Raw genomic sequence first — 461,373 nt, forward strand, 5'->3', positions numbered from 1 at the left:
AAGGCGATCATCGCTCCAGCAGCAGGATAGTACATATGAGTCATAGAAAATAAATCAATATTTTTCCCTTGGCTATAGCCATACCACATAAACAACCCCATAATGACAGGCATGCCAAAAGCAATTGCAGAAAAAATGGTCAACTGCTTTTTTTCATTCTGTTCATCCTCGTACATTTTTTCACTCCTTCATAAAAATTATGTTACAAAAGTAAGGATATAGGAAAAGTCATCCTTAGCGATGCATTCTTCCTAAACGGTTGATTCTTTGTCCTAAACGACGGTTATTAAGTGTCAAATATCGCTAGTTCTTGGATAAATTCACCATTTTGCTGCTTCGTCTCACTTAAGATATTGTTGTATTTTTGAACAACCTCTTGATAAATGGACAGGCCTAAACCGCGGCCGCTTCCTTTCGTAGAGACACCACGATTCCTAATTTTGGCGAGATTGACCTTTTCTTGACAGGGATTCTTCACCACAAGGGTCAATTTGTCCTCTTCTTTGTAAAAAAGAATGTCCACTCGGCGGTTTTCGTCTTCACATTGAGCCGCCTCCACTGCGTTGTCCAACAGAATACCCATGCAACGAATAAAATCATTGGTGGCCATTTTGATCTCTTCTACCGTTGTAGCGACTTCCAAGTTAAAGAAAACATCGTGTTGCTGTGCTAAAAGCATTTTAGAAAGCAGCAGTCCCTTGAGTTCTGGGGAAGCGATGCTGGTTAATTGGTTGCTCCATTTCATTTGTTCTTGAATTCCTTCATCCATGTTTAACAAGAATTTCTCAATATAGCGCTGAATTTCCTTAGTATCGCCGTCTTTTGCGTGGAGGTAAAGTCCGGTGATAAGGTTTTTATGATCATGCTGAATCGTCCGCAACTCATTTTGAATGGCTTCTAACTGCTTCATATAGGCTTGCTGCTGCAAAAGCAACAGACGCGATTGTTTAAGCTCCAATGTTTTACTTAAATTTTTTGAATAAACCGCGATTAAAAACAGACAAAGTAGGAAGCTGATCACGATAATGCCAGAAATCGCAAGACTCCAATACAGCGTATTTTTCATAGCATGCAGAAGAGAGTAAGAAGCAATTTGAATAACCGCCGCCACCCAGCAAAGCTTGATGCATAATGAGCGTTGCTCAAAAATTTCATTCAGGTAATTAGAAAAACGAGTACGCAACAAAATAGCGAAAGCCCCTAAAAGAAGAAGGGCGTCAAATAGATAAAAAAATAGTGGAGCAAACGCATTGCTGATTGGTAGAATGTCGCCGCGATTCGTAATCAAGACAATTAAAAGCAGGAAAAAGCCCGAAATCATTTCTACCAGAATGTTCAGATGCAAAATCAAAATAGAGAGCATCGTGATTTTATACAGTGGAAAATATTTAGCGTTTAAATGAATCAATAGAGACATAGCGAAAACAAAAAAGGCAGAATAGATGGAAAAGACTACTATTCGTGCTAACAACGTTAAGCTGCTGTCACTCAATAGAAAAACAAAAACGGATTGAATGATTGAAAAGCTGCCTATGGTAAACAGGTTGACCGCCCGCTGTTTCCTGCCACCAACATGTAAATTGAATACTTTTAATAAAAAGAAAAAGCTGATAAGATCTGTCACAAATAGGGGTGGAGCATGAAAGGGAATTGATTTTAGAAACAGTAAAAATTCAGTCATATGCGTATTCCTCCCTTACTCTTCCAAAAGCGCTAAAATTTCATTCTTTTTAGTACGTGAAAGCAAAACAGTATTGCCATTTGTTAATTGAATCAATTTCTTTTGTTTATTTATCCCTGAGATAAACGAACGATTAACTAGATAGGAGCGATGGGTGCGAACGAACGCTTCGCCTAGCTGCTCCTGAATATCTGCAAGCTTACCGTAAAATTCAATAAAAGCCCCTTCCGCTACGAGATTTAGAACGTGCTTTTTCGTTGAAGTTTCAAAATAGACAATGTCCTCCAGCGGGACATAAGAGGTTTCATTCATCCGCTGAACAGCGAAAAATTCTTTTTTCTCACGCTTGTCATTTTTGCAGCGTTCGTTAATATCTGCAAGGCATAAAGCAATTCTTTCCAGCATATGCTTTTCATCTTCTTTTGGGATATAATCCAACGTCTCTAGCCGATATTTGAATGTCTCAGTTAAAAGCTCCGAATGAGACGTGACATATACGATAAAACCACGAGTATCCAGTGAACGAATCTGTTTTCCTAATTCGAACCCATTCATTGTTTCATCTTTTAAATCAACATCTAGAAAATAGATGCCTTGTCTAGGATTCGATGAGAGTGCGGCTATTATTTCTTGAGGAGAGGTAGTGACGGTCTCTACTGTGAAATCGTAGTCCTCGATCATGCAAATATCGGTAATTTTTTTCTGTAAAAAAGTCAATATAGTTGGATCATCTTCACAGATGTGGATAGAGATCATAAACATCCTCCTTTTTTTAAAAGAATTTTTACAGAATACTTACAATATACACTAATTCAAATGAGAAAAATGCTCTTTTTATGAAATACTTACCATAATTATTGACGATTCATTTAAGGATTCAGTAAAAAGTACATTGTCTTTCTTGCTATACTAGAAGCATAAAAGGTTATAGGAGGAAGTGGGCATGGAACAAAAGGTAATTGAGGAATTTATTGCAGCGATGAACGAGCAAAATCTTCCGCAGATCATTGAGAAGATGGCGGAGGATTTTCAATTCATTGATACATATGGTGATCGAGAAGGAAAAGAAGCGATGAAGCTAGGCTGGAAAGGGTATTTTGAGTGGTTTCCAGACTACCGTATTGAAATTGATGATTATGCAGTGAATGAGAGATTTACGATGATAATCGGTAAGGCCAGTGGCTCTTATTTAGGAAAACCTGAGAATCATTGGGCTTTTCCCGCTGCATGGAAGGTGGAAACTAAAGGGCAGCAAATCAAAACATGGCAAGTTTTCTGTGATTCAAAAAAGCAGTTGGATTCGATGAAGGAGGATTCTGCAAAATGTAACGATTGATATATATTTTTCAGCCAGTTGCATACAAAAAAGCTAAAAATACGACCTGAAATTATTGAAAATTTCAGGTCGCATTTTTAGCTTTCGCCCCTGCCAAGGACATCTATTATAGCATAAATTAGACAGGTTGATTATGAAAAATCAACTGCATGGCCCGTCTTAATGGGAAGTAGACGAGACTTACGATTAGAATCGTTGAAAAAATATTTATGACCGTAGCGGGCATAGTGGCTAATGCAGCGAAGAAGGCAGGCTTCAGCTGTGCCCCAGCGATCATTGCCATCACTGTTGCTTTAATGACCGACATGACGAATTTCGCAATACCAGCACAAATTCCGATAATGATAACCTGCCAAATGTGAGTAGGCTTGCGTTTAAAGACAGAAAAGGCAACGTAAGCAGCAGCGCCTACCACAAAGCTTTCTACTAAGAAGTAAGGGGCCTCCGCGGCGAAGCCATTTAAAATATCAAAGACAAAAAAACCGATCCCGCCAGCTAAAGCGCCTTGCCAATAACCAATTAATAAAACAGCTAAAAGCACCACTGAGTTGCCGAAATGAATGAAGGCACCAGTCGGCAAGGGAATCTTGATCATGGTTCCCATCAAGGTAAGTGCCGCAAAGAGCGCGACCAAGACTAAGTTTTGAATTCGTTTATCACTGTTCATCTGAATACTCCAATCGTTTTTCTCCGTGGGTGTAGGCGCCATGCCAAACATGTCCTACACATGGATTTATTTGTTCACCCATTGTGATCGCGGCCTGCACAAAATCAATCGCTTGCTTGATGGCAGCCTCAACGGGATAGTTTTTTGCGATTGCTGCAGTGATGGCTGCGGCAAAAGTACAGCCGGCACCATGATTAAACGGTGTGTCAATGACTGGATGCGGATAGCGCTGGAAATTTCTGCCATCATAGTGCAAGTCTAAGGTTTCTTTCGAAGCCAAACGTGCACCACCTTTGATTACGACATGCTTGACCCCAAGCAAAGCAATTTTTTTTGCAGCTTTCTTCATTTGTTCTTCCGAAGTAAGCTCACCCAATTCGGATAAAATACCAGCCTCTCGTAAATTAGGGGTTGTGATTAGTGCTTGGGGCAATAAATTTTCCCGTAATGCTTGAACTTGGTCATTTTTAATAAAGTCTTGGGTTCCTTTGCCGCCAATAACGGGATCAACCATCAGTGGAATATCTTTCGGAAGAATCTCATTAACAAGACTTATGATTTCCTGCGATGGCAGCAGGCCAGTTTTGATCGCGTCAATCGGTCCCGCAAAGATAGAGGCAATTTGTTCTTGAATCAGCTCTAATGGAAGGGTGCGTAAATGATGCGCCCCAGTTTCTGGTTCCAAGGTAACAATCGAAGTGATTGCCGCCAAACCAAAGGTACCAAATTCTTCAAAGGTTTTTAAATCTGCTTCTAAACCGCCTCCGCCTGTAGCATCAGAGCCGGCGATGGTTGCAACTTTTTTCATATAGAAACGCTCCATTTGTTTTTTTATAGCATAGCTTTTTGATTCTCAGCTGAAAACAGCCAATTGGATTTGTTTTCCCTCATCCAATTTACATAATAAAGTGTACCACTAGCAGAAGAAAAAGAAAAAACCTTGAGCGAGGCTCAAGGTTAAAGGTAGTTATTTCGTTTTCATCCATTGATCACGGATCTCATCCGTCAAACGAATGATTCGTTTGCCAACTTCAGGATATTGATTAGTGGCTAAGTTTGCCAAGGAAACCCGCACGGCCCACTCACTGCTGCCGAAAGCATTGGCTTTTAATAGCATCAATTGTTCTTTTTCTGCTAAAGAGGTTAGAACCTTAGTAACGGTCCATTTATTTTTCAAATAATCTGCGAAGGCGTTGCCGTATCGTTTACGCGTCCACTCTTCGTAATTGATCTCACAATAATAAGCAGTATCTAAGTCTTCTAATGGTTCTTGTAGACCTAAAGTATGGAACAGTAATTTTTCCCGCTGGCGGCAAATATCCATGACTTCCGCTTTATAGGCTTTTCCTTCGTCCAATAAACTGTACAGGCTGAACATCACCATCATGACCTGCTGCGGTGCGGAAAGACCGGAGGCATGGTTCAACGCCACGTCACGACTGTCTGCCACGATTCGATCAATAAAGGTGATTGTCGTTGGATCAGCAGTCAATGATGCATATCGTTCATTTAGCAGCTCAATCTTTTCTTGCGGTAGATTTGCGATCAATTCATCAAAAAGATTGTGCTTAGCTACAGCAATGGTTCCTACACGCCAGCCAGTTGCACCAAAATATTTTGAATAAGAATAGATGCAGGCGGTATTGTAAGGAAGTTCGGAAAATAGGGAAGTAAAGACTGGAACAAATGTACCGTAAACATCATCTGTCAAAATCATTAACTCAGGATTATCTGTTGCAACAACATCTTTTAGTAAATCAATGGTTGGTTGTGCTAGTGCGTTTGCTGTCGGGTTGCTTGGATTGACGACGAAAACAGCTTTAATATCAGCATCTCGCAATTTATTGATTTCTTCGTCTGGATATTGGTACGTCATTTTTCCGTCAATCATTGTTTGTTTCGCTTGAACCTTAACGATATCAAAGGAATACTTTGGTAACTCTGGAATTTCTAAATAAGGTGCGAATGTCGGCAGCATCAAAGCGATCTTATCGCCACGATTCAATAAGAAGTTATTTAATAGGGTGTCAAAAATATAGCATATCCCCGCAGTTCCGCCTTCAACAGCGAAAATATCGAAAGGTATGCTGCTGTCGGAAAATAATTCCTGATTCAAATAAGCTTTAATAGGTCCTTCGCAGGCAGTCAAGCAACGAACGGGGTTTGGATAATTGTCCCCGATAATGTGGTCCAGCATATCAGTCAACCAGGCGTCTTTTGGCATTCCAAGATAATTATTGTCAGAAAACCAGATTTTTTTTAAAAAATCGGCGCCTTTACCTGGATGTGCTGCTAAAAAATCAACGAAGCGTTGTCCGCGACCTGTATCAGATTGGATCATTCCCGCAGTTAATTCCCCTGTGCCATATAACGTTTCTTGCGTAGCGAATTGACCAAGCAAAAAGAAAGCTTCCCGCGGAGTAGGAGCGGTCCAGTTAGGGTTTCCTCGTCCAGCGTTCAAAAGGTTGGTAACCTTTTTATTTTCGTGGATCTTTTGTTCCAAAAAGAGACTTAATTCAAAAGGACTTAATTCTTCTAAGGCTTGTTCAGTAATTGTAGACACAAATACGACTCCTTCAACGGTTTATTTGCTTCCATAGTAACGAGAATAATTTTTAATATAGCGTAAATACGCTTAGAGTTTATGAGAAAGTTTCTGTTAAAATACAAAGAAATAAGAGTCGTTTTCTTTTATTTAATACTAAAAAGAGCGATACAACAACGAAGAAAACGATTACAAAATTCTTAGAATTCTTTTTTATTGAATTTTATGACCAGATATCAGACTTTCGACCCATGCCAAATAGTAAGAAAAGAGGCATACTATACCTATAAGTTGATCGTAAAGACAATTGATGGTTAAAGTATATAGATAGTTAGTAAAGGAGGATTTGAAGATGGATCAATTAATCGCCCTTGCGTTTATCGCATTATTGGTTTTCTTTGTCGTGAAGGTTGGTTCTGTATTATGGCGTATCGCCGGCGTCTTGTTTTTGCTCTTCATCATTTATGTGTATAAGGACCAAGTGATCTCTCAGGTTCAAAATTTTATTGCGAATCCTAATTTTGGCGGATTGTGGCAAAGTGTTTCTGGTTTCTTCGGAGATCTGTTTGATAAGGTAGCGGGCTTTGTAGGTACTGTGATCGAATAAAAAGAATAAATGAAAGGCTGCAAAGTTGATTGCAGCCTTTTTTTCTGGAAAAAAACCAATAAATTTAAACTTTTGAAAAAGAATAGTTATACGAAATAAAGATTGTCTCAGGATAAACAGCAAACTCCAGCTATAATCTAATTAAGGTGAAAGGCAAAATTTGTTAGTGCACAGCAGGAGGGATGGGCCATGGGAATGACCTCAGAAGCCTCAGAACAATGGGTCACGATCGAAAAGAAAAAAAGAGGAAAATTTAAGCATGCTGAAGAAAAGAGGAAACCGCAGTTTTTACACTCGGTTTATGACCTTTTTCATGAAGTAGAAAAGATCAATCTACGTCTTAATGGCCAGCCTGAAGCAAATTTTTTAAGTTTGCAGGCACGTAAATGGCAAAATCGAATGACGACAGTTGCTATTATTGCCATTCGCGCAAAGGACGGGTTGATTCAGTTTGTGACGGAATACGAAGAGCCTGAACATGTTAAAAATAAAAAATTTGGTGATCTGAGGCTCAGGAAGAGTCCAAACTATCTGATCACTTTTACAGCGAAAAGGAGATGCAAAATAAAAGTAAGGAATAAAGAAAGATCGTACTCTGTTAGATGAGTACGATCTTTTTGTAAATAGAAAAAGGAAGGGTTATTTCCGTTCGATATTCTCCAAATATTTTCGACAACGGCGATAGCTGTCCAATACGTTCTCAGGAACCTCTACATGAGGAATGAAATTTGCGCCTTTTGGTCCATAGCCTTCGGAATCATCATTCAATCGACGAATTTCACCAACAACGAGAGATAAGAAATAATCAGGTGCCCACCAGTCATCCATTACAGAATTTTTAAAATGTGGGCGTGTATCAAAATCAATCAGCTCTGGTTGTTCAAAAAAGAGCGGCTGGATTGCTGATAGAGGCAATTGCCATTCTTTGCTGAAGGTGACATGGCTGCGTTTTTGGACCATGGGATCCTGAACTAACCAAAAGCTTTTTGGTGCATTCTGGTTAAAAAGCTCGTAAGAAAAACGGGCATTTTCCCCAGTATTGGTGGATTTTCTTTCTAATAGAAAAGTAAGCTTGCGCGAACAAAACTGCAGAAATATCTCTTGGGTAATTTCAGCCTCTGAAAGCTGATCCCATTCTGGTCGAACAAGCGCCGGATAAAATTTCTTGCAATTGGTGATCAGAGGTTCTGTGCCATGACCAATTCCTCCAACAAAAATGACACGCTTTACAGCATTTTCCCTTTGGCAAAATTGTGCAGCGGAAATAATCAATTGAGGTAAGCTGTTTCCAGCAATCAATAATGTATCAGATTGAAAAGATGGATTTTCCGGGTTGGTCGTTAGATAGTCCACGAGTATCGCAAAATCAGACATAGTTGCCTCCTTATTAATAAATACACTGAATAACTCTATATAATAGTAGCAAACTTTCAGACAGAAAAAAACTGCCGATAAATTATCGGCAGGGAAGAGTTAAAATAAATAGCGAACAAAGAAGAAAAGACAACAGATGAGAAGAATGACCGATAATGTTAACCAACTTTTTTGCTTCATCCATAGGAACTTTCCGTAACAAAAGGCAGAGGCAGCACCTGTAAAGAGACTAAACAGATCCATGACCTCGCGATGCTCCACGACACGTGCGAGCATTAAGATGCTAAAAAGAATCAAGCTGAAAATACCCGCTGTGGCCAAAGCCAAATCTGTACTGGTCTGTTCTTTTCTTTTTTCCATACGATGCCCTCCATTTCGTAAAATAAGTTCTGTGCTCTTAATTTCATACTAAAAAGTTATAGTTTTCTTGCTCAATTACAAACATCTCTATTAAAAACAAGGCGATATAGTAGATATTGTTGTTTTAATTATAGATGAATCCGATTACAATGTCACGTGTATTCGCCGCATCCGTTTTATAAATCAGTTATTTTTTGTCGAATTTATCAAGGAACTTCTTTTTTTTGATCGTTTTCACCGATTATTGGTGTATACTGGGTGGGAGAAATCCATTAAAGCAAAAGTTAAGCTGCAGGTTGTTGAACCAGTTTGACTGATTGCTCTATTTTTAGGATTATGAGTACAGGGAGTGAGAGTGTGACGCAATTCTATTTTGTTCGACACGGAAAAACAGAAATTAATGAAGCAGGACGATTTAATGGGGGAACCGTTGATTCTCCACTGATTCCAACAGGAGTTGCGGCAACGAAGCGAATGGCGCAATATCTTAAGGATGTTCCATTCGATGTTGCATTGACTTCACCTCAAATGCGCGCGCAAACAACTGCGCAGATCATTCTTTCAGAAAATAAACGGCCGCCTGAATTGACGATTATTGAGGATTTAAGAGAAATGCGTTTAGGCGATTGGGATGGTGAGAAGATTGATCAGATTACTGAAGCCTATCCGGAAGATTTAAAAAATTATCGCACACGTCCAGATTTGTTTGACGCAGAGAAATTTCACGCGGAATCTTATTCACATTTGATCGAAAGAAGTAAAGCAGTGATTGACAGCGTGACAGAAAAATATCCAAAAGAAAAAATATTGGTCGTTAGCCATGGAATTTTGCTAATGGCTCTATTGAATACCTTGAATGGAGTACCACTAGCAAAAATTCGTGAGAGAGGAATCTTAGAGAATTCAAGCCTAACGATTCTCACTCATTCAACAGACAAAACAGTGATCGAGACGTGGGGACAAACCTTCTAATCAAGAAGATTAGTAAATAATGAAAAAATACTGCTTGTCCATCTGTAAATAGACGGTTAAATTCAATTTGTAATGTTTTTAACACAATCTTAACATTTTTAAAAAGAACTATATATTAATTTGAACATATTTAGAAAAGAACGCTCATATAACTATTTTAGTTATTTATGGGCGTTTTTTGATTGTCTTGAATAATAAAAAATGACATTAAATAATTTGGCAACTCTCTAAGATACACTTATTTTTTTCTTATAAGTGATTGAAGAAAAGATAATTTTTACCGAAACTCGTCTAGAGTTAAACTGAAAAAGAAAGGTAACTTATATATAACTTTTAGAAGGTTTCTTAAAGTCTTTTCTGTTTTTGTTTTTTTATTATGTAAGTAATTGAATGCCGATAAAATAAAAAAACGTTGTTCGCCTGATTAAAAAGACTTTGGAAAAGAAGAAACAAGAAAAAAACCCTTCGATTTTTTAATCGAAGGGCTCTCATTTTATTCTAATGTTGATGAGATCATTCTGTAAATAGATCTTTTCGCTTTAAGCGATAAGTTAATTCAATCATCGTTTCTTGATCTTCTAAAGGGACTGAAGCATCCGTTAAAAAGTACTCATAGCTGCGGAAAGTGAAGATGCCATTTTCTTGCTTAATCGCATCGATCAATTCTTTATAAGATGCTGTTAAATCATCGTAATCCCCAACATAAAGTGTTCGAACTGCTTGATATCCTGGAAGTACATAACTTTGGAATTTTTCTGTTGAAGGAATTTCTTTATCAATAGGAAAACCAATCTCTACATCTAATAATTCATCTTTAGGCTGCCCTGTATCATCAAGGTTTAAGTAGGAAATAAACGGTGTTCCTACGAGCTCAGCTCCGTGTTTTTGAATATATTCTAACAAATCCATAAAGGAAGTTCCGATATAATCTGGTAGATGCTCATGTGAGATATGAGTAGACATCGAAACGATTGTTTGTGCTGGTTTAGTGATTTTTTCAATTTGCATATAGCCATCCCTCATTTCATAAACTCCTACGCTGATTGTAACAAGGAATGAAATCGAATACAAATAGGAGCTATTCTTCCTCAGTAGAAAATCCTAGAACTTGCCCGTGCTGGTTCAAATAGTTAAAGAAAATAGGGAAGAGATCGACGTCTTCCTTTTCTAACCGATCTTTTTCATTGATTCGTTGCCAAGTTTTAGCGGAGACACCTTGAGCTAATCTCTTTTTTGCTTGTTTAAAGGAAGGCTTTCGTTGATAGACGACTCGATTCAAGAGCTCTCCTTTAGCATAAAGGTAACAGTAATAGCCGCCCTCTTCAGGTAGTATTCCTACAAAAGTTTGGTTTTGCATGATTTGGATCAACTGCTTATTGCGGCGCAGAAACCTCTGAACAGTCAAGTAATTGTTCCACCATTGTGCAGAAGCTTCGTAATCGTGTCGCTCACTAGCTGCTTGGACCCGCTGATCAATTCGAGTAAGCAGAGCAGTGGATTGACCAAGTAAGGTGTCTTTGATTTCTTGAATACGCAACTCAAACTCCTCATCTGGAGAGATTTCCTTGTAACTCTTGACGATACCGGCAACATACTTTAAAGGACCATCTAGACGATAGGTGCTATTAATTATTTCCTTCAGCTCTTGAATTTTACTTTCCTTATAAAAGGGACCAATGACTAGCCCATCTTCTGACCACTCACTCAGAACTTTCAAGTAGGGTGGTTTGTTAAGAAATTGAAAGTAGCCGTAGCCTTCATAGTAATTCATCATTCGATTATATCTTGGGCGAAGTTGATGAATTAAATGGCATTCTAATAAGAGCGCATCAAATTCAGTTGCCACCAATTCATAATCAAAGTCGTCGATCAAGCGGACCATTTCTTGAACTTTACGGGAGTGTTGCTTGTTTTTAACAAAATAGGAACTCACACGTTGTCTCAAGTTTTTTGCCTTTCCAATGTAGATTACTTCCCCGCTAGTGTTTTTCATTCGATAAATTCCAGGAGTTCTTGGTAAATTCTTAATTTTCTCTTTTAGCACATATTCACCTCATTTGTTCGATTTAACAAAAAAGATTTTTAAACAACTTTTAAACGAGCTGTTCCAGAATCATTTTTTTAACAAATTTGAAAATAATTGAAAAATAGGCCTTTTTGGTCTATTCTCTTAAAAAATAATCTAAAATATCAAGAAATGCAGTTCATTAACAATGACCTATCATTTCCATTGTGTTATAATTAATATTGTTAAGAAAGCAATGAGAGAGAGAATGGAGAGATGTTAAATGTCAAATAAAGTTTTAACCCGACGTGAACTACGTCAACAGAAACGCCAGAAGACCACGAACTATCGCTATCTTAAAAAAGGGTCTGCTGTAGTAGGTACTGCCTTAGTAACGGTTTCGGTAGCGGCACCATTACTAAACACACATGAAGTAGAAGCTGTTGAAGGAAAAACGACTGCAACTACGTCAAATATTGATAAAAAAGCGTTTATCAATGAAATTTCAAATGAAATCAAGCCATTAGCTGAGAAACATGACCTGTACGCTTCTATTATGATTGCTCAAGCCATCATCGAAAGTGATTGGGCACAAAACGACTATGCACAAGCCCCTTATTACAACCTTTTTGGATTAGAAGGTCAGTATAAAGGCAAATCAGCAATGCTGGATAAGAAAAATTCAGAAACTGGTCAAACTGAAAAGAAAGAGATGAAACAATACGGTTCTTATAAAGAAGCCATTCAGGACTATATTGAAATCATCAAAACAACTTCTCGTGACGGTAACGAAAATTACTTTAGTGGTACTTGGCGCAGTAACGCAAAGGACTACCAAACAGCCGCTGCAGCTTTAGAAGGACGCTTCAATGATGATCAAAGTTATGTTCAAAAATTAGTGTCAACTATTCAAGAACATGATTTAACTAGCTATGACGCAACAGAGCCAGTTACACCGCCAGTCGCACAACCTGCTGTAGAAACACCAGCTCAACCGACTGAATATACTGTCCAATCTGGCGATACGGTTAATTCTATCACGGATCAATTCGGAATTGGTGTACAAGAGTTTAATGATTGGAACAATATTGAAGACAATAACATTTATGCTGGTCAAAATGTTGTTGTGGGCAACGGTACAGTAAGTGAAGAACCAGCGACAGTTGCACCAACAACCCAATTAGAAAATACCACACCGATTGTGGATCAACAATCAATCGTAGATCAACAGCCAATTGTTGATTCTACATCAACACCAGAAGTAACACCAGCACCAGAAACGCCGGTTGTAACTCCTGATGTAGCACAAACCACACCGGTTCAACAGGAAGAAGCGCCTGTACAGGAGGAACAAGCAGTACAAACACCTGTAACAGAGACGCCAGCGACAACAACGCCGGAAAAACAACCTGAACAAGTGCAGCAAGAACAACAAACACAACAACAGGATCAACAGCAACAGCAGACACAACAAGATCAGCAACAAACAACGACTGATCAGTCAACCGACACAACTCGCGGTCAACAAATCGTGAATGAAGCGGAAAAATATATCGGCACACCATATGTATGGGGTGGAAAAGACACGAGCGGTTTCGACTGTTCTGGTCTTACTCAATATGTTTACAAGCAAGTAACGGGTAAAGATATTGGTGTTTGGACTGTAGCACAAGAATCATCAGGTACGACAATCGATGTCAGTCAAGCACAACAAGGGGACCTATTATTCTGGGGCGACCAAGGATCAAGCTATCACGTAGCGATCTCAGCTGGGGGCGATCAATATATCCACGCACCACAACCAGGTGAAAACGTGAAATATGGATCAACTCAGTATTACGCACCAGACTTCGGTGTCCGCGTATACTAAAATTAACTTAAAAATAATATCCAAGAAGGCTTAAAGTGACTAAGTCTCCTTGGATATTTTTTTATTGAATTATAGAAATAATAGTCATTTCATTTATAAAGAGGACATTTTCTTTTGATAGCAGAGATTTTGCCTGAGGAAAAGCTGGGTCAACCCCGAAAGAAGAGTATTTCTATATGAACGCAACAAGGTAAGGAGAGAGTTGAAAAGCACCAAGAGAATGAAGAAACCACACTATTCAATAAAAGAGTTCATCAAAGTAGAACTACAATAATATTTGAAATAGTTTCTCCTGCTTATTTACTTCAATAAATAAAATATTACCACCATGCTTCTCAACAATTTTTTTACTAATGGCTAAGCCTAGTCCACTACCATTTTGAGTAGAACGTGAGCTGTCACCGCTGACAAAAGGATCAAATAATTGCGTTTGTAATTCTTTAGGGATGGGAGTGCCATCGTCCTTGATTTCAAAAACAATTTGATTATCAAGTGTATAGAGTTTGAGTTGTACTGTTGTTTCAGGCGGATTATGCTGGATGCTGTTTCCGATCAAGTTATCAAAAACACGCCTTAATTCAGTTGTATCTCCAGAAATCTCTAACACGGATTCTGGCAGGTCGAAATTTAAGTGGATCTTATTTTTTTCTGCGACATCAAGTTGTTCTAATAAAACTTCTCGGATCAATTCGACTAAGTCTAGATTTTGGCAGTGGAGCTGATAGTCAGGACTATCCAGCTTAGAAAAAATCAATAAGCGATTGACTAGTTCATTCATATGCGCTGTTTTTGACATAATGGTTTCCATCGTTTGAGCCAGCTTGTCATCAGAGACTAACCCATCTGCTACAGCTTTAGCAGTTCCTTGAATTGTAGTAAGGGGAGTACGTAAATCGTGGGCCATATTGGCAAAAAGCAGCTGCCGCTCTTTTTCGTAAGAAGTTCGCTGCTGGTCGGCTTTTTTTAGCTGATCGGCCATATGGTTGAAGGAATTTTCGATTTCGACATACTCGTATTCCGCGTTCATATAGATTTTTTTACTATAATCCCCTTCATTAATCGTCCGTAACCCATCAATTAAAATGGTATTTGGTGCGACGATATGTTCTTTGACCGATTTCGAGTAACGTCTAAGACAAAAAATGAAAATGAGCAGGATCGGAAATACTAGAAAAGAGAGACTCTTAAAAATTGTTACAGCAGTAGGGGATAAAAAGCTGTTAAAAACGGGTCTTAAATTTCCTTGAATACTTTTTTGCGGGATTTTGGAAATACAGATGTATTCTCGTCCATCTGTTGCTTTAAAAGGAGCATAGGTCGCCATATATTTTACGCTTCGGTCGTTTTGCTTAAAAGAAATAATGCCGATTTGATAGACTTTTTGACTAAGAATGGATTGAAGTGCATCCATTTCAAGTAACTGCTTCTGCGTGTAATGTGTCTTCTTTTCACCCACTTCACCTTTGAAGTAGATGACATCATTTTTTTCATCGAGAATTTCAATCCAGCCCCCGAAATCTTTTAAAGCAGAAACATCGATATTTTTATAGTCAGGTCGTACAATTGTTTGTGCACACAAAGACTTCACTATATCATTTGTCCCAGAAACAAAAAATTGAGCAATCGTAGCAAAGAGTGAGATTAATCCCAGTAACAAAATCGAAGTCGTAAGATACTTCTTCGTCAAAAATCGTCCTAGTGTCTTGGGCTTTTTTTTCATGGCACTATCTTATATCCTAATCCGCGAATTGTTTGAATATAAGATTCCTCCTTTCTAGTTCCCAATTTTTCTCTGAGTCGACTAATATAGACCATGATATTGTTATCATCAACGATATAAGTATCTTCCCAAACTGCCTCATAAATCTGCTTTTTTGTGAATACTCTTCCTGGAGAAGCCATCAACAAACGCAGGATTTTAAACTCAATCGAAGTTAAATTTATTTGTTCTTCTTCTTTAAAAAGGAGACATTGGTCGAGATCAAGAGCCAAATCATGAAGTTTGAGAATTTTAGGCAGATGAACTTCTCTCGAACCTAATGAATAAAAGCGGCGAAGCTGAGCACTGACACGCGCGACTAATTCTAAGGGATCAAAAGGCTTCGTCACATAGTCATCTGCGCCAATATCTAAACCAAGAACCTTATCCGCACCGGCATCTTTCGCGGTCAAAAAAATGATTGGGATATTTTTTTCTGCCCGAATTTTTTTGATTAATTGATAGCCGTCGAGTTTAGGCATCATGATATCTAAAATGGCGAGATCAATTTTCTCTTGTTGGATACAGGTCCATGCCTCTTCGCCATTCGTAGCAGTCACTACCTTGTATCCGTCTTTTTCCAAATACAAGGTGACAAAATCAATAATCCCTTGTTCATCATCCGCTACTAAAATTGAGAACCCCATTAAATGCACCCCCGTTACAAAATAGTTCCTTCTATTATACCTTTCTAATCGGCTATTTTATATCTACTCTTTTAAAAAGTAGGGAAGTCAAAAGTAAAAGACAAATAATAAGTACGATAGAAATAAGTAATGCGGGAACCACATTTTCAGCTTTGCCCGCAATCAAGTTGTTGCTTACAGATAAAGCAGAATATTTCAAAAGCTCAAGTGCATTCGTATTGATCAAATAATTTACGGCAAATAAGCTGACTAATGAAAAGATAAATGCAATGAAAGGGGACAAAAACAACCCTATCAGCAGCGTAACTGCCATAAACAAAGCAAGATGTAGAAAAATGAATCCAATCGTGGCGATCACCGTTGGCAAATCAATCGTGGAGGAAGAAAAATTCCCATTTCCAACATCAGAGTTTGCTATAAAAAGATAGTAACCGCCACCAGCTGTGAGAGTAAATAAAGCAAATGCACCAAAAGTAGTTGTTAGCAGCGCCAAAAATTTTGCAAAAACAATTGGACCTCGTTTTCCGATACGTAATAGCGTCATTTTTATTTGACCGCTGGAGATTTCTCCCGAAAACTGAAAGGCGGTTATTAAGATCAATAGGATTCCCCAAACACCTAAGGCACTAAAGAAGAGCCATAGGGTGGTAATAAAATCTAAGCAAGCAAATTTTCCATCAGCGGATAAGGCATCCCCAGTAAAAGTCAGCCCTCCAGTTGAAATACCAAAAGCCATAATAGCGACCAAAATTGACGGAATTAGCAGGATCAAACTATTTTTTCTTTTCAATGTTTTAATTATTTCCATTTTGTATATTGTCCAAATCTCCATAATTACTCGCTCCTTTTTTATCTCATTAACTCGATTAACTGTGCTTGTTGGTTGTCAAAATGTTCATTGTGTTCAGAGTAACTAATTACACCATTGCTCAATACCAAGATATTATCCGTCAATTCGCAGACTTCCTGCATCTGATGGCTGGAAAAGAGGATCGCCGTTCCTCGCTCCTGACAAAGCTTTTTCAGCAATTCCTTCACTTCTTCGACACCAATAGGATCAAGGCCGACAAAAGGTTCGTCCAAAATCAACAGGTCCGGTTTTGTGATTAATGAGAGGGCTAAGGCCAACCGTTGTTTCATTCCAAAGGAGAAGTTTTTGACTTTTTTCTTCGCCGCATTACTGAGTTCTACAAATTCCAAGCTTTCTTGAATCAATTGTTTACGTTCTTTTCGTGAAAGGGATTGAATTAACCGAAGGGAAAGTAGTAAGTTATCGTAGGCAGTCAAATCTTCGTAAAACTGTACATCGACAAGTGAGCCAATCTTCATTTTTGTCTCGGTATCCGTAGTATTTAAGTCTTTTCCATTAAAAGTCATTTTTCCATGATAATTTGTGGTAAGACCCAATACACATTTCATTAAAGTGGTTTTTCCTGCACCATTGCGCCCCAGTAATCCTGTGATTTTTCCAGGAAGTAGCTGGAGCTCTACCCCTTTTAAAATCTCGTTTGATCCATAACTCTTCCGCAGATCTTTGATCTCTAAAATCGTTGTTGTCATGTTTTATCCCTCCATTACTTGATAAAAGAAGTATAAAGAGACAAGCTTGCATAGAACCAAACTTAACCTTAAAGTAACCTTACAAATGACAAGTAACGGAAAAACAAAATTCGAAAAATGAAATAAGCGAAATTTATTATTTGTAGTCTTATTTTGGTATAATTAAGGTGATTCATGGGTATGGTTTTACAGATTCTTAAAAATAGTTGGTTGAGATAAAGCGTGAAGGACGAGTATCGTGGGGTGGGAGAAACGATGAAGATATTTTTGATTTTTAGTTTAATAGCTGCAATCGTCATAATCGTTCTGTTTATTAAGCAATCAAAAAAAACAGAGGCGGACGTTGTCACCTATGATTTGATTGTTTCGATAAAGGTAGCGCCCGCGCCTAATATCCTTCAACATCCGAAAATAAAACAAGCAGCAGCTTGGGAAGTATATGGTGAGGGTGTTTTTAAGGGGAAATCCGTTATCACTAAAGAGGAAATGCAGTCGTTGCTGATAAAAGAATTATGTTTATCAAAAGAGGATGTCCTTGTGGTAAATATGAGAGAGCACAAGAAAAAAGAAGTACCTATTAAAGAGGAAGACTAAGACAGTCTTCCTCTTTTTAGTAAACGAAAGATTATTGGACACACAGCCAGGAGCCTATAGCAATGAAAGATAGAGAAAGGATATATAGGACAACACTTGTACATAAGACGATAATCTTTCCGTTTTCACTCAGCAATGTATCTTTATAAAAGAATAGAAATAGCTCGTATTTACGGAAAAGGAAAACACGGCCAGCGACGATCCCAGAGATAATACCAAATAATAGTAAAAAGACTGAAAAGCTGATGAATGACATTCGCTGTAGAAAAATACAAAAGGACAGTACAGTTAAATATACATATTTTTCCAAGATCATCACCTGATTCCTTTAAGGCTTTCGTTTCTTCTTTTATTATACGAAAGAAAGGTGAAGGAGGGACGTTCCATTTTTTTAAACATTTTAAAAAACTAGGGAAAACCGGTGATTGGGTATGTGTAACTAATCAAATCTATTCTTTCCACAAGAGCTCATATTCATAGAAAGCTATTCATCTTTCAAATATCGCCAAAGAGTGGTGCGGCTGATTCCTAATTGTGCAGCTGTCTTGGTTTGATTGCCGTTATTTTGCTCCAAGACATTTAAAATGATTTCCTTTGAATAATCAAACAAAGTTGGCTTTTCCACCTTTGTTTGTAGATGGAAGCTGCCTGAATGAGCAATGGAAAAATTTTGAATCAAGCGTTCTTTTCTAAGCAGCTGAATAACTTGGTGCTCAGAAATATAGTGAGTAGTGGAAGTGATTACCAATTCCTTTATAGCAGTTTGCAATTGGTTAAAATTCCCCGGCCAATCAAAAGCCAAAAACTCCTTCATCGCCTTGGGGTCAAAGCCAATGATGTCTTTATTGCATTCAATATTCATTTTGTTTAATAGCAGAGTTGTGATTACACTTAACTCATGTTTTCGTTCTTTAATCGGTGGTGCGTAGATGCTAGCACAGTTAAGCTCGAAAAGCAATCGATGATAAATTTTCTCTTCGCTGGCGTTATTAGTGTTATAGGTAAACAGCAGATTGTTTCGCTGCAGCAGCTTCGTATTTTTTACAATCGTAATCAGTTGTTCTACATCTCGAATAGAAAGCTGTTCTACATTTTGAAATAGTAATGTGTTATTTTCATCTACCAAAGGGCCATTCGTTGGATTGACGAGAAATTTCCACATTTTCTCATTCATTAGTTTGGTGTCAATTGAAATCAGTTGGTTCGTATGAATTTCTTGATTTAGAAAGGCTTGATAGGCAATACTAGATTTCGCTGTACCTGTCTCACCCACAATAATAAGCGAGTGATAGAAGTTATTTACTTGCTGCAGCTTCTGCTTTGTTTCCTCCTGAATGAATTGTGTAAACATCAGCTTTTTAGTAAACATCTCTGCAACTTCTACTGGCTTTTGATAAAAGATTCCAAAACGATTATTGATGATTGGCGGTGTCGAGAGCTTCAAGGTACAGCTAAAATAAGTTGCATCATCAACGCGAATTTTTTTGATGGTAATCATATAGACGTTGTTTTTATAGGTATGATAGTATTGATTTTCGTCAATGCTGTCTTTTTTTGTGCTTAGAAATTTTGCGATGGTGTTCGATAAATCGTTGGAAACATTGGAGTAATGGACGTGAAATGTCGCATCATAAATGATTAATTCTTGTTTTTGTTGCTTCATACTTTCCTCTAGTACTAATTTGTCATGTTGGACCTTTTTTAAATGCTTTGCGATCGTTAAAGCTTCTTGGTAAGCATGTTTAACACTTTCAAATCCCGATGTGATCAAAATGGTATTGATTGATTTTGTCAAGGCTAAGCGGTTTGTAATGGCATCGCATAAAATCATTTCGTAATTTTCTTCAGCTAAAACATCCAAAGTCATACTCGCATCAGTCTTATCGTCCAGTGTGATGATTTTAATGTTGTAGCCCAAAATATCGCATAATAGGTGAGCCATTTCAGTGATGCTGGCATAGCCGACAATGGCAAAATTTTCTGTGTAATTTCGAGCTAGCCGAATGGTGCCAAGGATATCATAGATGGAAATAGATACATCAATAACTGGAATAGAGACCACCTGTCGAATTAAATCAGCCGTTCCACCACGGGAGATGATGGCATCGTAGTTGTTGTTAAAAAGTTTTGTCGCAATTTGCTGCCCTTCTTTCAGATCAGCAGTATAGATATCCGACTCTACCTCTTTAAATTGTTTGATGACAACACTCATTGAATTGTTTAGCTCTTCGTAAGGAGCAATCCCTAAAATTTTAATTTTTGCTGACATCGTATTCCTCCTAGTGTTTCATATAGTAACAATTATATCTGACTTTTTCTCTAAAATATATTGATAGGGAGAAAACGTTTCAATGTTAAACGGTTTTTTTTATTTTTGAATATCATTGATCGAGTGTGCAGGCTAAAATGAAAACATGAAATTTAAGGTGGTGAACGGATGATAAAGCTGCTAGTGATCGCAGATGATTTTACAGGGGCGCTGGATACGGGAGTTCAATTTTCGAAACAGGGAATTTCGACGCTCGTCTCAACGAATACAGAAATCAATACTAATGAAGTAGATGAAGACATAGAAGTATTGGTGATTGATACAGAAAGTCGCTACCTGAGTAATGATGAGGCTTACAAAATAATCCACGACTTAATTGTAAGCGCTAAAAAAATGAAGATTCCTTTTATTTACAAAAAGGTAGACTCAGCATTAAGAGGAAATATCAGTGCTGAAATCAAAGCTGTTTTAGATGCTAGTCAAACAACTGCGATCCCGTTTTTACCAGCTTATCCCGAAATGAATCGGGTATTGATTAATGGCGATTTATATATCGATCAGGTACTAGTTTCGCAAAGTGTCTTTGCAAAAGATCCTTATGAACCGGTAATTGAAAGTAATGTGCTGCGACGATTAAAGAAAGAGGCAAATATAGAGGGGCAGTTGATAAAAAATCAACTATTGCCAGATATATTAAAGGGTGTTCTTGTCTTTGATGCTGAAAGAGACGAGGATTTAGAAAAGCAAGCCACTCTATTAGAGAAGGCAAACTTACTCTCTATCTCCATTGGCTGCGCAGGATTTGCAAAAGTATTGGCGACAAAGCTTTTTTCTAAAGTGGAGTCCCACGAGTATTCATTGAAGAAGCCGCTTGTGGTGATTTGTGGAAGTGTTAATCCAGTAACCCGCAAGCAAGTCGATTATATTGAAAAAAAAAATTACCCTCGAATTTCCTTAAGACCTCATCAGTTATTGCAACAGAACTATTGGTCCAAGGAAGGAAAAAAAGAAATTGCCGACTATCTGTCATTGCTTGAAGACCAGTCATTGATTCTTTTTGAAACGTTAAGTGAAGAGACTAGTCGAGGAATTGAATTAGTTAGTAATGAGCAAGGACAGGATGTTACGGATTTTCGGTTTAGAATTGGACAAGCGCTGGGGGAACTTACTCAGGCATTATGGTCGGAGCATACGGAGAATACCTTCCTATTCACCGGAGGAGATACACTGTTTCAATCAATGAATGTCTTAGGAATCAATCAGATAAAACCAATCGCTGAAATCAGCCCCGGAGTCGTCCTTTCAACAATTATTTGGCAAGAAAAAGAAAATCAGGTGATTACCAAATCAGGCGGCTTCGGAAATGAAGCACTATTTGAAGAAATCTGTCACTTAACAGAATAGAGAAAAGAGAATATTTAGGAGGAATCGGAATGCTTATAGATTATAGTTTAAAAATGCCGAAAAATATTATTGCTGGCGAACATGCTATCGAACAGCTGGCAGATATTATCGCTAAAAATGTAAAAAAAATCGTGATTTTCACCGATAAAGGAATTCTAGGAGCGGGCTTAGCCGAACAGATTAAGTCATTAATCGAAGAGGTCGGGATAGAGTATACAATCATATCAGAAATTCCCGCAGAGCCTAACTACCATGAAGCGCAAGCGATGGTGGATATCTTCAAAAAGGAGCAAGCAGATTTCATCATCGCTATTGGCGGCGGCAGCGTGATGGATGTGGCGAAACTTGCGTCAATCTTAGCGACGGACGATTATACCGTCAAAGAGCTTTTAGATAATCCTTTATTAGCGAAGAAGCAGGTCCAAAGCTTAATGATTCCAACGACAGCTGGGACAGGATCAGAAGCAACACCTAACAGTATTGTGGGTGTTCCGGAAAAAGAATTAAAAATTGGCATCGTAAATCCCGAAATGATCGCAGATTATGTCATTTTAGATAGTCGAATGATCAAGAACTTGCCAAAACCAATTGCTGCTGCGACAGGTGTGGATGCTTTATGTCATGCGATTGAATGCTTTACCTCAGTGAAAGCCAATCCCATCAGCAATACTTTCGCACTCGAAGCACTTGATTTGATTATGAACAATATTGTTGAAGCTTGTACAAATTCAGAAGCGTTAGAAGCCAAAAGCAAGATGTTGCTAGGTTCCTTCTATGCAGGTGTAGCGATTACTTCTTCTGGTACAACTGCGGTTCATGCGTTGTCTTATCCATTGGGAGGAAAATACCACATTGCTCATGGTGTTTCCAACGCGATGCTGTTGACACCGGTAATGAAATTCAATCAGCCGGCAATCAAGGATCTCTTGGCAATCGCCTATGACCGTGTGATCAAAGATGGGAATAAGGATCTTTCAATAGAAGAGAAATCAGCGTATATGCTGGCGCAGCTGGAAGACATCGTTAACGTGTTAGAAATTCCGACAAGCTTAAAGGAATTTGATGTACCTGCGGAGGATTTGGATGATCTGGTAGCAGCGGGAATGGAAGTGACACGACTATTAGTCAATAACAAACGGGAAGTAACACCAGAAGATGCGAAAAATATCTATTTGGAAATTTTATAGTAGGAATGGAGTAGAAAAAAATGACAGAAATCAAAGGAATCATTTCGCCGATTTTGACACCGATGCATGACGACGAAAGTGTGAATTATGAAGAGCTTAGGGTACAAATCAATCGACTGATCGATGGTGGCGTACACGGAATCTTCGTTTTTGGAACAAATGGCGAAGGCTACATTCTTTCAGAAGAAGAAAAAGTTGAAATCATGAAGGTTGCGGTAGAAGAGGTCAATGGGCGAGTTCTAGTTTACGCATCGACTGGATTGATAGGGACACAGGATACGATCCGCTTGTCACAAAAAGCGAAGGAAATTGGCGTTGACGTACTTTCTATTATTACCCCGTCCTTTGCCGCAGCTTCGCAGGATGAATTGTACACCCATTTTAAAACAGTCGCTGAGAATGTTAATATGCCGATTGTTCTCTATAATATTCCTGCTCGAACAGGAAATGCACTTGCACCAGCCACGGTTGGAAAATTAAGCAAGATCAAAAACATTGTTGGTGTGAAAGATAGCAGTGGGAACTTCGATAATATTTTACAGTATATTGAACAAACACGGGGTCGCGCAGATTTTGCTGTACTCTCAGGCAATGATTCATTAATTTTATGGACCTTGTTCGCTGGTGGTCAAGGTGGGATCGCAGGCTGCTCAAATATCTATCCATTCGTGATGGCACAAATTTATGAACAGTTCTTAACGGGAAACATCGAAGAAGCGAGAACTTATCAAGATTCGGTCCGTTCCTTTAGAGATTGCTTTAAATTTGGTAATCCCAATACGATTGTGAAGCATACGGTTGGTTTACTAGGGTATCCGGTAGGCAAATGCCGTGCACCTTTCAATCAAGTGTCAAATGAAGCAACAGAAGCGTTGAAAAAAGTAATCGCTGAAAATAAAGAAAAAGGAATGAAGTAGGGAAGGGGGAAGTCAATGTGAAAAAAATTATTGGCATTACGATGGGCGACCCTGCTGGGATCGGACCCGAAATCGCAATTAAGGCCTTTAACAAGCCAGAACTATATGATCGCTGTCATCCAATATTGATTGGAGACAAAAGTGTGTTGGCTTACTATTTAGCAAAGCATCCAGAGTTGAAGCTGACAATCCATGTAGTAGAAAAATCAAGTGAAGCGAAGTTCTCCTTTGGAACCATTGACTTGATTGATTTAGCAATCGTAGACATGTCGAATTTTCCAATTGGTGAAATATCCGAGGTTGGGGGCGATGCAGCATTTCAGTATGTAAAAAAAGTCATTGAATTAGCGATGGTCAAAGAAGTCGATGGCACCGTGACCAATCCGTTAAATAAAGAAGCAATGAATGCGGCGGGGCATCATTATGCCGGTCATACCGAAATCTATGCGGACTTAACGAATACGGAAAAATATACCATGATGCTGGCTGATGGCAATTTGCGTGTTGTTCACGTTTCAACCCATGTTTCCTTAAGAGATGCGTGTGATTTGGCAACCAAGGAACGAGTATTGGATGTCATTCGAATCGCTGATCAGGCCTGTAAGAATCTAGGAATCAAGGAACCAAGAATTGCTGTGGCGGGACTAAACCCACACTGCGGCGAAAACGGTTTGTTTGGACAAGAAGAAATCAATGAGATTAATCCAGCGGTTGAGGCAGCCCAAGCGGAGGGCATTCAAGCATACGGATCGCTGCCAGCGGACACTGTCTTTTCTAAAGCAAACGGCGGAATGTATGACATTGTTGTGGCGATGTACCATGACCAAGGCCATATTCCTTTAAAGACATTAGGCTTTGTTTATGATCAGAAGTCTGGCGCTTGGGAAGCTGTTAAGGGTGTAAATATTACGCTAGGATTACCGATTATCCGTACTTCTGTCGATCATGGAACGGCCTTTGATCAGGCAGGTAAATGGACGGCCAGCGAATTCAGTCTTGAAAATGCGATTGATTACGCGATTCGTTTAGCTGAAAACTCGTAGGAGGGTGTGAAAATGATTATTGATGCTGTAGCGAATTTAACCCACTATAACAAGCTATTTCCGGCGATTCCTGAAGCCGTGGAGGCGATGAAAAGTATTCAACAGCAGGAATTTGGCAAAAAATATTTCTTCAAGGGTGGTTACTTCTTCTTTCAAGAAGGGGTGACCAAACCTATCGAAGAAGCGCAATTTGAAGCGCATCGAAAATATGCAGATCTTCAAATTGTCTTAAAGGGCGAGGAGTATATTGCCTGGAATAGACTAGCGGATTTAACGGAGGTTTTGCCCTACGACCCTGAGAAGGATGTACAGAAATTTACAGGACAAAATACTCATAAGATGAAAATCTCGGAAGGCATGGCGTATATTTGTTTCCCTTGGGATGGTCATCAGGCGGTTTTTCATGTGGATCAGCCGCTACATTTTACGAAAGCTGTTATTAAGTTGGAGCTTAATACAAAATAAAAGGAGGAAAAAGAATGACGAAAGAACTACCAAAAGTGAGACAATCTGAACCGAATGGGGTCGTTTATCGGGACGAATTTATGAATATCGATTTTGCATTGATTCCCACAGGCGGAAAAGCGACGGCTCATGCGCCTGCATTGATTGAAACGAAGGATGGCGGCATGCTGTGTGCTTGGTTTGCTGGAAGTTTCGAAGGCAGCGGGGATATTTCTATCGCTGTATCTAAGCTTGACCCTGAAACACAAGAATGGTCTGAAGCAGAAATTGTTTCTCGCGGGGAAGATCGCAGTGAACAGAATCCTGCATTCTTCAGAGCGCCAGATGGCGATATTTGGTTGATCTATACTTCTCAGTTGAGTCGCCAAGAGGGGAAAGACAACATGCAGTTCACCTCTATCATCATGGTTCAAAAATCAACGGATGAAGGTCAAAGCTGGGGTGAACCTGAAGTTCTGTTTAATAAGGAAGGAACTTTTTCTCGGCAAGCGATTCAAATATTAAGTAACGGCCGCTGGATCTTCAGTACCTGGCTATGTGAAGACTCGCCTGAAGGTTTGACTAACGATCCAACAGAGTTCCAAGTTTCAGATGATCAGGGGAAAACTTGGAAAGCGGTTCGGATGCCTGACAGTAATGGCCGGGTTCATGCCAATTTGAATGAGATGGAAGAAGGACATTTAGTCGCCTTTATGCGCAGTCGTTTCGCGGATCATGTGTATAAGAGTGAATCCTTTGACTACGGAGATACTTGGACAGTACCTGAAGCTACCGTCTTACCGAATAATAATGCCAGTGTAAGTGCAATTAAGCTGCAATCAGGTGAAACCGCTTTAGCTTATAATGTGAACGCTGCCAATAATGCTGAGTTTGGTAAAGTTGCCTGGCCAGGCTTACGTAATCCCGTCGCTGTCTCTATTTCCGAAGATCAGGGACAGACTTGGCCGATAGGACGAGTTTTTGAATCGGCGGAAGGCTATATTGGGATCGAAAACAAAACCAATAATTCTCAGCATGAATATCCGACCTTGTATCAAGACAGCAAAGGAATTCTACATTTGGTTTATGCCTATAAAAATCGGTTATGTGTGAAGTATGTACGGTTCACAGTTGAAGAGTTGTTTGGTGAAAAGAGAGAAGCTGAAGGCGTCTATAATCCAACCTCAGGAGAAGGCGTTTAGAAATAGGTGTTCGTGGTTATATAGTGAAAGATTTTTCAAGTTAAGGTTGTAAAATTCCAGCATCAGTGTGTTGCGCTGCAGAGCGACCGCTGCTCAGGACTTAGAATTGCGTTTAGTGGGGCTCCATAAGGCAAAAGCCATTGCCTTGTGGAGCAACAACAAGTGAAAAACAGTTTTATTAAAGGAGAATACAAAAATGACAATACAAATGATTCTCGCCCTGGGTATTTTGATTTTCATGATTGTTTTGATCATGTCAGACAAATTGGCCTTTGGCGCACCCCCGTTGTTAGCTTGCCTATTATTGGTAGTTACTGGTTTATCGACTGTTCAAGAGGCTTTTGCCGGGTTTATTAATTCGAGTGTCGTTATGGTTGCCGGATTTATGGTAGTCATGGCCGGGTTGATGAAAACCACACTGATCAGCCGCGTGCAGTCTGCGATGATTTCGCTGGTGAATCGTGGCGGCTATAAAAGCTATGCCCTTTTATTAATTGTTGTAATGTTGGGTGCCAGTTTGACTGGCTCAGGCTCTACAGGCTATTATGTCCTTATTTTATCCTTAGTATCAATGATTCCTTATAACAAAAAAATGCCTACATCTAAATTGATGATGCCTTTAGGTTTTGCGACGAATCATCCGCTTGTGCCCTTTAACTGCGCGCTTTTTTATGGAGTGACGGTCAGTGTTTTAGAAACGGCAGGCTATAAGGACACGATCTCCATGCCGAAGTTTGCGGTAGTCAATTTTATCTTGGCAATGGGCTTTCTGATCTGGAGTTTGGTTGCTTATCGTTTACTGCCTGATCATGAAATAACAGAGCCAGGTGAAGAAGATAAAACTGAAACTACGGCTACAGAAGTATTGCCAGCTTGGAAAGAAAACACAACGATTGCTTTATTTATTCTTAGTGTAGCTGGCATGATGATGATGAACACACTTGGGGATGCTTCTTATGTAATCCCTGGACTAGCCGGCGCCATATTATTGGTGATGAATGTTTTAGACTTCAAGGAAGTACGAGACAGCATGGGTGCACCAGTAATCTTGATGATGGCCGGAGTTATTGGCGTAGCGGACGCATTAGCAAATACGGGTTTCACCGCAATGATCGGGGACCTTGTAGCAGAAACCTTGGGAACGAATATCCATCCCTTCTTCTTGATTTTAATCTTTGCTTTACTGACGAGTACGTGTGCGACCTTCACAGGATCAAATATGGGATCGGTCTATATTTTCGCACCGATTGCGATTGCTACTAGCATCAGTTTAGGAATAAATCCAGTAGCGGCAGCGACAGCTGTGGTAATCTCTGGTTGGAATGGCGGCTATATGCCGGTTGACGGCATGCCTGCGATGATCTTAGGAATGGGAAAATACAAACTTCCTGAATTTTGGTTGTATTCTGTTCCAATGTATTTAATCCGAATCGTTGCTTTGTGTGTAGGTGCTGTAGTTATGTTCCCATTTAATTAAACGGGCGTAATGATTATTTTACCAAATGAATTATTAAAAAAATGAATCCGCATAAGGGAGTAACTGGCAATGTAGTGTTGTGGCAGCATCACCAATCCTGAAAGAAATTTCTGGTGCTGTCTTAAACGGTGAGACTTGTGTATGTTGAACAAAACATACGCAGGTCTTCTTTTTATATAAAAATTAGGAGGAACGTATGACAGAATCAGTAAAGAAACAAAGTGCAATAGACTTTTATGCTTATTCAGAAGCTCGTGTTTTACAAGATGTGCAATCTTCTATGGTCGGATTGAGTGGGGAAGAAGCTCAGAAAAGATTGCAGGAATATGGAAAAAATGAACTGGCAGAGGGAAAAAAGAAAAGCATTCTCGTGAAATTTTTTGAACAATTTAAGGATTTTATGATTTTGGTTTTACTCGCAGCGGCGATCATTTCGGCGATTGTTTCTCATGAAATCGTGGATTCGATTATTATTTTATTGGTAGTAGTAATTAATGCCCTAATGGGAGTTTTTCAAGAGGCAAAGGCAGAGCAAGCAATCGAGGCATTGAAGCAAATGTCTACTCCAAACGCCAATGTTTTAAGAGACGGGCACACCTTATCTATCAAAAGTGATGAACTGGTTCCTGGAGATATTGTACTATTGGAAGCCGGCGATGTTGTTCCAGCCGATATTCGCTTGTTGGAAGCAGCTTCATTGAAGATCGAAGAAGCTGCCTTAACCGGTGAATCAGTGCCGGTAGAAAAAGAAACAGGCGTTTTGCCGGCTGGCGATATCGGCATTGGCGATCGGATAAATATGGCGTTTTCCAACAGTAATGTCACGTATGGCCGTGGTAAAGGCGTCGTAGTAAACACGGGAATGAGTACTGAAGTCGGAAAAATAGCTGACATGCTGGCGCAAGCGGATGAAACAGAAACACCATTAAAGAATAATTTGAATGATCTTGGCAAATTTTTGACGATGGCAATTATTGCCATTGCGGTTATTATGTTTATTGTAGGGACCTTAATTAATGGGACTTCTTTTGTTGATATGCTTCTGACATCTATTTCCTTAGCGGTAGCGGCAATCCCGGAAGGATTACCAGCAATTGTTACAATTATTTTAGCCTTAGGCACACAAGTGATGGCTAAGCGAAACTCTGTTATTCGTAAACTACCAGCAGTTGAAACGCTTGGCAGCACAGACATCATCGCTTCTGACAAAACAGGAACACTTACTCTGAATCAAATGACAGTAGAGAAGGTGTATGATAATTTTCAACAGAAAGATGCTAAACAAAAAATTGGTTCCGATAATCTAACATTAAAAATCATGAATTACGCGAATGACACAAAAATTGCGCAAGATGGTACGTTGATTGGTGATCCAACAGAAACAGCCTTGGTTCAGTTCGGGATCGATCAGCACTTCGATCTTAAGGAACGTTTGGAACAGGAACCACGAGTAGCGGAGTTGCCATTTGATTCAGATCGTAAATTGATGAGTACCGTGCATCAACTAGCCAACGGAAAATATTTAGTGGCGGTAAAAGGTGCACCCGATGTGCTTATTCAACGAACCAATCGCGCATTTGCAGATGAACAAGAAATTCCGCTGACGGAAAAGCAGAAACAGGAGATTCTATTTAATAATACCGATATGGCGAAGCAGGCTTTACGAGTTCTGGCGATGGGCTTTAAAGTACTTGATGACTACCCTCAAGAACTAACTTCAGAGGTACTGGAAAATGAGTTATGTTTCGCTGGATTAGTGGGAATGATCGATCCTGAGCGAAAAGAAGCGGCGGAAGCTGTTTGGATGGCGAAAGAAGCAGGCATTCGTCCAATCATGATCACTGGAGATCATAGAGACACTGCTGAAGCCATCGCGGTTCGTTTAGGCATCATTCACGCGGGTAATTCTAATGCCGTTTTGACCGGTGCTGAGCTAAACGAAATGAGTGATGAGGAATTCGCGAAACAGGTGTACAATTATTCTGTTTATGCCCGCGTGTCACCGGAGCATAAAGTTCGCATCGTAAAAGCTTGGCAGCAAGAAGGAAAAGTGGTGGCGATGACTGGTGATGGTGTCAACGATGCTCCGTCACTTAAGCAAGCAGATATTGGTATCGGCATGGGAATATCAGGGACGGAAGTATCCAAAGGGGCGTCTGACATGGTTTTAGCAGACGATAATTTTGCTACGATCGTTGTCGCTGTTGAAGAAGGGCGCAAAGTATTCTCAAATATTCAAAAAACAGTTCAGTATTTGCTAGCAGCTAATCTTGGCGAGGTATTGACGTTGTTTATTGCTACTTTATTCGCGTGGGATACATTACTGCCGATCCACTTATTATGGATCAATTTGGTCACAGATACTTTTCCAGCAATTGCGTTAGGGATGGAGCCAGCTGAAAAAGATTTAATGAGTCATAAGCCAAGAGGACGTAGCTCCAATCTATTCTCAGGCGGGGTGTTTAGCAGCATTATTTATCAAGGTATTTTGGAAGGCGGAATTACGCTGTTCGTTTATTGGTTTGCTATCCAAAATCCTGCACATACAGCATTGAACATGCCAGGTCTTTCTGCTCAGGCTTTGTATCAGCTGCAGCACGCCGATGCCTTAACCATGTGCTTTGCGACCCTTGGCTTTATGCAGCTGTTCCACGCATTTAATGTGAAGTCTGTAAAACAATCCATCTTCAAGGTTGGGCCTTTCCAGAATAAAACCTTTAATTGGGCAATTTTACTGTCCTTTGCCTTAATGGGAGTAATCATCTTAGTTCCTGGCCTCAATGATATTTTTCGAGTAGCCTCATTAAACGGTATGCAATGGGGTGTGGTTGCCACAGCCTCCTTCTCAATTATTCCAATCGTTGAAGTTGTGAAGGTCCTTCAGCGAAAATTATCTAGCGAAAAAATTGAAGAAGCCGTGATTGAGTAATTTTTAAGAGTTTCTATAAAGCAAGAAAGCAACGTACTGTTCAGTGTACGTTGCCTTCTTTTTATGCAGTAAGTTGTTTTTTAAGACATACGTATTTTGCTGTACTTGTTCCGACAATTATTGTATTGACGTAAATTTGTTCAATGATCCCTGTTACTTTTTCTCCATGGCAATCATAGGTGGTGATTTTATTTCCAATAACTAATTCCATCAATTACTCATCCCTCTCTGTGGCTATGCTAACATTGAAAGCTAAAACATTCTCTTCAATAATTTATAAGGAAATGAAATAATTAATAGTGCGTTTTACTTGTTATTATTCATTAGTTGAACCAATGAAGCAGACATTTCCTAAAAAATTTTATTGATTTGATAATTTCAGAAGCTTGGAACAAAGAGAAACGCTATAATGGAGATATTATACAAACTTATATAAATAGAGAAGTCTAATTCTCTTTAAATATAGAGGTGCTTTGATGAAATCAAAGGAAAATGAGAAAGAATTGATGGTCAGAAAAGGTATGCCATCTTTGCCAACAAAAACAATGTTGCCACCGGCACTGGCCGAACGGATCGAACGTTATCCAGAAAATAAACGCCGACCTGTGAATAAGACAGTCTTTAAAAATGACTATTTTCAATTAACCTACAATACAAGAAACCATTCGATGGCTATTTCTTCAAAAGGGGATCTTGTTTATTCAGCGATCCCTTATGATACGGCCCGGAACTATATTCAACGAGCGGCGATTCAGTATTTGCTTCATCCAGAAGAAATCCGCCGCTATATCGAACTGCATCAAACAACTGTAGAAAAATATTTGACGTTAAGTATTTTTCAAGTGACCGGCAAGCGAGTGGATGAACAGTCATTTGAAGTAAAGCAGGCCTACAATGCCATTTTACAGAATCCGCTATTGGAAATTCAAATTGCTGGGCGATTAATGCAGCATGATGAAACCGGACCGCTGTCTGCCAATCTAGCAGGAAAATTTCTCTTTAGTGAAAATATTAAAACAGGAATCGCCGGTTATATTTCTGAATACTTGAACTTTGTTGTGCAAGTGGCGAATTCATTGCCTTTAATGATCGACGGGAAAGAAGTACAGTTGCTGGAAAAAGCAGGGCAGGATCAGCAGTTAATCGAGCAAACCTTATCCATTCATTCTGATATTGAATCCGCATTGTCACTATTGCCGAGTGAAGTCAAGCAGGGAATCGAAAATGCCCTCGTTTCAGCAAACGCCACAGGTGTAATTAACACGCAACCTCTTTTACGCTCTGAATATGGCGAAGAATTATCTAGGCTGCGAGAAAATTATATTGCACACAGTGTTCATCCAGACGAGGCTGAAAAATATTTTCAAAATGTCCATTCAACGGAAAATCGTAATCTGATCAATGTGGTTTCTGACATTCATGCCAAAGACGGGAAGCTGCCGTTTCTTAATCGTCACTTCAATATTTTAACGGGGGATGTTTCTGATTCACATGTGAGGGACGAAGAAGTTTCCGGTCTTTATATTATCGGCGGGCATGAGTTAGTGGATGTGCTGCCTGAAACGACGGATCAAACGGATGTACAGTGGGAGAAGTGGCGACCGTTTTTCAATTATGAATGGTTTAAAGAACTGCTGCAGGACCCAGATGAGGCGTGGTATTTATTACCTACAGGAGAACATCCATTCTATGAAGTGGTCGAGGCTGAGCTGGCTGAAAGATTCCCTAAAATGAGTGTGCTGAACAATCAAAGTGTTGTTCATGAGGGCGTTCGTTATATCGGACTTACGATTCCTGTAGCATTGGTCAAGAGAAAAAAAGCGCAGCAGCAATTTATACTAAATTCATTAGAAAAATTATTGGCAGAAGATTCAGAGACTCCGACAGTAATTGTCTCACACGCGCCGTTATTCAATGAGCTGAGTTTGCTTCCCGAAACCAGCGATGCTTACAATAAAGATTACAGCTGTGAAGAGCCGAAAATAGAGAAATTATTTGAACAATACCCGATTATCGGAGTGATTCATGGACATCACCACATTCCTGCTTCCTCACGTCGATTTAAAAAGACTGAGTTTGCTGGGAAACAACTGTTTGTGGTTTGCTCGATTTATTCCAAAGTGAATACTGGATTTGAATTAATGAGTTTACTTTAGGATGAAAAAGAGCACAAATGTCTGTTGCTTAAATAGTTAGATTCAACCTAATTTGAGAAAAGCTTGCCTTCTTAATGAAAAGAAGCGCGAGCTTTTTTGTTGGGGCTAGATTATTTTTAAAGATTGCAAGGGGAAAACTTTTCTGTTGACAATATGTCTAAAAGACCTATAATTAGCACGTTGATATATCTAAAAGACTGAAACATATTTATCGGTAGGGAGGATTACATGTACGATTTACTACTTTTGGGTTCATTGATTTCAGGGGATAAGACCGGCTATAAACTACAAAAAATCGTGGGCTCTGCTTTACAGCCAATGCGTAAAGTTTCCAGCGGTGTATTGTATCCTTCATTAGAAAGATTAGAAAAGGAGGGCCTTGTCACTTCTACCATCTATGAAGACGGAAGAAAGATGAAAATGTGGCATATTACCACAAAAGGCGTCGATCGCTTTATTGAGCTGATGAAAGAAAAAATCCCTTCTGATGCGAAACGCAACGACATGATTCATTTTAAGCTGCGCTCATTAGATAGTGTGACACGATCGGAACAGCTGAATATTTTAGAGGAGTTTCAATTATTTATTGAAAAGGACTTGGCTTTCTATCAAAAAGCCCAGGCGGATATGGTAGAGTATCAAGCACGTTTTCCAGAAAATGTGGAGCGCTTCCGAGTTCTGGCAGAGGCTTATGAACTAGATATTCAACTCGCTTTGACAAAATTAACGTGGATCAAGAAACAAATTGCTGATCGGAAATAAAGGATGATCGATCAAGCAATCGATATTTATAGCTAGTAGGAGTGTTAACAATTATGGAAAATTCTTCAAAAAAATGGTTTTCATTAGTCGCGATGTCTTTGGGCGTCTTTATGGGACTTTTGGACGTTACCGTAGTGAATGTGGCGTTACCAACAATGCAAAAGGCCTTCAATGAACCTTTTACCCAATTGCAATGGGTATTAAATGCGTATACCTTAGTTTTTGCGGTCACGTTATTGATCGTGTCAAAAATGGGAGACATGTATGGCCGGAAAAAGGTCTTTTTAGCTAGTTTAATTTTATTTGTCATTGCTTCTGTAACGAACGGTTTTGCACCGTCATTACTCATTTTAGATATTGGTCGTGGTGTGCAAGCGATCGGAGGAGCAGGGATGATGTCTTTATCCATGGCATTAGTTGCCTCTAACTTTGATGGCAAACAGCGCGGGCTGGCATTAGGAATACTTGGTTCGGTCATCGGCTTGTCTTCTGCTTCCGGTCCATTGGTTGGTGGACTGCTGGTGGACGCGTTTGGCTGGGAATCGATCTTTTTCATTAACTTGCCAATCGGAATTATTGCGGTTTTAATGACGATTCGTTATGTCAATGAAACGCCCAGCTATGGAAGAGACCAGAAAATTGATTTTATCGGAATGCTTCTATCGGCAGCGGCATTATTCAGCGGGATCTACGGATTGATTCAAAAAGAAACCCATATCAGCTTGAACTGGACAAACCCTAAAGTAGGCGGTTGGCTGCTTTTGGCCGTTATTCTTTTAGTGCTGTTCATTGTTGCTGAATCAAAAGTTGAAAATCCAATGATGAATTTGAAGATGTTCAAAAATATCAATTTCATCGGATCTGTTTTAGTCGCTTTTGCTTTAGGTTCTGGAATCTATGCTTTTAATACGTATCTAACTGTGCTTATGCAGAATTATATTGGCTGGTCCGCCTTTGATACAGGTATCCGCCAATTGGCATTGTCTGTTTGGTCATTAATTTTAGGGCCAGTCGTTGGAATTCTTGGAAATAAATTCTCGAAGAAGTGGATGATCGTGGCAGGACTATTAGTCAGCGGTGCTGGATTTCTCTTTTTGATTGGTCAATTGTCACCAACAATGGGCTATGCCCAATTATGGCCAACGCTTGTAATGATTGGGATCGCAAATGGAATTGTTAATCCGGTGTTGAATTCTGCTGGATTAGAAGGGGTGGCTCCTGAAGAAATGGGAATGGCATCAGGTCTGCTGAATGTCTTCCGTCAATTCGGAACCAGTTTCGGGGTAGTGATTTTGGGATTAGTCGAAGCCAATCGCTATGCGGCTGTTGTGAATCAACATGCGACAGCCATACATTTGCCTGAAAAACTAACCAACGCCTTAATCAAAGCAGGGCCATTTTCTGGTCATGAACTTGCTTTTTCTGATGCGTTAAGTAAGGCGCCGTTTGCTCATGAATTGCAAAAGGTTGTAGTCAATGCTTTTGACAAAGGATTGATCCAAATTTGTTATGTTGCTGGAACGATTGTTTTGATCGGTGCAGTTGGTGCGGCGATTTTTATGCGAGAGCGTAAAGAAGTTATTGAGTAAAAATTTCATTGTGGTCTTAAACAGCTTTCGATTTTATCGGAGGCTGTTTTTTGACGTTCTTACTTTTTTTTTGCTATTGTGTTTTATAAGATTAACTATCTATGAAGGAGGGAACAGAGGTTGAATCTAATAATCAAAGACATAGATGAGACAAATTGGCGAGCAGTTGTGGCGCTCTCTGTAGCGAAAAATCAGGAAGAGTTTATCGAAAGTAATGGGCAATCCTTGCTAGAGGCTGCGTACGATGTTTCGCTAAATTGGCGACCATTGGCGCTATATGATGAGAACCAACTTGTTGGCTTTTCCATGATTGGTGCCAAACGAGATGAAAGCATGTGGCTAGATCGCTTGATGATCGATGCGCGCTTTCAGAGAAATGGTTATGGTGGTCTTTTTATACCGTTACTGATTGATTATATGAAGGCACATTATTTGATTAAGCGGATTTATTTAAGTGTTCATGAGGAAAATAAAAAAATAATTCCTTATTATCAGCGTTTCGGTTTTATTGACAGTAATCAATATGATCCTGAAAATGGGGAACGTATCATGTATTTGGAGGTTTAATAAATATATGATTGCCTTTTCAGTGATTCGTTGCTAAAATGAATGGAAAATATGAAGAACTTTTAGCAAAATCGCCGGGTTTTGTTTTGAGTAGCAGTCTACCCATTAGGCCAATGGAGGGTAGGATGCTATTTTTTTGTGGAGGGAATCAAATGAATGAGATCAAAGGGTACGTTACTCGCAGTGTGTTAAGCACGTTGGGCTTGTCGTTGTATATTTTAGCGGATACTTTTTTTATCGCAAATGGAGTAGGGGTGCTGGGATTAGCTGCCTTGAATATCGCTATGCCTTTATTTAATCTGCTGACTGGGCTTGGTCTGTTGCTGGGGATGGGCGGAGCGACACTTTTTGCGTTAAAGGGTGGAAAAGGGAACTATTTTTCTCAACTGTTAATTGTCGGTGGAATCATTGGACTGATTTTTACGCTAATGGGCCTCTTTTCTAGCCGATTCTTGGCGCTATTATTAGGAGCTAGCGGAGCAACGGTGGATTTGACGACGATGTATATGCGTTTCATTTTGGTGATGGCACCATTTTTTATCATCAATAATCTGTGTTTGGCATTTATTCGAAATGATCAAAATCCGCAACTGGCCATGAAGGCCATGATTTGCTCCAGTATTTTTAACATGATTTTTGATTACATTTTCGTTTTTCCACTGAATATGGGCATGGCTGGAGCCGCGTTGGCAACGGTATTGTCCCCTGTGCTCAGTTTGGCTATCTTAAGCACCCATAGAAATTTTTCGAAACGGCGAATTTCGCTGAGCTGGGTGAAGCCTCAATTTATGACAATCATCAAGAGTATTCAACTAGGACTTTCTTCTTTTCTCGCAGAAATGAGTACTGGGGTGAGTATTTTGGTTTTTAATCAAGTGCTGACTGGCTTAGGAGGGGATATCGCCATTGCTGCTTACGGCGTACTAGCGAATATTCTCGTTGTAGCTCTGTCCTTATTCACTGGCGTAGCACAGGGAATTCAACCCTTGATAAGCCGCGCCGTAAGCAAAAAAGAGACGCAGACTGTTCAAAATACATTGAATTTTGGTTTAAGAACCAGCTTTGTGATGGCAGTTGCACTCTATCTGATTCTGTTTTTCCTTAAGTATCCAATCATCTCTGCCTTTAACCGTGAGAATGATCCGATGCTGATTCAGTTAGCGGCGTACGGCATTCCAATTTTCTTCTTGTCTTTATTTGGCTCGTCATTAAATTTAGTATTCAGTATTTTCTTTTCTGCCATTGGTCATGCCAAACAAGCCTTTGCACTAGCGTTGTTTCGTGGATACTTTTTCTTAGTACCACTGGTAATTGTACTCGCAGGAATCTTTGGGTTGACGGGTGCTTGGGTCAGCCTGCCAATCACTGAAGGACTAACGTTGCTATTTTCCTTTTACTTTTTACAGCAGTATCGAAAAACAAACATTAGCCCTGCAAGAATGTAAACAAAAAATCAGCGATAACCTTATAAGGCTATCGCTGATTTTTTTGTGAAGAGCGTGTTTATGAGAACAGTTGCATTAAGAATCCTGAGATAATCAATACAAGAGCCCCACCTAAACGGTTACCCATTTGAGCAAAGGCGATTAATTCCATTCTGTTTGCAGCAGATAACACGGCTACGTTTCCTGTTCCGCCCATCGAGTTGTTACATAAGCCAGCGGTGATTGTTGATTCGATTGGGTATAGTCCAAACAAACGGCCTACAAATCCAGAAACAAGTGAAATAACCACCACACTGGTTAAACATAAAACAACAAATTGCCAGGTTAAAGCAGAGGCCAAAACATTTAAGTTCAGCAAAGCAATACCGATACCGGCAAGAACTGCGGCAGTAAGATTTTTAACAATTAAGTTGTTGAACATGATGGCTGCATCTTCATAATATTCAGGTAGGATATTCGTAATTTTACAAATAACGACAATGATAATCATGAAGGCATAGGCATGGATTTTTGGAACAAAGAAGTTACAGATTTGACCTAAGATGAAGAAGGATAGCGCAACCATCAAGCCAACACCAAGCTGAGCAATGTCGGGTTTTACTTCCCGAGGTTTGCCATCGCCAAGGTCTCCTTTTTCCATCAATTTACCATTACCGTTTAATTTTGGTAACGACTGGCCTGCACGTGAAACTAAAGCGGCACCGATAATTGCTAAAACATTCGTCATCGCTGTTGCAGGAATTAAACGAGAAATAATGGATGAAGCATCCGTTCCTAGAACATGCGCATAAATTGTTGATAATGGGACGGCACCTGCACCGACACCACCAGCCATAGCGGGTAATGAGATGTATAAAACAGAATTAGCAAAACCATTACCGATCAGCATGCCGACGATTCCTACGGCGAAGAAAGAAACAACCATTGAAATAAGAGCGACAGGAATAAAACGAACAGAGGCTTTCATCAATAATTTACGGTTCATCCCAAGAATACTACCTGTAATCAAAGCGGCAATGTAAAAATCCAAGAAGCCCATATTGGTTACAAAGTTTTCTGTCGATTTAACAACAGCATCAGGTAAGATACCAAAGGTTGCAATCGCTGCAGAGGCGAAGATCGCAAAAACAGATCCACCACCTAAGTAGCTCTTGACGATAGGAATTTTGTTCCCAATAAAATGAAATAAGTTCCCGAAAATAACTAAGATAGCGATTGGCCCAATCATATTTGTTGGTAATTTTCCTAAGGCCATTGCTACGATCAAAACAACGACCATGATCAAGTAAATAGGCAGGCTAACACCGGAAATTTTTGTTGACCAGAAGCCGGTCTTTTTTTCTTCAACTGGCATTGCAGTTGATGTTTCTTTTTGTGCCATTATTAAAAGATCCTTTCTTTAGTAAAGCGATGTTTAATCCCATAAAAAACGGGAGTAGCATTTTATCTACTCCCGTATTCAGAGAGTGTTTCTATTTATCTAATAAACCAAGTAATGAGAGAGGGATGAATGGTTTAGACTAATCTTGGTATTCAGGGACCCATTTAGCAGCTTCGACAGCGGCTTTGACGTCAGTGATTTCCTCACGGTTTAGTTGTTGATCAACAACAGAGTTTGCGACTGTTTCAGCAATGATTTGTGAAAATTCAGTAATTTTTGCTACTGGAGGCAAGATAGATGCACCTGGTTTTGTCACATCAACGATACCGCCTAATGCACGACTTGCTTGAGAAATAATTTCATCATTTACGCGAGTAGAAGTTGAAGCGATCAAGCCTAAACCTAGGCCAGGGTACATTAAAGCATTGTTTGCTTGACCAATTTGATAAGTAACCCCATGGTATTCAACATCATCAGCAGGAATCCCAGTTCCGATTAATGCTTTACCATCTGTCCATTCGATCAAATCTTTTGCTGTCGCTTCAGCTAATTTTGTTGGATTTGATAAAGGCATAATGATTGGACGAGCAGTGTGGGCAGCCATATCTTTAATGATTGCTTCACTGAAAGCTCCAGGTTGCGTAGATGTACCGATCATAATTGTCGGATGGATTTCTTTTACCACAGCTTCTAAGTTTGTTAATGCTTCGCTGTTTGTAAATTCAGCACGTTTTCTAGCAAATGGGATTTGACCAGGTGTCAAGCCTTCAGTATCTTCAAACAGTAGTCCTTGTTTGTCGACTTGATAGAAGTGTTTCCGGGCTTCTTCTTCCGGTGTACCTTGACGAACCATTTCTTTTAATAAAATATTTGCGATACCAACTCCTGCGGTACCAGCACCAAAGGTTAAGATTGTTTGGTCTTTCAATGCTTCACCAGAAATATTCAATCCGCCTAGAACACCAGCAAGTACGACAATCCCAGTTCCTTGAATGTCATCGTTAAAAGTGGTGATCTTGTCTTGATATTTTTCTAAAATGTTAGCGGCATTGCCCCGACCAAAGTCTTCCCAGTGTAATAGCAGTTCAGGGAAAAGATCTGTTGCAGCTTCAACAAATTGGTCAATAAAGTCATAGTAAGTATCGCCTTCAACACGTGCATGACGATTCCCTAAATAAAGTGGATTATTCAATAATGTTTCATTGTTTGTTCCAGCGTCAATAGAAACAGGTAATACTTGTGCAGGATTGATACCAGCTGCAGCAGTATAGACCATCAATTTACCAATTGCGATATCTACACCGTTAACACCCCAGTCTCCCATTCCTAGAATACCTTCTGCATCAGTCACAACGATCAAGCGAATGTCACGGCCGTCTGCAGCGTTTTTTAGGCTGTCTTTGATGCTTTCTGGATCATCGATTGATAAGAAAGCAGCGTCTTGTGGTTCAACGAAGATTTCGTTGTATTGTTCGATGGAATCCGCAACCACTGGATCGTAAACGATTGGCATGAATTCAACTAAATGTTGCCCCATTAATTTGTAGAACAATGTACGGTTTGTGTTGAAAATGTTCATTAAGAAAATCCGTTTTTCTAAATCAGATGGTTTGCTTAGGTATTGTCCATAAGCTTGAACAGATTGTTGTTCAAGTGTTTGAACAGTGCTAGGAAGCATACCTGTGATGCCATATTTTGTCCGTTCTTCTTTTGTAAAAGCAGTCCCTTTGTTTAAAAAGGGATTATTCAATAGGTTTAAACCTTTAAGCATAAATAAATCCTCCTATAAATTTGATTGCTAGCGCAGTATAAAAGGAGAGGAAGTTTATAGTCAAAATATTGGGTAACAATAAATATTGTTTATATGAGAGGTTTTGATTATCTTGTTAATGAATGTATGGAAACGAAAAGATTTGTTCGCTTATCCTGAATTTGAAAAAAATAAAAGATTATTTTTGAATACCTTTGCAAAAAAATAAAATGAGTCGTCAATTTTTTCTTTTATGTAGAAATTTAAGAAAAACACCGTTCCAATAGGATTTTTTATTTAAATATGATGCAAGTTGGATTTTAAAATAACTAATATAAAAAGGAGCTTTTTTTAATACCGTTTATTAGAAGCGAATAGTTTAATAATAAAAAATTATATTTTAACTAAATCATCTTTTGGAAGATTTAATTCCAAAAAATAGAATAGCATAACGCAGATATGCAAAAAAATATAATAAGGGTCTCCTAAAAATTGTTAACAGAAGGGATAAATGTGTTATTTGTTGCAAAGCATTTTTCTAGGTTGATTTTTAATTTGTTGTTAGATTTCACTTAACTTAAGTAGGATCTTTTTGCTGGCGCCAGCAAAGAAATCAATTCATCAAATTTTTAGGGGGATTTACGATGAGAAAGGATTATCGAAAACTGATGGATCAAAAAGCTCGTGCGAGGCGACGATCCAAAAAATATGTCTATGTAGGAACTTCTGTTGCAGCGGGTGTTTTATTAAGTTTAGCACCTGTTTCTGTAGTAACTCCGTTTTTTTCAATCGAGTCAACTAAGGTCTATGCAGCGCTTATAGATGGTCAATTGTTTAGCAACTTAACCTCTTCTAATTCAAGTGGAACAAGCATTGCGAACCCTTTTCCAATTGAGAATGCTAGTAGAAATGTAGATTTTACCATCTCGGCAGACAGTGGTATTGATCTAAGTCTTATTCCTGGGAATAGACGTGCTGTATTGGCCGTTCCTGAAGGATTAAGAGGCCACGTAACACCAAATGGTACGGGAACGTTTTCAACAAATATATTACTTCCAGAAAATGGCTTAGATCCATTATTATCAATTGTCAATGGTGCGACAACCACTCTGATCAATTCAATCAATGCATTGATCAATTCAAATCCATTGCTTAATATCAATTTGGATGACGTATATGCTCAGCTAAATCAACTACAAAGTTTGAGTAGCCTGACAGCGGCAGATGTCGCTTTGCAATTACAAGCGCAAGGAGATCAATACATTTATGCCGATCTAGATGGGGTATTAGAAACAATTATTAGACAAGATTTAATTGAAGTATTGACGGATTTGGACAATGCAGTTCAGGCATTAACGATAACTGGAACGGGCGCAACACTTTTGAATCAGACATTAAACCTAACGATCAAACCAGTTTTTAACGCGACATTTGAGACTGCAGAAGCACTGGTAAATGTTGGGTCAACATTACTAGGCGATCTCGTGGATGCTAGCGTTTTAGGACAAACAACAATCATACTTCCTACAACCATTACAGATCCTGTTTATCAAGATTTAGTCAATCAAGGAATAGATATGAGTAATCCTTATGAAGCTGGCTTCTTGGCTACTATTGTCAAGTCGAATGTACTTTCTATTAATATCGCATCTGGAAATGATGGCTACACGCCAATCTATTATAGAGCCGCGACTGTAACTGCTCCCTATGATGTCGCAGTTACAGGAAGTTCATCAACTGGTTATGAAGTTACTGGTTACGCAGATCCGAATACTACAGTTAGAATTTACAAAGACGATGTATTAATAGCTGAAGGTCAAACAGATGGCACGGGTAGATTTACGATTCTAGTTTCTGCAGACGATGTTGATGCGTTAGATGAAATCGAATTAATTGCTTACGATCAAAACAATATTCCTAGTCTTCCAACGCCAGCGATCATTCCGGATGATGATGAAACTGATGCCGACGCTGACGCCGATGCTGACGCCGATGCTGACGCCGATGCCGACGCTGACGCTGACGCCGATGCTGACGCTGATGCCGATGCTGATGCTGACGCCGACGCCGATGCTGACGCTGATGCCGATGCCGATGCTGATGCCGATGCTGACGCTGATTCTGACGCTGACGCTGACGCCGATGCTGATGCCGATGCTGATGCCGATGCTGACGCTGATGCCGACGCTGACGCCGACGCTGACGCCGATGCTGATGCCGATGCTGACGCTGATGCTGACGCTGATTCCGACGCTGATTCCGACGCCGACGCTGATTCCGATGCTGATTCCGACGCCGATGCTGATTCCGACGCTGATGCCGATGCCGACGCGGATCGGGATAGAGCAGTGGCTCTATTAGCAGATAATCTTGGGACACCTCCACGTAGCTCTGGCGGTAGTGGTTATATTTCCAGTGGTGGTGGTACAGGGTCCGGCTATACAAGTAGTGCGAAACAGTACCCCGCAACTGGTGAAGAGCAAAGTGGCGCGTTAACAGCTTTAGGTGCTCTGGCCACCTTTGTTACTGGTTTAGGCATATGGAAATTTAGAAAAAATAAGAAAGAAAACTAATTAATCGACGGTTGATGAAGAAGTATCGCTTCTTCATCAACCAATTATGGGGTGATCGTTTGTCTATTTATACAATTGAGAATCGATTTCAAAGTGTAAGAAATATTCTGGAAAAAAATAAACAAGAAAACGTGGTACCTTTGATTATTGTAAGCTGGGGAGAATTTGATAACCGAGGGCAAGTTAATGAAATATATGGAGAAACTCATGAAAATGTTTGGAGTGATTTTTTAGCTTATTATAATGAAAAGAAGCTCGATCAAAAAAGCTATTTCAGAGTGGATATACTGACTAAGGAAAAGCTTGTAAGTTTTGAAGAGTTGAAAGAAGTGATAGGTCGTATTAAAAGAAATAACTACGGGGATTTCAATTTTCGAGTCGTAGGAAAAAAACAGCGTAGTTTTTTAAAGGAGGAATTAACTGGAAATGCTATTTTAAAACCAAGCAAAAAACACAGAGTGGGACGAAATCTTCCTGAACTATCAATTAATGAACAAAATTATCGCGGCTATGTGAAAAGAAAGTATGGAGAAAGAGACTCTGATTTAAGTTACCTAGAACAAGCGGTTATTTACATATTTGAGACTCAGGCCTTCTATTTTGAGGCCGATCAAGCTTATTCTCTAAAGGATTATGGAAATGGTAATCGTGTTAGAGCAATTACGTATTCAAATCTAGCAGAAATGACTGATTTAGTGATTCATCATGGGGCAGATTATTTAAAAAATCAGTTAATCTCCAGCGGCCAATTCATTTATGGTTATTTTCCCTGCTATGATCAGGAAATCAAAGGCTATAATTCGGTCCGTCACTTTTCCTCTTTGTATGCATTATGTGAAGCTGCACGATACTTAAAGGCCGAAAGTGTATATAGCGATTTAAGCAAAGGAATTCTTTGGGGAATTCAACAGTTAACGTCAACTATTCATGGTTATACAATGGTAGGGGAGCCCTTAAATACGAGGATTGAATATAAACTAGGCGCTCAAGCAACGGCAATTCTAGCAATTGCAAAATATACTGAAGTGACAGGAGACACCCAGTTTAATTCATTTTTGAAAAAATTGATTATGTCTGTTGAAGATAAATTTATGACTAAGGACAATCGAACGATTCATGTATTAAATGAAGATCTGTCGATTAAAGAAACTTTCAGAATTGTTTATTATGATGGTGAAATTCTTTTCGCTTTGCTTCGCGCATATGGGATATTTAGAGAAGAGAAGATTTTAAGAACTTGCGAGGCACTAATGAAGCAGTTTATCGAAAATGACTATCAAAAATACCACGATCATTGGTTAAGCTACGCCACCAACGAATTTTTAAAATATCAAGAAAAAAAGGAGTATTATCGTTTTGGATTAAACAATGCATTAGGAAATATTCGCTTCATTGATAAAAGAGATACTGCTTACCCAACTATGTTGGAGTTGTTGGTGGCTGCTTCAAAGATGGTGAACAAGCTTGCGGTCAGTGAAATGAAACCAATGATTTTTCAAAAGGAGGAAGAGTTTTTAGCGGTAAAGGATCGAATAAACGCTGTGATGAAAAAAAGAGTCCAGCATGAATTATCCAATGGGGTCATGTTTCCAGAGTTTGCTCAGTTTTTCAAAAAACCTAGTAAAATCAGCTATGGTTTTTTTGCAAGGCATGATCGATTTAGGATGAGAATTGATGATGCGGAACATTTTTTGTCGGGATTGATTAATTTTAGGCTTCATGAAATGGAGGAGAAGAAACTATGGTAGGAACAATTCGTTTTATTGCTTTAGCTTTGATCGCTGTTTCCTATCTAATTACACGATTACGAAAAAAAGAGGAACATAAGAAAAAGCCAGCTTCTTTAGACTTTAGTAAGTATGAAAAAAATGAAGCCGGACTTTATCCTTGGGAGGTCGATACCGATGACTCTCCAGAACGCATCCCAGAAAATGCAAAACGATATGTGAATAAAGCGAGGCTTAAGCGTGGAAGGTGGTAAAGAAAAGATTTTACAGAAAAGACCGTAGGAACTTACTCCTATGGTCTTTTTGCTGCGGCCTAATTTCCTTTCATATCTAGGAAAGAATAATCGCGAACATCAAAACGATTTCGGCTGCGGGAATATTCGATGGGGTCGCCATTTTGCTGATAGGCGATCTGTCGAATTTCCAGAACAGGATCGTCTACTGCGCAATCCAGATACTTTTGATCGTATTCAGAGCTTTTATCCGCTCGAATTGTTCGGTAAGCACCGGTAATTTTTATACCAAGATCATTTTTGATGTATTGATAAATTGAGGATTCAATAATCTCCTTTTTCAGGTTAGGAACAGCCTGGATCGGCATATAAGTGTGTTCCAAAATGAAAGGATTATCATCTAATACTCTTAGACGAATGATATTATAGACGGGTTCTTCCTCAGATATATGCAATTTTTCTTGAATTGCTGTATCGGGAAACTCAACATTAAACTCGATGATACGGCTTTCCAATTTTCGATTGGCTTTTTCCATTTCAGCGCTAAGCCCCTCATAGTAGGATAAAGCTGAAGTGTCTTTTGTTAAAAAAGGATGGTGTAGAACGGTTGTCCCAACTCCCTTTTTTGATGCAATCAATCCTTCTAGAGTTAAAATCTCTAGGGCTTTTTGAACAGTCATGCGACTGACAGAAAATTCCTTCACCAATTCGATTTGCTTTGGTAATAAGGAGCCAGCAGGATACGTCTCGGTTTTTATTCGGTTTCGTAATGTATTAGCGATTTCTTCGTATTTTGGCATGTAATCACCTCGATATGATTATACCTAAGTTTAAATGTCTATACAATAAATAAAAAAAGTTAAGACAAACTTTTTAGGTCTATCTTAACTTACTATTCATTATTCAATATCGAAATTCGGCTGCTTGTCGAGAATGCGTAGGAAAGGATACCAAATAAAGCCGACGATAATGAAATCAAGGACTTGTAATGCCCCTCCTAACCAAGAATTTGTAGCCAAAATACCACTGGCGACGATAGGGACAGTCCACGGAACAGAAACACCGGTTGGTGGAGGTACGATACCGGCAGCCATGACTAGATAATTAATAGTCGTAACGACCAGAGGAGCCAACACCCAAGGAATCAAAATGGTCGCATTTAATACGATCGGCAAGCCAAAGATCGCCGGCTCATTCACATTAAAAATCCCAGGGGCAAGAGCTAGTCTACCCACATCACGGTATTGTTTTTTCTTCAAGACAAAGGCCATCAAAATAACTACAGCCAAGGTCATACCAGAACCTCCCAGTCCTACAGTAAAAGTTTCCATAAATGGTTTTGAGATGATGTGAGGCAACGGATCTCCCGCTTTATAAGCTTCCAGATTGTCTAGCATTAAGGTATTCCAAATTGGATCCATCACTGAATTGACAATAATTTGTCCGTGAAGACCAAAGAACCATAAAAATTGTACTAAGAAAAGAGCCAATAGTGTAGCGGGTAGGCTGCTGCCAAGACCTGTCAAAGGCTTTTGGATCACTTCGTAAATAACATCATGTAAGTTTGCATGGAAAACGCCTGTCATAATTGCATTGACAATTAAGAAAACAGTAAGTGTCATAACGGCAGGAATTAAAGCAGCAAATGATTTTGTTACTGCAGGCGGCACGCCATCAGGCATCTTGATTTGCCACCCTCTTTTAGTAATTCGGCAGTAGATTTCGGCTGCGATAAATGCGGCAATCATCCCAATAAACATCCCTTTTGCACCAAGCCGATCCAATGAAAGAACACCGCCGAGTTCTTCACCATTTTCTAGACTCATTACAAAAGGTGTCAAAATTAGAAAGCTGGCGAAAGAAACAGCGCCACCAAAAATTCCTTCTACTTCATATGATTCTGATAAATAATAGCCAATCCCAAATGTAACAAACACAGACATGATGCTCATCGTCGCATTTTGACCGTTACCAAAGAGTTCAGATAACATTCCTTTAGTAGCGTCGTTAAAAAAGGGTAGGTTGTTAATAACAACCACGATTGAACCAAACATGGTCAGTGGAAATGACAACATAAATGCGTCTCTTAATACCGTTAAGTAGCGATTTTGTCCTAGCTTATTTGCTAGAGGCATGATTTTCTCCGCCAGTTTATCCATAAACCCATTCATTCTATTCACCTCTAAAATTTTTTGTAATCGATTACAGATATAATTTAACACGATTATAAAATTATGTCTAGTCATAGTTTTTAAAATGATTGATTTTTATTTTTAATTTGTTATGATTGGTAAGAGAGATAAAGAGTCATTTTGTTTCGAAGCAGAATAGATGTTGAAATTTAGGAGGAAGAAACGATGAAGTATACATTTCCAGAAGATTTTTGGTGGGGATCATCAGCAAGTGGACCACAGACGGAGGGAAGATTTGAAGGTGATGGCAAAGGTGAAAATATTTGGGATCATTGGTACAAAATAGAGCCTGAGAAGTTTTTTGATCGAGTAGGTCCAGATAAAGCCTCTCGAGTTTATGAACGATTTCAAGAAGACGTGAAGCTGATGAAGCAGACGGGTCATAATTCATTCCGAACCTCTATTCAATGGAGTCGTTTGATTCCAGACGGGGTGGGAGAAGTTAATCAAGAGGCGGTTAGGTTTTATACTCATTATATTGATGAGCTTTTAGCAAACGGTATCGAACCTTTTATAAATCTATTTCACTTTGACATGCCTTTAGCACTTCAAGAAAAAGGTGGATGGACAAATCGAGAGACAGTTGATGCTTATGTAGCTTATGCGAAAACGTGCTTTGAGTTATTTGGTGATCGTGTAAAAAAATGGTTTACGCATAATGAACCAATTGTTCCGGTGGAAGGCGGATATCTTTATCAATTTCATTATCCGAACCATGTCATTATGGAGGAAGCCGTGATGGTGGGGTATCACGAAAATTTGGCCAGCGCAAAGGCGATACAGGCTTATCATGAAATGGGACTAGCTGGAGAAATTGGTATTATTTTGAATTTAACTCCTAGCTATCCAAGGGATGAGGACAATCCAGCAGATGTAAAAGCGGCTCAAATGGCAGATGCCTTTTTCAATCGTTCTTTTCTAGATCCTGCAGTGAAGGGTGAGTTTCCTAAAGAATTAATCGCAGTGGTGAAGGATTTAGGGATCGTGCCAGAGATACAGGAGGGAGATTTGGAAATCATCAAAAATAATACGGTTGATTTGTTGGGAATTAATTACTATCAACCGAGACGGATCAAAGCAAAGGAAACACTGGTTGATCCTACACATGGCCCCATGCCTGATGATTATTTTGATTATTATGATATGCCAGATAAAAAAATCAACCCTTATCGTGGATGGGAAATTTATGAAAAAGGTATCTATGATATCTTGACGAATGTACGAGAAAATTACGGAAATATTCGTTGTTTCATCTCTGAAAATGGGATGGGTGTCGAAGGCGAAGAGCGTTACATTAACGAGCATGGTCAGATTGAGGATGACTATCGCATTGAGTTTGTTTCAGACCATTTGAAATATGTTCATCAAGCGATCCAAGAAGGAACCAATTGTTTAGGTTATCATATGTGGACTTGCATGGATAATTGGTCATGGACCAATGCCTATAAAAATCGATATGGCTTTATCTCGGTGGATATAAAAAATGATGGCAAGCGAACGATCAAAAAATCCGGTCACTGGTTTAAAACCGTAGCGGATAATCATGGCTTTACAGAATAAAGAACTAGCGAAAACACTATTTTAGTGCTTTCGCTAGTTCTTTATATTAATAGAAGAAAAGTTTATTGCGTTTTACCACAAACGTTCTAAGCAGACAAAATTGAGAAATTTTCTTTCTATATACTGAAAATTTGCGAAACAAATTGATGACCAAAGAAGCAATCTATACTATAATATGAGAAACTATCAATGAGATTCTAATTTAAAGGGCATTATTCTAAGAATTTCTATGGAAATGAGTGAGACGATGATCGATACGGAAGTCAAAGAGCTAGAAGAGTTAGTTACTACCATGCGTCGAGAGCTGCACCAAATCCCTGAGTTAGGTTTGGAAGAAAAGCAAACGGCTGCATATATTCGAAAAAAATTGGCATCCTATGGTGTCAGTGAAACGTATGAAGTCATTGAAACAGGTACGATTGCAGTCCTACGAGGAGAAAAACCAGGGAAAACATTGGCTTTTCGTTCAGATATTGATGCATTGCCGGTCGAAGAACAGACAGGCTATGAGTTTGCTTCAAAAACAGCGGGGAAAATGCATGCTTGCGGGCATGATGGTCATATGGCAACGTTACTGGGGTTTATCGCTTATTTGCATAAGCACCCGGAAAAAGTTCAGGGGACGCTTGTTTTTGTCTTTCAACCCGCTGAAGAAGGACCTGGTGGCGCAGAATTGATTATGAAAACGGGTATTTTGCAAAAATTAGGTGTAGAAGAAATCGTTGGTTTGCATGTCTTTCCAGATTTGCCAGCGGGGAAAATTTCTTGTCGGCCAGGACCGATGATGGCTCGTAATGCCGAGGTGACGATCACGATCAAAGGAGTCAGTACTCATGGTGCTCAGCCACAGCTTGGAGAAGATGCGATTGTTGCTGCAGGCGGCGTCATTTCAGGGCTAAATAGTATTTTAGCCAGAAATATTGGTCCCTTAGACAATGTCGTTTTGACTTTCGGCACGATTCACGGCGGAGAAGCGATGAATATCGTAGCGAAGGAAGTCGTTTTGCATGGAACTATGAGAGCCTTTGATGATCAAGTTTATGATGAGGTGGTTCGTCGAACGGAGCTGTTGGCTGGAGAAATAGCGAAGGGCTATGGCTGCGAGGCAATAGTTGATTTTAACCATATGTATCGGGTGGTGGATAATGATCCGAAAATGGTTGAGACGCTGGAAAAGGTTGCGGCGGATTATTATGTAGAAACACCGCCATATTTGATTGCAGAAGATTTTTCGATGTATCAGCAAGAAATTCCTGGGATGTTTTTCTTCTTGGGTATTCGAGATGAGGAAAAAGGCTATACGTATCCACTACATAGTGGAAAGATGAAATTCGATGAAGTAAATCTGCTTTTGGGAATTCAGACCTATGTAAATTTGATTGCTGGATTGAATGATAACTAATTGAGGGGGCTTAAAATGGAATTTGAAACAAAAAATGGACATTTGATGTGGGATGGCTGTGACACAGTTGCTTTGGCAGAAAAATTCGGTACACCGCTTTATGTTTTTTCGCAAACGATGATTGAAGAAAAATGCCAAGAATTGCAACGAGATTTTGTAGATAAGTATGAAAATGTTCGGGTAGCATTTGCTAGTAAGGCATTTTCTACGTTAGCGATGCTGAAAATTATTCAGCAGCAAGGCTTTTCTCTAGACGTTGTCTCTGATGGAGAGCTCTACACAGCGATCAAAGGGGATTTTCCAGCTGAACATATTGAAATGAATGGTAATAATAAATCTATCGAAGAACTTGAAATGGCGATTGATTATGGTGTTGGACGAATCATCATTGATAGTCTGCAGGAAGTGGATCTGATTGCGGCGATTGCCAAAGAAAAACAAAAAACAGTGGACATTCTATTTCGAATTACACCGGAAGTGAATGTACAGACCCATTCCTTTATTTCGACTGGGCAAAAGGATTCAAAATTCGGGATTCCGATTGATGAAGCGATTTTATTCCCGCAGATTCAACAGGCGATTGAGACACCGGAAGTGAACTTTCTAGGCTTTCATTTTCATGTCGGCAGTCAATTATTTGATAACCAAGCACACCTTGCTGCAGTAGCTATCGCGTTGGATTTGGTTAAAATAGTGAAAGAACGCTTTGCTTATACAGTAAAAGAGTTGAATTTTGGTGGCGGGTTTGGTGTTCGTTACACAGACGCGGATCAGCCGAAGCCGTTTAGCTATTTTACTGATCCAATGATGGAGAAAGTTTTAGCGTTTTGTGAGGAGGAGAATTTTCCTCAACCTGCAGTCGTTATTGAGCCGGGACGCAGTATTGTAGCAGCAGCAGGAATCAGTTTGCACAAAATTGGCGCGATCAAAGAGCTTCCTGGTTTGCGGAAATATGTCAGCATCGACGGTGGGATGACAGATAATATCCGCCCAGGGCTTTACGAAGCAGAATACACCGGGATTTTAGCGAATAAGGCTGAGGAAAAAACTGTCGAAAAAGTGACTGTTTCAGGGAAAGCCTGTGAAAGTACTGATATTTTAGTGAAAGATATCGCGTTGCCAAAGGTTGAGACAGGAGATATTTTTGCTACCTTCTCAACAGGAGCTTACGGGTATTCAATGGCTAGTAATTACAATAAGCTTGCTATTCCAGCAGTTGTATTAACAAAAGCGGGACAGGCAGAACTGATTGTCAAAAGACAAACATTAGATCAAATTATTCAAAATGAAGAAATTCCAAGTTTCTTAAACTAGAAACACTGAAAGAGAGGCTAGAGCATGAAGGTTCCTTTTTATGAAATGCAAGGCGCTGGAAATGATTTTATTTTAATCGATAATCAAAAACAAAAATTTTCTAGTGAGCAATTAGCGATTTTTTCAGCGCGTGTTTGCACTCGACGTATTTCAGTTGGCGCAGACACACTGATTGCAATTGAAAATGCTCGTGAAGATGGCGACTTTTATGCACGCTTCTTTAATGCAGATGGGTCTGAAGCAGAGATGTGTGGAAACGGAGCTCGTTGTGTTGCTCGTTGGGCTTATGAGACCGGAGTAGCAAAAGATAAAATGGTTATTGAAACGATTGCTGGCAATGTTCCCGCTGAACGATTGGATACTCGAACCTATCGTGTACAATTAAATTCTCCGACTGTTTTCGAAGCAGATGAGCAGCTTTTAGTTGATGGAAAAGAGGTCAGCATTGATTATGTCGAATTGGGGAATCCAGGAATTCCTCATTTAGTTGTTCATATACCGGATCTTGCAATGACAGAATTAGAAACAATTATTGAGTTTGCTAAAAAGCTGAGAAATCATCCCGCTTTTGAAAAGGGAGCGAATGTAAATTTCTATGATATTTTGTCTGATCAAACGGTCGTGGAGCGCACCTATGAACGAGGGGTAGAGGATTTCACGCTGGCTTGCGGAACAGGTACAGGCTCAACGGCATACGCCTTAACTAAAAAAGGCTTAATTGCAACGGATCCAGTCGTAATAGAGGTTTTAGGCGGACAGCTAAAAGTAAATGTTGTGAACGAAGAACTTTATTTAATAGGGGATACCAATATCGTGGCTGAAGGCACAATATTAGATGAAGACTTAGCGTAAAAAAAAGATGACCGAATCTGGTCATCTTTTTTTAGTTAATCGATCAGAACAATTTTTTGCTTATTGTATTCCTTACGCACCTTATCTGGAATTTCCTCAGAAATTAAATAAGTGAGGTCGTCAACCGGTCCCACAATATGGTTGCTGATTGTTCCAAATTTGTCATTCGTAATCATTCCAAGAACTTCAGTAGAGATACGGATCATTTCTCTTTTTATTTCAGATTCCTGAGTAGTTGGAACACTGGTCCCGGCATCTATATCTAGATTGTAGATGCCCATAATGTAAAGATCTGCGCGAATATTTCTCAGCTGCTTGTAGGCTTGCACACCGATGTTAATCATGGATTGCTTATAAAAAACACCACCAATATTTATAATTTCAATATTCGGATGCTGTGCTAATTCAATAGCGATCGGAGGGCTGTTCGTAATAATGGTTGCTCGGAAATCTTGTGGGATTTCTTTGGCTAAAGCTAAGTTTGTTGTACTGCCATCAATAATGATCACGGAGTCTTCTTTTAGAAAGGGCAGTGCTTTCTGTGCTAACTCTTTCTTTCGTTCACTAGCTACAGTTTCTCGATAATTAAAATCCGTAATGGGAGGACCTACACGTAAAGCCCCGCTATGGACTCTTTTTAAAAGACCTTGTCCATCCAATTCTTTCAAATCACGACGAATTGTATCTTCTGAAACGTTGAATCGCTGGCTTAAATCGCTGGCGATAACTTTTTGTTCAATATTTAATAGATCGACAATTTTCTGATGACGTTCTTCTTTTAACATCTTGCGCACTCCTTCTTGTTTTCTCCTGTTTATCATGCCATGTATGCGTTTTTATGTCAACGTTAGCTATAGTTATACGAGTTAACGTGCACAAACATGCAAATAAAATTAATTTATTTGCATGTTTGCGTTGACTTGTATTTGTTAAGCGGTTACAATGAGCTTGTAAATGAAGGACACTGTTTTACTAACGACCAACGTTTACAAAACCTTTCAATTACAATCTGCAGAATGTTCAATTGAATAGTAGTGTCATTAAAATGAATGAGGAGAACATTTATGGAAAAGAAAATCATTTTATCGCCTTCGATTATGTGCGGCGATTTGGTGAATCTAGAAAAAAGTATCAGTGAGTTAGAAGCTATCGGTATGGATACGCTGCATATCGATGTCATCGATGGGTCGTTTAGCCCAAGCATGCCTTTGGGAATAGAGACAATCAAGCGAATGCGGGAAATCACAACGATGGCCTTTGATGTGCATATCATGTCAAATGATAATGAATTTTTTATTGGTGAGATGCTGAAGGTTGGTGTTGAAGGAATCACTTTTCATCAGGAAACGAGCTTGCATATTGATCGCTATATTCAATTAATCAAGAATACAGGGACAAAAGTTGGGGTAGCGTTGAATCCGGCAACACCGCTAAATGTTTTGGATTATATTTTACCTGAGATTGATCGTGTGTGTTTAATGTTGATTAATCCCGGCTTTGCGACGAATAAGGCAGAGAAGCAGATTCCTTACGCCTTAAAGAAAATTGCCGATCTTCGTAAGTTGATTGATACGCAAGAATTAGCGGTTGATCTTCAAGTGGATGGGCGCGTTTCACTATTAACAATTCCAGATTTGTTAAATGCGGGTGCGACAAACTTAGTGTTAGGAAGTACAAGCCTGTTCATTGCAGGAAATACGTTGTCAGAAAATCGTCAATTATTGTCTGAAGCAGTGAATAAATCGATGTTAGTCAGATAGGGAGGAAACGACGTTGGGGTTTAAAAGTGTGGAACAGAAAATCGTCGATGAGATTGCAGCGACATTAGATAATATTGCCGTAGAAGAGGTTGAAGAACTTGTAGCGGAGATTGAAAAGGCCGATCGGGTATTTTTCGTTGGTGTCGGTCGTGTATTGCTCTCCTTAGAAGGCATTGCGAAGCGTTTGGCGCATTTAGGGGTTCAAACGGTGGTGGTAGGACAAATTACCGAGCCGGCAATCACCGAAAAGGATCTGTTAATTGTTGGATCTGGCAGTGGCGAGAGCTCATTTCCGTTAGCGATTGCCAAAAAAGCGAAAAGCTTTAAGGCAACGGTGGCACATATTGGATCGAACGGAAATAGCTCAATGAAAGAGTACGCGGATTTGTTTATCCGAATACCGGTTCAAACAAAATTGGCTTTGCCAGGTGAGATACCTTCCGTTCAACCAATGACGAGTCTATTTGAACAATGCCTTCTTTTACTAGGGGATAGTATCGCTTTGATGATGGTGGAGGAAAAAGCGATTGATATGCATAGTTTATGGCAGTATCATGCCAATTTGGAGTAGGTGATGAGGATGAAAGCAGTACATTTTGGCGCAGGGAATATCGGTCGGGGATTTATCGGTCAGCTCTTACATCAAAATGATTTTGAGCTTTGTTTCGTTGATACAAATGAAGAACTGATTCAACAATTGAATCAAGACGGCGGCTATTTGGTTGAGATCATTGATGAAAAGGCGTCAAGGGATTTTGTGGATCAGGTGACGGCGTTGAATAGTTTGACTGAGATAGAAAAAGTGGTTTCAGCGATTGAAGAAGCAGATATTTTAACTACTTCCGTGGGTGCGAATAATCTGGCAAAGATCGCACCGTTGATCACAAAGGGGCTAAGGAAACGTTTTGAACAGAGGCGCAGCATCAATATTTTGGCTAATGAAAATGTCATCAATGCCAGTGATAGCTTGAAAAATAAAGTCTATGAGTTGCTGTCAGAAGAAGAAAAAATAAGCTTTAACCAGTTTGCTTATTTTGTGAATACGGCCATTGATCGGCAATCCCTTGGAAAAACGGTTGATGGAAAATCAATTGCTGTTGTAGAGCCGTACTTTGAATGGGTAATCAATCGGCAACAACTTGATCCGGCAACCTCCTATAAACTTAAAAAAGTGGTTTTAGTCGATGAGATGCAGCCGTATATCGAACGAAAACTGTATATTGTCAACGCCGCCCATGCCGCAATTGCCTATCTGGGAGCGTTGAAAAAATATCAAACGATTCAAAAAGCCATTCAAGATCAAGCTATTCTACAGGTGGTCAATCAGTTTCTAGCTGAGAACCTGGAATATTTTGTACAGAAATATTCGTTTGATCGGGAGGAGCTGACAGGTTTTATTGAAAAGACACTGAAGCGACAGGGCAATCAGAACCTTTCAGATGAGATTTCCCGTGTTGGCGGTTCACCCATCAGAAAATTGGGTCCAACTGATCGTTTGGTTGCTCCAACGGCAAAGCTAGCAGACTTGAAACTCGCTCATGAATCAGGTGTCAAAGTAATCGCAGCAGGTTACCATTATCGAAACGCTGCTGATCCAGAGGCGAACAAGCTGGCTGAGATGATTGAAGAAGAGGGATTAGCAGCCACGATCAAGACGATTTCTAAACTAGATGGAGCGTTGCTTGATGAAGTGATTGCCGCTTATGAGACGGCAACACTGGTATAGGAGGAACAAATGTTAAAAGAGCAATTAACAGGGAATACAAAATTTGTTGAAACGGTTGGGTCTTGGCAAGAAGCCATTCGATTAGGAGCGAAGCCGCTTTTAACGCAAGGAATTATCGAAGAAGCCTATGTAGACGCGATGATCCAAAATGTATTGGACAACGGCAACTATATTATTCTATTACCTCAAGTGGCGATGCCCCATGCACGACCAGAAGCCGGTAGCAATGGTATTGGAATGACGTTTTTACATTTGGATCAGCCAGTACTATTTCCTGGAGACGAACCTGTAAAAGTTTTATTTACCCTTTCGTCAGATTCACCGGACGGACATTTAGAGTTAATCGCAAACTTAGGCGAGTTATTAAGTGATGAGAAATTAAATCAGAAATTATTTGAGGTAGAGACAGAACAAGCGTTGTTGGATTTGGTTAAGGAATAAAGGAGAGAAGGAAATGGATGTAACGAATGAAGGGAAACAAGTATCAATGCGGGCGAGAGTCCAAGCGTTTGGCGGCTTTTTAACGAATATGGTGCTGCCAAACATCGGCGCGTTTATTGCTTGGGGAATAGCAACAGCGTTGTTCATTCCAACAGGTTGGTTTCCAAATGAATCATTAAATGAATTGGTTAGTCCGACGGTTAGTTACTTATTGCCATTACTACTAGCATATACTGGCGGTCGGATGATCGGAGGTCATCGTGGTGCAGTATTGGGTTCTATTGGAACCATCGGCTTGATTATTGGGTCAGATATTCCAATGTTTATGGGAGCTATGGTGATCGGGCCTTTAGGTGGCTGGATTATGAAAAAGACGGATAATTTTCTTGAGGGAAAAATTCCTGCAGGCTTTGAAATGGTCGTGAACAATTTTTCGATTGGTATAATTGGTTTTATTTTGATGTGTTTGTCTTATTTGGTGATCGGCCCAACGATCCAATCGGCGAATCAATTTGTAACGAGCGCGATTGAAGCGTTAGTTTCGACTGGGTTCCTCCCATTGCTTTCGTTGATAAATGAACCGGCAAAAGTGTTGTTTTTGAACAATGTAATCGACCAAGGAGTCTATTATCCATTAGGAATGCAGCAAACCTTAGAAGCTGGAAAGTCCATTTATTTCATGGTGGCATCCAACCCTGGGCCTGGTTTGGGCTTACTTTTAGCCTATTCTTTCTTCGGAAAGAAAGTGGCGAAACGAACAGCTCCTGGTGCGATCATCATCCATTTCTTCGGTGGGATTCACGAAATGTATTTCCCGTACGTACTGATGAAACCGATTACTATTTTGGCAATGATTGCAGGGGGAATGGCTGGGACGCTGACTTTCCAATTGTTGAATGTGGGATTAGTTGCTGGACCAAGTCCCGGCTCCATTTTTTCTTATCTCGCTTTGACGCCTCGCGGCAATTTCTTTGGAGTGATTGCAGGAGTAGCTATCGCAACAGTTGTTTCGTTCTTAGTCACTTCGGTGATTCTGAAGGCAGATAAGACTTCTGACGAGGATGAAAGCTTTGAAGAATCTGTTCAAAAATCAAAAGCAATGAAATCAGAAGGAAAAGAGTTACTAAATAGTGAGAGCAGCAAGTCTGCGAACAGTATAATCGCAAACTTGAGAAAGGTTTCCTTTGCTTGTGATGCGGGAATGGGCAGCAGTGCGATGGGGGCTACAACTTTCAAGAAAAAATTGCAAAAAGCGGGCATCACCGATATCGAAGTCAAAAATTATCGAATCGAAGACGTACCGCAAGATAGTGACATGGTGGTCGTTCATCGAGACTTAGAAGAACGGACCCGTAAGGCACATCCACAAATGACCATTGTTACGTTGAAGAATTATTTGCAGGATCCAGCAATCGATCAATTAGTCGATGAAATCGTTGCAGCTAAAGCGAAAGAATAAAAGCATGACACCGGTAAAATTTTATCGGTGTTTTTATTATAGGAAGAAAATCATTATTAAACGAAGCAGAATACCAAGAAAGGTTCTCAAATAAGCCGCTATTCCTTTCGATAATTGATTTTCGTTGACGTGAAAATTCACAGGTCGTATCATGAAGTGAATACGATTATCTAGGAGGCTGACATGATAAAATTTAAGAAGATGGTGGCAATCGAGCCAACCAAGTTATTACCGGAATGGGATGAAAAGTTAAAGGAATTGGCGGAAGAAGCGATTTTTTATGAAGATATTCCAACTGACCCCGCAGTCATCATTGACCGTATCGGTGATGCAGATTGTGTAATGTTAAGCTTTACAAGTTTTATTGATAAGGAAGTTTTGGATGCTTGTCCCAACATTCGCTATATCGGAATTTGCGCAAGTTTGTATGCACCAGAAAATGCAAATGTTGATATTCGTCACGCGGAGAAGAAAGGAATCGTTGTAACAGGTGTACGGGATTACGGGGATGAAGGCGTAAAAGAATACGCGATCAGCGAATTGGTTCGTTTATTACAAGGACGTGGACCAGCGATGTGGAAAGATGAACCTATGGAACTGACAGATGTGAAAGTTGGGATTGTTGGAATGGGCACCGTCGGCAGTTTACTAGCGCGAACAATGAATTTCTTTGGGATGGATGTCAATTACTATAGTCGAACGCGTAAACCTGAAATGGAAGAAGAAGTCGGAATGGCGTACTTACCTTTGGATCAGCTGTTAGACGAAGTAGATATTTTAATTACATGTTTGAATAAAAATGTCGTTTTATTAGATGAAGCAGCATTTCAAAAATTTGGCAATGGGAAAATTTTGATGAATGTTTCGATTGCTCCTTCACACGAGGTATCTGCACTAAGAAAATGGTTAGACCAGCCAGGAAACTATGCTTTCAGTGATACTGAAGCTGGTTTGGGTGAGGAAGTGATTGGGTTGCCGAATGTTTTTGCAGGTAAAACAAATGCAGGTCTAACCTCGATGGCAAAAGTACGTTTAGCGCAAAAAGTAATCCAAAATATCGAAGAATTTCAAAAGAATAACTAAATCTTCTGTGAGGAGGTGTGACAAAAGACTTGTCACACCTCTTTTTTTTTTGAATAAAAGGTGTTCCATAAGCCAATTCTTCGGAAACAAGCCGAAATTTCTTGAAACTGACCACTTCTCTCTCAATCTCCTTTTTGAGTACAAGTCATAACCATGTAACTAAATATGACGTTGATTGTCTTCTTTTTGAAAAAACTTTACTATTATGTTAGGAAATATAACATATGTTATTGAATCTCTAAGAAAAGCTAGGTATGATAAAAATATAAACTAGTTGACGCTTTAAGTAGATGATGGTTGAAAAGGAATGGGGACAAAATATGGAGTATCAATATGTAGTTCAGGTGAAAACGATCGTAGGAGAAATGATCGAGGAAACGTTTGAGACACATCGGGAGGCGCTCTGTTATGCAACGAATTATGGAATAGTCAAAGCAAGTAAAGTATTTAAATCAGGAGAAGTCGTGCATGAGTTTAATTATTAAAACATCTGCTTGAAAACAGAGTAAAAAGAAAGGGATCGCCTATTATAAGCGGATCCCTTTTTTTCGTGAGTCAATAAGATTGCCCAATACAAAAATAAGAATACCTAACCAGATAAAGGCAAAAGCGATGAATTGGGGTAAGGCATACGGTTCATGAAATAAAAAGATGGCCATTGCTAGCATAATGGTAGGATTAACATATTGTAGGAAGCCAAGAGTGATGTAAGATAATTTTTTTACGGCCGTTGCAAAAAGCAGTAAAGGAATCGCCGTGACGATGCCGGCACCTATCAATAATAAATTTGTGTTTAACGAGTAGTTCATAAATCCCGTGGGTGAAAGAAAGAATAAATAAATCAATCCAAAAGGCGCGATGATCAAGGTTTCCAAAGTAATACTAGTAGCCGAACTTAACTTCAGTTGTTTTTTTGTTAGGCCATATAAGCAGAAGCTAGCGGCCAAGAAGATCGAATTGAAAGGAAAAACACCTGTTTGAATCGTCAGCAGCACTACCCCTGTTAATGCGGAAAGACTAGCAAGCTTTGCCTGTTTAGATAGCGGTTCTTTTAGATAGAGTGCACCAGCCAGTACATTCAACAATGGATTAATATAGTACCCGAGACTAGCCTGCTGCACTTGGCCAATCGACACGGTATAGATATAGATTCCCCAGTTTAATGAAATAAAGATAGCGGCGATTATGATCGCTAACGTATTGCGTCGGCTCTTCAGAAGCTCTGTGACCTCTTTGATAAACAAGGGGATTTTTCGTAATATGACTAAGTAGAGAGTCATAAAAATCAACGACCAAATAATTCGGTAAAATAAAATATCGACAGCACCGACGTTTCCTAATAATTTCCAATAAAGCGGCAGGATGCCCCAAATAATATACGCGCCAAACCCATAAGTCAATCCAGATTCTTTTTTCATTGGAACCTCCTAAATAAATAATGTCTTATCATTTTAGCACAAATCATTAAGGAAATTTTCAGAAATAAAGAATTTATGCCGCTTCAAAACAATAAAAAACTAGAGACGATAGCGTCTCTAGTTGAAGTTCTTAAAATGCATAGGCGATCAGTGATATCCCAGCCATCATAAAGTAGAAGCCGACTAAGAAAGCGAGTGTTAATGCTGAAGTTACTGGGTTAAATAAAAGCATGAAACCTAGAATAACTCCGATGACATTAAGAATGATGTGGAACCAGTAATAACCCGTACTCTCAAGCCTATAAATTCCTGCGGTCAATAGAGCCGCGATAGAGTCAACTAAGAACCAAATCGCAAAGACAAAAGGCAAAGCGATTAATCCGGCAGAGATATTGAATAAGAAGAAAATACCAACCAATAAATCAAAGACACCAAGAACGATTAAAAGTGTTGATTTTTGATTTGTAAATTCATGGATTTTCCGTCTAAAGAATAATTCGAAGACACCTTTTAAAATTGCGGAAACCGCAAAAATATAAACAATTGCAAGTAAGCTACTTTGGGGATCTCTAAATGAGATTAAAGCAACGAGAATAAAAAGGATGCCCATTAGAAAATAAGGCCAGCTAAAGCTAGATTTTCTTTCCATTTCCTTCACCTCCTTGAGAAAATCTTATCACTTTCTGAAAAAATATGAAAAGAAAATGATCAGATAAAAGTCTATTTCAAGGAGAGTCCTCAAATTATTGTCGATTTTGTGCTTCCTTTATTGCTTTAAAGGCATTGATACCGAAAGAAATAAGAAAAAAGAAGCTTGCTAATTTAAGTATTTTTCCATCTTGAACGGCGAAAAAAAGTGAGACCAAAAAATAGGAAATCGCCAAATAAGTGTACATATTGTTGAAATCTCTCAAATTCATTGTGAACACCTCTTTCTGGGAGTATATTCCTAGATTTCCCTGAGGTCAAAATAGAGGCTCCAAATACTGACTATATCTGTGGGAAGATTGCAAAATGAAAAAATGGACAGCTAATCCAAGATTAGGCCGTCCATTCCATAAATAATTCAATCTCGTTTGTATTTGTATCCAACGCTTTTTTTTGAATGATAAACTCATTTTTCAGATAAAATTGAACCGCATGACTATTTTTTTCGTATACATGTAAGCCAAGCTTTGTGTATTCAGACTGTACTTTTTTAAGTAATTGCGTCCCGATTCCAAGCGACTGGAATTCTTCCAGCAGAAATATGCCTGCAATGTAATGATCGACGATCCCAAGAAATCCAACAATTTCATTCTCGTAATAATACAAATAAATATCTGCAGTTAGGAAGGATTCCTTAACATAGGCGTAATTGTCTAGCCAATAGCTTGCGTCAATAAAATGATGGGCGGACAAATTACTCTTCAGCCAAATGTCAGCAATTTTATCAAGGTCATCCGCAGGTAATTTTTCAAATTTCTTAATCATAAAGAACTCCGTTTTTTAACAAGTATAGCACAACAAAAAAAGCCAATCATTAATCATTGGCTTTTAAGCAGCTATTCATTGAATTTGTAATCGTATCAGAAAAGAAGACAAGTGCAGAGCCAATCATCGTCAGCAAAATGTTGCAATCCCAAAAAACGGCAGTAAATATCATAATGATGATGCCGATGTAAAAAAAGCCATTAGGTTTTACTTGGTTCATACATTTCATGTAATCGTCCCCTGTACTAAAATAGTTAAGATAAGATGCTGGTGGTTTCAGCAACTTTCCTTAATATAAGTATACATATTGAAAATATTGGTAGAAATAGGACTTTAGAATGAAATTCGAGAAAGGTTGTAAAGAAGCCATCCAGTTTTTTGAATGACTACGATTTTGATTTGTCTTTGAATCGTGAAAATAAAATAGCAGAACCAATTACAACTGTGTAATACAAAACAGGTAGGAAAGGTGACTGGAAGTTTTCGAAGTAATAGTAATAAAACACCAATGATCCGCCAGAGAAGAAGCACGCAGCGAACATTTGAAATAAAGAGGGTCTTTTTTCCGACAAAGCAATTGTATAGGCGCCTAAAATAGCACCTAGTGCACAAAGGGCAAAAGCAACAATATCTTTCGTTAACATAATAACCACCTCCGATTTTATTATACATTATCTCACTTTATAATTTCAGCAAAATCAGTAGGAAAGGTAGAAACAACAAAAAATAAGCACCTACCGTTGTTTTCAGTAGATGCTTTCAGTACGAACAGTAATTGTCCATTAGAGAATTACACTCCTTATGCGATTTTTGCTAATTCTTGTACTGCATTTTCAATTGTCGTACCTGTCGCAAATTTGTTTTCGTCTTGTTTGTCGAAAACGATAAATAGATTTAAGTTAGTATCTAAAGTTACGCGGTATTCCAATTTGTTGTTAGTGAATGTCATAGAGCATTCTCCTTTCTCATTTAGTGACGAAAGGCAACTAAAACGTTCATAACGAAATTCCATCATTAAATATACCACAAATTTGAAAAAAATTCTAATAATCAAACTTAATAAAACTATAGTTACTTTAGAGAGTTTATTTTTTTCTGAATTCGTTTTTGATCCATTCGATAGATAACGTTCAAAATACAAAAAACTATCATGCAAAATAGAAATAGAAAGAAGAAACTCGGATGCATTGGATGATACTTTTCAAATAAGTCATAGGAAAAATAAATACTATTGAGTAATCCTGCAAGAGAAACATAAAACCAAGCAGTCGCTTTGTCAAAATAAAGCAGCATTTGACGTAATGTGTCATCACTTAGATTCAAGCTTTTAAAAATACACACAGCTCTATTTTTCTCTTTGTGGATTTTAAGAGGCGGGAAAATCCAGTATAAGGGAGAAATTTTTTTACTTGCTATTTTTGAAGTTACTTGCTTTTTAAAGGCAATAGCTTGAGCAGATAACTCCAGACAGGCTTGATAAAGAGGAAACGTAAACAAAAGCCATACACCTAGAAGACCGCATAAATCAATAAAAAAATCCATAATATCACCTTTTTAAAGAAATGATAGCTTAAGTAAAAAAGAAAATCCAGCGACACACATTTAAAGGCAATCAAGTGAAACTGCTTCGCTGATAAAAAATGACGCTCTTACAAAACTGCAGTCTTGTGAGAGCGTCGTTTTAAAATTTTTGCTTAGTGAATGCGTAAATCGCGGTAAAAATAGATAGTATAAGCAAGAAAAAACCAAAAGGGATGCAAAAGAATGCGGGCTCAATCAGCATACCATTGGAATCAATATAAGAACCAATAAGGGTAGAAAGTGAAAATAATAAAATGCTTAAAAAAAGAAATAAGAAGGATAATCCATAATTCTTCACTAAAAATACCTCCATAATTTTTTAATATCATATAAAAAAATAATTAAGAAAAGGTAAGCATGACAAAAATGTAAGTGATATCCTCAAAAACGTTGAAACTCCCCTACCTAAAATAGATGGGGGAGTTTCTTTGTGGGGAGTATTTATCCAATTTTTGTTGTTCCACTGCCAATATGGGCGACATAAAAATCTGGGGCATAGCCGACAATTTTTAGATACGCGTCATAGACATTATTTTTGAAGGTGGCAATATTTTCTTCTTTGACTAAGGCGATTGCACATCCTCCAAATCCTGCACCGGTCATGCGAGCACCAAGCACTCCTTCTTGTGCCTGCGCGGCATCAACGAGTGTATCTAGTTCGATTCCAGTAACTTCGTAGTCATAACGCAGAGAATGGTGAGAGTCATTGAGCAGTTTTCCGAAAGCTGCTAGATTTCCTTTTTCCAATTCAGCCTTGGCTTCTAAGGTTCGTTGATTTTCAGTTACTGCGTGACGTGCTCGGCGAGTTAAAGTATCATCGGCAATTAAAGAGCTATTCGCTTCAAAAGTTGCCACATCTAGTTCACCTAAAGACTGGATGTCTAATTTTCTTTGTAGACGAGCAAGAGCTTCCTCACATTCACTACGGCGCTCATTGTATTTAGAGTCCGCAAGTTCACGGCGTTTGTTGGTGTTCATGATGACAACGGCGTACCCATCGAGTTTCACTGGGACCATTTCATATTTCAATGTGTTGGTATCTAATAAAATAGCCTGATCCACGTCACCAAATCCAATGGCAAATTGATCCATGATGCCAGAGTTTACACCAATAAATTCATTTTCGACTTTTTTTCCTGTTTGAACCAACTCAAGTCGATCCGTTTTCAAATTAAATAAGTCCTCCAGCATCACGCCAACCAATAATTCTAGTGAGGCACTGCTAGAAAGGCCGGCACCATTTGGAATCGTTCCTTCGACTAACAGTTCAAAGCCATGATCAATCGTATGTCCGGTTTCTTTTAGTTTTAAGACCATGCCCTTTACATAATTCGCCCAATTGTCTTTTTTATCGTACTCTAAATGGTCAATATCGAAGGAAATCACACCGATATCATCAAAATTTGTTGAATAAACTAACACTTTTTTATCTTCACGAGGTGCTGCGACGCCATAGGTTCCATAAGTGATTGAAGCGGGGAAGACGTGCCCGTCATTGTAATCCGTATGCTCACCGATCAAATTGATTCGACCAGGAGAAAAATATTGTGTCGTCTCTCTTGGACCAAATATTTCAGCAAATTTCGTATTTAATTCGCGTTTAATTTCCATTTCAATCCGCTTCTTTCAAAGTTATTTTGTATTCAGTAATTGTTTTAAAGGGTTCATTGGCAGGTAAGATGATTGAACCAAAGGCAGCATATTGTTCCGCACCAGGGGCGATTTGTGTCTCAAACGTAATTCCCCCATGATTTGCTAATTTCTTACCACGAATTTCCGGGCCTTCATCACCAAAGTTTGCGGTGAAAATCACAACACTGGATGAGTCTGTAGATACTGATAATTCGATGTTCCCATCGGGACTCGTTAATTTTGCTGCTGGGATATCCAAATTGCTTTCATTTAAGAAGAAAGGATGATCGAGTCCGTTACACAAATTCTTTTGTTCAAAGTCACTGGCAAATACCTCCGCTAATGCTTTTTCAGTTTGAAAATCAAAGGCTGTGTCCTTTGTATTCATTTTTTCACCAGTTGGAATAGTATCTGGACGAAGGTAAGCAAAGGAGTCGCTATTTAGCCAAAGCTTATGTTCATCAATTGCTTGAGTGACGTCGCCAGTCAAATTAAAGTACACATGGTTGGTTGGATTAAACAGTGTTGTCTGGTCACTAATTCCTGTAGTTGTTACGCGCCAAATGTTATCATTTGTCAACGTATGGCGTACCTCAACCTCTAAGTTTCCTGGAAACCCATGTTCACCATCAGGACTGAGCATGGTAAAAGTAACCGAGGCTTCACTTTCGTCCTTCTCGATCGTATAAGCCCATTTTTTTTCCTCAAATCCCGGCTTTCCACCATGAAGAGAATGTCCAGTTGCTGGGTCTGTGGATACTTGGTAGTCTTTTCCATCAAGTGAAAAATGACCTTTTTCGATTCGTCCGGCTGTTCGACCGATTGTTGCGCCAATAAAAGGATCCTTTTCTAAATATTCTTGAGCAGAGTCAAAACCTAAAATCAGTTCCTTATCCTTGCCAAGACTGACAATTCGAGCGCCTAGATCAGTCACAGCCATTTGGAAACCGTCTTCATTTCTAAGGGTAATCAAATGATAATCTTGTCCAAAATCTTTTTCTGTAATGTGCATTAAAAAAACCTCTCTTCATAAGAATTATTCAATTTCACGTGTCTTTGTAATTTTACCGATATATGGAGAAAGTGACAAGGACTAGAAGTTTTATTATTAAGTCTAAAGCTATCTTAACAAGTAATCGTTTTCTGTGTTACGTATTTCTGTGACGACTATTTAACTTTTTGTTGCATATATTTTTAAGAAATAAAAAGATAGAAGGTTGATAGTAGTGGTCCATCAAAGCAATTTTAGAGAATATTTTGAATGGATTTAACTTTTTCATGTATAATTTAAGGGGAAGCTGAAATGGAGGAACAGGCAATGGAACAAACGATTTTTTTGAAAAAGAAGCAGCACTATATACAAACAGATTTGCATTTTGATTTTTGCGGTATTTCTAAAACACTTCCTTTTCATTCTTTTGGTCCAGCAGTTCGGCGGAATTATATTTTGCATGTCGTGATGGAGGGCAAGGGAACTTATCATGTGAAAAATCATCATTATCATCTAAAAAAAGGAGATCTGTTCTTAATTCGTCCGGGGGATTCAACTTTCTATTTAGCAGATGGAGAGGATCCGTGGATGTATTGCTGGCTTTCTTTCGGTGGTTCTGCAGCAAATGAAATCATCCGTCAATCTCATTTTAAAGAAGCCCAATATACGATGATCTCTTCAGATATTCAAAAATATAGTGAGACAATCTTAGACTGCTTGTCTTATGCGGATGAAACACTAGAAAATGAGCTGCAGCTGAATGGATTAACATATCATTTTTTAGCGGACCTATTATCTGATGGCGGAAAAATTCATTTAGGCGATGAAAAAAATTATTCACCGCTAGCTGTAGCTGCCGTAGAATATATTGAAGCACATTACGCAGAGCAATTGACCGTGGAAGAGATTGCGCGGCATTTATCGGTGAATCGCAGCCATTTATCTCGAGTCTTTCGCACGCATATGGCTATTAGCATGAAAGAATATATTTTAGGAGTACGGATTAATCACGGGGCATTTCTATTGTCTATGACTGACGAATCTGTCGAATCAATTGCAGAACAAGTTGGGTTTAATAGTCTGGTTGTTTTTAGTCGAATGTTTAAAAAATTAACTGGGGAGACAGCCTCGGCTTATCGAAAACGAATGAAGAATGGGGATTTTAAAAATATTTCGTTAAATGAATTAAAGAACCAATTAGAAAAGCAAACAGTAGTGAATCGCGCTACCTAATAAAGTGAGCGTTTACAATGAATAGTGGATATTCTATACTTAAAATATAAGATATATGGTTATTTTTCTTGCATAAAATTGATAAGTGCAGAGAAAGCAATCAAATAAAAAAGCAGGAGGGATTCACCATGAAAAAAGCAAGCGAGATGACAGTGGAAGAACTAGGTGCCTACATTGATCAATCTGTATTGAAGCCAGATTTTACCGAAGCAGAGATTCGCAAGTATATTCAAGAAGGGATCGATTATCATTGTGCCACTGTTTGTGTCAATCCATCTTCTTTGGATATTGCGGCGGAGATGACAAAGGGAACAGACACAAAAATTTGTGTAGTATGCGATTTTCCATTTGGCACTAGTACGACAGCTTCCAAGGTTTTACAAGCTGAGACCTATTGTCAAAGAGAAGATATCTATGAGTTAGACATTGTGGCAAATTTTGGGTGGATCCGCAGCGGAAAATATGAAGAGGTGACGAAAGAACTTCTGGTGATTGTTGAAGCCTGTCATGCTCATGGAACAGCGGTTAAAGTAATTTTTGAAACGGACACATTAAATGAAGAGCAAATCCGTCAAGCCTGCGAATGTGCGATTGCTGCAAATGCGGACTTTGTTAAGACAAGTACGGGGTTTATTACCGGTTATGAAAGCAAAGGTGCGACAAATGAAGTGATTCAAATTATGATGGATCAATGCAAAGGCCGCATTAAAATCAAAGGCAGCGGGGGAATTCGAACACGTGAACATTTCTTAGAATTAATCGATATGGGGATTGATCGCATGGGAATCGGCTTTAAATCTACGCCCGTTGTTTTGGGAATAGAGGAATAGTATGGATAATTGCTTACAATTTGAAACACGTCAGGAATTTCGTGTCTGGCTAACAGAAAATGTGACGACTAGCGAGGGTGTTTGGCTAATATTCGGAAAAACGAAACAAGTAAAAACTCTGAAGGCAGGGGAAGCGCTGGAGGAAGCTTTGTGTTTTGGCTGGATTGATGGTGTTATGAAAAAAGTGGATGAGCATTCCTACTTGAAATATTTTGCTAGACGGCGCAAAAACAGCAAGTGGTCAGAAAAAAACAAAAAAATTGTGGCAAAGCTGGAAGAACAAGGACGGATGACTGACTTGGGACGTGAAAAGATAGCGGAAGCGAAGGAAAATGGACAGTGGGAAAACGCCACACGTCCTTCAGCGGTCACGGATGAACAGATTGCGGAAGTCGCCGCACTACTAACAGAAAATGCCGAAGCCGCAAAGAATTTTGCCAACATGTCTCCATCTGTTAGAAAAACCTACACGCGTGCTTACTTTGATGCGAAAACAGAGGCTGGAAGAGCTAGCCGCTTGGCTTGGATGATGGAACGTCTAGAAAAAAACTTAAAGCCGATGTAAAAAAAACGCTGGAACCCTAATAAGGTTTCAGCGTTTCTTCTTGTTGAATATAAGTTGTTAGCTCTTTTTGGTACTCCTGCCACTTTGCAGTTCCTGTATTTAAGTAGTCAGCCATTAGATAGCCGATATAGGGACCGGTCGTTAAACCAGAGGAACCCAAACCGCTAGCAACAATCAACCGGTCGTTTAACGGCCCAAAAAATGGCGCAAAATCAGAAGTATAAGCACGTGTACCAACGCGATAATGAAACGGTGTGCCAAGTAATTTTTCGGGTTCAGCTAAAAATTTACGAGCACTAGCAGTAAGCTGTTCAAAAGCAGTGGTGGTTTCATCTAAGTTCCAGCCGGCTTCATTTTCATGAGTCGCGCCTAAAAGAATTTTGCCGTTTAAGAAGGGAATCAAATCCGCTTCACCATCTAGCATGGCAACTGGGAAATCTCCGCTTTTTTTGAGTGCAGTTTGGAAGACCAAAAGTTGCCCCTTTTGTGGACGTAAATCTACCCGATAGTCTAAGGGAGCGAGCAGCTCTTTCAAATGCGGGCCGGCAGTTAAGGCGATTTGGTCAAAGACATCTTTGTTTTCGCCATAGCTAATGGTCTGATCATCTGTCAGCTGAACATGCTCTTGAATAATAGTAACTCCTTTTTCTTCTGCTCTTTTTTGCAAATGAGTCAAATAGGCCTTTCCATCTAATCGGCCGCCACCACTGATTTTGATTGAGGGTAAAGGTTCTAATAACGGTAATTCTTTTTGCGTTTGTACCCCCGTAAGCAATTTAATCGTACCAATTTCAGGCGCCTCTTTTTTTCGTCCTTCTGCCAACTTCAAAAGCTCCGCAAGCTGTTTTTCGGGTCGCAGAATCAAGGTGCCAGATTGTTGATAGATGGTCTGATCCAATTGGAAATCCTGAATCAGCTTTGGAAAAAAGGCGGCGCCATCTCTTGCTAGATTGTACCATTGCTTGTTTCGCCGTTTTGATAACCAAGGGGAGATAATCCCTGCACTGGCCTTTGTTGCTTGACCTGTAGGATCATCAAATAAAGTGACTTGATATTTTGTTTGATCTAAATAATTTGCCAACGTCATACCTATGATGCCGCCGCCAATAATAGCGATTTTCTGCATATATGTGACTTCTTTCTTTTTTTAGATAATTGCGAAATACTATTCCATAAGTTAAGTAAACTGGAAGCTTCTGCTGCTGATTTTGCCATAACGAAAATTATTTTTCAACAGATCTAGAAATTTTTACTTTACCTGTCGTAGTAATTGTCGTACAATGATTACAACGACAGATGAAGTAATTTTAGGAGGTGGCAAAATGATTTCGAGCGATGGAATTCGCGGGTACAATGATGTCATCATTTTGTCCGTACTAAAAGATGGCGATTCCTATGGTTACGCTGTTTCTCAAAAGATTCGGGATGTAAGTGAAGAAATCTATGTCATTAAAGAAACGACACTTTATTCCGCCTTCAACCGTTTAGAGAAAAATGGCTACATCCTTTCTTACCCAGGAGAGATTACTCATGGGAAGAAACGAACGTACTACCAAATAACAGACAAAGGCTTGACTTTTTTAGAAGAGAAGCGGGATGAATGGAAGCAGACTAAAAAAGTTGTGAACCGATTTATGAAAGAAGGGTAAAAAATGGATACGATCAAAAATTATGTAGAGACATTGTTTCTCGAATTTCCAAATACGAAGGAAGTCCAGCGAGCAAAACAAGAAATTTTAACAATTATGGAAGATCACTATTTAGCTTTACTGGATGAAGGAAAAAGTGAGCACGAAGCCATCGGTCAGGTGATTAGTGAGTTTGGCTCGGTGGATGAGCTACGTGAGGAACTGGAATTTTCAACGCGTGAACGAGAGCCTGAAAATGGCATTGAGGAAGAAGAAATGTATCATTATTTAACCGAACGAAAAAAAGACGCAAAAGGCCTGAGTTTAGGGATCAGTGGGTGTTTGCTAGCTGTCGGAACACTGATTGGGTTAAGTATCAGCGGTGCGGAAATGATGGGCTTCTTACTATTCTTCATTCTTATTGCCATTAGTGTTGGGGTGATTATTTATAATGGCATGCAATTTTCAAAGAATAGTGTGGTATTGAATGATCGTTATATTCCGGTTGAATTGAATAAAGAGGCACAAAAATTAAAACAAGGGTACCAAAAAAGCTTTCAGGTCAGTTTGGTATTTGGTATTTGTTTATGTGTGTTGAGCGTTTCTCCGATTTTCTTCTTTCAAATGTTTACTTACGCGGAATATGGCATTCCGGTGATGTTTTTCTTTTTAGCAATTGGAGTATTTTTAATTATATACGGAAGTATTAACTACAGTAGCTTTGATAAATTTATCAAGGAAAAATATTTTATTGCAGATGAGGATGAAATGGGTCCTAATGCGATGCATGAAAAATATGGTGAATCTGCTCGTACTAAGCATTTGCTAGAAAGAGTCTATTGGCCGCTAGTTGTAATGATCTATTTTGGTTGGTCTTTCTTGACACATTCATGGGGATTCAGTTGGATGATTTTTGTGATGGCAGGAATTTTTTACAGTGTATTAGAGGCTATCTTTGTAAAAAAGTAGCGTAGGGTTTATTCACGAAAAGCGGTAAGCATTTATTTCATGTTTACCGCTTTTTTGCATTGCATAATTTAAGTACTTCTTAATTCTTATAAGCGAATATTTGATTGAAAACAAATAAAGGAAACAAAAAAAGGGGATTTTGTTAGTAAATTATCATTCATAACTTATAAACAAATGATTGACAAAAAATCAGAATAAACTTAAACTTAAATCGAACGTATGTTTGTTTTTTAAGGAGGTGGTTTTGATGAACATTTATGAAGGAGAGCCAGTCAGAGATGTTTTTTGTATGGATTCTAAAAGTTTTTATGCCAGTGTTGAATGTATCGAGCTGGGCTTGGATCCACTAAAAGACCTGTTAGTCGTTATGAGTGGGGATCGGGAAAATGCTGGCTTGGTTTTAGCGGCGAGTCCGATGGCAAAACAAGAGTTAGGCATCAGTAATGTTAGCCGTGGTTTTGAAATTCCTAATCATCCAAAGCTGCATATTGTACCACCGCGGATGACTTTGTATATTCAATACCACATGCGCATTCAGGAAATTTTTCGTTCATATATGGCAGAAGAGGACATTCATACATATAGTATTGATGAGCAGTTTGGCGATCTGACTCATAGCTGGAAGTTGTTTGGCAATAGTTCGGCGGAGGTCGGAAAAAGGATTCAAAAAGAAATTATAGAAAAAATTGGTATTTATACGTCATTGGGGATGGGGGATAATCCTTTATTAGCGAAAATTGCGATGGATATCGAAGCAAAAAAGCGGAAGGATCATTTCGCTCAATGGCACTATCAAGATGTACCAGAAAAAATTTGGCCGCTTCGTTTGAGTAAGTTTTGTGGAATCGGCAACCGGATGGAGCGGCGCTATCAAATGATGGGCTTAAGCACTATGGGCGATTTAGCTCATACCGATCCGTTTGTTTTAAAAAATCACTATGGTGTGATGGGAATGCAGCATTATATGCATGCGTGGGGGATTGATCGCTCAGTTCTTTCCCAAAAGGATTTGTATCCAACTAAGGAAAAGTCTATCGGCAATTCACAGGTCTTGCCGAAAAATTACGCACATAAAGGAGATATCCTGACGGTCATTGCTGAAATTTGCGAGCAGGTTGCCCAACGTTTGCGTAAAGCGGATGTCTTAGGCGGCACGCTACATTTAGGGATCGCCTATGCTTATTTTGGAAGTGGAAAACGCGGTGGCTTTCATCATCAATTAAAAATTTCGCCTACCCATCAGGCGAAGGAACTGACTCGTGTAGCTTTTGCGCTGTTTGAAAAATATTGGGACAATTCTGAAGTACGAAATATCTCTATTACAGTTTCCTCACTGCGACCTGCTGGAAGCTTGCAACTGAATCTTTTTGAAGACCCACTTCAAACGATGAAGGAAGAAAAAATTGATGAAGTCATTGCACAAATCCGCAGTCGCTATAAATTTACGTCGATCGTACGGGCGCATTCACTAAATGAAGGGGCAACCGCTATCAAAAGAGCTGGCTTGGTCGGCGGCCACGCTGGCGGAATGGAAGGAATGGATTAGCCATGATCTATGATGATGATAGTGCAGAGAAGCTTTTTATGGAAGCAAAGCAGGTCTATCAGGACCGTGGAATGATGAAATGGATTGGTTTTTACTTATCGGATCATACCGCGGTGCTGAATAAGGAATCGAAAGTTCGAAATCATATCAATATTGAAAAAGAGCAAATGAGCCTAGAGGAAATCGGCGAAACGCTGCAACAGGCATATTTGAAGAATAAGCGAATCGCTCTTCAACTAGAATCGTTAGATAACGAAGGGAACTATTTGGATGATCTGGTGGGAAAGATTGTCGGTCAAAGAGAGGAACAGATCTATTTGAATGAGGAGGAGCGGGGAATGCTTCATTTGACAATCGAACAGATTCATCATATTGAAATACTCGGTCCCAAAAAGATTCTTAACGAGAAAATCACGAAGTAGCCGCTCTATTTTTTGGGACATTGAGGAATAGAAAAAGTCATGACAGAGTCGTCATGACTTTTTCGGTGCCTAAAAGAGTTTGAATTCATTTAATGGCCAGAAACGTAAAATTACTTTTCCTTGGATTAGAGATTTATCAACGAAACCGAAGATGCGACTGTCTTTAGAGATCAAACGATTGTCGCCTAAAACAAAATATTGATCATTAGGCACGGTCACATCAAAATCATTAGTGAAGCTCGTTGCATTAGCTGCTTGTTCCTGAAAGGCTTTGTTGTAGGAATATTCGTCAAAAAGCTTATCTTTTTTGAATTTTTCCTTGAACTCATTCAGGTAAGGCTCGTCGTATTCTTTTCCATTAATGGTCAAAACATTATTCTTCATTTCCACTCGATCGCCGGGTAAACCGATGATTCGTTTCACCACATAAATACTTTGATTATCTGGCTCTTTGGTAGTAATGATGTCCTGTCTATCCAGCTTCGATATTTTGGATGTGATTAATCGTTGATTATCATGAAGTGAAGGATCCATTGAGTGGCCTTCAACTTTTACAGGAGAAAAAACAAACATTCTAGCAAGAAAAATTAATACGATAATGATGACTACAGGAAGCCATTCTTTTATTTTATTGTTCATAAGGTCACCTCAATGGTAAATTTTATCATTCTTCAAAACAAAAAGCTTCTTTTAACCACTGCTTCAAGGAAAATTTCAGCAAGCACTAGAGAAATTTTACCTTTTATGGGAAACTGAGAACATGAATGAATGGATAGGGGAAAGAAAATGACTAAGAACTACCCAGCATCACCGATTTTACCGAAGAATTTTACTGATGATTTTTATTTAGAAGATGAGGCTGTGATTGATGAAGTCCATGCTATTGAATACGACTATAGTTATTTAACGTGTGAAAATCTTGTCCTGCGCCGAACAATTTTGGAGAAGGTAACGATGCAGCGGACAAAATTGATTCGCTTCGAAGCAGGGAATGTTCTTTTCAAAAATTGTGATTTCTCAAATCTTGAGTGGATCGGTGGCAGTTTTCATCAAGTTGTGTTCGAAAATTGTAAACTAACGGGCTGCAACTTTGCGGAAAGCTATTTACGAGATTGTCGATTCAAAGATTGTATGATCAATTTGGGTTCATTTAGTGGGACGAACCTGAAAAATGTTGCTTTTGAAAATTGCAAACTGACGGATAGCGAGTTTTTCGAGGTAACTTGGAAGCATTTATTTTTAACAGATAATGAATTAGATAATAGTAATTGGATGCGAACAAAACTAGCCGATTTGGATTTTACGAGTAATCAATTTAGCAAGATTGCTTTTTCGATGGAGCAATTGAAAGGTCTGAAAGTCGATTCCTATCAAGCCATGATTATCGCCGCTGGTTTAGGTTTGCAAATTGTGGAGGGGTAAATGAAACAAGTAAAGAAGCGAATTAAGGGAATTCCAGTTGTATGCTGGGGTGAATCCAGTGCTAAGGGAATCTTAGCCTTTCATGGGGATCAATCGCACAAAGAAGATACGGTCATTCAGTTATTCGCAGAGGCTGCGGTTAGAGATGGCTATCAGGTCTGGAGCTTTGATCTTCCAGAACACGGGGAACGCAAAGGGGAAGCTTATGCCCTTAATCCGCAAAATGTTCTGGCAGATACAGATAAACTAATTGCTGAATTGGCTGAGCAAACAGAAGAGATTTCATTGTTCGGCTGCAGCATCGGTGCTTATTTTGGCATGCTGGCGACGCAAGATAGAAGAATCAAGCAGAGCTTTTTCTTGTCTCCAATTGTCGATATGCAAGAATTAATTGAGAATATGCTGATCTGGTTCAACCGAACATTGGAGGAGCTAGAGAAGGAAAAACGAATTGAAACCCCCATCAACACTTTGGATTGGGAGTACTATTCATATGTTGCGGAGCACCCAATCAGCTGGAAAGTGCCGACAAAAATATTGTATGGTGAAAATGACAACTTAACATCAAGGGAAACCATTGAAAATTTTTCTGAAGCTGAGGAGATATCCTTAACGGTTGTAGAAGCGGGGGAGCATTTCTTTCATACACCAGAGCAGCTTGATATTTTTCAAAAATGGTTAAAAACAAATTTATAAAAGTAAAAGTATCCTAGCAAAATCTTGCTAGGATACTTTTTTTAAATTATTTTACTTTTTTACGGCTGAAAAACAGCAATGCAGTGGCAAGGAATAAAATACTGATACCTGTGATAAGGTAGCTTGGCGTATAGCGCTCACCCGTTTTAGGCAATTTTTTTGCTGTCGTTTGGTTAGAAATAGTTCTTCTAGCCGGATTGTTGGATGATCCAACAGGTGTCATGTCATTCTTCTTACTTGAATCAGAAATTTCTCCTGTGGTCTGACTGCTAGTCTCAGTGCTTGCGGTTGGAGCAGTTGTCGTGGACTCGCTGTCGTTGGTACTAGTTGTTGGAGTCGTTGTAGACTGATACACATAAGTGACTGTTTGCGCTTTAGCGCTAAAGGTTCCCTTAGCGTTTTTTGGTAATTGGTTTTTATCCAACGTGTACCCCTTGATATCCGGTTGATAGTCTTTACCGGATACATCAAACTGGGTGTCTAGTTTTCCTTTTATAACCGTTTCTTTATGAATTTTCTTCCCATTTTGATCAACATATTGAATGGTTACCATCGGATCAACCACTGTAACTGTCGCTTTTGCAGTGGCAGAATCACCGGACCAGCTTCTGTTTGGAACACGAGCGTACGTATAGGTAATTTCGTATTTTCCAGCGGTTTGATTGTTAACGGTCCCTTTGACAGAAACATCGCTAAGGGCGATGTTTTCTCCATTAGGAGCTATCCCGCCATCGAAGTTATCTGCGGGATCCCATGGATCGCCGACAGAGATCATTGAGTCATGAGCCTTCAATGTTACGCCATTTCGTTTATAAATGTATGTGACAGTTTGCATATCCGCCGTTAATTTTCCAACGGCGTTTTCAGGTAATTTTGTGTTGTCTAAGGTGTAGCCGTCAATAGCAAGCTGATAAGTTTCGGTGGTTGTATCGTAGTCCTCACCAACGTTTCCGTTATAAATTTGTGGTGGATGAATATTGTCACCATCCTCATCAACATATTTAATCGTCACTCCTGGCGAAGGCGTTGTATGCTGCACATCAAATTGATGCAGATAGGTTCCTGATGAAATAGCATAGAACGTAAATCTATCCGGTTGATTATAAGAGCCTGCTGGGTTATTCAAACGAGCATTGTATTTAAAGGTTTTGAGTTGATCAAATTCATCCTGTGTCACACCAGATACAGTAATCCCTTCATCTGTAATTGCCAAACGGCTGCTGTCTAGCTGTACACCATTGAAGTCAAAGTAGGTTTGACTATCGCTACTTGACGTTGTGAAAGGCGGTATGTAGCCATCATAGTTGGTCATACGATTTGGCATAATTGAAAAAGGAATATAGATTGTTTGTTTGTCTGCATCGTAATTTAACGCTTTGGCATTGATCGCTGTAGCTGGATCATTTCGTCCAGTATTTTGACCAAAGGCAGCAAGCTGAGTTAATGCCGGCATTTGATTGATCGGGCGAAAATCCGTAATCCCGCAAAACTGAACACGCAATTCAGTTAGCTTTGTTAAAGCTATCGCAGGTTCGATTGTTGTGATATTCATATTAGATTCGAAGGCTAAAGATTCAAGGTTTGTCATTTTACTGATTTTATTGTATACCTTGTCAGTAACGTTTGTTCCTGAAAGATTCAGTCTAGTGATCGTTGTACCAAAATTCGGGACATTTTCATCGTTGACATTTGTTCCCATCAGATAGACCTGTGTCAATTTTGGCAAAGTGGTTAATACTGAAAAATCCGTAATTTGATTATTTGAATTCATATAAAAATAGGCCAAGTTTGTGGCTAACTCCAACCCTTGTAAATTAGCGATAGCATTATCTGAATTTTGAATATACAAGCTAGTAAGTTTTGTCATATCCTCTTGAGTCAAGGTATCCTTGGTTTTGCCAATCGTTTTTGCCACGATTTGTTGTAAGACAGGGTCTGGCATCCACGAGTCTACAGAGGCTATACGTGGTTCAGGTTCAAGTGTTGCGGTTGAAGAGCTTGATGGTTGTGAATCCGCTGTAGAAGGTTCAGTTGTTCCCAGAATGGGCGCTACTGTACTATCTTGCGTTGCGGAGCTTTCTGTTGTTGATGAGAGACTATTCACTGAGCTTGTCGTGTTCAGGGATTCAGACAAAACCGTACTGTTTAGAGCGCTGCTGTCAGTAGATGTTTCAGCGTTACTTTGGATAGGAAAGGTCGAGAGAGGGCCCAACACGATTGAACAAGCAAATAATTTATATAAATTCTTTTTCACAAATATAACTCCTTTATAATAGGTATGTAATGGATAAATAATAATTCTTTTTTAATAAATAAACTGCTCAAGTTTTAATTTTTGCATTATTTTATTTGACCATTTTCTTTTTAATAAAGAAGTTATTTTACTTGGTTAGACGCGTATTGTATAAGAGCTTACTAAATAATATAGTGTTCAAATTACTTGTGATTATTCGTTCTTTTATAAAAAGAAGGTTTTTAAATACCATAAAAAGGTTTCTGATCCTAGTAAATTTTTAGTAAAGGATTTTATAAGCAAATGTAAAGAAAGTCGTATTTTCTTTAGAATATTTTGCTATTTACTGACAAAAAAAGTAGTATTCTTTGTGAAAGTAAATATAAGTAAACTTGTTAGGTGAGGCTCCTAAACAAACATAGGCTATTGCGCAGAAACGTCGAAAGACGCCAATGTGTAAAATAGGAATTGTCGGATTAAGGCTTTTCATAAAATAGCTAAGAGTGATTCTTTACGTTGTTTAGTGCTAAAACTCAGACGATGAGATTGATTGTGTGAGACACCAGACTTGTTAGTTTTTTTTCGCTAACGTTTGGTGTCTCTTTTTTAGGTTATTTATTGTGGACTCTCTCGTCTCAAACAATTACTTGATGAAGGGAGAGATGAACATGATGAAAAGAAAAAAGATCGATTGGCTGCTGTTATTACCTTATTTGGGGACAAGCCTGATCGGTCTTTTAATTGTTTTTAGTGCTAGTTCTTATCGTTTGATGGCGGAAGGGGAAAATCCATTGTCGCTATTTAGTAAGCAGGCGATTTTTATGGGGCTAAGCTGGCTGCTGATTGCTGTGCTTTTTCATGTGAAAAATAATGTACTAATAAATGGTAAGCTAGCGCAAAGTTTATTAGCAGTTGGACTAGTTAGTTTACTGTTAGTGAAAATAAGTGGCGTCAATATTAATGGTGCACAAAGATGGGTCTCCTTATTAGGTATTCAATTCCAGCCTTCTGAAGTCACAAATGTAGCACTGATTCTTTATTTGGCGTATTTTTTCCGCGTGAAGCGCACTAGAAAGGAAATGCTGGTGCCTTGTGGTCTAGTGGCACTTAGCGGATTATTGATTTTGCTCCAGCCTAAAGTGACAGGTGCAATCATTATTTGGGGAGTCGCTTTAGTCATTATTACGACTGCGCAATTGCCTTATCAGTGGTCCGTACTTATTTTTTCAGGGTTGATTTTGGGGATTGTTTTAATCGGAGGCGCGATACTTTTTTTGGGCAGTCACCATCTTTTGCCCGAATTATTTGCTCATACCTATGATCGTATCCGCTTAGTGAGAGATCCATTTCTAGATCCCTACGGTAAAGGATTTCAAATGAGTAATTCGTACTACGCGCTTTATAACGGTGGTTTTTTTGGTAGAGGGCTGGGAAATAGTATTACTAAAAAAGGCTATTTACCAGTAGCGGAAACAGATTTTGTGTATTCGATTTTGGTGGAGGAATTAGGCGTTGTTGTCGGCTTACTCGTATTGGCATTGCTTTTTCTGATTGCTCTTCGTCTATTTGTTTTAGCGGCGAAGGAAGTGAATCAGCAGGTCAGCTTAATTTATTTTGGGGTTGGAACGCTTTTGCTTCTCCAAACCAGTATCAACATTGCTAGTATTTTAGGACTGATCCCTATGACAGGAGTGCCGTTACCGTTTATTAGTTATGGGGGGACGAGCTACCTGATTCTTTCTATCGCGCTGGGTATCTGTCTAAAACTTTCTTCGGAGGATCGAACAAATGATCAAACGTTTGAGCAGCGAATTTAACTATTCTTTATTTTTACCCATTTTCATCTTTTATTTAATTAGTATCGGCGTACAATCGATGGCGGCTGAGCTAGATGGGGCTGACGTTAAAAATGTTGTAACGAAGCAGATTGTTTTTTGCCTGATTTCTCTATTGGCCATGGGGATCGTCAGTAAATTCAAAACGGCTACTTTGTTAAAATATGCGCCCTTTTTTTATGTTGTATCGTTAGGGATTATGGCGCTATTGTATTGGTTTTATGATCCGGCGATGTACACTGTAACGAACACGAAGCGCTGGCTGCGTATCGGCGGTTTTTCTTTTCAGCCATCAGAATTGATGAAACTGAGTTTTACTCTTTTTATGGTTCGCTTAACACTAATCGATGAGTTGAATTGCTCTCAGCGAACCTTGAAAAGTGATCTACGTTATTTAGGTAAGGTGGCTTTGTTCAGCCTGCCGACATTTTTCTTGATGTTTATTCAACGAGATTTTGGAACGAGTTTAGTATTTATTGCTATTTTAGGTGCGCTGTTTGTAATATCCGGGGTTCATTGGAAAATACTTACGACGATTACGGGTATTGGAGCAGCTTTAGGTGCCACTTTATTGGTTTTGGTTTTCAGTGAATGGGGGAATAAGCTGCTTTATTGGCTGCATTTTAAAACGTATCAGCTAGATCGTGTGCGTGCATGGGTTGATCCCTTTCAATACCGTGATTCTATTGCCTATCAGCAAGTACAGAGTCTTTACGCGATTGGATCGGGCGGCTTGTTTGGTCGCGGCAGTGAGCAGGCATCCGTATATGTGCCTGTTCGTGAGTCAGATATGATCTTTACGGTGATTGGAGAAGGCTTTGGCTTTATTGGCAGTACTTTAGTGGTTTTTCTATACTTCTACTTGTTTTATCAAATCATTTCAGCTGCGATGAAAACAAATAATAAAGGCAATCTCTATTTGGCGGTTACTTTTGTATTTGGTTTGCTGTTCCAAATTTTTGAAAATATCGGAGCTGCGATTGGTATTTTGCCATTAACGGGTATTCCGTTGCCGATTTTAAGTCAAGGAGGAACCTCCTTGATTGTTCTAGGTGTTGGCTTGGGAATCATGATGGGCTTTCGAGAAAAAGAACGATTAATATAAAAATTGAATGGAGAATTTAACAAAATGATGCGAAAAAAGTTTTTCCTACGAAGTGCAGGCATGCTCCTTTCAGTCATGGTGATAACTAGTGCTGTCGCAATGAATGCACACTGGATGAAAGGGATAGATGCTGTATTTCTCCAAAATCGCTTACCAAATATTTCCTATTTAACGGCTTTTGTGGGAGGAGTGGCGAAAATCGCTACTATCGGTCCAATGGTGATTATTTTTGGACTTCTTACTTTCTACTTGCTGAGAAAACATGAGCGGGCATTAGCTGTTTGGTGCATGGGAAATCTGATCTTTATCAGTGGGGTAGGTTATTTATTAAAGCAGGTGATTCAGCGGTCGCGCCCAGACCAGATTCAATACCTTTCTCGTTCCTCCTATAGTTTTCCAAGTGGACATTCGTTGCTGATTATGACGCTTGTTTGTACGCTGATCGTGCTCTATTTTTTCATAGAACGACGTATGCCTCTATTACTTAAAATAGGATTATTTTTCTTAACGTTCATTATTGTAGGTGGCAGAATTTATTTAGGCGTTCATTATATGAGTGATGTTTTGGCGGGTGTGTGTTTAGGCGGAGGGCTCACTTTCGGGACGGCGGGTTTCTGCTATCCATATTTACAAAACCCCTGTCAGTCCCCACGACGGAAAAGAAAGAATGGCTTTTTGACTTGGCAGAAGGTACTGATTGGCGTGCTTGCAGTGTTAGTGGTATTGGTTTCAGGACTAAGTGCGTTTGCATTGAAGTTTTATCATAGTTCACAAAAAATGGCGGACTCTATGTACTCCCCAGTTGAGCGTGGGGGAAAAACAAAGACGCCTCAAGCTTCAGAACCTATGAGTATTTTGATTCTCGGAATTGCCAATGATGCAAAAAGAAAAACAGATTTTCGGGCCAATACGATCATGGTCGCGACGCTAAATAATCAAACGAATGAAACAACCTTAGTAAGCATTCCGCGGGATTCGTTTGTAGAGATTGTTGGAGCGGATTATGAAGATAAAATCAATCATGCCCATTCAATTGGCGGCCCTGAGATGATGATGGATACAGTTGAAAAATTTTTAGATATACCGATCCATCACTATGTTTCGGTTAATATGGATGGCCTTCAAACGCTAGTGGACGCCGTTGGCGGGGTGACTGTGAACAATGATTTTGCTTTTTCGGCAGAAGGAATTGATTACCCAAAAGGTAAGCAACACTTGAACGGGTGGGAGGCTCTTCAATATTCTAGAATGCGGTATGAAGACCCAAAAGGTGATTATGGACGCCAGGGTAGACAGCGTGAAGTAATGGAATTATTGATAGAGAAGATCCTTTCAACTAAAAGTATTTTTAGCTACCAGAAAATTTTAGATGGAATTGGCGAAAATGGAAAAACAGACTTAACCTTTGATCAAATGCAGAAAATCTTGACTGGGTATCACTCTTGTTTGACTAAGATCGACAGTCAACAGGTTCAGGGGGAAGGATTTACTGGAGACGGTTTTACAGGACAAGCGGGGATCTCCTATCAAAAAATCCCGCAAGAAGAAGTAGATCGTGTGAAAACGTTGCTACACAAACAATTAAATTTATGAAACAGGAAAACGTGAAGCAGATGAGAATCGATGAGCGAAACGGCTATGTTTTCTGGAAATTTTCATCGAATGATTTAATATATTTACTAAATTTCCTGCTTTAAAAGAAAGTTGCGTTATAATAGCAGCAGAAAGGCGGGAAGATATGCTTAGTCAAATAGGAGTATTACTTATTGTCGGTGTATTGGCCGGAATACTAGGATCGATCTTAGGAATCGGTGGAGGAATTATTTTAACGCCCTTTTTGACGTTAATAATGGGATTGGACATTCAGTATGCGATTGCGGCTAGTATTGTTTGCGTGATCGCGACAAGTTCAGGCGCTACTATCGCTTATTTAAAGGATGATATGCTGAATTTGCGTGTCGCAATGTTTTTGGAGATTGCGACCACGATTGGAGCGATCGTAGGCGCATTACTTTCAGGCGTAGTGCCGACGGGCTTTTTGTTTATTTTATTCGGCGGCTTCTTGCTCTTTTCAGTCATTAACATGATTCAAAAGCTGCGGGGAAAAACAGACAAAGCGATTGAAAAAGTTGCAGGAGATTCGTTGGCTGAAAAGCTGAAATTGAATGGCTCATACTATGATAAAGTGTTGCATGAACAAATTGATTATCAGGTAGAGAAAGTACCAGGCGGCTTTGCCATGATGTTTGGAGCGGGAATCGCTTCGGGGTTATTAGGAATCGGCAGTGGAGTCTTTAAGGTAACGGCGATGGACACTATTATGAAAATGCCTTTGAAGCCCTCTAGCGCTACCAGTAATCTGATGATGGGGGTCACTGCGGCTGCTTCCGCGATGGTTTACTTTTTCAGCGGAACCATCTTGCCGCAAATCGCTGCTCCTCTGGCATTAGGTGTGTTAGTAGGTGCAACAATAGGCTCGCGAATCATGACGCGACTAAAACCGATTGTGATTCGAATGATTTTCATTCCGATTTTATTCTTTATGGGACTACAAATGGTTCTTCGCGGATTTGGGGTGATCATCTAATGGAAAACAAGGAAGAAATGGTGAAGATTGAGCGTTCCATCGGATACATTTTACGAATGGGTGTGATAGTTTCAGCCATAATTATTTTGGCGGGAATGCTATTGCTGTTCTTTTTGCCAAGTTCGGGCCAGGTTCCCAGCAGTCTGCCGTTGATTTTCAAAGGAGTACGGCAGTTGAATGGGGAAGCCTTTATCATGTTGGGCTTGTTTTGTCTGATTTTGACCCCCGTTCTACGAGTAGTTGTGTCTATCTTTGCATTTGCGAAAGAAAAGGATTATTTGTATGTGGTTATTACGCTGATCGTATTGGTCATTTTGGTGATTGGCATGAGTTTTGGTCTAGTAGAATAGGAAAATCCGAGCTGCCGTTTTGGCTGCAGCTCGGATTTTTTGTTAGCTTTTACGGGTTAAAATTTGACTGGTTAAGCGTTCAAGCTTTTCTTTAGTACCAAAATAATTGTCCGGCAATTTCCGAATATCCTTTAAGGCCTGTTCGGTATACTCTGTTGCTAATTGTTGCGCATAGGCGACGCCGCCTAGTTGATGAACGAGCTGTTGTACGTGTAAAGTGTCATCATCTGTCATTTCCTTTTTCTTTTCCAAGTAGGGCCGCAACTGTTGCGGCGCTTGATTCAGTGCATAGATTAAGGGGAGAGAGTAAACGCCTTGGCGAACATCCTCTAGAACTGGTTTTCCTAATGTTTCAGTATTTGCTTCGTAATCCAATAAATCATCCATAATTTGAAAAGCAATCCCAATATTCAGTCCAATAGTACCGGCTTTTTTAGCGAAACGTTCACTATTGCCGCTCTCAAAAGCACCTACTGAACAACTTAAAGCAAAAAGCTCCGCAGTTTTTCCAGAAATATTCTCCAAGTATTCGTCGACTGTTTGATCAAGCTTGTAGCGGTCATCCATTTGACCTAATTCACCATCAAGAATTTTTTCCATGCTGCGAGAGTTCAATTGTAGGCTCCGTAAAGAAGTAGCGTAATCGGAGAGCAGTTTGAAGCAGCATATGAACAAATAATCACCAGCATAAACGGCCGTATCATTCCCAAAAGTAGAACGAATCGTCGGTAAACCGCGGCGTAATTCGGATTCATCAACAATGTCATCGTGGATCAAGGTTGCTGTGTGAAGCATTTCGATGGATGCCGCCAATGATGTTGCCTTCTTCTCATCCTGATCTGGTCCAAATTGTGAAAATAAGAGTTGATAGGCGGGGCGCAGCAGCTTTCCGCCAGCGTGGATCATGGCTAGTACAGCAGCCTCGACTTTTTTATTTTTTAATTTGACGACGTTTTCCATTAGTTCAAGAGTGGTCGTCAATTGTTCAGCAAGGTCAGGATAGTCTTGCCACATAGGATGAAGTTTCATTTTTGATAGCCTCCTGATCCTTTCTTCGATTTTTTTGATAATTCATAATCTAATTGAAATTTTTGCAACGCTCGGACATGTACCAATAGATAGTTTCCTGCGATTCCGATAACGATTCCAGCAAGAATTCCTAAGAGAGACATGACTGGCAAGTAGAGCATCACCGTCCAAGATTGAGCGATCCAGCTAGCTACCAGCAGCTGGCCCACGTTATGAAGAAAACCACCTGCGGCACTGATGCCGATAATACTTACTCGTTTAGGTCCCAGACTTTTTACCAGCAGCATGCCGAAATAACTTAATAAAGAACCACTCATGCTGTATAAGAAGGTGGAGATTGTTCCGCCTAAAAGGGTGGTCAAAATCAGACGCATCCAGATCAAACGAAAGCTGTCTCTTTTAGGCATAGTAAAAATCGCAACAATTGTTATTAAATTGGCGAGTCCCAGCTTTGCCCCCGGCGCAAAGGCGAAAGGGGATGGAAACATATTCTCGATCAAGCCCAAGATAACCCCTTGAGCGACTAAAAGTGCTATGTAAATCAGTTTTTGTGTTTTATTCATAGTAAGGGCAGTTAATAAATGACACTGCCGGGTTCCCCTCCGTCTGAGGATTTGACTTCGATTAGCAATTTATGGGGCAAGCAAACAATGGTTTCACCAGATTGGTCAATCCACCCGCGGCGTACACAGATTTGATCCCCGCAGTCTGCTTCTTTGATCCGAATGCGGTTTCCTTTAACCTCGATCAGGTTGTAGTCGCCATCTTTATCCTCGTAACGATAGGTGTAGGCCTGCGAGTTATCTGAGAGATCAAAGGTTTTGATTTCTTTTCCGTCAACCGAAAGAACCGCTTCTTGTGTTGGACTCGATGCTCGATTGAGACTGAAGACCAATACAGGCGCAAAAGAGAGCAGAATAAGTATCACGACAATGATGCCATCCCAAGGCCGAAGCAAACTATTTTTTGCAAAATCCTTCAGTTTCAAAGTCCACACCTCTCTTATTTTTCTTGTACTATCCATTTTGACAGATAAGTAACCTGTAGCTCCTACAAAGCATCAATAAATCTTTTCTTATCATAACATAAAGAAAGTTCTAAAGAGAAAAACAAGCCCTTTAGAACTTTCCATTATTAAACAGTCAAATTAGTTGGAATTTTCTTTTCCGTAAATGGATCTCGGTGTTCCGTACCACCATTTGCCGGCAGTGCGCTGAATCCAAGGAATTACCCAACGATCCAAACCAAGTGCTCGACCAGAACCATTCATTAAAGCAAAGGCAACTGGAATGAACCAGATATTTACCCAATAGAACATGCCTGATAAGCAGAAAGCAATTACTAAACCGATCGTTGCAGCATTGGCCAACCAAGTGAATAGACCAAAGATTAAGGCTAATGCAATACCGATTTCGACAAAGGTCATAAATTTCTGCATAAACAAAGCGACATCTTTATTTGGCATCATGAATTCCATGATTTTTGCGAACCAATGAGGCATCTTTTCGAAAACCGGCATTGGATTTTCGCCAAACGTATAGTTGAAGCCGAAATGAGTGGCCGCAGTTGCTGCCGCGTCAGTTGCTCCGCCCGCAGCGCCAGTCGCCGCAGTCGTAGCTTCAGCCGCATGCGAACCAGCAGCAGAAGCACCAGTTGTTACTTGCTCTTGTAGCCAAGGGAAGGGGAAGACAACTTTGTCAGTAAACCATGAGCCGCTGCCAAACCAAGAGCTTGGGTTCAGATAACTGCCATCGCCAACGACTTTTTTCGATGCTTCGATCAGCCACATAGAGCCGTAGAAGACACGCAATGGGACGCTCCAAAGGACGTTCCCATACCGAGAAGAATGGCCGCGAGTAACATTGCGATCGTTTTTGATGTGGAAAAATTCATGCATCATGTATTGGAACATATAGTAACCAGAACGCATATCAAAGAAGTATTTCAAGTTAACGATATGTTTCATGACGATTGCCATAAAGCCGGCTAAATGAACTTTATCCATCAAGTTGGCAACACCCCATTTAGAGCCGATGGAAACCATGAAGCCTTGATAGTTACTCTTGAACTCATGTTTTGGTGTGTTTTTAATTTTAGCTACAATGTTCGCTGCGGCAGTATGCGCTGTTTGTTCAGCAGCTTGAACAATTTGCGGTGTTGGTTTGCCATCGTTGTTTTCTTCATAATAAACCAAGTCACCGACAATGTAGATATCTTTGTCTTCATAACCTTTGGCTTGCATGAATTCATTGGCGTATAGACGTTGACCACGTGCTGCTTCTAATCCAAAATCAGCCGCATCTGTCGTTCCTTTTACACCAGCAGTCCAAATCAACGTATTGGTCGGAATTTGCGAACCATCTTTTAAGACAATATGATCTGCTGTGACTTCAGTGATTGGCGCGCCTTTTTTCAATTGAATACCTTTTTTCATCATGAAGCGTTCGGCCTTTTCCGCATCTTTGCGGTCAAGCATATTCAAAATAGTCGGTAGGGCTTCCACAACCATCAAAGTGAATTCTTCAGGACGTAGCTTGTGCTCTTTTGCTAAAACATTTTTCCATTCCATTAATTCACCGATCATTTCAATTCCGGTGAATCCAGAACCGCAGACAACGAAGGTCAGCATTGCCCGACGAGTCGCTTCATCTGGCTCCAGCGCTGCTTTTGCAACTGTGTCTTCGATATGCTTTCTGATTTTGATTGCGTCCTCCATTGACCAGAGGGTAAATCCGTGTTCTTTAACACCAGGCGTCCCAAAATCATTTGGTTCACCGCCCATACCAATAATCAGTTGATCAAAAGGATACTTGCCTAATTTCGTTTGAACAATTTTCTTCTCTTTGTCGATGCCGATCACCGTATCTGTTACAAGAGAAACATTTTTCTTACGAGCAAATAACCGTTGCAGATCATATTGAACTGCTTCTGGTTCTACTCGTCCGCCAGCTACTTCGTGTAATTCGGTCATCATTGTATGGTAAGAGTGACGATCAATCAACGTGATCTCAACGTCATCTTTTTTTAACTTCTTGGCCATGAATTTCGTTGCTGCGACACCTGCATACCCTGCACCCACAACGACAATCTTCTGTTTTGCCATTGAAAATCCGCTCCTTATTAGTAAATGATAATGACTGCACAATAATAATGAATTGATAACTCCTGAACAATCGAATATATTATACATATAGTTGGTTTCTTTGTCTATTAGAATTAATATAAACTAATATAGGGTCTTTTTTAATAAATTAATTAGAAAAAGTAGGTTATATATAAAAAGGGATGTACAAAATTAGGATAGTGATTTAGAATGATTCTTGTTTAATGAATCACATAAAATAGTAAAGGTGGAGTTTAATCATGAAAATGAAAAAAATAGTATCAGGATTTGCTGTGGTGGCGTTTTCTACACTTGCGTTAGCTGCTTGTGGCGGAAACAATGATAAAGATACGGCTGCAAGCTCTTCAACAAATTCTTCAGAAGCTGCGAAGCCAGCGGAAAAAGTAGCAGGCGCTGATCTTAAGGATGGCACCTACAAACTTGAAGAAAAGAATTATAGCAATGGGTACCGTGTAGTTTTCGACATGACTGTTAAAGATGGCAAAATTACGAAATCAAACTATGATTACTTAAATGAAGACGGTAAATCAAAACAAAAAGATGCTGATTACGAAAAAAACATGAAAGAAAAAACAAAAACAGGTCCTAAAGAATACATTCCTGCGTTAAATAAATCTTTAGAACAAACACAAAATCCAGATTCAGTTGAAGTAGTTACTGGTGCGACACATTCAAGCGAAAGCTTTAAAAATTACTCTCAACAATTGGTTCAAGCTGCTCAAGCTGGCGATACGAATACAATTGAGATCGACAATGGCGCAGATTTGAAAGATGGTACGTATACTTTAGAAGAAAAGAACTACTCTAACGGTTACCGTACGGTCTTCAACATAACTGTTGCTGGCGGAAAAATCACTGAATCAAACTTTGACATGGTAGATAAAGACGGCAAATCTAAAAAAGATGACGCTGACTATGAAAAGAACATGAAAGCAAAAAGCGGTGTAGGACCAAAAGAATACATCGAAGAATTAAACAAAGGATTAGTTGAAAAAGGAACACCTTCAGAAGTCGAAGTGGTAACTGGTGCAACTCATTCTTCACATGCTTTCCAAACATATGCTGCACAATTAGTGAACGCTGCTGAAAAAGGTAACACAACAGCGATTCAAGTAGACAACATCGTAACTAAAAATTAATTCCTGATATTTAGGGAATCTTGGAAGAGCTGGGGTTTCCCAGCTCTTTTTTTTGAAGAGGAAGAAGGCATAATCGGTTGAAAGTGCTTATTCCGAACAGAATAATATTTTGATTGTCCAGCTTTTCAAACGATTTAAGAGCTGCTGTGGAACAAGTAGTAATTTGGCATCGTAAATCAAAACGAGTTTGCGATTTTATTATGAAAAATACTTTGAAAACCTTGCTAAAAACGCTATGATAAGGTGACAAAATTTTAAATAGATAAAGGAAGTATGAACGTGAAGAAACGTGCACTGTTGATGATACTTGGGCTGCTTGCAATTTTGTTGACCGCTTGCGGTAGCGACAAGCCAAAAATAAATGAGAAGCCTTATGATGATAAACAATTTTTAATGGGTACATATGTCCAGATTCGTATCTATGATGATGGCAAAGAAGCGGCATTAAAACCTGCCTTCAAACGAGTAAAAGAGCTGGCTGATAAGATTACGGTGAATCAAGAAGGATCGGAAATCGATGCGATCAATCAAGAGGCGGGCGTAAAGCCAGTGAAGGTAAGCGATGACATGTATTACTTACTTAAAGAAGCCTACAAATATAGTCAAGACTCTAAGGGTGGCTTTGATATGGCGATCGGTTCGATCACTTCACTATGGCGTATTGGTTTTCCCGATGCTCGTAAGCCTGATCAGAGTGAAATTGATCAAGCCTTGAAATTAGTCAATTATCACGAGGTTGAATTCAATGATTCAGAGAAATCTGTCTACTTGAAGGAAAAGGGAATGAAGTTAGATTTAGGCGCGATCGCTAAAGGTTATATTACCGATGAAGTCGTGAAGGTGCTAAAAGAAAAGGGCGTAACGACGGCAATTATTGACCTTGGCGGAAATGTCTATGTGATGGGGCATAGCCCTCGGGGGGATCAAAAAGAGGACTGGACGGTAGGAATCCAAGACCCTAATCAGGCTCGTAATGTCGTTTTAGGTAGTGTTCCAGAAAGTAATATGTCACTGGTAACGTCAGGTATCTATGAACGTTATTTAGAAGTCAATGGCAAAACGTACCACCATTTGTTTAATCCTAAGACAGGATATCCTTTTGACAATGATATTGCTGGCGTCACGATCATCTCGAAAAAATCAATCGATGGCGATGGATTGTCTACGGCAGTCTTTTCGATGGGGGTAAAAGAGGGCATTCAGTACGTGGAAAGTCTGAAGGATACGGAAGCAATTTTTGTTACTCGCGACGATAAAGTATACGTAACTTCTGGTTTGAAGGATGTTTTTGAATTGAACAAGGAAGCCGGATACACCATGGGCAACGATAAGGATTTGAAATAATATGACAAGAAAAAGCTTTTTTGATCTAGTGGAGATTCGTACCAAATTAGCAAGTTTATTTCCTTTTTTGATTGCGGTGTTGTTTACAAACAGCTATTTTCATTCCTTTCATTGGGGAAAGACTCTCTTTTTCTTTTTTGGTATGCTTGCCTTTGATATGGCGACGACAGCGATCAATAATTATATGGACTTTCGCAAGGCCCATTCTGAAGAATACAAATATCAAGAAAACGTCATCGGAAAAGATCAGCTGTCTGAACGAACCGTTGTTTTAATCATTTTTGCTTTGATCGGTTTTGCGGCGATCGTTGGACTAACCTTGGCTGTGCAAACAGGCTGGCTGCTTTTGGTGATGGGCTGTGCCTGCTGCTTCATCGGGGTATTTTATACATTTGGTCCGATCCCATTATCGCGAATGCCTTTAGGAGAAGTGTTTAGCGGCGTAACCATGGGTCTGGGGATTTTTGCGATTACGATTTATTTGAATACCTATGACAAAAGACTCTTTTTCATGGAGCTGAACTTGCGGCATTTCGCAATTACTGGAAGTACCACGGCAGCTTTAGCAGTTGTGTGGGCCTCACTTCCTCTGATCGCCACGATCGCGAATATTATGCTGGCAAATAATCTTTGTGATTTAGAACAGGATATCGCCAATCATCGTTATACGCTGCCCTTTTATTTAGGAAAGAAAAATGCGGTCGTTCTATTTAACCTTTTGATGTATAGCTGTTATGGAGCGATCATAGTAGGCTGGCTTGCTGGGATTTACCAATGGCCAATTCTACTCACGTTCCTTAGTTTGGTGAAAGTCTATCCACAAACAAGAGCCTTTACGAAAGAACAGGTGAAAAGCAGAACCTTCGTGATGTCCATCAAGAATCTTGTTTCGTTTAATAGTTGTTATGCTCTTGGTCTGTTTGTAACGCTGCTTTTGCAGGGGATCGTTTAGTCGAAATTTTAGCTCACCTTATCAATTAAGATAGGGTGAGCATACTTTACTTATAATAGAAGAAATAGGAAAATTTATGATTTAGGGAGTTCGTATGGACAATACTAAGAAACTAAAAGCTGGTCAGAATAAATTGACGAAAGAACATTTCTTTGAGCTTGTGCAAATACGTACAAAATTCGCTGGCATCTTTCCTTTTGTGATTGCCGTTCTATTTACTAATACGTATTTTCACTCCTTCCATCCAGGAAAGACGCTCTTTTTCTTTTTCGGCATGTTTGCCTTTGATTTAGCGATTACGGCTATCAATAATTATATGGATTATTTAAAAGCACATTCGGAGAAATATAAATATGAAGAGAACCTTATTGGTCGAGAAAATTTATCGGAGAAGCAGATTCAACGACTTATTTTTGGTTTGGTAGGCTTTGCGGCGATCGTGGGTTTGATCCTAGTGGTTCAAACGGGCTGGATGCTCTTGCCAATGGGTGCGGCCTGCTTCTTTGTCGGTGTGTTTTATACCTATGGGCCTATTCCACTTTCAAGAATGCCGTTAGGAGAAATATTTAGTGGTGTTACTGAGGGGTTGGGGATCTTCGCTATTACGATATATTTGAATACCTATGATTTACGTCTATTTTATATGGAATTAAGCGTACAGCGTTTTGCGATCACAGGCAATACGATGGCTGTGCTTGCGGTTATTTGGGCAGCCCTGCCATTGATGCTGACTATTGCCAATATCATGTTGGCGAACAATTTAAGCGATTTGGAACAGGATATTGAAAATCATCGCTATACATTGCCCTTTTATATTGGACGCGAGTGGGGTGTTCGATTGTTCAATTTTTTGATGTACAGCTGCTATGGTGTGATTCTTGTTGGATTAATCGCCGAGATTTATCAGTGGCCGATCTTGATCACCTTCATCAGCCTTGTAAAGGTGATCCCGCAAACCAAAGTTTTCACGCGAGAACAAATAAAAAGCAAAACCTTTCCTATGTCTGTTGAAAATTTAATTGTCTTTAACAGCTGCTACGCATTGGGGCTTTTGGTAACCATGATGTTGCAGTATATCTAAAAAATGAGCCAGTGATTTAAATAATCACTGGCTCATTTTTTAGGTAGAGGAAGAGGGGATGTCCAGCTTCCTAACGTAATTGCAACAAAAGAACGATCAGACTGACGATTCCTAAAATAGTAACAATCGCAAATAACAGCTTGTCTCGCTTGGTGGCGAAGACCGGTCGCTTATAAGTATGACTGTTCCATAACCAGAAAACAAAGCCTAATGCATAGATCCCAATGCAGTAAAGCAAATTCAAGATGCCAGAGGAATAGAGCATATAAAAGCCATAAATGATTCCTCCAAGAGCTAAAAATTGTTGATTTTTATGTTTTTTACCTTTAGCAACCTGCCATAAAAAAGCGGCGGACAAGACATAAGGAACTAACACCATTGTGGTCGCCGTATCTGTTACTGCTTGAAAGGCATCCATCGCCCAGCGAGAAATTAAAAAGACGATTTGCATGATTACGCCATTCAGTACTAGTGCGTTTACGGGAGCATTTTGCTTGTTGGCTTTACCTAAGAAAGCAGGGAACATCTTATCCTGAGCCGCATCAAAAGAAATTTCAGCAGCTAAAATCGTCCAAGAAATCCAGGCGCCTAAGACGGAAATAATGACACCGATATCGATCATACTGCCAGCCCAAGGGCCGGTCGATGCCCGCAGAACACCACTGAGTGAAGGACTCGGTAAGTTTGCCAGCTGCTCCTGCGGCAATGAGCCGAAGCTTAGCATAACGATTAAAACATAAATCGCCAGTGTTGTAGAATACCCAATCAATGTTGCACGCCCTACATCACGGGCACGTTTGGCACGTCCTGATAAAACCACCGCACCTTCGATCCCAACGAAAACCCACATTGTTTGCAGCATCGCGTGACGAATTTGTGTCGGAATGCTGCCTAACTGTTTTCCGTTAAGCATCATATTTTTGGCGAAGACATCCATCGAAAAGGTCTGGTATTTAAAATGGACAAATAAAAGAAAAATTGCTAATAAGATCGGAACGACCTTTGCGCTTGTGGCGATCGTGTTCAAAATACTAGCGGTGCGAATACCACGAGCCACTAAAAAGATAACTCCCCAAATCATGAAGGTGCCTAGAAACAATCCGATTTGTCCCCCTGAACCGCCAATAGAGGGAATAAATTTGCTCAAAGCATCTAAAAAGAGGATGACAAAGGAAACGTTCCCGATAATGTTACTTAGCCAGTATCCCCAAGCAGAGTTGAAGCCGATATAGTCCCCAAAGCCATCTTTAGCATAATAATAAATGCCGCCGATAATCTCAGGCTCTTCCTTCGAGAGGGTTTGAAAGACCTTTGCGATAAAGAATACCCCAACACCAGTAATCAGCCACGCCAATAAGGAAGCCACCACACCAGCTGACTGGGAAATGCTGCTGGGCAGATTAAAGACGCCGCCTCCAAGCATTGACCCGATGACGATCATACTTAGGCCTAACAGGCTCAGCTCTTTCGTATGATTGTCAGGTACTTGATTCTGTTCCATAACTATTCTCCTAATTCGTAATACGTTCATTTTTTTATCTAACTGCCTGCAAACTTTCAGTATTCCATTATTTGAAACAGCAAGCCGAATGTTTTAAGAAACACTCTTTCTATATAAGCATATTTATAGAAAAATAACCATAAAGAAGGGGTGAAACTAAACGACCTGATCATTAGAGAACCATCATTTTATTATCATTTATTCTAAATAATAGAATATCGCTTCTTTTTGTTGTTATTATTACTATGTTTGATACAGCCGATTAAGGGATTAAGTAGAGCGTTATTTTCATTAAGAAATGGGATAATTATTAAGAATTTCTACGTTTCTTTTTTAGAGAGGGTGTTTTTTTAATTGGCGGAGTGATAAAATTGAACCAGCGAGGGGGGCTAAGATGATTGACATTCGAGTAGCAACACCAGAGGACGCGTCTGCATTGGTCGCAATCTACGCGCCTTATGTTGAAGAGACGACGATTACCTTTGATTATGACGTACCAGGTCCAGAGGAGTTTGTCCAACGAATCCAAGAAACCTTGGAAAGATATCCTTATGTTGTCGCTGAAGAAAAGGGGCACATTTTAGGCTACGCCTATGCGCATGCCTATAAAGACAGGGCAGCTTATGATTGGGCCGTTGAAGTCAGTGTTTATGTGGATCGCAAGAAACGTGGCAATGGCGCTGGAAAGCTTTTATATCAGACCTTGGAAGAAATATTGAAAAAGCAGAATGTGGCCATTTTAACCGCTTGTATTACTGGCGGCAATGCGGGCAGCTTGAAATTTCATGAGAAACTTGGTTACCAAGAGGTGGCTCGTTTTCCAGCCATTGGCTATAAGTTTGATCAATGGCATGATGTTGTCTGGCTTCAAAAATTTATGACGGAGACAGAAGGGAAATTACCTGCGTTTATCCCTTTTGCTAAGCTATGATGAAAGAAAAATTAGCTAAACTCGATTCGTTAATGATGAAAAGAATCATGATCGGCGTTTTTGTCTTTGCGGTTATTTTTCGACTAGGACTGGCGGTGTTGATGCCAGTCAAAATTTATATGCAGGCAGGATATGATGACGCACTGTCGATCAATCAAGCACTGACCATTTTAGATGGAAAATGGTTGGGGGATTACGGCACTGGAACATTAACGAAAGGGTTATCCTTTACATTCTTTTTGCTTGTGAATCATTTTTCACACTTGTCTTATCCGTTGTTCTTGTGTTTAGTGAATATCGGTGCAGCTTTTGCTATGATCAAGGCGTTGGCACCGTTAATTAAAAATAAGTATCTCAGCGGCTTAGGCTTCTTATTCCTAATCTACTCGCCGGCAACGTTGACTTCAGATTTTTCGCTGCGGGTGTATCGGAATAGTCTGGTCTTTGCGGCGGTACTCGCAGTTTTAGCCGGAATTCTAGGGCTGTATTTGCGGAGAAAAGAAACCATCAAAAAAAGAATCCCCTGGTCGATTTTATTGATGCTTGCTTTTCCGTTTTTCTGGTATCTGCGAGAAGACTCCATCTGGTTATTGCCGCTTTATATTGTAGCAACGATCTGCACATTCTTTGGAATGATTGTACAGAACCAGCCACTGGGGACGTCCATGAAAGAAGGCGTACACACTTTTTGGCATTTACTGAGGAAAACGAATAAGCAAAAGCTCATTGGAAACCTCTTATTACTGATTTCTCCGATATTTTTAACCTTAGGAGAATCCTTAGTGATTTCAAAAATGAATCAGAATTACTACGGGATTTTTACGACGAACGATCGGACGAAAACATCCTTTGCCAAGCTGACAGAAAATTTGATTCAGATTGACAACAGCAAGTACGATTCTAAGGAAACTGCTGAAAACAGCGGCATTTGGGTCTCGAAAAAAACTTTTGCAGAAGCACAAAAGGTGTCTCCAACCTTTGCGAAATATCGAAAAGGGATCGATTGGATGTTGAACGAGTCGATTTGGCCGGATTCTTGGCCGGTAAAAAATGGTGAGCTGCCGGGTGATATGTTTGTCTGGGGCTTACGAGAGATGTTTCAGCATGAAGGATTATATAAAAATGGTCGTGAGAATGAAAAAGTTTTTAAAAAGATCAATCAAGAGCTTTCAGAGGGCTTTAAGTCTGGGGCGTTGAAGAAGAAAAAAATGTTCTTCGTTTCGAAACAGAGCAATGGGAAAAAGCCGGAAGATATGGGAAAGGTTTTTGCTTACATGCGTTCTGGAATTTTGGAAACGACTCTTTACAAGAGCTATCAGACTAGCTATGGCGGATCGATTTTTATGCCAGATCAACCTGCTCAAGTCGTTTTAGACCTGTTGAATGTTCGTTCTGTTTCGACAGTTAAGAAAGGCATGAAGGCAGATGAAAAGCGTACAAAGCCAGTAGTGATTATCATCAATGGAATCATCTGGTTATACCGAATCGTAGCACCTGTTTTGCTGCTTGTCAGTTTAGCGGCCGGAGTGATTTTTGCGACAGGCTTTTTCAAACGGCAAAAGACCCGCAAGGTTTTAGCGGATTATTTGATTATTCTTCTAGGCTTACTGCTGACCTATCTACTTTACTTATTTGGTGTATCGTGGTTTTCGACTTGGGCGCCAGGTGGAAAAGGCCTGTTCATGTTTTTCTATACAGGGGCAGGTGTACCACTGATTCAATTAATTGAGCTGCTGGGTGTGGCGTTGATCGTTAGGAATGCTCAGAACCAATTGTTTGAAAGTAAAGAGCAATTAAATTAGAATCAGCTAATAGTATTCTAATGAAATTCATTAGGAATTGTTACGAGCCTATACCAATGGTTTGCTATCCTTGCATTGTACACGTAAGGAGGGCCCTAATAGCACAATGAAACGAGAGAGGAACACTTCGAAAAACGAAGTAAAAGCCACCGACTTTCTATTGGAAATGTTGGCGTTGTTCATTCTAATTTCCTTAACTATTTATGCCATTAGAACTGGGAAAATTTTTTAAAAGATACTTTGCTTTATAAGTATCTTTTTTTTACTTTTTAACGGAGCTAGACCAAAAAAGATGATTTCAATTTCCTTATAGGAAAACTGAAATCATCTTTTTCTTATCCCTTCATCCAATCTTCTAAAGCCTTCATTTTTTGAATGACTAATTCAGGGGTGATGGTTTCCTTCATTAAATGAATCATTTCGCCTGGCGTGCAGGCCCGTTCCGCAACAGCTTGGTAGTCCTCTTCTGTTAGATATAGATTCATTGCTTTCAGGCTAGTCGGCAGGTTCAGTTGGTGGTAAAAGGGCAGCAACTGCTGAATCTCAGTCTGATTGTCTTCAATCATTAACTGCACAAGAATGCCATAAGCAACTTTGTTTCCATGAAGCTGCTGGTGACTTTCAGGTAAGACAGTCAAGGCATCGTGAATCGAATGAGCGCCGGCAGTGCGCCCGTATTCATCGCCAAAGCCGCCCACCATACCTGCTAATAGAATATTCGCCTCAACGACGTCAATGAATGCTTGATTGATTTGACCTTGTTCCATCGCGTGTAGAGCGGCTTCGCTTTTCTCAAGGAGAATCTGTCGACACTGCTTTGCCGCGAACTCCGCGACTTGTACCTCGACGGGTTTCACACTTAACTGAGAGATGATGGCACGGGATTCATACCATTTGGCTAGAGTATCCCCGATGCCTGCGATCATTAGCGGGCGAGGCGATTCTAAAATAATTGCCGGATCGATCAGTACTAGATCACTAGCTTTCGGGAAGATATCGTAACGTAGCATCACGCCGGCTTCATTATAGACCACACTTAAGGGTGTATAGGCGGCACAGGTAGCGGCCAATGTCGGTAAAATAATAATCGGCAGCTGTGCTTTGTAGGCCGCGAATTTTCCTAGATCGGCTACTTTTCCCCCTCCCACAGCGATGATTCCATCAAATGCCTTTTCTTTGCATAAAGACGCAAATTCTTCTGCAGCTGCATCTGTACATTGTCCACCATAGTAATGAAAGGTTTTTGTTATTGATAGTTCAGGAAAGTAAGTTTTTACTGCTTTCCATGAGGATTCTCCGTGGAGAATGAGAACATTCTCAATATTTCTTCTATTTAAATGCATTTGTAACGAATCCCAAGCCTTTGTTTTTAGCTCGTATTCTTGCGGCGCACCGCGTACAATCAGTTGTTTTGTCATCAGAAAACTTCTTTCATTATTTTTTTAGATAATTCTTTTTTTATTATAACTATTATGGTAGTATGAATTCAAGTCGTTTTTTGCATATTTATTCTATTAATTTTATATTATTATACATTATGATTCAAAGGAGCGGGATGGATGAAAAAGAGAATTGGTGTATTGCTGACGGTTGTACTAATGCTGTTCAGTTTTTTACCGGTAAAGGCACAAGGAGCAGAAAAGGATGAAATTTACGAACGAATTCAACAGAGCGGAGAATTAGTCGTTGGATTGTCGGCAGATTATGCCCCTTATGAGTTTCACGCAGAGGTAGATGGAAAGGATAAAATCGTCGGCTTCGATGTGTCAATCGCAGAAAAAATAGCAAAGGATATGGGTGTAAAACTTAAAATCGAAGAGCTTGGCTTTGATGCTCTGTTAGGAGCACTGAAGACAGGTAAGATCGATTTGGTCATATCTGGGATGTCGATTACGGAGGAACGGTTGAAGGAAGTGGATTTTTCTGATCCTTATTTCGTGGTTCAACAAAAGGTTTTGGTTCGCAAGGGCGATAAGAATAAGTTCAAGACGACGGCAGATTTCAATGGTTTAGCAGTCGGCGCGCAAAAACAAACGACTCAAGAGGATTTAGTTAAAAATGAAATGACTGGAGCGGAACCGACCTCGCTACAAAAGGTTCCTGATTTAATAAACAACCTGCTGAATAAAAAGGTTGAGGCGGTCGTGCTGGAGCAGCCCGTAGCCGAAGCGTATGTGCAACAAAGCGACAATGTGGAGTTAGCCCCAGTGAAATTTGAGCAGGGAGAAAAAGTCACGGCGATCGCCATGTCGAAGAACACACCGGAATTGAAAAAGCATGTCAACGCGTCAATCAAGACCATCAACGACGATGATTTGCTAAAGGGCTATCAAAAAGAGGCCAACGAATTGATGTTCCAAGGAGAGAAGTCCTTCTTGCAAAAATATGGGCCTTACTATCTAAGTGGGGCTAAATACACGATTTTATTAGCATTTGTTGGGGTCTTATTTGGATTGATTTTTGGTAGTTTATTGGCATTGATGAAGCTGAGCAAGAGCAAGATCTTAAAGGCGCTGGCGGTCATCTATATTGAATATGTTCGGGGAACACCATTACTGGTACAAATCTTCATCGTGTATTTCGGGACAGGGGTCCTAGGTCTAGACTTGTCGAAATTGCTGGCAGGTTGTATTGCAGTATCGTTAAACAGCGCAGCCTACGTCGCGGAAATCGTTCGTGCAGGGATCAACGCTGTGAACAAAGGGCAGATGGAAGCCGCACGTTCATTAGGAATGAATCAAAAGGAAGCGATGCGCTATATTGTCTTCCCGCAAGCCATCAAAAATATATTGCCGGCACTGGGGAATGAATTCGTAACGATCATAAAAGAATCTTCAGTAGTCTCTGTTATCGGCGTATCAGAATTGATCTTCCAGACAGGCGTGGTACAGGGCGCCAGCTTCAAGCCGTTCTTACCGTACGTCTTAGTATCGCTGATCTACTTTGTAATGACCTTCTGTATTTCCCGTCTATTAGGGTTAGTTGAAAGGAGAATGGGTCTGAATGATTAATGTAAAACAACTGTCCAAAAGTTTTGGCGATAATGAAGTCTTGAAATCCATCGATCTTACCGTTAAAGAAGGCGAAGTGGTGGTCATCATTGGGCCTTCAGGGAGCGGAAAAAGTACGATATTACGCTGCTTGAATTTATTAGAAGTACCAACGTCAGGTGAGATCTTTTTCGAAGGGCAAAACATCACGGCTCCTGACAGCAATATCGATCAAATTCGCCAGAAAATGGGAATGGTGTTCCAAAGCTTCAATTTGTTTCCTCATATGAGTGTCTTAGAGAATTTGACAATCACACCAGTGAAGATCAAAAAAGAAGATCCGACCAAGGCGAAGGATCAGGCGTTAGCTTTATTGGATCAAGTGGGCTTGAAGGAAAAAGCTGACAGCTATCCTAGTAACTTATCCGGCGGTCAACAGCAGCGGGTAGCGATTGCCCGTGCCTTAGCTATGAACCCTGATGTAATGCTGTTCGATGAGCCAACTTCTGCCCTTGACCCGGAAATGGTGGGTGAAGTACTGGCGGTTATGCAGGATTTAGCGAAAAAAGGAATGACCATGGTAGTGGTGACTCACGAAATGGGTTTTGCCAAGGAAGTGGCGGATCGTGTGATTTTCATGGCGGACGGCATTATACAAGAAGAGGGCACACCAGAGGAAATCTTTGATCGTCCGCAAAACAGTCGGACGCAGGATTTCTTGAATAAAGTATTGTAGGTATACGAGGTGAAGAGGGATGAATAAAGAAAAAATTGCGCGACGTTTTCAGCAGCCGACAGAGAATTTGCTGATGAAGATCGCGGTTTTAGCCAAGGAAAAGGAAGATATTATTGATTTGTCGATTGGTGATCCTGATTTGATCACTAACCCGGCGATCATTGAAGCGGCGTATGCCGATGTTAAAAAGGGGGCGACGAAGTATACAGCCCCTGACGGCAGCAAGGAATTTTTAACTACTGTCGTGGATTTTTATCGAAAGAAATATGGCCTCGATTTTCAGGTGAATCAGGTCCGTGCCACAGTGGGTGCTTTACATGGGATGTATCTGGTGATGCAGGTACTGCTAGATCCCGGTGATGAAGTGATTATCCATGAACCGTATTTTTCGCCTTATCGTGAACAGGTGACCTTATCTGGCGGAACGCCGATTTTTGTTCCAACCTATGAGAAAAATGGCTTTCAATTGGATGTGGCTGACTTAAAAGCGGCGATCACTGACCGAACAAAGGCGATCATCATCAATTCGCCAAACAATCCCACTGGTGCGGTTTTCTCAGAAAAGACGTTGAAGCAGATTGCGGAAGTAGCAATCGAAAAGGAACTCTTCATTATTTCAGATGAAATCTACGAAGACTTTGCCTTTAAAGAAACATTTGTACCAATGGCCAGTCTTGCGCCTGATAACACGATCACCATCAGCGGAGTATCGAAGGGCTTTGCCATGACTGGCTGGCGCTTAGGCTACATGATAGCACCGACGTATATCAATCAAGTGGCCGGGATGATCAACGAGAGTATCACTTACTCCGCACCGACAGCTTCCCAACGCGGCGGGATATATGCGTTAAAGCATTATGAAGAGCTTGTTTCTCCAACAGTGGCGATTTTCAAAGAACGACTGGCCTATATTGAAAAAAGAGTGGCAGAAATTCCTTATTTGTCCTTGCCATCTGTGGCTGGGAGCATGTATGCTTTTATTAATATCAGTAAAAGCGGCTTAGATTCTGTAACCTTTGTCGAAAAAGTTTTGGAACAGAGCGGTGTTTTGTTCGTTCCAGGAAAAGCCTTTGGTGAAAATGTCGGAGACGACTATATTCGTCTGGCGGCGACGCAACCAATGGAAGTTTTAGCGGAGGCGTTTGATCGATTGGCTGAGTTGACGTTTTAGCTCGCAGAAGACGGCACATTTTGAGAGGTAACTCTTTACTGATCCTATTATAGTAGAGGTAGGAGGAAAATGAATGGAATGGTTAGATCATTTTAATAACAGTATTGCTTATGTAGAGGAGAATTTGGCGCGAAGCATTGACTTGGACAGGGCAGCACAATTGGCGCAATGTTCCAGTTATCATTACCAGCGAATGTTTTCTTATATTGCTGGGGTAACGCTAGGGGAGTACATCCGACGGCGCAGAATGAGTTTAGCGGGTGTGGATCTGCAGCGGGGCGAAAAAGTCATCGATGTCGCGACCAAATATGGCTATGATTCTCCAACGTCCTTTAATCGAGTGTTCAAAAGCGTTCACGGAATTACGCCGAAGGAAGCTAAGCAATCAGGAGTGAAATTGACTAGCTATCCCATGTTGACCTTCAAAATAACCGTAAAGGGAGTACAGGCAATGGAATATCAACTGATTGACAAAGAAGCGTTTCATGTAACTGGTTTGAGTTTGAAAATCGAGCAGGATATGGAGATGGCGCAAAAGCGCATTCCAGAATTTTGGAATGAAGTTAGTGCCAGCGGAGACTTGGAAAAATTGATTCCCCTGATGGATCAAAATAATCCAGGAGTATTAGGGGTCAGTTTGATGACTTCGGAGGTTCAAGATACGTGGGAATATGTGATTGGTGTCGTTAGTGAAGAAGCCTCAGAAGAATTTGGAAGCTATGAAATCCCTGCGGCCAAATGGGCGATTTTCACAGGAACAGGTCCGATGCCTGGTGCGATCCAAGAATTGCAGCAGCAGGTCTTTCAGGAATGGCTGCCGACTTCAGGCTTTGAATACGATGAGCTGCCGGATATCGAGCTTTACTTGGATGCGAATCCAGAAAATGCCCAGTTCCAGGTTTGGCTTCCCGTTCGCGCGAAAGCTGAATAAAGCACAAAAGAGGCTGACCCATAAGTGTTCAGCGTCAAGAAATAAGAAGGAAAGTCCAAAAATTGTTCCTCAAATTTTTGTGAATTTTCGGCTTATTTCCGAAGACGCTACTTATGAGACGCCGTTTATTCGCGAAAAGGAACTGACCCAAAAGTTAACAAGACTTTTGGGTCAGTTCCTTTTTGTTCCATAGATTATAAAAAGGTAAGCTTCAATTTATTGACTTGTTTAGCCAGCGGCTGCCAGAGCAGCACATTGCACAGCATCATGATCGTGAATCCGACAAGAATTGGAAGAGTCATGGCGCCTACTGATAAAAGCTCGTGGAATAATCCGACCGCAACAAAGCTGCCTAGAGTCGTTGTAATAACTAAGAAAAGGCGTAGACGATTAAATGGCTGACAGGATTTCATCACGGCAAAGCAACTGATTCCGATCAACAAATAATACATCAACGTACGAGTATCTAAGGCGGATAGGAAATGCTGACCCAAGAACCAAACAAGTACAACATTCACTAATACTAAGATGCCACTAGGCAGAGCACGCTTGATGGCCGTCGGTAAAAAGCGTCCTTGAATTTTCCGATTGTCCGCTTCAAAGGAAAGGAAGAAAGCTGGATACCCTTCAATTGCCAAATCAATTAAGGTGATTTGAAGTGGAATAAATGGGAACGTTGATACGGTTAAAATACAGAACAAAGACACCAACAATGAATAGATCGTCTTGATAAAGAAGACGCCAGAGGATCGGGTAATATTGTTAATGACTCTGCGGCCTTCAAAAATAATGGACGGCAAGCTGCCGAAGTTCGAATCCAACAGCACTACGTCAGCAATCTGCCTGGTTGCGTCATCTCCCTCTGCCATTGCGATAGAAATATCCGCCTCCCGCAAAGCCAAGATATCATTTACACCATCGCCGGTCATCCCAACGGTTTTCTCTAGTGATTTCAATTCGTGAATCAGCAGTTTCTTTTGTTGCGGCGTTACACGACCGAAGATAGAATGACTGTGTGCCAAGGCGCGGATCTCCTTTTCATCGGAATAGCTGGAAAGATCAACTGCTTTTTGATAATCGGCGAAGCCAGCTTTTTCAGCGATTGCTGAGACCGTTTTAGGATTGTCGCCTGAAATGATTTTTAATTCGACTCCTTGCTCAGTTAAAAAGTTCAAGGTGTCTTTGGCATTGGCACGGATTGGATCGCTTAAGGTCAAAAAAGCAATCGGCATCAGGTCTTTTGGTTGTTCTAAAATCCCGTTTGATGTCAAGGCAATCAAAAGAATGCGCAAGCCAGATTCTTGGTAATGATGAATGATTGATGGAATCTGACTCGGTTGTAATAGATTTTCAGGAGAACCTAAGTAGAGTGTTTTGCCATTTTCAAAGGCAACCGCACCGTATTTTCGTTCAGAAGAAAAGGGCAGTACCTGCTTGGCTGGTTCCTTTGCGCCCTCACCGAAATAACGATTTAAAGCTTGAGCGGTGGGATTGCTATCTTCAGTCGCTGCTAAATAGCTGGTCATCAGAGTCGGCAGAAGGCCGCGATAGTTTTCGTCTAAAAGGTACAGATTCTCAACCTGCATTTTCCCTTCAGTTAAAGTTCCAGTCTTATCCAAGCAGAGAACATCCATATGCGCCAAATTCTCAATAGCATACATATTTTGAACAAGGACATTTTTTTTCGCTAATTTCAGGACACCGGTAGTCAAGGCGATGCTGATCAGCAGTACCAGTCCCTTCGGCAGCATGCCTAACAGAGCCGCAACCGAAGCGACAACAGCAGTATAAGTAGAGCTGTTACGTAGGAAAAAGGCTTCAAGAAAAAGCAGAATTCCAATCGGCAAAATAATAAAGCTGGTAAATTTTGAGATTTTTTGGATTGATTGGATCAGCTCGGATTTGATTGGCTTTGCGGCTTTCGTTTCATTGATAATTTTTGCGGCGTAATTATCTGCGCCAACGTTTTGTACTTCTGCAACTAAGTGTCCGCTCGTTAAGAAGCTGCCAGAGAGTATTTCCGCGCCGTTTTTCTTAACAATCGTATCGGATTCACCGGTAAGCAGGGATTCGTTGACTTCCGCCAGTCCGTCTAGTACCAGCATGTCGCTGGGAATCTGTTCCCCCGATTTTAGCAGAACATGATCACCTAAGACCAATTGCTCTGGAGCAATAGCTTGCTTTTTACCGTCTCGAATCACCGTGATATCATTTTGAGCGAGCAGCGTTAAACGGTCTACCATTTTTTTCGCACGAATCTCTTGAACGATGCCGATTACGATATTCATGATGATAATCAGAATAAAAAACATGTTGCTGTAGGCTTTGACCGCAAATAGACAAGCGGCCAAAAGGAAGTTCAATAAATTGAACAATGTCAGGGTATTTTCTCGAATGATCGTGCCGGTCGATTTTGCTGGGTTCATCCGATAATCATTGGTTTGTCCAGCGGCGATCCGTTCCTGGACTTGTTTTTCTGTTAATCCTTTAAATGGTTGCATAAGTAGTTTTCCTCCAAGTGACAAATCAATAGGTTCGCTTTAGGATACAAAACAAAAGGAAATAAAAGGTGCGGAAAGGATAAACAATTTATAAACTATTTATTAATACTTGCTTCATTTTTACGAAAAGAGGAAAGGTTCGTGTTAAATAGGAAGATAGAAGAAATCAAATGAGGTGACAAAGGATGACGATTCGTCAGCGACTGTACTTTTCCAATATTTTAATGATCGTCATGCCGATTGTTTTAACAGGAATTGTTTTAGGCGGGCTCTTTTTCATTTTTTCTGAAACCTTCGGCAGTGATTTTATCAATCAATGGCAGGAAAATGAGCTGTATACCAAAGAGTATGACCGCATTGAAGCCCTTCAAAAGAAGTTTCAAGTAGAAGACCCGACCCAAGCCCAATTAATTCAAGCACTTGATGATCTGAATGAGGAGCATCCAGCTAGCGAGGTCGTCAGCGTGTTACTTTATGATAATGATCGAACATTGCTTCAGCGCAGGGGGACTTATCAGGAGGATAGTATCGTGAAAAGTATGCTGGACAATCCGGATCAGCATACATTGGTAGTGAATAAAGTTTTGATGAATCGTATAACAATCGGTCGATTTCAGGTGCTATTGGTTAACCAGAATTACCATATGAACTTAGAGGAGCAATTATTAGACAACAAGAGGATGATCTTCTTGGTTGTTCTATTAATCGTTGTCTGTGTGATTCTTTTTGTGGTCTTGACGAATTACATTTTGTCTCGCTTTATTTTTCGACCGATCAATGACGGGTTGACTGTTCTGCTGCAGGGAGTTCAGCAGATTCGGGACGGCAATCTCAGCTGGCGAACAGCCTATCAAGAAGAGGATGAATTTCGTCCAGTAGTCAATAGTCTCAATGAAATGGCTGAACGGCTTGAAATCCTAGTAACAGAACAGGAAAAAAACAGTGAAAATCGCAAAGAGCTGATCGCGGGGATTTCCCACGACTTGCGCACGCCGCTGACTGCGATCAAGGCGTATGTTGAAGGTCTGGAAAAAGGGATAGCGACAACACCGACGATGAAAGAAAAATATTTACAAACAATTACAAAAAAGACGGATGAACTGACGCATTTAGTGGATCAGCTTTTCCTCTTTTCTAAAGTTGATTTAGGAGATTTTGCGTTGCGGATTCAGAACGTGACTATTGGGAAATATTTAGCTGACTTGATTGAAGGCGTGACCGAAGAATATCGGCAGCGGGGCTTAAAAATAACCCTTGGTGTGCACTCATATCAAACACAGGCCGCTGTCGATCCAGAGCAGCTGCGTACCGTATTTATCAATATTATTGAAAATACAGTAAAATATGGACATCCCTTCGACAATCAGCTGCTAATCGAACAATACGAAGAGTCAGAGCAAATAGTGATAACCTTTAGTGACAACGGTCCGGGTGTCCCTTTGCCACAACAGAAAAACTTGTTTGATGTGTTTTATCGGGGGGATAAAGCGCGGACGCAGTCAGGAGAAGGCAGTGGTCTAGGGCTGGCCATTGCTCGTCGTGTCATTGAAAGTCAAGGCGGGGCGATTGAAGCGCGCGATTCTTCAAAGGGTGGGTTGCAAATACGCATTCAACTGCCAATTAGCAAAGACGCGGACAAAATGAAACGAATACGATAGCTTGAAGGAGACAAACAATGAAGAAGATTTTGATTATCGAAGACGATGAGGCGATTGCGGACATTCTCCAGGATTTTTTAACGATCAACGGATTTGAAAGTAGAATCGTTCATGATGGCGCGGAAGGGTTGACGGCTGCTTTAACTAAAGACTATGATTTGATTTTATTGGATGTCATGCTGCCGACGATTGATGGCATCGAGATACTGCGTCAAATACGCAGCGAAGTGCTGGTTCCTATTTTATTAGTAACCGCGAAAAATGAAGAAATCGATAAGCTGCGGGGATTAGGTCTAGGTGCAGATGATTACATCAGCAAGCCTTTTTCACCAACAGAGCTGGTGGCCCGCGTGCGGGCTAACCTTGCTCAATTTGAGCGGTTGAACCAGCAGAGGCAGGATACTCCTAAAACCCACACGATTGGTACTGGCGAGATTGTGATCCAGCCAAAGGCTATGAAGGTGTATGTCCGAGAGGAGGAAGTGGCTATGAAGTATAAGGAGTTCGAGCTGCTGCTCTTTTTAATGGAGAACATTCAACAGGTCTTTAGTAAAGAAGAGCTCTATGAGAAGATATGGGGAATGGATTCAAATGGAGATATTCGAACAGTAGCGGTTCATATCAATCGTCTGCGAGAAAAAATCGAAGCTGATCCTTCTAAACCCGCGCATATCCAAACGGTTTGGGGGGCCGGCTATCGGTTTGTTCCCTAAAGAAATCGCGCATTTTATAAAAAGATTTGGGTCGGTGAGCCAAGTCTTTTTTTTGTGGTAGAACAGATTTGCTATAATCAACTTGTGATGACAGGATTTAGAGAAGATTAGGAAAAGGGGCGTTTAGATGAAGAAAATTATTGATGTGATTACCGCCTATAAACCATATACAGAACAGGAGGCGGCAGATAAAAAGCTGTTTTTAGACAAGCTTCAATTTCAAGACAATTTATTGACAAGAGAGAATCAGGAGTTTCACTTTTCTTCTTCGGCGTGGGTCGTCAATCCTACTTATGACAAAGTACTGATGGTTTACCATAATATCTATCAGTCCTATTCTTGGACTGGTGGACACGCGGATGGGTGTGAGGAGCTTTTAGCCGTTGCCCAGAAAGAGCTAGAGGAAGAAACTGGCATTAAGGAGTACCAACTGATTTATGATGGTCTTTTTGCTTTTGATATTTTGCCGGTGAATGCTCACTATAAAAAGGGACAATTTATCAAGGCCCATCATCACATTAACACAACCTATTTGTTCATGGCTTCAGAAAATCAGGAGCTGCAGGTGAAGGCGGATGAGAACAGCGCGGTGAAGTGGATCGAGGTTGCCAATATTGACCAAGCAGTGACTGAGGAAGAAATGCGCCCATGCTATCACAAGTTAATGGAAAAGGCACTGCTTCTGAGAAAGCAAGAATGAGTAGAAAATAGTGTCATGGCGTTTTATATTCCCCTGAAAAAGTGGGAATAAGGGCATGGATACTACTCTATAAAGTAGGCGTTGGAAAAAGGCTGTAGTAAAGCCATATTTGAGCTCAAAAGTCGTCAAATATAGCTGCTTAACGTAATGGTTAGGCAGTTTTTTTCGGAAGTTCTACTTGCTTTTTAGTAAAAAAATCGCTCAAATGTGACATATGTCCTAATTGGTTTTCTGAAAAGGAACTAGAATAAGGGCATAGGAGGTGCTAAATATGATGATTCTTATTCTATTGATCCTGATTGTTGGGTTGCTTACTGGTGTTAGAAATCAACAGAAAGCAAAAGCAAATGCGACTTATTGGGCACGCATCAACGAACTTGAAGCACAACGCAAAGAACAAATCCTAGCGACCGCTATTAAAATGCAGCTAGAAGATGTAGATGCAAAATCTGATCACGATTTGAAACAAGCGAGCTAATGGCCCCTAATTTGCTATGTTTTATTCGAAAGTTTAATTGCAATCCCTTCTCTGATATCATTTCTAAGTTCTTTCAGGTAGACTAAAGGAAAATACTTAGTGGATAATTGGAGAGTGGAATGAAGTATACAATCAAAGAACTGCCAACTTTTTCAGTCATTGGTTTAGAACAAACGCTGACGGAAAAAAAGAGTCAAAATCTGGAGCGCTGCCTATCGTTTTGGCCGTATTTTAATCAACAGCTGAAAAGAAATCGGCTTGGTCAAAAAGGGATATGGACGAAGTTTGCTTTTATGACACGGCGAGAGGGTCAGCTCTATTATTTTTGTGGCATTCCTCAGCCAGAGACTGTACCGGTAAATTTTCTGTCGAAGGAGATTTCGACCTGTACCTATTTGGTGGTGGAGCATCAGGGTGCGATGAAACATATTTACGCGACTTACGAGACCCTTTATCGGGAGCTTATCCCGAAGCTGGGTCTATCTTTGGAGCAATCGGATTTTCTGCACTTTGAAAAATATGATGAAAAATTTCAGTGGAATCAAAAAAATTCGGTGATCGAAATTTGGGTTCCCCTGAAGGCCTAGGACACTCGAATGAGTGTTTTTTTATTGTAGTTTATTGTCATGGAGAAGCTTTTTCCGTATAGTGATTAGTAAGGAGGGCGATAAAAGATGATTGAATTGACAGGTGTAACGAAAGTCTATGGTCAAAAAAAGGCCTTGGATAATTTAAGTTTAACAATAAAGGCTGGAGAAATCTTTGGCTTTTTAGGACATAATGGTGCGGGAAAATCTACCACGATCAAAAGCTTAGTTAGCATTATTGAACCTACGAGTGGAGAAATTTTGTTTGATGGGAAGAATTTAAAGGAAGATCGGTTGGCGATCAAGAAAAAAATTGCCTATGTCCCCGATTCACCAGATATGTTTTTACAATTGACTGCCAATGAATACTGGGACCTGATCTCAGCGGCCTATGAATTGAAGGGTCAGGAGCATCGTCGTCAAGAGCTGATTGAATTATTTGATTTAGTCGGTCATGAGGATGAAACACTGGAAAGTTTTTCTCACGGGATGCGTCAAAAGACGATCATTATTGGTGCCTTATTACCGGACCCAGATATTTGGATTTTAGATGAGCCCTTGCAGGGGTTAGATCCGCAGGCAGCATTTGACTTGAAGGAAATGATCAAGCGTCATGCAGAAAAGGGAAACACCGTAATTTTTTCTACCCATGTTTTAGATACTGCGCAACAGCTGTGTGACGAATTAGCGATTTTGAAAAAGGGCGAATTGATTTATAACGGCTCTGTGGAGGCTCTGCTGGAAGATTATCCAAATGAATCACTGGAAAGTGTCTACCTTAAGATGGCTGGGAGACAAGCAAATGGCGAGTTGATTTCTGAAATTGAGGAGGATGCTCATGAATAGTGGGATTATCAAGCGACTAATCGCGGTGAACATGCTTTATGTTAATCCTTCATCCACCAATCAAATTCGGAAAAAAGGACATAAGGGCAAAAAGGTCATTCGCAGTATCGCTCAGCAGTACTTAATGTCGGGGGTCATTTTTCTAGCGATCTATGGGATTACGATGGTGATGATCGATTTCGCCAAATTACCCGGCTTTTTTACGTATTATATGATACTCTTCGCGTTGATCGGTTTTTCTCAGTCCCTCTCTGCTATTTTCAATGTCTTTTTCGAAAGTAAAGACCTGCAGGATTATTTGTCACTGCCCATTAAGCAGGGGGAAGTCTTTATCGCAAAATTCTTAGCGGTGGGGATGACGATTGTACCCTTTTTATTGCCGTTATTGATTTTATTTTTTCTTACAGCTTTTAAAAGCGGCTATCCGATAATCCTTGCGGTAATTGGTGCGATAGTACTGTTTTTAATCTTTTTCATTTTATTATTCAGTTTGTGTAGTTTGATCGTCTTTGGAATGACGAAGACGAAGCTGTTTCGTCAGCATAAAAAATTGTTTACCAGTTTGATGCTGGGCTTCTCAATGGTGGTTTCTGTCGGAGGTATCTTAGCCGTGAATTTTTCGCAAAACATGGTGGATCACTCGGCGGGTGTTCCTGACCGCCACCCCTTTGCGCTCTTTATGCCGTTTTATCATGTTATGCATGGACTGCTAACGGCGAAAGGACTGCTGACTTTGGCAGGCTTGCTAATTCTGACTGGCCTATTGCTGTTGGCCTTGAGATTTTTCGTGGTTCCTAGTTTGTATGAGCAATTCAGCGATGAAGGATCGCGTACCGTGGCAACAAAACGTAAACGAAAAGTCAATCAATCATTGAAGAGTCAGTTAGCCAGCTACAACCATCAGCTTCTAAAAAATCCTAACCTGATTATGCAGGTGCTGACGTCCTCTTTGATTATGCCGATCGTAATGATCGGAACGATGGTGACGACCAATCCCATCAGCTTGCAGGAGTTGGGAATAAAGTTCATGGGTGTATTCTTCGTATGTGGGATCGTTTTTGCGGGGATCACTATCAACCAGACCTCTTTTGTCAGCAATTTGATTTCGCTGGATCGTGAAAACTTTGCCTTTATCCAGTCATTGCCGTTATCGTTGGAAAAATACTTGCGACAAAAATTTTGGGTAGGCTGTAAGATTCAGATGTGTATTTCTGGCGGTGTTGGCTTGATTATGGCACTTGTGCTGCGATTTCCTCTTTTCTTACTGCTTTCTTTTGTAGCAGGGATCTTGTGGGGGACTTATCTATTGTCTTTACATTTTTTCAGTCGGGATTATCGATTGATGAATCTTACCTGGACGAATGTCAGTCAGCTTTTCACTAGAGGCGTAGGAAATTATGGCTTGATGCTATGGATGTTTGGCACAATAATCATCGGAGTCTTACTGGTTACGCTATACGCTGTTGCGGTGGTCATGAATCTGAATCCTGTTTTTCTGAATGGCGGAGTCATGCTATGGTTAGGAATCTTGTCCGGAGCCTGGCTGTGGATCAATCGCAACAATTTCTGGAAAAAGCTGGCTGATTAACGAAAAAAGTAGGAAAGAATCTTAACAGAGGTTCTTTCTTTTTTTTGTGTTCAATGAAAGAATAAAAGTTAAGTTTGCTGTATAAATGTGTAAAAATGTAATCAATTGGATTAAAATATTTGCCTTTTTTGATTGATTATTGATGGATAAATGATGGCGAAACGATAAAATTATTTCAATCATTTTTTAATATTATTTATTGCTTAGAAAGTAAGAGGGGATTCTTCCTCTTTTTTATTAGTGAACGACCTGTACTTTTTTAATTTTAAATAAAGCAGCGAAAGGAAAGGCAAGCGCTTTCTAATTTTTACTAATTATAAATAAGCTTTGATATAACAAGCTTTTTTTAAGATGCTCACAGGAGATAAAAAAACAAAATTGATTTTTTCTTAGTGACACTTCAAATTATAGTTATTTTATCATTTAGTATGTGGCGTTTTTCTAATCGAAGAAAGCGGTCTAAGCAAATAATTGTCTGAAAATTTCGACAATGCTGTTTCTTGCGCTCTGTGTTTTTTCATTGTAGAGTTACATTTAGGGTTTGCTTGTTTCTAAAGGGTTCATGCTCAATTAATAACTAATTGAACATGAAAATCAGAGGACAAAAAATCCCGAGACAAAATTGAATAGGAGTGGTTTCAATGTCCAAAGCAGAAAAAGGCATGACGCTTGGCGCCTTGGTCATGATGATCTTTACCTCAGTATTTGGGTTTGCTAACGGTCCAGTGGCATTCTACCTGATGGGGTATGGCTCAATCGTCTTTTATGTCGTTGCTGCGATTCTGTTTTTCATTCCATTCGCATTGATGATGGCCGAATTCGGTTCTACTATCAAAGGTGAAAACAGTGGGATGTATAAATGGTTGGAGGTCAGCGTAGGTCCACGTTTCGCATTTATCGGAACATTCATGTGGTTTGCTTCTTACGTTGTCTGGATGGTTTCTACATCATCTAAAGTTTGGATTCCGTTTACTACGGCCTTTGCCGGAAGTGACCAAACGCAAAAGCTACATCTACTTGGGATGAACTCAACACAAGTAGTTGGTTTGTTAGCATGTGTGTGGATGATCATCGTAACTTTGGTTTCAATTAAAGGGGTCAAAGGAATCGTCAAAATCACTAGCTTAGGTGGTCTTGCGGTAACTAGTTTGAACGTTGTTTTGATTGTGATTTCTGGAATTATTCTGGTTGCAAATGGGGGACACTTGGCTCAACCATTCAATCATATTTTACATTCTCCAAATCCTAGTTATCAAAGTCCGATCGGCTTGTTAGGCTTCGCGGTATTCGCGATCTTCGCCTACGGTGGTTTGGAAGCTGTTGGGGGCATGGTTGATAAAACCAAAAACCCTGAAAAAACGTTCCCTAAAGGAGTCGTCCTTTCAGCATTGATCATCTCTGTTGGTTATGCGTTGGGTATCTTCTTGTGGGGTGTAAGTACGAACTGGCAAGATGTTTTATCTGGTGATACAACAAACTTAGGAAATATTTCTTACGTTATGATGAACAACTTGGGTTATGTTTTCGGTGACGCGATTGGCTTAAGTCAAAGTGCCGCGATCAGTATGGGTAACTGGTTTGCTCGTTACACTGGTTTAGGAATGTTCTTGGCTTATAGTGGTGCCTTCTTTACCTTGACGTATTCACCATTGAAGACGTTGATCATGGGTACACCAAAGAAATTATGGCCGAAGAAATTCACTGAATTGAACGCGAACGGCATGCCAAGCTATGCAATGTGGGCACAATGTGGGATCGTTGTTGCAATCATCTTGATTGCGTCATTTGCGACACCAGATCCATCTGCCTTCTACAATATCTTGACATTGATGGCTAACGTTTCAATGACCTTGCCTTACTTATTCTTGATTTATGCATTCCCTAAATTCAAGAAAAAAGATGGTTTGGATCGTCCATTTGAAGTGTACAAATCTCATGGTATGACCATGGCGATTAGCGTAGTTGTCTTCTTATTAGTATTGGGTGCGAATGTCTTTACGATCTTCCAGCCAATCATCGAAGGCGCTGGCGCTCGTGATACGCTTTGGATGATCGCAGGTCCAGTAGGATTTACAGTAGTAGGTATCATTCTTTACCAAAACTACGTTCGTCGTTCAAAAGCAGAATAGGTTTAATAAAAAAAATTCTCTCAGCGAATGTCGCTGGGAGAATTTTTTTATTATTCTGAAGGCTTCAATGCGGTAGCAAAGTCAATTCGCTTGATGCGGATCGTTAAGTATGTTTGAACCAGCAGCATACTGACAAGCAGAACAAGACTGGCGATCATTAAGCTCTGGAAAGTAATATGAGGCAAATACTGCTGCTGATCAGTGGAAACCATCGCGACATATGCCTTAAGAAACAGCCAACCAGAGGGAAGCCCAAGCAGCCAGCCGACCAAGGTTAATAGAGAAGTTTCTAAAAAAGACAAGGCCAGCACTTCTCGCTGCTTAAAGCCTAAAACCTTTAGCGTGGAGAATTCAATAAAACGTTCGGAAAAGATCAATAAATGACAGTTCAGCATAATGGTTATCCCTAAAGCCAGAGCCGCTAAAATCAATAAAGACACAATCATTAAGATTCCTTCAATCAGTTTTTGGGAATCCTTAAATTGCTGCCGCTTCTCGCTTGTGCTGGCGATCATCGGCATGTCAGTCAATTGATCCTGTTCTCGCAATAATAGACTTTGCGGCTGAAAGGGCTGTTGAAGATTTTTCCAAGTGGTTTGTGAGAAAAACAGTCCTTGCGGAGAAGAGACAGGGACTATTTTTTTGATAAATACGGGAAGCATCTGCTGCTGCAGCTTGATGTAAAGGGTATCACCAATCTGTACCTGCAGTTTTTTTGCCAAGGCTTCAGACAGGCCAATTTGATTCTCTGTGAAGTGTTGCAGGTCTGTTTCTGGCAGATTTAGTTCATTTCCAGCTGATAGAACAAGCGCTGTGGTTGATTGCTCTTCTGAATCCTTTAGTACGGTGATGGTTTGCTGCTCCAGCCATTGATAATCAGAATCGATGTTCTGAACAATCGCATTTCTTTCATCCGAAGGCAAAGCTGTCTTAAAGGTGACTTTCTCCTCGTAATGATAGGTATCACGAAAGACAGAATCCAAAGAAAAATGAATCGAATCCTTTATCCCGAACGCTGCAATCAGCAGAAGCATACAGCCCATCGCCCCAAAAATCCCTAACACCGCACGCCGGCGATTTCTTTGAATATCCCGCAAGGTCCATTGTAAAGAAAATGGAAGATAGGCCCATAGCTTTGTCTTTTCCAGCCAGCTTCGCTTGTAGCGCTGCGTTGTTTGCGACTGTGGGATTTTTGCCGGCAGCTTGCCGCTAAGCGCTCCTATTGGAAGGAGGGTAATCAGCATACTAAGCAGGACAACAAGTGCGACTGCCCAATAGCCGACAGAAGACTCTACCGATAACCAGGCTGGTACAGAAAACTGGTTACCTATAGCGGCGATCAAGGCCGGCGAGAGCAGCTTCGGCCCTAGTATACAGCCGAAACTCGCCCCTAAAAAAGTCACGATCATACTAAAGGAAAGGTAATGGACTAGAAGCGTGCGGCGACGAAAACCTAGTGCCTTCAAGCCTGCGATTTGTACCTGTTGTTGCTTAACGAAGCGTCTCATCGTCGCTTCCATAGTAATCAAGGTCAGGAGTAAGAACAAGCTTGAAAAAAGAAAGGCCAAGCGGCGAACCTGCATCACGCGATCAAAGAAAATCGAGAGCCCGGCATGTTTTTGAGTCTCCGTCAATTGCCCGTAGTCATCTTGCCAAATGGATGCAAGCTCCTTTTCCAACCAAGGCGTGTTGCTGCTAGCTGTTTTCAATAAGAGCTGATGGACTGGATAAAGAGGCAACTGCTCAAAAGTTTCCTGCGATACATAAGCATATCCGCTTTTTTTGTGATTCGGCAACGGCTGATCGTCGCTTCCCGTATGATAGATGAATTCTGGCTGGCGAACGGTTCCTAATATTTTATAGGATTGTTGTTCAATCACAAACGTTTCGCCAAGCTGATAATCACGTGCCCGAAAGAAGTCTTCATCTAGCCAGATCCCTGATTGATTCGAAAGTTTTGCCCCTTGAACTACCTGAGGTTTGCTTATAGAAGAATGATCGAAGGACAAAAGAGTCAATGAAAACTTGTCCGTCTGATACTGTCCGATGGAACGCTTGGCGACCTGTTTAACGTTTTCTAGTTTATTCGTTTGCTGCTCTTTGTCACCGTCGAAACGAGAAACAGATAAAACAGTATCTGCTAATTGACTCTCCTTAACAAATTTCTTTCCAGTAACGTCCATTTGCTGACTAAGGTGGAAGATCCCAGTAAAAATAAACAAACAAATAAAACTCATCAGAAAGACAGAGAGAAAGCTGATCCAGTTTTTACGCAAATCACGAAAGGTTTTTCTTAGCATCACCAGTTCACCTCGTCAATCTCCAAAGGCTGTGGTTGCCAAGTGTTTTTGACAATCGATCCGTCTTTTAAATACAAAACACGATCCGCGATTTTGGCGATCGATGCGTTATGGGTCACGACGATGATCGTATGTCCATGGATGACCGACATTTCTTTCAGCAGGCGCAAGACTTGTTTCCCCGTTTCGCTGTCTAAGGCTCCCGTAGGCTCATCACATAGGATCAGCTGCGGATTTTTGCAGACGGCACGAGCGATAGAGACGCGTTGCTGCTCACCGCCAGAGAGCTCCTGTGGAAAGTTCGTCAGTCGATGAGAGAGCTGAACCTTTTCGAGAATATCCTTTGCTTGAAAAGGATTTTGAGCTATTTTTTGCGCGATAGACACATTTTCCAAGGCAGTTAGGGTGGGGATCAAATTATAAAATTGAAAAATGAATCCCACCTTTTCCCGACGATAATCTGTTAACTCCTTTTCTTTATACTGATGAATCGGTTCCTGCTGGACGAATAATTCACCGCTGGTAGGCTTGTCCATCCCGCCTAAAAGGTTCAACAGGGTGGTTTTACCAGAGCCGCTAGGTCCTAGAATCACGGTGAAATCTCCCTTATTTAGTGAAAAGGACACTTCTTTTAATGCAAGTATTTCGGTCGTAGCTGTTTGATAGTTCTTTTTTAGTTGTTTTGCCTGAATGTACTCCATCTAACCCCTCCAAATTGAACACTGTGTTGTTTTTTTATGATTTATAGTTTAAGCTTGGTTTATGGATGGAACAACGAACAATTCCGTCGTGAATGTTCAAAAGTTAAACAATTCACGAATAAGTGTTCAAAAATTCAACAGATCCGATTAAATAGTTGGAGGAAACGATGTCGAATAAAACAGATCGTACAAGAGCCCATATCATCCAAACTTTTTTTGAGATGATGAATGAAATAGGTTTTGAAAAAATTACAGTTGCCAGTCTATCGAAACGAGCAAAAATCAATCGCGGCACATTTTACCATCACTTTGCTGATAAATATGCGATCTTAGAAGAGGTAGAGGAGGAGATTTTCTCCAATTTTCAGCAAGTTCTAGCGGACCATGTCGGCTGGACAGTAACGGAAAAGATTGATAAATACGGCCGTAATCAAGTGGGAAAGTTTTTCGAGGAAGCCTGTTTAGTGGTTATGAACTTTTTGTATGAACGAAAAGAAACGGCGCAAATACTACTAGGGGATTTCGGGCGCCCGCAGTTCATTGAAAAATTGGAGCGAGCCTATATATCTGAGGTCCAAAAGAAGATCCGTCTGAGTTCAGCGGCGTTTACCGAATTGGAAGAGCTGCAACAGGATTTCATTTATTATGGTGCAATCGCCATTGTTAAGCGATGGATTCGAAACGGGGCGAAGGAGTCACCGGAAGAGATCGCACAAGTCATCTCTAAATGTATGACCTTTCCACCTATCGAGCTTTTTGAAGCGATTGAGCAAGGATAAAAAGATTCATTTTAAATTTTTTATGAGATAACTATTTTAGTTTTGTTGTTATTTTAAAAGTATGAGGCTTTCAGGTTGAAAGGAACAAGAGGATTAGATTGAGCATCGGGTTCTCCACGGAGCAATGGCTAGTAACCGGAATTCAATAAAGGAAGATTTGTTCTTTGACTGAGAATTGATTCGATAACGGTGCATCGAATCGAGCGGATAATTTACCTGAAGCTACAATTTTCGGACGAATAAAAGTGCTAGTTTGTAAAGTGAGAAAAACTTTTTTGGAGAATGTTTTTGTCCGAAAACGTTGTTGTATCAAGCTTAATTAACTTGATAAAGTCTTTTGACAAGGGAAATAGGCCCGATGACAAAGAGTTTTTCTGGCGCCGATCAGCAGAAAGTCATAAGGTGAGGATGAAGGAGCGGATGAAATGAATTTAAGCAAGCAGATTAAGAAATTACGAGAAGGGGCTGGGTACTCCCAAGAGGAGCTATCTGAAAAAATCTATGTTTCGCGTCAAACAATTTCAAATTGGGAGAATGAACGTAGCTATCCGGATATCCATAATCTGTTATTGCTGAGTGTTCTTTTTAACGTGACTTTAGACGAACTTGTCAAAGGAGACGTGGAAACGATGAAAAAAGTGATCAATAAAGATGAGATGAATAAGTACAGTTATATTATGGGAGGGACGATTCTGGCGGCCGCTATTTCTTTTGGACCGGTATGGAAAATCTTCGGGGATAAAGGTCTCTGGATTCCCTTTATTCTTTGGTTGATCGGTATGTGGGCAGCGCTAAAAATTGAAAAAATCAAAAAGGAAAAGAATGTCAAAACGTATAAAGAAATCGTTGCCTATATGGAGAGTGGAGATGTAGAGGAAAAAAGGCAGAAACGAAGCTTTGGGAAAGATTTAGCAACTAAGATACTTATAGTAGTGACATTTACAGCAATAGTATCCGCAATCGTTTTATTGAGTCTTTGGATCTGCGGAATGTTTTAAAAATCTTTTTCATAGCGCCTATAAAGGTTGTCAAATCAGCCTTTTTAGGCTTTTTTTATTTTCCAAATAGTCGCAAAAAAGTTGCTTATTTTTTTATTTTTTCTTTTTATAAAGAATTCGTCTTTTTTTAGTCTCAGCGGTATGATAATTGTAAGAAGTTTTTTTAAAGGAAAGAAAAAGTGAGAGGAAGCGAAATGCCATGAAAAAAATCCAACAAATCAAACCCTTGAGTCAAGTTCAACTGTTCGTGACCAAACGCCCTACGCTGGAGGCAAAAGTGACAAGCTATTTTGAGCACTCAAAAGATGTATCCGCTATCATTCAGTACGCTGTTGCGATCATGGTAAAAAATGCCTTGGTTCTAAGCGATTATTCTTATTTTTTGAAAGACTTGATTCGAGAAATATTTCTGACGGCCGAACCGAGCGACATTTTGCGCAAGAATCTTAGCTATTTCAAACCTTATTTCAAAAGCGGCGAGTTTGATGTGATCATCAAACGGCTGTTTAAAAATAAAAAGGATTATCTGCAATGTTCCAAGGAGGCTCGCCTGATTAGCAAGTATTTACACACTGAAACGGCGGCACCTAATGAGAAATCTGAGTATCATTATCACCTTATTGCCGTATTTAAAGCATCAAACGGCAAGAAACATACGTGGACCTTGAGAGATATTCATCCAGCGGTGGCTCATGAGGAAAATTGTGAACGAACACGTCTTCTATTAAGGTTATTAACCACACTAACACTATTTCAACAAGAAGATGTCCGAAAATTCGCGGAGTTTGTCAAATTTGATTATTTTAAAGCTGCCAATGTCTCCCATTATGAGGAACCGCAAGAGGAAGTTCCAGTTCCAAGTGAAGAACCGAAAGAAAAGGTTACGATTAGGGTGCCTCATGGATTTGATCCAAGAACCTTAAGTGATACAGAGGCTATGGTCTTAATTCAGGCGCACATGCCGGAAGGGAAAACCTTCGATGATATCGAGGTTCTATTTGTCGAGCGTCCAGCCGATCCTGTAGTAGAAAGAGAACCGGTGAGTGTTGTGCCACCGACGATTACTGATTTTGTCCAAGAACAATCCGATCAGGCAGCTGCCCAGAGACCGCTAGAAGAGGAAAGCCCCGTAGCCATTGCCGAACCGCCAAAATACGATACAGCTGTCAAACGATCGTCCAATAATCGCCCGCTTAGTGGTAGGCAGCTATCGGCCCTTAGTTTGATCGAGGCTTGGAAAGGGAATGGGCGGAAAAAATCGAATAAGGGTAGAAAAAAGAAAAACGAGTAATTTTTGCCATCGTCAGTTGGCTTATTTGTGCTAGCGTAAACCGCCAACAACAAGTTTTTTTGCATTCAATGAATCCTTTTCTTTAAAAAAGACGGAGTTGATTCTTATGAATCCAGTGGCGCTTTTACTTAAATTTAAACGTCATTTCAAGATACTTGAAAACATTTAAAACCCCAAAAAACATTTTCATAAAAAAAAGCACTACTAGACAAGTGACTGGTTAAACGTCATGCTATAATTTTTTTATAGGCAAAAAATTTCGAGAAGTTAGTCTAAAAAGGGGCGAAATTATGGGGAATAAATGGGATAAGATGAACAAAGCAAGCGTACCAGAACTCTCTACGATTACAGAGTGGGTGAACGATGAATTATGGAATGATCTTTTGGCATATATGGATACCGCCTATAAAGCGCGGATCAGTATAGAGTATAGCGGCTGCGGTATGGCGCCAGGCTGGAATGTTAAATTCAAAAAAGCAGGGAAAAGCTTGTGCACCCTCTATCCGCAAGAAGGATGGTTCATTGCTTTAGTGGTCATTGGTCAAAAAGAAAAAAGTGAGATGGAAGAAACATTGTGGACCTTTACTGAGTATACCCAAAATCTGTATCGCCAAACCAAAGAAGGCATGGGGCAACGCTGGCTGATGTTTGAGGTGAAGAACGCTGAAATCCTTGAGGACGTGAAGCGGGGAATGCTGCTGCGGCGCAAGGTGAGCTGAGATACAGTAAATGAGAAGAATGATGAAGGGAATCTGTATTCGTGAATGTAGATTCTTTTCATGACGCAGTCGAATAGGAGTTAATAAAATATCGAAACAGAGGATAGAACATGAAAATTGCTATTTGTGAAGATGAGGCTGCAGCAAGAGAGCAGTTGATCTCATTAGTAAATCGCGTATTTGCTGAGATGACCTATAACTTTCGCTGCAGCTCCTTTTCATCAGGAGAAAAGTTAATCGCTTTTTTAAGGGAGAATCCAAGAGAGTTCCATATTTACCTATTAGATATTGAACTATCAGGAATGGACGGACTGGAGGTGGCTCAGCGGATTAGAGAACAGGACCCTGAGGCAATTCTTTTTTTCGTAACGAGCCACGGGGAACTGATGTCAGAAGCTTTTCAGGTAATGGCATTGGGTTATTTAACAAAGCCGATCCAAGAAGAGCAAGTGACAAAAGTTCTTCTTTCAGCAATACATTTACTAGAAAGTCGACGGTCACTGTATTTCTATAAGGTACGAAAGAAAAAACATGCAGTATCTTTGGCTCAAATCGACTATATTGAAAGTCGCGGTCGGAAAGTTATCCTGCATATGTCCGATGGTGAGGAAAGAACGCATTACGGCACACTTAAGGAAGTAGAAGAACAGATCACCAGTATGATATTTGCCCGGGCTCATAAGTCCTATTTTGTTAATCTCGAACACATTCGGTCAGTAGATAGTTGGCATATTCTCTTGTCAAACGGAGTGGAACTTAAAATAAGCGGCACCTATCATCATGCCTTTAACAAAGCATATCGCCGATTTGTTTTACTAAAAAGGAAAAAGGAGTGAGTTTGTGGTCCTGAGGTTATTCTGGTCTTTTTTAACGAATACAATGACTATTGGAGCCGCGTATTTATTCGCTTCTTCTTTTTTAAAGAAAAAAGAAGGCTGGTCAATAAATAAAACAGTCGGCTTATTTATTTTGGTTGGAGCAATATCTAGTTTGTTCACGTATTTTCTTTTGAATTACTATCATGCCCCTGCGATGCTCCGGATCGTATTGCTCTCTCTTCGAACCGGCATTTATTTTTGGCTGGCGTTATTTCCTTATGAAGGACAATTTTTTAAGAAAATCTACCTCGTGCTTTTTTTGATCATGATCGCAGGAATTGCTGAATTAATAGGAATTCTATTTTATTTACGACAAAATGAAAGCAATACGTTTCAAAATATGGGTGTCTCCGATATGAATTGTACGTATCTCATTTCTTGCGTGGTTATGTACACGTTCATCCTTCTCTTCAACTATTTTCGTAAGAAGAGACAGGTAGATGTGAAGAAGCCGATCGGTCTCTATCTTTTAGAAATGATGATTCCGGCCAGCAGCAGCTTAACAGTGGCTATCGCTTATTTATTTCTAGATACCAAAGGGTTAATCGTTATTTTTTTCTTTGCTCTTATTATTAATATTATAGGGTATCTACTGTTTGACCGACTAGAAAAGTATTATGAAATGAATCAGATTTATGCGTTAAAAGAGCAGCAAAATCGACAGCGTGAAGAGTATTATCAGCAAGTAGAAAGAAGTCAGAATGAGATTCGTACCATGAAGCATGATCTGAAAAATCAATTGATCGCGATTAGCGGGCTATTTTCAGATAGTAAGCTGAAGAAGGACAATCCTTTACAGCCGCTTATCCAGCAACTTTCTAATAATATGGCCTATGATTTCACCGCTCATGCTGAAGTAAATGCGATTCTTGCTTCGAAATACCGTCAGGCTGAATACGAAGGGATTCATTGTCAGTGGGAGGTTCATTTTCCTGCGTCCCTTCAAATAGAGGCCATTGATTTAGCGGTCTTATTAGGAAATATTCTTGATAATGCCATGGATGCTTGTCGCTATTGTAAGACCTCTCCGTATATTCAATTACAGATTGTTTATTATGATGCTTTGTTAATTATCGAGTGTGAAAACAGTACAGACGGAGAAAGTTCCCAACTGAGCACTCGAAAAATGGACAAAAAAAATCATGGCCTAGGGATGGGAAGCATCCGCTCTGTTGTAGAAAAATATTCTGGAGAGATGCAGTATTCTTTTTTTAAGGATCGTTTCCAGATAGAAATGACCTTGTTCGAGGGAGCTATTTCTGATTCATGACCGAAAACCTGATTGTTTTTGACAAGTAGAACGAACGTGCATTGTCCCAGCAATTTAACCTTGCTACAATAATTTCATCCCTTTAAGAAGTGTTTTTTTCTATCTTCGGAGTGACAGATAAAAAAGCGATTGATTAGGTGAATTGGGATAACTTGTTGAAAATGATTCTAGGTTCTGATCCTTCAGTCTAGAGGGATTTCTTTACCTTAGAAAGGAAGGGCACATTTATGACAAAGCAAATGGCTACAAACATCGCTTCTATTGCCATGGCGATTTCTGCGATTACCTGTATTTATGCAGTTTATCAAGGGATGGACGTACTGCCAGCTATTGGCATGCTGCTATGTACATCCGTCATCTATTTGGTGAATCGAAGTGCAAAAAAGACTAGAAATTAGTTATTCAGTCATTAATGCGTATTACCAGTAGAAAATGCCAGCGATTTATTTGAATAAGAAAAGGAGAAAAATATGAAAGATGAAACCTGTCCAGTTTGCAACAGCAAGGAAATGAAAACAGGAAAGCTTACAGGGGTTGCGAGTGTACAATCATTAAACGCGCGTACCGGACTCGGCGGCTCTGAGCTGCAGCTAACATTTTGCGCAAACTGCGGAGAAGTAGTGAGACTCAATGTACTGAACCCAGAAGAAATTGATTCATTATAGAGACAACAATGACTCAGGAGAACGGTTGAATGAAGGATATAAAAAATAAACAGGCAGCGTTCAGGCGCGCTAGTATTTACTTGATACTAACAACGGGTGTGTGTCTGTTAGTCGGAGGAATTGCTATTGCGGCTCCGAAGAAAGCAGGTGCAGAGCTATTCCTTGTTTTGCAAAAGATATTTACCGCGATTCCGGTACTGGCAGTTGTGGTTACACGGTTTATTACCAAGGACACGTCTAGTTGGAACTTGAATCTTAAGGTTTGGAAACAAGGAAGGGTGCTTCTTTTTAGTGCCTTGATGCCAGGGTTAGCGGTGTTGATAGGTGCGGGTATTTATTACGTGTTTTATCCAGAGGAACTAGTAGTAAACGCCCAAGCACTGCTTGATTTTTGTGCGCAATATGGGTTGCCTGATATTTATACTGTGAACGCAGGGACGATAGTGATCATTGCCTTAGTCCTGTGGCTGCTTTCTATTGTGGCTGTTCCGATCCATTTGCTTGAATTAGGTGAAGAAATTGGGTGGCGTGGGTATTTATTGCCACTATTTACAGAATTGATGAGCGTCAGAAAAGCTGTACTTTTCAGCAATATTTTTTGGGGAATCACCCATGCACCGCTCATTTATTTTGGTTTTAATTATGGCGATCATTACTTCGGTGCTCCCTATAGTGGGATTTTTATGATGACCCTATTTTGTGTCAGTATTGGGATTTGGATGTCCTTTGTCCAATTAAAAACGAATAATTGTATGTATGCAGCGATTATTCATGGGGCAGTCAACGTGGCGGCTGACATGCAAATCCTCTCTCTAGCCATGAATCGGCCGCTGTTAGGCCCTGCGCCCACAGGGATACTCGGGATGAGTGTAATTCTAGGACTGGCGATTTACCTCTTTTCTTTTAAGCTGAAAAATGGTTTGTCTCAAACCAATCATTGACAGCCGATTTTCAGAAGAAAGCGCATGATTATTAAAGACTAAAAAAGTATCCTAAAGTTGAAATCAATTTTTAGGATACTTTTTTTGTATTTGAAAAAAAGAAGTACTATTCAATTTTAAAGTAAGCCTTAACGCTAGTCTCGTCATCTTTTAGGAAAACAAGGGTTTTATTGGTGTCTTTTTTGTTCACGCCTTTAGCTTCTTCTATACTTTGCTGCGCTTCTTCTAAAGAAGGAAATTCTTCCATATGAATTTTTTCACCATACTCTTTTTTGAGCAATTGAATTGTACTTTTCCTATCAACAATTGATACTTTTTTGATGTTGCTGTTTTCATCTCTTTTAATTTTTAAGGAAACTTGTTCATCGAAACTAGTGTTTATATGTGGGGCCTGCAGGAGCGTCGTTGCGGTGCCGTCTGGTAAGGTGTCGATGATTTCTTCGACGAACCAATCTTTATAGTAATAGACGCTATTATCTGATTCCCAGTCTTTTTCTAAAATTGTTGAATAGTCTGAAAAATCATAATGTGTGATTGTTTGTTCTTCTGGCTGGTGATTGTTCTGGAGCATGAAAACTATAAATAGTGTGAAAGAAAAAATGATGACGATCAATGAAAGGATGATTTTCTTAAAGAGGTGATTTGTTTTTGTCTGATCCGTCATCGTGGCGATTAATCTGTCGTCCTCGTTGATCAATTGATCGATCGTAATGTCATAAAGCTCACTCAATGAAACTAAGATGCTTATATCCGGGTACGTTCGATTGATTTCCCAGCTTGAGATTGTTGATCGTGAGACATTTAAGATAGTGGATAGTTCTTCTTGCGTGTATCCATGTGCAACCCGAAGCTCTTTAAGCTTACTGCCTATTTTCAAGAAATCTCCTCCTGATAAATTTATATTTGGTTAAGCTCAGTCTACAGGATTTCTAATTGACCATAAAGATACTTTTTGTAACACTTGGTTCTTTACGATTTGTGACAATATGTAGCAGAGAAAATGGACCAATCTGGAAGTAAAATCATTGGAGCTCTTAAATAGAAGAAGGGCAGAAGGTCTTTTACTTATTTTGAGAGATGAGGAAATGATTGATAGCTTTAAGATAGAAAACTCGTTTTTGTAAGAAACATTGAAAATTTCAGACAAGAATTCAAATTACAGTGAAATTAATTTAGAATTAGGCTTTTATCATATAAGGACATCTGTTATAATTGTCATCACATCTTGATGATGGGTAGCGGCTTGTTTACAATGCGCTTTACTGCTAAAGAGCTAGCCATCCTTAAGTTGGATTTAATTTTATAAAATGAAAAAGGAGAGAATAAGTATGACGATTTACAATTTTTCTGCAGGTCCCGCAGTACTACCGAAAGCTGTGTTGGAGATCGCACAGTCCGAGATGCTTAATTACAAAAATAGCGGCATGTCGGTGATGGAGCTGAGTCATCGTTCCTCCTTATTTGAAGAAATCATTCAATCAGCCGAAAGCTTGCTAAGAGAGCTGATGGCGATTCCAGATAATTACAAGGTCTTATTCTTACAAGGCGGTGCGAGCTTACAGTTTACGATGGTACCGTTGAACTTGGCGCAAGGGAAAAAAGCCTTATATGTCAGTACTGGTTCATGGTCTAAGAAAGCTATTAGTGCAGCTAAGGCCCTTGACAATGTGGAGGTTGAAGTCATCGCCTCTAGTGAGGATAAGAATTTCACCTATATTCCAGAACTGCCGGAAGCTGTCGATCAAGACGCAGCCTACGTGCATATTACAACGAATAATACAATTGAAGGAACGGCATATGCTAAGATTCCATCATTCGGCAACGTCCCAGTCGTGGCTGACATGTCATCAAATATTTTAGCCAATGATTACAAAGTAGAAGACTTCGGTGTGATTTATGCTGGTGCACAGAAAAATATTGGACCGGCTGGATTGACTGTTGTCATCATTCGTGAAGACTTGCTCAATCAAGAGGCGATTTTCTCACCAATGCTGGATTATGCGTTACAAGCGAAAAACAATTCTCTTTATAATACACCACCGACTTATGCTATTTATATCGCGAAGTTGGTTTTGGAATGGGTGAAAGAACAAGGCGGCGTGGCAGGGATCACTGAAAAGGATCAGCAAAAATCTCAGCTTCTGTATGATGCGATTGAAAAATCCGCTCTATTCAAGAGTCCAGTCGAAAAAGCGAGTCGTTCAATTACAAACATTCCATTTGTTACAGGTGATGAAGCCTTAGACAAAGCCTTCAATCAAGCAGCTTTAGTTGAAGGATTTGAAAACTTGAAGGGACACCGTTCTGTTGGCGGAATGCGGGCGAGTCTATACAATGCCTTCCCGATTGAGGGCGTTGAAGCATTAGTCGCGTTCATGGCGAAGTTTGAAAAGGAAAATGGAGGGAATTAAATGTTTCAGATTAAAACATTCAACGCGATCGCTCCTGAAGGAATGGCGCGTTTTGATAAAGAAAATTACCGTATTAACGAAAGTGAAGAGCCAGACGGCATTATTTTGCGCAGCCAAAAGCTCCATGATTATGATTTTCCACAATCAGTCTTAGCCGTTGCCCGTGCAGGTGCTGGGACGAACAACATTCCAGTCAAAGAATGTACAGAAAAGGGAATCGTTGTCTTTAATACCCCAGGTGCCAATGCTAATGCGGTAAAAGAATTAGTCGTAGCGAGCCTGCTGCTGTCCGTTCGTCCGATGGTTCAAGGAATCGAGTGGGTGCAAACTTTAGAAGGCGCAAATGTGGACGAACAAGCAGAAGCGCAAAAATCGCAGTTTGCCGGAACCGAATTGGAAGGCAAAAAACTAGGCGTTATCGGTTTAGGCTCAATTGGCGCGATGGTTGCCAACGACGCGTACCGTTTGGGCATGGAAGTAACGGGGTATGATCCGTATGTTTCTGTGGATACGGCTTGGAGCATTTCTCGTCGAGTGAAACGGGCGAAGGACTTGAAGGAAGTCTTGACTAATTGTGACTTTGTGACGATTCACGTACCGTTAACAGAGGCTACACGTCACCTAATCGGCACAGAAGAACTGATGCAAATGAAGAAAACGGCGCACCTGTTGAATTTTGCTCGTGGTGAGATCGTGGATACAGATGCGGTAGTGAAGGCGGTCAATGAAGAGCGAATCGCTGGTTTTACGACGGATTTTGCGGAAGAAAAATTACTGCATAACGATAAAATTACTGTGCTGCCTCACTTAGGCGCGTCAACCGAGGAAGCAGAAGTAAACTGTGCGAAAATGGCCGCGCGGGGCTTGAAGCGTTTCTTGGAAACAGGTGTTATCAAACGTTCTGTCAATTTCCCAAATGTCGAAATGGCCTTTGAATCGCCTTATCGAATCACGATCATCAATAAAAATGTGCCAAACATGTTGGGGTTGATTGCCTCAGATATCGCTTCTTTAGAGGTGAATATTGACAACATGGTGAACCGCGGGAAAGATGACTTCGCCTATACCTTAGTGGATGTTTCAGAGACGAACCCAGACAAAATTGCTGCGATTGTTGAGAAATTAAGTCAAAATGAAGGCATTATCCGGGTTCGAGCAATCCAGCGGGATGAGGAGAGTGAATTTTAATGGTACAAGCTCATCCTTTTAAAGGAATTCGTCCGGCGAAAGATTTGGCTGATAAGGTAGCGGCATTGCCCTACGATGTGGTGAATTCCCAGGAAGCTAAAGATTTAGCAGCAGATAATCCTTACAGCTATTTTCATATCGATAAAGCCGAGATTGATTTGCCGGCGGAGCTTTCGCCTTACGACCAGCAGGTTTATCAAAAAGCGGCTGATAACTTAGCCATGTTTTTAGAGAAAGGCTGGTTGTTCAAGGAAGACGCAGACTATTTCTACTTATATGAATTGGTGATGGATGGCCGCAGCCAAACTGGGATCGTGGCCTGTACAGCCATCAGCGACTATATCGATGAAAAAATCAAGAAGCACGAGTTTACGCGCCATGAAAAAGAAATCGATCGAATGAACCACATTCGTACCTGTGATGCCAATACGAGTCCGATTTTCTTGAGTTATCGTCCGCAGGAAGAAATTCAAGCCATCATCAAAAACTGGCAGAAAGAACATGCACCTGTCTACGACTTCACCAGCTACCACGAGGTGACGCATCGGGTTTGGGTGGTGGATCAAAAAGCGACCATTGAAAAATTGACGGCGCTATTTACAGCTGTGGATGCTTTGTATATCGCAGACGGGCATCATCGCACCGAATCAGCAGTGAAGATCGGTTTGGAAAAACGAGAATCTGGCGAGCAAAATCCTGAGACAGAACAGTTCTTATCGATTATTTTCCCAGAGGATGAGTTAGCCATTTGGGAGTACAACCGCGTGTTGAAAACTGCGCCACCCGCTGACTTCATGGAGCGTTTGAGTGAAAATTATCAGGTCGAAAAAACAGGTGTCAAAAAGCCTGTTAAAGCCGGCGATTGCCAGCTATACGACGGAGCTGATTGGTATACACTAAGCATCAAAGCGGAGAAGGTTCCCAATGATCCAGTGGAAAAACTGGATGTGGCCTTGCTGCAGAAATATGTTCTCGAAGACATCTTTGGGATCATGGATATTCGTACCGATAAGCGCATCGATTTTGTTGGCGGGATTCGTGGAACCGAGGAGTTGGAAAAACTAGTTGATTCCGGCAATTGGAAACTAGCCTTCTCAATGTATCCAACGCAAATGACTGATCTTTTAGATGTGGCCGATGCGAAGAAAATCATGCCGCCGAAATCGACATGGTTTGAACCAAAACTTTTAAGCGGCTTGTTCCTGCATGATTTAGAAACAAAATAACCGTTGAACTCTCGAATCTTTCGAGAGTTTTTTCTTTTTCACAATATTGTGTTGTTGACTATGATGTGTATCACACAGTATAATAGATGTGAAGAGGTGATCACATGCCCGAGAAGGACATTGTACAAAACTATATTACAGAATTAAAAAGGGGAAATTTGGTTTTGGCGGTACTTGGAAGCTTGAACAAACCTCATTACGGTTACGCTTTGCTGCAGACATTACAAGAGCAGGGAATCGATATTGACGCGAACACCTTGTATCCATTGCTAAGAAGATTAGAAAAGCAGGAATTGCTGGTAAGTGATTGGGATACAACGGAAAGCCGGCCAAGGAAATATTATTCAGTCAGCTCGATGGGGACAGAGGTTAGAGCAAAGTTGTTTGAAGAATGGAAAAAAATGCAAAAAAATCTGATTAAACTATATTCGGAGGGGTGAAAATGGAACATTTGATTGAACGTTATATCAATGCGGTGGTAAAACAATTACCGGAAAAAGACCGTGAAGAGGTAGCAAGGGAACTACAGAGCAATATCTATGACATGCTGTCAGATCAGCCAAATGACGCTGAAATCGAGAAAGTCTTGCGAACAATGGGGGCGCCGAGCAAATTAGCTGAGGAGTATCGTCAAAATCCCCGCTATTTGATCTCTCCTCAAGCCTATGACGAGTATCTGCGGTTATTAAAGCTGTTGGTGCCAATAATCGGAATTCTTACTGCGGTGATTGGCGCGGTAACTGGGGTTGTAGAAGTTTTTCAGCAAGGCAGCCAGCAGGTAGATACCATTCTGCAAGTAATTTTTCAATCAGGTATTCAAAGCGGCGTCTCAGGAGTGCTGCATACACTAGTCTGGACAACCATCGGTTTTGTTATTGCTGAACGAACAGGAGCTTTTAAGAAAAAGCCGGATGATTGGAAATTGGAAGATCTGCCTCCGTTGACAAATGAAAAGGTTATCCCGATTTCAGATCCGGTAGCAGAGATCATAGCAACGCTTGTCTTTAGTGCTATTTTCATTTTTGTATCGTTAAATCTATTTTCTCACGTTTTTAGCGTGTCAGGTGAGGTTAGGACCAATGTACCGTTATTCAGCAATAGTTTTACGCGGCTTTTGATTCCGGTCATGGTCATTGGCGTATTGCTAACAATAATTGTTAATGTCATGAAGCTAATTGATCACCGTTGGACAAATCGAGTGTGCCTTTGGTCAGTCATAGACCATGCAATTTCAGCCAGTATGTGGGTTTTTCTATTGATGCATAACAATATATTTAGTCGCGAATTAGTTGAACTGGTACAAGAACAAGAGTGGTCAACCGGAGACATTCTCCATTATATTTCGACTGGAGATACCGCATCGATTCGTCTGATTATTTGTGTAATCATTGTCGCCGTCTCGATGATTCAAATTATTACGGTCATCTACTACCGAAGCAAACGAAATACAGCACAAGGATATTTCAATCAGGAACGTGCTTCCTAATTGCTAATCGACTCTCGCAACCGTGGGAGTCAATTTTTTGTGTAACTTTCCGATTTAGGAGTATGCTGAAAAGGATAATGAAATCAACAGAAGATAAAAAGAAGATGGGAGAGTATAAAGTGTATGTGGAATGCTGTTAAAAATAATCGACTACTAAGCGTTTCCTTGATATTAGCCATCATCAGCTGCTTGATTGGGCGCTTTTCAGTAGCCTTCATTGACTATAAGGTAATCTTCAGCTTATTTGGTTTAATGCTGTTGATTCAAGGTTTCGAGCAGGTAGGGCTGCTGCGATTCGTCGCGCAAAAATTACTTCACTATTCAAAAAACAGCCGGCAGCTGGTTCAGTTAATGATCCTTCTATCATTGGTTGGTTCGATGTTTTTAACGAATGATGTGGCGATTTTGACCTTGCTGCCGATTTATTTTAAGCTGCTTTCGGTATTGCCGAAATTTAAGGGGCGTTTGCTAGGTAGTGTGTTGATCATCGTGGCGGCAAATCTGGGCAGCAGTTTCTTCCCTTTTGGTAATCCGCAAAATCTATATTTATATGATTACTATCAGGTGCCATTAGTTCAGTTTTTGAGCTGGATGTCTTTGGTTTTACTATTTAGTTTCTTCTCATTATTCCTTTTGACTCTACTGGTAACAAAGGAATCCTTGAAGGAAATCGAGCTGAAAGAGAATCAGTTTGACCGTAGAGAAACGTCTTTATTGATCGGGCTGATGCTAGTGATGATTTTGGTGGTTCTGAATGTCTTGCCTTATCAGTGGGTCATTCCAGTTATCGCTTTGATTATCTGGTTTTATCGACGGGAATTATTTAGTAAAGTGGATTATGGCTTGCTGCTGACCTTTGTCTGTTTTTTCATCATCGTGGGAAATATCGGCGATGCTGAGTTTATCAAACGCTTTTTACAAGCGTTAAGCGGCAAACAAATTTATTTGGCAGGGTTAGGCTTGAGTCAGGTCATTTCCAATGTCCCCGCAGCCTTTTTAATCGCGCCTTTTACTTCGAATCAGCAGGCGGTTATTCTAGGTGTAAATATCGGCGGGTTAGGGACACTATTAGCCTCCTTAGCCAACCTGATCGGCTACAATTTGTTTCGCCTGTATTATCCGAATGAGACGAAGAAGTTCCTTGGTTTATTTAGTGTCGTCAATTTTGGTCTGCTTCTGTTCTTGGGAACGATCTTTTATTTCTTTATCCATTAAAAAGCGCCAAGAATTCCTAAAAATAAGCTAAGTTTCTTATGGGAATTCATCCAAAAATGATGAAAACGCTTTAAATAGTGTTAAGCTAATCCTGTGAGTAATGACTAAGGGGGATTTGTGATGAAAGATAAGACAAAGCTGATTCATGGCTATCATGCGTTCGATGAAGAGACTGGCGCTTCATCCATTCCGATTTACCAATGTTCAACCTTTAAGCAAGCATCTATTAAAGAGGGACAAGCGTATACGTATTCCCGTTTCGGCAATCCAACGAGAACGGCTTTAGAAGAGGCTGTCGCGGCTTTAGAAGAAGGAAAATATGCAACAGCCTTCGCCTCGGGAATGGGCGCGATCTCGGCGGTGCTGTTGAGTTTTAATCAAGGTGATCATCTAGTGATGTGTAAAAGTATTTATGGAGGGACCTTCCAGTTAGTCAATGAAGTGATGAATCGCTTCGGTATTGAAGTGACCTTCGTTGATGAGACTGATCTTACGGAGTGGGAGCATGCGATTCGACCAAACACCCGCGGTCTTTATTTGGAGACTCCTTCGAACCCGTTGCTTTCGGTGACTGATATCGCGGGGGTGGTGGCGCTGGCTAAAGACCATCATTTAGTAACCATCATCGACAATACCTTTATGACACCGCAATTTCAGAAACCATTGGCTTTAGGGGTAGATGTTGTGATCCACAGTGCCACGAAATTCATCAATGGTCACAGCGACGTGGTAGCAGGATTGGTCGTAACAAATGATGAGGAATGGCATATTCAAATCAAGCTGCAGCAAAAAGTTCTAGGCGGCATCTTAGGCGTAGAGGACTGCTGGCTGACCATGCGGGGCTTGAAAACCATGAGTTTGCGGATGGAGCAGAGTGCCCGCAGCGCTGAGAAGATCAGTGAAATGCTGGAAAAGCATCCGGTGGTACAAAAGGTTCATTATCCAGGACTGCCAAGCCATCCAGGATATGAAGTTCATAAACGTCAAGCCACTAGCGGTGGAGCGGTACTGTCTTTTGAGCTGGCGAATCAGGAAGCTGTTTATACGTTTGCGGATGCCTTGCAGCTGCCGATCGCGGCGGTGAGTCTAGGGGGTGTCGAATCCATTCTGTCCTATCCGGTCACTATGAGTCACTCCTGTGTGCCAAAAGAAGAGCGTGACAAACAAGGCGTAACCGAAGGACTGCTGCGGCTGTCTGTAGGAATCGAGGATACCGAGGATTTGATTAAGGATTTAGAGCAGGCTCTTACAAAAGTTCGCTTAACTGTAAAATAAGAGGATAGGAGAGGACAAAAGCTTTTGTCCTCTCCCTTTTTACGAACAAATGGCAACTTCTTTGGGTAGAAGGGGGATTTTTTGAAGGCAATCATTTCTCTCATAAATATCGTCTAGATCTTTTTAGAAAAATCGTTCCCTTAACTTGAAGGATTTCGGTATAATGGTATCATCTCTTAGAGGAAGTGAACGTCATGATTGAGAATCTTTTGCGCCCAGAAGTCTTGCTTTCGAACGTGGTTGTTTGTTTAGCGACTTTTTTAATTACGCGGTGGGCCATAAAACGAAAAGAAAAACCGCAGCAGCGAAAGGAAGTTGTCCAAGTACCAAAGCGGACGGCGGATGGCTGGGCCGTTTTGGAAGCTTCACTGGCTACGCTGCAATCTTATAAAAAAAATCTGAATACATACGGCTACGCCTATTTTCAAGAAACGACCCCGATCGTGGTTAAGCAGTTGAAGGCCGAAGCAGGCAGCTTGATTCCTTCAGAGTCAAATAAAGCCATCCCAGCGTTGCTGGAAGAAAATTATGAGACGTTGGAGGGCTTCCAGCAGCGCGACGTGTCAGATACGAAAAAGCTAGAATTAGAAGTATTGAATCACGTTAATAAAACCATCATTACGTGGCGCAATCTTTTAAAAGAAAGCAGGTGAGAGCGATGACCAAAGCGACGGATACGGAAGTATATCAACTGCTGGAGAAATGGCAGATTCCTTATGAACGAGTGGATCACAAGGCGGTATATACGGTAGCAGAGATTGATTTTTCAATTGATGGAACCGACGTGAAAAATTTATTGATGAAGAGCAAGAAAAGTCATCACTATTATTTTGTGATCTGTCCTGGAGAAAAGCGTTTAGATATCAAAGCACTTGCCAAGGAGTTGGGAGAAAAGCAATTATCTTTTGCTTCAGAAGCAGAACTTTTTGAGCTGCTGGGCTTAGAGCGAGGCTCTGTAACACCATTAGCTTTGCCTCATGATCGAGAGCAGCGAATTACGCTGGTAATCGATGAGGTCATTGATCAATCAGAAAAAATCGGGTTTCATCCCAATACAAATACAGCGACACTGGTGATCGCCTTTCGTGATTTCCAACGATTTTTAGCGAACCTGTCTATCGAACCACACTATTTAACCATTCCGGAAAAACAGCCCGAAGCGTAAGCTTTGAGCTGTTTTTTGCGTAGACAAAAAACTCCCCGCAGAATTATCTGCGGGGAGTGAAGCTGTTTAGCGCATGTGTAAGCGACGACGGATGCCGTCCACTCGTGGACCTAATAATTTGTCGGCCATGCGTGTCTTTAGTGCTAAGATCATGTAGGTGAAGCCGCCAAATGCAGCGACGATTAAAATAATGATCATTGATTGAACCTTTGAATCCGCACTTAAGAATTGTTCACAACCAAATTTCACGACGAAAGCGACTGCCCCCATGATGAGCGACATCACGGTGACCTTAATGATCGATGCCACAGTTTCTCTAAATGGAAACTGTGAGATAACGTGGATGCGGTCTAATAGGAACATGTTTGCGACCAAGAAACCAACAAAGGTTGCGATTAATGGCCCATAGGCTTCAAACAAAAAGGTCAGTGGGAACTGCGCGACGATTTTGACAAAGATCCCGATCGCTAAAAACCAGACGGCCTGCATATTGCCATCCAACCCTTGGAGCATAGTAGAGCAAACCATGAATAATCCCATCATGATCCCCACCACACAGGAAGCGGCTAATAAGTCCGATCCTAATTGATTTGGCCAGTAGAACAGCGTGTTTAAGGGATAAGCCAGAACGAACATTCCGACAGTTGCCGGCATCATGACGAAGAACAGCAATTGGATATTGTTCGTGACTAATTTTGCTAACCCTTGGTGATCTTTTTTCGTAAAGCGTTCTGTGATCAATGGCAGACCAGCGGTTGCCATTGCGGTACCTAGCGCGATGACCACCATTGTTAATTTGTCCGGGTTTGCAGAGATCAAGGCGAATAAATCAGCATTTGTGGCAGCGGAATTATCCGTCACGATCGACATGATTTTTTCAAAGGAGTATTGATCGATCAATTTAAAGATACTGATGGCACTCCCTACGATAATGAACGGAATCGCCTGTTGAATCATCTGTAAAACCAATTGTCGGCCAGAGAAGGTGATCTGATTGTTACTTTCTCTAATAAGCTTGCGAAAGGCGGTTCGTTCCTTCAGCAGTGAGAATAGCAGAACCCCCATTGCAAAGGCTACCCCAATAAAGGCGGCGAAGGTCGAGTGAACCACAGCAGTCTTGTAGCTGCCATTGTTGATCTGCATGATGATGAAAGCCGAAGCCAGCATATAGCAGACCCGAGCGATTTGTTCGATAATTTGCGAAATCGCGTAGGGCTTCATGTTGTTGTTTCCTTGGAAGAAGCCGCGAATCACACTCATAGCAGGGAAAATCAGTAGTACGACGCTTAAAGAGCGCATCACCGGCACCAAATCAGCATTTCCTTGAGAAAGATAAGGGGCGCCCAAAAACATGATGGCGGCACAAATTATCCCGCCGATGGTCATCAGCCGCATCGTATAAAACAGCAGCTTTTTACTTAATCCATATTCATTCATAGAATTATAACGAGCGGTCTGCTTCGCTACCGCCGCTGGAATCCCAGCGGTCGAGATCATCAGGAAGAGGGCATAAACGTTATACCCTTTTGTGTATAAATAATTGGCCTCCAACCCATGAGGCTGCATCCAAGCGATCCATGGAATAACGTAAACCGCTCCTAATAGTCGGGAAAAGATGTTGCCGACGGTCAGCCATGCGGTGCTTTGCACCATTTTTTCTTGTGCCGTAGCTTGTTTTTTAGGTTGCGGCGCGACGGGTTCGGTCGGCTCAACCTCTGTTACTTGAACGGCTTTCTTTTTTCTTTCCTTTTTCGGCGGTGCGACCGCTTCGGTATGATAACGAGCCATCCGCGAGGGTGTTTCCCGGAACTCGTTTTCGTGTGTATTATTATCAGTCATATTAACCAGCTTTCTGCAACAGTATCCATCATATTTTACCTGTTCTTTCTTCTAGTTACAATCCTGTCTTGCAATCTTTAAGAATTAGGGATGAAGGTATTGATATGGCTGGCGAAACTTTCGAGATTGCGGGTTTGAATATATACGGTTCCGCGGCCGTGGAACTCATTTACGACGCCTTCGCCGGTTTTGAAACCAAAGGTGCCTGACGCGACACGAATATTGTAGTCCAACGAACTCGTCCATGCGATGACGTGTTGATTGTCGATGATCACAGGTGCTTGCCCATCCAGATCGATCTTTTCAACGTCGCCAAAGGCCGAAACCAAAATTTGTCCGCTGCCCGTTGTCTCCATGACGAAGAGTCCGCCAGTGCCGCCTAAAAGAGCGCCCGAAAGCTTTTGCCGCTTCATTTGATAATTGACGTTTTCTTCGCTGGCAAGAAAAGCACCGGTGTTTAGGCGCCAATGCTCTGCACCAACATCTAATGCAAAGATTTTTCCTGGAACAGCAGGGGCGATGGCGATCACCGATTCATTTGAATGGGCAGTCGCTGTGCTGATAAAGAAACTTTCACCGCTAGTTACTGAACGGCCTAGAGCGCTTAAGGCGCCGCCGATCCCTTTCTTGCCATTCGTGTTCATTTGTCCTTCCAATTCAATCTCACCAAGCTCATAGACCATCGCACCCGGTTCAATCCGCAGCTTTTCTCCTTTTTGCAGGTGGACCTTCGCGATTGGCGCAAAAGTACTTTTGGATAATTCATAATTCATAGGTAAAGCTCCCTTCCAAAGACATTTGCTAAAATTATATCATTTCCCATATCTTTTCTGTGTTGTTTTGATAAAATTGTTAAAAGGGAAGAATATGGAGGCGTAGGTATGGAAATTTTAGCGTTTGAACAGGTTCAATTTATTCGTCAGCAGAAAGCCCTGCTGCAGGAAATCGATTGGCGGATCGAAGCGGGTGAGGATTGGGCAGTTCTAGGATTAAACGGGGCAGGAAAGAGTCTGATGCTGAACATGATCTCAGGTAATTTGTGGCCATCCAGCGGCAAGCTGACGGTTTTAGGGGAAGTTTTCGGGCGGACCTCGATCCCCGATCTGACGAAACGAATCGGCTGGGTGAGTCAATCGCTGCAGGAGCGTATTCATCGAGAGGAGCAGGCAGAACATATCGTCCTGTCAGGAAAGTTTGCCAGTATTGGTATTTATCAAGAATACACAACAGCTGAATTGGATGAAGCGAAACAGCTGATGGCGTCTTTGGGAGCCAAAAAGCTGATTGGAAAAGTGTATCAGGTGCTATCGCAAGGAGAAAAACAGCTCATTTTGATCGCACGGGCACTGATGGCAAAACCAGAGCTGTTGATTTTAGATGAACCTTGTAATGGATTGGATTTATTTGCGCGAGAGGATCTGTTATCGCGTATCAAAGAAATGAAACGAACGGCGGACGCGCCAAGCCTGCTCTATGTGACGCACCATACGGAAGAGATTCTACCGCTGTTGAATCATGTGTTGATGATTCGTGACGGGAAAATTTTCAAGCAAGGCAAACGAGAAGAACTGCTGCAAGAACAAGTACTGAACGATTTCTATCAACGACCGATCGCTATCCATGAAATGTCCGATGATCGATTGATGGTCATTCCTAAATAGGTAGAGGCTTCTCCTAAGTGGAGGAGCCATTTTTTTGCGGTTGAAATAACGATATAAAAATCGCAGTGGAGATATTATCCTTTTTTTTCTATCTAATTATTGGGATATACAGCCGGATCATTCAGTAAAGTTACTTATAATGTTATTTATAGTGTCTTTAAAATAGAACCTTATACAAGATTTAAGTCCTAATAATACTTGAAATTTATTCGCTTTTAAGATATTTCATTTTATTTTAGAATCTTATTGAATATGTTTTGAATGTTATAATATGTTCGACTATGAGAATGCGAAGAACTGTCGTTTTTATCTATGGAAAGTCAGTAATGGTCAATGTATTTTTGTTAGTGAGACGACGTTAGAATTAAAGCGCCAATCTTTATTTATTTTGATTAATACATTTTTATGTTATTTTGAATTGTTTTGTAGTGGTCGATCTAAAAATAGAAACGTTAATTTAATTGATTTTAACAAGGATTTAAAAGGGGATTTTATATTTTTACAGAAAATACTTTTCTTTTAAAGATGTTATAATAATAGTTGGTATTCAATAGAAGGAGGACGTTTTATGTTTAGAAAAAGTGTTCATTTATTTTCCGTCACGCTCTTAGGGTTGTCCTTAGTGCCAAGCAATGCTTGGGCTGATGAGATAGCGGAGCCCGCTGTGCCTAATGTAACAACTGAATTCATTGAAAGCCCTACCGTAGAAGTAGAGCAGGCTGTTTCAGAGCCAGAGATCGAAGTTAGCGAACCGCAGCCAGAACCAGAGGTCGTTCCTGAGGAGCCTGAAGAGGCAGAACTGATCGAGGAGCCTGTAGCTGTCGAGACGGAGTTGCCGGAACAAGAGAGTGCTCCCAAAGAGGAAGTCGCTTTAGAAGCAACGCCAGAGCCTGAGAAAGAGGCAGTAACTAGCCAAGCAAACATTAGTCAACAGGTAGTAGCTGAACCGGCTGATACCATTCAACAGCCGAGAGCAGCAAGAGCGACGACGCCTGTGCTTAAGGATGATTATGATGGAAAAATCGTCGATCATGAAAAAGCGATCACAGATGAGGACGCGAAGATTACTGCTGAGTATAATTTTATGCCGAAATTTGACAATCTTGATGATATTGTCGTGACTTCAAATGGCGGCTATCTAGAGCGCTCTACGTATTACCTTTTTGATTTGACGACGGAATCGGCGAATTCAATCGCAGTGATTTATAAAAATGTCGGTACTTATAATGGAAAAGTGGTAGATATGAAGGTAACAGTCAAAGATTGGACCGCATTTTCCGGTAGTGTTTATAATCAGCTTTATATTTATAAAGGAAACGGGATATCGATGCATGGTATCAGCGATGTTCGCCTGAATTATTCCTTTATTGATAATGTAACCTCTGCGGCAATGAATGTTTCTGGCTTCTTTAATTTTACAGATATTGACTTGCGGCAAAGCATCGATCTCTTCGATCATAATAATGTTCAGAATTATTATGTGACGAAGGACAATCAGCTTTATTTTAAGTCACACAACGGGTATATCCGTATCGGGGAGATTGATGGAAAAGGGACCTCTGATTTTGACATGGATCATTGGCTGACCTATACGTATAAAAATGTGTCAAACTTTGATGTTCGCTACAATCAAGATTATGAGACAGGCGCAGTGTTTAATTACACCTATCAAGCGCCTATCGTAATAGAAGAAAAGCCGACAAAACCAGTGGAGAAGGAGCCTGAAGAAGTTGAGGAGCCGATAGTTATTGAGGAAACACCGGAAAAAGAAATAGTTGAAAAGGAAGTCGAACTAGCTGTCCCTGTAGTTGCAGAGAAAAAGACAGAAACGATCACTGTTACACCGACTGTCAAAGCTACGGTGAAAGCTGAAAAAGTCGAACCAGTAGAAACACAGGTCGTACAAGCTAAGCCATTAAAGCAAGCAGTATTACCGCAAACCAATGATCAGACAAATACAATCTTTACCATTCTTGGCGGTGCGTGTCTTTTCTTGCTTGGGGCACTTTTCTTAAATAAAAAAAAGGTATAAAAGCAAAGTGGCTGTGACAAAGCTTGTCACAGTCGCTTTTTTTCTCAATTTTTGTTTATAATCAGATAATAAATATAGCTTAAATCGACATAATAATAAAAATATTCTTCTTTATGACAACTAATGTTATAATATATGTTGTTATGTATGATAAAGGAGGTCATTTTATGGCGAAAAAAAGTATTTATTTGTTTTCAACCGTAATTTTAGGTGTTTCACTGGTACCAAATGCTGCTTGGGCGAACGAAACTGCGGAATCAATAGAAAATAACGTGACGACCGAAATTGTCGAAAGCGCGAGTATGAATCAAGTACAACCTGTTGCAGAACCGATCTCTACGCAACCAATCGAGCAAGAGGAAGCCGCTGTGGCAGAAGAGAGTCATCAAGAGGAAACGCCTGTATTAGTTTCAGAAGGACAGGAAATGACTTCAGAAACTACGGATTCAGGAGTAGGCGAGACTTCTCTTGTTTCTACTAGCATAGATGATGTTCCAGTAGAAACGGAACATCAGGAGTCTGTTTCAACAGAGGAACCGACTGTTGAATCCGGGGAATCAGTAGAACCGACTGTCTCCAATCCAGCCGATTACGCGGAACCTGAAACAATCAATGAAGCTGTCAGTACAAAAGCCTCGACGCCACCGTTAAAAAATGATAATGATGGGAAAATCGTGGATCACGACCAAGCCATAACGGACGAAAATACGAAGATTCCTACTGATTATGAGTTTATGCCGAACTTCGCGAATGTGGAGGACATCGTGATCGGCGGGACAAACAATTATACCAGTGACGGCTATTCCTACGTCTTTGACCTTGATTCAGAGCAGCCTAATACGATTACGGTGACCTATAAAAATGTTGGTACCTATAAAGGAAAAACCATTGATATGCGAATTACCGTCAAAGGATGGACGGCTTTGGCAGGAAAACAGGTCCTATATATAAACAAGGACAATGGGATCACCATGAAGGGAATCAGAGATGTTCTTTTGAATTATGCCTTTCTTGATAACTTGAACGCAAATCCGGTAAATGTCTCTGGCTTTTTTAACTTTACAGATATTGATTTTGAGCAAAGTATCGATCTCTTCAACAACAATAATATTCAAAATTTTTATGTTACGAAAAACAATCAGCTCTACTATAAGGTGCATAATGATTACATTAAAATCGGTGAAATTAACAATCAGAATACCAATCATTACGACATGCGCTATTGGCTGACTTATACGTATAAGAACGTATCAAATTTCGATGTTCGGTACAATCAAGACTACGAGACAGACGCGGTCTTCAATTATTCCTTTAAGCTGCCCTTTGCGATGGGGGGGATTTCAGATGGGGTCGATCCGACGATTCCCATTGATGTAGAAATGCCGGATGAGGAGAAGCAAACGGAAAGTACCCAAAGTAATACGACTGGAACCTTCTCCTCGTCTGTCATCATTGAGAATGCAGAGGGGACAGACTGGTCGGTTCAGGCAAGCGTTCCGTCGACTGCTCCAGATCAAATGACAACAGTGCAGACCAAACAAGCGGAGCTGCCAAAAACCAATGAACAAACCAGTTCAATTTTGACGATTATCGGGGGTGCCTGCGTCTTCCTGTTTACAGCACTCTTTCTAAATAAGAAAAAAATCTAAGCAAAAAAAGAAGTGGACACAAACGTATTGTGCCACTTCTTTTTTCATAGAAACGAACTTCCATTTTAATTAACGTCAGGAAAAGCCGCTAAAAACGTTTCAACTGAAACTAGTAAATCCGACATTTTCTCTCGATCAAAAGGAGAAGCGAGATGTCCTAATTGAACAGTTTCTAAAAAGGTTTGGCTGCCGCCAACTCGACAAATCGCTAAGTAATCCTCCCAAGTCGTCGGATCTTTTTTGACGATACTACGTTCCCAAAACTGCAGTGCACACACTTGCGCTAAGGTGTAATCAATGTAGTAGAAGGGCACTTCAAAAATATGTCCTTGGCGATACCAATAAATTCCTCGAGTTAAAGCTTCAGATTCTTCGTAATTTCGTTCTGGACAATAAAGCTGTTCCAGTTCACGCCAGCAGCTCTTACGCTCCGCAGCAGACCAGTCAGGGTGTAAATAGACTGCTTCTTGGAAATGATCCACCAACGCACCATAAGGGAGAAATTGTAAAGCGCTGCTTAAATGGGCGAAGGTATATTTTTCCTTTTCTGAGCCAAAGAATTTGTCCATCCACGGCCAAGTTAAAAATTCCATACTCATGGAGTGAATCTCAGCGGTATCAGAGGTCGGGAAGACCAACTCAGGTTCCTCGATCCAGCGAGATAGATAACTTTGAAAGGCGTGGCCAGTCTCATGGGTTAAAACATCGACATCATCTGACGTGCCATTGAAGTTGGCAAAAATGAAGGGCATTTGCACACCGTCAATAAACTCACAGTAGCCGCCGCTTTGCTTGCCGGGGCGACTAATCAGGTCCAATAACTCATCCTGAACCATGAGATCAAAGAAATCCCCTGTTTCCTTCGACAACTCGTGATACATTTGTTGCGCTTTTTCCACTAATTCGTCGCTGGTGCCTTGTGGTTGAGGATTCCCCTCAGGAAAAACCAATGGCAGGTCGTAATGGGCCAGAACCTCAACACCCAGCCGCTCTCGTTGCCGCTCGTAAAGCTTTTGATTGATCGGCACGACTTTTTCAACGATAAAGCGTCGGAATGCGTGCAGCTGAGAACGATCATATCCCCAGCGGTTCATCAAGCGATCGCCGTATTCCACATAATTGGCGAAACCAAGGTTCTTTGCTTGCTGGTGTCGATTGTGTACGAGCTGATCGTAAATTGCATCGATTTCTTCCTCATGATCTGTAAAAAAGCTTTCGTAAACCTCATGAGCCGCCCGACGTGTTTCTCGGCTCGGATCAGTGAAATATGCGGATAACTCGGAAAGCGTCAGTGTCTTCCCATTAAACTCAAGTTCAGCAGAAGCGATTAAAAGGGTATATTGACTGACTACTTCATTTTCCTGCTGCTTCAATTCAATTACGGAATCATCTAATAGACGTAATTGATCTTCTGCAAATAGAAAAAGTGTTTCAGGGTATTCTTTTTCTAACTGACTGCGGAAAGGAGAACGAAGCAGGCTCTGATAAAAGCGATTATGAATTTGGCCGACCAAAGGCTCATGATGATCCCAAAACTCATTTTCCTCACGATAGAATGAATCATAGTTATCAATAGAGAAGCGAATATAGGCCAATTTTAAATTTTTAGCCATTTCGCTGCGTAAGTGATTCAGTTTCTGTAAAGCTTGTTTGGCTTGTGAATAATTGTCCGCATGAACGAATCGCTCGTTTGCCTTGTTGAATACCTCTTCGTATTGCACAAGGTCAGGACGTTTGTAGGGAAACTCTGAGAATCGCATTGAAAAAACCTCCTATAGTAAAAGAATTCAGTTCATTATAACAAAAAAACCTGTCAGCAGACGCTGACAGGTTCCTCCTGTTTTGTTTATGGATTCATCATTAACTCTTCGTTTAGTACTTCATCGATTGGTGTGTATTCCATGGATAGATCATGGGCTACTGCTTCAATCGTTAGTTTGCCGTTGTAAGTATTAACTCCGCGGCGAAGGGCCAAATTGTCCTTTAATAGCTCTTCTAAAGGATTATTCGCTAACAAGTTGGCGTAGCTCATTGTGCTATTGCTTAACGCGTAGGTAGCCGTTTGTGGAACTGCACCAGGCATGTTTGCTACCGCGTAGTGTACAACGCCTTCTTTCACATAGGTTGGATCATCATGAGTAGTTACACGATCTTCGGTTTCAAAGATTCCGCCTTGATCGATCGCTACGTCCACGATGACTGAATGATCAGGAATATTAGCGACCATTTCTTTTGTCACTAAAGTCGGTGCTTTGTGACCTGGAATCAATACTGCACCAATCACTAAATCGGCAGTTTTAATGCATTCTTGGATGTTGTAGCGGTTTGACATCATTGTTTGTACACTGTTGCCAAAAATAATGTCTAATTCTTTCAAGCGAGGAACGCTGACGTCAAGTATTGTCACGTTAGCGCCTAAGCCTACAGCTAATTTCGCTGCATTTAGACCTACGACACCGCCGCCGATAACAACGACATTGCCGCGACGAACACCGGGAACACCGGATAATAAGATACCTTTGCCGCCATTGACGCGTTCTAAATAATTGGCACCGATTTGCGCGGCCATTCGTCCAGCTATTTCACTCATTGGAGCAAGCAATGGCAGTGTATTGTCTGCTGGCTGAACATTTTCATAGGCGATGGCATTCACACCGCTGTTCACTAATGCTTCAGTTAAAGGTTTGTTTGCTGCTAAATGCAAATAGGTGAATAGTAGTAACCCTTTGCGGAAATATTGATATTCTTCAGGAAGCGGTTCTTTCACTTTCATGACCATGTCAGCTGCCCAAACGTCTGCGGCATTTTCGATGATCGTCGCACCTGCAGCTACATACTCATCGTCAGCGATGGCAGAGCCTTTGCCAGCATCTTTTTCCACTAATACTTGATGGCCGCGGTTGGTCAGATCAAATACGCCAGATGGGGGAAGGGCAACCCGGTTTTCGTTGTTCTTGATTTCTTTAGGAATTCCAATAATCATTTAATACACTCCTTTTTGAAGTAGTCGTACACGAAGTGAATTCGCTTACAAAATAATTGTACAGGATTTTGAGACAATTTCAACTAAGAATTTGCAAAGGATTTGGTCTGTTTGAATAATTACGGTCAAATGAAACCCTTTACATTTTCTAATAGAAGAGTATTCTGCCTTAAAAGAAACAACAAATACCGGGGGATGAAAAACTTATTATTTTTATAATAAGAAATAAAATATTTGCGAAAACCCACATTACTCGCCATAATAAAACCAAGGATATTAAGGAGCGAAGTCACTATGCCAGATAAAGAACGAATTGACCTATTAAAAGAGCAGGTAAGCTTTCTCGAAGCTCGCCTGACTAGATATGAAGAACTACTTCACGGCCCTTTGTTAAAACGAATCATCTTTGGAGGTGGGCGAAGAGCCAAACTCAGTCTTATAGAAGTCTTGATTAGTTTAATTGTACTGCTGTATGCTTCTTTGAAAATGGAGCGAAATATAGCGTTTTTTGTAATTGTCATTTTAGCCTTTGCGGTCATTTTGTTTTCAGCGCTTCAATTAAACGTGATTCGAAAAAAGAATGGTCAGGAGAAATACCAACGCATGATTAACAGTCTAACAGCGGAAAAAGCCTCGATGGATAAAGAAATTGCCCGCTTACAAGACGAAAACGGGCGGAAGAATGGACTCAAGTAAGTTGCTTGAGTCCATTTTTTTCTTCTGTTTGTTTAGTAGTTGTCTTTTTTGAAATGATTTGATCGACTAATTGCTGAATTTTATTCAACGATTGGATACTTGGACAGAGTTCAACAGCAATAATCGGTGTCAGACAATGAGGAACGTCAAAGGTAGAGGTACTGACAACAATATCATGCTCTTCGAAAACCTCTAAGTAGCTTTTATTATGTAATTGATTCATATTGATTTGATGAATCACGTAGTTTCCTCTAATTGAGAAACGAAGCAGCTCGATTAATAAGCTTTCCTGCATTTTAGAGTCTGTTGAAACGATCAGAATATCTACAGGCTTTTCTGTTTGTCTCATCCCGTTTAAACAGCTCGGAACAGTAGCGACAATTTGATAGATATAATTGTCTATGAATTCTTGAGAGCGAAAGTTCCGATACTCTTTTGTAAAATCTATCATTAAGTTACGTAGTTGATGAACACAATGTGCATGGAAAGTTTCCAATAATGAGAGACAGTCTTTTTTACGGTCTCGAAGGACGCTGATAAATTTCTTTGTTTTCATATGAAATAAATGTTGATTAACCAAAATTGTTGCCAGTTGCTCTTTTTGTTTTTCAGTTAGCGGATCAACTAGCATTTGACTGAGTCTCTCGGCTAATGCAAGATGTGTTTCATAATGGTAGGCCAGCTTATGATTTGTTTCTAAAGCCCGTCTTCGTTGCTCATCGCCGAGTAGAAACATGTCAGAATAGAGTAGCCAGAAACTATCCTTCATCACGTCCTCAGAGTAAATAAAGAGTAATTCCTTGCGAAGATACGGGTTAAATTTAAAGACAGCACTCTGACTTGGTGGCAATAGAGCTGAGGATTTCAAACTGCTGACGGGCATTCGGTGTCCGTTTGAGATACGAACGAGACTAATGAAAAATGTCATACTTAACCGATTATATTGAGCGAGTGAAACATTTAACTTATTATTGTCGATCATTGACCGGACGACGTTATCCGCAGAGTCAAAAAAGTTTGCACTAAATGGTGTATCCTTCCGATCGATTTTCTTTTCTGAGAAGTATAAGAAAAACAAATGACGAATGGCTGTTTCGTTTCCAACGACTCGATACGGCCGGCGCAAAATCTCTATATTCCAGTGAGCTAACGCCTCCTCTAAATCTTTCATTGACGCTTGGACAGCGGTTAGGCTACAGAAGACACTTTTAGAAAGCTGAATGAGAGAATAACAATTTTCAAAGAAAATCGCTTCTAACATTCTGAAGGCTATGGATTTTTGGAGCAATGTTGAAAAGAGGACATCGATAGTGGCGTTCTCCTTCAACTCTAATCGATAAAGACTGTTTTCGCGAATGACTTTATAATAGTCGCTTTGAGTGTTGATTGAGCGAATATCACTCAACAATGCCGGGGTAGTGCATTGGATTGTTTTGGTTAACTCATCGCTAGACAGTGGATGCTGGGAATAGTAAAGTGTTTCAATTAACTGCAATTGACGTTGACTATCTCGTTTAAGAAGACGTCTTAAGTTCATCGTATAATTCCTTTCGTGTTGAGAGTGATTCGAATTGATTTACAAATTGTTGAATTCGTTCAAGATCCTTTGCGGTTGGATACGCATTGATCGCGATTAATGGACAGGCTGATTCTAATCCAGTCATGGTTACATTAGTTATGATTAAATCGTATTTTTTCGTTAAGCTAGTCAATTGCTCCTGCAGGATAAAAGGTGTTTCAAAGTATTCATAGTTGACAGAGCCCTTAATATAAACAGGAAAAATAGACTGCCAGAAACGCTCATGAGTTGTAGAAGTATCTGATAGTAAAAGCACTTTAAGCGGTTTATCCGCAGCAACCAAGCGCTGGAAAATATTATCAATCATGGTAATGAGGCAACTTAGATATAGCGGCGCCATCATCTCACGACCGATTGGAGCTAAAAACTCATTCACAATCCGTCTGAGCTTGTTTAATTCACGACTGTATTTCTTATCAATCAGGGTTAAAAGCATTCGTTCCGTTTCTTGAAGGATCTCGATAGGACAATCATTTGGATAGTAGCAGAATAATTCATTGCCTAATAATCGTGTTGTTTCCGCCATTTCAGCGTGTGAGAGTGGGGTGTCTAACAAAGCATTCAGCTTTTGCAATAAGAACATATGCAAATCATAAAAATCTGCAAGCTTGTTATCTATTTTGTGCGCCGTTGCTTGTTGCTGACGAGTCAAAATCAAATGATGGCTGAACAGCGGCCATAGGCATTCTCTTAAGATCGCGTCGGTCAGTTCTATTTCAACCTCTTGTCTGATAAAGCGTCCTAGTCGGGAAAGTCTCTCCACTTGTGGAATTGTAAGCCCGCTGTTGGAAGACAACCCTCGAATAAAATGACCATTTTTCAAACGATGCAGGGCAATCAAAAAGCTGTGCACCAATTGAAAATGACTATTCATCGTATTGGTTATTTTGTTTTCAGACATAATTTGCCGTATCAGCTGATCCACAGCGTTTACCAATCTATTCGAAAAACGATAGTTAGAGAAGGGGACTCTAGATTCCTTAAAGAAAAGATAATAAAAGCGTCGAGTAGTGAGCTCGTCGCCATCAAGTCGTATCGGACGGTAAAGAAGTGCAATATCACCATCGGATAGCGTTGCATTGATCGCTTTGAGGTATCTTTGCATGTTAGAAAAGCTGCAGTTCAGACGTTTAGCTGCTATGTCAATGCGCTGATTTTCCTCAAAAAAAGCACTCTCGATCGTTTGGAATTCCAGATTGCTCCGAAGGATGTGGGCATAAACGCTATCAATTGTTGCACTATCGTCAAAATCGATGGAATAAAGCCCCTTATTCTTAGAAATTTGAAATGGCAGCTCCTCGCCATTTAAGAAACGAACATCGCTAATTAACACAGGAAGTGTACAAGTTACTTTATCTAATAACTGTTCAGACGTTAAATAATCCTGCGCAAAATATAATTCTTCTACAATACGTAATCTTCTAATAGTTTCTTTTTTCATTAATCCTCTTAACTTCATAATAAAGCTCCTTGAATATTTTTTTATTTAATATAATGTTCAAAGAGAAGTGAAACAAGCACGAAAACTTTAATTTTCTAATATATTTGTTATTTAACAAATGATCATTAAGAATTATCCTTGTATAGAATACCAATATAATAAGGAAGAATGCAAATTATTTTGAAAATATTTGGATAATTTTCTTATTTTTTAATTTCAAATAAACAAAAAAGAAAAAAATGAAAAAAAGAGAAAAAGAGCGTTAACTGTTGCCTTTCTCTGCAATAACGAATAGAATTGTCTTTGGAATACATTAAAAAGATAGTGGAGGCTATACATTATGATCAATAAACAAAGTTTAGTTGAACAAGTAGCAGAGAAGACAGGATTGACAAAAAAAGACGCAACAGCAGCTGTAGATGCTTTGTTTGATGGGATTCAAACATCATTAAAAGACGGCGAAAAAGTTCAAGTCATTGGATTTGGTAACTTTGAAGTACGCGAACGTGCAGCTCGTAAAGGTCGTAACCCTCAAACAGGCGAAGAAATCACGATTGCAGCAAGCAAATCACCTGCATTTAAAGCGGGTAAACAATTAAAAGACGCTGTAAAATAGTATCGGCACTAAACCTGTTGGGGCTGTAAGGTTCTGACAGGTTTTTGTTTTGATGTAAAGTTAAAAGGGGCAGAAAAGGGGCAAAAATAAAAAGAATGGCTATAAACCATTCTTTTCTAATTGGCTGATTAAGTCAGTTTTCATTTTATCAGTAATGTGAGTATAGATTTTATTTGTAATGTCGGCGTCCTCATGACCTACTCGATCCATAATAGCCTTCAAAGGAGTATTTTGTTCGGCTAGTAACGACACATGTGTATGTCTAAGTATGTGAGAGGTTAAACGTTTGTGAATGCCACTTTTTTTACCTGCAGCAGCAAAAGATCGATTGAATGAACTATTTTGCATCGGTGTACCTGTTCGGGTCACAAAAACGAACCTGTCGTTACTAAAATCAGATTCGGATAGCAGGTCTAGTTTATTTTCCTCAAACGTACGTTTTACTAGCTCAACCGTCCGTTGGGTCAATTGAACATCTCTATTTGACTTTTGAGTTTTAGTAGGTCCAACTGCTTTTTGTTTGTAACCTTTGCTGTAGTCGATTGTACCTCTAATGTGAACGATATTATTATCCAAGTCGAAATTTTCTTCTCTTAATGCGACTGCTTCACCAAAGCGAACTCCTGTTAAATACATAAATTCAGCTAGTCGTCCGACACGAAAAGTTAAGCGACTTTTATATAGCTGTTCAAGGATTACTTTAACTTCACTTTTTTCAAGGTACTTATCTTCAATTCGCTCAATATCTTCTAAAGTTTTCGCTTTAGAGATGATCTCTACATTCTCAACAGGGTTTTTATCGGCGTAGCCTATTTTGATTGCGTATTTAAACACAAGATTCAAATTTGACTTAATGTGCGCAATATAGGTCTGAGAATAGTCGAGAGAGCCAAAAAAGTTCTGCAGAAATCGTGTGTCAATGTTTGAAATTAAGATGTCTTCATTGATGGCCTTGAAAATAATTTTTCGAATAGCTACATAAGTATTCTTTGAATTAGGTCTCAAAGATTTAAAATAATTAATTTCCCATTCAGTATAAACTTGTTGGAAGGGGGCTTTGTCAATTTTCTTTTTTGAAAGTTCATTTTCAATTTTATCATTCAGAATTTTTAACGCTTTATTCCAAGCTTGCTTGGATTGGCTATTCATTATAACTGATTTTTTTCGAGCCTTTTCAGTATACGGATCCTTGAAGCGCTCAATAAATTTGAAACGACCATCTTTCAATGGTTCTACCCACATTGTCATTTCCTCCTATCATTTGGTATAATAGGCACAACTAAAGAAGCCTATGCCTATAGGTGAATTATTTTTTACACGATCATACTCTTGCCGGGGTGGGATCGTGTTTTTGTGTCAAAGGGAATTATCTTTTTTCTGCAGAAATCCTCCATTATTCTCGAGAAAAGGAATTCTAATTGGTGAGTAGATATATGTTATTCCATTTGCATCATGTTTGACTATAAAGCAATATTTTACAGGTTCCCACATTTCTCCTGTAGGAATCGGAAATACTAGGACGGGCATTCTTAACTCAGTTTCGTCAATTCCATTTGGGAAAACTTCATTAAATTGTTTTTCTAAATCTTCAATTAGCTCTTCAGAAGATTCTCCATATAGGTAATAATCCCGAGGTTTTTCATAATTACGAGTTAGCATTTTTTTCATTTGACTGATTGTCATGAATGGATGAGTAAAATCTAAAGGGTTTTCTGGAACATATTCATAGTAAGTCATTTTATTCCTCCTAAAATGGAAGTTCAGTAAATTCAGTGCCAGAAAAAGGGTCCTTATCTTTCTCTTTCTCAGATTTCCAGTTATCTAGTAATCTTTGCTCGTTGTAAGAAGTTTCACAACCACACTCTGGACAATACCTAAATCCTCCATCCAAATTGTCATTTGAGCAGCCATTTTGCTCATATCTTTCTGCGATAGTAAGTTCAACCTCACCGTTAATTGTCTTGACAAATTTGTCTTCCTCTTTACCCAAACAAACATTGTGTAAAAAAGTTGTACAATAGGGACAATATTTGAAGTTATTATCCAAATTTTCCGCTTCACACCTGGGACACACTAAAGGCGTTCCTTGTTCATTTGTTTCTATTTTTGAATAAATCATTACTTTCTTCCTTTCTAGAAAATAGCTAGTATAACTTTTTGCCGTGGATTTGATCATCTCGTTACTACCACAGAAAGCGCAAAAATTGTGAGTCGCTGGCTGCGGAGAGTGGCAATTCTTACAAATTTGTGATGAACTATCTACATTTATGTAGTCAATGAAGTTATGAGTGAGAGGGTGCCCCTCACTAACTATGTTTGCATTTCTCTGCCTTCGGTGAAGATCGCTAATAATATAGTTTGCTACCGTATAAGAAGTGTCGAAGGCAAATTCTATGCATTCGGGATAGATTCTAGACCAACTCGCGACATACAGATCTACTAGGGGTATAGGTGCTAATAATCGTTTTGCGAAATAGTTTGCTTCTTTCTCGAATATATCGTACTCCTCATTTGTCAATGAATAGCGTGCCAAGAGAGTTTTCTTTGATTTTTCATTGTGCTTTAGAAGGTAGTGGCCTAGTTCATGGGCAAGTGTGAAGCGAATTCGACCTGTATTATCGACGGCGTCATTGTAAAGGATAATGTACTGGCCATCACTTCGCATCCAGAGACAGCCTTCCTCTGAATCTAAGAGTTCGAAAGTTTCTTCGATTGAAAGATTTCTTGCTTTAGCAAATTTGGAATACTTTTGAATATGAAGATTAGGGATGCTTTTTATTAATTTCTTTATTGATAAAGGGAGCATATTTTGATTGCAGTTCTGCACTGTTTCATAGGCGACCGATTGTGCAAGTCCATAATCAGGTTTAATTTGTTGCCTAGAGGTCATCGTCGTCATCTTCTTCAAAATCACCATTATCTAAGTCATCAAAAGTGGCTTCCATAATTTTCAACAAACGTTGCTGATCTTTTTGATTCAGCTTTTTTGATTTTCGTTGAATAGCAAAATATTCAGGAGTATCATTTTTGCTTATCTCGGGTGCTTCATCATACCCCTCATAAACACCAAACTCTAAATAGCTATCCAATAAGTCTGCTGAAGCTATGTCATCTAAAAAAAAGTCGGTCTGAATATCAAAAGCTTTGGCAATTTTTTTGATGTTGTCTTTTGAGGGTTCACGATCACCTTTCAGATAATAACTGATTTGCTGAGGTGATATATCGGCCCTTCTAGCTAGTTCAGCTTGAGACCAACCTTTAGAATCTATAAGGCGCATAAGCTTAGTTCTTAAAGAAATCATATTATTCTCCTTTACTGTTTGCTTGCGTATTTCTAATACAATTGTATCACTGGTTGTTTACTATTTCAATTGTTTTATCACTAATTGTTGACATCAACAAATGGTGATGATATAGTTTTTGTCGTGGAGGTGATATTTATGAGAGAAAGGTTCTGGTTAAGTCAAAAACGTACAGATTTAGGATTAACTCTTCTTGAAGCTGCAAAGAAAGTGGAGTTGTCTAAACAAGGTTATTGGCTGATAGAAACCGGAAGGAGAGATCCCAGCGTTAAAACAGCGAAGAGGATTGCAAAGGAGTTCAATTTTGATTGGACTAATTTTTTTTAACAGAAATATCAACAATTGTTGATAAAACGAATGGAGGTAATCCAATGAAAACAGAAATTTGGAATGGCCATGAAATACGATTCGTCAATCTCGACGAAGAGTGGTGGGCCGTAGCTAAGGACGTGGCAGAAGCTCTTGGGTATAGTTCAACATTTGGATTAACTAAGAGATTGAGGGATAAGTACAAGGGTACTACAAAATGGCGCACCCTTGGCGGAGTACAAGAATTAGTGATTCTATCTGAACAGGGTGTTTACAAAGCAATAATGAATTCTCACAAACCTGAAGCAGAAGAATTTGAGGATTGGATTTTCAATATTATCAAAGAATTACGTCAGTCAACGGGGCTTGAAGGATTCCAAGTGTTTCGTATGTTAGACAAGGAACATCAGAAGTCGGCCATGCAAAATCTAAAAAAATCACTAAGGGAACCTGTACGAGTTGATTTCATCAAGGCGAATGTGATTGCCAACAAGGCGGTATCTAATTTACACGGTTTTCCGAAAATGGTTAAGAAAGCAGAAATGACACCAGAAATGCTTATTGATCGACAGGAAATACTTGATGAAACAACTGAACTCATGGGATTGAAAGATAAATTTAATCTTGATTTTTCTGTCAGTGAAAAAATCTATAACCGAAATAATCGTCAACAAGCCGTATAGGAGGTGTTGATATTGAAGAAGCCGACGCTAGCAGAGTTGATTAAATCTGCAGAAAAAGAAGTAGAACCCGATGACTGGTATCGACAAGGCTTGCTCCTGAAAATGTTCCACGGCATGTCAAAGACGACACTCGTAGAATACTGCAAAGAGATGGAAGACATTGACGAGTTTAAAGAAGGAATTCTCAGACCAGGTCATTCGTCCACTTTTATTCATGTCCATACATTCATTTGGTTTTTACGATGGAAAGATGAGAACAAATACAGAACTAAAAAAGTAACACCAAAGGAAATTTTGAAAGAGGAGAAATAGAAATGAAGTTAACAAAGAAGATGAACTTAAAGGCTATTCTAATGGAAATTGAAGAGCAGACTATCGAGCTACGCAATATGTTTGATGATGAGAAGTCAGATGATGCGGTATTCGAGCATATATGTGTAATAGAGGATCTCATGCACGACTTCAAACTGAGCTTAGATCTGAAAGATGAAATGAATATCGAGTCTATGAAATGCGTTCAAGTTCACGAGGATGTAATAACAACAATACAAAAGCTAAGTAAAATCTTGGATCTAGAGAAAGGAAATAAAAATCATGAGTAAACAAGATCAATTATGGGAACAACAAGACAAACTTATTGGAGACATCGATTTCATTTTGAGAGCATTTCAAGAGGGAACACCTATCTATAACATTGTGACAGACAATTATCCAGCTATTGGAGGCTTTATCGGGAACTCTATATTGGAAACCTCCGATGGTAATGCTGGGTATATTATGCATGGAGAAAATGATGAGATCATTTTTGCACAGTTCTTTTCCGATAATAAAGAGATTCATACTTATATGAAGGACGGGAAAATCATTAGTCAACAATTTTTAGTGCTTGATCCTGAAATGAAGGGTCCATTAAATAAATTAAATTGCCTGGTTAAGAAAGCTGAAGAGCTTCGAGTGATCCAAACCGAATTAGATGAACTAGAAGAGGAACAGATCGATGAATAAGAAAGTAAATCTAGTCTTAGCATCCATCTTGTTTGGAGGGGTGGCCACAGTGCTGCCAACACTACTTAAAATTTGTATGTTTGTGGGGATCGTGTTGATTCTTTTTATTCAGTATGACGAGTGGGAATATGAACAGAGAGTAAAAGGAGGTATGGAAAATGAGTAACACGGAAACACCTTATTTAACTTACGGTCTAGGTTATGCAGAAGATGAGCGATTAACAGATAAAGATCCATATCGTGAAGATGTGCTTGATCTAGCGGATTATTTAATTAAGAAATATCCGAAAGAACGGTGGAGCATTATGCATAAAATGTTTTCTATTGGCTTTCACTGTGGTCAACGATCAACCATCGGTTGTGCTCTTAGCGATGCTGAATTACACCAACATGCCGTAGAGCTAACTTCGGCCTCTAATCAGATTCGAATTATCAATCGATTATTAGAAAATGTAGAGTATTCAAGAGCTTCAGGAGACGAATTTGCAGTACATCACCAAATCCAATCGGGATTGCTTGATGATATTGGTGATAGTCTTTCTGAACTAATAGATGTGATCCAAAACATTTCAAATATAATTTGTCCAGATTAGTGAGGTTAATTATATGAAAAAGAAAATAAAACAAGAGCCTACCTCGTCCGCCAACGAAGTAAGCCATGACATAGATATTCTATACAAGGAGAGTTTATCACAATGAGGAAAGTAAAACCACAAAACACTTATCGCCATCTATTAAATTTTATTAACAAAGATGCGATGAGACCTATCTTAAAAGGATTTCACATTACCTATGATGGGCATGTAGAAGCAACAAACGGTCACATTATGTTACGGCTATTTAATCGGATGCCTGCCCAGCAGGAGTGCACCTTTGAGCCGAAGGATCTGCAGGCAATTGAGGGTGATTATCCAAACGTAGATCGAATTATTCCTTGTGACCACAATGCGCTTTGGGAATTAGATCCGACGGAGGCGCCAGCAATAGTGAAGTTTTTGAAAAGCTTTGCGAAAAATAGCGATGTTTTGGTAACTGCAAAAAATCAACAATTGGTTATAGCTGATGTCATAGGAGACACCCGAAGCACCTTTGCGCTCCTAGATCAATCAGGCGATGAGATCGAATTTCGATGTAGCGCCGCCTATCTTACGCACTTAATGAGCTTCATTGCTGATTGCGCGTTGTTGCCTGTTGAAATACGGCTTCTAAGTCCAAACAAAGCCGTTGTCTTTGAAAGCGAGAACCAATTTATCGGGCTGATCATGCCTAAAACAACTTACTAGGAGGAAAAAGAAAATGACAAAAATTTATTTAAATATTGAGGCAGAATCAGTATCAGAACTGTTGGAAACAGTAGGGCAGTTCGTGTCGAATCCAGCTCCAATTCTTCAAAAAGCAGTAGATGAAGTCGCTGAAAAGAAACAACAGAAAAAAGCGACAAAGGTAAAAAAGGAACAAACCGAGGAGAAGGCAGCCTCTACGGAACAGACTTCCGAGGAAAAAGATTCTTCAACTAAAAAGGATAACAAAAAAACAGAAACCAAATCCGTTGATAATGAACCAGATAAATCAATCACAGAAGGGCGACATCCGAATGCGACGAAAGCGGACGTACAAGCTGCGATGAAAAAAGCTATGGATGGTGGGCACCGTCCAGAAGTCAAAACGGCATTTGGGCGCTTCAATGCGGGAAAACTTAGTGATCTGAAGGAAGAAGACTATTCAGCGTTTATTACAGATTTAGAAGCGTTGATTGCAACGGCAGGTGATTAATTATGCCAGTGGGAAGTCACGCATTATTAGGAGCCAGTAGCGCACATCGGTGGTTGATCTGTCCACCGATTGCAAGGCTAGAGGAAGCGGTTAAGGATCGCGGCAGTTCTTTTGCGGAGGAAGGAACTGCTGCACATGAGTTGGCAGAGCTGATATTAAACAAACGGTTTAAATTAATACCTACGCGGTCTGTGAATAGCAAGTTAAAAAAATTCAAAGCAGAAAATTCGTACTACGATCCATCTATGGAAGATTATGTTTCCAATTATTGTGACTTGGTAGAAGAGCGTGCGAATCACTACGAGAACGCCGTAATTGAGTTGGAACAGCGAGTGGATTTCAGTCAGTGGGTACCAGAAGGTTTTGGAACCTCAGATGTGGTGATTCTAGCCGACAACGTAATCGAGATTATCGATTTGAAATATGGAAAAGGTGTTCCGGTAGATGCTTATTTGAACCCACAGTTGATGTTGTACGCCTTGGGTGCTGTCGATAAGTACGATTTAATCTACGAGTTTGAGACGGTTCGGATGACGATCGTCCAGCCGCGTTTAGACAATCTCTCGACCTTTGAAATTGAAAAAGACGAATTGCTTTATTGGGCAGATAACTATGTTGCGCCAAGAGCCGTTCAAGCATATGAAGGAAACGGCGAATGGACGATCACAGACGACGTGGTGAAATTTTCTAAAGTTCGCGCACAGCTACGACCTCGGGCGGAAAAAAACTTCCAACTGATCGATACGTTCGATTTCAAAGAAGCACCGTTGTTAACGAATGAAGAAATCGCTGAAATCTTGGATCGTGCTCCAGAAATAAAGAAATGGATCGAGCACGTGGAGAGTTTTGCGTTGAATAAAGCGCTGACTGAAGGGGAAGAATTCCCTGGTTGGAAATTGGTAGCGGGACGATCAAATCGTAAAATCTCCGATACCGAGGGGCTATTAATGGTTCTAGAAGCTGAAGGATACGAAGACGATGAAATCTTGAAGCCTCAAGAGCTGAAAGCAATCGGTCAGCTAGAAAAAGTTGTCGGAAAGAAGAAGTTTGGAGATTTATCGGCGGATTACGTAATTAAACCAGAAGGAAAGCCCGTTTTAGTTGTCGAAAGTGACAAACGTCCAGCATTAAACGGGTTAGAAAGTGCCGAAGGTGACTTCGAAGGAGTTGACGCGTAATGACCACTAAAGAGAAAACAAAGGTCGTACTCTTTCAAGGTACAGGGTACCGAATCATGGAGAAGGACAATTACAACGTCGTTCTTGAGGTTCAAAACGAAGATCAAAAGTATGTTTTTGCAGGATTTTATTGTAGCATCACGAAAGCTCTACGCGGCTTAGTCAGCAGAGACCTGCTTATTGATCGACAGATTAAACATGACGTAGCGAGTTATTTGAAAGAAGTGACACGCTACAAACAACAAATTATGAACGACATCGATGCACACTTTATGAGTGCCGAAGTTGATGAATTATTCAAATAAATCGAAAGAAGGAAATATAAAATGGCTAAATTGAATGGAACGAAAGTAATTACAAATAAAGTGAGATTAAGTTTTGTGCATGTGTTAGAACCTCATGCAATGGAAGAGGGACAAGAGAAGAAATATTCTGTGATGTTACTCATTCCAAAAGAGGACAAAGAAACCGTTGGGTACATGAGAAAAGCAATTAAAGCCGCATATGAAGCAGCGAAAAGCGACAAGCTTAAAGGGGTAAAATTTGATCGTTTGAAGACTACCTTGCGCGATGGCGATGATGAAATGGATATCGAAGAACGCCCAGAGTTTGAAGGCATGTACTTCATGAATGTATCGAGTAAAACACAACCGCAAGTCGTAAAACGGGAAGATGGCATGCTTGTGAAAACAGACAGTCCTGACGATGTGTATTCAGGCGTTTATGCGATTACTTCAGTTAACTTCTATGCTTATAACACTGCCGGGAATAAAGGTGTGTCTGCTGGATTGAATAATATTTTAACTACTGGAAAAGGGGATTATCTTGGCGGCCGTGCGAACGCAGAATCTGACTTTGGTGATCTTGACTGGGATGACGAAGAAGACGATGACGATATGTTTGCATAAAACTGAATAGGGGCGGCAACGTCCCTTTTCTTAATTTGAAAGAAGGTGTTCTGTTTGAAACAAAGAAATTTAACTGTCTGCGAAGCCGCTGCATATATATCTAAAGAGTTATTGGCCTCAGGTGTTGTGATTCAATTTTATGAAGCTTTTTCTACTACTAGTTTGTACATGAAGTTTGATTGTGGCTTAGCGAATTCATTACGAATTGGTGATCATAGAGGAAAAAAACATTTAAATTACATGTTTATGGTGGATGTAAACCATCGAGGAAAACGAAGAGTGTTAAAAAACAAATTTACTCAATATATTTACGGGTCAAGTAAAAAAGAATTGAACAAACTGATTAAACATATTTTGTCACATAGGGAATCAAAAGTTTTTTCCTATTTCGGTGAAGATTTATATCGCGAAGAAATGAAAAACCAGTACAAGAAGAATGTATGTCAAAAAGGTTTTTGGAGCCAATCAACGTTCATTAAACAGGGGTTGTACTCATGAAAACTTTGAATATAGATATTGAGACATATTCGGATGAAGACCTTACTAAAGTGGGTGTTTACAAATATGCGGATAGTCCAAACTTTGAAATTCTACTTTTTGCTTACTCTGTAGACAGCGGTCCAGTTGAATGCATCGATCTAACCATTGATGAAATTCCAGAAGAGATTGAACAGGCGATCAGTGATTCAAAGGTATTGAAAATCGCCTTTAACGCCCAATTTGAACGTGTCTGCTTATCTCGTTACTTAAATATCCTGTGGCTTGATCCAAAGCAATGGCACTGTACGATGGTTCACTCTAATGAGTTAGGGTTGCCTGCGAGTTTGGGGCAGTGTGCCAAGTATCTAAACATCGAACAGCAGAAAGATACACGAGGGACACAGTTGATCAATTATTTTTCAAAGCCTTGCAAACCAACAAAAGCAAACGGGCAGCGGTCGCGAAATCTTCCAGAGGACGCCCCCGATAAATGGCAGACGTTTATTGATTACTGCATCCAAGACGTAGTTGTTGAAATGGCGATCGCAGACAAACTGAACCGATTCCCTGTAAAAGAATCTGAATGGGAATTGTATGCACTGGATCAACAGATTAATGATCGCGGCGCAGAGATTGATCACGAACTAGCTTCATCGGCTATCGAGATTATGAACGATCTGACTGAAGTCAATATGAATAAGCTAAAAGAAGTAACCGGTTTAGACAATCCCAACAGTTTGAAACAATTTAAAGAATGGCTGGCAGATCAGGGCACGCCCTTTGAATCACTAGGCAAAGACTTAGTTGTCAAAGCGCTAGAACTAGGTGAATTACCTGCGGATGTGTCTGAGGCTCTCAGGTTGCGTTTAAGCTTGTCGAATTCAAGTACAAAGAAATACTTGATGATGGACGGTGCGCGTTGCAGTGACGGCCGCATCCACGGCATTCTGCAATTTTATGGGGCGAACCGAACCGGGCGTTGGGCTGGAAGATTGTTACAAGTTCAGAACTTACCGCGTAACTATTTAGATGAAATTGGTTTTGCTAGGGACCTAGTGAAAAAGAAAGACACAGAAGCCATTCGGTGGTTCTATGACGAGGTGCCGGATACGTTAAAGCAGTTGATTCGAACAGGGTTGGTTGCTAAAGAAGGGCATCGTTTTATTGTGTCTGATTTCTCTGCGATTGAAGCGCGGGTGATTGCCTGGTACGCAAAAGAAAACTGGGTATTGAACGTATTTAAAACACACGGAAAGATTTACGAGGCGACTGCTGCACAGATGTTCCATCTTGGTGCTGTTGAAGATTATGATTGGAAAAGTCATGAAGGAAAAGACATGCGGCAACGTGGTAAAATTGCGCAATTAGCATTGGGTTACCAAGGCGGAGTTGGTGCACTGAAAGCAATGGGCGCATTGGATCAAGGCATCCCTGAAAGTGAACTACAAGATATCGTGGATCGCTGGCGAAATGCAAATAAAAAAATTGTTCGTTTTTGGTATAACACTCAAAAAGCAGTGATTCGCTGTCTACAAGACGGTGGTGTTACCAAAGGACCACATGGGTTGAAGTTTTTCAAAAAAGGTGGATTTCTATTCATCCAATTACCCAGTGGACGAAAACTAGCGTACGCCAAAGCCCATATTGAAGAAGGAAAATATGGCGATGCTGTCTTTTATGAAGGACAAGGCGACAAAGTCATGTTCACAAAACAGCAGACGTATGGCGGTAAATTGGTGGAAAACATTGTGCAGGCAACCGCTCGAGATGTGTTAGCAGAAGCAATGCTGCGATTAGATCAAGAGGGCTTTCCAATTGTGTTTCATATTCATGATGAAGCAGTCGCAGAAGTTCGCGATGGCGAACGTTCTATCGAGGAAATGAATCAAATCATGTCTGTAAATCCTGTTTGGGCAGAGGGGTTACCACTATCTGCAGAAGGGTTTGAGACAAAATACTACATGAAAGATTAGGAAGGAAGCGCGGCGATGGAACAGCCAAAATATAAAGCTCGATTCAATTTGAAATATGATGGTGAGATCCATCTCGCCATTGGCAATTCTAAGACAGAGAAAAAGTGGAAAAATAAAACGCTTGAATGGTCCGAATTTATTCAACGGTTGAACACCCCAACGGTGACCCAAGAGACGATTGAAGACTACAGGAAAATGCCAAAGGCTAAACAAGATGATATTAAAGATGTCGGAGGCTTTGTTGGTGGATGGTTGAAACAGGGAAAACGAAAACGAGGTTATATGCAACAGCGTTCAATCGTGACCTTAGACGCAGATAGCACCACACTAGATTTCTGGGAAGACGTGCAGATGTTGTTTGACCACGCGGCGGCTGTGTACACGACACACAGTCACCTAGCAAAAGGACCACGATATCGCTTGATCATTCCCCTCAGTCGACCAGTGACAGCAGAAGAATATGAGCCTGTTGCAAGAAAACTCGCACAATCTATAGGGATGGATAATTTTGATGATACAACGTATCAAGCAGAACGGTTGATGTATTGGGCTAGTCATGCCATAGATGGCGATTACTTCACTGCGTATCAAGATTTATCGTGGGTAGACCCGGATGAGGTGTTAAGCCAGTATGACAATTGGCAGGATTCAAGTTTCTGGCCAGAGAGCAGCCGTGGGCATACGATCCGAGATAGTCAGGCCAAAAAAGCCGGGGATCCGTTAGCAAAAAAGGGTATTGTAGGAGCCTTTTGTCGGACGTATGACATCGTCTCAGCGATCGAAACCTTTTTGCCAGATGTTTATGGACCAACCGGACGCGATGATCGTTGGACGTTTTTAGGTGGATCAACCAGTGGCGGATTAGTTATCTATGATGATAAGTTTGCTTACAGCCATCATGGAACAGACCCTGTTGGTGATCATTTAGTCAATGCCTTTGATTTAGTACGGATTCAAAAATTCGGTGAGCTAGATGAAGACATGAAAGCAAACACGCCGCCGCAGAAAATGAAAAGTTTTCGGACGATGAACGAGTTTCTGCAAGAAGATGTTTCCGTCATGGAGCAGATGAAGAAAGATCGTTTAGGCGAAGCAATGGATGAGTTCGACGGTTTTGACGATGAAGAAGTTGAGGAATCGAGAAAAACCAAGTGGTTGCAATTTGACCAAAATGGAAACCCTGTGGTTAATACGTATTTGTTAGCTGAGGAAGTTCTGAGTGAAGTGAACTTGTTTTATAACGGCACCGAATTCCTTCGCTATGACCGAAAAACAGGCACTTGGCATTCTGCGGCTGACGAATACTTAAGAAGTTATATCACCATACGAAAGCTCAGAAAGGAAACGAAAATAAGATATTTAAGTGAAACAATTTCAGCAATAAAAAGTTTGATATACGTTAATGAAGACTTTAACGATACTGATGTAAACAAATTAGTTCTTGAAAACGGTGTGTATGATTTGAAACAGGATGCCTTTTCACCCACTTTTGATAAAAAGTTGCATGCGAGAACGTCACATCCCATCAAGTTTGATCCGAATGCCGATTGCCCTACCTTCGACGGATATATCAGAGAAATCGTTGGAGAAGACAATGTAAATTTTGTCTATGAGTGGTTTGGGTATTGCCTATACCGGAAATACAGACTGCAGAAATTACTTTTTATCTATGGATCAGGAGGAACTGGAAAATCAACGCTGGTTGAACTTTTACGGGATTTTGTAGGGAAGGACAGTTATTCCGCCGTATCTTTGAAAAGTTTAGCCAAAGAACGCTTTTCTGCTGCTGGGTTACATGGTAAGACGGCCAATTTTGATGCTGAGGCGAAACAAGAATACTTAGGGGATGGCTCTTTTCTGAAACAGTTGACAGGAGAAGATACGATTTACGCGGATCGAAAAAATTTGGACCCTATATACTTTTACAATTATGCCAAGTTGACTTTTGTTATGAATCATCTACCCGCAATGCGCGATTTTAGCGGTGGTCTAACAAGGCGAATGTTAATACTTAAGATTGATACGGTGTTAACCGATGACGTGAAAAACAGGTTTCCAAAAGAAGTTATGAAGCAGGAAATGGCCGGGATTTTTAACAAAGCAATGCAGGGATTACGGAGGGCACTGAAGCAGAATGGTTTTTCTATCTCAGGTGGTATGGAACGGAATGTGGATGAATGGGTTCAAGGGAATGACATTTTATCTCTGTTTATAGAAGATGAGTGTACCGTTGATCCTGAGAAGAAAACACCGGTTAAAGAAGCCTACAGTGACTACGTAGCCTATTGCAAAGGTTCAGGCTACAAACCTGTCACCAGGAATAATTTCGTGAGCCGAATGAAAGAACTCGGGTACGAGAATAAGGTTGTAAAAATAGATGGCAAGTCTGCAAAATGTTGGGTAGGAATTGACACAGGAAACGGCGGATTTTAGGGTTACTTTTTTAGGCTAGCAAAGGTTACCTTTTTTGAAAAGTTACTTTGTTACTTTTTATTTCAAGTCTGAAAAATATCTGTACTTGGAAAAAAAGGTAGCAAAGTAACCGCCAGTCTGAAAAGAGGGCTAAAAAAGTAACTTTAAGCCAGTTAAGTAACCTAAAGTAACTTTAAAGTAACCTCGAAAGCCCATCGGGGCAAGGTTTATTAAAGGAAGTTACTTTGTTACCTTTTATTTTATTCTATGCACACAAGGGGGGTATAAATATAAAGGTATAAAAAAGGAAAAAAGAATAAATATATATATAAAGAGTAGTGAGTTGAAAAAAAAAGTAACCGTTGAAGAGGTGTAATTATGGAACTAGAAAAAGACATCGAAAAGTATTTCAAAAACAAAATCAAGCAAGCTGGCGGTCGATCCATGAAATGGGTATGTCCCGGAGAGAGAGGTGTCCCTGATCAAATCGTTTTCTTTCCAAATGGGAAATCCGTTTTGGTTGAGATGAAACGTCCGACCGGATCGTTGCGTAAACTACAGGAAAAAACAGCAAATAAATTAAGAGAACTGAATCAGCAAGTCTACGCCTGTTACACAAAACGCCAAGCAGAACGGTTGGTTCAAGAATTTACAGAACGTGGCTACTTTAACGCCTAAAGGAGTGATCGAAAACATGAAAGCTACTTTACACCCATATCAGGAGTATTCAAAAAACTTTATTCTGGACCATCCATTTTGTGCCTTACTCCTAGATATGGGACTTTAACTGGGGAAAACATTATCCAGCCTAACAGCGATTGACGAACTACTGAATACGTTTGAGATCATAGAAAACGTATTGGTGATTGCCCCATTGTCCGTGGCAGAAAAAACATGGACAGACGAGATTGATAAATGGGATCACCTGAACCACTTAACTTTTTCAAAAATCTTAGGGTCACGAAAACAGCGCGAAGAAGCCTTGATGAAAAAAGCAGATGTTTACTTGATCAATCGTGAGAATGTGGAATGGTTGGTGACTCACTACAAACAACGATGGCCTTTTAGAACCGTGATTATTGACGAGTCATCGAGTTTTAAATCACCGCAGGCGAAACGCTTTAAGGCTTTGAGAAAGGTACGTCCTAAGATTGAGAGGTTGGTTGAATTAACAGGAACCCCAGCACCAAATAACTTGATGGACCTGTGGCCGCAAATCTATTTATTGGATCAGGGAGAACGATTAGGAAAAACGATCACGCAGTACCGAAATACCTATTTTACACCGGGACAAAAAAACGGACATATCGTATATAGCTGGAAATTGTTACCGGGTGCAGAAAAAGCGATTCATGAAAAGATTAGTGATATTTGCGTTTCCATGAAGGCGAAGGATTATTTAAAATTGCCACCACGAACGGATAACATTGTTGAGGTTGAGTTATCAAAAAAAAACTGGGAGAAGTACAAAGAGCTAGAGCGCGAATATGTGTTAGAGCTAAAAGACTCGGATGTGGTTGCCAGCAATGCGGCCGTTTTATCTGGGAAGCTGTCACAGCTTGCTAGTGGATGCATCTACGACGAGAATGGTGCAGCGATAGAAATACACCAAGAGAAGCTAGATGCGCTAGAACGAGTCATTGAAGACGCACAAGGGCAACCAATTTTACTCTTTTATCGGTTTCGACACGAGGCCGAACGAATCGAAAAACGATTCAAACATGTCAAGCGTTTAGATGTTGCTGCAGGAGATGTCAAAAAGTGGAACGATGGAAAACTTCCACTGTTACTAGCCCATCCAAAATCAGCAGGACACGGATTGAACTTGCAACACGGCGGTCATATCATCGTGTGGTTTGGCATTGATTGGCCATTAGAGTTATACCAACAAGCAAATGCGAGGCTGGATAGGCAAGGACAAACAGAACCCGTGATCATCCATCATCTGATCGCTAAAGGTACGATTGATGAAGATGTTATGCAGTCCTTGGCAAACAAAGAAGTCGGCCAAGAAGCATTGATGGCAGCAGTAAAAGCAAGAATAAATGAGTATCGGAGGTAAGACATTTGGCAGGAGGATTAACAAAACACCAATTACAAATTATCGCTGAAGCTGTGATGAAGGAACAAAAGAAGCAGGACAAGAAGAAAAAAGTACCAAATAAGGATTGGCGTCTCCGAAATACAAAGACTTTGTTAAAACACTATACTTGGTTAGAAAAACATTGCGAAGAAATCATTGAAGACATAGATGATTACGAAGAAGTGATCTTTGATCCACAAGAATTAAGTTTAAGAGCATTGATGAAATATAAAGCAAAGACCAAGAGGATGCTGGATTACTTCAAGTCAACCTGGGGATCTTACAAGCAGTATTGCACAGATAAAGGTGGAGCAAATTTAAGACGTTGCCAAGTCATCGAGAAGCTATATATCATTCCCGACGCTATGAAAAAAGCAGAGTTGGCAGAATTGATGAATTTGGATGAACGAACAATCAGAAGAGACGAGACGAAAGCAACGCAAGAATTATCTATCTTTCTTTTTGGAATTGATAGCCTATCCGACCTAGAAAGAATGGTTCTGTAGCCAAATGTCCAAATCATGGTCTTGAAAGCGCCGATTTAAAGTTTTATTATGATAGCGTGAAATAAATGTGATTAGGAAGGCACCCTTTGTGGGTGTCTTTTTTCGTATACTAGAGAACAGAGTTTACAAAACAAACACGATGAGTGAGGTGGTGAAAGTGACTTGATTGAATGGGATAAAATCAGAGAAGAGTTTGAACAAGAAGATATAACTCTCAAAGCTTTAGCCGAAAAATATAATCTGAGTCCTTCTACAGTTCGTAGTAGAAAAAATCGTGAACATTGGCAACGCAACGAAAACAAAAACGTTGCAACACGACGCAACGCAACGGACAAGCCCGGAGGACAAAGAAAAAATAAAAATTCTATGGGGAATTCGGGAGGGCGCCCACCGCGCGGAAATCAGAACGCTTTTAAACATGGGCTTTTTGCCAAGTATATGCCAGAAGAGAGCCGAATGATTGCTGAGGAATTAATTGACTCGGATCCCTCAGATATCATCTGGAATAATATCATGATCCAATATACAGCGATTATCCGAGCACAAAGAATCATGTTTGTAGAGAGTCGTGACGATCTATCAAAAGAAACTTCTGGATGGTCTTCCGGAGCTGAGGGAGGTAGTGAATCTTATGCTATTCAATATGCATGGGATAAACAGGCTAATTTCCTGAATGCACAAGCACGGGCAATGAAGGCGTTATCTGATTTGATTAAGCAGTTCGTTCTGATTTCTGATGAACAGGACGAACGACGTCAGAAATTAACGATTATGAAAGCTCAGATCACAAAAGCTGAAGCAGAGGCTAAGATTACGCAACATGAAGCCAACAAACTTACCAACTCAAATTCTGGTAACGATCTATTGAAGGCTTTGTTGGACGTTAAATCTGGCGGGGACGGAAGTGGTTCTGATGAAGTTTAGTAGAAAACAACAGGAAAATATTAACTTTGATATGAGCAAGATCACCTTTGAACTAAACGAAGGGACACCACGAAGCGGTAAGACCACCGCCGATATATTTAAGATGGCGGACTTCTATTTGCGATCGCCTGACCAGAATCATCTGGTGAGTGCGTACAATCAAGAACAAGCCTTCCGAATGTTCATGGACGGTGACGGCTATGGATTGATGCACATCTTTGCTGAAAGCTCTGAGGTACGCCATGACTAGCACGGTGATCATCTCCTGTTGTATGCACCTAATGGGGAAAAGAAGATTTATTACAAAGGCGGCGGCAAAGTGAACAGTGTCGGCGCTATTACTGGTATGTCGCTTGGTTCTGTTACTTTCCTTGAGTTCAACTTGCTACACAAAGATTTTATTAATGAGTCCTTTCGGCGAACATTTGCCGCAGAGTGGCGTTATCACTTAGGCGAGCAAAACCCGCCAGCGCCAAACCATCCGAATTTAGAATTATTGGAACGTTTCGAGAAATCGGGGCGTTTTTTATTTAGACACTGGACACCAGATGATAACCCGATTTTGTCCGACGATCGAAAGCAGCAGCTTTTTGATGAGTTATCCAGTAGTGAGTATCTACTAGATCGTGACTGGTATGGCAAACGAGTTCTTCCAGAAGGTGTCATCTACTCCATGTTTGGTAAAGACAACAAGACCACAACGATCAAAGGTCGGGTGATTGAAACGTTCTTCACCGCTGATGGTGGGCAGTCTGATGCAACGACATGCGCTTTCTGGGTGGTGACCAATCACGGTGGGAAGTTTTATCTATACCGACTAGCCAACTACTATCACAGCGGTAGTGATACGGGTGTAACCAAAGCCATGTCGATCTATGCAAAAGAGATCAAACAGTTCGTCACATGGTGCTATGAGAAATGGAAAGATTTGCCGCATTGGAATTGGTTCTTTGTTGATCCGGCGTGTAAGACGTTACGAAGTGAACTCGAACTTATCGGTATTGATACTGAGAGAGCCGACAACAACAGCTCTGACAAGGTGTCCAGTAACGGCTTAAAAATTGAAGTCGGCATCGAGCGGCTGCAAAATACTATTCAGAGCCGGCAGTTCTTATTGCTCGATAGCGCGGATCAATTTGACCATTACAATTTTGAAAAAGAATTGTCCATGTACGTCCGGAACGACAATGGACTGCCGATCGATAAATACAATCATGCGCTTGATGAAGCGCGATACGGCAACAATTATTTTTATAAAACTTATATCGCCTAGAAAGAGGTGAAGCAATGTTTGAGAGAGTAAAAGCTCTATTCAGAATTGGAGGTGCAAAAGTGGGAGTCGTTCAAACTTTAAACGATATTACGGATCATCCCAAGATTTCCGTGAATGCTAGTGAATTCAACCGGATTCAAGATAACTGCAAAATCTACAAGAATACCTATCCTGATGTCTCTTATATCAATAGCGATGGGTTAATGACGACACGGCCGTTTCACTCGCTAAATGTTTCTAAAGTGGTGTCTAGGAAATTATCCAAGCTCGTTTTTAATGATGGTTGTGATATCACTGTTGATGATGACAAAGCAGACGAATTTCTTCAAAAAGTATTTAGCGATAACAAATTCAGAAAGAACTTTGGTGAGGAGTTAGAAGCGGGGTACGCAATCGGTGGTTTGGCATTGCGGCCGTATGTTGATACGAATACTGGAAAGATTAAAATATCTTATTGTCGCGCGGATACCTTCTATCCCTTGCAATCGAACACAAATGATATTTCAGAAGCGGCGATAGCGACGGTGACTCAGCAAGCAGAAGGTCAAAAGACTGTGTATTACACACTTCTAGAGTTCCACGAGTGGGAAAATGGGGCTTATTGGATTCGTAACGAGCTATATCGCTCTGAGGATCAGAACCAGGTAGGCGTAAAAGTTCCATTAGCTACGCTCGACAAATACAAGAAACTTAAAGATGAGGCGGAAATGAAGGGCTTTAGCCGCCCACTGTTCGTCTATATTAAGTTGGCAGGGAAAAACAACCTTGATCTAAATAGTCCGCTCAGTCTCGGTGTAATTGATAACGCCAAGCGGCAATTGATCGATATCAATGAAAAGTACGACGAATTTATGTGGGAGATCGCGGAAGCCAAGCGTAAAATTCTTGCGTCCGATCACTTTTTCAAAGTCCGCTTTGATGAGAAAGGTAATCCGATCAGGCGGTTCGATAGCAAAACGTCAGTTTACCAGCGCTTGAAATCAGATGAACCATTTATTGACGAGTTTTCGCCGTCGCTTCGCTCAACAGAGTTCATTGACAGTATAAACTTCATTCTTCGCATCATTGAGCTTCAGACAGGCTTTTCTAGTGGAACGTTTAGTTTTGATGGGAAATCTGTCAAGACGGCTACAGAGATCATCAGCGAAAATTCTGAGACATTCTCAACACGATCGGATAATGTTTTGATCGTTGAGGAAGCACTAAAAGAATTGATCACCACCATCTTTGAGTTGGCAGATGCCTATGATCTATTCTCAGCACCAGAAGAATTTGGAGTCAATATTGACTTTGATGATGGTGTATTTCAATCGCAGGACGCTAAAGCAGACTACTATTCTAAATTGGTCACTGCTGGTCTTTCCTCAAAGTTGAGCGCGATTCAGAAGCTCACTGGAGCAACCGAGAAGGAAGCTAAGAAGATCGTATACGAGATCAGAGCCGAGACTCTTGAAATGAACTATGCGGAACAAGAAAATAACTCTGCGAATCAACAGCTAGGGGATGATGAATAATGTCTGATCAGTTATTTCAATGTGGAAAGTGTGGACAGTTAACGAGACTTGTTAGAGATTCTGAAAAATTAGACGGCGGGATCGTTCATGAATTTGCAGAATGTGAAAAATGTCAGGGTAAGACGACTATTTTCTATTCTGACAAAGAGATCCGTTCTCTTTTAATCAAGCAGCAGAATACCAAACCAGGGAAATACCGAACGAAACTCGCTGCTGAAATTCAAGAGAAAATGAATCGATTGAGGCAGGAAATGGAGTGATAGCATGATCACACCGCATCAACTAGATTTATGGTCTAGTAACATGGCTCATCTCTATCAGTCATTAGAAGGCGAGCTGATACGTCTGATTGCAAAGCGTCTGAATACAGGGCATGATAACATTCTTGATTGGCAGCGTGAAAAGCTTCAAGAACTTCACTTGTTCAATAAGGAGGCAATCAAGGTCATTTCTCAGATCACAGGTATCGCGGAGTCAGAAGTGACGAGGATGTTTGAATCCTCCGGCGAGAAAATTGTTCGGGACATTGACAAGCAGATGCCTTATGATCCGCTACCGTTGCCGAACGATCTCGACAACATAATGAAGGCTTATCACGATCAAGTGTGGAGTGATATTAACAACTATGTGAATCAAACATTGCTTTCCACCAACTTTGGTTACGGCACTGCGACCACTCAAATGTTCAACGAAATCATAAACAAGACGACTGCTGCATTCAACAGCGGTCTTTTTACGTTTGAGGAAGCGTTAGAAAAAACTATTAGGGAATGGGCGCAAAAAGGTATCCGCTCTACATTCGTCGATAAAGGCGGCCATACGTGGAGTTTAGAGCGATACGCTCGAACTGTTTTGAAATCTACTCTAAATAACACTTACGACAAATTGCGTAAGGATCGCATGGCAGAGTATGGCGTCCACACTGTAATCGTCACGAGTCACATGGGAGCTCGACAAGCATGTTCATTGATACAAGGTCACGTTGTTGATCTTCGTGAATCTGTACCGTCTGACAGCGAGTACCGTAGTATTTATGATCCATACTGGAAAGCCGACTACGGCACAGCTAGTGGTCATAGAGGGGTCAATTGTGCTCATCTGCATATCCCATATATTCCCGGTGTAAATGAAAATAATCAGCCTAAGTTTGACGAAAAAGAAAATGCTAAAGTAGCCGAATTGACCAAAAGGCAAAGAGCCTTAGAACGTCAAATCGTTAAGTTGAAAAAGAATCAGGCAGTCGCTGAGGCGCTTGGCCAATCAGATAGCGCGAAAGCGTGGGGGCAAAGAGTCAGAGCCTCACAAGCGAAAATGAGAGAGCTCGTGGCCTCTAACGAATATCTAAGTCGTAACTATGCAAGAGAGAAAGTATACACACCGATAAATACTTTACTCAAAGATTTTAGATATGATGACTTTTAAAGGAGCTGAAACGTTATGGAAAACACTAACCGCAGTAACGAGCACGACTTCATCGACTTCTTTCGAGGTCTTGATGAAAATTATCAGCAATTCCTAATTGATGAAATGAAGAAACCTCCAGATAATCTAAAGAATTCAACCAAGGCAGATAGTGCCAGATTGATTGGTGATCCAAAATCTCGTTAGCTGACGTTAAGGCTATTTATTTTGCCCTGAATACGGCGTTAAACTGTTCACTCCATCGTGGTCGTTGCCACGTTAAAACTCGAAAGGATGAATGAAATGAAGAGAGAACAATTGAAAGAACTAGGTTTAACGGATGAACAAATCGAATCCACTATGGCGCTGCATGGTCAAACAGTGAATGATTTGAACAAAAGTTTAGCCACTACAGAACAAGAACGGGATCAATTCAAAGAGCAGCTTGATACAAACCAAACTGAACTGAACACACTTAAAGAGTCCGCAAAGGGCAATGAAGAGCTCACCCAACAATTGGCTGATTTGCAAAGTAAGTTCGATGCTGCAAAGACTGAATCTGAAACCAAGCTCACCGAGCAACAAAAAGACTTTGCGATTAAGTTAGCGCTGAAAGAAGCAAACGCGCTTGACGAAAGTATTGTTTTAGGGCTGTTAGATCGTGACACGATCAAAGTAACTGACAATGGTCTTCAAGGCTTAGATGAGCAACTGAATGGTTTGAAAGAAAGTAAATCCTTCTTGTTTCAAGAAACAACTGATCCAAACACAAAAGAAAAGCCAGAAATCGTCACTGCTGGAAATCCTGCTGGCGGCGGTCAAGGCAGTGATAAAACAATCGTACAAAAAATTCAAGAAAGATTAGGTGAATAATTATGGCATTAGTATTAGATAGTAAAGATTTAGCAACAATCGACAAAGAATTTCGTGCGGATTCCCAAGTCTGGGACGTTCTAACGCAAGGCGCAAAAAGCATCACTGCTGCAGATTTCGTTGGCGCGAATGAGGTTCGAATCAATAAAATGTCCGGATTTGTTGACGCCACTCAGTACAAACGTAACCAAGACAATGCTCGAAATGCAATTTCTATCGAGAAAGAGACGATCAAACTTACACATGAGGATTGGATGGCCTACGATGTTGATCAGCTGGATCAGTCGGAAAGTGCCGCTTTAACGATCAATAATGTTGTTACCGAGCACAAGCGTTTGATCACTACTCCGCATCGTGACAAAGTCGCAATTCAAGTCATGTTTGATAATGCTGGAACTAAAAAATCTGAAACATTGACGGAGGATACTGTTTTAGCTGCTTATGATGCCGCAGAAGAATACATGACGGATAACGAAGTTCCGGGTGGATATGTGATGTTTGTTTCTGCAGCGACGTATCGTTTGTTAAAGAACGCGAAAGGCGTCAGCAAAACCTTTTCAACTAATCAAATGCAAATTGCTGGAATTAATCGCACAGTAGCACAAATTGATGGTGGCGTTCCAATTCTCAAAGTTGCGAAAGATCGTATTAAAGGAATCAGCATTGAAGATTCGATCAACTTCATTGTTACACCGCTTGAAGCAGTTGCTCCAATTGTTAAATTTGGTACTGTTGACACTGTTCCAGCTTCGCAAGACCGCAATGGTTACCGCGATACTATCAAAGGTTTGGATTATTACGACGCGATAGTATTTGATAATGCAAAGAAAGCAATCTATGTTTCTTATATCCCAAAAGCGTAGCCCCATCAGGAGTTACGCTGAATAAAACGACGTTGACTCTTGAAGTTGGGGCAAACGAAACTCTGTCTGCGACTGTTGTACCTAGTGACGCTTCAGATAAGTCAGTCCAATATAGTTCGAGCAATACTGCTATTGCAACTGTCACTCCAGTACAAGGAAAAGTAACCGCCATTGCTGCAGGGGTTGCTACCATTACTGCTAAGACTATAAATGGAAAAACTGCAACATGTGAAGTTACAATAACTGAACCGAGTGGAGGCTAGTCTTTTGGCTAGCCTTTCTTTTATGGAAGGAGGCAAGTCATGAGCTATATTACATTCGAAGAATTCAAAAAAATCACTGGAAAATCGGATGAGTATAAAGAAACATTCGAAAAGTTCTATCGAAAAGCCACCGCAGTGATCGACAATATCACAAATCGTTTTTATCAGTTGCATAAGATCGCTGAAGATCCAATTTCCTTTCGAGTTGAACAATTCAAGTTAGCTCTTTGCAGCCAAATAGAATATTTCGGAGAGCTAGGAGCTGATACGTATGAGAGCATAAACAAAGCGCCACAGACTTTTTCTGCTGGTCGTACCAGTGTTTCAAATGGCAGCCGATATAATTCATCGGGAGCTAACGAGAGTAAGTCTTTAGTGGCAGAGGATATTTACATTTATCTGGAAGGCACAGGGCTTGTGTATCGAGGTGTTGAATCATGTTGATGCCGAAACCACCAAAAGAATTCCTAGTTGATGATTTTATGTACAGGGAATATTTGGGAGAAGGGGATTACAACAAACCAATTTATGGTGATTACGTAACTATAGAAAACAGCCGAATTGATCGAGGTACTCAATATACTTTTTCATCGAATGGGAAGCAGTTACTCTATAATGCAGTCGTTTTTTGCTATTCAGGATTGACTACCCCTATGCCTGTATTCAAGGAACAATCTTTAGTGATTTTTGATGGTAAAGAACACAAGGTAATAAGTGTGGATCGGGTCACTGAAGCCTATACAGACGACACATACTCATACGAGTTAGAGGTGATCTGATGGGTGTAGAAGTGAACATCAAGGGTGTTCGAGCTAAGGTTAGCCCTGAGGCTATGAAGCGCGGAAGGTATGCTTTTGGTAATCAAGCAATGGCAGATATGAATCCTTTTGTGCCTAAGAAAGAAAATATCCTAAGATCAACAGCACACCTGAAAAATGATGGAACCGCAATTCTTTATGAAACAAAATATGCAAAGCGCCAATTCTATTTAAGAGGTAAAAAGTACACGACACCTGCAACGGGCCCACGTTGGGACTTGAAAGCCAAGTCACTGCATGGTAAATCATGGAATCGAGCTTTTCTAAGAGGGGCGGGAATAAACTAATGGATTTTATCGATCGTATTAAAGATTCAATTAATTCAATTGATGGGTTACCTCTTTTAATCCGTAAAGGATACCTTTCTGCAGAGGAAAGCTTGGTGATTTATCCTTTGCCCGGTGGTCAGGTAGTAACCGAGTTTTATGACGGAGTAAAGGATCAACAACTGAATTATGAAATCGCAATGAAATCAAAAGATGGTGACAAGATAGAGCAAGTCTTGTGGTTGATCTCAGATTATTTAGAACAACTAGAAGCGATAACTAGCTCAAATAAATCATTTGAATTTAATAATCTCATTATAACGAGCAAGCCGTTTATCAATGATGCTGATGAACAAGGCTGGTTCGTTTTTTTATTAGACTTTCAAGTAAAACTAACAACCTTCAAGGGGGAAAAATAATGCAATTAAAAATGAATTTACAAACATTTGCCCGTAACAAGAATGCGAAACGGGAACATTACTTAGCTGAATACACACCAGGTCAAGAAACTGCACCAACAGCGGAAAGCGAAGAATGGTTACGGTTAGCCAAATATATTAGTTCGATTGGAGATGATACCGATGAACAAACAGACGATACAGGTTTTTACGATGGCGATGGAACACCAGAAACGACAGTAACGGCGGTCGCAGGCGCTTATAGTCCTGAAGGTTCCTACGATCCTGAGGATGCAGCACAAGCCTTGGTAGAATCAAAGAAATACAAAATTGGTGAAGGACGAAAAGTGTGGCATAAAGTCGTAATGACAAATGGAGATACTTATGTTGGGCGTGCAACGTTGACTGATATTGTCGCTGGTGCTGGAGATGCAACAGCATATGAAGATTTTAGCTGCACAATTACTTTTGATCGAATTCCAGAGAAAACACCAAAAAAATAGCGCCCGATGCCCCATCTATTGAAGTAACAGCTGGTGACGGAAAGGTGAGCTATAAACTTACTGATCCGTCCGGCGCATCGGATATTACTGGCTACAAGATTCTATATAGAACTGGATCGGCTATATTCACTGAAAAAGAAGTTACAACCAAAACGGGTGATATTAGTGGATTAACAAATGGATCGGAGTATGAGTTTAAGGCACAAGCTAAAAATGAAATTGGCTATGGAAAAGAAAGTGCCATTGTGAAAATAACTCCAACACCAGCTTAGGAGGACGAGAATGAAAGCTTTAAATATAAATGTGGAAAGAACAGGGTTCCCTGTCACATTAGCAGGATTAGATTTCTTTTTTGATTGTTCTGCGGAGCATATTGAAGAATATGAGGTTAAATATGCAGAAGTCGAAAAAAAACTAAATGAATTGAAGGATGATGACGATATCGAATCGAAGAAAGAAGCGCTTGGATTAGGCTATGACGTAATGCTTGGCGACGGAGCATTTTCGAAGCTATACAAAGAGGTGCCGGATCTTATTGCTTGGATTAATGCATTCTTTGATTTAGCTAGCGGGATTGCACAGAATATAGATGAGTTCAAACAAGAGCAAGAAAACAAATCAAATAATGTTCAAAAAGAATATTTGAAGAAAAAAGCTATTAAGAAGGGGTGACAAGTATGCGGTTAAATGATCCGCTTGTTACCTCTTTTTCTTTTTGTGAAAAAACCTATCCAATTGATTTAGCTTTTGACAATGTGCTAGACGTGTTTGATGTTCTAGCAGACAAAGAGCTGTTTAGTAAGCAAAAGATTGATTTGATTATTGAATTATTAGTAGGAGAAACGGATTTAAGTTTATCCGAAAAATTGGACATGTGGGAGTTAATTCGATCCAAGTTCATTTTATTCGAAGGAAATAATCAACCTGAAATTGATGAACTTGGAAATGAGTTACCAACAAAGCCGACCAAAAAGAGCTTAGATATCGTTTATGATGCGAAGTACATTTATGCGTCGTTCAGGCAAATAGGGATAAATCTATTCGCAGAGCAAGGAAAACTTTCTTGGCAAGAGTTCCAGGCACTTCTTGAGAGTTTACCAGACGATTCTATTATGCAACGGATTATCCAGATTCGAAATTGGGAACCTCAAAAAGGAATGGATGCAAAAGAAAAGCGTAGAATGCGTGAACTACAGCGCAAGTACGCTCTTCCAAATATGTTAAGAGAGGAGGATGACGATGAGTGATGGAACGGTATCGATATCCGTCAATGTTGACGGTAAAGATGTAACTGGATTGAATAAAAACTTGGATCAATTAGAGGGGAAATCTACAAAAGCCAATAAGAGCATTAGAGATATGGCCGTTGCTGTCGGAGCTGTAAAGCTTGCCAGTGCGGCTTTTAATGTGCTTAAAAACTCAGTTGGTGATGCAGTCTCACGCTTTGACACAATGCAGAAGTTTCCGAAAGTTATGAAAGCATTAGGTTTTAGTGCTGAAGACTCAGATAAATCCATCAAGAAGCTTTCTGATGGAATTGATGGATTACCGACTAAGTTAGATGACGTAGTAGCTAACACGCAACAAATGACGGCTATTACTGGAGACCTTGATAAATCCACGGATACTGTTTTAGCTCTGAATAACGCCTTTCTTGCTTCTGGAGCTTCTACCGATGATGCAAATCGAGGGATGCAACAATTCAATCAAATGCTCTCCACAGGGACAGTCGATTTAGAATCTTGGAAAACATTACAAGAAACAATGCCTCTTGCGTTGCAAAAGACTGCAGAAGCAATGGGGTACACAGGAAAATCAGCACAGAGAGACTTATATGCTGCTTTAAAAGAAGGTACTGTAACCTTTGATGACTTTCAAAATAAACTAATTGAGTTAGGTACTGGCACTGGTGATTTAGCCAAATTGGCGAAAGAAAATAGTCTCGGCTTAGCAACTTCATTTAGTAATTTGAAGAATTCAATTTCTAAAAACCTAGGAAACATACTTACTAAGTTTGACGAATTAGTCCAAAAGCTGAGCGGTAAAACAATAGCCCAGCACATAGACAGTTTAAAAGGAGTGATTAACTCTGCTGGTGCAGCGATAGTCAAATCGATGGATAACATAATTCCGTTGATTCAAAAAGGAACCGCATTTGTTAAAGAGCATTCAACTGCTTTCAAAATCCTTGGTGGGATTATTGTTTCTGTAGCGTCAGGTTTTCTTGCATTTAACGGAACTATAGGAATTTTAAATAGTGTTTCCAATGCAATAAAAGGTGTTAAATCAGCATTTACTTTGATGAAGACTGCAATGATGGCTAACCCATTCGCTTTAGTGATAGCAGGAATTGCGACACTGACAGCAGGGTTTGTTTATTTCTATAAAACCAACGAGGGGTTTAGAAATAAAGTAAATGAAATAGGTGAGGCGTTATCTTCGCTATTGGCTCCTATGAATAAAGTATTAGCAGGATTAAAGTTACTATGGCAAGGATTTAAAGCTATATTTACTTCCGACTGGAGCGTTAATGTAGCAAATTTAAAAAACGAATTTACAAAACTATTCCCGGAATCATTATGGAATGGAATGACACGTTTAGCGAATGGTCTAAAAAATGTTGTAGAAGGAACCAAATTACTAGCAAAAGCCTTTAAAGCAATTGCGTTTAATGATTGGAGTATAAGTGTAGCAGAACTACATAATCGATTCAGCGAGATGCTGCCAGAGTCTATTTGGAATGGAATGACAAAATTAGCAAATGGCGTAAAAACATTGATCGGAAGCTTTAAATCAGGATCAAGCTCTGTTGACTTTTTTGGAATTGGGCTTAAGGTGATTAAATCCATATTTCTAGCTCTGCTTGGACCAGTTGGGTTAGTAATTAAAGCTTTTGAATTATTTGCAAAAGTAATCGGTGGCGGAGATATTTCAAAAGGCATGGACACAATTTTCAGTTCGATTCAGGGGCTAGCTGAAGGCATAGCTACATATGGTCCACAATTAGGAACTTCTTTCGGAACTGCGCTACAAGGGATATTAGGAGCTATTGCAGCAGCTTTGCCGGGAATTATTTCAGGCGGCCTTCAAGTTATAGCAGGCTTTGTTCTTGGGATTGCACAGGGACTACCAATGATTGCTTTAGCTGCTGTTCAATTGATCAATTCTTTTACTCAATCAATGTTGATACTAATTCCAACAATTATAGAATCATCTACTAAAATCATCGTTGCATGGATAAGCGGATTAACCACTGCTTTACCACAAATAATAGAAGCTGGTATCGGTCTAATTAATGCACTTCTACAAGGCATTACTCAACAATTACCTACTCTTGTATCTAATGGAGCGAATTTAGTGGTTACTTGGTTACAAGCGCTAACGCAAAGATTACCAGACATCATTGTCGCTGGAATGAGCCTACTTATCGCTTTGCTTCAAGGTATCGCTTCTAAGATTAGCGATTTAATAAATGCTGCTATTTCAGTAGTTGTAAATTTCGCAAATGCAATAGCTTCTCGAATGGGAGATATCGTGAATGTAGCGGTTAATTTGATGGTGAATTTCGTTAATGCTTTAGCTTCAAGAATGCCAGATATTGTGAGCTCTGCAGCAAATCTTATAGCTAATTTTATCAACAGTATTGCAAATAATTTAGGTAAAATCATTGATTCGGCAGTAAATCTTATTGTGAAGTTTTTAGAAGGAATTGCCCGGAAAATCCCGGATATCGTGAACGCTGCAATGGATTTAGTTGACGCATTAGTTAGAGGTGTTGTTCAAGCACAAGGTAGACTGATGGATGCTGCGATTGATTTAATTAATGGATTTGCAAACAATATTAGAGATAGACAAGATGATGTGAGAAATGCTGCATGGAACTTACTAGAAGCTATTATTGGTGTATTTGTTCCAGATAGCTTATGGAATGCTGGAATATCCATCATTAATGGTTTCTTGGATGGACTTCAAGCAGGCTTTGAGAACGTAAAGAGCTTTGTCGGGGGAATTGCGGATTGGATAGAAGCCAATAAAGGACCTATTTCTTATGACAAAAAATTGTTAATCCCAGCAGGTAAATCTATCATGGATGGCTTAAACAGAGGATTGAATTCCAGTTTCAGAAGTGTTCAAAAAAATATATCCACTATGGGAGATCGACTATCAACGAATTTTGATTTGGGATTTTACGGAAACAGTCTATCAAAAATTAGCCCTGAGACTGCTTTAGGAGCTGGAAGAATGGGCTTGGTTAGCACCGGAAATCAAATTATTAATAACTCTAGCGAATCAAAGTCTTATTCACCGATCTTTAAATTTAATATAGAACACGTTGATTTATCGAGTGATCAATCGATCGAAGATACTTCTCTGCAATTAGCCAAACTGACAGAAAGACAAACAAGGGGGCGATTAAAATAGATTTTACAAAGTTACCCTATTTCCAATTTCGAGGAAGACGATCTAATGAATTTCTTATGAGAATAAGAAATGACATGGATTTTGTAATACCTCAGGCTTCATTAGACTTTACAGAGGTTGATGGACGAAATTCTGACATAATTCATGATAAGGGAAAGTATAAAGATATAGAAAAAAGCTTCCCTGTAAGAATATATAAAGAAAAAGATAAAACTATTGCCACTCAACTAAGAAATATAGCTGGGTGGCTTTATCTGTCGCATAAGTATGAGTCACTATTATTCAGCGAGTACAATGAGTATTTTTACAAAGCGCTAGGATATAGCGGAACCTCTGGTAAGGATTTAAGACGTAATTGGTTGGATATCAATTTTACCTTTAAATGTCAACCTTTTGTATTCCGCTTAGATGGTGAAGATGAACGAGAAATTCTTAGTGGTCAGTCGATTACCAACCCAGAAATTTTTACGAGCTTACCTATCATATCTTTCAATAAAACTACCGCTACCGCTGATAGTAACATTTATATTAATGGCCAACAGTTCCGCATTGCAAAAGAAGCAGGGACAGGAGTCATTACGATGGATTGCGAAAATGGTATTGCCTATAAAACAGGAGGAGTAAATGTGTCGAAACACTGCTTTATGAATACTGCTGGCTACAATCCGATTATCTTGCAACCGGGGAAGAATGAAATCTCCTATAACAACATTGATCAATTCAAAATCAAGCCTAGATGGAGGAACTTAGCCGTATGAGTACAATTATTTTGCACGATAAGAAAAATAATAATTGGTCTTCGTTAGGCATTGGTCCGTTAAGTGATGCTATTAACCCATTAGTTCAAAGAGAGCGAAATGGCATTTACGATCTTAGTTTTAAGTATCCTGTGAACGCGCCTTTGTTTAAAGAATTAAAGGTTGGCAGGTGGGTTGTAACGGATGCTGGGCCAACGATTCAAGCTCAAAGTCAGCGTTTCGAAATCTCCCAAATAACGAAACCAATCAATGGAATCGTAACCGTTTATTGTGAACATTATCGGTATCAGTTACTGCGTTCGATTGTCAAATTAGGGCCGGTATTCAAAAATATTTCTGCTCAAACTGCTTTGAACCAACTTCAAGACAGAATGGAACCGAAAGGTGACTTTACTTTCTTTAGCGACATTTCGACAACATCATCCATCGACTTTACCGATCCTGCAAAATTCGCCAATGCTCAGGAAGTTCTTGGCGGCGTTCGTGGATCAGTTCTTGACAACTTTGGTGGCGAATATGTTTTTAATAATAACCAAGTACGATTAATAGCTCAAGCAGGAAAAGACACCAGTATTGTTATCGCCTATGGGAAAAATCTTACGGATATTAGCCAAGAGGAATCGATAGAAAACACGTATACATCTGTTTACGGTTGGGCAAAAGTCGGTAATGGGGATGACGAAAAAATAATTACATTGCCTGAAACGTACATCGACAGTAGTTACGTCAACAATTACACCCAACGGCGCATTCAAATGGTTGATTTTAGTGAGAAAGAGCCAAGAGATGTTGAGTCATTAAGGAACCTCGTTGACCGTTATATTAAGGACAATAAGGTGGGAATCCCAAAGGTCAGTATCAAAACGAGCTTTGTCGATTTAGCAAGTTCAGTCATCAAAGATGATATAAGCAATATTGAATCGATTGATCTTTGTGATTGGGTAACAGTTGCTTTTAATGAGCTAGAAATCAATACATCGGCTCAAATTGTAAAAACCGTATGGAATGTCACACTAGATACGTATGAATCGGTTGAATTAGGGGAAGCGAGAACCGATTTCTCTAAGGTTCTTGTTGATTCGCAACTTGATACAGCTCCCATCGTTAAAAAAGTTGATTGGTTGGAACAAGCTCAAAAAGAAGCCACGGACATTATTAAGAATCCAGGGGAAGGGCATGTAGTGATCTATCCATCTTTAGCAGATCCGCAGGAATTGTTGATCATGGATACCACAAATATTAATACAGCCCAAAAAGTATGGCGGTGGAATGTTGGCGGGCTTGGCTTTAGTTCAACAGGCTACAATGGCACGTACGGACTGGCTATGACCAATAATGGCGCGATAGTTGCAGATAGAATGACTACCGGAACATTGCGAGCAATCAATATCATGGGTGTAGCAATTACCGGAAGTTCCATTCTATCCACAAATAGTAATACAGATATTTTTTTAAATGATGGACAGTTACACTTTATTGATAAAATGAATGGTCGGACTGCTGCTATCATTGATACGTATGCCAATGGGGCTAATTCAATTATGCGTATTGGTGCAAGTAAAAATGGGAATACGTACAAAGGTCAGTTCAATTTTGCCAGTTACTTTGCGAACCTAAATGTTGATTCATACGACAATAATTATGATTCAACTGTAGGAGTTGGGAGTGGGGTAGGTACGAATAGAAACGGCTATGCGTATGTTGGAAATAATAGAAAACGGGACAGTGATTTCTCGGGGTTACAAGCAATTGGGGAGAATATTTTTCTTCAAGCCAAATCTCTCCAATTAATCGCTACTAGTGACATTACGGTATTTAAAGATATCGATATGAATGGAAATAGAATCGTAAATCAATCTGACATACGGTTAAAAGAAAATATCACACCGTCTGTGGTAGATGGTATAAGTGAAACGAAAAAACTGGAGTTTTATGAGTTTAATCGTAGGCAAAACTACAAATATTCCGATGAAAACCGCCAGCCTCCCAAAACCAGAGAATTGGGACTGATTGCTCAGTATTCACCATTCTTGTTATTAGAGTCATCGAAGGACCATTATTTGGGGATTGATGTGAATAAGCAAATTATGTTGAATAGTTTGACGAACAAGCAACTAATCGAAAAAATTGAACAGCTGGAAAAGCAATTAAATTGTTCGAAAAAGAATAAACGGAAATACCGCCGAGGAGGAGTTCGATGAGCAACAAAATCTTAAACTTAGACTTTTCAAAAGATCCAATGCCGCCAAAGATTATTTATGGACGTGTTGGTGACGACACGATGCAGACGGTGACGGTTAATGTTACTCGTCGTGACGAGATTGCGGATCTCACAGGAGGAAAACTTAGATTTGAAGGCGTTTCTTATGAAGGGCAAACAAAAGTTTTCGATTCAGAAAATATCAACAGTACTACTACAGGATTAACAAAAGGCACGTTTGAATACACTTTTCCAAGTAAAGCATTTAGTGTAGCTGGGAAGTACCAGCGAGCGTATTTTTCTTTCGAGAAAGATGGGAAAAGAGATACTACTGCTGATTTTGAAATGATTGTTTTAGATACCGCTGATCTGAATACTGAAGAAGCAGAGGCGGTTATTTCAGAATACAATAAATTAGTTGAAGATTTAAAACGAATTCAGAAAGAAACACTTGAGCAATTGCAAAATGAGCAAAATGAGTATCTTCTTGGTGTGTCTCAAAAGGTAGAAGAAATAAAGGCTCAAATTGCAACTTTTGAAAGTGATATTTCGAAACTCCAAACAAGAATAAATGAAACAGTTAATCAGGCTCAGGATGCCGTAAATTCAACGGCTAAAACTGCTGAAAGAGAAATTGCAGATAACGTGTCTGCAGCGTTGAGTGTAATTTCAGATGCCTTAGAAGAATTTAAAGCGGGAGAATTTTATACTAAGCTTGAAGCAGACTCTCGTTTCCTACGAAAATTCGAGGAGAGTATCACCAGTCAAAATTGGAATAGCTTGACTTCAATCGGGACATATGCAGTAGAAAACGCGACAGGTGAAAATAGAGCGGGTACAAATGGGACGTTATTGGTTCAAGGAAAGTCGAACAACGCAGATACATTGACACAATTATTTGTGGGAACTGATGCGATAGTGTTCAGGTATAAATACTACAACTCTGCCTGGACAAAGTGGACGGAAGTTGGAAAAGACATTGAGAATATTGGCGAACAATTAATACGTGAGATTGACGCGGATATGGATATTCGAGCGACATTTGATCTAGCATTAGATGATAGCTCGGTGTTTATTGGATCCTACATCGGACAGTCGGTGCCGTTACCTAGTTCTGAGCAATGGAGACAGTTATCTGCTGATGAAATTGAGCGGATTAAGACGAATGATGATCAGTTTCTACAGTACACCACCATTCCGAACGACGCTCCCAGTGCAGGTATAATGGTTAACATCAATTTAGTTCAAGCCTTTAAGAATTATTTTGGAGAGGACTACTTCATTAAAAAAGGAGCGAATGACGTTCCTTCTCAAGTGGCCGTAATTAAATCGATGTTTAGTTCAGTCATAACATCAAAAGGGTACAGCTCCGGATATGAAAATAGATATTCGATTCGAATATACGATTATTCTCAAAGCTATTTTGCACCACAATTCAATCATCGCGAGGCAACGCCAACTGAAGTAACTGCTTCTCTAACGTTAGATTTATCTGACAATGTAATTAGTGATATGGGCATCTTATCAGTGAGAATTGATGGCGTTACTGCGACAACTGTCCGTGGGTCAGAATTGATTATTGATTCGATTTCTATAAAAATGGGGTATGTTGCTAGTCTTAAAGATGAGCTAAAAAAACGTATTGGTGGGGTGGACTTCGCTACGCAGGAAGAAGTGAATGAAGGAAAAGAAACAGAAAAGGCCATAAGTCCTAAAACGTTTGATAAAAAGTTAGATGATTTAAATCTATCTGGTGGTTTTGGTGCGTTTAACATGAGTGTTTTCAATGGGGATCAAGGACAAGTAACTGGTAATGGAATTCATGGGAAAGAAGTGTTATCAGGCTCCCAGATTATTCATATGAGACCAGATGAGCCAGCGGCAATAAGGGCAACAAATGGCCGTATAAAAGTAAGTGAAGATGGAACTTATTTGTTTATCATTCATACGTGGTATCAAATAGGCACACAAACAAATGGCTATCTATATTTTAATTTGTTAAAGAATGGTTCTCGGGCAGGCAACCATGACCGGGTGACTGGTCAAGGGGTAGATGCACTCAAAAATAGATGGGACGGAACAGGACAGTGTGTAAACACAGCGAATGCAGGAGATGAGTTTTCTGTAGGTATTGAAACCAATATTACCGGCGAATTCACGAATGTTGGGACAAAAACAATAACTGTTATCAAATTAGCATAGATAAATAAGCAACGATTGAGCGCACTTTCGGGTGTGCTTTTTATTTTAGGAAGGAAGAGGGAAAAATGGACATGTTCGATTATTTTCGGCACTTTTTGGAAACTGAGGATGAGAAAATACTTTTTATTCTAGCGTTGATTTGCGCGGCAATGATTTTAGACTTCTTAACTGGAACAATTGCAGCAAAGGTGAATTCTAACATCGAGTTCAAATCAAAAGTGGGGATCAATGGAATTTTAAGAAAGATCGTTAGTGTTTTTCTGCTTATCTTCTTTATTCCGATGTCAGTGATTGTGCCAGGTGGCGCAGGAACGGCACTGCTTTACACGCTCTATGTTGGTTACTTACTGATGGAATTGAAATCTATTCTAGAAAATTATCAGAAGTTAGGTGGTACGACAGATTTATTTCAGCGGTTTTTGGATAGTTTCAAATCCGATAAATCAAACAAGGAGGACTAAATGAAAAAGAAAATTACGTTACTGAGCCTGATTGCGGCTCTTTTTTTGTTGCCAATTTTCCCGGCCAATGTGGATGCAGCGAAAGGTGATCAAGGCGTTGACTGGGCAATCTATCAGGGGGCGCAAGGACAATTTGGTTATGCGCATGATAAGTTCGCAATCGCTCAAATCGGTGGTTATAACGAAGGTGGTTTATACAACCAATGGACCTATGAAAGCCAAGTGAATTCAGCTTTAGCTCAGGGGAAACGTGCACACACATACATTTGGTATGATACATGGGGAAGTATGAGTATTGCGAAAACTACTATGGATTACTTTCTACCGAAAGTAAAAACGCCTCGTGGTTCAATCGTGGCATTAGACTTTGAGCACGGAGCCAGTGGGAATAAGCAAGCGAATACAGATACAATTTTATATGGTATGCGAAGGATACGTGATGCTGGATATACGCCAATGTACTATAGTTACAAACCATTCACGTTGGCAAATGTATACTATCAGCAAATCTTAGCTGAGTTTCCTGACAGTTTGTGGATGGCCGCTTATCCGAATTACAATGTTACACCTTATCCAAACTATAACGTATTTCCTTCGATGGAAGGAGTGGCTATCTATCAATTCACTTCCACATATGTTGGCGGCGGATTGGATGGTAATGTCGATTTAACTGGAATTACCGATAACGGATACACAACACTGCCTGCTCCAAATCCATCTGAAGCAACAGATATCTACCGTGCTGGACAGAATTATTCTGTGATGGAAGTCGGAAACGGTAAAGGTCACGTTGATGGATTCGGCGCAATGGCTGGGAAGATTAAGGCAGAAGGATGGAGTACTCGTACTCACAAACATCAATATGCTTTTATTCTCGACCGTACAACGGGTAAAGAATTGAAACGTATCAAGTTGAAAGACTTGCCACGAGCGGATGCTGCAAAGGTATATAACCGCAATGATACTGCAGGCTTCCAGATTGAGTTCAATCAAAAGGATGTTTCAGGTCATTCAATCATTATTATGATTCGCAGCACAAACGATACCGACGGAGACACAGACGGAGGATTCAATGATTTAACTGAAACTCGTTGGTATCTGGATGTATAATCTACAATGTATAAAATAATGTTTGCATCTTATTTTATCTATGAGTTATACTAACTACCGCTGGTGGCTGATACCAGTTTTAGAGACTTGCTGATCGACCACTCCCGTGGTTTGGTCAGCTTTTATATTTTGGAAGCAAAATGATTGCTCTACGACCAACATACGAATACTATCTAAATAGGGATTCCTGATACAGCACCATTGAGAGAGAAATAGGATATGCTGTGGGGAAGATCAGGAATCCCTGATTTATATTCTAACGCTTTGTATACGTTTGCACAAATGATTATTTGTACCCTTAGCTCAGTTGGGGAGATCAGACGACTCATATCGTCAGAAGTAGGTTCGAGTCCTACAGGGTACATAAAAAACCTCTCAATTTCTTGAGAGGTCTATTTTTAAATATGATTATTTGAAATCATATCTAAAATAACTAAATCTTCTTTCGCTTCACTCATATAGGTTTTATAAAGAGGGCTGTCAATTTTTAGTCCTTTTCCAGTATATATCGGTATTTCTCGGTCTACAATCTTTCCTCTCTTTCCTCGGATAGAAATAGATATCTTGATTGATTTAACAACTGAATTAGTTTCTTTTTTGCCTGAAAGGCCACCGAGCACCATTCCGGCACCACCCAAAAGTACGTTACCAGCTACCGCTCTCCCGATAGATACACCGCCTTTTGTTATAGATGCTTCATCTTGAATAAGTTCATACGATAGCAGTTCTTCGGAATCAAATTTTCCGTTCATTTGTTTTATAAGTTCGAATACACCTTTAATTTCGTTGTACTCAATGTGTTTAGAACGCAAAGGCGTGTAATTTTTTTCGTTTTTCTTCTCTTTTTTTATCTCTTTTTTTTCTTGAACTTTTTGAATACGGGCTTCGTCTGTTCGCCAATCATTGAAGGATTCTATTCCTTTTTCACCAGCTTTTTTTGATAAGTCAAGAGCTTGTTTCCCAATTTTTCCCCAATCTACCATTAAATTGTCCTCCAAATAGTTATTATTAATTGAATTTTATCATAAGTAAGGGAATCTTAGATAGCATAAGTGATGATGTAGTAGTTATCTATGTAAAAGCATTCAAATTCTAGCATGACTTTTACTAAATAGAGAAGTAAAAAAGGGGCAAAAAAGGGGCAAAAAATCCTAACTAGTCCGTTCTAGCTCGAAAATTTATCATGAATAAAGTGTTATTAACAGTTGATTTAGAGCGTTTTTTGCCCGGGTTGAACAAGTGGTAAAACAGCCATAATAAAAGACGCTGTAAAATAATAGTAGAATGAACCCGTTACATGGTTTGCCATGTAACGGGTTTTTTGTGTATGAATGGTTCGAAAATCAGAGCGAGATGGGTTAGAATAAGACCGTTTTTTGCGAGTAAGAATCTTTTACTAAAATTAATGATGATTGAAGAAAAACATAAAAATATCTAAAAAAAAGTTTGTGAATTAAAATTTTCTTGTGTCTTTTGACGAAAAAGAGTATATCTTTAAGCAGTGATTTTTTTGGAGGAGACACATGTTTAATTTTCTACCACATTCCGTTTTACAAATGAGTGCGATTTTTCTATCGATCGTTATCGAGGCGATTCCATTTGTGTTATTAGGCTGTATTATTTCTGGAGCGCTGCAGGTTTTTCTAACGCCTGAACGCGTGCGGAAGATCTTGCCCAACAATAAATTTTTAGCCATACTCGTTGGTTCTTTTCTCGGCTTCTTCTTTCCTTCCTGCGAATGCGGGATCGTGCCGATTGTCACACAATTCATACGTAAAGGAGTGCCGGAGCACACGGCTTTTGCCTTTATGGTAACTGCACCAATCATCAATCCGATCGTATTGTTCTCGACCTACATCGCCTTTGGCAACAGCGTGAAGTTTGCTTTGCTGCGAGGGATTGGCAGTTTGATTGTCGCTTTGATTATTGGCTCATGGATTGCTTATTTTAATCGTACACCGATCTTAAAAACGGTGCTTCATGATCATAGTCATTCGCACCATCACCATGATAAGGCGAAGCGAGAATCATTTGGCGGAAACGTCTGGTCTGTTTTAGTCCACGGCATCGATGAATTTTTTGATACGGGCCGCTATTTGATTATTGGAGCGCTGATTGCCAGCAGTATGCAGGTCTATTTACCGACACAATTCATGATGCAGCTGACTTCTTCGAAAATCGTTGGTATTCTAGTCATGCTGATTCTGGCTTTTACGATGTCTCTTTGCTCAGAGGCGGATGCCTTTGTTGGATCGTCCTTATTAAGTCTATTTGGAACCAATGCGATCGTGGCTTTTCTAGTCTTTGGACCAATGGTGGATATCAAGAACTTGATGATGATGAAACGCAGCTTTCACGGGAAATTTATTTTGCAGCTGATTGCTTTGATCAGTGTGATCGTTACAATCTACGCACTTGTACTATAGGAGGAGACCAATGATTCGTTTTTTGATTTTATCCGGCTATTTTGAATTAATGATGTATCTACAGGTTTCCGGCAAGCTGGATCAGTACATCAATGTCCATTATCGCTATCTCATTTATCTGACAATGTTTTTATCATTGTTGTTAGCCCTTGTACAGTTGAAAATCTGGGCAAGCGGAGAGAAACATCAGGACCACGACCATCATGAGGGACATGATCACGGCTTGAATAAGCCTTATCAAAGAGGGATCGCGTATCTTCTATTGATTTTACCCTTAGTCGTGGGGACGCTTTTTCCAACGATCAGTCTGGATACGACGATCGTTGAGGCTAAAGGCTTTAGTTTTCCTATCAGTAAGGAGTCTGTGGGAGACCCTGAAATGAACACCCAGTATTTGAAGCCTGACACGAGTATTTATTACAATAAAAGCGACTATAACGACCAAATGACGAAGCTGATGACAAAATATGAGGCTGATCAAAAATTAGCAATTACAGATGAGAATTACTTAGAAGTGATGGAATTGATTTACAACTACCCAAACTCCTTTGTCGGCAAGAAGATTTCCTTTAATGGGTTTGTTTATGAGGCGAATAAGAATCATCAGAAATATGATTTTCTTTTCCGATTCGGCATCATTCATTGTGTGGCAGATTCTGGGGTCTTTGGATTAATGACCAAACTGCCGGAAAATACGACAGTGAAAAATAATCAATGGCTGCATGTGGAAGGGACGATTACGCTAGATTTCTTTGAGCCATTTGACCGTCAAATCCCTGCAGTACAAGTTGACAGCGTACAAACAATCAGTGCACCGAAAAATCAATATGTGTATCGCGCATTTTAGCATGTAGGAGAGGTTATGACAGAAGTGGTCAGCTTTAAGAGATGAGAAGGAATCTCCGAAAATTGCTTTTGGTACATCGTTTATTCGGAAAGAGGAAGTGTGACAAGATTTTTGTCACACCCCTCTTTTTTTGCTCGATTCAAGTTAGTTACCGAAATAGTATAATTTTCTAGTATAATAAAAAGAAAAAGTAGAAGGAACTGTAAATGACAAATAAAATTTTTCTTGTAGAGGACGACACCACCATCGTCTCTGTGATTGAACAGCATCTGACGCAATGGGGTCTGGATTGTTATGTAGCGGACGATTTTCAGCAGGTATTTGCTGATTTTCAAAAAGTGCAGCCGGATTTGGTAATTTTAGATATCTCCTTGCCATATTTCAATGGCTTTTATTGGTGTCAAGAAATACGTAAGGTTTCTGAAGTGCCGATTATTTTTTTATCGTCTGCCAAGGATCAAATGAATCAGGTAATGGCGCTAAATATGGGTGCGGATGAATTTATTGAAAAGCCTTTTGAGCTGACCATTCTATTAGCGAAGATTCAAGCGCTGCTGCGCCGCAGTTATCAATATGGGCAGCAATTGACCTATACCTTTGACGTATATCAATTTGTGCCGGCAATCAATCAAATCCAATCCTCAACGGATCAGCTGCCGCTGACCCCTAATGAATCGCGGATTCTTAGTGTTTTGTTCGCGACTCGAGGAAAGATTGTCCCTCGCGAGCAAATTATCGAAACCCTGTGGCAGAGTGATGATTTTATTGATAACAATACGTTGGCCGTCAACCTCACACGATTACGGAAAAAACTAAAGGATTTTGGGATAGACAGTTTAATACAAACTGTTAAAAACAAGGGTTATTTAATAGAGGAAAAAGAATGAAACTACTGAAAAGCTTTTTGTATGAACGGCGTGTCATTTATGGCATGTATTTCTTTTTTTGGCTCCTTATTTATTTAACGTTCTACCTTTATGAATTCAATTTTGCACCGTTTTGGGACGGCTGGCTGTTTACGATGTTTCTCTTGGTTGTCTATTCTATTGGTTCCTTTTATCGTGCCTTCCGCAAACAGAAAAAACTGGAAATCTTAGCGACAAAGGATTTACAATTAAGCAATCTGATTTTTCTGCCTAAAGCGGATACGCTAAGCGAAAAGACCTATCAAGAGGTGCTGCGTCTTGTGCTTGAAAAGAAGAACCAGCAGCAAGAAGAGTTGCAACAAAATCAAAAGAACATGCTGGATGATTTCGGACTTTGGCTACATCAAATCAAAACACCGGTCGCTGCCTTAGACCTATTGATCCAGTCGGGTCAAATCGAGCCTCGAAGGATGAAGAATGAGGTATTCAAAATCAATGAATACCTGCAAATGATTCTAAACTATATGCGTCAAAACTTAGATCAAGCGGACTTGGTTTTTCAACAGCTGTCAATCGATAAAATCATAAAATCAGTCGTAAAAAAATATGCGACTTTTTTCTCTCAGAAAAATCTGAGTTTACAGCTGGGAAACCTTGAAGGGCAAGTTTACTCTGATCAGAAATGGTTGATTTTCATTTTGGAGCAGGTCATTTTTAACGCGATTAAATATACAGAAGACGGAACGATCAGCATTGCTTTTAGTGAAAATCAGTTGACCATTCAAGATACCGGTATGGGCATTCGGGCGGAGGATTTACCGCGAGTCTTTGAAAAGGGATATACTGGCATGAACGGTCGTGAGCAGCAAAGAGCCAGTGGCTTAGGTCTTTATCTCAGTCAAGAGGCCGCAGGAAAACTAGGCTGCCATCTATATATTGAGTCACAGGTAAAAAAAGGAACCAAAGTAACGATTGTTTTTCCAGAAGAAATTTCAGCTTTTGAATAAATCCAAACTTTCATGATTGTAAGTTTGGATTTATTTTCGTAAGTAGTGTTTTTACAGGCAAGCTTCTATGATGAAGTAGAGGAGCTGATCAAAGATTATTTAGATCAGACGACGACTTCAAAACGAACGGGGAGGAATTCAAAGTGAATGAACTATTAAAAGTGGAAAATATTAAAAAGATTTATCAAACTCAGTTCAAGGGAATGCCTGTAGAAGCCTTGAGAAATATCGATTTAACGGTTGAAAAGGGAGATTACGTAGCGATTATGGGAGAATCAGGCTCCGGAAAAAGTACGCTGCTGAATCTGATTGCTACATTAGATAAGCCTTCATCTGGGACGATTTTATTGGATGGCATGGATTTGAACACCATTAAGGAAAAAAACGCGGCCGCCTTTCGAAGAGACCATTTAGGCTTTGTGTTCCAAGATTTCAATTTGTTAGACACCTTTTCTGTAAAGGATAATATTCTGTTACCGTTGGTGCTCTCACAGACACCCGTCAAGCAATTAATGGGTGAGCTTAAACCGGTGGTAAAGGCACTTGGCATTGAGAAGCTGTTAGAGAAGTATCCCTATGAGTTGTCTGGCGGACAAAAACAGCGGGTCGCTGTCGCAAGAGCGATCATCACCAATCCAGAGCTGCTATTAGCTGACGAGCCCACCGGAGCGTTGGATTCAAAAACGTCGGAGCAGCTGCTGCAGATTTTTCAACGATTGAATTATAACGGGCAAACGATTCTAATGGTGACCCATAGCTCGATTGCGGCCAGTCATGCGAGACGTGTGCTCTTTATAAAGGATGGACAGGTCTATCACCAATTATACCGGGGAAACAAGGACAATTATGAGTTTCTAGAAACGATTAACGAAACACTGACAGCCTTGCTATCGAAGGAGGCGTAACGGATGTTCTATGCGAAATTAGCTTTAACCAATTTGAAAAAGAACCATCGCGGTTATCTGCCTTTTCTTATCTCCATGCTGTTTTTAGTCGCTATTAACACGATGACACAGGTGATAGTGAACAATGAAGGGATGCGCGCCCTGCCTGGTGGAGGTTCGGCCAGTGCTATGTTTGGCTTGGGACATATCGTGATCATAATCTTTACGATAATCTTTTCTTTCTACACCAATAGTTTTTTGCTGAAACAGCGTAAAAAAGAACTGGGTTTATATAATATTTTAGGTTTAGGAAAACGCGAGCTGTATCAACTAATGATTTGGGAAAATCTTCTAAGCTTCCTGATTGTAATCGTTTCGGGATTATTGACGGGCATCGTTTTATCTAAATTTTCCTTTTTAGTCCTTCGTCGTTTAATCAGTGTAGGAAATGCTTTTGTCTTTCAGCTATCACCGAAAAGTCTTGGATTTGTCACGTTGCTCTTTGTGGGAATTTTCTTCTTGCTGCTGTTGATCAATTGCTGGCAAATCAGTCGAACCAATCCGATTTCGTTGTTACATGGTAGTAAAAAAGGAGAGCAGGAGCCAAAAGCTCGTTGGTTTCTCGCTATTCTAGGTTTGGCATGCTTAGGTGGCGGCTACGGAATTGCAGTAATGATTGAGTCGCCGCTGAGTGCGTTAAACCTGTTCTTTGTTGCGATCATCCTAGTAATCTTAGGAACCTATTTCCTGTTTACCGCAGGAAGTATCGCATTATTGAAGCTTCTAAAAAGAAACGAGCGATTTTATTATAAAACCAATCATTTTATCTCCGTTTCAAGTATGATGTATCGAATGAAGCAGAATGCAGCAGGATTAGCGAGTATTTGTATTCTGTCAACCATGGTATTGGTCACTGCCGCGACCACCGCGAGTCTATTTTTCGGTCAGAAGGATGTTGAAAAATCACGTTATCCTCGTGAGGTAATGGTTTCTACTGTTCGCAAGCCTGAGCTTGTTGAGCAGGCAATCGAAACGATCAGTGCTGAAAAACAAGCACCACTCACGAAACAAGTTTATCTAACGTCTACCAAAAGTATCATGTTTCAACCGAAAAACGGCAATTATCAGACAACCAGTGCAGAAGATTTTTACAATACCAAATCGCCATCGGTTACACTGATAAATTTTATGACTGCACAGGAATATGAGAAGCATACGAATGAGAAGCCAGATTTGAAGGACGATGAAATTTATTTCTATCCCGTTAGTGGCGATATCAAAGAAAATACTCTTAAGCTGGAGAATCAGGACTATAAAATCAAAAAACGGATTAACCATTTTCCCGGAATCAATCAGCAAGTGGAGCTGACCGACTCATTTGTTGTTGTACTGTCCAATCAAGCGGTACTTGAACGTTGTTTGGCAGATTGGTTTCCTAAGCAATCTGAGGCCGCGGCTGTCTACCCTGAATATAATTTTCTGTTTAATACGAAGCTAAAGGAAAAAGACAAGCAGAGTGATTTTGCTCAATCGCTTCGTGCACAATTAACCCAGCAATTAGGCGACGGACAATTCACTTTTGACGATAGATATACCTTTGTTGCTGAGAACAAGGTATTCACTGGCGGATTTTTCTTTTTAGGAATCGTTTTTGGCGCTACCTTTATTCTGGCCACTGCTCTGATTATCTACTATAAGCAGATTTCTGAAGGGATCGATGATCGAGAGCGGTTTGAGATATTACAAAAGGTTGGGATGAGTCATCGGGAAGTTAAGAAGGTGATAAGCAGTCAAGTAATGATGGTCTTTTCCTTTCCATTAGTTGTCGCGGTTATTCATCTAGGATTTGCTTTTCCGTTGATTAAAAAATTACTCGTTTTATTTGGGCTGGTGAATTGGAAGCTGTTCTTACTTATTTGTGGGATCGTTACCGTGATTTTCGCCATTCTCTATTTTATCGTTTATCGTTTGACGGCGCGCAGCTATTATCAATTGGTAGAACGAAAGAGCTAAAAAGCATTGGTCTTCTGGTGGGCTACCCGTCAATAGGACAATGAAATAATGAATGATTTTTAGAACTACTCTTCGCTTCTTGAAGAGTAGTTTTTAACTTTTCTAAGAAACAACTACCGCGCTGCCGCTTGGTTGGTCATGCGTTTCAAACACAAAACAAAGGACGTTTTATGTTTGAAACGCACGAATGATTAGGCTGCTTCGTAATACAGATTGTGATACTCCATCGGTGTCAACACATGTAATTTTCGTTGATAGCGCCCATTGTTGTAATAGTCCATATAATTCGCAATCATCGTGACTAGTTCTGTACGACTCGTAAATTTCTTGCCGTAATATTTTTCTCGTTTGATCATTCCCCAAAACCCTTCCATCGGACCATTATCGATACATTTTCCAACACGAGACATGCTTTGCGTCATTTCAGCTTCAATGACTCTGTTATAAAAATTCTGATGCGTATATTGGAATCCACGATCGCTATGAAAGAGCGGGTGAGCATCAGGTTCTGTTTCGATTGCTTGATCGAAGGTATCAAAGGCAATATTCAGGTCATTGGTATCACTAATGACGTAAGAAACAATCCGACGATCATAGAGGTCTAAAATCGCGCTTAAATAAACCTTGTGGATTTCTGGTCCCTCATAATATTTGAATTCCGTTACATCCGTTAGCCATTTTTGATTCGGCGCTTCGGCAGTAAACTTACGATCTAAAATGTTTTCGGCGGTGTGGTAGGGATGATTCGCTCCTTTTGTAATACTGTTGGCAGAGTGTTTGATGGTCGACTGAATCCCTTCATGTCGGCAGATACGCAACACGCGTTTGTCATTGACATGAATATCGTGTTCTCGAAGCAAGTCATTATTAATCCCGCGATACCCTTTTTCAGGATGTTCATTATGAATGATCCGTATAACTTTCGCCAATTCCATGTTTTCTAGCGTCCGTTCACTATAGGGATGTTCGATCCATCGCAAATAAGCCGAACGAGTGACACTCATGATTTTACACATGGGTAAGATGGCATAGGCTTTTTCTTCGTGAAGTTCTTTGATTGCTTCGTAAGCAACTACTTTTCTGACTTGTCCTAGCGATCCCTTCTTTCTAATTCCTTTACTTTTTTTAACAGGTCGATCTCCATCTGTTGGTATTTTACTTGTTCTTCGAGTTGAGCGATTCTGATTTGCGCGTCTTCCTCTGGGGTGCGACTTTCTTGTTTGGCTTTTCGTTGTCCACGACGATCTTCTAAACCGGCCTTGCCTTTTTTTTCGTAACGCTTTACCCAATTGTAGAGATTGGCATATTTCACTTGGTATTTGACTGCGGTCCCGCTGTAATCATAGTCATTTGCGATACAATACAGGACCATTTCTACACGTTCTTCCAAACTGAATTTTTTTGTTTGTCTCACGTTGCTTCCACCACTTTCTGATTTGAAGTCTCCATGAGTATTATATCTCTTAATCCAGTCTCGAAGTTGAGTTGTACTTCTTAATTCGTATCTTTTAGCTACTCTCAATAGGCTGTCTGAGCCATTCAGATAATCAAGAACGGCTTCAAGTTTTAGTTCCTTTGAATATCCCTTATTCTTTCTTGTGGCAATCAACCCAGCAGGACCTTCGTTTTCATAAATTGCGCACCATCGTTTCAACGTAGTGGAACTAATTCCAGCTTCTTTAGCGGTTCGAGCTGATCCTCGTTCTCCATTCAAATACTGTTTAACAAACTGTACTCGTTTTTCCACAGTAAGTTTCATCTGTCTTTTTCCCATAATAAATACCCCTAACTAGGACTTAATTATTTCTTTGTCCTAGTTAGGGGTAGCATATCATTCGGACCAATGCTTTTCTTGTAATTATAATAAGTATGTTCGGTCAAAGGTGATGCTCAGTTTTGCTGGCTCACTTTGTGAGATGAATTGGCTGCTTATTTGATCTTGCAGCTGTGTATTTGTTCTCTTTTTTAGGTCTTCTGGTACTACTAAATCAAAATAAATGGTTTCGGGGGTCGTTGTTTTGTCTACCCGTAAATCGTGAAAGCGAAGATTTTGATGAATATCCTTTAAAATCCGTTTTAAGACAGGCGCAATACGCTTAAAATCAGGATCGTCAATCGGATAGGGATCTAAGTGACAAACCAGATCCACCCCTAAATTTTGTTTTACATCATATTCGATGGCATCGATCACTTCATGGGCGTGGGGCAAGGTCCAGTCTTGATTTACCTCGATATGAACGGAAGCAAAGACGCTATTTGGTCCATAGCTGTGTATCAGTAGATCGTGATACCCGATGATGTCGGGATAATTATCCAAATGTTGACGAATGGCTGCGACTTCCTCATCACGCGGGCGAACACCCATCAAATCATTGATAAACCCCATGATCATCTTAATCCCTGAATAAATAATGTACAAAGCAATTAGAAAACCAATGTATCCATCAATTCGCCAGCCGCTGAACCATTCGATAATGGCAGAAATCAAAACAGCGATGGTCGTATACACATCATTGATACTATCTTGAGCAGTAGCTTTTAGGGTATCAGAACTTATTTCGCGACTTAATCTGCGATACATAAAAGACTGCCAAAATTTCATGAGGATCGATAAAACCAAAACGATGTATACGATCGGAGAAAGCAACACGCTGCTTGGATGTAGAATTTTAATAAAGGAACTGTCTAAGAAGCGAAATCCGACGTAGGTCACTAAAATGGAGATAACGAACCCGCTAATATATTCGAAACGCTCATGGCCGTAGGGATGATCCTCATCAGCAGGCTTGCCGGCAATTTTAAAGCCTGCAAGGGTGATAAAGGAAGAGGCAGTATCAGACAAATTGTTCATGGCATCCGCCATAATTGAAACACTGCCCGAAAGTGAGCCAATAAAAAATTTGGCTAGGAAAAGAGCAAGGTTTGAGATCAAACCTAAGATTCCTGCCAAAATACCTACACTGGTGCGTTTATTTCCTTTAGAGCGATCTGTAATTTTATTTATTAAAAAAGTCAGCATAACAATCATCCTTATCAATCAATTAATAATAGTATAACTGAAAATCCGGACAATAAGAAGCCAAATCCACTAACAGCAAATAAGGGTAAACTTTAAATAATTGAGGTTTACCACAAAGTTCAAGTTCTTTTTTGAAGAATTTTAATAGAAAATTTGCAGATATCTCAGCTATTTAAAATGAAAGCACTTTATAATAATAGATGTAAAGGGATTCAATAATGGAGGAATGATTATGGAAAATCAAGTAGATATAACACTATGGAAGATTCAAACGAGTAATGTCGTCACCGCCTTGGAAGATTTTATCGAAGACTGGAAAGTATCTCATAATAGCGATCTAGATGAGTACCTCCGTAGTTATCCGGGATATTTCAAAAGTGATGAGCCGACACGTGAAGCGATTCGTCTTGTGTTAGGCTACGCAAAAGAGTTGATGGATGGCGAACGTGATAGCGTTGGTTTTTATGAAAATAAAATCTGGCGTACTGAAAACGGTGAGAGTGTTCGTATGACTCACTTCCATGAACGTTCAATCTCGAAATTGATGCAAAAAATTGTAAAAGAAAAGGTTTAAAAGTCAGGTGAACCTAAACACTTCATTGTTTTGTTTAGGTTCACCTGACTTTTTTATAAGACATCCTACGTAAAAAATCTTGAAGGAGCAGATTCTTACTGCTCCTTCAAGATTTTTTTATTTTTTTACGTATGTTTTATTTATAAAAATATTTATTCTGGTGAATTTAATCATTTCATTTATCTAATATTATATTAAATAAATTGATTCTTAGGTTTAACCAGGAAGGAAATGTATCAAATGTTATTTTTTCTTCTAGTGTTCATTTTAATAATAATCGTTGATTTATCAGTACTTGGATTGACTGAAAAAGATGCAAAAGAGGTGAATTCGATTTTTCTATTTAATAATTTTGAAGATTTTATGAACAATGGTCGACTCTTTAGACATACTTTTAAATTAATGATATTATAGTAAGTAATTAAGGAAAATAATTATATATAGAAATATATTTAAATTAGAAATGAGGTATAGATGTGAAGTACAATAAGATTGTAAGTTTATTAGCGTTGGGAACGTTATTCGGCCCGACTCTTTTATCTTCACAACAAGCTTTTGCTGAAGAAAGTGGAACAGTTGCCAGCAACTCTGCTACGACTTCATCTACACAGCAATCAACTGAAACTACAAATCCGGGAAGTACAGAAGACACTGGGAATTCTGAAACGCCAATTCCTGAGCCAGAACCAGCGACACCACATAATTTATTGGCAAATGGTGCACCTATCGCTAATAATAGCTTTAGTGATGCAAATGGCGCTCAAATTTCCTTCCAATATACATCAGATAATGGATTAGTGGAAAATACAGCTGTTCATTATACAGTGACAGTGCCTGAGAATGTAAAAATAAAAGAAGTTAAGGTTATCAATGCAACAACACAAGCATTGATCCACTCAAGTGCAGAAGTAAACGGTGTGTTTACGATGCCAGATGCCGATGTATCGATTCAACTGGAGACTGTAAAAGAAGAAAAACCAGCACCAACGCCAACACCGAAACCAGAGGAAAAACCTAGCGGGAACACAAGCGGTAACAGCAATAATCAAAATAATAGTAATAAAGATAAACCCGCAACGAATTCAAACAATCAAACAACGCAAAATCCAACGGTGAATACACCTTCAGCGAATCAGGAGCAGCCGGCAGCGGCTCGTCAGCCTGGATCAGAGGATGCGGCAGCAGCAGATGTTCGTGTACCATCCAATCAAACGGCACCAACATTTAGTAATGAAGTACAAACAGCGATTGTTCAGGAAGCCTATCGTCATCTTGGCAAACCGTATGTTTGGGGAGCGAAAGGGCCAAATGCCTTTGACTGTTCTGGTTTAGCTTATGTTGTTTACGCCAATGCGACCGGCCATAATATTGGCGGCTGGACAGGTGATCAGCAATATGCCGGCACACAAATTCCAGTTAGTGAAGCACAGCCTGGGGATTTATTGTTCTGGGGAGCACCTACTAGTGTAACGACACACGTAGCGATCTACATCGGCAACGGCCAATACATTCATGCTCCGCAACCTGGCGATGTTGTGAAGATTGGCAGCATTAGCACCTTCACACCGACATTTGCGGTTCGAGTAAATATCTCAGGTTTGCCAAAAGCAACAGGTTCCTTATCAAATGCCTTCGGTGAATACAGTACGAATCAGCCGTTTATTTTTAACAAAAACCAAACGACCGATCAATTCATTAAGAAAATCGGAGAAATTTCTCGTGAAATCGGACAGAAGAACGGCATTTATTCTTCAGTAATGATCGCACAAGCGATTTTAGAAAGCGGCTCTGGAAATAGTTCATTAGCCAGTGAACCAAACTATAACTTATTTGGGATCAAGGGCAAGTATAAGGATCAAGGTGTGACTTTCCAAACGCTTGAGCAGGACAATGTGGGCGCAAGCTTCCAAATTACTTCTGAGTTTAGAAAGTATCCTTCTTATAAAGAGTCTTTAGAAGATTATGCGAAATTGATCAAAAAAGGCATTTCAGGGAATGAAGATTTCTACAAAGCAACTTGGAAGGATCAAACAGAGTCCTATAAGGATGCAACAGAGCATCTTCAAGGACGCTATGCGACAGATAAACAATACGCTGAAAAATTGAATGCGATTATCAAAGCCTATGATTTAACCGAGTTTGATCATGCGAAGGAAACGAAAGAAAAAACTACGGGACCTAAGATCGAAGCAACAAAAACAACCGTGGATGTCAATGACGAAATTCAATCAAAATTGATTGCTAGCATTGTCAATAGTCCTCGTATTCCGCAAGTGATGTCAACGAAGCATTTTGTCAATCTTTTCCGCAGTGAAAGTTTGATTGCTTTAGCAGCAACGGCATTACCAGCTAAAAAGACGTTAAACGAAGCATTACCAACAACCGCTTCAATCTATGTTTCTTTAAGTAATGGATTGCTAGCGATCATTCCGCCAATGAAGTAGAATTTAAACACCAAAAGCTGTTAAGTGAAAACTTGACAGCTTTTTTTCTTTAAAAATAGTAGAATTTGTGTGAAAATGAAATCGTATTCTTTTGTTCAGCACTAATAAATCTATAAAAAGGAAAAGAATTATTTCACAAGCAGACAAATTTTGTGAATTTGTACTAGAAATTTAAAATCCTGCAAAATGAGTAGCTACACTGCTTATTTTGTTTTTTTATGACGGGAGAGATGACAATGAAGAAAAAGCAAGACAGCTTAATAACGAAACAGCGTTTGTTGGAAACCGCTTTTCAAAACTTCTATGAGGTTGGTTTTGAGAACACTTCTTTGGACAAAATATCAAGGGATGCCAATGTTAGTCGCGGGGCGGCGTATTGGCATTTTAAAAATAAATCGGAAATCTTTGGCGAAGTCGTTCGTATGACGATCGAAAAAATTAAAGCTGAAAAACGAAAAATTATGCAAGATGAACATTTATCCTTTAAGGAGAAGGTCATACAGATACTCGTTGTACCGTCACAAAATCAAGAAGGCTTCAAATTTATGCAGCAATCATTAAAAACGTTAGAGGTGTATCCAGAGTTTGCGGAGCTCTTAGAAACGTTTCGGGAGACGCGTGGTCGACTGTATGAATTTTTCTTAGAGGGGTTGAAAAGGGAAGGACTAGAGGAGAAGGACGCGGCAGCTGTCTCCAGTATGCTTTATAATTATTTTGAAGGCATGTATGGCTCTGGTACCCCAGAGGAAGTGACAAAAAATTACACCACCGAGGCAATCAGTCGAAGTATTTCGATTATTTTTACAAACCATTAAAAAAAAGAAGAACTTGTTTGCAGCAACGTTTTGCGAACAAGTTCTTTTTTTCACGTAATTGACAGCGCTTTCATTAGTTAGGTATATTGAGGTTGCAAGCTACATACACCGATGTATGTAAAAATGAAAGGGGCTTGAGAAAATGACAATTGAACAAATGGTAGAACGGGCACGTGTCGCAATGGAGGAAATCAGTGGCTATGATCAGGCGCAAGTGGATAAGATGCTTTACACAATTTCAAAAGCAGTTTTTGAGCAGGCCGAGCCATTAGCGAAATTGGCGATTGAAGAAACTCGTTTGGGACGTTTGGATCACAAAATTGGAAAGAATCAAGGAATGGCAACCAACATTTTTGCGAGCTTAAAGGATAAGAAGTCTGTGGGTGTTCTTAGAGAAATTCCGGAAGAAGGGCTGATTGAAATCGCTCATCCAAGAGGGGTCATCGGCTCTGTTACGCCAACGACCAACCCAACCATCACACCACTAGGCAATGGTCTAATGGCATTGAAGGGAAGAAATGCCATGATCGTTTCACCGCACCCTCGATCGAAAAAAACAACGAAGGAAACGATCGAATTAATGCGAGAAGCTCTTGTCAGTGTCGGTGCACCACGAGATTTGTTACAGGTGATTGAAGAGCCTAGCATTGAATTGTCTCAGGAATTAATGAAAACGGTCGATTTGATCGTAGCTACCGGTGGACCAGGGCTAGTGAAATCCGCTTATTTCAGTGGTCATCCCGCCTATGGTGTCGGCCCAGGAAACGTACAGGCGATTTTAGACCGTGATTTTGATGTGGAGGATGCAGCAGAACTATCTGTAATTGGGCGTTCCTTCGACAATGGGATCGTATGTGCTTGTCAGCAAAGTCTGTTTTATCCAGCGGAAAAAGAAGTAGAGGTCCTTGAATACTTGAAAGATAAGCAGGCGGCGGTAATCACGAATAAGGCGGATTTAGCAAAATTACGGGAGACACTTTTCGTTGACGGAAAGGCCAATCCAGCGATGATTGGACAAGATCCAAAAGTGATCGCTGATGCAGCGGGCGTTGAGATTCCAGCAGATAGTCAAATTATCGCTGTAAGAGTTGAAGCAGTCGGTAAGGAAGAGCTATTTTGTAAGGAAAAAATGGCTCCGGTCTTAGCATTAAAGAGCTATGACAAATTTGAAGAAGCGGTCGCTTTTGCGCAGGAAAATCTTTTGTTAGAAGGCGCAGGACATTCGGCGGGCCTATTCAGTCATACGAAAGAACATCAAATTTATGCCGGAGAAGTGCTGCCGGTTAGTCGTCTAGTGGTGAACCAACCAACCATTGACGCCGGCGGCTCGCCAGCAAATGGATTAAGCCCAACGGTCTCATTAGGTTGCGGTTCTTGGGGAAACAACATTATTTCAGAAAACTTGAACTATACTCATTTAATCAATATTTCTCGCATTGCTTCACCTATTCCGCCAAAGCATGATGACAATCCTTGGGACTAGGTGGAAAGTATGAAAAAATTTGATGACCTATTAACAAATTTTTCTAGTGAACAAAAAATTCGTATCGGCGTGGTTTGTGCGAATGATGAGGTTTCTATTCAGTCTGTGTTTAACGCTAAGGTGAAAGAGCATTTGGAGCCGATTTTGATTGGGGATAAAGAGAAAATAAATGAACTACTGTTGAAATTTGGTTATTCTGCACAGGTTGTTTCAGGTAAAACGGAAGAAGAATGTGCGGCAATCGGCGTGGACATGGTTCAAAAAAGAGAAATCGACTTTTTGATGAAGGGTCACATTCAAACACGTACCTTCTTAAAAGCGGTAGTAGATCGTGAAAAGGGCATCGCCACTAGTGGTCTACTGAGCCATGTGGCGCTAAATGAAATTCCTGCCTATCATAAGCTTCTCCTGACGACAGACGGCGGAATGGTAACGGCCCCAAGTAAAGGGGACAAGAAAATTCTAATTCAGCATGCCATCGAAGTCATGAATAAAATCGGCGTCGAAAAACCGAAAATTGGATTGTTGGCAGCAGCCGAAAAGGTCAACCCGAAAATTGCCTCGAGTGTAGAAGCAGAGGAACTCATGCAGGAAATTCAAACAGAAAACCCAGAAAGCTGCTGGATCGATGGGCCAATCTCTTTAGATCTGTCCCTAAGTAAAAAAGTCGTGGAAATCAAGCATTATGACAGTCCCGTCGCGGGTGATGCGGACATCGTGGTAGGTCCAGATATCACGACAATGAATGTCTTAGGCAAAAGTCTCACCATTTTAGCGGGAGCGAAGATGGCCGGCTTGATCATGGGGGCAAGTGTCCCAATCGTAATGGTTTCTCGCGGTTCGACTGAAGAGGAAAAAGTATTTTCGATCGTAGTCGCTATGTATTGCAGCAAGAGGTGATCGTAGATGAAAATTTTAGCCATTAACCCCGGCTCCACCTCCACGAAGGTCTCCTATTATGTGGATGGAGAGATTATTAAAGAGCAGGGAATTTCTCATTCAACCGAAGAGTTGCGCCAGTTTCAAAATGTTGTGGATCAGTTGGAATTTCGTCGAGACATTCTATTAGCTTTTATGGAAAAGGAAGGAATTGATCCTAAAGAACTAGATGCTGTAGCTGGGCGGGGAGGAAGTTTGCCGCCAGTGACCTCTGGCGCTTATGAGGTCAATGATGAGATGATTCATTACTTAAAGGAGGTCACTCAAATTGAACATCCGTCTAATTTGGGGGCGATGTTAGCCAAGGAAATCAAAGAACAAGGCAGTGAAAAGACCATTGCTCTGATCTATGATCCTGTCTCGGTGGATGAATTTGAAGCAGTTGCTCGTATCTCAGGGTTGAAAGGAATCGAACGCAAAAGTATCGGACACGCGCTAAATATGCGAGCGGTGGCAATGAAGGTTGCACGTGAAGAAGGACTCGATTATAAGAAAGCGACACTTATCGTCGCACATTTAGGTGGAGGCAATACCATCAGTATTCATTATGACGGCAAAATGATTGATTTGATATCTGATGATGAGGGACCATTCTCAACTGAGCGAACAGGCGGGCTGCCATTAAAATACTTGATGCCGCTATGTTATGAGCACACCTTGAAGGAAATGCTGCGGCTGTATAAACGCGAAGGCGGCTTGAAGTCTTATGCTGGGACCAGTGACGCAAGAGAAATCGAAAAACGTGTTCTAGCAGGCGATAAAGAGTTGAAGGTTGTGTACGACGGCTATATTTATCAAATCGCAAAGGGCATCGGCAGCCTCGCGACTGTGACCAATGGTGCAGTAGATCGTATCGCCTTAACAGGCGGGGTGGCCTATTCTGAAATGGTCGTTTCTGAATTGAAAAAAAGAGTTGGGTTTATCGCACCGATCCTCGCCGTTCCGGGAGAACACGAGATGATTGCTTTATCAAAAGGAGCAGAACGAGTAGTCCTAGGGGAAGAAGAACTAAAACAATTTAATTCTCCTGCTTTATAAATCATTGGAAAATAAATTCTTTTAAATTAAGAAAGGGGAAACACAATGAAAATCAAAGCGGCATTAGTAAAGGAAAAAGGAGCACCTTATGAAATCACGGAGCTTGAGTTAGCGGAGGTTGGATCGAAGGATGTACTGGTAAAAATCGTTGCCTCTGGGTTATGTCGTTCAGATTACGGTGAAAGAAATGGGAATAGCATCAATTTTCCGAATGTTTTAGGTCATGAAGGTGCGGGGATCGTTGAAAAGGTGGGAAATGCGGTAACTTCTGTTGTACCGGGAGACCACGTGATTCTCTCCTATGCGTATTGCGGAGAGTGTAAACATTGCGTAGAAGGTCATCCATCTTCCTGCGAAAAATGGTTCACCGTAAACAATCTAGGAAAAAATCCACGGGGAGAATTCATTTTACACACAGAGGATGGCACCGAGGTCAATAATTTCTTCAACCAATCTTCTTTCTCAACTTATAGCCTGACAGAAGAATCAAATGTCGTAAGAGTGGATAAGGACGTAGATTTACGCTTGCTTGGTCCTTTAGGCTGCGGACTTGGAACTGGAAGTGGCGCAGTATTAAGTGTTCTTCAACCGAGAGTTGGCGAAGGAATCGCTGTCTTTGGTACTGGTGCTGTAGGCTTCTCGGCAGTCATGGCGGCGAAAATCGCTGGCTGCTATCCAATCGTTGCGATCGATATCAATGATCAACGTTTGGAAAAAGCGAAGGAACTAGGTGCGAGCCATATCTTCAACAGCAAAGAAGAGGACCCTGAGGCCTTCATCAAGGAATTGACCGATGGCAGAGGTCTGGATTATGTGATTGATTCAACGGGGGTTGGACCAGTGATGACTAAAGCGCTTCATTCTGTTAGTAATTCTGGTACCTTTGTTCCACTGGCAGTGACCCAGAAGAATTTTGAAGTGAATACCTTCTTTGACTTAGTTTTTGGAAATAAAAAAGTCCGTGGGGTATTAATTGGCGACACTATCGCTAAATACCATTTGCCAAATCTAATCGAATTTTATAAACGCGGAGAATTTCCATTTGACCAATTTGTAAAATACTATGATTTTGAAAACATCAATCAGGCAGAAGCGGACTCAATCAGCGGAGATGTCATTAAAGCAGTGGTCGTAATGGATAAGGATTATCAGCCGCCAAAATGATAGGAGGAAGCTAAATGAAGAAAGGGGACATTGTTTGGGGACTTCTGCTAGCAAGCCTATTGTTGCTTTTTGTAATTCCCACCACGAGAGATTCGATTTTAACAGCAAGTGGAGCCCATCCATATCTTGGCGGCTTCATCCAGTTTGCGATCTTAGCCACGATGGGGGATCTGTTTGGCAAGCGTATTGCTTCTGGCGACTATCAATTTTCTTTTCAAGTCTTTTTACGAGCCATCGTTTGGGGCATCATCGGCTGTATGGTGACACTGGTTTTTCCTGTATATATGGGGGGCGCTGGTCTTGCTCAAGCGGAAAAACTATTGCCGTTCGCTGGCATTTCTGTCGCTCAAGCCTTTTGCGGCAGCAGTATCATGAATTTGACCTTTGCTCCAGCGATGAATACCTTCCATCGAATCATGGAGCTATGGATTGAAACAGCTGCGGCAAAAGAACCCGTTAGTTTGAAAAAGCTGATCGGTAAAATTGATTGGGTCGCTTTTGTGACCTTCAACTGGTTGAAGGTCGGCATCTGTTTCTGGATTCCTGTTCATACGATTGTTTTTCTCTTACCTGAAAACATTCGGGTGGTAGTTGCCGCCTTTAGCTCGATTGCGTTGGGAATCATCCTTTCCTTCGCTTCGAAAAAGGGCAGTCGTTCAACGGAGGTAACGGGGAAAGAGGCCCTATAACGAATCATGTTTGAAAGAATATCAAAGCCAGCTAATTAGTTAGCTGGCTTTGTCTGGGTTGATATTCAGCTCCATTTCAGGAGCATTCACGATAGTGTCCTTGACTGGACAGGTTTTCTCAATAAAAGCAACCAGATCTTGGATTTCTTCTTCGGTATTATCAGCATCAATATAATAATTGGTGATGATTTTCGAAAAACCAACTTTTACATCTGGTTTGCCTTTCAGTCGATCTGAATCAATCTCACCTAGAATTTCCACTCGCATCGATTTCAATCGGATGTTTTTTGCTTGATAAAAGAACCGCACCACCATCATTTTACAAGCCCCTAGTGAGCAGAGCAGGGCTTCCAGCGGATTCATCGCTTCGTTGGTCCCACCGACATTTTCTGGTTCGTCAATCATAAATTCGAAGCCGCGAGCTGAGCACTTTAACTGAAGACCGCCTAATGATTCTACCTCTGCCTTTAGCACTTGTTTTGCCATTCAAATCCCTCCCAATCTTTTCTTCAATCATACGATTTTTCCTCATAAAATTAAATAACTTGTGCAATTTTTCTCAATATTTCATTTTTTTCAAAGTTTTCATTGAAAATGTTATGGAAATCTTGTATGATACCTGTACATTATGGCTCAAGCCAAGAAGGAAGGAACTTTATGAAATCGGATTTATTTATGGAAATTGAAGAAACACCTGCGACTGAAAACGAAAAGCATGTGAAAAAACAATCACCTTTGATGTCTCAGCTGGAGTATTCAATTAGTAAAAAAATTGATTTGTTTAATTCGAGTTTGCCTCGTTATGCAGTACGTTCGATGTTAGCTTGTTTATTTTTAGCGCTAGGAACGGCTATTGCTTTTTATATTGCCATTCGCATGCAAGAAGCGATTCCAGGTTTGGAAAAAATGGCGTATGCCTTCATGTTTAGCTGGTCATTGGTAATGATCTTGTTCATGAACGCAGAATTAGGAACATCCAATATGCTATACACTACGATTGGTGTATACAAGAAAAAAATGTCCGTATCATTTGCTCTGAAATTGTTGTTTACTTGTATCTTGTTTAATTTAATCGGTGGTGTTTTATGTGGCTTTCTATTGTCACTAACCGCACCGTTCGGTCATTTAGAGCCAGATAATTATATGTTCACTGGGATTGCGTCGAAGCTGACAAAATCTACTGGACAAATTTTAGTAGAAGGCATGTTCGCTAATATCGTGGTAAATACGGCTGTTTTGGTCAGCTTGCGCATGAAGGATGACGCGGCGAAGGTCATGGCGATCATCTTTATCATCTTTATCTTTGCCTTCTTGGGCTTCGAACACGTAATCGCTAATTTCCCAGCATTTTCTCTAGCGTATTTCGCCTCTCATGGGACTATTGCTGAGATGACTGCCGGAAATGTCGCGCACAATCTGTTCTTCACGTTGATCGGAAACTTCATCGGCGGGGGATTAGTTATGGGATTAGGCTACGCGTGGTTAAATAATACCGATTCAAAATATGTCGACTAAAAAGCGTTAGGGAGAAATCCCTAGCGTTTTTCTTTTGCCAGTCCAACTTTTCGCAGTTTAGTATAATTTGAGCACACAATCAGTTGTTAAGTAAAAATAAAGTAACAAGCGGTTTAGTTGGATGGTATGCGAACGAAAAATGCTCCCCTGAAATAGAGCTAGCAGCCAGTCCAACTTTTTGTAGGCGACTTTGTTTACTCCTATTAATAAATGTTCTGATTAACAAAATCTCGCCATTCTATTGAACTTGTTCTCTTGCGAATCGACCGAAAGAATCATATAGTTGGATGTAAGATAGACTCATTTTAAGGAGGTAGCTGTATGGATCTTTATTCAAGTATATTTACTAGAAAATCTACTCGTAATTTTGCCTCATCACCGTTGTCTGAAGAAAAATTAGATGAAATCAAAGCCTTTATTGAAACCGTTAAACCACTATTACCTGACGCGAAGATCACATATAAACTGGTTGGTCCAGAAGAAATTAAAGGAATGGGTGTGCCAAAAGCACCCCATTATTTCTTGATATACGGAGAAGAACAACCCTTAAGAAATACCTGTGCCGGTTATTTGTTTCAGCATGTTGATCTCTTTCTTTTCGCTCAAGGATTAGCGTCTCGCTGGGTTGGTATGATCAAACCAAAGTCTTCTGATCCGAATTTCATTATTGGGATGGCTTTTGGGGAGCCAGAGAAGACGGAAAAGAGAACACTAAAGGATTTTGATCGCAAATCGTTGAAGGAAATTTCTGAGGGAAAAGACGAGCGCCTCGAAGCGGCACGTTTGGCGCCTTCAGGTTTGAATGGTCAGCCGTGGTATTTTATCGCAAGAAATGGGGCAATTTTTGTTTATCGCCAGAAAAAAATCAATGGTCTGCCTGGCATGATGTATAAGCTGACAGATCTAGATGTTGGTATCGCCCTTTGTCACTTAGCAGTAGCGACTGAAAAAAGTGGAAAGCCCTTTGAATTTCTTATTAGTAAAGGAGCGCCAGCTGCACCAGATGGGGCACTCTTTGTTGGAACTGTGAAGTAAAAAAACTTGCCAATCCTTGTTGAGGTTGGCAAGTTTTTAAGTATCAAGCAATTTTTCTATATCCAACTGGAAAATATCCTTCATGACTAAGGTTGTTTTCTTTCGATAAGCAGAGGCTCCGCTTTCAAAAAGAGCATAGAGCTGATCATCCTCAACATAGATTTGTTCCAAATAGGGTGGCGTATCAATGATTTTAACGGCCTGACTAAGGTCGGAGAAGTCTGTTGTTTGCTGAATATCGAAAATAAAAATTTGTCCCGGCTGCTTGCCCCAGGATTGAGAAAGCAGTAAATACTTTTTATAAAAAGTTACGCCTTGAATCTTCTGAGGGATCGCTAGTGCTCCATAGGGTGACTCGACCAATGTTTTTTTCGTTGGATTTGCTAACGCGCCGTCTGCATCGATTGGATAGCAGACCACTTGACCAAAGGTTTTTAAGGAAAACAGCGCAACGACCAGATACCCATGATCATAGGTAATCGCTGAGGCCCGCGGCAGTTCCTTTATGGCGACTTTCTCTCGATAGGCAATGGGTGCATTAAGCTCGTTATAGTTATCGATGTCTTCTAAATGAATCGCGGCCACAGCTGCATGTTTTCCAGCAGTATTGCTGATCCAGATTTTTTTGTGAATCGGATCGTAGGCAAGGCCGCCAGCATGGGGCAAGTCCGGCAAAGGAATGGTCTTAAGGTGGATTTCCGTCTGTCGATCCAAGACATAGATGACTGAATGGTGTCGATGATCATAGCAATAAGCGGAAATCAGCAGATAGTTTTCCGTTAACGTCATCCCCTGCGGCGTCATTGAGGGGCAATCCACTGATTCGTGATTTTGATTTAGTGTTCGGGCTTTTTTTAAACCAGGAACACGATACGTTTTCTCGGCGGCGGCATCGAAAAATGCTGGAAAAGCTTGCCAAACGTTTTTCCGATTGTAAAAAGAGCCTGTTAAAAAATGGCGCAGCCAGTTTGTTAGCTTAGAAATAATTTTTTTCAATGATTTCGCCTCCAATGTCCTTATTTTAGCAATTAATTTGTTTTAGGCACAGTCAAACGGACTCGAAACACACTTTTTTAGTCAAAAAGTATTGACAAGTAGAAGCAAAGCGAGTAGTATTCAAAAAAATAAGTGTCTTACAAAAGAGAAGTAACATAAATGAGCCTTTTCAGAGAGCTGATGGTGCTGTGAATCAGTAAGGATTATTATGCGAATGGACTTTTGGACGAAGTTTTGAAACCTAGTAGGAACTTCCGGGAACTCCCGATACAGAGTAAGGTCGTTGTTGGACGACTGAATGAGAAATGCCTTGTTTGGCATACCATTGAGGTGGCACCGTGGATTATCCGCCCTCAAGTCGAGTTTATTTCGACTTGGGGGTTTTTTGTGTTCTCAAAGGGTAGAGTTTTTAGAACCAATTAAAAACAAATCATAAACAAGAGAAGTAGCTAGGAAAGAGAAAATCACAGAAAGTTTCGGTTGATGAGAAGAAACATTTTCTCCCTAGTGAATGGACTTGTTGGAGCGTTCTTGAATCACAGTAGGGAACGACGGGAGCTCCCGTTACAGAGTACGATCGTTGTTGGACGATTAGAGTTGCTGTTTTGTACAGTAAAAAGAGGTGGTACCGTGCTATTTGCGCCCTCAAACCAAAGTTATTTGGTTTGGGGGCTTTTCTGCGTTTTTTGAGAAAATCTGACAAGTAAAGGAGATAAATGATGAAGAAAATAAAAGAGTTATCGGATAAGGATTTGAATCCAGTGACGATTTATTCACGTTTAAAGGGTCAAGGGACCTGTTTATTTGAGCGAAAATCTGACACGCAAGATTATGCCATTATCGCTTTCGATCCCGTCAGGCGTTTAACTTTTCAAAATGGTGAATTCCAAAATGGTGAAGACAGGTATCCCTGTACTGATCCGCTGAAGGAACTGGAAAAACACGTGTTGAAGGATGAGCCAAATCAGCCAGAGTTGCTTTTTCAAGGTGGTGCACTAGGCTATGTCGGCTATGATGTGGCAGCTTGTTATGAAAGCATCGGTGAGATTCCAAAGGATGAACTAAACGTTCCAGACCTGCAATTTTATCTCTATGAGTCGTATGTGATTTATGACAAGCAAAAAGCTAGCTGTACCTTGGTTGTCGGAAATACATACAGTAAAGATACGGAAGAGCAATTGGATAGACGGATGGCAGAATTAACGCGCAAGTTAGAAAAGGAAGTTGTTGTTCCAAAGCAGAAAATATCTCCGTTGAAGTTCAGAAGTAATTGTTCCCAACAAGAGTTTGAAGCAACGGTCAAACAGGCGAAGAAAAAGATTGTCGAAGGAGATTTGTTTCAAGTGGTTCCCTCGCAACGATTAACGGCCGATTTTCCAGTGGAGCCATTCAGTTACTATTGTCAGTTGCGAGCGTCGAATCCTTCCGCGTATCTATATTTTCTAGATTTTCCAGATGTTCAAGTTATCGGCAGCTCGCCAGAGAGCTTGGTAACCGTCGAAGGAGAACTGGTTACGACAAATCCTATTGCCGGAACGAGAAAACGTGGAGCGACTCAGCAGGAAGATGTAGCGCTAGCTGAAGAACTACAAAATGATCCGAAAGAGGTTGCGGAACATCGCATGTTAGTAGACCTTGGCCGCAACGATTTAGGCAAAGTTGCCGTGCGAGGGAGCGTAACAGTTCCGACCTATTTAACAATCGAACGTTATCGGTTTGTGATGCACCTTGTTTCAGTGGCGACGGGTAAATTAAAAACAGAGCACACGGCGATGGATGCACTAAAGGCGACTCTGCCCGCTGGAACTGTCAGCGGAGCCCCGAAAATTCGTGCGATGACTCGAATTTATCAGTGGGAGACAGTCAAGCGTTCGATTTACGCCGGAGCAGTAGGCTTTTTAGGGCATAATGATCAAGCAGATTTCGCCATCGCGATTCGCACGATGGTGGTCAAAGATAAAAAAGCCCATGTGCAGGCTGGAGCGGGCATTGTTTACGATTCAGACCCAACAAGTGAATACTTAGAAACGTTGCAAAAAGCGAAAGCATTAATGGAGGTAGGACAATGATTTTACTCGTCGATAACTATGATTCATTTACCTATAATCTGGTTCAGCTCTTACCAGAAAATCTCAGGATTTTAAGAAATGATGATCCAGAATTGTTTTCAGCAGCAGAGGAGGCCGAAGCGATTGTTCTTTCACCAGGACCGGGGCGACCAGCGGAGGCGGGAAACATCGAAATGCTGATCCGCCGCTTCTATCGCAGGAAGCCGATTTTGGGCATTTGCCTCGGGCATCAAGCGATCGGTGAAGTTTTCGGTGGGAGAATTATCCAAGCGCCGAAGATCATGCATGGGAAACAGTCCAGTCTTGAAGGTGCAAGCGAGCGGCAGGTCATGCGGTATCACTCACTGGTGGTTGATCCAGAGGGACTTCCGCAGGATCTGGAAGTGACTCATGAGACGGAGGGATGCATTATGGCGGTCCGACATAAGCGGTATCCCGTCTTTGGTTTACAATTTCATCCGGAATCCATCGGTACGGAAGACGGTGCCAGCTATCTCAATCAATTTTTACAGAAAGCAGGGATTTAAATGCAGGAATTATTTGAAAAAGTTTATCGTGGCAACGATTTGACAATTACGGAAATGCAGCAGGTAGGCAGGGCAATCTTTGATCAGCAATTAACCGACAGCCAAATCAGCGGGTTACTGGTAGGGCTAAAGGTCAAAGGTGTGGCTGCGGCGGAACTCACTGGGCTAGCGCAGGTGATGCAGGGAAAAGGGACACCGATGCTGGCGGCTCCAGCTGGCGTAATGGACAATTGCGGGACTGGTGGCGATCATTCGCAAAGCTTCAATATCAGTACAACCGCAGCCTTTGTTTTAGCGGGTGGCGGAATCCCGATGGCTAAACATGGTAACCGTAGTATCTCTAGTAAATCCGGCAGTGCCGATGTGCTGGAAGCGTTGGGTATTTCATTGACTGTTAGTCCAGGTAAGATTGACTACTTGCTGAAGGAAGCAGGCATCGCCTTTTTGTTCGCACCGACTTTGCATCCGGCAATGGGTGCGGTCATGAATATTCGTAAAGAATTAGCGACACCGACAATTTTTAATTTGTTAGGGCCAATTATTAATCCTTATCCTTTGGATCATCAATTAATGGGAACCTATGCAGGAGATTCATTAGTAGAAACCGCGAAAACACTAGGACAACTAGGCAGAAAACGAGCAATCGTTGTTCATGGCCATGGTGGAATGGATGAGGCGAATTTAGCGGGCACGACGCATTGCGCGTTGTATCAAGATGGTGCTGTGGAAGAATTTACCTTTGATCCAGAAGAGGTTGGCTTCAAAAGAGTGCCGTTAAGCGGAATTGTTGGCGGCTCTGCTGAACAAAATAAAGAGATTTTATTATCTGTTTTACAAGGTACGCCATCGGCCTATTATGAGACAGTATTGCTGAATGCTGGTTTAGGATTTTACGCTAGCGGACGAGTAAAAACACTCGCTGATGGGATCGTTGAAGCAGAACAGTCCATTCTTTCCGGCGCAGCCTATGATCGGTTGCAACAATTAATCGAAAAACAACAGGAGGTGGCTTAATTGGACTTTTTAACAACGATTTTACTTGAGAAAGAACGCGAGGTCGAAAATTTAACAGCGGTACAAGAGGTACCGGCGAAGCAACGTCCTTCTTTTTATCAAATGGTCAAAGAAAATCCAGAGAAAATGCATGTAATCGGAGAAATCAAGCGCGCCTCACCTTCAAAAGGAGCAATCAATGAAGGGGTGGATATCTTGAAGCAGGCACAGGAATACGAAAAAGCGGGTGTTAGTGCGATTTCCGTCCTGACCGATCCAGCTTTCTTTAAGGGAAGAATTAATGATCTGGCGGCAGTTTCTCAAATGGTTGAGGTTCCGCTTTTATGTAAGGATTTCATCATTGATGAACGGCAACTGGATCGAGCGAAAAAAGCCGGAGCCAGTATTGTTCTTTTGATTGTGGCGGCATTGTCAGCGAAAAGACTAGCCGAGCTGTATCAGGCGGCTGAAGCGCGAGGATTAGAGGTTCTTGTTGAGGTCCATGACGCCGAAGAGTTGACTCAGGCTCAGGCGATTGGCGCAAAAATTATTGGGGTCAATAATCGTAATTTGAAAACCTTCAATGTCTCTCTTCAAACGAGTGTCGCTTTGGCGCAGCCTGAAGGAGAAACAGTCTACATCAGCGAGTCTGGCTTTAAAACAGGCGAGGATGTATCGAAGGTGAAGGCAAACTTTCACGGTATCCTAGTAGGGGAAACATTAATGCGAGCACAGAGTCCTACAGAGAAGGTCCATGAACTGAAGGTGAAACGAGCATGACGCAAATCAAAATTTGCGGGCTGAAAAATTCCTCAGCAATTGAAGCGGCGGTAACAGCTGGGGCAGAGTATCTTGGCTTTGTCTTTGCAGAAAGTCCACGAAGAGTGAGGCCAGAAAAGGTCAGCGAGCTGACTAAGAATTTGCCAAAAGAAATTAAAAAGGTAGGGGTTTTCGTTTCACCGACACGAGAAGAGGTGGAGGAAATTATTGAGACTGCTGGACTGGATCTGATTCAAATTCATGGAAAAACCGAATTAACTGAGCTTTCCCGACCGATCATTCGAGCCTTCAGTATCAAGGATCAGGATTCCTTCTATTTTTACCAATACCCTCATCTTTTACTAGATGCACCACCAGCTAAGCTGATGGGTGGAAATGGGCAAACCTTTGATTGGCATTTGGTTGATCAGCGTCATCTTCCCAAAGAAAAGCTCTGGTTGGCCGGCGGATTGGATTCGGAAAATGTTGGTGAAGCGATCCGCTTTTTCAAGCCACAAGTCGTAGATGTTTCTAGTGGTGTGGAAACCGCTGGTGAAAAGGACTTGGCGAAAATTCAAGCCTTTTGTCAAGCGGTAAAAATAGCCGATGAACAGCAAAGAAAATGATATGAGAACATAAATTTAGCAGAATGATAAACAGAGAGAAAAACAGACTCATTTTTCAACAGAAAAATGAATCCCAAAATAAGAACGAGGATGTCAGTTCCACTTTTTCCAGTATGTATTGCTCGAAATCCAAAAAAGACCAAGAAATAGATAGAGTGAGAAACGTTTAGTGAAATGATATACGGAGAGAAAATCAAACTCATGTTTTACAAGAAAAATGAATACTATATTATGAACGAGGATGTCAGTTCCACTTTTTCCAGTATGTATTGCTCGAAATCCAAAAAAGACCAAGAAATAGATAGAGCGAGAAACGTTTAGTGGAATGATATACGGAGAGAAAATCAGACTCATTTTTTATAAGAAAAATGAATCCCAAAATAAGAACGAGGATGTCAGTTCCACTTTTCGCAGTATCTATTGTTCGAAATCCTAAAAATACCAAGAAATAGATAGAGCGAGAAACGTTTAGTGGAATGATATACGGAGAGAAAATCAAACTCATGTTTTACAAGAAAAATGAATACTATATTATGAACGAGGATGTCAGTTCCACTTTTTCCAGTATGTATTGCTCGAAATCCAAAAAAGACCAAGAAATAGATAGAGCGAGAAACGTTTAGTGGAATGATATACGTAGAGAAAATCAGACTCATTTTTTATAAGAAAAATGAATCCCAAAATAAGAACGAGGATGTCAGTTCCACTTTTCGCAGTATCTATTGTTCGAAATCCTAAAAATACCAAGAAATAGATAGAGCGAGAAACGTTTAGTGGAATGATATACGGAGAGAAAATCAGACTCATTTTTCAACAGAAAAATGAATCCCAAAATAAGAACAAGGAGTGATTCCATGTACCAACAACCAAATCAAGCAGGTTTTTACGGGGAATACGGCGGCAAGTTCGTACCCGAAACATTGATGTACGCGGTCCAAGAATTAGAAGAAATTTACGAGGCTTCAAAGGCAGACCCAGAATTTCAAGAAGAGCTGGATTATTATTTAAAACAATATGTTGGCAGAGAGAACCCATTGTATTTCGCGGAACGCTTAACTAATGACTTAGGCGGCGCCAAAATATACTTAAAAAGAGAAGACTTGAATCATACAGGAGCACATAAAATCAACAACGCTTTAGGGCAAGTGTTACTGGCGAAGAAGATGGGCAAGCGTAAGGTGGTCGCGGAAACGGGAGCCGGCCAGCATGGAGTAGCCACTGCGACTGCTGCCGCCCTTTTCGGTATGGAATGTACGATTTTTATGGGTGAGGTTGACGTGAAGCGACAAGCCTTGAATGTCTTTCGAATGGAGCTGTTAGGTGCGAAGGTGGAAAGCGTTACATCAGGTAGTAAGACACTTAAGGATGCAGTGAACGAGGCGTTGCGTTACTGGGTCGCAACCGTTGAGGATACCCATTATGTGATGGGTTCTGTTTTAGGACCTCATCCATTTCCTGAGATCGTTCGGGATTATCAAAGTGTGATTGGGATTGAGACTCGTAAGCAAATTTTGGAAGCAGAAGGACGTCTGCCTGATTTGGTGATGGCTTGTGTGGGTGGCGGAAGTAATGCGATGGGAATGTTTTATCCGTTTATAGAGGACAAAGAGGTTCGTTTGATAGGAGTTGAGGCTTCTGGTCACGGGTTAGATACCGAGGAGCATGCGGCTTCTATTAATAAGGGGAGTATCGGCATTTTACATGGAGCGAAGATGCACCTTTTACAGGACGATGATGGACAGGTACTAGAAGCCTTCTCAATCTCGGCTGGCTTGGATTATCCAGGGATCGGACCAGAGCATTCCTTCCTACATGATCTTGGTCGTGCGGAGTATGCCGCAATCAATGATGAGGAAGCCGTCGAAGCCTTTCACTATCTTTCACGCTTAGAAGGAATCATTCCAGCGTTAGAGAGTTCCCATGCACTAGCGCAAGTCATGAAAGTAGCACCGACGATGGATAAAGATCAGATTATTGTCATGAACCTTTCTGGCCGGGGCGATAAGGATGTTCAACAAATCAAAGAACGAATGGAGGCAGCAAAATGAAACCATTAACAGAAACATTAAAAAGCAGAGCGGAGACTGAAAAATTATTTGTGCCCTATATCATGGCTGGCGCACAAGGATTGGACAAATTAGAGGAAGAAATCGCGATGCTGGTGGAGCAGGGCGCGGCAGCGATTGAGTTAGGCGTTCCCTTCTCTGATCCGGTCGCTGACGGTCCGACGATTCAAGCGGCCGGATTACGAGCCTTCGCTCAGCAGGTGACACTAAAGAAATTAGTTGAGAAGCTGCAGGAAATTCGTTCGGGAGCACCGTTGATATTAATGGGCTACAGCAATTCCTTTTTCCATTATGGTATCAAGGAGTTGGTGGAGGATTTAGAGGAAACCGATATTCAAGGCTTTATTATTCCTGACCTGCCTTATGAGCATCGAGAATTGGTGACACCAGATTTAGGCGACATGGCATTGTTAACCTTGATTTCATTGACAAGTCCAGCAGAACGGATCGAGCAATTAGCCGCTGAAGCAGAAGGGTTCATTTATGCGGTAACGGTTAATGGAATTACCGGAACCGATCAACAGTTCAGGACCGATTTAATGGAACACTTAGCGAAAGTCAAAGCCGTCAGTGATATTCCGGTCTTAGCTGGCTTTGGTATTTCAACCAGTGAACAAGTGAAAAATTTTCAACAGGTCTGTGATGGGGTAGTCATCGGCTCGAAAATCGTTCGTTCCTTAGAAGAACAAGGGACAGAAAAAACGGGAGAATTATTGGCGGAAATCTTCCAATAGGATTTCGTTTGGTGTTTCATTTTTTTAGCGTTATACTTGAGGTACCATGAAAAGGGAGAGTGTTTCAAGTATGACAAAGAGAGTAAAAGGTTCATGTACCACCGTACTAGTCGGAAAGAAAGCATCGATTGATGGCTCAACTATTATTTCAAGGAACGATGATGGGCATGAAGCTCTAGACCCACAACGTTTTGTAGTCGTTCAACCAGAAGAACAGCCAAGACATTATCAAGCGGTAATCAGCGGGGTAAAGGTTGAACTACCTGACAATCCAATGCGCTATACCTCAATGCCAAATTCGATTTTAACGAATGGTATCTGGCCAGCAGCTGGTATCAATAGTGAAAATGTGGCGATGTCCGCAACCGAAACAATCACCACAAATCCGCGTATCCAAGGGCTTGATCCATATGTAGAAGGCGGCATCGGGGAAGAAGATATCGTCACTTTAGTATTGCCTTATATCCACAGTGCCAAAGAAGGAGTAGAACGTTTAGGTTCTTTATTGAAAGAATACGGTACCTATGAACCAAATGGGATTGCTTTTTCCGATCAAGACGAAGTATGGTGGCTAGAAACTATCGGCGGTCATCATTGGGCAGCGGTTCGCATTCCAGACGATGCTTACGTTGTTGCGCCAAACCGGATGAACATTGATGCTTTTGATTTCGACTCAGCAGACACGCTTTGTTCAGACGATTTAAAAGATTTGATTGAAGACAATCATTTGAATCCAGACTTTGAAGGCTACAATTTACGTCACATTTTTGGAAGTTCTTCTATTAAAGATACGGTTTATAATAATCCACGTGCCTGGTATGGACAAAAATACTTCACTCCAGAAGTAGAACAAGACCCAATGGATCAAGATCTGCCGTTTATCTGCCGGGCCAACCGCAAAATCTCGATTGAAGACGTGAAATTTGTCCTAAGTTCTCACTTTGAAAATACGAAATACGATCCTTACGGTGACGGTACAGAAGCAGAGAAGACCTTGATTCGTCCAATCGGGATCAATCGAAACCATAACGTTCACATTTTGCAAATTCGCAACAATGTCCCTGCAGAAATCGCTGGCGTTCATTGGTTAGCTTATGGCGCGAATACCTTTAACACAGTCGTACCATTCTACTCAAATGTGAACGATACGCCAGATTGCTATAAAAATGCGACAGGAACTTTTGATTTGAACAATATGTACTGGTTAAGCTGTGCTACAGCTTTACTTGGTGACACGGACTACAACTTCTATGTTGATTTCCGAAATACCTTCGAGCTAGAAGCAATGTCTGTTTATCGCGGAATCCAAAACGCTACAGATAAAGCAGTCGCAGATCAAACAGATGTACAGAAATTCTTGGAAGCAGCCAATGAAAAATTAGCGGATGAATCCTTGAAACGTCAAACCAAATTGTTTGGCGATATGGTCATTTCAGGATCAGAACATATGAAGCTACGCTACAATTTGAATGACTAATCCTGCTAGTAAGTAAAAGCCTTCGTTTTTGCGAAGGCTTTTTTTTGTCAATCTTTTTTTGCAAAAATCTAACATTGAGTGAAAAATGTCCCGTTATTTGGACAATTTTTATCAATAAAGAACCTGTCATTGACTTTATTTCTTTTGGAAGGGTATCGTTGAGATAAGAAAACGAGCAAAAGGAGGCAGTAGGATGCAGGAAATGAATTTGACGCTCCAAAAGGTATTTTCCCTTAAAAGAAAGACGATTGAAAAACGTTTATCGGCATATTATGAAAAAACTCATGATGAAAAAGCCACCGTTCAAATCCTAATCGCGCTTCAGGTACGGGATGAATTAGGTGAGGCTGATTTTTCATTTTTCTTGAAAGACTTAGTGCGCAATCTGTTTTTAAAAACCAAATCAACTCGTACTTTGCGACGATATTATCTATTTTTTAGGGAATATTTTACGGCAAAAGAATGGCGCTTGCTATCACTGCGCCTATTTCCAATTAAAACTTACATTGCCGAAAAGCTTGAGCAATTATATACGCAATTTATCAAAGCACCGTTGCAGGGATTGGTTGGTTCGTGAAGAGGAATGGCTGATAATTAAAAACAACTATTTTAACCCTGCAAATTCGTGATCGATAACAAATCTGTTGCAGCAATTTTCGAAAATTCAGAACGAATAATGTGCACATACTAGTAGTGTTTCGTTATTCTGAAAATTTTTCAAATAGAAGGCATATTGAAATAATTCTGATGGTTTTATTTTTGAGGAAGAATAAAGTTGGTCTTTCTATAAGTCGTCTCAAGTAAGATTTCTTCTCCCACCTGTTATACTGAAAAAGAAATAGAAAACGGATACGTAACAGGTTTTTCCAGAGAAAGAAAAAGGGAGAGAAGAAGCGATGAAAAAAGCAGTGTTGATTATCAATCCCAGTTCTGGGAATGAAGAGGCCAAGAATTATGAGACGCAGGCTCGAGAAAAATTAGCGCAATTCTTTGATGAGGTTGAGGTAAAGGAAACAGCAGAGGGGGGAGACGCCACTAAATTTGCGCGGAAGGCTGCTGAGGAGAAGGTCGATAGTGTTTTTGCGATGGGTGGAGATGGTACCGTCAATGAAGCCATCAGCGGACTTGCTGAACAGTCTTATCGTCCAACTTTTGGTTTCTTTCCATTAGGGACGGTTAATGATTTGGCGCGTTCTTTAAATATTTCGATGGACCCGCAGGAAGCGATCGAATCCTTTGATATCGAACAGAAGACCTCGTTAGATATTGGAAAGGTCAACGACGATTACTTTATGAATATCGTCTCTGTTGGCAGTATTCCCGAAGCCATCAGTGATGTAGATGTAGAAGAGAAGACAAAGTTCGGCAAGCTAGCCTATTTTGTGAATGGAGTAAAGGAAGTCTTCAATGATGAAAACTATCATTTTACCTTAGAAATTGATGGAGAGCGGACGGAGATCGAAAGCAGTGCTGTTGTCATCGTCTTAACAAGAACCATCGGCGGCTTTACGCATATTGTTCCCGAAGCGAAAAATAATGACGGCAACCTGTATCTCTTGTATTTGAAGGACCAGAGTATTACAGATCGCCTAAAAAGTGTTCCTGATATTATCAAGGGCGTAGATCAATCTACGGATACTATTGGCTACACGCCTTTTAAAGAGGGACGCTTAACTGTAAAGGAAGAGGCAGAATTACGTCCAAGTGTAGATGGAGACGAGGGACCAGAACTTCCTCTGACCATCAAAGTATTGCCGCAGCATCTTGACGTATATTGCGGCGGAGAATAATTGGAAAAAGCTTATTGGGCTAAACTCAATAGGCTTTTTTTATGTTTTGTTTTCAAATGAATCCGCTTGTCATTATTAATTTCTCGTGAATAATTCTGTGGATGTAGTTGGCTCTTGTGAGAATTTTATTATAGATGATAAGTAAGCCTTGTGCTTTTTTGCAAAATAGTTCATTTATTTGATCTAAAATAGTTATTTTCCTTTTTCCTCAAATTTCTTAAATGAAAAGTGCTTAAGCTGAACATTTGGCAATTTATGCCGTAAGGATTATAGTAAATACAGAAAGGGTTTATATTTTAGTTTTGTTATTCACAATTGTAGGGGAGGAATTAAAATGGATATAGTGACGTTGGCCCGTTTTCAGTTCGCCATGACAACGGTTTTTCACTTTTTCTTTGTGCCATTCTCCATTGGGATGGTTTTGGTTGTTGCCATTATGGAAACATTATTTGTTAAAACGAAAAATGAAAAATATCGTCAATTGGCGAAATTCTGGGGAAATATTTTTCTCTTGAGCTTTGCGGTGGGCGTCGTGACTGGGATCATTCAAGAATTTCAATTTGGAATGAACTGGTCAGATTATTCACGGTTCGTCGGAGATATTTTTGGCGCGCCATTAGCAGTAGAGGCTTTATTGGCCTTCTTTATGGAGTCTACGTTCTTAGGACTCTGGATGTTTACGTGGGATCGTGTGAAACCACGGACACATGTCATCTTTATTTGGTTAGTTACCATTGCTTCGATGTTATCAGCTTTCTGGATCTTAGCGGCGAATAGCTTCATGCAGCATCCAGTTGGCTATGCCCTTCGTAACGGTCGAGCAGAAATGACGGATTTTGGTGCGGTCATTGCCAATCCGAAAGTATGGTACGAATTTGGCCACGTAATCGCGGCGGCGATAACAATGGGTGGAATGATTGCGGCTGGTCTTGCGGCATTCCAATTGTTAAAACGTAAAGACAAAAAAATGCGTGAATTCTTCATGAAATCGATGCGCATTGGACTAGTTGTAACATTGTTCGGCTCAATCTTGGTTTTAGGTGCAGGTGATGCACAAATGAAAGCCTTGATCGAAGGTCAGCCAATGAAATTTGCGGCGATGGAAGGAACCTATGAGGACACAGGAGATCCGGCAGCCTGGACCTTGATTGCTTGGGCGAATGAACGAGAGCACAAGCAAGTCTTTGGTGTGCAAATTCCGTACATGCTAAGTATTCTTTCCTATAATAAACCTTCTGGTTCAGTAAAAGGGATGGATACCGTTAACAAGGAATTAGTCAAAAAATATGGGGATCGGAACTATTATCCACCAGTCAATGTCTTATTCTGGAACTTCCGAATCATGGCAGGCTTTGGCATGCTGATGCTGTTAGTAGCGATTCTTGGGTTGTTCTTTACGCGCAAGAAGAAGCCAATCCTCTATGAAAAGCGCTGGATGCTGTGGGTGATGGGACTTTGCACCTTCGCACCATTCTTAGCAAACACGGCTGGCTGGTTAGTCACTGAGCTAGGACGTTATCCGTGGACGGTTTATGGTTTATTTACGATAGAAGACAGTGTTTCGCCAAATGTTTCGGTTGCTTCATTGTTGACCTCAAACATTATTTACTTCCTATTGTTCTCTGGTTTGGCAGTAACGATGATTTATTTGGTCAAACGAGAATTGAATAAAGGGCCAGTCTTGGATGATGACAATCATTCTGGACAAGATTCGATGGATCCTTTTGATAAGGGGGCGTTCACTCATGAGTAGTTTACAATTATTATGGTTCTTATTGATCGGCATCCTGTTTTCCGGTTTCTTCTTTCTAGAAGGCTTCGACTTCGGTGTTGGGATGTCCGTGCAGACACTGGCTCATGATGAGCATGAAAAAGATCAGATTGTTCAAACGATCGGACCCGTTTGGGACGGAAATGAAGTTTGGCTCTTAACTGCTGGGGGAGCGATGTTCGCATCCTTTCCTTACTGGTATGCTTCATTGTTCAGCGGGTACTATTTGATTCTGTTTATCATTTTATTTGGCTTGATCATTCGCGGCGTATCCTTTGAATTCCGCAGCCACATGCCGAAAGAACGCAAACAGCTATGGAACTGGACCTTGAGCATCGGAAGCTTTTTGGTTCCCTTCTTCTTCGGAATTCTATTCATCAGTATGATTCAAGGGATGCCATTAGATGCGGATCACAATATGATGGCGACCTTTACTGATTACATCAACTTGTATTCTGTTGTTGGTGGAGTCGCATTAACCTTGCTTTGCTATTTACATGGGTTAAATTATATTGCGTTGCGGACAGAAGGCCCTGTTCGTTATCGGGCGAAAAACTATGCGCAGGTATTATACGGCGTCTTGTACGTCGGTTTAGTGGTATTCGCTGTGTTAATGTACTTTAAAACAGATTTCTTCCAAAATAATTTCGCGGTTACCTTGATCTTATTGGCAGTGATTGTTTTACTTACAGTGATTGCGAATGTTTCAGTCTTCAGAAATAGGGAAATGCTGGCATTTATCGCTAGCGGTCTAACGATGATTGCTTTAGTGGCATTGTTGTTCAGCGGTTTGTTCCCACGAGTATTGATCAGCTCTATTCCAGGGAATGACCTATTGATTCAAAATGCTTCATCAAGTCCTTATACCCTGAAGATTATGTCTTATATTTCATTAACGATTTTACCTTTCGTACTGGCTTACACTGCTTGGACATACTATATTTTCCGTAAACGGATTAAACATCCCCATGAGATTACCAATTCAGCTCTTCGCAGCGAAGAAAATGGGGCGTATTAGGTAGATCGTTTGCTGATCAATGATCAAACTCATCCAGCTGAATGGTAAACGAAATGACAAACAAATTCATTTTTCGGTATATGAAAAATGAATACTTTAATAGGAATTAGGAGTTCAACCATGATAGACAAGAAGTTATTACAACTTCCCGGTATCAAAAAAATTCTGATGTTGCTTGCAGGATCTGCTGTCCTGCAAGCAATCTTTATAATTGGGCAAGCATATGGGTTAGCTATGACGATTACTCATTTATGGAACGGGGAAGGCTTAAACAACCAAATATATTGGATACTGCTGTTTTTTGGCTCTTTCGCGCTGAGGCATCTGGGGACCTATGCACGGGAGCACGTATTAGAGGAATACGCGTACCAACAAGCCAAGGATTTACGAAGTCAATTGTTGCAGAAAATCTTCCGCTTAGGACCGCAAGTCGTGCAAAAGCAAGGCACAGGGAGCGTGGTTACCACGGCGCTAGATGGTATTGATCAGGTAGAGGAATATTTGCATTTGATTTTACCGAAGATGCTGAATATGATGATCATTCCATGGATTTTGTTAGTAGCGATTTTTCTACTAGATTGGGAATCAGGCGTGGTCCTATTGATCGTTTTTCCCCTGATTATTATTTTTATGATCATCTTAGGCTATGCAGCGCAAAGCAAAGCGGATAAGCAATATAAAGTATTCCAGCTATTATCCAATCATTTTATTGATTCACTTCGAGGCATCGATACCTTAAAATTCTTTGGCATCAGCAAGCAGTATAGTAAAAGTATTTATACGACCAGCGAACGTTTTCGCAAGGCAACGATGAGTACCTTGAAAGTAGCGATTCTCTCGACATTCGCCCTTGATTTCTTTACCACATTATCTGTTGCGGTCGTGGCGGTTTTATTAGGGTTGCGTTTGATCAATGAGGGGATCTTTTTATTTCCTGCATTAACGGTACTGATTTTAGCGCCGGAGTATTTTTTGCCAATCCGTGATTTTTCTAGTGATTATCATGCGACGCTGGATGGGAAAAACGCGATGGACGCGGTTCATCAGATTTTGGACCTGCCAGAAGCACAAGGCGTGACGATTGGATTGCCAACTTGGTCAGCGGATAGTCAGTTATCCGTGGCTATGGATTATCATTATGAGGATAAATTAGGTGCGACGGTTGATTTCAAGGTTCAGGGCTACAAAAAAATTGGGATTATTGGAATGAGCGGTTCGGGTAAATCAACGTTAATCAATCTTCTCAGCGGTTTTTTACGACCAGAGGAAAGTCAGATCAGCTTTAATGAACAGGTTCTGCCCGCCTTCGACCAGCCGCAGTGGCAGGAGCAGTTAATATACATTCCTCAACATCCATACATTTTCCAACGCTCGGTGCGAGAGAATATTGCTTTTTATCATCCCCAGGCTAGCGATGCTGAAATTTTGAAGGCAATCGAAGTCACTGGCTTAACGGATTTGTTGAAGGAATTACCACTAGGGCTAGATACAATATTAGGGGAGGGCGCTCGAACCCTCAGCGGAGGACAAGCGCAACGAATCGCTTTAGCGAGAGCTTTTCTAGACCAAGAGCGCAAAATATTGCTATTCGATGAACCAACGGCTCATTTAGATATTGAGACGGAGGTAGAATTGAAGGAGCGGATGCTGCCATTGATGGATAATCATTTAGTGTTCTTTGCTACCCATCGCTTGCATTGGCTGGCAGAAATGGATTATTTACTGGTCATGGATCATGGGAAGCTTGTGGAACAGGGCACATTAGAAGAACTAAAACAAAAAAATGGCGCCTTTACAAAATTGAGTCAGGCATTGCGAGGTGAAAAAGGATGAAACCAATCGGATTATTTGAAGTGCTGAAAACTGACGAATGGGTGAAGCCTTTTTTCAAGCAGTATAAGAAGTCTTTGATTTTGGCGTTGACGCTTGGATTTATCACATTTTTCTGTGCAGGTGCGTTAATGTTCAACTCTGGTTACTTAATTAGTCGGGCTGCATCGTTACCAGAAAATATATTGTTGATCTATATCCCGATTGTTTTGACCCGTGCCTTTGGGATCGGTCGACCAGTCTTTCGTTATGTTGAGCGGCTAGTCAGTCATAATTGGGTGTTGAAAATGACCTCGAATCTGCGGGTGAAGTTGTATGACTCGCTGGAGCAAGACGCTGTTTTCTTTAAGCAGAACCACCGAACAGGCGACATACTCGGGTTGCTTTCAGAGGACATCAATCACATTCAGAATTTATATTTACGAACGATTTTTCCAACGATCATCGCGTGGCTGCTCTACGTCTTTATTATTATCGGAATTGGCTATTTTTCCCCCTTCTTCGCGTTGGCGATGCTTTTACTATTGGGAATCGTGGTCTTTTTACTGCCCTTATGGTCTGTCATCATCAATGGAGCAAGACAAGAGCAGCAGAAGCAAATGAAGAATCAGTTGTATAGTGATTTGACGGACAATGTTTTAGGAGTCTCGGATTGGATCTTTAGTCAACGGGGGCAGGATTATGTGAACCATCATGAAGAATCTGAGGAAGCTTTACGAGCGGTGAATCGGAAGCTTCAGAGCTTCCAGCGAAAACGCAATTTTCTGCTTCAGCTGATGTTCGGTGTGATCACGATTGCATTGCTGCTATGGACGAGTCGTCAATTTCCAGGAAATCACGGAGGAGCAGCCAATTGGATCGCAGCTTTCGTATTGTCTGTATTTCCATTGATCGATGCCTTCGCTCCATTACCAGCGGCCGCACAGGAAACTAATAGTTATCAGGATTCTATCAAGAACTTAAATGACTTACCTGCTATTAAAGACAAGCAAAACGATTCTCCTGTCATTTCTGGCTCATTAGAGCTAAAAATTGATCGAGTACGTTATCACTATCCAGAAAGTCAAAAAGAGGTTCTATCTGGCATTGATCTAATTCTACATCCAGGTGAGAAAATAGCGATTTTAGGGCGTAGCGGCTCAGGAAAAAGTACCTTAGCCAATCTGATTCGCGGTGATTTGCGACCGACTGAGGGGGCCATTACGTTAAATGGCATAGCTACTTACGCATTCGGCGATGACATCAGCAAATATCTGGGAGTCATTCATCAAACACCGTACCTGTTTCATACGACGATTGCCAACAATTTACGAATCGGAAATGAAGCGGTAGAAGAAGATGAACTTTGGCAAGTATTAACCCGAGTTGGCTTGAAGGAACTTGTTGAAGAGTTGCCAGAGGGTCTAGAAACAATGGTGGATGAGGCCGGTCTGCGTTTTTCTGGCGGGGAACGGCAGCGTCTTGCATTGGCTCGAATCCTCCTACAGGAAGCACCGATTATTCTGTTGGATGAACCCACTGTTGGGCTTGATCCAGTAACTGAACAGTCACTGATCAATACCTTCTTCCATGAATTGCAGGATAAGACGGTCATTTGGATTACGCATCATCTACAGGGAATTGATGCGATGGATCAGGTCATCTTTATCGAAGACGGACACTTGACCATGCAAGGAAGCCCAAATGAACTCGAACAAACCAATGCTCATTATCGTAAGTTAAAACAAATCGACCAAGGGATTATTTAAACCTTAGACCTCTCCAAAAAATGGAGAGGTCTTATTTTGCCAGTTGGACTTTTTGCAGTTTGAACAAATAGAAATGAAGTTAAAGCTCAAAGAAAGTCCATAATTAAGCAGTTTAGTCCAATGGTATGCGATCGAGAATAAGAAATTTTTCGTGTTCTACGAAAAATTAAATTCCAAATCAGGAGATAGCTGCCAGTTGGACTTTTTGCAGTTTGAACAAATAGAAATGAAGTTAAAGCTCAAAGAAAGTCCATAATCAAGCAGTTTCGTCCAATGGTATGCGATCGAGACTAAGAAATTTTTCGTGTACTACGAAAAATTAAATCATAAAGCAGGAGATAGCTGCCAGTTGGACTTATCGAAGCTAAATGCTGACAGGCAAAGTTTATACGAAAAAACAATTTCTGCTTGACTCCCACGTTACGTGTTAGTCCATACTGAGGATAAAGATAGAGATAGAAGGAGGAAATTGTTATGGCAAGACCGACGACAAAAAACGATTTGATTAAGGCAGGAAATGATGGGTATAAGAAACTGATGGATCTGCTGGATTCAATATCGCTTGAAAAAGTGAACAGTCCGTTTAGTTTTAACGTAGAAAAAGAAAAGCAGGCTCATTGGTCAAGGGATAAAAATGTTCGGGATGTTTTGATCCATTTGTATGAATGGCATCAACTGCTGTTAAATTGGGTGCAGGCAAATCAAGCCGGAGAGGCTAAGCAATTTTTAAAGGAAGGATATAATTGGAAAACCTACGGGGCGATGAATATCGAATTTTGGGAAAAGCATCAAACCACCAGCTACGAAGAAGCGCGCCGTCTCTTAGTGGAGAGTCACCAACAGGTGATGCAAATGGCGGAGGCTTTTTCCAATGAGGAATTGTTTTCAAAAGGAATTTTTTCTTGGGTGGGAGGAAGTACGCTAGGCAGCTACTTTGCTTCGGCAACTTCAAGCCACTATGATTGGGCAACGAAGAAAATTAGAAAGTTTAAAAAATCTTTGTAGCTGATCCTTTATTCCTTCAATTTACAAATTAGAGATATTAATATCGCAAATGAAATTATAATGTAATCCCAATCATCAGCCACTAGCGGAATGTCTGTCTGCGTGTTTTTCTGGTACAATTGAGAAAAACAGGTTGGAGGCAGAAAATGAAAAAAAGTAAGGTTGTTTTAGCCGCAGGAATTCTTGGGTCAGCGGCCTATTTAATAAAGAAAAAGCTTGAAAATGAAACGGTTACCCAGCAGCTAATCCCGCGTCATTGGGATCACCAGAAGATCAATCAGCGAATGGCAGATTTTACTCAACAGCTAGCTGAAGGAAACAGTGATGCACTTGTGACTTTTGCTTTGGGGAACGAGGCGCGCCATTTCAAATCATTCATCGGCCAAGAACTTACTTTTTTAGAAGCACATGTCGTTTCTTTGTTTAAAGTAAAAGGAGATAGCTACAATAATCTACGGGGAATTATTTCATATCGTGTCGCAACCCCCAAAAAAGAGTACACCTATTTGATGAAAATGGCACGGCTAGGAAATGCTGAACAGTTAGATTGGTATATTCAAACCGTTCTAGAGAAAGATCGAGGGATAAAATACTCCAAGCAATACTTGCTGCAGCTGACGCCGGTTCGTCCGCATGAGGAGCTTTGTCAGATTGAAACGGACGCTGGAACGATTACTCTTAGAGTTTTTCAGCAGGATGCACCAAAAGCCGTTAAAAATTGGCGAGGGCTTGCCAGACAAGGCTTTTACGATAATACGCCCTTCGCACGAGTAATCAAGGATTTTGTGATCCAGGGCGGTGCGCTAGATGGCTCTGGTGCTGAAGCTCAGTCCATTTACGGTGGCTATTTTGAAGACGAAGTAGATGAGGGCTTGTATCACTTCGATGGTGCTGTGTGTTTAGGGAATCACGGGCCAAATACCAATGGCAATCAATTTTACATCGTAGAACATAGTCAAGTAGACAAGGAGCAACTGTACCGAATGAATCTACCGTTAAAGGTTCGTTCCCATTATGAGGCAGTCGGCGGCCTTCCTGAATTAGATGGACGCTATACGGTATTTGGTCAAGTAATAGACGGAATGTCCGTGGTGCGTAAAATCGCCAATCAAGCCACGGATAGCGAAGATGCTCCGTTAGAACCAATAATGATCCGAAAAATTACCTTTAAAAGAGCCAGTCAGAAATAAATCTGACTGGCTCTTGCTTTTACGATCAAAGTTTCCTGTACCTTGTTGGTAAATTGGAGGAAACTATAACCCTCACTATTTTTTCTTCGCTAACCGGCTAGAAGTCCATGAATACAGTAAAATCAATACAATTAAAACAAGCATTCGCAAAATCGCTGGTGGGCTCCAAACCCAAATAACGAAGGCGGCTAATAGCAGGTAAAGAAAGGTAGCATAAATCATAAGACCGCTCCTTTAGTTATTTATTAATCAGAAAAGAAGTACTATTTTACGGAATATATACTGAAAAAAGTTAAGGAAGACTTAAATCGCCTTCCTTAACTCTCTTTATAATACCATAAATTTAGTTGTATTTCAAGATTGTCTTTTTAACGACACTGTGCTATTTAGTCTCTGAAGAGGGAGGAGAAGAAAATGGGAAAATTTGATATGACGTTATTTAATCAGTTTCTATCTCAGCAGACAGAAGAACCGCGAACAATGATTAATCGCCAGTTGCAGAAACATCACAAGAATTATCAACTGACAGTAGCGGATTTTTCTGATCTCACGGAGGAACGCAATCAGCTATTCAAAGAACACCATCTACTTGATTTTAGCTGGCAAAATTCACAACAGCTAGCAATGCTCTTAATGGATGAGCCTCTATTTTACAAATGCGACTACCTAGAACACTTGTCAGTTTGCCAAGCGATCTTTTACTACCTACGGGCATATCATCCTGGTCAAACTACAGATCAAGAAATAATAGAGGAAATCGCCAGACGTTACCAGCAGTTTCAAGGAGATTTGGAGCAGCTTCAGGGCTCGTTTGAGGATTTTCCAGCACTGGAGGAAGAAGCATGAAAAATGATTTGTTTGATCCAGCATTCTATCCCTTTTTTATGAAGAAATTACAGGAGCGGCTAAGTGGTTCAAGTGTCATGGCGATTGATCAAGCGGAAAAAATCCAACAGTCCATTGAATTTGTCTTAGCTAACGGTGGAGAGGGGACATTGCCTGAACGCTTCGAACAAGGGAAGCAGCAGTTGAAACAGCGTTTAAATACTCTTCAGACGCTCTATCAATGGATTCAAGACAATTATCAAAGCTTTGGTATCGAATCATTAGAAGAAAGCTTAAATGAAATCGGAAATTTTTTCTTTGAGTATGATTTTGATTATGGGGCTGCGGAGGTGGATCAGGCTTTTTTAGACTATCAGCTTGCGGAACCAGTACCAGCTAACTTTGTGGGAATTGATTTTTATGAACGCTATCTGAACAATTTAGCCGCTGAGGTTCTCTTTGTCAAAGCCCTTCCAGAAGAGCAAATTTATGAACTATTGACTAATTATGAAGAGACGTTAGGCTTTGATTACCGTACTGACGTCAACAACGTATTTGAAATCGTGTTTAAACAAATGATCGGCAAATTACTCCTTGGAAAGAAGGAGATCCACACGTTGCTGTTAAATGAGATTGAAGCACAATATGTTTTACGGCGCATCCAGCAGCAAGATTACTTTACTGAATTAGAAGTTATTTTCCAACAAAACGATTATTATCGACGATTCTTCTCCCAATTAAAAGTAAGAGTCTCTCCGTTCACGGAGCCTGAGAAGGTCATTCAGTTTTTCATTCTGACAAGTATGACTAAGGAGCTGCTAGAACTTCCGTTAGCGATGCCTGATAGTGAATTTAATCAATTGATGGAAGCCTATCAGATAGCAGACGAAGAGGAGAAAATCCGACTAATTACGACTAGAATTTCAGCACCACAAGATTTCAAGGAATATCTAAAAAGTGTGGAAGAAAGCGGCGAGTTTTATAAAAGACTTTTAAAAGAAGCTGATAAAGACTTTTTAAAGATTTTATTGTTAGGCGTACTATCCGAATATGATTGTAGAGATTATGAGGAATTCATTGATATATCAACGATAGACGAAGAATTAGAACTATTAAAAGATTATATAAAAACTCTTGATGAGAGTGATCGTAAAGCTCTTTTTCAATCAATTGAAGGGTACCAATTGCCGCCAAAGGATTTCATTTAAGTTAGGAAGAAAGACTTAAATACCGTTTAAATTAATGCTTTGCCTAATAATGTGCTCGTGCTTTTTTGTCTCCGAAAAAGAAAGTTATGAAAATATTGGATGAAAAGCCATTAAAGAAAGAATTTTTCCTTGTAAATATAATATCATTTGTTATTTCATGAGCAGTATACAATAGAAAATCTCGTTTTTCCCTTAGTTTGTAGGTAGATAGCAGACAACCTTTGCTAAGGAGGAACGGGAAAATGAATACCTATTTAAAATTTATTGTAATCGCCGCGCTTTTTATTACAACAGGCGCTGCATCTGTGTTGGGAGATTCCACCACAAGTTCACCCAGCACGACGGATCAAACATCTGTTAAACAGTCATCAGAAAAAGAAGAGAAGAATTCTAATGTCTCAAAAGAAAAAGCAGTGGAGCCTCAAACTGAATCAAGTACATCATTGAGTCCATCTGCGAATAGTACTTCATCGAGTTCAGAATCGAGTTCAGAAGAAGCTTCGGCACCTTCAAGTAATGAAGGCCAGGAAGTTGCTAGTTCAGCTGCAGAGAACACTACTACTTCTTCAAAGGAAGCCGCTGAAGCAAGCAATCGACCAGCGCCAACTGTAAATGAAGTCGAACCAACCAACGAAACGACAGCAACAGAAGAAAGTCAAAATGCAGCGACTCCGGCACCTGCCACGATTGGAGCAGATCAATTAATGATCAATGGACAAGCTATTTCTTATTCGAATGCCGGACAAGGAAGTGGACAAGCAATCATAGATGCCAATCCAAATCAAGTGGCTACTTGGGGGGGAGCCGTCGTTCAATCAGGAAATGACGGAGCGAATACGCATTTCATCGGTCACAATCCTGGAATTTTTAATGTCCTATTCTCATTAGGAACAGGAGCAACAATAGAAGTTTCAGATAGTGCGAACAATGTAACGACCTATACGGTTTCGCAAATCGTTACTGTAGATGATTCTGGGGTTGCCGGAGATGGTACTGACTACTGGGATCAAATTACGGGTTCTGGTGGCGGTGAACGAATTACCCTGCAAACCTGTATCAATGACGATTACAATCTGATTGTTTTTGCCAATAAATAATGAAAACGAGCAATCCTGCTAAAGCCATCAGCTTTATCTAGGATTGCTCGTTTTTTTATTGGTTTAGTATCCGTTGGGAAAAATAGATTTCCTTAGCGGTTTTCATTTTGATATTGCCAAGTTCTTTTAAATGTCTGCGAGCCTCTCTTTTTTGAATCGCGACAATCAGGTTCAAAAGGTTTTCACGATCAGAAGCGGAGAAGAAATTGTTTACGATCAATACGTTGTTTTTGTCGTAGCCTTTGATGGGATTGTTACTAATAATGATGTCGTATGTCGCAAAATTTTCAAAATCCTCTGGACCAGTGGAGATCACTGGTTCATTGAAGGTATCCACCGCAATGCGTTTATTGTAATTGGCGATTAAAAAGTCTTGAAGCATTTCGGCATGCTTGCGCCCCAAGTCGCTTACGACTAGGATCGTCACCTTTTGTCTTAACTTCTCTAGGTGCAGCGGCAGATGGGACCATTCCTTCATCAACAAGTAAAAGACATTGTTTAGGCGAATATCGGTCCATAATTCAGGAGATTTCTTTTCAATATCCTGTAAGTGAATCTTCACTATGGTAGAGAAGATCGGATAGACTAGTTGAATTTCGCGAGCAAATTTCTGATGCTTATCAAACAGCATCACTTGACGATAAGGATAGAAATTGTATTCAACATACCATGACATCATCTCTTGCATGATCTTTCGTTTATCATCGCGATCTAAGGGATATTCGATCGCCTGAGAGACATTCTTCAAAAAGGTATCAATTTTACTATTGATTCGCACGATTTGTTCAGGATTGTCCCAATTATAAAATTCATGGAAAACCGTGCGGCTGATTTCTCTATGCCATTTTTCTGGAAGTGTAAAGTCTGTGTCTGCTAGCAGATGCTCGGCGAAGGGGCGGCTATACTCCAAGACCTTATCGATCGTATCCTCTTCTTCGGCATAGATACTTTCTGGCAAATAAAAGCCTTGATGCATTCGATTCAGCGTTACCATAAACAAATAGGCCGCCTCTTGAATCTCGCGGTCATCTAAGGAGACATCAAAATCAGTAGAGGTCCGCATAATGAAACAGGTGGTTTCTTCGTGATCTAAAGTAAATGGCCACTGATTTACCCCATAGGCCTCTGTGAAATACTGCTGATAGAAGAAACGCACCCAGCGCTCATCTGGCCCAATGATTCGGAACGGGGAGCGTTCTAGCTGCAACCCACGTCGTTTCAAGAAATCTTCCAGTGCGTTGACCATTCGATAAAAGGACGCTTCACTCATGAATAGTTCATTGATCCAATAATCCGCGTCTTGATTTGATTCATACAGCATTTTTTCAACAAATTGAAATTCGTTCGATTCATGATAGATCAGTCCATAGACATTTCCAAGCTTATTTGAAGTAATATTGTTCAGACGTACCCCCTGAAATTTTGAGTACTCGATATAAATGTAGTCTCCCCAAAACTCATTGATAAAATCAATATCAGATAAAAGCGTTTTGACAGAACAATCGACTGTCTGAGCGGCTTCTTTAATATCGCACCAAGAGGGCAGCTGATCCAAAAACTCGACGAATTGAATTCGACGATACGTAGAGGAGTTAAGTAATTGTTTCATATTGACTCCTTTCGAAAATAATTTTTTATCATTATAATTTTACCGATTTTCTTCAAAAAAAGCGAGCTATTTAGCTAGATAATAGGGAAAAAGGTCAATAATAAAGAATTAATTCGAGTATTTTCTCCTTCTGGGCTATGTTATGATAGAAAAAAACGAAGGAGCGAAAAAAAACTTGATCACATTAAAAAATATAGCGGCACCTAAATTAGATGAGAACGTTTTGCCAATTTTGTTAACAGATGAGACGATGGCCGCACGTAAAACCAATTTATTGAAAAAGATGCAGCAGGAAAATTATGATGCTGTTGTGATATACGCAGACTTAGAGCATGGAGGAAATTTTGAATATTTTACGGGCTTTGTTCCCCGCTTTGAAGAGGCCTTGCTCGTTATTCATCAAAAGGGTGAAGCCTATTTAGTTTTAGGCAATGAAAACCTGAATAAGGTACCGTTTGCTCGGATCGAAGCAACAGCCGTTCATATGCCTCATTTCTCACTGCCAAATCAACCAATGGAAACGACTCTTAACGTGCCAGAAATTTTGAAACAAACCAGGCTTGAACAGGCGACATCTATTGGTTTGATCGGCTGGAAAAACTTCATTAGTCAAGAAGAAGAAAATACGGTACTTTATGATATGCCGTACTTTTTAGTGGATGGATTGAAGAAAGCCGCACCCGATGCGGTGTTGAAAAATGCAACGTACTTGATGATCGGAGAAAACGGTCTACGTACTACGAATAACGCTAACGAAATCGCTCATTACGAATTTGGCGCGATGCTTGCTGGAAATTGTATTCTCACTGCTATGGATCAATTGACGCTTGGAAAAAGTGAGATGGAAGTGGGCGCCTACTTAAATAACTATGGGCAAACACCAAGTGTAGTGACGATTATGGCTACAGGCGCTCGTTTTGAGAAGGCGAATCTCTATCCCACTGGGAAAGTAATTCAGCTAGGTGACCGGATTTCAATGACTACCGGATATAAAGGCGGCTTGCAAAGTCGTGGAGGCTATGCGGTAAATACAAAAGAAGAGTTGCCCGAAGCTGAAAAGGACTATTTGGATCGTGTCGCAAAGCCGTACTTCAATACCGTGAAGACTTGGCTTGAAACCATCGCCACGGATTTGTCAGGGGAAGTACTATACAACAAAATTGAAGAAGTCTTGCCAAAGGATCAATACGGTTGGCATCTGAATCCGGGACATCTATGCGCGGATGAGGAATGGCTGTCTTCTCCTGTCTATCCTGCATCAACTGAGAAAATCAAAAGTGGCATGCTCTTCCAATTTGATATCATCCCTTCTGTCCCTGACTATTCTGGCGCTAGCTGTGAGGGAGGGATTGTGTTGGCGGATGAGTGCTTGCGTAGTGACATTCAAAAAGAGTATCCAGAAATGTGGTCACGAATGCAGGAACGTCGCCGCTATTTAATAGAAGAACTAGGAATCGAAGTGAGTGAAGAGGTCTTGCCGATGAGTAACGCAACGGCATACTATCGCCCGTTTTTCTTAAACAAAGAAGCTGCCTTTACCGCAAAATAATAGGAGGCACCTACCCTCAAGGACGAGAAGTCTTTGAGGGATTTTTCATTTTCACTAAAAAATTTGAAAATTTCGAACTAATACTTAAGACTGATTTTTCAGGTATTGCATAGAAACTTTGTGATGAAACCGCTATACTTTTATTAGACAGGCAGTCGGTCACGAAAGAAATGGGATGAGAATCATGCGTGTTTCAAAGGACTCAATTATTCGAAAAAATGAAATTTTGGATGTTGCCAGTAAGCTATTTGCTGAAAAGGGCTTTGATCATACCAGTACCAGAGAAATTATTGATCAAGCCGGAATTGCCAGAGGGACGCTTTATTATCACTTCAACTCAAAGGAAGAAATTATGGATGCTTTAGTCGAACGAATGACGGCTGAATTGTTTGCTGCGGCAAAAAAAGTCGCTGCTGATCAGACGATCCCTGTTTATCAGCGCTTTGTTCAAACGGTTCTTGCTTTGCATCTAGATACTTCTAAAGAAGAGCATATGATGGATTTCGTTCACAAGCCGCAAAATGCGTTGATGCATCAGAAAATGCAGACAGCAGTGGTCACAGAAATCACCCCCATGCTAGCAAGTATCGTAGAGGATGGGATTCAGCAGGGCATTTTTCAGACAGATTATCCATATGAAACGATGGAGATGGCTATTGTTTATGCAACCGCTGCTTTTGACGGTCAAGAACTAGTCCCAGATAGTGAAGAAATGCGGCTACAGCGCGTGTTAGGGTTCTTTTATCTTTTGGAACGAATGTTAGGTGTTGAAGAAGGGAAGCTAGCAAAAGAAATGGAGGGAATGTTTGAGTAATTCGTGGAAAAAAATGAAGGAGGAACGGGTTTTATGTATGGTAGGTTAATAACAAATGACATTAAAAAAAGCAAGCTGGTGACAGCTGCGACGACGATCTTTATTGCCATCACGGCAATGCTGGTCTCGTTGGCGGCAATTTTGGTTATCAATTTAGCGGGCTCTATTGACGGGATGATGGAGCGAGCAAAAACGCCGCATTTTCTGCAGATGCATTCAGGTGCGATCAATCAAGGGAAATTAGAGACTTTTGCCCAATCTCAGCCAAACATAGACGAATGGCAAGTGTTGGATTTCTTGAATGTCGAGAATAGTGAGCTGTTCATTGCAGGAAAAGCGATGACGGACAGTGTTCAGGATAATGGTTTCTCGGTACAAAGTGAAAAATTTGATTTTCTGGTTGATACAAAGGATCGGATTGTTCAGCCAGCAGTTGGAGAGGTCTATTTACCCATTCTTTATGAGCGAGAAGGAATGGCTAAAAAAGGCGATTCAGTAGAAGTCAACGGGCACAAGCTGAAGGTCGCAGGTTTTATCCGTGATTCACAGATGAATGCCTCTCTTTCATCATCCAAACGCTTTATTGTGAATCAAAAGGACTATCAAGCACTTGAGAAACATGGCAGCGTCGAATACTTGATTGAGTATCGTGTCAAGGATACGGAGAAAATTAGTGCGCTGGAAACAGCGTATCTAAAAGCCGAACTTCCAGCAAATGGACCGGCGTTGACAGATACACTTTTTCGTATGATGAACGCGTTATCTGATGGTGTGATGATTGCGGTTATTTTACTCGTCAGCTTATTGATGTTGGCAGTCGCCTTTCTATGTATTCGTTTTACGCTGCTATCAAAAATTGAAGACGATTACCCAGAGATAGGTGTCTTAAAAGCGATTGGGATGCGAAATTCTGATGTGAAACGCTTGTATTTAGCAAAATACGCGGCGATTGGGTTGGTCGGCTGTTTCTTGGGCTATCTGCTTTCCTTTGCTTTTCGAGGGATGCTATTACAAAACATCCAGCTTTATATGGGAAAAAGCGGCAATCAAGGGTTATCGCTGCTGGTAGGACTTTTCGGAACGGGAATGATTTTCGCGGGTGTCATGCTTTATGTCAATCTAGTATTGCGACGTTTCCGAAAAATTTCTGCGGCATCGGCTATTCGCTTCGGTGCGTCACAAGACCGCGTTCGAGGTGGAAAAGGCTTCAAGCTGGCGGGTCGTGCCTTTCCTAAGGTTAATGCCTTATTAGGAATCAAGGATGTTTTATCACGGAAGCGGCTTTATTTAACCTTGTTTATGGTGTTGCTGCTGTCTTCCTTCATCTTGATTTTGCCGCAAAATTTATATAGTACGGTGTCATCTGACAGCTTTTCTCGCTACATGGGCATCGGGCAATCTGATTTGCGTTTGGATATCCAGCAAACCGAGAATATTCCGAAAAAAACTGCGGAGGTTATGGATACCTTAGAAAAAGACAACCAAATAACCAAGTCAGTCGCATTGACGACGAAGGCTTTTTCGTTAATGAAAAAGGACAAGGCCGAGGATCGATTAAAAATTGAACTAGGAAACCATCGCGCCTTTCCAGTCGAATATACTGAAGGAAAAGCACCTACAAAGTCTAATGAAATCGCGTTATCAAGCGCCTTATCAGATGACATAGAAAAACCGCTGAATAGTACTTTAACGATTCAGACTTCACAGGGAAATAAAAAACTAAAGGTATGCGGCATTTATTCTGATGTGACAAATGGTGGGAAAACAGCGAAAGCGGTCTTTACTGATCGAAACGCCGCAACCATGTGGTGTACGATCAGCGCCAATGTGAAAAGTGACGTGACACCGAGTCAAATCGCAAAAAAATACAGTACAAAATTCAGCTATGCCAAGGTTTCAGATATCAAGCATTATATGCAACAGACCTATGGATCGACTATCCAAACAGTTGCTACCGCCGCAAAAGTAGCGGCGATAGTGGCGTTAGTCATCACCGCTCTGATCGTATTATTATTTGTCAAAATGCTGTTGGCAAAAGATCGTCATGAACTGGCGGTTCTAAAAGCACTAGGCTTTACAAACCGAGATATTCGCCAACAATACTTCATGCGTTCCTTACTGATTGTTATTTTGGGAACCGTTGTTGGAACACTTCTAGCAAGTACGTTAGGTGGACAAGTGGCAGGAGTCGCGATGTCTATGATGGGTGTCAGCACCTTCCGCTTTTCAATCAATCCGCTAGTCAGTTTTGTTCTCTGTCCAGTGGGCATGCTGTTAGTCACACTACTTGCTACAACACTAGCGACAGCTTCATTACAAAAAACAAAAATCAGCGATAATATAAAGGAATGATGACGATGAAAAAAATGATAGTTGGTACAAATATCGAAAAGTCTTTTGGACAAGAAAAGGTTCTGAGAAATGTTTCAGTGGAAATTGATGCGGGAGAATTTGTCTCGATCATGGGACCTTCAGGCTCAGGGAAAACTACTTTAATGTTTGCCCTAAGCGGTATGGACGAAATAGATGGAGGCAGTGTCCAGTTTGATGGCAAGGAATTAGCAACGCTCTCAGAAACTGCCTTAGCGGATCTGCGAAGAAAGCAAATGGGTTTTGTTTTTCAACAGCCTACCTTATTAAAGAATTTGAATGTATTGGATAATATCGTGCTGCCTGCTCAAAAAGGCAATGAAAAACAAGCCGGTAATTTAATGAAAAAAGGGCAAACATTGATGGAAAAGATGGGAATCGCTGGTCTTGAGCAGCGGGACATTACACAAGTTTCTGGCGGACAGCTGCAGCGAGCAGGAATTTGTCGGGCACTTATGGGTGATCCGCAGATTATTTTCGGAGACGAACCTACAGGGGCGTTGAATTCCAAGTCTGCCCAAGAAATCATGACCCTCCTGTCGGAAATCAACCAGCAGGGAACCGCGATTTGTTTGGTAACCCATGACGCCAAGGTCGCTGCTCAAACACAGCGTGTGCTCTTTATGAGTGACGGTCAGATCGTCAGCGAAGTGCAATTTTTCCCAGAAGATGACTTGAATTTAGAGGAGAAAATGGTTCAAGTGACAGAGAAAATGCGGGAAATTGAGATTTAATTAGTGATAAACAGAAGTGAGCTGGGAAGTGTTGTCATATCCCAGTTCGCTTTTTACTTGTTTTTCATGCTAAGCTAGAGGTGAAGAGGAGGGCGGAAAATGATTGAAAGCAGATTATTGCAGATTCTTTTTATCTTATTAGAAAAAGGGTCCATAACAGCACCAGAGTTAGCGGCAATGTTTGAAGTCTCCCCTCGAACGATTTATCGCGACATCGATGCGTTGAGTGCGGCCGGTGTCCCCGTATATGCGGTAAGAGGGAAAGGCGGAGGCATCTTCATTCAGGAAAATTATGTTCTGGATAAGCAGCTAGTTTCTGACGATGAACAAAGAGAAATTTTGCTTGCCCTCCAAAATCTCATGCTTACTAACGGAACAACGACGAGTCCGTTGGCTTCTAAGCTCAGCAGACTTTTCAAAAAAGACCCGATAGATTGGCTGGAAATTGATTTTTCAGATTGGAGCGGTCAACGTACGCACCTCTTCGAAGAGCTTCAGCGGGCCATTCTTACGAAACAAGTTATCCAAATCAGCTACCTCAGCAGCAAAAGCCAGTACACCCAACGAGAACTTGAACCCTTAAAACTCGTTTTTCGCGAGAAAGCCTGGTATCTTTACGCTTTTTGCCGCTTAAGAGGAGAATGCCGCTTATTTAAAATTACTAGAATTCGGGAGTTAAGACGACTATCTGATACTTTTGTGCGTGAGATTCCTAAAAAGGTCTTCTCAGAAAAACAAACGCCGCCAGAAAAAATCGTTGAACTGACACTGTTATTTGACCCTGCAGCGGCGTATCGTGTACAAGAAGAATTTGAAAATATTACCCAAAGAGAAGACGGTACATTAATGGTAACGATTCTTTTTTCCGATGATGAGTCAACCATGAACTATCTTTTCTCATTTGGTGATCATTTAGAGATTCTAGACCCGCCAGAATATCGTAAAAAAATGGCGGATCGCATTGAAAAACTGCTAAACAAATACAGAACTTGACACTGGCTTACAAGTTTTACTTGATACACTAAAATAAAAAGGAGGCGGTATCAATGAAACCCATACTAAAGGACAAAGAAGAATTTCCCACCATTGAAAATTTAGCGAACCATCTATCTGAAAAAGATTTGCTGCTGTATCAACAGCTGCTAGAAGCGCTCCATGGGCATTCGTATCAAGAAGATTGGAACTACTACAATGATGGCCACAATTGGTTAAGTAAAATCCTATTCAAAAAGAAAAATCTTGGTTGGATTTCCATTTGGGAGACCGGTGTAAAGGTGACTGTTTATTTTGGTGAAAGGGTTTGGCCGCAGCTTGTCGTTAACGAATTATTCAGCAAGCTCGAAGCCAACGAGGCATCAATTCAGAAATCAGGCAAATTAAACGCTGTGCTGATTCCGATTCAAGACGAAGAAAGCTTGCAAGTAGCCGTTGCGCTGATAAACTTGAAAAAGACGATAAAGTAGGATAATGGAAGATTTGTGTGGGGGAATAAAAACATTTCGCATGGAAAGAAATTTTCAAACGCAAATGAATGTTACTATGCATTTGAATAGACCGACTTGCTTTTGAAAGCTTGTCGGTCTATTAGTTTTTTTCAGGAGAGCCTTCATTCGAATCGGACACTACATAAAGCATTGTTTTCATCATAAATACTAAAACGAGTTTTCTTAGTTCAAAACAGATATAAAAGGTTACAACTTGTACCTGCTTAATAGTTTTTCGATCAACTTCGTATATTCTTGTCTTAGTATTTCTGGTTCTAGTATTTCCGCCTGTTCACCAAAGCCGAGAAAATAATTGGTTAAAAAGGGAAGCTCATTATTATTAAACTCTCCCACAAGAAGAATGTCATTTTCTTTAGCTTCGAGTCTCATATTTGGAAATGAATTTCTTAAGAAGTATTCTTTTCCCTTACCAGATAAGCGCACCCTAAAGGGGATATCTCGGTATTCCTTTTCCTGTGTAGTTAAGATTTTTTCCGTTTCTTCTTCAGAGAGAGGGGACGGATAATCCAATTCTATTTCAATATCCTCTATATAGTCGCAGCGATAGGTTCTCTTTTCTTTTTTTTCTATATCTATGGCGATGCAATACCAATAGCCATCCATTAAAGTTAGGCGAATAGGCAAAATTCGCTTAACTTTTTTTGTATAGCGAGTATATAAAATTTTGAGGGATTCCTTTTTTAAAATGCTGGCAAACAATGCTTCTAAATTTTTGGTGGTTTCAATTTGATGTATGCCCATATAATGCACAGAATCAGTTGCCTGGGCTATCCGCTTTTGTTTCTCAGCACTGAAAGTGTTAAATAGTTTTCTTTGGATAGTGGAATACTCGCTGCCAAACGGTGATCCAGATAACAAGCTTAAAAGCTGCATTGAAAAAAACACACTAAAAATTTCTGCCTCTGTAAAATAAATTGGCGGTAATAGTGAAGAGGGAAGGACTTTGTATCCACCGTATCTTCCATTTTTAACATACATCGGTACACCTAAACGTTCCAGCTCAGCTAAATCTCTTAATGCTGTACTTCTAGAAATTTGAAATTCGCGCATTATATCAGTTAGGTTGAATTCTTTATGACTATTTACGAAAAAAAGTTCTTGCTGAATACGTTCTGATTTTTTCATATAGACTCCTTTATAAGTGTCAGAAACTGACACCTTTGAATCGTATACTTAGTCTATCATATTGAGAGGGAGTTTTATTATGGCACAGAGTAAATTATTTTTAGTATCGTCATTTGCGGATGTTTCAGATGAATTGATATCTTTTGAGACCGAATTACAGGGAAAAACAGTTACTTTCATTCCTACAGCAAGTAAGGTTGAAAAAGTAAAGTTTTATGTGGATGCTGGGAAGAAGGCTTTGGAAAAAAAGGGGGTAATCGTTGATGAATTGGATATTTCTGTTGAGCAAAGAGATATTGTGGAGCAAAAATTAAGAGAAAATGATTTTATTTATGTTTCTGGTGGAAATAGCTTCTATTTGATGCAGGAGCTAAAAAAAAGCGGAGCTGACATCATTATCAAAAGGGAGATAGCAAATGGCAAGCTCTATATTGGAGAATCTGCTGGCGCAATTATTTTGTCTAAAACAATTCAGTATATCCAAAATATGGATTCTCCAGAGAAAGCACCAGAATTGGCTTCTTATGATGGACTAGGTGTTGTAGATTTTTATACGTTGCCACACGACAATGAGATTCCTTTTAAAGAGATCAGCAAAGAGATTAAAGATAATTATAGAAACGAATTAACTATCTGTCCGATACGTAACAATGAAGCAATTCTAGTAGAAGGAAATAGCAAAAAAGTCGTAAAAGTAAAGTAAAGAAGTAGTTTTTTCACCGTAAAAGGTCTAGTTTATTATGAACATATCCTAAAGCTGATGTATTCCAACTAATTTCTGATCCGGTAGTTTTTATTCAAGTAAGTTTAAATGAAAATCCTTTTTTGAATGCCGGACATAAATAATTAATTAATCACTTCAAAAAAGAATGTAAGAATTATGTAGAGTCTAGCAATCGGACGGAATCCAGTGTCCGATTGCTTTTTTAGGTTCAATCAAGTGGTGAGAAGGCTGTTTATGGTTTGAGAATAATGTTAGTTTTTCTCAAACCATAAAAGAGGAAATGCGAAAGAGCTGATTAAGCTAGGATTTCGATAAAAATCGTCTGATGAGACATTTTTTGTTTTTAATTAGTAGCAAAGAAATTTTTTGTAGAAAAATTTTGTCATTAATTTTTAGAGCACGAATCATTTTTTATTTTATAGAAGAAATGATTTTGAGCGTTAAGCAGCAATCAAATGATGAACGATCAGCTGAAGCAATCTGAAACGAGTTCAGATGATTCGTTGTGCGATCATGTGCACCAGCTGATCACAGAACGACGATTGACAATGAATTAGACTCAAACTAGGTCAATAAGACATGAGAATTGAGTTTGAGAAAAACTGATGAGCCATTCATATTCATTTAATTGCTTTTGAATGAAACGAAGTATCAGTTCAGAGAATCAAACACGACTTTAGCTGATCTGGTGGCTGAGGACATGGTATTAGAAGAAATTATGTTTTCGTAACAATATCTATTTTCCCGAAAGCATAAAAATTATTGCACCAGGATTCGTAAAATATGGCTGATTTGAGCTTTTTTAGCCTGATTTTACTGTTTAGCACATTTTTATTATGATTCGAGTTTAAGCACGTTCATACTAAATTACGCTCAAATGAAACCTCGAATAATTGGTAAAATATCTCTGATGTGTCGATATTTCCTTTAAAATCAATCCATTCAAGCCTAAATCAATTTAGAAAATGATCTAATTTAAATAAGATAAAGTTTTGGATTGTATTTGGTTTGCTGGAATAAATTTTGAGAACTCCTCTCCTGTCATTTGATTATTGTTATTTTATGATTGCTTCTCTATATCTTATGCTTTACAAAAAGAACCATTTTTCAGTAATTTATAAACTTCGTTCTATAGCTATCTCCTCGCGCTATTATCTAATATTGGTTATTTTATATTTGACAAATTGGTATATACCGGTTATAGTGTAGTTAGAGGTTGAGTTCCCTCTCCTACTATAAAATGAAAGGACTGAATCGAATGAGTCGAGAATTATTGAGAGAACGCTACGAAAAAGAATTCGAAAAGCTGCCGGACTTTATCCAAAAGTACCTCTTATATTTGGAAGCTATTCCCCGCTCAACGAATACGTTGTACGAATATTCAAAGGAATATCGTAGATTTCTAAGTTGGCTCTCTTCCGAGCAAATCATTCGTGTAAATGATATTTCTGAGATTCGCTTGGAAGATTTTGAACGATTAAACAAAGATAAAATTGTGTTGTACAAGTCCTTTTTAAATCAATCCCCTAAACGGACATTTGAAGGAAAATCAGAGACGGACGTTTCTCAAGCCCCCTTGAGTGAAAGAAATACCCATCGATTGAAGGTTACGGTGCAACGAAGTATTACCGCCCTTCGTTCCCTCTTTAAATATTTATCAAATGAAGAAATTGAGGAGTTTGATGAGCAAACCGGTCAATATGTCATCCGTCCTATGCTGCGAAGAAATATTATGATTAATATCGAAAATGGCGGCGTCGATGCCTCTGATGCGGTGCGAAAGGATAAAATTGAGAAAATGCTCTATCTTGATTCCGATGCGATTGATTTTGTCGAGTATGTCTATGCTGGATATGGGAATACGCTGACTTCACGCCAAGCCAAGACCGCTTATGAAAAAAATCGTATCCGAGACACGGCGATTTTGGCTTTGTTTCTTGGATCAGGGATACGTTTATCTGAGCTGGTGAATACAAATGTTAGCGACTTGAACTATGAGGGCTTGTATATTCAAGTTCAACGCAAAGGTGACACAATGGACCATGCGATGATCTCTCCTATCTTTATTGATTACATTCAGGAATATGTCGATCAAAGAAAGAGTTTGTATAATGCGGATGATTCAATCCCCGCTCTTTTTCTAACCAAGCACAAAAATGTCGCCAAACGAATGGAAGGCGGCTCGATTGAGAAGATGATCGACAAATATTCTACCGCTTTCGGAAAGCGAACGACCCCTCACAAGCTGCGCCACAGCGTCGGCACCATGGCCTTCAGAAAGACGAAGAACCTTAAAACAGTCAGTGAAATCCTAGGCCAGCGAGGCACCTCAGCCACAGAAATTTATACCCACATCGTCAAAAAAGAGAAACGATCGGTTATCGATGATTTGTGGACGTAATAAGAATTTGAAGATACGAAAAGCCGCTGAAGTGACAACAACACGTTCATTTCAGCGGCTTTTTTTTTATTTTTACAAATAGTATAATCGTTAGTCTAAGTTGGTAACACATTTCGAAATGTTCTGCTAAGTACTCACGGGTTATATAAAAAGGATTGTCTGCTAAAAATTGAAGAATTGATAATTTTACTCGGCTCTTTTTATCTAGGAGATATTCTTCTATTAGATCCTGAGTATTCATAAGCGTCCTTCTTTCTGTTGATAAAACCATTCTCTAACGTACTCCAGCTTTTTAAATCTATGAATATGCCCGGCGTTGATTTTATAAAAAAAGATAGATCCATCCGAATCTATCTTTGACGAGCTATTCAATTGGCTTAACTACCTCACACGGCGTACCAAAAGCAACAACATTTTTGGGAAGATCTTTTGTGACGAGACTGCCGGCGCCAATGACTGTATTTGCACCGATCGTGACACCGGGTAAAACGATCACTCCCGCACCGAGCCAGACGTTTTTTTCAATCGTTATAGGCAAATTGTATTGGGCTTTTTGTAGGCGAAGTTCTGGTGATAGCGGATGAGTCCCGGCACAAAGCGTGACGTTGGGACCGACCATGACATCGTCGTGGATCTCGATTTTTGTATCGTCTACGAGCGATAAACCGAAATTCGCATAGACATTCTTTCCAATATACGTATTTTTTCCCCAGTTAGCGTGAAACGGTTGTTCAATATAGGAACCTTCACCGAAGCTGCCTAAAAGTTTGTCTAAAAGTGTCCCCTTTTCTTGTGTTTTGCTTGGTAAAGTATGATTGAATTGGAAAAGCAAGTCACGGTAAAAAGCCTGTTCCTTCTTCAATTCGCTGGTTTCATAGTAAGTCTCACCTGAATCCATTTGGTTCTGCAAAAATTTATCAGTCAAGATTTTTTCCTCCATGCATAACTTTATGTTGCAAGGGATACTTTTTTTTGAGAAAAATACCTGCTAGGATAATGACGATTAGGATACTTAATAGTTTGAATGGCGCGAAAAGATCCGATGAACCAGAGAGAAATTGCAAGGTACTTAAGCCGAATGGTGCAATAAAGTTTCCGAGATTGCAGCCAATTAAAATAATGGAGGTCGCGGCGGTCATTCTTGCTGGTGATGCATATAGATTTAACGAATTGTAAATGAATGGAAAGATCAAACTACCGGGAATTCCACTGATAAAGTAGCCAATTAGCAATAACGCAAAATTTGTTTCGGAAATAGCGATCAGAAAAGTAGCCAAAGCTAATAAGACCAAGCCAAGATACAAACACTTCTCTCCTAACAACCGATTGAAAAAGCCAAATAATGAACCAGTGACGATTCCAATGATAGGCATTACTGCTAAGAAGGTTGAGGCATTGTAAGTGGCTCCTTTGATATTCGTGACCATTGTAGGAAAACGAACACCGATCGCCACAAAGGTCATTACTAAAAACAAGGCAAAAAGCGCTAACAAATAGACAGAAAGTTTAAGCTCGCCTTTTTTACTGGTGCTTGTTTTTTTTGTCTCCTTAATTTCTGGAACAAAAAGAGTAAATAGCAGCAAGATTGGGAAAGCAATAAGATACACGCTGAAGGAAAATCTCCAGCCGAAGGATAATAATGCTCCTGCTAATAGTGTCAGCCCGGCATTTCCGATGTTTTCTGCTGCGCCGCGATATCCTAGTAAGGTCGCGCGCTCTTCTGGCTCTTCTTGAAAAAGCAGATTAATAATGGAAACTGCAAGTGAATTGAATAGACCGAATCCCGCCCCTAAGACAAATCGACTGATTAGGATAGGAACATAGCTGTTTAGAAACAAGGGAGCGACTCCCCCACCGACCCCAACTAGGATCAACCCTAGCTGGACAGTTCTTTTGGTTCCGATTTTTTCGGCGATGAAGCTGGAAAGAACGACAAATACTACGACTGCCAATGCAGGTAAGGTCGCGACCAGTTCGACTTGAGTGGTTGTCATGGAAAGAGCTGCTCGCATCTGCGGCAATGCCCCGTTGATGGACAAAGCACTCGTTAATAAAAGTGAGATTGACAATATGGACAAACGAGTCATAAGACTATTTTTGTTAATCATGTTTTTTTCCTCCTACACTTTCTTTAAATGGAGCAGCGTTGTTTGGAAGTCTCCATAAAAATCTGGAACGTTTACACCAAGGGTCATTAGTTCATCCCCAAAATAAAATTGACCTGTTTTCTGTTCTTGATAGCGAGCCGTTGTCTCTAAACCAGTTAAAAAGACTTCATGGAAAACGGGTTGGGCAGAGGCTAAAGTGCGAGCCATCATGACCAATGCCTCTGTTTTGTCTGGTGAAACAAACATCCAAGCGGTTAGATTTCCTTCAAATGGGCTGTTCAATCGGTAAAAATCTCCAAATTGTACAAGTGGCCGAATGGCTTGGTATTGTTGAACTTTTTCTTTCACAATCACTTTTTCCTCTTCAGTCATTTCCGTCAGGTCTAATTCGTAGCCAAAGACGCCACTCATAGCGACATCTCCCCTTGTTTTCAAGGAGGTGATTCGTCCCGTTTGGTGATTTGGTACAGCAGAAACATGAGCGGTCATGGATGAGATTGGATAGGCTAAGCTCGTCCCATACTGAATTTTCAAGCGCTCGACGGCATCTGTATTATCTGTTGGCCAAGACTGGGGCATGTAATAAAGGAACCCAGCATCGAATCGTCCACCGCCGCCAGAGCAGCCTTCCCATAGAATTTTTGGATAGCGATTTACTAGATGCTCCAATAATTCATAGACGCCTAAAATGTGGCGATGCGCGGTTTCTCCTTGAGTTTCCGCTGAATATTGGATTGAGTAGACATCTGATAAACTACGATTCATATCCCATTTTACGTAATCAATGGGGACCTCATCTAAAATGGTGCAAAGTTGTTTTTCGATTGCTTGCCGAACTTCCTGGCGTCCCATATCCAAGAGATGCTGATCACGAGAAGCAGATGGTGTACGATTTGGCTCTTGCATCAAGTAATCTGGATGCTCTTTATAAAGCTGGGAATCAATAGAAATCATTTCCGGTTCGAACCAAAGACCGAACTGCATCCCCTTCTGATGAACATAGTCTGCGATGCCTTTGAGCCCATTTTTTAGCTTGCCCTCATATTCAAACCAGTCTCCCAATGAGGAATTATCTGAGTCACGATGTCCGAACCAACCATCATCCAACACAAACATTTCAATGCCTAAGTCCGCTGCTTCGTCAACAATCTGTTCAATTTTTTGACTGTCAAAATCGAAATAAGTTGCTTCCCAATTGTTTACTAAAATGGGGCGCTCTTTGAACTGATGCATCCCTCGGGCGACTCTTTCACGCAATAAATGATGAAGACTGCCGCTCATACCGTTTAACCCTTGATCAGAATAAGCCATAATGACTTCTGGTGTTTGAAAAACCTCGCTTGGAGAAAGCGACCATGAAAAATTGTAATCATTGATTCCGACCAGGACTCTCACTTGATCAATCTGATCTTTTTCCAATTGAAAGGCATGATTACCGGAATAAACGAGATGCATTCCAATCGCTGGACCGCTGATTTCATTTGTATCATGGTTCACTAAAGCGATGAAGCTGTTCATGTGATGACTAGATGCGCCGCGGCGGCTTTCAAAGCTCTGGATACCAGAATGGATGGGTTCGCGATGGATTTGGCGTTCTCTTAAATGGGCACCAGGCAACGAGATGACTTCATCGTAAATACCGCTGTTCGTCAGATCCATCTGCATCGAAGCGATTTTCTCTAGAACGATCGACTCTCTGGTTCTATTTAGAACTTTGACCGAGCGAGTAATCACTGGTCGCTCATGATAAATCGTATAGGCCAACTCTAGATAGATTTCTTGATCCCGATCTTTTAAAACCACGATTAGAGTAGTAGACTCCTCTTCATTTCGTACATAAGAGTGTGGCAGTCCTTCAAGTTCTGGTTTGCCGGCTTCGATCCGATAATCAGAAAAGCGGAAATCATGCAAGTTCGATCCGTTTTCTCGGCGAATGATGGTAGCTGGTAAACGATAATCCATGGAACCGTGACTGGAGTATTCTTGCGGCACTGTGTCTTTCGAGTAAGCCCTTTCAGTATTGCCCGGTACATTGCCAGAAAAACCTCGATCTCTGCGTAAGTAGGTTTTGTTGCCGCTGTAATGTTGAATCGCCTTCCCGAAGTATAAGTGATTTAAAACGCCGTCCTCTTCCACCTGTAGAAGGTAAGAGATTTCATTGTTGCGTAAATGAAAAACCTTTGTATCTTTATCAAATGCTACATAACTTTGTTTCATAGTAGTTCCTCCCTTGACTTGTTGTTTACCTTATAATGTTTACTAAACAATTATGTCAAGAGAAATTTCAAAAAAAAGAGAACTTTTTTCAAAGCTCTCTCGTTTATTATTATTTTGGGATAAAACTTTCACGCACGACCAATTTTGAAGGAAAAGTCATAATGACCGGTTCCTGTCTTTCCCCATCAATTCGCTCTTTTGCTAACCGAACTGCGGCTTTCGCGATTTCCTGTGCGCTGATATGAACAGTGGTCAAACTTGGGGTTAAAAACTCCGCAATCTCGATATCGTCAAAGCTAGCTATCTCAATCTCAGTTCCCACTGAGATAGTTGCTGACTGCAATGAACGATAGACACCTACAGATAAAGGATCGCTGCCGACCAGAAGTGCTGTTGGCAATTCTTCCTCTGATTCTAGCCATTCATCCATCATTCTCTTTCCTTCAAGTGGTTCCCAAAGCCCTAATTTCGCCTGCTTTTTTAAGCCGTTGGCAGTCATAAATTCTTGATATGCCCGATAGCGTTTTTCATTATCACTATAGATTTTTTCACCATTTTCATCGATATCAATGTTGAACCCTCCGATATAGCCGATTCGGTGATGCCCCTTCTCATAAAAAAGCTGGAGCACTCGTTTAGTCATTCGCTCAAAGTCAGCATACACCATATCTACCTCTTGGTTGATCTCAGGATTGTCCACCACAATGATATTTTTATTTTGCTCACTCAGGCGTCGAACAGCTGTCTCTGAAACAGTTCCTACAATAATGATTGCTCCGAGCTTGTCGAAATCCTGCCAAGTTTTTGGATTGTCCTCTAAATTATATACACGATTCATCCCTAAATGTAGTCGTCGTGCTTCCTGCTCTAAACCGATGCGTAGAGCATTGAAATAAGGATCGTCTAACTCCTTTTGCCGACTAGTCGTAGTGATGACACCGATCGATGGCAGGCGTCGTTTGACGTATTTTCTTTTATCAATATCATAGTTCAGCTCTTTAATCGCCTGATAGATTCGCTCTTTGGTTGATTCGGCAACAGAGAGCGTAGGATCATTGTTCAATACTCTTGAAACCGCCCCAGGACTAACTCCAGCACGTCTAGCTACATCTCGAATTCCTACCATTATTGTTCACCTCGATTGTTTACTAAACAATAACTGGGAATGAGTTCTTCGTCAACTATTTTCTGAAATAAATTTTCGGATTGTCTCTGCCACTTCTTCCGCATTGGTTCCAATGGCTGGGTGTCCAGGATTTTCAAATAGCTTGAATTGAGCATTGGGTACTTCACTCACAATCGCCTGGTACTCCTCCGCGATATTCTTACGAATCAAGCCATCTTTCTCGGTTCCGGTTAGCAGTATCGGGCAATCTAGAGAACTTAAAGATTTAAAAAATAAAGGTTTCTTTGATTCGATTAAACGCAGTATCGAATCCGTGTCTTTTTCTACAACGGTCCGCCAATCCTCTCCAATAAACCATTCATAGATTTGAGAAGTTTCAGGATCATTTGCTACGGTGGAACGCTCAGCCACTAGTTCTTCGCCAAAACCTTCATGCAAGCTTCGTCCATCAAAGCTGTCAGCAGTTACTGTAGCAACTAGATCAGGTCGAAGTAATGCGACATTGACCGCCACCCATGCGCCACCGCTGGTTCCTACCAGGTGAACTTTTCCGAGCTTTAAGTGTTCCAATAAGGCTACTGTCTGGTATGCTTCATCTTTCCAAAGTTCAGTGGGAAAAACTTCTCTTCGATCCGATTGACCATAGCCTAAAAAATCGATCAAAATAACTTGAAAATTCGCATACAAAGGCATTAGCTGTGTGAATAATTTCGAAGACGAGGTATTCCCGTGGAGCAACAAAAGCGGGTGCCCTTCCCCAACGATCTCGTAATACACTTTTTTATCCTCATAATTGAAGAAGCTCATGTAAATCCCTCCTATCCATTTTCTTATAAGTATAGCAAAAAAAGAACCGCTTTCATTTCCCTGACAGAGCTGCAGCCGAATAAATGAGTTCATTCGACGTTTCTTATCATGGAGAAAGCGATTCACATGGTTGTTCTTTGTGGCTGTGAAGAAACCTTAACTATACTGAGCAATAAATTGATCAATGGTCTCAGCAACCTCCTCAGCACTGGTTTCAATCGCAGGGTGTCCAGGGTTTTCGAACAGTTTGAATTGTCCGTGGCTGACTTCTCCGACGATCGCCTGGTACTCTCTTTCGATATTTGGACGAATGGTTTCGTCTTTTTTGGTTGCGGTCATGAGTAATGGCGCCTGCAAAATTTTTAATGAATCGAAAAATAATTCTCTTCTAGAAATAATGAATCGCCACATACAGTCGATATCTTGTTCTACAACGTCCTTCCAATCCTCCCCAATACACCAGTGATAAAATTGTGAAGACTCAGGATCCTCGATGGTCGATGAATGTTCAGCCAATAGGGCTTCGTCAAAATCTTCAGGGAAGCTGCGACCGTGAAAGCTATCAGCAGTCACTGTAGCGACAAGGTCTGGTCTGAGAAATGCCGCGTTGATCGCCACCCAAGCACCTCCGCATGTACCGACTAAATTCGCGTCTTTGATGTCTAGATGCTCCAAAAGAGCAATGGTTTGACGTGCCTCATCCTTCCAGAGTTCAGCAGGGAATTTGTTCAGACGATCCGAGCGGCCATAGCCTAAAAAATCAATCAAAACAACCTTAAAATTTTTGTAGAGGGGTAGCATGGGAGTAAATGATTTGGATGATGAGGTGTTTCCGTGCAAAAAAACAAGTGGTTTTCCTTCTCCGATTGTCTCATAAAAAACGTTCTTTCCCTTGTAGTTAAAGAAACTCACGACAATCCCTCCTTAGAATTTCATCATACACATTTAGTATATCAGCAAAAACAATATTATTTATTAATTTTGTTAATATAAATTTTAAAAAAATTAAAATAATTGGATTTGACTTTTTATAAAGCGTATGATTTATTCTAATATTCTTTTTTTATTCCCATTTGTTTAAAGATCTTGATTGAAAAGAAGGCAATCACCACAGTGACAAGTGAAGTGACTATAATCAGAAGCAACAGCATTTCTCCTGAAGCCATCGCGGCAAAACCGCCGTACATCACCTGTCCTAACGGAACAGCTAAAGTCGTCACAATCATAACTAATGACATGATGCGACCAAGCAAAGCTTTATCAGAAACCAATTGAATATAAACAATCAATTGAACAGAAATGACGGTAACTACCCCCATTGCACTTGCTACAAGTAACGTCATCACCCAAAAAGCCATTGTTGGTTCTTGAATCAAGCCGAAAGGAATAATCAGCAATCCAAAGAGGATGGCAACTAAAATCAAATTTTTGGTAATGCTCGTTTCATTTAAACGATTCGCCAACACACCGTAAATGATGGTCCCTAGTAAGCTGCCGATGGCAAATAGAGTATTCATTAACCCAAATTGCGCATCGCTAACTCCCAGTTGGATTCGTGAAACGTAAGGCACGATGACTTGGATAAAGGAAGCTAAGAAAAAGTTTAGCATGAAGGCAACTGCTGCTACCCGCACAATGATCTTTTGAACTTTTAAGTAATGAGTCACTTCCTTTAAGTCACCTATCACAACCTTGACTAAAGAGCCGTCTATAGCGGTCTGATCTTGAACCGGAATTTTTAGTAATACTTCGCAGAAGATCGCAGCCAGAAAAAGTACGCCTGTAATCAAAAAAATCTGGTACACTGACTCGAAACGGTAAATCATCCCAGCAAGGATAGGCCCTAAAACCGTTCCTAAAGTTCCAATCGAACTGATAATCCCATTCGCTCGTGGAATCTCCCCTTCTGAACAGATTACGGGAATGGCGGATTGGACAACTGGTGTTTCAAAGGCTGAAACCATCCCGATAATGACCGTCAACAGCCCGATCGCTGTCACTGGATTTGCTAGACGAGTAACTAAAAAGAGACCGATTGATAAGACAAGATAGAGAAAATCCATAAACAGCATTAAGTTTCTTTTTGGCAATCGATCAGCCAATACCCCACAAAATGGCAAACAGACTAACCGACCTACGACAGATAAGGAGGCGATCACGCTGAAGGTAAATGCAGATTTCGTAATATCCAATACATATAGAGAAATTACGAACTGAACAATGGTTGTGCCTAAAACTGAAAATAATTGACTCCCGATTAGCAAATGAAGATTTTTGTTTTGTCTCATAGTTAACTCCCTGCTTTCTTTATTGATCCTTTAGTACTAATATTTTTCATACCTACCGTTGGTATCTATACATTTAAAAAAAATAGCCTTCTATTCTTTTCTTGAACATCCCCTGATCTACCCACATCATAATTTCCCGATTAAAATGTGAGTGATTGATGCCATCAAAATGGATTACGCAAATACAATTTGCAGCTTTCATGAGTTCTCTTCAGTGGAATCTTTCGGATTTCAAAACTTTAATGAAAGTACGAACAAATCACCATTCAAGTCTTACCATTAGGATCTCTTACCTCAAGCAGCCTCTTAGTCCTTCTCAAAAAAGAAGAAAGAGTTTCTAATCTGTTCTGTTCTAAAACGGTTCACATTAACATACATACCGTTGGTATCTATCTGGAATATACCCTGATTCCTTTTTAATGTCAACTTTTTTTTAGTTGAAAACTTGTGTACCTTCCAACTTTTACTAGTCATCTCCACTCACTAATCATTGATTTATCAGTACGTAAAAGCTTTTTTACTTAACTTTTTCTCGCAGGTAAAGGAATTTTGATTTATTCTTAAAGAAAGATCGGTGAAAATTGAGGTGTAGAAAATGGAAGTTGGGCAACGCTTAAAGGCACGAAGAAATGAATTAAATTTCACACAGGATTATGTAGCTGAGGAGTTAGGAATTACTCGTCAAACCATGTCTAATTGGGAAAATGGTCGTAGTTATCCGGATATTGAACGAATCATTCGCTTATCAGAAATCTATCAGCTATCTTTAGATGAATTATTGAAAGGAGATCGAGAAATGGTTAAGCATTTGCAGGAGAATACCGTTGTGAACCACTTTTTGAAAATTTTTATTGCGATGCTTTTCGTAAATGTCCTATTAATGGTGGTTCTTTTAGTCAATCAAACAATGAACGAAGTGTTTCTACTGATTATCTTTGCCTTGATCGGCGCGAATAGTCTCTCCCTTTTCTACTTAATTATCAAAAAAATTTAGGAGCTGATTGCAATGAGTTTAACATTGATTATGATTCTTTTAATGACCTTGCTGGTAATTGCTGCTGGCTGTATGTGTTACTATATCTACTCCCTTGTTATGATGGATGCGAAAAGTCGCGGGATCAAGAATCCGAAATTTTGGTCGATCGTGGCGGCCGGCGGACAACATGGTGAGGGTCTGCTGCTCTATCTCTTTACCCGTAGGAAAACAACCAGTCGAATGAACACAGCGGAAACCGCTCAGTTTTTGAAGCTGAAACGGAAAGTTTTTTGTCTGTTGGCCGTAGTATTTGTTCTGTTACTACTCTTTGTGGTGGTAATTTTTCGGTTTGATTAATCGAAAAAAAGAGCTAGTTAAAGATTATTTCTTTCACTAGTTCTTTTTTAGTTAACATAATATTATTATTGGTTTAATAAGTCTTTCGTCTTAACCAAAAATTTTTAATTGTTTGGATGCGTCTTGTCTTGTTTTGAGGTTCTTTTTTCCAGCTCCAGTAAATATTGCTTTCGTTCCAAGCCGCCAGCATAGCCAGTGAGGCTTCCATCGCTGCCGATTACTCGATGGCAAGGAATTATGATGGCAATTTTATTTAACCCGTTGGCCCGACCTACCGCGCGCACCTTGTGTTTATCCCCTAGCTGGAGAGCAATATCGCGATAGCTTAGGGTTTGTCCGCTAGGTATAGTTTCTAAAATTTTCCAGACCTGTTTCTGGAAGGGAGACCCATCGTAGAATAACGGTAGTGAAAAATTGGTACGCTCTCCTTGGAAATACTCTGCTAATTGTGCTTCCACCTGCTGATGAATGATCGTTTGACCATAAATGATCCGAAATTGATGCTTCATGCGCAATTGTTCAATTTCCCGTTCTAGCCCGCGGCGATCTTCAAACTCTAGTAAATACAAGTACTCCTCATCACTCAAACAGAGCATTCGACCGATTGGTGTAGAAATAAAGGAGGCGTTCAAGATTCGAGTTGACGCATTTGTTGCGGGATTTCCCATGATTTTCGTAAAAGCATCATTGAACCCGCTGGAAGATTCATAGCCTGTCTCCAGCTGCTGATCGATGACTTTGCTTCCATTACGAATTTCCTTAAAAGCTAAGCCCATTCGGCGAGCTCTGGCATATTGAACAAAGGTCATCTGGTAGATCTCTTTGAATTTTCTTCTCGCAGTGGCAGAATTTAGCCCAATAGCAGAGAAATCTGCTTCCGTCCAGCGTTTTTCTGGATGCTCCTCCACGGCATTCACTAACAATTGAACCTCTTCTGGAATGGCTTGCGGAAAGGACAGCGGCTGGCAGATTTTACAGGGTCGATATCCCGCCAATAGAGCCTCCTCCGCAGTTAGATAAAACTCACAATTTTCGAATTTGGGTTTACGAGCGCGACATGTTGGATGACAAAAAATCCCGGTCGTTTTGATTCCGGCGAAAAAGATACCATCGTAGTTTCGGTCGCGTTCCTTTAGTGCATGATAATACTCTTCTCGTTTTTTCTTCGAAGTAATCATTCTTACTCCCTCCCCTTGCTTTACCATTAAAGTATAGCTTCTATTACAAGAAAAATCTTTCGAAAAATGAACAACTATTTTTTCTTTCTTATTTATTAAATAACGAATACGAGACGATAAAATCTATTTAGATGATGAGTATGCATTATAAAATAACCGTTGTTTGACAACGATTGCTCTCTGTTTTATACTTTTAGTTATAAAGGAGTTGGCACAGATGAATCAACAGGAAGCCAATCGACGAATGGAGGAAGAAATCCAATTTTTCCCTTGGTTCGTCCAAAATTATTTCCGAAAAAAAAGTGGGGATCAGTATTCTTCCATCACCCTATATGAATATGCTAAGGAATATCGGCGCTTTTTGAATTGGTTGATCGAAGAGGGTTTTTCCTCAGCCGAAGAGCTTTCTGAGATTACCTTGGCAGAATTTGCGGCACTTTGGCCAGAAGATTTAGAATTCTATAAAGCCCATCTCGTCAAAGCACCGAAAATTTTGAAAGAGTCCACTAAAAAGCGGTTAGAAGAAAGTGAGCAAGCCCTTCCCTTGCGGCAAAATGCGACGGTTCAACGAGGTGTCACCGCCTTGCGTTCCCTCTTTAATTATTTAAGTGAAGCGATAGATCGCACTACTGGAAAACCTTATCTTGAACACAATATGATGGGAAAAGTCGCAAATGTCAAGGATAATAAGACGATGGCCGAGCGAGGCGCCGCCATCGAGAAGAAATTATTTTTGGATGAAGAAGCTTTAGATTTTTTAGAGTTTGTTGAGAATCGCTACATTGATACCCTAGCAACCCGGCAAGCAATCACTGCCTTCAAGAAAAACCAAGTTCGGGATCTTGCGATTATTGGTCTATTTCTTGGCACAGGTATGCGGTTATCAGAGCTCGTGAACATGAACGTACAGGATCTCGATTTAACTGCCGGTGAAGCCCGGGTTTATCGAAAAGGCGGGAAATGGGATATGGTAGTCATTTCGTCTATCGCCATTGAATATTTGACTGTTTATCTCGCTCAGCGGCAGCAGTTATATCAGCCAGACGAAAACGAATCCGCCCTTTTTTTAACACGTTATCGCGGCAAAGCCAAACGCATCGCCAGCGGTGCTGTTGAAGCCATGGTGGGAAAATATTCTGAAGCCTTCAAAATCAAAATCTCCCCCCACAAGCTCCGGCACTCTGTAGCGACTCAGTTATACAGTAAAACCAATTCCCTTGTTCAAGTTGCGGAGCAATTGGGACAATCTGGAACCTCAGCGACAACGGTCTATACTCATATCGCCGGGAAGAAAAAACGCGATGCCATGAATGATCTGTGGACGTGAACGTAAAAATTTTAATAGAAAACGAAAGATTCACTTTATTCCCGTGTAAAGTGAATCTTTTTAAATAGGCTTTAGAGTCATTCACTCACAGTTTTCAACCAATCCACGAACTCTACTTCACATTCTTCCTAGTTCACTTACCCTTTTTTGATTGTATTAATCGTATCCCAAAAAAGTTAAAGGTATTCGAATCAATACTCCTTATTAGTCCAATCCTAAGATTTGAGATGCAATTTCGATAACCACTATCATTACGATGAATAGGTGGAATACTACTTACATGTTCATCGTAACGTAAAGTATATAATGAAGAGTCTTTCTATAGGAATTCTCGCGTACCAATACTAAAAGCACAACTACGAAAGAATGATTTGTAGTTGTGCTCCTTATAATACTTCCTTTGGACGAAGCGTCGATCGATTGTTGAACTGTCGATGCTGTGAGGAAGAAACGAACGTTCACACGGCTAGTCAATTTATAAGTGTTCTTGAGAAATCCGATCCTTCAAATTTCTTTAACTTGAAGTGGAGATAGCTTGGATGCTTTTTTTCTTTTCTTAAGCATGATCGCGAAAATGAATGTTAAGTTTTCCGCAACTAATAGCGGAATCCAAATCGCTTGAGATCCAAAAAGAGCTGGAAGAGTAAAAATTAGCAAACAATTCAGTATAATTCCTCGACTGCATGAAATCAAAAAAGCCTGCATGGATTTCCTAATAGAAAGGAAATAGGTAATATAAATGATATTAATCGCTGCAGGTATATAGGCGAGACCGTACCATTTTAGCGCCGTATAGGCAGTTGGAATCAGTGTGTAGTCAGTGATAAACAGTCTTAATGCAAAAGGTCCGACTAGCACATAAATGCCATATAGGGTTGCCGCAAGAATCAAATTGATCAAAAGGCCGGCACGGAAGAAATAGGCTACCTTATGATTCTCTCTTCGTCCGTAGCTTGTTCCGATCAATGGCTGCAGCCCCTGGGAAATGCCAAAGAAGACGCCAAGCATAATGACCATCATGTAGGTTACACCAGCAAATGCCGTCAATCCGGATTCACCCAAATAATGAAGAATGACTTGGTTATAACAAAAGATCGTCATCGGTTGGCTGATTTGAATCACAAATTCAGGCAGTCCGCAAACAATGACTTCTCGACATTGTTTAATGGTTACTGAAAAACGTTCAATTCGCAGTATTCCTTTCTTCCGAAGAAAATGAATGGCCAATACAAGACAAGAAAGCAGCTGACCTAATCCTGAAGCAATTGCAGCGCCCTTAATCCCCATTTGTAATGGAAAAATGAATAGCCAGTCTAAGAAGATATTGCTGAACGCCCCGATAATCATCCCCAAAAAAGCCAATCCTGGACTTCCGTCATTTCTAACAAAGGAGTTCCCTAATATGGTTGCTGTAAAAAAGATAGAAAATAAGCTGTACCACTGAATATAAGTAGACGTTTGACCGATTAATAATGCCGTCGCACCGAATAAACGGGCGATAAACGTCGAAGCAAAGAAGCCGATGATTGTTAAAATCAAGCCAGTAAGGATTACTAGCAACGAGCTGGTTAAAAAGACTTGGTTTGCTTTTTTCGCATCATTTTTTCCTTTATAAATTGCCATGGCTGTAGCTCCGCCTATTGACAGCATGGAAGCTAAACCAGTCATAATTTGTGTGAAGGGCATCGCCAAATTTACTGAAGCTAGTGCACTAGGCCCCACCCCTTGCCCAACAAACATCCCATCAACCATATTATACGTAAAGGAAACAATCATTGCGCTGACTGAGGGCACGACATAACGAATAATTTGTTTATTACTTTCTCTGCTTATCTGCATAATCCATTTTCTCCTCCGTTGACATAAAGTACTTCTCAGTATAGACTGTATAACAATTATACAGTCAAGAGGAGTTGAGTCATTTTGGGAAAAGAACTACTTAAAATTAGTGAATTTTCCAAGCTTTCTGGTATATCAAGAAAATTACTGATCTTTTATGATAATTACGACCTGTTGCATCCACAAGTTACGAATCAAGATAATGGCTATCGCTATTACTCCTATCGTCAAATCGATACCGCCAGCGTGATCGTTTCTTTGCGTGAAGCAGGCATGTCATTGGCAGAGATTAAAGAGTACCTAAGTAAAAAGTCGCCGGAGAACTTAATTACTACTTTAGAGAAGCAAGAAGAATTATTAAGACAGCAGGTCAGCAAACTACATCAAATACAAGAAATGATTCAAGCACGCCTTCAGCAAACCCACAAAGGCTTAGCGAACAAAAAAACGTCCATTACAATAGACTATCAAGAACAGGAAAATATTTTTCTTGGTCCCCCTCTACCCGCGGATTACGATTTGACTGATGGCTGGACGCATTTACCGGAGTTCTACGCCAAATGTCGAGAACAAAATATTCAACTAGGCTATACAGTTGGAACATTGGTTGCTAAAGAAAATCTGCTGGAACGGCGTTGGGACAAACCTAGTTACTACTATTATTCTCTTTCGGATGAGATTTATCCGCAATTCCATGTGAAGCCAGCCGGAGAATATATTGTTGGGACAATTCATGCAGATTATGGTGATACTGAACAGCTTTATCAAAAGCTACTCGCTTTTATTGAGCAGAAAGATTTGAAGATTATTGGGAATGCTTATGAGGAATACCTGATTGATGAGATAGCTGAAAAAAATAGCGAGGATTATCTGTTACAGATTGCTATTCAGGTGGCTGCTTAGTCCAATAACTGTCCCTAAACTAAAATTCCTGTTGTATAAATGTTTTCAGTTTAGTCTGATGTTTTTTTACTAATTTTATTTAAGTCGAATAAGCATAAAAAAACAGCCCCACCTTACATGAATCTCCATGTAAAGTGGGGCTGTTTGTCCTCTATTTAAAAGATACCTGTCTGCTAAGCCTCGTTTTCCTGTTGAAGCGCCTTTAAGCCTGCCATATTCAGTAGATTCCATGGCGTATCGAACTCAGGCTGGAAGAAGAAGTCGGCATATGCCAGCTGTTCAATGGTAAATTTCGTTTGGATCGCAATCGAGATCGCATTGATATTTGCTGTCAAATCTTTTTTCGACATGATTTGAGCGCCTAAGATCGCATGAGTTTCTGGATCATAGACCAGTTTGAACAACATCCGCTCTTTCATATCCGCTGGGACAAAATCCATCAAGGTTTCTTGATCCAACAAAACAGATTTCGTTTTGATCTTCAAGCGATCCGCCATTTGATCATTCAAACCCGTCGAAGCAAATTTATAATCAAACACACGTAACGCTGACGAGCCTTGAACCCCAGGGAAAGGATATTTCGCTTCTTCTAGGTTTTTCACAGCGTAGCGTCCTTGTCTTCGTGCATTTGTCGCAAGCGCGATGTTCACAGATGTTTGACCGGGATTGTATTGGATCAAGGTCGCATCGCCAACTGCGAAAACATCTTCCGCGCTTGTCCGCATATATTCATCCGTCTTGATCATGCCATTTGGATGCATATCCACTGCATCCTTCAGCCATGCTGTATTGGGTCTGACACCCGCAGACATCACGACCATTTCAGCTGGATATTCTCCCTTGTCTGTTACCACTTTGTTAACTTTTCCATCTTCGCCGACAAATTCAACGACTTTTTCTTCCATCGCTAATGTCATGCCGTTGTCTGTCATTTCTTTTTCTAAGATATCAGTGAATTCTTTGTCAAGGTAGACACCTAATGGACGGGTGATGATATCCACCAGTGTGACCTTCTTCCCTGCCTTAGCAAAAGCCTCCGCAGCTTCGATACCGATATAGCCGCCGCCAACGACGACAACGTTTTGGATGTCTGGATCAACTGAATGCAATTTCAGATCGATCGTATCCTGACGTCCCCGCATCGTTTCAATGTTTTTCAGGTCATGACCCGGAACCGGTAAAATAAATGGATTTGCTCCAGGGCTTAAAATCAATTTATCATAGGCTTCCGTACGAGTTTCTCCGCTAACATGATCAAGTACTTCTACTTCATGTTTGTCAGGTATTACTTTGGTAATTTCAGTGTTGGTAAAAACGCGAACCCCGCGTCGTTCCATCTCTTCGGCAGTCATGTAACGGATAGAGTTAACATCCTTTACGACACCTTCGAGATACATTTGCGTGCCTCATCCCATAAATGAAATAAAGTCGCCTTTTTCGTACCATTGCACTTCCGCTTTGGGATGAGCCAATAGTAACTCTTCGACCGCTTCGTAGCCGCCGTGTGAAGATCCTAATACAATAACCTTCATCAAAAATCCCTCCTTATTGTTTGATACACTTCTATTGTAGCGTACCCTCCTTGGAAAAAGACAGCGTTCAGCTCAGGGATGAAGAATTATTAGGAGTTGGTTCTTATACTGGATGAGTAGAATAATGAGGAGAGAGCACTCGAGATTAATGCTCGTCAAATAATGGATTGACGGCAATTGAGTAGTTAGCACAAATTTATCTAAACTAGAAGCAGTGTATGGATCAACAAAAAAGGCGGAGAAACCTTGACAGTTTCTCCGATAGCCACTTTATGCTAAACCATATTTTTTCGCAAAAAGTCAGTGATTTCATCAAAAGGAATGACACCCACCTGATCGTAAAGATCCGTATGAGAAGCATCAGGGATAATTCTTAAGGTCTTATTGTCCCCTGTTAATTCTGCGAAAGCGTCTTTGCTGAAATATAGGGAATGTGCCTTTTCTCCGTGAACTAAGAGCACCGCACTTTTGATTTCGCGAATATATTGCAGCAGCGGCATGTTCATGAAGGATAATGAGGAGGTCGTATTCCAACCATCATTTGAGTTTAAAGAACGCTTGTGATAGCCGCGAGCGGTTTTATAGTAATCATAGTAGTCTTTGACAAAGTATGGAGCATCTTCTGGTAAAGGATCCACGACTCCACCGGCTCTTGCGTATTCACCATTTTTGTAATCCTCGATTCTTTGGGCATTCAATGTCTTTTTCGCTTCGTAGCGATCCTCTTCATCCATCGCATCAAAGTAACCACGAGCATTCACACGAGACATGTCATACATGGTCACAGGTACGACCGCTTTGATTCTGGTATCAATCGCGGCAGCGTTCAAGGCCATACCGCCCCAGCCGCAAATTCCGATGATGCCGATCTTCTCAGGATCAACGTTATCCTGCAAGGATAAGAAATCAACCGCCGCTTGAAAATCTTCCGTGTTGATATCTGGCGAAGCGACATAGCGAGGCTGCCCGCCGCTTTCGCCGGTAAAAGATGGATCAAAGGCAATCGTAAGGAAGCCTCTTTCCGCCATCGTCTGAGCATACAGACCAGATGATTGTTCCTTCACTGCGCCAAAGGGTCCGCTAACCGCAAGGGCTGGCAGCTTCCCAGTCACATTTTTTGGTTCATACAAATCGGCTGCTAGGGTAATGCCGTAGCGATTGTAGAAGGTGATCTTTCGATGATTCACCTTGTCGCTTTTTGGAAATACTTTGTCCCATTCCTGGGTCATGCTTAACTTTTCATTCATTGTTAAAACGCTCCTTTTTCATTTTTTTATCGTGCTATTGCTAATTTTGCCGTAAGTTTCTTCGCTCTTTATGAATCACCACAAAGCCAAGGGGATTTTCTCTGATGGCTTAGGATAGAGCTGATCAATTGTTGCCAAATCTTCACTGCTTAAACGAACCTGTGCGGCTTGAAGATTGGCTAGTACATGTTCTGGATTGCTTGATTTTGGAATGGCGATCGTTTGACCGTCTCTGATACACCATGCTAATAGGAGTTGAAAAACATTGATTTGATGGCGTTCCGCGATCTCCATCAAGCCTTTTTGCTGAGTAAAATGCTTCCCAGAGCGATCTCCTTTGGCTACAGGGGCATAGGCGATTAATGGAATATTGTGTTGACGCATCAGCGGTTGCAGGTCAAATTCAATGCCGCGATCTCCTAAGTTGTAACGGATCTGATTGGCGGCACAGTTCTTTCCTACTTCAAAACTCAGGACCTTTTGTAATTCCTCTGTATCTAGATTAGAAACGCCCCAAGAATGAATTTTCCCTTTTTTCCGTTCGGTCTCCAAAGCTTCCACAGTTTCCAGTAAAGGGATGTCTCCTTGCCAATGCAGCAGGTATTGATCCAAATAATCCGTCTTTAGGCGGTTTAAGCTCTGATCCAAACTTTTGACTAACTGCTTTTTGGAGGCATTTTCCGGTAAAACCTTTGAGATCAAAAACAGCTTTTCTCGTGGATACGGTGTGATGGCTTCAGCCACTAGCTTTTCAGCTGTACCACGTCCATACATTTCGGCAGTGTCAATCACCTGCAGACCGTTCTCAATTCCTAAGCGCAAAGCATCGATTTCGTTTTTTCTTTTACTTAAGTCATCTCCAATCGTCCATGTACCAAAGCCAATGGGAAAGACTTCTCTATCTGCTATTTTTACGTTTATCATGGAATCCTTCTTTCTCTGGAATCTCTTATGATGAATCATTGTTTGCTAATACCAATCATGCTTTTCATTTCGATCCAAGGCATTTATACTTTTCATCTCTGCATCAGTCAATTCAAAATCAAAGATGTTAATATTTTCTGCGATATGATCGGGATTGCTGGAGCCTGGAATCGCCACAACGCCCTTTTGAAGATGCCACCTTAAGATAATTTGTGCGGGTGAGCGGTCATGATCCTCGGCAATTTTTGCGATGGTTTCATTTTCGAACAGCTCTCTCGTGTGCCCCCTGCCGCCCAAGGGGTACCAGGCCTCCATCACGATGCCCTTTTCCTTGAAATGATCAATCACTGGATTTTCTTGATAATATGGATGAATCTCGTTTTGGATCAGGGCTGGGACAATTGTCACTTTAGGAAGGAACGCATCCAGCTCTTCAATATAGTAGTTGGACAATCCAATGGAGCGGAGCTTGCCTTCTTCCACCGCCATCTCCATCGCCTGATAGGCCTCGACATCGTGATCGCCGGGATGATGCAGCAGCATTAGATCAATATAGTCCAAATCAAATTCCTTAAGGGCATCATCAATTGCCTGCTCCGCCTCCGCGTATTGAGTCATATACAGCTTGGTTGTCACAAAGATTTCCTCACGGGGAACGCCTGAATTTCGAATTCCTTCCCCCACTTCTTTTTCGTTGCCATATATTTTGGCTGTATCAATCTTTCGGTAGCCGCTGGCAAGTGCCGATTCTACCGAATTTATCGCAACATCCTCTAACAGGCTGTAGGTTCCCAATCCTATTATGGGCATTTCGTAGCCGCTATTCAGCATTACACTCTTTTTCTCAAAATTGAAGGTCGTGTCATGATTTTCTGTGGTTTTTACTGTTGCTTTTTTTGTATCTGGCTGGCTTTCATTACTTGTCTCCTCTTGTTGACCACAAGCGATGAAAAAGGTCAGCAGAGGAATCAGCATCAGAAAGGGAAGGATTTTTTTCATTGTATGAAGACCTCCATTTTATAAAAAGCTAAAGCTTCAATCGAAAAATCAGATAATCCAGACTGTCAATTTGCTTTTGTTTGGCGTGAAGTTGATTTCTTAACAGGCATTTTTGTTTGATTAACAGTTTCCGTTGGTATTCATTATTTTCCGCGTGAAAAGCCTGTAAAAATTGATGAATCTCTTCAGCGTTAAACCCTGAATCTGCAAGATTTTGAAGCATCTGCTCATTTGGATTTGTTGCTTTTGCCACCTGCCTCACCTCGCCTATCTTTCGTGGAAATTCGTTTTCTATCTCTATACTTATTCTATTTTATGGATAGACAAATATCCAATACTTATATCTCATATCTAGTTATGCTTGAAAGGAATATCCGTAGATGTTAGTATAAAAGAAAAAAAGCAGGTGAAAAGATGGATATTCGCGTATTGAAATATTTTTTAGCGGTAGCTAGAGAAGGCAGTATGACTGGTGCAGCCAAGTATTTGCACGTAACACAACCTACCCTGTCAAAACAGCTAAAGGATCTGGAGTCTGAGTTAGGAAAAAAACTATTCACTCGCAGCAACTATAGCGTGAAACTGACAAATGAGGGCATGCTTTTAAGAAAGAGAGCCGAAGATATTATTGAAATGTTTGAAAAGACGAAGACAGAATTTTTGACGATGGATAATATGACTGGCGGAGAAGTTTATATTGGCGGGGCTGAGACGGATGCCTTCAAGTTTTTTGCTCAAACGGCAGTAGAACTTCAGAATGAGTATCCAGATATGCGTTATCACCTATTTAGCGGAAACTCTCAGGATGTTATGGAGCGGTTGGATCGTGGGCTGGATGATTTTGGGATTGTCGTCGATCCCGTGGACTTATCAAAGTACGACTACTTAACCTTACCTAACAAGGATACTTGGGGTGTGGTCATGCGAAAGGACAGCTTGTTAGCAGAAAAAGAGGCTATTCAAGTCGAAGATCTGCTGAATGTGCCGCTGCTGTTATCCAGACAGGCTAGTCAGCAGACCTTATCTAAAAACGAATTCTCAGAATGGTTCGGAAAATCCTTTGAACGACTGAATGTCGTTGCCACATTTTCCCTTGGCTACAACCCTACCATCATGGTGCGAGAAGGTCTTGGTTACCTGGTTGGCTTTGACAAAATGATCAATATCATGCCTGAGAATGACTTAACCTTCCGACCATTAGCGCCTAAATTAGAATCCGGACTGCACATCATTTGGAAAAAGTATCAAGTTTTTTCTCCCGCTGCAGAGCTCTTCTTAAACGCGATCAAAGCGAAATTTCTTTGAGTAGATAAATATTCGGATACTTTCTCCCTTTCTATATATGACAAGATTGCTTTGCATGACAAAGAGCCCGCTGGTTCAGCGGGCAAAAATTTTAGTTATGAGAAATAACTGTCGTCTCATACCAACGTTGGATTTTTTGTTGAGACAGACATTGCTGTTTATTCGCGTTTTCGAATCCGATCAATCAGCCGCTTTCGCCTTTTTCTCGATTTTTCTGGCGGCGTCTCGTTGACCGCCTCTGCTTCTGAGAAAATAGGCTGTTCCTCCACCGCCTCGGTAATAATGAGTCTAGCTGGGACAGACTGATCGTCCACCTCGACATTCATTAACGTGGCATTAGGCGGCATACAGGCCTGCAGCAGCGTAATAGCTTGATCTTCATTCAATGACCACGGATCAAGGCCCTTCGGCAGTTCAATTTTTTGAATCAGCATACCAGGCGCTGGTCGCTCCTCTGTGATGGTTAAATTTTGAAGTGTATCAAAAGTAGCACGTTCTTTAATTGAAGGCTGAACGTGAGATGTTGGTTCTTCTACTGGAAGAGGTTCAGATTGGGCTTGTTCCATTAATTTCGTTGATGAATCTTTTGTTTGCGTCTCCACTCGTTTGTCGAAAATGGTTTCGACTCTTTTCTCAATAATGGTCGCATGCAGGACCTTTTTAAATAAACCGACGCCGTCTTTTTCAAACAGGTTCAGCTGTGTCAATTTTGTTAACGAGGCTTTGATTTCCTCGGCTGTTTTGGTTGGATCAAAATTTTTTAAACGTAAATGCTGAGAGCTGCCATCACTATTAGCGAACTCTGCATCTAAAGTAAATGTGGTAATCATTTTCTATCTTTCCTTTCTTTTCCATTTTATCTCCTCTTTTTCAAAAGCATGGTCATGATTCCGCAAGTCTTGCTAAGGGTTTTCTAATGACTTGCGTATATAATTGCTCAAGCTTTTCGGCGATAAATGTCTGCGCTGGGAATAATTTAAGGTTCAACAGCTGCCAATCCTTTTTAGTGAAATAATCGGTGAAATACAAATAATAGCGGCGCATAGCTGCTGTGGAACGCGTTTTTAGAAAAATGTGTCGCACCAGCTCCCCTAACATATTGGAAAAATCCGTCTCGCACAATTCTTCTCGTACTTGTATTGTGATCAGCATTTCGATGGCGGCCTTTCCATCTTTCGTATCAAAATAAAATCGGCGAATGCGTTTTTCCAATGTTGGACGGGATAAGGTGAATAATTGCTGGTTGGTTAATTTCTGTTTCGTCAAAAGAGGTCCTCCTTTCTAATTTGTTTTTATTCATTCTTAGTTGAGATATCTACATCAACAAAATACGCCTTTTGTCACGGGTTTCGCATACCAAAATATTAATATTTATTAAAGCATAATGATTCTCAAGAGCTAAATATTAATGTATCAAGGATTATCGCTTCAAAAAATAATGGAAACGATTTCAAAAAAATATTAAAATAGAAAAAAGCCTATCGTTTTGATAGACTTTCCTTCTATTTTAATACACGGTATGATCGCTGTTTCGAACATTGAAGGCCTTGCTTGGGCTATTTGGATAGGAATTGTTGCCATCATATTGAGTGATCGTCGTGTGATCAGCGAATTTTTCAAAAGCCACATAGCTGCCGCCAGCGCCACCACTATTCTTCCAATGGAGAACCATGCGATTCCCTGCTTGTTCTGTTAAACTCCAGCAGCTTCGATGATAATTTTCCCAAAGGATTTGTTGGCTGACTTCGTTCGCAGTGTTTTTATATGTATCCTCATAAAACTGAATCGCTTCATCCATAGAAGCCCAGGTATTTACTGGTTCAGTAGATTCTACCGCTGCGGTTGGCTGTTCCACTGGTTGTCCTGCAACAATATTCTGGAAACCGCTAGTTAGTGCTTGGTTTTCTGTTTGTTTGAAGTGCAGCGCGTGATCCTCCATGCCTTGGTTTTGCATGGAAACTAGGACGACTGGCTGATTATTGTTAAATCCAAAGAAGTAAAGGTGTCTTGCTCCTGAACCGCTTGAGGTTTCTGCGTCTGAGTAAACCGCGACAATGCTGTATTCGGAAGAAGATTCACCAGTAGTCGACCACTCAGCAGAGACAGCAACGTCATTAACATCGATTCCCCAGGTCTTTGAACTGCCTAAAACAGCCTCCGGCAGCTGCAATCCATAGAAATTGACGTTATTATTCGGTGTGTATTCCCTGTAAGTTTGCTTCATAGTGGTGCCCCAGTTCTCCATGAATTGTTGAAGCTCGCTGGCTTTTCGAGTTGTCCAAAGACTGGAGGTAGTTGACTCTTCCTGGCTCTCAGATGATGCAGTGGAGCTGGCTATTGTCGATGATGTACTTGAATTTTTGCCGCTAGTTGCTGTTGTTGAAGTTTTCTTTGTTGATGAGAAGGCTTCTGAAACATGAACGGTGTTTTTGCTGTTTTTATGACTCGCATGCGTTTCATTTTTTGAACAGCCTGCTAGACTTAATAAACCCACACAGATCCCCATTCCGATAATCGCTTTTTTCACTTGATCACTCCTAAATCAATCTTTTATTTCGTTATAATAACACATCAGGATAATTTGGGTGGGTCTGTTAGAAAATATAGAGTGAACTTTCATGCCATTGTTATCGTTTTATAACGACAATGAGTGAAACAAACCGTTCATTCATGAATAGATACTGAATTAAAAAAATAACGACAAATATAAAAAGAAACCATCTAAGATGATTTCTTAGTCTTTCGTATGCACTTTTTCCTCTAGCCAAGCAATCAAACGCTGAGCTACCTGTTGATTCTGATCAGTGATGGTTGATTTTCCATCGCCTTTTTGTTTGCCGTACGAACCAAAGCCTGCGTGATTTCCTCCGCCTATTTCTTGATAATCCGTTGTTTTAGGTAATTCCTTCTTCGCTTTTTTGTAAGCCTCCTGATTTAGTACCTGATCATTTTGTGCGGTCAGAGATAATACAGGAATCTTGCTATCTGCTAAACTGCCTTTTTCATCTGGATAGCTTGCTAGGAAAAATGCTCCTCGCAGCTTTTTCGTATGTTCATTGGCAAAACGGCTGGCCATTACGCCCCCTAATGAATGACCGCCAATAACATAGTCTCGATTTGCCTGTTGTGCCAGGATTTTCTCTCCGCGATTTGGGGCTAAAATAGCCAAATCCAATGGCATCTTCACAATATAAACAGGATAACCCGCTTTCGCTACTGTTTCTGCCCAATTACTGTAGCTTTCAGGTTCTACCAGTGCGCCGGGATAGAAAATGATCAGCGGCTTCGAAGTATCCTTTGAAGGAAAATAGAGCCAATCGCTGTTATCTTCCGCCTGTTCAGCGACTTGCTGGGCATGATTTGTAGGAGAATAGGTTTGCGATTTTAAGTAGGCGATTCCGCCGCTAATGATAATGACCACTGTGAGAACAATGATCAAAAGGATTTTTTTCCATTTTTTCACTTGATTCATTCCTTTCTATCGCTGTCATCATACCATGTTCTTTTTAGGAGTAAAACCAATTGAAAAACGGCAGCAATGGCATCTCCTATCTAAAGGACTTATTCTTGCGACTGAAGTGCCTGCTCCAAATCCGCCAGCAAATCTTGTGGGTCTTCTATTCCGACAGAAAGCCGCAATAGATTGGCGGTCAAGCCATAGGATTCTCGAAGCTCTGCCGGAATATCCGCGTGTGTCTGAGTCGTTGGATAAGTAATCAATGTTTCTACTCCTCCCAAACTTTCGGCAAAGGTGATCAAGCACAGCTTTGACAAAAAAGCTGGAATTTGCTTCGTGTCTTGAAGATAAAAACTGATCATTCCGCCAATTCCAGGGTAAAGGACCTTCTCTACTTGCGGAAAAGTGGTCAAGGCCTTCGCGATTTTCTGCGCATTGCGTTCTTGCGCCTCAAAACGCACCTTCAAGGTTTTTAGACTGCGAATAAAGAGCCAGCTATCAAAGCTCGATAGTGTTGGTCCCGTTGTATTGTTTAACCACGCCAACCTCTCTCCTATCTCAGGCGTTTTGGCTACAACGACTCCTGCCAGTAAATCATTGTGACCACTTAAGAACTTAGTGCCGGAGTGAAGGACGATATCGGCCCCTTCTTTTAAGGGCTGCTGCCGCAAGGGAGTGGAAAAGGTATTGTCCACGATTAAACAGGCTTGATAGCGGCGGACTAATTTTGCGGTATCAGCGATAGAAACTTCCTGCATCAAGGGATTTGTCGGTGTTTCTAAAAAGATCGCCGTGATCTGGTCCGTGAGCTGTGCTGCTAAACTTTCATAGTCATCAAAATAGTGGAAAGTAGCCGCATTTTGACGCTCTAATTCTTTGAAATAGCGATAGCTGCCGCCATAAAGGTCGCGAGAAACTAAGAATTCGCTTTTCGCTGGAAACAGCTGGAAAACCAATTGAATCGCGCTCATTCCGGAGCTAGTCACAATTGCCTGACTGCCTCCTTCTAATCTTGCCAGTGCCTCTTCCAAAATTTCTCGTGTCGGATTTTTCGTGCGTGTATAATCGTAGCCTGTACTTTTTCCTAATCCTGGATGGGCAAAGGTCGTGGATAAGTAGATCGGCGCTGAGACTGCTCCTGTTTGCTTGTCCTTATGATTGCCGATTTGTGCTAATTCGGTGGCTGTATGATAGCTCATTTTCGCTTCCTCCTTTGAGTTTGTGTTCGACTGCTACTAAATTCTTGATCGCTGTCTCGATATTTTCTGGACTCGTGGCTAAATTGATTCGAATAAAACCCTTAGTGTTTGGTGAAAACCACGCGCCGTAATCAATGGCTAAGCCTGCCTGTTCTTGAATATATTCTTCCAGCTCCAAGCTTGGCAGCCAATCATTCAAATTGAGCCAGGCCAAATACGTTCCTTGAAGTTCACTGATTCTAATTTGCGGGATTTGCTGCGCTAGTGTTTGTTTTAAAAGCTGATAGTTTTTTTCGATTACTGAGAGTGTCCCCTTTAGCCACTCATCTCCTGATGCATAGGCTGCCTGTGCCGCTACTTGTCCAAGCACACTGTTTCCTGTTTGATGGTGCTTGCTTTCCCACTGTTGGTACTTTTCTCGTAGGTGCTCATCTGGCAGCCAAATATGCGCATTCAATAATGCGGCTAAATTAAAGGTCTTGGACGGCGCGTTGCAGACAATTAAATGATCTAAAAAATCTAATTCTGCCGCGATTGTCACTGCGGAGATAAAGGAATAATCCGGTAAAATCAGATCAGAATGAATCTCGTCAGAAATCACTAGGACATCGTATTTTTGACAAAGGGAGAGAATTTCCCTAAGTTCTTCTCGACTCCAAACTCGTCCAACTGGATTGTGAGGAGAGCAAAGGATAAACAGCTTAATGTTCTGATGGATCAATTGTGCTTCAAAATCCTCAAGCGACATTTGATAGCCATCGGAAGTCTCAACTAGCTCTGAGGTGAGTAATTGCCTCCGCTGATTTTTCACAACGTCAAAAAAAGGATAATAAACTGGCGGCTGTATGAGAATCTGATCTCCCTCAGCAGTAAAGCAAGCAATCAAATCATGGAGGGCTTGCACTACGCCAGAAGTAAAGAACAACCATTCTTCTTGAAATGCTGTTTGTTCATGGCGGTTCTGCCATCCCTTATACGCGTTGAAATACTCTTTTGGTGTGAGTGAATAGCCGAAAACACCGTGATTGATCCTTTCCGTCAGCGCTTCTTGAACCACTTCTGGGACGGAGAAATCCATATCTGCCACCCATAACGGCAGCAGCTCCGCTTTGCCGTAGCGTTCCTTTAGCGCGTCCCATTTTAATGAGTCTGTTCCTCTGCGTTTTCGGTAATAGTGCTGAATAAAATCTCCTGTTTCCATCTGATCACTCCTCGTAAGATAAATTTCTTCTAAAAACAAAAAAACGCCCCTTTGTCCTGCGACAAAGGGACGGATCAAACCGTGGTACCACCCAAATTCGTATTATTAAAAAAATACCTCGACAGCTCCATAAAGAAGCTCGGTGAGGTATCGGTCACGGCCGTCTAGCAAGCGTGAACCTGCTAAAAAACTCAGAGCTCATCTTCATTGAGTTTGCTTTGTCCTCTTTCTCACCAGCCGAGGTCTCTGTATCTAGCAGCGTCAATTACTCTTCTCTTCCACGTTCGTCTATTGAATTAATCTTATTATAATCATTTTGTTATCTCTGTCAAATCTTTTATAAAATTATCCAGCTTTGCATTGTCCATTTAAGACATTCTTTGTGTTGTGATAGATATGCTTTGCCACCTCTGCATTGTTCATCGTATAAAGATGAATGCCCGAAACATCCTGTGTAGTCAGATCCACGATTTGATCGATAGCATAGGCCAATCCCGCTTCCCTCAGGGCGACAGGATCATGCTCGTATTTTTCCAGAATGGCCAGGAATTTTCGTGGTAGCTTCGTATTCGTCGTCTTAATCAGTCGTAAAGCTTGGTTCCGATTGACGATCGGCATGATTCCTGCAAGAATCGGCACTTTTATATCCGCTAAGTAACAGGATTCCTGAAACTGATAAAACAAATCATTGTCGAAAAACAACTGGGTAATCAGCTGTTCGCAGCCTACCGCTACCTTATGCTTCAGTTGCTTGATATCTTCAATCCGATTTAGTGACTCTGGATGCGATTCTGGGTAGCAAGCACCGCTGATATGGAGATGCGGCGCCTCTCTTTTGACATACTGAATCAAATCGCTGGCATAGACAAAGTCTTTTTTAGGCGGCAAATCAGGAAGAATATCTCCACGCAAGGCGAGAATCTGGTTAATCCCAATCTGATCCAGCCGTTTCACTAGTTCGGCTAATTGCGACTCACTAAGATAGGCTGCTGGCAAGTGGGCAATCGTTGGAACCTTCAGCTTTCTATGGATATAATCGGCGACCTTCAAGGTAGTCTCTTCTATAGTTTGGCGATTGTTGCTGCAGGTAACGCTGATAAAATCTGGCTCTAGCTGCTGCAGCTCTTTCAAGGTTTTGAACAGCTTCTCCGTGCCAATTTGTGTATTTGGCGGAAAAACTTCAAAGGATAGTGTACTGGACATAGGCTACAAATCCTTTCTGACTTGTTTTACGGCTTCTGTCATGTTGGTCAAGCTAGCCTTCGTTTCAGGAATCCCACGAGTTTTTAAGCCGCAGTCAGGATTGATCCAGACTTTTTCCAAGGGAACCTTTGCTAAAATTTTACTGATGGTCTCCTTGATTTCATTCACTGATGGCACCCGTGGAGAATGAATATCATAGACTCCTGGTCCTACCGCTGTGCGGAAATTTTGCGCCTTCAGTTCATCCAATATTGCCAAGTTTGATCGAGAGGCTTCAAAGGAAATTACATCGGCATCCATTTGATCAATCGCGGGAATAATATCCGTGAATTCGCTATAGCACATATGCGTATGGACTTGGGTCGTTGGCTGTACCTTGCTATGGACCAAACGAAAGGCTGGAATGGACCAATCTAAATATTCAGAGTACCAATCCGTCTTTCTTAATGGCAGTTTTTCCCGCAGTGCCGCTTCATCAATTTGAATCACGCGGATGCCATTCTTTTCTAAATCCAATACTTCCTCTTGGATCGCTAAAGCGATTTGCAGCGTTGAATCCTTTAAGCTGATGTCTTCTCGCGGAAAGGACCAATTCAGGATGGTCACTGGTCCTGTCAGCATGCCCTTCACGATTTTATCTGTTTGCTCTTGCGCATAGGTGGACCATTTAACGGTGATCGGCTTTTCTCGAGCGACATCGCCCCAAATAATCGGCGGCTTCACGCCTCTTGTCCCGTAAGATTGTACCCAACCATTTTTACTAAACAAATAGCCGGAGAGGTTTTGACCAAAGTATTCCACCATGTCGTTGCGCTCAAACTCACCATGAACTAGTACATCTAGCCCAATTTTTTCCTGCCAGTTCAACCATTCATTGATTTGCTGGGCAATAAATTGATCATACGCTTCTTGACTGAGTTCTTGACGTTTGTATTTCGCTCGTGTCAGCTTGACCTCCCTTGTTTGTGGAAAGGACCCAATGGTGGTTGTCGGTAATACTGGAAAATCAAACGCCTGTTTTTGAATCGCCTCTCGTTCCTGGAAGGCAGGTTTACGCGTATAGTCCTGCTCCGTAAGTTCGCGGATTTTTTTCTGAACGGCTTGATTTTCAGTAAAGCGAGTTTTAGCAAATAGTGCTTGGTTATCTTTTAAAGCTTCTTCATTGCCCGCTAAAATGGTTGCCAAATCTACTAATTCTGTTAATTTTTCCTTTGCGAAGGCGAAATGCTGCTTGATTTCATCAGGAAACACCTCGTTTTCGGTGGTAAAAGGAACATGTAAAAGCGAGCAAGAAGTCGTTAGAATCAGTTTTTCCTGATCAAAGTCCTTCAACGTTTCGATCGTTTGCTGATAATGGTTTCGCCAGATATTTTTTCCGTTTACCACTCCGGCAAATAAAATTTTGTCCTTAGGAAACCCTTGTGCTACTAACTCTGCGGTTTTACGTCCTTCAACAAAATCCAAGCCGATCCCCGCAAAAGGCAAGTTGATGACAGTTTCGTAGGCATCGCGAATATCGCCAAAATACGTTTGCAGCAGAACTTTTATCTGTTGATCCGCTAATAAACGTTCATAAATCCCTTTGAACTCTGCTAGTTCTTCGGTTGTTAAATCCTTCACTAAGCTAGGTTCATCTAACTGAATCCATTCAGCCCCCAGATTTTTCAGCTTGTCCAATATTTCTCCATAAGCCGTAATTAATTGGTCGGTGATTTTTTTGCGATCTGTTCCTGGTTCAAATTCACTAAGCTGCAGTAAGGTGAATGGTCCGATCAGTACAGGACGTGTGTCGATGCCTAATGCCCTTGCTTCATAGTATTCTTTAAAAAGCTTGTCGCCGCTGACAAAAATATTCGTTTCCTTTTCGAATTTAGGCACGATATAGTGATAATTGGTGTTGAACCACTTTTTCATCGGTCGTGCTTTGATATCCCCTTTTTGTCCTTGATAACCGCGGGCTAAGGCAAAATATCTTTCAGTGTCCGTTAAGTTCAGCTTCGCTACCTCCTGTGGGACAATGTTTAACAAGCAAGTCGTGTCTAACGTCGTATCATAAAAAGAAAAGTCGTTACTAGGAATTTCGTCAATCCCGCTTTCCTTGATTAGCCGCCAATGTTTTTGTCTTAAATCCTTAGCAAAATCCTCTAGCTCCTCACTAGACAGCTCTCCACTAAAATATTTTTCTGTCGCAAATTTCAATGCTCTATTTTCGCCAATTCTAGGAAACCCGATAATGGTTGTTCTCATAGTTTTTCCTCCTTCAGTTGTGTTACGGTACACAATAGCACGCTTCTTTTTGCTTGAATAACTGAAAAAAGTAATAACTAGTTATAGCCAATAACTATAACCTCCGTTATACTCTTTAAAAAAAGAGGTGAAGCGATGCGTCTGCAGCAACTGATTTATTTTGAGAAAATTATTGAAAAAGGTTCGATCAATGAGGCCGCAAAAGCGCTGTTTTTAACCCAACCCAGCTTATCAAACGCGCTGAAGGAACTGGAAAGTGAAATGAATGTGCAGCTAGTGATCCGAAACAAGCAGGGAATTATCCCAACCTCTGAAGGACGGGAATTTCTAATATACTGTCGTCAAATTTTGGACCAAGTCAATCTGCTGGAGGAAAAATTTAAAAACGAACCACTGCGCAAGCAAAACTTTTCCGTGTCGGCGCAGCATTACGCCTTTGTGGTACACGCGTTTGTTGAGCTGTTGCGCACGGTGAATTCTGACGAGTATAATTTTACTTTGCGAGAAACCGAGACGGAAAACATTTTTGACGACCTCACCAGCTTTAAAAGCGAACTGGGCGTTTTATACTTAAATGCCTTTAATCAGCAGGTCATGCTGAAGCTGTTCAAGGAAAAAGGGTTGGTTTTCACTCCATTATTTGAAGCAAAACCGCATGTTTTCGTTAGCCGCAGCAATCCTTTAGTGGCGAAAAAGTCGTTAACATTAGCCGATCTCGAGGATTATCCTTATTTGTCCTATGAACAGGGAGAAACAAACTCTTTTTATTTCTCTGAAGAGATTCTCAGCACCTGGGATCGCAAGAAGAATATCAAGGTTAGTGATCGCGCGACTATTTTTAATCTGATGGTGGGGCTAAACGGTTATACTATCAGCTCTGGGATCATCAGCAGCGAATTAAACGACGACAAAATCGTCGCGATTCCTTTAGAGTATGACGATGTCATCACGCTAGGCTGGCTTAAGCAGGAACAGCTAGAGCTCAGTCCTTTGGCTCAGACCTATTTAGAGCTGTTGAAGGAGCATATCCGCGGTTACGGATTTGAGATTATCCAATAAAAAAGGAGCAGTCTACTTATACTTTGAAGTAGCTGCTCCCCTTTTTTTGTTCGTTTTATCAAAAGTGCAATTGAAAAACAGAGATTTCCGGCGGCACCCCCAACCGTGCATGGATGGCTGTCGTACCTAATCCGGTATTTACATAAAGTTTGGTATGATCGCTGAGTTCGTAGAGACCACGAACGTATTTTTTCGCTAATACATTCGTCACCTGATAAAAAGGCAGACGAATTTGCCCCCCGTGACTATGACCAGCTAAAACGAGTTGTGTGTTTGTTCCCACGAAGCCATCCGCCACATCCGGCTCATGGGTCAACAGCACAGAATAATCATACCCTTGACGATAACTTAAGGTTTCATCGATCGAAGGAGACCCCAACAATGAATCGTCTAATCCACCGATGAATACTCTTTTGCCATTCGCCAAAGAAATCGTTTCTCCGGCATTTTTCAATACGTCAAAATTAGCCGCATTCATTACTTGCTGATAAATCCTTGCGGCTCCGCCACCGTAATCATGGTTGCCCCAAACCGCGTATTTACCGATAGTCGCCTTCATCTCCTTCAGCTTCTCAATAATTTCCTGTTCATGGTTGTATTGGCTGTAGTTATCAAATAGATCTCCGGTAAAAACGATAATATCCGGTTTCTCCTTGTTTACCTTGCGAATCACCTTGTCCAAACGTTTGGTAGCGTAGCTTTCTGAGACTTGAATATCTGAAAGCTGAAGCACCTTTAATTCTTCTGGCTTGGAGGAAGAACCCAGCTGCAATCGATGGACAACCACCAAGTTCGGTTCGATTTTAAATGCGTAGATGGGAATAAATAATAGGAGTAGTAACACTCCGAGTAATAGTCTTTTGATCATAGAATTTCCTGCTTTCTTTTGCTTATAGTTATCTATCTGTTTACTGACTGACGGATGGTGTCTGTAATCGCGTCGTTTTCTCCATCATGCCTGCTGGAGCGATTTTTTCATGTATGGCGATCATCGCCAGCATCCCGCCTGTTAGAAGCAGCGCGGCTGTCAGAATTCCGATAATTATCTTTCGTTTTGTTTTCTTGTCCATACTCTCTCCTCCTTGCAGATAAAGAATACGAAACAATTATGCAAAACTTGTGCAAAAGAAAAACAGCACAGATTATTGTGCTGTCTGTTGAATGGGCAATACGATTGTCGCAAGGAAAGAATAGTTTTCCTGTCGAAGCTTGAACTCACCGCCAATGAGACGAAGTGTTTGTTCGACGATGGAAAGTCCAAGCCCTGTCCCTGATAAATGGCTGTTGCGAGACTTTTCTCCTACCACAAAAGGTTCCTTTAAATGGGAAAATTGCTGCTGGGACAATGGATTGGCTCTATTCTCAAACATGATCTGATACTGGGAATCCTGCTTATTGCCAGTTATTTTCACCTGTTTATCCAGGCTGTACTTCATACTATTCGTCAATAAATTAGTCAATACAATACTTAGAAGCTGAGGGTTCGTTTCTAGTTCACAGGCCTCTGTCTCCAGGTCGATTTGAAAGGTTTGATCGATGAGCCTTTCTTGTGCGACTTCCTTTTCAAGCAGCGAGGAAATGTTGATTCTTTCAAATTGAATCGTCTCCTTCATCTGCTGACTATAGGCCAGTAAATTTGTCACCAGTGCATTCATGTTTAGCAATTGCTGATCGATATCTTCCAGAAATGCAGGATTCTCTAACCCCATTTGTTCGCCGTCCACTAGCAGCTGCATGATGGATAACGGTGTTTTTAACTCATGAGCTAAGTTTGAAGAGAAGGCCTTCAGTTGATCATTACGTTCCAGCATTTCCATTTCATGCTGCTGCAACGAGCGTTTCATCTGATTGATCGATTGACTTAACTGACCGAGCTCATTTTCCTCCTGATTGTCAGAATCCGTAAAATTCAGCTTAGAAATATTTCGCGTCGTCTGCTCCAAGCGACGGATCGGCTGGATGATTTGATTACGTACCAAGAGGATAATCAAAGCAAATAACAGCAGTAAAAATAACACTGTCGCGGCGATTAGAATGGGGAAAAGCGTTCGGACTGCGGCTTGAAAGTCAGGGATACTTGTCCCAACAAGGTATAATTGATTTCCTTCCGAGAAGAATACTGTATAAAAATCATTTCGCTGTCGGGTTTGATTGTACAAGCGTTGGACCGACTGTCCCTGCTGGACGCCGCGAATCGTTGATTTATCCACCCAAAAACGATGAAGGGCAATTCCTTCTTTACTTAGTCGAAAGGTAATGTCGTTGGTCAACTCTTCCTCTGAGGGCGTACCGCTATTATCCAGCGCGATCACCACAAGTTCATCAGAAATCTCCTTTTCTTTTCCGTTTTGGATCAGTCTTTGCGCCTCCTTGACCGGCTGTTCCATTTTCCAGTAATAATAAGTAGGAAAACCCCAGCGATAAAATAGCGTCAAAACCAACAGGATCAACGCAAAGATGATGGCTACTCGCTGAATAAATACACGGGTCAAACTATTTTTTCTTAAGCTCAAAACGATACCCTGTTCCGTAAACAGTTTGAATAAATTCTTTCCCGATCTTCTCACGCAACATACGAATAAAGCTGTCGACGGTCCTTTCATCATTTTCGTTGTCCAGTCCCCAAACAGAAAGGAGAATCTGTTCACGCGTCAAAGGCAAACCCTGATTCTGGTATAGATAAAATAACACATCGTACTCTCTGCTGGTTAAATCCAACTGTGTCCCATTCAGTAGTACGCGCTTTTCATTCGGGAGAATAACCAGCGGCTGATGAAGGTTTTGATGGATTACGCCTAATAATTTTGCTACACGAGCCAGGAGAACTTGAGCATGGAAAGGCTTCGCTAAGTAATCGTCCACCCCTGTTTTCAAGGCTTCTACCTCATCTTCAGGCATGTTCTTAGCCGTTAGCATCAAGATTTTAATAGTACGTTCTCGTTTCATGGCTTTTGCTACTTCTAGCCCGTTCATTTTCGGCACCATCCAATCCAAAATGGCCAAATCGAAAGACTCATCATAGAATTTCTCCAAAGCAGCTTCGCCATCCACAGCCTCCACTACCGAATACCCTTCTTTTTCGAAAAATTTCCTCAGCAGCTCCCGCATTTTATCTTCGTCTTCACATAATAGTAGTTTCACTTTTTAAAAATCCCCTCTAAAAACATTGATCGTTGTAACAATAGCGCGAAGAACTTACTGTTTCAATCTTTTTGAATGATCGGCTCGGTAATCTTATCAATTCTCTAAAAAATTGGTGTAGACAAAAAAGTGATCCAGCTCAATGAAGAGTGGATCACCAAGAGTATTTATAATTCTATTTTTACCAGCTCACCGGAGAGTTCTGCTGCGTGCTGCTGGATAAGTTGTTGAATGTTCGACTCAAATCGTACCTCTGAACGCCAAGATATGCCGCAGCCTGCGGATAACTTACGAGGAATCGGCAGTAACCGCCCCTCTATTTTTGCTTGTTTACATAAGCTTGAAAACTGCAGTGCGTCATATTCTGTTTCGAAAGTCACAATCAACCATTCCTTTGCCACCGCCACTCTCTCCTTCTTTCACTAGCCGCTCTATTTCGCGGATGTCTCTATTTTTTTACTTAAATTTGTAAATGCAATAATGAATAATAACGCAATGGACAGAAGCGTCGCGATCCGTCCAAAACTCGTAGTTCCTTCTGCAGATGAGGCCAAACCGAAGTTATGAGCAAAAGCAGCCCCTACCAGCATGCCAATTACAGTGATTCCCGCATCAGAAGACCCCTGCCCGGTTAAAATCAACTGCCGCAAAGGACAGCCGCTGAGTAATACACCCGCAAAACCAACGACGTAGAGACCTAAAATATTCCACAGATGCTCGGTATGAGCGATCGGCTGATTGGCAAAACTCAAATGGAAATTCCCAGTGACTAGGTTGTAAATCAAAACAACAACAAACAACGTCAATACACCAGTAATTCGATTAAAATTCTTCATTAAGAAGATATCGCGAATACTACCAGAAAAGCAAATCGCTGACAATTGAGCCAAGCCACCGAAAATCAAACCACCAGCCAAGGAAATCATGACCGGCGCATGAAGGCTCCCAGGTCCTTCTTTACTTACCATGAAAAGAGAGGGTACCACTAAAAATAATACAAATAATGCTAAGAAGAAGCCCGGTACCATCACTCCGCTGCTAGTCTTTGTATCCTGAGGTTTGCCTAGTGTATACCCCTGTTTTAGGAAAAGACTTCCTGTAAAAACACCTCCAACAAAACCAATCAACCCAACATAAGCATTCAGATCACCGCCACTCATTCGCAGAACCATCCGCAAAGGACAGCCAAGAAAAACCAAGGCACCGATCATCATCATAAAGCCCAGTAAGAAACGTGTCCCTGTCGAGGAGCCGCTTCTAGCGTGAAACTCTTTTCTAGGGATCGCCATAAGCATCGCGCCAAAAATAATCCCAATAATTTCAGGACGCAAATATTGTACTGGTGGTGCCCCGTGAAGTTTTGTAGCACCAGCGATGTCTCGAATAAAACAAGCGACACAGATGGCCATATTCGCTGGATTTCCGAAATAGGCCAATAGAATAGCAACCAAACCAAAACCTAACCCTACCGTCAAATACATTTTTTTATTTGCCATTGCTTATTACTCCTTTTGACTAATTTTTTGCAAAGCCTTGAGTGCTTCCCAAATCTCAAATTCAGTCGTAAAGGAGGAAAAACTAAAACGAACAACTCCCTGTTCTTTTGTTCCTAAAGCCTCATGCATCAAAGGTGCACAATGACCACCAGAACGAGTCGCAATCCCATATTCATAGGATAATAAATCACTAATTTCCGCTGAATCGCGTTGTCCAACATTTATCGAAACGATTGGACAGCGTTCTTTTTCGGTAAAATCACCATAAACGATGATACCATCAATTTCAGATACTTTCTTATAGAAAAGCTGGGTCAGCTCTTGTGTTTTTCGATTAAGCTTTTCAACCGTCTCCTCTAATAAATAATCCACACCAGCCTTTAAACCCGCGATCCCATGTCCATTTAAAGTCCCTGCTTCTAACGCCGTAGGCATAATAGCAGGATGTTCAGGGTTGAAGGTATCAATGCCGCTGCCGCCGACTTTTAACGGACGCAGCGAAAGACCTGGCCGAATATAAAGTCCGCCAGTTCCTTGCGGTCCATAGAGGCTTTTATGACCGGTAAAACACAGAATATCAATGGATAAAGCTTGAACATCAAGCGGCACCAGACCTGCGGATTGCGATGCATCAACAATCAAATAAAGCCCATGTTTTTGACACACTGCTTGAATTTTTCTCAAATCCACGATATTTCCCGTTACGTTTGACGCGTGCGTAACAATGATCGATTTTGTATTCTTTTTTACCGTTTTTTCAAAGTTTAGGTAATTTAGCCGCCCTGTTTTATCAGCGGAAACGACCGAAAGCTCGAGGCCCTTCTCTTTTCTCATTCGGTAAAGAGGGCGCAGAACAGAATTATGTTCTAACGCAGTAGTAATCACATGATCTGAGCCGTTATGGAGTCCTTCAATTGCTAGATTCAAGCTTTCAGTAGCACCTGAGGTGAAAACAATCTGTCTTGCTTGCTCTCCGTTGAATAAACGACACAAGGATTGTCGCGCCTGAAAGATTATTTCAGAGGACTTTAAGGAATCGGTGTGGACGCCTCGCCCTGAATTGCCTAATTGACTTAGTGCAACGGTTACTGCTTGGATTACTGTATTCGGTTTTTTTAACGTTGTTGCGGAGTTGTCTAAATAAATCATCGTTCATTTCTCCTCTTGTTGTAAACAGTTCCCCAGCGTGATGGGAACAACCTGATTGAGCAGGAAACATAAAGTGCTTCTTAGAAACTTCTAAGTGAGAGCTGCCTCATATTCAAGTAAAAGCAGTAGTATATTTCTGCATAGTTCCCACCTCCCAACGTTTTAAAACCCACTAGCATCGTTCAATAAATCACAATACAAGTGTAGCGGATAGCTCTCCGTAAAGTAAAGTTGAAATTTCATTTTTGATGAAATTGGTCTAGTTAGAAAAACTAAAACTACAAGAATTTATACCAATTGCTGATTTCTATGGTGCGTTTCCTTTTCAGTATTGATACACTTAAAAGAAAAAGAGTTTGGAGGACGTTTGGTTGGAAGAGAAAAAACAAGTTATGCCGATTGATTTCTTATGGCTAGCGCTTTATGCGTTTGCGGGATTTAGTTTAGAATTGCTTTTGGGAATGATTTTTGAGAATTTGACACTTTCCATGAATGCTATTTTAACAGCGATTTTGTGGTCAAGTGTGACACTATTTCTCATTCGTTACGCTAAACGTCGGTTCAATTTTGATGTATTTAGCAGTTCCCAATATATAGAAATGAAACAGCTGATTCCGATTTGCGGAATTGTCATTGCTATGATTGTTGTCACGTGGATTGGCTTTGGCGGCTTCAAACCGATTGTTGAGTTTAACGGGGAACTGGAAAAGAGCTTGAGTGCGTTTCTTTTTCGAATATTTTATTATTTGGCTGAGTGTAGCTTGATTGTCTTAGTCATTACTTTCGGACAGAAATTTTTTGAAGCGCAGTTTGGATTATCGGATCGTTTTCCCAGCGGTGGTTTTTTACTTGCTATAACTTGGGGATCAATTCATTTTCTTTTGCAAGGCGTCAGTGGCGGAATCTATACGGTCTTTTTCTCTCTTGCGGCCGGCTGCCTGTATCTTCTTTGCAAAAAAGACATTCGTTGGACCTATTTATTTGTAGGACTCGCGTTTATTCTTTAATTAGAACGACATCTTTTTTTGGAGGTTATTGCCTTGGCAGCAATTGTTTTACTTACGCGCTTTTTACTAGAACTAGTAACGATTATTGGCATTTTTAGTGGTGTTTTCTTACATTCCACACTCTATCAAAGAGTATTTTTTGCTTTCTTAGCGTGCGTACTTACTTTTATTTGGGCAAGATACGGGGCTCCGAAGTCTCCCACAGCCCTAACTGGTCGTAAGAAATTCATTCTTGAAATTTCTGTCTACTCTATTGGAGTTCTTGCTTTCTTTTCCTTATTTGGCGTTGGGATTGCAAGTTGCTATGTAGCAATCGCAGGAATTGATTTATGGCTGATGTATCGCTTAAACTTGCAGGGGCATTAAAGCCTCTGCTTTTTTGATTGACTTTACTTGAAATTTTCATTAGATTTTCGTTGGCATTCGTTAATAATTGGGATATAATTCTACTACTAAGGACCTTTTTAAGGGGCTTTAAAAAAAGAAAAAGGAGTTGTTTCTCTTGAGAATATTTGAAGGATCAGGTGTTGCGTTAGTTACCCCCATGAAAGCCGATGGTGCCGTCGATTACAAGAAGTTAGAGGAACTAGTAGAATGGCAAATCAGTGAAGGTACTGATGCGATCATCGCTTGCGGAACGACTGGTGAGGCCTCTACCCTAGCCAATGATGAACACATCGCTGTTATTGAGGCGGTGGTCAATAAGGTGAATGGTCGAATCCCAGTAATCGCAGGGACAGGTGTCAATGATACACAGCATGCCATCGAATTATCTACTGGTGCGGAAAAAGTTGGTGCTGATGCCTTATTGATCGTAACTCCTTACTATAATAAAGCGTCAGACGAAGGACTATTTTTACACTATCAAAAAATTGCTCAAAGCGTGAAATTGCCGATTATTTTATATTCAGTCGCTTCACGAACAAATATGAATATCGCTCCAGAAATGGTTAAACGATTAGCAGAGATCCCGAATGTCGTTGCCATTAAAGAAGCTAGTGGAAATATTTCTCAGATTGCGGAGATCGCTCGTATTATGCAAGAAGATTTCACGATTTATTCTGGAAATGACGATCAAGTTTTACCAATCATGGCTTTAGGAGGCAAAGGGTCAATCTCGACTGTCGCGAACATCGCTCCTCGCCAAACTCATGAATTGACGCAAGCATTGCTAGATGGCGACTTCCAATTAGCCAAAGAGTTGCAATTAGCACAACTGCCATTGATTCATGCTATTTTCTGTGAAGTCAATCCAATTCCTGTGAAAACCGGTGTTGGTCTGCTAGGAAAAATTGAACCAAACTTCCGTCTTCCCCTTTCTGCTGCCAAAGCAGAAACAGTCGAGGGCTTGAAAAAAGAAATGTCAGCCTATGGTTTGGAGGTTGCGAAATAAATGATTGATATTATTTTAAGCGGGGCAAATGGACGGATGGGACAAGTCTTACAGACCATGATCGCTCAGCAGCCTGAAATGCAGGTCGTTGCGGGCGTTGATCGTGAAGCCTTCGAGGCGGATTTTCCCACCTATCAATCGATGGCAGATTGCCAAGTTGAAGCCGATGTGATTATTGACTTTTCTCACTATTCAGCGGTTCCAGCGGTGTTGGATTATTCTGCTGACAAAAAAATCCCAGTCGTTGTCGCGACTACGGGCTTGACTGATGAAATCAAGAAGCAAATTGAAAAAACCGCAGAGCAGACAGCCGTGTTCTTCTCAGCAAATATGTCATTAGGCATTAACCTATTAGCGAAGGCGATTCGTGAGATTACACCTGTTTTAGAGGAAGAATTCAATATTGAAATCGTCGAAAAGCATCATAATCAGAAAAAAGACTCCCCTAGCGGTACTGCTTTGTTACTGGCTGATGCGGTCAATGATGCGGTGGAAGAAAAGAAAACCTATATTTATGGTCGCCATGGCAATGATTTGGAAAATCCGCTATCCGAACTAGGCATTCACGCTGTTCGCGGTGGAACTATCCCTGGGGAGCATACCGTGATTTATGCAGGCCCTGATGAGGTCATTGAACTAAATCACCTAGCCTTATCACGAAATATCTTCGCCAGCGGAGCTGTTAAAGCAGCAAAATATGTAAGTGAAAAATCCACTGGCATATACGATATGGAGAAATTAATCGACGAGAGCTGATTTTTCCAGAATAAAAAAAGAAACTGAGACAAGAAATGAGGAATTTGATGACTTTAACCGATCCCTATGAAATTGCAAAATATATTAAAAACGCCGAAAAAATGACCCCTGTCAAAGCATATGTGCAAGGAGACTTGACGGGTATCACCAAAGAAAAGGTTCAATTTTTCGGACAAGAAAAGACCTGGATCTTGATTGGTGAAAGTCAGGCCGTGCAAGAGGTACTAAACGAGCAGCAAGCAAAAATCACAGACGTTCATGTTGAGAATGATCGCAGAAATTCAGCGATTCCGATGCTGGATATCTCAAGTGTCAATGCGCGCATTGAACCAGGCGCACTCATTCGCGATCGTGTGGAAATTGGTGATAAGGCAGTAATCATGATGGGCGCGATTATTAACATTGGTGCTTCTATCGGTGAAAGTACTATGATCGACATGGGTGCAATCTTAGGCGCTCGTGCAACTGTCGGAAAGCACGCCCACATTGGTGCTGGCGCAGTCTTGGCCGGCGTACTAGAACCACCTAGTGCCTCCCCTGTTGTTGTTGAAGATAATGTGCTAGTTGGTGCCAACGCGGTGATTTTAGAGGGTGTCCATGTTGGCAAAGACGCGGTCGTTGCTGCTGGTGCCGTTGTAACAAAAGATGTTCCTGCAGGAGCCGTTGTTGCTGGTACCCCTGCTAAGATCATTAAAATGAAAGACGAAATAGATCCAGGAAAAACGGAATTTTTAGAGGATTTACGTTAATTCAAAGGCTGTAGTTATTCAATGGAATAGCTACGGCTTTTTTATTAACTTGTACATGCGTGCGTAGTTCTTAATTAATAAGCGAAGCCATTGAAAACGTTATCTAGTTCATCTTTTTCGTTATTCTAATCAAAAATTAGTGTTTTTTTGATTCAAATAACATCTTTTACCTTATTCTTACTGCATTTTTTTCGAAGTATGCTATAATACAATCGGATTAGAACTATTCTTAAAAGAAAGCGACTGAATGACACTAGTGAACTTAAAAAGTATTAAAAAATCAATCAAAACTCGTAACAAACAAATCAGCAAAACATTTGCTCAAGTGGAAGAAACACTGGCAAATCACATCCATAGTGATGTAAAAATCTACTTTGACAAAGTGAATCCTCATCAACTTCACCTTGAGGAGAAGACTCCTGACGGCAAAACACGTCATATCCAAAGTTCGGAGCATGATCACTCTTTCAAAGAATTGGTGGATGCCCACATTCAAAAGCCACATACCAATACGTTGAATCAACTAACGAACAGCGTCTACAATTTGTGGTCAGAAAGCTTCAAATCATCAGCACCTGCTGAAAATCAAGACACGGACAAAGCGGCAGAACTTGCTCAAGATATTTTGGCGGATGTTGTCAAAGAACCAGCAAGTGCCGGCGTGACTGCGGAACAAGCAGAAGCATTGAATCAATCATTGAAGACTAAAACGAATTATTCTGCTGAATGGTCAGATGCAGAAAGCTCAATTGAAGTCTTCTACAACCCTCCAAAAAAAGAGCGTCAATTATTGGCAACAATCGCAGCGGATCAAACAATTACCTACACTGATGCCCTAGCAACAAAGCGCGTCATGAAAAAAGAATTGCCAGATATGATCGCAGCGGTATTAGCGTAAAAAAATTCCCACTATCATTATTGATAGTGGGAATTTTCTGTTTAGTCCAAGACGCCATAGAAAAACAGTTGAATGGCTTTTTCTAAATTGTCTTTCCGTGTCTCTTCTGGTGAGTCCAAATAAGCAGAAATCAAAATGAATAACTGACGAACCGCAAAATCAGGATCTACTGATGCTTTGATGTTGCTCTCTTTTTGGAAGACCTCAACAAATGGCTGCTTATATGAATCTTGCCAAAGGGAAAAGAGCTTTTTCGCCGTTTCAGGACTGAGGGTGTGCTGAATATCGTGCATCATCATAAACAGACTGAAGGGATGCCTCTGCTGCAGGTATAAAGCCATTCCTATAATTTTCTCTTCAAAGCTCGTCGCTTTTTCAGCTATTTCTGTCAAACTTGCTCCTACCTCGGTGGACAACCGCAGCATGACTTGATAATAAATGTTTTCTTTGTTTTTAAAATGATAATAGATATTTGGCTGGGTAATGCCAAGAATCTTTGCGATTTGCCGCGTAGATGTGTCATTATACCCCTGCTTCATAAATAATTCTTCGGCAACATCTAAAATCTCTTCGTACATCGAATCGCCTCATTTTTTCTTTGGTACCCTCATTATACGCTATCCGACTCTTTTTCGTCCTCAGAAACTGATTTTTCTTTTAGTGTGCCATCCTTCATTTCTAAAATTCGATCACAGAATTTCACTAAACGTGTGTCATGGGTCACCATGATGGTTGCTTTGTTCTTTTCCTTCGTCTCTTTTGCTAAAATTTTAACCACTTCATAGGCTTTTTCAGAATCTAGACTGGCGGTTGGTTCATCCGCTAAAATGATCGTCGGATCATGATACAATGCTCGAGCGATCGCGACACGTTGACGTTCCCCCCCAGACAGTTCTTCTGGATACTTATTCTCCAAACTGGCAATTCCTAATTGCTCAAATAACTTTTCTGCCACCTGTGTATTGTCATTTTTGCTGACCTTATCAACTAGCTTTAACTGCTTTTTAACGGTCAAAAATGGGACGAGATTTGAGGCCTGCAAAATAAACCCAATTTCTTTGAACCGTAATTTTGCCCGCTCCTTCTCTTTCTTTTCACTAAAATCTTCATCATTAATCAACACTTCACCTGAAGAGGGAGATTGAAGGCCGCCTGCAATGGTCAGGAAGGTACTCTTCCCAGATCCGGACGGGCCAATGATCGCGACAAATTCCCCTTTTTCGACTGAAAAATTCGTTTCCTTCAATGCTTCGATGGTTGAATCCCCATCTTTGAATGTTTTTTCTACTTGTTTAAATTCAATTGCACTCATTTTTTTCCTCCTTACCCGATGGCCTTCAGCGGATCGATCTTGACAATCGTGCGAACGGAGAAGAACGCACCGATCAACGCTACAAGGATCATTAATAGACTGATGCCGCCAAAGAAGAGCATATTGACTTGGAATGGAACCGCATCTGGTAAAACTAAGGCCGTGCCAAGTGTCGCCCCTAAACCAATCACGACACCGACTGTTGCTAGTAAAAAGGTCTGTGCGATGACTGAATTAGAAATATAGCGGCTTGAGATTCCTTGGGCCTTCATGACGCCGAAAATCTCTGATTTTTGCATTGTTAATACATAGATAAATATTCCAATAACGATCGCCGCGATCACGATCAAAAAGCCAATCATGAAACCAAAGGTCAAGACCTGTGCACTATAGCCAGGCAGTTCGTTAATAAAGTCTTTGATATTTGTTTTCTCTAAATCATCTGGGATTGATTGGACATCCCCGCGTGTGATAATTGCATTAATCCGGGTATTTTCACTCGCTCCTTGTGTTTCAAAGCGAATTTCTTGATAGGCCCCGATGGTCGTATAAAGAACAGGTGCTACATTGAATTTTGCATTGTCCGTAAACCCAACGATCTTCAGAGTTTTTTCATTGCCAGCCATCTTCACCGTTTCGCCAAGTTTTAAGTTGTACTGATCCTTTAAAGAACTATCGGCTACGGCTTCATCATCCGAGGCGAACATTTTTCCACTAGTTAACTTTGGTGCGATGAATTGGTCCTTATCAATGCCGAAAAAGCTGACATCAATTTTTTCTCCACTGTCCCCTTTTATGACACCAGCGGTTTGAGCTAGGTAGGCTTTTTCATCTGCCTTCACCTCATCAAAGGTTTTTAAGGGGATCATGGACATATTTAGATTGTTGTTGGCTTCCTCGGTTAAAAGGATATTGTCCGCATCCCATTTATCTACTGCGGTTCGATTGTCTTGTGCCAGCCCGTAAGCCAATCCTGTTAAAAAGAAGACCAAGTAGGCAATCAAGAACATAACTCCCATCACTAGCGTATAACGCAGCTTGGAGTGTTTGATTTCATTAATCGCTAAAAACATAAAAATACCTCCACTTATCAGTTGATAAAATTACCCTAACACGATTAATTTCTGAAGGAAAATAATTTGCTTAGGACTTCCGGATAAAAGACTACTATTTTTGAAACTAGACATTCCCTGTCAAGATTAATACGGTACACTAGATTTAAAGGAGGTCAGAAAATGAATATTAAACAGGAAATTATAAAGCAGCTGCCGGAGGATCCTCAGATTTACTTGAATGCCATCAAAATTGATCCTAGTACAATAAAGGCCATCATGATCAATGAGGTCGTCCCTGCTTCTCCAGAGAATGATTTTTACGGTTCACCGGATGCGACCTATATGGAGACCACTATTCCCTTGTTCCAAAAGGCTGGTATTGAAGTTTCAACGATTGAGGATATTTTGGCTCATGGCATCTACCTTACGAATGCTATAAAGACGCCAAAGCAGGAAACAACGATCGACAACGCCAGTATTGAGCGCAGCCTTCCCTATTTAGAACAGGAACTGGCTCTGTTCCCAAATGTCCAAGTCATTATGCTGATGGGGGATGTGGCGAAGAAATGCTATAACAAGATCACTAAAAGAACGACAAAGAAGAACGTTGTCCCTGCCATCTCCACCTATAAGCTGAGAAACACGGAACTTTTTTATCAAGGGATTCGAATCATGCCCTCTTATATTATGACTGGAAAAAATATTCTGATTGAAAAATCAAAGTTACAGATGGCTGCAGAAGACCTTGCGACGATGTTTGCGATCATTTCTGAATAGTTATCTAGGAAGCAAAAAACGACGAATCCAAAAATGGACAAGTCGTTTTTTGCTTCTAATGAAAAAGGCGCTTCTTTTTTCTATTGACCGGATTTCTCATTAAAGGTCTGCTTGTTTTTCCGATACTCACTAGGCGACATTCCCATCTCCACTTTAAACACCTTTGCAAAGTAATTGCCATTCGACATCCCCACCAATCGAGCAATCTCATGAACTCTTCGTTGCCCATCTAGTAAATGAGGCAGTGCTTTTTTTATTCGATATTTCTTTAGATAAGCGATGGGTGATATATGATACGCCTTTTCAAATAGTCGAATTGCTTTGTAGCGGGACAAACTGTACCGCTCCTCGATATCGATTAGACCTATTTCCTGTTGGTAGTTCTGCTCTAAAAATGATTTGATTTCCTTAGCCAAAGGATGTTTTTCTACCCGTTGTATCACGAGTTCCTTTTTTATTGCCAAAACCAAGTCATAGGCTAATGAAGTATTTTCAAAAAAAGGACTCTCTGCTTGCTTTTTGAGCTGGTCATGTGCCTTCTTTAGTGTTTCTTGAAAGTCTATTGAACTTTGATGCAGCGTTTGATTTACAGGATAGAACCATTGGAGAATGTCTTTGGAAAACTCCAAATATAGAAATCTCCAGTCCGATTTTCCATAGTAGCAGCAATTACTAGGGATCTCAGCAAGAAAAAAACTTCCCTTTCGTTGAGTACTGCGCTGTCCTTCTACTTCAAAATACCCTGTTCCTGCCGACGTATACTGCAATACAACTAAATCATCCCTGCGCGCGGCATTGTCCCAATGATAATTTTCATCCCCATGTCCTACACCGATTCCCTTTAAGTAAGGCAGGTTGTAGGTGTCAAAATAATAATAGCTATGAGAAAAATAATCTTGCAATATTTTACCCCTTTACTCAAATTTTTTATTCTTGTTTCCCAACATCTAATTTCTTATGCTTACAGTATATAATATAAAGGAGCTGTTTTCATGCCTATTCTATTTGATCATCAACGGCAAATATTTCATTTATCAAATTCTCAAATCAGTTATGTTATTGGGATAGAAAAAGAAAAATTTATTACCCATCGATACTTTGGCAAGTCTCTCCCCTTTTATGCCGGTAGCAATGAATTGCAGCGGATCGATCGCGGCTTCGCTACGAATCCAGATCCATCCGACCGTACATTTTCCTTGAATGCCTTACCACTGGAAACAAGCACCCAAGGAACGGGAGACCATCGTATTGGCAATTATCAAATTCGTCGAGAAAACGGGGCGAACGTGACGAGTTTCAGCTATAAAAGCTATACTATTTCCTCTGGCAAGCCTACATTAGAAGGACTTCCTAGTTTACGTGGTGAACAGGCGGAGACATTGTCGATTTTGCTGGTTGATGAAGTCCAGAAGTTGGAGATGATTCTCAACTATACACTTTATAAAGATTATCCCGTTGTCACTCGCAGTGTTCGCTTTCTTAATCGTGGCAAAGAAAAGGTGTTTATTGAAAATGCGGGATCAATGCTGCTCGATCTTCCCCGTACGGATTTCGATATGCTTACCTTAAACGGCTCCCACACAAATGAAGCGACGATTGGTCGGCAAGCACTGCATGAAGGAATTCAGAAAATCGAAAGCTCTCGAGGAACCAGCAGTCCTCAGCACCAGCCGTTTTTAGCGTTGATGGATTCGACTACGAACGAATTTCAGGGAGAGGTTTATGCGTTTCATCTAATCTACAGCGGAAATTTCACTGCACAGGTAGAAGTTGAACAGTACGGCTCCAGTCGCGTTCAGCTGGGAATCCAGCCTGAAACCTTCGAATGGTGTTTGGAACCAAATGCGTCGTTTCAAACACCAGAGGCCGTTATCAGTTACTCTGACGCCGGTCTTAATGGGATGTCTCAGACCTTTCACACACTCTATCAGAAGGAACTAATTCCTGTTCAATGGAAAGATCAGGAGCGGCCAATCTTATTAAATACTTGGGAAGCGAATTATTTCGACTTTCATGAAGCGGATTTGCTCCAACAGGCTGAAGTAGCAAAAGATACGGGAATTGAGCTTTTTGTGCTGGACGATGGCTGGTTTGGTCAACGTAATGATGATACCTCTTCTTTAGGCGATTGGTTTGAGAATCGTGAGAAACTCCCACAGGGAATAGCCGGTTTGGCGGAAAAGATTCAGCAAAAGGGACTCAAATTCGGGCTGTGGTTCGAACCGGAGATGATCTCTGAAAATAGCCGCTTATTTGAGTCGCATCCAAATTGGGCGTTGCAGGTTCCTGATTATCCAAAAACAGAGGGTCGACGACAGTTGGTCCTAGATTTGAGTCAGACAGTCGTTCAAGAATATTTGATCGAAATGTTAGACAGCTATCTATCCACGGGAAAAATCGACTATATTAAGTGGGATATGAACCGACATCTTACAGAAGTGGGCAGCTTCGCTTTTCCCGCTTACCAGCAAAAGGAGATTTACCATCGCTATGTTCTAGGGCTTTATCGTGTGCTTGAGGTCATAACGACAAAGTATCCTAATTGCTTATTTGAAAACTGCTCAAGCGGCGGGGGGCGTTTTGACCCAGGGATGATGCATTATATGGCGCAAACGTGGACTAGCGATAACACGGATGCACTCTGCCGCAGCAAAATCCAATATGGCTACAGCTTGTTGTATCCGCCGATCATGATGGGTGCCCACGTGTCGCCTGTACCGAATCATCAGGTTGGTCGAAGGACTTCACTGCATACACGAGGATTGATTGCCATGAGTGGGAACTTTGGTTACGAGATGGCTCTTACTCACTTACCTGCTGATGAACAGAAAGAAATTCGTGAACAAATCACTTTTTATAAAAAACATCGCTCGTTGTTCCAGTTTGGTAAGTTTTATCGTCTACAATCCGCCGATGATTTTTTTGCAACGGCTTGGCTCTTTACAAATGATGAGGAAGCAATAGTCATTTATTTTAACGGACTTGCTCGACCAGCAGTTCCTGTTAAGTACTTAAAGACTCGCTACTTGGAGGAACAGGCAATCTACAAAAATACGGCAACCGGCAAACTCGTATCTGGTGCAGAATTAAATCAGGCGGGGATTACAATTCCGCGCATCAAAGAGGATTTCTCCATGTTGCTTTTCCATTGGAAAAAGATCTAAAAAAAGTGCTCTCTGCAACGAAAACTGCAGAGAGCACTTGTTAGTTAGTCTTTCGAACAGCATAGGCCTCATAAGGCTCTAATTGCTGTCGTATCCTGTGTTTAGGATAATTATGAATGAGGATGTCCCCTTCCATTACGGACTCACCTAACTGATAATTCTGAACAGAGGAAGAGAAATTTACAACGACGATGACTGACTCCTTCGCATCAAAACGTTTATAGGCAAGCACCTGAGCATTCCCAGTTTCCAGTCTTTCGTATTTTCCAACGACAATCACCGGTAATTGCTTTCTTAAATGAATCAAATGTTTATAGGTGTAAAAAAGAGAATCTTCGTCTGCTAATGCGGCCGCTGCATTCACCTTAGGATAATTGGTGTGAACCGGCAGCCAAGGAGTATCCTTAGAAAAACCAGCATTCAACTGATTCTCCCACTGCATCGGATGCCGTGCGTTGTCTCTACCCTTGGCGTTTATTGACGTGATAATTTCTTCTATCGAATATCCCTGCGACAGTCGCTCTTCGTACATACGAATGCTTTCAATATCATCTACTTCATCAATCGATTTGATCGGATAATTGATCATCCCGATCTCTTCCCCTTGATAAATATACGGCGTTCCCTTCATGAAATGGAGATAAATAGCCAACATCTTCCCACTTCGTTCACGATATTCCTCTGAATCATTTCCCCAACGTGAGATGATGCGGGGTAAATCATGATTGTTCCAAAAAAGTGAATTCCAGCCCTTTTGATCCAGTTGAATTTGCCATTTTGAAAAGACTTCATGCAAATCTTGAGGATCTAACGGTTTCAAATCCCATTTACGTTTTCTAGGCTGCTTATCTAAATTGATGTGTTCAAACTGAAAAACCATGGATAGTTCGTCTCTTTCAGGGCTAGAGTAGAGCTCCGCAACCTCGGGAGTGGCCCCCCATGTTTCTCCAACAGTCACAACATCATAACTACCAAAAGTGTGCTGATTCATTTCTTGTAGGAGTTCATGTAGTTTTGGTCCATTTTGTGTAATTTTTCGATCGGGTTCCTTTCCGATCAAGTCGATCACATCTAAACGAAAACCACCGATCCCTTTTGCCAACCAGAAGTTCATCATTTTCCAAATTGCCTGCTTCATTTTTGGATTTTCCCAATTAAGATCAGGCTGTTTTTTTGAGTGTAAATGGAGATAATACTCATCCAGGTGAGGAACATAGGTCCAGGCTGAACCGCCAAAATTTGATTTTAGCTCGTTAGGCGGTCCCCCTGCAACGGGTTTCCGCCAAACATAAAAGTCATGGTAAGGATTCTCACGACCTTTTAACGCTTCTTGGAACCAATGATGCTCACTGGAGGTGTGATTAACGACTAAATCCATCACTATCTTGATTTTCCGTTTCTTCGCTTCTTCAATCAATCGATCCATATCTGCCATTGTGCCATATTCAGCCCCGATTGCTTCATAGTCACTGATATCATAGCCGTTATCGTCGTTGGGTGAAGAATAGACAGGACTTAGCCAAAGCGCATCCACTCCTAAAAAGGCCAAATAATCCAGGCGTTGGACAATCCCATTCAAATCACCGATTCCATCATTGTTGCTGTCTTGAAAACTGCGGGGATATATTTGATAAATAACCGCCTGCTGCCACCATTTGCTATTCATAGGCTTTACTCACAGCAAGGATGTCTTCACCTTGAGTAACAGTTGGCTTATCTAACGTGCTGACATCGCCATAGGCCGTTGAGTTCGTTACTAACAGCATGACTGTATCATCATAACCAGACTTTTTAATAGCTTCTCGATCAAATGTACCTAGTAATTCCCCTTTTTTCACTCGCTCCCCTTTTTTCTTGTTGGTTGAAAAGAACTGTCCAGCAAGGTTGACTGTATCAATACCTATATGAATGAGGATTTCCGCACCACTGTCGGCTTGAATGCCATAAGCGTGCTTCGAATCATACATGACGGTCAAGACACCATCTGCTGGCGCAAATAATTGATCGCTTTCAGGGATGATTGCGACTCCTTTTCCCATCATTTCTGTGGAGAAAACAGGATCCTTAACTTCTTTTAATGGTAGGACTTCTCCAGTGACCACAGCTGATAGTACGTCGTCTTGCACCGCTAATGATTGATCTGGATTTTCATTGATCATAACAGCCTCTTGTCCATCTGCGGCTGCAGTTGCTGGGACCTCCATTTTCTTTTTCCCGTAAACAAATGTAAGCAGGAAGCCTAAAATGAAGCTGATTACGACACCGATCATGAAGAACGGGATTGATTTAGGTGCAATAGAGATAAATCCGATCACGCTCGCAGGTCCCATCGCTACCGATAGAACGTGGAAAATCCCTAGTGAGACACTTGCAACCCCAGATGCAATCATGGCACAGACGAATGGGAATTTTAATTTTAAGTTGATCCCAAAAATCGCCGGTTCGGTGATCCCTAGCAACGCCGAAATACTTGCTGATGAGGCCAAGCTTTTTTGCTTTTCATTTTTTGATAAAACAAAAATAGCCAATGCTGCGGCACCTTGAGCAATATTCGCCATTGACGCAACTGGGAAAATAAATGAGCCACCTGTTCGTGCGACATCCGCTAGTAGCGTCGTTTCGATCGCTGGAAAACTTTGATGCAATCCGGTAATGACGATTGGTGAGTAGAACAAACCAAAAATTCCTAAACCAACGGCCCCTGTTGTCTGATACAACCAAACTAATCCGTCTGTCAAACCATCTGAGACTGTACGCATGACAGGTCCAACGAAAATGAAGGTTAAAAATCCAGTAATAATAATTGCTAACATTGGTGTAAAGGTATAATCAAATGCTGCTGAAATCTTTTTGTGGAAGAATTTCTCTAGTGTAGCTAAAATCCAAGAAACCGCCAATACGGGTAAAACAGAGCCTTGATAGCCAGCCTGTGCGACCTGCAAACCAAAGATATTCCAATAAGGCATACTTCCTTCAGCGATCGCGTTTGCCACGCCGTACCCATTAATTAAGTCTGGCATAACCATCGCCATTCCCATCGCTGCCCCGAGATAGCCATTTCCGCCAAAGCGCTTTGTTGCTGAGAAACCTACTAAAATTGGCAGAAAAGCAAACGGTGCGGAAGATAATAAGTTAATAATGCTGGCAACGTCTTTAATGTTTGGAAACATTTCAACAACCGACTGTGGCCCGAATAAGTTCGGTGATGTTAAAACGTTGTTAATGGCCATCAGTAAACCGCCTGCTACTAAAGCCGGAACAATGGGAACAAAAATATCTGATAATACTTTAATAAATGCCATTGCGGGATTCACTTTTTTTCCTTCAGCAGCCACCGCTTTCAAATCTTCTGTAGACGCTTCCTTAACATTCGTCAATTTGACGAGTTCGGCATACACCTTATTTACGTCTCCTGGTCCGATAATAATTTGAAATTGACCATTGGCCTCGAAGGTTCCTTTGACATCGTCGTTATTATCTAAGGCTGCATGATCTACTTTACTTGGATCCTTTAATACTAGCCGTAATCTAGTGGCACAGTGAGCGGCTGCTTGGATATTTCCTTCCCCGACGGCTTTACTAACCTCTCTAGCTGCTTTCTGATGATTCATAATCAAACTCCTTTCCATGTAATCGCTTTTTTCACTCTTATCATACCGTAATTTTTCAAAATGTCAAACGTTTATCAAAAATATTTTTAAATTTGGATTGTAATTCTTTTCTCATTTATTTATATAGTGTTTTAAAAATGATATACGTTTGACATTTTATGTGATTTGAAGTATCTTAAAGACGAACGAAAGCGTTTAATAAAAGAGAAAACTTTTATAGGTGACCCATTCTGAAGATACTATAGTTTTGTGTAAGTGGAAGGAGTTAATGAAATGGAGTTAATAAAAAAATGGACAGATGAGCTGCGCTATCTGCCCTACCATGAGTGGACCAAGGAATATCAGAAATTTTTAGAGGTAACAATTCAGCATTCTCAATGGCGTCTGGGATATCATATTCAACCCAAAAGTGGGCTATTAAATGACCCCAATGGTTTTTCCTATTTTAATGGAAAATGGCAGCTTTTTTATCAGCTATATCCAATGGGGCCAGTTCATGGAGTGAAATCTTGGGCACACATATCTTCTGAAAATCTGGTGGATTGGACCTTTGAAGGGATCGCCCTTCTCCCTGATTCATCTTTTGACCGTCAGGGTGTTTATTCAGGATCTGGTATCGTTATTGAGGATGAGTTAGTGTTAGCCTATACCGGGAATGTGCGTGATTCCGATTGGCAACGTAAATCTTATCAAATGTTGGCCCGTATGAATAAAGCTGGCGAAATCAAAAAGGATCAGCGGCCAATGATCCCAGCCCCGCCTCAAGGCTATACGCATGAATTTCGTGATCCTCAAGTATTTGAGTATCAAGAGAATTATTGGCTTTTGATTGGCGCTCAGACGGAGACGCTGGAAGGAAAAGTGCTGGCTTATACCGGTAAATCATTAGAAACGCTACAATTTGCAGGCTCTTTGAACTTCATGGATCAAGCGATGGGCTTCATGGTAGAATGTCCGAACCTCGTATTTATTGATGGAAAGCCTGTCTTCCTCTTCTGCCCTCAAGGGTTGGATAAGAAGATTATGAACTATCAAAATATTTATCCTAACGCTTATATTGTCGCGGATAGCTTTGATACTGATTCCCTATCGTTGGTAAATCCGAGTTCGTTGGCAAATCTTGATTATGGGTTTGATGTTTATGCGACACAGGCCTTCAATGCACCTGATGGTCGTGCCTTAGCCGTAAGTTGGGTTGGCTTACCTGAGATTGATTATCCTAGTGATTCAGAAGGCTGGGCGCACTGTCTAAGTCTCGTCAAGGAATTGCAGCTCAAGGATGGTCAGCTGTATCAACTGCCAGTGAAGGAGCTAATTGAGTTGAGACAAGAACGCCAATCTATGGACGGGAAAATTTTTCAGCAGCCCTTGACTCTTGCCGAAGAAACAACGAATTGCTATGAACTGCACCTTGATTTTTCAGCAGATAGTCAAGGAAAACTCCATCTTTATTCAGATGCGCAGCAGGATCACTCATTCATCATCGATTTCGATACAAAAAATGGTATGATAAGTGTAGATCGCTCACACGTAAGCAATCCCTTTGCTCAAGAATATGGAACGACTCGCACACTTACAATTGATAAAAATGAGCCGCTGTCTCTGCAGATTTTCGTTGATCATTCGGTTTGTGAGATTTTTGTCAATGGTGGTCAAGCTGTTTTGACGGCAAGAGTGTTTCCTAACCATGAGGAGAAGAATGTTTATCTAGAAGGAATTTCTGGAGATTTTTCCGCTGATTTCTGGTGTTTGCGTAACATGAAAAACGACTAAGGAGTACAACGAAAGAAATGGCTATCAAATTAACAGATGTCGCAAAAAAAGCAGGTGTCTCTCCCACGACGGTCTCACGTGTGATCAATAATTACGGATCACTTAGTCAAAAGACCATCGATAAAGTACATGCGGCAATGAAAGAGTTGAACTATCAACCAAATTCTCTCGCCCGCTCGTTACAAGGAAAAAATACACAGCTGATCGGGCTCATCTTCCCAACAGTTTCTAACCCCTTCTTTGGCGAACTTGTCGATAAATTGGAAGCCACCCTATTTGAACAGGGCTATAAGACAATTCTTTGTAACAGTGCCAACAATAAAGAAAAAGAACGGGCATATCTGAACATGCTTTCAGCCAATCGTGTGGATGGTATCATCGCTGGAGCTCATAACTTAGGAATTAAGGAATATGAAGATATTGGATTGCCAATTGTTTCCTTTGACCGTCATCTATCTGAAAATATCCCCATTATCGGAAGCGATAATTTTCATGGCGGCTATCTTGCGACGGAAAACTTATACCTGCGTGGTTGTAGGAAAATCGGTATTTTGACAGGCAGCTTAAAATCAAACTCACCGACGAATGAACGCTTAGAAGGTTACGAGAAGTTTTTAACCGAGAAGCAGCTGCAGTCGCATGTGTTCACGATTGACTCGAGAGCCAGCTCCATGGCGCTTAAAACGATTGAGATCAAGCGGATTTTAGAAAATGAAGATTTAGACAGCCTTTTTTGTACAGATGATCTGACAGCTATCCTCGTTTATAACATCTGCCAAGAAATGAACATCGCTATTCCGCAAGACCTAAAGCTAATTGGTTATGACGGCACAAAATTTGTGCAAAATTATTTTCCGCAGCTATCGACCATCGCTCAACCAATCGCTGATTTTGCAGATTTACTAGTGGATCTATTAATCCAGCGCATCACAACTCCAGAGAAAAAACTGGAGCAATATTATGCCCTGCCAATCAAGTTGATTCAGGGGAAGACAACGTAAAAGGACTACTTCAAAAGAAGTGGTCCTTTTACGTTGCTCTGTCTATTTATATGTTTCATTCAGATACGTCAATAATTCAGGAACCATTCCTACTGCGGATTTATCATCTGGTCGATCTTCTAAAAATTGCAGGACTGCAAAATTTTGACTTTGCCCATCAAAGGCATAAAGAAAACTATTTTGCTGCCCTCGCTCGTCTTGCTTTTCTTTTATCTCTGCGGTACCGGTTTTTGCCATCAAAGAAATTCCTAAAGACTGCAAGCTGTTCGCCGTACCGTTGGGATCATTCACAACGGCTTGCATATCCTGATTGATTCGTGCAATGGTTTCACCAGTGACGACGTCTGCTTTGCTTTTTTCTTTTTGAGAAAGCAATAATCTAGGATACACGATTGTTCCATTATTTGGAAAAACCGAGTAAGTAGTGATTTGCTGAATAGGATTTAAAAGCAGCTGTCCCTGTCCGTATCCAGTATCTGCTAAAAGTATCTCAGAATTGAAATTTTTTTCTGTCGATATTTGCGCAGGGGTCATTTCGATGGGAATATCCAGTGTTTCGCCAAAAATAAAACGATTTAAACCGTTCCGAAATACTTTTTCTCCCATTTTTAACGTTTCCTTTGCCATATATATATTGTCAGAATAAATCATTGCACGCTGTAAATTAACTGATGATACATCAGATACACGGGTCACCTTGTAGCCGCCCCAAGATGAATCTTTCTGCCATTTCAGACCGTTAATAGCAACAGTTTGATTGGGATCTAGCGTTCCAGCATCCAACCCAATAGCAGCTGTAACCAATTTGAAAGTTGAGCCTGGCGCATAACCATTTGAATAACGAGCTAAAAAAGGCAACTTCTCATCTTTGGCTAGTTCGTCGTATTCCTTTTGACTGATTCCATGAGTCATTTTATTTGGATCAAAGCTTGGTGAACTAGCAACTGCTAGCAAATCTCCAGTTTTTGGTTCACTTACCACGCTAGATCCCCGTTCATTGTCCAAAGATTGATAAGCAAGATACTGTGCTTGAACATCTATAGTCAATTGAATCCTTTTCCCTTCTACGACATCAACCTTTTGAAGCACTTCTTTTTCTTTTCCATCTGAACTCGTTATGGCGATATAGCCTCCATTTTTCCCTCTCAGTTCTTTGTCATAAACTCTCTCTAATCCTGTACGTCCGATAACACTATCTTCTGAAAGATAGCTATTCTTTTTCATATCTTCAGAGGTCACTGCACCTACATACCCAATTAAGTGAGCCGCCGCTTCTCCGAGTGGGTATGTTCTTCCAGTTTCTTCTCTGACTTCTAAACCTGTTGGTGCTTCGAAGTGTTCCGGCACCTTCGTTTCTGTTTTTAGTGGAACAAAATAATCTTCCTTTACCCATGGCTGCTTCAATGAGGAGTTGATTGTTTTCTCGGGCAATTCTAGTGTCTCACTGATTTTTTTGATGTTTTCTTTCCGTACCTCACCTTTTCCAAGGTTTTTTGGGACGATCCCAAAATTGTATACGTCACCATTGATTGCCAAACCGTGTCCATTTCGATCCACTATCTCTCCTCGTGCAGCAGATAAATAATGATAGCGGACCTTATCTCCATTTTTCATTTTTGGAAAAATTAAGTTTGGTTTCCATTCTATTAAATGATTCTCTTTCGTTAATGTGCCTGAATACGTTTGTTCTAACGGACGTCCTAGACTCGTTTGTAGAATCAATGTGTAGTTAAATGTCTTGTCCTTCACACGAAGGTTCTTAATCTTAGTATCATGAATTCCTAGACCACCAAAAATATTTTGATATTTTTCCTTCACCTGTTCTTTCGAAAGTTGTCCTGATTTTAATGATTCTTGTGATAAATAATCCAATGATTCGTCGTATTTCCCAGTTGAAAGCAAGTTTATATATTCTTTGAGTGTTTCTTCCCCATTCTTTTTCAAACGTTGTTCATGGATATTTTGATAAATGAAAAAGCCAAGACACGCAAGTAAAAGAAAACTAATTTTGATCACTACTCTACTTCCTTTTTTTCTTTTATCAATTCGTCTCATTTTGTATCTCCTCCTTAAAACTACATTTGTAGTATTTGATGTGATTGAGAAGCTAGAAATTAGTAAATTTCTAGCTTTCTTAGTATTGCTAAAGTTTTTTGAGCTGCTGCTATTCCAGTTGCACTATCGCCTTGCAAATGACAAGCAAAATAATAATTTCCCTGCTTGGTTTCAATCAAACCTATAAACCAGCCGGTACTTGTTTGCAAACTATTACCAGTACCAGTTTTCCCATATAAAATATGATCCGATTGAGTCTGTAAACGAATGGCTTCTTTTACAAAGGAGACATCTTTGGTCGAAAAATGTAAGTCACCTTCGACTAGTTTTCGCAACAAATTGACCTGTTCAAACGGAGAAATCTTCAGTGAAGACTCCAACCAATAATGATCAATTCCGCCAAGAAGATTCATATTGCCATAATTAATTGAATGAAATTTTTCCTTCAACTTTTCTTTTCCTAACTCAGAATCAAGCTGCTGAAAATACCAGTTCGTTGAATTTGTTAGTGCGGTTTGCAGCGTTTGATCTCGATTCCAGCTTTTGAATGGATAGGTGGTTCCATCCCAAGCTTTTTGATTGTCTATGTCTGTGATCGTTTTCTCATCCAGTGCGAACAGGGCACTCCATATTTTATAAGTGCTGTCAGGAGAATAACGTGTATGTCCGCCTGCCTGATTGTACGCTAAATATCGATCTTTCGCTTCATCGTAAATGACCAGAGAATTATTTGAATGCTGATCAAATAATGGATCAGTTTTTTGTTCAATCCACTTTTCTTGATGAGAAAAAGGATCTTTTTCGTCTGTCCGCGCTTGAGGGATAACGAAGAAAAAGGCAATAACCAAAGCGCTGATCAGTCCAAATTTTACTGTTATTGTCTTAGTTGATGACGGATGAAAGCTGCTGATAGATTCGATTCTTCTTCTCAATTCATTTCTTTTTCCCGAAAAGCTTAGCAGATATGAATGTTCACGCTTTTGTGCAAGGCTTAGTAATGTGGTCCCGTAATGATAGATATCCTCTTCTTCAAGCAAATGCATCACGCGCTGATCGCAAGCAATTTCTCGATCCTCTCTTGCCTGTTTTACGATTAGATAACTGAAGGGATTGAACCAATTTAAAATTGCGATTCCAATCAAAAGATAATTTTGTGCGGCATCTTTGTTTTTCTGATGAACAAGCTCATGCAATAGGATAAAAAATAATTGATCCTCCGATGCTTGGTCAATAAAGTGATTCGGAAGGATAATCCGAGGATGAAAGACACCGAAAGTGCTAGGACTTTTGACTTGGTCACTCTGTAGGATCACTAAGTCTTTTTTCTTATATCTTAGTCGCTCTGCCGCTTTTTGCAGCTGAGTATAGATCCGTTTATCCTCCACTAAAACGGTGCTTCTAATCATTTTATAAAACTGAAGATAGGAAATAGTTGATCGTATAAGGAAAATTACGAAGCCCGCAGTCCATAATAGTCCCAATAGTAACATTCCTCTTTCCAGCAAACCATTGGCAGGCAGAGCATTGTTATTCATCCAGTCAGAGGGATTACTATTAAGTATAGCTTGAGCATTCTCAATCGGTGATGTTGAGGGCATGGTCCCATTTGGGATTGCACTTTGTATTCGATAAAAAATCATTTCTCTAATTTTTGAAAAAAACTGATTGGGTATAAAAAACAAGAATCCTAGTCCTGTTAGATGCCAATATTTCCCTTGAAATAATGGAGATAACTGCTTCCCTAACAGCTTTCTGAATAAAAACAAAAGAATCAGAAATAGATTGAATGATGCTAAATTGAAAAGGAAGTGAGTCATTTATTTTCTCCTTTTATCCAATAAGTTCCGAAGCTCGTCAATTTCTTTTTCATCGATTGATTCATCCGCTACAAAATTAGAAAGAAACTCGCTAACTTTCCCATCAAAAAATTTACTAATAAATTTTTGACTTTCTTGCTTAACAAAATAGTCTCTTGGAATAATTGCATGGTAAACATATACCCTGCCAGCTTTTGTATGATCTATCACGCCCTTTTGCTCTAGGCGAACCAACAGCGTACGTATCGTATTTGGACTCCACTCCTCGTCCTTTTCAAAAGCTCGGACGATCTCCGTTGAGTCAACTGGACTATTTTTCCAAACGAATTCCATAATTTTGAGTTCAGCATCCGTGATCTTAATTTCTTGTTTCATGGTGTCCTCCTCTAAAACTACATTTGTAGTTTAATCTATTACACGCTATTTGTCTACAAAATGTTTCTCGAGATTCTTTTACTAGTGGATCGGTGAAAGAGCCAGAATAGTCGGCGTATGTTATGTTGTTTCCTTGAGTTTAGGGAATTTCTATATCTCGTTAGTTGTTTTCCGTTTCCTAAACCGCACTAATATTATAATAGAGAGAATCAGCAAGCAAAGCTTGGTCACAGGAATACTTCCCAACGCAAAAAGAAGAATATTCTGTACTAGATAGGCGTTCATTTTTCCAATCATACTGATAAATGGCAACACCAAGGCCAGAATTTCAATAACATAGAAAATTAAAGATAAAAGAACCATTTTCCTCTTTGCTGGAGAATTCTTGTTTATTCGTAAGCAGATAATTTCACAAACAAATCCGACAATGTGCATGAAGCCGACAAAAAAGGGAAGCAATCCCAAAATTGAAAATAAGAAAATCCCTCTTGAAGCAACAGTGAAAACACCGATGGTTACTAATAGAATAAAGCTAGTGATAGCATATACGATGGTATAAATGGCAGTAATCTTGGTAAAATTTTTCATAGCAATCTCCTCGTTTTCGGGAAAACGTCTTCTTTTATACTAAGTATACGCTATTCAGAACCTTCTATATAGAAAAAATCCATCAAGATATCACAAGTTGATCTTCTGATAGATTTTTTCTACTATATATTCAGATTATTTTCGCAACACTCTTTTTACAGCAGACATATCAGAATTGGCAACAAAGCTTGGAGTGCTCTTCCCTTGTTTGTAGTCAATTCTCAGTTAATATGGTCTGCTTTTTCGGCGCTCTCTTATTAGTTCAAAATTATTTTTCTGGGACAGACAAATCACCGCTGATGATTTTCTCTTTTGCATCCGAAACTGCCTGATAGGCTTCCTCTGATAATTGTCCTTTTGTCAGATCCACCCCTTCTTCTTTCAACCCAAAGGTCAAATGCTTGCCTCCAGGAAATTTATCGTTATAAGAAGTTTCTGCAAATTCTTTGACTGCTGCACCAACATTTTTCTTTGTAGAGGTCAACGTGAAATTTCCTGTCTCGCCGTTCTCCATTTTATAATCCCCTTCATCCGCTTGATCACGATCTACACCAATCACCCATACTTTTCTGCTATAGTCGTTTTCATTGCGGGCTTTTGCTTCTTGAAACACCCCAGCTCCTGTACTTCCTGCCGCCTGATAAAGAATATCGGCTCCCTCTTTGTACATAGAAGCAGCAATAGCTTTTCCTTTATCTGGCGAATCATAGGATGCGGCATATTGTACGTTAACAGTAATTTCTTTGTTCAGTGCTTCGGCCCCTGCCTTAACGCCAGCTTCAAATCCGCTTTGGAAACGTTGGATCACGGGCCCTTCCATTCCACCAATAAAGCCTACTTGATCACTTTTTGTCGTATATGCGGCAGCTAGTCCTGCTAAATACGCACTTTCTTGATCTTTAAAGGTTGCTGATGAGATATTCTTTTTCCCAGTAATTTCGCCATCTACCAAGGCAAAATTCAACTTTGGATTATCCTTAGCAGCATTTTCCAGTTCCTCTGCTTGCAAGTAGCTCAAGCTAATAATGGTGGTAAAGTCATTTCTGATTGCCTGATTGATATTGGTACTGTTATCCTCTGGATTGTTCGTTTCTAGATAAGTAAAATCTTTTTTTGCTGTCAGATTTTTGTCTTTTCCCCAAGCCTCTAATCCTTCCCAACCGGCTTGATTGAAGGAGCGGTCATCAACTCCGCCAAATCCAAGAACCAAAGCGATTTTACTTTTCTCTTTTTCACTTTGCTTCTCCCCCTGAGACTGACTACAGCCGACTAACGTTACTAATGACACCAAAAACAACAATGAAACAAGTATTTTCTTCAAAATTTTTCTCCCCTTTTTATGTGTCTTGACACATTGAACTTTTAAAAGTATAGCATACCAATATATAGAACACTACTCTTCAACGAAGATTTTCCGTTTCCAAATTTTTCCACTATCAAAAAACCAGCAATCATTCCTGACTACTGGTTTTCCTAGAGCTCTTATTCTGCTTTTACTGGACTACTTATATTCTCAGCTAAGTCCTCTAAAGCTTCGATATCATGGATCAAGTAATAATTCTTTTTCTTTTCGATAATGTTCGCCTCACGAAAGTTCGTGATTGTTCGTAAAAGATGTCGATAGCTGACATTTAAGATTGAGGCGCAGGTGGTTAACCGAAATGCGAAACGTTCGTTTTCGTGATGGGTCAAAATAAACTTTGCTAAACGAGTTTCGACAGGTTCTGTCAGTGAGTTCGCCAAATTTATCCCAGAATTTAAACGATAACTTAGTAACTGGCAAATATTCTGCAAAAAGCGAACATCTTTTTGAAGCTGTGTTCGATATTGATTTAGCGGAATGCTGATACAGATGCACTTAGTCACTGCTTTAACGCTGCTTTTAGGCGATAATCCCCACAATGAAGAGGCTTCGCCGAGTGGTGTAGCGGGCTTTGCGTAATCGATGCAAATATTTTGTGTATCAGAAGAATACGAGTACACCATTACCGTCCCATCCACTAAAAAATACAAATAATCTGAGGTTGTTCCCGTTTGAATGAGGTGCTCTTCCTTTTCAAAAAAATGTAAAGAAGCCATTGCCAATATATCTGAATCCATATAATCCTGCAGGTTGTGCTTCTCAACGTAAGCAGTTAATTGCTTCGTATCATGGATTTTTTTCATGAAACCGTCACCTCTAAGAAGTTTTTCTTTATTATAGCCTAGAATGTTTTACGGCTCAATACGAACAATTATTTGTATTTCTTTGTAAATTGTATGTAAAAGTTGTGTAAAATAGGACGTGCGTCACTTCATTAATTTTGATTCCCTGCTATGATTTAGACGTATTAGAAATTATATCCAACAGGAGGAGAAAAATGCAGTTCAAACAGTTAGCAAAAGGGTTTATCGGAGTCATGTTATTGACCACTTTGGCGGCCTGCGGTTCTGGAAATACAAGCAGCAGCTCAGAAAAAGAGAGCAAGGAAAAATTAGTTGTCCAATTCGTTCCAACAAACAATGATGGTAGTATGGAGGCAAAAGCAAAACCATTTGCTAAGTATTTATCGAAAAAGTTAGATCGTGAGGTAGAAGTGACGCTAGCTACTGATTATTCAACGATCGTCGAAGCGATGTCTTCTGGTCAAGTCGATGTCGGAATTATGCCGCCTGCAGCCTATGTTCAAGCAAAGGATGCTGGAGCTGCCGATGCTATCCTGACTTCTCAGCTCGGCGATTATGATCAAGAAACTGGCTTGCCATTAAAGGACAAACTTACGAACACCTTTAAAGGAGAAGTATTGGTTCGTGCCGATAGCGGATTGAATAAGTTAACTGATTTAAAAGGAAAAAATATCGCAACCTTAAGTCCTAACTCTGCTAGCGGCTACATCTATCCTGTCGCTGAATTGAAAGATGCTGGGATTGATCCTACTGCAGACACAAAGATGACCACTGTGAATGATATTCCGAGTGAGATTACCGCAGTGTTGAACAAGCAAATGGATGCGGCGTTTGTTTTTGAAGGCGCACGAAATGTTTTTGCTTCGAATTTCTCAGATAATGATTTATTTAAGGATTTAAAAGTCCTGTACCTGACAGAAGGCGACATTCCGAATGACGCAATCGCTGTACAGCCTGACATGTCAAAAGACTTAAAGGCGAAAATTAAAGAGACCTTCTTAAATATGAAAGATGATAAAGATGGCGAAGAAGCAATGGCTTTATGGGGGCATCAGGGCTATGAAGAAGCGGCTGACTCTGCCTATGACACGATCAGAGACTACACGAAAAAAGCAGCAGAATAAAACATCAGTAAGTGTCAGCAAGCTTTTTTTGCTGACACTTTAAAAAATGGAGAAGGATAATGATTATTTTTGACAATGTTTCGAAGGTCTATCCCAATGGCGTTGTTGGCTTGAAGGATATTGACTTAACAATTGAAGATGGAGAATTTGTTTCCATCATCGGGTTGAGCGGTGCTGGAAAGAGCACTCTGCTGCGCAGTATCAACCGCTTGGTAGAAACCACCAAAGGAGATATTCGCATTAATGGAACCTCTATTACAAAAGCGAATAAAAAAGAGCTTCGACAGATTCGCCGCCAGATTGGTCTAATCTCGCAAAGCTTCAATCTGGTAAAGCGTAGTACGGTTCAGAAAAATGTGCTATCTGGACGTTTGGGTTATTACTCCACTTGGAAAAGTATTTTAGGTCTTTTTACGAAGGAAGACTACCAGCAGACAAAGGAAGCACTAGAAAAAGTTGGTTTGTCTGATAAATTACAGACACGCAGTGATGAGCTCAGTGGAGGGCAACAGCAGCGAGTATCCATTGCGCGAGCACTCGTGCAGCAAGCCCCCATTATTTTAGCGGATGAACCCGTTGCATCATTAGATCCAATCACGACTCAAAAGGTTATGATGGACCTAAAAAATATCAATCAAACGATGGATAAAACAGTCATTGTCAATCTGCATTCAGTCCCTCTGGCTCGTGAATTTTCTACGCGTGTGCTCGCGTTAAAAGCTGGTCAGGTTGTCTTTGATGGTCGTCCAGACGACTTAACCGATGAACGCTTAGAGCAAATTTATGGCAATGCAATCTTTGAAGAAAAGGCAGGCGAAATCGATGAGCTTGAAAGAAACCGTTCACTTTAAATGGTATAAACACCTGCTTATTCTTCTGTTCTTAATTGTTTGTTTTCAAGGAAGTGTCTGGATCACGTCAGCTGATTTTTCTCAGGTTTTTCAAAACTCCAATCAAATGACTGCCTTTTTATCACGCTTCATTCATCCAGACTTTAGCTATTTACCTAAATTAGTCGAGCCTATGGTGAAAACACTTCAAATGTCTTTGCTGGGAACAGTCATTGGCTTAGTTTTAGCGATCCCTGTTAGTTTTTTAGCGACCACTGTAGTGACAGAAAACCGTCTTCTTTCTACCATCTTTCGTTTTCTTTTAGGTCTAGTACGGACCATCCCTACCCTGCTTTTAGCCGCGCTTTTTGTTGCTGTGTTTGGGATTGGTGAAGCGACTGGCGTGTTGACTATCGCTGTCTTCACTTTCGGGATGGTGTCACAATTAATGTTTCAAGCAATTGAAACCATTGACTTTGGCCCGATTGAAGCCGCTGCGGCTGTTGGAGCAAATAAAATGCAAATCGCTATTTGGTCGATCGCTCCACAAGTTTTGAGTCAGTTTGCCAGCTATGCTTTTTACGCGTTTGAGGTGAATGTTCGTGCTTCTACTGTCCTTGGATATGTCGGAGCTGGTGGTATTGGCGTAATTCTAAATTCCTCACTTGCCCTTTTGAATTATGAACGAGTTTCAATCATTATTCTGACGATCCTAGTAACTGTCGCGATCGTTGATAAATTAAGTGAACGTGTCAGGAGGTCCCTGTTATGATGCTTCGTGAAATGAACAGAAGAACCCTTTTATCATTAGTTGCTTTAGTGATTCTCGTTATTTTATCGGCCGCTACTCTGGATTACTCTGGATTAAGCACCTTCTCTCCTTCTATGGGAATGGACGTTTTGAGAGGGTTAGGTCAGCCTGATTGGCAGTTTTTATATGATGGCAGCGGCGAGGATTTGATTAGTTTGCTATTATTAACCATTGGAATCGCCTGTTTAGGGACAATGATCGCTACGGTATTAGCGATTCCCATTACCTTGATCAGTGCGGTGAATCTCTGGCAAGCACATCCATGGGTAACAAAAATTGGTAAGCTTATCTGTAATGTTTTACGAGCTTTTCCTGAACTAGTTTTTGCAATTATTTTTGTGAAAGTCGTCGGACCTGGTCCCTTTGCTGGTGTTATGGCGATTGGCGTCCATCAGATCGGAATGCTTGGTAAGCTTTTTACAGAAGAAATGGAAGCAATGGATGAACGACTTGTTGAAGAAATGCATGCGGTAGGAGCAAATTTTTGGCAAACGATTTTCTTTGTTCGCATCCCTTATTTGATGCCGATTTATTGTTCTTTAGCATTGAATCATTTTGAAATAGCGGTTCGCAGTGCGGCTACCTTAGGGTTAGTTGGCGCTGGCGGAATCGGTGCTCCATTGATATTCGCGATTCAAACTCGTTCTTGGAGCAAAGTGAGTATTATTTTGATTGGTGTAGTCGTAACCGTGTTTATTTTAGATCAAATAACCGGAATTATAAGAAAGAAATTGAGATAAGAATGAATATATTGCATATATCAGATATACACTTTCGCAGAGAGTATGAGGCTTGTGAAGAAGGCTATAAGGGAATGCTGGCTAAGATGCAGAATCCCCTTATTCCTTTGGAGCAATGCATTCATCATCTCCTGCAGCAAACACCCTTGGACCTTGTGATTATCAGCGGAGATTTAACCGAAGATGGCGAAATAGACGATTATCGATACTTGAAGACTTGGCTGGAAAATGCGCTAGGAGAAACGACGATCCTTGTTACTTTAGGCAATCACGACATCAAAGAACATTTTTGGGTTGGCTGGTGCGATGAAGCCGCCTCTTCTGCCCCGTACAACCAGATAGTCAAATATCCTGAGTTTACGGTGATTTCCTTTGATAATTCAAGCTATGGATACGCAGATGGTATAGTGGACGATCAGCAATTTCAATGGCTGAAAGAAGCCTTAGAGCAAGAAAAGGACCAACCGATTTTCTTGGTCACCCATCATCATCTACTGTCTCACCAAAGCAGTATACCAAAATGGCCTGGTACCGAACGTTTCTTGAAGCTAATCGCACCTTACGATATTCGCTGTATTCTGAACGGTCATACCCATCACACATTTACTGATGAAATTAATGGGATTCCCTATTTTACTGTATCGAGTATGTCCTTTGTTGGTGAAGATGAAGGCGATGGCTTCGTACGCTTTGAGGAACGTCATGGGTATAACCTTTATCATCTCGATCAAGGAAGGATTGTTCGTCAGACAACAGAAAACTTTATTCCAGGCAACATTTTAAAAACACTTCAAATGAAGGATCAAGGCATTATAAATCAAAAAAAGAGACCGAACAGCTGAATACGCTTCGGTCTTTCTATTTTGAGTCAGCTAAAGGAGCACACAGAATGAACATTACGTTTTTAGAGACAAGTGATATGCATGGCTATGTTTCTCCAACAGACTATTCCGGCAGAACCGATCTGGCCTTAGGAGCGGCTAAAGTATCGTCGAAACTGAAGGAATTACGGGCAAAAGCAGATGGACCGGTAATTACGATCGAAAATGGTGATTTCATCCAAGGGTCTCCTTTGAGTTATTATCTTGCTAAAGAATATGGCTCAGCCAAAAAACTTACAAGCTTGATTAATCAAATGGGCTATGATGTTCAAGTGTTGGGAAATCATGAGTTTAACTATGGCGTGGATTATCTCAAGGAAGCGATTAAGAATTATCAAGCGCCTATATTAGGAGCCAATATAGTGAACAAAAATGACCAGCCTTACTTTGGAAACGCCTATAAGATTATCGAAAAGGCGGGTATAAAAATTGCTGTCTTGGGATTAACGACACAATATATTCCTCACTGGGAAAAGCCAGAAACCTTAGCAGGAATTACGTTTAAGAGTGTCGTCGAAACAGCAAAAGAATATGTTCCTCTATTAAGGAAACAAGCAGACTTGGTAATCGTCAGTTACCACGGCGGATTTGAAAAAGACTTGTTGACCGGTGAGGACACAGAAGCGATAACTGGAGAGAATGGAGGCTATGAGCTATTGCAGCAGGTTGAAGGCATTGACGCCCTTTTCACTGGTCATCAGCACAGGAAAATTGCTGAAACGGTTCGTGGTGTTCCCGTTGTTCAGCCAGGCTATCGTGGCGAGTTCATCGGTGAAGTTCGTCTGACCGTCGAGAAGAAGGAGGATCAAGTGGTTGTTACAGATCACCAGGTTGCTTTACACTCAGTTGAAAAATCAGAGCCTGATCCAGAAATTCTTGCAGCGATCGCACCGGTAGAAGAAAAACTAGAGACATGGTTGGATCAACCCTTAGGTAAAGTGAACGGAAATATGCGTATTAGTGATCCGATGCAGGCTCGTCTTGAGGAACATCCCTATGTAGAGTTCATTAATCGTGTACAATTATTTGCCAGCGACGCAGAGATTTCTGGAACTGCGTTATTCAATAATGAAGGAAAAGGCTTTGGTGAGACGATCACGATGCGGGACGTCATCACCAACTATATTTATCCGAATACTCTGGCAGTGATTCAAATTAATGGTGCAGATTTGAAAGCGGCGTTGGAGCAGACCGCAAATTATTTAGCTGTAGAAAATAACCAAATCGTATTCAATCCAGCCTTTATTCAGCCTAAGCCACAGTACTACAATTATGACATGTATGAAGGGATTCAGTACACGATTGATATGAAACAGCCTGTTGGCCAACGGATTACCGAACTTCATTTTAAAGGTCACCCCGTTCTTCCGCAACAAATGCTGGAAGTGGTGACAAATCAATATCGGGCAATCGGCGGAGGAAATTATGCGATGTTTGGTGCGGAGAAAATTGTCCGAGAAATCCAAATCGACATGACCGAATTAATTGCCGACTATTTGAAAATTCACCCACGCATCGAAGCAAAAGTGAATCATAATTTTCAAGTGATTTTGTAGTATATAAATAAAAAATTCAAAAAGGTGTGAGCAGTCTTTTGCCCACACCTTTGTTATACCAAATTGTTAGACTGTCTGATTTCCATCCAGCCATTCTTTAGCCAGCGATCTACCTCATCAAAACAAAAATTTTCCTCTGATGGTTCCTTAAATAAGACTATTTTGATCCTTTTTCCATGAATAAGATTTTGCATCAGACAATACGTCATTTCTGAAAAAGTTGCGGCACCAATATAGCCTGATACCCCTTTCCGATCTTGATTAAATACAAAAAATAAATCCGCTACTGCGATATTTTTAAAAAAAGTCGTTAAGATTTCTGGATACTCTTTGTCTAGGTTCTGACATGAGCGAGGATAATCAATTAATTCAATGCCTTCTTTACTGAAATTTTTTCCAGATCTCGATATTCTTCTTGAAAAACTACACTTCCAGAAATAACAGCTTTCACAAAATTGGCCTCCATTTTTACTACAATCATTTTTTCTTTTCAATAAATGTCCGGATCGCTTGATCTACAAAATCGCCATTGCCATCTATTGTATGTCCCCCAGTTTCGCAAATGGCTGTCTCTGCCTTCACTCGCTGAAGCATTTTTTCGATAGATTCATAGTCAGCCATCGGATCGTCCTTCGCATGACAAACTAGGATCGGAACTTGAATGTCCTCTAAAGGATAGTTGTCATAATTTAACGTCATATCTGTATTTGTTCTCTCAGTGTCCGCTTTGACGCCTTGCCTTCTCGGTGTTGCTGGCAGCATTGTTTCGAACAACTCATTGGTCTTGATCGTTGTTCCCATCATCTTATTAAAGACAAATCCAAAATGCTTCATCGCAAACCACAGAATAAAATCATTCACGATGAATGGCGGGGGTCCTTGGAGTCCCATCTCTTGAACTTCTTTCACCGTCCTCTTTTTATCTGGTGCTCCTGAGGATAACAAAATAATTCCTTTGACGCGTTCAGGATAATCCAGTGCCATACGCAATGTGACGGCGCCACCAGCAGAGGTCCCTAAAATGAAGCATTTTTCGATCCCTAAATAGTCCATTAGTTCAATAAATGCTTTTGCTTGATTTTCAGGTGTAGGATCCGAAGGCAGTGCTGAACCAATATAGCCAAAACGCGAGGGCGAAATTTTTCGCTGCCTGTCTCCTACGACTTGCCTGAGACTAATCATTCCTTGATCGTAACCGCCAAAAATTCCATGAGCGATCAAAACAGCTTCGCCAGAACCCTCATCAAGATAATTCATTTTACCAAAACTAGTAGTTAGTGATTTCACCTGATACTGATCCAATCGATCGTATGCAGCCTTGATATCGCGCTGAAACTGATAACCCTCAAAAACAAGCAATACAAGAATTATTAATACTAATACATATATCCACAAAGTTTTTTCTCCTTTTTGTTCTTACTATAAGTATAGCAAAGGTTGATTTCAAAAAGCCGTTATTTATAAAATAACAGCTTTTTCTGATGATTTTATTTTTCTTTAGGAAATTGTATCAGGAAGGTCGTTCCTTCATTTTTTTCGCTGGTCACTTCAATTGAACCGTGGTGCAGTCGCACTAGTTCCTTTACGATCGATAATCCAAGTCCAGACTCGCCTATCTTCGTATTTTTCCTTGACGGATCGGCTTTATAATAGCGATCCCAAATATTTTTTTGTTCCTCTTCAGTCATGCCGATGCCATTGTCCTCGACGGTGATAAATACATCTGAATCCGTTTCTTTGATTGCGACTTTTATCTCGCCGTTTTCGGTAAACTGAATGGCATTTTGAATAATATTCACCATAATTTGAATGAAACGATCGTGATCCGCATATACTTCAACAGAATCTGGAGTTGATAGGAGCAAGTGATCATTCATTGACTCGGCTTTTTTATTCAGTTGCGTCAGAATATTATTGATGGCTTCTGTTGCATTAAATGTTGTTAAAGAGAGAGTGATTTGATGGCTTCTGATATTTTCATAATCTAAATTCTGCTTCACTAAACGGATGAGTCGATCGGTCTCATTTTGCATCAACGATACAGCTTTTCCCTTTTGGTTTTCTGGGATCGCGCCATATTCAAGCCCCTCCAGCAGTCCCTTGATTGTCGTTAGCGGAGTCCTCATTTCATGAGAGGTATTTGCCATAAACTGCTTACGTAATTCCTCTTGGCGAATGATTTCCTTTTCGTTTTCCTGTAAGGACACCGCCATTTTATTGAAATCATGGGCCAGTTCATTAAACTCATCTTTATTGTTTTTTTCCTCGATTTCTATTTCATAATTCCCATTAGAGATTTGATTAACCGCTCGTTTCAAATCATTTATTTTTTTCACCTGTCTTGCTGCTAGGCCAAAACTGATCGCGCCACCAAACAGGGAGGAAATAATGAAGCCCTTCAGAAGATTGTCAGAAATCTTTTTTTCACTTTCTTCTAGGTCTCTAGCGGATTTTGAAGCAATTAAGACACCAGAAAACTCATTGGAAACATACCGATTAGAAAGAACATAGGACGTTTGATTAGGCTCACCAGTTAAATCATATTTGATTGTTTTATAGATACTTTCACCGTTTCTTAGTTTTTTCCATTCTGAATCGTTTAATAAGGACTCTTTGATTTCGGTTCGCGTTGAAGGATAGACCACATTCTTTTTACTATCAATCAAGACGAACTTAATTCCCTGTTGGGCTAGCACTTGTTCAGCGTTAGCTAAATGGTAAGGTAGAATCTCTTCACTAGTTAGGTTACCGTAGGGATTGGTATAAGGATTTGATAGATCACTATTCAACGAATCATTGACGGACTCAATGTATTCTCTAATCTGGTTGTAGTTTTGATTGACTAATGTCCGCTTATTGATGCTGGTAAAAGATATGCCGATCAATACGACTGTCAAAAGAATAAGGGACCAAAAAGCTAATAATTGCTGATACAAATATTTCATTGTTTTCCTCTTCTACTTGAATTCTGAATACCTTTACAATAGCTTATTTTCAGCTTTAAATCCTATGATTCATTAAAAATTCAAATAATAATCTTATTTTCATCAAGCTGGATTCTGATTTTTTATATTAAAAGGTGAAAAAGTATTTAAATTTAGTCGAACGTCTCCTCTTTCGCCTCTTGTGTCGAAATGCTACACTAAAAGTATTATTGAAGGGATTGATAAAATGACAAACGACTTGAAGTTAGATTCTGCTTTAAAATTGAAAAAAATGGTTAGAAACAAACAGTCGCTTGAGTTTTCAGAAATCGAGAACTTATTAGAAAACTCTGAGGTCATTACCAATATATTAGCTGAACCTTTCCGTACAGATACATTTACCGGTTTGCGAAAACTAGAGTTCTTATTAACGGAGCTTTCAGAAATTCCTTATTTCGAGCGGCTTGATCAGGTGCAGACGATGCTGGAAACTCTGCACACTCATGTGTCATTTGAAGAAGGATTTTCATTAACTGGAAAACAAGAAGGAATTTTAGCCTGTCACAACGCACTCTGTACTTTACTATTTTTGCGTGCTGGTAAAAAGAACTGGGCGGAAAAAGGAATTCAATGGATTATTTATTACTTTCCATTTACTAAGAATGAACCTTCCGATTGGCATGGCAAGGATCTTTTTCATCGCTTTGGCGGTTGCGTCGGAAAGTCTCCCTGCTACGATGGTTTAGTTAAGTCAATTAAAGCTCTCTCCGAGTACGCCGCTAAATACGGTGATTTTCCAGGACTTCAGGCAAAATTGGATAAAGGAATTGCTTCTCTATTGAAGCATCGAGTTATTTTCCATGAAATGAATGATGAATATTTGTACGATGACTTGATCACTCTGTTTTATCCCTACCCTTATCGAACAAATATCATCGAAGCATTAACTGTTTTGAAAGCTGAGGATCAGCTAGATCGCGTTGAGTGTCGCCAAGCGATTGACTACCTAAAAGAAAAACAATCCGCCAACGGCTATTGGCAAGCAGAGAAGATTTTTATGAAAAGCTCTTGGATGCCGTTTGATCCTATAAAAAAACCTGGCGCTTGGATCACAGATGAAATTGAATGGCTTCTTTCAGATCAATAAAAAAGATCTCCATGACAAAAAGTCATCGAGATCTTTTCTTATATATTAAATCAGTGGCTCAGATGATAATACTCTTCTTCCATCCGTTGCATTCTTTCCCGTTCCTTTTTGTTATACCAAGGAGAAACGGTAAATGCCAAAAAGTCATTGATCAGGTAAACAGAGCTATTCACGAACATTGCCAAGCTTGCGGAGCCATGTCTGAAGGAAATGTACCAAAGAACCATTTGAGCAAGCCCTGATGCCAACCACCAAAAGTATTGATTATTGTAACGTAAGAAACTGATAATGCCTGCACTTAAGCTAATTGAAAAGGCAATTGCATCAATCCAAGGACGAGGGTCATCCGTAAAGCGTTGAATCAGAAAACCGGAAACAAAGTACACAAGGATCGTACTGATAATTGCCACAAACCAGGTTTTCCCAGTAAACTTGCGAATCTTAGACGCCATATTATGGTTCCACTCTTTACTTAGCAATACGGGAATATCCAGTGTGATCATATACGCGATTTGTTCCCCGATGCTTAAGTAGTTTTTAGCGGAATAGCCTACATAAATAAAGCAAATCGCAGAAATAATTCCTAAAATACCATTGACCGATTTCGCGGCATTAATCGAAAGAATACATAAGACACCTAAAGTCGTACCGATAAACGTGATCACTGTAAGCCATGTGATCGGTTGATTGACTAAGGTCATGATCTGGCAGCCTAAACTAAAGAAAAAGAGGTAATAATTCTGTTGTGGCCAGCCTTTTAACTGATGAAGTAAAAACTTGAAATAATTTAACATAATTGGCTCCTTCTAGAAAACGGTCGTTCTTTATTTAGTAAGAAAAAAAGGACGTTTTAAAAAATCCCTTTTTCCATCTTTTCACTTGAATAATAGCTTGCGTTCTTGAACGTTAATACGTTCAGCTTGTTGGTTTCTTCCTTGATTTGATTGATCACGATTTCTGCTGCCTTTGGATCAGCAACAAAATCATAGCGGTCTCCGTTAATTTGAATTTTGGGACAAATCGTGAAGCTGTCAAACCATTTTTCATAACGTTCATTAACCAGCTTGTAATAATCATATAGCTCTGGATTCGTAGCGATTTGTTCATAATCTCGGCCACGTTTTTCAATCCTCTCCAGCATGACATCAAATGAGACTTTGATGTGTACCAGCAAATCGGGTCTTTTTTTCGGCGCTGTATGCTCCAATTCCTTTAACATCGTATCTAGCAAATGATCGTATTGCTTCACTTCCTCCGAACTTACGCGACCAAGATCTGCATTCAAGTGAAAAAGCAGACTGTCTTCATAAATCGAACGATCCAATACGTTATCTGCTTGCGGCAAGGCATCCTTCATCGCTAAAAAGCGTTTATTCAAAAAGAATACCTGCAACAAAAATGTATATTTTTCTGGATTCGAGTAAAACAATGGCAGTACTTCATTGTCATCCACGTTCTCATAAAATGGTTTTGAGTTCATTTCCTGTGACAACATATCTGTCAGACTGCTTTTCCCCGCACCAATCGTGCCAGCGATCAATAGCATCGTTTCATCCATCCTCTCTCAGTAAACTAAAATTTTCTTTCAAATCCTTGATAATAGTACTCCTATTTTTTTTCGAAGTAAAGTCTAGATTTTGTGTCTATTTCGTGATATGTAAAAAAACAACACAATATATAGTGTTGTTGGGCTAGATGCTTTGAATGTGCTTTCTTATTTAATATACCAGTAAAAAACCCCTTTGCTCATGCAAAGAGGTTTCTAAATTAATACTCAAACTGACGGTAATAGCGACGAATATCCAACGGATGACAATTTAATTTCTCTACATGGGCATCGATTCGTTGGGTCACACAATGCATCAATAGATGTGGCAATACGCGTCCACGGTTTTTCTCACTGATGCCTTCAATCGGATAATCCTTTGAATCAATGAAGGTATAGTTCCCGCAAATACGTGGCAGCAAGTTTTTCACTCGCTCTGCCAATGGTCGCTGTTCATCTTCTCCTAAGAACAAAGTCACTGGCGTTGTTTCGTCCACGATTTCTAATGTACCATGTAAGAATTCCGCTGCATGAATGGATTTAGAACGTAGCCAGCTTTGTTCTTCCCAGTAGCACATCGCGTAAGAATACACGGCTCCCCATTGATTTCCGGCTCCAATAAAGTAATGCATAGCATCATGTCGATGTTTTTCAGCAAATTCACGTCCGAAATCCTCCGCTTGTTTCTCGGCTTCAACTAACCCTTTCGCTAGGTATTGTTCCAGCTCGCCATAGTATTCTTCATAATCAGGGAAATCTCCATTTTTATTCATCAAGCGATCTGCAGCCATAAAGAATTTGATTTGTTCCGTTCCAGGCGCCGGATAAGTAATCACATGATCACAGCTTTCCGCTAAGCTAGTGCCCGCAGTATCAATAAAGCCTAATAGTGTAGCCCCTACTTTTTTCATTTCCTTCACCGCTCGGACGACTTCTTCAGTTGTTCCTGTCACTGAGGAAAGAATGACCAGTGAATCTTTAGTCAATCGACGGTTTCCGGTAGTGTAGTATTCTGCTGCATGCTGTACATATGCTGGTAAATCACTGCGGCCGTTAATGTATGTTACTGCCTGCATAGCCGATGCATAGGTTCCGCCAATCCCTAGATAAAAAATATTGTCATAGCCTTTTTCCATAACTTCGTCGATAATTTGTTCAACCTGTGGACGTAGTGCCAAAGCTCCTTGAATATCATCAATCTGTTGCCGCTCGTTAAATTTCAACATGTTCTAAACCCCTCAACTTTTTATATTTTACTTTTTAATACCGAATCAAAATCATCAAAAATTCGTTTGCTTAAATCAATTCCTTTTGCTGTCGCTGTGCGATAAGCCAATAATTGGAATGGAATAATCAATAGTAATGGTGAGAAAATCTCTGGAATCGTGACAGCTAGGCCCAAAGTATTCTTATCAGAACTTTTTTCTGTGGTTACTTTTAGAATATTTCCGACAGAGCTTTCCATATAATCCGCTAATGCTTGTGATCTGCTTTGATTGACGCTTGGTGTTTCGATGAAGAACAGTGTATGCTCCCAATTTGCTTCTAGATAAGGCCCGTGCATATATGCTTCCAGTTCAAAGCCTTGGCTGGGACGGCGAACTGTTTCCGTGAATTTCGTCTCAAATTCCTTTGCCGTTCCCCAGTTTGGTCCATAGCCTAGAGCAACAAATCGACCACCAAGCTTCAAAAGCGGTTCATGCTGTTTAAAAAACTCATCAGATTGGGCAATGACTGCTGGAATTTTTTCAATCGCCTTCTGTAATTCTTCCTTCAGCTCGACCAAACGTTGCTCATCGATTTTATTTTTCGATACCCCTACTTTGATCGCTAACAAAATCAGCTGTAAAATTGTCGCCGAAAAACCTTTCGTTACAAAACCAACTGTTTCAATTCCAGTGTTTAAATCAATGACAGTATCGACGACTTGAGCAATCGGACTGTCAAGATCACTTGTCAAAACGATTCGTTGAATTTCCTGCTTATCTAATTGCTTCATCGCATCAATTGTCGAAGCACTCTTTCCGCTTTGCGACACACCGATGATTGTATCTGTTCCCTTAATCAATCGTCCATAATGGTTGAAATTATAGGGCTCTTCAATAGTGATGCTCACATCCGCCAGCTGTTCAAACGCAGCCTTCGCAGATAAACAGGCATTGTTGGAAGAGCCGGTAGCTAAAATGGTGACGGTAGCCATTGTAGAAAATTTCGAATCGCTGGAAAAATCATAGTCCTTCAAAATTTTAGCTAATGTTTCCTGTTCTTGATTGATGTAATCAAGCATTGTTTTTGTTGTCATTCTATTCCTCCATTCTTAAAAGAGACCGATCCATGAACCAAGGATGCCAAAAATAGCTAACCCTAATAAAATCGTCAACGCTTTGACTTCCTTTTTCAACAGATAGAAGACTGCTCCGAAAGCGCCTAAGGATAAGATTCTTGGTACGATATCATCAAAAATACTTTGTACGGTCACAGCATTTTCTCCTGTACCGATTTTTAGTGGAATGTTGATATCGATCATTGAGGCGGTCATTCCACCAACAACCATCAACCCAATAATCGAAGCGCCTAATGTTAGACTGCCCATCATGCCGTTTTCTTGAATTTTCTTCAAAAAGCCTGTCCCTAATTTATAGCCCCATGAAGTTGCAAAATAGCGGAACAATAAATGTGGAATATTAAAAATAACCAAGAATAGAATCGGACCTAAGATATTTCCTTGCATGGCTAGTGACGTTCCTACACCTGTAGCGATCAAGCGTAGGGTTCCCCAGAAGAAGGAGTCACCAATGCCGGCTAGCGGACCCATTAATGAGGTTTTAATATTATCAATGGTTGAAACATCAAAATTGGGGTCGTTGGCATTTTCTTCTTCCATCGCTGCGTTAATCCCCAAGATCAGCGTTACAATATGCGGGGTAGTATTGAAGAACTCTAAGTGACGCTTCAATGCGGCAGCCATTGTTTCTTTGGTTTTATACAGCTTCTTCAGGATTGGAATCATGGCGTAGCAGTAGGCGAGATTCATCTGACGTTCATAGTTCCAAGAGAATTCCATTTGGAAAGAGCGCCAAAACACCTTGCTTAAATCTTTTTTCGTGATTTTTAACTCATCTTTTTCATTAGAAGTCATCATCATCAACTACCTCCCCTGTTGAAGTTTGAGCACTATTATTCTGACCGCCGCGCACATTCATAATATTCACCACAACCACCGCAACGATGGCGCCGAAAATAGCGATTCCCGTTACCGGAATTTCTAAATAGGCAGCTAGAGCAAAGCCTAAGAAGAAATACGGAGCCACTTGCTTATTGATTAATAATCTAGCAAGCATGGCAAACCCTAATGCTGGAATCAAACCAGTCGCCACAGATAAGCCGTGTTGAATAAATTCTGGAATCATGGCTAGCAAATTACCAACCGTTTTACTACCTACCATAAATGAGATCATTACGACTAAACCAAGCATCAAAGAAAGTCCCAGACCAGCGGCTAAGTGCATACGCTCGACTCCCTTATAATTGGCTTCTTCAGCGTATTTATCAGCCTTTTGGTTCATAATTGGAATTAAAATTCCAAGATAAATATTTTTCAGAATCAATGTCAAGGTCGCAATTGGCAATCCTAGAAGCAAAGCTGTTTCTGTTCCTGCACCGGCGGTAATCGCAAAGGCGGTTCCTAAAACACCACCAGTAACAACATCCGGCGGAATCGCCGCTCCGACTGAGAAGGAACCAATAAATGCTAACTCTAATGTTGCCCCCATAATAATGCCGGCCTTCATATCTCCTAGTACGATCCCCGTAAATAATCCCGTTACGATTGGTCGGGACAAGAGCGAGGTCCCTAACGCATACTCAGACTGAGCAATAAACGCGACTAACCCAAGTAAAATTGCTTGAATAAGCATATTTCTTCAACCTTTCTTTTTTAAAGAACTTCAGTGACAGCGACTTTTTTATCAGTAGGAACTTGTCGAATTTCAACTTCAATCCCTTTGTTTACCATTTCCTTTAGAACTTCTTCCTCTTCTGGTAGAACATTTACCGCTTTCCCGATGCTTCTTGTGCCTTCTTTTGCCTTTATGCCGCCTAAATTAATTTTTTGGATCTGTGGATACGAATCTGCTAGTTTTTTTGCATCTGCGATCGATTCCACGACGATAAACAATTTATATTTGTCTGTCACGCCGCTTTGAAGTGCCGCAATCGAGTCTTCAATATTTTTGATAACCAATTTGACTCCCTGCGGCTTGGCTAATTTGATCGTTGTTTTACGCAGCTCATTTGTAGGAACGTCATCATTTGCGATCAAAATACAATCGGCTCCCAACCCCTGCGCCCATGAAAACGCCACTTGCCCATGCAATAATCGATGGTCCACTCTTGTTAGTAAAATCATTTTTTTCTCCTCCATTTCTTATGATTAAAATTCTTCTTCTGCTAGTTCCTTTTTGACCACTTGATTACAAAATTGGATCATCTGTTTCGATGACTCCAACGCTGTTTCGATGAGCTGCGGCAGAGATTCAGCGCTTTGCAACTGCATCGTTAGTTCTACTAAAAATGGCAAATTCATTCCTGCGACTAAATAGAAGTTCGAACGATCAATATGGCTTAAGAATTCATTATTTACGCTGCCGCCGAATAAATCAGTCACCACAACCAATTCTTGCTGGTGATACTTTTCCAGCAGTTCATTTACTTCTTTTTCTAAGTCGAAATCTTCTGTTAAATAGCAATCCAATGTTTCCACTGTTATTTGGGTTCCACAGATCAGCGCTAAAGAAGAACGCATTCCTGACGCTAACTTGCCATGGGATGCTAGAACCAGTTTTCTTTCCAATACGATTCACCTCTCAATCTCTTCTACACTTATAATAAAAGCAAGCGGTGTGCCAACTTTAGTGGCGCACCGCTTGCTTTGCTAAAATTCTTCGTCTTTCATAGAAGTATCAGACTTTTCATGGATAATATCAAATATATAAGCGAGTTCAGAATCAGGGATCGTGACACTATAATCTCTTTCTATGACACTAAACGCCTGTTTGATGATTTCCAAGAGTTCTTTTTGACACTGATACAGTTCCGCATAACCTTCGTAGGTCTCAATCGGAACATTTCGTATCAGCCGTTCGATCAAACAACTAACGTGTACATAAAGAGCAAGCTTTTTCGCGTTTGATAGCTGAATTCTTCCAGCCAACTCTAAGTCACGCATAAATAGATCGATCTCACTCATGACCTTATCTGTATCAAGTATGGTAACTGAATCTATGACCTTTTCCAAAGAGAAATTACGAATCACATTGGTATTGAAAATTTGATTTTCTTCCTCCGTCATCACGGATGTTAACCATTCTGTAAGGATCTGCTGTTCATCACCGGAAATCAATTCCTCTAAGGATAAATATGGCATCTTTGGAATTTGAGGATCATCGGTACCAATAATTCCTAACACGTCATAAACTGAAAAAACAGTTTCATCTAGTTTTTTCTCTTCTAAAACACGATACTCGTAAGGAAGTATCTTCAACTCACACGTACTAGGCAAGCTTTTTTCAAGTAAATGACAAATTTGCGCAGCTGTTCCGATTCCTGTTTGACAGGTAGTCAATAACGCTTTGGTTCGGTTTTCCTCAGGATAAATGATTTCCCAATCAAAATGTGCTTCCTCGGCAGATTTAGTTGCCAGCTCATTCAATGTTCGTTGAAACTTGATATTTTCACCCACAGCGATCGCTAGTGGCGTAGTTACGTTGTTCATAATAACGATCGGAACGTTGATTTGTTTTGGAAAGTATTGATAAATTTCCTTGAGACTACCCATATCTACCAGAATAACCAACCCATTTGAGATATCATTGTTTTCACTATAATCTAAAATTTCTTCCGCGATTTGCTGCGGTGTCACATCCAAAGGCATATCAAAGGATTCAAAAACATCTTTTCCTAAAAAGCGATTGGCTACATTGGCGATACTGCTGGCCGTCGCATAGCCATGAGCGACGATTACCGCTTTTGCCATTCCTTGCTCTTTCGTCCAATCAGCCTTTTTCAAATATAGGGTCAATACAATGCGATCCATTGCTGATATTTCGATATCTACCTTTGGCTTACACAGCTCAAGAATTCTCTGAACATAATGATAGCTCGCTGGATAGGCTTCAGAGATTTGCGTTTCTAGCTGACGTATCAGCTCCATGATTTGAGTGTCCTCAGACATCCAACGACTAGAGCCTCGCTGAAATAAGTAGTACCCGACAGCATAGACACTATTACCGTTAAACTTAATCTGATAAGCACTTTCCATTTGTCGAAAAGTTTCACGAACATATTGAGTAAGATACAAGAGCATCTCATGCTTTTGCTGACGATCCGTTTCAAACAGCAGGTAATCAAATAGCTGATCGACGATTTCTTTTAAATTCAATTGACAGTCGCTTAATCGCCCTTGAGACTTTTGATATTCCAAAATCATCTTAGTAAAAGAATCCTCTACTCTTTTCTGACTCTGGGTATTTGCTAACATTAAAGTATCCAGACGCGATTCACTATTGATCAAAACTTCCTCAGGCAGTGAGTTTTGCAAATTAGAACTATTCATTGAAAGCAAGGATTCTGGCAAGTGATAAATAGTCAGCTTTACTGGCTGGTCAGGACTTACTTCAGAAAGCGCCTTAGCTGTCATGACCTTAATGATATTTTTTAGCTCACCGATGTTTCCCTTAAAGTTTCCACTAGCCAATAATTCTAAAGTCTGACCTGTAATCAGCAGTTCCCGTTTGACTTTCGTCTGTTCATGGATCAAAAAAGAATAGATCAATTCTAAACGTTCGTTTCTCGCTCGCTCCTGCAAAGAAGGGATCGTCACCTGAATTGGGATGCGCCGAATAAAGGTATTCAAAAAATTACTTGTCAAATCCTCTGTTGTTGCAAAAAACAATCTGGTATGAACACTTATTGGGTGACTAGTGTCTCCCATTCGATAAATCTCTCCCTGATCTAAATACGTAAAGAGCTTTTCCTGACCTTCCGCATTTAAGCGGTGTACCTCGTCCAAAAACAGTATCCCACCATCAGCGGCTTCAAAGGCTCCCTTCCGATCCGTCTCTGCTCCTGTATAGGCTCCCTTCACACTGCCAAAAAGATTACTCGTCAACAATTCAGGATTGTTCGCATATTGAGCACAGTTTAGGGTGATAAACGGTGCGTCTTCTGGTAACAGCTCTTTTTGAATGCAATAATGATGAACCAGCTTGACTAGATAGCTTTTCCCAGTACCGCTCTCCCCATTGATCAGCACCGGCAGACCACCATCAGGATAATTAAGCGCCGCCTTGATTTGTTCAATGACCCGATTGAGACTTTTATCATGGCCAATCAAAAGCGAAAAGAAGTCCTGCTCTTTCCCAAACATCGGCTGCTCAGCTAAAATCATTTGAACGCTTTCATAATGATTCGTGCGTAACCCAAAAAATTGCTTTTCAAAGGCTCCTTTGTGAAAATAATAAACCGGTCTGGAATTTATTTTTACAAGCTCTCCGCTTTCAGTCAATTGGTTTAAATACTGACTCACGGTGTTTCGTTTAACGTTGAAAATTTCAGCTAATTTGGATGCAGTGAACAATTCGCTTAGATCCTCTAAATTGAGAAAAGCTGTTTGATTCTTTAAATAATTTAATAATTCCTCTTTCATACACTTTCCCCCTTCTCTTTATATTAAAAAAAGCTGATTCAAAGTCAATCATATTTTTCACTTTTCATTAAGCAAGCACGATGCCAGTTATTGTTCCTCTTCTATTTGAAGAACTGTCGGACATTAATCAAAAAAGTTCAACACTTTATGAATGATCAGAAACTGTTGAATAGAGTGTTGAAGATTATTTGACTTGAATTATTCATAGCAAGAAAAGGAAAAATCTGACAAAATAGAAGAAAGCAGGACAAATAATGTCACACTTATCCCCTTCGTTTGTCTAATGGGTTAAAGGAGGGAAATAATGGAAAACGATCAAGAAAGACTACTCGTTGAAGCCTCATTGGCAGGAAATTCCGATGCTTTAGCAGAATTATTAGCTTCGGTTAAAGACAGTGTATTCAATCTTTCTTTAAGGATGTTGGGAAATGTTTTTGATGCTGAGGATGCAACGCAAGAAATTCTGCTTAAGGCAATGACGAACCTATCTTCTTTTAAGCAGTATAGTCGCTTTAGCACCTGGGTTTATCGAATTGCCATCAATTACCTGATAAATAATCAAAAAAAGCGGTCCTTTAAAGAAAAACTGACCTTTGATCTTATGTCAGAGGATCTAGAACAGTCGATTCCAGTAACTGATGAAAATTATTTCGGCTTAGAAGAAGACGAGCTTGCTGAGGAATTAAAACTTTCCTGCACAAATATTATGTTGCAGTGCTTAAGTCCTCAAGATCGCTGTGTTTTTATTTTGGGAACGATGTTTAAAATGAATAGTCAGCTAGCCGGTGGCTTACTAGAAATGACACCGGAAGCCTATCGAAAGAAGCTATCTCGCACACGAAAACGAATGGGAAGTTTTTTGAGTGCTCATTGTGGAGTAGCTGGTGGCAGCTGTGAGTGTAAAAGGAGAATCCCCTTCGCTATTCAACAAAAGCGACTCAATCCTTCCCAGCTCGATTATTCTTCTTTAAAAAAATCAAAGCTAGGAACAATTTTTCATCAAAAACAAAACATGGAATTTTTAGATGAGCAAACCCTTCTATTTGAAACCTTGTCTCACTATCAATCTACTTTTGATCCTCAACAGTTTCTCAAAGAACTGCTTGGATCACAACAATTATCGGAACTAACCCAGGAGGATGGACTTTTATGACCTATAAAAAAATCTTTAACTACTTATCTGAATTAGAGAAAAACAACAACCGTGAATGGTTCCACGAAACAAAGCAAGCTAGGATGGAAGCGACTGAAGCGTTCAATCAATTGATAGACAGCCTCTCTCAAAGTCTTCACGAAAAAGATCCTGACAGTCCCTTGATACCAGCAAAAAATTTAACCTTCAAGCTTAATCGCGATACACGCTTTAGTCATGATAAATCACCTTATAATCCTGTTTTTCGTGCTCATATCGGTCCAAACGGAAAACTACCGATCCCTTGTGGTTACTTCATTTTCTTGAAACCAAACAATCAGTCTTTTTTAGGCGGAGGATTATTTGCGGATATGTTTTCTGACGCTACAGAGTGTATTCGTCAAGCTTTAATTGAACACGAAGCTCAATTTTTCTCGATTATTGAAAAGCCGGCCTTCAAACAATACTATCAGGTGAAAGGAAATCAATTAAAGCGAATCCCGCGGGGCTATGAAGATTATGCTAACACCTCTATTGGAGACTATTTGAAATATAAAAGTATGTACTTAGAACTACCCATTAGTGATGAAGAAATCCTTTCTGCCGATGATTTTGTTACAGAGACCACAGAGAAGTTTCTATTAATGAAAGAATTCAATCAATTTTTGAATACTGCGCTTCGAGACTTCCGTTTTCCCGAACGTAAATAAAACAAAACAGCCAACCCTTTGACAAAGCGGTTGGCTGTTTTCCTCACTGCTTATCTTACAACAACAGCGGATCTTCTTAAATTGTAGCTAGCTTCAAATTTACTAGCGGATACCCAGTATTTGCCAGCATTTGGATCGGAGATATGATACGTATTGTTCGACTCATTGAAGCCATCCAGGGTTACGACGTGGGCATTGTCAATCCCTGTTCCCCACCAGTACTTACCATAGACTGGCTTCGCATAGTTTCCTGTTACATAGACAACAACTGGGTTCCCCTTACGGAGTTCATCCTTTAATGTTTCGACAGAACAGCCGGAAATATCCGCGACCTTCCCATATTTATTCCCCCATTGTGCCAACGGTTTTGCATAAATTGAATGATAGATATTGGGTTTGATCACATCAGGGCGTCCCGAAAAGCCATTGTTAGGATTGTTATTTGGCGACATAGGCATTTCCTTAATAAAGCTCTTCAAATTGTATTTCTTAGCATAGCCCTTATTTTGTAAGGCCTGCAATAATGATGCGGCTTCACAGCCCATCGGATAACCGGCACTATTTTGATTGATGTATGAAGCATTCAGCAAGGCATAGGAAGCGACACTTTGTGATCCGCCAAGAGTGTACCAAGAAATTCCTTCGTTACGCCAACCTCTTTTAATTAAATCGTTTCGTTCACTTAGAAGCATCGTGTAATGGTGGGAACCCGCGCCCCGTGCATTTGGATTGAAAACACGATACATCGGTTGTCCCGTTTTTGGTGTTTTCCAGGCGATTCCCTCATAACGCCAGCCGTGCTTCTTCAGATTATCTCTTTCTTTAGCTGTTAATGTGTAGAAATGTTCGCCAGAATTAGGGTTATATAAGCGATAAAGATCATTTCCAGTTCCATTCACATACATACTGATTCCCTCATTGCGCCAACCAAGTCGAACCAAATAATCACGCTCACCCGCGTTCATAGTATGGAGATGCTCCCCAGAGTTTGGATTATACACACGATAAATGGCGACTCTGGCAGCCGCTTTAGTTGTTGCCGCTCTGCTAACTGCAGCTGAAGAAGATTGCGTCACTGCTTTAGCCGCAGAAGAGGCAGTCTGCTTTTCTACGGGTTGGCTAGATTGAACAGTTGTAGTCTCTTTTTGTTCTTCTACTAGTGCATTTGAGGACACGGGTATTTCCGTCTGCACTTCTTCAGCACTGTTATCTGTCGTTTCAATCTCTTTTTCAGGTTCTGGTTCTTCTACGGTAACGTTTTCTGTTTCGTCATTCTTTTGTTCAATTGAATCATTCTCCATATTATCATTCGAAGTCGGAGCTATCTCAGGAGCATCTAGTTGGGCAGAATCATTCTCAGCTTGTTCAGTTATTCTATCTGTATCAGTTTCAGTTTCTTCAGGATTTGGCGTCGTTGCTTGATTTGACTCATTAGCTTCAATCTCATTGGTCTCTGTGCTGATCGGTTCTTCTGAAACAGCTTGCTGGGTGGATACAGCTTCAATCTCATCGGCGTAGACAGCATTTTTATCGATCCCAATACCAACAGCACCTAAAATCCCTAAGAAAACAATTGGTGCGATTAACCAATTCTTACCTTTTTTGTACATTTTAAAGCGTTTCTTTTCCATTCATTTTCCCCCTACCAAAATTCAAATCAATGCAACTTTTCATCTATCTACATAAAATAAATATTATTTATTATCACAAGTGTATTTTATCAAATTATTAAACAATAATACAAATAATTATTATTAAGTTTTACAGATGCCATAAGTCTCTCTTTATTTACAACATTCAACAAATGAACATTAAAAAAGCCATCAGAAAAATAACTGATGACTCTAAAAATTTAAACTTAGCGTTCTAACTCTCCAATTATTTCTTTCTCACTGTTTGATTGGATAGCAAGAGAAACGAAGCCAGCTAAAACAAAAACTAAAGCAATGAAGGTGAAGGCTCCTTCGTAAGAACCACTAGTATTAACTAATGCCCCAATAATCATTGGTGCAAAAAATCCACCTGAAACGCCTATTGCATTAATAATGGCATACTTTGTAGAAACTTCTCGCTCTGCGAATAATTTTACAGGCAAACTCATCAATGTCGCAAAACCGACACTAGCAGCAGCTACTGCAATCGCTAAAAAGAGCATACTCAGAATTAGTGAATGACTTTTTGAAAGCAGAAAAGCCACAAGTCCACCTGCAATCGAAGCAACTAAGATCACTTGTTTTTCTCGGTTCTTAAAATAGCGGCTAACTGCAGATCCGGCAAATATTGCGCTAATCATCATAACAAAGCCAATTAACGCAGTCATCATCGCCATATTATTCATGCTTAATTGAAATTCATCCACTAAGTACGAGGCAATCCATCCTGTCATCCCGTAAACGGCGGCATTGATGAAAAAGGCAGCAAGTACCATGACCCATACATTTCGATCTTTGATCATCTTGATAAAAGAAACATTCGACTGATTAGCCGTAACAAGAGGCACGCCGGCTGTCTTTGGGATTCCACGTACCATGATCAATCCAATGACCAAGACAATGCTGCCATAAATAAAGTAGGTCATTTTCCAGCCGACGAAAGTTAACAAGGGAGCGACGAGTAAAGGCCCTACAATCCCTGCAAAACCAGAGGAAGCAATCATTGATGACTGAACAGCTCCCCGTTTGGCCGGTTCTACTTCTTTCGTTACAAATCCGCTAACAGCTGACGGATAGCCTGCATGGGCAAATGATCCGGCAATAAAACGGATAAACAGCAGATAAAATAAGGAAAAGCCAAAACCTAAACAAATCATCAAAGTACCAATTAGTAAAATCGCAAAAATCATGACTTTACGGGTACCTAATCGATTGCCCAAAAAACCAAAGGGTATTTGAAATAAGGTATAACCTAGAAAAAAGGCACTCAAAACCAGTCCTTTTTGCCCAGCATTCATTCCTAAATCTTGTGCGATGGGAATAATTGATAGGCTGATAATATTTTTATCGAGATAGACACAGGTATAGCCTAAAAATATTAAAAGCAAAGAGCGATTTATTTTATTTTTTTCCATCATTTTATGCACCTTCGAGAAAAGCCAAAGCAGCTTCTACATAGACATTTGCACCAAATTCCAAAATATTTTCATCTAAAACGATTTTAGGATTATGCAGCATCAGTTCTGTATCAGCCGCGGTGATAAATAATGTGGTTGTTGGGATTCGATGACTGATTTCACCAAAGTCTTCACTTCCCATCATAGGGACTGCCAGTGGTGCTTGTTGAAGAATGTTTGAAGGAAAGACTTTTTCTAACCTAGTTTTTACCGTGGCTGTCACGTCTTGATCTACTTCGTTACTGCAGCAGCCATTCGTAAAATCAACCGTGACCTGTGCCCCAAATGCCTGTCCAATCGCCGCTGAAATTTCAACCATTCGTTTTTTGATCTGTTGACGAACTTCTTCTTTTAAGGTGCGTAATGTTCCTTTCATATAGGCGGAGTTTGGGATTACATTCGATGAACCAGGTGTCCCTCCGACAAATTCACCAATCGTAAGAACAAAGCGTTCTGCTGAACTTATTTCACGTGCTGAAAGGGTTTGTAAGGCATCATAGATTTTAGTAGCAACATTGATTGGATCAATGGATACTTCTGGCATCGAGCCGTGGCTACCGACTCCAGCTACTTTAATTTCAAACCAATCTGCACTCGCCATGAATGTTCCAGCTGGCGCAACCAACACATTTTTTACTGGTAAATTCTTAAATGGAAAAACATGGATCATCGCACCGGCGTTAACTTTAGGATTGTCTAATAAGCCATCCTTTAAACAATCCTTTGCCCCTTGAAGGATCTCCTCCCCTGGTTGAAAAAGTAATTTTACTTTTCCCTTCAACTCCATTTCTCGCTCCTTCAATATTTTCGCAGCACCTAAGAGCATCGTTGTATGCATGTCGTGTCCGCAGGCATGCATCGCGCCATTTCTTGACCGGAAAGATAAGTCCGTGTCCTCCATTAATGGTAGCGCATCCATATCCGCCCGTAATAAAAAAACGTTCTCTCCTTGACCGATCGTACAAGTGATGCCCATTTTTCCGCAGGCTTTTGGTTCATAGCCATATTCAACCAATTTTTGCCAGACAAAGTTTTTAGTAATGGGAAGTGCCATTCCAACCTCTGGATTTTGGTGTAGATGTCGCCGAATACTAATTAATTCTTCTAGTAATTTTGTTTCTTTAATCATTTCCATTTCTATTCCCCCTTTTGGAAAAATCATAGCATATTCCAAAAGCGAATATTTTCTTTTTTTTGATGTCAAATCATCAAAAAAACAATAGTTTCTTCTTACTTAGTTATTTTATAAAAAAAGAGAAGTCAGTTTTTCTGACTTCTCTACGTATTTTGGATTCTATTTTATTTTTAATTCCGCCAATTGTTTTTCTATTTCTTCCTCGTCAGCATCTGCCGCTAATAAAGCACATGCCGTATATGCACTTTCGACTAAAGCTGTATCAAAGAGAGTAACTTTTTTATCCGTCATCTCGATAGCCATTTCTAAGTTCATCTTTGCACTGCCAAGATCGTAAAAGGCTAACAATTGGTCAGCTGTATTCTCCTCGATGGCTTGAGAAATTCGTTCCATTGAAGTTCCAATACCGTCGTCTTCTAAGCCGCCAGCAGTTGTTACAGGAACGTTTTTGGCTACTTCGCCAATGAGACGTTTTAACCCTTCAGGAATTTCTTTTGTGTGAGAAACCAATAGAACACCTCTACTCACTGAAAACACCTGCCTCAATCATAGATTCGAAGAAATAGGCTGATGACATCGCACCTGGATCAATGTGTCCAATCGAACGTTCACCGACATAAGATGCTCGTCCCTTTGTTGCTTTGATATTTTTTGTTTTCTCTACTAAAATTTCAATTGTTGCCGGGTTCAATGTACCGTTATTTAAATTTTCTACTGCAGGGACCCATAAATCTAACATAGTCTTTTCTCCAACAGTCGAATTTCCTCGTTTTTCGATTCCGGCGATAGCCGCTTTAAGTAAAAGCTCTGGATCACTTGTATCTTTGCTGGCTTTCATCATTTCCATCATAGCTGTGCCGTAAAGAGGACCTGATGCTCCACCAACTTTGCTAATCAACGCCATGGCAGCTGCTTTGAAAATATCCGGCAGCTCTCCCGATAGATCTGCTGCCATTACAGCGTCCATCCCGCGAGCCATGTTATTTCCATGGTCGCCATCGCCGATCGGCGTGTCTAGTTCACTCAAATAATCCTTTTTAATTTGAATCTTTTCATTGAATAATTCTAATGTCTTGCGCAAATTTTCTGGTGTAAACATGATGAACCTCCTAATTCGTACGAATACTATTCTTTTGATTTCAGCCTATAGCTATTTTTCGTTGTTAGTTGACTAGACAGACAGTATGATTAATTCTTTACCAAGCGATTGTATGAACGGGTTCATTCAACAAACGTAGGCGTTCGTCGTCTAATTTGATCATTGTAATAGAGGCGCCTGCCATCTCAAGAGAGGTCATATAGTTGCCGACTTTGTAAAACGTAAGCTCAATCCCTTCTTCAGAGAGAATCTTCTTCGCATCATTGAACAGGATAAATAACTCCATCAATGGTGTAGCACCCATTCCGTTTACAAATAATCCATAGCTGTCGCCTGCCTGCCAGTTGAATTCTGCTTTTAGCTTGCTGATAATTTCCTTCGCAATATCATAAGAATCTTTGATTTTTTCCCGACGGTAGCCTGGTTCACCGTGGATTCCTACCCCGAACTCCATTTCATCGTCTGCTAGCACGAAACCTGGTTTACCAACCTCTGGAACAGTTGCACCAGATAAAGCAATTCCAACTGTTTTTATGTCTTTAACAAGCTCTTTTCCGTAGCTTGCTAGCTCGGATACTGATTTTCCTTCACGTGCCATACTGCCTATAATTTTATGAACCAAGACTGTTCCAGCAACGCCGCGACGTCCTTGAGTATACGTGCTATCTTCAACGGCGATATCATCATCAACCAAGACAGAATCTACCTCGATATCATCCATTTCAGCCAAATCTTTTGCCATATCAAAGTTCATGACATCGCCTGAATAATTCTTTACGATCATTAATGTGCCTTTTCCTTTATCTGTTGCCTTGATTGCTTCATGAATCTGATCTGGTGTTGGTGAGGTAAAGACTTGACCACAAACCGCCGCACTCAACATTCCATCTCCTACGAAGCCTGCATGAGAAGGCTCATGACCGCTTCCACCACCGCTGACTAATGCGACTTGATCATAATCGTCGCTTCTGGCAACAACTAAAGTTTCAGGAACCTGCTTGACATAATCTGGATACGCACCAACCAAACCACTGACCATTTCTTCCACGACATTTTTCGGATCATTGATTATTTTTTTCACTCGCTTTTCCTCCTTGGTTTAAGGTATTTCCTCTATAAAACGCCATCTTCTTTAAGCAATCCATAAACAAGTGTATCCTGCCATATAGGTTTTCCTTCTTCGGTTCTATTAAAGAAGATATTTTTTCTTAAATGTCCTTCTTTTTTAAATCCCAACTTTTCTAATAGTTTCCAGGAAGCTTGATTTTCCGGATGACACTCCGCAAATACACGATGTGCTCCTTGGTTGAAAACTTGATTGATTATCCCTAAACTCGCTTCGTAACCATAACCTTGGTGTTGATAGTCAGAATGAAAAACAAAACCAATCTCCCAGCTTCCTTCTAAGACTTCTTCAAGGTAAATATTCCCGATTACCTTGTTTTTTAAGCATACTGCCCAGAATTGATCCGATTCGCTATGACTTTTTGCGATTTCTATGCTTTGTTGCTTATTAATCGGTTCATAAGGTTCATATTTTACAACACGTGGATCTGACAGATACTCCAACAAATCACGCCAATCACTGGGCACAAATTTTCTAATGATCAGTCGTTGTGTTTTTATCGTTTTCTCCGTCCCTTTCATGAAAAATTGTTCAAAAAATAAACATGTTAGGGTAATAGAAAACCTCTATTACCCTCAATAATTACATTGGTAAAATCATAAACAATAATGCAGCTAAAATACCACCAATAATCGGACCAACAACAGGGACCCAAGAGTACCCCCAATCCGATTCGCCTTTATTTGGAATTGGCAGAAAGGCATGCGCAATCCGCGGACCTAAGTCTCGAGCTGGGTTGATAGCATATCCAGTTGTTCCACCTAAAGAAAGTCCAATAACCAAAATCAAAATACCAACAGCGATTGGATTCAATCCATCGCCAAATTTGCTCATGCCAAAAGCCAGTAAGGCAAATACCAGCATAAAGGTTCCGATAATTTCGCTAATTAAGTTGGCGCCTAAACTGCGAATGGCTGGTCCAGTTGAGAACACACCTAAAATAGTCGCTTGATCTTTCGTTTCTTTCCAGTGCGGATAGTAATGAATATATACTAACACTGCTCCGATAATTGCACCGACCATTTGCCCTAAGATATACGGAACAACCATTTCCCAGCCAATTTTTCCAGCAATGGCCATTCCAATCGTCACTGCGGGATTCAAATGGGCAAAGGACATATAGCCAGCCGCGTAAGCACCTATTGTAACTGCGGCCCCCCAGCCTAGAGTGATCGCAATCCATCCTGCACCTTCAGCTTTTGTTTTACGTAAACTTACACCAGCCACGACGCCATCACCTAATAAAACCAAAACCATTGTTCCAATAATTTCACCGATTACCTGCGTTGACATACTCGTGTCCATAAACTCATCCCCTTATTTTTTGTTCCTATAACAGCTGTACAACTATATTTTCTCTCTTAAATATCTGTCGCGTTGTACAGCTGATTTAGTTACTTATTTTTCTTTTGATTGATGTTTATATTGCATCGTTGCTTGAACGGCTTCTTGCCAGCCTTCGTAAAGGTCATCCGTTATCTCTTTATCCATCACTGGTTCATAGCGTTGACCTTCTGAAGCGAATTTTTTGATATCATCAATATCTTTCCAATAGCCGACAGCTAGACCTGCTAAATAGGCAACCCCTAAAGCGGTGGTTTCTAAGTAAGGCGCCCGTTCTACTGGAGTCTGTAAGATATCTGCTTGGAATTGCAGGAGTAGATCGTTTTTCGAAGCGCCCCCATCTACACGCAATAATTTAATGTCTGTACCAGAATCCTTATTCATTGTTTTTACAACATCTGCTGTTTGATATGCTAAAGATTCTAATGTGGCACGAATAAAATGCTCTTTTGTTGTTCCGCGAGTCAAACCAAAGATAGCCCCGCGAGCCTGTTGATCCCAATATGGTGCTCCAAGACCAGTAAAGGCAGGAACAACGTAAACATTTTCACTGCTGTCTACACGTTTCGCATAATCTTCTGATTGCGGTGCTTTTTGGAACATCCGCAACCCGTCACGCAGCCATTGAATGGCAGAACCAGCAACGAATACACTTCCTTCTAGCGCATAGGTTACCTTGCCATCAATCCCATATCCAATTGTCGTTAATAATCCGCTTTCAGAAAGGATTGGTTCTTCTCCAGTATTCATGACGATAAAGGCACCTGTTCCATAAGTATTCTTCACCATGCCTTTATCAAAGGCTAATTGTCCAACTAATGCTGCCTGTTGGTCCCCTGCCATACCAGCAATTGGAACTTTATTTCCATAGAAATGGTAATCTGCTGTGTAGCCATAAATTTCTGAATTGGATTTTACCTCTGGTAGAATTTCTTTTGGAATATCCAAAAGATCTAGAATTTCTTGATCCCATTTCAGATCATAAATGTTGTACATCATCGTGCGGCTAGCATTGGTATAGTCAGATACATGCACTTCTCCACCCGTTAATTTCCAGACAAGCCAAGTGTCGATTGTTCCGAATAACAGTTCTCCATTTTTTGCCCGCTCGCGAGATCCTTCGACATGGTCTAAGATCCATTTTACTTTTGTTGCTGAAAAATAAGAATCAATCAACAAGCCGGTTTTCTTTTGAATCATTTCTGAATGGCCTTGTTCCTTCAAGTCATCCGCAATATCACTCGTCTGTTTCGATTGCCACACGATGGCATTATAAATTGGATGGCCTGTTTCTTTCTCCCAAATGACCGTTGTTTCACGCTGGTTTGTGATCCCGATTCCTCCGATTTGATCGGGTTTCAACCCACCTTCAATTAGTGAACCTGCAATAACCGATTGGACCGAGTTCCAAATCTCATTTGCATCATGTTCTACCCAGCCAGGTTTTGGAAAATGCTGCGTAAACTCTTTCTGTGAAGAACTTACCTCTTTCCCTGCTTTGTCGAAAACGATTGCCCTGCTTGACGTTGTTCCTTGATCGATTGACATGATATAAGACTCCATGTTCCCACTCCTTTTTATATAATATTTAGTGCTTTTTTAAATCCGTTAATTGAGTTTCCTTGATTTGCTGCTCCAATTCTGCTTGGTAGGCCTCTTTTGTTGCCGATGACCATTCGAAATAGTCCGCCATAGCTTCAACAACAGCATCCTTGATTTCCATCAATCGATGACTGATGAACAGCATATAGTTTGTTCGACGCAATAAGTAATCGACCGGTGTCAGTGTCATCTCCGCTTCCATTGCATAACGCAAGGACATTGACTCTGCCAATGAAAGACCGTCAAAGGTTCCTTCATCCTTCAGTGCAAACACTTTTTCTGTATTTGACCCATAAAGCTCAGCCAAAAACTTAGCTTCTTCAGCATTCAAGCCGATACCCTCACCCTTTTTCGCAATTTTTTCCAGCTCTTCATCCACATTTTTCGGGTCGATTTCTCCACCTGAAACTGGATACTTTTCAGAATCAACTAATTGAAAAGCATCGTCCGCCAAAAGTGAAATAATTTTTTTCATTGCTCCAGTAGCCATCAATCGATAATCCGTCAACTTCCCGCCAGATAAAATCAATAGTCCATCTTTGGCGATGGTCAAGTCGCTGCCGCGAGAGACGGCTGAAGGATTGTCTTTTGGTTCTTCTTTGGCGGCATCTGTAATCGTTTTTTCTACTTCCGGACGAGACTGTTTTCCGTTAGTATAATCTTCCGCCGCTCGGATGATTTTTTCAAAATTCTCATCGCTGATTTTTTCCTTCACCGTTCCATTATAATCACCGCCAGCGTCACTAATTAAAGGCCGGAGTCCTGCCCACGACGCCTCGATATCTTCAATGGTTAAGTTTGCCTCAGGGTAGCGCCGATTGACAATTTTTAACAAATAATCGACATCTTCTTGCTCTACTGTTGGATGATTGAAATCGCCTTGGTAATCCGTATCTGTAGTTCCAAAATAAGTTTTGCTTTCTCTAGGAATTACAAAAACCATCCGACCATCATTTTCCCCTGTATCAAAATAAGTTGGTTGAGGCACTTTGAGTTTTTCACCGTCTACAACTAAATGCACACCCTTTGTTGGTCGCATATGCGGCTTATGATCAATTTCCTTATCTAACTGATTTACAAAATCTGACCACGGCCCAGCAGTATTGATTACTAGCTTACTGTTGATGGTGATGGCTTGATTGCTCAGTAGATCGTTCGCCTTCACACCAGAAACTTTTCCTTGTTCATCGTGGAGTATCTCTTCGACCTTTAATCGACTGACAGCAATTGCTCCATCCTCAACGGCACGTTTGATGTTCTCAATAACTAAGCGGGCATCATTATTCCTATAGTCTAAATAAACGCCGCCTCCTAATAAACCATTCGACTCGAGCTGTGGTTCTCTTTTTAAAATTTCTTCTTTACTTAACATATAGTTGGCATACTTGCCACCAGTGATTCCTGCTAAGTGATCATAAAGATCCATCGCTACTTTTATAGAAAACAAATTAAAGGTAGACCCCGGTTCATCATAGATTGGTAAAATCATTGGATCCGCTTTCGGAATATGCGGTGCCACTCCTTGAATAATTGCACGTTCGCTTACCGTATCCGCCACTACCTCGACATCAAAGGTTTTAAGATAACGCAATCCTCCGTGCACGAGTTTTGTCGAACGAGAAGATGTTCCTTCTGCAAAGTCCTGCATCTCTACTAATGCGACGGATAGTCCAGAAGCTGCTGCTTGTAAAGCAACACCTGCTCCAGTGATTCCGCCTCCTATGATTACCAGATCAAATGTTTGATCGCTTAAGTTTTGAATCATTTTCGATCGCTCTTGAAAAGAAAACATGAATTTACACCTCCAAATAAAATGAATTTATAGATGAACTCTGATGTCACCATCCCCTTCTAAAAAAGCGAAATGTTTTATATTTCAAACTTACAAAATCAGTGTATCATAACGAAAAACGCTTTCAAAAAATTTAGATTGTAAATTATTGCTCAATTAGACCGAAAGACTGTCTTATTTTGCTTACATTGATTTTTTCAAGATTATTCCCTCTTAGTTTTTATATGATAAACTATTTATATAGAGACAGAGGATACGAATGGAGGGATCATAGTATGAAGTTCTTTTCTTTGTTCAAAAAAATAATTATCTTTTTATTCATCTATTTCATTTATTTTGGTCTTTGCGTATGTATTTACAATCTTCATCAAATAAATTCTGTAGCTAAAGAAGCTGAAAAGGATGAGACCGAACCCTTAAAAGCCCTCTACGCAAAAAAAATTCAAAATGAATCAGTCTGTGTTACGGCAAAGCTTGATCAAGCTTTGGCATTGCGTTGTCAGCTCATAGATAGTGCACAGAGTACCTTATATATATCGCAATATGCGATTTCTGATGATGATAGTGGGCTAATCTTCGTAGGAAAACTTTTAGAGGCCGCAAAACGCGGTGTTAAAATCAAACTGCTTTTAAACGGGTTAGCCACTGAGATGAGTATCACCAGCAGAATCCCTTTTGAAATATTTCGTGATGAAAAAAATATTGAAGTAAAAACCATGGGTGGTTTAAATCTTTTAAAGCCTTGGGAAATCAATAATGTATTACACGATAAGCTAATTTTAGCGGATGATAATTATTTTCTATCCTCTGGAAAAAATATAGGCAATCGTTTCATGTTAAAATCCGAAGATTACGAAGCGACCTATGACTATGATCTAATTATTAAAAAGGATGGTCCTTCATCAAAAAATTCGTTGATTGCTCAAGGAAGAAAATACTTCAACAAGCTTTGGACTTCTCGCTATAACTATGATCGTTCTCATTCGTCACGTCCTTTTACTGGAAGAGCCTTGAACAACCTGACAAATGAAATTAGAAAGGCGAACAATCGTCACGAAAAAATATTGCGACAAGAAATTCTTTCAACCTTGGATTTTCATAGGATCAACGCAGGGTTGTTACTTCATAATCCTGTCGGCACATTAGTCAAAAAACCGTTGCTCTGGAAGCAGCTTGTTCGTTATGTAGAAGAATCTGAGAAAGCGACCATTCAAAGCCCGTATGTAATCATTTCTGATAAAATGAAGCAGTTCGGAAAGAAACCGCTTCCTAAAGATTTGACCTTGATTACCAATTCTGCAGCGACCTCACCTAATTTATTTGCTTATGCTGGTTATTTACATCAGAAGGAGCAGTTAAATAAGCAGATGGACATTTGGGAATATCAGGGCGATGGTTCTCTTCATCATAAAGCTGTTTTGCTGAATCAGACGATTGGTGCTGTGGGTTCATTCAATCTAGACTCTCGTTCCGCTTTTTTAAGCAGTGAGAATATGATCTTTATTGATAGCCCAGGTTTTCATGACCAGTTAAAAAAAATTATGCAGGAATATCAATCAGAAAGTTTACAGGTCAAAAATTTAACCACTTATAAAAAAAGTGAACTTAAACATCGTATCGTCCATCCAACGAAACAAAAGCTCTTGGATCTGATTAGTAAAATTATAAAACCCTTAGACTTTCTTTTGTGATAAAGTCCCTTACTATTTATGAGCTATCATCCATTTTTTCTTATGACTAAATATGAATACCATTCAAGGAGGCAATCGTGAGAATTCTAATTATCGAAGACAATGAACAAATCGTCAAAGTGTTGAGCCGTTTTTTAAGCGAAGAAGGATATGAAATCTTCGTCGTATATGATGGGAAAGATGCTCTCCCCTATTTCGACAGTCATGCTATTGATTTTATTCTTTTAGATATTATGCTGCCACATGTGAACGGGTTTGAAATTTGTCAGCAGATTCGCAAGAAATCAACCGTCCCTATCATCATGATCACCGCAAAATCAGAGGATGCAGATCGTATCTTAGGTTTAGAAATTGGCGCAGATGATTATATTATTAAGCCCTTTTCTGCAAAAGAAGTTCTTTATCGAATCAAAGCGATTATGCGACGAATCGATTTTGAAAAAGGAATAGTAGAAAAACAAATTCTCTTAGGCTCAATGCGTTTACTAATAGAAAGCCGACAGGCATTGATTCATGATAACGAAATTAAGCTGACCAAAAAAGAATTTGAGTTGCTTCTCCTTTTCGCAAAATATCCCCATAAAGTTTTTACCCGTGATAATTTATTAGATACCGTTTGGGGGTATGACTATTACGGGGATAGTCGCACCGTCGACAGTCATATTAAACGACTTCGTGCAAAATTGAAAAAAGCGGGTGTTGAGGATTGTCAAATTGAAACTGTTTGGGGTGAAGGCTATCGAATTGAGGTTTCCTCATGAAGAAGATTACCGTTCGACTAATTAAACAATTTGCAGCGTTGCTATTGGTTTTTGCGCTTATGATTGCCTTCTTTTTTGGCATTCTTTTCGCAAAGCAAACCGAAGATATGCATCAGGAGGAAATGACTCACCGCAGCGAACTGATCAGCGAGACGCTCTCAGGCTACTTTCAATCTACCACTCATCAAAGTCAAGGAGAGGGCAATGGACAAGGAGCTGGCATGGGCGGCTATGGTGCGTTCTTGAGATTTCTTAATCAAATTGCCGGGGAAGATGTATGGGTAGTTGATACGAATATGAACACAATTATTTCCTATCACCATGAAGATTCCACTAATCAAACCACGCCTCCAACTGAAGCGAAATCGCTAGTACGTGCTGCTTTTAATCAAAAAAAAATGCAGGTTTCAAAAAAGAGAAAGCTTTTTCAGTTACAGGAATTAACGATTGCGACCCCTATTCTATCTGGTGGTTCTGTCCAAGGGATTGTTCTAATGCACTCGCAGGTTGATGCCATTCACAAGAATCAAATTTCTGGATATTTGATCTTGCTTTTAAGTTTGCTTGGATCTGTTATTGTTGCAATTTTCCTAGCATGGCGTCTGTCTAAGCGCTTTGTCAAGCCGATTGAATCTATGCGGGTTTATACTGATAAGCTAGCAAATGAAAATTATGGGGAATCCTTGTCAATTCAATCAAAAGATGAATTGCAAGAACTTGCTGATCAACTGACTTTGTTAAGCCGAAGATTAGCAGAAGCCAAATCGGCACGTGATCGTAAAGAACAATCTGAAAAAGACTTTCTTTCTCAAATTTCTCATGAGCTGCGCACACCTGTAATGGTGATAAAAAGTTCTCTAGAAGCAATTAACGACGGATACTTAAGCACGAACGAGAAGCAAGAATATCTAGCGCAGCTACTAAAGGAAAGCGCCAATTTAGAACGACTCGTAACTGACTTGTTGGAATTAAGCCGATTACAATCAACAGAATTTCAAATTCAAAAGGAAGCGGTTAATCCTTTAGACTGCCTTGATGACGCTTTGAGAAGCTATCGATTGGCCTTTAAGGAAAAAGGACAAGTGATAAAGAAAACGAATCAGATAGATCAACCTTGTTTGATACTTGGTGATTATATGCGTATTACTCAGGTAATCAAGATTCTTTTGGATAACGCAACTAAGTATTCTCCTTCAAACTCATTGATCGAAGTTTCCGTTTTAAATAAGGATTCTCAAATAACCTTGACCTTCTCTAATGAACTTATCACACCACTAGAAAACACAGATCAGCTATTTGATTCATTTCATCGGCAGCCACAAAACTATCAGCATGGAACGGGGCTTGGTCTCGCAATTGCCAAGCAAGTGATTAGACGACATGAGGGACAAATTACTGCTGAGTCTAATTCGCAACAGTTTACAATAAAAATTGTTCTACCTTCTTATTAATTGCCATACTTTTGACACATTTTCCTTCCATACTATAGTCGAAAGGAGGAGATCACTCATGATCAAAATTAATAAAAAGGTTCTTACAGCTTTTCTTTTTGTAGGTCTAATCGGTTTAACTAGTATAGAGGCCGATGGAGCTGCTACTTCTAGACAAGGGATCCAAGAGCTGCGATATTGTACGATTAACAACATTTATAAAGCGCCTCAGGTTGATTGTCCCCTACGTCAAGATCGTATTCTTAATCAATTAAATCAAGATACTGCCGCTACTAATCAGACAGCAGCTCGACCTCAGGACGGCTCTGGTGCGCGTCTCGGTAACGGAAAGCAGGATGGTACAGGATTAGGGAGAGCAGATGGGCCAAGAGTCCCAGATTGTCCTTACTATGAAGAAAAGCAAATACAGACAACTCCCGACTCAAGCACCACTCCAGCATCAGAAACGACAAATTATGGTGTTCAGCCTCAGGATGGTACGGGAAACCAATATGGACAACAAAACACGGTTGTAAATAATACTCAGCAGAGCACTGGAACGAATTATACAGGTAATGCATCTAGTGTTCAGCAACAAGCAAATGAGAGTACGCTCGCTCAAGCTCAGCCGAGTACTTCACCCTCACAAGCAAGTGATCAACCAAACAACTCAGGGCAAGCAGGTTCCCACCATGGGTTGCGTGATGGCTCAGGCTCTGGTGGACAACGCGGAAGAAACGCAGGACATTGCTATTAAAAAACGAGTAAAATCCGACCAACTACACCTATGCATAGTTGGTCGGATTTTTATTGATGAGCTGTTTTTAATGATCCTTTCGTGCCCGCAGAGCAGATAAAATGGAAACAGTATCAATAACTTCCTGCAATGCTGCACCAAGTAATGCGGGTATTACACCTGTGCTTGCAATCAGCATTAATACCACACAAATCACGATACCGATCAACACAGATTGACGAGCAATTCGCATCGTATCTTGTGAGAGTCTAACAGCTTCAGAGACACGAGTTAAATCATCTTTTAAGATTACTGCGTCGGCACTTTCACTAGCAGCAGTCGAACCATGTGCCCCCATCGCAATTCCAATATCAGCGATCGCTAACGCTGGCGCATCATTGACGCCGTCACCTACCATGATACTTGGTCGTTCAGCTTCACTTAACGTTCTTAATACATTGATTTTCTCTTCTGGCAAACATTCCGCATGAACTTCAGAAATGCCAACCTCGCTAGCTATCTTATTTGCAATTGATTGATGATCCCCAGTTAGCATAATGGTTTTCTCAATACCTAATCTGTTCAATGAGGTGATCGTTTCAGCAGATTCTTCACGCACAATATCAGTGAAGGTGATGTATCCCGCATAGATATTATTTATAGAAACATAAACTGCCGTTTGTTCATTGCTTAATTCTACAGGTGCGGCTGCGAACACAGCTTTTCCTACACGAAGTTCTTTTCCGTTAACTTTAGCTTGGATTCCCTGACCAGTTACTTCTTCCAAATTTGTTACTGGAAATAAAGACAGATGGTTTTCTTTTGCATAGGCAACTAACGATCTAGCTAAGATATGACTAGAGTCTTGTTCGCCACTCGCGGCATAGATCATCAATTCTTCTGGAGAAACCTCGGCTGTGACTACTTTGATTTTTTCTACAGATAATCTACCTTCTGTTAGTGTACCCGTTTTATCAAACGCAATACTTTTTGCTCGTGCCAGTTTTTCAATGGTCGTTCCTGTTTTCACGACAATCCCATTTCGACTTGAACGACTCATACCCGCTACTAATGCTACCGGTGCAGCTAAAATCAATGGACATGGAGAAGCAACGACCAAGACTTCTGCAAAACGAACAGGGTCTTTTGATACAAACCAAGCAACTCCGCCAATAACATAGGCAATAATTGTGAAAGGAACAGCATAACGATCCGCTAAGCGAACAAAATGAGCTGGTTTTGCCTCAGATTCTTTGACTAGTTTTACCAGTGTCTGATATTGGCTGTCCTTCGCTGCCTTTGTTACTTTAAAGCGCAACGCAGCATCCCCATTAATAGAGCCTGACATTAACTCGTCGTTGATTTTCTTCTCTATTGGCTTGGATTCGCCTGTTAATGAAGATTCATCAACAAAAGATTCTCCTGAAAGCACACGACCATCAACTGGAACCACTTCCCCTGGTTTGACTAAGATGATGTCCCCTACTTGCACTTCTTCAACAGATAAATCATTTATACTCTCTCCATCGATTCGATGAGCTGTTTGAGGAGAATTATCCAAAAGAGAACGTAATTCCCGACTAGCCTGGTGACTAGCATAATCCTCTAAACTATCTCCGCCAGTCAACATGATCAAAACCATTAAGCTGGCCCAATATTCACCCACTAGTAACGTAGCAACAATGGCAGTGATCGCCAAAATATCCACTCCATATTTTCCAGAGCGAAGCGTTTCGATCATTCCAATCAGCATAGAAATGGTCATTACACCACCAACAATCGCAATTAACCAAAAAGCCAGCTGATTTTGATGAAAACCAAATTCTAAAATTAATGCTACAATCCCGATCATTACAGTTAACAAAAATTTCTTTACATTACTCATACGAACGCCTCCATTTATCTTCAATATGAGAATAGCACTTGGAGATCCTAATTGAAAACAGAAACGCCTAAATGAGAAAGATAATCATTAACATCGTTGATCTATTGCAATCAATCAATAATAATTATAATTAAGCGCTTTAAATTATTGACTTGTATAGTTCATTATTCGGTAACAAACCCACGGTGTCGTCTGATAAATGTCAACAAGTTCTAGACCTAAATCGTTTAGGTAAGCTCGAAGATGCTCCTCTTCTACTAAATTTGGCAGAAAATAGTTTACTTTTGTTTGCTCACAAGCAATCCATAGTTCTCCTTCTTGTGCTAAGATTCTTTTTATTTCAGAAAAGGATTGATCCAATTTTTCCCAATGAAAATGCGTTTGGAAAGCAAATACCAATTCAAAAAAATTTGTTGGAAGATCAGTCTCTTCAATTTTTTCTTGTTTAATGATTACATCATCCCTATTTCTTTTTCGGGCTTCTTTTACAGCAGTGCTCGAACAATCAATCCCATAAATCGTACTAGTTGGAAAATGTTTGCGAATGAGATTTGTTGAGGCTCCATTCCCGATTCCAATATCTAATACAGTTTTTGGGGGATAAACCGTTATATACTTAAATGTCCATTTGACCATGGGCAAATACGCCCGATTCCATATGTTCATCATCCACATACCCAAAATACCAGTAGGATTCTTCGACTGTTCTATCAAGCGTTTGAAGATTAAAAATAAGACGATTGCTACGATTAATAAACTAAAAAAAATAAACAATTGTTGCACCTCCATTTATTCTAGTCTACTAAAACTTGAGACACTTAGATAGTCTATTCAAATCCGCTGTTTCTTTTCTAATAAAAGTGATTTTTGTCCGGAAATTCCATTATAAAAAGCCCTTGCATAGCAAGGACTTCGTGAAAAGTATTTTCTATTCTTCATCGTCTGTGCGATGATCACGGAGACGATACCCTACTCCAATCTCAGTAATTAAGTATTCTGGCTTAAGTGTATCCGTCTCAATTTTTTTTCTGATATTAGACATATTTACTCGTAAAGTTTGAGAATCATTGCTATAAGGTCCCCAAACTTCGGTCATCAGTGTTTGATAGGTGACGACTTTGCCTAATTCACGAAACATCAAAGCAAGTATGCGATACTCATTTTTCGTTAAGTGAATCTCCCTTCCATCCTTGTACACCAATTGTTTATCAAAATCAATTTTCAATGCATTATTCTCCACTACGGATAAAGTTTCTGGATGAACATTTTGATGACGAAGGGCTGTCCGAATTCGAGCCAGCAACTCGTTCGTTCCAAAGGGCTTTGTGACATAATCATCGGCCCCTAAATCCAACGCTGTTACTTTTTCTTCTTCATTATTTCTAGCAGAGATAATGAGAATTGGCAGGTGCATGCGTTTGCGTAGAATTTTCAATAAATCAATACCATCAATATCAGGTAGTCCTAAATCTAGTAGTACCAGATCAATCGTTGTAGTTTGGAAAGCAGTTAAAGCCTCCATGCCTGTTCGCGCGATTGTCAATTGATACCGTTCTTGACCTAAAACAACTTCCATAAAATCCGTGATATTTGGATCATCTTCAATTAATAATATGGATTGCTTCATTTACTTTCCCTCACTTCAAATAAATTCTTACAAGTGTTCGTCCTTCACCAACGGTCATTTCCATTCTTCCGTTGTGGGCGTGGATTATTGTTTTAACAATACTCAAACCGATACCTAAACCATTTTTTGAATCCACAGGAACTTCATTCGCACTAGATAGATTGGACTGAATTCGTTGAAATTGCTTCATCGGTATTTCACCATAATTTTCTATTTCGAAAACAGTGCCATCCTGCTCATGGTGAACTGTCAGCTTAACGGGGTGATTTTTTTCCCCATGACGGAAGGCATTCTCTACTAAATTAAACAATGCTTGTTCAATCAAAATAGGATCAGCTTGAATGAATACCACCTCTTGTGGCAATTGAATAGTCACTTCTCCCTCTGGATAGACTTTCTTCAAATGCTTGTACACCGCTTCAATAATTTCTTCGACAGGTTCGGCTGTTTTTGTCACCTTCATAGTATCCATATTGATTCGAGTGATGGAAAGAAGATTTTCTACCATTCGAATTAACCATTGTGATTCATCCTGAATATCCTTCAATAATTTCTGACGTGTTTCTTCTTTTAAGTCTTCAGCAGCACCTAAGGTTTCGGCAATTCCTGAGATGACTGTTAAAGGTGTCCTTAAATCATGAGACACTGCTCGTAAGAGATTGCTGCGAACCTTTTCTCGTTCATTTTCTCGTTCAACTTTTTCTTTTTCTTCTTTCAGTTCGGTTTGTTCTAAAATAACCGCAATCTGAGTCAATACAAGCTTTAAATAATTGAGCTGATCATTTTCTAGTTCCAGATTAGCCCGTCGTTCAATTCCTAATACTGCCAATGTTTTTCCACTAGCGACGATCGGTAGGTAAAATCCTTTAGCGCCTACCAGAGTATCTGTCCCATTTCCTGCTTCTTTTTGGTTTTTTGCCGACCAAAAAGCGACAGCCGCTTCGTCTTTTTTATTTAATACAGAGGCTTTATCAGTTACGCAATGAACACATTCAACTGTTCCCTTTCGATCAAAAATAATGACTTCTCGTTCTAGCAATCTTGACAAATAGGTAGCTGAGATATCGAGAATCTGTTTGCGGCTTTCTGCTAAAATATATTGTTTGTTCAATTCATAGAGAATTTCCATCTGATGTTCTTTCTCCATGGAACTATCTGCTTGCTTCTTCAAGCGAACCATCAGATTACTGATCATCAGCGCTACCACTAGCATGATCAGTAACGTAATAGGATAGCCTTGTTTGTATACGGTTAATGAATATAATGGCTCAACAAAAAACCAGTTAAAGGATAGAACACTTAATATGGAAGAAAGAGCGCTCCAAAAATAGCCAGAGGTCGTTCGGGCAACTAATAAAATAAAAAAGATATACATCAGCATCAAGTTTTGATCACCAACATGAATGTATTGCATCAGTTCTGTGATGATTGTGGCGAGAAATACGCCGCCAACCGCAATGGCTAAATCTTTTCCGCCTCCTTCGATTACTTTTCGCGTCTTGAAGAACAAGGATTGCTTCTCTTCGCTGAATGGAATCAGGTGGAGCTCGGTATCATTTAATCGTTTTAACAATCGATCATCAAATGCTTCAACGAATATTTTTTCATACCACGGCTGACGAAGATTTTTCCCCATGATGATGTCAGTAACACCAGTCATTTTGGCAAATTCCACAATGGTTTCAAAGCTGTCATCCTCCTCAATACTGATCACCTCGGCACCTAACTTTTCGGCTAAAGGAATATTCGTTGGCGTATTTTCCTGCGTACGAATTTGAATGACTGTCCACTCAGCCCCTAAACCTTGAGCCAACCTGGCAGTCCAGCGTATGCACTTTTCAGTCATTTTAGGAAAGGTGTCATTCACGACTGCCAACAGTTTACTTTGAATACCGATTGTTTTCCCACTTATTCGATTGATATGGTCTGAAGCTCGTTGAATCGCCAATCCCCGAAGCTGATCGAGCTTTTGTGGGATAAAGAAATTCTGTAACGCTCGTCTTGCATTCTCATTCGCATAGATTTTTCCCTGTTCCAATCGCTCGATCAGTTCATCTGGCTCAACGTCAATGACCTTAATCGTTGCTTGTTGTAAAAAGGTATCGGGAACTGTCTCTTTGACTTCGATACCTGTCACTTCTTCAACAATGTCATTCAAGCTTTCAATATGTTGAACATTGACAGTGGTAAACACGTTGATTCCAGCCTTCAATAATTCATCTACATCCTGGTACCTTTTTCGATTTCGAGAACCTTCGGCATTCGTGTGGGCCAACTCATCGATCAAAACTATCTCTGGTCTTTGTTTGATGATTTGATCAATATCTGGCTCTGTTAAAATCATTTGTTTGTAGGCGATCTTTTTGGGAAGAATTTGAGGTAAGCCTTCTAGCAAGCGATTGGTATCCGGACGATCATGCGGTTCAATGTAACCAATCACTACATTTTTTCCCATTAACTGCAATTCATGAGCTTCTGCCAGCATTCCGTATGTTTTTCCGACCCCCGCTGCAAAACCAAAAAACACTCGGAGCCTGCCACGTCGACCATCACCTAATTGTTTCTCTTCTTTGTTTTCCATCACCACACCCCCTTTTTTATACACAATAATTCTCTAGCTGCTAAAAACAGCTAGAGAATTCTCACTGATTATGCTTCTAGTTTATCTAATGCGAGGTTCAACTGCAAAACATTCACATAACTTCGATCAGAAAACCAATCTTTTTGACGATGATCATCAATTAATTCATAAATTTTTTCTTGAGAAAGCCCACGCTCTTCAGAAATTCTAGCGACTTGAAATTTGGCCGCGGCTAAACTTATATCTGGATCAACACCGCTCGCAGAGGCAGTAACGAGGTCATTAGGTACTTCTTTTTCTGATGGATTCTTTGCCAATTCAGCCTCGGTTCGCCGTTCAACCAATTGCTTTTGTTCGCTTGAAACAGGTGAAAGCTGGCTAATTTTTTCACTTCGTCCTGAGAAATATTTCTTCTGTTTGAATTCTTGACCAATCAATGATGAGCCGACGACACGTTTTTCTACCTTGACCTGACTCCCATTAGCTTGATTTGAAAAGAATAGCTGCCCTACACCAGTAACAGCAACAGTATAGACACCGCCAAAAATAATTAAACTTAAAATCAAAAAACGCAAAATACCAAATAGGCTTTTTTTCACGTTTATCTCCTCCTCATTTCTATACATTTAGATTCTACAAAATGATTAATGAAAGAACCATGTCGATTAATTTAATGAAAATAAAGGGAGCGATGATCCCTCCCAGGCCATAAATCAATAAATTATGACGCAAAATTTGACTAGCAGGTTTTTCTTGATAGTTCACTCCTTTTAATGCTAGCGGAATCAAAGCAACGATAACTACCGCATTGTAAATAACAGCCGATAAGATTGCTGTAAGCGGGCTGCCTAATCCCATGAGATTCAGACGATCTAGTTGTGGATAGATACTATAGAATAAAACAGGTATTACTGCGAAATATTTAGCGATATCATTGGCGATACTGAAGGTGGTTAATGCTCCTCTAGTCATTAATAGCTGTTTGCCGATTTGGACAACCTGCAGCAATTTAGTAGGACTCGAATCTAAATCAATCATGTTCCCAGCTTCTTTTGCGGCTTGGGTACCAGTATTCATTGCCATTGCCACATCTGCCTGTGCTAAAGCTGGCGCATCATTTGTACCATCCCCTGTCATTGCGACGAGGTGGCCTTTTTCTTGATACTCACGAATCAAGTCCATTTTATTTTCAGGTGTAGCTTCCGCTAAAAAATCATCCACCCCCGCTTCGGCTGCGATGGCCGCTGCGGTTAATGGATTGTCCCCGGTGATCATGATCGTTTTGATACCCATTTTTCGCATATCAGCAAACTTTTCTTTCACCCCGTTTTTCACGATATCCTTCAAATAGACAACCCCTAAAACACGATTATTTTTAACTACTACTAAGGGTGTCCCACCTGCGCGGGCAATTTTGTCGACAAGGTCATCACATTCAGGAGGGTAACTTTCTCCTTTTGATTGTACATATTTCTTCATCGTGTCTGCTGCGCCTTTACGAATTTCATCTCCACGATAATCAATTCCGCTCATTCGCGTCTTCGCACTAAAGTCGATAAACTTCACTTCTGATTGTTGAAACGCTCTTTCGCGTAAATTGAAGCGTTCCTTTGCGAGAATGACAATACTTCTGCCTTCTGCTGTCTCATCTGCTAGTGAGGACAATTGAGCCGCATCAGCAAGCTGTTCTTCACTGACCCCATTCACCGGTAAAAATTCACTCGCTCGGCGATTCCCCAAAGTGATGGTTCCTGTTTTATCCAGTAGGAGAACATCGACATCTCCAGCCGCCTCAATCGCACGACCGCTCATAGCGATCACATTTTCTTTCGTTAAACGACTCATACCAGCAATTCCGATTGATGAGATCAACGCACCAATCGTTGTTGGCGCCAAACAGATCAACAAAGCTATCACAATAATCATTGAGAGAGCTTCCCCTTTTCCTGAAAGCTGACTACTGAAATCTGTAAATGGAACTAGGGTTATTGAGACCGTTAAAAAGATAATCGTTAAGGTTATCAAGAAAATCTGCAACCCAGTCTCGTTCGGTGTTTTTTTTCGTTGTGTTCCTTCAACCATCGCAATCATTTTGTCTAAGAAAGATTGGCCATTTTCCGAAGTTACACGAATCACTAAATAGTCCGATACAACCGTGGTACCACCAGTGACGGCACTACGGTCACCACCAGACTCTCGAATAACCGGTGCAGATTCTCCAGTAATTGCACTCTCATCAACGGAAGCAGCCCCCTCAATGACATCTCCGTCAGCAGGAATCTGTTCTCCTGATCGGACATAGACCAAGTCTCCGCGTTTCAAATCTGATGAACGCAATTCTATAAAGTTCTCTTCTCTGATATCCTCCAGACTGTTTATTTTATAGGTCATAACTTCTTTTTTTGCTTGCTTCAAGCTATCTGCCTGCGCTTTTCCTCGTCCTTCTGCAACAGCCTCTGCAAAATTCGCAAAGAGTAAGGTCAGCCAAAGAAAAATAGTGACAGCGATACTGAACCATATTGGAACTCCAGTTGGATAAAAACATAAGAGCGTTGTGAGAATTGCCCCCAAGTAAACAACAAACATAACTGGATTTTTGATCTGCTGGCGAGGATCTAATTTTTTAAAAGATTGTCCTGCTGCCCATTGATAGATTTTCTTCATTTTATTCACTCCATCTATTTCATCGTAAAGAATTCCGCGATTGGACCAAGTGCCAATACTGGTAGAAAACTTAGCGCTCCGATCACTAAAACAACAATAATTAGCATAGATACAAAAGTTGGACTAACTGTTGACAACGTTCCTGAACTTAATGCAGCTTTCTTCTTGCTTCCCATATTCTCAGCTAGAAGTAAGATAGCGATAATTGGTAAATATCTTGAAATAGCCATCATTAGACTGCCCAAAATATTTATGAACGAGTGATCTGCCAGTAGACCGGCAAAAGCACTTCCATTATTATTGGCTAAGGATGTTGCCCCATACAATAGTTCGCTGAAGGCGTGGGGACCGCGATTAGTTAACCATGCCTCAACCTCTGGATGTAAAACCAAAGCCATTGCGCCAAAAAGAGTTAACATTAGCGGTGTCAGGATGACCAAACTAGCCATCTTTATATCGAAAGCTTCAATTTTTTTACCTAGGTATTCTGGTGTTCGGCCCACTAGGAGACCGGCGATAAAGACTGCCAATAATAGAAAAGCCAACATGCCATAAAGACCACTGCCGACACCGCCAAAAATAATTTCTCCTAATTGCATTAAAAACATCGGGATAGCTCCACCAAGCGGCGTGAAACTATCTAGCATCGCGTTCACAGAGCCATTTGATGCTGCGGTGGTTGAGACTGACCATAGGCTGGACCACCCGACACCGAAACGAACTTCTTTTCCCTCTAAATTAGCAGATCCAACAACGCGTGCTATTTCTGGACCATAGTATTCACTGATAGCAACACCTATAAAGGCAAGTAAAAGAAAGAACAAGGAGACTATCATAATTGTTCGGCCTTGCTTCCAATCCCTGACCCAAAATCCAAAAGCAAAAATCAACGCGGCTGGAATCAATAAAATCGCAATATTCTCGATGAAATTTGAAAGGAGCGTTGGGTTTTCAAAAGGATAAGCCGAATTTGCACCAAAGAAACCACCACCGTTTGTTCCTAATTGTTTTATTGCGACTTGACTAGCGACAGGGCCTAAATACAGCCATAGATTTTTCCCTTCTAATCCTTGATAAGCAATCCCTGATTTGAACGATTGGATCGTTCCTTGTGAAATCAAGACAATTGAAAAAACAAACGCTAGCGGAAGCAAAATATACACCAAGCTGCGTGTCAAATCTTGCCAAAAATTTCCAAGTGCTTTTCGTTTTACTTGCGATATTCCTCGAAACAAAGCGCTTAATACAGATAATCCAACACCCGCAGAAACAAAGTTTTGAACGGTTAAACCGAACATTTGAGAAGCGTTTGATAAAGTTGTTTCTCCCGCGTATGCCTGCCAGTTCGTATTTGTTACAAAACTAACTGCTGTATTTAAAGCCAGAGGAAAGGATAAATTTTTTACTGCTGATCCTCCAGGCAAGAAATGCTGTGTCATTAAAATAAGAATAAGTAACAGAACCGAGAAAATACTCAGTACTATCACATTTAATGCGTAGCGTTTTGCAGACATTTCTTTTTTACTAATAGGACCAATGACTTTATAAAATAAACGTTCTATAGGCTGCAAAAAGCGCACACCTCTAGGCACTCTTCCTTGCATTATTTCTTTGATATACCACCCTAGCGGCAAAGCTAGGGTTAATAGAATAAACAAGAAAAATAGGCCTTGATAGATGATACTACTCATAACTCTTCCCCCTTAAATAAAAACCAGAAAAGATAGATCATTAGTAAGAACCCAATCATTCCTAAAATAATCGTCATTTAAATTCTCTCCTTTTCAAAACGGTCTACCATTGACCGCTATTTACTACTTTTTAAGCATAAAAAAAAAGACCTAAAGATAGTGTGAAACTTTCGTCCATTTCTTTACACTATCTTTATATGGTCTTTTTTTGACTCTTGAAACGTATGAACGTTGAAATTCTGGTAAAACTCTCCTTCAACAATAGTGAATTTCAAAATTGTAAAATCCGGTAATCCGCCGCCTTTTTCATAGTAAATATCGTAACTTTCCTGCCAAAACTCTCTTTTATCCTTTTCTTCACTAAATACTTCCATCTCTCCAATCAAACTAACTCCAGTAAAAGTCTCCCCATCATAAAAGTACAAGCAAGCTTTAGGGTTTTCTAGAAACTGATGGACTTTATTGGAAGAAGTATTGGTATGAAGATACAGATGATTATCTTCAATTTTTATCGGCTTCAGCATCGCCCGGATCATAGGGTAGCCATTTTCTGTAATCGATCCTAGCAAACAAAAAGGCTGCGTCTCAATCAGTTTCGTCCATTCTGCTCTAAACTCCATTTTTTTCTCCTTTTTTTCTCTTGATGTTTGAAAGAGTGTATCAATTCTAATCTTTTGCCGTATAAATGTCACTCTCTTTGGTCTCTCTAAACATCATAAAGCAAGCTCCTGAAATCAACAAAACCAGTCCGCTGATTAAAAGTAGTGGAACAAAAACACTGTCTGTCGTATTTCTGAAGATTAGTCCCATCAGTAATTGGCCCAAAGGAACCGCACATTGTGCAACTGCGATAATTGTCGCCATCACTTTTCCCAAGTTTTCCTTAGGAGTAATTCGCTGCACAATGGTGATCAGATAAATTGAAATCGCGCTTAGCATCATTCCGATAATGATTTCCATGACGAGCACAACCATAAAACCAACCCCAATACTCGTCATACTCAATAAGAGATTCATGAGTATCAATAGAATTCCTGAGAGCGTAAACACCCGATAAAAATTATTGAATTTTATATTTTTCGTTAACTGCCCTGCAAAAATAGCTCCAATAATACTAGCTAAACTAAAGACTCCCATGCCGATTCCATACATGGTGTCATTTACCTGAAGCGTCATTCGTAAAATAACTGGAAGTCCAACAATAAAGAAAGACGTTAAAACAAAATTGATCGCCGCAGCAATAGTGATTGATTTGAAAATCACTTGATTGTTTTTGACTTCCTTGAATCCGTCCTTTAAATCGGCTGTTAAAATCTGCATAATGGTACCGGATGACTGCTCGCGTTTTTCAAATGGAATCTTTAAAAAGCTCTCGATAATCGCGGCTATTATGAAAAAGAGAATACTACTGGCAACCAGCAGTTTAGCTCCCATAACCCCATAGAAAATACCGCCAATAATCGGTGCAACAACATTCGATAATTGTAAAATACCATTCGATAATCCATTGATTTTTTCCAGTTCATCCTCTTCTACCAATAAAGGGATGCTCGCACCCACTACTGGAGTATCAAAACTGCCAACAATCGCTAAAATAAAGATTAAAACACCAATACCTAAAATTGATTCAGTTGTTCCGACCACTAGAAAAAGTAACCCTGCAATAATCGCATTGGCGACATCCATCAAAACCATTAAGAGCTTTCGATCGAATCGATCCGCAATTGCCCCACCAATTGGCGCAAACAAGACTGGAATACTGGAAATGGCTAATACCGTAGCAAAAATATCGGCCCTTCCTGTTACATCTAAAACAAATAATGACAATGCAAAACGTAAGATTGCCCCACCAAATACAGAGATAAACTGCCCCAACATCAAATAGCTAATATTCTTTTTATTTCCCTTCACACTCTTTCCTACTCTCTTTCGTTGATAGATTTATCTTAACGAATTCTTAATTTATCAGCATCCGTCTAAAGTCTCATTCTCTTCTAATCCTTTTTCATAATTTTATGAAATTAGACCATAGTATTTTAATCCCTCGATAACACCATTCGTTGATGTTGCGATATAAGAAGACTGCATCTTCAACTGCTCTGTGCTATGGGACATCGCGACACCAAAATCAACGAGTTGAAACATACTAATATCATTATTTTGATCACCAAAAGCATAGGTTTCAATTTGACTATCTCTCAAGGAAGTCAATAAGCTTTTGATCGCCGTTCCTTTTGAAACATTCTTTGGCAATATATCAATCGCCAAAGGAGCAAAACGGACGAGTTCAGCGATAGCACCCAGCTCTTTACGAATTTTTTCTTCCATTTCGGCATTTAGATAGAGATTCATAAAATTGACAGGATTCCACTGATAAAAGTCGGCAACCACCGGAACTTCTGAAATCCCCATATAAGCAACATGTTCCTTAACTACCTCTGAAAGCTGAGTTATTGCATAGCTCCGCTGATTAAAGTAACCTGCCGACAATCGATATTTTTCTGCAATTGCTAAAATAGCTTCGACTTCTTCAATGGGAAACGTCACATTCTGGATGGTTCTTCCTGCAGATTGTACATAGCAGCCATTCGATAAAATATAATGCTCTACTCGAAGTAAATCTAGTAGCTCCCTTACTTCATAATGACTTCGACCTGTCGCGATAATCGGTAAGACATCATTTTTCTTGAGGTCGTTGAATGCGGTTATTATTTCTTGTCCTACCTGTAAACTTCCATCTGAACATAAGGTGCCATCTAAATCAAAAAATACCATTTTTTTCATACTTCTCTTCCTCCAAAAATAATTATTTAAAGGACGCATCGACTTTTCCACGTACAAAAAAGGGGAAAAGTCAGTGCATCACAAATACACTGAACCTTTCCCCTCAGATCTTTTTTATCAATAGGTGCCTTCTGCATATGGCAAAAGATGAAGCCCTCGGTCACAGTCCTCTTTAAGCGGAACCCTAGCTCCAGTTTTCCAGTTCAACAAACATAATACCATGATTTTTTTACTATCAGCAACGAAAAAAAGACCTAGACAGCAAATTTGCTGCCTAGATCAATAGGTTTACTTATTTCTTCTTCTGAAATAAATAGTGCCCGCTATGATGATCACGGCAATTCCTGCAATAAGTAACCACGGATTGCGTGTGTCATTCGTTTTCGGATAACTTCCTGTTGTTGTTTCCGAATCTTTGTTAGAAGGTTTTGATTTGTTCATAGATGTTGGAATATTCGTTTTCTTCGCAACTTCTTCATTCACAAATTTACCTAAATCAAGCGTTTCTGGTCTACCTTGCCTAGAAGAAGTAATCGTGAATTTCCGTTTTTCACTACTAATCTCATAACCATCTGGTGCTTTTTTCTCAGCAAAATAGTAATCGCCTGGTGAAAGCTTATTCACTGCAACCTGCCCTTTTTGATCAGATGTGTAGTCTCCGATATGTTCTCCATCAGAATGATAGAGTCCAAATACTGCACCGTTTAGTTCCTTGTTTAAAGGAGAGACTTTTTGTAATTTCACCGAACCTTGATAATTGATAAAATCAGCTAAGGTGATCGTCTCAGGTTTTCCAGAAGCTTTATCGGAAACAGTAAAGGCAACTTTTTGCTTATTTAATAAATAATTTGTTGGTGCTTTCGTTTCAACAAGTTGATACTTACCGGGGTTCAGTCCATTAGCATAGATTTTCCCATCTTTGTCTGAAATGAGCTTTTTGGTTTCTTTTCCGGCTGAATTTAGGATTGTTTGTACCTTACCTTCAGTGTCTTGAATTTCGAATTCTGCACCACTTAATATTTTTCCATCTTCGTTTTTCTTTGTCCCTGAAACAGCTCCTTTATAGTTTACAAAATCGCCTAAATTTACTTTATCTGGTTTGCCTAATTGTCCTGTAATTTCGAATGGATGAGGTTTGGTGTCTAAGATATAGCCTTCAGGTGCCTTCGTTTCGACAAGCACATATTGACCTTCATCCAAACCTTGGAAATATATTTCGCCTTTTTCATTTGTTATGATAGTGTTGTTTTCGTAATTTTTTCCATCACGATCTTTAACTACCACAGGAGCGCCCGTCGGCTTGTCACCATCAGCTTTATAGACCTGATATTCTGCCCCCTGTAAGGCTTTCTTCTGCTCATTCACTTTTCGACCGATGACACCCGATTCATAATTCTCAAAATCTAGATTGTCTATCGTAGGATCTTGATCGTTATTCTCCTGAACGACAAAATAAATCGGCTGTTTATTTAGAATATAGCCAGGAGCCGGTTTCGTTTCCTTTAACATATACTCTCCTGCACCTAAACCTGAAATATCCAAAATACCATTTTCAGGAGCCACAGTTGTTCTTACATATTTTTGCTCGCCATTTACAATATGATATAGTTCAAATTCCGCTCCAGCGATAGAATCGCCTTCACCGACTTTCGTAATCTGAGCCTTTCCACGGAAATTCTGGAAATCTCCCAACTTCTCCAATTCAGGAGCACCTTCAGCTCGATCTAAAATTTCAACCTTAATCAAAGCTGGGTTAATTACATAGTTTGTCCCATCAGCGACAGTCGGTGCTTTCGTCTCTTGATAATAATACGTACCTGGTGCCAAGTTATTAAATGTGACCTTCCCATCTTTATCACTTTTTACTTTTTGTTCAATGGTCACTTTATCCTCTTGATAAAGAGTAAATTCTGCTCCAGCTAAACCATCACCATCAGTATTGCGTTTGACGATTTGGAAGGCACCTTTATAATTGATGAAATCAGGTAGTTTAACAACTGATACTTTTCCTTTATGTGAAGCATCGATAGTAAATGAGAGTTTCATTTCATTCAATAAATAACCATCTGGCGCTTTCGTTTCCACGAAAGTATAGTTACCCGGTGCTAAATTATCAACATGTACTTTCCCGTCTTTATCAGATGTAATCGGTTCTTGATTGACCTTTTTCCCTTCAGTGTCTAACAAGTCAAATTCCGCACCTTCTAATATTTTGCCGGATTTGTCCTTCTTCAAAAATTCTACTGAACCTTTATGATTTACCAACTCCAGTGGTGAACCATCCACCTGAGTCGTGACCGTTTTAGGTTTATCGTGAGACGTCTCATCGATGGTGAAGGGAATTTCTGTACTGTTAATGATATAGTCATCTGGTGCTTTCGTTTCTACAAATTTATAATCGCCAGGAGCCAATCCCGTAATCGTTACTTTTCCATCATTTTGTGAAACTAAAGGTTCAGAATTCACTTTTTTTCCAGTACTGTCTATCACATCGAACATCGCTCCAGCTAAAGGATTTCCTGTGCTGTCCGTTTTCAAAAGCTCTGCAGATCCTTTGTAATTCTTATAATTTAAATGGATCGTTGGTATTTGATGATCGCTATTTCGATATACAACAAAATTAATTGGAGTGTTGTTCAGTACATAACCCGTTGGCGCCTCAATCTCAGTAATCCGATACAATCCTAAGGGTAAACTATCGATCTCTAAAATTCCATCACTGTTTAACCGATCAGGCTCTAACGCTACAGGTTCCCAAAGAGCATGATTAGGCATTAAATTACTAAAGTGTTCTAGCTTAAAGCGTGCTCCTGTTTGGATATCGTCATCAAACTTAATTGGATTTCCTTGTTCATCCGTCTTTTGTAAAATAACCTTATTTCGTTCATTTGGAATGGTTAATGGTGCCGCGTTTTCCGTTGAAGTCTTATCATCAATAGTGATTCGTCGTCCATCTACCAAATCATCTGAAATCGTGAAGCCTTTAGGGGCAGCCGTTTCAAACAAGAGATATTCACCATAAGGTAGATTTCCAAAGGTAATTTGTCCATTATCATCTACTTTTCCTTCACGCAGCAGTTGGGTCTTTGTCGTGTTCCAAAGTTCAAACTTAGCACCAGCCAAAGGCGTCTTCCCATCTGCTTCTGTTTTTTGGATAACTAATTTCCCTTTTTTACCAGTCGCAGAACCACCACTATGATTGATTTCTACTGTCACGTCTTGCCCATCACCACCTGAAACAGTTTGCTCATTATCTCCCGATACAGTTATTTTATTGGAAACTGTATCTTTGCTGCCACTTGCAGAGGAATTAATGTAACTGCGATATTCTAACTGATAGGCCGTTTCAATTTTATTAGTAAGTTTGATTGTTAATGTTTGCTTTCCAGTCTCGTTATCCGTTACTACTTCTACGGTGTAGTCTGTTTTTGGCTTTAAAGGCTTGTCGTAATTAGGGGTAATGGTTCCATCTTCTGCGACAGTAGTCTCGTATAATTTTATCGAGTCCTGATCAATCACTTGATTATCTGAAGGCTCATCCTTGATCACGACATGATCCAACGTTGACTGTGAAGGATTTATGACCGCTTGCCAATTCACATAATCCGGATCTTCACTATCCTGTGCGCCCGTTTTTTGAACATATTTCCCACCGTTTTTTATCCCAACCTCGCCGATAACATCTCGTTCATCATCATTGTTTACATAATTTGCGACGTTCGTATATTGATTTGAACCTTCAATAATTTTTCCTTCAACTGACGTCTCAAATTCAATTAAATAAGTTTTATCTACATTATTTGGAAAATCAATCTGTAGTGTTTGGTTGTTTGAGCTGTTAGGTTCATCAATGCTTTTCATCTCATCATTTACTATTTTTTCCGGCTGCTTCTTCACTACTGTACCATCTTTATTCACTTCAGCCTCATAGATTTTTAGTGAACCATCAATGTAGTCTTGATTTTCTTTTATTTCATCTTTTAACTGTGCATCAATCAAGATATTTCGGCTATGATTAACTGCAATTGTCCAAGTAATATGTTTTGATTGTGCGTTATATGTCCCGCTTTTTTGAGCATTTAATTGAAAGGGATCTTCTGGCTTAAAATCTTTGTCATCATCTGACTGCTGCTTATTGCCATGTTCATCTTCCCAATCGGCTCGCATATTATTTTTGAATCGGTCCATAGATGGGTTCGTGGGATCTAGCAGACTGACATCGAAATTAGTGTGGTAGGTAATCTCTAGTTCAGATTCTGTTGGGTTATAGTCTCCTTTAAAAATAACCTTGAATCCAACTTCATTTTTTCCAGAACTATCTGTCAACAATTCAAGATCATAGTCCTTTCCAGGAACTAAAACTTTGTTTGTAGTAACATCGCGAATTTCAAAATCGGGTGTCAAATCTTCTTTGATTGCCATCGACAAACCGGGAACAGGGTCATAGGTGTCTGTTAGTACTAGATTTTCCATATGGTAATGGTTTTTATTGACCGCAATTTTCCAACCGACTTTCTTGTCCGCATAGTTTACATCTTTAATGTCTTTAATAACATTTTGTTGTTGAGCGGTTCCTTTGTCTCCATCAGTTTGTCCAGTTCCAGTAGAAACATTGTTACTTACCTGCGTTGGGTCAGTGACAAGTCCATTAACTTTTGTTTTGTATTCGACCCGTATTGCGCCATCCACATCGTCAAGAAATTTTATGACAAAACCTTCGCCATCAGGATTGGGTTCTAACGTATAATCTTTCCCTTCGATCAATGGGTCCCCTTTAACTTCTTTTCCTTTTTCATCAAAAGTAATCGGATAAAGCTTTACAGAGTCATCGACAAGATCCATGTTTTTGCTTATCGTATCGGTAATTATCGCGGAATCCTTTGAAATTTTCTTTTCATTATAGTTATATTTAATTGCCCAATCGAATTCCTGTTTATTCGGATCATAGCCGACCATATTCTTTTCAATAGGTTTTCCAAAATTATTTGTTACGGTTGCCTTTGCATCAATTCCATCATCATTGTTCTTATCTGTTAATTGAGCATTATTAGCGAAACTAACTTTTCCACCATTTTCTGGTTTTGCAGAATCACTGATGTCTGTTTGATAGACTAAGCGGTACGCCTTATTTGTTTCACCTAAGATCGTGACATTTCCGTTTTGGTCTACTTTATACTCATTCGGACTTAGTTCTCGTCCAACTTCTTTAACAGTCCCATCAAGATTCATTTCCAATTCCATTACTTTCACCGATTTGTACTCAATTCCTGTCGGCCAATTTTCAGTAATGCTTGGTTCATCTAAATGGTTCATTCCCTGGTTAAAATCAACAGTCCAAACAACAGTGCTTGGATTTGGCGTACGGTCAAAATGCCCTTTTTTATCAATAGATTGGTCGGTATCGGGACGAATCTCAATATTGACAGGGGGGAGATCATCCTCTACTGGATAATGAATTGTAATGTCTCCTGGACCATCAATGTGCTCTTTTTTAAATTCTGTATCAAAAAAGAAGCTTCCATTAATGTCACTTTGATTTTTGACTTCATCGGTAAATTCAAAGCGAATGTTTCCATCAACATCAATTGTATATTTAGCATACACTTCACCATCACTATTTTTTAATTCTCCAGACTGCGCCTGTTTTGGTTTCAATTCATCAGGTAGCTTGAAATCAAAATAATCCCCTGGCTCAATTTGCTGGCGGACGTCTTCTGGAATACTCCAAGAATAGAAAATGCGTACTGTCGTATTAGCAGTTACTGGCGGCTCAACCACATCTCCATTTTCGTCTAAATAAACAAGCTTGGATTCAGTTAAGATCGTTCCATTTCCATTTGGAAAATAGTCGCGGATATCCGTTGGTCCATCTGCTTTTATTGTTTTTTCTTTTGTATCAGCAGTTGATGTTTCTGTACTTTGAAGAGTCTCTTGCGCTTCTGAGCGCTCACTTTCTTGTTTTGAAGAATCAATTTCTGTCGTACTTTCTTCACTGATTGCCTCTGAATTTTCGGTAGTTTCTTCTGAAGATTCCTCGGTTTGTGACATACTTGTTTGTTCAAATATGTAAGTCAGCTTCTGATCTTGAACACTGATATCTACAGAAGACAGGTCGTTGGTATCTTTTAGGGTTAAATGTATAACACCACTTCCAGTCGATTGAGTAGGAACAATAATTGACTGTTTATTCTCTACTGTTAGTGGTATGAGCTGATCCTCTTGCTCTAGGACAGCCTGTTGAATTACAGGTTGTGATACTTGTACTTTTTCATTTTCTTGTCCACTTCTTGTCATAACCTGCAAATCTAATTGGTCATCCGTTTTTCCTTTACTTATTTTTTCAAGTTTCAAAAACGGTTGATCATTTGACTCTGCAAAAGCAGTGAGTGAAGTTAATGTGTTAACTAATATTAAGACCGTCATAAAAATATGAATGAACTTATTGCAGCTTTTTTTTCTTCGCATTTTTTTACACCTCGCGCTTATTTTTTTCAGCTAGTTTCAGTTATATCAAATTATTCTTTTCATTAATTTCAAAAAGCGCTCCTGTATGGAGCGCTTTTTGAAAGGCATAAAACTAGATTTTCCTTTTATTTTCTGAAATCTCTTCTAGTGCTTGATTGATCCTGGTTATATCTGTCATAGATAATTTTTTGCTCACTACAACTATTTGTGCATCAGGATATGCTGCTTTCATATCCTTTTGATTTCCGGTCGTCAATAAAACGTCCGCATGCTTGCTTGATGTTTCAAAGATATCCGTAATCTTTACATTATATAAATAGCTGAAGTATCCACGAAGTTGTTTTATGAAATTTTTAGTCATCAGGCTAGGCATATCGCTCTCAACTAACATCGTTAATGGAACCTCAAATTGACAAGGATCAGAAAAAAATAAGCTATTTTTTAAATAAGGGATTAGTAAAAAATCTTCCTCCAAAAATATTGGATTTTTAGATTCTTTATATAGAGACTCCACGAAGATACGTGTCTTTTTCACCAATTGCGGATACCGTTCAGAAAAAATCGCTTTATACGTATTTCCTGTCATATCTGTATTAAAGCCTTTAAAGTACATAGCAAAAAAGTGACTACTTAAAATATAATTTCGAAAACATAAATATTCTTCCTTTTTAATAGGAAAGAACTCGTCTTGAAATCGTTTCAACATTAATTCTGTTGCGCTATAAATCAAAGTGTTCTGATTTTTTTGTTGCTGATACAACTCGTGAATGATAGGATCCTTAAAAATATCAATAGTTTTAGACATAGACACCCATACTAGAAAAAAGAAAGGAATCTCCGATTGTTTCGTGTTTATTGCCCCGTGCTTCTTGCAAATGATCTCCTTAAATCTAGGATATAGCTGATTTGTCGTTATTTGAGTCTCTAAAGCTTCAGACATTTTAAGTATATTGCCCTTTCTTGTCCGAATGACGGCCTCCGCAAAAATATATGATAGTTGTTTTTTGTAAGTGTAGGGAATTTTAGGATACACAGTAAATTTACTATTCAAAATGTCATCTACATAAGAATCGATTAATTGCTCGTTCACATAGTCAAAAGGCCAGCTGCTTCCTCGAAAAATGCTCCAGAAAAAAATAACCATACACATGCGGATTTGATATTCTTCTCCCTGTAATTGGAAATTTTCTCTTCCAATCTCGATATGATAACGCTCCAGCAATTTTTGTACCTTACTCATATCTCTTCGAACAGTTGATTCACTGATAAAGTGTTCTAATGCGTAGTCACGTACACTAGTGAATTCATCCATAATTAAAGCTTTCAAAAGGACTACAGTGGAACAGTCTTTGACAATTTCTGTCACTAGATTATACACATCTGCATCGAGCCCAACGATTAATCGAACCCCTTTTCCTTTTGATTGTTGGAAGGAAAATTTTTCTGAATGAAGACTCTCAATTTTCTCTGAAAGACTGTTTATTATGTTTAATGTCATTCGTTTACTCAGTCCTAATTTTTCACTTAGCCACTCACGAGTGACCCAACGTCCACCTTTTTCATTCAGTAATAAAACCATCCGACGCTGATTGAATGTTATGCGATCAAACAGTTCTTCAAAGTAATCTTTTTCTGCTGTAACCATTTCCCCATCTCTTTTCTAGTGAATCAAAAGCTTCTCTCTTTTCATTAACTACTAAATCATAGTAAAAAAATGAGAAAAAGGATAATTTAACGCTCGAGAAACATTCTAGGTATTAAAAACGGTCACGGAGCAATCCGTGACCCATGATTAATTTATTGACATCCAAACTGGTTCAAATTGATTCCCATCTAAATCCATTACTTCTAAGCTAAACATTTGTTCTTCAGGAATCCCCATATCGACACTGAAATAGTCTCCACCATTCGCTTTTGCAGCTTCCGCAATTTTTTTAACCGCCGCTGGACTTTCTACAGAAAAAGCTGTTAAGGTGCCACTTTGACTTTTTGTATCTGCAATTTTTTTATTTTTAAGGAATAAATTATAAAAATCATATTCTAACAGCATGATCCAAAAATGATCATCCCATACCATTGAACTAGAACGCTCATTAGAAAACTCTTCATTCTTCTTAAAACCAAGTTTTTCATAAAATTCCGTCGAAGCCTGCACATCTTTTACTGGGTAATTTACAAATACCATCGTTGCCATGTCGTCCACTCCTCTAAATTTTTACTTATTATGCAAAAAAAAAGAGACGAAAGCAAAGAAAGCGCTTGTAACAAAGTGAACGAATTCCTTTTTAATTAACTATTTTTCTGATTCCCTTAGAAAAACCTCTTATCTCATTAGCTACATCGTTGTATTTAAGAAAATAAATTTTCCCATTATAAGAAAAGCAATCTGAATAATATTGATACATTTCGTCTCTGCAATTGTTTTTCATCAACGTAAGTATAGAAATTCTCTCTAGCGAATTTTAAAGACTATGACAGAAACAACTGTGCCAATTTATCCGTATTTCGGTTTTGAGTTAGTTGAGGTTCACCATAGTTCTAGGGTTCCTTATGATGAATACTGTCTTATTAAGCGACCCAATTAGCCAAAAGTGAAAGCAGAAGCCGCCTAAACAAAGGCGGCTTCTGCTTTTGTCACTCATTTTTGGTTAAAGTTCATTAATAGTGGGCATTGTGTTTCTAACCTTTCGTCTATCTTCATCATTTCTTTCGTCTTTTTGCGGTACTGCATTGGAGACAGATGATACTTTTCTTTGAAGCGTTTACTAAAGTATGCAGAATTATTAAAGCCGCACTCAAAGGCAATTTCCGTAATCAAGCGATTGGTCTGATATAAAGAAATCGCTGCCGAAGTCAATCGTAGATCATTTAAATAATGACTAAATGATAACTCAGCAGTTTGAAATATTTTTTGCAAAGTACGAATGGAGGTTTGACAATAGTGAGCAGTTTGCTCAATGGTCAATTGAGAATCCTTTAAATTCAGACGCATGAAATCTGTCGCTCGTACCAATAACCTGTTATAGTTTTGACTATCCAAAAATGGTGCAGATCCAGATAGCCACTCACAAAAAAGTTGCAGGAAATGTTTGAGTAACAATCGACTCTCCTCTTCGGAACAAAAGTAAAACTGTTCTGTCATTTGAAAAATCATCTCTAACAAATTACGCCCCATTCCTCTTTCTGCATTAATTATTCTACTGTTCTTAGGGCTCTCCAAAAGTTTTTCTGTTTGACAATCCTTTGGAATGAATAAGTTAATCCCTTCTGTTCTTCTTTCACGCTGATAGTTGCTAGTCGCTCGTAAATCAAAAATCCCAATCGTGTAGTCTTTTAAAATACTTGTGTGATGTCCATCAAAATGTCGTTCAAAACCATTTTTAACAAAACGAAAACCTAAATATTCTTTTCGGTCTTTGGTACTTCGGGTAAAAACTCCCTGCGAACAATCAACAATACTGTAGGTAATAATGAAAGGATCCAATTGGTAGATTTTTGAAGCAGACAATGTTTCTCTGGGGCTGTTAATCGTGTATTGATAGTTTAACTGAGACAAACCATTTGAATAATCCTGCGATTTAGAAAACTGAGAACAATGGATTTTTCCTTTTACCATCCGTTTTTCCGCTCCCCTCGCGCAATAGTTATACTCTACGTGCGTTAAAATCATAGCTTGCTATACCAGAGGTTCTATACTTAAATTATACTATTTGATCAAATTTTCACAACACTATTTAACAAAGGAGGAAGTATTGTATGACAGCAAAATTTGAGCAGTTGTTTTCCCCTTTACAAATTGGTTCCGTTGAAATTCCCAATCGTATTGCCATGATGCCAATGGGTGTCTTTTCCGCCCGCTTGCTAAGCACTGAGACTGTTGCCTATACAAAAGAAGGCGCCGATTATTATATTGAGAGAGCAAAAGGCGGCACGGGCTTAATTATCACTGGCTTGATGCCCGTTGTAGCCAACATGGGCTTTTGTATCCTGAATAATCCTAAAGGCTATGTCAAAGAAATGAAGTATTTGATGGATGGGGTTCATGAAGCTGGCAGCAAAGTTTTTGTTCAATTAACTGCTTTGACTGGTCGAGCGAATCACGGACTAGTCGGCATCTGCCCTGCCCCTGCTCCGATTCAAAATGTTTGGGACCCGACCAAAACAGATCGCGGAATGTCGAGAGAGGAAATCAAAGAATACATCCAAAACTTTGCCAAAGGAGCGAAGCTTGTTCAAGAAGCTGGCGGTGACGGTGTGGAAATTCATGCCGTGCATGAAGGCTATCTACTGGATCAATTCGCTATCTCCTTCTTTAATCGTCGAACGGATGAATACGGCGGTTCATTAGAAAATCGTCTGCGAATCATTAAGGAAATTGTGGAAGCGATCAAAGATGCCTGTGGCCAAGACTTCCCAGTATCTATGCGCTATAGTGTTAAAAGCTATGTGAAAGATTTTAATCGTGGCGCCATTCCAGGAGAAACGTTTGAAGAAAAAGGACGCGATTACGAAGAATCCTTTATCGTTGCCAAAAAACTGGAGGAATTCGGCTATGATATGCTGAATTGCGATAATGGAAGCTATGACTCATGGTTCTGGGCGCACCCGCCAATGTATATGCCAAAAGCCTGCAATCTGGAAGACGTCATGAAAGTGAAAGAAGTTGTTTCTATCCCTATCGCTTGTGCCGGAAGATTCGATGATCCATCCCTAGCCAATCAAGTGATTGCGGAAGGAAAACTAGATATTATGGGAATGGGGCGTCCACTGTTAGCAGATCCCTATGCACCACAGAAGTTTTCTGAAGGTCGTCTAGATGATGTTCGTCCTTGTATTTATTGTCATCAAGGCTGTTTAGGTCGTATTTTCCAATTCAAGGACATTTCTTGTGCAGTGAATCCTGCCTGCGGTCGCGAAAAGAGCTATGCGTTGACTCCTACTGATACGAAGAAAAAAGTGATGGTGGTCGGCGGCGGTATCGGTGGTATGGAGGCTGCTCGGGTGGCAGCGATTCGTGGACATGAGGTTGATTTGTTTGAGAAGACAGATCAGCTGGGAGGTGTATTTGTAGCTGCGTCTACTCCCGACTTTAAAGAGGATGATCGTCAACTTTTGGCTTGGTACAAAAAACAAATGAAAGACTTAGACGTGACGATTCATATGAATAGCGAAGTTACTGAAGTACAAACGAAAGGTTATGATGAAATATTTGTTGCTACAGGAGCAAATGAACGTCGTTTAGACACTCCTGGCTTTGACAATGAGCGTGTAACTTATGCAATTGATGCGTTACGCTATAAAGAAATTGAAGGCGAAAACGTGGTCGTTGTCGGCGGCGGACTAACAGGCTGCGAAATCGCTTATGATCTAGCGAAGAAAGGGAAAAAAGTAACGATTGTTGAAGCAAGTGAGACGATTTTAAATGCCTTTGGTTTGTCAGCAGCAAATTACAACATGATGATGGAGCTTTTAGATTATTATCAAGTGAGGGTCTTGAAGAATTCGGTGGTTGATAAATTTGCGGCTGGGACTGCTTTTGTAACGGAGACAGTTAAAAATTATCCAAACGTTGCCAATCGTGCACAACATATGTTTGCTCTAGGTGTGCAAGGAATGCCAAAACTACATGAAATCCCAGCAGATGATATTATCGTTTCTGTTGGTTACATTCCAGATGACGCGTTGTATCATGCGATTGAAGCAGATCATGTGCACTTAATTGGAGATGCAAAAAAACCAACAAATGTCATGGATGCCATTTGGGCGGCTTATGAAGCAGCAATGAACGTTTAAATAGCAAGGGAAGTCACATTCGCTGACTTCCCTTGTTCATGTTATTCTGAAGCTAAGTCTTTCCCATTAGATGCGATCACTTTTTTATACCAATAGAAGCTGTCTTTACGGCTGCGATCAAAGGTCCCTTTTCCTTCATCATCCTTATCGACATAAATAAAGCCGTAGCGTTTCGACATTTCTCCTGTACCGCCAGAAACCAAATCAATACAGCCCCAAGGTGTATAGCCAATTAGATCTACCCCATCATCAATTGCCTTTGCCATTTCCTCAATATGGCGACGGACGTAATCAATTCGATATTCATCATGGATTGAGCCATCTGCTTCTACTATATCAACGGCTCCTAACCCATTTTCCACGATCATTAATGGAATTTCATATCGATCATATAGTTCGTTCAGCGTGAAGCGAAGACCGACCGGATCGATTTGCCAACCCCATTCGCTCGTTTCTAAATAGTCATTTTTCACTCCACCAAATAGGTTTCCGCCAACACGATCACCGCTCTCGTCAATATTTGCGGTGACACAGCTGGTCATATAATAAGAGAAGGTATAGTAATCCACCGTTCCTTCCTTTAAAATTTCTTCATCGCCCTCTTCAAATGCTAGCTGAATATTATGCTTCCCAAAATAATTGTTCATATAATACGGATACTTTCCTTTGACTTGGACATCGCCGCAAAACCAATTCAATTTCTTCACCAGTTCTTGATTTGCTAACGCATCCTCCGGTTTACAGGTCAGCGGATACATAGTCATATAGGCTAGCATACAACCAATTTTGAAATCGGGATTGATCTCATGACCGATTTTTACTGCTTTGGCACTAGCGACGAACATGTGGTGTAAAGCTTGGTAGCGTTGTTCCTCGTTGTCTTCTTCAGCTAAAATACCCAAAAGATTTCTTCCGCCCAACGGCAGTGTACCAAAATTGATTTCATTAAATGTTAACCAATAGGTTACCTTTTCTTTATAGCGATTAAATATTGTCTTGGCATAATTCACGAAAAAATCAATGGTTTTACGATTAGCAAATCCGCCATAATTCTCAGCAAGTGCATACGGTAATTCAAAATGACTGATGGTTACTAACGGCTCGATGCCATATTTTTTACATTCATCAAATACTTTGTCATAAAAAGCCAAACCAGCTTCATTCGGTTCGGCCTCATCACCTTTAGGAAAAATACGTGACCATGCAATGCTCAATCGAAAAACTTTAAATCCCATCTCCGCAAACAGTGCGATATCTTCTTTGTAGCGATGATAAAAATCAATCCCATCATGATTTGGATAATAGCCATCTGGTTCGATTGTTGGTGTCAGTAGTCTATGTTTGTGAAGTCCCCCTGCGCGCATATGATCCGGGATACTTTCCCCCTTACCATCTATATTCCAAGCCCCTTCACATTGGTTAGCTGCTGTGGCGCCGCCCCACAAAAAATCTTTAGGAAATGTCATTCACTTCATCCTCGCTTCTGATTATTTTTTGAATAGTTCCATTAAAACAACAAAAACCCATCAACAAATAAAGCGCTCGTCACGCTTAATTTATCAATAGGTTTAGCTTGCTTTTGGCAATCACTATCCATTTGTATTTATTTCTATAAAAGTATAGCACTGCAAATCCAATTTATGCAAACGCTTTTTTAGTTATTTTTAAAAAAGCGCTGCTGTAATTTCTTAACTAGTTCTTTCAATTCACAGGCATTAGACTTCGCCTTTTCCAGTGAATCGATTAAATTGTCACAAGCAGTAAGAATACTCTCATCGGGATCGACCGGGTTGAGTAAAGATTTGATATCCTGCTTTTCTTGGTCAATTGCGTTTAACATGCGCAAAATAGCTGCCAGAGAATACTTGGCTGATCGTAACGTACGAATAATTTTTAGTCGTTTGATATCCTCTGTATCGTAGGTTCGATAATTATTCTTCCTTCTTTTGATAGCCAGCAGTCCATTTCGTTCCCAATTTCTCAAGGATTCTGAAGTAACCTCCAAATACTCTGCTGCCTCGCTCCTAGTCAGAAAAAGAGCCGGCTCCTCTGTTTTCCCAACAAGTAGCTCCTCCACCACTACAATCACTTCGTTTGCTCGAGTAATTTCTTGATCCACCGAAGCCAGATAATCCTCCAACAGTGACTGCGCTTTTTCAAAATCATACCGCGCCACCGCCTTAACCATCTCCACCATAGTCATTCGTAAACCTGACTGCAATACTTCGATTTGAAAAGCGATCTGGGCGATTTTTATTGTCTCAATGTGATAGTCCGTAAAAACGCGATACCCATTTTCCGCTCTTGGAGGAATGGGTATGAGTTCCCACTCCTCATAGCGTCGAATCGTATTCGGGTGCAAGCCGACTATCTTAGCAACTTCAGACGTTTTATATGTTTTCATTTTGCTTTCCTCACTCTTTAATGAAAAGGGTCAATTCATGCAGCGCACGGGAACAGCTAGTGTATAACTTATTACTTTTTTTTCCTAGCTGGTCGGCACGAATATCTGGTAAGATCACCTGATCAAACTCTAACCCCTTGGCGAATTGAGGTGTTGTCAGAATAATTCCTTCAGAGATTTTCTTCGTGTCTTTCTCAAAACGAACCATGTTTTCCTCTGGGAAATCCGCTTCGATCGCTGCAGCTTCCTGCCAATTCTGACAAATTATACCACAAGAGCTATAGTCGCTTTCATTAAATTCTACAATTTTTTTAGCCATTTTTTCTTTGGTATAGGGTTGAACCTCTACTTCTTTTCCATGTCGTTCTATGGGTTGAATCAATTCCTTCTCAGTGATAAATTGTTTAGCAAACGTCATAATTTCGAAACTAGAACGATAACTGGTCAAAAACTTTACCAGTCGTACATTTGGAAGGATCGCTTGGATCGTTGAAAGAAAATCATCTTCATAGGAAACCAGGAATTGATGAACATCTCCGCAAATAGTTTTTTGACAAGGAAACAATTGCTCAATCAAGGATAGCTGCAGCAACGAATAATCCTGCATTTCATCAATCACTAAATGTTTAATCTGATTGTTTGGTCTAATTCCCTCGATCATGTTCTTAAAATATAAATAAGGGTACAGATCAGAGTAAGCAATCAACTTTTTTTCTTCTATATAATAAGGTATGTTCATCGCTGATAAAAAGCGATAATAGTCTGACAAACTGCCTGTAGCATTGATTCTTTTTTTGAACTGCTTCATTAGCTCCTTTACAAAGACTTCACGTCGGTGTTCTGAGACACGTTTGCTAAGCAAATAAGAAATTTCTTGGATGATTTCAAATAAGCTTTTTTGGGTCTGCTGAGTGACATACTTTTTGATGTCCTTTGTGGAAATGAGTTGACCTTCAATAGCGATGTCTGCTGAATAGAGCTTGGCTTTCATTTGTTCATAGTGATTCAAAAACACCTCCCAAAATTCTTTGGACTGCTTGTAGCGATATACCTGTGCTTGATCTGAGTGCGGATTCTCCATGACTTCTTTCAATTCGTCTTGGCGATCAGTAACTTGATACTTTTCTTCGATGAACATTGACCCGAGACTGACTATGTCAACTTGAGGCAGTTCATCTTCACCTAACTCCGGCAACACTGTGGAAATGTAATCCGCAAATACTTGATTTGGTGAAAGGATCAAAATATCTGAAGCGGATAATTCTTCTTTCTTTTGATACAGCAAATAAGCCATGCGGTGAAGCGCGATCGAGGTCTTTCCTGAACCAGCGGCACCTTGAATAATCAGATTTTTTGTCTTTGTATCTCTAATTGCCTCATTCTGTTCTTTTTGTATCGTATGAATGATGGTTTTCATTTCATTTGATGTGCTTTTCCCAAGTTCTCGCATGAGGAGTTCATCGTTAATCGCATCGTTAGTGTCAACGATAAAATTAATCGTTCCGTTTTTGATTTCAAATTGACGTTTTAACTGCAACTTCCCATAAAATTTTCGATTGTGAGATTCATAAAAAGCCTCGCCAAGAGAAAAATCGTAATACAGAGAGGAGATTGGTGCTCGCCAATCATAGATCAGCTGCTCCCCATAACGATCCGCAAAACCATAACGTCCAATATAAAAGTCCTCCGATTCATCCTCTTCATCGAATTGAAAGGTAATCTTACTAAAATAAGGCGTCTGCTTCTGATAGTTTAATTTTTTTAGGATGTTGGCTTCCAAAACACTTCGACTATCGATAAAATTCAAATTTTGGTGGTGATTGTACACTTCGTATTTATCCAATTCATTTTTATAGTCAATTGTATAATGCTTCAATTCTTTGTAATTCGCTTCATTCTTATCCAAGGTTTCTTCAACTTCAGAAATTTTGCTTTTAAGCTTCAAGGTTACCTCTGCTAGGTAGCGTTCCTCTGTCATTGTCTTCATCCAATCTCCCCTTTCTTCCTAATCTTAGCAAAGCTCTAAAGGGTGGTGTTATAGTGGAGGGTTAGTATTGGGAATATCTAGAGATATGAGGAAGTGTCTTTAGTAATAAGCGTTAGTTAACTATCGATTCATAAACGGAATTAGGTTCCAAAAGAAAGACCATTGTTCTCTTTTTTATCAAAAAAGACCTGGCGGATGGCCAAGTCTAATTCGAACTTATATCTTTAACTATCGGACTGTTTCTTTTTCTCTATAACCAGCCGGCTCTCCAAATTGCGGGAAGCCAGCTTCATCCCAAGAAAAAACTTGGGCGTTCGCGTGACGATTAGGGTTATCTAACGGATCCCCTTTTTTATTTTTCTCAGGTCGAGCGTGGAAGATCAACACATCCTCTGAATCATCCTCACTCTTAGTAAAGGAGTTATGTCCCGGACCGTATTGATGATTCTTTTCAGAAGAAACAAAAACTGGCTGCGGGCTCTTATGCCAAGAATAGCCGTCCAATAGATCACTCGTTTCATCTGCCCAAAGCAATCCCATCGCATAGTTTTCATCTGTTGCACTACCAGAATAGGTAATAAAGATTTTACCGTTGCGTTGAATAACCGCAGGACCCTCATTGACCCAAAAACCAATTTTTTCCCAGTCATATTCAGGAATCGTCAACAACGTTTGTTTTCCTTTTAGCGTCCATGGATTGTCCATTTCAGAAATGTATAGATTCGAGTTTCCAGGAATTCGAGGATCTAGCTGTGCCCATACATAATAAAGCTTCCCTTGATGTTCAAAAGTAGTCGCATCTAAACTGAAACTCTCAAATTGTGTCACAACTTGCCCTTTTTCCACCCATTCTCCCTCGAACGGATCCGCGTGTTCATTTTCTAATACGAACATCCGATGGTGATGGTACTGATCACGAATTTCAGCATGATCGCTGGCAGCAAAATAGATGTACCATTTCCCTTGAATAAAATGAATTTCTGGCGCCCAAATTAATTGGCTCATATTTCCTGTTTTATGTGCATGCCAAATTGTTACTGCTTCTGCCTCTCCTAATTCATTCAGTGATTTGGCTCTTCGTAATTCCAGTGTTTGGTAACCAGGTACAGAGCCCATAAAGTAATACCAGCCATCCTGATGTTTGTATACCCATGGATCTGCTCGTTCTAAAACAATTGGATTGTTGTAGTGTTTTTGCATATGATTTTCCTCCATTACCTCACTTCAACTGCATCTTCGGCAGAAGTAAGTGTGTGTTCATTTTTTGGTCGTTTTCTAAGGTGAAGATACTAATAATCGTGATAATCAGGACTAACCCTGCTAACAACAAATAGGTTTTATGAAATCCGATACCATCATACAAGCTACCAGAAATCGTAGAAAAAATAAAAACAGAAACCTGCTTGGCAAAGTTTGAGCCCAGCATATAGATTGTCGCGTATAATTTCCGATCAAATGTATGTGAGATATACTTCATGATGGATACAAGCAGCAATGGCATTTCTAATCCGGCCAGCACTCGGAAAAAGATCAAGAATGGATAGCTTGGAGAGAGAGCGCTACCAAATATACGTATAAAAGTAATAAATCCGAAAATGATCAATCCTCGCTTCGCGCCAATCTTATTAATGATGTAAGGCATCGGAATCATCAACAATAATTCCAAACCTACTTGCGCTGAAGCCATGTAACTGTAGATAATGGTGCCATCATTTCCATTCTCAAAAAAGCTCTTGAAGTAAACAATGAACTGCTGATCAAATACATCATAGATAGCCGCAGCACCAATATAAAAAAGTGCCAGCGCCCAGAAATTTTTCAGTTTAAAAATCGAGAAAATTGTTTTTCGATCTAGCTTTGATTCCTCTTCATCTGTGGATCCTACAGCCTCCGCTTCAGACACATCCACCTTATCGAAAAAGAGAACGAGAATAGTTAAAATTGTTCCAGCAATAGAACAAGCCCAGAAAATTGCTGTGGGATTCCAAACAAATAATCTCCCTGCTATTAAAGTCGCAACAATTCCTGCTAAAGATCCTCCCATGCGTGAATGTCCATATTCAAAATTATTGACCCAGCTCGCACGCTCAATGTATTGTTCAATGACTCCGACACCGCCATTTAAAACAAAACTTAAATATAGTCCCGCAACTAAAACCGCCAAATATAAATTAATTCCCAATAACGGCAGCATAAGCCACTGAAAGAAAGGTCCTATAAATATAGCGCTAGCAGAGATAGCTGCTAACAACGTCTTCTTGAACTTCAATCGATCGGAAGCGATTCCAAAAATTGGTTGAAAAATCAACGAAATACCTGCCATTACCGAAAACAGTAAGCCTGCTGCTGTCCCGCCTAATCCGGCAACCTGCTCCAACCATAAGGTTAAGTAGCCATAGACAACTGCCCAAGAGAAGAAATACGCAAAGTGACTTCCAGCAAAACTCCAAAAATGCTTTTTTTGATTGTTTACCATAATAATCTCCCTTAACATTTACATTAATCCAAAAAGTAAATAGAAAGCGCTTTTCTTTTACTTTTTCATCATAAATCAATATTACCGCTGTGTCAAACATAAATTTATTAATCTTTAACCATAAAAACACAACAGATTAATATTTTAATTAACATTAAACCGTTGATTTTTCTCTTATCAAGAGTATAATTAAGGTAATCATTAATTCAAAGGAGATTTTTATGCAGCTAGATATTTCTCAAGACTCTCTCCCAGTATATGAAGCATTGGCTAGCTCTGTACGGCTAACAATCATTCAGTTGCTTTCCAAAAAGAAAATGAGCGTGAAAGAACTCGCCTCAGAACTAGGACTCAGTAGTGCAATTGTTACCATGCATGTAAAAAAATTAGAAACAGCTGGGCTAATTACCACAGATCGACTTGGTCGTTCAAAAGTTTCCAGCTTAAAGGTTGACTCGATTACCGTGAATTTTCCTAAAAAAATTTATACCGCCTACAATACCTTGGATACTTCTATTCCGATTGGTCAATACACCAACTTCTCCATTGTTCCGCCTTGCGGATTGGCGACGTCTGACGATTTCATCGGAATTAATGATCATCCAAAATATTTTATGGATCCTTCGCGAATGAACGCACAAATACTTTGGTTCACCCAAGGCTACATCGAATATCAAATTCCGAATCTATTAGAGAAAGAGCAAAAACTTGAAATGCTGGAAATCTCTATGGAAATTGCTTCAGAGTTTCCTTTTTCGAATAATAATTGGCCTTCTGACATTTCTTTTTCATTGAATGGAAAAGACTTAGGAACCTGGACTTCTCCTGGTGATTTCTCAGATATTCGTGGAAAAAATAATCCGGCATGGTATCCTGACAACTTGAACCAATATGGACTATTAAAAACTATTCGAATCATGGATCATGGAACCTATATGGAGGGCGAACCTCTATCGCCTACAAAAATTACTGATTTCAACTCAAATGACACACAGCTATGGACGTTAAGGATCGAGGTCAAATCCGATGCGAAAAATGTCGGTGGTTGTACAATCTATGGCAAAAAATTTGGAAATCATGAACAGGATATTGATTTTAAACTGTTTTATAGTTAACAACTATAAATAGAGACCGCCCAGCAAAAAAGTTTTACTGGGCGGTCTTTTTTGAATTCGTGATAACACTATTCAAACGAGAAACTATTTTTGTAATTCAATAAAAGGACTTTGTTTTATTCACATAATTTTTTTTTAAGAATTCCTTTCATTAAGTATAAGGAATTTTTATCAGGATAATGGCGTTTACAATAGCTTCCAGAAACTACTTATTAACAATAATAAGAATTTAAAAAATCTAACAACAGCAGAATAAATGTTTTTTCGAATTTTAGTAATATTATTTTTAGAATGAATTCATTATTATAAATTCTCAATCGTGGAGTATATCACATGATTTATAACTTAAACGGTGCTATACTTTAGCTATTATAAATATCATTGGAGGATATTATGAAAAATAAATATTTTATTTTTATCGGTGGAATACTTTCAGTACTATTCGTTTTTTTCATTGCTAATTCCAATAAAGTAATGGCTGATGAAAACAAATTTCATTATGAGTCTACGCAAACAGGAAATTATATAACTAACGGAGTTGCAAATGGCGATACCTACAATTATGGATATCAAGGGACGCAAGATATTCCTATTGATAATGAAGGCTTTGTCAACTATGATGATCAAGCTTATGTGAAGAAAACCGTTAAGGCTAATCCGCAAAAACAAGGTCTTTTTGATGTAACATTGGACATTAAAGGAAATCAAGTCTCCCATTCACCATTAGATATTGTTTTAGTTATTGACTACTCTTCTTCGATGAAAGGAGAAAAGTTGGCTAATGCCTTAAAAGGGCTTCAAGAATTCGGCAATGAATTAGGCAGTTCTTTGTCCAATGGTGTAGTAAAAATCGGCATCGTTGCTTATAATCGAAACGTGTACAGTACGAATGGATTTACAAATGATATGTCCGAACTAGAGAACTTTTTAACCAATACGGCGGAAAGTCATACGGGAACCTTCATTCAAAAAGGGTTATATGCTGCCCAAGACCTTTTTGTAAATCATAGTCGAGCTGATGCTGAAAAAATGTTGATCCACATCGGAGACGGAAGTGCCAATCGCAGCTACCTGCCAGTTGATAATGCGGCGTCATATGTGAATAATGGAGAAATCACTGACTATAATGGATGGCATACTAACTCTTATTATACAGCTTTCCAAACAAGCTCGGAGAAGTTCAATACAAGTGATAACATTTCAGATACCAATGGCACGCTTGTTGATAGAGCAGTTGTTACGGATGCAACATTGGGAACAGTCGTATCATTAAAAAGAACAGGCATCATCTCCTACTCAATTGGTACAGCTCCTACAGATAGAGGCGGGTATATCGCCAAAAATATCGCGGATAAGGAAAGTCATTACCGCTCTATTGATGAAAATCTTGTTGATTTAGGCGAAGCTTTGAAAGATATCATTCTTTCTGTAGCAAAAACAGTCCCTAATGGAACGGTCACTGACCCTATGGGAAAAGATATCCTACTACAAGGAAGCGGAAACTTCATACCAGAAAACTATACTTTGACTACATGGAGAAGAGATGCCAGCGGTACTTGGAATGCATTGGAACAACAAACAAATCTTCCGAGTGTGTCGGAACAAAATCAAGTCATCACTCTCTCCAAATTATCTTTAGGAGAAGATGATCGTGTCACATTGACTTATCAAATTCGATTGAATACAGAAGCCAACGACTTTAAAGGCGACTTTTGGTATTTGTGTAATCAACGGACTACTTTAGATCCAAATAGCGATGGGACCCTTTTAGATTTTCCAATTCCATCTATTAAAGCACCAAAAGTATCACTGGAATTAGAAAAGAAATGGAAAAACACACCAGAATCCTTGATTCCAGAAAAAATCGATTATCAAGTGAGTCGTACACCTTTAGTGACCTCTACTGCTTGGACTACTTCAGATACCATGGCTCTGAAAAAGGAAAAGAACTTTAAAGCAACAATTACAACTGTCCCTGCACTCGGAGTGAATAATGACCTTCCCTTGTACAACAATGCCGGTGACACAATCAGCTATAGTATCAATGAAGTGAATATTCCAGCTGACTTCGAGTTGTCTACCAGCCAAGAAAATAATCACTTTATCTTAACCAATACGTACAAAAAGACTATACCTAGCAGTACCGAACCTAGCAGCTCACAACCTGCGTCTTCTGAGTCGACTAGCTCTAGTGTACCAGCAATTACAACAACAGAGTCTACAAAGAAACAAGTAATCACAAAAGCAGAAACAAAGAAACGTTATCCGCAAACAAATGATAAAAAGAGTAGTGCTATCTGGATTGTATTAGGTACTTCACTCATTGGTTTTTCTATTTACTTCTTAAAGAAAATTAGTTAGCAAATAAATTTTTAAACTAAAGCTTGAGATCAAAAAACAATCTATTTGGAAGAGGGATTTCCAAATAGATTGTTTTTTAGTTTAGACTAGTTGTTTTAAATGCTTCGCTATACTCAAATTCTACTGGTTCTTTTTTACTTAACAGTTCCTCATTCAGAGTAAGCTTAAAAACTTCTTGATTTTCGTAAGGATTAAAGTAATAGGTTCCCTCAGTAACATCGAAAATGGAGCGATATTGTGTGTAATCCACTGAACCATCATTTTTAATGTTTACACCTTTAGGAATGGTTACATTATCTAAAATCTTGGTGATTGCATTTAGCGCCTCGTCTAAGGTACTTCCTGAATCTGTCAACGAACGGAGATAAGCTGTTCGAACAAATCGTTCAGGTGAAGTATACCCACCAGGCAACCCATATGTTCCAGAACCTTGCCCAAAGGGGGCCACTTCGAAGGCATCAATTTTTTTCGTTGGAAAATTGTTTGGCTGAAGACTCAGATAATTGTTTAAATTTTTTAAGTGCCAACCGAATTCTGGACTGTTGGTCATGACACCAACTGGATTTTCTTTTATTACCAATTCACCGCTATCCGATTCGATGACCACCGTTTCACCCTTCTTATCTGTAACGATAAAATGAAGGGGTGGAACAAAGCCTAGTACAGGAACCGCTTCATCTACTAAATTTATCGAAGCAATTTTTACTCTTAGTTCAGAAATATCCGTGATACTTCCTAGCAACCACATAATAAATTCGTGAGGAGCCAAATTTATTTTGTTCTTTTTTATTTCAGAAGAATACTTCGCCTCGTTCAAAAAATAGAGTTCAGCAACTGCGAGGCCTTGTTCATTCACACCATCCGCTAAAAAATATTCTCCTAAATTTCTTCCAGTACCTACAAATCCAAAAATCGTTTTTTGATCTGCATCTGCTTGCTGCTTCCAAGTATAATTTCTCGGAATGTATACAGGCCTTCCTTCAAGCTGAAAACCAAAATCCATGGTTCTTGCTAAAAAATGTTCCTTTGATTTGGTGGTTAATGTCAAACTAGTACACATTAGCAATCCTCTCAATCTGCATATAAATTTTTTTGGCGGTAGTCATCCCCTATGTTTCCCACCTAAAAAGTTCTACTTCTTCTGTTTAAAAACTCTTATTTAAATCGATCTTTGATCGAAGAGGAAAGATCTTTAAATTGTTTGCCTACGGCTTTCCCTTTCTCTGCATACTCCTCGCCGACTTTTTTTCCTTCTTCGCTATATTTCTCTCCTAATTTAGCTCCTTGTTCCTTTGTTTGTTGAAAGCTTTCTTTCAAGTTATTGATTTCATCTTTAAATGACATGTTAATCTCTCCTATTCTTCATTTACTATTTTTTTCCAATCAATCGTCAAAAAATCACCATCAGCTGTTTTTGGCAAAATTTCCGTTAATCGATGCGAACGTAATTGTTCAAAATATATCTCCTGTGCATTCGAATGTATTTTCTTAACTACATCTGATTTTTCTTTAATGAGTTCTTTATCCATAAACATCGCATGGATTGGCTCCAAATTTACCTGTGATAAGAACTGATTCTCACCCTCCACCGCTAAAAAAATATCGAGAAAATTAATTTCCTCCTTTGTTTTGTTTAGCTTATAGCCACCTTGCTTGGATGCATAGGACTCGATTAAATCCGCATGCTTGAGTTTTGATGCAATCTTTTGAAGATACGTGTGGGAGACATTCATTCGCTTGCTGATTTCACTGGCCTTTAATGATTCATTTTCCGGTAATTCTGCCAACATGACTAAAATTCCTATTGCTTGGACATAAGACGATGATAATTTCAAACAATCTCCTCCTTTTGTCGATATTATATATCCATAGACTTGTTTTGTCCACATAAATGGCTAGTAATATTTTTTCATCAAATAAACGATAACTGATATGAATTTTTAATGAATTTCGAATTTGTCTATTTTATAGTTCCTCTATAAAATGACTTATATAAAGTAGAATAAAAGGAGTGTATCCTATGATTGGAGGGACGTTTGATGAATCTTAACGAAAATACATATCCGCAGTTCTATTACCATCGTTTCCCATCCATAAATTTCTTTCCTACGATCAAAATGATTCCAGATACAGGCTTCATTTATGTTCGATTGATTTCAATCATTTTTGCTTTGGCTGGTTGGGAGAATAGAAAAATTAACGCCGACTATTTATTCGAAGGATAAGAAGGGAAAGTCGAAAGAAAAATAATGATGCGCTTACACTCTCCTTTTGATACTATTAAATTAGTGAATGAATGGGAGGCAGCTATGAAAAAGAAGCTATTTTTAATGCGTCACGGAGAAACGCTTTTTAACCAATTAAAAAAAATCCAAGGGGCCTGTGATTCCCCTTTAACTGAAAAAGGCATTCAACAAGCTAAGCAAGCCCGAGACTATTTTTATGAACAAGCGATTCATTTTGATCATCTTTACTCTTCTACTCAGGAACGGGCTAGTGATACGCTAGAAATAGTTACTGACGGGAGGCCTTATCAACGCCTGAAGGAACTAAAGGAAATGGGCTTTGGTTCTTATGAAGGTGAACAGCAGTTTTTACAGCCTATGGGGCAGGAATATTTCGAGTCTTTTTATCTTCAATTTGGTGGCGAATCCATGTCAAAGGTTCAAGAACGAATGACAACTGGCTTGCATCGAATCATGGCGCAGGAAGATCATCAGAATGTCTTAGCAGTCTCACATAACGGCGCCTGTGTCAGTTTTCTTCAGACGATTTGGGAGGGCGATGAAAATGAATTGGTTCGGGCATTTCCTAACTGCGCAATCTTTGACTTAAGCTATGAAAACCAGCGATTCAAACTAGAAGATATTATTGATCCAGCAATCAAGCAAAGTATTCTGTAAAAACACGCGCAATGATCGGAAAAATGATCGTTGCGCGTGCTTCTTCATTCTCATGCTTTTCTTTCTTCTTACTGAATTCTTTCGACAACTACATCCCCACTTCCCAATTGCTCCGCTAGAAGTTCCGGTTGTCTTATGCGACCGATTATTGTGTAGGAATAGCTTGTTTCAAAACTTTGATAAAAGATTACCAATGTTTGGTCCCCATAGAGCAAGACATCTCCTATTTCAATCTTTCCCACCTTTTCTGCCTGAACGGGAAGTGCTTGTGGAAGTTCGAAATATTTTTCATTTTGATGCAGATCCTTCATCGCAAATTCTTCTGGTAGAATTTCGTGTAGCTCCTCAGCAGTTGTATTTCTCTCTAAATCGATCTGGTAGTCGTTTCCATTCATTTTTAGTTGGATCGTTTCACTCCCCTTACTAATCTTACTGGGTGCATTTATTTCCCGAGAAGAATCAGCAGTTCCACAGCCGGAAAGAAATATAAAACAGCTGCAAAATAACCCTATAAAAAGAAGTTTTCGCAAAAGCTTCATCCCTATCTACTCCTTTTCTAATGGAAAGCTTCTATATAAACCTTAAAAAAACTTGTATTCCTATTCTTTGATTTCTTTGACTATCTTAGCCGGAGTTCCTGCTACTATAACATTCTCTGGGACATCCTTTGTCACCGTAGAATCCGCTGCTACGATTGAATTTTTACCAACAATGACACCCGGAAGTACCGTTACATTTGCACCTAACCAAGCATTTTCTTCAATTTTGACTGAAGAAACGGAAATCCCTCTTCTTTTTTTCGGTTCAACTAAATGACTGACCGTGATAATTCGACACATCGGTCCGATCAATACATGATCCTCAATCACAATTCCACCTAAGTCAACGAACATGACGTTTTGATTGATAAAAATGTCTTTGCCAAACGAGATATGTCTTCCATAATCAGTGTAAAATGGAAGTGAAATTGCGACAGAGTCTGCTATTTCTTTTCCAGTGATCCTTTCTAAATATCGTCGGACTTCTTCAGGAGCATGATACTTCTCGTTCATTTCCATTACAAGCTGCTCATTGTCGGCCTTTAGCTCGTGAATCTCATCGTAAACAGCGGCGCCAGGTACTATTTCTATTCCTTGGATTTTAGCTAACAGCTCATGTTTGTTCATTCTTTTTGACCTCCCTTACTTGCTGACTTAAGTATACTTCGCTATACTTGCAATGAATAATACTTATACTGAATAGCTAGCTATCGCTTTAGGTTATAGGAGGGGCATCATGGAATTACGTGTATTGAATTATTTTTTAACCGTCGCCAGAGAAAGAACAATCAGTAAAGCCGCTGAGGTGTTACATCTCTCTCAGCCTACTTTATCTAAGCAGTTGAAGGATTTAGAAGAAGAATTAGGGGTACAATTATTTATTCGCGGAAATCGAGAAATCTCACTGACAGAAGATGGTGTTTATCTGCAAAATCGCGGCAAAGAAATCTTGTCCTTAGTCGATACCACTACCACAAATCTGCAAAAAAACGAGATTATTGGTGGTGAAATCACGATTGGCGGCGGAGAAACACAAGCCTTCCAAGTCCTCTCCAAAATTTTGAACAAACTAATAACTGATTACCCAGACGTAAATGTTCATATGTATAGTGGCAATGCAGATGATGTAAAAGATAAAATCGATAAAGGCCTACTTGATTTCGGTTTGGTTATTGACCCAGTAGAAAAGCAAAAATATGAATACCTTTCCCTGCCTGTTTCTGATCATTGGGGGATTTTAGTAAACGAACAGCACGAGTTAGCCCAAAGCAATGCTGTTTCGCCAAAGGATTTAAAGGATCAGGCATTGCTCATTTCTAGCCAATCGTTAGTAAATAATCAACTATCAGAATGGCTGGGTGGAAATTTAAGTAATTACAAGATTGTTGGCAGCTATAACCTGCTTTATAATGCCTCACTTTTGGTTAAGGAAGGTTCAGCAGTTGCGTTTTGTATTGATGGGATCATCAATACAACAGACAGCGATTTGGTCTTTGTTCCATTAGAACCTTCTCTTCACTCAACCATCAGTGTGATTTGGAAAAAGAAGCAGGTCTTTTCTAATGCGTCCTCCCTTTTTCTCAAAAAGCTGAAGGAATCCAGATAAAACGAAATCTTCGTGATTTTTTCCATTCCGCGTTACAATGAACGTATTAAAATTAGGGAGTGGATAAAATGACTAGCTATGATAAACGAACCGAAGACGAATTGCTTTCGCCAGATAATACTGTTTTGACTGTGATTGATTACCAGCCAACACAAATCAATTCTATCAATTCTATGAACCGTTCTGAATTGATTCGTAATACAGAGATCGTTATTGAACTGGCGAAGCTTTACAATATTCCCATCGTTCTTTCTACTGTAAATGTAGAAAAAGGCTGGAATACCGATACGATCCCTGTCTTGAAAAAAGCTGTCGGTGAAGATGTCCCATCTTATGACCGCAGCTCAATCAATGCTTGGGAAGACAAAGAATATAATGAAGCCATTAAAGCGACTGGGCGGAAAAAAATCTTGATCCTTGCTTTATGGACAGAAGCTTGCTTGACCTTCCCGACACTGGATGCATTAAAAGAAGGCTACGAGGTCTATCCAATCGTTGATGCTGTTGGTGGAACATCGCCTATCGCTCACGAAACTGCTTTACGCCGTGTTGAACAAGCCGGTGCGCAATTAACTTCAATTGCTCAACTCGCTTGTGAATTACAACGAGACTGGAACCGGGAAGAAACTGTTCCAGGATTCGATGAATTAATGACGAAGTTTGGGGCTTTTTCTAATTTAAGATAATGAATAAAAGTAAAAGTGAAGGCAGCGATATCAAAAATTGATATCGCTGCCTTCACTTTTTATATACTGTCTTCACTCTTTAGAAGAATATGCAGGCTCTTTTTTCAACCATTCTTTTCTGATGAGCCATAGGATGATCACGAACAGAATAAGCCAAATTCCTGCTAATTGAAATTGCGTGCTTATTTGATCATTGGTTTGTGGATACTGTTTGGAAACAGTCGTATGCATCCGAATGCTTTTGGGTTTAGAACTTTCTACATTCGTTTGATCGTTTGTCAAAGGATCGGTGGATGGGTCTAGCCCGATGAACCCTTTGACTTCAATTTCATTTCCCATCGTCACCCCTCAAATCCTGTTACTAATTAAATTAATTATTTCCAAGCTGGTGTTGTTGGGACATCAAGCTTTAAAGTCATTGTAAATTCAGGCGTTGTTTTTGCTATAGAAGCTGCAGTCAACTCTCCATCATAACTAAAAGTTGTTTCCGCTTTTGATAAATCTGATTGGTCACCTTCTATAAAATTGCCATCTTTATTGGCTAATGTAACTAATGGGCTACTAGCAAATGTAGTATTTAAAGTGCTACTATCAATCAATTTCTCACTCGTTGTTCCATCGCCAATTTTTAGGTTCAAGCTGCTGATCGGTGTATATGCATCAGAAGCGCTTTTATGCTCAAATTTTTCTACAGATACTGCTACCGGACGTCCAGAATTATTTTTAATACTATAGGTTGGTGATTCAATTGACGTTTGTCCATTAACATTATAAAAAACTGTCGCTGTATCCAAAGTAACATTAACCCACGAATCGTTTCCTTCTTCGATCGGTGATGTTGGATCTGTATTATCCATTCCAATCGTACCGTTTACTGTTACATCTGCTGATCCTTCACCATTTACATCTGCTGCGTTAACTACTGATGGTAAAGCCATTCCAAAACATGCTCCTGCTACTAATAAACCTGCCATAATTTTTTTCATTGTCGTTTCTCCTCTTTTTTTATTGGATTTTTAGTGTAATACCAGCTGCCACTTGACCCTGTTTTTCTTTTGTTTCAGGATCATAAATACTGAATAATGCGGTTGCTTTATGGTCCCCTTTCTCTAATCGTTTTTCTAAAGTTCCTTCTTTTATTTCATACCCGGGCTTGATCGCACCGGAGGTATAAACAATTTCATTTGTTTCTTTATCTCTGATTTCGACATTTACTGGATAGGCATTTTCCTTTGGATTGCGTATCGTGATATTGCCTTTTAATGTCTGTTGATCAATTGTCGCTTCAGGAACAATCATCATGTTGAACTTACTCTTATCTACTTCTTTTTGTGCTAATTGCTTTAATTCTTTCTCTGAAATCTTCGAAGCATCTTTTCCTTCTGGTAAAAATTCTCCGCTGATTACAGATACAGCTTGCGGTTCTTGTCTTGTTAAGAAGTAGCCTGCCGCTCCACCAATAAGGAGGAGTAATAAAAGCAGGACTAAAATCTTTTTTTTGTGTTTATTGTAGAATTCTTTCATTAAGGGGTTCCCTCCTCTGTACTGCCATCTTCAATCAACAGCGTCAATTGAGAATCTAATTGCATTACTTCTTCGATTGTTCCTTGATATTTCCCACCTAAACCAATTTTTTTTGAATTACCGCCATCAATCGTTCCGAACAGTGGCTTTGTGACAGGATTTTCTAAATTCACCAATTCGATTCCTTGAGGATCTTCACTAACCAGTTTTAAGAATAATCCTTCTGCTGAGCTATTTAAATCCGTTTCTGATAGCAATGGAATGTTGTTAGGATTACTTTTCACTTGGAAACTATCGACTTTAATATCTACTGGAGAGGTCCCATTATTTTTGATGGCATACTCTCTATCCTGCACAATATTGGCATCCATATCTGTTCGAAATGCGATATACGTTGGAACTTCCACATTAATCATCGCCTTCGTTTTAACCGTGTCCTCGAACCAATAACTTGACTGTCCGCTCGGATCACATTCAATTTGAGCATATAACCAATATTTAGTGTCTTGCTCCAAGCCGTCAAAGGTAACTTCACCATCGATTGTAGTGGTCGTTTTTTCTGCGACAAAATCGACAGAATCCTCTGTAGGATCATCAACTTCTTTGGAATATAATCGATACCTTACTTGTTTAAATGTGTTATTAAATAATTCATAATTAGATAATCGAACGTTAAAATCAAGGTAATTTGATGTTTTCTTCAATGTAGCTATCTGTGATCGAGGTTCTGGAATTTTTACTAATCGGATAGTGGTTGCTGTCTTCATGGCATTCTTTTCTTCAGCCGTAAAATCATTTGTATCCGTCACAGCTTCTCTTGTGATATCCCCAGTTGAAATGTTCCAAGTACCCGCAGCTTTTTGTGAGTTAATCGCAAAGCTCGGTGTAGTACGAATGGCATATCCTTCTGTTCCTTGTTGATCACCTTCTGCAGCAGCGAATGGAGCAAAGGAAAAATTATTGTTCCCGCCTACAAAACCAATTGGATTAGTGTCATTATCTGCCGCCGCTGTAAATTCCACTAAATTGGCATTATCAATGACAAAGGTAGAATTGGCTCTTACTGTTCCACCAAATACACTCTTATCTTCTGTCGCTTTAAAGCGAGCATCCGCGCCTTTTCCGATATAAATGTTACTAGGGTTAGCCAAACGGATAGAATTAGGAAAACTAATATCCAATAGTCCATTCTCATTTACTGAAATATTCCACTTATCATCACTAAAATAAATAGGATTCTTACTAGAAAGAACTCTTGGATTAACAGATTTGATCAATAATTTTGCGTCTTTCCCGACAGTGAGTTCACCACTTTTAATACTGTTATAAACAAAGCTATGATTCGTTTCTATATCTAAAACTGCACCTTCACTTAAGCTTATATTCGCGGGGGTTTTAGAATTCTTGGACCAAATAAATCCTAGATCATAATTTGTTTCGTGCTTAACTTTTGTATTACTGTCCTTTTCAAAGATAAAGTTACTCGCCTCTGCAAATTCCTGCCCATTTCCTTCTAAAATAAACTCATTTTCTCCTGAGAACTGGATTACAGACCCATCTGCATAATTTTGAAAAGCTTGAGCGCGATTGTTGGAATAATAGGTTACATTTTCAATATTTAGTTTCACTACCTCAGAGCTAGAAGAAGGGAAGATACCATTGATATTTTTCATAGGAACTGAGAAATCTGGGCTACCAAAAGTCATATTTTGAAAGGTTACTTCGATGTTCGTATTATCCGCATATATTCCTTTTGAAATCCCATCATCTGGATAGGAGACCGTTCTTCCGTCACCATCAATGACAACATTAGACTTTACAGGAACCGCGGTACTCAATGTAAAAACGCCATTACCACCAAGTTTGATATGTGTAGGTGGATCAGTTTTCGCAAGTTCTGCTTTCAACTCTTGAGAATCATTTACGACTGTCCACGTTATTCCGTCGGATCTTGTTTGGCGGCTTCTTATCGGCTCCTCTTCAGAAGTAGTCGGTTCTAAAGTGTTTAATGTTTCAGATTCTTTTTGCTCTTCTATCGAACTACCAATTGAAGGTGCTTGAGATACTTCCGTTTCATCGATATTCTCATTCTGCACAGAACTACTTTGCGTAGGTTCGGGTATTGATGATTCGCTAGAGAGCTCTTTCAAAGTGTCTGAGATTTCCTTTTGTTCTTCGGATGTACTGATTTCAGTCGCTCTTGACTGATTGGACCATATGAAAGAAGGAAATAGAACCAGACAAATTAGACAAGAATAAAAAGCGTAACGTAACTTTTTATACATTATTTATTCCTCACTTTTTTATTTATTACTGGTTTAAAAATTGCATTAAATAATTATTAATCAAACTTATTGTCTTTACTAGATAATAGTCATTAGCAATTTATAATAAAATCATATACTTTCAATCCGGCATATGTCAAAAAATATACTTACTTTTAACACTAAAATCACACTAAAAAAACATCTATATTTGTTTAATTTCAAATTTTAACTTACTTTCATCACATAAAAATAACGAAATATTTTTTTGGACAAATGACATTTAAAGTTTTATACCCCTTATTATTTAACTTTTATTTGATAAAAATTATCTAATTAATGATCCACACGAAAATAATAGTCAAAATCACAAGAAAATTTTAATTTATATAACTTATCCGCTGTAGCCTCTTCACAAAAAAATCCCTCACTAAATTTCTCAGTGAAGGAATATAATTTTATTTGATATAAAATATACTATGATTTTAATCTTGATATGATTTAACTTTTTAAAATTTCCACAAAAGATAAGGTTGAATATTCTTCCCAATAAACTCTCTCTTAGATTAGTAAAATTGATTTAGAGAATATATCGTTTGTGATACAGGACTAAAAAGACATGATCCGAATAGTTTTAAAAATCCTCTTATTCCTAACTATTGAAAATAAGAAAATTTTACGGCAAAACCTCTATTTCATCACTCAATCTGAAGATTCTTGGACGAGAATTCATTGAATGGTTTGTTTTCAAAAGATTCTCGTTAGCAGCTGGTGGCTGATTCAAGGAAACTAGTTCTAAAGTTATTGGTACATCATTACCGCGATCAGTCTCTTCGATGCTCTGAGGTTTCTCCACATTTTGAGCAGAATGATCAATAGACTTTTTCTTAGCCCCAGTATTTGGCAATACTCTCTTACTCGTTACATTCACCTGAATTTTTGTCTGATACGTGTATTCATAAAGGAAATACGCACCCCCACTGATCATTAGCAGCATCACTGAAATCAACAATGTCAGGCGACGAATCTTGTCTTGTTCGCTAGTTGTGCCGTCCATTCTCAATCCCTCCGTTCAAAAAATAGAATAAATGGCTTTTTTCATTGTATAGTCATCAAATATATTTATATTATAACACAAACAATTATATTTTATCACACATAAATAAACTCATTCGTAGCAATGCTGAATGAGTTTATTCTTTATATTTATTTACTCGATAAAAACGAACATATCAAGCTTAGAAATAGGCTATTTTTTACAGCTTTATTCATTTATTCACTCGGGCTTTCCTGATTCTCACCATTATCTACCCCACCAGCGTTGTTAGGGAAGCTCGTCGGCGCCGAACCTAAGTTACCTAAGCTGATATCAATTGAAACAGTCAAGTTCAATGGGATATATTCACTGAAGTGGCTCATCCCAACGACCGTTCCCTTTGGCTGATCTGAATCGACCTGTCGGATGACATAATGAACATTCGCACCTTTTGATTGAAACTCATCGTGAAAGTATTTTTGCAGTCCGCCTTCCACCATGCTTCCGCGTAAATCCTTCATATAAGGGCGACCCAATGAATAGAGTACCTTAATGGTCAAATCATCTTTAGCACTTAAAACCTTCCCTGCCTCTACACTTTGTGAAACGAGTTGACCATAGGGCAAATTCTCTGTATAGATCCCTTTAGCTTGAATTTGCACACCTTCTAAGGCTGTACTGGCATCTTCCAGGCTATAGTCGGAAAAATTAGGTACTATAAAGCCTTTCCCTAGCGAGACTGTCACAGTCATTTTATCCTTTTTCGCAATTTTTTCGTCCTTAGCAATACTTTGCGCGACAATACTATCCGCTGGAATCTCATTAGAAGTCGTTTCTTCATAGGTCATATCAATCTCATTGTTTTTTGCCCATGTTTCCACTTCACTGCGCGGTTTTCGTTGAAAATCTGGTACCTTGATATCTTTTTGATAGGTTTGTTTGCCTTTTGAGAAATAGACCTTTGCTGGATCTTTTCGTTGATAGGTTTCAGGTGTCACTTCGGCGTTTTTGATTTCACTACGAATGGGTTTTCCTTTTTCAATTGTGTCACTGTACTCTTCTATCAGTGAAAGATTTTCAGCCTGGTTTTCTTTGATCCATCTTTCAGCCTGCTGCTTATTCATTTTCATAAAATCCGGCAATGGAAGCTTTTCTTTTGGATCAGCACCTAAACTGTTCGTGACAGTCAACGTCTTGCTCTTTTTTATTCGAGAGCCGGGTTTTTGTTTTTGAGAAAGAATCGTGTTGGCTTCCTTGCTTCGAGCGTAGGTTTGCTTGATTTTAGTTTTCAGTTTATTTTCTGTTGCCCACACTTGGACATCTGTCAGGTTTTTTCCAACAAAATTCGGAACTTTCACGTAAGTCTGTTGATAATAAAGAAAGCTAACAAGGAGGCCAACTAAAGCAATACCAATGAGAAGCCAGCGTCGTTTACGTTGCTTTTGCTTCTTATAAGAAAGTTCAAATGCTTCATTCTCTTGTTGAATTTTATTTCTCCGTTTCGGCTTTGGATCAGAAGGTTGCTTCTCTGTTTTAGGAACAACTACTTGTCCTCTGTCTTTTGGCTCCTTTTCCTGCCCATCATTAATTGCCCTCTGTGAGTCGTGTTTTCGCGGAGATTTTTCTTCCTTACGACGTTGATAGTTGTCTCCGTTGAAATTTGATAGAAAATCACTCATACGGCAGCAGCTCACCTTGACTTAGATAGTATATCTCATCTGACTGTTCCGCAATTTCACGCGAATGGGTAACTACGATGACACATTTATTGTGAATGGACGCCAAATCCTTAAAAATCGTTACGATCTCCTCCTCCATGCTGACATCAAGATTTCCTGTAGGTTCATCCGCTAATATAATGTCTACATTTGTAGCTAAGGCTCGAGCAATCGCGATTCTCTGCTGTTCGCCACCAGAAAGCTGATTGACTAGGCGGTCTGCTTTGACTTTAGTGATTCCAATGTAGTCTAACAAATTATAGGCAATTTCCTCCGTTTCCTTCGGCATTTCATTATCAGTGATCGCCATCGCAACTAAAACATTTTCTAACCCTGTTAGATAGGGAACCAGATTGTAATTTTGAAAAATAATACTAACATTATCTCGACGAAATTGATCATAGCCAATTTTCTTAATGTCTTCCCCATTATAGAGAACCTCGCCAAATGTTGGTTCATCCAAGGCACTGATTAAGGATAAAAAGGTTGTTTTTCCTGAGCCTGATTCCCCTAAAATCGTATAAAAACGGCCTTTTTCAAATTTTACCGACGTATCCTGTAGAATCATACGACGTTTACTGCCATCCTGATAAAAATAGCCCAATTCTTTTGTTTCTAAAATAGTCATGACTAGTTCCCCCTACATCATTATTTTCTTTGGATTCAGACGCATGACATACGTCAGCGGCAAGATAGCAGCCAATAAGATCGTTCCAAGACCTGCGGTAAGAAAAGTCACGATATACGAGATTGAAAAACGCACTTCATAGTTGCTTAGCACATCTTGATTTGTGAGTGATGAGCCTAAGACAGAAACGCCACTCATCGAGATTACTTGATTGCCCATAGTTTGTGCTGCTTGGTCGATCGTGTCTCCCGCCAACAATGACTCGGAAACCATTTTTCCTAAAATGTTTCCTGACAAAAGAGAGAACAATAAGGCGGCAAGACTAATTACAAACAGTTCAGCGATCACTTGCTTCATAATGTTTTTCCGATGTTCTCCTAGCGATAAATAGATCCCCCATTCATGACGGCGATCCTTCATAAATAGCACCACAACCAATGATATAATCAATAGTGAAGCCAAAACGGCTAATAGTACCACATACCCTGAAATTTTCGATAGACGTTTCACACTACTACCGACCTTATCAAATTCATCGGTAGAAGCCATTGCTTTATAACCTTCTGGAAGCAAAGGTTTGATTTCTGCTTTGAAGGCATCCACATCGTCAGGTGATTTTAATGTGAAGACTGGCGCTACTTGCTCTAATACCTCTTCTTGAGAGTCAGAAGATTGATTCTCCACTTCAATTTTATTGATTTCACGCACTAGTCCATTTGACAAGAAAGCCGTATTGTACAACTCCATCTCTGTCATTTGCTGGTTCATTGCTTCTTGACCGTTTTGTCCATCGCTTTTCTTTTTTTCTAGTTTGATTGGCTCAAAAAGCCCGACGACTTTGATGGCATGCTGTGTTGAATCCTGTGTGTCCATCGTGCCGTCCTCTTTTTGAGAAACAGTCACAGTATCTAACACCATTTGATCGCCAACAGATAAGCCATTTTCATCTGCAACCTTTTTCGAGATCAAAGCTACAGGCTTCTTTCCAGCGAGTTCTTCTTTGGTTAGCATCCGACCATCAACCAATTTGACCTTCTTATTTTTGAAATCCATTGGCTCGGTACTGTTTCCGCCTTTTAAGTTCATCGATTTGAATCCCGTTGAAAACTGTACGTCTCCCTCCTGCTTCATTTCATAAGTCTTAAAGTTCTTCACAGGTAAATAGGACATGTAACTATAATCATAATCCTTCACGTAGGGGGAACTTCCCATTTTTTTTATTGTCTCTTCGTTCAATGTCTCTGGTTTACTTACCGCCTGAACATTCCCGTTTTCTTGTTGTTCAAGTAGTTTATTTAAATCTAGTTCTGGCGCAACCGTCGCTCCAAGCTGTTGTTTCATCTTCTTTTCTACATTTGCCGTTGATTGTTGAATCGCGATCGCACCAGCAATGACGTTTCCTAAAACAAAAATAACTGCGAACAAGATCAATGATTTTGCTTTGGTTCTAAAAATACTATTTTTCGCTCGTTTCCAATAATTCATCGTAGGATCCTTTCTATCCAAGAACTTAGATGGTTGGAAAGCAAGATCTTATTTAGGAGTATCGCCCTTAATAAAGAGAAGTTTCCCTCCGTTAAGCCCCCATAATTCATCCGCAAGTTTAACCGATTGCAGCGTCTGTGTTGTAAAAATCAGACATTTCTTTTGTTGCAGGCAATAGCTTCTGAGTTTTTTTAAAGCATAAGATACCCCGCATTCACTAAAAAGCTTTTCTGGTTCATCAACAAGAATCAGCTTCGCCTGCGGCTTCACCAGCAATTTCGCTAAAGCGACGAGTTGGCGATCTTTTTTCGCTAGCTTTTCGACTGGGAGCTTTAATTGTTTCTCCATCAATCCTACGGAAAACAATGTTTGCTTTAAAACTTCTTTGTTTGAATGAGCACCTGAAAGCAAAACTTCCAGCTCTAGATTTCCTATCGGAGAATCCTTTAGTAAGCAGCTTTCTTGAAACAAGCAAGCAACCTCACTTCCTCGATAAGCATCACGATTGAGCACGGCTAGTTCCTGTCCATCAAAAGTCAGCGAACCTCTACTGCAAACAGTTACCCCTGCGAGTAACGCTAAAAGCGTGCTCTTCCCACTGCCAGAGGCACCAAGAATCTGATAGCTTTTTCCTGTTTGAAAGCTTCCTTGAATCCCAGTGAAGGTAGTGATCTCCGATTGCATATACTGATAATCAAGATTCTTTAAAACCCAATTACTCATTGGCGTATTTCCTCCTGTACGGAACTTGGATAACCTTTGCTACCCGGAGATTAATTGTTACCAGTAGAATCAGCAAATAAATGCCTAAAAACACTTTCGGCAAATAATGTACCCAGCTATTCGTTGAAACACTTCCGTAGCCAATTTGAGGAAAAAGCCAATCCATTAAAGGTTCTTGCTTTATTAGGTCTTTTTGAATTTTTAGTAGCCATTCATTAGTCATCCATCTACTTAAATGCTGTGCAGCAAAACATGCAATAGCTCCAACACCAAGCATAAGAACTATATGCTCCAATAAGCTGCTTGACACTAAAGTTTGCCGCGGCATTCCCATTAAATGCAAGCTGTAAAAATCTTGACGGTGTTTGAGCGTTTGTTGCCAAACAACGGTTACCAGTACTATCCCAACAATCCAAGTAACAATTAATCCGTTAAATAGTAGCTCTAACGTATCTTTAAATGACTGTAGCATTCCTTGCGCCCAACTCTGACTGATCAGAACATAGTCTTTAAAGGACTCCATTTTTTTTAAATCATTTTTAAAACGCACGATTTCTTTTTTACTCGTTAATTGAAAGGTTACCGTTGAGATCGTTTGCACTATGCTTTTTTTAAGTGATTCGCCCGTTTCCCAGCTAATAAGAAGCCCATTATTTGGAGAAAGCCATTCACTTGTTGAAAATTTGGCTACTCCTGCAATCTTTATTTTTTGCTTCTGTCCTTTTGTACCAACTGTCAAGATATCTTTCACCTTCAAATGATTCGCTTTTGCTAAAACATCACTGATAACACAGGTGTTCTTTTCATCTGGAATAGTCCCTTGAAGGTCTTTTTTATTCCTCGTTAAAAGTTTTTTTAAAGATCCTTTATCCAGCAAAACAATTGGAAAAAAAGTAGCCTTGTTTTCCCCAGTTGAAAAACTTGAGAAGGCTGTCTCCTCTTGGTTACTCTCTTTTGGCTGAAGGAGAGATGTGGCTACGACCCCTTCTCCCACAAATTGTGCCTGCTTCACATAATCTTGATTCTTCAAATTCTCATAATCGGTTAAATTGAACTCTTTTGCTTGTCCCGTTTTATTTAAATCTTGCACGCCTTTAACCACCGTTGCAGCTTGCTCCTGATAATCCGCATAATAAGCAGTAGCTAATTGATAGCATTGAACAAGTGAATATATCACCAGTAAAATTACTAACATAAAGCAACCTGTTTTCAGGTGACTGTTTCGGTTTCGCTTAAGATTTAGCCAAGCATGTCGGATGATGATCATCGCTTTCGTCTCCTCCTATGAGCGTATAGTAGCAAATACATTGTTAACTGAATGTTAACCCACACTAGGAAAACTCAGATAGAATGTAGAGCCTCGTTTTTCTTCACTTTCCAAATAGACAAATCCGCGACACAAATCACAGACATGTGAAACTACAGAAAGACCGATTCCGTAGCCGTCTTGTTTCAATCCGTTGATACGATAGCGATGAGAAAAAATCGCGGACTGCTTTTCTTGCGGAATCCCCATACCATTGTCCTTCACTCGAATCACTACACTGCCCTTCGTATTAGAAATAGATACTGTTACTACTTTTCCATTCCCGTATTTTATGGCATTGTCCACTAAGTTTGAAACTGCGCGATAAATCCATCGGTCCCGTCCATGGATGAGGGTAGTATCCTGCTCATTGAACTCAAAAATTAGATCAGGATAATTCTTTTTATAGCTGTCGCAAACTTCTGCACAGACTAAGGAAACATCCACCATTTCATCCTTTAAATCATCTGTATTATTAGAGAGTGTTAGAATGTCGTCAATGCTATCGGTCAAGCGGTCTAATAGTGCTAAATTCTGTTGGTTTTCCTTTTGCTTACGCTCAATTTCCAAATTAGTCCGTAAAATAGCGATGGCATTTTTTTGTTCATGAGTCAAGTAACTGTTCAACCGTCGATAATCTTCTAAATGACGATCAAATCTGTCCTTCAGCTTGTTGAAGGCTTCACTTAGAACCTTGTCTTTTACTGTATCTTTCGGCAATTGATCAATAAAATTCAATTCATGAGTAATCGCTAAGATATGATTGTTATAAATCTTACGTAAGATAACCCATAATAAAAAAGTCAGTAGTAAAACTGCAGAGCAAATCACTAAAGCAATCGTCGGTAAATACTTGAACAGTTCATTTTGATAAGCTTTATCCAGCATGGAGACATTCACGACCTGCGCATTTTCGGCTTCGGAAGCATCTCCTTTCGCTTCTATCGGAGATGTTGATTCCGACTCCATGAAAAACATGTCTTCTGAGAATGAGGAAGAGATACTAACGCCTTGAATATTGTTTCGCAGTAGGAAAAAACTGGCTAGAATTGCTCCTGTGACAAGTAAGGAAAACAGTAGCATTGTGACTGTCATTTTTAGGTTTACTCGCATAATTGATACCCCTTTGCTCGAATGGTTTTCAGAATTTCTTTCTCCGCTCCTTCAGACAATTTCTTCTTCAAACGTGCCAAATGAACCCTTAACACTGACGAAAAGGGGTCATAGTTCTCATCGTAAACGTGTTCAGAGATTTCCTCTGATGAAACGACGGCTGGATAGCGCTGCGCGATACAGAGTAAAATATCGAACTCCTTCGGTTTTAACAAGATTTCCTTTTGTTGGTAATCCACTCTTCGGCACACAGGATCTACAGTCAGCGCCCCTACTTTAACTTGCGGTAACGAACGTCCATGATACCGTCGAACGACTGCACGTAGCCGCGCATTTAATTCTAATAATTCAAAAGGCTTCACTAAATAGTCATCCGCACCAAAATCTAGCCCCTTCGCCCGTTCTTCAATCTCGTCACGAGCCGTAATAATGATAACCGGACTCTCTACTGCAGATGCTCGTAAGCTTTGTAAAACAGCCAAACCGTCTTTTCTAGGTAAATTTAAGTCCAATAAAATCCCATCATAAGCATTCACAAAGGCCTTCTCTTCCCCTGCTTCTCCGTCGTAGGCCAGATCCACTGAAATATTTTCCTGCTCTAAGCCTTTTTTTATCGATAAGGCCAATTCACGATTGTCTTCGACCACTAATACACGCATTTTAACTTCACTCCTTGGCTTTCTTATTCCTTTTAGAATAGTACAGTCCGTTCACCAAATCTATTTTCTTTTTGTGAATTTTCTTTGATTTTTGTCAACATTAAAAATTATCGTCTGATTAAATATTCCCAAATGTATATTTCAGAAACAGAATAAACTTTATTTGTTATTTGTGTTTTATTCATAAAAATTATTGTGATATAATTATATAAAGTGTTTTCATTGGTGATTGAACAAATTCGATAAGCTGGGAAATTGCAGTTAGTTGAACTGCCATTTATTTAAAGAAATGTCTGGAGGAGTTATAAATGAAGAAAAAAAATCGCTCGCTACTTATGATGATACTGTTGGTTGGGGTCTGTTTGTTAGGAGTTGGCGGCTTCGGTTCAAAAGCATCTGCTGAGACACCTGCTGAGACTTCTGTCGAAGCATCGCCACGACACGCCATCTACCGACTCTATAATCCGAATTCTGGCGAACATCTTTTTACCCCTAGTAATTATGAAAGAGCAACATTAGTGAACTTTGGTTGGAACGATGAAGGGATCGGTTTTTATGGTCAGGGGTATACCACAACGATTAAAGTAGCCTATGTTTATCGCATATATAATCCAAACGCCGGCGATCATCATTACACCGCTTTTCAGGACGAGAAAGAGCATTTAATTAAAGTTGGCTGGCATGATGATAATATCAGTCTTGTTATGCCTGCAACGCTCGGAGAACCCGTTTATCGTCTGTATAATCCGAATGCCAAAGCTGGCGCACATCATTTCACGTTATTAAAAAGCGAGCGAGATCATTTAATCAAAGTTGGCTGGAAAGATGAAGGAATCGGATTTAACGCCTATTCTACAGTACAATAAAAATTGATAGAAAAATGTAAAAAAATGCTGAGGCTGTCTATTCGTCTCAGTATTTTTTATATCAGTCTTTTAGTAAGAAAATTTGTATTCCTTGTTCTTTTTCATTTAAATCGCCGCATCCATAATACCGACAATATTTACTCTTTCATATAGGGAAATACACATATCTCCTCTTCTTATCAAAATCCATTTCTACATTTCCGCTTTTTAATCAAACTTTTTTATGACTGTCTACCTATTCTCATTTCTTTAATTATTTTTACTATCCATTGAATGGGGCGCTTTAATGAGTCGCTTTTCTCTCAAAGAGGTGCCGCTTGAGCAAATTTTTAGCAGCATCAAGAAAAAGTCGGTAAAGTAAAAAGGAACAAAAAAATAATTTTGAAAGAGGAACGCTATTATGTACACAGATTTAAAGAATAAGACAGTTGTAATCACCGGCGGATCAAAAGGAATCGGAACAGCGATCGCTGAGCGACTTGGAAAAGAACAAATGAATGTGGTGGTTAATTACCATTCAGATGAAGAAGGCGCGAAGGAAGTTGTCGATGAAATCAAAGCACAAGGTAGTAAAGCGCTGGCCGTCCAGGCGGATGTCGGAACCGAGAAAGGTGTGGAAGAACTGTTGAATGCGGCGCTAGAGGAATTTGGCGGACTGGATCTGTGGATCAACAATGCCGGCATGGAGAATCGCCATAAGACTCATGAACTGTCCTTGGAAGACTGGCAAAAGGTGCTTGATGTTAACCTGACTGGCGTCTTTCTAGGAAGCAAAGCGGCGATTAATTATTTTCTAAAAGAAGACAAGCCTGGCAATATCATCAATATGTCCTCCGTTCACGAAAAGGTTCCGTGGCCAACTTTTGCTCACTATGCAGCTTCAAAAGGCGGTGTGAAATTGTTCTCTGAATCGATTGCGATGGAGTATGCTCAGCAAGGCATTCGCGTGAACTGCATCGGACCAGGTGCGATTAATACACCCATCAATGCTAAGAAATTTGAAGACAAAGAACAGTTGGAAACCACTACTAGCATGGTGCCAATGCAGCGTATCGGGGACCCTAGCGAAGTAGCCGCTGCCGCTGCGTGGCTAGCATCAAAGGAATCGAGCTATGTGACTGGCATCACCCTATTTGTTGATGGCGGAATGACCTTATACCCTGCCTTTCAAGGCGGACGAGGCTAAAAATAGAACGGAGTGAACCACATGAATATTTTGATTGCATTGATCCCCGCGATTGGCTGGGGGATTCAGCCGCTGATTTTGAAAAAAATCGGCGGACGTCCCACCAATGAGATTTTGGGAACGGGGATCGGTACCCTGATTGTCGGATTGTTTGTTTACTTTTTCTTTTCCGATCAATCGCTATCTATTAGCACTTTTTTGATTGCCTTAATGTCAGGAGCTTTTTGGGTGATTGGACAAACAGGACAATACACTGCCTTTAACCTGTTGGGCGTCTCGCGAACAATGCCGATCTCGACAGGCTTGCAACTGATCGGAACCTCGCTAATCGGGGTTTTCCTATTTGGTGAATGGCCAGGAACGACCGTACGGATCATCGGCTTTGTGGCTATTGGTATCTTGATTGTCGGCGCCGCTCTGACTGCAGTCACCGATGGACCAGATCAGGGAAACGGCAAAACCAAGGGCTTGTTGATTTTAGTAGCTACAAGTGTCGGATATTGGGTCTACAGCGCGTTGCCAAATTTAGTGGACGCTTCTGGAGAAGCTATTTTCTTCCCGCAAATGCTGGGAGTGTTTTTAGCGGCGACCGTCTATGTGATTCTGAAACAGCCAAAAGCTTTTGGAAATGATAAGAGCTGGAAAGCGATAATCGTTGGGGCAATCTTCAGCATCTCCGCCTTTGCTTATATTTTCTCTGCTAAAGGAAACGGTGTGGCAACTGCTTATGTCATCACGCAGTTGAATGTCGTTATTTCGACTTTAGGCGGCATGTACATCTTGAAGGAAAAGAAATCACCAAAAGAAACACGCTATACACTGATTGGCTTGACGTTGATCGTTGTTGGAAGTATCATCACGACTTTCCTATAGACTAAAGAAGATAAAATGTTTATCGTTTGTTTTTTAAGTATTACGACAAACTTTTTTTGAAGAATCGTTTCAAATCAAATAGAGCGCCTCATACAGCTTGAGACGTTCTATTTTTAATGCAAAATATTAGAGCCATCAATTCGTTCATGACACAGGACCTTTCAGCTCTCCCATTATAAAGTGAAAAGAAGCTGAAGGCAGATCATTCGCGTCCATCAAATAAAAAAATCCCAGACAAGACACCAATATGTAGTGACCACCAAAAGTTCACTTTTTGGTCAAACCATTGGTAATCGATCTAGTGTTCAATCCAGGAGTTTTTTTATTATGCTAATGTTCCAGCCAATTGCTTCACAGGAGTTGCTGTTTCCTTCAATACAGCATTTAATTCTTCAATATTTTTACGTCCTTGAGTGTTCATCCATTCGATGGCGGCTTCTTTGCCATTGGTAATGTAGCTTTCTACGCCATCAGCCCATGTCGCGCGACCACAAAGTACCCCATTGAAAGTTGATCCAGACTGCTTCGCAAAGCGCAGCGTTTCTTGGAACAGCGCTGCTTTTACACCGGCACTTAAGAAGATAAATGGTAAGCTCGTCGCTTCGACTTGTTCTTTGAAGAAGTTCGCAGCTTCTGCTTTCGTATGAACGACTTCTCCAGCAGCATACCCTTCCACATAATTCATATTAACGGGAACTTCTACCTTCAATACATCGACGCCATAGCGAGGGTCGGAGAATTCCTTCATCATTTCGATGACTTTATGAGGTTTCTCCACTGCATACTCTCTTGAAGCAGCATCAGAAATAGTTGCATCATAGGAAACTAATTCTAAGAAAAAGGGCAGATTTTCTGCCTGACATTCTGAGCCGATCCGTTCGATGAAGGCATGTTTTTGATTGTTGATCTCTTCAGATTCATCGACATCATAATATAATAAGAACTTGCAAGCATCCGCGCCAGCCTTTTTCAATCGTTTCACTGACCAAATTGACAATAAATCTGGTAAACGTCCGGGAGTAGAAGCATCATAGCCGGTTTTTTCATAGGCTAATAATAAGCCGGCATTTTCTGCTCGAGCATCAGCCGCTGGTAAACCATATTCTGGATCTAAAAGAATCGATGACGCGTATCTCGTTAATTGAGAAGAAACGATTTCTTTGAATTCGATGATTTCTGATTCTTCAGCATCACTTCCCTTGAATTTCGTGATCATCTTCTTCAAGGCCCCCCGTTGGTCGATGGCTAGAGCCCCAATCACACCCTCTTCGTTGCATAACTGTTTGATAAATTGACGTTTTTCTTCGTTCATCTGTATATCCTCCTATATTTCCGTGACTAGAATCTGATCGAATAATGCTTGATAATTGGCTAACTCAATATGTCCCGTTGTTGCTTCTTGTGCGTTTAACATCCCTAAGGCATTTCCTTGTTTCAGGACATCCTCATCTGAAGAACCTTTTTCAATCGCGGCAGTCAAGCCGGCAACCGTCGCATCGCCAGAACCAACAGGATTGACGACAGCTATTTTTGGAATCGTTACGCGATAAAACTTCTTGTGGTGTTTAGCAAACGCCCCGTCTCCACCCATAGAAACGACGATCCACTCGATCCCTGTAAATATTGGGTCTGTCAAAGCGGCTTTTAGTTCTTCAATGTCTGTTGAAATCCTGCGCCCCAATAATCCGGCTAATTCCTCGGTGTTTGGTTTGATTAAACGCGGCTTAACTTCCCCTTTAAGGACCTCTGTTAGAGCTTCCCCAGAGCAGTCCAAAACAACTGGTTTTTCTTGACAAATCTGCAGCATCTGACTGTAAAAATCGATTGGCAAGCCTTCGGGTAAACTACCGGAAAAAGATAGAATATCTGCCTTGGTCGCTAATCGTCCAAAATGCTTCAAGAACGCCTGTGCTTCTTCTTTTGAAATGACTGGACCGCTTTCTAAGATTTCCGTTTGCTGACCGTCGTGTAAAACAGCGATACAGTTTCTCGTTTCTCCACTGATCGGCAGAAAATCATGAGCAATGTGATTGCTCGTCAAATCTTTTTTTATCTCTTCGCCTAAAAATCCACCGATTAAGCCACTAGCTACTACCTCCGCATCCAGTTGTTTCAAGATGCGAGTAACATTCAATCCCTTGCCGCCAGCCGTTTTACGAACGTTCTTCACCCGGTTGACAGTATCTAGCTTGAAATCTTCCAAAGGATAAGAAATATCAATCGAGGGATTCATTGTAATTGTAAGAATCATTATGCCACCTGCTTAATCGTGGTATTCGCCGCGATCCCATTTTTCGATGAATTCATCGAAGAAATGCGGATCTGACTGGTCAGCGCTGGCTTTTTCAACATGATCTATTTTCGCGATCAGCTTCTTATTTTCTTCCGTTTCTTGATATTCCGCCTGAATGAACGCCTCTAAAATATCGCAAATCAAAAATTCTCCTGTGATTCGTGCACCAAAGCCAATGACATTTGCGTTCAGCTGTTCCTTCGCGTAAATCGCGGTGGTCATATCCCGCACCAACGCGCTGCGGATACCTGGAACTTTATTGGCCGCGTTATTTATCCCGACGCCAGTTCCACATAAGCAAACCCCTAGATCTGCTTCACCGTTCGTTACTGCTTCGCCTACTTTTTTTCCATAAATCGGATAATGAGTGCGAGTAAAATCATAGGTCCCCATATCTAACACGTCATGTCCTTTTGATTTTAAGAAATCTGATACAGCCATTTTAGTATCTGTGACGATATGGTCACAGCCAATTGCGATTTTCATTTCATTCATCCCTTCTTATTTTTCTACGCCATTTTATTCAACATATCGACACGCACTTGATGACGGCCGCCGTCATAGTTCGCTTGTAAAAACTCTCTAACGATGTTTAGTGCCAACTCCTCGCCGACGATCTTTGCTCCTAACGTTATCATGCGAGAATTGTTGTGTTCTCTTGTCATATAGGCACTGCGTTCGTCAGAAACTTCCGCGGCTACCATGCCTTTTACCTTCACTGCGGTTATAAAACTGCCAGCCCCGTAGCCATCAATCGCCACGCCTAAGCTGCCTTCGTTTTCATTCAAATCATTGGCGATTGCCAACGTTGATTCGACAAAATCCTCCGAAGCGGTTTCACTTTTGTCTACTACTGTAAATCCTCTATCGATCAGGTCTTTCTTGATTACTTCCTTAAGTCTCATGCCATCACTGTCTGAACCAATTACTACACGCATTTTTGCTTCCTCCTCGTTAGATATCGTTGTTCTTTGCGGATCACTCGTGCTATTGAATAATCCTAGTGTATTGCTGATAATAACTCTTCAGTTCTGGTGAAAGAGTAGAATCCGTAAATAGCGCATCAATCTTGCGCAGATCGTAGAAATTATAAAAATCACTATGATCAAACTTATTTGCGTCTGAGACCAAACATTTTTCAGCGGCGTTGTCTAACACGATTTTCTGCAGCGTCCCTTCTTCAATGCTGAAATTGGAAACCTCTGGTCCTTTTAACCCGTTGACTCCCACAAACGCTTTTTTGATCCCGATTTTCTGAACAGCCTCATTAGCGATCGAACCGACAAAAGCACCGGTCTTCTCACGATAAAGCCCGCCAATCAAATAGAGCTCAAAGCTTTTAGTTTCACTTAACAGCTTAAACACCGGCAGACTGTTGGTCACGATCCGCAGTGAGGGAGAATCGATATATTGTGTCATCAGCTCAATTGTTGTTCCTGAGCCGAGAAATATCGTGTCATCCTCTTGGTTGATATAAGCCGCTGCATTTTTTGCAATGTATTCTTTTTCTTTAGTGTGCAGCTTCTTTTTTTCCTTATGGGAAAGTTCGTTTGCTTCTATAGAAGATCCTATTTCCTCAGTCTCGTTGATTCTCTGTGCGCCACCGTGAACCCGTAAAAGCTTCTGGCTTTGTGCCAGCTCCTCCAGATCTCGTCGGATGGTCATGTCAGAAACATCTAAAACTTCTTGTATAAACTTCACGGTGATCGTCCCATAGCGCTCACACATGGCCAAGATTGATTGTTGGCGCTCTGTTTTCAGCATATGTTGTCCCTCCACACTCTTATAATAAAACATTACCAAACATTTATCAACAAAATATGTTTATATATTTTTGTTTTGTGTTGACAAGGTGAATGTAAGCGATTATACTCAACATGTAAACAAACATAAACGAACTAAGAAAGGAGCTGTTCTGTTTGAAAAAGCTTTTTTTTAAGGAGACAACCTACGTTTCCAGCAAGGGCACCCAAGCAGAGGTTTTTGAGGAAGTTTATTTGGATCTGTTAAACAAACAGTTAGTTACTGAAGATTTTTTGGAGAGTCTATTAGAAAGAGAACGGAATTATCCAACAGGTCTGGATCTTTCACCTATTTCGGAAATCCTGCCGGATATTGCGATTCCTCATACGGAAAGCGAATATGTCCGGACGACCCGAATTATTCCAATCAAATTAACCCATGAGATCACATTCCATAATATGATCTCGCCTGGCGACCAGCTTTCTGTGCGTTTCCTATTTATGATTTTGAACGAAAACGGCGAAGCACAAGCTGGCATGTTAGCAGATATTATGGATTTCATTAATTCGGTTGATAAGAAAGAGCTCTGTGCGTTTTTCAAACTTGAGGATACAGAAGCGATCTATCAGTTTTTAGAGGAACATTTTACTATGGAAGTTTCTGCTTAATTAGCAGAATAAAATAATATACCTATTAAAGGAGAGACTAATCATGATCAAAATTTTAGCAGCGTGTGGTGCAGGAGTGAATTCGAGCCATCAAATCAAAAGTGCCTTAGAAACAGAATTAAACAACCGTGGGTATCAAGTAACCTGTGATGCTGTCATGATCAAAGATATCAATGAAGAAATGCTGTCTCATTACGATATTTTCGCTCAAATCGCCAATACAGACCTAGGCTTCAATGTAAATATCCCTGTTGTTGACGCAGGCGCAATCCTTTATCGTATTCCCGCAATGGCTGAACCTGTTTACCAAAGTATGGAAAGCGCTATCCAATCATTAAATAAATAGGCATCAAGAAAGGACAAGCTAATGAGTACAATTATTGATATCGCCAATCAAATTTTTACGCCTCTAATCAATTTAGGGGCGGCCCCATTAATGACTATCGTACTAACTGTTATTGCCTTATTTTTTAAAGTAAAACCGTCACGTGCCCTAGAAGGCGGGATCAAACTTGGTATCGCCTTGACGGGTATCGGAGCTATTATTGGTATTTTAACCACTGCTTTTTCAGACGCTATGACCGCTTTTGTTGAACGAACAGGGATTTCTTTGAATATCACTGATGTTGGTTGGGCACCATTGGCTACTATTACTTGGGGATCTCCATACACCTTATACTTCCTACTAGTCATGGTGATCGTTAACATCGTCATGTTGGCGATGAAAAAGACCAATACCTTAGATGTTGATATCTTTGATATTTGGCATTTGGCGATTGTTGGATTATTCGCGATCTTCTGCGGTGCCAATCTATTTATCGCTACCGCCTTGGTTATTTTTATCGGTGTATTGAAAATTTGGAACTCTGATTTGATGAAACCAACCTTTAATGATTTATTGAATGCACCCGACAGCAACCCGATGACGACTACTCATATGAACTATATGATGAATCCGATCATTATGGTTTTTGACAAGATTTTCGACAAGGTCTTCCCTTGGTTGGATAAATACGATTTTGATGCGGCTAAACTAAACAGCAAGATCGGTTTTTGGGGATCAAAATTTGCCATCGGGATTTATTTAGGGATTTTTGTTGGGCTATTAGCTGGACAAACACCTACACAAATCTTCTCATTAGCCTTTACTGCAGCCGTCTGTTTAGAATTGTTCTCTTTAATCGGTGCATGGTTTATCGCGGCCGTTGAGCCTTTATCACAAGGGATTACCGACTTTGCCAACAAACGTTTGAAAGGACGTACGATCAATATTGGTTTAGATTGGCCGTTCCTAGCAGGCCGGGCAGAAATCTGGGCTGCCGCTAACGTATTAGCACCAATCATGCTGCTGGAAGCCATTATTTTACCTGGCAACAAATTATTGCCATTAGGCGGAATCATCGCTATGGGTGTTACCCCAGCATTGCTTGTTGTTACTCGCGGAAAATTGATTCGCATGATCGTCATTGGTGCAATTGAATTGCCGTTGTTCTTATGGTCAGGCACATTGATCGCACCTTTTGTCACGCAAACCGCTCAAGCTGTGGGCGCCTTCCCTTCCGGTCTAAGTGAATCAGCGATGATCTCTCATACGACAATGGAAGGCCCGATCGAAAAATTCTTAGGCTACTTAGTGGGAAATGCCTCACAAGGCCAAATCGAATTTGTGATCTATGCCGCCTTAGCGCTAGCTGCTTATCTTCTTATTTTTATCTGGTATGCGCGTCAAATGAAGAAACGCAACGCGACATACGCATCTGAGAAAGAAGAAAAAACTGCACCAACAGCAGCAAAAGGCAATGTTGCCTATGCCGCTCAAGCAAAATAAAAAAAAATAATCCCGAAGATCAGAGATCTCCGGGATTATTTTTTTTAATCTATTCTTCTGTTGTTTCTATCGCTTCATAATGTCTCCCTTCATCCTTAATAGTGGCAACTCAGTCATATAAACTTTCAAATTCTTTTTATGCTTGCTTTAGTGACTAAATGCCAGTTGGCAGTTAGGCTTGATTTAAAAAAGGTTTATTACTTTTTTATCTATTCTGCGACAAATCCAGCTTTACTATTATTAAAAAAGGGAAAAGGCCACAGCAAATAAACCTCTGCTCCACCCAAAAATGAAATTACCTCGATAGAACAAATCTGACTTTTCTTAAAAATATAAACAAACAAAAATAAACAGCACTAACAAAGATGCAAGCTCTAAACGAAAACTAGGGTCGCTGGATTAAATACGTTAGATTCAAACAAACTTTTTAACGCACTCCTCCTACAATCTTCAGATCCCACTATGCCTATTTATGCTTATTATTTCCGCTTCTTTCGTTTCCTCGAATTCCTCTTCCCCTCTTTCGTCCGCTTCATCAATTCATCATTTTTTTCTCGTTTCTTTTGCTTCGCGCTTTTTGGTTTCTTATAGTTCATAGAAGGGGATTTTTCAGCTGAGAGAGCATCGGCCTTGGCATCGAGGATTTCTTCTTGGCTGGTGGTTCCTTCACTGCTGCCTGGCTTGCTCCGTTAGCTTGGTCGTTGGTCGAGACTGCGGAACTTTCCGTATCTGGTGCACTATTCTCTTCTTTTTCCTGCTCTAACTGTGCCATTCGTGTGTCGGTTAAGACGATGCCTTCTGGTAACAACTGTTTGACTAGTTCTAGTTTTTCCTCGTCTGTCATTGTATCGACGCTGAAGCTTGTTAACGCTGTCATTTCTGCTTTTGGCTGAGTCTCTGCTTCTATTTCCTCCACCACTTCGCCTTTTCTGATCTTAGGATAACGGGTGCAGTTCATGATATCGGAGTTTTCCAACTTTACAAACCGGCGAATCCCGTCCTTTTCAAAGATCGTTAACGTAGACATTAGTTCCAAGACCGCATCGATCTTGATGGAAGAGGAATGTTTATCGGCATCCTGCAGACTCCAGGTGTGCAGCTTGCCAACAGCGTCTTCAAAGGTGGAGATAATTTTATATTGTTGCCCATCGGTTTCTTCTATCGGGGTTGTTTTACTAAAGATATATTTCTTGCAATCGCTCAGTCGGTTGTTGTAGCGATGGTATTCGTTTTTATTTTTATATAAACGGCGAGTGACCTGTTCCCACTCCTTGCCGCTGCTGAAATAGTCACGGAACAAGGGACAAGCCTTTCGCAACACATCTGACGGCTCGGCAGAAAGAAAGATTTCTCGGACTACTTCACTGCAAAAATCAGAGAAATCACTGATGCACAAGCATTGGCGAATCAGCACGGCAATAAGGTATTGGATAACAGAATCTGCGTCCTGTGATTCTTCATAAAATTTCACTATTCTCTTCTGAAGGTTCTCCCTGTGCATTTTAAAAAGTGCGATTTGGCTCAATGGTTTCGTTGGCATACGTGTTCTCTCCTTTTGATTAAAAATATTGGTCATTTTTCGATTGTTTCTTCTCTTCCATGATACACCTAAAACATGGCTAAAAATAACCAAAATTAATTTTATAAAAATTATAATTGGGTAAAGAAAAAGGAGATTTTTTGCGTATAATCAATTCAAAAAAACACTCTTTGAAGCTCTACTCGGAGCTTTAAAGAGTGTTTTAGCCAATCATTTTTAAACAATATATTTTTCTTCTTTTTCAATTTTTTCATAGTGCTTCTGTTCATCTTCATCTGAAATCACTGCCGTGACATCATTCAGATTGTAGTAAACAGAAAAATCGCGCTTGCCAATCTTAGAATGATCAATTAGTAAAAACCGTTCAATAGAATTATTCAAAGCAATTTGCTGGGTTTGTCCTTCTTCAAATGTAGACGTCATAATTTTCTGCTCGTTTAGAGCATTGCAGCTGAAGAATGCTTTATGGAAATTCATATCATTCAGTGATTTATTGGTAATCTCTCCAACAAAGCATTGCGTTGTTTCTCGCAATTCACCGCCTAATAAGTAAATTTTCCGATTCCCTTTATGCTTGTTTAACTCTTCAAAAACAGGTAAGCAATTCGTCACAATCCGCAACGAGTCTGCTCGGATAATTTTTGATAGAAGCTCGATCGTCGTTCCAGGTCCAAGAAAAAGCGTATCCCCGTCGTTAATCAGCTCATTGGCTTTTTCTACGATACGCTGCTTCTCCGTCTGCAGCATAATCTGTTTTTCGGTATGTGAAAGCTCGACGTGACGATAAAAATCTTTCAATTTCGCTCCGCCGTGTACTCGCTCTAATAAGCCTTGTTTTTCCAATTCATCCAAATCACGTCGTACTGTCATATCAGAAACTGATAATTTATCCATAATGTCACTGACGCGCACCGTTCCATTAACTTCCAATAATGACATGATCGCTTGAAATCGATCCGTTTTTAACATTTCCTCGCCTCTTTTCCCTATTAGCGTACCAAATTTTTAAGAAATGTACTAGAGTGATTTCCTTTTCCCGCTAAAAAAGAAGACACCTAATCAAAGGCATCTTCCAATCATTCTATCCAAGTACTTTTCGTTTCAGTCAATACATAATCCCCATTACCGGTATTTCCTGCCAGCAGATTCAAGGCGTCTAAGTCATTAAAATGCCACCATTCCGACGCTAACGGTGTCAGTCCGCTTGTTGTCGCATATTTTTGCAGAAGCAGTTCAAACTGATTCACCTCTGGAGTAAGGACTCCTTGCTGCCAAGCAGTAGGTGAAAGCACAGTGACAGGCGCTGTAAAGATTGCAGAACGGACACTTAATTCGTGAATATTGGTGTGCATCGCATATTCTTCGTAACGCGACACCGTGCGAACCCTATGTTTTCCATATTTTTCTTCAGAGAATACCGTCACTTTTGCCAAACTTACGTCAATCGCATAGCCTACCTGATGATTAGAAACCTGAGTTGAAATAAACCAATTGATACTCCATGGCGGCTGGGTGATCCCCTGCAGGACTTGTGGATTTTCTGAAGCCAAATTCTTTACTGCCTCTGCAACCTGCAGCTGCACACTGAGCGGACGAAATGCTTCATACAACACTAGGGTATTGTTTTCACTTAAAGCCATTTTCTGCATAGCCATCAGCTTTTTCGCCATTGGAAAAAGAACCGGCATAATAAACTGCTCTTTTTTTAAACGTTCGTTAAAGCCTTTACTTTTGTATAATGATTGGTGGGTTATCCCTGGAATCGTTTGACCAGAAGAATAAAAAACTGACGCCTCCACATTTGTATTCTTGTAAATAATTGAAGGAATGATATCCGGCAAATTAACTAAGCTATACTGATTTTGAATCCAACCAACTGTATCATCCAGCTTGATATTCAACCAACCGTTTTCCTCTCCCAAAATAGTGTAGGCAGTTCCAGGACTGATCGGCGTTAAAACTTCGGCTGCTGCTTCTGGTTCCTTTTTTACCTCTAAAGAAACCGAAGCATAGCCAGTGGCACCAGCTAAAGGCAGCTCATAGTCTCCTTGATAGATCGGCGCTTCTGGTTCTTCGATGGTCAAAGAAGTTGATTCTTTTTTAGTGGTAGTCTCGCTTTTTGCAACTATTGAATTTTCTGAGATGCTTTTTTTCTCTGTGGAATCTGTCTCATTTTTGTCAGATGAACAAGCACACAGCAGCAGACTTACTATTAATAATCGATGCACTTTTTTCAAGTGATTCGTATCCTCCTTTTATAAAAGCCAGAGTCGTAAAAAATAGAGCAACAATAAATGAATGGGATAAAAGATGTAAAATCCCCATTTAAGAAATTTACTTTTTCTCCCTTGTCTTCCGTGATAAAAAAATAAGAGTGGAATAACCAAAAAGATACCAAATGCATAGGCGGACAAAACCCCTGAACGCAGTATTGTCGGAAAAATATATAAGAAAAGTCCAATAATGCTGAAGCTGAGCATCTGCTTTTTAAAATCCCCACGGTAGAGGCCGAAAAATAGTATCCATAAAACAGCAATAAAATTCCAGTCAGCGGTGTAAGCCAGCAAACAACAAACACCCACACAAATCGGTTTCGACCAAAGTGGTCCGCTGCCCCTTTTTACAATTGATAACGCTAACAATCCTAAAGTCAGGCTCCACATCACGCTGGTAGCACCCCACCAAGGTAAATTGAAATACCATACATAAGGAAAATGCGAAATCAATGCAAACAGGAATAAACGTTTCGTATACCGCCTCAAATTAGAAGTATAATAAAACCCTTCCGCAATCAAGTAACACATAATAGGCGCGGTCAGCCTCCCAGGCACACGAAGCAAACTTCCGGTGATATCTGGTTGACAGACGAACACCGAGACAAAGTGATCAAAAAACATTGCAAGAATAGCTATATATTTTAATAGATTTCCAGAAATATCTATTTTGTGTACAATGGACGTTGTCAACACCCCTATCGGAAAATAATAATATGTTTTATAAATACATAATATGCCTAAGAAGAACATATTCTTTATATTCCAAATTGTACCATATATAATAAATAAATCCTAAAATCATTATTTTTATTTTTAATTACGACATTTTCATCTCTGTATTATTAGATATATTCACTATTGACATATAGATTATTACGTTTTCCCTGCAAACCAGTACAAAAAATCTAGGAAAACGAAAGCCTGATTTATCAGCTTTTGACCTCCTAGATTACATTTACTTCGCTATATGATTGAAGATTATTGTGTTAACTCAAAGACGAAATAGTTAATATCACCACGATACTTCGAAATCGAATACTCGACAGGAACACGATTTTCAGAAAAACCCTGCGTATGAAAATAGAACATCGGGTCACCTTCTTCAACATCTAACAAATCACTAATCGTTTCATCTGCTTTAATGACCTCTAATTTCCGTGTGACTGTTCTGATTGGATACCCCATCTCTTCAAAAACCTGATACATTTTTTCTTTAGTAAAATCAACCTCTTGAAATTTTGGAAACAACTCGAAAGGTATATAACTAGTAACTAAAACTACAGGCTTCAGCTCCGCGTAACGCAGCCGCGTTAGTTTATAAACCGTATCCCCTTGATTCACCTCTAGATTTTCAGCAACTTCTTCGTTCGCTACCACCTTTTTGAAATTTAAGACTTTTGTTTTAGGAATGATTCCCTTACGGCTCATTTCTGAATCAAAACTCTCAATTACATGAGTAAATTCTTGCTGGATTTTATTTTTTTTGACAATTGTTCCTCTTTTTTTACGCTTTTCTAAATAGCCTTCATCCACTAACGCCTGCACTGCCTGACGCACTGTAGGTCGACTAACACTGTATTGTTCAGCTAATTCCATTTCAGTTGGGATAAGTTGGTTCTCCGCGTATTCTCCATTTTGAATCTTCTCCAATAAATCCATTCGAATTTTTTTATGTAAAGGGATATTCATAAGCTACCTACTCCTCAATTAATTGTCTCCATTATAACATATTACTATTTCCAATATTTTTTCGGTGTAGCTAATACCGCTTCGACTGACTCCGGCAACTCAACCATCTCTTCTTTCAATAAAACCAAACTTTGACCTGCTTTACAAACAGTATCTGCAATAACCATTTCACCTGAAAGAATCGTGAGAATACTCGCTAATTCAGACTTATTTTCTATAATCTGTCTACCCACTAGATGCTGTATTGTAAATGCACTTTGATCAAATACATCGTTCGGCGCAAACGTTCGCCGTTCTACTTGCTGCTCTGGCCGCAAGGTTTCAATTGCCTTCTCAACGTGAAGAGTACGCTTCTTTCCATTGGTATCTAGTCGATCATAATCATAAAAACGATACGTAATATCTGTGGCTTGCTGAATTTCGTAAACAAGAGATCCTTTCGTTAAAGCATGAATCGTACCAGATGGAATATAGATTAACTCGTGCTTTTTCACAGGATACTCTCGTAATATCTCTGTATACTCATTCTTTTCTGCTGCTGCTAAAATTACTGATTTCTTAGGTACCTGTTGCTCTGCATAAATCCATCCTGCTTCTGGCGGTGTCAGAAAATACCATGCCTCGCTTTTCCCATAAGGCATTTTCTCCACTTTCTGAGCATATTCATCTGTCGGATGAACTTGAATGCTGAGATTTTCATCACAGGCTGTAAAGGAAATTATTAATGGATAAACTTCCCCCGCTTCTAATCCAAATTTTTCTGGTTTCTCTGTAATCAATTCACTAAAAGTCTTCTCTTCATTGACCACTGAACAATCAATATCGGCTATTCCACTAGCTGAATATACTGACCCGATTTTCTCCACTTGTTGATCACCGCTATAGCCATGCAGTCTTGGTGTTCCCCAAATACGTTCTCGTGATTCTGGTTTTAGTATATACATAATATCCTCCTAAATATATTTTACTCTCAACGAAAGAAGACGCGTTTCATTAGAAACACGCCTCCAATGCTAGAACACTCCAATAACAACACCAATTGCTGAAATAACCGTCAAAACAAGAATCACCTTCGTTGCGGTCATTTGCTTATTTGTCAATAAATACCATGCTAAAAGAACCATTACCAAAGGAAGGACGTTAGGAAAAATTCCATCCAAAACATCTTGCAGCTTTTGAACGTCATCCCCCATTGGAATTTTAATCTTTGTTGTCAAGGCGATATTTGAAGCCGCTAAGCCACCCACAACCATAATTCCTAAAATATTGAAGGCGTCAGTAATTCGTTTCGCATTCTCCCCAATGATAACGTCTATCGCACTTACACCTAATCGATAACCATTCATGAAACAAAGGTAAGAAATCAAAGGACCGATAATTCCATAACTAACAATATAGAAAATAGGACCTAACGCGTTTCCACCTGACGCTAATCCCATCGCAATGGACAGTAATATTGGTACAATAATGCCTTGAATGATCGAATCGCCAATTCCCGCCAAAGGGCCCATTAATGTCGTCTTGATATTTACAGGCATTTCCTCAGGAACATCTCCGCCAATAGCGATCTCTTCTTCTAATGAAGCAACGATACCGTTGATCAGCTGACCTGTTTGTGGTTCAGTATTATAAAACATGGAGTGCCTTAATAATAATCTGCGTTTTGCCTCCGGATCATTTTTGTAATACTTCTCAGCAAATGGCAAATAGGAATAAGCCCATGCATGTGCTTGTAGTTTTTCGTAACTCATTGATGATAAATGTGTAAATCCCCAACGTTTCCAAATCTGACGTAACTCTTTTTTCGTTAATCGCTCTTCCATTTCATTTCCTCCTTAAAACAGATCGTCATCTTCATAAGCAGCTTCGGTTTGTTCAATCGTCACATCCGATACAGCCGCAAATTTACTATCACTACTGCCTTTTCCGGTACTTAAGTAAACAATATAGGCTACCATAGCTGCTAAAAACACTAATGCGATCATGTTTAATTTGGCGAATGCCATCAATACAAATCCCGCGAAAAAGAAGACTAGATGAACCTTTTCCTTAACAACAATCCCCATCAACATCGCAATCCCCAAGGCTGGTAAAACACCGCCTAATACTGAGATCGTATCTGTAACAACTTGAGGAACATTTGTCAAAAGCCAATCGACTAACCCACGACCGAAGAAAATTGCTGCAAAAATAGGAATTGCCCGAAGTAAGAAGGTCGTTAACTGGGGATAAGCAATATGATTTAACATAATCCTACGATCATCGTTTTCCTCTGCAGCCTTTTGTGCCCGAGTATTCCAAAATGAATACAACGCCATACGAGTATTGTAAAAAATAAGTCCAAAAGTCTGACCAATTAGAATCGCTAAGGTTACTGCCACCGCTGGTTCTCTAGTTGTTGCTAATGCCAGTCCAATGCCGCCATAAGCTGCATAAGTAATCTCGCTATTGGTTGCACCACCCGTAGATAGATTGGCGATAAAGACCGCCTGTACCGCTAAGCCACATAGAACACCGGCTTGCACATCTCCAAAAGCAATCCCTACCAAAAAACCAGCTACTAAAGGACGTCCCACGACATAAAAACCACCACTCATACCAAATAACCAGGGACTTTCAATCGCACCCAAGTAACAAAAAATCCCTGTCAGTAACGCTGGTAAAAATAAACTCCCATCCATCTTTTTTCCTCCTTTAAAGTTACTCCCTAGTTAGCGAATCATATTTCGCTTTCATAGTTTTCCAAGGTTTAGGCTCGTCATCCGGTAAAAGCTGAAAACCGATATCGATTCCTTGTTGATCCATATACTCAAAGGCTTGATAATCCATTTCATCAATCGCCACCGTTCTTCCTAAAACCTTCGCCCCTTCTCTCGTATTCATAGGACCGACATTTAGTTTTCCACCGAAATCAATCCCCAATCGTACCAACTCAGCAAAAGTTTGAGGTGAATTGCTAATCAGAAAAAAATCTTTTGATGAGTCTTTGCCTTTAGGAACGCTCTCAATTGCTTGTTCAGTGGTATAGATTCCCAACTTTAAATTCCCGGCAGCAGCTTTTAATACTTTTTTTCGCAGATCATCTTTTGCAATATCGTCTCCTACTACTAAAATTCCTTGTACCGATCGTGCTTTTGTCCATCTTGTTGTTGTTTGACCGTGAATCACACGATCATCAATTCTTGCTAGTGTTATCGTCATCTTCGCTTCCTCCTATATGAACTTTTTTTACTCATAGACCAATAAAATCTTTTTTAAAATTCCAGATCATTCTCCATTGACGACTCTTCTGTGACGCCTTGAATTCCTCCTCTTCCAATTTCAATCGCCATTTCAACCAATTCATTCAAGCTTTTATTTGATAAGTTCAATCCTACTTCTATTACCATCGGCAGATTCATTCCAGCAACCACACCAATGTGCTCCTGATCCAAAAGGTATTGTTTGTAGGCTTCGTTATAAGGCGTCCCTCCTTTGATGTCCGTCAATATCAACACATCTTCCTTTTCTCGTTTCGCTAGCATCATCGCTAACCCGTCAGAAAAATCTTGAATCCCAGCATCTGTTAAACTAAGCGTAAAAATATCTTGGCTTTCACCAGCAATCATTTGATAACTATCTAATAGACCTTCACAAAACTTTCCATGGCTTATCAAAAATAGTTTCATTCATTCATCCCTCCCTTTATATGTAATTACATTTTATATTATGTCATAACTATAATTCCTGAGGAAAGCGTTGTCAACTACTTTTTTTACTTATTGACACATCCGAGTTTATGCTTTAATATATTTTATGTAATTACATATTAGGAGGGAATTTTATGAGGACTTACACTATTGACGAACTATCTCGTTTTATCGACCACACCAATCTAAAACCAACAGCTACTAAAGAAGAAATGCGAATTTTATGTGATGAAGCCAAAGATTATCACTTCAAAATGGTCGCAATTAATCAAGTCCAGTCTGAATTATGCAGCCAGTTGCTAGAAAATACTGACATCAATGTTGGTGCAGCCATTAGTTTTCCATTAGGCCAAACATCTATTGACGCAAAAATTGCCGAAACAAAGGATGCAATAAAAAAAGGGGCGACAGAAATAGATTACGTTATTAATCTCACCGAAGTTAAAGCAAAAAATTGGGCTTACTTACAAACTGAAATGGAAAAAATCGTTACCATCTGCAATGAAAATCAGGTGATTTCAAAGGTTATCTTCGAGAATGCTTATCTTGATGAAGAGGAAAAAATTGCTCTATGTAAAATCGCTAAATCCGTAAAACCAGATTTCATTAAAACATCTACAGGCTTCGCACCTTCAGGGGCAACGTTTGAAGATGTTCAATTAATGAAGAAACATGTCGGCACAGATGTAAAAGTAAAAGCTGCTGGGGGTATTCGTGATGCAGAAACGTTTAAAAAAATGATCGTCTGCGGTGCGGAACGTATCGGCACAAGCTCAGGCATCTCTATCATTGACTCGTTAAAGAAGGAAGCTGTTGATGGGAAGATTACGATTTAGGAGCGTCCAAAATGTTTAAAATAGCTATTACAGGGGCCAATGGGTACCTAGCATCTCTCATCCAAGCAAGCAACAACGCTCGTTTTAACTTTATACCGATCACACGAAAAGACGTCGATTTAACAAATACTCAGGCCGTTACAAAGTTGTTTCAAGCGTTAGAATACGATCTCGTCTTTCATACTGCTGCTCGTCCACAAACAGCAGATTGTGAGCAAAATCCGAGAGACACTTATAAGGTAAATACCGAGAGTGCCATCAATATTGCAAAGGTTTGTCATGAGAAGAATGCTCGATTTGTTTTTTTGAGTACAGAACAAGTGTTTAATAATCGGAGCGAGGGCGCTCCCTATACTGAAGAAAGCCAAGTTGACAGCACCTCTGTTTATGGTCAGCAAAAAATGGAAGTCGAAAAATATTTAAGTGATCATAATAATGATGCAGTGATTTTACGCCTTTCTTGGATGATGGGTCTTTCTTTCCCTGGTGTTAGAAGCAGTCCAAACATCATTGAAAACGTAATGAATGCGCTCTTTTATAAAAAAAAGACTCACTTTTCAGTCAACGAAACTCGCGGAATGACCTATGGAAAAAATTTGGCTGAGCAATTTGAAAAAATCATTCATTTACCAAGAGGCATCTATCATTTTTCGAGTCAAAATGATTTGTCCACGTATGAGGCAGCAAGGCTTATTGGGAAAGCTCTTGGATATAATGACTCACTTATCAATCAATATATCTTGCCAGATCATCAACGATTTGCCGATCGGTTTCGAGATTTGCGCCTGTCAACAAACAAAATTGAATCACACGGCATTCGCTCTTCTACATTCGAAAATGATATTCATACTTGCTTGACTGATTTCGGTTGGCTGAAGTGAAGTAAAGAAAAAAAGTTGTTTCGCACGATCGCGAAACAACTTTTTTCTTTACGCGGTATTCAACTAAAATACTTATTAACAGTTAATCTCCCCCCGCAAATATTTCCTCACGGTTATAGATTGGCGTATGTCCCTTCAAATCCTCAAGCGTTCCAACCTGTTTTCCTTTAGAATAGTAACCATCTAATAAACCTAACGATTGGAAAATCGTCTGCTTATAGGCGATCTCTGCATTCCATTCAGTAGTATCAAGAATCTGCAAAGCCTTATGGATTGCTTCAATTCCTGTTTCTCCTGGTGCACTAATAAGCACGCCATGACTATTTAACAGCAGCATATTTGGCAGCTCCAGATTCTCTTTTTTCATATAGTTTGAGACTAATTCCGCTAGTTCAGGGGAACAATTCGGCTCAAAATCAAGTACCGGAACATAACCGACTTTTTGTGTCGCCTCCGTTAAGTTCGGCATATCCAATCCCGCCGTCGCCCAAAACATTGCATTAGGCGCATGTGCATGTAGCACTGCTTTAATTTCAGGGTTCGTATCATAGACTGCCTCATGCAGGTTGATTTCACGTGTCAATTTTCCAACACCATCGATGACTTTTCTAGTATGAGGCTCGACAACTAAGATTTGTGCTGAGGATACCTCACCTAAGTAGGCTTCAGACATCATGGTTGGGGTCATAATAATGTATTCTTTTCCATGTTGATCTGTCGTTTTAAATGAAAAGTTGCCTCCTGCGACATTTGTATTCTTTCTTGCGAAAATCAATTTCACAATCCGCGCTAGATCTTCACGTTCTCTTTCAAAAATCATTCGTCCATCTGACATAATCGAGACCACCTTTTCTATTTTTTGAATAATTTCTTACTGGTAATAGCTGTTTGTGCGGCCTGTCGAACCCGCATCGCGTCTTCATATTTTTTCCTTCTGCGTTCATCATACTCTTTAAACAAAACTGGATTTCCATACTTATAAACGATGATAGCCAAACCGATTGCAATAAGATTAAAAAGAATTTGCTGTGTCAAGAAGGCTAGGATAAAGCTGAGTATTGCAAGAAACAACACAGCGAACCATTTCGTTTTTTCTTTGTTCTCTCTTTTCTTTTCCATCCACTTTACCTATCCTTCCATGATTGGTTTAGCTAGCGACTTTTACGCCCTTAACTTTTTTCTCTGCCAGTTCTTCATATCTTTGACTCGGAACTTTAGCTTTGTTCATATATTTGTACAACCAAACAAACATCGCGATAAAAATAACCGCTCCAACAATTCCTAAAATATTGCCTTTAAAGGCCTCTGCAAATAGAATACGGAATTCTGGTCCTTCAATCGATGACCAAGTAATCTGTTGGCCTTTTTTGATCCCTTCAACAGCCCCAGTTTTATCTGCCAGACCTGTTAAAATCGGTGTTAAATACGTTGCAGCATATAAGTAAATCGGCATAGAAATCACGCCCATAATCAGCATTCTAACAAGATTACCACCCGTTAACAGCAAGCCGCCTACAGCAATCGAATAGTTGATAATACCAGCTAACGGTAAGACTGCATTGCCAGGTAAAATAATCGCATAGCCAATAAATACCGGCACTAATAGAATCGCCGTCACCCAAATTTCAGAACGACCTGCCAGTACTGGCCAGTCTAATCCGATATAAACTTCGCGATCTTTAAAGCGTTTCTTCATCATTTCAGACATGGCATCTGCTAATGGTGACAGTGATTGCATGAACATTTTTGAAATCATTGGGAATAAAGCCATCGCCGTCGCAATTTGAATCGCTAAATTTAATGAACCAGAGACACCATAGGCTGCGGCCAATCCTAAGCCTAAGCCGATAATAAAGCCCATAACGGAGTTTTCTGAGAAGACGCCGATTTTTTTCTTCAACGCCTTTGTGTCGGAACGCTTGTTAAAGAAAGGAATTTTATCCATGATGACATTAATCGGCAATAACAACACTGCGGAAATATTCATTAAATGCGTAACGGTTACCAACGGAATCCCAGTCAAATCTTCAATATGCCGCTGGAACATGTCGCCCATTTTTAATTCCAGAATTACCTGAGCAATCGCTGTCGCAAAACCAGCTATCAAACTGCCACTGATAAAATAGACTAAATAAGCAGTTAATGCTTTTCCCCAAACGTTCCACATGTCAACGTTCAACGTTTTCGTCCAGTTCAAAATTAACATGACAAAATTCACGCCTAACACGACTGCGAAGAAAACAAACGCATACGACCAAGACCAAGTGATACTTGCTGCACCTGTCCAGCCCAAGTCTAAAGCCGGCAAGTTAATCCCGGTATTTTTAGCTAACGCTTCTGAAGCTGGGCTCACAGCATTAGACATAAACCCAATAACCATTGACATCCCGGTAAAGGCAATCCCTAAGGTAATCGCTGACATAAATGCCTTTTTGAACTTCATTCCTGCGACAAGTCCTAAAATCAAAATAATCAATGGAACAAAAATAGCTGAACCTAACCCTAAGATATAATTGATGATGTCCTGAAATATTTGCACACTTCTCACTTCTTTCTCTATTTTTTTATTCGTTAGTCAACCAACGCCTTGATATCTTCATAAATTTGATCCGCTCCCATTCCTGTCAGAAAAGGAATTCCTGGAAAAACCTTTACTCCTAATTCATCCGCTTTTTCTAACACCTCATCATCTGGTTGTGCGACGTACACATAGATTCCTGTGGACGGCAACTCGTTTTGAATGGATTTGTAATCAACCGCCTCAACCGGAAAATCAATCCCATCATCCTCTAACAATCCAGCAATCTTACTAGCAATCGTTTGGCTCGTCGCCACGCCACTTCCACATGCAACAATCAATCTTCTTTTCATCTCAAATTCCTCCAACTTCTATAAGTTAATATATTTTTGATTAAATATTTTGTGTAAACAATTGATAAATATTTGTTTTATCCTGTTCTGCCATAAAGGTTCTTACAAAGTCTTCTTTCATAAATAATTCCATAAACGCTTGAAGTAAACCCACTTGCCCTTTGGGATCTTTAATGCCAAGGAAGAATAAGTTCTTAACTCCCATCTCTTGGCTATCGCCCATTTGCTTGACCTTTACCTCATTTTTTAATCGCGCAATATAAACAAACGGCTTTTCAATATATTCCGGATCAGAATGCGGCAGAGCAATATTCAGATGCTGCGTAATCAATCCAGTGGGAAATTGTTTTTCTCTTGCGGTAATGCCTTTTAAGTACCCATCATTGACAAAGCCCAGTGCTTTTAAATGCGCAGCCACCGTTTCAAAAACTTTTTCTTCGCTTTCTCCTTCTACTTCGAGACTGATCAGCTGTTTATCAAACATGTCCTTGTAGTTCACGTACGTTCGCTCCTCCCCAACTCGCGTTGAAATAATTTGTTAATCTTTGTTAACATTTGTTTTACAATGTAAATATACAACGGCAAAAACCGTTTGTCAACGCTTTCTTTTTCTTTTTTATTTTTAAAAAAATCGCTTCATTAAATTGATCCAGAAAATATTAACAAACTTTAACAACAATGAACATTTTATCCTTGCTTTTTTCTCCTTTAAATGCTATTAATTAATGTATAGACATGGCCACTTGATTGATGGTCTATTGTAAGAGCTTACTTATATGAGGTGATTTCATGTTAAAAAAAGAACGTCAGGAAAAAATTTTGGATTTGTTACATGCAAATGACTACCTATCCATTCCAGAAATATCTTCAAATTTGAAGGTCTCCGATATGACGATTCGGAGAGATATCAACGAATTAGCGGAAAAATCTTTATTAGTGAAAATTTATGGCGGTGCACAAAAGTTAGAAAAAATCGAACAGGAATTATCCACTCAAGAAAAAATTGATACCAATGTGTCGGAGAAAAAATTCATTGGAAAAGTGATGAACAGTATTATTTCCGATAATGACACGATTTACATCGGTGCAGGAACTACGATGCTTCATGCTTTGCCAGAAATAAAAAAAGCCAACTTATTTGTCATCACAAATAGTTTGCTGGCTTTTAATTATTTAATCTATAACACCGATTATCGCGTCCTGTTAACTGGTGGTGAATTTTCTCGTACCACTGAAGAATTTTACGGGGAAATTGCTGAAAAGAGCTTTGACAATTTGAATATCGATATTGCTTTTGCGGCAACAAACGGGGTCTTCGATAATAACGTCACAACCGCAAATTCTATCGAAGGTTCGATTCAACGAGTGGCTTTTGCCCATTCTCGCAAAAAATGCGTTGTTGCTGACAGCTCTAAATTTAACCGTTCAGATGTGTACACCTTCTATTCCTTATCAGATGTGGACTATTTAGTCACCGATGATCAGCTTTCAGACACGACATTTGAATACTACAGCTCATTTACGACGATCATCAAGGAGGAGCAGGAATGATATTAACGATTACACTTAATCCATCAATGGACTACAATTACCTTGTTTCTTCACTGACACTCGATCAAGTCAATCGTGTCGAAAATCCTCACACTTCCATTGGCGGAAAAGGTATCAATGCTGGCAGAGTCATCGCACAATCTGGCGAAGGCGTAGTTTTGACAGGTATTTTGGGTGGTCCAGTTGGGAAAATGATTCTAGATACCTTGATTGCAGAAGGACGCTATCAGCTAGAGTTTCTCCCTGTAGAAGGCAACTCAAGAAACGCCATCACCATTATGCACGACGGCAATACACATACTGAACTCGTAGAAAAAGGACTCTACTTATCGAAGGAAAATGAGCAGCTCTTTTTCCAGCATGTAGCAACTCTTTTAAAAAAATACGCAATTGATACGATTTGTATTTCCGGATCGGTTAATTCTGATGACTCAAACTTTCATCTACACTTATTAAGCTTTATTCGATCAATTGTAGGTACAGAATTTCCGATTTTAATGGACATTTCTGGCAAACAGCTGGAGAATGTTTTAACACAGCAAACTGTTCGTCCTAGCTTTATTAAGCCTAACACCCATGAGTTAGAAGAATTAGTAGGAAAAGAGATCCTTTCCACTGAGGAACTGATTACTATTTTAAAAGAGCCGCTATTTGACAATATCGAAACGATCATGATTTCCCAAGGGGGTGACGGCGCCATTGTCAAACATCATTCGACAATCTATGATGTACAAATTCCGCATGTTGAGATTGTGAATACTACAGGTTGTGGAGACTCAACAGTTGGAGGAATGGCCTTTGCGATCAGTCGTGGATATGCGATGGAGGATGCGATCAAATATGCGATGGCCTGCGGCATCTCCAATTCATTGTTTGAGACAAACGGTACGATTGATCCAAAACAAGTGAAAAAATTCACTGAAGTAGTTAAATTAACAGAAATTAATGAGCTAAGTATCAAAGGATAGGATAAAGCACAGTGCTGCCAAAGGAATATCTTGGACAGTGTGAGTTTTACACGATTTTTTCTTCACACTTTCACAATTTTTTAAACAGTTCTGCTTCATTCAAACTTAGAGATAATAACTACGAAAGGCTGTGAAAGAAATGGATAAAGCTCTGATGATGCGTATCGCAACTGATCATGGAGAATTAGTCAAAGATCCTCTACTACATCTCGAACAGTCAGACATTATACAAAGGTATACGCAGCTAAAAGATCTAAAACCATTAGGAAAAATTTTTGCCTTGATTGGTCTTTCAGAAATTCCATACACAGAGCAGTTGCCATTCACTCAAGAGCTGATCACATTTGTAAATCAACATTTGGCAACCTCGGATGGCTTTTCTTATACTGGAAAATTAGAAGAAATCGTTCCCTGCTACAACGCTCTGCTCTTTGAAGCTTATTGCCGCCTTGGACTAGGACATTCAAAAGAAGCGCAGAGTGCCCTTAACTGGATCAAGCAATTTCAGGTTTTTGATCGTAACCAGAAAACTAGTTGGCCTCACAAAGGAATCTGTAAGTTTGGCGGCTGTATGAAAAAGGTGCCTTGTTTTATTGGTATCGGAAAAATAGTGCGGGCCTTATTAACCTATCAGGACCTAGTTGATCCTAATGATGAAAAGGTCAACGAAATGATTCATTTAGGACTTGAATATATGTTACAGCACAATCTGTTTCGCCGACGATCGAATGGCCAGCCGATCAGTGCTCATATCACTGAAAGTATGTTTCCTCAAAGCTACCATCTATCATTGACGGATTTAGTTTATATTATTCAAAAAAGCCAATCTGCTAATGACCCGCGGGCGACAGATTTATTACAGCTAATAGCGAAAAAAAGAACTAAAACGGATGGCTGGAAAATCGACTACATTTATAAATATAACGGCTATGTCCCTTTTAATAATCGCCGTAAAGATTCAGAATGGTTAGATTATTTATATCATAAAATCGAAAAGACTTGATGAATTCGCTATTCATCAAGTCTTACTTTGTTAAATCACATGTTCTGTCCGTTCGATAATGTCATCTTGCGTTGCTTTTGATAACACATTGAAGAAGGCTGAGTAGCCGGCTACTCGAACTATCAAATCACGGTGTTTTTCAGGATGCTTCTGTGCATCGATCAAGGTTTCTCTTGAAACCACATTGTATTGAATGTGGTAACCATGCAGCTTATTGAAGAAAGCCCGTAACAACATGATCAATTTTTGTTTGTCTTCTTCTTTGGCTAACGTTTGCGGATTGACCTTTTGATTCAGTAAGACACCGCCGAGAATATCTTCGGTACTTAGTTTTGAAACAGACTTCAATACGGCAGTCGGACCATTTTTATCCATATTATGTGATGGTGAGCAGCCTTCTGCTAGCGGCACCCACGCATTTCGTCCATCTGGTGTGGCCATCGTTGCCCGACCTTGGCCAACATTCGCTGAAATCGAAGACGTTCCTGAATAGCGAATCCCGCCGATCGGTCCACGACCATAACGAGTATTTGGATATTTTGCGATTTCATCGATGTAGCTGTCATACGCTTCAGTAATCAGTTGATCGACCGAATCATCGTCATTCCCGTATTTTGGTACATCATTTAAAATCATTTGTTGGATTTCTTGACTTCGTTCGCTTGCATAATCGGTCATCAAAGCTTCCCATAGTTCATCCGGTGTCACTTTTTCTTCTTCAAAAACCAGTTGCTTGATCGCTGCCAATGAATCCGCCATGTTGGCGATGCCGACTTGCAGTCCAGAAATGAAATCATACACCGCGCCGCCTTCTTTCAAGGTTTTCCCGCGACCGATACAATCTTCCGTCAATGCTGAACATAAAATATCCGGCACCTCTCGTTCCAAGCCAAGATCGATGGCATTTTCCACGATCACACTCATCCGCGTTAATTCTCGTACTGTTTTATCCCACGCTTCCTGTAAATCCTCGTAAGATTTCATGTCTTTAAAATGCCCATACCCCTTAACAAAACGCTTGCCAGAAACTGGATCGATCCCATCATTCATGGCAATCATCAAAATTTTCGGGAAGTTCATGTAGCTCATCCCGGTACAACGATAACCCCATTTCCCCGGCACAGCCGTTTCTACACAACCGATCGCGCTATAATCGTAAGCATCTTCTTCCGTGACCCCTACCTTCATGAATGATGGAATAATAATCTCATCATTGTTGAAGGCCGGCATCCCGAAACCAAGCTTCATGACTTCGATACATTCATTCATAAAACGATTATCCAAACCGGCATGATAACGAACAGTTAGATTCGGCTGTGGCAATTTGGTTTGAGCGACACTCCGTAACACCAAATAAGACAATTCGTTTACAGCATCTTTTTTGTCCCGAGTCTGACCGCCGATGGTAACATTTTGATAAAGCGGACTGCCGGCACTGCTGAGTGTGTGGGATTGGCTGCGGACTTTATTGACCGTTAGTGTTTTGATCCAAAGATTGGTCAATAGTTCCACCGCTTGATCTTCAGTGATGGTGCCTTTGTCTAAGTCAGCCTTCAAATAAGGATACATATATTGATCAAAACGACCGTAGGATAATGAATGCCCGTTTGATTCAATTTGTAAAATCAATTGAATAAACCAAGTCGCCTGAATCGCTTCTTGAAAAGTCTCCGCAGGTTCATAAGGAACCTTGCCGCAAATTCGGCAGATCTCTAGTAATTCAGCGCGACGTTTAGGATCAGCTGTCTCGGCTTTTTCCTTAGCCAAAGCTGAGAAGCGCTCCGCAAATGTTTTCACCGCATCGATTACGATCAGTACGGCTTTATAAAATTGATACTTATCAAGACTTTCCGGAATCGTCAGATCAAGGGCCGCTTTTTCCTTCAACGTTCGTTCCTTGTACCCCTTTAGACCTACCTTCAACATTTGCCCATAATCCACCGCTAAATGAGCATCACCAGAATTCAGCTTGCCCTCCATTCCGAAGAAACCAGTTTCCATGAAGACACTCACTTCATCCGGTAGTAACGCCCAGCCCTTCGCACGCAGATTATTATTTTCCCAAAACGGTGCGATCGAGCGTAAATCTTCTTTAGTCTTCTCTGTAATATAGAAAACATCGCCATCTCGTTTTTCAAACAGATCCAATTCGTTCAATACAAATTCCATTGTATATTCAGGAAAAATCGGCGCATCTCGGTTGGAGGAGGCTTGGTTTCCGACGATTAATGTGTCTTCTTCAATATAAATCGACATTTTTTCCAAAATATTTTGCAGCATCAATGCGCGTTTCACTGTACTGGGCTGATTTTGATGTTCCTTATACGCTTCTGTCGCAAGCAAAGCTCGCTCTGCATCAATATAGGGCTTTTTTGTTAATACCGATTCGCGAAAATGATTCATGCGACTTGATAATTTTCCAAAATACGGTGCGTTTTGTTCTTTCATTTGAATACTCATGATTACACCCTCCATTTTCATTCGAAACTAAATTAATCTTCTTTCGTAATTATCATAGCATGTGAATAGACGCACAGTCAATAGAACTTCAAACGATTTCAATTCAAAAAGAGATATTGCACATTCGTGCAATATCTCTTTTTTAAGCTAGTCCAAAATATTTTCGATGTATTGAACGTCCACACCCGTTCGCTCAGCGGTCTCTTCAATCGTAAGCCCAGAATCAATGAAGCCTTTGACCACCATCGCAATACTCTCGGCCACCTCAATAATGTGCTTATCCAAATCATAGAAGCGGATCGCTCTTTGCCCCCATTCATGCTCTATTAACGGATGCAGATAGACGATATCCTCTCGCGCTTCTAACATAGCAACAAAATCGTCCATGTCGTCGGTTTCAAAATATAACTCAATGGCATTGTTCTCAAGCACGACATCCGTTTCCTTCTTATTGATGAAGTCCGCCCAAGTATCGACAGTCTGTAAGGATAAGCCGCCCGTCATTTGAACATGTACACCCGCATCCACCATTACTTCCAAGCCTAAAAGAGAATGATAAAATTCTTTGGCCTTATCAATATTCTCCACAGCGATCAGTGTTCCTTGATAGTTCATTTGTTTTCCTCCTAAATATTTTTAATAAAAAACATTTCCATCGGCTGCTGAAATTCAGGAACCGTAATCAGTAAACTGCCTGCTTCTTGATAGCCTAGCTTACGATAAAAATGCTGCGCCTGTTCATCCACTTGAGTAGAGGTCAGAAGTAGTTTGTAACCCGAATCTCGCATATCATTCTCCCAAAAATCCATTAACGCTCTACCGTAGCCCTTTCTTTGATACTCGTTCTTTACATGCAGCATCGTGCAAAATGGATGCTCGTCCCAGAAAAGATTGTATCGCAGCAAGCCCACAGATATTCCTTCAACGAGCAAGACATACCCCATCTTGTTACGAACCTTTTGATCAAATTGTTCTCTGGGTAACGCATGATCCAATGAATACCAAAATGCGCGATCTGAATCTTGTACATAACGAATGTTTCTCACAATTCGTCACCACCAGTTTTCTAATAGTATAGCATTTTACTAAAAGAAAAAATCAGCCAGATTAAACTCTGACTGATTTTCCATGACTATACCGTAAATACCTCAATATTTTCTTTCTGCAAAAATTTCCGTGCCTCATCTTCAATCATTCCATCTGTATAGACCTTGCTGATCTCACTAAAGGCAAACTCAGAAACAACCCCGTTTTGTGAAAATTTACTAGAATCAGTCAAAACGATCGTTTGGTTCGCCGCTGTTGCCAACATACGGGTCGTATCGCAGCGAGTGATATCACTTCCGGTAAAGCCTCTGCGCTTATCAAAGCCGTCAATTCCAACAAATAATTTATCGACGTAAAACTCATTGATCACCTGTTTAACTAATGGCCCCACATTGACTTGGGATTCTTTTTGATACTCGCCGCCAATCAAAATCACCTTTACCGATTCCGCCTTACGAACATAGGAAGCAATAAAACAAGAGTTAGTAATGATCGTAATATCGTTTCGATTAAAGGCAAGCTCTTCTGCTAATAACGCACAGGTCGATCCTGATTCGATCATGATCACTTCTCCGTCATGGACGATTTTACTGGCCTCCAGTGCAATCTTGCGTTTCAGATCATAGTTTTGAGCCAGCCGATAGTTGATATCGTCCGTATTATTCAGTAGTGCATAGCCATGCTGGCGGTGAAGCAGCCCACGAGCTTCTAATTTATCTAAATCCTTTCGAATCGTTACTTTCGAAACATTTAATAGTTCGGAAAGCTGGTTGACCTCGATTTTTTTTTTCTTGCTGACAATCGCAAGAATCTCTTCTTCTCTAGACATCTATTCTTCTCCATTTATCCTGTATTCTTTTTATCAGACTATCATAGTTTTCGTAAACGAACAACTTTTTAAGTATTTTTAGTTTCGTACGTAACATTTATTATTTACGTTAACAATTTTATGTGCTACACTCAAGGGGACTCAGAGGAGGGTTTTCGATGACTGATCAAGCATGTATTTTCAATATCCAAAAATTTAGTATCCATGATGGTCCCGGCATTCGTACGGTTGTATTCTTCAAAGGATGCCCCTTGCGTTGTTACTGGTGCTCAAACCCCGAATCTCAAAATGGCAAACCTGAGCAAATGTGGGATACGCAAAAAAATACCCATACAACAGTGGGCGAATACAAAACAATGGATGAGATCATTACTGAAGTTATGAAGGATGAAGCTTTCTATGAAGAATCCGAAGGCGGAGTCACCCTTTCCGGCGGGGAGGTCTTGTATCAAGCAGCGTTTGCTACGGAACTGCTGCGCCAGTTAAAAGCGAAGAATATCCACACTGCTAGTGAAACGACTGGCTATGCCAAGCCTGAGGTATTTCTTCCGTTTATTGAACAGGTAAACTTGCTGTATTTCGATATTAAACATCATGATGAAGAGCAGCACAAGGTCGGTACTGGTGTTTCATTGAAGCCGATTTTAAAAAATCTTTCCTTGGCTTTGAAGCGGCAACAGAATCTTGTCGTGCGAATCCCTGTTATTCCTGGTTACAACGATGGTCCAGAAAACGCGGAAGCATTCGCTAGCTTATTCAATCAAATGGGACTCTCGACAGTCGAACTCCTCCCCTTCCACCAATTTGGCGAAAAAAAATATGCGTCCTTGGACCGCACGTATCAAATGCAAGATATTCCTCAATTGCATACCGAGGACTTGGAATATTTCAAAGCCATTTTAGAGAATCATCAAATAACGTGTAAAGTACACTAAAAGACCGAACTGTTCTTACTGAGCAGTTCGGTCTTTTTATCTAATCACGAAGTTCTACTCCCTGAGAATCTCGGAATCAGAAAAGCGATCATTTTCAATTTTTTTCGATGAAGCAATTTTTAATGCCACATTGGCATCATAGTCTAATGCGAATACACAGGAATATATGACATTTAATAAATAATTGATTGCCGCATCCGTGGAATAGGTAGAAATCTTAGAATATAGTTTTTCACGTGTACACAGTCGAAGGATTGCATCTGCGTAACGAGCGGTCGTATTTTCCCCCATACTAGTAATAGTAATCACTGGAATATTCTGTTCAAATAATAATTTGGCAACCTGATTAAGACTGCCAGTTTCACCGGAATAAGTGATAATCAGTCCACAGGAATCCTGTTTAGCTAAATAAGCATTAAAAAAAATTTCTCCTTGAATAGAATGGATTTTCACTTCCTTTTTGATTCGACTCATTTGATGTGAAAATTCCTGAGCAACTAGCAAATTATTACTTGCTGCAAAAATATTGATTTCAGAGGACCTAGCAATCATATCCACAACTCTGCGCAAATCGTCATGGGTAATCAGTGAAAGGGTATCTTCAATGGATTCTATTTCCAAACGAGCAATTTTGTTGGCGATCGTCATGAGTGAATCCCTTTTTGTAAAGGGATAATTTGCGTCGATACAAGAAACACTCTTCTCTAAATAATCCAGTTCATTGAGGAAGTCTGCCTTTAAAGCCGTCCAGCCGCTATAATTCAACTTCTTAGCAATACGGACTAACGTAGATTTCGATGAAAAGGTAGCTGCGGCGATTTCTGCCGTTGTTTTATTTTGGATATTTCGTTGCTGCTCAAGCAAATAATCCACTACCTGCTTTTCACTAGTAGTGAAGGGTTGAGTCTCTAACCTTTCTTGTAAAAGCATCCTTAGTTCCTCCTAAACGTTAATGAAACGGTTGTTCAAAAAAATTGATTATTTTTCCATTGTTTTTGGAACGCTGTTTCTGTTTATTTTAAAGGGATTTAAAACCATTGTATCAGTTGCTATGATGATTTCAAGAAGCAGCCCGACGCTTTTCTTTTACCCCTCAATTCTTTTTGATTGACTTCGAGCGTAGTAGAGGTATTATGGTAACTTTGTGCTATTTCTAGTGATTCTCCTGTATGTAGAAAGGAAGAGAACGATGCCAAAAATGAAAAAACTGACCATTATCAGAGAAACTCAGAGTAATAGAATTGTCGATACCCTAGTAGATCGTTTTAAAGAGCTTGCTGAAAAAGAAAAACTTTCGGTCCAAGTAACGGTTGTTCCTTTTGATGAAAAAGCTAATCAAGAGCTAACTGGTGATATTCTGCTATTAAGTCTTCCCTTGATGAATGAACTGCATTATTTGAATCGATTAAAAAGTAGATTCTATTTTGTCTCCTTCATTGATCCCTATGCCTATGCCTTAATTGACGAGAAAAGACTGTTAAAACAACTTCAGCTGATCGAACAGTTTGAAACCGAAGAGATAGGAAAATTTCATCCACGAAACAGCTGGACCTACACCGATTATTATCTTGCCACCACTCAAATGAAAAAAGAACAAGCCGCAAGTTAATGACCCTGTAAAAACCTTATGTTTGCCGATTAACGGGCAACATAAGGTTTTTTCGAATCGTTTTTAGTTTTCCTGTTGACTTAGAGTGTAGTCGAAGTACTAAGCTAAATTTGTACAAGGAAAATAAAGGAGTGGTTCAGATGAATCAAACGGAATTTTATGCCCCTACCAAAGTAATTTTTGGCGAAGATACAGAACAACAGGTTGGTGAAGTGATTGCTAACTATGGTTTCAAAAAAGTCTTAATCCATTACGGAGGACAAAGTGCCTTACGTTCAGGATTAATCCACCAAATCAAACACTCGCTAATCAAACATGCTATTCCATTTGTAGAATTGGGTGGTGTTGTTCCCAACCCTGTCTTATCCCTCGTTTATGAAGGGATTGATTTAGCTAAAGCGGAAAATGTTGATTTCATTCTTGCTGTTGGAGGCGGTAGTGTAATCGATTCAGCAAAAGCAATCGGCTATGGTGTGGCAAATGACCGAGATGTTTGGGACTTTTACAGCTCCACCGCTAAACCCGAAGCCTGTCTTCCTATTGGAACGATCTTAACAATTGCCGCTGCGGGCAGTGAGATGAGCAACGGGTCCGTGATAACGAACGAAACGGGAAATTTAAAGCGTAGCTGTGATACTGATTTGAGTCGACCACTTTTTAGTATCATGGATCCAAAATTGACTCTGACCTTATCAGATTATCAGACCGCGGCTGGTTGTGTAGACATTATGATGCATACGATGGAGCGCTATTTTAATCATGGTGAGAACATGGAGATCACGGATCGGATCAGTGAAAGTTTATTGCGTGTAGTTATGAAAAATGCTTTGATTCTAACGAAAGATCCGAAAAATTTAACTGCTCGAAGTGAAGTCATGTGGGCAAGCAGTCTCTCACATAATGGCTTGACTGGTTTCGGAACAGATGGCGGTGATTTTGCAACCCATAAAATCGAGCACGAATTAAGTGGGATGTATGGTGTGACTCATGGCGCAGGATTAGCAGTTGTCTGGCCAAATTGGGCACGCTATGTTTATAAAGAACGGATCGAGCGCTTTGTTCAATTCGCTGTCAATGTAATGGAAATCGTTCCGTGTAAATGCGTTGAAGAAACTGCACTAAAAGGCATCCACGCGATGGAAAACTTTTATCATGCCATCAATATGCCTACTACCTTAAAAGAACTAGGACTGGAGCCAACAGAAGCCGATTTAAAAGAAATGGCTGAAAAATGCGATTATCGGTCAGACGGGACGATTGGTATCGTTAAAAAATTGACCGTATCAGATGTCTTCGCTATTCTAAAATGTTCGCGCTAATGTGAAGAATCATCTGTTAAAATAAAAGAAAACGATTCAAAAGGAGAAAAAATAATGGGGTATAAAATCAGCGAGATTTCAAAAAAGACGGGACTCAGTGCCTATACCTTAAGATTTTATGATCAGAAAGGTCTGCTTCCCTTTGTTGCCCGGGATGAAAACGGTAGACGTCATTTCAAAGATGAGGATTTAGAGTTTCTTTCAATTATCACTTGCTTAAAGGATACTGGGATGCAGCTCAGTGAAATAAAGCAATTTGTTGTATGGTCAATGAACGGCGATCCCACTTATAAAAAAAGATTAGATTTTTTTACAGAGCATAAAAAAGAAGTTGAAAAACAACTGGCCCAAACACAAGCCTATCTCTCAAAAATCGATCGAAAAATCGATAAATATACTCGCCAGCACGAGGCAGCAGTCAAAGAGTAAGATTGCTTTCAAAAAAGAAGCCCTTGTCCATAAGCAGACGGGGGCTTCTTTTCTACATCGATAAGGTATCTATGATCCTAAAATGGGTTGCACATAATCCTGATTGTATTCCAATCCCGCAATTGTTTCCTTCGAATCAGTGATGATTACCATCACAGTCGCATCTTTTCCTTTAGCCTCGATCATTTCCAAATCAATGGTTCCAATTACTTGACCTTGTTGAATAGTTTCGCCCTCTTTGATAGTTAAGTTGAAAGGAGCGCCATTTAATTCAACGGTATCGATGCCTAGATGAAGCAATAATTCCATGCCGTCATCCGTCACGATCCCAATGGCGTGTTTCGTTGGTGCGATCATTTTTACAATCCCGGAAATAGGTGCTTTGATCGTTCCATTACTCGGTAAGACTGCAAATCCCTCTCCCATCATTTTGCTGGCAAACACTTGGTCATCGACTTCCGTGATTGGAATAATCTCGCCTTCGATCGGTGAATATACCTTAACATTTTGAGCACTTACTTGAGTTTTCGCCACTTTCTCAACCGTCTCACTTTTTTTAATGACGAATAGATTTGTCAGCACAAAGGCCAAAATGAAGGTTGCGACTCCCACTACTATATAAGTAATTACTTGATAAGGTTCGTAAATATACATCAAAGGTGAGAGCAAAACAGCTAAACCATAGCTATTCGCTTGAATGCCTAATAATGAGAGAACCATACCGCCAACGGCAGAACTGCCTAACATGACTAAGATCGCTTTCATTCCGGTACGCATCACTACCCCGAACAAGGCCGGTTCGCTTACTCCTAGCATTTGGGTAATAGTTGCCGAGATACCTGCTGTTTTCACTGAAGAACTTTTTGTCCGTAAAGCAATCGCCAAACAGACCGCCGCATTCGCAAAGCCGTACATTGCACAAACAGTGATCAGCGGATTAAAGCCAGTCGAAGCAATTAACGAGGTCTCAATCATAATGAACATATGGTGCATCCCGGTCATTACGGCAATCGGATATAAGAAACCGATAATCAAACCGCCAATCCCCAACGGCAGGTGCAGAAACAGTTCAATCACTTTCACTGCTTGACCTTCAAAAGCATGAACGATGGGGCCTAAGACAAACAACGCGACAAATACGGAGACAAGAATCACTAAAAATGGTGTAAAAATTAAATCCATCGCATTCGGCATGATTTTCCGTAATTTTTTCTCCAACGTCGCACCGATCATCCCGGTGATCAACGCCGTTAGAATCGAGCCTTGATAACCGACAAGCGGGATCATTCCAAAAGCCATAATTGGTTCCGCCGTTCCCCCTGCCACTGCGTATGCATTTGGCAACGCTGGAGAAACCAGCATCAACCCGATCAAGAATCCAATAATTGGCAGTCCGCCCATCTTTTTAAACGCGGACCAGCAGATAAAAGCGGTTAGAAAACCAAACGCGGTGTCCGTCAAAACAGTGACAGAGGCACTCAACCATTCTGGAATACTATCGGGCGTTAACCCCATCACATTTAGAACGGTTTCATTGAACAGTACTCCCTTCAATCCAAGGAAAAGACCGGTCGCACCAAGAATCGGGATGATTGGAACAAAAATATCCGCGATATTTCTAACGGCTCGCTGCAGCGGAGACGAATCATCCTTCGCCATTTGATCCTTCGATACCTCATTAAATGAATAAATCGATTGCAAAGCATCATAAACTTTATTAACGATTCCTGTTCCTAGAATGATTTGATACTGCCCGGCATTATAAAAGACTCCTTTGACTTCTTCGACTTGTTCCACCTGACTGTCATCAATGGCCTTGCGATCTTTTACCTGCAATCGTAAACGGGTCGCGCAGTGCGTAGCGGAGACAATATTATCTTCTCCTACGACTGCAACCAGTTTTTTAGCGATCTCTTGATAGTTTGTTTTAGTCATGATTTTCATCCTTTCTGATGACAACGGCTTGGTAAGGCTGCAATACCTTCATCCCAGCTTGCTCCTTCAATTCGTGATAATTGTTCAATAAAACCTCGCCTGAAGTCTTGATTTCCTGCTCCTGATTGCTTAGATTGACAAACACTTGCACGGTTTCCTTTCCAACTCGTTCATAAGCAATCACTGCATCGGCTGTATTCAATGGAACAAACTGACCATAAATCAAAGTGTCGCGATATTCCGAATGATTTCGTAAGTGGATCATTTGCTGATAGTGAGAAAAAACAGAGTCTGAACGGTTAATCTGATCCGCTGCATTCACCTCAGCTTGATCTCCCGTCAATTTTAACCATGACTCGTTTGATTTACTAAATCCTGCATTCGCTGTAGCGTTCCAAGAAAACGGCGTACGGGTATTGTCTCTCGAACGTTGATTAACAAAATTCAGCGCTTCTTCCTTAGAAAATCCTTCTAGCAATGAACGATGGTAATTATCAATACTGGACACATCATTGAAATCCTCGATTGACTCCCGTTGAAAGTTCTTCATCCCGATTTCTTGTCCTTGATAAATAAATGGTGTCCCTCGTAAGAAAAAGAACATTGTTCCTAATGCCTTCGCTCCTATCTCGTTCTGATAGCGTTTATCCGTGATATATTTTGATAGTGATCGTGGTTGATCATGGTTTTCTAAGAAATTGGCACCCCATCCGCTCTTTTGGATCGCGTTTTGACTTTTAAAAACCAACTCTTTCAAGTCCTGTGGCTGCCAATTGGTGCGGCGGAACCATTCGCTACCATTTTCCACATCGACATCTGCGTAATGAAAGTCAAAAATCATATTGAAATAGCCGTCTTCACCTATATATTGATCATATTGATCATAGGGAACGCCGGGGGCTTCACCGACACTGACACATTCATATTTTTGGAAGGTCTCGCGGTTTAATTCTGCCAAGAATTTTTCGATTCCGGGACGATTTCTAGTTTTATTTTTGACACTGCCTAAGCCATCACTGCCGTCAATTTCTACGTCTCCGTAGTCCTGATCCTTTTTGATAAAGGTGATCGAATCGATGCGAAAACCAGCAATTCCCTTCTCCAGCCACCAATTGATCATTTCATAGATTTCTTGTCTCAAGGCTGGATTTTCCCAATTCAGATCAGGCTGTCTTTTATCAAAGGTATGGAAATAATACATGTTGTCCTCATTTGGTACTGGCTCCCAAACACTGCCGCCAAAAATCGAACGCCAATTATTCGGCAGGTTGCCCTTTTTACCCGCTTTAAAAATATAATAATCACGATAGAGACTTTCTGGATCTGCTAAGGCAGCTTGGAACCACGCATGTTCGTCAGAAGAATGGTTGACGACCAAATCAAGAATCACTTTCATTCCTCTCGCCTTCGCAGCTTCGATCAACTCCGTTAAATCCTCCATCGTACCAAATTCTGCTTGTATACCTTTATAATCGGCTATATCGTATCCATTATCAACCATTGGCGAGGTAAAAATTGGACAAATCCATAGCATCGTTACACCAAGCTCTGCTAAATAGTCCAGCTTCTGGGTAATCCCTTTAATATCACCAATGCCGTCCCCGTTGCTGTCGTAAAAACTCTTCGGATAAATCTGATAGACGACTTCTTCCTTCCAAAAATTCTGTTCCTCATTTTGTTGCTGCTTTTCCTTTAAAATCATTTCCATGAATGTTCTCTCCTTTTTGTGGTATCGATATCATATTTGGTTTCAAAAAAATCTGCTTAAGCAGATTTTCGTATAATTAAGTCTAATACTAGTTCAGAAACATCCAATTGATAGTCCTTTTCTTCCATACGAGCGATCAGCCAATTGGTAGACTCTCGTCCCAGTGCTTCAATTGGTTGTTCAATTGTTGTCAATGGTACTGCCAACATTCCGGTGAAAGGCTGATTATCAAATCCCATAATCGCCAAGTCCTCAGGTACCCGCTTGCCCACTTCCAAGTATCGCTCTAAAATACCGCTTGCTACTTCGTCACTGCTGGTAAATACGGCATCCGGTCGATTTTCCTCTGGCAAGGATAATAGCTTATCTGCTACTTGTCTGCCATCTTCGATCGTATGCACTTGCTTAAAGATCCAATCAATTTTCATTGGCAGCTTGTGCTCATTGACTGCCCGCTCAAATCCTTCAGTACGGGAGTTTCCGTGCCCGCCTCGAGTCAAGGTGCCGCCTGTACAATAAGCGATTTTTTTATATCCTTTACTGATCAAATACTCCGTTGCATCAAAGCTGGCCGCTTCTTGGTTCGTGTAAACCTGCGGCAAATCGGCACCGGGAATTTGTTCATTACATAAAACAATCGGCCCATATTCTTGGTACGCTTCAATAACCTTTGGGTCGCCTTCGATCGAGCACATGATCAAGCCGGCAATCACCTGCTGTTTCAGCATCTCCAACATATTCGTCTCAGCCTTTTTATCATCATAAGTTTGCATGACTAGCACGTTATAGCCGTTAGATCGAGCACTTTTTTCAATAGAATCGACCAAATGAGAAAAGAAGGGATTCACGATACGTGAAACTAAAATACCAATCATCGTTCCTTTTTTTGAGCGAAGTTGCGTCGCTACCGAGCTGGGAGTATAATCCAATTCGGCCATTGCGGCTTGAATTCGTTTACGTTTGTCTTCAGAAATATATGGGTGATTGTTTAAGTATCTAGAAACTGTCGAAACAGATAGACCTGCTTTTTTCGCTACATCTTTGATGGTTGCCAATATCTCACCGCCTTGTGATATCGATTTCATAATTATCATACGATGTCACCGATTGATTGTCAACACAAATTCTTTAAAAAAACAATTCCGAAATTTGATTCACTGCTTTACTTCTTTCTAAATAAGTAAGTAAGCCTGTTAAAAAGAACCGTTAATTATTACTAATCAACGGTTCTCTGCGATTCGTTCAGCTAATTCTTTTAAGAAAGGTTCATAATCGACCGTCGAAAAGTCTGAGACATCAAACTCCACTAAACTGCCTAATTGAAAATGGTTGTAGCCGCGCTTCTCGATAATTTCGCGAAAGGCCTCTTCTGTAATTAAATTATCTGCTTGGCTTCGATCAATTAACTCATCGCCAAAATGATAATGACTCATAATATGGCTCAAATGACGATCCGGCTCAACATCCCGAACTTTTCTGCGAGCCCAAAGTGTGTCAAAATCTGCGACTAAGCGAATGGTGATGGGCTCATATTCGTATCGTTCAGACAAAGCGCTCAATTTGTCTTTTTGCTTATCGCTGAAAGGATATTCGGAGATCACGATACGTTTTCCAACGCCCATGTAAAGTGCCAGTGCGCTGTAATAAAAATCCCAAACTCGTTCCTCTAGCTCAGCTTTTTCGGTGAGATTATTAAACCCAATTGTATCGGCCAAGATCTCCTTTCCCTCATCCGGCGTGATCAAGAAAAAATCACCTAAAACACGCCGCATTTCATTGATCAAATAGGATTTTCCAGTAGCGGGACTGCCAGCAATCAAAATCAAGTACTTCTTCATTTTATTTTTGCATCGCCAGTGGACTGTCCACATTCATAAACAGACCGATTTTATGCTTGACGATTTCTTTCACCGCCAAATTGGCTGGAATCACATTGTGACGTAGGGATTTATTCACTTCGGTTTCTCCGAATGATTCTTTCGCGACCTTCGTCCAATTAACGAGTAATTCCGTCCCAACGTTGAATTTACGAATCCCATTATTGATCAATTCTGGATAATCTTCTTCTTTTACACCAGTCCCGCCATGGATGACCAAGGGCACATCAACGACTGCATGAATCTCTTTTAACAATGGAATATTGACTTCGGTTTTAGATTTGAATTGTCCATGATTGGTTCCAATCGCAATTGCTAACGCATCAATATCCGTTTGCTTGACAAATTCTACCGCATCCTCAGGCCTTGTATAGACTTTGTCATCTTCAGCTACTGAGATTCCTTCTTCTGTTCCGCCGATAGTCCCTAGTTCTCCTTCAACAGAAACACCCTTCGCATGCGCATACTCAACCACTGCTTTTGTTTTAGCAATATTTTCCTTGAACGGCAGATGTGAACCATCATACATGACACTTGAATAGCCAGAATCGATTGCCGCTTTGATCTCATTAAAATCTCTGGCATGGTCTAAATGTAATGCAACATCTACCATTTCTGTATTAGCTATTTCTTTCACTACTGCCACCATCAGGTCATACCCAATGTATTTCGCTGTATCAATACTGGTTTGAATGATGATCGGTGCGCCCTTTTCTTTAGCCGCTCGAATCATTTCCGGCAGCATTTCTAAATTATGGGTGTTAAAAGCCCCAATCGTCATGTTCAACTCTTCTGCTATTTGTGTTACCTCTTTTAATGTTTTATACATTTATCCAATACCTTCTTTTCCCTTAATTAGTTACCCGCTGATCGTTACTTTTTTTGCGATTTGACGCATCTCGTCCATTTTGCTCATGTACTTCTCGATACCCGCATCATCCCCGTTGCGAGCAGCTTCTGCTCGTTTTCCGTTATAAAGACTCATTAATTTTTTGTAGCCGTCACCAATCGTCAGTTTTTCTTCTAAACTTTTTTCTAAACTTTCGATGGCGTTATCCGTTTGTTCCAGCTTGGCATAGTTCAGCCCCAGTTGTTCATGTAAACGCGCCAACTCGGTTTGATCGTCTGACGTAGCAGAGATTTTAGATAATAATTGCTGGTTATCCTCGTTTAAGCGATCTTTCTCTTCTGTGGAAAGTTCAACTTTCTCCTCTGTCTTTTCCGGTTTGCTCTTTTTCTTAAAAAAACCAAACATTGTAAAACCTCCTAATTAGAACATTTTCAAAATCGGACTAAGAATCCACGCATAAAGTAATGCGGCAGCTACAGTATCCACATCGGTTGCAGTCGCGTTGACAAAGCCCATTTGATTAAAGATCGTTACCAAAAGCGCTGGTAGTAAGGTAATGAAGAAGCCGTGGGCGATCCCACCGATGATTGCGCCGCGACGTCCACCAGTCGCATTTCCGAAAATCCCCGCTGTACCTCCGGCAAAGAAGTTCGTCAGCATTCCTGGTAAAATCATGGCTAAACCAAACGTTGGCAAGACAAACATGGCAATGATCGTACCAATCGTAGTTGTAATGAAGCCTAAGATTACTGCATTTGGTGAATATGGGAAAAATACTGGACAATCTAATGCAGGAATCGCATTTGGAACCAGCTTCATCGCGATTCCGCGGAAGGCTGGAACGATTTCCCCTAACAACAAACGTACCCCTGAAAGCAAGACATACACACCCACCACAAATTGAATGGCTTGTAAGAAGGCAAACATCAGATAGTGCTGTGATCCATGATCACCTACGCCGGCACCTGCGAATGCAGCAGTAATAATATATAATGGCACCATTACTACCATTACGGATAAATACGTGTCCTGCAGGAACTCAAAGGATTTTGGCAAATTGATGTCTTCAATTGATTTTTTATTCTCGCCGCGTTCACCGAAAATATAGGCTACCCCCGCTTCAAACATGTAACCGATTGTACAGAAATGCCCCAGCGCAATATCATTCGACCCTGTAATCTTTTGAATGATCGGCTGTGCAATCGCCGGCATAGCTACCGCGAAAATTGCCCCAACGATACTTCCGATTACGATCAGCACTAAACCTCTTAGGCCAGCAAAGTAACCAAAAACAGTTGTCATTGTCGCCATCCATAAAATTGCTTGACCAGTTAAGAAAATGTATTTCCATTTTGTAAAGCGGGCAATCAAAATATTAACAATAAAAATACCTAGAAACGTTAGTGCGATATCACGTCCTAACCCCAGTTCATTCATCGCCTGTCCGTTGATCGCCTCGATCGAAGGAATAATTCCTTGCATGTGGAACCCTGCGGTGAAGATTTCACCAAAATAGGTCAAGCTGCCAACAATAATGCTGGAACCAGCACTCAAAACCTGGAAACCAAGCAAAGTTTTCAATGTCCCAGATACTACTTGTCCAGCTGATTTTTTCTGCAAACACAACCCCAGCATCGCGATTAAAGCAATCGTGATCGATGCCTGCGTTAAGATATTCTCGATGATAAAATTAACTACTCCCATTTGTTTCGCTCCTTATTCATAGTAATGTAATCATTTTTCAAAAATCGAAAAATGAATCTGATTTTCATGCCGTATACCATTCCACTAGTCCCTTTTACTAAATTCGCTCAGCTTTATTTTGAGTGGGTTCACTTAATCAACTGGTAAGTGTGGAACTGGCATCCTTATTCATAGTAATGTATTCATTTTTCAAAAATCGAAAAATGAATCTGATTTTCATGCCGTATACCATTCCACTAGTCCCTTTTACTAAATTCGCTCAGGTTTATTTTGAGTTCGTTCGCTTAATTAACTGGTAAGTGTGGAACTGGAAAACGGCTATCTTTAAATTTTACAGTGCTCCTTTTGTTTCTAAAATTGGTAGAAGCTTTTCTTCGATTTCCGGTTTTGAGACGATATTTTTTAAATAGACAATGGCTGTTTTCTCTTCATCAATCGAAAATTTTTCAAACTGTGATCGAAAATTTTGTGCTGTGATAATAATGTCAGTTTGTGAGGAGGCCGCTGTTGAAATATCGACATGATCTAGTTTTGCGTCCACCCCATGTGCATTTAGAACATCCTCTGCGGCCATTTGAGCAGCGAAACTACTCCCTAATCCTGCGCCACATACGAATAAAATTGATACTTGTCTTCCCATCTTTCTTTCTCTCCATTCTGATTATATTTATCGAACTATGCATAATTCCTTAACTAAATAAAATTTCTTTGAACCGTTCAATATCTGTTTCTCCGCTCAGTCGATCGACTTTTTCTTCATCATTGATTAGCTCAATCAGACTCTTCATAATGTTTAAATGTGAGTAAGAATCAACCGCTGCCAGACAAAAAATAATTTTGACTGGGTCATTTTCCTCATTCCCAAAAGCAATAGGGTCCTTGATTGTCGCGACACTAATCCCTAAAGAATTGACGCCATCTTCAGGACGAGCATGAGCCAACGCAATGTATTTGCCAATCACAATGTAAGGACCATATTCTTTTACTGAGTCAATCATCGCAGTCACATACCTGGGCTCGATTATCTTCTCTTTAATCAAGGGTTCGGAAACTCTGCGAATGGAATCCTCCCAAGTCGTTACCTGCTCATTCAATAAAATATTGCTGTCCTTCAATACATCTTCTAACATCGGCTGAATCTCCTTTTTGTTTATCGTTAAATGATTTTGATCGAAAAGCGTTTCCAGTTCCTTGTAAATATTACCGGATACCTCTCCACCACTTTTCTCAATAGTTTCAATCAGTGCATAAAATAATTGTGTTGAATCTTGATGATTTACTAATCGTTTGAGCTTTTGATTCGTATTTAAAAAGCTAGTAATCCTCTTTTTACTCTCTTCCTTGATGATCGGCTCCAATTCCAGAACTGGCTTTTTTGAATAGTGAATAGCGACTGTACTGAAAATCAAATCCACATCAAGCTTTTCAATCAAATCTAATTCTCGCGAGCTCAACACCGCTAAAACTTCTATATTGAAAAGCTCCTTCAGATTTTCTGACAACAGCTTCCCTGTGGCAACTCCGTGATTGCAAATGACGACGGCTTTGTAAATGTAGTGCAAATCCTGATTAATCGCGCTGACAGAAGTGGAAAAGTGAATCGTAAGAAAAGCAATCTCATCTTCCGTAATCTGTTTCCCTGTAACCTGTTCGATCGAAGGTGTGAAGTGACGAATGGCAGAATAGATATTGCCGTAATTTTTCTTGACGTTTTCCTTTAGCGGGTTGACGATTTGAATGTCGCTTTTTACGCGATTGATCAAGCCGACCAAATGCTTATATAGCCCTTCCTGCAACATTTCTTCTTTTCTGGAAAAAGGAATCTTCGTTTTCTCTTCGACAAATTGCATCAACTGAATGGAAAGCAGCTGCGCTTGAACCCATTCAATGGAGTTGTTCATATCACGCGAATTGAACGTATTCAGCATAAACACGATGTATTTGATTTCCACCTCTGGAGGCGAAAGCTGAAAGGCGTCGCAAATTGCTGTGACAAAATCACGAATATCACTTTGAGGAGTATCGGCTGCTTCCCAAGCGGAACTAGCGATTAAATCCTCCCGCATATATCGACTCAGCCAGACAGCTGTAAAAACCAGCAATTGATTGCGATAGATCGCATCTTCCATCTTGTCCACAGAATCTACGTAGAGCTGTTCTAATTTTTTTAATAGCTGCGGAGAAATATAGTGATGAAGAATCGTTAAATTAACCGATGCCTCCTGCTCACCTTGTGGCGAAATTACTCCTACAGACGTATTAATGACATCGTAGATCATTGTTCGGATCGATCGTTCCGCTCCTTGAAGCAAAATTCCTTGTTTCGGTACGCTCAAAACTTCGATCCCATATTCTTTCAGTATATTTCTGACGCGTCGCATGTCTTCATCCAATGAGCTTTTCGAAATTTGATAGGCTTCTTCCTTTTGATAAAGAAAGGTCGCATTTTTACCTAGTGAAAACGAAAGAATCAAATCAAAAATCCGGCTTTCACGGTCCAGGTAGTGTTCTTCCTCTGCCGAATCCATCTGATCAAGCAGTCGTTGCTTTTGATCCTTATCCAAAAGTAAGTGATACCCTTTTTTTCTGAGATTTTTCACTTCAGGTAGTTGATTTGTTCTCAGTAGAAGGTTAATTTCACGTAGTTCATTTCGAATGGTTCGCGAGCTAGTATGAAATTCTTCTTCCAGCTGTTCAAGCGTTACAGGATAATCAGAAGTTATAAAAATCCGCAATATTTTTGCTGTTCGGTCTTTCATTTCTATCTTCCTCTCGTCTAAGGTGAGTATATAACCCTTTATTTTTCTTGATAAGTAGAGATTCTTGCAATCTTTTTTGGCAAAAATGTAAGCGCAGACAAATTTTTATGTTGATTTCACTCTGCATTTAGAATTTTAAAACTGTTATTTTATAGTGTTTAAGCATTGCTTATGAATGCTGTTGAAAAATTGATAAATAAGAAAAAGAATGCCCTCGTAACCAACTAGATTATCAATATCGGCATTCATTATTTTAAGCTTGTTCAAAGTGATGAGTTGCACTCATTTTTTTCTTAAAAATAGTAAAAAAACTTCCACAATAAAGCGGAAGTTTCCTTGATTATTTATTTTCTTTGCTCATTATACCTTATAAATAAAGCGGAAAAATTAAAAGCAATCGACGGATTCATTCACTTTGTTCGAATCATTTCCAAGAGATTCGCTACTCTTTTGAGTTGTTTTCCTTTAAAATGATTATAGTAACTGATATTCAGCATACTTCTCAAGGTTCACAGCTGAAAGAAAGCGGGGAAAGAATGAAAAATAATCATTCACTAGGCATTGGGATTGCGTTGGGATTAGTGTTTGGTCTACTATTTGATAATTTAGCCTTAGGGCTTTGTATTGGGATCGCTATTGGCGTGACAGGCGTCTTTGATAAGGCAGAGAAGAAAAAATAGCAATGGTTACCAAGGTATGATTGGACGAAAAGAACGAGCTATTTTATACTGCTAAGTAAGGATGGAGTGTGGTCTTTATGATGCGTAGATTACTAAACTCATTTTTAGTTACCCTTATTTATCTAATTATTTCTAACATTGGGAACTTATTTTTTGGTATTAGTCCAAGATACAGCTGGACAACGACACTTTGGGAAGCGCTGTTTTTCTTTATCTTTGTCTTTCTCTTTCAACAATTTCGAAAAAAATAAACCAAATTTTTGTGTAAAAAACGTCTGCTCCTGATAAATTGTTTTAGGAGCAGACGTTTTTATATTCCAGAGAATCAGCAATCATTATAAAGATTATTCCTCTTCTCTTATTCAAAAATTTCCTTCGCCATAGAAAAGGCACTCCACGCTTTGGGCCAACCGGCATAAAATGCTAAATGGGTGATTAAAGCACTGATTTCTTCCTTCGTTACGCCATTTTCTTTGGCAATTTTCAAATGAGCTTCCAATTGCGGTGCGCCCATTGCTAAAAGTGCGGAGCAGGTAATCATACTACGATCATGAGGAGATAACTCTTCTTCTTTCGCCCAGACCTCTCCAAATAAAACATCGTCATTTAATGCCGCAAATTGCGGAGCAAATTCGCCTAATTGCTCTCTGCCTGCTGTTTGTTTTTTCATAATGTACCCCTCCTATTTTTCTAATTGATTGTACCATTCGTCTGTTACAGGTTCTAACCATTCAGGCGTTCCCGCTGTGATGGCGACATGCTCAAACCAACTATCTTTTGTCGCGCCGTGCCAATGCTTAACACCGTCATAAGTGATGATTACATCACCTGCTTTTAATCGCTGAGCTGCTTTTCCCTCTTCTTGATACCAGCCTTCACCACCCGTTACTAACAATAATTGATACCCATCTCGGTGGATATGCCAGTTATTGCGACAGCCAGGTTCAAAAGTGACATTCGCAACGCCAACATTAATCACTGGATCAGCAACTAAAGACTGTAAATAACTTTGACCAATAAAATAGTGTGCGTAGGCATCATTTTTTTCACCAATTGGAAAAATCACACCATTTTTTACTTCTTCATGTTTTGCCATTATAATTTCCTCCTAAAATTGTTTTAAGCTTGATAAGCCAGCAGCCAATTCCTCACCGCGGTATCCGCACACGAAACTTTAGAACCACGAACTGCCAAACCGGTTTTGATTTCCGCTTGCGGACAAGTTCTTCGTAAATCTTGAATACTCGAACCGAATGCACTACCCTCATGGGTGCAGAAAGGATAGATCACCTTATTCTCCCAATCATGATCCGCTAAAAAAGTTGCAACCACTCGGGGATAGGTTCCCCACCAGTTCGGAAATCCAAGAAAAATCGTATCCACTTGCTCAAAATCAATCGGTAGTTTTTCATATTCTACGCGCTCTAAAGTGTCTTTTTCGGTTCCTGCCTTTTGCACCGCTTCGTCATAATCCTCTGAATAAGGAATCGTTGGAGCTAATGGATACGTCGGAATATCCAGCTCGCAACTAATCTTTTCTGCTAATACTGCTGTATTGCCAATTGAAATCATTTGCTTCTTGCCATTAATATAATTTTCCCCAGCTCTGGAGAAAAATAGAACGATTGCAGCCATAATACTCCCTCCTCGTTTCATTTTTCGAATGTGTCTTCAAAATTAAAAGCGTCATATCCTGAACAATCTCAGAATACGACGCTTTTCTGTCTATGTCTAATACCTATGTAATCATAGCACTATAGCTTAAAGGCATGGTTAAATCGATTGATCAATTCCTGCACAGCAGGTGTCTGTAAACGCTTTTTCCAAACTAGAACACAATGAGTCTTAACAGCAGGTTCTAATGGGATAAATTTGGCCTCTTCTAACTTACGATCCGCAATAGCTCCTTCAATCGTCAATGCTGCACCGACCTTATGATCCACTAATGGCAGAACATTAAAGATCAAGTTAAAGTTTCCTACTATATTCAAGTCTTTAAGTGCTTCTCCCGACCAATTAGAGAATAGTTTTTGCACTTCAGAACGACCTGAACAAAGGATTGGAAGCCCCTTAATATCTTCTGGTCGCAACACTTCTTTATCAGCGATAAATAATTCCTTAGAGACTAGCAAGCCCCACTTTTCTTCTCTTGGTAAAACCAATGTTTCAACCTCGTTCAAGCTAACTGGCTCCAGCAAAACTGCCAGATCCAAGATTCCTTTTTCGAGACGATCGGAAATATCATCGCTTGTGCCCGTCACTAAGTTGAACTTTATTTGGGGATAATCACTGATCAATTCCTCCAACAGCATCGCAACGGTATCTGAATTATCTGCCTCAACACAGCCAATCGTGATTACACCAGTTAATTGTTCCTTCCGTTTCGCAGAAAAAGCTTGCTCTAGCTTTTCATCCAAAGTCAAAATTTCCTCCGCACGTTCTTTCAAAAAATAGCCATCTTTAGTTAAACTTAATCGATTTTTCTCACGGTGAAACAAGGGTGCCCCAATAGTTTCCTCAAGCTCTTTAATTTGACGGCTTAGCGTCGGTTGCGTAATATTCAACAGTCGAGCTGCACGTGACACATTTCCTTCCTGTGCAACTGCCCAAAAATAACGTAAAAGTCTAATTTCCATACTATGCCTCTTTTTTTCTTTTACTATAGCAGATTCGTTAGAAAATAACTGTCAATGAACAAAAGGCCGTTAGATGAATCATCCGCCAGCCTTCTATCGCTTTTCACTTTAACTAGTTAACTAATCTAATTTATCTAGCACGTAAGCAATTCCGCCCTCATCATGGGTCAAGGTAACCTCATTAGCAGCCGCCTTTAATTCTTCCTTCGCATTTCCCATGGCAATCCCTATTTCTACTGCTTCAAACATCGCTAGATCATTATTGCCATCACCAAAGGCTATCGTATCCTTCTTCTCTCGTTTGATATGCTTCAATACTCGTTCAATCGCCGTCTTCTTATTGATTCCCTTCAAGCCTATCTCACCGCTGTCAGGTCCAAAGACAGGAACAGTGCTTCTTAACATGTGGAAGTCGCCATCATACTCCGCCGCGATCAGCTCATAGGGAATCGAATGATTCACAAATGAAAGCTTATTTACGTCTTCGTAATCAATCAAACTTGGATCCTCAATCAAAAGATCCAAAAACCACTTGATGGATTCTATTTTTTTCTGACCTTCTTCAGAGTCTTCTTCGCTATCGCCTAAACTAATTTGGATCAGACGACTTCTTAAATTGGCACTCGCAAATAATCCTTGATTTGACTCAAGATAATACTCTATTCGGTGTCCCTCTAGGAAGCTGATCAGCTTTTTCAATTCAATTGGATCAAAGACCTGATGAAGAATCACTTCTCCGTCGACTTCACAATACCCGCCTCCAGCACCAATGATCCCGCTAATCGGCAGAGCAAGCACTTCGTCAGAAAGCTCCGCCTTAGAGCGTCCTGTACATAAATAAAAGCGATGTCCTTTTTCATAGGATTTTTTAATCGCGATCTTCGCACTCTCTGGTACAATCCCAGCATCATTACATAAAGTCCCATCAATATCTAAAAAAATTACCTTCCCCATCGTTGCCCTCACATTCTCAAAAATCTATTTTACGAAACTTATATTACTAAATAGCGTACTATTTTTGAGACTGCTTTTCAAATTACTTTTGGCAAACAAGGAACACTTACACTTATATTTTCTAGTCCATTGTTTTCTAATGAAGACTTGCAGTCAATTGCTTCTTCACGCTTTCCCCGTTTGATGCGATGACTTGCTTATACCAATCAAAGGATTTTTTCTTTGTTCGCTTTAAGGTCCCATTGCCTTGATCATCTCGATCGACATAGACAAAGCCATAGCGTTTACTCATTTGTCCGGTACTCGCCGCGATCAGGTCAATACACCCCCACGTGGTATAGCCAAGAAGTTCTACCCCATCAATTTCGACGGCATCCATAAAGGCTTTGACATGCTTTTCTAAATAATCAATGCGGTAATCATCAGCGACATATCCATTTTCATCGGGAATATCTACAGCGCCTAGACCGTTTTCGACAATAAATAGTGGTTTTTGATAGCGGTCATACAGCTGATTCAAGGAATTTCTCAAGCCCAGCGGATCGATCTGCCACCCCCATTCGGTTGAAGGCAAGTTATCATTTTTGATCGAAGCAAATAGATTTCCGGTAGCCTGCTGATAGTCTTCAGAATGCGCGCTAACGGTTCTTGAACAATAGTAAGAAAAGCTCACAAAATCCACTGGTGATGCCGCCAATATTTCCTTGTCCTCCAGCTCCATCTGAATCGTTAGCCCTTCTCGTTCAAACTTCTTTAGTGCATAATTTGGATAGTTTCCTCTCGCTTGGATGTCAATAAAAAAATAGCCTTCTCGATCACGCTTAATCGCTTCTTGATAATCTTCTGGTCGACAAGTATACGGGTAGTGGCTTCCGCCAGCCAACATACAGCCAACTTTGTTTTCAGGATCGATTTCATGGGCGATCTTGGTTGTTAATGCACTGGCGACCAATTGGTGATGAGCCGCTTGGTATTTAATTTCTTCTTTATTTTCGCCTTCTTTAAAAACGATGCCACCACCTACGAAGGGTTGATGAAGCAAAATATTGATTTCATTGATTGTCAGCCAATAATGGACCAGTCCTTTATAGCGCGTTAACACTGTTTTCGCGTAACGTGTATAAAATTCGATCAGCTTGCGGCTTCTCCAGCCACCGTATTCTTTAACCAAATGAATCGGGATATCAAAGTGAGTGATGGTAACTAAAGGTTCAATATCATGCTTCCTTAATTCGTTGAAAATAGCTTCGTAAAATTTTAGACCCGCTTCATTCGGCTCTTGATCATCACCATTTGGAAAAATCCGAGACCAGGAAAGCGACATCCGATAAACCTTGAACCCCATCTCAGCAAAAAGCTTGATATCTTCCATATAGTGATGGTACATATCAATCGCTTCTTTCGCAGGATAATAATACCCCTCTTGCCACTCGAGCATTTCTAACTCCCCGGCAGCGACTCTTTTTCGATCCTTTCCATAGGGCAGAACATCGATATTGGCTAATTTTCTGCCGCCTTCTAACACACCGCCCTCCGTTTGATTCGCCGCAGTTGCTCCACCCCATAAAAAGTTTTTAGCTAAAGCCATCTCCATTCTCCTTTTCAATTCCATATTTTCCGTTCAAAATCGCTACACTCTGACAGCTAAAATAGCTTCATCACAATCCGTTTGTCCGCTGCCAATCGTTTCGATCGACGAATATTGCGGTGTATTGGTCACAACAATCGGCACTTGCGTATCATATCCTGCCGCTTGAATTTTTTCTAAATCAAAGGTTAAGATTGGCTGGCCTTTTTTGACTATTTCATCCGCCTCAACCAGCGCTTCAAAATATTTTCCGTTCAATTCCACTGTATTTAATCCCACGTGAATCAAAATTTCTACTCCTGTCTCTGAAACCAAACCGATCGCATGCTTTGTCGGGAAAATTGCAGCTATTTTGCCATCAAAGGGAGCTACGACCTTTCCTTCTGCTGGAGCAATCGCAAACCCTTTTCCCAACGCTTCAGAAGCAAATGCCTCATCATGAACAGCACTCAGCGGAATAATTTGTCCTCTGATCGGACTAATCATCAGCGTGTCTTCCAAAATGACTTCTTTCATTTCTGGAATGTTCGCTTCTTTTTCAAATTTAAAGCTTAAGACATAGGTCAGGACAGCTGTTGATACAGCAGAAATAATTAAGGCAATCACGATATTCCAGAAGAAGCGCATCGTATCATCACCGATATAGAGCAAGATGGCAGGAATCCCTGATGAACCAGTCGCAAAACGATGAGTATTAGTCAAACCAGCATACAATCCACCTAATCCTCCACCGATCATAGCTGAAATCAAAGGATATTTTTTCGGCAGATTCACACCATATAACACTGGTTCCGTAATTCCCATATAGGCAGTGATCGAGCCAGAGGTTGCTAATTGACGTAATTTTTTATCTTTTGTTCTAAAAGCGACCACTGCCGCTGCGGTTGCTTGCGCGATATTTGAGCACACACACCCTGGCCCAAAAATACTGTCATACCCAAGTTCAGCCATCTGCATGACACCCAGCGGAGCCACACCGTTATGAAGACCAAACATAACCATAATTGGTAAGAATCCACCAATTAAAACTGCTGGTACCCAACTGGCATTGATACTTAAGAAAGTAAAGAATGTCGCCAAGTACCCTCCGATGATACTACCTATAGGTCCTAGCACAGAAAAAGCCAGTGTACCCATCACTAAAAAGGTCAACATTGGTACAAATACAAGTTCAACTGATTTGGGTATTACGCGATTTAAGAATTTTTCGACATAGGATTGCACAAAAATGACTAAGAGAATCGGAATAACAGAGCCAGTATACGTAGCAAGTGTAAATGGAATAATTTCAAAGAATTTGACTGGATCTCCTGCGGTCACTAACGCTCCCCAGTTAGGATGCATCATCATTGCTGCAACTGAGGCAGCTAATATCGGATTACAACGCAGCTTTTGTGCTTCTGTGAATGCCAAGATGATCGGTAGAAAGAAGAAAACGCCATCGGCAAACATGTTCAATAAATAGTAGGTTTGCGATTCCGGTGAGATGACTTGGAAAACGATCAGCAAGGCCAGTACAGCCTTGACCATCCCGGCTCCTGACAATGCTGGAATAACTGGCTGGAACGTGCCGGCTACAAATTCAATAATCGCCGTTAGCGAACCTTTTTTTTCTACTTGTACTTCTTTTGTCGGATCAAGATCAATGATTTTCTCGATTTCTTCAAAAACATCTTTCACGTGGGTACCGATCACTATCTGATGCACACCTGCGTTAAAAATATATTTTGTCACACCATCCAAACTTTCTAAACCCTTGATATCAATTTTCGATTCATCGAAAACTTTAAAACGAAGACGTGTTTGACAGTGATAGCCTTCCGTAATATTCTTTTTGCCACCCAACTTTTCAATGATGTCATGAGCCAAACCTTCATATTTCTTACTCATGGGATTCTCCTTTCAATAGAACAAGATGTTTTTTTGATCGAACCGGTTAATCAAGTCTTGCTTGTATCTGAACCTTAACACGTGAAGATAGCGGTTCCAATAGTTTAGTGACAGCTTAAAACGTATTCCAGTTTTTCTAAAAATCTATGGGTATTTCTCGGAATACGTTTCACTTTCAACAAAAACAGAGCGTGTGACAAAAAAATGTCACACGCCCTGTTACCAGATAAACGATGTTTCAGAAGTAACTTCTGCCACATCCTCTTCTTAAAATTGTTCAGAGATATCTTTGTAGCTGGATTGCCTTTTTCCTTCCAAAACTTTCGAATTTGCGATTTTATTCTTCTTATTGATTTCATAATTCAGTGCAAAAATTTTAGCAAATAATACATCTAACAGAAATAGAACCGATTCTTGTGTTGCAAAATTGGCAATCTTGGAATAGAGCTTTTCTTTACTGGAAATGTTCAACACGACATCGGAATAATCTCTAAGATAGTTTTTCCCTCCGCTAGTAATACTGATAATCGGAACCCCAGACCGCTTCAATATTTTTACGTTACTCGTGGGATTTTCGTCAGGATTGTTTCCTGAATAGGAGAGGATAATCGCACAATCCTTAGAACTCAACGAACTAGAAGTAATACCATTTTCACCTGATTTTGACATAAAGGCTTTTTTTTGGATCGTCAATAAATTCCGCTTGAAAAGTTCGCCATAATAATAATTAGGACTTGTCCCGTAGATCACCACATTCTCTGCTTTCTGGATCAGATTTGCTGCTCGATTCAAGTCCTCTACAGCAATATGCGCGACCGTATCCTTCATGCTTTGCATTTTTAGATTCATTAGATGTTCAATAATTTGTAAGGAATCATCTTCGGCTGAGAAAGGAAAATTCGGATCGACATCTTCATAGGCATTCTCATCATAATAAGCAACCTCATGGGTAAAGGCATACATAAATTCTTTCCAACCCGAATAATCAAAATATTTTGCAAAACGAACCAGTGTCGGCTTCGAAGTAAAAGTTCTCTTAGCAATTTCATCCATGCTTAATTCCTGAAGATGATCGCGATGTTCAAGTATGAACTCTCCAATTGTACGTCTCGCATCATTTTGTTTAAACGCTGCCTCCTCAATTCTTTGGAACAGGTACATGACTTACACCTCTTTCAAAACTTTCTCAGACACAGCCTCTTTTGAGTTGGAAAAGATCTGCTGTTCGCATTCCTGAATCATTTGATCATAATTCTCCAGCTTTGTTTCTAAACGAGCCACCGTTCCATTGATTAGTTTTTGCTTTTCCAATAATTTTTGATATTCATCGATCAAAATTTTTTTTCGCTCAATGAGTGTGGCATCTCCTTGCTGAAAGAGTTCTGAATATCTAGCCAATGAATCAATCGATAGACCTGAATCACGCATACATTTTATAAACTCCACCCAACTAATATCCTCCTCTTGAAAATCGCGAACTCCAACAGAATTTCTGGTAATTGGCGGGATCAGTCCTTGTTTTTCATAGTAGCGGATCGTTGCTGGTGTCATATCGAATTTTTCTGCGATTTCTGATATATTCATTTCTTTCACTTCCCTTCATGTTAGTTTTCCAAACAAATAGTCTCGTTAAATAAATGCAGCTGGTATCCTTTTCATTTCAATTTTATCAGTCTTCACTCTTGATTTAAAGTGGACTTTAAGCTGGATCATTTTCAACGTCGAAAGGATAAAAGAGATAAAGCTGACTTCAGCCTCATCTCTTCCTACTATTTAATCCAATTGTTCCAACCATTCTTGTACTAGTTTAGATGTCTCGTTTTTATCTGAGGACGTGATCCCTAAACCTTCACTGAGAGTTGATTGGGTCAACACCCCTTTGTATCTGTCCATTGATTCATTGATAGAACTGCTTCCGCTTGTGAAGAAGGGATAAATCTTCTTGCCAGTCAAATCATTTTCACTGAGCCACTTTTCTACTGGCAACGCCGGTTCACCAAACCAAATCGGCGCCCCTAGAAAAATACGATCATAATCAGACAAGTTGACTTCTTTTGAAACAATTTCAGGCAACTCATTGTCGCTTCTTTGTGTGCGAACAATCTCTAAAACATCATCATAAGCCTCCGGATAAGGTTCGGCTGTTTCGATCCTCAATAATCCCCCATCTGTTTGTTTTTGAATTTCTTCAGCAACTTCTTTTGTATTCTCAGTCAAAGAATAATACACAATGAGCGGCTTTTTCATTTTATTCTCTCCCTCTGCTTTTTTCGACTCCAAACGTTCACTTGACTGACTATCTGACTCTTCACTGTTCCTGTCATTGGACCCAGAATTATTGACACCACACGCACCTAGAAAAAACAAAACAAGTATCAACCAACACAGCTTTCTCATTCTGCTCACCTCGATATACTTTAGTACTAGCATAAACGTTAAAGTACACTTCAAGTCAAGAAGAATAAAAAAACTGCACCATTTTGTTTGGCACAGTTTCTTTAAAGGGATTATTAGTTATGTCCAATTACTTTATGGGGAACATAGGGCTCCTCCAAATACAATACATCTTCTGGAGTTAATTTGAAATCTACCGCTCCCACAGCCGTTTCAATATGACTCATTTTTGTCGCTCCAACGACTGGAGCAACAACTGGATTTTTTTGCAGTAACCAGCCTAGGGCAATATTTACACGATTCGTTTCATATTTATCCGCTAATTCAGCTACTCGATCGATGATCAGCTGATCTTTTTCAGCCGTTTCGTCATATTTTGCTCTTTGTACGACATCCGTTGCACTTCGTTGAGTCTCAGCTGAACGATCCCGAATCAATCTTCCAGATGCCATCGGGCTATAAGGTGTTAACGCGATCTTTTCAGAACGACAATAAGGAATCATTTCACGCTCTTCTTCACGGTAGATCAAATTCAAATGGTTTTGCATCGAAACAAATTTTGTCCAGCCATTTTTTTCTGCAATCGTATTCGCTTGTTGAAATTGATAGGCATACATTGCAGATGCTCCAATATAGCGTGCTTTACCAGACTTAACAACGTCATGCAAGGCTTCCATCGTTTCCTCGATCGGGGTATCATAATCCCAGCGATGAATAATATACAAATCTACATAATCAGTCTGCAGGCGCTCTAAGCTTTGATCAATTTGCGACATAATCGCTTTTCTTGATAGGCCTTGTCCGTTGGGACCATCAAACATTTTCTGATGAACCTTCGTTGCCAAAACGATCTCATCTCTATTGGCGTAATCTTTCAGCGCTTTACCTAGAATTTCTTCACTGCGTCCCAAAGAATACACGTTAGCTGTATCAAAGAAGTTGATGCCTAAATCTAACGCTCGTTTGATTAAGGGTCTGCTCTCATCTTCTTCCAGAACCCATTTATGAACCCAGTTTTTTGGATCCCCAAAACTCATTGAACCTAAGCAAATTCTTGAAACGTCTAAGCCGGTATTTCCTAACTTTGCATATTCCATCTATTTCCCACCTTTCTTAACTATCTCCTACCATACACGTTGAAGTGCACTTTAAGGCAAGTGTTTTATTAAAAAAGAGGGAACTGAATCACCCCAAAACGATTCCTGCATCATTAATTGCCGCTTCGACAATCTCCATTACGATCTTACTATGCTCAAGCTGCTTCTTCACGAAGTCCATGTCTTTATTTTTGATTACTTGACTGAAAAGCTTGAACTCATCATACATACGATGAGGGTGATCTTTATGGTCAAAGGTTTCTTTTTCACCAGAAAGCGATTCAGTCGTATAACTATCTAACGTATTCGTTGGGCCATTTACCACAACTGAGCCTTCCGTTCCTTGAATGGTCGAACGGATCGTTGCTTCTGAATCCTTGGCGCCGATACAAACAACCTTCACATCACCATAATCGAGTATCAGCATGCCTGAAGTATCAATAGCTCGTTCAATATTCGCATAATACTGCACGTGTTTAGGTTTTCCTAACAGACCAACGACTAGATGAATATTATAAATATTAATATCCATTAAGGCCCCGCCACCCATTTTCGGATTGAAAGCAGGCAAAATAGTGCCTTCTTTAAAGGCATCATAGCGAGAAGAATACTGCGAATAGTTGCACTCAATGATTTTCAATTTACCAATTTTTTGGCTGGCTTCTTTGATGCCTTGGTAATTTACCAAATATTGATTGGTAATAGCCTCAACCAGCACCAAATCTTTTTTAAGCGCTAATTGCTCCAAATCCAGCAGCTCTTCATGTTTCAAAGTAAAGGGCTTCTCACAAATCACATGTTTACCAGCCTCCAACGCTTTCTTCGCGAAGCCGTAATGCAAATGGTTCGGTACAGCGACATACACCGTATCGAAGGCCTCACTTTTCAGGCACTCATCGATATCCGTATAAGAGGCTTCGATGCCATATTCTACCTGAATCTTCTCTGTTTTTTCTTGACTTCTCTTGGTACCGAGAATTGCTTTGACATCAATTTCAGGCAAGTCCTTTGTAATAGGTAAAAATTCTTGAACAATTTTTCCAGAACCGAATATTGCTAACTTCATCTGTATCCCTCATTTCTTTTAAATTAGTGTTTCACCTGTTGAATACCCTTTTCTAACATTTCGATTTGTAACAGTGTTTCTTCATCCTTGACGGCTTTTGGTTTGCCGTTAATCAGTGTTTCGTAGATATCTTCATAGACTCGACTGTAATCGCCAACCTCTGAAACGACCTTCTCTTCATGGTAAACTCCAGCATCATCCATATAAGTCAGCGTACCATAATGCTCAGGCAAATCAATCCCAAAATCCTTATTATCAGGCATGTAGAACATTTTTAAGTGTTCCTCTTGACGGTCCTTCGTTGCCTTCACAAAAACGCCCTTCTTCCCATACACAACAAAGCTTGGTCGTTCTTTTAAACGGAAGTAGCTAGATTTCACCGACACCTTCATTCGACCATAAAAGAGATCTAAATCAAAGTAATCATTCATTCGATCATCACCTAAAAGCTGACGTACCTCATAATGAACGTCATCTGGACGACCGAAATAAGAAATGACTTGATCCAATGTATGGCAGGCATGACCGTAAAGGTAACTTGTTCCAATTGAGAATTTCTCAACACTTTCAGGAACCTCTGGACGATAGTAATCATAATGCATTTCTACCTCCAATAAATCACCGAGCACACCGCTCTCAATCACTTTTTGAACGGTTAAGAAATCTGAATCATAGCGGCGATTCTGATAACATTGAATAAATAAGCCTTTTTCATCTGCTAAACGATACAATTCCTGCGCCTCTGCTAACGTTTCTGTAAAAGGCTTTTCGATCAAAACATTTTTTCCATGCTCCAACACTTCTTTCCCTAACTTAAAATGTAAGGGACTTGGTGTGGTTACAACAACTAACTGAATTTCTGGGTCATTATAAATATCATGAATATCTGAAGTATAAACTGTGCCTGGATTTTTTTCCCAGGTGATTCGTCCACTTGGTGAATAAATCGTTTTGACCTTAATTTTGTCCTTCAATTTCGTTGAAAATGGTAAGTGGTAACGGTTGGTACTCTTCCCATTACCGATATATGCGATCGTTAACATGTATAAATCCCTCCAAGGTTTCTTTTAATAGCTCTATTATAGGGAAGTTCGAATCGTTGAGAAGATTTCTGAGCAAAATAGGTCGTTTTTTCCAATTTATCGAATACACCCAGGAAATTTTTGGACATTTATACCAAAAAAGTATTTTCACGAATACCACTCCTTCTGAAAATAGTGAAATTAAGGTATGATAGTTAGGATACTTCCTCTATTTAAATACAAACTAAAAGGTGATGACATGCTTTTAATTGATAAATTACGTCTGCAACAGGATTTAACCAATACGGAGAAGCGAATTGCGGATTATATTTTAAAGAACTTGGCAACGATTCCGGCGATCAATGTGGCAGATCTCGCTAAAGATACGTATACCTCCCATTCTTCCGTTATTCGGCTTGCTCAAAAAATGGGCTATGACGGTTTTCGAGATTTTCGTATCGCAGTTTCTGAGATTGCTCATAGTGACCTCTATCGTTCTGAACCGGTAGATGCTAATTTTCCTTTTCTGCCACAGGACTCAACCAAAGACATTGCAAAGAAGCTCGCTGATTTAACGATCAACACGGTTCAGCGAACTTATGCACAATTGGATGCTGAGGTGCTGGATCATTCAGTTGATCTGCTAGCAAATGCGGAACGGATTTTTTTGTTTGCTCAAGGCGATTCACAAATCCGTGCTCGCAGTTTTCAAAATAAATTAGTAAAAATCAACAAATTTCTGATTATCGCAGAAGAATATGCCGATGAAACTTGGAATGCCGTAAATCTTACTAGCAAGGACTGCGCTATCTTTATTACTTATCGTGGGAATATACCGCAATATGAACGTATAATGAAACACTTTTTAAATGAAAATGTTCCTTCTATATTATTAACTGGCAATAGACAATCAAACTTAATTGCCCTTGCCACAGAAACTATTGTATTCACTCAGGAGGAAAAAGACTTCGTAAAAATGAGCACCTTCTCTTCTCAGGCAGCTTTTGAGTATATTTTAGATACTCTTTTTTCGCTTTTATATGCAAAAGAATACCAACAAAATCTGGCTGATTTTAAAAAGAAGAACAAATGGATTGAAAACGGGATACTATCGGAACAGTCGAAAACAGATTAAAAAACGATGCTACTTGTTAAAGTGGCATCGCTTTTTGCTTATAGAACAGTTGAAAAATCGTGGTTGATAATTTCTAAAAGCTGGAACTGGTTCCCATCAAAAGCAAATTTCAAAATACAGCAGTTTGCTATTCGCCCCTGAAATTCAACCGCACTCGTATGCTCCCACGCTCGCATAAATTGTCTACAGGAAGCCCCATGGGAGACCATCAAAATATTTTTACCAGTATCCGCTTGAACTAGCTCAAGAATTGACCGTGCCACTCGTTCCCGAAACTCAAGCTCTCCTTCTCCACCAAAGGCCTTGAAAAAATCTCCATAAGGCAGCGGCGGATTTAAATACTCATGTTCCGCTTCTAGATCACCGAAGTTCCATTCTTTTAGTCCTTTTACTCGTGAATAATTTAAATCTGTGACCAATTCTAAAGTATCACAGGCTCTTTCTGAGGAGGAAGTATAAGCACTATCCAGTTTGATCTCATTTTTAACAAAATAATCTTTTGCTATCGCTGCTTGTTTTCTTCCAAGTTTTGTCAGAGGTGAATCACACCAACCTTGGATTTTTTTCTGTTGATTGAATAGTGTTTCGCCATGCCGCATTAAGTATAATGTTTTCATATGAGCACTCCTTTTTTCTAAGTGTACAAACTTGTTCTTAGTAAATCTTTTATTCGATTGTGAACAGTATCTTTATCTTCTATCTTAACCTTTCCAGATGCTACGAGCATATACCTTAAAGTACACTTTAAGGCAAGCGAATTTTTTCTATTCACTGTTTCGATAAAAAAAGCAGATACCTCTTGATGTATCTGCTGATAATAACTATTCGTTTTCTTGAATCACAATTGAGTAACTATTGACTTGACCCGCTCTAGCAATGTTCAGTACGATGGTATCAACTTCCTCTCGCGCTAATAGTTTAGGAAGCAAATAGTTTTCGATGATTTCACCTTCTGTTGCCTCTTTTTTAAAATAGTCCGTTTGAAAACACTCTCCTTTGACTATTTTATCACTGGCATCAAAGATATAATCCGCAATAACATCTTCATCCTTTTTACTATCTCTTGCTAGCCAATGGCGCCTCGCTAGACATTCCCCGAAAAACCCTAGCATAAAGATTACCTCTTCCTCATCCGTTATATCCCACTCAATATCTGGATTATTGGCTTTTAAAAGATCTCTTATTTCCTCCAGCTGTTCCAAAGATAAGACGTTGTTAGATAGATCAAAAGTATCGCTTTCCGGTGGTTCCATTATTGTATATAAGTGTTTTCCTTCACCATCGGTGATTGTAAATTTAACTAACAATTCACCCTTTAAGGTAGTGATCCAAATGACACGGCAGGCTTGATAATCACCAAAAAATTGCGTTCGCTTTAAATATTTTATTTTCACCCTTTTTTCTCCCTGATTTTTTTATTTTTGAATCGGCTAGATGCCCGAATAAGTTAACCGCTTTCACTTATCTTTGGAACAAATAGTCGTACTATTTATAACTTTTAATCTTAGTATAAAGTAATCGTTGTTCTCTGCCTAGAGACCTTCTAAAAGTAAAAAAATATAAATTAATAGAAAAAATAAACGAAAAAAATATTTCCTATCAAAAAAAGCTCTAGCCTCGTTTAAAAGGCTAGAACTCTTTCAACTATTCGATTTCCACATTGAATTGCTCTAACAGCTGTAAGGCTGTCTCATTTAGCTTGTTCCCAGCAACAAGCTCAGAATCAATATAAAAATCACCTTCTGGGAGAGCGCCCTGTAAAGCCAAAGTGTTTGCTAATACGCAAATGCTCAGCTCAACACCAACCACTTCTATTCGGCTTTTCTCTTGTTTACGTTTCTCAGTTAATGCACGAACATCGAGCAGTTTCTCCGGCGGAAGTGCATAATAGTTCTTTTTGAAAACATACTCTTCAGGCAGTGGAGCTAATTCATCCACTATCTGTAATTCGATCCGTTCTTCGGATTCATTCTTATGCTCGATGGGAATATCTCTCGTAAAAAGAACCATCTCACCAGATTTCCGTGCTTTTGTTAATCGTTGCAGTATTTTGGGAATAATCTTATCGGCACCAGGCACATAATTTTCATCATCAGTATCCAAAATTCGATTTTGCATATCCACAATTACTAGCATCGCCTACTCCTATTTTGATCTTCCTAAGAAGAAAGAGACAATTAGTACCAAGATGATCGCTCCAATGATTGATGGTACTAACGCCATTCCAGCCAATGACGGTCCCCACGAACCTAATAATGCTTGTCCTAATGCTGATCCGACTAGACCAGCAACGATATTAGCAATCCATCCCATGCTGTTTCCTTTACCGGTAATCGCTCCAGCGATTGCCCCGATAACTGCACCAATAATTAATGACCATAATAAACCCATAACTTATTCCTCCTATTGTAGAACTATTTTACTCGAGAATCTTGATTTTCTTCGATTTTTTCTTGAACTTTGTCTGTGCCTCGATTGACTGCATCTTTTGCTTTATCTGATTGCTTTGAAGCAAATTCGCCAGTTGTTTTCGCAGCACTTGTTACTTTATCTTGAACCGTTTCACTATCTTGTTCAAATTCTTCTTTTGTCTTAATATCTACGACGTGAAGGTTCACTTCAATGACATCTAAATGCGTCATTTTCGCTACTTCATCACGAATGACTTTTCTAATTTCAGAAGCAACTTTTGTAATATCTTGTCCATATTCAATGACAACATCCATATCAACCGCAACTTGTTCTTTCCCAACTTCGGTATCGATCCCAGCAGTTACGTTATCCGTGTTGACTAATTTTTCTGCAGCATTCGAGAAGAACCCTCCGTCGACCGTAAGTAATCCATCAATTTGTTCAATCGCAATACCGATGATTTTTTGAATCACTTTATCGTCGTAAACAAGATCTCCTTTCACTTCTTGATCGGTTTGTACATTCGATTGATTCGTACGAGCAGATTCAGCTACTGCTTGTCCATTAACATTTTTGTTTTCATAATTTTCTACCATAATAAAATCCTCCTAGTAAAATTTTCTAGCATCATAAAATAACTTTCTCCGTTTTCACGGTAAACATTGTGCTATTTCATAACTCTTGTTCATTAATAAGCATAGCTCACTTTTTTTTATATTCACAATAATCTGCTTACAATGTTTTATTATTTCGGAAAATAAATCGAAGGAATGATGAAAAAGTACTCTTTATCAATTTTATTCATAAAAATAAAATTGAAGAGAAAATTCGACTCGAATTCTCAATCCAATAAAATAACGCACAACTATTAGCTCTGTAAAAAAAACGAAAAAAATACCCAACAAAAACTGTTGAGTACGCAATTTCTCTGATTTTTTAAAAGGCTTAGAGAATTATTTCATCGAATCTTCACTGTATCTATCACACTCTCATGCTCTATATTGGTTACATCAAAATGTAAAATCTTGAAAGTCCATTCTAGGATAAAACTGATGCCAAAGACGGATATCACTGTTCCAATTCCTACTTT

At 40.1% G+C, this 461,373-nt stretch carries 438 protein-coding genes, 1 tRNA gene, 3 pseudogenes, 1 riboswitch and 2 other annotated features (2 of these 445 only partly in view); of the genes and pseudogenes, 226 read left to right on the forward strand and 216 right to left on the reverse strand.

Annotated features, from left to right (window positions below; all coding sequences use genetic code 11):
• The 3 genes from IGI50_RS16760 to IGI50_RS16770 form a co-directional block, all read right to left on the reverse strand.
• On the reverse strand, positions 1 to 176 hold the start of the coding sequence (locus IGI50_RS16760; protein ID WP_438777756.1) for a CPBP family intramembrane glutamic endopeptidase. It extends 898 nt beyond the left edge of the window; 176 of the gene's 1,074 nt are visible here — the first part of the coding sequence; the start codon lies at positions 174 to 176; its stop codon lies beyond the left edge, outside the window.
• Positions 177 to 286: 110 nt separating this feature from the next.
• Complete coding sequence (locus IGI50_RS16765) at positions 287 to 1,681, reverse strand: sensor histidine kinase (protein WP_438777757.1); 1,395 nt, start codon at positions 1,679 to 1,681, stop codon at positions 287 to 289.
• Between the two features lie 15 nt (positions 1,682 to 1,696).
• Positions 1,697 to 2,437 (reverse strand): LytR/AlgR family response regulator transcription factor, encoded by a 741-nt coding sequence (locus IGI50_RS16770; RefSeq protein WP_438777758.1) that lies wholly within the window; start codon positions 2,435 to 2,437, stop codon positions 1,697 to 1,699.
• Between the two features lie 187 nt (positions 2,438 to 2,624).
• Between IGI50_RS16770 and IGI50_RS16775 the strand changes: the two genes are divergently transcribed.
• A complete protein-coding gene (locus tag IGI50_RS16775) occupies positions 2,625 to 3,017 on the forward strand; it encodes a nuclear transport factor 2 family protein (RefSeq protein ID WP_438777760.1) in 393 nt (130 codons plus the stop codon).
• 118 nt (positions 3,018 to 3,135) lie between these two features.
• Here IGI50_RS16775 and IGI50_RS16780 read toward each other — a convergent pair whose 3' ends face one another.
• From IGI50_RS16780 to aspD, 3 genes are all read right to left on the reverse strand, one after another.
• Positions 3,136 to 3,684, reverse strand: a complete 549-nt coding sequence (locus IGI50_RS16780; RefSeq protein WP_218257471.1) for an ECF transporter S component — start codon at positions 3,682 to 3,684, stop codon at positions 3,136 to 3,138.
• Positions 3,674 to 4,492 carry a bifunctional hydroxymethylpyrimidine kinase/phosphomethylpyrimidine kinase gene (thiD, locus tag IGI50_RS16785; protein WP_438777762.1) on the reverse strand — a complete coding sequence of 273 codons (819 nt, stop codon included), beginning with the start codon at positions 4,490 to 4,492 and terminating at the stop codon, positions 3,674 to 3,676. Before thiD ends, IGI50_RS16780 begins: the two co-directional genes overlap by 11 nt.
• A gap of 159 nt (positions 4,493 to 4,651) precedes the next feature.
• A complete protein-coding gene (gene aspD / locus IGI50_RS16790; protein WP_438777763.1) occupies positions 4,652 to 6,247 on the reverse strand; it encodes an aspartate 4-decarboxylase in 1,596 nt (531 codons plus the stop codon).
• Positions 6,248 to 6,581: 334 nt separating this feature from the next.
• Here aspD and IGI50_RS16795 point away from each other — a divergent pair, with 334 nt between their 5' ends.
• On the forward strand, positions 6,582 to 6,836 hold the full coding sequence (locus IGI50_RS16795; protein ID WP_010743744.1) for a hypothetical protein: 255 nt from the start codon (positions 6,582 to 6,584) through the stop codon (positions 6,834 to 6,836).
• A gap of 189 nt (positions 6,837 to 7,025) precedes the next feature.
• Positions 7,026 to 7,442 (forward strand): hypothetical protein, encoded by a 417-nt coding sequence (locus IGI50_RS16800; protein ID WP_438777764.1) that lies wholly within the window; start codon positions 7,026 to 7,028, stop codon positions 7,440 to 7,442.
• A 33-nt stretch (positions 7,443 to 7,475) separates the two neighbouring features.
• Here the strand turns inward: IGI50_RS16800 and IGI50_RS16805 are convergent, their stop codons facing one another.
• Positions 7,476 to 8,210 carry a YdcF family protein gene (locus IGI50_RS16805; RefSeq protein WP_438777765.1) on the reverse strand — a complete coding sequence of 245 codons (735 nt, stop codon included), beginning with the start codon at positions 8,208 to 8,210 and terminating at the stop codon, positions 7,476 to 7,478.
• Positions 8,211 to 8,309: 99 nt separating this feature from the next.
• A complete protein-coding gene (locus tag IGI50_RS16810; protein ID WP_010743741.1) occupies positions 8,310 to 8,570 on the reverse strand; it encodes a DUF6442 family protein in 261 nt (86 codons plus the stop codon).
• A gap of 357 nt (positions 8,571 to 8,927) precedes the next feature.
• Here IGI50_RS16810 and IGI50_RS16815 point away from each other — a divergent pair, with 357 nt between their 5' ends.
• The gene (locus tag IGI50_RS16815; protein WP_438777766.1) at positions 8,928 to 9,542 is read left to right on the forward strand and encodes a histidine phosphatase family protein; all 615 of its coding nucleotides are present in this window, start codon (positions 8,928 to 8,930) and stop codon (positions 9,540 to 9,542) included.
• A gap of 513 nt (positions 9,543 to 10,055) precedes the next feature.
• Here the strand turns inward: IGI50_RS16815 and IGI50_RS16820 are convergent.
• Complete coding sequence (locus tag IGI50_RS16820; protein WP_028020873.1) at positions 10,056 to 10,550, reverse strand: GyrI-like domain-containing protein; 495 nt, start codon at positions 10,548 to 10,550, stop codon at positions 10,056 to 10,058.
• A 70-nt stretch (positions 10,551 to 10,620) separates the two neighbouring features.
• Positions 10,621 to 11,535 carry a GIY-YIG nuclease family protein gene (locus IGI50_RS16825; RefSeq protein WP_438777767.1) on the reverse strand — a complete coding sequence of 305 codons (915 nt, stop codon included), beginning with the start codon at positions 11,533 to 11,535 and terminating at the stop codon, positions 10,621 to 10,623.
• A 295-nt stretch (positions 11,536 to 11,830) separates the two neighbouring features.
• On the opposite strand from IGI50_RS16825, the gene IGI50_RS16830 reads away from it, so the two are divergent.
• Positions 11,831 to 13,417, forward strand: coding sequence for an NlpC/P60 family protein (locus IGI50_RS16830; RefSeq protein WP_438777768.1), 1,587 nt, complete (start codon positions 11,831 to 11,833; stop codon positions 13,415 to 13,417).
• 265 nt (positions 13,418 to 13,682) lie between these two features.
• Here IGI50_RS16830 and IGI50_RS16835 read toward each other — a convergent pair whose 3' ends face one another.
• Genes IGI50_RS16835 through IGI50_RS16850 form a run of 4 tightly spaced genes read right to left on the reverse strand, consistent with a single transcriptional unit; the run spans position 13,683 to position 17,383 of the window.
• Positions 13,683 to 15,137 (reverse strand): sensor histidine kinase, encoded by a 1,455-nt coding sequence (locus IGI50_RS16835; protein ID WP_438777769.1) that lies wholly within the window; start codon positions 15,135 to 15,137, stop codon positions 13,683 to 13,685.
• Entirely contained in the window at positions 15,134 to 15,823 is a 690-nt protein-coding gene (locus IGI50_RS16840) for a response regulator transcription factor (RefSeq protein WP_438777770.1), read from the reverse strand. Before IGI50_RS16840 ends, IGI50_RS16835 begins: the two co-directional genes overlap by 4 nt.
• Before the next feature lie 52 nt (positions 15,824 to 15,875).
• Entirely contained in the window at positions 15,876 to 16,655 is a 780-nt protein-coding gene (locus tag IGI50_RS16845) for an ABC transporter permease (RefSeq protein ID WP_438777772.1), read from the reverse strand.
• 17 nt (positions 16,656 to 16,672) lie between these two features.
• Positions 16,673 to 17,383 carry an ABC transporter ATP-binding protein gene (locus tag IGI50_RS16850; RefSeq protein WP_438777773.1) on the reverse strand — a complete coding sequence of 237 codons (711 nt, stop codon included), beginning with the start codon at positions 17,381 to 17,383 and terminating at the stop codon, positions 16,673 to 16,675.
• A gap of 255 nt (positions 17,384 to 17,638) precedes the next feature.
• Between IGI50_RS16850 and IGI50_RS16855 the strand changes: the two genes are divergently transcribed.
• The gene (locus IGI50_RS16855) at positions 17,639 to 17,977 is read left to right on the forward strand and encodes a hypothetical protein (RefSeq protein ID WP_438777774.1); all 339 of its coding nucleotides are present in this window, start codon (positions 17,639 to 17,641) and stop codon (positions 17,975 to 17,977) included.
• A 484-nt stretch (positions 17,978 to 18,461) separates the two neighbouring features.
• Here IGI50_RS16855 and IGI50_RS16860 read toward each other — a convergent pair whose 3' ends face one another.
• Entirely contained in the window at positions 18,462 to 20,246 is a 1,785-nt protein-coding gene (locus IGI50_RS16860) for a PrpR N-terminal domain-containing protein (protein WP_438777775.1), read from the reverse strand.
• 168 nt (positions 20,247 to 20,414) lie between these two features.
• Between IGI50_RS16860 and IGI50_RS16865 the strand changes: the two genes are divergently transcribed.
• From IGI50_RS16865 to IGI50_RS16900, 8 genes are all read left to right on the forward strand, one after another.
• Positions 20,415 to 21,650 (forward strand): four-carbon acid sugar kinase family protein, encoded by a 1,236-nt coding sequence (locus IGI50_RS16865; protein ID WP_438777776.1) that lies wholly within the window; start codon positions 20,415 to 20,417, stop codon positions 21,648 to 21,650.
• 29 nt (positions 21,651 to 21,679) lie between these two features.
• Positions 21,680 to 22,837: an iron-containing alcohol dehydrogenase gene (locus IGI50_RS16870; RefSeq protein ID WP_438777777.1), complete on the forward strand. Its 1,158-nt coding sequence runs from the start codon at positions 21,680 to 21,682 to the stop codon at positions 22,835 to 22,837.
• A gap of 20 nt (positions 22,838 to 22,857) precedes the next feature.
• Positions 22,858 to 23,754 (forward strand): 4-hydroxy-tetrahydrodipicolinate synthase, encoded by an 897-nt coding sequence (gene dapA / locus IGI50_RS16875; protein ID WP_438777778.1) that lies wholly within the window; start codon positions 22,858 to 22,860, stop codon positions 23,752 to 23,754.
• Positions 23,755 to 23,795: 41 nt separating this feature from the next.
• Positions 23,796 to 24,797 (forward strand): 4-hydroxythreonine-4-phosphate dehydrogenase PdxA, encoded by a 1,002-nt coding sequence (gene pdxA / locus IGI50_RS16880; RefSeq protein WP_438778431.1) that lies wholly within the window; start codon positions 23,796 to 23,798, stop codon positions 24,795 to 24,797.
• 12 nt (positions 24,798 to 24,809) lie between these two features.
• On the forward strand, positions 24,810 to 25,262 hold the full coding sequence (locus tag IGI50_RS16885) for a YhcH/YjgK/YiaL family protein (protein WP_438777779.1): 453 nt from the start codon (positions 24,810 to 24,812) through the stop codon (positions 25,260 to 25,262).
• A 14-nt stretch (positions 25,263 to 25,276) separates the two neighbouring features.
• On the forward strand, positions 25,277 to 26,443 hold the full coding sequence (locus IGI50_RS16890) for a sialidase family protein (RefSeq protein WP_438777781.1): 1,167 nt from the start codon (positions 25,277 to 25,279) through the stop codon (positions 26,441 to 26,443).
• A 196-nt stretch (positions 26,444 to 26,639) separates the two neighbouring features.
• Positions 26,640 to 27,920 carry an SLC13 family permease gene (locus IGI50_RS16895; RefSeq protein ID WP_438777782.1) on the forward strand — a complete coding sequence of 427 codons (1,281 nt, stop codon included), beginning with the start codon at positions 26,640 to 26,642 and terminating at the stop codon, positions 27,918 to 27,920.
• Positions 27,921 to 28,116: 196 nt separating this feature from the next.
• Positions 28,117 to 30,849, forward strand: a complete 2,733-nt coding sequence (locus IGI50_RS16900) for a cation-translocating P-type ATPase (protein WP_438777783.1) — start codon at positions 28,117 to 28,119, stop codon at positions 30,847 to 30,849.
• 61 nt (positions 30,850 to 30,910) lie between these two features.
• On the opposite strand, the gene IGI50_RS16905 is transcribed toward IGI50_RS16900, so the two are convergent.
• On the reverse strand, positions 30,911 to 31,063 hold the full coding sequence (locus tag IGI50_RS16905; protein ID WP_438778443.1) for a hypothetical protein: 153 nt from the start codon (positions 31,061 to 31,063) through the stop codon (positions 30,911 to 30,913).
• A gap of 262 nt (positions 31,064 to 31,325) precedes the next feature.
• On the opposite strand from IGI50_RS16905, the gene IGI50_RS16910 reads away from it, so the two are divergent.
• From IGI50_RS16910 to IGI50_RS16930, 5 genes are all read left to right on the forward strand, one after another.
• Positions 31,326 to 33,005, forward strand: coding sequence for a metallophosphoesterase family protein (locus tag IGI50_RS16910; RefSeq protein ID WP_438777784.1), 1,680 nt, complete (start codon positions 31,326 to 31,328; stop codon positions 33,003 to 33,005).
• A 228-nt stretch (positions 33,006 to 33,233) separates the two neighbouring features.
• Positions 33,234 to 33,767, forward strand: coding sequence for a PadR family transcriptional regulator (locus tag IGI50_RS16915; protein ID WP_010743728.1), 534 nt, complete (start codon positions 33,234 to 33,236; stop codon positions 33,765 to 33,767).
• Positions 33,768 to 33,820: 53 nt separating this feature from the next.
• Positions 33,821 to 35,356, forward strand: a complete 1,536-nt coding sequence (locus IGI50_RS16920; RefSeq protein ID WP_438777785.1) for an MFS transporter — start codon at positions 33,821 to 33,823, stop codon at positions 35,354 to 35,356.
• A 120-nt stretch (positions 35,357 to 35,476) separates the two neighbouring features.
• Positions 35,477 to 35,923 (forward strand): GNAT family N-acetyltransferase, encoded by a 447-nt coding sequence (locus IGI50_RS16925; protein ID WP_438777786.1) that lies wholly within the window; start codon positions 35,477 to 35,479, stop codon positions 35,921 to 35,923.
• 152 nt (positions 35,924 to 36,075) lie between these two features.
• Entirely contained in the window at positions 36,076 to 37,368 is a 1,293-nt protein-coding gene (locus IGI50_RS16930; RefSeq protein ID WP_438777788.1) for an MATE family efflux transporter, read from the forward strand.
• 58 nt (positions 37,369 to 37,426) lie between these two features.
• On the opposite strand, the gene IGI50_RS16935 is transcribed toward IGI50_RS16930, so the two are convergent.
• Positions 37,427 to 38,749, reverse strand: a complete 1,323-nt coding sequence (locus IGI50_RS16935; protein WP_010743724.1) for a 2-hydroxycarboxylate transporter family protein — start codon at positions 38,747 to 38,749, stop codon at positions 37,427 to 37,429.
• Positions 38,750 to 38,888: 139 nt separating this feature from the next.
• A complete protein-coding gene (locus tag IGI50_RS16940) occupies positions 38,889 to 40,520 on the reverse strand; it encodes a malolactic enzyme (protein WP_438777789.1) in 1,632 nt (543 codons plus the stop codon).
• 623 nt (positions 40,521 to 41,143) lie between these two features.
• On the opposite strand from IGI50_RS16940, the gene IGI50_RS16945 reads away from it, so the two are divergent.
• From IGI50_RS16945 to IGI50_RS16955, 3 genes are read left to right on the forward strand one after another with little or no spacing between them, the layout of a single operon-like run.
• Complete coding sequence (locus IGI50_RS16945; protein ID WP_438777790.1) at positions 41,144 to 43,072, forward strand: adhesive domain-containing protein; 1,929 nt, start codon at positions 41,144 to 41,146, stop codon at positions 43,070 to 43,072.
• Between the two features lie 14 nt (positions 43,073 to 43,086).
• Positions 43,087 to 44,820: a hypothetical protein gene (locus tag IGI50_RS16950; protein ID WP_438777791.1), complete on the forward strand. Its 1,734-nt coding sequence runs from the start codon at positions 43,087 to 43,089 to the stop codon at positions 44,818 to 44,820.
• The gene (locus IGI50_RS16955) at positions 44,814 to 45,053 is read left to right on the forward strand and encodes a hypothetical protein (RefSeq protein ID WP_438777792.1); all 240 of its coding nucleotides are present in this window, start codon (positions 44,814 to 44,816) and stop codon (positions 45,051 to 45,053) included. The genes IGI50_RS16950 and IGI50_RS16955 overlap by 7 nt, the downstream gene beginning before the upstream one ends.
• Positions 45,054 to 45,112: 59 nt before the next feature.
• Here IGI50_RS16955 and IGI50_RS16960 read toward each other — a convergent pair whose 3' ends face one another.
• Both IGI50_RS16960 and celB read right to left on the reverse strand, forming a co-directional pair.
• Positions 45,113 to 45,832, reverse strand: coding sequence for a GntR family transcriptional regulator (locus IGI50_RS16960; protein ID WP_218257500.1), 720 nt, complete (start codon positions 45,830 to 45,832; stop codon positions 45,113 to 45,115).
• Between the two features lie 99 nt (positions 45,833 to 45,931).
• Positions 45,932 to 47,203: a PTS cellobiose transporter subunit IIC gene (gene celB, locus IGI50_RS16965; protein ID WP_218257501.1), complete on the reverse strand. Its 1,272-nt coding sequence runs from the start codon at positions 47,201 to 47,203 to the stop codon at positions 45,932 to 45,934.
• 186 nt (positions 47,204 to 47,389) lie between these two features.
• Between celB and IGI50_RS16970 the strand changes: the two genes are divergently transcribed.
• From IGI50_RS16970 to dapF, 4 genes are all read left to right on the forward strand, one after another.
• Positions 47,390 to 48,784, forward strand: a complete 1,395-nt coding sequence (locus IGI50_RS16970; RefSeq protein ID WP_438777793.1) for a glycoside hydrolase family 1 protein — start codon at positions 47,390 to 47,392, stop codon at positions 48,782 to 48,784.
• A gap of 247 nt (positions 48,785 to 49,031) precedes the next feature.
• A complete protein-coding gene (locus IGI50_RS16975) occupies positions 49,032 to 50,186 on the forward strand; it encodes a M20 metallopeptidase family protein (RefSeq protein ID WP_222226998.1) in 1,155 nt (384 codons plus the stop codon).
• Between the two features lie 15 nt (positions 50,187 to 50,201).
• On the forward strand, positions 50,202 to 51,500 hold the full coding sequence (gene lysA / locus IGI50_RS16980; protein WP_438777795.1) for a diaminopimelate decarboxylase: 1,299 nt from the start codon (positions 50,202 to 50,204) through the stop codon (positions 51,498 to 51,500).
• Positions 51,501 to 51,524: 24 nt separating this feature from the next.
• Complete coding sequence (gene dapF / locus IGI50_RS16985) at positions 51,525 to 52,352, forward strand: diaminopimelate epimerase (protein WP_438777796.1); 828 nt, start codon at positions 51,525 to 51,527, stop codon at positions 52,350 to 52,352.
• A gap of 35 nt (positions 52,353 to 52,387) precedes the next feature.
• Here the strand turns inward: dapF and IGI50_RS16990 are convergent, their stop codons facing one another.
• Entirely contained in the window at positions 52,388 to 53,137 is a 750-nt protein-coding gene (locus IGI50_RS16990; protein WP_218257507.1) for a DeoR/GlpR family DNA-binding transcription regulator, read from the reverse strand.
• 279 nt (positions 53,138 to 53,416) lie between these two features.
• Between IGI50_RS16990 and IGI50_RS16995 the strand changes: the two genes are divergently transcribed.
• From IGI50_RS16995 to IGI50_RS17025, 7 genes are all read left to right on the forward strand, one after another.
• Positions 53,417 to 54,112: a ribulose-phosphate 3-epimerase gene (locus tag IGI50_RS16995; protein ID WP_438777798.1), complete on the forward strand. Its 696-nt coding sequence runs from the start codon at positions 53,417 to 53,419 to the stop codon at positions 54,110 to 54,112.
• Positions 54,113 to 54,125: 13 nt separating this feature from the next.
• On the forward strand, positions 54,126 to 54,683 hold the full coding sequence (gene hxlB / locus IGI50_RS17000) for a 6-phospho-3-hexuloisomerase (RefSeq protein WP_438777800.1): 558 nt from the start codon (positions 54,126 to 54,128) through the stop codon (positions 54,681 to 54,683).
• Between the two features lie 9 nt (positions 54,684 to 54,692).
• A complete protein-coding gene (locus IGI50_RS17005; protein ID WP_438777801.1) occupies positions 54,693 to 55,838 on the forward strand; it encodes a mannitol-1-phosphate 5-dehydrogenase in 1,146 nt (381 codons plus the stop codon).
• Positions 55,839 to 55,847: 9 nt separating this feature from the next.
• Positions 55,848 to 56,279 carry a PTS sugar transporter subunit IIA gene (locus IGI50_RS17010; RefSeq protein ID WP_438777802.1) on the forward strand — a complete coding sequence of 144 codons (432 nt, stop codon included), beginning with the start codon at positions 55,848 to 55,850 and terminating at the stop codon, positions 56,277 to 56,279.
• A 13-nt stretch (positions 56,280 to 56,292) separates the two neighbouring features.
• Positions 56,293 to 57,738 carry a PTS mannitol transporter subunit IICB gene (locus tag IGI50_RS17015; RefSeq protein ID WP_438777803.1) on the forward strand — a complete coding sequence of 482 codons (1,446 nt, stop codon included), beginning with the start codon at positions 56,293 to 56,295 and terminating at the stop codon, positions 57,736 to 57,738.
• Positions 57,739 to 57,921: 183 nt separating this feature from the next.
• Entirely contained in the window at positions 57,922 to 58,821 is a 900-nt protein-coding gene (locus tag IGI50_RS17020; RefSeq protein WP_438777804.1) for an NAD(P)-dependent oxidoreductase, read from the forward strand.
• Between the two features lie 320 nt (positions 58,822 to 59,141).
• Positions 59,142 to 59,306 (forward strand): hypothetical protein, encoded by a 165-nt coding sequence (locus IGI50_RS17025; protein WP_010743706.1) that lies wholly within the window; start codon positions 59,142 to 59,144, stop codon positions 59,304 to 59,306.
• A gap of 42 nt (positions 59,307 to 59,348) precedes the next feature.
• Here the strand turns inward: IGI50_RS17025 and rarD are convergent, their stop codons facing one another.
• The 11 genes from rarD to IGI50_RS17080 all read right to left on the reverse strand — a co-directional run bounded on the left by rarD (position 59,349) and on the right by IGI50_RS17080 (position 65,937).
• Positions 59,349 to 60,239 (reverse strand): EamA family transporter RarD, encoded by an 891-nt coding sequence (gene rarD, locus IGI50_RS17030; RefSeq protein ID WP_438777805.1) that lies wholly within the window; start codon positions 60,237 to 60,239, stop codon positions 59,349 to 59,351.
• A 130-nt stretch (positions 60,240 to 60,369) separates the two neighbouring features.
• Complete coding sequence (locus IGI50_RS17035) at positions 60,370 to 60,888, reverse strand: HdeD family acid-resistance protein (RefSeq protein WP_438777806.1); 519 nt, start codon at positions 60,886 to 60,888, stop codon at positions 60,370 to 60,372.
• A gap of 94 nt (positions 60,889 to 60,982) precedes the next feature.
• The gene (locus IGI50_RS17040; RefSeq protein ID WP_438777807.1) at positions 60,983 to 61,159 is read right to left on the reverse strand and encodes a hypothetical protein; all 177 of its coding nucleotides are present in this window, start codon (positions 61,157 to 61,159) and stop codon (positions 60,983 to 60,985) included.
• Positions 61,160 to 61,280: 121 nt separating this feature from the next.
• Positions 61,281 to 61,712, reverse strand: coding sequence for a GNAT family N-acetyltransferase (locus tag IGI50_RS17045; RefSeq protein ID WP_438777809.1), 432 nt, complete (start codon positions 61,710 to 61,712; stop codon positions 61,281 to 61,283).
• 49 nt (positions 61,713 to 61,761) lie between these two features.
• Positions 61,762 to 61,941 carry a hypothetical protein gene (locus tag IGI50_RS17050; RefSeq protein WP_218257519.1) on the reverse strand — a complete coding sequence of 60 codons (180 nt, stop codon included), beginning with the start codon at positions 61,939 to 61,941 and terminating at the stop codon, positions 61,762 to 61,764.
• A gap of 157 nt (positions 61,942 to 62,098) precedes the next feature.
• Positions 62,099 to 62,356: a hypothetical protein gene (locus tag IGI50_RS17055; RefSeq protein WP_438777810.1), complete on the reverse strand. Its 258-nt coding sequence runs from the start codon at positions 62,354 to 62,356 to the stop codon at positions 62,099 to 62,101.
• A 155-nt stretch (positions 62,357 to 62,511) separates the two neighbouring features.
• Complete coding sequence (locus IGI50_RS17060) at positions 62,512 to 62,661, reverse strand: hypothetical protein (protein WP_010743699.1); 150 nt, start codon at positions 62,659 to 62,661, stop codon at positions 62,512 to 62,514.
• Between the two features lie 122 nt (positions 62,662 to 62,783).
• Positions 62,784 to 63,254: a hypothetical protein gene (locus IGI50_RS17065; protein WP_438777811.1), complete on the reverse strand. Its 471-nt coding sequence runs from the start codon at positions 63,252 to 63,254 to the stop codon at positions 62,784 to 62,786.
• A 139-nt stretch (positions 63,255 to 63,393) separates the two neighbouring features.
• On the reverse strand, positions 63,394 to 63,606 hold the full coding sequence (locus IGI50_RS17070) for a DUF3955 domain-containing protein (RefSeq protein WP_438777812.1): 213 nt from the start codon (positions 63,604 to 63,606) through the stop codon (positions 63,394 to 63,396).
• A 128-nt stretch (positions 63,607 to 63,734) separates the two neighbouring features.
• Positions 63,735 to 64,904 (reverse strand): galactokinase, encoded by a 1,170-nt coding sequence (locus tag IGI50_RS17075; protein ID WP_438777813.1) that lies wholly within the window; start codon positions 64,902 to 64,904, stop codon positions 63,735 to 63,737.
• 1 nt (position 64,905) lies between these two features.
• Positions 64,906 to 65,937 (reverse strand): aldose epimerase family protein, encoded by a 1,032-nt coding sequence (locus IGI50_RS17080; RefSeq protein WP_438777814.1) that lies wholly within the window; start codon positions 65,935 to 65,937, stop codon positions 64,906 to 64,908.
• Between the two features lie 306 nt (positions 65,938 to 66,243).
• Between IGI50_RS17080 and IGI50_RS17085 the strand changes: the two genes are divergently transcribed.
• From IGI50_RS17085 to IGI50_RS17095, 3 genes are all read left to right on the forward strand, one after another.
• Positions 66,244 to 67,149 (forward strand): AraC family ligand binding domain-containing protein, encoded by a 906-nt coding sequence (locus tag IGI50_RS17085; protein WP_438777816.1) that lies wholly within the window; start codon positions 66,244 to 66,246, stop codon positions 67,147 to 67,149.
• Between the two features lie 128 nt (positions 67,150 to 67,277).
• On the forward strand, positions 67,278 to 67,979 hold the full coding sequence (gene deoC, locus IGI50_RS17090) for a deoxyribose-phosphate aldolase (protein WP_438777818.1): 702 nt from the start codon (positions 67,278 to 67,280) through the stop codon (positions 67,977 to 67,979).
• Between the two features lies 1 nt (position 67,980).
• Complete coding sequence (locus IGI50_RS17095) at positions 67,981 to 68,544, forward strand: YdeI/OmpD-associated family protein (protein ID WP_438777820.1); 564 nt, start codon at positions 67,981 to 67,983, stop codon at positions 68,542 to 68,544.
• A 16-nt stretch (positions 68,545 to 68,560) separates the two neighbouring features.
• Here IGI50_RS17095 and IGI50_RS17100 read toward each other — a convergent pair whose 3' ends face one another.
• A complete protein-coding gene (locus tag IGI50_RS17100; RefSeq protein ID WP_438777821.1) occupies positions 68,561 to 69,670 on the reverse strand; it encodes an NAD(P)/FAD-dependent oxidoreductase in 1,110 nt (369 codons plus the stop codon).
• Positions 69,671 to 69,866: 196 nt separating this feature from the next.
• Between IGI50_RS17100 and IGI50_RS17105 the strand changes: the two genes are divergently transcribed.
• The 4 genes from IGI50_RS17105 (at position 69,867) to IGI50_RS17120 (ending at position 73,109) form a co-directional block, all read left to right on the forward strand.
• On the forward strand, positions 69,867 to 70,193 hold the full coding sequence (locus IGI50_RS17105) for a PadR family transcriptional regulator (RefSeq protein ID WP_010743690.1): 327 nt from the start codon (positions 69,867 to 69,869) through the stop codon (positions 70,191 to 70,193).
• Between the two features lie 3 nt (positions 70,194 to 70,196).
• Positions 70,197 to 71,141, forward strand: a complete 945-nt coding sequence (locus tag IGI50_RS17110; protein ID WP_010743689.1) for a permease prefix domain 1-containing protein — start codon at positions 70,197 to 70,199, stop codon at positions 71,139 to 71,141.
• Between the two features lie 247 nt (positions 71,142 to 71,388).
• Entirely contained in the window at positions 71,389 to 72,687 is a 1,299-nt protein-coding gene (locus IGI50_RS17115; protein WP_438777823.1) for a Y-family DNA polymerase, read from the forward strand.
• A 2-nt stretch (positions 72,688 to 72,689) separates the two neighbouring features.
• On the forward strand, positions 72,690 to 73,109 hold the full coding sequence (locus IGI50_RS17120) for a hypothetical protein (RefSeq protein ID WP_438777824.1): 420 nt from the start codon (positions 72,690 to 72,692) through the stop codon (positions 73,107 to 73,109).
• A gap of 69 nt (positions 73,110 to 73,178) precedes the next feature.
• Here IGI50_RS17120 and lepB read toward each other — a convergent pair whose 3' ends face one another.
• A complete protein-coding gene (gene lepB / locus IGI50_RS17125; protein ID WP_218257537.1) occupies positions 73,179 to 73,748 on the reverse strand; it encodes a signal peptidase I in 570 nt (189 codons plus the stop codon).
• Positions 73,749 to 73,895: 147 nt separating this feature from the next.
• Between lepB and IGI50_RS17130 the strand changes: the two genes are divergently transcribed.
• Together IGI50_RS17130 and IGI50_RS17135 are read left to right on the forward strand one after the other, a co-directional pair.
• The gene (locus IGI50_RS17130; RefSeq protein WP_438777825.1) at positions 73,896 to 74,531 is read left to right on the forward strand and encodes a pentapeptide repeat-containing protein; all 636 of its coding nucleotides are present in this window, start codon (positions 73,896 to 73,898) and stop codon (positions 74,529 to 74,531) included.
• Positions 74,532 to 75,227, forward strand: a complete 696-nt coding sequence (locus tag IGI50_RS17135; RefSeq protein ID WP_438777827.1) for an alpha/beta hydrolase — start codon at positions 74,532 to 74,534, stop codon at positions 75,225 to 75,227. It begins immediately after the preceding gene.
• Between the two features lie 46 nt (positions 75,228 to 75,273).
• On the opposite strand, the gene IGI50_RS17140 is transcribed toward IGI50_RS17135, so the two are convergent.
• On the reverse strand, positions 75,274 to 77,481 hold the full coding sequence (locus IGI50_RS17140; protein ID WP_438777828.1) for a MucBP domain-containing protein: 2,208 nt from the start codon (positions 77,479 to 77,481) through the stop codon (positions 75,274 to 75,276).
• 363 nt (positions 77,482 to 77,844) lie between these two features.
• A riboswitch (M-box (ykoK) riboswitch) is annotated at positions 77,845 to 78,012 on the forward strand.
• A gap of 116 nt (positions 78,013 to 78,128) precedes the next feature.
• On the opposite strand from IGI50_RS17140, the gene IGI50_RS17145 reads away from it, so the two are divergent.
• The 5 genes from IGI50_RS17145 (at position 78,129) to IGI50_RS17165 (ending at position 83,337) form a co-directional block, all read left to right on the forward strand.
• Positions 78,129 to 79,277: an FtsW/RodA/SpoVE family cell cycle protein gene (locus tag IGI50_RS17145; RefSeq protein WP_438777830.1), complete on the forward strand. Its 1,149-nt coding sequence runs from the start codon at positions 78,129 to 78,131 to the stop codon at positions 79,275 to 79,277.
• A complete protein-coding gene (locus tag IGI50_RS17150; RefSeq protein WP_438777832.1) occupies positions 79,249 to 80,400 on the forward strand; it encodes an FtsW/RodA/SpoVE family cell cycle protein in 1,152 nt (383 codons plus the stop codon). The genes IGI50_RS17145 and IGI50_RS17150 overlap by 29 nt, the downstream gene beginning before the upstream one ends.
• A gap of 24 nt (positions 80,401 to 80,424) precedes the next feature.
• Positions 80,425 to 81,993 carry a phosphatase PAP2/LCP family protein gene (locus IGI50_RS17155; protein ID WP_438777833.1) on the forward strand — a complete coding sequence of 523 codons (1,569 nt, stop codon included), beginning with the start codon at positions 80,425 to 80,427 and terminating at the stop codon, positions 81,991 to 81,993.
• A gap of 145 nt (positions 81,994 to 82,138) precedes the next feature.
• Positions 82,139 to 82,987, forward strand: a complete 849-nt coding sequence (locus IGI50_RS17160) for a sulfite exporter TauE/SafE family protein (RefSeq protein WP_438777834.1) — start codon at positions 82,139 to 82,141, stop codon at positions 82,985 to 82,987.
• Complete coding sequence (locus tag IGI50_RS17165; RefSeq protein ID WP_438777836.1) at positions 82,987 to 83,337, forward strand: DUF1634 domain-containing protein; 351 nt, start codon at positions 82,987 to 82,989, stop codon at positions 83,335 to 83,337. Before IGI50_RS17160 ends, IGI50_RS17165 begins: the two co-directional genes overlap by 1 nt.
• A gap of 42 nt (positions 83,338 to 83,379) precedes the next feature.
• Here the strand turns inward: IGI50_RS17165 and IGI50_RS17170 are convergent, their stop codons facing one another.
• From IGI50_RS17170 to IGI50_RS17185, 4 genes are all read right to left on the reverse strand, one after another.
• Entirely contained in the window at positions 83,380 to 84,366 is a 987-nt protein-coding gene (locus IGI50_RS17170; RefSeq protein ID WP_222227029.1) for a polyprenyl synthetase family protein, read from the reverse strand.
• Positions 84,363 to 84,929 (reverse strand): Gx transporter family protein, encoded by a 567-nt coding sequence (locus tag IGI50_RS17175; protein WP_218257546.1) that lies wholly within the window; start codon positions 84,927 to 84,929, stop codon positions 84,363 to 84,365. The genes IGI50_RS17170 and IGI50_RS17175 overlap by 4 nt, the downstream gene beginning before the upstream one ends.
• 11 nt (positions 84,930 to 84,940) lie before the next feature.
• Positions 84,941 to 85,354 (reverse strand): NusG domain II-containing protein, encoded by a 414-nt coding sequence (locus IGI50_RS17180; protein WP_218257547.1) that lies wholly within the window; start codon positions 85,352 to 85,354, stop codon positions 84,941 to 84,943.
• Positions 85,355 to 85,513: 159 nt separating this feature from the next.
• Entirely contained in the window at positions 85,514 to 87,469 is a 1,956-nt protein-coding gene (locus IGI50_RS17185; RefSeq protein ID WP_218257548.1) for an FAD-dependent oxidoreductase, read from the reverse strand.
• A 260-nt stretch (positions 87,470 to 87,729) separates the two neighbouring features.
• On the opposite strand from IGI50_RS17185, the gene pplA reads away from it, so the two are divergent.
• The 4 genes from pplA to menA (IGI50_RS17205) all read left to right on the forward strand — a co-directional run bounded on the left by pplA (position 87,730) and on the right by menA (IGI50_RS17205) (position 92,006).
• Positions 87,730 to 88,629 (forward strand): extracellular electron transfer flavoprotein PplA, encoded by a 900-nt coding sequence (gene pplA, locus IGI50_RS17190; RefSeq protein WP_438777837.1) that lies wholly within the window; start codon positions 87,730 to 87,732, stop codon positions 88,627 to 88,629.
• A gap of 279 nt (positions 88,630 to 88,908) precedes the next feature.
• Positions 88,909 to 89,973 (forward strand): FAD:protein FMN transferase, encoded by a 1,065-nt coding sequence (locus IGI50_RS17195; protein WP_438777839.1) that lies wholly within the window; start codon positions 88,909 to 88,911, stop codon positions 89,971 to 89,973.
• Between the two features lies 1 nt (position 89,974).
• Positions 89,975 to 90,925, forward strand: a complete 951-nt coding sequence (menA, locus tag IGI50_RS17200; protein ID WP_438777841.1) for a 1,4-dihydroxy-2-naphthoate polyprenyltransferase — start codon at positions 89,975 to 89,977, stop codon at positions 90,923 to 90,925.
• Positions 90,926 to 91,019: 94 nt separating this feature from the next.
• Positions 91,020 to 92,006, forward strand: a complete 987-nt coding sequence (menA, locus tag IGI50_RS17205; RefSeq protein ID WP_438777843.1) for a 1,4-dihydroxy-2-naphthoate polyprenyltransferase — start codon at positions 91,020 to 91,022, stop codon at positions 92,004 to 92,006.
• 70 nt (positions 92,007 to 92,076) lie between these two features.
• Here the strand turns inward: menA (IGI50_RS17205) and IGI50_RS17210 are convergent, their stop codons facing one another.
• Positions 92,077 to 93,507: a basic amino acid/polyamine antiporter gene (locus tag IGI50_RS17210; RefSeq protein ID WP_218257553.1), complete on the reverse strand. Its 1,431-nt coding sequence runs from the start codon at positions 93,505 to 93,507 to the stop codon at positions 92,077 to 92,079.
• Between the two features lie 397 nt (positions 93,508 to 93,904).
• On the opposite strand from IGI50_RS17210, the gene IGI50_RS17215 reads away from it, so the two are divergent.
• Together IGI50_RS17215 and IGI50_RS17220 are read left to right on the forward strand one after the other, a co-directional pair.
• Positions 93,905 to 94,438 (forward strand): GNAT family N-acetyltransferase, encoded by a 534-nt coding sequence (locus IGI50_RS17215; protein WP_438778432.1) that lies wholly within the window; start codon positions 93,905 to 93,907, stop codon positions 94,436 to 94,438.
• On the forward strand, positions 94,435 to 96,240 hold the full coding sequence (locus IGI50_RS17220; RefSeq protein WP_438777844.1) for a hypothetical protein: 1,806 nt from the start codon (positions 94,435 to 94,437) through the stop codon (positions 96,238 to 96,240). Before IGI50_RS17215 ends, IGI50_RS17220 begins: the two co-directional genes overlap by 4 nt.
• Positions 96,241 to 96,575: 335 nt before the next feature.
• Here the strand turns inward: IGI50_RS17220 and IGI50_RS17225 are convergent, their stop codons facing one another.
• Positions 96,576 to 97,658 carry an iron-containing alcohol dehydrogenase family protein gene (locus tag IGI50_RS17225; protein ID WP_438777846.1) on the reverse strand — a complete coding sequence of 361 codons (1,083 nt, stop codon included), beginning with the start codon at positions 97,656 to 97,658 and terminating at the stop codon, positions 96,576 to 96,578.
• Positions 97,659 to 97,799: 141 nt separating this feature from the next.
• On the opposite strand from IGI50_RS17225, the gene IGI50_RS17230 reads away from it, so the two are divergent.
• The 4 genes from IGI50_RS17230 to IGI50_RS17245 all read left to right on the forward strand — a co-directional run bounded on the left by IGI50_RS17230 (position 97,800) and on the right by IGI50_RS17245 (position 102,068).
• Positions 97,800 to 99,251, forward strand: coding sequence for an ABC transporter substrate-binding protein/permease (locus IGI50_RS17230; RefSeq protein ID WP_218257557.1), 1,452 nt, complete (start codon positions 97,800 to 97,802; stop codon positions 99,249 to 99,251).
• The gene (locus IGI50_RS17235; RefSeq protein ID WP_438777848.1) at positions 99,244 to 99,966 is read left to right on the forward strand and encodes an amino acid ABC transporter ATP-binding protein; all 723 of its coding nucleotides are present in this window, start codon (positions 99,244 to 99,246) and stop codon (positions 99,964 to 99,966) included. Before IGI50_RS17230 ends, IGI50_RS17235 begins: the two co-directional genes overlap by 8 nt.
• A 19-nt stretch (positions 99,967 to 99,985) precedes the next feature.
• The gene (locus IGI50_RS17240) at positions 99,986 to 101,137 is read left to right on the forward strand and encodes a pyridoxal phosphate-dependent aminotransferase (protein ID WP_438777850.1); all 1,152 of its coding nucleotides are present in this window, start codon (positions 99,986 to 99,988) and stop codon (positions 101,135 to 101,137) included.
• Positions 101,138 to 101,210: 73 nt separating this feature from the next.
• Entirely contained in the window at positions 101,211 to 102,068 is an 858-nt protein-coding gene (locus tag IGI50_RS17245) for an AraC family transcriptional regulator (protein ID WP_438777851.1), read from the forward strand.
• Positions 102,069 to 102,262: 194 nt separating this feature from the next.
• Here IGI50_RS17245 and IGI50_RS17250 read toward each other — a convergent pair whose 3' ends face one another.
• Positions 102,263 to 104,569, reverse strand: coding sequence for an HAD-IC family P-type ATPase (locus IGI50_RS17250; protein WP_438777853.1), 2,307 nt, complete (start codon positions 104,567 to 104,569; stop codon positions 102,263 to 102,265).
• 185 nt (positions 104,570 to 104,754) lie between these two features.
• Between IGI50_RS17250 and IGI50_RS17255 the strand changes: the two genes are divergently transcribed.
• The 8 genes from IGI50_RS17255 (at position 104,755) to yjeM (ending at position 113,268) form a co-directional block, all read left to right on the forward strand.
• A complete protein-coding gene (locus IGI50_RS17255; RefSeq protein WP_438777855.1) occupies positions 104,755 to 106,227 on the forward strand; it encodes a sensor histidine kinase in 1,473 nt (490 codons plus the stop codon).
• A 17-nt stretch (positions 106,228 to 106,244) separates the two neighbouring features.
• The gene (locus IGI50_RS17260) at positions 106,245 to 106,940 is read left to right on the forward strand and encodes a response regulator (protein WP_438777857.1); all 696 of its coding nucleotides are present in this window, start codon (positions 106,245 to 106,247) and stop codon (positions 106,938 to 106,940) included.
• Positions 106,941 to 107,067: 127 nt separating this feature from the next.
• Complete coding sequence (locus IGI50_RS17265) at positions 107,068 to 107,640, forward strand: NUDIX hydrolase (RefSeq protein ID WP_438777858.1); 573 nt, start codon at positions 107,068 to 107,070, stop codon at positions 107,638 to 107,640.
• Positions 107,641 to 107,911: 271 nt separating this feature from the next.
• Positions 107,912 to 108,118: a hypothetical protein gene (locus IGI50_RS17270; protein ID WP_438777860.1), complete on the forward strand. Its 207-nt coding sequence runs from the start codon at positions 107,912 to 107,914 to the stop codon at positions 108,116 to 108,118.
• 119 nt (positions 108,119 to 108,237) lie between these two features.
• Positions 108,238 to 108,705 carry a GyrI-like domain-containing protein gene (locus tag IGI50_RS17275; protein WP_438777861.1) on the forward strand — a complete coding sequence of 156 codons (468 nt, stop codon included), beginning with the start codon at positions 108,238 to 108,240 and terminating at the stop codon, positions 108,703 to 108,705.
• An 87-nt stretch (positions 108,706 to 108,792) separates the two neighbouring features.
• Complete coding sequence (locus tag IGI50_RS17280) at positions 108,793 to 109,551, forward strand: ABC transporter ATP-binding protein (protein WP_010743650.1); 759 nt, start codon at positions 108,793 to 108,795, stop codon at positions 109,549 to 109,551.
• Positions 109,544 to 111,139, forward strand: coding sequence for an ABC transporter (locus IGI50_RS17285; RefSeq protein WP_438777863.1), 1,596 nt, complete (start codon positions 109,544 to 109,546; stop codon positions 111,137 to 111,139). Before IGI50_RS17280 ends, IGI50_RS17285 begins: the two co-directional genes overlap by 8 nt.
• Positions 111,140 to 111,780: 641 nt before the next feature.
• Complete coding sequence (gene yjeM / locus IGI50_RS17290) at positions 111,781 to 113,268, forward strand: glutamate/gamma-aminobutyrate family transporter YjeM (protein ID WP_218257568.1); 1,488 nt, start codon at positions 111,781 to 111,783, stop codon at positions 113,266 to 113,268.
• Positions 113,269 to 113,318: 50 nt separating this feature from the next.
• Here yjeM and IGI50_RS17295 read toward each other — a convergent pair whose 3' ends face one another.
• Both IGI50_RS17295 and IGI50_RS17300 read right to left on the reverse strand, forming a co-directional pair.
• Entirely contained in the window at positions 113,319 to 115,568 is a 2,250-nt protein-coding gene (locus IGI50_RS17295) for an FtsX-like permease family protein (protein ID WP_438778433.1), read from the reverse strand.
• Positions 115,568 to 116,269 carry an ABC transporter ATP-binding protein gene (locus IGI50_RS17300; protein ID WP_438777865.1) on the reverse strand — a complete coding sequence of 234 codons (702 nt, stop codon included), beginning with the start codon at positions 116,267 to 116,269 and terminating at the stop codon, positions 115,568 to 115,570. Before IGI50_RS17300 ends, IGI50_RS17295 begins: the two co-directional genes overlap by 1 nt.
• A 167-nt stretch (positions 116,270 to 116,436) precedes the next feature.
• On the opposite strand from IGI50_RS17300, the gene IGI50_RS17305 reads away from it, so the two are divergent.
• The 9 genes from IGI50_RS17305 to IGI50_RS17345 all read left to right on the forward strand — a co-directional run bounded on the left by IGI50_RS17305 (position 116,437) and on the right by IGI50_RS17345 (position 123,810).
• On the forward strand, positions 116,437 to 117,048 hold the full coding sequence (locus IGI50_RS17305; protein WP_218257570.1) for a TetR/AcrR family transcriptional regulator: 612 nt from the start codon (positions 116,437 to 116,439) through the stop codon (positions 117,046 to 117,048).
• Positions 117,049 to 117,473: 425 nt separating this feature from the next.
• Complete coding sequence (locus IGI50_RS17310; protein ID WP_438777867.1) at positions 117,474 to 118,046, forward strand: helix-turn-helix domain-containing protein; 573 nt, start codon at positions 117,474 to 117,476, stop codon at positions 118,044 to 118,046.
• A gap of 199 nt (positions 118,047 to 118,245) precedes the next feature.
• On the forward strand, positions 118,246 to 119,337 hold the full coding sequence (locus IGI50_RS17315) for a hypothetical protein (RefSeq protein WP_438777869.1): 1,092 nt from the start codon (positions 118,246 to 118,248) through the stop codon (positions 119,335 to 119,337).
• 290 nt (positions 119,338 to 119,627) lie between these two features.
• Positions 119,628 to 120,056 (forward strand): DUF3788 domain-containing protein, encoded by a 429-nt coding sequence (locus IGI50_RS17320; RefSeq protein WP_438777871.1) that lies wholly within the window; start codon positions 119,628 to 119,630, stop codon positions 120,054 to 120,056.
• Positions 120,057 to 120,166: 110 nt separating this feature from the next.
• The gene (locus IGI50_RS17325) at positions 120,167 to 120,892 is read left to right on the forward strand and encodes a LytR/AlgR family response regulator transcription factor (protein WP_438777873.1); all 726 of its coding nucleotides are present in this window, start codon (positions 120,167 to 120,169) and stop codon (positions 120,890 to 120,892) included.
• A gap of 4 nt (positions 120,893 to 120,896) precedes the next feature.
• Positions 120,897 to 122,204 (forward strand): sensor histidine kinase, encoded by a 1,308-nt coding sequence (locus tag IGI50_RS17330; protein ID WP_438777875.1) that lies wholly within the window; start codon positions 120,897 to 120,899, stop codon positions 122,202 to 122,204.
• A gap of 227 nt (positions 122,205 to 122,431) precedes the next feature.
• Positions 122,432 to 122,602 (forward strand): hypothetical protein, encoded by a 171-nt coding sequence (locus tag IGI50_RS17335; protein WP_438777877.1) that lies wholly within the window; start codon positions 122,432 to 122,434, stop codon positions 122,600 to 122,602.
• Positions 122,603 to 122,674: 72 nt separating this feature from the next.
• Positions 122,675 to 122,869 (forward strand): hypothetical protein, encoded by a 195-nt coding sequence (locus IGI50_RS17340; protein ID WP_438777879.1) that lies wholly within the window; start codon positions 122,675 to 122,677, stop codon positions 122,867 to 122,869.
• 29 nt (positions 122,870 to 122,898) lie between these two features.
• The gene (locus IGI50_RS17345; protein ID WP_438777881.1) at positions 122,899 to 123,810 is read left to right on the forward strand and encodes a CPBP family intramembrane glutamic endopeptidase; all 912 of its coding nucleotides are present in this window, start codon (positions 122,899 to 122,901) and stop codon (positions 123,808 to 123,810) included.
• 106 nt (positions 123,811 to 123,916) lie between these two features.
• Here the strand turns inward: IGI50_RS17345 and IGI50_RS17350 are convergent, their stop codons facing one another.
• Entirely contained in the window at positions 123,917 to 124,687 is a 771-nt protein-coding gene (locus tag IGI50_RS17350; protein WP_438777882.1) for a helix-turn-helix domain-containing protein, read from the reverse strand.
• 451 nt (positions 124,688 to 125,138) lie between these two features.
• On the opposite strand from IGI50_RS17350, the gene serC reads away from it, so the two are divergent.
• From serC to IGI50_RS17395, 9 genes are all read left to right on the forward strand, one after another.
• Positions 125,139 to 126,221: a 3-phosphoserine/phosphohydroxythreonine transaminase gene (serC, locus tag IGI50_RS17355; protein WP_438777884.1), complete on the forward strand. Its 1,083-nt coding sequence runs from the start codon at positions 125,139 to 125,141 to the stop codon at positions 126,219 to 126,221.
• On the forward strand, positions 126,222 to 127,409 hold the full coding sequence (locus IGI50_RS17360; protein ID WP_438777885.1) for a 3-phosphoglycerate dehydrogenase family protein: 1,188 nt from the start codon (positions 126,222 to 126,224) through the stop codon (positions 127,407 to 127,409).
• A complete protein-coding gene (locus IGI50_RS17365; RefSeq protein ID WP_438777887.1) occupies positions 127,409 to 128,635 on the forward strand; it encodes a DUF1015 domain-containing protein in 1,227 nt (408 codons plus the stop codon). The genes IGI50_RS17360 and IGI50_RS17365 overlap by 1 nt, the downstream gene beginning before the upstream one ends.
• 104 nt (positions 128,636 to 128,739) lie before the next feature.
• Entirely contained in the window at positions 128,740 to 129,075 is a 336-nt protein-coding gene (locus IGI50_RS17370; protein ID WP_218257577.1) for a PadR family transcriptional regulator, read from the forward strand.
• A gap of 2 nt (positions 129,076 to 129,077) precedes the next feature.
• Positions 129,078 to 130,121, forward strand: coding sequence for an HAAS signaling domain-containing protein (locus IGI50_RS17375; protein WP_438777889.1), 1,044 nt, complete (start codon positions 129,078 to 129,080; stop codon positions 130,119 to 130,121).
• Between the two features lie 123 nt (positions 130,122 to 130,244).
• A complete protein-coding gene (locus tag IGI50_RS17380) occupies positions 130,245 to 131,336 on the forward strand; it encodes an SLC13 family permease (RefSeq protein WP_438777890.1) in 1,092 nt (363 codons plus the stop codon).
• Between the two features lie 120 nt (positions 131,337 to 131,456).
• The gene (locus IGI50_RS17385; protein WP_438777891.1) at positions 131,457 to 132,611 is read left to right on the forward strand and encodes a trans-sulfuration enzyme family protein; all 1,155 of its coding nucleotides are present in this window, start codon (positions 131,457 to 131,459) and stop codon (positions 132,609 to 132,611) included.
• 194 nt (positions 132,612 to 132,805) lie between these two features.
• Positions 132,806 to 133,264: a hypothetical protein gene (locus IGI50_RS17390; RefSeq protein ID WP_438777892.1), complete on the forward strand. Its 459-nt coding sequence runs from the start codon at positions 132,806 to 132,808 to the stop codon at positions 133,262 to 133,264.
• 5 nt (positions 133,265 to 133,269) lie between these two features.
• The gene (locus IGI50_RS17395) at positions 133,270 to 133,776 is read left to right on the forward strand and encodes a prolyl-tRNA synthetase associated domain-containing protein (protein WP_438777894.1); all 507 of its coding nucleotides are present in this window, start codon (positions 133,270 to 133,272) and stop codon (positions 133,774 to 133,776) included.
• A gap of 66 nt (positions 133,777 to 133,842) precedes the next feature.
• Here IGI50_RS17395 and IGI50_RS17400 read toward each other — a convergent pair whose 3' ends face one another.
• Entirely contained in the window at positions 133,843 to 135,615 is a 1,773-nt protein-coding gene (locus IGI50_RS17400; protein ID WP_438777896.1) for a putative polysaccharide biosynthesis protein, read from the reverse strand.
• Between the two features lie 77 nt (positions 135,616 to 135,692).
• On the reverse strand, positions 135,693 to 136,388 hold the full coding sequence (locus IGI50_RS17405; protein WP_438777897.1) for a TIGR00266 family protein: 696 nt from the start codon (positions 136,386 to 136,388) through the stop codon (positions 135,693 to 135,695).
• Positions 136,389 to 136,496: 108 nt separating this feature from the next.
• Between IGI50_RS17405 and IGI50_RS17410 the strand changes: the two genes are divergently transcribed.
• The 3 genes from IGI50_RS17410 (at position 136,497) to IGI50_RS17420 (ending at position 140,957) form a co-directional block, all read left to right on the forward strand.
• Positions 136,497 to 137,276, forward strand: coding sequence for an ABC transporter ATP-binding protein (locus IGI50_RS17410; RefSeq protein WP_438777898.1), 780 nt, complete (start codon positions 136,497 to 136,499; stop codon positions 137,274 to 137,276).
• Between the two features lie 568 nt (positions 137,277 to 137,844).
• Positions 137,845 to 139,308, forward strand: a complete 1,464-nt coding sequence (locus tag IGI50_RS17415) for an LPXTG cell wall anchor domain-containing protein (RefSeq protein ID WP_438777899.1) — start codon at positions 137,845 to 137,847, stop codon at positions 139,306 to 139,308.
• A gap of 167 nt (positions 139,309 to 139,475) precedes the next feature.
• A complete protein-coding gene (locus IGI50_RS17420) occupies positions 139,476 to 140,957 on the forward strand; it encodes an LPXTG cell wall anchor domain-containing protein (RefSeq protein ID WP_438777900.1) in 1,482 nt (493 codons plus the stop codon).
• 65 nt (positions 140,958 to 141,022) lie between these two features.
• On the opposite strand, the gene IGI50_RS17425 is transcribed toward IGI50_RS17420, so the two are convergent.
• Together IGI50_RS17425 and ald are read right to left on the reverse strand one after the other, a co-directional pair.
• Positions 141,023 to 142,717 carry a M3 family oligoendopeptidase gene (locus IGI50_RS17425; RefSeq protein WP_438777901.1) on the reverse strand — a complete coding sequence of 565 codons (1,695 nt, stop codon included), beginning with the start codon at positions 142,715 to 142,717 and terminating at the stop codon, positions 141,023 to 141,025.
• Between the two features lie 86 nt (positions 142,718 to 142,803).
• The gene (ald, locus tag IGI50_RS17430) at positions 142,804 to 143,940 is read right to left on the reverse strand and encodes an alanine dehydrogenase (protein WP_438777902.1); all 1,137 of its coding nucleotides are present in this window, start codon (positions 143,938 to 143,940) and stop codon (positions 142,804 to 142,806) included.
• A gap of 294 nt (positions 143,941 to 144,234) precedes the next feature.
• Here ald and IGI50_RS17435 point away from each other — a divergent pair, with 294 nt between their 5' ends.
• A complete protein-coding gene (locus IGI50_RS17435) occupies positions 144,235 to 144,636 on the forward strand; it encodes a hypothetical protein (RefSeq protein WP_438777903.1) in 402 nt (133 codons plus the stop codon).
• Here the strand turns inward: IGI50_RS17435 and IGI50_RS17440 are convergent.
• On the reverse strand, positions 144,629 to 146,173 hold the full coding sequence (locus IGI50_RS17440; RefSeq protein WP_438777904.1) for a helix-turn-helix domain-containing protein: 1,545 nt from the start codon (positions 146,171 to 146,173) through the stop codon (positions 144,629 to 144,631). The genes IGI50_RS17435 and IGI50_RS17440 overlap by 8 nt on opposite strands.
• The gene (locus tag IGI50_RS17445; protein ID WP_438777905.1) at positions 146,151 to 147,674 is read right to left on the reverse strand and encodes a helix-turn-helix domain-containing protein; all 1,524 of its coding nucleotides are present in this window, start codon (positions 147,672 to 147,674) and stop codon (positions 146,151 to 146,153) included. Before IGI50_RS17445 ends, IGI50_RS17440 begins: the two co-directional genes overlap by 23 nt.
• Positions 147,675 to 147,996: 322 nt before the next feature.
• On the opposite strand from IGI50_RS17445, the gene IGI50_RS17450 reads away from it, so the two are divergent.
• Positions 147,997 to 148,272 carry an HU family DNA-binding protein gene (locus IGI50_RS17450; protein WP_010743624.1) on the forward strand — a complete coding sequence of 92 codons (276 nt, stop codon included), beginning with the start codon at positions 147,997 to 147,999 and terminating at the stop codon, positions 148,270 to 148,272.
• Between the two features lie 99 nt (positions 148,273 to 148,371).
• On the opposite strand, the gene IGI50_RS17455 is transcribed toward IGI50_RS17450, so the two are convergent.
• The 4 genes from IGI50_RS17455 to IGI50_RS17470 form a co-directional block, all read right to left on the reverse strand.
• Positions 148,372 to 149,514, reverse strand: coding sequence for a tyrosine-type recombinase/integrase (locus tag IGI50_RS17455; protein WP_438777906.1), 1,143 nt, complete (start codon positions 149,512 to 149,514; stop codon positions 148,372 to 148,374).
• 114 nt (positions 149,515 to 149,628) lie between these two features.
• Positions 149,629 to 150,009, reverse strand: coding sequence for a hypothetical protein (locus IGI50_RS17460; protein ID WP_438777907.1), 381 nt, complete (start codon positions 150,007 to 150,009; stop codon positions 149,629 to 149,631).
• Positions 150,010 to 150,019: 10 nt separating this feature from the next.
• On the reverse strand, positions 150,020 to 151,171 hold the full coding sequence (locus IGI50_RS17465; RefSeq protein ID WP_438777908.1) for an ImmA/IrrE family metallo-endopeptidase: 1,152 nt from the start codon (positions 151,169 to 151,171) through the stop codon (positions 150,020 to 150,022).
• On the reverse strand, positions 151,152 to 151,574 hold the full coding sequence (locus IGI50_RS17470) for a helix-turn-helix domain-containing protein (protein WP_438777909.1): 423 nt from the start codon (positions 151,572 to 151,574) through the stop codon (positions 151,152 to 151,154). Before IGI50_RS17470 ends, IGI50_RS17465 begins: the two co-directional genes overlap by 20 nt.
• 138 nt (positions 151,575 to 151,712) lie before the next feature.
• Here IGI50_RS17470 and IGI50_RS17475 point away from each other — a divergent pair, with 138 nt between their 5' ends.
• The 42 genes and pseudogenes from IGI50_RS17475 (at position 151,713) to IGI50_RS17680 (ending at position 185,497) form a co-directional block, all read left to right on the forward strand.
• A complete protein-coding gene (locus IGI50_RS17475; protein ID WP_438777910.1) occupies positions 151,713 to 151,901 on the forward strand; it encodes a helix-turn-helix transcriptional regulator in 189 nt (62 codons plus the stop codon).
• A gap of 44 nt (positions 151,902 to 151,945) precedes the next feature.
• Entirely contained in the window at positions 151,946 to 152,566 is a 621-nt protein-coding gene (locus IGI50_RS17480) for a BRO-N domain-containing protein (protein WP_438777911.1), read from the forward strand.
• A gap of 12 nt (positions 152,567 to 152,578) precedes the next feature.
• Positions 152,579 to 152,878 carry a hypothetical protein gene (locus IGI50_RS17485; RefSeq protein WP_438777912.1) on the forward strand — a complete coding sequence of 100 codons (300 nt, stop codon included), beginning with the start codon at positions 152,579 to 152,581 and terminating at the stop codon, positions 152,876 to 152,878.
• A gap of 2 nt (positions 152,879 to 152,880) precedes the next feature.
• Positions 152,881 to 153,168, forward strand: a complete 288-nt coding sequence (locus IGI50_RS17490) for a hypothetical protein (protein ID WP_438777913.1) — start codon at positions 152,881 to 152,883, stop codon at positions 153,166 to 153,168.
• On the forward strand, positions 153,161 to 153,571 hold the full coding sequence (locus tag IGI50_RS17495; RefSeq protein ID WP_438777914.1) for a hypothetical protein: 411 nt from the start codon (positions 153,161 to 153,163) through the stop codon (positions 153,569 to 153,571). Before IGI50_RS17490 ends, IGI50_RS17495 begins: the two co-directional genes overlap by 8 nt.
• Positions 153,564 to 153,737 carry a hypothetical protein gene (locus tag IGI50_RS17500; protein ID WP_438777915.1) on the forward strand — a complete coding sequence of 58 codons (174 nt, stop codon included), beginning with the start codon at positions 153,564 to 153,566 and terminating at the stop codon, positions 153,735 to 153,737. Before IGI50_RS17495 ends, IGI50_RS17500 begins: the two co-directional genes overlap by 8 nt.
• Positions 153,730 to 154,164, forward strand: a complete 435-nt coding sequence (locus tag IGI50_RS17505) for a hypothetical protein (protein WP_438777916.1) — start codon at positions 153,730 to 153,732, stop codon at positions 154,162 to 154,164. Before IGI50_RS17500 ends, IGI50_RS17505 begins: the two co-directional genes overlap by 8 nt.
• 102 nt (positions 154,165 to 154,266) lie before the next feature.
• The gene (locus IGI50_RS17510; protein ID WP_438777917.1) at positions 154,267 to 154,854 is read left to right on the forward strand and encodes a hypothetical protein; all 588 of its coding nucleotides are present in this window, start codon (positions 154,267 to 154,269) and stop codon (positions 154,852 to 154,854) included.
• Between the two features lie 13 nt (positions 154,855 to 154,867).
• On the forward strand, positions 154,868 to 155,344 hold the full coding sequence (locus tag IGI50_RS17515) for a hypothetical protein (protein WP_438777918.1): 477 nt from the start codon (positions 154,868 to 154,870) through the stop codon (positions 155,342 to 155,344).
• A 2-nt stretch (positions 155,345 to 155,346) separates the two neighbouring features.
• On the forward strand, positions 155,347 to 156,522 hold the full coding sequence (locus tag IGI50_RS17520; RefSeq protein WP_438777919.1) for a DUF2800 domain-containing protein: 1,176 nt from the start codon (positions 155,347 to 155,349) through the stop codon (positions 156,520 to 156,522).
• A complete protein-coding gene (locus tag IGI50_RS17525; protein WP_438777920.1) occupies positions 156,522 to 156,827 on the forward strand; it encodes a hypothetical protein in 306 nt (101 codons plus the stop codon). The genes IGI50_RS17520 and IGI50_RS17525 overlap by 1 nt, the downstream gene beginning before the upstream one ends.
• Positions 156,828 to 156,848: 21 nt before the next feature.
• On the forward strand, positions 156,849 to 157,430 hold the full coding sequence (locus IGI50_RS17530; protein ID WP_438777921.1) for a DUF2815 family protein: 582 nt from the start codon (positions 156,849 to 156,851) through the stop codon (positions 157,428 to 157,430).
• Positions 157,431 to 157,484: 54 nt separating this feature from the next.
• The gene (locus IGI50_RS17535; protein WP_438777922.1) at positions 157,485 to 157,928 is read left to right on the forward strand and encodes a hypothetical protein; all 444 of its coding nucleotides are present in this window, start codon (positions 157,485 to 157,487) and stop codon (positions 157,926 to 157,928) included.
• Positions 157,925 to 159,883 carry a DNA polymerase gene (locus IGI50_RS17540; protein ID WP_438777923.1) on the forward strand — a complete coding sequence of 653 codons (1,959 nt, stop codon included), beginning with the start codon at positions 157,925 to 157,927 and terminating at the stop codon, positions 159,881 to 159,883. The genes IGI50_RS17535 and IGI50_RS17540 overlap by 4 nt, the downstream gene beginning before the upstream one ends.
• A 15-nt stretch (positions 159,884 to 159,898) precedes the next feature.
• Positions 159,899 to 162,316, forward strand: coding sequence for a DNA primase family protein (locus IGI50_RS17545; RefSeq protein ID WP_438777924.1), 2,418 nt, complete (start codon positions 159,899 to 159,901; stop codon positions 162,314 to 162,316).
• A gap of 357 nt (positions 162,317 to 162,673) precedes the next feature.
• Complete coding sequence (locus IGI50_RS17550) at positions 162,674 to 162,973, forward strand: VRR-NUC domain-containing protein (protein WP_438777925.1); 300 nt, start codon at positions 162,674 to 162,676, stop codon at positions 162,971 to 162,973.
• 109 nt (positions 162,974 to 163,082) lie between these two features.
• A complete protein-coding gene (locus IGI50_RS17555; protein ID WP_438778434.1) occupies positions 163,083 to 164,357 on the forward strand; it encodes an SNF2-related protein in 1,275 nt (424 codons plus the stop codon).
• A gap of 5 nt (positions 164,358 to 164,362) precedes the next feature.
• The gene (locus IGI50_RS17560) at positions 164,363 to 164,884 is read left to right on the forward strand and encodes a hypothetical protein (RefSeq protein ID WP_438777926.1); all 522 of its coding nucleotides are present in this window, start codon (positions 164,363 to 164,365) and stop codon (positions 164,882 to 164,884) included.
• A 162-nt stretch (positions 164,885 to 165,046) separates the two neighbouring features.
• Positions 165,047 to 165,808 (forward strand): phage terminase small subunit, encoded by a 762-nt coding sequence (gene terS / locus IGI50_RS17565; RefSeq protein ID WP_438777927.1) that lies wholly within the window; start codon positions 165,047 to 165,049, stop codon positions 165,806 to 165,808.
• Positions 165,798 to 167,081 (forward strand): annotated as a pseudogene (locus IGI50_RS17570) (PBSX family phage terminase large subunit). Before terS ends, IGI50_RS17570 begins: the two are co-directional and overlap by 11 nt.
• Before the next feature lie 14 nt (positions 167,082 to 167,095).
• Entirely contained in the window at positions 167,096 to 168,595 is a 1,500-nt protein-coding gene (locus IGI50_RS17575) for a phage portal protein (RefSeq protein ID WP_438777928.1), read from the forward strand.
• Positions 168,595 to 168,855: a hypothetical protein gene (locus tag IGI50_RS17580; RefSeq protein ID WP_438777929.1), complete on the forward strand. Its 261-nt coding sequence runs from the start codon at positions 168,595 to 168,597 to the stop codon at positions 168,853 to 168,855. Before IGI50_RS17575 ends, IGI50_RS17580 begins: the two co-directional genes overlap by 1 nt.
• 4 nt (positions 168,856 to 168,859) lie before the next feature.
• A complete protein-coding gene (locus tag IGI50_RS17585; RefSeq protein WP_438777930.1) occupies positions 168,860 to 170,017 on the forward strand; it encodes a phage minor capsid protein in 1,158 nt (385 codons plus the stop codon).
• Between the two features lie 15 nt (positions 170,018 to 170,032).
• Positions 170,033 to 170,203, forward strand: a complete 171-nt coding sequence (locus IGI50_RS17590) for a hypothetical protein (RefSeq protein WP_438777931.1) — start codon at positions 170,033 to 170,035, stop codon at positions 170,201 to 170,203.
• 96 nt (positions 170,204 to 170,299) lie between these two features.
• Positions 170,300 to 170,869 (forward strand): phage scaffolding protein, encoded by a 570-nt coding sequence (locus IGI50_RS17595; protein ID WP_438777932.1) that lies wholly within the window; start codon positions 170,300 to 170,302, stop codon positions 170,867 to 170,869.
• A gap of 2 nt (positions 170,870 to 170,871) precedes the next feature.
• Entirely contained in the window at positions 170,872 to 171,732 is an 861-nt protein-coding gene (locus IGI50_RS17600) for a capsid protein (protein WP_438777933.1), read from the forward strand.
• A gap of 17 nt (positions 171,733 to 171,749) precedes the next feature.
• Complete coding sequence (locus IGI50_RS17605; RefSeq protein WP_438778435.1) at positions 171,750 to 171,995, forward strand: Ig-like domain-containing protein; 246 nt, start codon at positions 171,750 to 171,752, stop codon at positions 171,993 to 171,995.
• A 39-nt stretch (positions 171,996 to 172,034) separates the two neighbouring features.
• Positions 172,035 to 172,439 carry a hypothetical protein gene (locus tag IGI50_RS17610; protein ID WP_438777934.1) on the forward strand — a complete coding sequence of 135 codons (405 nt, stop codon included), beginning with the start codon at positions 172,035 to 172,037 and terminating at the stop codon, positions 172,437 to 172,439.
• On the forward strand, positions 172,433 to 172,774 hold the full coding sequence (locus IGI50_RS17615) for a putative minor capsid protein (RefSeq protein ID WP_438777935.1): 342 nt from the start codon (positions 172,433 to 172,435) through the stop codon (positions 172,772 to 172,774). The genes IGI50_RS17610 and IGI50_RS17615 overlap by 7 nt, the downstream gene beginning before the upstream one ends.
• Positions 172,774 to 173,100 (forward strand): minor capsid protein, encoded by a 327-nt coding sequence (locus IGI50_RS17620; RefSeq protein WP_438777936.1) that lies wholly within the window; start codon positions 172,774 to 172,776, stop codon positions 173,098 to 173,100. Before IGI50_RS17615 ends, IGI50_RS17620 begins: the two co-directional genes overlap by 1 nt.
• Positions 173,100 to 173,498, forward strand: a complete 399-nt coding sequence (locus tag IGI50_RS17625; RefSeq protein WP_438777937.1) for a minor capsid protein — start codon at positions 173,100 to 173,102, stop codon at positions 173,496 to 173,498. The genes IGI50_RS17620 and IGI50_RS17625 overlap by 1 nt, the downstream gene beginning before the upstream one ends.
• Positions 173,498 to 173,980 (forward strand): phage tail tube protein, encoded by a 483-nt coding sequence (locus tag IGI50_RS17630; RefSeq protein WP_438777938.1) that lies wholly within the window; start codon positions 173,498 to 173,500, stop codon positions 173,978 to 173,980. The genes IGI50_RS17625 and IGI50_RS17630 overlap by 1 nt, the downstream gene beginning before the upstream one ends.
• Positions 173,981 to 173,997: 17 nt before the next feature.
• A complete protein-coding gene (locus tag IGI50_RS17635; RefSeq protein ID WP_227655614.1) occupies positions 173,998 to 174,252 on the forward strand; it encodes a fibronectin type III domain-containing protein in 255 nt (84 codons plus the stop codon).
• Positions 174,253 to 174,262: 10 nt separating this feature from the next.
• The gene (locus IGI50_RS17640) at positions 174,263 to 174,652 is read left to right on the forward strand and encodes a hypothetical protein (protein ID WP_438777939.1); all 390 of its coding nucleotides are present in this window, start codon (positions 174,263 to 174,265) and stop codon (positions 174,650 to 174,652) included.
• 5 nt (positions 174,653 to 174,657) lie between these two features.
• Entirely contained in the window at positions 174,658 to 175,227 is a 570-nt protein-coding gene (locus IGI50_RS17645; protein WP_438777940.1) for a Gp15 family bacteriophage protein, read from the forward strand.
• Positions 175,220 to 178,402: a tape measure protein gene (locus IGI50_RS17650; protein WP_438777941.1), complete on the forward strand. Its 3,183-nt coding sequence runs from the start codon at positions 175,220 to 175,222 to the stop codon at positions 178,400 to 178,402. Before IGI50_RS17645 ends, IGI50_RS17650 begins: the two co-directional genes overlap by 8 nt.
• A gap of 74 nt (positions 178,403 to 178,476) precedes the next feature.
• Positions 178,477 to 179,160, forward strand: a complete 684-nt coding sequence (locus IGI50_RS17655) for a phage tail protein (RefSeq protein ID WP_438777942.1) — start codon at positions 178,477 to 178,479, stop codon at positions 179,158 to 179,160.
• Entirely contained in the window at positions 179,157 to 181,361 is a 2,205-nt protein-coding gene (locus IGI50_RS17660; RefSeq protein ID WP_438777943.1) for a phage tail spike protein, read from the forward strand. Before IGI50_RS17655 ends, IGI50_RS17660 begins: the two co-directional genes overlap by 4 nt.
• Positions 181,358 to 183,562: a BppU family phage baseplate upper protein gene (locus tag IGI50_RS17665; RefSeq protein ID WP_438777944.1), complete on the forward strand. Its 2,205-nt coding sequence runs from the start codon at positions 181,358 to 181,360 to the stop codon at positions 183,560 to 183,562. Before IGI50_RS17660 ends, IGI50_RS17665 begins: the two co-directional genes overlap by 4 nt.
• A 65-nt stretch (positions 183,563 to 183,627) precedes the next feature.
• Positions 183,628 to 184,023: a phage holin family protein gene (locus IGI50_RS17670; protein WP_438777945.1), complete on the forward strand. Its 396-nt coding sequence runs from the start codon at positions 183,628 to 183,630 to the stop codon at positions 184,021 to 184,023.
• Positions 184,024 to 185,133 carry a GH25 family lysozyme gene (locus tag IGI50_RS17675; RefSeq protein WP_438777946.1) on the forward strand — a complete coding sequence of 370 codons (1,110 nt, stop codon included), beginning with the start codon at positions 184,024 to 184,026 and terminating at the stop codon, positions 185,131 to 185,133.
• A gap of 292 nt (positions 185,134 to 185,425) precedes the next feature.
• A tRNA-OTHER gene (locus IGI50_RS17680) sits at positions 185,426 to 185,497 on the forward strand.
• Between the two features lie 34 nt (positions 185,498 to 185,531).
• Here the strand turns inward: IGI50_RS17680 and IGI50_RS17685 are convergent.
• Positions 185,532 to 186,116, reverse strand: a complete 585-nt coding sequence (locus IGI50_RS17685; protein ID WP_438777947.1) for a hypothetical protein — start codon at positions 186,114 to 186,116, stop codon at positions 185,532 to 185,534.
• A 540-nt stretch (positions 186,117 to 186,656) separates the two neighbouring features.
• Between IGI50_RS17685 and IGI50_RS17690 the strand changes: the two genes are divergently transcribed.
• The 6 genes from IGI50_RS17690 to IGI50_RS17715 all read left to right on the forward strand — a co-directional run bounded on the left by IGI50_RS17690 (position 186,657) and on the right by IGI50_RS17715 (position 193,176).
• Positions 186,657 to 187,559 carry a permease gene (locus IGI50_RS17690; RefSeq protein WP_438777948.1) on the forward strand — a complete coding sequence of 301 codons (903 nt, stop codon included), beginning with the start codon at positions 186,657 to 186,659 and terminating at the stop codon, positions 187,557 to 187,559.
• Between the two features lie 10 nt (positions 187,560 to 187,569).
• Complete coding sequence (locus IGI50_RS17695) at positions 187,570 to 188,406, forward strand: TIGR03943 family putative permease subunit (RefSeq protein WP_438777949.1); 837 nt, start codon at positions 187,570 to 187,572, stop codon at positions 188,404 to 188,406.
• A 206-nt stretch (positions 188,407 to 188,612) separates the two neighbouring features.
• Complete coding sequence (locus IGI50_RS17700) at positions 188,613 to 189,293, forward strand: response regulator transcription factor (protein ID WP_438777950.1); 681 nt, start codon at positions 188,613 to 188,615, stop codon at positions 189,291 to 189,293.
• On the forward strand, positions 189,290 to 190,279 hold the full coding sequence (locus tag IGI50_RS17705) for an ATP-binding protein (protein ID WP_438777951.1): 990 nt from the start codon (positions 189,290 to 189,292) through the stop codon (positions 190,277 to 190,279). The genes IGI50_RS17700 and IGI50_RS17705 overlap by 4 nt, the downstream gene beginning before the upstream one ends.
• A gap of 143 nt (positions 190,280 to 190,422) precedes the next feature.
• A complete protein-coding gene (locus tag IGI50_RS17710; RefSeq protein ID WP_438777952.1) occupies positions 190,423 to 191,184 on the forward strand; it encodes an ABC transporter ATP-binding protein in 762 nt (253 codons plus the stop codon).
• A 3-nt stretch (positions 191,185 to 191,187) separates the two neighbouring features.
• The gene (locus IGI50_RS17715; protein WP_438777953.1) at positions 191,188 to 193,176 is read left to right on the forward strand and encodes an FtsX-like permease family protein; all 1,989 of its coding nucleotides are present in this window, start codon (positions 191,188 to 191,190) and stop codon (positions 193,174 to 193,176) included.
• A gap of 191 nt (positions 193,177 to 193,367) precedes the next feature.
• Here the strand turns inward: IGI50_RS17715 and IGI50_RS17720 are convergent, their stop codons facing one another.
• The 3 genes from IGI50_RS17720 to IGI50_RS17730 form a co-directional block, all read right to left on the reverse strand.
• Positions 193,368 to 194,330 (reverse strand): IS3 family transposase, encoded by a 963-nt coding sequence (locus tag IGI50_RS17720; RefSeq protein ID WP_438777599.1) that lies wholly within the window; start codon positions 194,328 to 194,330, stop codon positions 193,368 to 193,370.
• Positions 194,267 to 194,950: a helix-turn-helix domain-containing protein gene (locus IGI50_RS17725; protein WP_010745472.1), complete on the reverse strand. Its 684-nt coding sequence runs from the start codon at positions 194,948 to 194,950 to the stop codon at positions 194,267 to 194,269. Before IGI50_RS17725 ends, IGI50_RS17720 begins: the two co-directional genes overlap by 64 nt.
• A gap of 84 nt (positions 194,951 to 195,034) precedes the next feature.
• Positions 195,035 to 196,195, reverse strand: coding sequence for a cation diffusion facilitator family transporter (locus IGI50_RS17730; protein ID WP_218257598.1), 1,161 nt, complete (start codon positions 196,193 to 196,195; stop codon positions 195,035 to 195,037).
• Between the two features lie 232 nt (positions 196,196 to 196,427).
• Between IGI50_RS17730 and IGI50_RS17735 the strand changes: the two genes are divergently transcribed.
• The 8 genes from IGI50_RS17735 to IGI50_RS17770 all read left to right on the forward strand — a co-directional run bounded on the left by IGI50_RS17735 (position 196,428) and on the right by IGI50_RS17770 (position 205,341).
• Positions 196,428 to 196,769, forward strand: coding sequence for a hypothetical protein (locus IGI50_RS17735; RefSeq protein WP_010743559.1), 342 nt, complete (start codon positions 196,428 to 196,430; stop codon positions 196,767 to 196,769).
• Positions 196,770 to 197,245: 476 nt separating this feature from the next.
• Positions 197,246 to 199,213: a glucosaminidase domain-containing protein gene (locus IGI50_RS17740; protein ID WP_438777954.1), complete on the forward strand. Its 1,968-nt coding sequence runs from the start codon at positions 197,246 to 197,248 to the stop codon at positions 199,211 to 199,213.
• Between the two features lie 236 nt (positions 199,214 to 199,449).
• A complete protein-coding gene (locus tag IGI50_RS17745) occupies positions 199,450 to 200,028 on the forward strand; it encodes a TetR/AcrR family transcriptional regulator (RefSeq protein ID WP_218257600.1) in 579 nt (192 codons plus the stop codon).
• Between the two features lie 142 nt (positions 200,029 to 200,170).
• Complete coding sequence (locus IGI50_RS17750) at positions 200,171 to 201,511, forward strand: aldehyde dehydrogenase family protein (protein WP_438777955.1); 1,341 nt, start codon at positions 200,171 to 200,173, stop codon at positions 201,509 to 201,511.
• 9 nt (positions 201,512 to 201,520) lie between these two features.
• Entirely contained in the window at positions 201,521 to 202,411 is an 891-nt protein-coding gene (locus IGI50_RS17755; RefSeq protein ID WP_438777956.1) for a phosphate acyltransferase, read from the forward strand.
• Positions 202,412 to 202,417: 6 nt separating this feature from the next.
• Complete coding sequence (buk, locus tag IGI50_RS17760; RefSeq protein WP_438777957.1) at positions 202,418 to 203,488, forward strand: butyrate kinase; 1,071 nt, start codon at positions 202,418 to 202,420, stop codon at positions 203,486 to 203,488.
• A gap of 45 nt (positions 203,489 to 203,533) precedes the next feature.
• Positions 203,534 to 204,652, forward strand: coding sequence for an NAD(P)-dependent alcohol dehydrogenase (locus IGI50_RS17765; protein WP_438777958.1), 1,119 nt, complete (start codon positions 203,534 to 203,536; stop codon positions 204,650 to 204,652).
• A 14-nt stretch (positions 204,653 to 204,666) separates the two neighbouring features.
• On the forward strand, positions 204,667 to 205,341 hold the full coding sequence (locus IGI50_RS17770) for a hypothetical protein (RefSeq protein ID WP_438777959.1): 675 nt from the start codon (positions 204,667 to 204,669) through the stop codon (positions 205,339 to 205,341).
• A 39-nt stretch (positions 205,342 to 205,380) separates the two neighbouring features.
• Here the strand turns inward: IGI50_RS17770 and IGI50_RS17775 are convergent, their stop codons facing one another.
• A complete protein-coding gene (locus tag IGI50_RS17775) occupies positions 205,381 to 205,827 on the reverse strand; it encodes an OsmC family protein (RefSeq protein WP_438777960.1) in 447 nt (148 codons plus the stop codon).
• Between the two features lie 231 nt (positions 205,828 to 206,058).
• On the opposite strand from IGI50_RS17775, the gene IGI50_RS17780 reads away from it, so the two are divergent.
• Both IGI50_RS17780 and IGI50_RS17785 read left to right on the forward strand, forming a co-directional pair.
• Positions 206,059 to 206,856 (forward strand): formate/nitrite transporter family protein, encoded by a 798-nt coding sequence (locus IGI50_RS17780; protein ID WP_218257673.1) that lies wholly within the window; start codon positions 206,059 to 206,061, stop codon positions 206,854 to 206,856.
• Between the two features lie 321 nt (positions 206,857 to 207,177).
• Positions 207,178 to 207,891: a nitroreductase family protein gene (locus tag IGI50_RS17785; RefSeq protein ID WP_010743548.1), complete on the forward strand. Its 714-nt coding sequence runs from the start codon at positions 207,178 to 207,180 to the stop codon at positions 207,889 to 207,891.
• Positions 207,892 to 207,927: 36 nt separating this feature from the next.
• Here IGI50_RS17785 and IGI50_RS17790 read toward each other — a convergent pair whose 3' ends face one another.
• On the reverse strand, positions 207,928 to 208,887 hold the full coding sequence (locus IGI50_RS17790) for a YncE family protein (RefSeq protein WP_438777961.1): 960 nt from the start codon (positions 208,885 to 208,887) through the stop codon (positions 207,928 to 207,930).
• 128 nt (positions 208,888 to 209,015) lie between these two features.
• Positions 209,016 to 209,245: a binding site (T-box leader), on the forward strand.
• A 66-nt stretch (positions 209,246 to 209,311) separates the two neighbouring features.
• Positions 209,312 to 209,537, forward strand: a binding site (T-box leader).
• A gap of 69 nt (positions 209,538 to 209,606) precedes the next feature.
• Between IGI50_RS17790 and trpE the strand changes: the two genes are divergently transcribed.
• The 16 genes from trpE (at position 209,607) to IGI50_RS17870 (ending at position 228,490) form a co-directional block, all read left to right on the forward strand.
• The gene (gene trpE, locus IGI50_RS17795; RefSeq protein ID WP_438777962.1) at positions 209,607 to 210,956 is read left to right on the forward strand and encodes an anthranilate synthase component I; all 1,350 of its coding nucleotides are present in this window, start codon (positions 209,607 to 209,609) and stop codon (positions 210,954 to 210,956) included.
• Positions 210,953 to 211,483 (forward strand): anthranilate synthase component II, encoded by a 531-nt coding sequence (locus tag IGI50_RS17800; RefSeq protein ID WP_438777963.1) that lies wholly within the window; start codon positions 210,953 to 210,955, stop codon positions 211,481 to 211,483. The genes trpE and IGI50_RS17800 overlap by 4 nt, the downstream gene beginning before the upstream one ends.
• Positions 211,484 to 212,497 carry an anthranilate phosphoribosyltransferase gene (gene trpD / locus IGI50_RS17805; protein WP_438777964.1) on the forward strand — a complete coding sequence of 338 codons (1,014 nt, stop codon included), beginning with the start codon at positions 211,484 to 211,486 and terminating at the stop codon, positions 212,495 to 212,497.
• The gene (trpC, locus tag IGI50_RS17810; protein ID WP_438777965.1) at positions 212,498 to 213,256 is read left to right on the forward strand and encodes an indole-3-glycerol phosphate synthase TrpC; all 759 of its coding nucleotides are present in this window, start codon (positions 212,498 to 212,500) and stop codon (positions 213,254 to 213,256) included. It abuts the gene before it with no gap.
• The gene (locus IGI50_RS17815) at positions 213,253 to 213,861 is read left to right on the forward strand and encodes a phosphoribosylanthranilate isomerase (RefSeq protein ID WP_218257612.1); all 609 of its coding nucleotides are present in this window, start codon (positions 213,253 to 213,255) and stop codon (positions 213,859 to 213,861) included. The genes trpC and IGI50_RS17815 overlap by 4 nt, the downstream gene beginning before the upstream one ends.
• Positions 213,862 to 214,715: 854 nt before the next feature.
• The gene (gene trpB, locus IGI50_RS17820; protein WP_438777966.1) at positions 214,716 to 215,909 is read left to right on the forward strand and encodes a tryptophan synthase subunit beta; all 1,194 of its coding nucleotides are present in this window, start codon (positions 214,716 to 214,718) and stop codon (positions 215,907 to 215,909) included.
• Entirely contained in the window at positions 215,906 to 216,661 is a 756-nt protein-coding gene (gene trpA / locus IGI50_RS17825; RefSeq protein WP_438777967.1) for a tryptophan synthase subunit alpha, read from the forward strand. Before trpB ends, trpA begins: the two co-directional genes overlap by 4 nt.
• Positions 216,662 to 216,731: 70 nt before the next feature.
• Complete coding sequence (locus IGI50_RS17830; RefSeq protein WP_438777968.1) at positions 216,732 to 218,138, forward strand: C69 family dipeptidase; 1,407 nt, start codon at positions 216,732 to 216,734, stop codon at positions 218,136 to 218,138.
• Between the two features lie 193 nt (positions 218,139 to 218,331).
• Positions 218,332 to 218,715, forward strand: a complete 384-nt coding sequence (locus IGI50_RS17835) for a hypothetical protein (protein WP_438777969.1) — start codon at positions 218,332 to 218,334, stop codon at positions 218,713 to 218,715.
• Positions 218,716 to 219,034: 319 nt separating this feature from the next.
• The gene (locus IGI50_RS17840) at positions 219,035 to 219,928 is read left to right on the forward strand and encodes a diacylglycerol/lipid kinase family protein (protein ID WP_218257617.1); all 894 of its coding nucleotides are present in this window, start codon (positions 219,035 to 219,037) and stop codon (positions 219,926 to 219,928) included.
• A gap of 334 nt (positions 219,929 to 220,262) precedes the next feature.
• Entirely contained in the window at positions 220,263 to 221,681 is a 1,419-nt protein-coding gene (locus IGI50_RS17845; RefSeq protein ID WP_218257618.1) for a cytochrome ubiquinol oxidase subunit I, read from the forward strand.
• Positions 221,674 to 222,717 carry a cytochrome d ubiquinol oxidase subunit II gene (cydB, locus tag IGI50_RS17850; RefSeq protein ID WP_438777970.1) on the forward strand — a complete coding sequence of 348 codons (1,044 nt, stop codon included), beginning with the start codon at positions 221,674 to 221,676 and terminating at the stop codon, positions 222,715 to 222,717. Before IGI50_RS17845 ends, cydB begins: the two co-directional genes overlap by 8 nt.
• A gap of 120 nt (positions 222,718 to 222,837) precedes the next feature.
• Positions 222,838 to 224,550, forward strand: a complete 1,713-nt coding sequence (cydD, locus tag IGI50_RS17855; protein WP_438777971.1) for a thiol reductant ABC exporter subunit CydD — start codon at positions 222,838 to 222,840, stop codon at positions 224,548 to 224,550.
• Positions 224,547 to 226,295 carry a thiol reductant ABC exporter subunit CydC gene (gene cydC, locus IGI50_RS17860; protein WP_438777972.1) on the forward strand — a complete coding sequence of 583 codons (1,749 nt, stop codon included), beginning with the start codon at positions 224,547 to 224,549 and terminating at the stop codon, positions 226,293 to 226,295. Before cydD ends, cydC begins: the two co-directional genes overlap by 4 nt.
• Before the next feature lie 474 nt (positions 226,296 to 226,769).
• Complete coding sequence (locus IGI50_RS17865; protein WP_438777973.1) at positions 226,770 to 227,300, forward strand: ClbS/DfsB family four-helix bundle protein; 531 nt, start codon at positions 226,770 to 226,772, stop codon at positions 227,298 to 227,300.
• Between the two features lie 146 nt (positions 227,301 to 227,446).
• Complete coding sequence (locus tag IGI50_RS17870) at positions 227,447 to 228,490, forward strand: peptidylprolyl isomerase (protein ID WP_438777974.1); 1,044 nt, start codon at positions 227,447 to 227,449, stop codon at positions 228,488 to 228,490.
• 75 nt (positions 228,491 to 228,565) lie between these two features.
• Here IGI50_RS17870 and IGI50_RS17875 read toward each other — a convergent pair whose 3' ends face one another.
• Positions 228,566 to 228,712 (reverse strand): hypothetical protein, encoded by a 147-nt coding sequence (locus IGI50_RS17875; protein ID WP_010743530.1) that lies wholly within the window; start codon positions 228,710 to 228,712, stop codon positions 228,566 to 228,568.
• A gap of 192 nt (positions 228,713 to 228,904) precedes the next feature.
• On the opposite strand from IGI50_RS17875, the gene IGI50_RS17880 reads away from it, so the two are divergent.
• The 3 genes from IGI50_RS17880 to IGI50_RS17890 all read left to right on the forward strand — a co-directional run bounded on the left by IGI50_RS17880 (position 228,905) and on the right by IGI50_RS17890 (position 231,620).
• Positions 228,905 to 229,336, forward strand: coding sequence for a DUF6323 family protein (locus tag IGI50_RS17880; protein WP_438777975.1), 432 nt, complete (start codon positions 228,905 to 228,907; stop codon positions 229,334 to 229,336).
• Positions 229,333 to 230,523 carry a DUF6179 domain-containing protein gene (locus IGI50_RS17885; RefSeq protein ID WP_438777976.1) on the forward strand — a complete coding sequence of 397 codons (1,191 nt, stop codon included), beginning with the start codon at positions 229,333 to 229,335 and terminating at the stop codon, positions 230,521 to 230,523. The genes IGI50_RS17880 and IGI50_RS17885 overlap by 4 nt, the downstream gene beginning before the upstream one ends.
• Before the next feature lie 242 nt (positions 230,524 to 230,765).
• Positions 230,766 to 231,620: a class F sortase gene (locus IGI50_RS17890; RefSeq protein WP_438777977.1), complete on the forward strand. Its 855-nt coding sequence runs from the start codon at positions 230,766 to 230,768 to the stop codon at positions 231,618 to 231,620.
• 55 nt (positions 231,621 to 231,675) lie between these two features.
• Here IGI50_RS17890 and IGI50_RS17895 read toward each other — a convergent pair whose 3' ends face one another.
• A complete protein-coding gene (locus IGI50_RS17895; RefSeq protein WP_218257627.1) occupies positions 231,676 to 233,229 on the reverse strand; it encodes a helix-turn-helix domain-containing protein in 1,554 nt (517 codons plus the stop codon).
• Between the two features lie 175 nt (positions 233,230 to 233,404).
• Here IGI50_RS17895 and IGI50_RS17900 point away from each other — a divergent pair, with 175 nt between their 5' ends.
• The 6 genes from IGI50_RS17900 (at position 233,405) to IGI50_RS17925 (ending at position 240,159) form a co-directional block, all read left to right on the forward strand.
• The gene (locus IGI50_RS17900) at positions 233,405 to 234,778 is read left to right on the forward strand and encodes a M24 family metallopeptidase (protein ID WP_438777978.1); all 1,374 of its coding nucleotides are present in this window, start codon (positions 233,405 to 233,407) and stop codon (positions 234,776 to 234,778) included.
• Between the two features lie 184 nt (positions 234,779 to 234,962).
• Positions 234,963 to 235,592, forward strand: a complete 630-nt coding sequence (locus tag IGI50_RS17905; protein WP_438777979.1) for a TetR/AcrR family transcriptional regulator — start codon at positions 234,963 to 234,965, stop codon at positions 235,590 to 235,592.
• A gap of 33 nt (positions 235,593 to 235,625) precedes the next feature.
• Positions 235,626 to 237,944 (forward strand): ABC transporter permease, encoded by a 2,319-nt coding sequence (locus tag IGI50_RS17910; RefSeq protein WP_438777980.1) that lies wholly within the window; start codon positions 235,626 to 235,628, stop codon positions 237,942 to 237,944.
• Positions 237,945 to 237,949: 5 nt separating this feature from the next.
• Positions 237,950 to 238,696: an ABC transporter ATP-binding protein gene (locus IGI50_RS17915; protein ID WP_438777981.1), complete on the forward strand. Its 747-nt coding sequence runs from the start codon at positions 237,950 to 237,952 to the stop codon at positions 238,694 to 238,696.
• Between the two features lie 99 nt (positions 238,697 to 238,795).
• On the forward strand, positions 238,796 to 239,689 hold the full coding sequence (locus IGI50_RS17920; protein WP_438777982.1) for a helix-turn-helix transcriptional regulator: 894 nt from the start codon (positions 238,796 to 238,798) through the stop codon (positions 239,687 to 239,689).
• 53 nt (positions 239,690 to 239,742) lie between these two features.
• Positions 239,743 to 240,159 (forward strand): DUF3788 family protein, encoded by a 417-nt coding sequence (locus IGI50_RS17925; RefSeq protein ID WP_438777983.1) that lies wholly within the window; start codon positions 239,743 to 239,745, stop codon positions 240,157 to 240,159.
• Positions 240,160 to 240,387: 228 nt separating this feature from the next.
• Here IGI50_RS17925 and IGI50_RS17930 read toward each other — a convergent pair whose 3' ends face one another.
• Complete coding sequence (locus IGI50_RS17930; protein ID WP_438777984.1) at positions 240,388 to 241,326, reverse strand: helix-turn-helix transcriptional regulator; 939 nt, start codon at positions 241,324 to 241,326, stop codon at positions 240,388 to 240,390.
• A gap of 79 nt (positions 241,327 to 241,405) precedes the next feature.
• Between IGI50_RS17930 and IGI50_RS17935 the strand changes: the two genes are divergently transcribed.
• Together IGI50_RS17935 and xerS (IGI50_RS17940) are read left to right on the forward strand one after the other, a co-directional pair.
• A complete protein-coding gene (locus IGI50_RS17935) occupies positions 241,406 to 242,029 on the forward strand; it encodes a peptidase E (RefSeq protein ID WP_438777985.1) in 624 nt (207 codons plus the stop codon).
• A gap of 1,279 nt (positions 242,030 to 243,308) precedes the next feature.
• The gene (gene xerS / locus IGI50_RS17940; RefSeq protein WP_438777986.1) at positions 243,309 to 244,451 is read left to right on the forward strand and encodes a tyrosine recombinase XerS; all 1,143 of its coding nucleotides are present in this window, start codon (positions 243,309 to 243,311) and stop codon (positions 244,449 to 244,451) included.
• 364 nt (positions 244,452 to 244,815) lie between these two features.
• Here the strand turns inward: xerS (IGI50_RS17940) and IGI50_RS17945 are convergent, their stop codons facing one another.
• The 7 genes from IGI50_RS17945 to IGI50_RS17975 form a co-directional block, all read right to left on the reverse strand.
• Positions 244,816 to 245,376, reverse strand: coding sequence for a sugar O-acetyltransferase (locus IGI50_RS17945; RefSeq protein ID WP_438777987.1), 561 nt, complete (start codon positions 245,374 to 245,376; stop codon positions 244,816 to 244,818).
• Positions 245,369 to 246,559, reverse strand: a complete 1,191-nt coding sequence (locus IGI50_RS17950; RefSeq protein WP_438777988.1) for an MFS transporter — start codon at positions 246,557 to 246,559, stop codon at positions 245,369 to 245,371. The genes IGI50_RS17945 and IGI50_RS17950 overlap by 8 nt, the downstream gene beginning before the upstream one ends.
• A 12-nt stretch (positions 246,560 to 246,571) precedes the next feature.
• The gene (locus IGI50_RS17955) at positions 246,572 to 248,776 is read right to left on the reverse strand and encodes an alpha-galactosidase (RefSeq protein ID WP_438777989.1); all 2,205 of its coding nucleotides are present in this window, start codon (positions 248,774 to 248,776) and stop codon (positions 246,572 to 246,574) included.
• A gap of 109 nt (positions 248,777 to 248,885) precedes the next feature.
• Positions 248,886 to 249,902, reverse strand: coding sequence for a LacI family DNA-binding transcriptional regulator (locus IGI50_RS17960; protein WP_222227116.1), 1,017 nt, complete (start codon positions 249,900 to 249,902; stop codon positions 248,886 to 248,888).
• Positions 249,903 to 249,953: 51 nt separating this feature from the next.
• Entirely contained in the window at positions 249,954 to 250,709 is a 756-nt protein-coding gene (locus IGI50_RS17965; protein WP_438777990.1) for an alpha/beta fold hydrolase, read from the reverse strand.
• A 156-nt stretch (positions 250,710 to 250,865) separates the two neighbouring features.
• Complete coding sequence (locus tag IGI50_RS17970) at positions 250,866 to 251,621, reverse strand: alpha/beta fold hydrolase (protein WP_218257639.1); 756 nt, start codon at positions 251,619 to 251,621, stop codon at positions 250,866 to 250,868.
• A gap of 137 nt (positions 251,622 to 251,758) precedes the next feature.
• Positions 251,759 to 252,997, reverse strand: a complete 1,239-nt coding sequence (locus IGI50_RS17975) for an MFS transporter (protein ID WP_438777991.1) — start codon at positions 252,995 to 252,997, stop codon at positions 251,759 to 251,761.
• 595 nt (positions 252,998 to 253,592) lie between these two features.
• Between IGI50_RS17975 and IGI50_RS17980 the strand changes: the two genes are divergently transcribed.
• Entirely contained in the window at positions 253,593 to 253,991 is a 399-nt protein-coding gene (locus IGI50_RS17980) for a helix-turn-helix domain-containing protein (protein WP_218257641.1), read from the forward strand.
• 12 nt (positions 253,992 to 254,003) lie between these two features.
• A complete protein-coding gene (locus IGI50_RS17985) occupies positions 254,004 to 254,330 on the forward strand; it encodes a hypothetical protein (protein WP_438777992.1) in 327 nt (108 codons plus the stop codon).
• A gap of 104 nt (positions 254,331 to 254,434) precedes the next feature.
• Here the strand turns inward: IGI50_RS17985 and IGI50_RS17990 are convergent, their stop codons facing one another.
• Positions 254,435 to 255,508: a bifunctional transcriptional activator/DNA repair enzyme AdaA gene (locus IGI50_RS17990; RefSeq protein WP_438777993.1), complete on the reverse strand. Its 1,074-nt coding sequence runs from the start codon at positions 255,506 to 255,508 to the stop codon at positions 254,435 to 254,437.
• A gap of 217 nt (positions 255,509 to 255,725) precedes the next feature.
• Between IGI50_RS17990 and xerS (IGI50_RS17995) the strand changes: the two genes are divergently transcribed.
• A complete protein-coding gene (gene xerS / locus IGI50_RS17995; RefSeq protein WP_438777994.1) occupies positions 255,726 to 256,835 on the forward strand; it encodes a tyrosine recombinase XerS in 1,110 nt (369 codons plus the stop codon).
• 504 nt (positions 256,836 to 257,339) lie between these two features.
• Here the strand turns inward: xerS (IGI50_RS17995) and IGI50_RS18000 are convergent.
• A complete protein-coding gene (locus IGI50_RS18000) occupies positions 257,340 to 258,674 on the reverse strand; it encodes an MATE family efflux transporter (protein ID WP_438777995.1) in 1,335 nt (444 codons plus the stop codon).
• Positions 258,675 to 258,758: 84 nt separating this feature from the next.
• Between IGI50_RS18000 and IGI50_RS18005 the strand changes: the two genes are divergently transcribed.
• A complete protein-coding gene (locus tag IGI50_RS18005) occupies positions 258,759 to 259,577 on the forward strand; it encodes a MerR family transcriptional regulator (RefSeq protein WP_438777996.1) in 819 nt (272 codons plus the stop codon).
• 173 nt (positions 259,578 to 259,750) lie between these two features.
• Here the strand turns inward: IGI50_RS18005 and IGI50_RS18010 are convergent, their stop codons facing one another.
• The 5 genes from IGI50_RS18010 to IGI50_RS18030 all read right to left on the reverse strand — a co-directional run bounded on the left by IGI50_RS18010 (position 259,751) and on the right by IGI50_RS18030 (position 264,532).
• Positions 259,751 to 261,109: an FAD-dependent oxidoreductase gene (locus IGI50_RS18010; RefSeq protein WP_438777997.1), complete on the reverse strand. Its 1,359-nt coding sequence runs from the start codon at positions 261,107 to 261,109 to the stop codon at positions 259,751 to 259,753.
• Positions 261,110 to 261,384: 275 nt separating this feature from the next.
• Positions 261,385 to 262,356 (reverse strand): alpha/beta hydrolase, encoded by a 972-nt coding sequence (locus IGI50_RS18015; RefSeq protein WP_438777998.1) that lies wholly within the window; start codon positions 262,354 to 262,356, stop codon positions 261,385 to 261,387.
• A gap of 75 nt (positions 262,357 to 262,431) precedes the next feature.
• The gene (locus tag IGI50_RS18020; protein ID WP_438777999.1) at positions 262,432 to 263,280 is read right to left on the reverse strand and encodes an aldo/keto reductase; all 849 of its coding nucleotides are present in this window, start codon (positions 263,278 to 263,280) and stop codon (positions 262,432 to 262,434) included.
• 45 nt (positions 263,281 to 263,325) lie between these two features.
• Positions 263,326 to 264,279, reverse strand: coding sequence for an aldo/keto reductase (locus IGI50_RS18025; protein ID WP_438778000.1), 954 nt, complete (start codon positions 264,277 to 264,279; stop codon positions 263,326 to 263,328).
• A gap of 28 nt (positions 264,280 to 264,307) precedes the next feature.
• Positions 264,308 to 264,532 (reverse strand): hypothetical protein, encoded by a 225-nt coding sequence (locus IGI50_RS18030; RefSeq protein WP_438778001.1) that lies wholly within the window; start codon positions 264,530 to 264,532, stop codon positions 264,308 to 264,310.
• Positions 264,533 to 264,693: 161 nt separating this feature from the next.
• Between IGI50_RS18030 and IGI50_RS18035 the strand changes: the two genes are divergently transcribed.
• The gene (locus tag IGI50_RS18035; protein WP_438778002.1) at positions 264,694 to 265,584 is read left to right on the forward strand and encodes a LysR family transcriptional regulator; all 891 of its coding nucleotides are present in this window, start codon (positions 264,694 to 264,696) and stop codon (positions 265,582 to 265,584) included.
• Positions 265,585 to 265,742: 158 nt separating this feature from the next.
• Here IGI50_RS18035 and IGI50_RS18040 read toward each other — a convergent pair whose 3' ends face one another.
• The 8 genes from IGI50_RS18040 to metE all read right to left on the reverse strand — a co-directional run bounded on the left by IGI50_RS18040 (position 265,743) and on the right by metE (position 274,891).
• Positions 265,743 to 266,414 carry a DUF2922 family protein gene (locus tag IGI50_RS18040; RefSeq protein WP_438778003.1) on the reverse strand — a complete coding sequence of 224 codons (672 nt, stop codon included), beginning with the start codon at positions 266,412 to 266,414 and terminating at the stop codon, positions 265,743 to 265,745.
• Positions 266,415 to 266,466: 52 nt separating this feature from the next.
• On the reverse strand, positions 266,467 to 266,850 hold the full coding sequence (locus IGI50_RS18045) for a hypothetical protein (protein WP_218257649.1): 384 nt from the start codon (positions 266,848 to 266,850) through the stop codon (positions 266,467 to 266,469).
• Between the two features lie 241 nt (positions 266,851 to 267,091).
• A complete protein-coding gene (locus IGI50_RS18050) occupies positions 267,092 to 268,111 on the reverse strand; it encodes a DUF4767 domain-containing protein (protein WP_438778004.1) in 1,020 nt (339 codons plus the stop codon).
• Between the two features lie 207 nt (positions 268,112 to 268,318).
• Positions 268,319 to 269,047 carry an alpha/beta hydrolase gene (locus IGI50_RS18055; RefSeq protein WP_438778005.1) on the reverse strand — a complete coding sequence of 243 codons (729 nt, stop codon included), beginning with the start codon at positions 269,045 to 269,047 and terminating at the stop codon, positions 268,319 to 268,321.
• Positions 269,048 to 269,145: 98 nt separating this feature from the next.
• The gene (locus IGI50_RS18060; protein ID WP_438778006.1) at positions 269,146 to 270,240 is read right to left on the reverse strand and encodes a PLP-dependent transferase; all 1,095 of its coding nucleotides are present in this window, start codon (positions 270,238 to 270,240) and stop codon (positions 269,146 to 269,148) included.
• Positions 270,194 to 271,441, reverse strand: a complete 1,248-nt coding sequence (locus IGI50_RS18065; protein ID WP_438778007.1) for a MalY/PatB family protein — start codon at positions 271,439 to 271,441, stop codon at positions 270,194 to 270,196. Before IGI50_RS18065 ends, IGI50_RS18060 begins: the two co-directional genes overlap by 47 nt.
• A gap of 345 nt (positions 271,442 to 271,786) precedes the next feature.
• Positions 271,787 to 272,644, reverse strand: a complete 858-nt coding sequence (gene metF / locus IGI50_RS18070; RefSeq protein WP_438778008.1) for a methylenetetrahydrofolate reductase [NAD(P)H] — start codon at positions 272,642 to 272,644, stop codon at positions 271,787 to 271,789.
• Between the two features lie 3 nt (positions 272,645 to 272,647).
• Positions 272,648 to 274,891 carry a 5-methyltetrahydropteroyltriglutamate--homocysteine S-methyltransferase gene (gene metE, locus IGI50_RS18075; RefSeq protein WP_438778009.1) on the reverse strand — a complete coding sequence of 748 codons (2,244 nt, stop codon included), beginning with the start codon at positions 274,889 to 274,891 and terminating at the stop codon, positions 272,648 to 272,650.
• A gap of 135 nt (positions 274,892 to 275,026) precedes the next feature.
• Here metE and IGI50_RS18080 point away from each other — a divergent pair, with 135 nt between their 5' ends.
• Positions 275,027 to 275,950: a LysR family transcriptional regulator gene (locus IGI50_RS18080; RefSeq protein ID WP_438778010.1), complete on the forward strand. Its 924-nt coding sequence runs from the start codon at positions 275,027 to 275,029 to the stop codon at positions 275,948 to 275,950.
• Between the two features lie 58 nt (positions 275,951 to 276,008).
• Here IGI50_RS18080 and IGI50_RS18085 read toward each other — a convergent pair whose 3' ends face one another.
• The 7 genes from IGI50_RS18085 to IGI50_RS18115 form a co-directional block, all read right to left on the reverse strand.
• A complete protein-coding gene (locus IGI50_RS18085) occupies positions 276,009 to 276,818 on the reverse strand; it encodes a metallophosphoesterase (RefSeq protein WP_438778011.1) in 810 nt (269 codons plus the stop codon).
• A 40-nt stretch (positions 276,819 to 276,858) separates the two neighbouring features.
• Entirely contained in the window at positions 276,859 to 277,020 is a 162-nt protein-coding gene (locus tag IGI50_RS18090) for a hypothetical protein (protein WP_438778012.1), read from the reverse strand.
• A gap of 72 nt (positions 277,021 to 277,092) precedes the next feature.
• Positions 277,093 to 278,463 carry a sensor histidine kinase gene (locus IGI50_RS18095; protein WP_438778013.1) on the reverse strand — a complete coding sequence of 457 codons (1,371 nt, stop codon included), beginning with the start codon at positions 278,461 to 278,463 and terminating at the stop codon, positions 277,093 to 277,095.
• Positions 278,444 to 279,091, reverse strand: a complete 648-nt coding sequence (locus IGI50_RS18100) for a response regulator transcription factor (protein ID WP_438778014.1) — start codon at positions 279,089 to 279,091, stop codon at positions 278,444 to 278,446. The genes IGI50_RS18095 and IGI50_RS18100 overlap by 20 nt, the downstream gene beginning before the upstream one ends.
• A gap of 167 nt (positions 279,092 to 279,258) precedes the next feature.
• Positions 279,259 to 279,492 (reverse strand): DUF3343 domain-containing protein, encoded by a 234-nt coding sequence (locus tag IGI50_RS18105; protein ID WP_070509418.1) that lies wholly within the window; start codon positions 279,490 to 279,492, stop codon positions 279,259 to 279,261.
• 30 nt (positions 279,493 to 279,522) lie between these two features.
• On the reverse strand, positions 279,523 to 280,587 hold the full coding sequence (yedE, locus tag IGI50_RS18110) for a YedE family putative selenium transporter (RefSeq protein ID WP_070509419.1): 1,065 nt from the start codon (positions 280,585 to 280,587) through the stop codon (positions 279,523 to 279,525).
• A 6-nt stretch (positions 280,588 to 280,593) separates the two neighbouring features.
• Positions 280,594 to 281,736 carry an aminotransferase class V-fold PLP-dependent enzyme gene (locus IGI50_RS18115; protein ID WP_438778015.1) on the reverse strand — a complete coding sequence of 381 codons (1,143 nt, stop codon included), beginning with the start codon at positions 281,734 to 281,736 and terminating at the stop codon, positions 280,594 to 280,596.
• Positions 281,737 to 282,107: 371 nt separating this feature from the next.
• Between IGI50_RS18115 and IGI50_RS18120 the strand changes: the two genes are divergently transcribed.
• From IGI50_RS18120 to IGI50_RS18145, 6 genes are all read left to right on the forward strand, one after another.
• Positions 282,108 to 282,743, forward strand: coding sequence for a hypothetical protein (locus tag IGI50_RS18120; RefSeq protein WP_438778016.1), 636 nt, complete (start codon positions 282,108 to 282,110; stop codon positions 282,741 to 282,743).
• A gap of 33 nt (positions 282,744 to 282,776) precedes the next feature.
• On the forward strand, positions 282,777 to 283,109 hold the full coding sequence (locus IGI50_RS18125; RefSeq protein ID WP_438778017.1) for a DUF2568 domain-containing protein: 333 nt from the start codon (positions 282,777 to 282,779) through the stop codon (positions 283,107 to 283,109).
• Positions 283,110 to 283,245: 136 nt separating this feature from the next.
• Positions 283,246 to 284,136: a 4-hydroxy-tetrahydrodipicolinate synthase gene (gene dapA, locus IGI50_RS18130; protein ID WP_438778018.1), complete on the forward strand. Its 891-nt coding sequence runs from the start codon at positions 283,246 to 283,248 to the stop codon at positions 284,134 to 284,136.
• Positions 284,137 to 284,892, forward strand: a complete 756-nt coding sequence (gene dapB / locus IGI50_RS18135; RefSeq protein WP_060789041.1) for a 4-hydroxy-tetrahydrodipicolinate reductase — start codon at positions 284,137 to 284,139, stop codon at positions 284,890 to 284,892.
• 47 nt (positions 284,893 to 284,939) lie between these two features.
• Positions 284,940 to 285,641: a 2,3,4,5-tetrahydropyridine-2,6-dicarboxylate N-acetyltransferase gene (gene dapD / locus IGI50_RS18140; RefSeq protein ID WP_010743470.1), complete on the forward strand. Its 702-nt coding sequence runs from the start codon at positions 284,940 to 284,942 to the stop codon at positions 285,639 to 285,641.
• 247 nt (positions 285,642 to 285,888) lie between these two features.
• The gene (locus IGI50_RS18145) at positions 285,889 to 286,539 is read left to right on the forward strand and encodes a hypothetical protein (protein WP_249024451.1); all 651 of its coding nucleotides are present in this window, start codon (positions 285,889 to 285,891) and stop codon (positions 286,537 to 286,539) included.
• Between the two features lie 41 nt (positions 286,540 to 286,580).
• Here the strand turns inward: IGI50_RS18145 and IGI50_RS18150 are convergent, their stop codons facing one another.
• The 3 genes from IGI50_RS18150 to IGI50_RS18160 are packed head-to-tail and all read right to left on the reverse strand — an operon-like array spanning position 286,581 to position 288,924.
• Positions 286,581 to 287,117: a TetR/AcrR family transcriptional regulator gene (locus tag IGI50_RS18150; RefSeq protein ID WP_060789042.1), complete on the reverse strand. Its 537-nt coding sequence runs from the start codon at positions 287,115 to 287,117 to the stop codon at positions 286,581 to 286,583.
• A gap of 32 nt (positions 287,118 to 287,149) precedes the next feature.
• Entirely contained in the window at positions 287,150 to 287,851 is a 702-nt protein-coding gene (locus IGI50_RS18155) for an ABC transporter ATP-binding protein (protein WP_010743467.1), read from the reverse strand.
• An 11-nt stretch (positions 287,852 to 287,862) separates the two neighbouring features.
• Positions 287,863 to 288,924 (reverse strand): ABC transporter permease, encoded by a 1,062-nt coding sequence (locus IGI50_RS18160; RefSeq protein WP_060789043.1) that lies wholly within the window; start codon positions 288,922 to 288,924, stop codon positions 287,863 to 287,865.
• A gap of 162 nt (positions 288,925 to 289,086) precedes the next feature.
• Between IGI50_RS18160 and IGI50_RS18165 the strand changes: the two genes are divergently transcribed.
• Entirely contained in the window at positions 289,087 to 289,683 is a 597-nt protein-coding gene (locus tag IGI50_RS18165; RefSeq protein ID WP_060789044.1) for a uracil-DNA glycosylase family protein, read from the forward strand.
• A gap of 80 nt (positions 289,684 to 289,763) precedes the next feature.
• On the opposite strand, the gene IGI50_RS18170 is transcribed toward IGI50_RS18165, so the two are convergent.
• Positions 289,764 to 290,585 carry a helix-turn-helix transcriptional regulator gene (locus IGI50_RS18170; RefSeq protein ID WP_438778019.1) on the reverse strand — a complete coding sequence of 274 codons (822 nt, stop codon included), beginning with the start codon at positions 290,583 to 290,585 and terminating at the stop codon, positions 289,764 to 289,766.
• 90 nt (positions 290,586 to 290,675) lie between these two features.
• On the opposite strand from IGI50_RS18170, the gene IGI50_RS18175 reads away from it, so the two are divergent.
• A complete protein-coding gene (locus IGI50_RS18175; RefSeq protein WP_060789046.1) occupies positions 290,676 to 292,847 on the forward strand; it encodes an alpha-galactosidase in 2,172 nt (723 codons plus the stop codon).
• Between the two features lie 40 nt (positions 292,848 to 292,887).
• On the opposite strand, the gene IGI50_RS18180 is transcribed toward IGI50_RS18175, so the two are convergent.
• Together IGI50_RS18180 and IGI50_RS18185 are read right to left on the reverse strand one after the other, a co-directional pair.
• On the reverse strand, positions 292,888 to 294,513 hold the full coding sequence (locus tag IGI50_RS18180; RefSeq protein WP_060789047.1) for a glycoside hydrolase family 13 protein: 1,626 nt from the start codon (positions 294,511 to 294,513) through the stop codon (positions 292,888 to 292,890).
• Positions 294,506 to 296,458 (reverse strand): sucrose-specific PTS transporter subunit IIBC, encoded by a 1,953-nt coding sequence (locus tag IGI50_RS18185; protein WP_060789048.1) that lies wholly within the window; start codon positions 296,456 to 296,458, stop codon positions 294,506 to 294,508. The genes IGI50_RS18180 and IGI50_RS18185 overlap by 8 nt, the downstream gene beginning before the upstream one ends.
• 273 nt (positions 296,459 to 296,731) lie before the next feature.
• Here IGI50_RS18185 and IGI50_RS18190 point away from each other — a divergent pair, with 273 nt between their 5' ends.
• Positions 296,732 to 298,231 carry a sucrose-6-phosphate hydrolase gene (locus IGI50_RS18190; RefSeq protein ID WP_060789049.1) on the forward strand — a complete coding sequence of 500 codons (1,500 nt, stop codon included), beginning with the start codon at positions 296,732 to 296,734 and terminating at the stop codon, positions 298,229 to 298,231.
• 17 nt (positions 298,232 to 298,248) lie between these two features.
• Positions 298,249 to 299,232, forward strand: coding sequence for a LacI family DNA-binding transcriptional regulator (locus tag IGI50_RS18195; RefSeq protein WP_010743459.1), 984 nt, complete (start codon positions 298,249 to 298,251; stop codon positions 299,230 to 299,232).
• A gap of 42 nt (positions 299,233 to 299,274) precedes the next feature.
• On the opposite strand, the gene pbp4 is transcribed toward IGI50_RS18195, so the two are convergent.
• From pbp4 to IGI50_RS18225, 6 genes are all read right to left on the reverse strand, one after another.
• Positions 299,275 to 301,287, reverse strand: coding sequence for a penicillin-binding protein PBP4(5) (gene pbp4 / locus IGI50_RS18200; protein ID WP_438778020.1), 2,013 nt, complete (start codon positions 301,285 to 301,287; stop codon positions 299,275 to 299,277).
• A gap of 59 nt (positions 301,288 to 301,346) precedes the next feature.
• Positions 301,347 to 303,104 (reverse strand): BlaR1 family beta-lactam sensor/signal transducer, encoded by a 1,758-nt coding sequence (locus IGI50_RS18205; protein ID WP_060789051.1) that lies wholly within the window; start codon positions 303,102 to 303,104, stop codon positions 301,347 to 301,349.
• Positions 303,105 to 303,479, reverse strand: coding sequence for a BlaI/MecI/CopY family transcriptional regulator (locus IGI50_RS18210; RefSeq protein ID WP_028021224.1), 375 nt, complete (start codon positions 303,477 to 303,479; stop codon positions 303,105 to 303,107).
• 150 nt (positions 303,480 to 303,629) lie between these two features.
• Positions 303,630 to 304,067: a hypothetical protein gene (locus IGI50_RS18215; RefSeq protein WP_060789052.1), complete on the reverse strand. Its 438-nt coding sequence runs from the start codon at positions 304,065 to 304,067 to the stop codon at positions 303,630 to 303,632.
• 268 nt (positions 304,068 to 304,335) lie between these two features.
• Positions 304,336 to 305,388, reverse strand: a complete 1,053-nt coding sequence (locus tag IGI50_RS18220) for a BMP family lipoprotein (RefSeq protein ID WP_438778021.1) — start codon at positions 305,386 to 305,388, stop codon at positions 304,336 to 304,338.
• Positions 305,389 to 305,549: 161 nt separating this feature from the next.
• Complete coding sequence (locus IGI50_RS18225) at positions 305,550 to 306,233, reverse strand: cyclic nucleotide-binding domain-containing protein (RefSeq protein WP_010743456.1); 684 nt, start codon at positions 306,231 to 306,233, stop codon at positions 305,550 to 305,552.
• A gap of 194 nt (positions 306,234 to 306,427) precedes the next feature.
• Here IGI50_RS18225 and IGI50_RS18230 point away from each other — a divergent pair, with 194 nt between their 5' ends.
• From IGI50_RS18230 to IGI50_RS18255, 6 genes are read left to right on the forward strand one after another with little or no spacing between them, the layout of a single operon-like run.
• A complete protein-coding gene (locus IGI50_RS18230) occupies positions 306,428 to 307,357 on the forward strand; it encodes a phosphate/phosphite/phosphonate ABC transporter substrate-binding protein (protein WP_010743455.1) in 930 nt (309 codons plus the stop codon).
• Between the two features lie 59 nt (positions 307,358 to 307,416).
• Positions 307,417 to 308,208 carry a phosphonate ABC transporter ATP-binding protein gene (gene phnC / locus IGI50_RS18235; RefSeq protein WP_060789054.1) on the forward strand — a complete coding sequence of 264 codons (792 nt, stop codon included), beginning with the start codon at positions 307,417 to 307,419 and terminating at the stop codon, positions 308,206 to 308,208.
• On the forward strand, positions 308,180 to 308,959 hold the full coding sequence (phnE, locus tag IGI50_RS18240) for a phosphonate ABC transporter, permease protein PhnE (RefSeq protein ID WP_060789055.1): 780 nt from the start codon (positions 308,180 to 308,182) through the stop codon (positions 308,957 to 308,959). Before phnC ends, phnE (IGI50_RS18240) begins: the two co-directional genes overlap by 29 nt.
• Positions 308,956 to 309,738 carry a phosphonate ABC transporter, permease protein PhnE gene (gene phnE / locus IGI50_RS18245; protein WP_005880282.1) on the forward strand — a complete coding sequence of 261 codons (783 nt, stop codon included), beginning with the start codon at positions 308,956 to 308,958 and terminating at the stop codon, positions 309,736 to 309,738. The genes phnE (IGI50_RS18240) and phnE (IGI50_RS18245) overlap by 4 nt, the downstream gene beginning before the upstream one ends.
• 2 nt (positions 309,739 to 309,740) lie before the next feature.
• The gene (locus tag IGI50_RS18250; RefSeq protein ID WP_060789056.1) at positions 309,741 to 310,580 is read left to right on the forward strand and encodes a metallophosphoesterase family protein; all 840 of its coding nucleotides are present in this window, start codon (positions 309,741 to 309,743) and stop codon (positions 310,578 to 310,580) included.
• A gap of 47 nt (positions 310,581 to 310,627) precedes the next feature.
• Complete coding sequence (locus tag IGI50_RS18255; RefSeq protein WP_060789057.1) at positions 310,628 to 312,175, forward strand: bifunctional metallophosphatase/5'-nucleotidase; 1,548 nt, start codon at positions 310,628 to 310,630, stop codon at positions 312,173 to 312,175.
• A 299-nt stretch (positions 312,176 to 312,474) separates the two neighbouring features.
• Here the strand turns inward: IGI50_RS18255 and IGI50_RS18260 are convergent.
• The 3 genes and pseudogenes from IGI50_RS18260 to IGI50_RS18270 form a co-directional block, all read right to left on the reverse strand.
• Positions 312,475 to 312,656: pseudogene (locus IGI50_RS18260) on the reverse strand (hypothetical protein); the annotation flags it as partial.
• Positions 312,653 to 313,570, reverse strand: a complete 918-nt coding sequence (locus tag IGI50_RS18265) for an alpha/beta fold hydrolase (protein WP_060789058.1) — start codon at positions 313,568 to 313,570, stop codon at positions 312,653 to 312,655. The gene IGI50_RS18265 and the pseudogene IGI50_RS18260, both read right to left, overlap by 4 nt.
• A 92-nt stretch (positions 313,571 to 313,662) precedes the next feature.
• Complete coding sequence (locus tag IGI50_RS18270) at positions 313,663 to 315,120, reverse strand: sensor histidine kinase (RefSeq protein WP_071875947.1); 1,458 nt, start codon at positions 315,118 to 315,120, stop codon at positions 313,663 to 313,665.
• Between the two features lie 226 nt (positions 315,121 to 315,346).
• Here IGI50_RS18270 and IGI50_RS18275 point away from each other — a divergent pair, with 226 nt between their 5' ends.
• A complete protein-coding gene (locus tag IGI50_RS18275; protein WP_060789059.1) occupies positions 315,347 to 316,246 on the forward strand; it encodes a hypothetical protein in 900 nt (299 codons plus the stop codon).
• A 50-nt stretch (positions 316,247 to 316,296) separates the two neighbouring features.
• On the opposite strand, the gene pnuC is transcribed toward IGI50_RS18275, so the two are convergent.
• From pnuC to IGI50_RS18320, 9 genes are all read right to left on the reverse strand, one after another.
• On the reverse strand, positions 316,297 to 317,040 hold the full coding sequence (gene pnuC, locus IGI50_RS18280) for a nicotinamide riboside transporter PnuC (protein WP_060789060.1): 744 nt from the start codon (positions 317,038 to 317,040) through the stop codon (positions 316,297 to 316,299).
• A gap of 56 nt (positions 317,041 to 317,096) precedes the next feature.
• Positions 317,097 to 317,804 (reverse strand): deoxynucleoside kinase, encoded by a 708-nt coding sequence (locus IGI50_RS18285; protein WP_060789061.1) that lies wholly within the window; start codon positions 317,802 to 317,804, stop codon positions 317,097 to 317,099.
• Between the two features lie 209 nt (positions 317,805 to 318,013).
• Entirely contained in the window at positions 318,014 to 319,018 is a 1,005-nt protein-coding gene (locus IGI50_RS18290) for an SIS domain-containing protein (protein WP_438778022.1), read from the reverse strand.
• A 20-nt stretch (positions 319,019 to 319,038) separates the two neighbouring features.
• On the reverse strand, positions 319,039 to 320,094 hold the full coding sequence (locus IGI50_RS18295) for an SIS domain-containing protein (protein ID WP_438778023.1): 1,056 nt from the start codon (positions 320,092 to 320,094) through the stop codon (positions 319,039 to 319,041).
• Between the two features lie 15 nt (positions 320,095 to 320,109).
• Entirely contained in the window at positions 320,110 to 320,937 is an 828-nt protein-coding gene (locus IGI50_RS18300; RefSeq protein WP_371089236.1) for a PTS system mannose/fructose/sorbose family transporter subunit IID, read from the reverse strand.
• Complete coding sequence (locus IGI50_RS18305) at positions 320,921 to 321,709, reverse strand: PTS mannose/fructose/sorbose/N-acetylgalactosamine transporter subunit IIC (RefSeq protein ID WP_010743440.1); 789 nt, start codon at positions 321,707 to 321,709, stop codon at positions 320,921 to 320,923. The genes IGI50_RS18300 and IGI50_RS18305 overlap by 17 nt, the downstream gene beginning before the upstream one ends.
• A 20-nt stretch (positions 321,710 to 321,729) precedes the next feature.
• The gene (locus tag IGI50_RS18310) at positions 321,730 to 322,200 is read right to left on the reverse strand and encodes a PTS sugar transporter subunit IIB (protein ID WP_438778024.1); all 471 of its coding nucleotides are present in this window, start codon (positions 322,198 to 322,200) and stop codon (positions 321,730 to 321,732) included.
• Positions 322,201 to 322,224: 24 nt separating this feature from the next.
• A complete protein-coding gene (locus IGI50_RS18315) occupies positions 322,225 to 322,644 on the reverse strand; it encodes a PTS sugar transporter subunit IIA (protein WP_438778025.1) in 420 nt (139 codons plus the stop codon).
• Between the two features lie 81 nt (positions 322,645 to 322,725).
• Positions 322,726 to 325,497 (reverse strand): sigma 54-interacting transcriptional regulator, encoded by a 2,772-nt coding sequence (locus IGI50_RS18320; protein ID WP_438778026.1) that lies wholly within the window; start codon positions 325,495 to 325,497, stop codon positions 322,726 to 322,728.
• A gap of 304 nt (positions 325,498 to 325,801) precedes the next feature.
• Here IGI50_RS18320 and IGI50_RS18325 point away from each other — a divergent pair, with 304 nt between their 5' ends.
• Both IGI50_RS18325 and IGI50_RS18330 read left to right on the forward strand, forming a co-directional pair.
• Positions 325,802 to 326,650: an RNA polymerase sigma factor gene (locus tag IGI50_RS18325; RefSeq protein ID WP_438778027.1), complete on the forward strand. Its 849-nt coding sequence runs from the start codon at positions 325,802 to 325,804 to the stop codon at positions 326,648 to 326,650.
• The gene (locus IGI50_RS18330; protein ID WP_438778028.1) at positions 326,647 to 327,339 is read left to right on the forward strand and encodes a DUF2461 domain-containing protein; all 693 of its coding nucleotides are present in this window, start codon (positions 326,647 to 326,649) and stop codon (positions 327,337 to 327,339) included. The genes IGI50_RS18325 and IGI50_RS18330 overlap by 4 nt, the downstream gene beginning before the upstream one ends.
• 50 nt (positions 327,340 to 327,389) lie before the next feature.
• Here IGI50_RS18330 and IGI50_RS18335 read toward each other — a convergent pair whose 3' ends face one another.
• From IGI50_RS18335 to glpO, 10 genes are all read right to left on the reverse strand, one after another.
• Positions 327,390 to 328,970 (reverse strand): C39 family peptidase, encoded by a 1,581-nt coding sequence (locus tag IGI50_RS18335; protein WP_438778029.1) that lies wholly within the window; start codon positions 328,968 to 328,970, stop codon positions 327,390 to 327,392.
• Positions 328,971 to 329,197: 227 nt separating this feature from the next.
• The gene (locus IGI50_RS18340) at positions 329,198 to 330,409 is read right to left on the reverse strand and encodes an MFS transporter (protein ID WP_438778030.1); all 1,212 of its coding nucleotides are present in this window, start codon (positions 330,407 to 330,409) and stop codon (positions 329,198 to 329,200) included.
• Position 330,410: 1 nt separating this feature from the next.
• Positions 330,411 to 331,583 (reverse strand): M20 metallopeptidase family protein, encoded by a 1,173-nt coding sequence (locus tag IGI50_RS18345; protein WP_438778031.1) that lies wholly within the window; start codon positions 331,581 to 331,583, stop codon positions 330,411 to 330,413.
• Positions 331,584 to 331,742: 159 nt separating this feature from the next.
• The gene (gene dhaM, locus IGI50_RS18350) at positions 331,743 to 332,111 is read right to left on the reverse strand and encodes a dihydroxyacetone kinase phosphoryl donor subunit DhaM (protein ID WP_438778032.1); all 369 of its coding nucleotides are present in this window, start codon (positions 332,109 to 332,111) and stop codon (positions 331,743 to 331,745) included.
• Entirely contained in the window at positions 332,104 to 332,682 is a 579-nt protein-coding gene (gene dhaL, locus IGI50_RS18355; protein ID WP_070509437.1) for a dihydroxyacetone kinase subunit DhaL, read from the reverse strand. The genes dhaM and dhaL overlap by 8 nt, the downstream gene beginning before the upstream one ends.
• 97 nt (positions 332,683 to 332,779) lie before the next feature.
• The gene (gene dhaK, locus IGI50_RS18360) at positions 332,780 to 333,763 is read right to left on the reverse strand and encodes a dihydroxyacetone kinase subunit DhaK (protein WP_438778033.1); all 984 of its coding nucleotides are present in this window, start codon (positions 333,761 to 333,763) and stop codon (positions 332,780 to 332,782) included.
• A 32-nt stretch (positions 333,764 to 333,795) separates the two neighbouring features.
• Positions 333,796 to 334,329, reverse strand: coding sequence for a GNAT family N-acetyltransferase (locus IGI50_RS18365; RefSeq protein ID WP_070509439.1), 534 nt, complete (start codon positions 334,327 to 334,329; stop codon positions 333,796 to 333,798).
• Between the two features lie 61 nt (positions 334,330 to 334,390).
• Entirely contained in the window at positions 334,391 to 335,113 is a 723-nt protein-coding gene (locus IGI50_RS18370; protein ID WP_010743427.1) for an MIP/aquaporin family protein, read from the reverse strand.
• Between the two features lie 93 nt (positions 335,114 to 335,206).
• Positions 335,207 to 336,715: a glycerol kinase GlpK gene (gene glpK / locus IGI50_RS18375; protein ID WP_438778034.1), complete on the reverse strand. Its 1,509-nt coding sequence runs from the start codon at positions 336,713 to 336,715 to the stop codon at positions 335,207 to 335,209.
• A 25-nt stretch (positions 336,716 to 336,740) separates the two neighbouring features.
• A complete protein-coding gene (gene glpO, locus IGI50_RS18380) occupies positions 336,741 to 338,546 on the reverse strand; it encodes a type 1 glycerol-3-phosphate oxidase (RefSeq protein WP_438778035.1) in 1,806 nt (601 codons plus the stop codon).
• 275 nt (positions 338,547 to 338,821) lie between these two features.
• Between glpO and IGI50_RS18385 the strand changes: the two genes are divergently transcribed.
• From IGI50_RS18385 to IGI50_RS18400, 4 genes are all read left to right on the forward strand, one after another.
• Complete coding sequence (locus IGI50_RS18385) at positions 338,822 to 340,237, forward strand: phospholipase D-like domain-containing protein (protein ID WP_438778036.1); 1,416 nt, start codon at positions 338,822 to 338,824, stop codon at positions 340,235 to 340,237.
• A 77-nt stretch (positions 340,238 to 340,314) separates the two neighbouring features.
• A complete protein-coding gene (locus tag IGI50_RS18390; RefSeq protein WP_438778037.1) occupies positions 340,315 to 340,998 on the forward strand; it encodes a response regulator transcription factor in 684 nt (227 codons plus the stop codon).
• On the forward strand, positions 340,995 to 342,449 hold the full coding sequence (locus IGI50_RS18395; RefSeq protein ID WP_070509445.1) for a sensor histidine kinase: 1,455 nt from the start codon (positions 340,995 to 340,997) through the stop codon (positions 342,447 to 342,449). Before IGI50_RS18390 ends, IGI50_RS18395 begins: the two co-directional genes overlap by 4 nt.
• 58 nt (positions 342,450 to 342,507) lie before the next feature.
• Entirely contained in the window at positions 342,508 to 343,185 is a 678-nt protein-coding gene (locus IGI50_RS18400) for a hypothetical protein (protein ID WP_438778038.1), read from the forward strand.
• A gap of 67 nt (positions 343,186 to 343,252) precedes the next feature.
• On the opposite strand, the gene IGI50_RS18405 is transcribed toward IGI50_RS18400, so the two are convergent.
• The 14 genes from IGI50_RS18405 to IGI50_RS18470 all read right to left on the reverse strand — a co-directional run bounded on the left by IGI50_RS18405 (position 343,253) and on the right by IGI50_RS18470 (position 366,477).
• The gene (locus IGI50_RS18405) at positions 343,253 to 345,049 is read right to left on the reverse strand and encodes a heavy metal translocating P-type ATPase (protein ID WP_438778039.1); all 1,797 of its coding nucleotides are present in this window, start codon (positions 345,047 to 345,049) and stop codon (positions 343,253 to 343,255) included.
• A 144-nt stretch (positions 345,050 to 345,193) separates the two neighbouring features.
• Positions 345,194 to 345,823 carry a class I SAM-dependent methyltransferase gene (locus IGI50_RS18410; protein WP_438778040.1) on the reverse strand — a complete coding sequence of 210 codons (630 nt, stop codon included), beginning with the start codon at positions 345,821 to 345,823 and terminating at the stop codon, positions 345,194 to 345,196.
• Positions 345,824 to 345,977: 154 nt separating this feature from the next.
• Positions 345,978 to 346,676: a response regulator transcription factor gene (locus tag IGI50_RS18415; protein WP_010743421.1), complete on the reverse strand. Its 699-nt coding sequence runs from the start codon at positions 346,674 to 346,676 to the stop codon at positions 345,978 to 345,980.
• 10 nt (positions 346,677 to 346,686) lie between these two features.
• A complete protein-coding gene (locus IGI50_RS18420) occupies positions 346,687 to 349,257 on the reverse strand; it encodes a DUF4118 domain-containing protein (protein ID WP_438778041.1) in 2,571 nt (856 codons plus the stop codon).
• A 68-nt stretch (positions 349,258 to 349,325) separates the two neighbouring features.
• Complete coding sequence (locus tag IGI50_RS18425; protein WP_438778042.1) at positions 349,326 to 349,856, reverse strand: potassium-transporting ATPase subunit C; 531 nt, start codon at positions 349,854 to 349,856, stop codon at positions 349,326 to 349,328.
• A 34-nt stretch (positions 349,857 to 349,890) separates the two neighbouring features.
• Entirely contained in the window at positions 349,891 to 351,921 is a 2,031-nt protein-coding gene (kdpB, locus tag IGI50_RS18430; protein ID WP_438778043.1) for a potassium-transporting ATPase subunit KdpB, read from the reverse strand.
• Between the two features lie 14 nt (positions 351,922 to 351,935).
• The gene (kdpA, locus tag IGI50_RS18435) at positions 351,936 to 353,612 is read right to left on the reverse strand and encodes a potassium-transporting ATPase subunit KdpA (protein WP_438778044.1); all 1,677 of its coding nucleotides are present in this window, start codon (positions 353,610 to 353,612) and stop codon (positions 351,936 to 351,938) included.
• Positions 353,613 to 353,794: 182 nt separating this feature from the next.
• Positions 353,795 to 354,232 carry a pyridoxamine 5'-phosphate oxidase family protein gene (locus tag IGI50_RS18440; protein WP_438778045.1) on the reverse strand — a complete coding sequence of 146 codons (438 nt, stop codon included), beginning with the start codon at positions 354,230 to 354,232 and terminating at the stop codon, positions 353,795 to 353,797.
• 46 nt (positions 354,233 to 354,278) lie between these two features.
• Entirely contained in the window at positions 354,279 to 355,523 is a 1,245-nt protein-coding gene (locus IGI50_RS18445; RefSeq protein WP_070509455.1) for an MFS transporter, read from the reverse strand.
• A gap of 102 nt (positions 355,524 to 355,625) precedes the next feature.
• Entirely contained in the window at positions 355,626 to 356,396 is a 771-nt protein-coding gene (locus IGI50_RS18450) for a Cof-type HAD-IIB family hydrolase (RefSeq protein WP_438778046.1), read from the reverse strand.
• A gap of 288 nt (positions 356,397 to 356,684) precedes the next feature.
• On the reverse strand, positions 356,685 to 362,861 hold the full coding sequence (locus tag IGI50_RS18455; RefSeq protein WP_438778047.1) for a SpaA isopeptide-forming pilin-related protein: 6,177 nt from the start codon (positions 362,859 to 362,861) through the stop codon (positions 356,685 to 356,687).
• Between the two features lie 112 nt (positions 362,862 to 362,973).
• Positions 362,974 to 364,506 carry a helix-turn-helix domain-containing protein gene (locus tag IGI50_RS18460; RefSeq protein ID WP_438778048.1) on the reverse strand — a complete coding sequence of 511 codons (1,533 nt, stop codon included), beginning with the start codon at positions 364,504 to 364,506 and terminating at the stop codon, positions 362,974 to 362,976.
• Positions 364,507 to 364,653: 147 nt separating this feature from the next.
• Complete coding sequence (locus IGI50_RS18465; protein ID WP_070509459.1) at positions 364,654 to 365,055, reverse strand: VOC family protein; 402 nt, start codon at positions 365,053 to 365,055, stop codon at positions 364,654 to 364,656.
• Positions 365,056 to 365,499: 444 nt separating this feature from the next.
• Positions 365,500 to 366,477 (reverse strand): helix-turn-helix transcriptional regulator, encoded by a 978-nt coding sequence (locus IGI50_RS18470; protein WP_438778049.1) that lies wholly within the window; start codon positions 366,475 to 366,477, stop codon positions 365,500 to 365,502.
• Between the two features lie 140 nt (positions 366,478 to 366,617).
• Between IGI50_RS18470 and IGI50_RS18475 the strand changes: the two genes are divergently transcribed.
• On the forward strand, positions 366,618 to 368,654 hold the full coding sequence (locus IGI50_RS18475; protein ID WP_438778050.1) for an FAD-dependent oxidoreductase: 2,037 nt from the start codon (positions 366,618 to 366,620) through the stop codon (positions 368,652 to 368,654).
• Positions 368,655 to 368,695: 41 nt separating this feature from the next.
• On the opposite strand, the gene IGI50_RS18480 is transcribed toward IGI50_RS18475, so the two are convergent.
• The 5 genes from IGI50_RS18480 to IGI50_RS18500 all read right to left on the reverse strand — a co-directional run bounded on the left by IGI50_RS18480 (position 368,696) and on the right by IGI50_RS18500 (position 375,521).
• Entirely contained in the window at positions 368,696 to 370,120 is a 1,425-nt protein-coding gene (locus tag IGI50_RS18480; RefSeq protein WP_438778051.1) for a glycoside hydrolase family 1 protein, read from the reverse strand.
• Positions 370,121 to 370,308: 188 nt separating this feature from the next.
• On the reverse strand, positions 370,309 to 371,058 hold the full coding sequence (locus IGI50_RS18485) for a MerR family transcriptional regulator (RefSeq protein ID WP_438778052.1): 750 nt from the start codon (positions 371,056 to 371,058) through the stop codon (positions 370,309 to 370,311).
• 10 nt (positions 371,059 to 371,068) lie between these two features.
• A complete protein-coding gene (locus IGI50_RS18490; RefSeq protein ID WP_438778053.1) occupies positions 371,069 to 373,045 on the reverse strand; it encodes a HelD family protein in 1,977 nt (658 codons plus the stop codon).
• 228 nt (positions 373,046 to 373,273) lie between these two features.
• Positions 373,274 to 374,245, reverse strand: a complete 972-nt coding sequence (locus IGI50_RS18495) for a glycoside hydrolase family 43 protein (RefSeq protein ID WP_438778054.1) — start codon at positions 374,243 to 374,245, stop codon at positions 373,274 to 373,276.
• Between the two features lie 19 nt (positions 374,246 to 374,264).
• Entirely contained in the window at positions 374,265 to 375,521 is a 1,257-nt protein-coding gene (locus tag IGI50_RS18500) for an oligosaccharide MFS transporter (protein ID WP_438778055.1), read from the reverse strand.
• A 221-nt stretch (positions 375,522 to 375,742) separates the two neighbouring features.
• Between IGI50_RS18500 and IGI50_RS18505 the strand changes: the two genes are divergently transcribed.
• Positions 375,743 to 376,636, forward strand: coding sequence for an ArsR/SmtB family transcription factor (locus IGI50_RS18505; protein ID WP_070509465.1), 894 nt, complete (start codon positions 375,743 to 375,745; stop codon positions 376,634 to 376,636).
• 393 nt (positions 376,637 to 377,029) lie between these two features.
• Positions 377,030 to 378,997: a VWA domain-containing protein gene (locus tag IGI50_RS18510; RefSeq protein ID WP_438778056.1), complete on the forward strand. Its 1,968-nt coding sequence runs from the start codon at positions 377,030 to 377,032 to the stop codon at positions 378,995 to 378,997.
• 76 nt (positions 378,998 to 379,073) lie between these two features.
• Here the strand turns inward: IGI50_RS18510 and IGI50_RS18515 are convergent, their stop codons facing one another.
• From IGI50_RS18515 to IGI50_RS18525, 3 genes are all read right to left on the reverse strand, one after another.
• Positions 379,074 to 380,057, reverse strand: a complete 984-nt coding sequence (locus IGI50_RS18515) for a choloylglycine hydrolase family protein (RefSeq protein WP_438778057.1) — start codon at positions 380,055 to 380,057, stop codon at positions 379,074 to 379,076.
• 95 nt (positions 380,058 to 380,152) lie between these two features.
• Positions 380,153 to 380,341 (reverse strand): hypothetical protein, encoded by a 189-nt coding sequence (locus IGI50_RS18520; RefSeq protein ID WP_070509468.1) that lies wholly within the window; start codon positions 380,339 to 380,341, stop codon positions 380,153 to 380,155.
• An 11-nt stretch (positions 380,342 to 380,352) separates the two neighbouring features.
• Positions 380,353 to 380,832 carry an Rrf2 family transcriptional regulator gene (locus tag IGI50_RS18525; protein WP_222227195.1) on the reverse strand — a complete coding sequence of 160 codons (480 nt, stop codon included), beginning with the start codon at positions 380,830 to 380,832 and terminating at the stop codon, positions 380,353 to 380,355.
• A gap of 204 nt (positions 380,833 to 381,036) precedes the next feature.
• Here IGI50_RS18525 and IGI50_RS18530 point away from each other — a divergent pair, with 204 nt between their 5' ends.
• Both IGI50_RS18530 and IGI50_RS18535 read left to right on the forward strand, forming a co-directional pair.
• Positions 381,037 to 381,222, forward strand: coding sequence for a hypothetical protein (locus IGI50_RS18530; protein WP_438778058.1), 186 nt, complete (start codon positions 381,037 to 381,039; stop codon positions 381,220 to 381,222).
• 84 nt (positions 381,223 to 381,306) lie between these two features.
• Positions 381,307 to 381,900, forward strand: coding sequence for a histidine phosphatase family protein (locus IGI50_RS18535; RefSeq protein WP_070509470.1), 594 nt, complete (start codon positions 381,307 to 381,309; stop codon positions 381,898 to 381,900).
• Between the two features lie 68 nt (positions 381,901 to 381,968).
• Here IGI50_RS18535 and IGI50_RS18540 read toward each other — a convergent pair whose 3' ends face one another.
• Both IGI50_RS18540 and IGI50_RS18545 read right to left on the reverse strand, forming a co-directional pair.
• Positions 381,969 to 382,439, reverse strand: coding sequence for a cyclophilin-like fold protein (locus IGI50_RS18540; RefSeq protein ID WP_438778059.1), 471 nt, complete (start codon positions 382,437 to 382,439; stop codon positions 381,969 to 381,971).
• A gap of 60 nt (positions 382,440 to 382,499) precedes the next feature.
• The gene (locus IGI50_RS18545; protein WP_438778060.1) at positions 382,500 to 383,066 is read right to left on the reverse strand and encodes a DapH/DapD/GlmU-related protein; all 567 of its coding nucleotides are present in this window, start codon (positions 383,064 to 383,066) and stop codon (positions 382,500 to 382,502) included.
• 109 nt (positions 383,067 to 383,175) lie between these two features.
• Here IGI50_RS18545 and IGI50_RS18550 point away from each other — a divergent pair, with 109 nt between their 5' ends.
• Positions 383,176 to 384,045: a LysR family transcriptional regulator gene (locus tag IGI50_RS18550; RefSeq protein WP_438778061.1), complete on the forward strand. Its 870-nt coding sequence runs from the start codon at positions 383,176 to 383,178 to the stop codon at positions 384,043 to 384,045.
• Between the two features lie 68 nt (positions 384,046 to 384,113).
• A complete protein-coding gene (locus IGI50_RS18555) occupies positions 384,114 to 384,731 on the forward strand; it encodes a hydrolase (protein WP_010743394.1) in 618 nt (205 codons plus the stop codon).
• A 72-nt stretch (positions 384,732 to 384,803) separates the two neighbouring features.
• Here the strand turns inward: IGI50_RS18555 and IGI50_RS18560 are convergent, their stop codons facing one another.
• From IGI50_RS18560 to IGI50_RS18615, 12 genes are all read right to left on the reverse strand, one after another.
• Positions 384,804 to 385,070 (reverse strand): LPXTG cell wall anchor domain-containing protein, encoded by a 267-nt coding sequence (locus tag IGI50_RS18560; protein ID WP_438778062.1) that lies wholly within the window; start codon positions 385,068 to 385,070, stop codon positions 384,804 to 384,806.
• Between the two features lie 35 nt (positions 385,071 to 385,105).
• Positions 385,106 to 385,717, reverse strand: a complete 612-nt coding sequence (locus IGI50_RS18565; RefSeq protein WP_438778063.1) for a hypothetical protein — start codon at positions 385,715 to 385,717, stop codon at positions 385,106 to 385,108.
• A 19-nt stretch (positions 385,718 to 385,736) separates the two neighbouring features.
• A complete protein-coding gene (locus tag IGI50_RS18570) occupies positions 385,737 to 386,255 on the reverse strand; it encodes a hypothetical protein (RefSeq protein ID WP_070509477.1) in 519 nt (172 codons plus the stop codon).
• Positions 386,255 to 388,540 (reverse strand): hypothetical protein, encoded by a 2,286-nt coding sequence (locus IGI50_RS18575; RefSeq protein ID WP_438778064.1) that lies wholly within the window; start codon positions 388,538 to 388,540, stop codon positions 386,255 to 386,257. Before IGI50_RS18575 ends, IGI50_RS18570 begins: the two co-directional genes overlap by 1 nt.
• A 655-nt stretch (positions 388,541 to 389,195) precedes the next feature.
• The gene (locus tag IGI50_RS18580) at positions 389,196 to 389,576 is read right to left on the reverse strand and encodes a hypothetical protein (protein WP_438778065.1); all 381 of its coding nucleotides are present in this window, start codon (positions 389,574 to 389,576) and stop codon (positions 389,196 to 389,198) included.
• Positions 389,577 to 389,791: 215 nt separating this feature from the next.
• Positions 389,792 to 391,234 (reverse strand): PASTA domain-containing protein, encoded by a 1,443-nt coding sequence (locus tag IGI50_RS18585; protein WP_438778066.1) that lies wholly within the window; start codon positions 391,232 to 391,234, stop codon positions 389,792 to 389,794.
• A complete protein-coding gene (locus tag IGI50_RS18590) occupies positions 391,227 to 391,901 on the reverse strand; it encodes an ABC transporter ATP-binding protein (RefSeq protein ID WP_070509481.1) in 675 nt (224 codons plus the stop codon). The genes IGI50_RS18585 and IGI50_RS18590 overlap by 8 nt, the downstream gene beginning before the upstream one ends.
• 12 nt (positions 391,902 to 391,913) lie before the next feature.
• Positions 391,914 to 393,386, reverse strand: coding sequence for an FtsX-like permease family protein (locus tag IGI50_RS18595; RefSeq protein WP_438778067.1), 1,473 nt, complete (start codon positions 393,384 to 393,386; stop codon positions 391,914 to 391,916).
• Positions 393,387 to 393,434: 48 nt separating this feature from the next.
• Positions 393,435 to 394,109, reverse strand: coding sequence for an ATP-binding cassette domain-containing protein (locus IGI50_RS18600; RefSeq protein WP_438778068.1), 675 nt, complete (start codon positions 394,107 to 394,109; stop codon positions 393,435 to 393,437).
• Positions 394,102 to 395,376, reverse strand: coding sequence for a hypothetical protein (locus tag IGI50_RS18605; RefSeq protein WP_438778069.1), 1,275 nt, complete (start codon positions 395,374 to 395,376; stop codon positions 394,102 to 394,104). Before IGI50_RS18605 ends, IGI50_RS18600 begins: the two co-directional genes overlap by 8 nt.
• A 54-nt stretch (positions 395,377 to 395,430) precedes the next feature.
• The gene (locus tag IGI50_RS18610; protein ID WP_438778070.1) at positions 395,431 to 396,528 is read right to left on the reverse strand and encodes a sensor histidine kinase; all 1,098 of its coding nucleotides are present in this window, start codon (positions 396,526 to 396,528) and stop codon (positions 395,431 to 395,433) included.
• Positions 396,519 to 397,187: a response regulator transcription factor gene (locus tag IGI50_RS18615; protein WP_070509485.1), complete on the reverse strand. Its 669-nt coding sequence runs from the start codon at positions 397,185 to 397,187 to the stop codon at positions 396,519 to 396,521. Before IGI50_RS18615 ends, IGI50_RS18610 begins: the two co-directional genes overlap by 10 nt.
• Before the next feature lie 308 nt (positions 397,188 to 397,495).
• Between IGI50_RS18615 and IGI50_RS18620 the strand changes: the two genes are divergently transcribed.
• The 3 genes from IGI50_RS18620 (at position 397,496) to IGI50_RS18630 (ending at position 400,112) form a co-directional block, all read left to right on the forward strand.
• Complete coding sequence (locus IGI50_RS18620) at positions 397,496 to 398,053, forward strand: hypothetical protein (protein ID WP_438778071.1); 558 nt, start codon at positions 397,496 to 397,498, stop codon at positions 398,051 to 398,053.
• A gap of 400 nt (positions 398,054 to 398,453) precedes the next feature.
• Positions 398,454 to 399,239, forward strand: coding sequence for a glucose-1-dehydrogenase (locus IGI50_RS18625; RefSeq protein WP_438778072.1), 786 nt, complete (start codon positions 398,454 to 398,456; stop codon positions 399,237 to 399,239).
• Positions 399,240 to 399,260: 21 nt separating this feature from the next.
• Positions 399,261 to 400,112 carry a GRP family sugar transporter gene (locus IGI50_RS18630; protein ID WP_438778073.1) on the forward strand — a complete coding sequence of 284 codons (852 nt, stop codon included), beginning with the start codon at positions 399,261 to 399,263 and terminating at the stop codon, positions 400,110 to 400,112.
• A gap of 325 nt (positions 400,113 to 400,437) precedes the next feature.
• Here the strand turns inward: IGI50_RS18630 and lacD are convergent, their stop codons facing one another.
• From lacD to IGI50_RS18655, 5 genes are read right to left on the reverse strand one after another with little or no spacing between them, the layout of a single operon-like run.
• Positions 400,438 to 401,424: a tagatose-bisphosphate aldolase gene (gene lacD, locus IGI50_RS18635; RefSeq protein WP_438778074.1), complete on the reverse strand. Its 987-nt coding sequence runs from the start codon at positions 401,422 to 401,424 to the stop codon at positions 400,438 to 400,440.
• A 12-nt stretch (positions 401,425 to 401,436) separates the two neighbouring features.
• A complete protein-coding gene (gene lacC, locus IGI50_RS18640; protein WP_438778075.1) occupies positions 401,437 to 402,363 on the reverse strand; it encodes a tagatose-6-phosphate kinase in 927 nt (308 codons plus the stop codon).
• 12 nt (positions 402,364 to 402,375) lie between these two features.
• Entirely contained in the window at positions 402,376 to 402,891 is a 516-nt protein-coding gene (gene lacB / locus IGI50_RS18645) for a galactose-6-phosphate isomerase subunit LacB (protein ID WP_438778076.1), read from the reverse strand.
• A gap of 23 nt (positions 402,892 to 402,914) precedes the next feature.
• Positions 402,915 to 403,343, reverse strand: a complete 429-nt coding sequence (gene lacA, locus IGI50_RS18650) for a galactose-6-phosphate isomerase subunit LacA (protein ID WP_438778077.1) — start codon at positions 403,341 to 403,343, stop codon at positions 402,915 to 402,917.
• A 49-nt stretch (positions 403,344 to 403,392) separates the two neighbouring features.
• Positions 403,393 to 404,169: a DeoR/GlpR family DNA-binding transcription regulator gene (locus IGI50_RS18655; protein WP_438778078.1), complete on the reverse strand. Its 777-nt coding sequence runs from the start codon at positions 404,167 to 404,169 to the stop codon at positions 403,393 to 403,395.
• Between the two features lie 155 nt (positions 404,170 to 404,324).
• Between IGI50_RS18655 and IGI50_RS18660 the strand changes: the two genes are divergently transcribed.
• From IGI50_RS18660 to IGI50_RS18670, 3 genes are read left to right on the forward strand one after another with little or no spacing between them, the layout of a single operon-like run.
• A complete protein-coding gene (locus tag IGI50_RS18660) occupies positions 404,325 to 404,816 on the forward strand; it encodes a PTS sugar transporter subunit IIA (RefSeq protein WP_438778079.1) in 492 nt (163 codons plus the stop codon).
• 43 nt (positions 404,817 to 404,859) lie between these two features.
• The gene (locus IGI50_RS18665; protein WP_010743375.1) at positions 404,860 to 405,162 is read left to right on the forward strand and encodes a PTS sugar transporter subunit IIB; all 303 of its coding nucleotides are present in this window, start codon (positions 404,860 to 404,862) and stop codon (positions 405,160 to 405,162) included.
• A gap of 21 nt (positions 405,163 to 405,183) precedes the next feature.
• Complete coding sequence (locus tag IGI50_RS18670) at positions 405,184 to 406,644, forward strand: PTS galactitol transporter subunit IIC (protein WP_438778080.1); 1,461 nt, start codon at positions 405,184 to 405,186, stop codon at positions 406,642 to 406,644.
• A gap of 479 nt (positions 406,645 to 407,123) precedes the next feature.
• On the opposite strand, the pseudogene IGI50_RS18675 reads toward IGI50_RS18670, so the two are convergent.
• From IGI50_RS18675 to IGI50_RS18720, 10 genes and pseudogenes are all read right to left on the reverse strand, one after another.
• A pseudogene (locus tag IGI50_RS18675) lies at positions 407,124 to 408,184 on the reverse strand (glycosyltransferase family 1 protein).
• 216 nt (positions 408,185 to 408,400) lie between these two features.
• Positions 408,401 to 409,153 (reverse strand): DeoR/GlpR family DNA-binding transcription regulator, encoded by a 753-nt coding sequence (locus IGI50_RS18680; RefSeq protein ID WP_070509843.1) that lies wholly within the window; start codon positions 409,151 to 409,153, stop codon positions 408,401 to 408,403.
• A gap of 107 nt (positions 409,154 to 409,260) precedes the next feature.
• Positions 409,261 to 410,412 carry a M15 family metallopeptidase gene (locus tag IGI50_RS18685; RefSeq protein ID WP_438778436.1) on the reverse strand — a complete coding sequence of 384 codons (1,152 nt, stop codon included), beginning with the start codon at positions 410,410 to 410,412 and terminating at the stop codon, positions 409,261 to 409,263.
• A 27-nt stretch (positions 410,413 to 410,439) separates the two neighbouring features.
• On the reverse strand, positions 410,440 to 411,210 hold the full coding sequence (locus IGI50_RS18690) for a TraX family protein (protein ID WP_438778081.1): 771 nt from the start codon (positions 411,208 to 411,210) through the stop codon (positions 410,440 to 410,442).
• Between the two features lie 228 nt (positions 411,211 to 411,438).
• Positions 411,439 to 412,149, reverse strand: a complete 711-nt coding sequence (locus tag IGI50_RS18695) for a GntR family transcriptional regulator (protein WP_438778082.1) — start codon at positions 412,147 to 412,149, stop codon at positions 411,439 to 411,441.
• A 44-nt stretch (positions 412,150 to 412,193) separates the two neighbouring features.
• Positions 412,194 to 413,093 carry a class I mannose-6-phosphate isomerase gene (locus tag IGI50_RS18700; protein ID WP_438778083.1) on the reverse strand — a complete coding sequence of 300 codons (900 nt, stop codon included), beginning with the start codon at positions 413,091 to 413,093 and terminating at the stop codon, positions 412,194 to 412,196.
• Positions 413,094 to 413,162: 69 nt separating this feature from the next.
• Positions 413,163 to 413,972 (reverse strand): PTS system mannose/fructose/sorbose family transporter subunit IID, encoded by an 810-nt coding sequence (locus tag IGI50_RS18705; protein WP_438778084.1) that lies wholly within the window; start codon positions 413,970 to 413,972, stop codon positions 413,163 to 413,165.
• A 12-nt stretch (positions 413,973 to 413,984) separates the two neighbouring features.
• Complete coding sequence (locus tag IGI50_RS18710) at positions 413,985 to 414,830, reverse strand: PTS mannose/fructose/sorbose/N-acetylgalactosamine transporter subunit IIC (RefSeq protein WP_438778085.1); 846 nt, start codon at positions 414,828 to 414,830, stop codon at positions 413,985 to 413,987.
• 19 nt (positions 414,831 to 414,849) lie between these two features.
• Positions 414,850 to 415,350 (reverse strand): PTS system mannose/fructose/N-acetylgalactosamine-transporter subunit IIB, encoded by a 501-nt coding sequence (locus IGI50_RS18715; protein WP_070509861.1) that lies wholly within the window; start codon positions 415,348 to 415,350, stop codon positions 414,850 to 414,852.
• 53 nt (positions 415,351 to 415,403) lie between these two features.
• Positions 415,404 to 415,817 carry a PTS sugar transporter subunit IIA gene (locus IGI50_RS18720; RefSeq protein WP_438778086.1) on the reverse strand — a complete coding sequence of 138 codons (414 nt, stop codon included), beginning with the start codon at positions 415,815 to 415,817 and terminating at the stop codon, positions 415,404 to 415,406.
• 155 nt (positions 415,818 to 415,972) lie between these two features.
• Here IGI50_RS18720 and deoC (IGI50_RS18725) point away from each other — a divergent pair, with 155 nt between their 5' ends.
• Positions 415,973 to 416,674: a deoxyribose-phosphate aldolase gene (gene deoC, locus IGI50_RS18725; RefSeq protein ID WP_438778087.1), complete on the forward strand. Its 702-nt coding sequence runs from the start codon at positions 415,973 to 415,975 to the stop codon at positions 416,672 to 416,674.
• A gap of 11 nt (positions 416,675 to 416,685) precedes the next feature.
• On the forward strand, positions 416,686 to 417,555 hold the full coding sequence (locus IGI50_RS18730) for an SDR family oxidoreductase (protein ID WP_438778088.1): 870 nt from the start codon (positions 416,686 to 416,688) through the stop codon (positions 417,553 to 417,555).
• Positions 417,556 to 417,637: 82 nt separating this feature from the next.
• On the opposite strand, the gene IGI50_RS18735 is transcribed toward IGI50_RS18730, so the two are convergent.
• From IGI50_RS18735 to IGI50_RS18755, 5 genes are read right to left on the reverse strand one after another with little or no spacing between them, the layout of a single operon-like run.
• Positions 417,638 to 418,390, reverse strand: coding sequence for a class II aldolase/adducin family protein (locus tag IGI50_RS18735; RefSeq protein ID WP_438778089.1), 753 nt, complete (start codon positions 418,388 to 418,390; stop codon positions 417,638 to 417,640).
• A 17-nt stretch (positions 418,391 to 418,407) separates the two neighbouring features.
• Entirely contained in the window at positions 418,408 to 418,674 is a 267-nt protein-coding gene (locus IGI50_RS18740) for a hypothetical protein (RefSeq protein ID WP_010743363.1), read from the reverse strand.
• Between the two features lie 28 nt (positions 418,675 to 418,702).
• On the reverse strand, positions 418,703 to 420,094 hold the full coding sequence (locus IGI50_RS18745) for a PTS galactitol transporter subunit IIC (RefSeq protein WP_438778090.1): 1,392 nt from the start codon (positions 420,092 to 420,094) through the stop codon (positions 418,703 to 418,705).
• A gap of 32 nt (positions 420,095 to 420,126) precedes the next feature.
• Positions 420,127 to 420,426, reverse strand: coding sequence for a PTS sugar transporter subunit IIB (locus IGI50_RS18750; RefSeq protein WP_070509881.1), 300 nt, complete (start codon positions 420,424 to 420,426; stop codon positions 420,127 to 420,129).
• Between the two features lie 40 nt (positions 420,427 to 420,466).
• Positions 420,467 to 420,925 (reverse strand): PTS sugar transporter subunit IIA, encoded by a 459-nt coding sequence (locus IGI50_RS18755; RefSeq protein WP_070509884.1) that lies wholly within the window; start codon positions 420,923 to 420,925, stop codon positions 420,467 to 420,469.
• 290 nt (positions 420,926 to 421,215) lie between these two features.
• Here IGI50_RS18755 and IGI50_RS18760 point away from each other — a divergent pair, with 290 nt between their 5' ends.
• From IGI50_RS18760 to IGI50_RS18770, 3 genes are all read left to right on the forward strand, one after another.
• The gene (locus tag IGI50_RS18760; protein ID WP_070509886.1) at positions 421,216 to 421,977 is read left to right on the forward strand and encodes a DeoR/GlpR family DNA-binding transcription regulator; all 762 of its coding nucleotides are present in this window, start codon (positions 421,216 to 421,218) and stop codon (positions 421,975 to 421,977) included.
• Complete coding sequence (locus tag IGI50_RS18765; RefSeq protein WP_438778091.1) at positions 421,974 to 422,945, forward strand: 1-phosphofructokinase family hexose kinase; 972 nt, start codon at positions 421,974 to 421,976, stop codon at positions 422,943 to 422,945. The genes IGI50_RS18760 and IGI50_RS18765 overlap by 4 nt, the downstream gene beginning before the upstream one ends.
• 139 nt (positions 422,946 to 423,084) lie before the next feature.
• Positions 423,085 to 423,948: a hypothetical protein gene (locus tag IGI50_RS18770; RefSeq protein ID WP_438778092.1), complete on the forward strand. Its 864-nt coding sequence runs from the start codon at positions 423,085 to 423,087 to the stop codon at positions 423,946 to 423,948.
• A gap of 30 nt (positions 423,949 to 423,978) precedes the next feature.
• Here IGI50_RS18770 and IGI50_RS18775 read toward each other — a convergent pair whose 3' ends face one another.
• From IGI50_RS18775 to IGI50_RS18790, 4 genes are all read right to left on the reverse strand, one after another.
• Positions 423,979 to 426,396 (reverse strand): glycyl radical protein, encoded by a 2,418-nt coding sequence (locus IGI50_RS18775; protein WP_438778437.1) that lies wholly within the window; start codon positions 426,394 to 426,396, stop codon positions 423,979 to 423,981.
• A 159-nt stretch (positions 426,397 to 426,555) separates the two neighbouring features.
• Positions 426,556 to 427,023 (reverse strand): VOC family protein, encoded by a 468-nt coding sequence (locus IGI50_RS18780; RefSeq protein ID WP_438778093.1) that lies wholly within the window; start codon positions 427,021 to 427,023, stop codon positions 426,556 to 426,558.
• A gap of 11 nt (positions 427,024 to 427,034) precedes the next feature.
• Complete coding sequence (locus tag IGI50_RS18785) at positions 427,035 to 427,454, reverse strand: GNAT family N-acetyltransferase (RefSeq protein ID WP_438778094.1); 420 nt, start codon at positions 427,452 to 427,454, stop codon at positions 427,035 to 427,037.
• Between the two features lie 86 nt (positions 427,455 to 427,540).
• Positions 427,541 to 428,284: a DeoR/GlpR family DNA-binding transcription regulator gene (locus IGI50_RS18790; RefSeq protein WP_438778095.1), complete on the reverse strand. Its 744-nt coding sequence runs from the start codon at positions 428,282 to 428,284 to the stop codon at positions 427,541 to 427,543.
• A gap of 158 nt (positions 428,285 to 428,442) precedes the next feature.
• On the opposite strand from IGI50_RS18790, the gene IGI50_RS18795 reads away from it, so the two are divergent.
• On the forward strand, positions 428,443 to 429,219 hold the full coding sequence (locus IGI50_RS18795) for a glycyl-radical enzyme activating protein (protein WP_438778096.1): 777 nt from the start codon (positions 428,443 to 428,445) through the stop codon (positions 429,217 to 429,219).
• 54 nt (positions 429,220 to 429,273) lie between these two features.
• Here IGI50_RS18795 and IGI50_RS18800 read toward each other — a convergent pair whose 3' ends face one another.
• Positions 429,274 to 430,149, reverse strand: a complete 876-nt coding sequence (locus IGI50_RS18800; RefSeq protein WP_438778097.1) for a MurR/RpiR family transcriptional regulator — start codon at positions 430,147 to 430,149, stop codon at positions 429,274 to 429,276.
• 259 nt (positions 430,150 to 430,408) lie between these two features.
• Between IGI50_RS18800 and IGI50_RS18805 the strand changes: the two genes are divergently transcribed.
• The 3 genes from IGI50_RS18805 (at position 430,409) to IGI50_RS18815 (ending at position 432,576) form a co-directional block, all read left to right on the forward strand.
• Positions 430,409 to 430,828, forward strand: a complete 420-nt coding sequence (locus IGI50_RS18805; protein WP_438778098.1) for a hypothetical protein — start codon at positions 430,409 to 430,411, stop codon at positions 430,826 to 430,828.
• A gap of 140 nt (positions 430,829 to 430,968) precedes the next feature.
• A complete protein-coding gene (locus tag IGI50_RS18810; RefSeq protein ID WP_438778099.1) occupies positions 430,969 to 432,147 on the forward strand; it encodes an iron-containing alcohol dehydrogenase in 1,179 nt (392 codons plus the stop codon).
• Positions 432,148 to 432,201: 54 nt separating this feature from the next.
• Positions 432,202 to 432,576 carry a MerR family transcriptional regulator gene (locus IGI50_RS18815; protein WP_438778100.1) on the forward strand — a complete coding sequence of 125 codons (375 nt, stop codon included), beginning with the start codon at positions 432,202 to 432,204 and terminating at the stop codon, positions 432,574 to 432,576.
• Positions 432,577 to 432,645: 69 nt separating this feature from the next.
• On the opposite strand, the gene IGI50_RS18820 is transcribed toward IGI50_RS18815, so the two are convergent.
• The 9 genes from IGI50_RS18820 to IGI50_RS18860 form a co-directional block, all read right to left on the reverse strand.
• Positions 432,646 to 434,511 carry a glucose PTS transporter subunit IIA gene (locus IGI50_RS18820; RefSeq protein WP_438778101.1) on the reverse strand — a complete coding sequence of 622 codons (1,866 nt, stop codon included), beginning with the start codon at positions 434,509 to 434,511 and terminating at the stop codon, positions 432,646 to 432,648.
• Positions 434,504 to 436,219, reverse strand: coding sequence for an alpha-glucosidase (locus tag IGI50_RS18825; protein WP_438778102.1), 1,716 nt, complete (start codon positions 436,217 to 436,219; stop codon positions 434,504 to 434,506). Before IGI50_RS18825 ends, IGI50_RS18820 begins: the two co-directional genes overlap by 8 nt.
• 56 nt (positions 436,220 to 436,275) lie before the next feature.
• Entirely contained in the window at positions 436,276 to 437,274 is a 999-nt protein-coding gene (locus IGI50_RS18830) for a LacI family DNA-binding transcriptional regulator (RefSeq protein ID WP_438778438.1), read from the reverse strand.
• Positions 437,275 to 437,439: 165 nt separating this feature from the next.
• Positions 437,440 to 438,057, reverse strand: a complete 618-nt coding sequence (locus tag IGI50_RS18835; RefSeq protein WP_438778103.1) for a kinase — start codon at positions 438,055 to 438,057, stop codon at positions 437,440 to 437,442.
• 1 nt (position 438,058) lies between these two features.
• The gene (locus IGI50_RS18840) at positions 438,059 to 438,925 is read right to left on the reverse strand and encodes a class II fructose-bisphosphate aldolase (protein ID WP_070509927.1); all 867 of its coding nucleotides are present in this window, start codon (positions 438,923 to 438,925) and stop codon (positions 438,059 to 438,061) included.
• A gap of 30 nt (positions 438,926 to 438,955) precedes the next feature.
• On the reverse strand, positions 438,956 to 439,351 hold the full coding sequence (locus IGI50_RS18845; protein WP_222227241.1) for a tetratricopeptide repeat protein: 396 nt from the start codon (positions 439,349 to 439,351) through the stop codon (positions 438,956 to 438,958).
• Positions 439,352 to 439,366: 15 nt separating this feature from the next.
• Positions 439,367 to 440,650 (reverse strand): PTS sugar transporter subunit IIC, encoded by a 1,284-nt coding sequence (locus IGI50_RS18850; protein WP_438778104.1) that lies wholly within the window; start codon positions 440,648 to 440,650, stop codon positions 439,367 to 439,369.
• A 331-nt stretch (positions 440,651 to 440,981) separates the two neighbouring features.
• A complete protein-coding gene (locus IGI50_RS18855) occupies positions 440,982 to 441,290 on the reverse strand; it encodes a PTS sugar transporter subunit IIB (protein WP_010744330.1) in 309 nt (102 codons plus the stop codon).
• Positions 441,291 to 441,339: 49 nt separating this feature from the next.
• Positions 441,340 to 443,409 (reverse strand): BglG family transcription antiterminator, encoded by a 2,070-nt coding sequence (locus IGI50_RS18860; protein WP_438778105.1) that lies wholly within the window; start codon positions 443,407 to 443,409, stop codon positions 441,340 to 441,342.
• Positions 443,410 to 443,945: 536 nt separating this feature from the next.
• On the opposite strand from IGI50_RS18860, the gene IGI50_RS18865 reads away from it, so the two are divergent.
• Entirely contained in the window at positions 443,946 to 444,089 is a 144-nt protein-coding gene (locus tag IGI50_RS18865; RefSeq protein WP_438778106.1) for a hypothetical protein, read from the forward strand.
• Positions 444,090 to 444,447: 358 nt separating this feature from the next.
• On the opposite strand, the gene IGI50_RS18870 is transcribed toward IGI50_RS18865, so the two are convergent.
• The 13 genes from IGI50_RS18870 to IGI50_RS18930 all read right to left on the reverse strand — a co-directional run bounded on the left by IGI50_RS18870 (position 444,448) and on the right by IGI50_RS18930 (position 456,757).
• Complete coding sequence (locus tag IGI50_RS18870) at positions 444,448 to 444,759, reverse strand: carboxymuconolactone decarboxylase family protein (protein WP_070509940.1); 312 nt, start codon at positions 444,757 to 444,759, stop codon at positions 444,448 to 444,450.
• A gap of 12 nt (positions 444,760 to 444,771) precedes the next feature.
• Positions 444,772 to 445,185 carry a cupin domain-containing protein gene (locus IGI50_RS18875; protein WP_438778107.1) on the reverse strand — a complete coding sequence of 138 codons (414 nt, stop codon included), beginning with the start codon at positions 445,183 to 445,185 and terminating at the stop codon, positions 444,772 to 444,774.
• A gap of 23 nt (positions 445,186 to 445,208) precedes the next feature.
• The gene (locus IGI50_RS18880) at positions 445,209 to 445,724 is read right to left on the reverse strand and encodes a flavodoxin (RefSeq protein WP_438778108.1); all 516 of its coding nucleotides are present in this window, start codon (positions 445,722 to 445,724) and stop codon (positions 445,209 to 445,211) included.
• Between the two features lie 119 nt (positions 445,725 to 445,843).
• Positions 445,844 to 446,725 carry a LysR family transcriptional regulator gene (locus IGI50_RS18885; protein ID WP_070509950.1) on the reverse strand — a complete coding sequence of 294 codons (882 nt, stop codon included), beginning with the start codon at positions 446,723 to 446,725 and terminating at the stop codon, positions 445,844 to 445,846.
• Positions 446,726 to 446,845: 120 nt separating this feature from the next.
• Positions 446,846 to 447,679, reverse strand: a complete 834-nt coding sequence (locus IGI50_RS18890) for an HAD family hydrolase (RefSeq protein ID WP_438778109.1) — start codon at positions 447,677 to 447,679, stop codon at positions 446,846 to 446,848.
• Positions 447,680 to 447,815: 136 nt separating this feature from the next.
• Positions 447,816 to 449,267 (reverse strand): 6-phospho-beta-glucosidase, encoded by a 1,452-nt coding sequence (locus tag IGI50_RS18895; protein WP_438778110.1) that lies wholly within the window; start codon positions 449,265 to 449,267, stop codon positions 447,816 to 447,818.
• A gap of 42 nt (positions 449,268 to 449,309) precedes the next feature.
• Complete coding sequence (locus IGI50_RS18900; protein ID WP_438778111.1) at positions 449,310 to 451,157, reverse strand: beta-glucoside-specific PTS transporter subunit IIABC; 1,848 nt, start codon at positions 451,155 to 451,157, stop codon at positions 449,310 to 449,312.
• 267 nt (positions 451,158 to 451,424) lie between these two features.
• Positions 451,425 to 452,318 (reverse strand): MurR/RpiR family transcriptional regulator, encoded by an 894-nt coding sequence (locus IGI50_RS18905; RefSeq protein ID WP_438778112.1) that lies wholly within the window; start codon positions 452,316 to 452,318, stop codon positions 451,425 to 451,427.
• A gap of 3 nt (positions 452,319 to 452,321) precedes the next feature.
• Positions 452,322 to 452,741 (reverse strand): MerR family transcriptional regulator, encoded by a 420-nt coding sequence (locus tag IGI50_RS18910; RefSeq protein ID WP_438778113.1) that lies wholly within the window; start codon positions 452,739 to 452,741, stop codon positions 452,322 to 452,324.
• A gap of 189 nt (positions 452,742 to 452,930) precedes the next feature.
• Positions 452,931 to 453,404, reverse strand: a complete 474-nt coding sequence (locus IGI50_RS18915) for a flavodoxin (protein WP_438778114.1) — start codon at positions 453,402 to 453,404, stop codon at positions 452,931 to 452,933.
• Positions 453,405 to 453,667: 263 nt separating this feature from the next.
• Positions 453,668 to 454,648: an aldo/keto reductase gene (locus tag IGI50_RS18920; RefSeq protein WP_438778115.1), complete on the reverse strand. Its 981-nt coding sequence runs from the start codon at positions 454,646 to 454,648 to the stop codon at positions 453,668 to 453,670.
• A gap of 88 nt (positions 454,649 to 454,736) precedes the next feature.
• Entirely contained in the window at positions 454,737 to 455,714 is a 978-nt protein-coding gene (locus IGI50_RS18925; protein ID WP_438778116.1) for a Gfo/Idh/MocA family protein, read from the reverse strand.
• A gap of 23 nt (positions 455,715 to 455,737) precedes the next feature.
• Complete coding sequence (locus tag IGI50_RS18930) at positions 455,738 to 456,757, reverse strand: Gfo/Idh/MocA family oxidoreductase (RefSeq protein WP_438778117.1); 1,020 nt, start codon at positions 456,755 to 456,757, stop codon at positions 455,738 to 455,740.
• Positions 456,758 to 456,995: 238 nt separating this feature from the next.
• Between IGI50_RS18930 and IGI50_RS18935 the strand changes: the two genes are divergently transcribed.
• The gene (locus IGI50_RS18935; protein WP_438778118.1) at positions 456,996 to 457,871 is read left to right on the forward strand and encodes a MurR/RpiR family transcriptional regulator; all 876 of its coding nucleotides are present in this window, start codon (positions 456,996 to 456,998) and stop codon (positions 457,869 to 457,871) included.
• Positions 457,872 to 457,909: 38 nt separating this feature from the next.
• Here the strand turns inward: IGI50_RS18935 and IGI50_RS18940 are convergent, their stop codons facing one another.
• The 6 genes from IGI50_RS18940 to IGI50_RS18965 all read right to left on the reverse strand — a co-directional run.
• Entirely contained in the window at positions 457,910 to 458,488 is a 579-nt protein-coding gene (locus IGI50_RS18940) for a histidine phosphatase family protein (RefSeq protein ID WP_438778119.1), read from the reverse strand.
• A gap of 204 nt (positions 458,489 to 458,692) precedes the next feature.
• On the reverse strand, positions 458,693 to 459,265 hold the full coding sequence (locus IGI50_RS18945) for a hypothetical protein (RefSeq protein ID WP_438778120.1): 573 nt from the start codon (positions 459,263 to 459,265) through the stop codon (positions 458,693 to 458,695).
• 250 nt (positions 459,266 to 459,515) lie between these two features.
• Positions 459,516 to 460,007: an isochorismatase family cysteine hydrolase gene (locus tag IGI50_RS18950; protein ID WP_438778121.1), complete on the reverse strand. Its 492-nt coding sequence runs from the start codon at positions 460,005 to 460,007 to the stop codon at positions 459,516 to 459,518.
• Between the two features lie 9 nt (positions 460,008 to 460,016).
• On the reverse strand, positions 460,017 to 460,262 hold the full coding sequence (locus IGI50_RS18955; protein ID WP_010744311.1) for a GlsB/YeaQ/YmgE family stress response membrane protein: 246 nt from the start codon (positions 460,260 to 460,262) through the stop codon (positions 460,017 to 460,019).
• 23 nt (positions 460,263 to 460,285) lie between these two features.
• Positions 460,286 to 460,879: an Asp23/Gls24 family envelope stress response protein gene (locus tag IGI50_RS18960; protein WP_438778122.1), complete on the reverse strand. Its 594-nt coding sequence runs from the start codon at positions 460,877 to 460,879 to the stop codon at positions 460,286 to 460,288.
• A 362-nt stretch (positions 460,880 to 461,241) separates the two neighbouring features.
• Positions 461,242 to 461,373 carry the end of a YczE/YyaS/YitT family protein gene (locus IGI50_RS18965; RefSeq protein ID WP_438778123.1) on the reverse strand. Its footprint extends 507 nt past the window's final position, so 132 of the gene's 639 nt are visible here — the last part of the coding sequence; its start codon lies off the right edge, out of view; its stop codon occupies positions 461,242 to 461,244.

The sequence above is a fragment of the Enterococcus sp. DIV0170 genome, from assembly GCF_051710765.1.
Classification (GTDB): Bacteria; Bacillota; Bacilli; order Lactobacillales; family Enterococcaceae; genus Enterococcus_A; species Enterococcus_A raffinosus.

Excerpts from the sequence above, each read along its gene's own strand:
- IGI50_RS16765 (WP_438777757.1), bottom strand. The coding sequence starts at position 1,681 with ATGACTGAATTTTTACTGTTTCTAAAATCAATTCCCTTTCATGCTCCA.
- IGI50_RS16770 (WP_438777758.1), bottom strand. The coding sequence starts at position 2,437 with ATGATCTCTATCCACATCTGTGAAGATGATCCAACTATATTGACTTTT.
- IGI50_RS16775 (WP_438777760.1), top strand. The coding sequence starts at position 2,625 with ATGGAACAAAAGGTAATTGAGGAATTTATTGCAGCGATGAACGAGCAA.
- IGI50_RS16780 (WP_218257471.1), bottom strand. The coding sequence starts at position 3,684 with ATGAACAGTGATAAACGAATTCAAAACTTAGTCTTGGTCGCGCTCTTT.
- thiD (WP_438777762.1), bottom strand. The coding sequence starts at position 4,492 with ATGAAAAAAGTTGCAACCATCGCCGGCTCTGATGCTACAGGCGGAGGC.
- IGI50_RS16795 (WP_010743744.1), top strand. The coding sequence starts at position 6,582 with ATGGATCAATTAATCGCCCTTGCGTTTATCGCATTATTGGTTTTCTTT.
- IGI50_RS16800 (WP_438777764.1), top strand. The coding sequence starts at position 7,026 with ATGGGAATGACCTCAGAAGCCTCAGAACAATGGGTCACGATCGAAAAG.
- IGI50_RS16805 (WP_438777765.1), bottom strand. The coding sequence starts at position 8,210 with ATGTCTGATTTTGCGATACTCGTGGACTATCTAACGACCAACCCGGAA.
- IGI50_RS16810 (WP_010743741.1), bottom strand. The coding sequence starts at position 8,570 with ATGGAAAAAAGAAAAGAACAGACCAGTACAGATTTGGCTTTGGCCACA.
- IGI50_RS16820 (WP_028020873.1), bottom strand. The coding sequence starts at position 10,550 with ATGCAAATTGAAAAAATCACTAAACCAGCACAAACAATCGTTTCGATG.
- IGI50_RS16825 (WP_438777767.1), bottom strand. The coding sequence starts at position 11,535 with ATGAAAAACACTAGCGGGGAAGTAATCTACATTGGAAAGGCAAAAAAC.
- IGI50_RS16830 (WP_438777768.1), top strand. The coding sequence starts at position 11,831 with ATGTCAAATAAAGTTTTAACCCGACGTGAACTACGTCAACAGAAACGC.
- IGI50_RS16835 (WP_438777769.1), bottom strand. The coding sequence starts at position 15,137 with ATGAAAAAAAAGCCCAAGACACTAGGACGATTTTTGACGAAGAAGTAT.
- IGI50_RS16840 (WP_438777770.1), bottom strand. The coding sequence starts at position 15,823 with ATGGGGTTCTCAATTTTAGTAGCGGATGATGAACAAGGGATTATTGAT.
- IGI50_RS16845 (WP_438777772.1), bottom strand. The coding sequence starts at position 16,655 with ATGGAGATTTGGACAATATACAAAATGGAAATAATTAAAACATTGAAA.
- IGI50_RS16850 (WP_438777773.1), bottom strand. The coding sequence starts at position 17,383 with ATGACAACAACGATTTTAGAGATCAAAGATCTGCGGAAGAGTTATGGA.
- IGI50_RS16855 (WP_438777774.1), top strand. The coding sequence starts at position 17,639 with ATGAAGATATTTTTGATTTTTAGTTTAATAGCTGCAATCGTCATAATC.
- IGI50_RS16860 (WP_438777775.1), bottom strand. The coding sequence starts at position 20,246 with ATGTCAGCAAAAATTAAAATTTTAGGGATTGCTCCTTACGAAGAGCTA.
- IGI50_RS16865 (WP_438777776.1), top strand. The coding sequence starts at position 20,415 with ATGATAAAGCTGCTAGTGATCGCAGATGATTTTACAGGGGCGCTGGAT.
- IGI50_RS16870 (WP_438777777.1), top strand. The coding sequence starts at position 21,680 with ATGCTTATAGATTATAGTTTAAAAATGCCGAAAAATATTATTGCTGGC.
- dapA (WP_438777778.1), top strand. The coding sequence starts at position 22,858 with ATGACAGAAATCAAAGGAATCATTTCGCCGATTTTGACACCGATGCAT.
- pdxA (WP_438778431.1), top strand. The coding sequence starts at position 23,796 with ATGGGCGACCCTGCTGGGATCGGACCCGAAATCGCAATTAAGGCCTTT.
- IGI50_RS16885 (WP_438777779.1), top strand. The coding sequence starts at position 24,810 with ATGATTATTGATGCTGTAGCGAATTTAACCCACTATAACAAGCTATTT.
- IGI50_RS16890 (WP_438777781.1), top strand. The coding sequence starts at position 25,277 with ATGACGAAAGAACTACCAAAAGTGAGACAATCTGAACCGAATGGGGTC.
- IGI50_RS16895 (WP_438777782.1), top strand. The coding sequence starts at position 26,640 with ATGACAATACAAATGATTCTCGCCCTGGGTATTTTGATTTTCATGATT.
- IGI50_RS16900 (WP_438777783.1), top strand. The coding sequence starts at position 28,117 with ATGACAGAATCAGTAAAGAAACAAAGTGCAATAGACTTTTATGCTTAT.
- IGI50_RS16910 (WP_438777784.1), top strand. The coding sequence starts at position 31,326 with ATGAAATCAAAGGAAAATGAGAAAGAATTGATGGTCAGAAAAGGTATG.
- IGI50_RS16915 (WP_010743728.1), top strand. The coding sequence starts at position 33,234 with ATGTACGATTTACTACTTTTGGGTTCATTGATTTCAGGGGATAAGACC.
- IGI50_RS16920 (WP_438777785.1), top strand. The coding sequence starts at position 33,821 with ATGGAAAATTCTTCAAAAAAATGGTTTTCATTAGTCGCGATGTCTTTG.
- IGI50_RS16930 (WP_438777788.1), top strand. The coding sequence starts at position 36,076 with ATGAATGAGATCAAAGGGTACGTTACTCGCAGTGTGTTAAGCACGTTG.
- IGI50_RS16935 (WP_010743724.1), bottom strand. The coding sequence starts at position 38,749 with ATGGCACAAAAAGAAACATCAACTGCAATGCCAGTTGAAGAAAAAAAG.
- IGI50_RS16940 (WP_438777789.1), bottom strand. The coding sequence starts at position 40,520 with ATGCTTAAAGGTTTAAACCTATTGAATAATCCCTTTTTAAACAAAGGG.
- IGI50_RS16945 (WP_438777790.1), top strand. The coding sequence starts at position 41,144 with ATGAGAAAGGATTATCGAAAACTGATGGATCAAAAAGCTCGTGCGAGG.
- IGI50_RS16950 (WP_438777791.1), top strand. The coding sequence starts at position 43,087 with ATGAAGAAGTATCGCTTCTTCATCAACCAATTATGGGGTGATCGTTTG.
- IGI50_RS16955 (WP_438777792.1), top strand. The coding sequence starts at position 44,814 with ATGGTAGGAACAATTCGTTTTATTGCTTTAGCTTTGATCGCTGTTTCC.
- IGI50_RS16960 (WP_218257500.1), bottom strand. The coding sequence starts at position 45,832 with ATGCCAAAATACGAAGAAATCGCTAATACATTACGAAACCGAATAAAA.
- celB (WP_218257501.1), bottom strand. The coding sequence starts at position 47,203 with ATGAATGGGTTTATGGATAAACTGGCGGAGAAAATCATGCCTCTAGCA.
- IGI50_RS16970 (WP_438777793.1), top strand. The coding sequence starts at position 47,390 with ATGAAGTATACATTTCCAGAAGATTTTTGGTGGGGATCATCAGCAAGT.
- IGI50_RS16975 (WP_222226998.1), top strand. The coding sequence starts at position 49,032 with ATGATCGATACGGAAGTCAAAGAGCTAGAAGAGTTAGTTACTACCATG.
- lysA (WP_438777795.1), top strand. The coding sequence starts at position 50,202 with ATGGAATTTGAAACAAAAAATGGACATTTGATGTGGGATGGCTGTGAC.
- dapF (WP_438777796.1), top strand. The coding sequence starts at position 51,525 with ATGAAGGTTCCTTTTTATGAAATGCAAGGCGCTGGAAATGATTTTATT.
- IGI50_RS16990 (WP_218257507.1), bottom strand. The coding sequence starts at position 53,137 with ATGTTAAAAGAAGAACGTCATCAGAAAATTGTCGATCTATTAAATATT.
- IGI50_RS16995 (WP_438777798.1), top strand. The coding sequence starts at position 53,417 with ATGGAAAAGAAAATCATTTTATCGCCTTCGATTATGTGCGGCGATTTG.
- IGI50_RS17005 (WP_438777801.1), top strand. The coding sequence starts at position 54,693 with ATGAAAGCAGTACATTTTGGCGCAGGGAATATCGGTCGGGGATTTATC.
- IGI50_RS17010 (WP_438777802.1), top strand. The coding sequence starts at position 55,848 with ATGTTAAAAGAGCAATTAACAGGGAATACAAAATTTGTTGAAACGGTT.
- IGI50_RS17015 (WP_438777803.1), top strand. The coding sequence starts at position 56,293 with ATGGATGTAACGAATGAAGGGAAACAAGTATCAATGCGGGCGAGAGTC.
- IGI50_RS17020 (WP_438777804.1), top strand. The coding sequence starts at position 57,922 with ATGATAAAATTTAAGAAGATGGTGGCAATCGAGCCAACCAAGTTATTA.
- IGI50_RS17025 (WP_010743706.1), top strand. The coding sequence starts at position 59,142 with ATGGAGTATCAATATGTAGTTCAGGTGAAAACGATCGTAGGAGAAATG.
- rarD (WP_438777805.1), bottom strand. The coding sequence starts at position 60,239 with ATGAAAAAAGAATCTGGATTGACTTATGGGTTTGGCGCGTATATTATT.
- IGI50_RS17035 (WP_438777806.1), bottom strand. The coding sequence starts at position 60,888 with ATGGAAAGAAAATCTAGCTTTAGCTGGCCTTATTTTCTAATGGGCATC.
- IGI50_RS17040 (WP_438777807.1), bottom strand. The coding sequence starts at position 61,159 with ATGAATTTGAGAGATTTCAACAATATGTACACTTATTTGGCGATTTCC.
- IGI50_RS17045 (WP_438777809.1), bottom strand. The coding sequence starts at position 61,712 with ATGATTAAGAAATTTGAAAAATTACCTGCGGATGACCTTGATAAAATT.
- IGI50_RS17050 (WP_218257519.1), bottom strand. The coding sequence starts at position 61,941 with ATGAAATGTATGAACCAAGTAAAACCTAATGGCTTTTTTTACATCGGC.
- IGI50_RS17055 (WP_438777810.1), bottom strand. The coding sequence starts at position 62,356 with ATGTTAACGAAAGATATTGTTGCTTTTGCCCTTTGTGCACTAGGTGCT.
- IGI50_RS17060 (WP_010743699.1), bottom strand. The coding sequence starts at position 62,661 with ATGACATTCACTAACAACAAATTGGAATACCGCGTAACTTTAGATACT.
- IGI50_RS17065 (WP_438777811.1), bottom strand. The coding sequence starts at position 63,254 with ATGGATTTTTTTATTGATTTATGCGGTCTTCTAGGTGTATGGCTTTTG.
- IGI50_RS17070 (WP_438777812.1), bottom strand. The coding sequence starts at position 63,606 with ATGGAGGTATTTTTAGTGAAGAATTATGGATTATCCTTCTTATTTCTT.
- IGI50_RS17075 (WP_438777813.1), bottom strand. The coding sequence starts at position 64,904 with ATGGAAATTAAACGCGAATTAAATACGAAATTTGCTGAAATATTTGGT.
- IGI50_RS17080 (WP_438777814.1), bottom strand. The coding sequence starts at position 65,937 with ATGCACATTACAGAAAAAGATTTTGGACAAGATTATCATTTGATTACC.
- IGI50_RS17085 (WP_438777816.1), top strand. The coding sequence starts at position 66,244 with ATGGAACAAACGATTTTTTTGAAAAAGAAGCAGCACTATATACAAACA.
- deoC (WP_438777818.1), top strand. The coding sequence starts at position 67,278 with ATGAAAAAAGCAAGCGAGATGACAGTGGAAGAACTAGGTGCCTACATT.
- IGI50_RS17095 (WP_438777820.1), top strand. The coding sequence starts at position 67,981 with ATGGATAATTGCTTACAATTTGAAACACGTCAGGAATTTCGTGTCTGG.
- IGI50_RS17100 (WP_438777821.1), bottom strand. The coding sequence starts at position 69,670 with ATGCAGAAAATCGCTATTATTGGCGGCGGCATCATAGGTATGACGTTG.
- IGI50_RS17105 (WP_010743690.1), top strand. The coding sequence starts at position 69,867 with ATGATTTCGAGCGATGGAATTCGCGGGTACAATGATGTCATCATTTTG.
- IGI50_RS17110 (WP_010743689.1), top strand. The coding sequence starts at position 70,197 with ATGGATACGATCAAAAATTATGTAGAGACATTGTTTCTCGAATTTCCA.
- IGI50_RS17115 (WP_438777823.1), top strand. The coding sequence starts at position 71,389 with ATGAACATTTATGAAGGAGAGCCAGTCAGAGATGTTTTTTGTATGGAT.
- IGI50_RS17120 (WP_438777824.1), top strand. The coding sequence starts at position 72,690 with ATGATCTATGATGATGATAGTGCAGAGAAGCTTTTTATGGAAGCAAAG.
- lepB (WP_218257537.1), bottom strand. The coding sequence starts at position 73,748 with ATGAACAATAAAATAAAAGAATGGCTTCCTGTAGTCATCATTATCGTA.
- IGI50_RS17130 (WP_438777825.1), top strand. The coding sequence starts at position 73,896 with ATGACTAAGAACTACCCAGCATCACCGATTTTACCGAAGAATTTTACT.
- IGI50_RS17135 (WP_438777827.1), top strand. The coding sequence starts at position 74,532 with ATGAAACAAGTAAAGAAGCGAATTAAGGGAATTCCAGTTGTATGCTGG.
- IGI50_RS17145 (WP_438777830.1), top strand. The coding sequence starts at position 78,129 with ATGATGAAAAGAAAAAAGATCGATTGGCTGCTGTTATTACCTTATTTG.
- IGI50_RS17150 (WP_438777832.1), top strand. The coding sequence starts at position 79,249 with ATGATCAAACGTTTGAGCAGCGAATTTAACTATTCTTTATTTTTACCC.
- IGI50_RS17155 (WP_438777833.1), top strand. The coding sequence starts at position 80,425 with ATGATGCGAAAAAAGTTTTTCCTACGAAGTGCAGGCATGCTCCTTTCA.
- IGI50_RS17160 (WP_438777834.1), top strand. The coding sequence starts at position 82,139 with ATGCTTAGTCAAATAGGAGTATTACTTATTGTCGGTGTATTGGCCGGA.
- IGI50_RS17165 (WP_438777836.1), top strand. The coding sequence starts at position 82,987 with ATGGAAAACAAGGAAGAAATGGTGAAGATTGAGCGTTCCATCGGATAC.
- IGI50_RS17170 (WP_222227029.1), bottom strand. The coding sequence starts at position 84,366 with ATGAAACTTCATCCTATGTGGCAAGACTATCCTGACCTTGCTGAACAA.
- IGI50_RS17175 (WP_218257546.1), bottom strand. The coding sequence starts at position 84,929 with ATGAATAAAACACAAAAACTGATTTACATAGCACTTTTAGTCGCTCAA.
- IGI50_RS17185 (WP_218257548.1), bottom strand. The coding sequence starts at position 87,469 with ATGGCAAAACAGAAGATTGTCGTTGTGGGTGCAGGGTATGCAGGTGTC.
- pplA (WP_438777837.1), top strand. The coding sequence starts at position 87,730 with ATGAAAATGAAAAAAATAGTATCAGGATTTGCTGTGGTGGCGTTTTCT.
- menA (WP_438777841.1), top strand. The coding sequence starts at position 89,975 with ATGACAAGAAAAAGCTTTTTTGATCTAGTGGAGATTCGTACCAAATTA.
- menA (WP_438777843.1), top strand. The coding sequence starts at position 91,020 with ATGGACAATACTAAGAAACTAAAAGCTGGTCAGAATAAATTGACGAAA.
- IGI50_RS17210 (WP_218257553.1), bottom strand. The coding sequence starts at position 93,507 with ATGGAACAGAATCAAGTACCTGACAATCATACGAAAGAGCTGAGCCTG.
- IGI50_RS17220 (WP_438777844.1), top strand. The coding sequence starts at position 94,435 with ATGATGAAAGAAAAATTAGCTAAACTCGATTCGTTAATGATGAAAAGA.
- IGI50_RS17225 (WP_438777846.1), bottom strand. The coding sequence starts at position 97,658 with ATGACAAAACAACTGATTGTACGCGGTGCGCCGCAAGAATACGAGCTA.
- IGI50_RS17230 (WP_218257557.1), top strand. The coding sequence starts at position 97,800 with ATGAAAAAGAGAATTGGTGTATTGCTGACGGTTGTACTAATGCTGTTC.
- IGI50_RS17235 (WP_438777848.1), top strand. The coding sequence starts at position 99,244 with ATGATTAATGTAAAACAACTGTCCAAAAGTTTTGGCGATAATGAAGTC.
- IGI50_RS17240 (WP_438777850.1), top strand. The coding sequence starts at position 99,986 with ATGAATAAAGAAAAAATTGCGCGACGTTTTCAGCAGCCGACAGAGAAT.
- IGI50_RS17245 (WP_438777851.1), top strand. The coding sequence starts at position 101,211 with ATGGAATGGTTAGATCATTTTAATAACAGTATTGCTTATGTAGAGGAG.
- IGI50_RS17250 (WP_438777853.1), bottom strand. The coding sequence starts at position 104,569 with ATGCAACCATTTAAAGGATTAACAGAAAAACAAGTCCAGGAACGGATC.
- IGI50_RS17255 (WP_438777855.1), top strand. The coding sequence starts at position 104,755 with ATGACGATTCGTCAGCGACTGTACTTTTCCAATATTTTAATGATCGTC.
- IGI50_RS17260 (WP_438777857.1), top strand. The coding sequence starts at position 106,245 with ATGAAGAAGATTTTGATTATCGAAGACGATGAGGCGATTGCGGACATT.
- IGI50_RS17265 (WP_438777858.1), top strand. The coding sequence starts at position 107,068 with ATGAAGAAAATTATTGATGTGATTACCGCCTATAAACCATATACAGAA.
- IGI50_RS17270 (WP_438777860.1), top strand. The coding sequence starts at position 107,912 with ATGATGATTCTTATTCTATTGATCCTGATTGTTGGGTTGCTTACTGGT.
- IGI50_RS17275 (WP_438777861.1), top strand. The coding sequence starts at position 108,238 with ATGAAGTATACAATCAAAGAACTGCCAACTTTTTCAGTCATTGGTTTA.
- IGI50_RS17280 (WP_010743650.1), top strand. The coding sequence starts at position 108,793 with ATGATTGAATTGACAGGTGTAACGAAAGTCTATGGTCAAAAAAAGGCC.
- IGI50_RS17285 (WP_438777863.1), top strand. The coding sequence starts at position 109,544 with ATGAATAGTGGGATTATCAAGCGACTAATCGCGGTGAACATGCTTTAT.
- yjeM (WP_218257568.1), top strand. The coding sequence starts at position 111,781 with ATGTCCAAAGCAGAAAAAGGCATGACGCTTGGCGCCTTGGTCATGATG.
- IGI50_RS17295 (WP_438778433.1), bottom strand. The coding sequence starts at position 115,568 with ATGCTAAGAAAAACCTTTCGTGATTTGCGTAAAAACTGGATCAGCTTT.
- IGI50_RS17300 (WP_438777865.1), bottom strand. The coding sequence starts at position 116,269 with ATGGAGTACATTCAGGCAAAACAACTAAAAAAGAACTATCAAACAGCT.
- IGI50_RS17305 (WP_218257570.1), top strand. The coding sequence starts at position 116,437 with ATGTCGAATAAAACAGATCGTACAAGAGCCCATATCATCCAAACTTTT.
- IGI50_RS17310 (WP_438777867.1), top strand. The coding sequence starts at position 117,474 with ATGAATTTAAGCAAGCAGATTAAGAAATTACGAGAAGGGGCTGGGTAC.
- IGI50_RS17315 (WP_438777869.1), top strand. The coding sequence starts at position 118,246 with ATGAAAAAAATCCAACAAATCAAACCCTTGAGTCAAGTTCAACTGTTC.
- IGI50_RS17320 (WP_438777871.1), top strand. The coding sequence starts at position 119,628 with ATGGGGAATAAATGGGATAAGATGAACAAAGCAAGCGTACCAGAACTC.
- IGI50_RS17325 (WP_438777873.1), top strand. The coding sequence starts at position 120,167 with ATGAAAATTGCTATTTGTGAAGATGAGGCTGCAGCAAGAGAGCAGTTG.
- IGI50_RS17335 (WP_438777877.1), top strand. The coding sequence starts at position 122,432 with ATGACAAAGCAAATGGCTACAAACATCGCTTCTATTGCCATGGCGATT.
- IGI50_RS17340 (WP_438777879.1), top strand. The coding sequence starts at position 122,675 with ATGAAAGATGAAACCTGTCCAGTTTGCAACAGCAAGGAAATGAAAACA.
- IGI50_RS17345 (WP_438777881.1), top strand. The coding sequence starts at position 122,899 with ATGAAGGATATAAAAAATAAACAGGCAGCGTTCAGGCGCGCTAGTATT.
- serC (WP_438777884.1), top strand. The coding sequence starts at position 125,139 with ATGACGATTTACAATTTTTCTGCAGGTCCCGCAGTACTACCGAAAGCT.
- IGI50_RS17360 (WP_438777885.1), top strand. The coding sequence starts at position 126,222 with ATGTTTCAGATTAAAACATTCAACGCGATCGCTCCTGAAGGAATGGCG.
- IGI50_RS17365 (WP_438777887.1), top strand. The coding sequence starts at position 127,409 with ATGGTACAAGCTCATCCTTTTAAAGGAATTCGTCCGGCGAAAGATTTG.
- IGI50_RS17370 (WP_218257577.1), top strand. The coding sequence starts at position 128,740 with ATGCCCGAGAAGGACATTGTACAAAACTATATTACAGAATTAAAAAGG.
- IGI50_RS17375 (WP_438777889.1), top strand. The coding sequence starts at position 129,078 with ATGGAACATTTGATTGAACGTTATATCAATGCGGTGGTAAAACAATTA.
- IGI50_RS17380 (WP_438777890.1), top strand. The coding sequence starts at position 130,245 with ATGTGGAATGCTGTTAAAAATAATCGACTACTAAGCGTTTCCTTGATA.
- IGI50_RS17385 (WP_438777891.1), top strand. The coding sequence starts at position 131,457 with ATGAAAGATAAGACAAAGCTGATTCATGGCTATCATGCGTTCGATGAA.
- IGI50_RS17390 (WP_438777892.1), top strand. The coding sequence starts at position 132,806 with ATGATTGAGAATCTTTTGCGCCCAGAAGTCTTGCTTTCGAACGTGGTT.
- IGI50_RS17395 (WP_438777894.1), top strand. The coding sequence starts at position 133,270 with ATGACCAAAGCGACGGATACGGAAGTATATCAACTGCTGGAGAAATGG.
- IGI50_RS17400 (WP_438777896.1), bottom strand. The coding sequence starts at position 135,615 with ATGACTGATAATAATACACACGAAAACGAGTTCCGGGAAACACCCTCG.
- IGI50_RS17405 (WP_438777897.1), bottom strand. The coding sequence starts at position 136,388 with ATGAATTATGAATTATCCAAAAGTACTTTTGCGCCAATCGCGAAGGTC.
- IGI50_RS17410 (WP_438777898.1), top strand. The coding sequence starts at position 136,497 with ATGGAAATTTTAGCGTTTGAACAGGTTCAATTTATTCGTCAGCAGAAA.
- IGI50_RS17415 (WP_438777899.1), top strand. The coding sequence starts at position 137,845 with ATGTTTAGAAAAAGTGTTCATTTATTTTCCGTCACGCTCTTAGGGTTG.
- IGI50_RS17420 (WP_438777900.1), top strand. The coding sequence starts at position 139,476 with ATGGCGAAAAAAAGTATTTATTTGTTTTCAACCGTAATTTTAGGTGTT.
- IGI50_RS17425 (WP_438777901.1), bottom strand. The coding sequence starts at position 142,717 with ATGCGATTCTCAGAGTTTCCCTACAAACGTCCTGACCTTGTGCAATAC.
- ald (WP_438777902.1), bottom strand. The coding sequence starts at position 143,940 with ATGATTATTGGAATTCCTAAAGAAATCAAGAACAACGAAAACCGGGTT.
- IGI50_RS17435 (WP_438777903.1), top strand. The coding sequence starts at position 144,235 with ATGCCAGATAAAGAACGAATTGACCTATTAAAAGAGCAGGTAAGCTTT.
- IGI50_RS17440 (WP_438777904.1), bottom strand. The coding sequence starts at position 146,173 with ATGAACTTAAGACGTCTTCTTAAACGAGATAGTCAACGTCAATTGCAG.
- IGI50_RS17445 (WP_438777905.1), bottom strand. The coding sequence starts at position 147,674 with ATGAAGTTAAGAGGATTAATGAAAAAAGAAACTATTAGAAGATTACGT.
- IGI50_RS17450 (WP_010743624.1), top strand. The coding sequence starts at position 147,997 with ATGATCAATAAACAAAGTTTAGTTGAACAAGTAGCAGAGAAGACAGGA.
- IGI50_RS17455 (WP_438777906.1), bottom strand. The coding sequence starts at position 149,514 with ATGTGGGTAGAACCATTGAAAGATGGTCGTTTCAAATTTATTGAGCGC.
- IGI50_RS17460 (WP_438777907.1), bottom strand. The coding sequence starts at position 150,009 with ATGACTTACTATGAATATGTTCCAGAAAACCCTTTAGATTTTACTCAT.
- IGI50_RS17465 (WP_438777908.1), bottom strand. The coding sequence starts at position 151,171 with ATGACGACGATGACCTCTAGGCAACAAATTAAACCTGATTATGGACTT.
- IGI50_RS17470 (WP_438777909.1), bottom strand. The coding sequence starts at position 151,574 with ATGATTTCTTTAAGAACTAAGCTTATGCGCCTTATAGATTCTAAAGGT.
- IGI50_RS17475 (WP_438777910.1), top strand. The coding sequence starts at position 151,713 with ATGAGAGAAAGGTTCTGGTTAAGTCAAAAACGTACAGATTTAGGATTA.
- IGI50_RS17480 (WP_438777911.1), top strand. The coding sequence starts at position 151,946 with ATGAAAACAGAAATTTGGAATGGCCATGAAATACGATTCGTCAATCTC.
- IGI50_RS17490 (WP_438777913.1), top strand. The coding sequence starts at position 152,881 with ATGAAGTTAACAAAGAAGATGAACTTAAAGGCTATTCTAATGGAAATT.
- IGI50_RS17495 (WP_438777914.1), top strand. The coding sequence starts at position 153,161 with ATGAGTAAACAAGATCAATTATGGGAACAACAAGACAAACTTATTGGA.
- IGI50_RS17500 (WP_438777915.1), top strand. The coding sequence starts at position 153,564 with ATGAATAAGAAAGTAAATCTAGTCTTAGCATCCATCTTGTTTGGAGGG.
- IGI50_RS17505 (WP_438777916.1), top strand. The coding sequence starts at position 153,730 with ATGAGTAACACGGAAACACCTTATTTAACTTACGGTCTAGGTTATGCA.
- IGI50_RS17510 (WP_438777917.1), top strand. The coding sequence starts at position 154,267 with ATGAGGAAAGTAAAACCACAAAACACTTATCGCCATCTATTAAATTTT.
- IGI50_RS17515 (WP_438777918.1), top strand. The coding sequence starts at position 154,868 with ATGACAAAAATTTATTTAAATATTGAGGCAGAATCAGTATCAGAACTG.
- IGI50_RS17520 (WP_438777919.1), top strand. The coding sequence starts at position 155,347 with ATGCCAGTGGGAAGTCACGCATTATTAGGAGCCAGTAGCGCACATCGG.
- IGI50_RS17525 (WP_438777920.1), top strand. The coding sequence starts at position 156,522 with ATGACCACTAAAGAGAAAACAAAGGTCGTACTCTTTCAAGGTACAGGG.
- IGI50_RS17530 (WP_438777921.1), top strand. The coding sequence starts at position 156,849 with ATGGCTAAATTGAATGGAACGAAAGTAATTACAAATAAAGTGAGATTA.
- IGI50_RS17540 (WP_438777923.1), top strand. The coding sequence starts at position 157,925 with ATGAAAACTTTGAATATAGATATTGAGACATATTCGGATGAAGACCTT.
- IGI50_RS17545 (WP_438777924.1), top strand. The coding sequence starts at position 159,899 with ATGGAACAGCCAAAATATAAAGCTCGATTCAATTTGAAATATGATGGT.
- IGI50_RS17550 (WP_438777925.1), top strand. The coding sequence starts at position 162,674 with ATGGAACTAGAAAAAGACATCGAAAAGTATTTCAAAAACAAAATCAAG.
- IGI50_RS17575 (WP_438777928.1), top strand. The coding sequence starts at position 167,096 with ATGTTTGAGAGAGTAAAAGCTCTATTCAGAATTGGAGGTGCAAAAGTG.
- IGI50_RS17580 (WP_438777929.1), top strand. The coding sequence starts at position 168,595 with ATGTCTGATCAGTTATTTCAATGTGGAAAGTGTGGACAGTTAACGAGA.
- IGI50_RS17585 (WP_438777930.1), top strand. The coding sequence starts at position 168,860 with ATGATCACACCGCATCAACTAGATTTATGGTCTAGTAACATGGCTCAT.
- IGI50_RS17590 (WP_438777931.1), top strand. The coding sequence starts at position 170,033 with ATGGAAAACACTAACCGCAGTAACGAGCACGACTTCATCGACTTCTTT.
- IGI50_RS17595 (WP_438777932.1), top strand. The coding sequence starts at position 170,300 with ATGAAGAGAGAACAATTGAAAGAACTAGGTTTAACGGATGAACAAATC.
- IGI50_RS17600 (WP_438777933.1), top strand. The coding sequence starts at position 170,872 with ATGGCATTAGTATTAGATAGTAAAGATTTAGCAACAATCGACAAAGAA.
- IGI50_RS17610 (WP_438777934.1), top strand. The coding sequence starts at position 172,035 with ATGAGCTATATTACATTCGAAGAATTCAAAAAAATCACTGGAAAATCG.
- IGI50_RS17615 (WP_438777935.1), top strand. The coding sequence starts at position 172,433 with ATGTTGATGCCGAAACCACCAAAAGAATTCCTAGTTGATGATTTTATG.
- IGI50_RS17620 (WP_438777936.1), top strand. The coding sequence starts at position 172,774 with ATGGGTGTAGAAGTGAACATCAAGGGTGTTCGAGCTAAGGTTAGCCCT.
- IGI50_RS17625 (WP_438777937.1), top strand. The coding sequence starts at position 173,100 with ATGGATTTTATCGATCGTATTAAAGATTCAATTAATTCAATTGATGGG.
- IGI50_RS17630 (WP_438777938.1), top strand. The coding sequence starts at position 173,498 with ATGCAATTAAAAATGAATTTACAAACATTTGCCCGTAACAAGAATGCG.
- IGI50_RS17640 (WP_438777939.1), top strand. The coding sequence starts at position 174,263 with ATGAAAGCTTTAAATATAAATGTGGAAAGAACAGGGTTCCCTGTCACA.
- IGI50_RS17645 (WP_438777940.1), top strand. The coding sequence starts at position 174,658 with ATGCGGTTAAATGATCCGCTTGTTACCTCTTTTTCTTTTTGTGAAAAA.
- IGI50_RS17650 (WP_438777941.1), top strand. The coding sequence starts at position 175,220 with ATGAGTGATGGAACGGTATCGATATCCGTCAATGTTGACGGTAAAGAT.
- IGI50_RS17655 (WP_438777942.1), top strand. The coding sequence starts at position 178,477 with ATGGATTTTGTAATACCTCAGGCTTCATTAGACTTTACAGAGGTTGAT.
- IGI50_RS17660 (WP_438777943.1), top strand. The coding sequence starts at position 179,157 with ATGAGTACAATTATTTTGCACGATAAGAAAAATAATAATTGGTCTTCG.
- IGI50_RS17665 (WP_438777944.1), top strand. The coding sequence starts at position 181,358 with ATGAGCAACAAAATCTTAAACTTAGACTTTTCAAAAGATCCAATGCCG.
- IGI50_RS17670 (WP_438777945.1), top strand. The coding sequence starts at position 183,628 with ATGGACATGTTCGATTATTTTCGGCACTTTTTGGAAACTGAGGATGAG.
- IGI50_RS17675 (WP_438777946.1), top strand. The coding sequence starts at position 184,024 with ATGAAAAAGAAAATTACGTTACTGAGCCTGATTGCGGCTCTTTTTTTG.
- IGI50_RS17685 (WP_438777947.1), bottom strand. The coding sequence starts at position 186,116 with ATGGTAGATTGGGGAAAAATTGGGAAACAAGCTCTTGACTTATCAAAA.
- IGI50_RS17690 (WP_438777948.1), top strand. The coding sequence starts at position 186,657 with ATGTTTAATTTTCTACCACATTCCGTTTTACAAATGAGTGCGATTTTT.
- IGI50_RS17695 (WP_438777949.1), top strand. The coding sequence starts at position 187,570 with ATGATTCGTTTTTTGATTTTATCCGGCTATTTTGAATTAATGATGTAT.
- IGI50_RS17700 (WP_438777950.1), top strand. The coding sequence starts at position 188,613 with ATGACAAATAAAATTTTTCTTGTAGAGGACGACACCACCATCGTCTCT.
- IGI50_RS17705 (WP_438777951.1), top strand. The coding sequence starts at position 189,290 with ATGAAACTACTGAAAAGCTTTTTGTATGAACGGCGTGTCATTTATGGC.
- IGI50_RS17715 (WP_438777953.1), top strand. The coding sequence starts at position 191,188 with ATGTTCTATGCGAAATTAGCTTTAACCAATTTGAAAAAGAACCATCGC.
- IGI50_RS17725 (WP_010745472.1), bottom strand. The coding sequence starts at position 194,950 with ATGGGAAAAAGACAGATGAAACTTACTGTGGAAAAACGAGTACAGTTT.
- IGI50_RS17730 (WP_218257598.1), bottom strand. The coding sequence starts at position 196,195 with ATGCTGACTTTTTTAATAAATAAAATTACAGATCGCTCTAAAGGAAAT.
- IGI50_RS17735 (WP_010743559.1), top strand. The coding sequence starts at position 196,428 with ATGGAAAATCAAGTAGATATAACACTATGGAAGATTCAAACGAGTAAT.
- IGI50_RS17745 (WP_218257600.1), top strand. The coding sequence starts at position 199,450 with ATGAAGAAAAAGCAAGACAGCTTAATAACGAAACAGCGTTTGTTGGAA.
- IGI50_RS17750 (WP_438777955.1), top strand. The coding sequence starts at position 200,171 with ATGACAATTGAACAAATGGTAGAACGGGCACGTGTCGCAATGGAGGAA.
- IGI50_RS17755 (WP_438777956.1), top strand. The coding sequence starts at position 201,521 with ATGAAAAAATTTGATGACCTATTAACAAATTTTTCTAGTGAACAAAAA.
- buk (WP_438777957.1), top strand. The coding sequence starts at position 202,418 with ATGAAAATTTTAGCCATTAACCCCGGCTCCACCTCCACGAAGGTCTCC.
- IGI50_RS17765 (WP_438777958.1), top strand. The coding sequence starts at position 203,534 with ATGAAAATCAAAGCGGCATTAGTAAAGGAAAAAGGAGCACCTTATGAA.
- IGI50_RS17770 (WP_438777959.1), top strand. The coding sequence starts at position 204,667 with ATGAAGAAAGGGGACATTGTTTGGGGACTTCTGCTAGCAAGCCTATTG.
- IGI50_RS17775 (WP_438777960.1), bottom strand. The coding sequence starts at position 205,827 with ATGGCAAAACAAGTGCTAAAGGCAGAGGTAGAATCATTAGGCGGTCTT.
- IGI50_RS17785 (WP_010743548.1), top strand. The coding sequence starts at position 207,178 with ATGGATCTTTATTCAAGTATATTTACTAGAAAATCTACTCGTAATTTT.
- trpE (WP_438777962.1), top strand. The coding sequence starts at position 209,607 with ATGAAGAAAATAAAAGAGTTATCGGATAAGGATTTGAATCCAGTGACG.
- IGI50_RS17800 (WP_438777963.1), top strand. The coding sequence starts at position 210,953 with ATGATTTTACTCGTCGATAACTATGATTCATTTACCTATAATCTGGTT.
- trpD (WP_438777964.1), top strand. The coding sequence starts at position 211,484 with ATGCAGGAATTATTTGAAAAAGTTTATCGTGGCAACGATTTGACAATT.
- IGI50_RS17815 (WP_218257612.1), top strand. The coding sequence starts at position 213,253 with ATGACGCAAATCAAAATTTGCGGGCTGAAAAATTCCTCAGCAATTGAA.
- trpB (WP_438777966.1), top strand. The coding sequence starts at position 214,716 with ATGTACCAACAACCAAATCAAGCAGGTTTTTACGGGGAATACGGCGGC.
- trpA (WP_438777967.1), top strand. The coding sequence starts at position 215,906 with ATGAAACCATTAACAGAAACATTAAAAAGCAGAGCGGAGACTGAAAAA.
- IGI50_RS17830 (WP_438777968.1), top strand. The coding sequence starts at position 216,732 with ATGACAAAGAGAGTAAAAGGTTCATGTACCACCGTACTAGTCGGAAAG.
- IGI50_RS17835 (WP_438777969.1), top strand. The coding sequence starts at position 218,332 with ATGCAGGAAATGAATTTGACGCTCCAAAAGGTATTTTCCCTTAAAAGA.
- IGI50_RS17840 (WP_218257617.1), top strand. The coding sequence starts at position 219,035 with ATGAAAAAAGCAGTGTTGATTATCAATCCCAGTTCTGGGAATGAAGAG.
- IGI50_RS17845 (WP_218257618.1), top strand. The coding sequence starts at position 220,263 with ATGGATATAGTGACGTTGGCCCGTTTTCAGTTCGCCATGACAACGGTT.
- cydB (WP_438777970.1), top strand. The coding sequence starts at position 221,674 with ATGAGTAGTTTACAATTATTATGGTTCTTATTGATCGGCATCCTGTTT.
- cydD (WP_438777971.1), top strand. The coding sequence starts at position 222,838 with ATGATAGACAAGAAGTTATTACAACTTCCCGGTATCAAAAAAATTCTG.
- cydC (WP_438777972.1), top strand. The coding sequence starts at position 224,547 with ATGAAACCAATCGGATTATTTGAAGTGCTGAAAACTGACGAATGGGTG.
- IGI50_RS17865 (WP_438777973.1), top strand. The coding sequence starts at position 226,770 with ATGGCAAGACCGACGACAAAAAACGATTTGATTAAGGCAGGAAATGAT.
- IGI50_RS17870 (WP_438777974.1), top strand. The coding sequence starts at position 227,447 with ATGAAAAAAAGTAAGGTTGTTTTAGCCGCAGGAATTCTTGGGTCAGCG.
- IGI50_RS17875 (WP_010743530.1), bottom strand. The coding sequence starts at position 228,712 with ATGATTTATGCTACCTTTCTTTACCTGCTATTAGCCGCCTTCGTTATT.
- IGI50_RS17880 (WP_438777975.1), top strand. The coding sequence starts at position 228,905 with ATGGGAAAATTTGATATGACGTTATTTAATCAGTTTCTATCTCAGCAG.
- IGI50_RS17885 (WP_438777976.1), top strand. The coding sequence starts at position 229,333 with ATGAAAAATGATTTGTTTGATCCAGCATTCTATCCCTTTTTTATGAAG.
- IGI50_RS17890 (WP_438777977.1), top strand. The coding sequence starts at position 230,766 with ATGAATACCTATTTAAAATTTATTGTAATCGCCGCGCTTTTTATTACA.
- IGI50_RS17895 (WP_218257627.1), bottom strand. The coding sequence starts at position 233,229 with ATGAAACAATTACTTAACTCCTCTACGTATCGTCGAATTCAATTCGTC.
- IGI50_RS17905 (WP_438777979.1), top strand. The coding sequence starts at position 234,963 with ATGCGTGTTTCAAAGGACTCAATTATTCGAAAAAATGAAATTTTGGAT.
- IGI50_RS17910 (WP_438777980.1), top strand. The coding sequence starts at position 235,626 with ATGTATGGTAGGTTAATAACAAATGACATTAAAAAAAGCAAGCTGGTG.
- IGI50_RS17915 (WP_438777981.1), top strand. The coding sequence starts at position 237,950 with ATGAAAAAAATGATAGTTGGTACAAATATCGAAAAGTCTTTTGGACAA.
- IGI50_RS17920 (WP_438777982.1), top strand. The coding sequence starts at position 238,796 with ATGATTGAAAGCAGATTATTGCAGATTCTTTTTATCTTATTAGAAAAA.
- IGI50_RS17925 (WP_438777983.1), top strand. The coding sequence starts at position 239,743 with ATGAAACCCATACTAAAGGACAAAGAAGAATTTCCCACCATTGAAAAT.
- IGI50_RS17930 (WP_438777984.1), bottom strand. The coding sequence starts at position 241,326 with ATGAAAAAATCAGAACGTATTCAGCAAGAACTTTTTTTCGTAAATAGT.
- IGI50_RS17935 (WP_438777985.1), top strand. The coding sequence starts at position 241,406 with ATGGCACAGAGTAAATTATTTTTAGTATCGTCATTTGCGGATGTTTCA.
- xerS (WP_438777986.1), top strand. The coding sequence starts at position 243,309 with ATGAGTCGAGAATTATTGAGAGAACGCTACGAAAAAGAATTCGAAAAG.
- IGI50_RS17950 (WP_438777988.1), bottom strand. The coding sequence starts at position 246,559 with ATGATTAACAAAAATAGTCTTATGACTCGTTTGTCCATATTGTCAATC.
- IGI50_RS17955 (WP_438777989.1), bottom strand. The coding sequence starts at position 248,776 with ATGAAACAAAGTTATGTAGCATTTGATAAAGATACAAAGGTTTTTCAT.
- IGI50_RS17960 (WP_222227116.1), bottom strand. The coding sequence starts at position 249,902 with ATGGTAGGAATTCGAGATGTAGCTAGACGTGCTGGAGTTAGTCCTGGG.
- IGI50_RS17965 (WP_438777990.1), bottom strand. The coding sequence starts at position 250,709 with ATGAGCTTCTTCAATTATGAGGATAAAAAAGTGTATTACGAGATCGTT.
- IGI50_RS17975 (WP_438777991.1), bottom strand. The coding sequence starts at position 252,997 with ATGAGACAAAACAAAAATCTTCATTTGCTAATCGGGAGTCAATTATTT.
- IGI50_RS17980 (WP_218257641.1), top strand. The coding sequence starts at position 253,593 with ATGGAAGTTGGGCAACGCTTAAAGGCACGAAGAAATGAATTAAATTTC.
- IGI50_RS17985 (WP_438777992.1), top strand. The coding sequence starts at position 254,004 with ATGAGTTTAACATTGATTATGATTCTTTTAATGACCTTGCTGGTAATT.
- IGI50_RS17990 (WP_438777993.1), bottom strand. The coding sequence starts at position 255,508 with ATGATTACTTCGAAGAAAAAACGAGAAGAGTATTATCATGCACTAAAG.
- xerS (WP_438777994.1), top strand. The coding sequence starts at position 255,726 with ATGAATCAACAGGAAGCCAATCGACGAATGGAGGAAGAAATCCAATTT.
- IGI50_RS18000 (WP_438777995.1), bottom strand. The coding sequence starts at position 258,674 with ATGCAGATAAGCAGAGAAAGTAATAAACAAATTATTCGTTATGTCGTG.
- IGI50_RS18015 (WP_438777998.1), bottom strand. The coding sequence starts at position 262,356 with ATGAATGAAAAGTTAAGCATGACCCAGGAATGGGACAAAGTATTTCCA.
- IGI50_RS18020 (WP_438777999.1), bottom strand. The coding sequence starts at position 263,280 with ATGATAAACGTAAAAATAGCAGATAGAGAAGTCTTTCCCATTGGCTTT.
- IGI50_RS18025 (WP_438778000.1), bottom strand. The coding sequence starts at position 264,279 with ATGAAAAAAATCCTTCCCTTTCTGATGCTGATTCCTCTGCTGACCTTT.
- IGI50_RS18035 (WP_438778002.1), top strand. The coding sequence starts at position 264,694 with ATGGATATTCGCGTATTGAAATATTTTTTAGCGGTAGCTAGAGAAGGC.
- IGI50_RS18040 (WP_438778003.1), bottom strand. The coding sequence starts at position 266,414 with ATGATTACCACATTTACTTTAGATGCAGAGTTCGCTAATAGTGATGGC.
- IGI50_RS18060 (WP_438778006.1), bottom strand. The coding sequence starts at position 270,240 with ATGAGCTATCATACAGCCACCGAATTAGCACAAATCGGCAATCATAAG.
- IGI50_RS18065 (WP_438778007.1), bottom strand. The coding sequence starts at position 271,441 with ATGGAAACAGGAGATTTTATTCAGCACTATTACCGAAAACGCAGAGGA.
- metF (WP_438778008.1), bottom strand. The coding sequence starts at position 272,644 with ATGTCCAGTACACTATCCTTTGAAGTTTTTCCGCCAAATACACAAATT.
- metE (WP_438778009.1), bottom strand. The coding sequence starts at position 274,891 with ATGAGAACAACCATTATCGGGTTTCCTAGAATTGGCGAAAATAGAGCA.
- IGI50_RS18080 (WP_438778010.1), top strand. The coding sequence starts at position 275,027 with ATGCGTCTGCAGCAACTGATTTATTTTGAGAAAATTATTGAAAAAGGT.
- IGI50_RS18085 (WP_438778011.1), bottom strand. The coding sequence starts at position 276,818 with ATGATCAAAAGACTATTACTCGGAGTGTTACTACTCCTATTATTTATT.
- IGI50_RS18090 (WP_438778012.1), bottom strand. The coding sequence starts at position 277,020 with ATGGACAAGAAAACAAAACGAAAGATAATTATCGGAATTCTGACAGCC.
- yedE (WP_070509419.1), bottom strand. The coding sequence starts at position 280,587 with ATGGCAAATAAAAAAATGTATTTGACGGTAGGGTTAGGTTTTGGTTTG.
- IGI50_RS18115 (WP_438778015.1), bottom strand. The coding sequence starts at position 281,736 with ATGATTTATTTAGACAACTCCGCAACAACGTTAAAAAAACCGAATACA.
- dapB (WP_060789041.1), top strand. The coding sequence starts at position 284,137 with ATGATTGATATTATTTTAAGCGGGGCAAATGGACGGATGGGACAAGTC.
- dapD (WP_010743470.1), top strand. The coding sequence starts at position 284,940 with ATGACTTTAACCGATCCCTATGAAATTGCAAAATATATTAAAAACGCC.
- IGI50_RS18145 (WP_249024451.1), top strand. The coding sequence starts at position 285,889 with ATGACACTAGTGAACTTAAAAAGTATTAAAAAATCAATCAAAACTCGT.
- IGI50_RS18150 (WP_060789042.1), bottom strand. The coding sequence starts at position 287,117 with ATGTACGAAGAGATTTTAGATGTTGCCGAAGAATTATTTATGAAGCAG.
- IGI50_RS18155 (WP_010743467.1), bottom strand. The coding sequence starts at position 287,851 with ATGAGTGCAATTGAATTTAAACAAGTAGAAAAAACATTCAAAGATGGG.
- IGI50_RS18160 (WP_060789043.1), bottom strand. The coding sequence starts at position 288,924 with ATGTTTTTAGCGATTAATGAAATCAAACACTCCAAGCTGCGTTATACG.
- IGI50_RS18165 (WP_060789044.1), top strand. The coding sequence starts at position 289,087 with ATGAATATTAAACAGGAAATTATAAAGCAGCTGCCGGAGGATCCTCAG.
- IGI50_RS18175 (WP_060789046.1), top strand. The coding sequence starts at position 290,676 with ATGCCTATTCTATTTGATCATCAACGGCAAATATTTCATTTATCAAAT.
- IGI50_RS18180 (WP_060789047.1), bottom strand. The coding sequence starts at position 294,513 with ATGAATAGCAAATGGTGGCAGCAGGCGGTTATTTATCAAATATATCCC.
- IGI50_RS18185 (WP_060789048.1), bottom strand. The coding sequence starts at position 296,458 with ATGAATCATCAGAAAGCAGCTAGAGAGGTTAGTAAAGCCGTCGGGGAA.
- IGI50_RS18190 (WP_060789049.1), top strand. The coding sequence starts at position 296,732 with ATGGAGTTAATAAAAAAATGGACAGATGAGCTGCGCTATCTGCCCTAC.
- IGI50_RS18195 (WP_010743459.1), top strand. The coding sequence starts at position 298,249 with ATGGCTATCAAATTAACAGATGTCGCAAAAAAAGCAGGTGTCTCTCCC.
- pbp4 (WP_438778020.1), bottom strand. The coding sequence starts at position 301,287 with ATGAGACGAATTGATAAAAGAAAAAAAGGAAGTAGAGTAGTGATCAAA.
- IGI50_RS18205 (WP_060789051.1), bottom strand. The coding sequence starts at position 303,104 with ATGACTCACTTCCTTTTCAATTTAGCATCATTCAATCTATTTCTGATT.
- IGI50_RS18210 (WP_028021224.1), bottom strand. The coding sequence starts at position 303,479 with ATGAAACAAGAAATTAAGATCACGGATGCTGAACTCAAAATTATGGAA.
- IGI50_RS18215 (WP_060789052.1), bottom strand. The coding sequence starts at position 304,067 with ATGAAAAATTTTACCAAGATTACTGCCATTTATACCATCGTATATGCT.
- IGI50_RS18225 (WP_010743456.1), bottom strand. The coding sequence starts at position 306,233 with ATGAAAAAAATCCATGATACGAAGCAATTAACTGCTTACGTTGAGAAG.
- IGI50_RS18230 (WP_010743455.1), top strand. The coding sequence starts at position 306,428 with ATGCAGTTCAAACAGTTAGCAAAAGGGTTTATCGGAGTCATGTTATTG.
- phnC (WP_060789054.1), top strand. The coding sequence starts at position 307,417 with ATGATTATTTTTGACAATGTTTCGAAGGTCTATCCCAATGGCGTTGTT.
- phnE (WP_060789055.1), top strand. The coding sequence starts at position 308,180 with ATGAGCTTGAAAGAAACCGTTCACTTTAAATGGTATAAACACCTGCTT.
- phnE (WP_005880282.1), top strand. The coding sequence starts at position 308,956 with ATGATGCTTCGTGAAATGAACAGAAGAACCCTTTTATCATTAGTTGCT.
- IGI50_RS18250 (WP_060789056.1), top strand. The coding sequence starts at position 309,741 with ATGAATATATTGCATATATCAGATATACACTTTCGCAGAGAGTATGAG.
- IGI50_RS18255 (WP_060789057.1), top strand. The coding sequence starts at position 310,628 with ATGAACATTACGTTTTTAGAGACAAGTGATATGCATGGCTATGTTTCT.
- IGI50_RS18270 (WP_071875947.1), bottom strand. The coding sequence starts at position 315,120 with ATGAAATATTTGTATCAGCAATTATTAGCTTTTTGGTCCCTTATTCTT.
- IGI50_RS18275 (WP_060789059.1), top strand. The coding sequence starts at position 315,347 with ATGACAAACGACTTGAAGTTAGATTCTGCTTTAAAATTGAAAAAAATG.
- pnuC (WP_060789060.1), bottom strand. The coding sequence starts at position 317,040 with ATGTTAAATTATTTCAAGTTTTTACTTCATCAGTTAAAAGGCTGGCCA.
- IGI50_RS18285 (WP_060789061.1), bottom strand. The coding sequence starts at position 317,804 with ATGGATGAAACGATGCTATTGATCGCTGGCACGATTGGTGCGGGGAAA.
- IGI50_RS18290 (WP_438778022.1), bottom strand. The coding sequence starts at position 319,018 with ATGTTGAAATTTAACGAGCGGCAACAGATTGATGATATTCAAGGAGCT.
- IGI50_RS18295 (WP_438778023.1), bottom strand. The coding sequence starts at position 320,094 with ATGACAACAAAAACAATGCTTGATTACATCAATCAAGAACAGGAAACA.
- IGI50_RS18300 (WP_371089236.1), bottom strand. The coding sequence starts at position 320,937 with ATGATGATGACTTCTAATGAAAAAGATGAGTTAAAAATCACGAAAAAA.
- IGI50_RS18305 (WP_010743440.1), bottom strand. The coding sequence starts at position 321,709 with ATGCTTATTCAAGCAATTTTACTTGGGTTAGTCGCGTTTATTGCTCAG.
- IGI50_RS18310 (WP_438778024.1), bottom strand. The coding sequence starts at position 322,200 with ATGATTTTACTAACAAGAGTGGACCATCGATTATTGCATGGGCAAGTG.
- IGI50_RS18320 (WP_438778026.1), bottom strand. The coding sequence starts at position 325,497 with ATGAAAGAGGAATTATTAAATTATTTAAAGAATCAAACAGCTTTTCTC.
- IGI50_RS18325 (WP_438778027.1), top strand. The coding sequence starts at position 325,802 with ATGGAAAACGATCAAGAAAGACTACTCGTTGAAGCCTCATTGGCAGGA.
- IGI50_RS18330 (WP_438778028.1), top strand. The coding sequence starts at position 326,647 with ATGACCTATAAAAAAATCTTTAACTACTTATCTGAATTAGAGAAAAAC.
- IGI50_RS18335 (WP_438778029.1), bottom strand. The coding sequence starts at position 328,970 with ATGGAAAAGAAACGCTTTAAAATGTACAAAAAAGGTAAGAATTGGTTA.
- IGI50_RS18340 (WP_438778030.1), bottom strand. The coding sequence starts at position 330,409 with ATGATGGAAAAAAATAAAATAAATCGCTCTTTGCTTTTAATATTTTTA.
- IGI50_RS18345 (WP_438778031.1), bottom strand. The coding sequence starts at position 331,583 with ATGGAAATGATTAAAGAAACAAAATTACTAGAAGAATTAATTAGTATT.
- dhaL (WP_070509437.1), bottom strand. The coding sequence starts at position 332,682 with ATGTTTACACCAGAAAATTTGCGCAAGACATTAGAATTATTCAATGAA.
- IGI50_RS18365 (WP_070509439.1), bottom strand. The coding sequence starts at position 334,329 with ATGAAAGGGACGGAGAAAACGATAAAAACACAACGACTGATCATTAGA.
- IGI50_RS18370 (WP_010743427.1), bottom strand. The coding sequence starts at position 335,113 with ATGGACACGAGTATGTCAACGCAGGTAATCGGTGAAATTATTGGAACA.
- glpK (WP_438778034.1), bottom strand. The coding sequence starts at position 336,715 with ATGGAGTCTTATATCATGTCAATCGATCAAGGAACAACGTCAAGCAGG.
- glpO (WP_438778035.1), bottom strand. The coding sequence starts at position 338,546 with ATGTTTTCTTTTCAAGAGCGATCGAAAATGATTCAAAACTTAAGCGAT.
- IGI50_RS18385 (WP_438778036.1), top strand. The coding sequence starts at position 338,822 with ATGAAGTTCTTTTCTTTGTTCAAAAAAATAATTATCTTTTTATTCATC.
- IGI50_RS18395 (WP_070509445.1), top strand. The coding sequence starts at position 340,995 with ATGAAGAAGATTACCGTTCGACTAATTAAACAATTTGCAGCGTTGCTA.
- IGI50_RS18400 (WP_438778038.1), top strand. The coding sequence starts at position 342,508 with ATGATCAAAATTAATAAAAAGGTTCTTACAGCTTTTCTTTTTGTAGGT.
- IGI50_RS18405 (WP_438778039.1), bottom strand. The coding sequence starts at position 345,049 with ATGAGTAATGTAAAGAAATTTTTGTTAACTGTAATGATCGGGATTGTA.
- IGI50_RS18415 (WP_010743421.1), bottom strand. The coding sequence starts at position 346,676 with ATGAAGCAATCCATATTATTAATTGAAGATGATCCAAATATCACGGAT.
- IGI50_RS18420 (WP_438778041.1), bottom strand. The coding sequence starts at position 349,257 with ATGGAAAACAAAGAAGAGAAACAATTAGGTGATGGTCGACGTGGCAGG.
- kdpB (WP_438778043.1), bottom strand. The coding sequence starts at position 351,921 with ATGAAGAAAATCTATCAATGGGCAGCAGGACAATCTTTTAAAAAATTA.
- kdpA (WP_438778044.1), bottom strand. The coding sequence starts at position 353,612 with ATGAGTAGTATCATCTATCAAGGCCTATTTTTCTTGTTTATTCTATTA.
- IGI50_RS18440 (WP_438778045.1), bottom strand. The coding sequence starts at position 354,232 with ATGGAGTTTAGAGCAGAATGGACGAAACTGATTGAGACGCAGCCTTTT.
- IGI50_RS18450 (WP_438778046.1), bottom strand. The coding sequence starts at position 356,396 with ATGAAAAAAATGGTATTTTTTGATTTAGATGGCACCTTATGTTCAGAT.
- IGI50_RS18455 (WP_438778047.1), bottom strand. The coding sequence starts at position 362,861 with ATGCGAAGAAAAAAAAGCTGCAATAAGTTCATTCATATTTTTATGACG.
- IGI50_RS18460 (WP_438778048.1), bottom strand. The coding sequence starts at position 364,506 with ATGGTTACAGCAGAAAAAGATTACTTTGAAGAACTGTTTGATCGCATA.
- IGI50_RS18465 (WP_070509459.1), bottom strand. The coding sequence starts at position 365,055 with ATGGCAACGATGGTATTTGTAAATTACCCAGTAAAAGATGTGCAGGCT.
- IGI50_RS18470 (WP_438778049.1), bottom strand. The coding sequence starts at position 366,477 with ATGGTAAAAGGAAAAATCCATTGTTCTCAGTTTTCTAAATCGCAGGAT.
- IGI50_RS18475 (WP_438778050.1), top strand. The coding sequence starts at position 366,618 with ATGACAGCAAAATTTGAGCAGTTGTTTTCCCCTTTACAAATTGGTTCC.
- IGI50_RS18480 (WP_438778051.1), bottom strand. The coding sequence starts at position 370,120 with ATGACATTTCCTAAAGATTTTTTGTGGGGCGGCGCCACAGCAGCTAAC.
- IGI50_RS18485 (WP_438778052.1), bottom strand. The coding sequence starts at position 371,058 with ATGAAAACATATAAAACGTCTGAAGTTGCTAAGATAGTCGGCTTGCAC.
- IGI50_RS18490 (WP_438778053.1), bottom strand. The coding sequence starts at position 373,045 with ATGAAGACAATGACAGAGGAACGCTACCTAGCAGAGGTAACCTTGAAG.
- IGI50_RS18495 (WP_438778054.1), bottom strand. The coding sequence starts at position 374,245 with ATGCAAAAACACTACAACAATCCAATTGTTTTAGAACGAGCAGATCCA.
- IGI50_RS18500 (WP_438778055.1), bottom strand. The coding sequence starts at position 375,521 with ATGGTAAACAATCAAAAAAAGCATTTTTGGAGTTTTGCTGGAAGTCAC.
- IGI50_RS18505 (WP_070509465.1), top strand. The coding sequence starts at position 375,743 with ATGCAGCTAGATATTTCTCAAGACTCTCTCCCAGTATATGAAGCATTG.
- IGI50_RS18510 (WP_438778056.1), top strand. The coding sequence starts at position 377,030 with ATGAAAAATAAATATTTTATTTTTATCGGTGGAATACTTTCAGTACTA.
- IGI50_RS18515 (WP_438778057.1), bottom strand. The coding sequence starts at position 380,057 with ATGTGTACTAGTTTGACATTAACCACCAAATCAAAGGAACATTTTTTA.
- IGI50_RS18520 (WP_070509468.1), bottom strand. The coding sequence starts at position 380,341 with ATGTCATTTAAAGATGAAATCAATAACTTGAAAGAAAGCTTTCAACAA.
- IGI50_RS18530 (WP_438778058.1), top strand. The coding sequence starts at position 381,037 with ATGAATCTTAACGAAAATACATATCCGCAGTTCTATTACCATCGTTTC.
- IGI50_RS18535 (WP_070509470.1), top strand. The coding sequence starts at position 381,307 with ATGAAAAAGAAGCTATTTTTAATGCGTCACGGAGAAACGCTTTTTAAC.
- IGI50_RS18540 (WP_438778059.1), bottom strand. The coding sequence starts at position 382,439 with ATGAAGCTTTTGCGAAAACTTCTTTTTATAGGGTTATTTTGCAGCTGT.
- IGI50_RS18545 (WP_438778060.1), bottom strand. The coding sequence starts at position 383,066 with ATGAACAAACATGAGCTGTTAGCTAAAATCCAAGGAATAGAAATAGTA.
- IGI50_RS18550 (WP_438778061.1), top strand. The coding sequence starts at position 383,176 with ATGGAATTACGTGTATTGAATTATTTTTTAACCGTCGCCAGAGAAAGA.
- IGI50_RS18555 (WP_010743394.1), top strand. The coding sequence starts at position 384,114 with ATGACTAGCTATGATAAACGAACCGAAGACGAATTGCTTTCGCCAGAT.
- IGI50_RS18560 (WP_438778062.1), bottom strand. The coding sequence starts at position 385,070 with ATGGGAAATGAAATTGAAGTCAAAGGGTTCATCGGGCTAGACCCATCC.
- IGI50_RS18565 (WP_438778063.1), bottom strand. The coding sequence starts at position 385,717 with ATGAAAAAAATTATGGCAGGTTTATTAGTAGCAGGAGCATGTTTTGGA.
- IGI50_RS18570 (WP_070509477.1), bottom strand. The coding sequence starts at position 386,255 with ATGAAAGAATTCTACAATAAACACAAAAAAAAGATTTTAGTCCTGCTT.
- IGI50_RS18575 (WP_438778064.1), bottom strand. The coding sequence starts at position 388,540 with ATGTATAAAAAGTTACGTTACGCTTTTTATTCTTGTCTAATTTGTCTG.
- IGI50_RS18580 (WP_438778065.1), bottom strand. The coding sequence starts at position 389,576 with ATGGACGGCACAACTAGCGAACAAGACAAGATTCGTCGCCTGACATTG.
- IGI50_RS18585 (WP_438778066.1), bottom strand. The coding sequence starts at position 391,234 with ATGAGTGATTTTCTATCAAATTTCAACGGAGACAACTATCAACGTCGT.
- IGI50_RS18590 (WP_070509481.1), bottom strand. The coding sequence starts at position 391,901 with ATGACTATTTTAGAAACAAAAGAATTGGGCTATTTTTATCAGGATGGC.
- IGI50_RS18595 (WP_438778067.1), bottom strand. The coding sequence starts at position 393,386 with ATGAATTATTGGAAACGAGCGAAAAATAGTATTTTTAGAACCAAAGCA.
- IGI50_RS18600 (WP_438778068.1), bottom strand. The coding sequence starts at position 394,109 with ATGAGTAATTGGGTTTTAAAGAATCTTGATTATCAGTATATGCAATCG.
- IGI50_RS18605 (WP_438778069.1), bottom strand. The coding sequence starts at position 395,376 with ATGATCATCATCCGACATGCTTGGCTAAATCTTAAGCGAAACCGAAAC.
- IGI50_RS18610 (WP_438778070.1), bottom strand. The coding sequence starts at position 396,528 with ATGCGAGTAAACCTAAAAATGACAGTCACAATGCTACTGTTTTCCTTA.
- IGI50_RS18615 (WP_070509485.1), bottom strand. The coding sequence starts at position 397,187 with ATGCGTGTATTAGTGGTCGAAGACAATCGTGAATTGGCCTTATCGATA.
- IGI50_RS18620 (WP_438778071.1), top strand. The coding sequence starts at position 397,496 with ATGAAGAAAAAAAATCGCTCGCTACTTATGATGATACTGTTGGTTGGG.
- IGI50_RS18625 (WP_438778072.1), top strand. The coding sequence starts at position 398,454 with ATGTACACAGATTTAAAGAATAAGACAGTTGTAATCACCGGCGGATCA.
- IGI50_RS18630 (WP_438778073.1), top strand. The coding sequence starts at position 399,261 with ATGAATATTTTGATTGCATTGATCCCCGCGATTGGCTGGGGGATTCAG.
- lacD (WP_438778074.1), bottom strand. The coding sequence starts at position 401,424 with ATGAACGAAGAAAAACGTCAATTTATCAAACAGTTATGCAACGAAGAG.
- lacC (WP_438778075.1), bottom strand. The coding sequence starts at position 402,363 with ATGATTCTTACAATTACAATGAATCCCTCGATTGATATTTCTTATCCT.
- lacB (WP_438778076.1), bottom strand. The coding sequence starts at position 402,891 with ATGAAAATCGCAATTGGCTGTGACCATATCGTCACAGATACTAAAATG.
- lacA (WP_438778077.1), bottom strand. The coding sequence starts at position 403,343 with ATGCGTGTAGTAATTGGTTCAGACAGTGATGGCATGAGACTTAAGGAA.
- IGI50_RS18655 (WP_438778078.1), bottom strand. The coding sequence starts at position 404,169 with ATGCTGAAAACAGAGCGCCAACAATCAATCTTGGCCATGTGTGAGCGC.
- IGI50_RS18665 (WP_010743375.1), top strand. The coding sequence starts at position 404,860 with ATGATCAAAATTTTAGCAGCGTGTGGTGCAGGAGTGAATTCGAGCCAT.
- IGI50_RS18670 (WP_438778080.1), top strand. The coding sequence starts at position 405,184 with ATGAGTACAATTATTGATATCGCCAATCAAATTTTTACGCCTCTAATC.
- IGI50_RS18680 (WP_070509843.1), bottom strand. The coding sequence starts at position 409,153 with ATGTTAAAAACGGATCGATTTCAAGCGATCATGTCATTATTGGAAGTT.
- IGI50_RS18690 (WP_438778081.1), bottom strand. The coding sequence starts at position 411,210 with ATGTTCTTCTTAGGCATATTATGTATTTATAAAACATATTATTATTTT.
- IGI50_RS18695 (WP_438778082.1), bottom strand. The coding sequence starts at position 412,149 with ATGAATATCCCTTTACATAAAAAAATTCGAATGGATTTATTGGAGAAG.
- IGI50_RS18700 (WP_438778083.1), bottom strand. The coding sequence starts at position 413,093 with ATGTATATACTAAAACCAGAATCACGAGAACGTATTTGGGGAACACCA.
- IGI50_RS18705 (WP_438778084.1), bottom strand. The coding sequence starts at position 413,972 with ATGGAAGAGCGATTAACGAAAAAAGAGTTACGTCAGATTTGGAAACGT.
- IGI50_RS18710 (WP_438778085.1), bottom strand. The coding sequence starts at position 414,830 with ATGGATGGGAGTTTATTTTTACCAGCGTTACTGACAGGGATTTTTTGT.
- IGI50_RS18715 (WP_070509861.1), bottom strand. The coding sequence starts at position 415,350 with ATGACGATAACACTAGCAAGAATTGATGATCGTGTGATTCACGGTCAA.
- IGI50_RS18720 (WP_438778086.1), bottom strand. The coding sequence starts at position 415,817 with ATGAAACTATTTTTGATAAGCCATGGAAAGTTTTGTGAAGGTCTATTA.
- deoC (WP_438778087.1), top strand. The coding sequence starts at position 415,973 with ATGAGGACTTACACTATTGACGAACTATCTCGTTTTATCGACCACACC.
- IGI50_RS18730 (WP_438778088.1), top strand. The coding sequence starts at position 416,686 with ATGTTTAAAATAGCTATTACAGGGGCCAATGGGTACCTAGCATCTCTC.
- IGI50_RS18735 (WP_438778089.1), bottom strand. The coding sequence starts at position 418,390 with ATGTCAGATGGACGAATGATTTTTGAAAGAGAACGTGAAGATCTAGCG.
- IGI50_RS18740 (WP_010743363.1), bottom strand. The coding sequence starts at position 418,674 with ATGGAAAAGAAAAGAGAGAACAAAGAAAAAACGAAATGGTTCGCTGTG.
- IGI50_RS18750 (WP_070509881.1), bottom strand. The coding sequence starts at position 420,426 with ATGAAAAGAAGATTGATTGTTGCATGTGGAAGTGGCGTGGCGACGAGC.
- IGI50_RS18760 (WP_070509886.1), top strand. The coding sequence starts at position 421,216 with ATGTTAAAAAAAGAACGTCAGGAAAAAATTTTGGATTTGTTACATGCA.
- IGI50_RS18765 (WP_438778091.1), top strand. The coding sequence starts at position 421,974 with ATGATATTAACGATTACACTTAATCCATCAATGGACTACAATTACCTT.
- IGI50_RS18770 (WP_438778092.1), top strand. The coding sequence starts at position 423,085 with ATGGATAAAGCTCTGATGATGCGTATCGCAACTGATCATGGAGAATTA.
- IGI50_RS18775 (WP_438778437.1), bottom strand. The coding sequence starts at position 426,396 with ATGAAAGAACAAAACGCACCGTATTTTGGAAAATTATCAAGTCGCATG.
- IGI50_RS18780 (WP_438778093.1), bottom strand. The coding sequence starts at position 427,023 with ATGAACTATCAAGGAACACTGATCGCTGTGGAGAATATTGATAAGGCC.
- IGI50_RS18790 (WP_438778095.1), bottom strand. The coding sequence starts at position 428,284 with ATGTCTAGAGAAGAAGAGATTCTTGCGATTGTCAGCAAGAAAAAAAAA.
- IGI50_RS18795 (WP_438778096.1), top strand. The coding sequence starts at position 428,443 with ATGACTGATCAAGCATGTATTTTCAATATCCAAAAATTTAGTATCCAT.
- IGI50_RS18800 (WP_438778097.1), bottom strand. The coding sequence starts at position 430,149 with ATGCTTTTACAAGAAAGGTTAGAGACTCAACCCTTCACTACTAGTGAA.
- IGI50_RS18805 (WP_438778098.1), top strand. The coding sequence starts at position 430,409 with ATGCCAAAAATGAAAAAACTGACCATTATCAGAGAAACTCAGAGTAAT.
- IGI50_RS18810 (WP_438778099.1), top strand. The coding sequence starts at position 430,969 with ATGAATCAAACGGAATTTTATGCCCCTACCAAAGTAATTTTTGGCGAA.
- IGI50_RS18815 (WP_438778100.1), top strand. The coding sequence starts at position 432,202 with ATGGGGTATAAAATCAGCGAGATTTCAAAAAAGACGGGACTCAGTGCC.
- IGI50_RS18820 (WP_438778101.1), bottom strand. The coding sequence starts at position 434,511 with ATGACTAAAACAAACTATCAAGAGATCGCTAAAAAACTGGTTGCAGTC.
- IGI50_RS18825 (WP_438778102.1), bottom strand. The coding sequence starts at position 436,219 with ATGGAAATGATTTTAAAGGAAAAGCAGCAACAAAATGAGGAACAGAAT.
- IGI50_RS18835 (WP_438778103.1), bottom strand. The coding sequence starts at position 438,057 with ATGAAGAAGTACTTGATTTTGATTGCTGGCAGTCCCGCTACTGGAAAA.
- IGI50_RS18840 (WP_070509927.1), bottom strand. The coding sequence starts at position 438,925 with ATGTATAAAACATTAAAAGAGGTAACACAAATAGCAGAAGAGTTGAAC.
- IGI50_RS18845 (WP_222227241.1), bottom strand. The coding sequence starts at position 439,351 with ATGTTTGGTTTTTTTAAGAAAAAGAGCAAACCGGAAAAGACAGAGGAG.
- IGI50_RS18850 (WP_438778104.1), bottom strand. The coding sequence starts at position 440,650 with ATGGGAGTAGTTAATTTTATCATCGAGAATATCTTAACGCAGGCATCG.
- IGI50_RS18855 (WP_010744330.1), bottom strand. The coding sequence starts at position 441,290 with ATGGGAAGACAAGTATCAATTTTATTCGTATGTGGCGCAGGATTAGGG.
- IGI50_RS18860 (WP_438778105.1), bottom strand. The coding sequence starts at position 443,409 with ATGAAAGACCGAACAGCAAAAATATTGCGGATTTTTATAACTTCTGAT.
- IGI50_RS18865 (WP_438778106.1), top strand. The coding sequence starts at position 443,946 with ATGAAAAATAATCATTCACTAGGCATTGGGATTGCGTTGGGATTAGTG.
- IGI50_RS18870 (WP_070509940.1), bottom strand. The coding sequence starts at position 444,759 with ATGAAAAAACAAACAGCAGGCAGAGAGCAATTAGGCGAATTTGCTCCG.
- IGI50_RS18875 (WP_438778107.1), bottom strand. The coding sequence starts at position 445,185 with ATGGCAAAACATGAAGAAGTAAAAAATGGTGTGATTTTTCCAATTGGT.
- IGI50_RS18880 (WP_438778108.1), bottom strand. The coding sequence starts at position 445,724 with ATGGCTGCAATCGTTCTATTTTTCTCCAGAGCTGGGGAAAATTATATT.
- IGI50_RS18885 (WP_070509950.1), bottom strand. The coding sequence starts at position 446,725 with ATGGAAATTAGACTTTTACGTTATTTTTGGGCAGTTGCACAGGAAGGA.
- IGI50_RS18890 (WP_438778109.1), bottom strand. The coding sequence starts at position 447,679 with ATGGGGAAGGTAATTTTTTTAGATATTGATGGGACTTTATGTAATGAT.
- IGI50_RS18895 (WP_438778110.1), bottom strand. The coding sequence starts at position 449,267 with ATGGCTTTAGCTAAAAACTTTTTATGGGGTGGAGCAACTGCGGCGAAT.
- IGI50_RS18900 (WP_438778111.1), bottom strand. The coding sequence starts at position 451,157 with ATGAGTAAGAAATATGAAGGTTTGGCTCATGACATCATTGAAAAGTTG.
- IGI50_RS18905 (WP_438778112.1), bottom strand. The coding sequence starts at position 452,318 with ATGTACCTGTTCCAAAGAATTGAGGAGGCAGCGTTTAAACAAAATGAT.
- IGI50_RS18910 (WP_438778113.1), bottom strand. The coding sequence starts at position 452,741 with ATGAATATATCAGAAATCGCAGAAAAATTCGATATGACACCAGCAACG.
- IGI50_RS18915 (WP_438778114.1), bottom strand. The coding sequence starts at position 453,404 with ATGAAAAAGCCGCTCATTGTGTATTATTCTTTGACTGAGAATACAAAA.
- IGI50_RS18920 (WP_438778115.1), bottom strand. The coding sequence starts at position 454,648 with ATGGAATATGCAAAGTTAGGAAATACCGGCTTAGACGTTTCAAGAATT.
- IGI50_RS18925 (WP_438778116.1), bottom strand. The coding sequence starts at position 455,714 with ATGAAGTTAGCAATATTCGGTTCTGGAAAAATTGTTCAAGAATTTTTA.
- IGI50_RS18930 (WP_438778117.1), bottom strand. The coding sequence starts at position 456,757 with ATGTTAACGATCGCATATATCGGTAATGGGAAGAGTACCAACCGTTAC.
- IGI50_RS18935 (WP_438778118.1), top strand. The coding sequence starts at position 456,996 with ATGCTTTTAATTGATAAATTACGTCTGCAACAGGATTTAACCAATACG.
- IGI50_RS18940 (WP_438778119.1), bottom strand. The coding sequence starts at position 458,488 with ATGAAAACATTATACTTAATGCGGCATGGCGAAACACTATTCAATCAA.
- IGI50_RS18950 (WP_438778121.1), bottom strand. The coding sequence starts at position 460,007 with ATGCTAGTAATTGTGGATATGCAAAATCGAATTTTGGATACTGATGAT.
- IGI50_RS18955 (WP_010744311.1), bottom strand. The coding sequence starts at position 460,262 with ATGGGTTTATTATGGTCATTAATTATTGGTGCAGTTATCGGGGCAATC.
- IGI50_RS18960 (WP_438778122.1), bottom strand. The coding sequence starts at position 460,879 with ATGGTAGAAAATTATGAAAACAAAAATGTTAATGGACAAGCAGTAGCT.